The sequence below is a fragment of the Limnothrix sp. HT2024 genome (assembly GCF_059138625.1).
In genome coordinates this window covers 3462501-3923873 of sequence record NZ_CM181121.1, presented here as the reverse complement: position 1 = coordinate 3923873, position 461373 = coordinate 3462501, and the positions used below count along the sequence as shown (strand labels likewise).

Annotated in this window: 406 protein-coding genes, 6 tRNA genes and 2 riboswitches (2 of these 414 running past the window's edge); of the genes, 163 read left to right on the top strand and 249 right to left on the bottom strand. The window is 55.4% G+C overall.

What is annotated here, in order from left to right; translation table 11 throughout:
• A protein-coding gene (gene recG, locus AC2IAX_RS16080) for an ATP-dependent DNA helicase RecG (RefSeq protein ID WP_494390418.1) crosses the window boundary here: on the bottom strand, positions 1-141 show its start. Its footprint begins 2346 nt before the window's first position; 141 of the gene's 2487 nt are visible here — the first part of the coding sequence; it begins with the start codon at positions 139-141; its stop codon lies beyond the left edge, outside the window.
• Positions 142-214: 73 nt separating this feature from the next.
• Complete coding sequence (locus AC2IAX_RS16075) at positions 215-811, bottom strand: hypothetical protein (RefSeq protein ID WP_494388360.1); 597 nt, start codon at positions 809-811, stop codon at positions 215-217.
• Between the two features lie 401 nt (positions 812-1212).
• On the opposite strand from AC2IAX_RS16075, the gene AC2IAX_RS16070 reads away from it, so the two are divergent.
• From AC2IAX_RS16070 to AC2IAX_RS16035, 8 genes are all read left to right on the top strand, one after another.
• Positions 1213-2280: an aromatic ring-hydroxylating dioxygenase subunit alpha gene (locus tag AC2IAX_RS16070; protein WP_494388359.1), complete on the top strand. Its 1068-nt coding sequence runs from the start codon at positions 1213-1215 to the stop codon at positions 2278-2280.
• 261 nt (positions 2281-2541) lie between these two features.
• Positions 2542-3468, top strand: coding sequence for a LysR family transcriptional regulator (locus AC2IAX_RS16065; protein WP_494388358.1), 927 nt, complete (start codon positions 2542-2544; stop codon positions 3466-3468).
• Positions 3469-3523: 55 nt separating this feature from the next.
• Complete coding sequence (locus AC2IAX_RS16060; RefSeq protein WP_494388357.1) at positions 3524-3907, top strand: hypothetical protein; 384 nt, start codon at positions 3524-3526, stop codon at positions 3905-3907.
• 740 nt (positions 3908-4647) lie between these two features.
• Complete coding sequence (locus AC2IAX_RS16055; protein ID WP_494388356.1) at positions 4648-5826, top strand: PEP-CTERM sorting domain-containing protein; 1179 nt, start codon at positions 4648-4650, stop codon at positions 5824-5826.
• 170 nt (positions 5827-5996) lie between these two features.
• Positions 5997-6632 (top strand): Uma2 family endonuclease, encoded by a 636-nt coding sequence (locus AC2IAX_RS16050; RefSeq protein WP_494388355.1) that lies wholly within the window; start codon positions 5997-5999, stop codon positions 6630-6632.
• A gap of 93 nt (positions 6633-6725) precedes the next feature.
• Positions 6726-7343 (top strand): Uma2 family endonuclease, encoded by a 618-nt coding sequence (locus tag AC2IAX_RS16045; RefSeq protein WP_494388354.1) that lies wholly within the window; start codon positions 6726-6728, stop codon positions 7341-7343.
• Positions 7344-7668: 325 nt separating this feature from the next.
• Positions 7669-8589 (top strand): PEP-CTERM sorting domain-containing protein, encoded by a 921-nt coding sequence (locus AC2IAX_RS16040; RefSeq protein ID WP_494388353.1) that lies wholly within the window; start codon positions 7669-7671, stop codon positions 8587-8589.
• Positions 8590-8756: 167 nt separating this feature from the next.
• On the top strand, positions 8757-10118 hold the full coding sequence (locus AC2IAX_RS16035) for a dihydroorotase (RefSeq protein ID WP_494388352.1): 1362 nt from the start codon (positions 8757-8759) through the stop codon (positions 10116-10118).
• Positions 10119-10315: 197 nt separating this feature from the next.
• Here the strand turns inward: AC2IAX_RS16035 and AC2IAX_RS16030 are convergent, their stop codons facing one another.
• The 5 genes from AC2IAX_RS16030 to AC2IAX_RS16010 all read right to left on the bottom strand — a co-directional run bounded on the left by AC2IAX_RS16030 (position 10316) and on the right by AC2IAX_RS16010 (position 14602).
• Positions 10316-10966: a hypothetical protein gene (locus AC2IAX_RS16030; RefSeq protein ID WP_494388351.1), complete on the bottom strand. Its 651-nt coding sequence runs from the start codon at positions 10964-10966 to the stop codon at positions 10316-10318.
• A 385-nt stretch (positions 10967-11351) separates the two neighbouring features.
• Complete coding sequence (locus AC2IAX_RS16025; RefSeq protein ID WP_494388350.1) at positions 11352-11897, bottom strand: hypothetical protein; 546 nt, start codon at positions 11895-11897, stop codon at positions 11352-11354.
• A gap of 180 nt (positions 11898-12077) precedes the next feature.
• Positions 12078-13019, bottom strand: a complete 942-nt coding sequence (locus AC2IAX_RS16020) for a tetratricopeptide repeat protein (protein ID WP_494388349.1) — start codon at positions 13017-13019, stop codon at positions 12078-12080.
• A 152-nt stretch (positions 13020-13171) separates the two neighbouring features.
• Complete coding sequence (gene petJ, locus AC2IAX_RS16015) at positions 13172-13501, bottom strand: cytochrome c6 PetJ (protein WP_494388348.1); 330 nt, start codon at positions 13499-13501, stop codon at positions 13172-13174.
• 147 nt (positions 13502-13648) lie between these two features.
• Positions 13649-14602: an NAD-dependent epimerase/dehydratase family protein gene (locus AC2IAX_RS16010; RefSeq protein ID WP_494388347.1), complete on the bottom strand. Its 954-nt coding sequence runs from the start codon at positions 14600-14602 to the stop codon at positions 13649-13651.
• 306 nt (positions 14603-14908) lie between these two features.
• Between AC2IAX_RS16010 and purD the strand changes: the two genes are divergently transcribed.
• The 6 genes from purD to lepB (AC2IAX_RS15980) all read left to right on the top strand — a co-directional run bounded on the left by purD (position 14909) and on the right by lepB (AC2IAX_RS15980) (position 21600).
• Positions 14909-16267 carry a phosphoribosylamine--glycine ligase gene (gene purD / locus AC2IAX_RS16005; protein ID WP_494388346.1) on the top strand — a complete coding sequence of 453 codons (1359 nt, stop codon included), beginning with the start codon at positions 14909-14911 and terminating at the stop codon, positions 16265-16267.
• A 31-nt stretch (positions 16268-16298) separates the two neighbouring features.
• Positions 16299-18446, top strand: coding sequence for an ATP-binding protein (locus tag AC2IAX_RS16000; protein ID WP_494388345.1), 2148 nt, complete (start codon positions 16299-16301; stop codon positions 18444-18446).
• Positions 18447-18612: 166 nt separating this feature from the next.
• Entirely contained in the window at positions 18613-18951 is a 339-nt protein-coding gene (locus AC2IAX_RS15995) for a phasin family protein (protein ID WP_099534726.1), read from the top strand.
• A 66-nt stretch (positions 18952-19017) separates the two neighbouring features.
• On the top strand, positions 19018-19614 hold the full coding sequence (locus tag AC2IAX_RS15990) for an FKBP-type peptidyl-prolyl cis-trans isomerase (RefSeq protein WP_494388344.1): 597 nt from the start codon (positions 19018-19020) through the stop codon (positions 19612-19614).
• Between the two features lie 255 nt (positions 19615-19869).
• A complete protein-coding gene (gene lepB, locus AC2IAX_RS15985; protein WP_494388343.1) occupies positions 19870-20589 on the top strand; it encodes a signal peptidase I in 720 nt (239 codons plus the stop codon).
• 318 nt (positions 20590-20907) lie between these two features.
• Positions 20908-21600, top strand: coding sequence for a signal peptidase I (gene lepB / locus AC2IAX_RS15980; protein ID WP_494388342.1), 693 nt, complete (start codon positions 20908-20910; stop codon positions 21598-21600).
• A gap of 212 nt (positions 21601-21812) precedes the next feature.
• Here the strand turns inward: lepB (AC2IAX_RS15980) and rpmE are convergent, their stop codons facing one another.
• The 32 genes from rpmE to AC2IAX_RS15820 all read right to left on the bottom strand — a co-directional run bounded on the left by rpmE (position 21813) and on the right by AC2IAX_RS15820 (position 41216).
• On the bottom strand, positions 21813-22037 hold the full coding sequence (gene rpmE, locus AC2IAX_RS15975; RefSeq protein ID WP_099534750.1) for a 50S ribosomal protein L31: 225 nt from the start codon (positions 22035-22037) through the stop codon (positions 21813-21815).
• A gap of 201 nt (positions 22038-22238) precedes the next feature.
• Entirely contained in the window at positions 22239-22652 is a 414-nt protein-coding gene (gene rpsI / locus AC2IAX_RS15970) for a 30S ribosomal protein S9 (RefSeq protein WP_099534722.1), read from the bottom strand.
• A complete protein-coding gene (gene rplM / locus AC2IAX_RS15965) occupies positions 22652-23116 on the bottom strand; it encodes a 50S ribosomal protein L13 (protein WP_099534721.1) in 465 nt (154 codons plus the stop codon). Before rplM ends, rpsI begins: the two co-directional genes overlap by 1 nt.
• A gap of 82 nt (positions 23117-23198) precedes the next feature.
• Complete coding sequence (gene truA, locus AC2IAX_RS15960; protein ID WP_494388341.1) at positions 23199-24050, bottom strand: tRNA pseudouridine(38-40) synthase TruA; 852 nt, start codon at positions 24048-24050, stop codon at positions 23199-23201.
• A gap of 35 nt (positions 24051-24085) precedes the next feature.
• Positions 24086-24436 (bottom strand): 50S ribosomal protein L17, encoded by a 351-nt coding sequence (gene rplQ / locus AC2IAX_RS15955; RefSeq protein WP_099534719.1) that lies wholly within the window; start codon positions 24434-24436, stop codon positions 24086-24088.
• Positions 24437-24517: 81 nt separating this feature from the next.
• Positions 24518-25462 carry a DNA-directed RNA polymerase subunit alpha gene (locus AC2IAX_RS15950; protein ID WP_099534718.1) on the bottom strand — a complete coding sequence of 315 codons (945 nt, stop codon included), beginning with the start codon at positions 25460-25462 and terminating at the stop codon, positions 24518-24520.
• A gap of 151 nt (positions 25463-25613) precedes the next feature.
• The gene (gene rpsK / locus AC2IAX_RS15945) at positions 25614-26009 is read right to left on the bottom strand and encodes a 30S ribosomal protein S11 (protein ID WP_099534717.1); all 396 of its coding nucleotides are present in this window, start codon (positions 26007-26009) and stop codon (positions 25614-25616) included.
• 51 nt (positions 26010-26060) lie between these two features.
• Positions 26061-26438 carry a 30S ribosomal protein S13 gene (gene rpsM, locus AC2IAX_RS15940; RefSeq protein WP_393010840.1) on the bottom strand — a complete coding sequence of 126 codons (378 nt, stop codon included), beginning with the start codon at positions 26436-26438 and terminating at the stop codon, positions 26061-26063.
• A 76-nt stretch (positions 26439-26514) separates the two neighbouring features.
• On the bottom strand, positions 26515-26628 hold the full coding sequence (gene rpmJ, locus AC2IAX_RS15935) for a 50S ribosomal protein L36 (RefSeq protein ID WP_015186054.1): 114 nt from the start codon (positions 26626-26628) through the stop codon (positions 26515-26517).
• Positions 26629-26735: 107 nt separating this feature from the next.
• Positions 26736-26972, bottom strand: coding sequence for a translation initiation factor IF-1 (gene infA / locus AC2IAX_RS15930; protein ID WP_099534715.1), 237 nt, complete (start codon positions 26970-26972; stop codon positions 26736-26738).
• 140 nt (positions 26973-27112) lie between these two features.
• Entirely contained in the window at positions 27113-27691 is a 579-nt protein-coding gene (locus AC2IAX_RS15925; RefSeq protein ID WP_494388340.1) for an adenylate kinase, read from the bottom strand.
• Positions 27688-29010 (bottom strand): preprotein translocase subunit SecY, encoded by a 1323-nt coding sequence (gene secY / locus AC2IAX_RS15920; protein ID WP_190356079.1) that lies wholly within the window; start codon positions 29008-29010, stop codon positions 27688-27690. The genes AC2IAX_RS15925 and secY overlap by 4 nt, the downstream gene beginning before the upstream one ends.
• 51 nt (positions 29011-29061) lie before the next feature.
• Entirely contained in the window at positions 29062-29505 is a 444-nt protein-coding gene (gene rplO, locus AC2IAX_RS15915; RefSeq protein ID WP_190356080.1) for a 50S ribosomal protein L15, read from the bottom strand.
• Between the two features lie 27 nt (positions 29506-29532).
• Positions 29533-30057: a 30S ribosomal protein S5 gene (rpsE, locus tag AC2IAX_RS15910; protein WP_190356081.1), complete on the bottom strand. Its 525-nt coding sequence runs from the start codon at positions 30055-30057 to the stop codon at positions 29533-29535.
• Positions 30058-30080: 23 nt separating this feature from the next.
• Complete coding sequence (gene rplR, locus AC2IAX_RS15905; RefSeq protein ID WP_494388339.1) at positions 30081-30443, bottom strand: 50S ribosomal protein L18; 363 nt, start codon at positions 30441-30443, stop codon at positions 30081-30083.
• Positions 30443-30982, bottom strand: a complete 540-nt coding sequence (rplF, locus tag AC2IAX_RS15900) for a 50S ribosomal protein L6 (protein ID WP_494388338.1) — start codon at positions 30980-30982, stop codon at positions 30443-30445. The genes rplR and rplF overlap by 1 nt, the downstream gene beginning before the upstream one ends.
• A 26-nt stretch (positions 30983-31008) precedes the next feature.
• Entirely contained in the window at positions 31009-31407 is a 399-nt protein-coding gene (rpsH, locus tag AC2IAX_RS15895) for a 30S ribosomal protein S8 (protein WP_099534708.1), read from the bottom strand.
• 18 nt (positions 31408-31425) lie between these two features.
• Positions 31426-31971 carry a 50S ribosomal protein L5 gene (gene rplE / locus AC2IAX_RS15890; RefSeq protein ID WP_099534749.1) on the bottom strand — a complete coding sequence of 182 codons (546 nt, stop codon included), beginning with the start codon at positions 31969-31971 and terminating at the stop codon, positions 31426-31428.
• A gap of 26 nt (positions 31972-31997) precedes the next feature.
• Positions 31998-32366, bottom strand: coding sequence for a 50S ribosomal protein L24 (rplX, locus tag AC2IAX_RS15885; RefSeq protein WP_099534707.1), 369 nt, complete (start codon positions 32364-32366; stop codon positions 31998-32000).
• Entirely contained in the window at positions 32366-32734 is a 369-nt protein-coding gene (gene rplN / locus AC2IAX_RS15880; RefSeq protein WP_099534706.1) for a 50S ribosomal protein L14, read from the bottom strand. The genes rplX and rplN overlap by 1 nt, the downstream gene beginning before the upstream one ends.
• Positions 32735-32751: 17 nt before the next feature.
• Complete coding sequence (gene rpsQ / locus AC2IAX_RS15875) at positions 32752-33000, bottom strand: 30S ribosomal protein S17 (RefSeq protein WP_099534705.1); 249 nt, start codon at positions 32998-33000, stop codon at positions 32752-32754.
• 18 nt (positions 33001-33018) lie between these two features.
• Positions 33019-33246 (bottom strand): 50S ribosomal protein L29, encoded by a 228-nt coding sequence (gene rpmC, locus AC2IAX_RS15870; RefSeq protein ID WP_494388337.1) that lies wholly within the window; start codon positions 33244-33246, stop codon positions 33019-33021.
• A gap of 6 nt (positions 33247-33252) precedes the next feature.
• Positions 33253-33672: a 50S ribosomal protein L16 gene (gene rplP / locus AC2IAX_RS15865; RefSeq protein ID WP_099534703.1), complete on the bottom strand. Its 420-nt coding sequence runs from the start codon at positions 33670-33672 to the stop codon at positions 33253-33255.
• Between the two features lie 3 nt (positions 33673-33675).
• The gene (gene rpsC / locus AC2IAX_RS15860) at positions 33676-34407 is read right to left on the bottom strand and encodes a 30S ribosomal protein S3 (RefSeq protein WP_099534702.1); all 732 of its coding nucleotides are present in this window, start codon (positions 34405-34407) and stop codon (positions 33676-33678) included.
• A 21-nt stretch (positions 34408-34428) separates the two neighbouring features.
• Positions 34429-34785 carry a 50S ribosomal protein L22 gene (gene rplV, locus AC2IAX_RS15855; RefSeq protein ID WP_099534701.1) on the bottom strand — a complete coding sequence of 119 codons (357 nt, stop codon included), beginning with the start codon at positions 34783-34785 and terminating at the stop codon, positions 34429-34431.
• Positions 34786-34806: 21 nt separating this feature from the next.
• On the bottom strand, positions 34807-35085 hold the full coding sequence (gene rpsS / locus AC2IAX_RS15850; RefSeq protein WP_099534700.1) for a 30S ribosomal protein S19: 279 nt from the start codon (positions 35083-35085) through the stop codon (positions 34807-34809).
• Positions 35086-35183: 98 nt separating this feature from the next.
• A complete protein-coding gene (rplB, locus tag AC2IAX_RS15845) occupies positions 35184-36047 on the bottom strand; it encodes a 50S ribosomal protein L2 (protein WP_494388336.1) in 864 nt (287 codons plus the stop codon).
• Positions 36048-36068: 21 nt separating this feature from the next.
• Complete coding sequence (locus AC2IAX_RS15840; protein ID WP_494388335.1) at positions 36069-36395, bottom strand: 50S ribosomal protein L23; 327 nt, start codon at positions 36393-36395, stop codon at positions 36069-36071.
• On the bottom strand, positions 36388-37023 hold the full coding sequence (gene rplD, locus AC2IAX_RS15835; protein WP_494388334.1) for a 50S ribosomal protein L4: 636 nt from the start codon (positions 37021-37023) through the stop codon (positions 36388-36390). The genes AC2IAX_RS15840 and rplD overlap by 8 nt, the downstream gene beginning before the upstream one ends.
• 40 nt (positions 37024-37063) lie before the next feature.
• A complete protein-coding gene (rplC, locus tag AC2IAX_RS15830) occupies positions 37064-37708 on the bottom strand; it encodes a 50S ribosomal protein L3 (protein WP_494388333.1) in 645 nt (214 codons plus the stop codon).
• Between the two features lie 488 nt (positions 37709-38196).
• Entirely contained in the window at positions 38197-40353 is a 2157-nt protein-coding gene (gene glyS, locus AC2IAX_RS15825; RefSeq protein WP_494388332.1) for a glycine--tRNA ligase subunit beta, read from the bottom strand.
• A 185-nt stretch (positions 40354-40538) separates the two neighbouring features.
• Entirely contained in the window at positions 40539-41216 is a 678-nt protein-coding gene (locus AC2IAX_RS15820; protein WP_494388331.1) for a hypothetical protein, read from the bottom strand.
• A gap of 127 nt (positions 41217-41343) precedes the next feature.
• Between AC2IAX_RS15820 and AC2IAX_RS15815 the strand changes: the two genes are divergently transcribed.
• Positions 41344-41841 (top strand): hypothetical protein, encoded by a 498-nt coding sequence (locus AC2IAX_RS15815; protein ID WP_494388330.1) that lies wholly within the window; start codon positions 41344-41346, stop codon positions 41839-41841.
• Here the strand turns inward: AC2IAX_RS15815 and AC2IAX_RS15810 are convergent.
• From AC2IAX_RS15810 to AC2IAX_RS15800, 3 genes are all read right to left on the bottom strand, one after another.
• Positions 41838-43352, bottom strand: a complete 1515-nt coding sequence (locus tag AC2IAX_RS15810) for an adenylate/guanylate cyclase domain-containing protein (protein ID WP_494388329.1) — start codon at positions 43350-43352, stop codon at positions 41838-41840. The genes AC2IAX_RS15815 and AC2IAX_RS15810 overlap by 4 nt on opposite strands.
• Before the next feature lie 291 nt (positions 43353-43643).
• Positions 43644-44063: a hypothetical protein gene (locus AC2IAX_RS15805; RefSeq protein WP_494388328.1), complete on the bottom strand. Its 420-nt coding sequence runs from the start codon at positions 44061-44063 to the stop codon at positions 43644-43646.
• Between the two features lie 136 nt (positions 44064-44199).
• Positions 44200-44970: a hypothetical protein gene (locus AC2IAX_RS15800; protein WP_494388327.1), complete on the bottom strand. Its 771-nt coding sequence runs from the start codon at positions 44968-44970 to the stop codon at positions 44200-44202.
• Positions 44971-45556: 586 nt separating this feature from the next.
• Between AC2IAX_RS15800 and clpB the strand changes: the two genes are divergently transcribed.
• On the top strand, positions 45557-48175 hold the full coding sequence (gene clpB, locus AC2IAX_RS15795) for an ATP-dependent chaperone ClpB (protein ID WP_494388326.1): 2619 nt from the start codon (positions 45557-45559) through the stop codon (positions 48173-48175).
• A gap of 261 nt (positions 48176-48436) precedes the next feature.
• A complete protein-coding gene (locus AC2IAX_RS15790; RefSeq protein ID WP_494388325.1) occupies positions 48437-49006 on the top strand; it encodes a DUF4126 domain-containing protein in 570 nt (189 codons plus the stop codon).
• Positions 49007-49029: 23 nt separating this feature from the next.
• Here the strand turns inward: AC2IAX_RS15790 and AC2IAX_RS15785 are convergent, their stop codons facing one another.
• The 5 genes from AC2IAX_RS15785 to ahcY form a co-directional block, all read right to left on the bottom strand.
• Positions 49030-49626, bottom strand: coding sequence for a Uma2 family endonuclease (locus AC2IAX_RS15785; protein WP_494388324.1), 597 nt, complete (start codon positions 49624-49626; stop codon positions 49030-49032).
• Positions 49627-49719: 93 nt separating this feature from the next.
• The gene (locus tag AC2IAX_RS15780) at positions 49720-50316 is read right to left on the bottom strand and encodes a Uma2 family endonuclease (protein ID WP_494388323.1); all 597 of its coding nucleotides are present in this window, start codon (positions 50314-50316) and stop codon (positions 49720-49722) included.
• Positions 50317-50384: 68 nt separating this feature from the next.
• Positions 50385-50807, bottom strand: a complete 423-nt coding sequence (ruvX, locus tag AC2IAX_RS15775; RefSeq protein WP_494388322.1) for a Holliday junction resolvase RuvX — start codon at positions 50805-50807, stop codon at positions 50385-50387.
• 148 nt (positions 50808-50955) lie between these two features.
• Positions 50956-51579: a DedA family protein gene (locus tag AC2IAX_RS15770; RefSeq protein ID WP_494388321.1), complete on the bottom strand. Its 624-nt coding sequence runs from the start codon at positions 51577-51579 to the stop codon at positions 50956-50958.
• A gap of 135 nt (positions 51580-51714) precedes the next feature.
• Positions 51715-53004: an adenosylhomocysteinase gene (ahcY, locus tag AC2IAX_RS15765; protein ID WP_494388320.1), complete on the bottom strand. Its 1290-nt coding sequence runs from the start codon at positions 53002-53004 to the stop codon at positions 51715-51717.
• 214 nt (positions 53005-53218) lie between these two features.
• Here ahcY and AC2IAX_RS15760 point away from each other — a divergent pair, with 214 nt between their 5' ends.
• A complete protein-coding gene (locus AC2IAX_RS15760; RefSeq protein ID WP_494388319.1) occupies positions 53219-53476 on the top strand; it encodes a hypothetical protein in 258 nt (85 codons plus the stop codon).
• Positions 53477-53638: 162 nt separating this feature from the next.
• On the opposite strand, the gene cbiD is transcribed toward AC2IAX_RS15760, so the two are convergent.
• A complete protein-coding gene (cbiD, locus tag AC2IAX_RS15755) occupies positions 53639-54730 on the bottom strand; it encodes a cobalt-precorrin-5B (C(1))-methyltransferase CbiD (RefSeq protein WP_494388318.1) in 1092 nt (363 codons plus the stop codon).
• 62 nt (positions 54731-54792) lie between these two features.
• Between cbiD and AC2IAX_RS15750 the strand changes: the two genes are divergently transcribed.
• Positions 54793-55554, top strand: coding sequence for a cobalt-precorrin-6A reductase (locus AC2IAX_RS15750; RefSeq protein ID WP_494388317.1), 762 nt, complete (start codon positions 54793-54795; stop codon positions 55552-55554).
• 114 nt (positions 55555-55668) lie between these two features.
• Here the strand turns inward: AC2IAX_RS15750 and cbiE are convergent, their stop codons facing one another.
• The gene (gene cbiE / locus AC2IAX_RS15745) at positions 55669-56907 is read right to left on the bottom strand and encodes a precorrin-6y C5,15-methyltransferase (decarboxylating) subunit CbiE (protein WP_494388316.1); all 1239 of its coding nucleotides are present in this window, start codon (positions 56905-56907) and stop codon (positions 55669-55671) included.
• Between the two features lie 313 nt (positions 56908-57220).
• On the opposite strand from cbiE, the gene cobG reads away from it, so the two are divergent.
• From cobG to cobJ, 4 genes are read left to right on the top strand one after another with little or no spacing between them, the layout of a single operon-like run.
• Entirely contained in the window at positions 57221-58789 is a 1569-nt protein-coding gene (gene cobG / locus AC2IAX_RS15740; RefSeq protein ID WP_494388315.1) for a precorrin-3B synthase, read from the top strand.
• A 23-nt stretch (positions 58790-58812) separates the two neighbouring features.
• The gene (locus AC2IAX_RS15735; protein WP_494388314.1) at positions 58813-59442 is read left to right on the top strand and encodes a precorrin-8X methylmutase; all 630 of its coding nucleotides are present in this window, start codon (positions 58813-58815) and stop codon (positions 59440-59442) included.
• A complete protein-coding gene (locus AC2IAX_RS15730) occupies positions 59439-60140 on the top strand; it encodes a precorrin-2 C(20)-methyltransferase (RefSeq protein ID WP_494388313.1) in 702 nt (233 codons plus the stop codon). The genes AC2IAX_RS15735 and AC2IAX_RS15730 overlap by 4 nt, the downstream gene beginning before the upstream one ends.
• Before the next feature lie 26 nt (positions 60141-60166).
• A complete protein-coding gene (cobJ, locus tag AC2IAX_RS15725) occupies positions 60167-61639 on the top strand; it encodes a precorrin-3B C(17)-methyltransferase (RefSeq protein WP_494388312.1) in 1473 nt (490 codons plus the stop codon).
• Between the two features lie 130 nt (positions 61640-61769).
• Here the strand turns inward: cobJ and AC2IAX_RS15720 are convergent, their stop codons facing one another.
• From AC2IAX_RS15720 to rocD, 5 genes are all read right to left on the bottom strand, one after another.
• The gene (locus tag AC2IAX_RS15720; RefSeq protein WP_494388311.1) at positions 61770-62630 is read right to left on the bottom strand and encodes an energy-coupling factor ABC transporter ATP-binding protein; all 861 of its coding nucleotides are present in this window, start codon (positions 62628-62630) and stop codon (positions 61770-61772) included.
• Entirely contained in the window at positions 62630-63436 is an 807-nt protein-coding gene (gene cbiQ, locus AC2IAX_RS15715) for a cobalt ECF transporter T component CbiQ (protein WP_494388310.1), read from the bottom strand. Before cbiQ ends, AC2IAX_RS15720 begins: the two co-directional genes overlap by 1 nt.
• A 24-nt stretch (positions 63437-63460) precedes the next feature.
• Positions 63461-63763 carry an energy-coupling factor ABC transporter substrate-binding protein gene (locus AC2IAX_RS15710; RefSeq protein ID WP_494388309.1) on the bottom strand — a complete coding sequence of 101 codons (303 nt, stop codon included), beginning with the start codon at positions 63761-63763 and terminating at the stop codon, positions 63461-63463.
• Positions 63764-63767: 4 nt separating this feature from the next.
• Positions 63768-64487 carry an energy-coupling factor ABC transporter permease gene (locus tag AC2IAX_RS15705; protein ID WP_494388308.1) on the bottom strand — a complete coding sequence of 240 codons (720 nt, stop codon included), beginning with the start codon at positions 64485-64487 and terminating at the stop codon, positions 63768-63770.
• A 66-nt stretch (positions 64488-64553) separates the two neighbouring features.
• Positions 64554-64696: riboswitch (cobalamin riboswitch) on the bottom strand.
• A 134-nt stretch (positions 64697-64830) separates the two neighbouring features.
• Positions 64831-66084, bottom strand: coding sequence for an ornithine--oxo-acid transaminase (gene rocD / locus AC2IAX_RS15700; RefSeq protein ID WP_494388307.1), 1254 nt, complete (start codon positions 66082-66084; stop codon positions 64831-64833).
• Positions 66085-66652: 568 nt separating this feature from the next.
• On the opposite strand from rocD, the gene AC2IAX_RS15695 reads away from it, so the two are divergent.
• A complete protein-coding gene (locus tag AC2IAX_RS15695; RefSeq protein ID WP_494388306.1) occupies positions 66653-66883 on the top strand; it encodes a hypothetical protein in 231 nt (76 codons plus the stop codon).
• Here the strand turns inward: AC2IAX_RS15695 and AC2IAX_RS15690 are convergent.
• The 3 genes from AC2IAX_RS15690 to AC2IAX_RS15680 are packed head-to-tail and all read right to left on the bottom strand — an operon-like array spanning position 66873 to position 72203.
• A complete protein-coding gene (locus AC2IAX_RS15690; protein WP_494388305.1) occupies positions 66873-68159 on the bottom strand; it encodes a sensor histidine kinase in 1287 nt (428 codons plus the stop codon). The two genes, AC2IAX_RS15695 and AC2IAX_RS15690, sit on opposite strands and share 11 nt — an antisense overlap.
• The gene (locus AC2IAX_RS15685; RefSeq protein ID WP_494388304.1) at positions 68149-70782 is read right to left on the bottom strand and encodes an ATP-binding protein; all 2634 of its coding nucleotides are present in this window, start codon (positions 70780-70782) and stop codon (positions 68149-68151) included. Before AC2IAX_RS15685 ends, AC2IAX_RS15690 begins: the two co-directional genes overlap by 11 nt.
• Positions 70779-72203, bottom strand: a complete 1425-nt coding sequence (locus tag AC2IAX_RS15680) for an ABC transporter substrate-binding protein (RefSeq protein ID WP_494388303.1) — start codon at positions 72201-72203, stop codon at positions 70779-70781. The genes AC2IAX_RS15685 and AC2IAX_RS15680 overlap by 4 nt, the downstream gene beginning before the upstream one ends.
• 193 nt (positions 72204-72396) lie before the next feature.
• Between AC2IAX_RS15680 and miaB the strand changes: the two genes are divergently transcribed.
• Positions 72397-73752: a tRNA (N6-isopentenyl adenosine(37)-C2)-methylthiotransferase MiaB gene (miaB, locus tag AC2IAX_RS15675; protein ID WP_494388302.1), complete on the top strand. Its 1356-nt coding sequence runs from the start codon at positions 72397-72399 to the stop codon at positions 73750-73752.
• Between the two features lie 92 nt (positions 73753-73844).
• On the opposite strand, the gene rnc is transcribed toward miaB, so the two are convergent.
• A complete protein-coding gene (gene rnc, locus AC2IAX_RS15670; protein ID WP_494388301.1) occupies positions 73845-74678 on the bottom strand; it encodes a ribonuclease III in 834 nt (277 codons plus the stop codon).
• A 783-nt stretch (positions 74679-75461) separates the two neighbouring features.
• A complete protein-coding gene (locus tag AC2IAX_RS15665; RefSeq protein WP_494388300.1) occupies positions 75462-77321 on the bottom strand; it encodes a sensor histidine kinase in 1860 nt (619 codons plus the stop codon).
• A gap of 51 nt (positions 77322-77372) precedes the next feature.
• Here AC2IAX_RS15665 and AC2IAX_RS15660 point away from each other — a divergent pair, with 51 nt between their 5' ends.
• The 4 genes from AC2IAX_RS15660 to panB all read left to right on the top strand — a co-directional run bounded on the left by AC2IAX_RS15660 (position 77373) and on the right by panB (position 81444).
• Positions 77373-77597, top strand: coding sequence for a hypothetical protein (locus AC2IAX_RS15660; protein WP_494388299.1), 225 nt, complete (start codon positions 77373-77375; stop codon positions 77595-77597).
• Positions 77598-78405: 808 nt separating this feature from the next.
• Positions 78406-79494, top strand: coding sequence for a D-alanine--D-alanine ligase family protein (locus AC2IAX_RS15655; protein WP_494390417.1), 1089 nt, complete (start codon positions 78406-78408; stop codon positions 79492-79494).
• Complete coding sequence (locus tag AC2IAX_RS15650; RefSeq protein ID WP_494388298.1) at positions 79495-80445, top strand: hypothetical protein; 951 nt, start codon at positions 79495-79497, stop codon at positions 80443-80445.
• 177 nt (positions 80446-80622) lie between these two features.
• Positions 80623-81444, top strand: a complete 822-nt coding sequence (panB, locus tag AC2IAX_RS15645; RefSeq protein WP_494390416.1) for a 3-methyl-2-oxobutanoate hydroxymethyltransferase — start codon at positions 80623-80625, stop codon at positions 81442-81444.
• 74 nt (positions 81445-81518) lie between these two features.
• Here the strand turns inward: panB and AC2IAX_RS15640 are convergent, their stop codons facing one another.
• A complete protein-coding gene (locus AC2IAX_RS15640; protein ID WP_494388297.1) occupies positions 81519-85868 on the bottom strand; it encodes a PAS domain S-box protein in 4350 nt (1449 codons plus the stop codon).
• Between the two features lie 214 nt (positions 85869-86082).
• Here AC2IAX_RS15640 and sppA point away from each other — a divergent pair, with 214 nt between their 5' ends.
• Positions 86083-87924 carry a signal peptide peptidase SppA gene (gene sppA, locus AC2IAX_RS15635; RefSeq protein ID WP_494388296.1) on the top strand — a complete coding sequence of 614 codons (1842 nt, stop codon included), beginning with the start codon at positions 86083-86085 and terminating at the stop codon, positions 87922-87924.
• A 247-nt stretch (positions 87925-88171) separates the two neighbouring features.
• The gene (locus AC2IAX_RS15630) at positions 88172-89983 is read left to right on the top strand and encodes a DUF3352 domain-containing protein (protein ID WP_494388295.1); all 1812 of its coding nucleotides are present in this window, start codon (positions 88172-88174) and stop codon (positions 89981-89983) included.
• Positions 89984-90456: 473 nt separating this feature from the next.
• Here AC2IAX_RS15630 and sigC read toward each other — a convergent pair whose 3' ends face one another.
• Both sigC and AC2IAX_RS15620 read right to left on the bottom strand, forming a co-directional pair.
• Entirely contained in the window at positions 90457-91773 is a 1317-nt protein-coding gene (sigC, locus tag AC2IAX_RS15625) for an RNA polymerase sigma factor SigC (RefSeq protein WP_494390415.1), read from the bottom strand.
• 897 nt (positions 91774-92670) lie between these two features.
• Positions 92671-94173 carry a BCD family MFS transporter gene (locus AC2IAX_RS15620; RefSeq protein ID WP_494388294.1) on the bottom strand — a complete coding sequence of 501 codons (1503 nt, stop codon included), beginning with the start codon at positions 94171-94173 and terminating at the stop codon, positions 92671-92673.
• Positions 94174-94755: 582 nt separating this feature from the next.
• Here AC2IAX_RS15620 and AC2IAX_RS15615 point away from each other — a divergent pair.
• The 3 genes from AC2IAX_RS15615 (at position 94756) to AC2IAX_RS15605 (ending at position 97766) form a co-directional block, all read left to right on the top strand.
• Positions 94756-95091, top strand: a complete 336-nt coding sequence (locus AC2IAX_RS15615) for a hypothetical protein (RefSeq protein WP_099534674.1) — start codon at positions 94756-94758, stop codon at positions 95089-95091.
• A gap of 289 nt (positions 95092-95380) precedes the next feature.
• Positions 95381-96910: an ATP-binding protein gene (locus AC2IAX_RS15610; protein ID WP_494388293.1), complete on the top strand. Its 1530-nt coding sequence runs from the start codon at positions 95381-95383 to the stop codon at positions 96908-96910.
• Positions 96911-96962: 52 nt separating this feature from the next.
• Positions 96963-97766, top strand: coding sequence for a creatininase family protein (locus AC2IAX_RS15605; RefSeq protein ID WP_494388292.1), 804 nt, complete (start codon positions 96963-96965; stop codon positions 97764-97766).
• On the opposite strand, the gene AC2IAX_RS15600 is transcribed toward AC2IAX_RS15605, so the two are convergent.
• Both AC2IAX_RS15600 and AC2IAX_RS15595 read right to left on the bottom strand, forming a co-directional pair.
• Positions 97763-99361, bottom strand: coding sequence for a calcium-binding protein (locus AC2IAX_RS15600; RefSeq protein WP_494388291.1), 1599 nt, complete (start codon positions 99359-99361; stop codon positions 97763-97765). The genes AC2IAX_RS15605 and AC2IAX_RS15600 overlap by 4 nt on opposite strands.
• Before the next feature lie 292 nt (positions 99362-99653).
• The gene (locus AC2IAX_RS15595) at positions 99654-99791 is read right to left on the bottom strand and encodes a hypothetical protein (protein WP_494388290.1); all 138 of its coding nucleotides are present in this window, start codon (positions 99789-99791) and stop codon (positions 99654-99656) included.
• Between AC2IAX_RS15595 and AC2IAX_RS15590 the strand changes: the two genes are divergently transcribed.
• Both AC2IAX_RS15590 and rdgB read left to right on the top strand, forming a co-directional pair.
• The gene (locus tag AC2IAX_RS15590; RefSeq protein ID WP_494388289.1) at positions 99790-101262 is read left to right on the top strand and encodes a phosphoglucomutase/phosphomannomutase family protein; all 1473 of its coding nucleotides are present in this window, start codon (positions 99790-99792) and stop codon (positions 101260-101262) included. The genes AC2IAX_RS15595 and AC2IAX_RS15590 overlap by 2 nt on opposite strands.
• A gap of 158 nt (positions 101263-101420) precedes the next feature.
• On the top strand, positions 101421-101990 hold the full coding sequence (rdgB, locus tag AC2IAX_RS15585; RefSeq protein ID WP_494388288.1) for an RdgB/HAM1 family non-canonical purine NTP pyrophosphatase: 570 nt from the start codon (positions 101421-101423) through the stop codon (positions 101988-101990).
• Between the two features lie 233 nt (positions 101991-102223).
• Here the strand turns inward: rdgB and AC2IAX_RS15580 are convergent, their stop codons facing one another.
• Positions 102224-102652: a hypothetical protein gene (locus tag AC2IAX_RS15580; RefSeq protein WP_494388287.1), complete on the bottom strand. Its 429-nt coding sequence runs from the start codon at positions 102650-102652 to the stop codon at positions 102224-102226.
• 271 nt (positions 102653-102923) lie between these two features.
• Between AC2IAX_RS15580 and mazG the strand changes: the two genes are divergently transcribed.
• Together mazG and AC2IAX_RS15570 are read left to right on the top strand one after the other, a co-directional pair.
• Positions 102924-103781, top strand: coding sequence for a nucleoside triphosphate pyrophosphohydrolase (gene mazG / locus AC2IAX_RS15575; RefSeq protein ID WP_494388286.1), 858 nt, complete (start codon positions 102924-102926; stop codon positions 103779-103781).
• 228 nt (positions 103782-104009) lie between these two features.
• Complete coding sequence (locus AC2IAX_RS15570) at positions 104010-104291, top strand: hypothetical protein (RefSeq protein WP_494388285.1); 282 nt, start codon at positions 104010-104012, stop codon at positions 104289-104291.
• A gap of 27 nt (positions 104292-104318) precedes the next feature.
• Here AC2IAX_RS15570 and gshB read toward each other — a convergent pair whose 3' ends face one another.
• The 14 genes from gshB to rfbF all read right to left on the bottom strand — a co-directional run bounded on the left by gshB (position 104319) and on the right by rfbF (position 127878).
• Positions 104319-105290 carry a glutathione synthase gene (gene gshB / locus AC2IAX_RS15565; protein ID WP_494388284.1) on the bottom strand — a complete coding sequence of 324 codons (972 nt, stop codon included), beginning with the start codon at positions 105288-105290 and terminating at the stop codon, positions 104319-104321.
• A gap of 97 nt (positions 105291-105387) precedes the next feature.
• Positions 105388-110991 (bottom strand): glycosyltransferase, encoded by a 5604-nt coding sequence (locus AC2IAX_RS15560; RefSeq protein ID WP_494388283.1) that lies wholly within the window; start codon positions 110989-110991, stop codon positions 105388-105390.
• 192 nt (positions 110992-111183) lie between these two features.
• Complete coding sequence (locus AC2IAX_RS15555) at positions 111184-112338, bottom strand: CmcI family methyltransferase (protein WP_494388282.1); 1155 nt, start codon at positions 112336-112338, stop codon at positions 111184-111186.
• Positions 112339-112460: 122 nt separating this feature from the next.
• Positions 112461-116597: a glycosyltransferase gene (locus AC2IAX_RS15550; RefSeq protein WP_494388281.1), complete on the bottom strand. Its 4137-nt coding sequence runs from the start codon at positions 116595-116597 to the stop codon at positions 112461-112463.
• Positions 116598-116624: 27 nt separating this feature from the next.
• A complete protein-coding gene (locus AC2IAX_RS15545; RefSeq protein ID WP_494388280.1) occupies positions 116625-119057 on the bottom strand; it encodes a glycosyltransferase in 2433 nt (810 codons plus the stop codon).
• A 237-nt stretch (positions 119058-119294) separates the two neighbouring features.
• The gene (locus AC2IAX_RS15540; RefSeq protein WP_494390414.1) at positions 119295-120044 is read right to left on the bottom strand and encodes a cephalosporin hydroxylase family protein; all 750 of its coding nucleotides are present in this window, start codon (positions 120042-120044) and stop codon (positions 119295-119297) included.
• Between the two features lie 28 nt (positions 120045-120072).
• Complete coding sequence (locus AC2IAX_RS15535) at positions 120073-120858, bottom strand: class I SAM-dependent methyltransferase (protein ID WP_494388279.1); 786 nt, start codon at positions 120856-120858, stop codon at positions 120073-120075.
• A 6-nt stretch (positions 120859-120864) separates the two neighbouring features.
• Positions 120865-122100 (bottom strand): NAD-dependent epimerase/dehydratase family protein, encoded by a 1236-nt coding sequence (locus AC2IAX_RS15530; protein ID WP_494388278.1) that lies wholly within the window; start codon positions 122098-122100, stop codon positions 120865-120867.
• Positions 122097-123122 carry an ATP-grasp domain-containing protein gene (locus AC2IAX_RS15525; RefSeq protein ID WP_494388277.1) on the bottom strand — a complete coding sequence of 342 codons (1026 nt, stop codon included), beginning with the start codon at positions 123120-123122 and terminating at the stop codon, positions 122097-122099. Before AC2IAX_RS15525 ends, AC2IAX_RS15530 begins: the two co-directional genes overlap by 4 nt.
• Before the next feature lies 1 nt (position 123123).
• The gene (locus AC2IAX_RS15520) at positions 123124-124245 is read right to left on the bottom strand and encodes a DegT/DnrJ/EryC1/StrS family aminotransferase (RefSeq protein WP_494388276.1); all 1122 of its coding nucleotides are present in this window, start codon (positions 124243-124245) and stop codon (positions 123124-123126) included.
• Positions 124242-125468: a methyltransferase domain-containing protein gene (locus AC2IAX_RS15515; protein ID WP_494388275.1), complete on the bottom strand. Its 1227-nt coding sequence runs from the start codon at positions 125466-125468 to the stop codon at positions 124242-124244. Before AC2IAX_RS15515 ends, AC2IAX_RS15520 begins: the two co-directional genes overlap by 4 nt.
• Positions 125465-126028, bottom strand: a complete 564-nt coding sequence (locus AC2IAX_RS15510; RefSeq protein ID WP_494388274.1) for a dTDP-4-dehydrorhamnose 3,5-epimerase family protein — start codon at positions 126026-126028, stop codon at positions 125465-125467. Before AC2IAX_RS15510 ends, AC2IAX_RS15515 begins: the two co-directional genes overlap by 4 nt.
• A gap of 15 nt (positions 126029-126043) precedes the next feature.
• Positions 126044-127108: a CDP-glucose 4,6-dehydratase gene (rfbG, locus tag AC2IAX_RS15505; protein WP_494388273.1), complete on the bottom strand. Its 1065-nt coding sequence runs from the start codon at positions 127106-127108 to the stop codon at positions 126044-126046.
• Positions 127105-127878: a glucose-1-phosphate cytidylyltransferase gene (gene rfbF, locus AC2IAX_RS15500; protein ID WP_494390413.1), complete on the bottom strand. Its 774-nt coding sequence runs from the start codon at positions 127876-127878 to the stop codon at positions 127105-127107. Before rfbF ends, rfbG begins: the two co-directional genes overlap by 4 nt.
• 307 nt (positions 127879-128185) lie before the next feature.
• Between rfbF and ldpA the strand changes: the two genes are divergently transcribed.
• The 5 genes from ldpA (at position 128186) to AC2IAX_RS15475 (ending at position 133969) form a co-directional block, all read left to right on the top strand.
• On the top strand, positions 128186-129250 hold the full coding sequence (gene ldpA / locus AC2IAX_RS15495) for a circadian clock protein LdpA (RefSeq protein WP_494388272.1): 1065 nt from the start codon (positions 128186-128188) through the stop codon (positions 129248-129250).
• Between the two features lie 158 nt (positions 129251-129408).
• The gene (locus tag AC2IAX_RS15490) at positions 129409-131208 is read left to right on the top strand and encodes a R3H domain-containing nucleic acid-binding protein (protein WP_494390412.1); all 1800 of its coding nucleotides are present in this window, start codon (positions 129409-129411) and stop codon (positions 131206-131208) included.
• A 197-nt stretch (positions 131209-131405) separates the two neighbouring features.
• Positions 131406-131993 carry an IS607 family transposase gene (locus AC2IAX_RS15485; RefSeq protein WP_494388271.1) on the top strand — a complete coding sequence of 196 codons (588 nt, stop codon included), beginning with the start codon at positions 131406-131408 and terminating at the stop codon, positions 131991-131993.
• Positions 131914-133074 (top strand): RNA-guided endonuclease InsQ/TnpB family protein, encoded by a 1161-nt coding sequence (locus AC2IAX_RS15480; protein WP_494390411.1) that lies wholly within the window; start codon positions 131914-131916, stop codon positions 133072-133074. The genes AC2IAX_RS15485 and AC2IAX_RS15480 overlap by 80 nt, the downstream gene beginning before the upstream one ends.
• A gap of 142 nt (positions 133075-133216) precedes the next feature.
• Positions 133217-133969 carry a superoxide dismutase gene (locus AC2IAX_RS15475; RefSeq protein WP_494388270.1) on the top strand — a complete coding sequence of 251 codons (753 nt, stop codon included), beginning with the start codon at positions 133217-133219 and terminating at the stop codon, positions 133967-133969.
• A 244-nt stretch (positions 133970-134213) separates the two neighbouring features.
• On the opposite strand, the gene AC2IAX_RS15470 is transcribed toward AC2IAX_RS15475, so the two are convergent.
• The gene (locus AC2IAX_RS15470) at positions 134214-134702 is read right to left on the bottom strand and encodes a hypothetical protein (protein WP_190354167.1); all 489 of its coding nucleotides are present in this window, start codon (positions 134700-134702) and stop codon (positions 134214-134216) included.
• A gap of 190 nt (positions 134703-134892) precedes the next feature.
• On the opposite strand from AC2IAX_RS15470, the gene aroA reads away from it, so the two are divergent.
• Positions 134893-136242 carry a 3-phosphoshikimate 1-carboxyvinyltransferase gene (gene aroA / locus AC2IAX_RS15465; protein WP_494388269.1) on the top strand — a complete coding sequence of 450 codons (1350 nt, stop codon included), beginning with the start codon at positions 134893-134895 and terminating at the stop codon, positions 136240-136242.
• Between the two features lie 95 nt (positions 136243-136337).
• On the opposite strand, the gene AC2IAX_RS15460 is transcribed toward aroA, so the two are convergent.
• Together AC2IAX_RS15460 and AC2IAX_RS15455 are read right to left on the bottom strand one after the other, a co-directional pair.
• Positions 136338-137261: an ABC transporter ATP-binding protein gene (locus AC2IAX_RS15460; protein ID WP_494388268.1), complete on the bottom strand. Its 924-nt coding sequence runs from the start codon at positions 137259-137261 to the stop codon at positions 136338-136340.
• Between the two features lie 15 nt (positions 137262-137276).
• A tRNA-Leu gene (locus AC2IAX_RS15455) sits at positions 137277-137358 on the bottom strand.
• 351 nt (positions 137359-137709) lie between these two features.
• Here AC2IAX_RS15455 and AC2IAX_RS15450 point away from each other — a divergent pair.
• Entirely contained in the window at positions 137710-138420 is a 711-nt protein-coding gene (locus AC2IAX_RS15450) for a Uma2 family endonuclease (RefSeq protein ID WP_494388267.1), read from the top strand.
• Between the two features lie 253 nt (positions 138421-138673).
• On the opposite strand, the gene AC2IAX_RS15445 is transcribed toward AC2IAX_RS15450, so the two are convergent.
• Positions 138674-140203 carry a phosphoribosyltransferase family protein gene (locus AC2IAX_RS15445; RefSeq protein ID WP_494388266.1) on the bottom strand — a complete coding sequence of 510 codons (1530 nt, stop codon included), beginning with the start codon at positions 140201-140203 and terminating at the stop codon, positions 138674-138676.
• A 339-nt stretch (positions 140204-140542) separates the two neighbouring features.
• Here AC2IAX_RS15445 and AC2IAX_RS15440 point away from each other — a divergent pair, with 339 nt between their 5' ends.
• The 3 genes from AC2IAX_RS15440 (at position 140543) to AC2IAX_RS15430 (ending at position 144309) form a co-directional block, all read left to right on the top strand.
• Positions 140543-142897, top strand: coding sequence for a hypothetical protein (locus AC2IAX_RS15440; RefSeq protein ID WP_494388265.1), 2355 nt, complete (start codon positions 140543-140545; stop codon positions 142895-142897).
• 332 nt (positions 142898-143229) lie between these two features.
• A complete protein-coding gene (psaI, locus tag AC2IAX_RS15435) occupies positions 143230-143334 on the top strand; it encodes a photosystem I reaction center subunit VIII (RefSeq protein ID WP_494388264.1) in 105 nt (34 codons plus the stop codon).
• A gap of 186 nt (positions 143335-143520) precedes the next feature.
• On the top strand, positions 143521-144309 hold the full coding sequence (locus tag AC2IAX_RS15430) for a 7-carboxy-7-deazaguanine synthase QueE (RefSeq protein ID WP_494388263.1): 789 nt from the start codon (positions 143521-143523) through the stop codon (positions 144307-144309).
• 6 nt (positions 144310-144315) lie between these two features.
• Here the strand turns inward: AC2IAX_RS15430 and rsmI are convergent, their stop codons facing one another.
• From rsmI to AC2IAX_RS15415, 3 genes are read right to left on the bottom strand one after another with little or no spacing between them, the layout of a single operon-like run.
• On the bottom strand, positions 144316-145215 hold the full coding sequence (gene rsmI / locus AC2IAX_RS15425; protein WP_494388262.1) for a 16S rRNA (cytidine(1402)-2'-O)-methyltransferase: 900 nt from the start codon (positions 145213-145215) through the stop codon (positions 144316-144318).
• Positions 145216-145230: 15 nt separating this feature from the next.
• Complete coding sequence (locus AC2IAX_RS15420) at positions 145231-145677, bottom strand: metal-sensing transcriptional repressor (protein WP_494388261.1); 447 nt, start codon at positions 145675-145677, stop codon at positions 145231-145233.
• A gap of 40 nt (positions 145678-145717) precedes the next feature.
• The gene (locus AC2IAX_RS15415; protein ID WP_494388260.1) at positions 145718-146680 is read right to left on the bottom strand and encodes a serine hydrolase; all 963 of its coding nucleotides are present in this window, start codon (positions 146678-146680) and stop codon (positions 145718-145720) included.
• Between AC2IAX_RS15415 and AC2IAX_RS15410 the strand changes: the two genes are divergently transcribed.
• From AC2IAX_RS15410 to AC2IAX_RS15390, 5 genes are all read left to right on the top strand, one after another.
• Positions 146679-147548 (top strand): C40 family peptidase, encoded by an 870-nt coding sequence (locus AC2IAX_RS15410; protein WP_494388259.1) that lies wholly within the window; start codon positions 146679-146681, stop codon positions 147546-147548. The genes AC2IAX_RS15415 and AC2IAX_RS15410 overlap by 2 nt on opposite strands.
• A gap of 73 nt (positions 147549-147621) precedes the next feature.
• Positions 147622-147843 carry a DUF167 domain-containing protein gene (locus AC2IAX_RS15405; protein ID WP_190354158.1) on the top strand — a complete coding sequence of 74 codons (222 nt, stop codon included), beginning with the start codon at positions 147622-147624 and terminating at the stop codon, positions 147841-147843.
• A gap of 177 nt (positions 147844-148020) precedes the next feature.
• Positions 148021-149448, top strand: coding sequence for a cysteine--tRNA ligase (gene cysS, locus AC2IAX_RS15400; RefSeq protein ID WP_494388258.1), 1428 nt, complete (start codon positions 148021-148023; stop codon positions 149446-149448).
• A 10-nt stretch (positions 149449-149458) separates the two neighbouring features.
• The gene (locus AC2IAX_RS15395) at positions 149459-149776 is read left to right on the top strand and encodes a hypothetical protein (protein WP_494388257.1); all 318 of its coding nucleotides are present in this window, start codon (positions 149459-149461) and stop codon (positions 149774-149776) included.
• 90 nt (positions 149777-149866) lie between these two features.
• Complete coding sequence (locus AC2IAX_RS15390; RefSeq protein ID WP_494388256.1) at positions 149867-150361, top strand: pentapeptide repeat-containing protein; 495 nt, start codon at positions 149867-149869, stop codon at positions 150359-150361.
• A 429-nt stretch (positions 150362-150790) separates the two neighbouring features.
• Here AC2IAX_RS15390 and AC2IAX_RS15385 read toward each other — a convergent pair whose 3' ends face one another.
• Together AC2IAX_RS15385 and AC2IAX_RS15380 are read right to left on the bottom strand one after the other, a co-directional pair.
• Complete coding sequence (locus tag AC2IAX_RS15385; protein WP_494388255.1) at positions 150791-150979, bottom strand: DUF8622 domain-containing protein; 189 nt, start codon at positions 150977-150979, stop codon at positions 150791-150793.
• 95 nt (positions 150980-151074) lie between these two features.
• Complete coding sequence (locus tag AC2IAX_RS15380) at positions 151075-151746, bottom strand: MotA/TolQ/ExbB proton channel family protein (RefSeq protein WP_494388254.1); 672 nt, start codon at positions 151744-151746, stop codon at positions 151075-151077.
• Positions 151747-152111: 365 nt separating this feature from the next.
• On the opposite strand from AC2IAX_RS15380, the gene AC2IAX_RS15375 reads away from it, so the two are divergent.
• Both AC2IAX_RS15375 and AC2IAX_RS15370 read left to right on the top strand, forming a co-directional pair.
• Complete coding sequence (locus AC2IAX_RS15375; protein WP_494388253.1) at positions 152112-152942, top strand: TPM domain-containing protein; 831 nt, start codon at positions 152112-152114, stop codon at positions 152940-152942.
• Between the two features lie 167 nt (positions 152943-153109).
• Positions 153110-153739, top strand: coding sequence for a precorrin-8X methylmutase (locus AC2IAX_RS15370; RefSeq protein ID WP_099534740.1), 630 nt, complete (start codon positions 153110-153112; stop codon positions 153737-153739).
• Here AC2IAX_RS15370 and AC2IAX_RS15365 read toward each other — a convergent pair.
• Both AC2IAX_RS15365 and AC2IAX_RS15360 read right to left on the bottom strand, forming a co-directional pair.
• Positions 153736-155391: a tetratricopeptide repeat protein gene (locus AC2IAX_RS15365; RefSeq protein ID WP_494388252.1), complete on the bottom strand. Its 1656-nt coding sequence runs from the start codon at positions 155389-155391 to the stop codon at positions 153736-153738. The two genes, AC2IAX_RS15370 and AC2IAX_RS15365, sit on opposite strands and share 4 nt — an antisense overlap.
• Before the next feature lie 170 nt (positions 155392-155561).
• Complete coding sequence (locus tag AC2IAX_RS15360) at positions 155562-157082, bottom strand: site-2 protease family protein (RefSeq protein ID WP_494388251.1); 1521 nt, start codon at positions 157080-157082, stop codon at positions 155562-155564.
• Between the two features lie 3 nt (positions 157083-157085).
• Between AC2IAX_RS15360 and AC2IAX_RS15355 the strand changes: the two genes are divergently transcribed.
• A complete protein-coding gene (locus AC2IAX_RS15355) occupies positions 157086-157919 on the top strand; it encodes an MBL fold metallo-hydrolase (RefSeq protein WP_494388250.1) in 834 nt (277 codons plus the stop codon).
• On the opposite strand, the gene AC2IAX_RS15350 is transcribed toward AC2IAX_RS15355, so the two are convergent.
• The 6 genes from AC2IAX_RS15350 to AC2IAX_RS15325 all read right to left on the bottom strand — a co-directional run bounded on the left by AC2IAX_RS15350 (position 157861) and on the right by AC2IAX_RS15325 (position 167859).
• Positions 157861-158865, bottom strand: a complete 1005-nt coding sequence (locus AC2IAX_RS15350) for an ABC transporter ATP-binding protein (RefSeq protein ID WP_494388249.1) — start codon at positions 158863-158865, stop codon at positions 157861-157863. The genes AC2IAX_RS15355 and AC2IAX_RS15350 overlap by 59 nt on opposite strands.
• A gap of 1345 nt (positions 158866-160210) precedes the next feature.
• Positions 160211-161497: a glutamyl-tRNA reductase gene (locus AC2IAX_RS15345; RefSeq protein ID WP_494388248.1), complete on the bottom strand. Its 1287-nt coding sequence runs from the start codon at positions 161495-161497 to the stop codon at positions 160211-160213.
• Positions 161498-161977: 480 nt separating this feature from the next.
• Positions 161978-163015 (bottom strand): class II fructose-bisphosphatase, encoded by a 1038-nt coding sequence (gene glpX / locus AC2IAX_RS15340; RefSeq protein WP_494388247.1) that lies wholly within the window; start codon positions 163013-163015, stop codon positions 161978-161980.
• Between the two features lie 338 nt (positions 163016-163353).
• The gene (locus tag AC2IAX_RS15335; RefSeq protein ID WP_494388246.1) at positions 163354-165066 is read right to left on the bottom strand and encodes an iron uptake porin; all 1713 of its coding nucleotides are present in this window, start codon (positions 165064-165066) and stop codon (positions 163354-163356) included.
• A 214-nt stretch (positions 165067-165280) separates the two neighbouring features.
• Complete coding sequence (locus AC2IAX_RS15330; RefSeq protein WP_494388245.1) at positions 165281-167098, bottom strand: HD-GYP domain-containing protein; 1818 nt, start codon at positions 167096-167098, stop codon at positions 165281-165283.
• A 482-nt stretch (positions 167099-167580) separates the two neighbouring features.
• Complete coding sequence (locus tag AC2IAX_RS15325) at positions 167581-167859, bottom strand: 4a-hydroxytetrahydrobiopterin dehydratase (protein ID WP_494388244.1); 279 nt, start codon at positions 167857-167859, stop codon at positions 167581-167583.
• 748 nt (positions 167860-168607) lie between these two features.
• Here AC2IAX_RS15325 and AC2IAX_RS15320 point away from each other — a divergent pair.
• The 4 genes from AC2IAX_RS15320 to AC2IAX_RS15305 all read left to right on the top strand — a co-directional run bounded on the left by AC2IAX_RS15320 (position 168608) and on the right by AC2IAX_RS15305 (position 173586).
• Positions 168608-170629 carry an FAD-dependent oxidoreductase gene (locus AC2IAX_RS15320; RefSeq protein WP_494390410.1) on the top strand — a complete coding sequence of 674 codons (2022 nt, stop codon included), beginning with the start codon at positions 168608-168610 and terminating at the stop codon, positions 170627-170629.
• A 644-nt stretch (positions 170630-171273) separates the two neighbouring features.
• On the top strand, positions 171274-172023 hold the full coding sequence (locus tag AC2IAX_RS15315) for a hypothetical protein (protein WP_494388243.1): 750 nt from the start codon (positions 171274-171276) through the stop codon (positions 172021-172023).
• Positions 172024-172162: 139 nt separating this feature from the next.
• On the top strand, positions 172163-173032 hold the full coding sequence (larE, locus tag AC2IAX_RS15310; protein ID WP_494388242.1) for an ATP-dependent sacrificial sulfur transferase LarE: 870 nt from the start codon (positions 172163-172165) through the stop codon (positions 173030-173032).
• Between the two features lie 305 nt (positions 173033-173337).
• The gene (locus AC2IAX_RS15305; protein WP_190354146.1) at positions 173338-173586 is read left to right on the top strand and encodes a hypothetical protein; all 249 of its coding nucleotides are present in this window, start codon (positions 173338-173340) and stop codon (positions 173584-173586) included.
• Positions 173587-173838: 252 nt separating this feature from the next.
• On the opposite strand, the gene AC2IAX_RS15300 is transcribed toward AC2IAX_RS15305, so the two are convergent.
• The gene (locus AC2IAX_RS15300; protein WP_494388241.1) at positions 173839-175086 is read right to left on the bottom strand and encodes a calcium-binding protein; all 1248 of its coding nucleotides are present in this window, start codon (positions 175084-175086) and stop codon (positions 173839-173841) included.
• A 1000-nt stretch (positions 175087-176086) separates the two neighbouring features.
• On the opposite strand from AC2IAX_RS15300, the gene AC2IAX_RS15295 reads away from it, so the two are divergent.
• Positions 176087-176269, top strand: a complete 183-nt coding sequence (locus tag AC2IAX_RS15295) for a hypothetical protein (protein ID WP_393011637.1) — start codon at positions 176087-176089, stop codon at positions 176267-176269.
• Positions 176270-176430: 161 nt separating this feature from the next.
• On the opposite strand, the gene AC2IAX_RS15290 is transcribed toward AC2IAX_RS15295, so the two are convergent.
• The 3 genes from AC2IAX_RS15290 to cofH form a co-directional block, all read right to left on the bottom strand.
• Entirely contained in the window at positions 176431-178239 is a 1809-nt protein-coding gene (locus AC2IAX_RS15290) for a ShlB/FhaC/HecB family hemolysin secretion/activation protein (RefSeq protein WP_494388240.1), read from the bottom strand.
• Positions 178240-178531: 292 nt separating this feature from the next.
• Entirely contained in the window at positions 178532-179590 is a 1059-nt protein-coding gene (locus tag AC2IAX_RS15285) for a hypothetical protein (RefSeq protein WP_494390409.1), read from the bottom strand.
• 85 nt (positions 179591-179675) lie between these two features.
• Positions 179676-180947, bottom strand: a complete 1272-nt coding sequence (gene cofH, locus AC2IAX_RS15280) for a 7,8-didemethyl-8-hydroxy-5-deazariboflavin synthase subunit CofH (RefSeq protein WP_494388239.1) — start codon at positions 180945-180947, stop codon at positions 179676-179678.
• 265 nt (positions 180948-181212) lie between these two features.
• Between cofH and AC2IAX_RS15275 the strand changes: the two genes are divergently transcribed.
• Positions 181213-181470 (top strand): hypothetical protein, encoded by a 258-nt coding sequence (locus AC2IAX_RS15275; RefSeq protein ID WP_494388238.1) that lies wholly within the window; start codon positions 181213-181215, stop codon positions 181468-181470.
• A gap of 9 nt (positions 181471-181479) precedes the next feature.
• On the opposite strand, the gene AC2IAX_RS15270 is transcribed toward AC2IAX_RS15275, so the two are convergent.
• Together AC2IAX_RS15270 and AC2IAX_RS15265 are read right to left on the bottom strand one after the other, a co-directional pair.
• Entirely contained in the window at positions 181480-182634 is a 1155-nt protein-coding gene (locus AC2IAX_RS15270) for a helix-turn-helix domain-containing protein (protein WP_494388237.1), read from the bottom strand.
• A 350-nt stretch (positions 182635-182984) separates the two neighbouring features.
• A complete protein-coding gene (locus AC2IAX_RS15265; RefSeq protein ID WP_190354140.1) occupies positions 182985-183851 on the bottom strand; it encodes a branched-chain amino acid ABC transporter permease in 867 nt (288 codons plus the stop codon).
• A gap of 154 nt (positions 183852-184005) precedes the next feature.
• Here AC2IAX_RS15265 and AC2IAX_RS15260 point away from each other — a divergent pair, with 154 nt between their 5' ends.
• Together AC2IAX_RS15260 and AC2IAX_RS15255 are read left to right on the top strand one after the other, a co-directional pair.
• On the top strand, positions 184006-184200 hold the full coding sequence (locus AC2IAX_RS15260; RefSeq protein WP_494388236.1) for a cation transporter: 195 nt from the start codon (positions 184006-184008) through the stop codon (positions 184198-184200).
• Positions 184201-184304: 104 nt separating this feature from the next.
• A complete protein-coding gene (locus AC2IAX_RS15255; protein WP_494388235.1) occupies positions 184305-186398 on the top strand; it encodes a phosphodiester glycosidase family protein in 2094 nt (697 codons plus the stop codon).
• A gap of 153 nt (positions 186399-186551) precedes the next feature.
• Here AC2IAX_RS15255 and AC2IAX_RS15250 read toward each other — a convergent pair whose 3' ends face one another.
• Positions 186552-187778 (bottom strand): DUF790 family protein, encoded by a 1227-nt coding sequence (locus AC2IAX_RS15250; protein ID WP_494388234.1) that lies wholly within the window; start codon positions 187776-187778, stop codon positions 186552-186554.
• A 468-nt stretch (positions 187779-188246) separates the two neighbouring features.
• Here AC2IAX_RS15250 and AC2IAX_RS15245 point away from each other — a divergent pair, with 468 nt between their 5' ends.
• Complete coding sequence (locus AC2IAX_RS15245; RefSeq protein WP_494388233.1) at positions 188247-188552, top strand: hypothetical protein; 306 nt, start codon at positions 188247-188249, stop codon at positions 188550-188552.
• 176 nt (positions 188553-188728) lie between these two features.
• Here the strand turns inward: AC2IAX_RS15245 and AC2IAX_RS15240 are convergent, their stop codons facing one another.
• Together AC2IAX_RS15240 and AC2IAX_RS15235 are read right to left on the bottom strand one after the other, a co-directional pair.
• Positions 188729-189442, bottom strand: coding sequence for a potassium channel family protein (locus AC2IAX_RS15240; protein ID WP_494388232.1), 714 nt, complete (start codon positions 189440-189442; stop codon positions 188729-188731).
• Positions 189443-189638: 196 nt separating this feature from the next.
• Entirely contained in the window at positions 189639-190994 is a 1356-nt protein-coding gene (locus tag AC2IAX_RS15235; protein ID WP_494388231.1) for a TrkH family potassium uptake protein, read from the bottom strand.
• Positions 190995-190997: 3 nt separating this feature from the next.
• On the opposite strand from AC2IAX_RS15235, the gene AC2IAX_RS15230 reads away from it, so the two are divergent.
• Positions 190998-191231, top strand: a complete 234-nt coding sequence (locus tag AC2IAX_RS15230; protein ID WP_494388230.1) for a hypothetical protein — start codon at positions 190998-191000, stop codon at positions 191229-191231.
• Between the two features lie 210 nt (positions 191232-191441).
• Here the strand turns inward: AC2IAX_RS15230 and AC2IAX_RS15225 are convergent, their stop codons facing one another.
• The gene (locus AC2IAX_RS15225) at positions 191442-192491 is read right to left on the bottom strand and encodes an alpha/beta hydrolase (RefSeq protein ID WP_494388229.1); all 1050 of its coding nucleotides are present in this window, start codon (positions 192489-192491) and stop codon (positions 191442-191444) included.
• A 36-nt stretch (positions 192492-192527) separates the two neighbouring features.
• Here AC2IAX_RS15225 and AC2IAX_RS15220 point away from each other — a divergent pair, with 36 nt between their 5' ends.
• From AC2IAX_RS15220 to metK, 4 genes are all read left to right on the top strand, one after another.
• Entirely contained in the window at positions 192528-192689 is a 162-nt protein-coding gene (locus AC2IAX_RS15220; RefSeq protein ID WP_494388228.1) for a hypothetical protein, read from the top strand.
• A gap of 183 nt (positions 192690-192872) precedes the next feature.
• Positions 192873-193880, top strand: coding sequence for a 30S ribosomal protein S1 (locus tag AC2IAX_RS15215; protein WP_494388227.1), 1008 nt, complete (start codon positions 192873-192875; stop codon positions 193878-193880).
• Positions 193881-194055: 175 nt separating this feature from the next.
• Entirely contained in the window at positions 194056-194865 is an 810-nt protein-coding gene (locus AC2IAX_RS15210; RefSeq protein ID WP_494388226.1) for an HAD family hydrolase, read from the top strand.
• A 348-nt stretch (positions 194866-195213) separates the two neighbouring features.
• Positions 195214-196470 (top strand): methionine adenosyltransferase, encoded by a 1257-nt coding sequence (metK, locus tag AC2IAX_RS15205; RefSeq protein ID WP_494388225.1) that lies wholly within the window; start codon positions 195214-195216, stop codon positions 196468-196470.
• Positions 196471-196609: 139 nt separating this feature from the next.
• Here the strand turns inward: metK and AC2IAX_RS15200 are convergent, their stop codons facing one another.
• On the bottom strand, positions 196610-197245 hold the full coding sequence (locus AC2IAX_RS15200; protein ID WP_494390408.1) for a lysophospholipid acyltransferase family protein: 636 nt from the start codon (positions 197243-197245) through the stop codon (positions 196610-196612).
• Positions 197246-197475: 230 nt separating this feature from the next.
• Between AC2IAX_RS15200 and AC2IAX_RS15195 the strand changes: the two genes are divergently transcribed.
• Positions 197476-197703, top strand: coding sequence for a ferredoxin family protein (locus AC2IAX_RS15195; RefSeq protein ID WP_099531821.1), 228 nt, complete (start codon positions 197476-197478; stop codon positions 197701-197703).
• Between the two features lie 229 nt (positions 197704-197932).
• Here the strand turns inward: AC2IAX_RS15195 and AC2IAX_RS15190 are convergent, their stop codons facing one another.
• Complete coding sequence (locus tag AC2IAX_RS15190; protein WP_494388224.1) at positions 197933-198472, bottom strand: glycine-rich domain-containing protein; 540 nt, start codon at positions 198470-198472, stop codon at positions 197933-197935.
• A 388-nt stretch (positions 198473-198860) separates the two neighbouring features.
• Here AC2IAX_RS15190 and AC2IAX_RS15185 point away from each other — a divergent pair, with 388 nt between their 5' ends.
• Together AC2IAX_RS15185 and AC2IAX_RS15180 are read left to right on the top strand one after the other, a co-directional pair.
• Complete coding sequence (locus tag AC2IAX_RS15185; protein WP_494388223.1) at positions 198861-199715, top strand: hypothetical protein; 855 nt, start codon at positions 198861-198863, stop codon at positions 199713-199715.
• The gene (locus AC2IAX_RS15180; RefSeq protein ID WP_494388222.1) at positions 199715-200698 is read left to right on the top strand and encodes a DUF1822 family protein; all 984 of its coding nucleotides are present in this window, start codon (positions 199715-199717) and stop codon (positions 200696-200698) included. The genes AC2IAX_RS15185 and AC2IAX_RS15180 overlap by 1 nt, the downstream gene beginning before the upstream one ends.
• A gap of 397 nt (positions 200699-201095) precedes the next feature.
• Here AC2IAX_RS15180 and AC2IAX_RS15175 read toward each other — a convergent pair whose 3' ends face one another.
• Positions 201096-201668, bottom strand: coding sequence for an NYN domain-containing protein (locus AC2IAX_RS15175; RefSeq protein ID WP_494388221.1), 573 nt, complete (start codon positions 201666-201668; stop codon positions 201096-201098).
• Between the two features lie 140 nt (positions 201669-201808).
• Here AC2IAX_RS15175 and AC2IAX_RS15170 point away from each other — a divergent pair, with 140 nt between their 5' ends.
• Positions 201809-202552 carry a J domain-containing protein gene (locus AC2IAX_RS15170; protein ID WP_494388220.1) on the top strand — a complete coding sequence of 248 codons (744 nt, stop codon included), beginning with the start codon at positions 201809-201811 and terminating at the stop codon, positions 202550-202552.
• Positions 202553-202650: 98 nt separating this feature from the next.
• Here the strand turns inward: AC2IAX_RS15170 and AC2IAX_RS15165 are convergent, their stop codons facing one another.
• From AC2IAX_RS15165 to AC2IAX_RS15155, 3 genes are all read right to left on the bottom strand, one after another.
• A complete protein-coding gene (locus tag AC2IAX_RS15165) occupies positions 202651-205629 on the bottom strand; it encodes a CHASE domain-containing protein (RefSeq protein ID WP_494388219.1) in 2979 nt (992 codons plus the stop codon).
• 656 nt (positions 205630-206285) lie between these two features.
• A complete protein-coding gene (psbA, locus tag AC2IAX_RS15160; protein WP_099531814.1) occupies positions 206286-207365 on the bottom strand; it encodes a photosystem II q(b) protein in 1080 nt (359 codons plus the stop codon).
• Between the two features lie 421 nt (positions 207366-207786).
• A complete protein-coding gene (locus AC2IAX_RS15155; protein WP_494388218.1) occupies positions 207787-208662 on the bottom strand; it encodes a Tab2 family RNA-binding protein in 876 nt (291 codons plus the stop codon).
• A 96-nt stretch (positions 208663-208758) separates the two neighbouring features.
• On the opposite strand from AC2IAX_RS15155, the gene AC2IAX_RS15150 reads away from it, so the two are divergent.
• Entirely contained in the window at positions 208759-209688 is a 930-nt protein-coding gene (locus tag AC2IAX_RS15150) for a DUF4349 domain-containing protein (RefSeq protein WP_494388217.1), read from the top strand.
• Between the two features lie 88 nt (positions 209689-209776).
• Here AC2IAX_RS15150 and AC2IAX_RS15145 read toward each other — a convergent pair whose 3' ends face one another.
• Positions 209777-210949, bottom strand: a complete 1173-nt coding sequence (locus AC2IAX_RS15145) for a DegT/DnrJ/EryC1/StrS family aminotransferase (protein ID WP_494388216.1) — start codon at positions 210947-210949, stop codon at positions 209777-209779.
• 388 nt (positions 210950-211337) lie between these two features.
• Between AC2IAX_RS15145 and trxB the strand changes: the two genes are divergently transcribed.
• Positions 211338-212747: a thioredoxin-disulfide reductase gene (gene trxB, locus AC2IAX_RS15140; RefSeq protein WP_494388215.1), complete on the top strand. Its 1410-nt coding sequence runs from the start codon at positions 211338-211340 to the stop codon at positions 212745-212747.
• A 232-nt stretch (positions 212748-212979) separates the two neighbouring features.
• On the opposite strand, the gene nadB is transcribed toward trxB, so the two are convergent.
• The 5 genes from nadB to AC2IAX_RS15115 all read right to left on the bottom strand — a co-directional run bounded on the left by nadB (position 212980) and on the right by AC2IAX_RS15115 (position 219834).
• Entirely contained in the window at positions 212980-214677 is a 1698-nt protein-coding gene (gene nadB / locus AC2IAX_RS15135; protein ID WP_494390407.1) for an L-aspartate oxidase, read from the bottom strand.
• Between the two features lie 373 nt (positions 214678-215050).
• Entirely contained in the window at positions 215051-215440 is a 390-nt protein-coding gene (gene psbU / locus AC2IAX_RS15130; RefSeq protein WP_494388214.1) for a photosystem II complex extrinsic protein PsbU, read from the bottom strand.
• Between the two features lie 317 nt (positions 215441-215757).
• Entirely contained in the window at positions 215758-217344 is a 1587-nt protein-coding gene (locus AC2IAX_RS15125) for a B12-binding domain-containing radical SAM protein (protein WP_494388213.1), read from the bottom strand.
• A gap of 540 nt (positions 217345-217884) precedes the next feature.
• Entirely contained in the window at positions 217885-218883 is a 999-nt protein-coding gene (locus tag AC2IAX_RS15120) for an FHA domain-containing protein (protein ID WP_494388212.1), read from the bottom strand.
• A gap of 132 nt (positions 218884-219015) precedes the next feature.
• Complete coding sequence (locus AC2IAX_RS15115) at positions 219016-219834, bottom strand: DUF3120 domain-containing protein (RefSeq protein WP_494388211.1); 819 nt, start codon at positions 219832-219834, stop codon at positions 219016-219018.
• 87 nt (positions 219835-219921) lie between these two features.
• Between AC2IAX_RS15115 and AC2IAX_RS15110 the strand changes: the two genes are divergently transcribed.
• Positions 219922-220143, top strand: coding sequence for a hypothetical protein (locus AC2IAX_RS15110; protein WP_494388210.1), 222 nt, complete (start codon positions 219922-219924; stop codon positions 220141-220143).
• Positions 220144-220213: 70 nt separating this feature from the next.
• Entirely contained in the window at positions 220214-221128 is a 915-nt protein-coding gene (locus AC2IAX_RS15105) for an undecaprenyl-diphosphate phosphatase (protein ID WP_494390406.1), read from the top strand.
• Here the strand turns inward: AC2IAX_RS15105 and AC2IAX_RS15100 are convergent.
• Positions 221122-221955 (bottom strand): PHP domain-containing protein, encoded by an 834-nt coding sequence (locus AC2IAX_RS15100; protein WP_494388209.1) that lies wholly within the window; start codon positions 221953-221955, stop codon positions 221122-221124. The two genes, AC2IAX_RS15105 and AC2IAX_RS15100, sit on opposite strands and share 7 nt — an antisense overlap.
• A 414-nt stretch (positions 221956-222369) precedes the next feature.
• On the opposite strand from AC2IAX_RS15100, the gene AC2IAX_RS15095 reads away from it, so the two are divergent.
• Positions 222370-222858 carry an allophycocyanin gene (locus AC2IAX_RS15095; protein WP_494388208.1) on the top strand — a complete coding sequence of 163 codons (489 nt, stop codon included), beginning with the start codon at positions 222370-222372 and terminating at the stop codon, positions 222856-222858.
• Positions 222859-223277: 419 nt separating this feature from the next.
• Positions 223278-224207 carry a tRNA pseudouridine(55) synthase TruB gene (truB, locus tag AC2IAX_RS15090; RefSeq protein ID WP_494388207.1) on the top strand — a complete coding sequence of 310 codons (930 nt, stop codon included), beginning with the start codon at positions 223278-223280 and terminating at the stop codon, positions 224205-224207.
• Between the two features lie 6 nt (positions 224208-224213).
• Here truB and AC2IAX_RS15085 read toward each other — a convergent pair whose 3' ends face one another.
• Positions 224214-224996, bottom strand: a complete 783-nt coding sequence (locus AC2IAX_RS15085; protein ID WP_494388206.1) for an ATP-binding cassette domain-containing protein — start codon at positions 224994-224996, stop codon at positions 224214-224216.
• Between the two features lie 283 nt (positions 224997-225279).
• Between AC2IAX_RS15085 and AC2IAX_RS15080 the strand changes: the two genes are divergently transcribed.
• The gene (locus tag AC2IAX_RS15080; RefSeq protein ID WP_494388205.1) at positions 225280-225522 is read left to right on the top strand and encodes a DUF8624 family small hydrophobic protein; all 243 of its coding nucleotides are present in this window, start codon (positions 225280-225282) and stop codon (positions 225520-225522) included.
• A gap of 33 nt (positions 225523-225555) precedes the next feature.
• On the top strand, positions 225556-226134 hold the full coding sequence (locus AC2IAX_RS15075; RefSeq protein ID WP_494388204.1) for a GNAT family N-acetyltransferase: 579 nt from the start codon (positions 225556-225558) through the stop codon (positions 226132-226134).
• Here the strand turns inward: AC2IAX_RS15075 and AC2IAX_RS15070 are convergent.
• Positions 226056-227345: an urease accessory protein UreH domain-containing protein gene (locus AC2IAX_RS15070; RefSeq protein ID WP_494388203.1), complete on the bottom strand. Its 1290-nt coding sequence runs from the start codon at positions 227343-227345 to the stop codon at positions 226056-226058. The two genes, AC2IAX_RS15075 and AC2IAX_RS15070, sit on opposite strands and share 79 nt — an antisense overlap.
• A 318-nt stretch (positions 227346-227663) precedes the next feature.
• On the opposite strand from AC2IAX_RS15070, the gene AC2IAX_RS15065 reads away from it, so the two are divergent.
• Positions 227664-228470, top strand: coding sequence for an aminotransferase class IV (locus tag AC2IAX_RS15065; RefSeq protein WP_494388202.1), 807 nt, complete (start codon positions 227664-227666; stop codon positions 228468-228470).
• On the opposite strand, the gene AC2IAX_RS15060 is transcribed toward AC2IAX_RS15065, so the two are convergent.
• The 5 genes from AC2IAX_RS15060 to AC2IAX_RS15040 all read right to left on the bottom strand — a co-directional run bounded on the left by AC2IAX_RS15060 (position 228471) and on the right by AC2IAX_RS15040 (position 241609).
• The gene (locus AC2IAX_RS15060) at positions 228471-233939 is read right to left on the bottom strand and encodes a hybrid sensor histidine kinase/response regulator (RefSeq protein ID WP_494388201.1); all 5469 of its coding nucleotides are present in this window, start codon (positions 233937-233939) and stop codon (positions 228471-228473) included.
• Positions 233940-234186: 247 nt separating this feature from the next.
• A complete protein-coding gene (locus AC2IAX_RS15055; protein ID WP_494388200.1) occupies positions 234187-238200 on the bottom strand; it encodes a methyl-accepting chemotaxis protein in 4014 nt (1337 codons plus the stop codon).
• 140 nt (positions 238201-238340) lie between these two features.
• Positions 238341-238877: a chemotaxis protein CheW gene (locus AC2IAX_RS15050; RefSeq protein WP_099531795.1), complete on the bottom strand. Its 537-nt coding sequence runs from the start codon at positions 238875-238877 to the stop codon at positions 238341-238343.
• Between the two features lie 336 nt (positions 238878-239213).
• A complete protein-coding gene (locus AC2IAX_RS15045) occupies positions 239214-239579 on the bottom strand; it encodes a response regulator transcription factor (protein ID WP_099531794.1) in 366 nt (121 codons plus the stop codon).
• 803 nt (positions 239580-240382) lie between these two features.
• Positions 240383-241609, bottom strand: coding sequence for a response regulator (locus tag AC2IAX_RS15040; RefSeq protein WP_494388199.1), 1227 nt, complete (start codon positions 241607-241609; stop codon positions 240383-240385).
• A gap of 838 nt (positions 241610-242447) precedes the next feature.
• Between AC2IAX_RS15040 and hmpF the strand changes: the two genes are divergently transcribed.
• Complete coding sequence (gene hmpF, locus AC2IAX_RS15035; protein ID WP_494388198.1) at positions 242448-244178, top strand: pilus motility taxis protein HmpF; 1731 nt, start codon at positions 242448-242450, stop codon at positions 244176-244178.
• Between the two features lie 18 nt (positions 244179-244196).
• Here hmpF and AC2IAX_RS15030 read toward each other — a convergent pair whose 3' ends face one another.
• The gene (locus tag AC2IAX_RS15030; protein WP_494388197.1) at positions 244197-245519 is read right to left on the bottom strand and encodes a HEAT repeat domain-containing protein; all 1323 of its coding nucleotides are present in this window, start codon (positions 245517-245519) and stop codon (positions 244197-244199) included.
• A gap of 388 nt (positions 245520-245907) precedes the next feature.
• On the opposite strand from AC2IAX_RS15030, the gene ygfZ reads away from it, so the two are divergent.
• Positions 245908-246987: a CAF17-like 4Fe-4S cluster assembly/insertion protein YgfZ gene (gene ygfZ / locus AC2IAX_RS15025; protein ID WP_494388196.1), complete on the top strand. Its 1080-nt coding sequence runs from the start codon at positions 245908-245910 to the stop codon at positions 246985-246987.
• A 26-nt stretch (positions 246988-247013) separates the two neighbouring features.
• On the opposite strand, the gene AC2IAX_RS15020 is transcribed toward ygfZ, so the two are convergent.
• Together AC2IAX_RS15020 and AC2IAX_RS15015 are read right to left on the bottom strand one after the other, a co-directional pair.
• On the bottom strand, positions 247014-247601 hold the full coding sequence (locus AC2IAX_RS15020) for a chorismate lyase (RefSeq protein WP_393015353.1): 588 nt from the start codon (positions 247599-247601) through the stop codon (positions 247014-247016).
• 389 nt (positions 247602-247990) lie between these two features.
• Positions 247991-248071 (bottom strand) — tRNA-Leu (locus tag AC2IAX_RS15015).
• Positions 248072-248429: 358 nt separating this feature from the next.
• On the opposite strand from AC2IAX_RS15015, the gene accC reads away from it, so the two are divergent.
• Complete coding sequence (gene accC, locus AC2IAX_RS15010) at positions 248430-249788, top strand: acetyl-CoA carboxylase biotin carboxylase subunit (protein WP_393015270.1); 1359 nt, start codon at positions 248430-248432, stop codon at positions 249786-249788.
• Between the two features lie 385 nt (positions 249789-250173).
• Here the strand turns inward: accC and lnt are convergent, their stop codons facing one another.
• The 5 genes from lnt to AC2IAX_RS14985 all read right to left on the bottom strand — a co-directional run bounded on the left by lnt (position 250174) and on the right by AC2IAX_RS14985 (position 257059).
• On the bottom strand, positions 250174-251826 hold the full coding sequence (gene lnt, locus AC2IAX_RS15005; RefSeq protein WP_494388195.1) for an apolipoprotein N-acyltransferase: 1653 nt from the start codon (positions 251824-251826) through the stop codon (positions 250174-250176).
• A 3-nt stretch (positions 251827-251829) separates the two neighbouring features.
• Positions 251830-252003 (bottom strand): hypothetical protein, encoded by a 174-nt coding sequence (locus AC2IAX_RS15000; protein WP_494388194.1) that lies wholly within the window; start codon positions 252001-252003, stop codon positions 251830-251832.
• 115 nt (positions 252004-252118) lie between these two features.
• On the bottom strand, positions 252119-252931 hold the full coding sequence (locus tag AC2IAX_RS14995) for a PP2C family serine/threonine-protein phosphatase (RefSeq protein WP_494388193.1): 813 nt from the start codon (positions 252929-252931) through the stop codon (positions 252119-252121).
• 2 nt (positions 252932-252933) lie between these two features.
• Complete coding sequence (locus AC2IAX_RS14990) at positions 252934-254247, bottom strand: PAS domain-containing sensor histidine kinase (protein WP_494388192.1); 1314 nt, start codon at positions 254245-254247, stop codon at positions 252934-252936.
• Between the two features lie 886 nt (positions 254248-255133).
• A complete protein-coding gene (locus AC2IAX_RS14985; RefSeq protein WP_494388191.1) occupies positions 255134-257059 on the bottom strand; it encodes a GTPase family protein in 1926 nt (641 codons plus the stop codon).
• 314 nt (positions 257060-257373) lie between these two features.
• On the opposite strand from AC2IAX_RS14985, the gene AC2IAX_RS14980 reads away from it, so the two are divergent.
• Positions 257374-262797 (top strand): trifunctional serine/threonine-protein kinase/ATP-binding protein/sensor histidine kinase, encoded by a 5424-nt coding sequence (locus tag AC2IAX_RS14980; RefSeq protein ID WP_494388190.1) that lies wholly within the window; start codon positions 257374-257376, stop codon positions 262795-262797.
• Between the two features lie 190 nt (positions 262798-262987).
• Here AC2IAX_RS14980 and AC2IAX_RS14975 read toward each other — a convergent pair whose 3' ends face one another.
• Positions 262988-263977, bottom strand: coding sequence for an endonuclease NucS domain-containing protein (locus AC2IAX_RS14975; RefSeq protein ID WP_494388189.1), 990 nt, complete (start codon positions 263975-263977; stop codon positions 262988-262990).
• A 57-nt stretch (positions 263978-264034) separates the two neighbouring features.
• On the opposite strand from AC2IAX_RS14975, the gene rimI reads away from it, so the two are divergent.
• A complete protein-coding gene (rimI, locus tag AC2IAX_RS14970) occupies positions 264035-264622 on the top strand; it encodes a ribosomal protein S18-alanine N-acetyltransferase (RefSeq protein WP_494388188.1) in 588 nt (195 codons plus the stop codon).
• Between the two features lie 455 nt (positions 264623-265077).
• Positions 265078-267567: an ATP-dependent Clp protease ATP-binding subunit gene (locus AC2IAX_RS14965; RefSeq protein WP_494388187.1), complete on the top strand. Its 2490-nt coding sequence runs from the start codon at positions 265078-265080 to the stop codon at positions 267565-267567.
• Positions 267568-267769: 202 nt separating this feature from the next.
• Here the strand turns inward: AC2IAX_RS14965 and AC2IAX_RS14960 are convergent, their stop codons facing one another.
• The 9 genes from AC2IAX_RS14960 to AC2IAX_RS14920 form a co-directional block, all read right to left on the bottom strand.
• Positions 267770-269218, bottom strand: a complete 1449-nt coding sequence (locus tag AC2IAX_RS14960) for a RecQ family ATP-dependent DNA helicase (protein WP_494388186.1) — start codon at positions 269216-269218, stop codon at positions 267770-267772.
• 45 nt (positions 269219-269263) lie between these two features.
• Positions 269264-269611 (bottom strand): antibiotic biosynthesis monooxygenase, encoded by a 348-nt coding sequence (locus AC2IAX_RS14955; RefSeq protein ID WP_494388185.1) that lies wholly within the window; start codon positions 269609-269611, stop codon positions 269264-269266.
• Between the two features lie 252 nt (positions 269612-269863).
• Positions 269864-270487 (bottom strand): hypothetical protein, encoded by a 624-nt coding sequence (locus AC2IAX_RS14950; RefSeq protein ID WP_494388184.1) that lies wholly within the window; start codon positions 270485-270487, stop codon positions 269864-269866.
• Positions 270484-271296 (bottom strand): ABC transporter ATP-binding protein, encoded by an 813-nt coding sequence (locus tag AC2IAX_RS14945; RefSeq protein ID WP_494388183.1) that lies wholly within the window; start codon positions 271294-271296, stop codon positions 270484-270486. Before AC2IAX_RS14945 ends, AC2IAX_RS14950 begins: the two co-directional genes overlap by 4 nt.
• Before the next feature lie 49 nt (positions 271297-271345).
• Positions 271346-271419 (bottom strand) — tRNA-Arg (locus tag AC2IAX_RS14940).
• A gap of 64 nt (positions 271420-271483) precedes the next feature.
• The gene (locus AC2IAX_RS14935) at positions 271484-272341 is read right to left on the bottom strand and encodes a DUF6816 family protein (protein ID WP_494388182.1); all 858 of its coding nucleotides are present in this window, start codon (positions 272339-272341) and stop codon (positions 271484-271486) included.
• A 4-nt stretch (positions 272342-272345) separates the two neighbouring features.
• Positions 272346-273386 carry a permease gene (locus AC2IAX_RS14930; protein WP_494388181.1) on the bottom strand — a complete coding sequence of 347 codons (1041 nt, stop codon included), beginning with the start codon at positions 273384-273386 and terminating at the stop codon, positions 272346-272348.
• A gap of 162 nt (positions 273387-273548) precedes the next feature.
• Entirely contained in the window at positions 273549-274205 is a 657-nt protein-coding gene (locus AC2IAX_RS14925) for a HEAT repeat domain-containing protein (RefSeq protein WP_494388180.1), read from the bottom strand.
• Positions 274206-274935: 730 nt separating this feature from the next.
• Complete coding sequence (locus AC2IAX_RS14920; RefSeq protein ID WP_494388179.1) at positions 274936-275880, bottom strand: alpha/beta fold hydrolase; 945 nt, start codon at positions 275878-275880, stop codon at positions 274936-274938.
• Positions 275881-276364: 484 nt separating this feature from the next.
• On the opposite strand from AC2IAX_RS14920, the gene AC2IAX_RS14915 reads away from it, so the two are divergent.
• Positions 276365-277411 (top strand): hypothetical protein, encoded by a 1047-nt coding sequence (locus tag AC2IAX_RS14915; protein WP_494388178.1) that lies wholly within the window; start codon positions 276365-276367, stop codon positions 277409-277411.
• A gap of 69 nt (positions 277412-277480) precedes the next feature.
• On the opposite strand, the gene AC2IAX_RS14910 is transcribed toward AC2IAX_RS14915, so the two are convergent.
• Positions 277481-278716, bottom strand: a complete 1236-nt coding sequence (locus AC2IAX_RS14910; RefSeq protein ID WP_494388177.1) for an NAD(P)/FAD-dependent oxidoreductase — start codon at positions 278714-278716, stop codon at positions 277481-277483.
• Positions 278697-278921 (bottom strand): hypothetical protein, encoded by a 225-nt coding sequence (locus AC2IAX_RS14905; protein ID WP_494388176.1) that lies wholly within the window; start codon positions 278919-278921, stop codon positions 278697-278699. The genes AC2IAX_RS14910 and AC2IAX_RS14905 overlap by 20 nt, the downstream gene beginning before the upstream one ends.
• Positions 278922-278979: 58 nt before the next feature.
• On the opposite strand from AC2IAX_RS14905, the gene AC2IAX_RS14900 reads away from it, so the two are divergent.
• Positions 278980-279507: a hypothetical protein gene (locus tag AC2IAX_RS14900; protein ID WP_494388175.1), complete on the top strand. Its 528-nt coding sequence runs from the start codon at positions 278980-278982 to the stop codon at positions 279505-279507.
• An 83-nt stretch (positions 279508-279590) separates the two neighbouring features.
• Here the strand turns inward: AC2IAX_RS14900 and AC2IAX_RS14895 are convergent, their stop codons facing one another.
• From AC2IAX_RS14895 to AC2IAX_RS14880, 4 genes are all read right to left on the bottom strand, one after another.
• Positions 279591-280745: a response regulator gene (locus tag AC2IAX_RS14895; RefSeq protein ID WP_158234318.1), complete on the bottom strand. Its 1155-nt coding sequence runs from the start codon at positions 280743-280745 to the stop codon at positions 279591-279593.
• Between the two features lie 721 nt (positions 280746-281466).
• The gene (locus AC2IAX_RS14890; protein ID WP_494388174.1) at positions 281467-282246 is read right to left on the bottom strand and encodes a DevA family ABC transporter ATP-binding protein; all 780 of its coding nucleotides are present in this window, start codon (positions 282244-282246) and stop codon (positions 281467-281469) included.
• 69 nt (positions 282247-282315) lie between these two features.
• Positions 282316-283638 (bottom strand): ABC transporter permease DevC, encoded by a 1323-nt coding sequence (devC, locus tag AC2IAX_RS14885; protein WP_494388173.1) that lies wholly within the window; start codon positions 283636-283638, stop codon positions 282316-282318.
• Positions 283639-283739: 101 nt separating this feature from the next.
• A complete protein-coding gene (locus tag AC2IAX_RS14880; protein WP_494388172.1) occupies positions 283740-285050 on the bottom strand; it encodes an HlyD family secretion protein in 1311 nt (436 codons plus the stop codon).
• Positions 285051-285660: 610 nt separating this feature from the next.
• Here AC2IAX_RS14880 and AC2IAX_RS14875 point away from each other — a divergent pair.
• Positions 285661-286266, top strand: coding sequence for a TetR/AcrR family transcriptional regulator (locus AC2IAX_RS14875; RefSeq protein WP_494388171.1), 606 nt, complete (start codon positions 285661-285663; stop codon positions 286264-286266).
• Positions 286267-286537: 271 nt separating this feature from the next.
• Positions 286538-287254: a GTP cyclohydrolase I FolE gene (gene folE / locus AC2IAX_RS14870; RefSeq protein ID WP_190532440.1), complete on the top strand. Its 717-nt coding sequence runs from the start codon at positions 286538-286540 to the stop codon at positions 287252-287254.
• A gap of 111 nt (positions 287255-287365) precedes the next feature.
• On the opposite strand, the gene AC2IAX_RS14865 is transcribed toward folE, so the two are convergent.
• Entirely contained in the window at positions 287366-289324 is a 1959-nt protein-coding gene (locus tag AC2IAX_RS14865) for a hypothetical protein (protein WP_494388170.1), read from the bottom strand.
• A gap of 60 nt (positions 289325-289384) precedes the next feature.
• Here AC2IAX_RS14865 and AC2IAX_RS14860 point away from each other — a divergent pair, with 60 nt between their 5' ends.
• The 3 genes from AC2IAX_RS14860 to AC2IAX_RS14850 all read left to right on the top strand — a co-directional run bounded on the left by AC2IAX_RS14860 (position 289385) and on the right by AC2IAX_RS14850 (position 291968).
• Positions 289385-290323: an Rpn family recombination-promoting nuclease/putative transposase gene (locus AC2IAX_RS14860; protein WP_494388169.1), complete on the top strand. Its 939-nt coding sequence runs from the start codon at positions 289385-289387 to the stop codon at positions 290321-290323.
• Positions 290324-290533: 210 nt separating this feature from the next.
• Positions 290534-291337 (top strand): glutathione S-transferase family protein, encoded by an 804-nt coding sequence (locus tag AC2IAX_RS14855; RefSeq protein WP_494388168.1) that lies wholly within the window; start codon positions 290534-290536, stop codon positions 291335-291337.
• Between the two features lie 103 nt (positions 291338-291440).
• Entirely contained in the window at positions 291441-291968 is a 528-nt protein-coding gene (locus tag AC2IAX_RS14850; RefSeq protein ID WP_494388167.1) for a hypothetical protein, read from the top strand.
• Positions 291969-292051: 83 nt separating this feature from the next.
• Here the strand turns inward: AC2IAX_RS14850 and dprA are convergent, their stop codons facing one another.
• Positions 292052-293287 carry a DNA-processing protein DprA gene (gene dprA / locus AC2IAX_RS14845; protein ID WP_494388166.1) on the bottom strand — a complete coding sequence of 412 codons (1236 nt, stop codon included), beginning with the start codon at positions 293285-293287 and terminating at the stop codon, positions 292052-292054.
• A 448-nt stretch (positions 293288-293735) separates the two neighbouring features.
• On the opposite strand from dprA, the gene AC2IAX_RS14840 reads away from it, so the two are divergent.
• Complete coding sequence (locus tag AC2IAX_RS14840; RefSeq protein ID WP_099531763.1) at positions 293736-293852, top strand: photosystem II reaction center protein I; 117 nt, start codon at positions 293736-293738, stop codon at positions 293850-293852.
• Between the two features lie 331 nt (positions 293853-294183).
• Positions 294184-296928 carry a DUF3769 domain-containing protein gene (locus AC2IAX_RS14835; protein WP_494388165.1) on the top strand — a complete coding sequence of 915 codons (2745 nt, stop codon included), beginning with the start codon at positions 294184-294186 and terminating at the stop codon, positions 296926-296928.
• A gap of 135 nt (positions 296929-297063) precedes the next feature.
• Here the strand turns inward: AC2IAX_RS14835 and AC2IAX_RS14830 are convergent, their stop codons facing one another.
• Complete coding sequence (locus tag AC2IAX_RS14830) at positions 297064-298032, bottom strand: DnaJ C-terminal domain-containing protein (RefSeq protein ID WP_494388164.1); 969 nt, start codon at positions 298030-298032, stop codon at positions 297064-297066.
• A gap of 272 nt (positions 298033-298304) precedes the next feature.
• On the opposite strand from AC2IAX_RS14830, the gene AC2IAX_RS14825 reads away from it, so the two are divergent.
• The 3 genes from AC2IAX_RS14825 to AC2IAX_RS14815 are packed head-to-tail and all read left to right on the top strand — an operon-like array spanning position 298305 to position 300438.
• Entirely contained in the window at positions 298305-299588 is a 1284-nt protein-coding gene (locus AC2IAX_RS14825; protein WP_494388163.1) for a S1 RNA-binding domain-containing protein, read from the top strand.
• Between the two features lie 5 nt (positions 299589-299593).
• Complete coding sequence (locus AC2IAX_RS14820; RefSeq protein ID WP_494388162.1) at positions 299594-300094, top strand: hypothetical protein; 501 nt, start codon at positions 299594-299596, stop codon at positions 300092-300094.
• A 41-nt stretch (positions 300095-300135) separates the two neighbouring features.
• Positions 300136-300438: a TIGR02450 family Trp-rich protein gene (locus tag AC2IAX_RS14815; RefSeq protein WP_494388161.1), complete on the top strand. Its 303-nt coding sequence runs from the start codon at positions 300136-300138 to the stop codon at positions 300436-300438.
• Between the two features lie 167 nt (positions 300439-300605).
• Here the strand turns inward: AC2IAX_RS14815 and AC2IAX_RS14810 are convergent.
• The 11 genes from AC2IAX_RS14810 to AC2IAX_RS14760 all read right to left on the bottom strand — a co-directional run bounded on the left by AC2IAX_RS14810 (position 300606) and on the right by AC2IAX_RS14760 (position 309659).
• Positions 300606-300690: transfer RNA gene (locus AC2IAX_RS14810), tRNA-Ser, on the bottom strand.
• A gap of 12 nt (positions 300691-300702) precedes the next feature.
• Positions 300703-301551: a uroporphyrinogen-III C-methyltransferase gene (gene cobA, locus AC2IAX_RS14805; protein ID WP_494388160.1), complete on the bottom strand. Its 849-nt coding sequence runs from the start codon at positions 301549-301551 to the stop codon at positions 300703-300705.
• A 106-nt stretch (positions 301552-301657) separates the two neighbouring features.
• On the bottom strand, positions 301658-301846 hold the full coding sequence (locus tag AC2IAX_RS14800; RefSeq protein WP_494388159.1) for a DDE transposase family protein: 189 nt from the start codon (positions 301844-301846) through the stop codon (positions 301658-301660).
• A gap of 143 nt (positions 301847-301989) precedes the next feature.
• Positions 301990-303300, bottom strand: a complete 1311-nt coding sequence (gene ctpC, locus AC2IAX_RS14795) for a carboxyl-terminal processing protease CtpC (RefSeq protein WP_494388158.1) — start codon at positions 303298-303300, stop codon at positions 301990-301992.
• A 76-nt stretch (positions 303301-303376) separates the two neighbouring features.
• Positions 303377-305131, bottom strand: a complete 1755-nt coding sequence (locus AC2IAX_RS14790; protein ID WP_494388157.1) for a glycoside hydrolase family 3 N-terminal domain-containing protein — start codon at positions 305129-305131, stop codon at positions 303377-303379.
• A 259-nt stretch (positions 305132-305390) separates the two neighbouring features.
• Entirely contained in the window at positions 305391-305972 is a 582-nt protein-coding gene (locus AC2IAX_RS14785) for a hypothetical protein (protein WP_494388156.1), read from the bottom strand.
• 87 nt (positions 305973-306059) lie between these two features.
• Positions 306060-306818: a lipoate--protein ligase family protein gene (locus tag AC2IAX_RS14780; protein WP_494388155.1), complete on the bottom strand. Its 759-nt coding sequence runs from the start codon at positions 306816-306818 to the stop codon at positions 306060-306062.
• Between the two features lie 57 nt (positions 306819-306875).
• A complete protein-coding gene (locus AC2IAX_RS14775) occupies positions 306876-307325 on the bottom strand; it encodes a YbjN domain-containing protein (protein WP_494388154.1) in 450 nt (149 codons plus the stop codon).
• Positions 307326-307476: 151 nt separating this feature from the next.
• A complete protein-coding gene (locus AC2IAX_RS14770) occupies positions 307477-308595 on the bottom strand; it encodes a class I SAM-dependent methyltransferase (RefSeq protein ID WP_494388153.1) in 1119 nt (372 codons plus the stop codon).
• A gap of 292 nt (positions 308596-308887) precedes the next feature.
• On the bottom strand, positions 308888-309535 hold the full coding sequence (locus AC2IAX_RS14765; RefSeq protein WP_494388152.1) for a type I restriction endonuclease subunit R: 648 nt from the start codon (positions 309533-309535) through the stop codon (positions 308888-308890).
• Between the two features lie 34 nt (positions 309536-309569).
• A complete protein-coding gene (locus AC2IAX_RS14760; RefSeq protein WP_494390405.1) occupies positions 309570-309659 on the bottom strand; it encodes an element excision factor XisI family protein in 90 nt (29 codons plus the stop codon).
• A gap of 502 nt (positions 309660-310161) precedes the next feature.
• On the opposite strand from AC2IAX_RS14760, the gene AC2IAX_RS14755 reads away from it, so the two are divergent.
• Positions 310162-311104 (top strand): IS630 family transposase gene (locus AC2IAX_RS14755; RefSeq protein ID WP_494388151.1). Its coding sequence is split into 2 segments (ribosomal slippage): positions 310162-310502 and positions 310501-311104, totalling 945 coding nucleotides; the frame shifts between segments, so codons are not numbered across the junction.
• A gap of 22 nt (positions 311105-311126) precedes the next feature.
• Positions 311127-312914, top strand: coding sequence for a glycosyltransferase 61 family protein (locus AC2IAX_RS14750; RefSeq protein ID WP_494388150.1), 1788 nt, complete (start codon positions 311127-311129; stop codon positions 312912-312914).
• A gap of 311 nt (positions 312915-313225) precedes the next feature.
• On the opposite strand, the gene AC2IAX_RS14745 is transcribed toward AC2IAX_RS14750, so the two are convergent.
• Positions 313226-313963: a Coq4 family protein gene (locus AC2IAX_RS14745; protein ID WP_494388149.1), complete on the bottom strand. Its 738-nt coding sequence runs from the start codon at positions 313961-313963 to the stop codon at positions 313226-313228.
• Between the two features lie 317 nt (positions 313964-314280).
• Between AC2IAX_RS14745 and AC2IAX_RS14740 the strand changes: the two genes are divergently transcribed.
• Entirely contained in the window at positions 314281-314415 is a 135-nt protein-coding gene (locus tag AC2IAX_RS14740; RefSeq protein WP_494388148.1) for a hypothetical protein, read from the top strand.
• Between the two features lie 58 nt (positions 314416-314473).
• Here the strand turns inward: AC2IAX_RS14740 and glnA are convergent, their stop codons facing one another.
• The gene (gene glnA, locus AC2IAX_RS14735; protein WP_494388147.1) at positions 314474-315895 is read right to left on the bottom strand and encodes a type I glutamate--ammonia ligase; all 1422 of its coding nucleotides are present in this window, start codon (positions 315893-315895) and stop codon (positions 314474-314476) included.
• A gap of 403 nt (positions 315896-316298) precedes the next feature.
• Here glnA and apcB point away from each other — a divergent pair, with 403 nt between their 5' ends.
• Complete coding sequence (gene apcB / locus AC2IAX_RS14730) at positions 316299-316805, top strand: allophycocyanin subunit beta (protein WP_099531842.1); 507 nt, start codon at positions 316299-316301, stop codon at positions 316803-316805.
• A gap of 168 nt (positions 316806-316973) precedes the next feature.
• On the opposite strand, the gene AC2IAX_RS14725 is transcribed toward apcB, so the two are convergent.
• Positions 316974-318203, bottom strand: a complete 1230-nt coding sequence (locus AC2IAX_RS14725) for an MFS transporter (RefSeq protein ID WP_494388146.1) — start codon at positions 318201-318203, stop codon at positions 316974-316976.
• Between the two features lie 42 nt (positions 318204-318245).
• On the bottom strand, positions 318246-318404 hold the full coding sequence (locus tag AC2IAX_RS14720) for a hypothetical protein (RefSeq protein WP_494388145.1): 159 nt from the start codon (positions 318402-318404) through the stop codon (positions 318246-318248).
• Between the two features lie 334 nt (positions 318405-318738).
• Between AC2IAX_RS14720 and AC2IAX_RS14715 the strand changes: the two genes are divergently transcribed.
• Positions 318739-319473, top strand: coding sequence for a TetR/AcrR family transcriptional regulator (locus AC2IAX_RS14715; protein WP_494388144.1), 735 nt, complete (start codon positions 318739-318741; stop codon positions 319471-319473).
• A 395-nt stretch (positions 319474-319868) separates the two neighbouring features.
• On the opposite strand, the gene AC2IAX_RS14710 is transcribed toward AC2IAX_RS14715, so the two are convergent.
• From AC2IAX_RS14710 to AC2IAX_RS14605, 22 genes are all read right to left on the bottom strand, one after another.
• On the bottom strand, positions 319869-320246 hold the full coding sequence (locus tag AC2IAX_RS14710) for a hypothetical protein (RefSeq protein WP_494388143.1): 378 nt from the start codon (positions 320244-320246) through the stop codon (positions 319869-319871).
• 16 nt (positions 320247-320262) lie between these two features.
• Positions 320263-320580, bottom strand: coding sequence for a hypothetical protein (locus tag AC2IAX_RS14705; RefSeq protein WP_494388142.1), 318 nt, complete (start codon positions 320578-320580; stop codon positions 320263-320265).
• 43 nt (positions 320581-320623) lie between these two features.
• Positions 320624-321226 (bottom strand): hypothetical protein, encoded by a 603-nt coding sequence (locus AC2IAX_RS14700; RefSeq protein WP_494388141.1) that lies wholly within the window; start codon positions 321224-321226, stop codon positions 320624-320626.
• Positions 321227-321279: 53 nt separating this feature from the next.
• On the bottom strand, positions 321280-321762 hold the full coding sequence (locus tag AC2IAX_RS14695; RefSeq protein ID WP_494388140.1) for a hypothetical protein: 483 nt from the start codon (positions 321760-321762) through the stop codon (positions 321280-321282).
• A 300-nt stretch (positions 321763-322062) separates the two neighbouring features.
• Complete coding sequence (locus AC2IAX_RS14690) at positions 322063-323241, bottom strand: hypothetical protein (RefSeq protein ID WP_494388139.1); 1179 nt, start codon at positions 323239-323241, stop codon at positions 322063-322065.
• 341 nt (positions 323242-323582) lie between these two features.
• Positions 323583-326075, bottom strand: a complete 2493-nt coding sequence (locus AC2IAX_RS14685) for a collagen-like domain-containing protein (RefSeq protein WP_494388138.1) — start codon at positions 326073-326075, stop codon at positions 323583-323585.
• The gene (locus tag AC2IAX_RS14680) at positions 326072-326770 is read right to left on the bottom strand and encodes a hypothetical protein (protein WP_494388137.1); all 699 of its coding nucleotides are present in this window, start codon (positions 326768-326770) and stop codon (positions 326072-326074) included. The genes AC2IAX_RS14685 and AC2IAX_RS14680 overlap by 4 nt, the downstream gene beginning before the upstream one ends.
• The gene (locus AC2IAX_RS14675) at positions 326770-327102 is read right to left on the bottom strand and encodes a hypothetical protein (protein ID WP_494388136.1); all 333 of its coding nucleotides are present in this window, start codon (positions 327100-327102) and stop codon (positions 326770-326772) included. The genes AC2IAX_RS14680 and AC2IAX_RS14675 overlap by 1 nt, the downstream gene beginning before the upstream one ends.
• Positions 327083-327478, bottom strand: coding sequence for a hypothetical protein (locus tag AC2IAX_RS14670; protein ID WP_494388135.1), 396 nt, complete (start codon positions 327476-327478; stop codon positions 327083-327085). The genes AC2IAX_RS14675 and AC2IAX_RS14670 overlap by 20 nt, the downstream gene beginning before the upstream one ends.
• Entirely contained in the window at positions 327479-328411 is a 933-nt protein-coding gene (locus AC2IAX_RS14665) for a hypothetical protein (RefSeq protein WP_494388134.1), read from the bottom strand.
• Positions 328408-328860, bottom strand: a complete 453-nt coding sequence (locus tag AC2IAX_RS14660) for a hypothetical protein (protein ID WP_494388133.1) — start codon at positions 328858-328860, stop codon at positions 328408-328410. The genes AC2IAX_RS14665 and AC2IAX_RS14660 overlap by 4 nt, the downstream gene beginning before the upstream one ends.
• Positions 328857-329534 (bottom strand): hypothetical protein, encoded by a 678-nt coding sequence (locus AC2IAX_RS14655; protein WP_494388132.1) that lies wholly within the window; start codon positions 329532-329534, stop codon positions 328857-328859. Before AC2IAX_RS14655 ends, AC2IAX_RS14660 begins: the two co-directional genes overlap by 4 nt.
• Positions 329535-329540: 6 nt before the next feature.
• On the bottom strand, positions 329541-330134 hold the full coding sequence (locus tag AC2IAX_RS14650) for a hypothetical protein (RefSeq protein WP_494388131.1): 594 nt from the start codon (positions 330132-330134) through the stop codon (positions 329541-329543).
• A 277-nt stretch (positions 330135-330411) separates the two neighbouring features.
• Entirely contained in the window at positions 330412-331662 is a 1251-nt protein-coding gene (locus tag AC2IAX_RS14645; RefSeq protein WP_494388130.1) for an ATP-binding protein, read from the bottom strand.
• Positions 331663-331668: 6 nt separating this feature from the next.
• Positions 331669-332022 (bottom strand): hypothetical protein, encoded by a 354-nt coding sequence (locus tag AC2IAX_RS14640; protein WP_494388129.1) that lies wholly within the window; start codon positions 332020-332022, stop codon positions 331669-331671.
• Positions 332023-332024: 2 nt separating this feature from the next.
• On the bottom strand, positions 332025-332186 hold the full coding sequence (locus AC2IAX_RS14635; protein WP_494388128.1) for a hypothetical protein: 162 nt from the start codon (positions 332184-332186) through the stop codon (positions 332025-332027).
• A gap of 57 nt (positions 332187-332243) precedes the next feature.
• Positions 332244-332651, bottom strand: a complete 408-nt coding sequence (locus tag AC2IAX_RS14630; RefSeq protein WP_494388127.1) for a hypothetical protein — start codon at positions 332649-332651, stop codon at positions 332244-332246.
• A gap of 330 nt (positions 332652-332981) precedes the next feature.
• Positions 332982-333152: a hypothetical protein gene (locus tag AC2IAX_RS14625; RefSeq protein WP_494388126.1), complete on the bottom strand. Its 171-nt coding sequence runs from the start codon at positions 333150-333152 to the stop codon at positions 332982-332984.
• Complete coding sequence (locus AC2IAX_RS14620; protein WP_494388125.1) at positions 333149-333310, bottom strand: hypothetical protein; 162 nt, start codon at positions 333308-333310, stop codon at positions 333149-333151. The genes AC2IAX_RS14625 and AC2IAX_RS14620 overlap by 4 nt, the downstream gene beginning before the upstream one ends.
• The gene (locus AC2IAX_RS14615; RefSeq protein WP_494388124.1) at positions 333307-333609 is read right to left on the bottom strand and encodes a hypothetical protein; all 303 of its coding nucleotides are present in this window, start codon (positions 333607-333609) and stop codon (positions 333307-333309) included. Before AC2IAX_RS14615 ends, AC2IAX_RS14620 begins: the two co-directional genes overlap by 4 nt.
• Positions 333610-333766: 157 nt before the next feature.
• A complete protein-coding gene (locus tag AC2IAX_RS14610; protein WP_494388123.1) occupies positions 333767-334036 on the bottom strand; it encodes a hypothetical protein in 270 nt (89 codons plus the stop codon).
• A gap of 92 nt (positions 334037-334128) precedes the next feature.
• Positions 334129-334824, bottom strand: coding sequence for a hypothetical protein (locus AC2IAX_RS14605; RefSeq protein ID WP_494388122.1), 696 nt, complete (start codon positions 334822-334824; stop codon positions 334129-334131).
• Between the two features lie 155 nt (positions 334825-334979).
• On the opposite strand from AC2IAX_RS14605, the gene AC2IAX_RS14600 reads away from it, so the two are divergent.
• Positions 334980-335297 (top strand): hypothetical protein, encoded by a 318-nt coding sequence (locus AC2IAX_RS14600; protein ID WP_494388121.1) that lies wholly within the window; start codon positions 334980-334982, stop codon positions 335295-335297.
• A 46-nt stretch (positions 335298-335343) separates the two neighbouring features.
• Here AC2IAX_RS14600 and AC2IAX_RS14595 read toward each other — a convergent pair whose 3' ends face one another.
• Positions 335344-336237, bottom strand: coding sequence for a hypothetical protein (locus tag AC2IAX_RS14595; RefSeq protein ID WP_494388120.1), 894 nt, complete (start codon positions 336235-336237; stop codon positions 335344-335346).
• A gap of 592 nt (positions 336238-336829) precedes the next feature.
• On the opposite strand from AC2IAX_RS14595, the gene AC2IAX_RS14590 reads away from it, so the two are divergent.
• From AC2IAX_RS14590 to AC2IAX_RS14575, 4 genes are all read left to right on the top strand, one after another.
• Positions 336830-337105 carry a hypothetical protein gene (locus AC2IAX_RS14590; protein ID WP_494388119.1) on the top strand — a complete coding sequence of 92 codons (276 nt, stop codon included), beginning with the start codon at positions 336830-336832 and terminating at the stop codon, positions 337103-337105.
• A 69-nt stretch (positions 337106-337174) separates the two neighbouring features.
• Complete coding sequence (locus AC2IAX_RS14585; RefSeq protein ID WP_494388118.1) at positions 337175-337663, top strand: ASCH domain-containing protein; 489 nt, start codon at positions 337175-337177, stop codon at positions 337661-337663.
• Positions 337664-337739: 76 nt separating this feature from the next.
• A complete protein-coding gene (locus tag AC2IAX_RS14580) occupies positions 337740-338120 on the top strand; it encodes a hypothetical protein (RefSeq protein WP_494388117.1) in 381 nt (126 codons plus the stop codon).
• A gap of 15 nt (positions 338121-338135) precedes the next feature.
• Positions 338136-338636, top strand: a complete 501-nt coding sequence (locus AC2IAX_RS14575; protein WP_494388116.1) for a hypothetical protein — start codon at positions 338136-338138, stop codon at positions 338634-338636.
• Between the two features lie 95 nt (positions 338637-338731).
• Here AC2IAX_RS14575 and AC2IAX_RS14570 read toward each other — a convergent pair whose 3' ends face one another.
• From AC2IAX_RS14570 to AC2IAX_RS14560, 3 genes are all read right to left on the bottom strand, one after another.
• Positions 338732-339223 carry a hypothetical protein gene (locus AC2IAX_RS14570; RefSeq protein ID WP_494388115.1) on the bottom strand — a complete coding sequence of 164 codons (492 nt, stop codon included), beginning with the start codon at positions 339221-339223 and terminating at the stop codon, positions 338732-338734.
• 9 nt (positions 339224-339232) lie between these two features.
• Positions 339233-339712 carry a pentapeptide repeat-containing protein gene (locus AC2IAX_RS14565; protein WP_494388114.1) on the bottom strand — a complete coding sequence of 160 codons (480 nt, stop codon included), beginning with the start codon at positions 339710-339712 and terminating at the stop codon, positions 339233-339235.
• Positions 339713-339831: 119 nt separating this feature from the next.
• A complete protein-coding gene (locus AC2IAX_RS14560; RefSeq protein WP_494388113.1) occupies positions 339832-340074 on the bottom strand; it encodes a helix-turn-helix transcriptional regulator in 243 nt (80 codons plus the stop codon).
• Between the two features lie 525 nt (positions 340075-340599).
• On the opposite strand from AC2IAX_RS14560, the gene AC2IAX_RS14555 reads away from it, so the two are divergent.
• The 10 genes from AC2IAX_RS14555 (at position 340600) to AC2IAX_RS14510 (ending at position 347411) form a co-directional block, all read left to right on the top strand.
• The gene (locus AC2IAX_RS14555) at positions 340600-340833 is read left to right on the top strand and encodes a hypothetical protein (protein WP_494388112.1); all 234 of its coding nucleotides are present in this window, start codon (positions 340600-340602) and stop codon (positions 340831-340833) included.
• Entirely contained in the window at positions 340826-341080 is a 255-nt protein-coding gene (locus AC2IAX_RS14550) for a hypothetical protein (RefSeq protein WP_494388111.1), read from the top strand. The genes AC2IAX_RS14555 and AC2IAX_RS14550 overlap by 8 nt, the downstream gene beginning before the upstream one ends.
• A complete protein-coding gene (locus tag AC2IAX_RS14545) occupies positions 341067-341405 on the top strand; it encodes a hypothetical protein (protein ID WP_494388110.1) in 339 nt (112 codons plus the stop codon). Before AC2IAX_RS14550 ends, AC2IAX_RS14545 begins: the two co-directional genes overlap by 14 nt.
• Positions 341395-341664: a hypothetical protein gene (locus AC2IAX_RS14540; protein ID WP_494388109.1), complete on the top strand. Its 270-nt coding sequence runs from the start codon at positions 341395-341397 to the stop codon at positions 341662-341664. The genes AC2IAX_RS14545 and AC2IAX_RS14540 overlap by 11 nt, the downstream gene beginning before the upstream one ends.
• A 291-nt stretch (positions 341665-341955) precedes the next feature.
• Positions 341956-344370, top strand: coding sequence for a DUF3854 domain-containing protein (locus AC2IAX_RS14535; protein ID WP_494388108.1), 2415 nt, complete (start codon positions 341956-341958; stop codon positions 344368-344370).
• Positions 344370-344888 (top strand): hypothetical protein, encoded by a 519-nt coding sequence (locus AC2IAX_RS14530; RefSeq protein WP_494388107.1) that lies wholly within the window; start codon positions 344370-344372, stop codon positions 344886-344888. Before AC2IAX_RS14535 ends, AC2IAX_RS14530 begins: the two co-directional genes overlap by 1 nt.
• A complete protein-coding gene (locus AC2IAX_RS14525; protein ID WP_494388106.1) occupies positions 344888-345703 on the top strand; it encodes a DNA adenine methylase in 816 nt (271 codons plus the stop codon). Before AC2IAX_RS14530 ends, AC2IAX_RS14525 begins: the two co-directional genes overlap by 1 nt.
• Before the next feature lie 3 nt (positions 345704-345706).
• A complete protein-coding gene (locus tag AC2IAX_RS14520) occupies positions 345707-346120 on the top strand; it encodes an HNH endonuclease (RefSeq protein WP_494388105.1) in 414 nt (137 codons plus the stop codon).
• Positions 346117-346341: a hypothetical protein gene (locus tag AC2IAX_RS14515; RefSeq protein ID WP_494388104.1), complete on the top strand. Its 225-nt coding sequence runs from the start codon at positions 346117-346119 to the stop codon at positions 346339-346341. The genes AC2IAX_RS14520 and AC2IAX_RS14515 overlap by 4 nt, the downstream gene beginning before the upstream one ends.
• Positions 346341-347411, top strand: coding sequence for a site-specific integrase (locus AC2IAX_RS14510; RefSeq protein ID WP_494388103.1), 1071 nt, complete (start codon positions 346341-346343; stop codon positions 347409-347411). The genes AC2IAX_RS14515 and AC2IAX_RS14510 overlap by 1 nt, the downstream gene beginning before the upstream one ends.
• A 96-nt stretch (positions 347412-347507) precedes the next feature.
• Here AC2IAX_RS14510 and AC2IAX_RS14505 read toward each other — a convergent pair.
• The 4 genes from AC2IAX_RS14505 to AC2IAX_RS14490 all read right to left on the bottom strand — a co-directional run bounded on the left by AC2IAX_RS14505 (position 347508) and on the right by AC2IAX_RS14490 (position 349631).
• Positions 347508-347578 (bottom strand) — tRNA-Cys (locus tag AC2IAX_RS14505).
• Between the two features lie 126 nt (positions 347579-347704).
• Positions 347705-348856: a CobW family GTP-binding protein gene (locus AC2IAX_RS14500; protein ID WP_494388102.1), complete on the bottom strand. Its 1152-nt coding sequence runs from the start codon at positions 348854-348856 to the stop codon at positions 347705-347707.
• Positions 348857-349005: 149 nt separating this feature from the next.
• Positions 349006-349350, bottom strand: a complete 345-nt coding sequence (locus AC2IAX_RS14495) for a cupin domain-containing protein (protein ID WP_494388101.1) — start codon at positions 349348-349350, stop codon at positions 349006-349008.
• A complete protein-coding gene (locus tag AC2IAX_RS14490; RefSeq protein WP_494388100.1) occupies positions 349347-349631 on the bottom strand; it encodes a hypothetical protein in 285 nt (94 codons plus the stop codon). The genes AC2IAX_RS14495 and AC2IAX_RS14490 overlap by 4 nt, the downstream gene beginning before the upstream one ends.
• Positions 349632-349986: 355 nt before the next feature.
• On the opposite strand from AC2IAX_RS14490, the gene AC2IAX_RS14485 reads away from it, so the two are divergent.
• The 3 genes from AC2IAX_RS14485 (at position 349987) to AC2IAX_RS14475 (ending at position 352932) form a co-directional block, all read left to right on the top strand.
• Positions 349987-351495, top strand: coding sequence for a NupC/NupG family nucleoside CNT transporter (locus AC2IAX_RS14485; protein WP_494388099.1), 1509 nt, complete (start codon positions 349987-349989; stop codon positions 351493-351495).
• Positions 351496-351643: 148 nt separating this feature from the next.
• On the top strand, positions 351644-352252 hold the full coding sequence (locus AC2IAX_RS14480; RefSeq protein WP_494388098.1) for a DUF3318 domain-containing protein: 609 nt from the start codon (positions 351644-351646) through the stop codon (positions 352250-352252).
• A complete protein-coding gene (locus AC2IAX_RS14475; RefSeq protein ID WP_494388097.1) occupies positions 352249-352932 on the top strand; it encodes a hypothetical protein in 684 nt (227 codons plus the stop codon). Before AC2IAX_RS14480 ends, AC2IAX_RS14475 begins: the two co-directional genes overlap by 4 nt.
• Positions 352933-353020: 88 nt before the next feature.
• On the opposite strand, the gene AC2IAX_RS14470 is transcribed toward AC2IAX_RS14475, so the two are convergent.
• Positions 353021-353674: a class I SAM-dependent methyltransferase gene (locus AC2IAX_RS14470; protein ID WP_494390404.1), complete on the bottom strand. Its 654-nt coding sequence runs from the start codon at positions 353672-353674 to the stop codon at positions 353021-353023.
• Between the two features lie 117 nt (positions 353675-353791).
• On the opposite strand from AC2IAX_RS14470, the gene AC2IAX_RS14465 reads away from it, so the two are divergent.
• On the top strand, positions 353792-356005 hold the full coding sequence (locus AC2IAX_RS14465; RefSeq protein ID WP_494388096.1) for a caspase family protein: 2214 nt from the start codon (positions 353792-353794) through the stop codon (positions 356003-356005).
• Here the strand turns inward: AC2IAX_RS14465 and AC2IAX_RS14460 are convergent.
• Entirely contained in the window at positions 355997-356842 is an 846-nt protein-coding gene (locus AC2IAX_RS14460; protein WP_494388095.1) for an SAM hydrolase/SAM-dependent halogenase family protein, read from the bottom strand. The two genes, AC2IAX_RS14465 and AC2IAX_RS14460, sit on opposite strands and share 9 nt — an antisense overlap.
• A gap of 294 nt (positions 356843-357136) precedes the next feature.
• On the opposite strand from AC2IAX_RS14460, the gene pirA reads away from it, so the two are divergent.
• Positions 357137-357298 (top strand): arginine synthesis PII-interacting regulator PirA, encoded by a 162-nt coding sequence (gene pirA, locus AC2IAX_RS14455; protein WP_190354042.1) that lies wholly within the window; start codon positions 357137-357139, stop codon positions 357296-357298.
• Between the two features lie 312 nt (positions 357299-357610).
• Here pirA and aguB read toward each other — a convergent pair whose 3' ends face one another.
• The 4 genes from aguB to AC2IAX_RS14435 form a co-directional block, all read right to left on the bottom strand.
• Positions 357611-358471 (bottom strand): N-carbamoylputrescine amidase, encoded by an 861-nt coding sequence (gene aguB, locus AC2IAX_RS14450; protein WP_494388094.1) that lies wholly within the window; start codon positions 358469-358471, stop codon positions 357611-357613.
• 13 nt (positions 358472-358484) lie between these two features.
• Positions 358485-359108, bottom strand: coding sequence for a hypothetical protein (locus AC2IAX_RS14445; protein ID WP_494388093.1), 624 nt, complete (start codon positions 359106-359108; stop codon positions 358485-358487).
• Between the two features lie 222 nt (positions 359109-359330).
• Positions 359331-360371: an agmatine deiminase family protein gene (locus tag AC2IAX_RS14440; RefSeq protein WP_494388092.1), complete on the bottom strand. Its 1041-nt coding sequence runs from the start codon at positions 360369-360371 to the stop codon at positions 359331-359333.
• A gap of 245 nt (positions 360372-360616) precedes the next feature.
• Positions 360617-360916: a 30S ribosomal protein PSRP-3 gene (locus AC2IAX_RS14435; protein ID WP_494388091.1), complete on the bottom strand. Its 300-nt coding sequence runs from the start codon at positions 360914-360916 to the stop codon at positions 360617-360619.
• Positions 360917-361186: 270 nt separating this feature from the next.
• On the opposite strand from AC2IAX_RS14435, the gene AC2IAX_RS14430 reads away from it, so the two are divergent.
• Both AC2IAX_RS14430 and AC2IAX_RS14425 read left to right on the top strand, forming a co-directional pair.
• Complete coding sequence (locus AC2IAX_RS14430; RefSeq protein ID WP_494388090.1) at positions 361187-361981, top strand: TIGR01548 family HAD-type hydrolase; 795 nt, start codon at positions 361187-361189, stop codon at positions 361979-361981.
• A gap of 96 nt (positions 361982-362077) precedes the next feature.
• Positions 362078-364828 carry a DNA methyltransferase gene (locus AC2IAX_RS14425; RefSeq protein ID WP_494388089.1) on the top strand — a complete coding sequence of 917 codons (2751 nt, stop codon included), beginning with the start codon at positions 362078-362080 and terminating at the stop codon, positions 364826-364828.
• A gap of 21 nt (positions 364829-364849) precedes the next feature.
• Here the strand turns inward: AC2IAX_RS14425 and murD are convergent, their stop codons facing one another.
• The 4 genes from murD to AC2IAX_RS14405 form a co-directional block, all read right to left on the bottom strand.
• Positions 364850-366220 (bottom strand): UDP-N-acetylmuramoyl-L-alanine--D-glutamate ligase, encoded by a 1371-nt coding sequence (gene murD, locus AC2IAX_RS14420; RefSeq protein ID WP_494390403.1) that lies wholly within the window; start codon positions 366218-366220, stop codon positions 364850-364852.
• A 144-nt stretch (positions 366221-366364) separates the two neighbouring features.
• On the bottom strand, positions 366365-366859 hold the full coding sequence (locus AC2IAX_RS14415) for a hypothetical protein (protein ID WP_494388088.1): 495 nt from the start codon (positions 366857-366859) through the stop codon (positions 366365-366367).
• An 86-nt stretch (positions 366860-366945) separates the two neighbouring features.
• Positions 366946-368328, bottom strand: a complete 1383-nt coding sequence (gene mltA / locus AC2IAX_RS14410) for a murein transglycosylase A (RefSeq protein ID WP_494388087.1) — start codon at positions 368326-368328, stop codon at positions 366946-366948.
• Between the two features lie 250 nt (positions 368329-368578).
• Entirely contained in the window at positions 368579-368833 is a 255-nt protein-coding gene (locus tag AC2IAX_RS14405; RefSeq protein WP_099531721.1) for a hypothetical protein, read from the bottom strand.
• Between the two features lie 616 nt (positions 368834-369449).
• On the opposite strand from AC2IAX_RS14405, the gene AC2IAX_RS14400 reads away from it, so the two are divergent.
• The 4 genes from AC2IAX_RS14400 to AC2IAX_RS14385 all read left to right on the top strand — a co-directional run bounded on the left by AC2IAX_RS14400 (position 369450) and on the right by AC2IAX_RS14385 (position 374778).
• Complete coding sequence (locus AC2IAX_RS14400) at positions 369450-370826, top strand: CmpA/NrtA family ABC transporter substrate-binding protein (protein ID WP_494388086.1); 1377 nt, start codon at positions 369450-369452, stop codon at positions 370824-370826.
• Between the two features lie 105 nt (positions 370827-370931).
• A complete protein-coding gene (ntrB, locus tag AC2IAX_RS14395) occupies positions 370932-371768 on the top strand; it encodes a nitrate ABC transporter permease (RefSeq protein WP_494388085.1) in 837 nt (278 codons plus the stop codon).
• A gap of 80 nt (positions 371769-371848) precedes the next feature.
• On the top strand, positions 371849-373846 hold the full coding sequence (locus tag AC2IAX_RS14390) for an ABC transporter ATP-binding/substrate-binding protein (protein WP_494388084.1): 1998 nt from the start codon (positions 371849-371851) through the stop codon (positions 373844-373846).
• Positions 373847-373938: 92 nt separating this feature from the next.
• A complete protein-coding gene (locus AC2IAX_RS14385; RefSeq protein ID WP_494388083.1) occupies positions 373939-374778 on the top strand; it encodes a nitrate ABC transporter ATP-binding protein in 840 nt (279 codons plus the stop codon).
• Positions 374779-374930: 152 nt separating this feature from the next.
• Here the strand turns inward: AC2IAX_RS14385 and AC2IAX_RS14380 are convergent, their stop codons facing one another.
• The 4 genes from AC2IAX_RS14380 to AC2IAX_RS14365 all read right to left on the bottom strand — a co-directional run bounded on the left by AC2IAX_RS14380 (position 374931) and on the right by AC2IAX_RS14365 (position 378103).
• Entirely contained in the window at positions 374931-375497 is a 567-nt protein-coding gene (locus AC2IAX_RS14380; RefSeq protein WP_494388082.1) for a hypothetical protein, read from the bottom strand.
• Between the two features lie 205 nt (positions 375498-375702).
• On the bottom strand, positions 375703-376089 hold the full coding sequence (locus tag AC2IAX_RS14375; RefSeq protein WP_494388081.1) for a hypothetical protein: 387 nt from the start codon (positions 376087-376089) through the stop codon (positions 375703-375705).
• Positions 376061-376648: a Panacea domain-containing protein gene (locus AC2IAX_RS14370; RefSeq protein ID WP_494388080.1), complete on the bottom strand. Its 588-nt coding sequence runs from the start codon at positions 376646-376648 to the stop codon at positions 376061-376063. Before AC2IAX_RS14370 ends, AC2IAX_RS14375 begins: the two co-directional genes overlap by 29 nt.
• Before the next feature lie 291 nt (positions 376649-376939).
• Positions 376940-378103: a GuaB3 family IMP dehydrogenase-related protein gene (locus tag AC2IAX_RS14365; protein ID WP_494388079.1), complete on the bottom strand. Its 1164-nt coding sequence runs from the start codon at positions 378101-378103 to the stop codon at positions 376940-376942.
• 165 nt (positions 378104-378268) lie between these two features.
• Here AC2IAX_RS14365 and AC2IAX_RS14360 point away from each other — a divergent pair, with 165 nt between their 5' ends.
• Positions 378269-378409 (top strand): hypothetical protein, encoded by a 141-nt coding sequence (locus tag AC2IAX_RS14360; RefSeq protein ID WP_494388078.1) that lies wholly within the window; start codon positions 378269-378271, stop codon positions 378407-378409.
• A 109-nt stretch (positions 378410-378518) separates the two neighbouring features.
• Positions 378519-379892 carry a TldD/PmbA family protein gene (locus tag AC2IAX_RS14355; RefSeq protein ID WP_494388077.1) on the top strand — a complete coding sequence of 458 codons (1374 nt, stop codon included), beginning with the start codon at positions 378519-378521 and terminating at the stop codon, positions 379890-379892.
• 164 nt (positions 379893-380056) lie between these two features.
• On the opposite strand, the gene AC2IAX_RS14350 is transcribed toward AC2IAX_RS14355, so the two are convergent.
• The 6 genes from AC2IAX_RS14350 to AC2IAX_RS14325 form a co-directional block, all read right to left on the bottom strand.
• A complete protein-coding gene (locus tag AC2IAX_RS14350; protein ID WP_494388076.1) occupies positions 380057-382906 on the bottom strand; it encodes a cyclic nucleotide-binding domain-containing protein in 2850 nt (949 codons plus the stop codon).
• 155 nt (positions 382907-383061) lie between these two features.
• Positions 383062-383643, bottom strand: coding sequence for a K(+)-transporting ATPase subunit C (kdpC, locus tag AC2IAX_RS14345; RefSeq protein ID WP_494388075.1), 582 nt, complete (start codon positions 383641-383643; stop codon positions 383062-383064).
• 3 nt (positions 383644-383646) lie between these two features.
• Positions 383647-383898 carry a potassium-transporting ATPase subunit F gene (locus AC2IAX_RS14340; protein ID WP_494388074.1) on the bottom strand — a complete coding sequence of 84 codons (252 nt, stop codon included), beginning with the start codon at positions 383896-383898 and terminating at the stop codon, positions 383647-383649.
• A 90-nt stretch (positions 383899-383988) separates the two neighbouring features.
• On the bottom strand, positions 383989-386079 hold the full coding sequence (gene kdpB, locus AC2IAX_RS14335; protein WP_494390402.1) for a potassium-transporting ATPase subunit KdpB: 2091 nt from the start codon (positions 386077-386079) through the stop codon (positions 383989-383991).
• Positions 386080-386208: 129 nt separating this feature from the next.
• Positions 386209-387849 carry a potassium-transporting ATPase subunit KdpA gene (gene kdpA / locus AC2IAX_RS14330; RefSeq protein WP_494390401.1) on the bottom strand — a complete coding sequence of 547 codons (1641 nt, stop codon included), beginning with the start codon at positions 387847-387849 and terminating at the stop codon, positions 386209-386211.
• A gap of 478 nt (positions 387850-388327) precedes the next feature.
• Entirely contained in the window at positions 388328-390181 is a 1854-nt protein-coding gene (locus tag AC2IAX_RS14325; RefSeq protein WP_494388073.1) for an N-acetylmuramoyl-L-alanine amidase, read from the bottom strand.
• A gap of 518 nt (positions 390182-390699) precedes the next feature.
• Here AC2IAX_RS14325 and AC2IAX_RS14320 point away from each other — a divergent pair.
• The 3 genes from AC2IAX_RS14320 to AC2IAX_RS14310 are packed head-to-tail and all read left to right on the top strand — an operon-like array spanning position 390700 to position 392773.
• Positions 390700-391758, top strand: coding sequence for a sensor histidine kinase (locus tag AC2IAX_RS14320; RefSeq protein ID WP_494388072.1), 1059 nt, complete (start codon positions 390700-390702; stop codon positions 391756-391758).
• The gene (locus AC2IAX_RS14315; RefSeq protein ID WP_494388071.1) at positions 391739-392428 is read left to right on the top strand and encodes a response regulator; all 690 of its coding nucleotides are present in this window, start codon (positions 391739-391741) and stop codon (positions 392426-392428) included. Before AC2IAX_RS14320 ends, AC2IAX_RS14315 begins: the two co-directional genes overlap by 20 nt.
• Before the next feature lie 51 nt (positions 392429-392479).
• The gene (locus tag AC2IAX_RS14310) at positions 392480-392773 is read left to right on the top strand and encodes a putative quinol monooxygenase (RefSeq protein ID WP_494390400.1); all 294 of its coding nucleotides are present in this window, start codon (positions 392480-392482) and stop codon (positions 392771-392773) included.
• Between the two features lie 130 nt (positions 392774-392903).
• Here AC2IAX_RS14310 and AC2IAX_RS14305 read toward each other — a convergent pair whose 3' ends face one another.
• Positions 392904-393509: a Uma2 family endonuclease gene (locus AC2IAX_RS14305; protein ID WP_494390399.1), complete on the bottom strand. Its 606-nt coding sequence runs from the start codon at positions 393507-393509 to the stop codon at positions 392904-392906.
• A gap of 277 nt (positions 393510-393786) precedes the next feature.
• On the bottom strand, positions 393787-394098 hold the full coding sequence (locus tag AC2IAX_RS14300) for a carbon dioxide-concentrating mechanism protein CcmK (protein ID WP_099531705.1): 312 nt from the start codon (positions 394096-394098) through the stop codon (positions 393787-393789).
• Between the two features lie 880 nt (positions 394099-394978).
• On the opposite strand from AC2IAX_RS14300, the gene AC2IAX_RS14295 reads away from it, so the two are divergent.
• The 5 genes from AC2IAX_RS14295 (at position 394979) to AC2IAX_RS14275 (ending at position 401362) form a co-directional block, all read left to right on the top strand.
• Positions 394979-399694 (top strand): glutamate synthase-related protein, encoded by a 4716-nt coding sequence (locus AC2IAX_RS14295; RefSeq protein WP_494388070.1) that lies wholly within the window; start codon positions 394979-394981, stop codon positions 399692-399694.
• A 133-nt stretch (positions 399695-399827) separates the two neighbouring features.
• Complete coding sequence (locus AC2IAX_RS14290; RefSeq protein WP_190532686.1) at positions 399828-400031, top strand: hypothetical protein; 204 nt, start codon at positions 399828-399830, stop codon at positions 400029-400031.
• 8 nt (positions 400032-400039) lie between these two features.
• A complete protein-coding gene (locus tag AC2IAX_RS14285) occupies positions 400040-400399 on the top strand; it encodes a hypothetical protein (protein ID WP_494388069.1) in 360 nt (119 codons plus the stop codon).
• Between the two features lie 145 nt (positions 400400-400544).
• Complete coding sequence (locus tag AC2IAX_RS14280) at positions 400545-400955, top strand: hypothetical protein (RefSeq protein WP_494388068.1); 411 nt, start codon at positions 400545-400547, stop codon at positions 400953-400955.
• Positions 400955-401362: a type II toxin-antitoxin system VapC family toxin gene (locus AC2IAX_RS14275; RefSeq protein ID WP_494388067.1), complete on the top strand. Its 408-nt coding sequence runs from the start codon at positions 400955-400957 to the stop codon at positions 401360-401362. The genes AC2IAX_RS14280 and AC2IAX_RS14275 overlap by 1 nt, the downstream gene beginning before the upstream one ends.
• Before the next feature lie 49 nt (positions 401363-401411).
• Here AC2IAX_RS14275 and AC2IAX_RS14270 read toward each other — a convergent pair whose 3' ends face one another.
• The gene (locus AC2IAX_RS14270; protein ID WP_494388066.1) at positions 401412-402830 is read right to left on the bottom strand and encodes an FAD-binding domain-containing protein; all 1419 of its coding nucleotides are present in this window, start codon (positions 402828-402830) and stop codon (positions 401412-401414) included.
• A gap of 439 nt (positions 402831-403269) precedes the next feature.
• Between AC2IAX_RS14270 and AC2IAX_RS14265 the strand changes: the two genes are divergently transcribed.
• Positions 403270-404730 carry a GAF domain-containing sensor histidine kinase gene (locus tag AC2IAX_RS14265; RefSeq protein ID WP_494388065.1) on the top strand — a complete coding sequence of 487 codons (1461 nt, stop codon included), beginning with the start codon at positions 403270-403272 and terminating at the stop codon, positions 404728-404730.
• Positions 404731-404895: 165 nt separating this feature from the next.
• On the opposite strand, the gene AC2IAX_RS14260 is transcribed toward AC2IAX_RS14265, so the two are convergent.
• Together AC2IAX_RS14260 and folK are read right to left on the bottom strand one after the other, a co-directional pair.
• Positions 404896-405450, bottom strand: coding sequence for an NUDIX hydrolase (locus AC2IAX_RS14260; protein ID WP_494388064.1), 555 nt, complete (start codon positions 405448-405450; stop codon positions 404896-404898).
• 19 nt (positions 405451-405469) lie between these two features.
• Complete coding sequence (gene folK, locus AC2IAX_RS14255; RefSeq protein WP_494388063.1) at positions 405470-406006, bottom strand: 2-amino-4-hydroxy-6-hydroxymethyldihydropteridine diphosphokinase; 537 nt, start codon at positions 406004-406006, stop codon at positions 405470-405472.
• 328 nt (positions 406007-406334) lie between these two features.
• On the opposite strand from folK, the gene AC2IAX_RS14250 reads away from it, so the two are divergent.
• From AC2IAX_RS14250 to rpsN, 6 genes are all read left to right on the top strand, one after another.
• Positions 406335-406802, top strand: coding sequence for an MgtC/SapB family protein (locus AC2IAX_RS14250; protein ID WP_494388062.1), 468 nt, complete (start codon positions 406335-406337; stop codon positions 406800-406802).
• Positions 406795-408024 carry a cysteine desulfurase family protein gene (locus AC2IAX_RS14245; protein WP_494388061.1) on the top strand — a complete coding sequence of 410 codons (1230 nt, stop codon included), beginning with the start codon at positions 406795-406797 and terminating at the stop codon, positions 408022-408024. Before AC2IAX_RS14250 ends, AC2IAX_RS14245 begins: the two co-directional genes overlap by 8 nt.
• A 931-nt stretch (positions 408025-408955) precedes the next feature.
• Complete coding sequence (locus AC2IAX_RS14240) at positions 408956-410068, top strand: polysaccharide deacetylase family protein (protein ID WP_494388060.1); 1113 nt, start codon at positions 408956-408958, stop codon at positions 410066-410068.
• A 370-nt stretch (positions 410069-410438) separates the two neighbouring features.
• Complete coding sequence (gene nblD, locus AC2IAX_RS14235; protein ID WP_099531689.1) at positions 410439-410660, top strand: NblD family protein; 222 nt, start codon at positions 410439-410441, stop codon at positions 410658-410660.
• A gap of 162 nt (positions 410661-410822) precedes the next feature.
• Positions 410823-413522: a glycosyltransferase family 39 protein gene (locus AC2IAX_RS14230; protein WP_494388059.1), complete on the top strand. Its 2700-nt coding sequence runs from the start codon at positions 410823-410825 to the stop codon at positions 413520-413522.
• Between the two features lie 190 nt (positions 413523-413712).
• On the top strand, positions 413713-414015 hold the full coding sequence (gene rpsN / locus AC2IAX_RS14225; protein WP_099531687.1) for a 30S ribosomal protein S14: 303 nt from the start codon (positions 413713-413715) through the stop codon (positions 414013-414015).
• Positions 414016-414183: 168 nt separating this feature from the next.
• Here rpsN and AC2IAX_RS14220 read toward each other — a convergent pair.
• A protein-coding gene (locus AC2IAX_RS14220) for an IS5 family transposase (protein ID WP_494388058.1) occupies positions 414184-415007 on the bottom strand; the annotation gives its coding sequence in 2 pieces (ribosomal slippage) (positions 414184-414629 and positions 414629-415007; 825 coding nt in all).
• A 228-nt stretch (positions 415008-415235) separates the two neighbouring features.
• On the opposite strand from AC2IAX_RS14220, the gene AC2IAX_RS14215 reads away from it, so the two are divergent.
• Positions 415236-415787 (top strand): Uma2 family endonuclease, encoded by a 552-nt coding sequence (locus AC2IAX_RS14215; RefSeq protein ID WP_494388057.1) that lies wholly within the window; start codon positions 415236-415238, stop codon positions 415785-415787.
• A 208-nt stretch (positions 415788-415995) separates the two neighbouring features.
• Here the strand turns inward: AC2IAX_RS14215 and AC2IAX_RS14210 are convergent, their stop codons facing one another.
• The 6 genes from AC2IAX_RS14210 to upp all read right to left on the bottom strand — a co-directional run bounded on the left by AC2IAX_RS14210 (position 415996) and on the right by upp (position 423565).
• Positions 415996-418275, bottom strand: a complete 2280-nt coding sequence (locus AC2IAX_RS14210; protein WP_494388056.1) for a Piwi domain-containing protein — start codon at positions 418273-418275, stop codon at positions 415996-415998.
• 242 nt (positions 418276-418517) lie between these two features.
• Positions 418518-420719 carry a pentapeptide repeat-containing protein gene (locus AC2IAX_RS14205; protein ID WP_494388055.1) on the bottom strand — a complete coding sequence of 734 codons (2202 nt, stop codon included), beginning with the start codon at positions 420717-420719 and terminating at the stop codon, positions 418518-418520.
• Positions 420689-421642 carry a dihydropteroate synthase gene (gene folP / locus AC2IAX_RS14200; protein WP_494388054.1) on the bottom strand — a complete coding sequence of 318 codons (954 nt, stop codon included), beginning with the start codon at positions 421640-421642 and terminating at the stop codon, positions 420689-420691. Before folP ends, AC2IAX_RS14205 begins: the two co-directional genes overlap by 31 nt.
• 341 nt (positions 421643-421983) lie before the next feature.
• A tRNA-Pro gene (locus AC2IAX_RS14195) sits at positions 421984-422057 on the bottom strand.
• Between the two features lie 351 nt (positions 422058-422408).
• Positions 422409-422765 carry a ssl2009 family thylakoid membrane protein gene (locus tag AC2IAX_RS14190; RefSeq protein ID WP_494388053.1) on the bottom strand — a complete coding sequence of 119 codons (357 nt, stop codon included), beginning with the start codon at positions 422763-422765 and terminating at the stop codon, positions 422409-422411.
• A 146-nt stretch (positions 422766-422911) separates the two neighbouring features.
• On the bottom strand, positions 422912-423565 hold the full coding sequence (upp, locus tag AC2IAX_RS14185) for a uracil phosphoribosyltransferase (protein ID WP_494388052.1): 654 nt from the start codon (positions 423563-423565) through the stop codon (positions 422912-422914).
• 859 nt (positions 423566-424424) lie between these two features.
• On the opposite strand from upp, the gene crtH reads away from it, so the two are divergent.
• A complete protein-coding gene (gene crtH / locus AC2IAX_RS14180; RefSeq protein ID WP_494390398.1) occupies positions 424425-425981 on the top strand; it encodes a carotenoid isomerase in 1557 nt (518 codons plus the stop codon).
• Between the two features lie 27 nt (positions 425982-426008).
• Here the strand turns inward: crtH and AC2IAX_RS14175 are convergent, their stop codons facing one another.
• Both AC2IAX_RS14175 and AC2IAX_RS14170 read right to left on the bottom strand, forming a co-directional pair.
• Entirely contained in the window at positions 426009-426638 is a 630-nt protein-coding gene (locus AC2IAX_RS14175; protein WP_494388051.1) for a Uma2 family endonuclease, read from the bottom strand.
• Between the two features lie 5 nt (positions 426639-426643).
• Complete coding sequence (locus AC2IAX_RS14170) at positions 426644-427138, bottom strand: Uma2 family endonuclease (protein WP_494388050.1); 495 nt, start codon at positions 427136-427138, stop codon at positions 426644-426646.
• A gap of 91 nt (positions 427139-427229) precedes the next feature.
• On the opposite strand from AC2IAX_RS14170, the gene leuS reads away from it, so the two are divergent.
• Together leuS and AC2IAX_RS14160 are read left to right on the top strand one after the other, a co-directional pair.
• Positions 427230-429818: a leucine--tRNA ligase gene (leuS, locus tag AC2IAX_RS14165; protein WP_494388049.1), complete on the top strand. Its 2589-nt coding sequence runs from the start codon at positions 427230-427232 to the stop codon at positions 429816-429818.
• A 91-nt stretch (positions 429819-429909) separates the two neighbouring features.
• Positions 429910-431607 (top strand): AIPR family protein, encoded by a 1698-nt coding sequence (locus AC2IAX_RS14160; RefSeq protein ID WP_494388048.1) that lies wholly within the window; start codon positions 429910-429912, stop codon positions 431605-431607.
• 103 nt (positions 431608-431710) lie between these two features.
• Here the strand turns inward: AC2IAX_RS14160 and AC2IAX_RS14155 are convergent, their stop codons facing one another.
• Entirely contained in the window at positions 431711-432253 is a 543-nt protein-coding gene (locus AC2IAX_RS14155) for a cofactor assembly of complex C subunit B (protein ID WP_494388047.1), read from the bottom strand.
• 172 nt (positions 432254-432425) lie between these two features.
• Here AC2IAX_RS14155 and AC2IAX_RS14150 point away from each other — a divergent pair, with 172 nt between their 5' ends.
• The 6 genes from AC2IAX_RS14150 (at position 432426) to AC2IAX_RS14125 (ending at position 439101) form a co-directional block, all read left to right on the top strand.
• Positions 432426-433013, top strand: coding sequence for a DUF3611 family protein (locus AC2IAX_RS14150; RefSeq protein WP_494388046.1), 588 nt, complete (start codon positions 432426-432428; stop codon positions 433011-433013).
• A gap of 258 nt (positions 433014-433271) precedes the next feature.
• Positions 433272-433937 (top strand): C-phycocyanin alpha-cysteine-84 phycocyanobilin lyase subunit CpcF, encoded by a 666-nt coding sequence (cpcF, locus tag AC2IAX_RS14145; RefSeq protein WP_494388045.1) that lies wholly within the window; start codon positions 433272-433274, stop codon positions 433935-433937.
• A gap of 220 nt (positions 433938-434157) precedes the next feature.
• Positions 434158-434649 carry a Crp/Fnr family transcriptional regulator gene (locus AC2IAX_RS14140; protein ID WP_494388044.1) on the top strand — a complete coding sequence of 164 codons (492 nt, stop codon included), beginning with the start codon at positions 434158-434160 and terminating at the stop codon, positions 434647-434649.
• A gap of 287 nt (positions 434650-434936) precedes the next feature.
• A complete protein-coding gene (gene argF, locus AC2IAX_RS14135; RefSeq protein ID WP_099535218.1) occupies positions 434937-435872 on the top strand; it encodes an ornithine carbamoyltransferase in 936 nt (311 codons plus the stop codon).
• A gap of 1193 nt (positions 435873-437065) precedes the next feature.
• On the top strand, positions 437066-437608 hold the full coding sequence (locus tag AC2IAX_RS14130) for a chemotaxis protein CheW (RefSeq protein WP_494388043.1): 543 nt from the start codon (positions 437066-437068) through the stop codon (positions 437606-437608).
• A gap of 224 nt (positions 437609-437832) precedes the next feature.
• Positions 437833-439101: a response regulator gene (locus AC2IAX_RS14125; RefSeq protein ID WP_494388042.1), complete on the top strand. Its 1269-nt coding sequence runs from the start codon at positions 437833-437835 to the stop codon at positions 439099-439101.
• Between the two features lie 7 nt (positions 439102-439108).
• On the opposite strand, the gene AC2IAX_RS14120 is transcribed toward AC2IAX_RS14125, so the two are convergent.
• Complete coding sequence (locus AC2IAX_RS14120) at positions 439109-439249, bottom strand: hypothetical protein (RefSeq protein ID WP_494388041.1); 141 nt, start codon at positions 439247-439249, stop codon at positions 439109-439111.
• 388 nt (positions 439250-439637) lie between these two features.
• Here AC2IAX_RS14120 and AC2IAX_RS14115 point away from each other — a divergent pair, with 388 nt between their 5' ends.
• The 3 genes from AC2IAX_RS14115 (at position 439638) to AC2IAX_RS14105 (ending at position 441458) form a co-directional block, all read left to right on the top strand.
• A complete protein-coding gene (locus tag AC2IAX_RS14115; protein ID WP_099535178.1) occupies positions 439638-440000 on the top strand; it encodes a response regulator transcription factor in 363 nt (120 codons plus the stop codon).
• Between the two features lie 38 nt (positions 440001-440038).
• Complete coding sequence (locus AC2IAX_RS14110; protein WP_494388040.1) at positions 440039-441067, top strand: tRNA (5-methylaminomethyl-2-thiouridine)(34)-methyltransferase MnmD; 1029 nt, start codon at positions 440039-440041, stop codon at positions 441065-441067.
• 217 nt (positions 441068-441284) lie between these two features.
• Positions 441285-441458, top strand: coding sequence for a hypothetical protein (locus AC2IAX_RS14105; RefSeq protein ID WP_158234544.1), 174 nt, complete (start codon positions 441285-441287; stop codon positions 441456-441458).
• A 62-nt stretch (positions 441459-441520) separates the two neighbouring features.
• Here the strand turns inward: AC2IAX_RS14105 and AC2IAX_RS14100 are convergent, their stop codons facing one another.
• From AC2IAX_RS14100 to AC2IAX_RS14075, 6 genes are all read right to left on the bottom strand, one after another.
• Positions 441521-442315 carry an ABC transporter ATP-binding protein gene (locus AC2IAX_RS14100; RefSeq protein ID WP_494388039.1) on the bottom strand — a complete coding sequence of 265 codons (795 nt, stop codon included), beginning with the start codon at positions 442313-442315 and terminating at the stop codon, positions 441521-441523.
• A gap of 148 nt (positions 442316-442463) precedes the next feature.
• Positions 442464-443321: an ABC transporter permease gene (locus tag AC2IAX_RS14095; protein ID WP_494388038.1), complete on the bottom strand. Its 858-nt coding sequence runs from the start codon at positions 443319-443321 to the stop codon at positions 442464-442466.
• 214 nt (positions 443322-443535) lie between these two features.
• Positions 443536-444582: an ABC transporter substrate-binding protein gene (locus tag AC2IAX_RS14090; protein WP_494390397.1), complete on the bottom strand. Its 1047-nt coding sequence runs from the start codon at positions 444580-444582 to the stop codon at positions 443536-443538.
• A 197-nt stretch (positions 444583-444779) separates the two neighbouring features.
• A complete protein-coding gene (gene hypB / locus AC2IAX_RS14085) occupies positions 444780-445508 on the bottom strand; it encodes a hydrogenase nickel incorporation protein HypB (protein ID WP_494388037.1) in 729 nt (242 codons plus the stop codon).
• Between the two features lie 262 nt (positions 445509-445770).
• Positions 445771-446160, bottom strand: coding sequence for a hydrogenase maturation nickel metallochaperone HypA (hypA, locus tag AC2IAX_RS14080; protein ID WP_494388036.1), 390 nt, complete (start codon positions 446158-446160; stop codon positions 445771-445773).
• A gap of 109 nt (positions 446161-446269) precedes the next feature.
• Positions 446270-447448 (bottom strand): agmatinase family protein, encoded by a 1179-nt coding sequence (locus tag AC2IAX_RS14075; protein ID WP_393015378.1) that lies wholly within the window; start codon positions 447446-447448, stop codon positions 446270-446272.
• A 149-nt stretch (positions 447449-447597) separates the two neighbouring features.
• Positions 447598-447782: riboswitch (guanidine-I (ykkC/yxkD leader) on the bottom strand.
• 688 nt (positions 447783-448470) lie between these two features.
• Between AC2IAX_RS14075 and tkt the strand changes: the two genes are divergently transcribed.
• Positions 448471-450480, top strand: coding sequence for a transketolase (gene tkt / locus AC2IAX_RS14070; RefSeq protein ID WP_494388035.1), 2010 nt, complete (start codon positions 448471-448473; stop codon positions 450478-450480).
• Positions 450481-450693: 213 nt separating this feature from the next.
• Here the strand turns inward: tkt and AC2IAX_RS14065 are convergent, their stop codons facing one another.
• From AC2IAX_RS14065 to AC2IAX_RS14025, 9 genes are all read right to left on the bottom strand, one after another.
• Complete coding sequence (locus tag AC2IAX_RS14065; protein WP_494388034.1) at positions 450694-451482, bottom strand: sirohydrochlorin chelatase; 789 nt, start codon at positions 451480-451482, stop codon at positions 450694-450696.
• 33 nt (positions 451483-451515) lie between these two features.
• Positions 451516-452979, bottom strand: a complete 1464-nt coding sequence (gene gatA / locus AC2IAX_RS14060; RefSeq protein ID WP_099535200.1) for an Asp-tRNA(Asn)/Glu-tRNA(Gln) amidotransferase subunit GatA — start codon at positions 452977-452979, stop codon at positions 451516-451518.
• Positions 452980-453299: 320 nt separating this feature from the next.
• On the bottom strand, positions 453300-454526 hold the full coding sequence (locus tag AC2IAX_RS14055) for a pentapeptide repeat-containing protein (protein WP_494388033.1): 1227 nt from the start codon (positions 454524-454526) through the stop codon (positions 453300-453302).
• Positions 454527-454964: 438 nt separating this feature from the next.
• A complete protein-coding gene (locus tag AC2IAX_RS14050) occupies positions 454965-456323 on the bottom strand; it encodes a four-carbon acid sugar kinase family protein (RefSeq protein ID WP_494388032.1) in 1359 nt (452 codons plus the stop codon).
• A gap of 131 nt (positions 456324-456454) precedes the next feature.
• Positions 456455-457243: a sulfotransferase domain-containing protein gene (locus AC2IAX_RS14045; RefSeq protein ID WP_494388031.1), complete on the bottom strand. Its 789-nt coding sequence runs from the start codon at positions 457241-457243 to the stop codon at positions 456455-456457.
• A 149-nt stretch (positions 457244-457392) separates the two neighbouring features.
• Positions 457393-458511 (bottom strand): glycosyltransferase family A protein, encoded by a 1119-nt coding sequence (locus AC2IAX_RS14040; RefSeq protein WP_494388030.1) that lies wholly within the window; start codon positions 458509-458511, stop codon positions 457393-457395.
• A gap of 11 nt (positions 458512-458522) precedes the next feature.
• Positions 458523-459599, bottom strand: coding sequence for a sulfotransferase family protein (locus AC2IAX_RS14035; protein ID WP_494388029.1), 1077 nt, complete (start codon positions 459597-459599; stop codon positions 458523-458525).
• A 134-nt stretch (positions 459600-459733) separates the two neighbouring features.
• Positions 459734-461170, bottom strand: coding sequence for an ABC transporter ATP-binding protein (locus AC2IAX_RS14030; protein ID WP_494388028.1), 1437 nt, complete (start codon positions 461168-461170; stop codon positions 459734-459736).
• Positions 461171-461322: 152 nt separating this feature from the next.
• Positions 461323-461373: the 3' end of an ABC transporter permease gene (locus AC2IAX_RS14025; RefSeq protein WP_494388027.1), read on the bottom strand. It continues 756 nt past the right edge of the window; only the last 51 of its 807 coding nucleotides appear in the window; its start codon lies off the right edge, out of view — the gene reads right to left on this strand; the stop codon is at positions 461323-461325.

Genomic DNA, 461373 nt, shown 5'->3' with positions numbered 1-461373 from the left:
TCCCTGGGGCGGCCGGCCAAATTGCAAACACAAAAATTCACTGAATCGATATTCCCGCCCAGCCAAATCCCCAAAGCCCCGTTCCGCTTCCACGGCCAGGGCCTTCTGCAAACGAATCCAGTCGGGTAGCTCAGACAAAATGACGGCTAGGGCGATCGAATATCTGTTGGCCGTCGTGCCAACGGTAGTTCCAACGAACGTATTTTGCGGGAAATTATTGGGGTTGAGAAGCGGGATACCAAATTTCCAGAGTCCCGGGAGGCTCCTTATCTAACAACTTGAGTAGAGGGATGAGTTGGATATCACTCCATGCGCCTTGGTTGACCAAACTCTTAATGCGTTTTGCTTTCACCATATCTTCTTCATAAAAAAATCGTACCTGAATTTCTGATTTGGGAAAATAATTCTGAACTTTCTCTGGCGGAACAACTCGATCTACAACCAAATTGCTCACCCGAGGAACCGATGCCCCATCATCCCTTAACTTGCTCATGAGCGCCGTTGCATCATTGCGCTGCTTCTCTGAGGAAATATGAATATAAATGGTGCTATTAATCAACGACTCTTTGGATCCATGATTGATCGTAGCGATCGCAGGAGCTGGTGTTACGTCAACGCTGGCTTTCACTGAGGGTGTGGGAGATGGCGTGGCAGCACTTCGATCTCCAAAGAGCTTATCCCAATTGCCTACAATCGAAGTAATGACGATGCCCAGGAATGTGATCATTGCTAAAACAACCTGAGTTAGCAATCCCCATTTTTCATTGCTGCTACTCATAACACCTCCGTCCAGAAATTGAATAATTTCCATGAATTGGGCATTTTTAAAACCAAATTAAGCGAGATTTTTAAAATAAAATTATGTTTTTCTCAATTCATCAAATTAAGTTTTGATCGAAAACAAGTATCATTCTTATCTTGAATTAATTTCATTTGAGAATCATTTATCATTATAGCCTTGACCAACAGTACAGACATTGCCGTTTAACAAAAATATCTGAAAGTCAATTGATTTTATTTGATTTTTGAAATTTGATTTTTGAAATTTGATCGGAACTTTCAAAACCAAGCAATCTGTCCGATAGTTGCCACTCCCTTTCAAGAATGTGCCGATCGCTCTCTGATCGAAAATTTGGTCTTTCTTGATGGATTTGGTACGGTTGAAATTGTTGGCCAATCCACTAATCGTCTGTTTACTCGCTTGAGCTGCCTATGTCTCCTGAAACTGCCACCCCCGCGACTGTTCAACCGGCCAAGACAGTGCATCTGCGCGAAACCGGCATCAACCCTAACCATTGGTATGTGGTGGCGAGCGATCGGGAAGTGACTCGCCAGCCGCTGGGCGTGGAGCTTTGGGGGCGGGCAATTGTCCTTTACCGCGATACCCAAGGGCAAGTGCAAGCGATGGAGGATTGCTGTCCCCATCGGCTGGTGAAGTTGTCGGATGGGCGTGTGGTGGGCGATCACATCGAGTGCATGTACCACGGTTGGCAGTTCGACAGCGCTGGAGCCTGTGTGGATGTGCCTTACCTGGGAGATCACCAAAAGCTGCCCAGTTGCCGAATCCATACCTACCCGGTGCGAGAACTGGATGGGTTCATTTGGTTGTGGCCAGGGGAATTACAACCGGGGCAGGTGTTGCCAGAACCGATGGGGCTGCCGGAATGGAGCCACTTAAACTACATCGCTTCCATGGCCACGATCGACTGTCGGGGCCATTTTTCCTTCCTGATTGAAAACCTGATGGACATGTACCACGGGCATTTGCATCAGGACTACCAGGCTTGGGCTTCCGCGAAGTTGGAACAGCTCACCGAATCGCCCGATCGGGTCGATGCTCTCTACGAAGCCCAAAGCTACTACCGAATCGACAAAATTTGGGCGGTGGCGCAACTGTTTATCCCCGCCATGCGCCAACTGCACCCGGAGCCGCTCTCGGTGAGCTATGTCTATCCCCACTGGGCCTCTAGCTTGGGCCAAGAATTTAAAATCTATTGCCTGTTTTGTCCCGTTAGCGCCACCCGCACTCGGGCCTATTTGGTGCATTTCACCTCCCTTCATGCCTTTGGCCGGCTGCATCAGTTGCCGGTGGTGATCCGCCAGTGGGTGAAAGATCGGATGTTTAATGCGGCGGCCAAGTTGCTGGAAGGGTTGGTGGAGCAGGATGTGTTGATGATTGAGCAGGAGCAGCGATCGTTTGAGGCGGATCCCCACCGCAAGGGGCCAGAGCTGAATCCCGCGATCGCGGCCGTGCAGCGCCTCATTCGATCGCGGGGCTAATCAACAACCGCTGGGCTGGCCCATGAGTCATTAGGAGTGATTAGGGGTAATTAGGGGTAATTAGGGGTAATTAACCGACCGTTGATTAACCCATCATTCAAAAACAGCATGGGCCGGAGTCGCGCAATGTTCAGGGCGATCGCGCAAGGAAACGGGGAACTATGGCAAAGTTTCCTGGCTTAGGCCGCGATCGGGCCTTGATGCGGATTGTTTTCCCAACCTCCCCGATCGCGCCCTTGGGTTCCTTGCTTGCCCCAGCCCATGCGACTCGAACAGTTACAGGCCTTCCTTGCGATCGCGGATACCGGTGGTTTCCAGGCCGCCGCTAAGCGTTGCGGAGTCACACAATCCACCATCAGCCGCCAACTTCAGAGCCTGGAGTCTACCCTGGGGCTAAGCCTGATTCGCCGCAGCACCCCCATCCAACTCACCCTCGCCGGTAACCAACTATTGCCTCACGCCCGGCGCATGGTGCAGGAGTGGGACTTGGCGAATCGGGCGATCGCCAACCTGCGCGAAGGTCAACAACCGGAACTCTGCATCGCTGCCATCCACTCCGTTTGCGCCTACCGACTGCCTGCCATTTTGCAGGACTTTATCCAAACCTATCCCCAGGTGCAATTGCGGGTGACGGCCTTGGGCAGCGATCGATCACTCAAGGTATTGCGTGATGGGTTGGTGGATGTGGCCGTGGTCATGAATAACCGATTTTTGACCAATAACGCCGATTGGGTGGTGGATTCCCTTTATAAGGAACCCGTGGTGGCCCTCGTCAGCGCCTCCCATCCCCTCGCCAACCACGGGCCCGTTTCCTGGCTGGATCTGGGGGAATATCCCCACGTGGTGTTCAAGGATGGCTACGGAATGCAGCGGTTGGTGCAGGAACAGTTTGCCCGCGAGGGAATTACCCTGCGGGTTGCCTTGGAACTGAACACCCTCGATGCCTTTCGGGGGGTTGTCCGCCAGGGAAAATGTGTGGCCCTTTTGCCAGAGTCAGCCGTGCTGGAGGCAAAGGAAGATCCAGGCTTGCGAGTATTACCGCTGGCGGATCCGGCGATCGAGCGGGAAGTGGTATTGGTGACAACGCGCGATCGACTGCAATTACAACCGATCAGCTATTTCCGACAGTTGGTGCAAGCCACCCTCCATCAACAGGCCTTGCTCCCCAACCGCCCGTTGGCCAAGTGACCCGTGCTAGCCTACGGGAAACTGCTGTTTTCTGTCCCGATCGCCCTTGGCCACCATGGTTTTGTTCCCTTTCCAGCCTGTTGTGGGCGCAGTGTCTTCGGTTCCCAACGCGATCGGCCTGTGGATGGTCGTGGGCATTGATGGCCTCCTCTCGATCGGTCTCCTGTGGCTGGCTTGGCAACTGTGGCAACTACGGCGCACCCTGCGGAACACCGCCCAGGGCCTGGAATCCGCCGCCCGCAGCACCCATACCGTCCTGGGCAATGCGCCGCAAAACATCGCGATCGGCCAGCGCGGCATCTATGGATTTCGCCAGACCTACCGCACCTTTGAACCGGCCCTCGAAGCGAATCTTCAGAAAATCACCTGGGTGCTCTCCCTAATTCAACAATTCATAAAACTTCAATCTCGCATTAAGCGATCCACCCCCAAGCAATAGCCAACTCATGGTTTATCCGCGAACCTTCGCCGATCCGAGTTAAACCACCGGGGCGATCGGTCAATGTGACCGGTGATGTAACCAAAAATACCCGAGATTGGACATTAACATTACCCAATCACAGGCTCCTCAGTTTCTCTAGAGGTGCTAATTTTGCTGACTCAATGCCGCAAAACCCATTCTGAGACTAGAATTTTCAGCCTTTGCCTCAGCCCCTGCCGGTGACCTCGCAAAGCCTGTCGCAAGACCCAGGCTCGATCGATCTTTAAGCCACCAAACAGCACAGGATTATCTTTATCGATCGCCTCGTGCCAAATTTGTGCAATTTTGACTTTGATTTATTTAATCCAGTTTTTGATCCCGACAGTTTTTGTTTATAAGTCTTGTGATCTAATTATTTGATCACTTAAGGTTGTCATAATCACACATCCACAGACAGCTACTCCCTCCTGATGACAACGCCAAGCTAGGTTAACCCATGGGCTGATTGATTTTACTAGCTTAGTTCCTAGGATCCTCGGTCAAACATGGATGAAGACTGGATGCTTGCTAGTACGGGCGTTAACCATCATTGGGGACTAAAACCTGAACTGTGCTGTTTTCCCGAATCTGTAGCCCGTTGCTGACGTATAACGATCATTAGTAAGAAAAACCATACTAGTTGATCACCGTGAGTAAGATCGTTCCAGTTTAAATCAGCAACGGCCGCACACAAGGCAACCCCAAAAACGAGAACCCTCATGCAAAAGATCCACCTGAGTTTAGCGCCCCTACTCACAGGAGCCACTATCTGGGCATCGCTTGCGCCTAGCTCTTTGGCCGGCAGCATGATCACTGGCACTACACTTGGCACACCTGTAACCCCATCCACTGTCAATGTTTTTTTAGAACCAGAAGATCCCTTGGCTTTCCGTGTTGAAGTGGAAACCAAGGCCCCGTCAGAACTCGATGTCTTTTTGCTCAACGATTTATCTGGTTCCTTTGGTGATGACCTGCCGAATGTCAGGGCATCAGTACCCGGATTGGTCAGTGGTCTAAGTAGCATCTCCTCCAGCGTGCGTTTTGGATTGGGTTCGTTTGTGGATAAGCCAATCGCTCCATTCGGAGGTGCGCCGGGAGACTATGTTTACAAAACTGACCTAGCCCTTAGCAGCGATGGATCTGCACTACAAACTGCTGTGAACGGTCTATCCATTGGTTGGGGATCTGATGAACCTGAGTCGCAGCTAGAAGCGCTGTTCCAGGTTGCTTTACGGAGCAAATCAGAAATTGGGTTTCGTGACAGTGCTTTTAAAGCTGTGATCTTGCAGACGGATGCGAGTTATCACAAGGCTGGTGATGGCGCTAGCGTCGGCTTAATCCCTAACAATGGGGACGCGAATATCGACGCTAATGAGGACTATCCCTTTGTGGAGCAAGTTCGTAAGGCCTTGCTTGATTCAGGAATTGTCCCGATCTTTGCCGCTACAACGGACGTAACCTCGATTTACCAAGACTTAGTGAGTCAATTGGGTTTCGGTCAAGTTGTGACTCTGAGTGCAGACAGCTCAAACCTAGTTGATGCCGTCCAAACGGGTATCAAAAATGCACTGAGTGACGTGAAGCTGTTCGTTGAAAGCGACGACTATAACTACGTTCGTCAAGTCTCCAGTGATGTCTCGGGTGAAAAAGCTGGAACAGATCTTGATGTCCCTGCTGGAGATCGTGCGAAATTCGATGTTACGTTGCGTGATCTAGCTGCCGACGGTCGTGGTAAAGACGACACGCTCTATCTGACTGCCACGGGATATGGACGGACTACTGTTAACGTCAGTGTTCCATCTGAATCTGTGTCAGTACCTGAGCCGGGCACTATTCTGGGCTTAGGGCTATTTGCCCTAGGCGGTTTAGCCACCACTCGTCGTCAGCAAAAGCAGTAACCCTTGTCTGGATAGTACCTGCAAGACACAGGTAGAAGCGTCGCTTATTTCGATGCCCTATCTCCTATTTGCTGTATGGCAATGTAGAGGTAGGGCATTTGACATGATGACGGATCATCATCTCATCATCCAAAGTTAGCGACTGCACTAGCCGATCACCCCTAGCCGCCATGGTCGTCACCGTTCCCCTCAATCGGATTACCCTGCGTCCCGGCAGCGCGATCGCGATCGCCGATCTCGACTGGGCAGCCTTCCAGCGGATCGCCGCCGAACTGGGGGACGATCGCCACACCCGCTTGACCTACTACCAAGGACAACTCGAAATTGTGTCGCCCCTTGCTCGCCATGAGCGCCCCCACCGGCTGATTGGCTACCTCGTGACGGCGCTGCTCGATGCCCGCAATTTGGACTGGGAAGACTTTGGCTCAACCCGTTTTGAGCGCGAGAACCTGGCCGGATTGGAACCCGACACCTGTTTTTATGTGGCCAATGCCGATCGAGTGCGCGATTGCCAAGGGCGAGTAGACGTAGCCCAATACCCACCACCGGACTTGGCGATCGAAGCCGATGTGACTTCCAAAACCTCCCTCGCGGCCTATGCAGCCTTGGGTGTGCCGGAGGTTTGGATTTATGCCGATGGCTTGCTGAAGATTGTTGTGTTAGAGGCGGGACAGTACCAATTGCGCGATCGCGGTTTGCTGTTTCCCGATTTGGATCTACCGGCGATTGTGGCGGATCAACTCGCCAAGGCCCAGGCGCTCGGCAGCGCCCGCACGATTCGTGAGTTTCGCCAAAGTCTCCAGTAATCCTGCGGTTTTGTCCACTTGATGGGGGGAGCGATCACCCTTGCTAGACTGGGGTTTAGTTCCCCTGGCTTGCAGCGTTGCTCACCCTAGCTCATGGTTGCCCTGCCCGATCTCCTCTCCGTTGCGGATTACCTCGCCCTAGAAGCTATTAGCCCCACCAAGCATGAGTATTGGGATGGCTATTTGGTAGCCATGGCCGGGGCGAGCGATGCCCATGTGGCGATCGTGGGCAACCTATTTGCCGCGCTGTTGGGTCATATTGCGCCGCCTTGTCGGATCTATATGACTGATATGCGTCTGCAAATTGCTAATAAAAACCGCTATTTTTATCCCGATCTCTTGGTGACTTGCGACCCCAGAGATACGATCATTACGCCTGAAAATAATTACGCCAAACAGTTTCCAACATTAATTGTTGAAGTGCTGTCAGACACCACAGAACTACGCGATCGCGGTAGCAAGTTTTTTGACTATCAACAGATCGAAAGCCTCCAGGAATATGCCCTGATTAATACCAATTGTCAGCGCGTTGAATGCTTCCGTCGTAACCAGGAGGATGATTGGGTGCTGACTACCTACACACCCGATCGCGCCGATCGATTCCAACTCAAATCCATCGACTTTACGGGAACCCTGACGCAGCTTTATCGCAATGCGATCGCCCTGCCCAGTTCCCCAGCCTTTGATTCAGACCCACCCGATCGCCCTTAGTCGCCATCACCGTCACTATCTCCTATGACAGTTTTGTCCACTTGATGGGGGGAGCGATCGCCTTTGCTCAGCCCGCCAGCCCTCGCTCTTGCAACAATTAAAGGCTTTTATTAAAGATTGAATGAAGGATTGTCCGAAAAAAGGTTTTTAGTTGCTTAAGTTAAAGATTTTGTGAAAAGTAGACTCAAAAACGACTAATTTGGCGGATGTTTTTTAGGTTTTAATTGATACATCAAAGCTTATTTATCTCCAGCTCTATCGATATAATCAATGCAGGGTGACAGTCATTGAATTGTCTTCATCTTGATATTCCCCCCATAGATCTATGAAGCTTCTTAAAACGGCTCTGAGTTTGACTGCGATTGTCACCTCTTCAGTGGCCGCCTGCTTGGCAGTTTCTGCGCCAGCTCAAGCCTATCGAATGTTTTTAGGCGAAGATTTAAATTCAAACCCTTGGGTTCCAACCTCTAATCTCACCAACTCTCAGGCAGCAGAAGCCGCTTTTTTGTCAAATTTGACCGGTGTGGGTACTGAGACCTTTGAAGGTCAAATCACCGGCACTAACAATCTTCTGAATGTTTCATTTCCCGGAGCTGGAACGGCAACGCTCTCGGGAAATGGTCGCATTTCAAGTGTGCCCGTGGGCTGGACAAATGGCGTTGGTCGCTATGCCGTTTCTGGGACTCAATTTTGGGAAGTGGACGCTGGGGGGCACTTCACAATCAATTTCAGTCAGCAGGTGGGAGCTTTTGGGTTTTATGGGGTTGATATTGGTGATTTTGGCGGCCAATTAACCCTGACTTTGGCGGGCGCATCCACCACAAAACAGGTGACGGTTAATAACACGATCGGCTCGTCGGGCAGCACGGATGGTTCTGTGCTGTTCTTTGGCATTATTGCGGAAACGATGGAGGAGGCGTTCAGTAGTGTTTCCTTCAGCATGTCAACGGGTCAAGGTGATGTTTTTGCCTTTGACAACATGACGGTGGGCGGTCTGTCTCAGGTCAAAACTCCGGAGCCATCCCCCCAGCCCAGTCCTGAGCCGACTCCTGAACCCAGTCCTGAACCCACTGTGACTCCGGAACCCGGCCCTAGCCCAACCCCCAGCCCGTCAGCATCCCCTACGCCGCAACCCACACAGCCCACGGATCCGGCATCAGTGCCAGAGCCGGGATCGATCGGGGCCTTGTTCCTGGTGGGAGCCATGGGAGTCCTGGGTTTGGGTCGTCGTCGCCGCGCTGACTGATAGGTAAGCCAAAGCTGTACAACGGGATCGCCGATCGGGAAGATTGCAGGAAATCTAAAGAAGCACCTGCAAGAGATCGAGAGGAATCGGAGACAATGCCAAGCTGGAAAGATTCCCAGCTCGGGTTTCTGCCGCTTGGTTCTCTCTTCCTTCAACGGGTTAAAACCATGACCGATCGACCTGCGCTGCTGATTCGGAACGCTCGCATCCTGTTGCCTGACGGAGATTTCCTGCAAGGCGATGTGTGGATCGAAGGCGATCAGATTCGGCAGGTGGCTCCTGAAATTTCCCCCGACACGATCGGGCCGATCGACCGTGAAATTGACGCAACGGGTTTGACCCTGTTGCCGGGCGCGATCGACCCTCAAGTTCATTTCCGCGAACCAGGCTTAGAGCATAAAGAGGATCTCCGAACCGCCAGCCATGCCTGTGCCAAGGGCGGTGTCACCTCCTTTTTGGAGATGCCTAACACCAAGCCCTTAACCACCACTCAAGCCACGCTGCAAGACAAGCTCGATCGCGCGGCGAGTAAGTGCGTGGTCAACTATGGCTTTTTCATTGGAGCCACCGCCGATCGGTTGCCGGATTTGATCACGGCGAACCCCGTTTGCGGCATCAAGATCTTTATGGGGTCAATGCATGGCCCCTTGTTGGTGGATGAGGAGCCAATCCTTGATCAAATTTTTGCGATGGGGCAACAGCCCGATCAGGCGGGCTATGGGCGCTTAATTGCTGTCCATGCCGAAAACCAAGATCGGATTCGTCAGCGCCGGGAGCAATTTGCGGGCATTACCGATCCGGCAATCCATTCCCAAATTCAAGACAACCAAGCCGCGCTGGAGGCCACACAACTGGCCCTCAAGTTGGCGCGGAAGCATCGTCGGCGGCTGCACATCTTACACATGTCCACGGGTGATGAGGCGAACCTGATGCGTCAGGACAAGCCCGAATGGGTGACCTGTGAAGTTACCCCCCAACATTTGCTGCTGGATGTGAGTGCCTACGAAACGATCGGCACTTTTGCGCAAATGAATCCCCCCCTGCGATCGCCTGAAGATTGCGCAATTTTGTGGCAGGCCCTGCTAGATGGGGTCATTGACTTCATTGCCACTGACCATGCCCCCCACACCCTGGAAGAAAAGGCGCAACCCTATCCCAACAGTCCCAGCGGAATGCCGGGGGTGCAAACCTCCTTGCCCCTAATGCTGACCCAGGCGGCGGCGGGGCGCTGCACGGTGGCTCAGGTGGCCCAGTGGATGTCAACCAATGTGGCTAAGGGGTTTGGCATTCCCAACAAGGGGGCGATCGCTCCCGGATTAGATGCGGATTTGGTGTTGGTGGATCTCAATCACTACCGTCCGGTGCTGCGGGAGGAAATGCTGTCCAAATGTGGTTGGAGTCCCTTTGAGGGGTGGAATCTCACGGGTTGGCCGGTTTACACGATCGTGGGCGGCCAGGTGGCCTATGAAAACGGCCAGGTTAATGAGTCGGTGCGTGGTCGGGCCTTGAGGTTTGAACCGGCGGTGTAGGGCTGATCGTTAACTCGCCTAGATCCCCCATATCACCGCTGGCAGATCGTGGCAGATCGTGAAAGACAAGGGGCTTCAGCCCCTTGTTCTGCATCACATAGGCCCCCACCAACACCGTTACCACAGATCATGAAAGGCAAGGGGCTTAAGCCCCTTGTTCCGGCGATGGGGCTATGGACAATCAGCCGTAGAAGCACCTAGGGCGTGGGGCGGCCCAGAAACCATTCCAGCCGCAGGGCCGTTTGGTCATCGTCGGGGGCAAATTGACTCAGGGGTTCTTGGCGACCCAGATTCGATCGCAACTGGGTGGCCGCCCAACTGCTGGGCCGCGTGCGATCGCCCTGACGACCAAACAGCCATAGGTTCGATCGCCCGCTGTCTTCGGTGCTGATTCCTTGGGCATAGCGAGCCTGCTGCTCGGTTTTGGCCCCAGCACTCAGCAGCAACACAGACTCCCCTTCGGGCCCGTAGTAGACTTCCAATCCGTCCCCTGGATCCACGATTGGCGGGATTTCTTCGGGGCCCCCTAGCCCATATTCCACCCATTGCTGGCAAGTGGCTAGCTCACTGTAGGGCAACTCAAGCTGCGCCAACATGGGCAAAATGGCCGCGCGATCGCACTCCAAATCGCCCGCCGCCGTCAGGTCTTGGGCCTTACCTTCGGGGAGCGGTGGCGTTTGGCTGGCCACACGCTGGGCCAGCACCAGCACCAACAGCCCCGTTAACAAAGCAATAGCACTCGATCGCCGCCAGGCCTTCCTCAGCCAGGTTCCTGCAATCCCAACTTGCCAAACTCCAACTTTCCAGGTGTTGATCGGCGGCTGGTGTTCCATGATCCGATCCATCATCCCTGCCCTCCTACGAACCTAAGTGGCTCTCGGATGCGGGTTCGATCGCCAGGCCCAGGGCCAAAAGGCGTGAACCCGCAAGCGCGTTGGTCTCTGTGAATGGGGAGGGGCCGGCTTGGAGGTGTGTGAAGCGATCAACCCGAAACCAACCCCATTCCTTTTGATCCTAAAGATCACTAGGCACGGTGGTTTCGAGTATGACGCGATCGATATTGAACGTTATGCAACGCCATCAGTTGCAACGCCATGTAACAATTAACACCCTGCATTGATCACAGGATTTCAGGTTTGTTTTGACTGGTTTTGCAGCTTGTTTTTAACGCCTAAAACCAGACTAAAATTCAACCTCTAACCTGCTTCTAATACTCTCCAAACCAGTGGCTGACTAGGGAACCTGAACCACCGTTTGGGCTTCCACCCGTTGACCATTGGCATACAAATCCTGATGGTCATTCGTATTCAAGGTCACCTGGATTTGGTTGCTGCCACTCGGCAGAGATTCCAAGTAATACCAGTTGCCATAGAGCCGAGTGAGTTTACGCCCGTTGAGGTACAGATGCGCGTGACCTTGGTTCCAAGCACCGGGTTGGTTAATTTGCTCCGGGGCAAATCGGAAATTTTGAACCGTGAGTTGCAGGTTCCAACCCTGTTTGGGATCCGGCAATACGGCGAGGCTGACAGTGGGGATTGGCTGACCAGCAGGAATATCAAAACGACCATGCTGATGCTCGCCGCCATGGCCGCTGCCATCGTGGGGGCTGTGCGGGCTGGCTGAAGGGCTAGCTGGGGGGCTGGATGGGTGATGGTGATGATTGCCATCGGCCCGGGCTGGCTGGTAAATCGATTGGGCGATCGGGCTGAGGAGCGTCACCGCCAGAGTCAAGCCAACCGATCGCAAGGAAACACGAGAGCGGGACAACTTCAGTGGCATAGCAAGCGAAGAGTAGTTTGGGGATTCAGAAGCAATTGTGAACCGGCGACCAACCTTCTTCAGGAGGATGGTGGGGTGAGGCGCGCGCAACCGAAAAACTCAGCAAATAACCCAACCAACCGCTCAACGCATTAATTCAGCGCATCAATCAAAAGAACACAGACGATCTCACTGGCAGCTTTAGCCGATCGCCATGGAACTGCTCTGCTGGAGTTGGCGCAGGGCCGTTAAAGCCGTCTGGAAAGCCCCCCAATCGCCACAGTCATAGAAACAACGGACAGCACATTCCAAGTCATGAATTGCCGCTTGATGACAATGCATTTGTTGGTGAAGCTGACTGCGGGCCATGTAGGACAAACCGTTCATGGGAGCCAGGGCGATCGCCCGGTCAAAACTGCCGATCGCCTCCGTGGAACGCCCCAGGGACTGTAACACCAAACCGCGCAGATGAAAGCCATTGGCTTGCTGGGGGCCGTAGCGCAAACTGCGATCGAGATCGGCTAAGGCTTGGGGCCGATCGCCCTGATCCAGCCAGGTAATCGCCCGGTCGTAATACACCTGAGCGAGGCGATCGAGTGATTCATGGCCGAATTGCAGAATGGCCCGGTTGAAATCTTTGATCGCCTCGCGCCCCTGCTGTTGTTCAGCCATCACCAGCCCGTGGTTATACCAAGCTCGCCCATCCAAGGGATGTTGATGCAGCACCGCTTCAAAATCCTGGGTGGCGGCGGCCCGGTTTTGTTGCCCACGATAGGCCAAACCACGGTTCAGGTATGCATCCGAAAGCTGGGGGTTGAGTTCCAGCGCCGTTGTGCAGTCCCCGATCGCGGCCGCCCAGTCAGCAAGCGCCAGCCAGGTCAGGCAACGGTTGTGGTGGGCCCGGGCTTGCCGATGGGCATCCGAGGTTCGATCGGCAGCGATCGCGAAGGCCGCTAGCGCATCCGCATAATCACCACGGCTAAAAGCTGATGCACCCAGCGCCATCGGGTCTTGGGGACTAGAAACCGGAACACTAGCCGGAGTCAGTCGGGATGGCCAATAGATAGTGGCTGCGAGGCCCCAAACAACCACGCTCAGCAGCAGCGAGATCGCCCAGCGCCCGGATCGATCAGGTTCGGACATAGGGTCGGAGGCCTGTTGAATGACCAAAAGGCAATTCAACACTCGGGTTCAATTGGGTGGGTTAGCTATCAGGAACAGCGCCAGGGCTACCCAGCGCTCAAAACCGGTCAAGGCATCTGTGGAGGAATGTTGCCTTGACCGGCTTGCATGACTTACCAACCGGCTTCCGACTTGGACAGCACGAAGGATGCCACATCTTGAATATCTTCGTCCGTCAGCTTGCCCTTGAAGGCCGGCATCGCACCTTTACCGTTGGTGACCTGCTTCACGATCGCCTCGATCGAGTTCATGCCGTATTTTTCCAAGGCATCCTTCTTCAGGGTCTTGTCTGCCATCACCACGTTACGGCCACCCGCATGACAAGCGGCGCAGTTGGCGTTAAAGATTTTGGCTCCATTGGCCACATCAGCCGCATGGGCAGCGCCCGCAAAGCTCAACCAAGCAGCAACCAGAGCGATCGCCCAAGATACAAACCGTTTCATTGTCCTTGATCCTGTCAGTCAGTACTGAAGCGATGAAAAGCTTCAGACCCATTTAGTTCAGATCTGCCCAACCCTGTCAAGCCCAGTATTAGTCAAGGTTTGGCAATGGTTTGCAATAATTTTTTAAAATGCTGAACCGAGACACAATCAAGCCGCGTAAAGGCTTTTAATCCATTCCCATTCCTGCTCAAGACCCTTGCGAATCGTGACTTGAGGGTCATAGCCCAAAAGATTGCGAGCCTTGGTCACATCGGCGGAGGTGTGACGAGCATCCCCGATCGCCCGATCCTGATAATCGCGCGCGATCGGGTGGCCCACAATGGCCTCCATTTGATCCAGCACCTCCGTCAGCACCACGCGACTGCCGCCACCGATGTTGAAAATTTCCCCGATCGCCGCTGGAACCACCGCCGCCGCCAAATTCGCCGCCACCGCATCGCTGACATAGGTAAAATCGCGGGTCTGTTGCCCATCCCCATAAATGGGAATTGCCTGATGGGCGATCGCCGCCTTAAAGAACTTGTGAAACGCCATGTCTGGCCGCTGTCGGGGCCCATAAACCGTGAAGTAGCGCAGGGCCACAAACGGCACCCCAAAATTGTTGCAATAGAGCCGCCCGAGCTGTTCGGCCGCTAATTTCGTGATCCCATAGGGCGACACGGGCTTGGGACAGACCAACTCACTGGTGGGAAAGGTCTCCGCATCGCCATAGATAGACGACGTGGATGCATAGACCAACCGTTGCAAATTCGGGGCCTGCTTCGCGGCTTCCAAGAGGCGCTGGGTCGCCGTGATGTTGCGATCGGTGTAGTCCTGGAACCCAGTTCCCCAACTGGCCCGCACCCCCGCCTGGGCCGCCTGGTGATAAACCACATCCGCTTCCGCCAGCAGGGGGGCCCAGTCAATGGCTCGTAAATCCACCTCCAGCAGTTGGAATTGGCCATGATCCAACAGGGGCGCAACGTTTTGCCGCTTTAGGGCCGGGTCGTAATAGTCATTGAAATGATCAATGCCAATGACCCGATCGCCTCGCAGTAACAGCGTTTCCGCCAGGTGGGAGCCAATGAAGCCGGCCGCGCCGGTCACGATGCTGGTAGTCATGGGGAGTTCAGAAATCGCCGTTTTGCAATCGTTGAGGGGAAATTGGCGCGATCGCCCAATCGCTGGTCTAGGTTTAGCCCAAGTTTTGGCCCTTCGCCTAGCCCAGTCTAGGAAGTTTTGCACCCAAACGTGGAAACAACTCACCCGGAAATGGTCGTTGATGATCGGCGATCGACCGCGATTGAGTCGAAATTGGACAAGATCCAGCCTCCCAGCGGGGATCGGTGGTGAGAGGAGCGGACGTGCGATATTCTGAGATACTGGCTCCTGGCCGAGTTCTGTTCACAACTGCGGGTTAAAGATTCTGTGAAGGTTTTAGTGGTTGGCAATGGTGGCCGTGAACACACGATCGCCCACATGTTGTTGAAGTCGGAACAGGTGGAGCGGGTCTTTTGTATTCCCGGAAATGGGGGAACGGCTCTGAATCCCCGTTGCCAAAACTTTGCCTTCGCTGCAACTGATTTTGAAGCGATCGCTCGCGTTGCCCAAACCCAAGGGGTCTCCCTGGTGGTGGTGGGCCCCGAAGCGCCCTTAGCCGTCGGGATTGTGGACTTTTTGCGCGGGCGACAAATTCCCGTGTTTGGCCCCACCCAAGCGGGGGCCCAAATCGAAGCAAGCAAGTCCTGGGCCAAAACGCTCATGGCCGAAGCGGGTGTGCCCACGGCCCAGTCCGCCACCTTCACGGAGCTGGCCCCCGCCCGCGACTATTTGCAGCAAACCGGGGCCCCGATCGTGGTGAAGGCCGATGGCCTGGCGGCGGGCAAAGGTGTAACCGTAGCCATGACCCTGGATCAGGCCCTCAAGGCAGTGGAGTCCATCTTTGGCGGTCAATTCGGCTCCGCTGGCTCCAGCGTGGTGATCGAAGAATTTATGGAAGGGCGGGAAGTATCCGTTCTGGCCCTGACCGATGGCAAAGCCGTGCGCCCTCTGATTCCAGCCCAAGACCATAAGCGGATTGGCGAGGGAGACACCGGCCCCAACACAGGCGGCATGGGAACCTATGCCCCGGCTCCCTTGGTTACGCCGGATCTGATGGCGCGCATTGAAACGGAAGTGTTGCAGCCCACGGTGCGGGCCCTGGCGGCGCGCGGCATTGATTACCGAGGGGTTTTGTATGCGGGGTTGATGATCACGCCTGAGGGGGATCCCAAGGTGGTGGAATTTAACTGCCGTTTTGGCGACCCGGAAACCCAGGTGGTGTTGCCGCTGCTGGAAACGCCGCTCCATGAGCTGATGCTGGCCTGTGTGGAACAGCGGTTGGCCCAGTTTCCCCCGATCGCCTGGAAATCGGGCGTGGCCGGCTGTGTGGTGGTGGCCGCCCAAGGCTATCCGGGTAGTTTTGCCAAGGGTACCCCGATTGCGGGATTGGCAGAGGCGGAAGCGGTGGGATCCATGGTGTTTCATGCGGGAACGCGCCTGGTGCGATCGAGCGGCAACACTGATCGACTGGTCAGCGATGGAGGGCGAGTCCTAGGGGTTACGGCGATCGGGGCAGATTTTGACGAAGCCTTCGGAACCGTCTACCGGGCGATCGAGACCATTGACTACGCCGACAAAACCTATCGTCGCGACATTGGCTATCAAGTGCGTCAACAACCTTGGGAAACCCTGCCCTCGCCCGGTGTCGTCGCCGCCAGTGACCCTATGCCCACCGAAGCCCCTTAAGATCGAATCAATCTGCACGCTCCCCGAGACCATGCTTGAGGCGATCGTTACGTTGCGGCAAATCCTGCGTCGCTGGTGGTCAGAATTCACCCTCCAAACCCGATTGATGGCGGTGGCAACCCTCGTGGTGTCTCTGCTGACCAGCGGGTTAACCTTTTGGGCCGTCAACACCATCCAGCAGGATGCCCGGCTCAACGACACCCGATTCGGGCGGGATTTGGGGCTGCTCTTGGCCGCCAACACTGCGCCCCTGGTGGCAGAACAAGACTTGGGCGGCTTGGCTGGCTTCTCGCGCCGGTTTTATAACAGCACCTCCAGCGTTCGGTATTTGCTCTATGCCGACGTGGACGGGGATATCTTCTACGGCATTCCCTTTTCCGATACGGAGGTGAAGAACTCCCTAACCCTGCGTCGTCGGATTCAGTTGCCGCCGGACTATGCGGCCGATCTCGATCGCCCCTTGGTGCGTCAACACCTTACCCCCAACGGTCAAGTTACGGATGTGTTTGTGCCCCTCACCCATGAGGGTCAATACCTGGGGGTGTTGGCTGTGGGCACCAATCCCAATCCGACGGTGGTGGCCTCGTCGGGCCTGACCCGCGACGTGACGATCGCGGTGTTCGTGTCAATTTGGGTGATGGTAATTTTGGGGGCTGTGTTTAATGCCCTCACCATCACCAAGCCGATCAAGGAATTGCTGATCGGTGTCAAAAACATCGCCTCCGGGGATTTTAAGCAGCGAATTACCCTGCCGTTTGGTGGTGAACTCGGGGAGCTAATTGCCAGTTTTAACGACATGGCGGAGCGCCTAGAGCGCTATGAAGAGCAGAATATTGAAGAGCTGACGGCCAGCAAGGCCAAGCTCGAAACCCTAATCGCCACGATCGTCGATGGGGCCCTGCTGTTGGATACGGATCTGCGCGTGGTGCTGGTGAATCCCACGGCCCGACAGATTTTTGGCTGGGATCGCGAAACGGACGGCCAGCCGATCATTGGCAAAAATGTGCTCTATGAGTTTCCACCCGAGGTGCAGGTGAAGCTCACGCGCCCGCTCTACCAGTTAGCGGAAGGCAAGGCCGACGAGGGCGAAGAGTTTCGCATTACCCTGATGGAACCGGTAAAGCGGACAGTGCGCATTTTGCTGTCGCCAGTGCTGTCCCAACGGGCGATCGGGGATGGGCACCTGTGCGACACTTGCGAGCACCATCAGCAGGATCAGTGCAGCGATGCCCAACGGCCCCTCGCCAGGGAATGTAATCTCTATGCCGATCAAGATGGTGAGGCCCCGGGCGATCGCTACCGTGAAAGCATCCGAGGGATTGCCGTCACGGTGCAGGACATTACTCGGGAAGTGGAGCTAAACGAGGCTAAAAGCCAATTCATCAGCAACGTTTCCCACGAACTACGCACGCCGTTGTTTAACATCAAGTCCTTCATTGAAACGCTCCATGACTATGGCGATGATCTGTCGCCGGAACAGCAACGGGAGTTTTTGGACACCGCCAATCGTGAAACCGATCGCCTCACCCGGTTGGTGAATGACGTGTTGGATCTCTCTCGGTTGGAATCCAGCCGCAGTTACACGTTTGACGCGATCGACCTGGTACAGCCGATCGAACAAACCCTGCGCACCTACCAGCTCAATGCTCGCGACAAGGGAATCGAACTGACCCAAGAGCTGGCCCCCAACCTGCCGCCCGTTTTGGGTAACTATGATCTGTTGCTGCAAGTGTTCGCCAACTTGGTGGGCAATGCCCTGAAATTTACCCCCAAGGGCGGCCAGGTGGCGATCCGAGCCTATATTCCCCAAGACCCCGCCGTTCAACCGGCCCTCTGGGATACCTGCCCGGTGAATGCGGCAACCGGCCCAGCCAAATCCCAGCCCGAGGTGGTGAGCGTGGTGCGGGTGGAAGTGGCCGACACCGGCATTGGCATCGGCCCCGAAGATTGCCATGCCATTTTCGATCGGTTCTATCGGGTCGAAAACCGGGTGCATACCCTCGAAGGCACGGGGTTGGGCCTGTCGATCGTCCGTAACATCATTGACAAGCACCAAAGCAGCGTCAAATTGATCAGCGAAGTGGGCGTAGGGACGATTTTTTGGTTTGACTTGTTGATTTATCGGGATGGGTTAACCCTGCCGGAACCAATGCCCGTGGTTTCCAGCACCCTGGGTTAGGCCCTGGGGCAATCTTGGGGCGAGTCGGGCGGCGATCGCGACTGATCCGCATCCCACAAGGGTCGATCGCCCGTGTTAGCCTAACGATGATTGGCGGGGCTACTCAGTCCGAGCGTCAGCCCGAGCTGTTGATGAACCCTGGTAGGCATACGGAGTCGATCGTCCGATGGATGGAAATAACTGGCTGCAACAACTGCTGACCATTGGTTTGGGAACAACGGCCATTGTTGCAGAACGCCTCAAGGAAGCCAGCGATGAATGGGTTCGCAGCGGCCGCTTGGATCCAGAACAGGCCCGCAAGGTGGTGGATGACCTGATGCAGCGTTTGCAGTCCGGCGGCAATCCCTCCCCCAGCGAAAGTTTTGATTCCCTGATTCAGCAGCAGTTTCGGAAGGTGATGAAGGATTTTGGTGTGCCCGATCGCTCAGAGGTAGACGAACTGCGCGGCCGGATCGATCGGCTAGAGCGCCAAGTGCGCGACCTGGAAAATCGACTGTGGCGTTAGGGCGATCGCTCGTTAGGATCAAGAACGACCCACTTTGCTCGCAGATTGATCGAGGAGACTAGACCCTTGCGTGATGTGTTAATCAGCTTTGGGGTGATGTTGGTTTGCCTAGTGGCCGTGTTGATGGTCACCTTCACGGGCAAAGCCCCCACCGCCGAAGCAAACCCCCTATCCAGTCAACCGGCGGCCGAAGCCACTGCCAACGGTTCCAAACTGGCAGCCCGTCTCATTAGCGACGCGGCCGCTCAACTGCGATCGCCTGAGATTGCCACCTTGCCCACCGATACCCAGGAGACAACCCTCGTGGCCGACGCGAGCAACCTGACCACCACCGATTCCGGCCTGCAATACGAAGACCTGACCGTGGGAACCGGCGCAGCCCCCACGCCCGGCCAGAACGTCACGGTTCACTACACCGGCACGCTCACGGACGGCAAAAAATTCGACAGCTCGCGCGATCGGGGTCAGCCCTTCAGCTTCCGCATTGGCGTGGGTCAAGTGATCAAGGGTTGGGACGAAGGTGTCCTGTCCATGCGGGTTGGTGGTCGCCGCAAGCTGGTGATTCCGCCGGACTTGGGCTACGGGGCCCGGGGAGCTGGCGGGGTGATTCCTCCCAACGCCACCCTGGTGTTCGATGTGGAATTGCTGCGCGTGGGGGGCTAGTTCCCGCTCAGCATCAGCACTGATGGTTTTTCGACTCTGGGAAAGCATCCAAGATCTTGGATAGGGGCGATCACTCCGGCGGGGCGATCGCCCCTTGTGCTGGCCACCGATCGCGGGGAGTCACGAGCGCACCAGCACGATCAAGCAGATCCCCCGGTCTGGATTCGGTATCCTGAATGAGGTTGATCAGTCCCTAGGTCAACCGACAATCAAGCGCCGCACCCACTGACGGTGCAAGCGGAATCAGCCACGCCCATGTCAACGCAACCCCCAAAGTCCAAGCGGTTGAGAAACGGGCAACCACTGCGCCCCTTTTCCCGCGCCTCAGCATCCGCCACGGCTCCCCAGGGTAACCAGGGCGGGCGGTGGCATTGGCAACATTGGCTCCCTTCCCTGACGGCAACCCTGCGGCAAGCACCCGTTTGGACTTGGCAACGGCGACATTGGTGGGGGTCGGGGCTGGTAGTGCTCCTGACCATGGGGGCCATGCGATCGCTCGTCATCGATTCTTATCTGGTGACCCTGCCGACCATGAGGCCCACCCTGCAACCGGGCGATCGCCTGCTGATCGACAAAGCAAGCTACCAGTGGCGCAATCCCGATCGAGGCGAGTTAGTGGCCTTCATGCCGCCCGGCGCGCCGAATCAACCTCGGGGAGTGTTGGTCAATCGGGCCGTTGGTTTACCCGGCGATCGGGTTGAAATCCAAAGCGGCCAACTCTTGGTTAATCAGCGCCCGATCGCCCATGGCCAGTCCCTGGCGATCGAAATTGGGGATCTTGCCCCCGTGCGAGTTCCCGCCGCCACCTACTTTGTCATGAGCGATGGTTCCGCCTTGGGTCGCGCCCCAGCGCTAACCTTCACCTACGGTTACGTGCCGCGCCAAGCCCTAGTAGGGCGAGTTATGTGGCGTTTTTTCCCCCTCGATCGCTGGGGGGCACCGACCACGGCCCCGCCTGATCCAGTCCCTCAGTAGTCAACGGCGATCGTTCGCAGTTTTGCGGTATATCTTCTCAACAACAGACCAGCCGGAATTTTCACCGCTGTAATAGCCTGTAATAGGAGTTGAGAGTTTCCAGTTTCTGGCTAACGGCGCACGGATTGATTCCAAGTTTCCAAGCAGAATAGTCAATCATGCCAACGCGCCTGCATTCCCCAAGTCCCAATCTTGGATCCTGAACCCCGATCGCGCTTCTCCTGGTTTGCATTTCCCGGGCTTGGCCCAAGGTGCTCAGCGCCCAGCGTTTCAAGAAGCGCCCTCGTCTACTGCTTTAGTGCATTTAGGATTTTTCTCGTGACCGATCAACCCGCTTCCTCGCATAAAGAGCCATCCACCAATCCCCCCACCGACAGCGCTTGGGTTGAAGTCCTCAAAACCATTGGTCTCAGCATTATCCTGGCCCTAGGGATTCGTACCTACGTGGCCGAAGCTCGCTGGATTCCCTCTGAATCAATGGTGCCGACGCTGCTGGTGAAGGATCGGTTGATTGTCGAAAAACTGCAATACCGATTTGGCGGCAGCCCCAAGCGCGGCGACATCATCGTCTTCATGCCGACCGCCGAACTGCGCCGCCACAACCTCAAAGATGCTTTTATTAAGCGTGTGATTGGTCTGCCGGGTGAACTGGTGGAGTTGCGAGATGGCCAGGTTTACATCAACGGCCAGCGCCTGAACGAACCCTACATTGCCCGCGAGTCCGTCTTAGCAACCGGTCGCCCCAGTCCTGCGAGTGGCTCAGGGGAGCGCCCAGCCAGCCGTAGCGCGGATGGCAATGAGGTGCAGCGCACGGATACCAATGTTTGCGTAGGGGATCCGCAACCTTTTCTGGCCCGGCCAGTGCGGGTGCCGCCCAAGTCTTATCTCGTGCTCGGAGACAATCGCAACCGCAGTTACGACAGCCGTTGCTGGGGAGTCGTTCCGCAGGATTTGATTGTTGGTCACGCAGTTTGGCGGTTTTGGCCACTCGATCGCATGGGTAATCTCTAGCCAAACACTGAGCCTAGAACAAGAGGGCCCAGAAAAAACAGAGCCTAGAACAGGCTAGAACTGGAACGTAAAAAGCTGGCCAAAAAGCTAGCAAATAAAAAGGAGAGTCGCTGGTTCAGCAACTGCTCCTTTTTTCTGTTTCTTCTGGTTGAAGAATTTTGAGTTTGCCAATTTTAGTTGGCCAATTCGTTGGCTAACCAAACCAAGGAACCCTAGTCCTTTTTGGTTTCGGTTGCCATCCCATACTTGCGCAGGAATCGCTCCACACGACCTTCGGTGTCAATAATCCGCTGGGTACCGGTGAAGAACGGGTGATTGCCAGCCCAAATGTCCACATGCAATTCCGGTTGGGTCGAACCAACCGTCATCACCAATTCGCCGTTGCAATAGACCTTTGCATCGGGATACCACTCGGGGTGAATGCCTTCTTTTGCCATGATGCGAACCTCAACCAAAGTTTAGGAAATTTAAGGGCGATCGAACCACATTCAAGTACATGGGTTCGATCGAGGGGATTTACACAAAAGAGCTGGCGATCGCGACTTCCAAACGGGGTCTTTTGATCACCAGCCCCCAGCCTGTCCATTCGTTGGGGAAAGCCACCGGGGCCTCCCCAACGAAAGTCGGCGCTTGGAAAATTAGCGCTTCGAGAACTGAGGAGCCTTCCGGGCTTTCTTCAAACCGTACTTGCGACGTTCCTTGGCGCGGGGATCGCGGGTCAGGTAGCCTTCAACCTTCAGGGGCTTCCGGTTTTCAGGGTCAAGCTGAATCAAAGCCCGAGCCACACCCAAGCGGATCGAGTCAGCCTGGCCGGTCAAGCCACCGCCCACCACGCTCACCAGCACATCGTAGTCCCCTTCCAAGCCGAGGGTTTCCAGAGGTGCTTTGGCCGCAGCCAGATAAACCGGGTTGTATTGCAGGTAGTTATCGCCAGGACGACCGTTAATGGTCAGTTGGCCGGAGCCAGGCACCAGGCGCACGCGGGCGACCGAGGTTTTACGGCGGCCCGTGCCGCGATACATCACGCGCCCGTTGTTATCCGTTGCTTGCATTAGCCTTCACCTCCAGGAATGGTGTTGATCGTCAGGACTTGGGGTTGTTGTGCCGTGTGGGGATGGTCTGCGCCGGCATAAACCTTCAGCTTGCGGAACAGTTGCCGACCGAGAGCATTTTTAGGCAGCATCCCTTTAACGGCATGTTCCACAATCCGCTCGGGCAGACGATTTTGCAGCTTTTCAAAGCTCTCCGTCTTCATCCCACCGGGACGGCCAGAGTGACGACGGTAGACCTTTTGAGTCCGTTTTTTACCGGTCACTTCCACTTTGTCGGCGTTGACGATCACCACAAAGTCACCGGTATCCAGGTGGGGCGTGTAGGTGGGCTTGTTTTTGCCCCGCAGGACGGAAGCCACTTCGGTGGCCAGGCGGCCAAGGCGTTGACCAGCGGCATCAACGACGTACCATTGCCGGTCAACGTCGTTTACGGAGGGCAGGGCAGTCTTGGTGGGAATGGACATAGGGGTTGGTTGGGTTGCGAAAGTCGCTGAATCGGGGAAGTTATAACTAGGGCGATCGCGTAGTGCGTTAAGCCTAGAATCTTTATGTAACGGAAGGGCTGGAGGTTGCCGGGCCGTCCTGGGTCAGGTCAAACCAAGGCAGGGTGTTGGTGCGAGCAATCTCTGGCAGGGGCGAGTTGGGGTAGCCAATGCGCAGTAGGCACAATCCCATGGGTGGCGCGGCATATTTCACCAGGTCTCGGCGTTCACTCTGCCAAATTTGGGTGAACTCTTCGACACTGAGGCGATCGCGCCCCACCAACACCAACATCCCCGCCAGCAGCCGCATCATGCCGTACAAAAAGCCACTGGCTTGAACTTCAAGTTCCACAATCGGCCCGCGCCGCCGACACCAGGCTTCTTGAACATCCACCCAAGAATGGGGACGTTTTGATCCGGCACGGTGGAAGGCTGCCAAGTGATGCCGACCCACGAGGGGGGCGATCGCCGCCTGCATCTTTTCCACTTGAATTGGCTCGTAATAGTGCCAACTGAAGGGTTTCAGGTACAGATTCGGCTGTGGATCGGTGTAGAGAACATAGCGGTAACGCCGCCACGAGGCCGAGAACCGAGCGTGCCAGTTCCCCGGAACCGCACAGGAGGCCAGAATCAGAATATCATCTGGCAACCTTGTGTTGAGGACTTTCGCCCAACGGTGAGGGGGAATCGGGCTGGCCACATCAAAGTGGGCCACTTGGGCGGAGGCATGAACTCCGGTGTCGGTGCGTCCAGCACCATGGATGACCACGGGATGCCCCAGAATCTCGGCGATCGTGTCTTCGATCGTGGCTTGAACGCTGCGATCGCGGATCTGCCGCTGCCAACCACAGAACCCTGCTCCCAGGTACTGAATCACCAAAGCAATGCGTTGCTGATCGGCGGGACAGTCGGCCATGGTTGTTGCTCTACACCCCAGTGATTGGTCTCGGCCTAGACCAATTCCAAGATGGCCATTTCGGCATTGTCACCGCGCCGAGGCACGGTGCGCAAAATGCGGGTATAGCCACCATTGCGCTGGCCGTAGCGCTGGGGAGCCTGCTCAAACAGGGCATGAACCAAGTCAGCATCATACAGATAGCCCAAAGCCCGACGACGGGAAGCCAAGGAACCATCCTTGGCCAAGGTAATCATGCGATCAACCTCGGCGCGAACGGCCCGGGCCCGGGCTTTGGTGGTGGTGATTTGACCATTGCGGATGGTTTCCGTGGCCAGGGCCCGCAGCAGGGCGCGACGCTGGTCAGCGGGCTTACCAAGTTTAGGAACGCGACGACCGTGACGCATAGCTCCGATCTCTACTCAACTGATTAGTAACTAGGGGGGTCGGATCTAGAACGGGCTAGAGCCGGGGGTGAATGGTGGCCGTTAGGCTTTGGCCACTTTCTCTTGCGGCAGGGTGATGCCCAAACGCCGCTGCAACGCTTCGATCACTTCTTCAGCCGACTTGGCTCCGAAGTTCTTGATCTCCAGCAAATCTTCTTGGGTGAATTCCAGAAGATCGGCCACGGTGTTGATTTGCGCCCGCTTCAGGCAGTTGTAGGCGCGCACCGACAGTTGCAATTCCTCGATCGGGATTTGGCTGCTGGGGTCTTGGGATTCTGGGCGATCGCTCTTGGTGGCTTCGATGGTGAAGTCCTTGAGCGGGTTGAACAGATCCACCAGCAGCGTGGCAGCCTGACTGAGTGCCTGTTGGGGGGTGATGCTGCCGTTCGTCCAAATTTCCAGAACCAGGCGATCCTTCTCCAGCGATTCGCCCACCCGGGCATCCTCAACGGTGTAGTTCACCTTGCGGACGGGCATAAACATCGAGTCGATCTGCAAAAAGTCGATCGCCGATGCATCATCACGACCCCGATCGATCGCCCGATAGCCCACTCCACGTTCCACTCGGAACTCCATTTCCAACGTGGCCCCTTCGGCCAAGGTGGCAATGTACTGGGTTGGGTCAACCACTTCCACTTCTGAAGGCAAATCGAACAGGTCTGCCGTGACCACCCGCGGCCCCTTAGCCAACAGGCGACCAATTTGCGGCTGATCCGTGTGGCTGCGCAGCACCAATTCCTTCATGTTCAGCAGGATGTCCAACACATCCTCCCGCACACCGGGAACCGTCGCGAACTCGTGGTTCACGCCCGCAATCCGGACGGCCGTCACTGCGGAACCCACGAGGTTCGACAGCAGTACCCGACGCAAAGCGTTCCCCACCGTTGTGCCCTGCCCGCGTTCGAGGGGGGACAGCACCAAACGGCTGTAGAGATTGCGATTGCTTTCCGTGCTCGATTCAACACACTCGATCTGAAATTGCGACACGCTTTGTGCCTCCCAACCGGCCTAGTCGATCCATATGCGGCAGTGAAGCCGCCCCGTAACAGAAAAAAATTCGCGGTGACCAAGGGTTACCGCTGGCTTGCAGGATGCGATCGCAGCGCCCGTGAGTTGGCGCGGGTCGATCGCAAGGGGATTAGACCCGACGACGCTTCGGCGGCCGGCAACCATTGTGCGGAATCGGCGTAACATCGCGAATCAGCGTGATTTCCAGACCCGACGCTTGCAGGGCCCGAATGGCTGTTTCCCGACCCGAACCGGGGCCGCTCACCATCACTTCCACCTGACGCATCCCCTGCTCAGAGGCGCGACGGGCAGCAGCTTCGGCAGCAGTTTGGGCGGCGAAGGGCGTACCCTTCTTGGCTCCTTTGAAGCCGCTAGAACCAGCCGAGGCCCAGGAGATTGCATCACCCTTGAGGTCGGTGATCGTCACGATCGTGTTGTTGAAGGTCGATTGAATGTGGGCGACACCACTGGGGACGTTGCGCTTTTGCTTACGCGGGCCAGAGCGCTTGTTGGGTTGCTTTGCCATAGCTGTTGAACAGAACTAAAACGTTCGTAGAAAGGGGACAGAACCAGTCGATTACTTGCGGGGAGCCTTCTTCTTCCCAGCCACCGTGCGACGACCACCACGGCGAGTCCGGGCATTGGTGCGCGTCCGTTGACCCCGCACCGGCAAGCCTGCCCGGTGACGACGACCCCGATAGCAACCGATGTCCATCAGGCGCTTGATGTTCATGGCCTCAAAGCGGCGCAGATCACCTTCCACCTGGTAATTATCCAGCTCGGCCCGCAGAGCCGAGATATCTGCATCGCCGAGGTCTTTGACGCGCGTATCCGGATTCACACCCGTTGCGGCCAAAATCTTCTTCGACAGGGTTAGACCAATGCCGTAAATATAGGTCAACCCAATTTCAATGCGCTTATCGCGCGGTAAATCTACACCGGAAATACGTGCCACGTTGGTTCTCCCTAACGTTTTAATGCTCTGTCTTTAGATGGGTGCCAGGCAAACACAACCACCCTAACGCTGTCTTTTACCCTTGGCGTTGTTTGTGTTTGGGGTTTTGGCAAATGACCATGACGCGACCGCGACGACGAATCACGCGGCACTTTTCGCACATTTTGCGGACGGAGGCTCGGACTTTCATGATGGTTAAAATCTCCAAACTTGGAATTTTAGAGAAAAATGAGTACCGGATCAACCTATCGGGGCAAGTCTCTGGCTAGACCAGCGATCGGGTGGTTATTTTGGGGGTTATTTTTTGCCACCCGTGTTCTTTAAACGGTAGGTGATGCGCCCTTTGGTCAGGTCGTAGGGGGTCAGCTCAACCTTGACGCGATCGCCCGGCAGAATCTTGATGTAGTTACGGCGAATCTTGCCAGAAATATGTGCTAGGACGTTGAAACCATTATCGAGATCCACCCGGAACATTGCGTTCGGGAGTGATTCGGTTACGGTTCCCTCCATTTCGATCAGATCTTGCTTGGACAAGGATCAGCTCTCCTGTATGAACGTCGAGTTGGTTGACAATCAGTGAACTTGCTGTTAAGCGCTATCTCACTGCCAAACTAGCACAATGGGCGATCGGGTCTGGGGTTCTGGTTCAGTTCACGGTTTCAGTTAACCGTGAACTAGGCTGCTGGGGCGATCGCCTGTTTCAGGTCACGCGTCACATCGCTGAGGGACTGATCGCCATTCACCTCCGCCAATAGGTTTGCCTGCTGGGCCCTGTAGAACTTCAGCAGCGGCTCCGTCGTTTGGTGAAAAATCGCTAGGCGATGCTCAATAGTCGCCAAATTGTCATCCGAGCGACCTTCCGCCGTGCCTCGACTCAGGAGACGGGCTTTGAGTACATCATCGGCCACCACCAAATTCAGCACTCGATCGCAAGCCTGACCCGTTGCCGCCAGCATGTCATTGAGTTTTTCGGCCTGGGCCACATTGCGCGGGAAGCCGTCCAGGATCCAGCCCTGTTGAGCATCAGGTTCCGCGAGTCGGTCTTTGATGATCCCAATGATCAATTCATCAGGCACCAATTCACCGCGATCCATAAAGGACTTCGCCGCCTGTCCCAAGGAAGTGCCCTGGGCAACCGCCGCCCGCAAGATATCACCCGTGGAAATATGGGGAATGCCATATTCATCAGACAAAATCTTGGCCTGTGTCCCCTTGCCTGCACCCGGTGGGCCGAAAAAAATCAATCGCGTCACTGCTTCACCATTCCTTCGTAGCGCTGTGAAATTACGTAGGTTTGGATTTGCTTCGCCGTTTCGATCGCGACCCCAACCAAAATCAGAAACGACGTTGCTCCCAGCCCTTGGAACGTCCGCACATTGGTGGCACTTTCCACGGCCGTGGGCACAATGGCCACCAAGCCCAGGAAAATTGCCCCCAAGAAGGTCAGCCGATTCAAAATCTGCTGCACCCGCTTGCTCGTGGCTTGGCCTGGACGCACCCCGGGAATACTCGCTCCCATCTTCTTCAGGTTCTGAGCCATATCCACCGGGTTCACCACCAGCGACGAATAGAAATAGCTAAAGAACAGAATCAGTGCCAGGTAAACCAACACATACAGCCAGGGTGTGGGGCCCGTCGGACTCAGATAGGTAGCCACCCGAGCTAAGGCCTCATTGTTGGTGAATTGGGCCAGCGAAGCCGGAACTACCAACACCGCCGTCGAGAAGATGATGGGCATCACCCCCCCTTGGTTGAGGCGCAAGGGCAAGTAGCTGCTGCGCTCCTGATACTGGCGGCGACCCACCTGGCGGCGGGCCATCACGATCGGGATGCGGCGGGCCCCTTCCTGAACAAACACAATGCCGACAATGGTGGCCATAAATGCCAACATCAACAGCACAATGCCGCCAATGGTCGATCGATCACCACTCTGAGCCAGCTCCAACGTTTGACCCACCGACTTCGGAAAGGTCGAAACAATGTTCACGAAAATCAGCAACGAGGCACCATTGCCAACGCCACGTTCCGTGATCAGTTCGCCAATCCACATCACAAACATCGAACCAGCCGTCAGGGCCAGCGCCGTCTTCACCACAAACAGGCCCGCTGGCTCCGTCGTGGCCCCCAACGCCGACACCCAGAGACCGATCCCCACACTTTGGATCACGGCCCAAGCAACGGACACATAGCGGGTGATTTGGGCAATCTTGCGACGGCCCGCCTCCCCTTCGTTCTTCTGGAGGTCTTCCAGAGAAGGCAGCGCCGCCGTCAGCAATTGAATGATGATGGATGCGTTGATGTAGGGCAGAATTCCCAACGCAAAGATCCCCAGCAGCGACAGACCGCCCCCGGAGAAGATATCTAAGAAGCCAACCAACCCACCTAGACCGCTGTTTTGGATCGCGTTGCCAAAGGCTGCACGATCAATTCCCGGTACCGGCAAAAAGATCCCAAGGCGCACCAGCACTAGCAGGCCGACGGTCACCAGCAACCGCCCCCGCAGGCCAGCCGCCTGGGCCATTTGCATGAAGGTTTCTTGGGCTGTTGGCGCTTTATCTCGACTGACGACCATGGTTGGTACACCTCAGGCAAATTTCAGCAACCGGATTTCCCAACTTCAATCTTAGACAACCGTGCAAGTTCCGCCGGCTGCTTCGATCTTTTCCTTGGCGCTAGCCGTGAAGCGAGCGGCTTCCACCGTCAGCTTCACCGACAGGTCACCATCGCCCAGCAACTTCAGCGGGCCATCGTTGGTGGTGACAATTCCGGCTTCCATCAACGAGGCCAAGTTGACGGTCGAGCCGGCCGCCAGGCCAGCCAGACTGCCGACGTTGACCACGGTGTAGGCTTGGCGGTTGATCACCGTGAAGTGCTTCAGCTTCGGCACCCGGCGATAGAGGGGCATTTGACCCCCTTCAAAACCGGGGCGGGTGCTGCGACCGGAGCGCGACTTTTGACCGCGCATCCCGAAGCCACCGCTCGCGCCTTGACCGGCAGCAATGCCCCGACCGACGCGACGACCGCGCTTTTTGGAGCCTTTTTTAGGCTGTGCATCCGTGATTTTCATGGATTTGGTCTCCGTCGATGACCGGAACTACTTGTACAGGTGCTCGAGGGTCACACCCCGGTCTTCGGCCACTTCTGCGAAAGTCCGCAGGGAAGACAGGGCATCCAAAGCAGCACGGGCGTTGTTCAAGGGGTTGTCGGAACCCAGTTGCTTGGCAAGGATGTTTTTCACCCCAGCCAATTCCAACACGGTGCGGACAGCACCCCCAGCGATTACCCCGGTACCGGGAGCAGCGGGGCGCATCATCACTTTGGAGCTACCACCACCGACACCGTTGGTGGGGTGGGGAATCGTGTCGCCCTTGATCAGGGGCACATCAACCAGGTGCTTTTTGCCATCGGCTACGCCTTTTTTGACGGCTCCGATCACATCAGCGGCTTTGCCGACCCCAACGCCCACTTGACCGCGTTCGTTACCGATCACGACCACGGCGCGGAAGCTGAGCTTTTTACCGCCCTTGACCACCTTGGTGACGCGGCGGATTTGGACGACGCGCTCTTGCCATTCGGACTCTTTCTCGCGGGTGCGATTGCCTTTACGACGAGTTGCCATAGTGAATACTCCTGAGTTCTCGCCTAGAAGTTCAGTCCGGCTTCGCGCGCCGCGTCGGCCAAAGCCTTGACACGACCGTGGTAAAGATTACCGCCGCGATCGAACACAACTTGGGTAACGCCCTTGGCTTGGGCACGTTCAGCCAGCAGCTTACCCACCGCTGCGGCTGCATCACAATCGCGGCTGCTTTCAAGCTGCGATTTGACATCGGGTTCCAGGGTCGAGGCGGCCACCAACGTGTGATGTTGGGTGTCGTCGATCACCTGGGCATAAATGTGTTGGTGCGAGCGGAACACGCACAGGCGAGGCCGATCGGGCGTTCCCGAAACTTTGCGGCGCACCCGCCCGTGGCGACGGTGCACCATATCCTTGCGAGTGGCTTTCATTATTTCTTACCTGTCTTACCTGCCTTGCGGCGAACGACTTCACCTTGGTAGCGAATCCCTTTGCCCTTGTAGGGTTCCGGTTTGCGCACAGCACGGACACGGGCGGCGGTGTTACCCACCAATTCCTTGTCAATGCCGCTGACAATCACGTTGGTGTTGTTTTCTACCGCAAACTGAATCCCGTCGGGGGCGGGAATATTCACCGGGTGGCTGTAGCCCATGCTCAGGTTGAGCGTGGTGCCTTGGACAGCGGCCCGATAACCGACCCCTTGGATTTCCAGACGACGCTGGAAGCCTTGGGACACCCCTTCGACCATGTTGGCCAACAGGGTGCGGCAGAGACCATGGCGCTGACGGGCGGGACGCGATTCATCCCGGCGCGTCACGAACAGTTGATCGGCTTCTTGGGAGAAGAGAATTTCAGGGGGGAAGGTGCGGGTCAGCTCGCCTTTGGAGCCTTTGACCGAGACGGTTTGGCCGTCGATCGTCACCGTCACCCCTTTGGGAATGGGAATGGGACGCTTGCCAATGCGGGACACGATTGAGAACTCCTTCGTCGTAGGGATTACCAGACGTAGCAGAGGACTTCGCCACCGATGCCCTGCTGACGCGCGTCGCGATCGGTCATGATGCCTCGAGAGGTCGAGACGATCGCGATGCCAATACCGCCTAGGACGCGGGGCAAATCGCGGCGATTGGAATAGACACGGAGACCCGGCTTGCTCACGCGCTTCAGGTTCGAGATGATCGGACGGCGCTGTTTACCCTTGTATTTCAAAGAGATCACGAGCGTCTTCTTCACGCCTTCCCCGGTTTCTTCCACTTCGGCGACGAAGCCTTCAGACTTGAGCACCTCGGCGATGCTGCGGGTCATCTTGGTGGCCGGAACTTCCGTTTTTTGGTGACGCGCCAAGCAGGCGTTTCGAATGCGCGTCAGCATATCTGCGATGGGATCGTTAACCATAGTTCGCTCCTTGCAACGCTACTTGTCCCGGAACGGCATGCCCATTTCCTTGAGCAGCGCGCGGCCTTCTTCGTCGGTGGTGGCGGTGGTCGTAATGCAAATGTCCATCCCACGGATTTGGTCGATGCTGTCGTAGCTGATTTCAGGGAAAATCAGCTGCTCCCGCAGACCTAGGGAATAGTTGCCACGACCATCGAAGCTGTTGGGGCTGACACCACGAAAGTCCCGGATTCGGGGTAGGGACAATCGCACAAGGCGATCGAGGAAGTCATACATCTTGTCTGAGCGCAGAGTCACCATCATGCCCACGGGCATCCCTTGGCGCAGCTTGAACCCGGCGATCGCCTTTTTGGCGCGGGTCACGACGGGGCGCTGACCGGTGATGGTGGCCAATTCCACTAGAGAAGACTCCAGGGCCTTGGCATTCTGCGACGCTTCGCCCAAACCACGGTTCACCGTGATCTTCACCACTTTGGGCACCTGGTGAATGTTCTCGTACCGGAACTGTTCCATCAGTTTCGGCACGATTGTTTCCTTGTAAATGGTTTTCAGTCGTGCTGGCATGGCTGTTTCAGCGATCGGGCGCAACGTTAGTCGATGATTTCGCCAGTTTTAATCAGCTTGCGCACCTTCTTGCCTTGGTCGGTGAAGGTGTAGCAAACGCGGCTGGCGACCTTTTCTTTCTCGGAATAGTGCAGGACGTTCGAGCTGTGGATCGGGAACTCGCGCACCTCGACTTTGCCCGATTCGCCTTCCTGGGTTGGCTTGGTGTGCTTGGTCTTTTGGTTCACCCCTTCCACGATCACTTGGCTCGTTTTGGGGAAGACGCGCACAATCTTGCCAACTTTTCCCTTGTCACGACCGGAGATCACCTGAACGGTGTCACCCGCTTTGACATGCATTTTGAAGCGCACGGCTTTGCCGTTTGCATTCACTTGAATCTTGCCGGGCTTGGCCATTACAGCACCTCCGGAGCCAGCGAAACGATCTTCAGGTAGTTCTTGTCACGCAGCTCACGAGCCACGGGGCCAAAAACGCGCGTCCCACGGGGGTTGCCATCCTTGTTGACGATCACGGCGGCGTTGTCGTCGAAGCGAATGCACATGCCGCTATCGCGTCGGATGGTTTTCCGAGTGCGAACGATCACGGCTCGCACCACGTCGGACTTTTTCACTGCCATATTCGGAATGGCATCTTTGACGACGGCGATGATTTCATCACCGACATGGCCGTAGCGACGGTTGCCACCGCCCAGGACGCGAATACACATCAGCTTTTTCGCGCCGCTGTTGTCCGCTACGTTCAGATAGGTTTGCTGTTGAATCATGGGCGATCGAGCCTCCCTTACCGGGTCGCGCTTTCGAGAACTTCAACGACCGTCCAGCGCTTGGTTTTGCTCAGGGGGCGAGTTTCGCGGATGCGAACCCGATCGCCTTCCTTGCACTGGTTGTCTTCATCGTGGGCCTTAAAGCGGCGCGTGCGAACCACAATCTTGCCGTACTTGGAGTGGGCCGAGCGGTTTTCCACCGACACCACCACCGTTTTCTGCATCTTGTCGCTCACAACAACGCCAACACGTTCTTTGGCAGCCATAGGGGGTTAACTCCAGAACTACGCTTGGGTTGCTGCTTCGGATGCAGCCGAGAGCTTACGCTCATGCTCCACCGTGAGCAGTTGCGCCAACTCATGCTTTGCATGTTTGATTTCGTGCGATTTCACCTCTTGGCGAATCGCCTTCTTCATCCGGAATTGGAACAGTTGGCGCTTGAGTTCCAAAATGCGATCGCCCAGTTCGGTGTCACTAAGGGCGCGCGCGTCAGCAATCTTCGGGAGAGCCATAGGGCATTACGACTGGATGTCTTCGCGAACAATAAACTTGGTCTTCACGGGCATCTTGAACGCGGCCAGGCGCATTGCTTCGCGAGCCGTCTCTTCAGCAACACCCTTGATTTCGTACAGGATCCGACCGGGCTTGATCACGGCCACCCAGAACTCCGGTGCCCCCTTACCGGAACCCATCCGGGTTTCTGCGGGGCGCATGGTCACGGGCTTGTCCGGGAAGACGCGGATCCAGATTTTGCCACCCCGGCGGATGTAGCGGGTCATGGCCCGACGACCGGCTTCGATTTGGCGAGCCGTAATCCAGCCGCATTCCAGCGATTGCAGGGCAAAATCCCCAAAATTCAGCGAACTGCCCCGAGTGGCGAGGCCCCGCATCCGGCCGCGTTGTTGCTTGCGGAATTTTGTTCTTCTTGGACTGAGCATGGATTATTCCTCGTTCGAGCGGTCTTCAAACTGCTGACGACGACGGGGCTGGCGACGACGCGGCGCAGGCTGATTCGCCGGGGCCACTTCCTCTTGTCCAGGAATGATCTCGCCCTTGAACACCCACACCTTGATCCCCAACACCCCATAGATGGTGCTGGCGGTGCGATAGCTGTAGTCGATGTCCGCCCGCAGGGTATGCAGGGGCACGCGACCTTCCCGCGTCCATTCCGATCGGGCAATTTCTGCACCGTTCAAACGACCGCCGACTTGGATTTTGATCCCTTCGATACCAGCGCGCTGGGCCCGTTGGATCGCCTGGCGGACAACCCGCCGGAACGACACCCGCCGCTCCAGTTGCTGAGCGATGTACTCGGCAATCAAGGTGGCATCGGCATCGACGCGGGCCACTTCGATCACGTTGATCCGAATCTGGCGATCGCGGCTACCCAGCAGGTTTTGCAGACCGACTCGCAGGGTTTCAATCCCGCTGCCGCCCCGGCCCACGACCACACCCGGACGAGCGGTGTGAACTTCGAGATCGATTTGGTCAGCCTTGCGCTCAATCCGTACCTTGGCAATGCCGGCATTGTTCAGGTTCTTCTCAACGTATTGCCGGATTTTGTGGTCTTCCTGCAACAGGCTGGAATAACGCGACGGATCTGCAAACCAGCGCGAGCGGTGCTCTTGGGTAATGCCGAGTCGCAGGCCGACGGGGTGAATTTTCTGTCCCATGGTTTCCTCGTCTCCTTATGCTTAGGCTTCTGCCGCCGGAGCAACCGCCACGGTGATGTGGCAGGTGGGCTTGCGGATTTGGTAGGCGCGACCTTGGGCGCGAGGGCGGAATCGCTTCAGGGTGGGGCCCTGATCAGCGAAGGCCGTGCTCACTACCAAGGAGGTAGCATCGAAACCGTTGTTGTTTTCTGCATTGGCAGCAGCCGATCGCAGCAACTTGCGAACGATTTCGCAGGCGCGATAGGGCATAAATTGCAGAATAATCAGCGCTTCGGCGTAGCTGCGACCACGGATTTGGTCGAGGACGCGGCGAACTTTGCGGGGGGACATCCGCACGAAGCGCACGCTTGCTTTGACTTCGTTGGGACTAAGTGCCATATCTGAGCGATCCTCCGGGGGTTACTTGCGTCCTTTCTTGTCGCCCTTGGTGTGGCCTTTGAAGGTGCGCGTGGGAGCAAATTCCCCCAGCTTGTGGCCCACCATTTGCTCGTTGACGTACACGGGGACGTGTTGCCGGCCGTTGTGGACGGCGATCGTGTGACCCACCATTTGCGGCAGGATCGTGGAAGCCCGTGACCAGGTTTTGATCACTTGCTTTTCGCCCTTGACGTTCAGCGCTTCTACTTTTTTGAGCAGCTTGTCAGCAACGAAGGGACCTTTTTTCAGAGAACGAGACATACGCTTTAGGAACTCTTAGGGATTCGCGATCTCAAGCAGCGATCGCCCAGGGCTGGAGGGTTAAACCAACGGGCGGGCGATCGCCACACTGAAAAAACCTATGCGTTGCGACCGCCGCGACCGCGCTTGGACGACTTACGACGACGACGCACAATGAGTTTGGTGCTGGCTTTCCGCTTGTCGCGGGTTTTGCGACCCAAAGCGGGTTTACCCCAAGGGGTGACCGGGCCAGAACGCCCAATGGGCGCACGACCTTCACCACCACCGTGGGGGTGATCCACCGGGTTCATGACGCTACCGCGCACTTCCGGACGGCGACCCAACCAACGCTTGCGGCCGGCTTTACCCAGGCTCAGGTTGCGGTGTTCGGAGTTGCCGACGCTGCCGATGGTGGCCATGCACTCTTTACGGACTTTGCGCACTTCCGTGGAAGGCAGCTTCAAGGTGACGTAGTTGCCTTCTTTGGCGACCACTTCAGCACCGGAACCCGCAGAACGGGCCATTTGCGCACCGCGACCCGCCACCAACTCAATGTTGTGGACGGTCGTACCCAAGGGCATGTTGGCCAAGGGCAGGGCATTACCCACTTCGATCGGGGAATCGGGACCCGCCACGATCGTTTGGCCCACTTGCAGACCAACGGGGGTGATGATGTAGCGCTTTTCGCCGTCTTCGTATTGCACCAACGAAATGCGCGCATTCCGGTTGGGGTCATACTCGATCGACAGCACTTCAGCGGTCATGCCCAGCTTGTCGCGCTTGAAGTCGATCTTCCGGTACAGACGCTTGTGGCCACCGCCCCGGTGACGACAGGTGATCCGGCCCAGGTTGTTGCGACCCTTGCGGCGGTGCTTGTAAGAAGTCAGGGACTTTTCGGGTTCGCTGCGGGTGATTTCCGCAAAGTCAGCCACACTGGCTTGACGAACCCCGGGGGTATAAGGACGGAAGGTACGAATTGGCATCGTCTTAAAACTCCTTCAGCGCTAGACTTCGGGGAACAGTTGAATCGAACTGCCTTCGGCCAGCGTGACGATCGCCCGCTTCACCTGAGGACGGTAACCCGACAGCCGACCCATTTTGCGGGTCTTGCGCGGCGGGTTGTAGGTGTTGACCTTCTGGACTTTCACCTCAAACAGACCCTCGATCGCTGCCTTGATGTCCAGCTTGTTGGCGCGGGGATCCACGTCAAACACGTACTGGTTGTTTTCCAGCAAAATCGTGGCCTTTTCGGTGATGATCGGCCGGCGAACCACATCCGCCAACGTGCGATCGTCCAAGCGCGTTTTGTACTTAGGAGTGCGCTTAATCATCGCCGTAAACCTCCTTGATCTTCTCCAGCGCGTCCGCCGTCACCACCACCTTGTCGGCATTCAGCAGGTCGAACACATTCAGGTTCGTTGCCAAAATCAACCGCAGGCTTTGGACGTTCCGGGCCGACAGCCAAACATTTTCATCTTGGTCAGCCACAATCAACAGCACCTTCTGGCTCGCATCCACATCCCAACGGGCGAGAGCGGCCAACAGGTCTTTAGTCTTGGGCTGGCTGAGTTGGCTGGCAAAGTTTTCCACCACCACCAAATCATCCAAGCGACCTTGGAACGCCGTGCGCAGGGCCAGGCGGCGCTCCTTCCGGTTCATCTTTTGCGAGTAGTCGCGGGGCTTGGGGCCAAAGATCACACCACCACCACGCCACAGGGGAGAGCGGTTCGAGCCAGCACGGGCACGACCGGTTCCCTTTTGCCGCCAGGGCTTGCGACCACCACCGCGCACTTCCGAACGGGTCTTGGTGCTGACAGTACCTTGGCGAGCGTTCGCCAATTGACGCACCAAAGCCCGGTGCACAATGTGCTGGGCATTTTCTTCACGGGCGACGCGCAAGTCTAGCTCGGTCTTGCCGGCTTCCTTACCGTCCCAATCTTTCACAATGCAGTTGACCATTGCTGTGCTCCACGTTCGACGGACTTACGGGCGATCGCGCTTACTTTTGACGACCCACCAGGTTGGACGGTGCAATGCTGACCAGCGTCCCCGGTTTGCCCGGAACCGCACCCTTGATCAACACGATGTTGCGATCGGGGTCGATCCGCACAACCGTCAGCTTCTTGACCGTCACACGCTCATTGCCCATCCGGCCAGCCATGCGCTTACCGGGATAGACACGACCGGGGGTCGTACCCGCACCCGTCGAACCGGGCAGACGGTGGTTTTTGGAACCGTGAGACATCGGCCCGCGACCGAAGTTGTGGCGCTTTTGGTAACCCGCAAAACCGCGACCAATGCTGTTCCCCGTCACGTCAACGATTTGACCGACTTCGATGCAGCGATCGGCGCGAATTTCTTCACCAAGGGCAAAACCAGCCACATCCGCCAAGCGGTATTCCCGCAGGTGACGCAGGGGCTTCGCATTGGCCTTGCTCAGGTGGCCAATTTCCGGCTTGCTGAGGGCCTTTTCTTTGACTTCTTGAAAACCCAACTGAACGGCCGTGTAGCCATCAGTCTCTTTGGTTTTGATTTGCGTAACGGTACAGGGGCCCGCTTGGATGACCGTTACCGGGATGGCCCGGCCCGTTTCATCGAAGACTTGGGTCATGCCCAGCTTCGTACCTAGAATGCCAAGAGACATGGCGTTCTCCTTAGACTAGGGATGGTTAGGAGAGTCCTCCCCTCTAGCGTCAACCAGCCGCAACAAGAGCGCTTCTAGCACGTAAGGGCCAGAAGCACTTTCCCGACGGACTTTGAGTTTTGGGCACTCTGATTGACGTAGACTGACCGCTTATCTGCGCTGAGGAATCCTTGAGATTTTCAGTGCTCGGATGTCAGTCAACCGAGGGAAGATTTTGCGCTGGAGCGGTTTGCATCGTTGCAGCGCGTTTGCTTGCTAGGACTTAAGCAGCGATCTGCTCAGTATCCGGTTCAGCAAAAGTTGCCTGGAAAATTTGCCAGCTCGGCAAAGGTTGTGGTTTTAAGGTTGCGTAGCGCAGGAAACCACAATTTTGGCAACGGTTCAATATTATAGGGGTGTGGCAGGCTTTTGTCTAGCAATTGATGATTTTGCTACAAAACATGGGAGCACACCCCTTGGCCCTTAGGTTGAAAATGGGGATGAATGCTTTACCCCTTCACGATCGCCCCGAAATCTCCGAGCACCCTGGCATGGTTGCGCAACAGGCCCAGCAGGTTCAGCCGGTTACGCCGTACCGCCTCGTCATCCACCATCACCATCACGCTTTCGGAACCATCAAAGAAGTTCGCGACCACGGCCGCCGCCTGAGCCAGTTGATCGGCTAGGGGTTGGTAGTTACGGGTTTGGCGAGTGGCTTGGGTGATGGGCAACAGAGCAACTAGGGCATCATAAAACGCCTGTTCTGAAGGTTGCTCAAACAAGGCGGGCTTCACGGAAGCGGCGGGATCCAGATCGCTGAAGTTGAGATCGCCCTTGGTGGCCAGCTTGGAGGCGCGGTTAATGGTGGCATAGAGGTTAGCCAATTGCCCCGATCGCCGCAGGGATTGCAAAAACTGGGCCCGTTGCAACACGTCGGCGGGGTCGTAGAGGGCCCGCAGGGCCGCATCCCGATCGCCCGGTTCTCCGACAACTGCCAAGGCCAGGTCGTAATCAATGCCTTGCTCATCTTCGAGCAGGCTGCGGAACCGTTGCACGAAGAATTCTGCCAGTTGTGTCCCCATGCCGGACTCTGCCCAGCGATCGACCGATTCCGGCTCAATCAACGATTCCAAATTCAGAGACCAACCGGCATCCCAAATGATGTTCACCACGGCGTTGGCGGCCCGGCGCAGGGCAAAGGGATCGGAAGATCCGCTGGGCAGCAGGCCAATTCGGAACAGGCTGCACAGGGTATCGAGCCGATCGGCCAGGGCCACAATGCGCCCGGTTTGGCTGCGGGGCAAGGCATCGCCCGCGCCTTTGGGTAGGTAATGCTCCCCGATCGCCACCGCCACCGCTGCCGGTTCCCCGCTGGCCCGGGCATACTTCTCGCCCATAATGCCTTGCAGCTCCGGGAACTCGAATACCATGCTGGTCACCAAGTCTGCTTTACAGAGCAGGGCGGCCCAGTTCACCAAGTCCCGATCGTCCGCCGACAATTGCAGTTGGTGGCAGAGCCGATCGGCCATGGACACGATCCGATCGACCTTGGCCCGCATACTGCCCAATTGGTCTTGGAAGGTGACCGTTTCCAATTTGGCCAAGTAACTTTCCAAAGGCTTGGCAATATCGGCCTTGTAGAAATACTGGCCATCGCTGAGGCGGGCCCGCACGACCCGTCCGTTGCCCTCGGTGATGATGGCGGCCTTGGTCGGATCCCCATTACTGATGGTGATGAAGTTGGGCAACAGTTGATCGGGCTGGCCCGGTTGATGAACGGGGAAATAGCGCTGATGGGTGACCATCACTGTTTTGGTCACTTCCGACGGCAGCTCCAAAAATTCCTGATCGAAGCCACCAATCACCGCCGTGGGGAATTCCACCAAATCCCGCACTTCTTCCAGCAAATCGGGGTCAATTTCCGCTTCTCCGCCCAGTTGGGCCGCCGCGGCCTGGGTTTGCTCAATGATCAGCGCCTGCCGTTGATCGGGATTCACCAGCACGGAAGCCGCTGCCAGGGTGGCCACATAGTCGGTGGCCTGGGCGATCGAGACCGGCGCAGGATGCAACACCCGGTGTCCCGTCGTGACTCGATCGGCCGTCAGCACCTCCGCTGGACGTGTTTCGGTGGCAGCTCGCACGGTCAAAGACACCGGCAACACTTGATCATCCCAAAGGGCAATCAGGCTGCGAATGGGCCGGGGGAATCGTAATTCTCCATCTCCCCAGCGCATAAACCGCTTCCCTTCAAGGGCCAGCACCCATTGGGGAGCCAATTCCTGCAAGAGATCAGGGGTCGATCGCCCCGCCGTGAACACTTCCGCAAAAACAAATTCACCCTTGTCCGTGGCTCGCAACTCCAAATCGCTCAGGGCCACACCGTTTTTGCGCGCAAATCCTTCGGCGGCCTTGGTGGGTTGCCCATCCTTGAAGGCCGCACTGGCCGGCGGCCCTTTGACCGCTTCCCGGCGATCGGGCTGGCGATCGGGCAACCCTTCAATCACCAGGGCCAAGCGGCGCGGCGTGGCAAACACCTGCACCGATGTGGCGCTTAGGTTGGCTTCCGCCAAGCTCTGGGGCAAGCGATCGCGCCACTGGCGCACCGCACTGGCCACAAAACTTGCGGGTAATTCTTCAGTGCCGACCTCAAACAAAAAAGCAGGCATGGGAGCGCTGGAACTCGATGAACAGACTTGAAAAACCTAGCAGATCGCCAGCATAAACGATCCGAAACCATCCGACTGAGGGCGATTGTTTCCTTGCCTTGCCTTCATTGCCTTGCCTTTGTGGACTGGCCTTCGTTAGCGCACCCGGACAGAAGCTTGGCCAAGCAACTCAGTTGCATCAACCGTCAGCCACCCTGGGTACGCCCCAGCCACAGAATGCCCGCAATTACCAGTGTCACCAGCAGTAGCCCAAAGCCCAAAAAGCGATTCTCATGGACAATCAGGGCCGGATCGATCGGCTTTGGCTCGGGCATGGGACGAGATCGGGGCGATCGGCTCGGAGCCTGACCGGTGGCCGCCTTGAACCCCGCACCATCCGCCGCCTCCAAGCTCGACAGATCAGGAATTTCCGTCAACCATTCCGGGCGCTTGCTCAACACGGGCGCTTCCAAAATGGCCAACAACCGGCGAGCTTGCGATCGGGTTTCCAGGTGGGGATGTTTGGTCAGTTGCCGACACAATTGCAGCGCCGCATCTTGCAGGCCCGCCGCCTCATAGGCCGTCACCAACCACACCTGCATTTCCCCCCCCAAGCGCCCATTGGCCGGCAACAGCGCCGCACCCGTTTCCAAAGACTCGATCGCCTCGCGGTAGCGCCCTGACTCAAACAGCATCCGCCCCTGGTCATAAAGTGTTTGGGCCCGATCTAGGGTCATGGCCTCAAAATCCGTTACCGGCTTTGGGTCGGCCGTCTCTGGCTCCATACCGGTTTCCACAGCACTCGCCCCCGATGCAGGGTTCAGCGATGAATTCAGCGAGTGAAAGACTGCTTCTTGATCTGGTTGATCTTGCTCTGCCGCCACGCGATCGCCTCAAATTCCTCTCGGTTCAGAGCCTTTAGTGTAACGCCGTGCTCCATAACTCTTTACGCAGCGGCAAGACCTTGGGTTAATCTTAAGGGGCATTTTTTGAGAAATACCACCGCGCGCTATGAAACGGCCGCTTGCGATCGCCGCCCTCACCAGCCTTGGCCTTGGTTTGGCAGGACTGCACATCAACGCCCAAGCCCAAGACCGCAGTGCCCCCGTGGTGGAATGTCGCCGCCCCGTGCCCCTGATGCCCGTTGGTGGCAATGACCCCGAAGTGGTGAAGCGGGTTTCGGCCCCTAGCCTGCTGTTCACGCGCAACAATTGGAACACCGATTTTGTGGTTCCCAGCAATCAAAGCTTTACCAGTTTTCGAGTCAACCTGTTTTTCAAAGACTCCGGCAGCTACCAATCTGAAATGTTTCTCAAATATGGGGACAGCAGCAACGATCAGTTCTATGACGAACGGGTAAATGCTGAGACAAATCAACTGGTACAAGTGCCTGCTTATCCACGTCGTCGTCCCGGCCAAAATATTCAACCGTTCCAGGTGAACGTGAAGGTGGGTAACACAGGATCGATCGGGAAAGTATATGTCGTTTCGGTGGATGCTTGCCGTTAGTTTTTAGGGGCTTCTTCTAACCAATAGACCAGCATTTCGCCTCGACCTTTCACAGCAATTAACCCCCGCTGAGTTAATCGATAAAGGCTCGCTTCTCCCCCCAGGCGATCGAACACCGCTTGCGTCACTTGGATTTTGCCCGGCAATCCTTGGGACTCCATTCGGCTGGCCACATTCACCGTGTCCCCCCACAGATCGTAAGCGAACTTTCGCAGCCCAATCACGCCCGCCACCACCGGCCCCGAATGGAGACCAACCCGAATTGAGAGGGGGTAGCGGGACGTTTGATTCAATTGTTCCATCGCCCGTTGCATGGCCAACGCCATATCTGCCGCCGCCGCCGCGTGGTTCGGATTGGGATTCGGCAAGCCCGCCGCCGCCATGTAGGCATCCCCAATGGTCTTGATCTTTTCAAGACCATGGAACTCCGCCAATTGATCAAAGAGCGAAAACATTCGATTCAGCAACTCAATCGTTTCACCCGGTTGCAGTTGCGAAGCCAGGGGCGTAAATCCCACTAAATCCGCAAATAAAACCGTCACCTCTGGAAATAAGTCCGCAATCTGGGCTGAGTCGATCAAGAGTCGATCGGCAACACTACGGGGCAAAATATTCGTCAACAATTGATCCGATCGCCGCTGTTCTTGGCGCAATTGTTTGCGAACTTCAAATTCCGTTCGCGATAGCCGTTCATAGAGACCAACCACCAAGGTTGACATCAAGGAAATCCAAACCATATCAAACAAAACTTGCCCAGGATCCAAAGGATCTGGAAAGATTGGCTGTCCCATCAAACCATTGGTCAAAAAATAGTTCACATAGGCAATCAGATGAGAAATCAGATGCCAATGCCAACGAAAGGGCAACACAGCCGCAATACTAAAAAAGCCCAATGTCCAACCCTTCAAATCGGGCATGACCGGTGTGCCCCAGTGGCTGGGTAAATTGGTCACCACCGAAATCGTGGTTGAAAGTAGTAAAAATAAACCAAATTGGGATGAAAAAATAACCGGATCCAAGCTCAAGCGCTCCGGTCGCTTCGACTGAATCAGCGGTGGCAATTTTCCACCCTGGCTTAAGGGCTTTGGGGTGATATTTTTAGGAGTCGTTTGCTGAGCAGCAGCAGGATAGGCCGAAATCGACGCAGGAGCCAAATATCGTTCAGTTAAAGACTGGGTTTCACGGCTGCCCGCAGCAATTAAAACAATCGCCATCAAATGGCGAATCAAGCGCACACTGAGCAGATCGCCTTTACTGGATTCCTCAAAGGCAATCAGAATTGAGAACGTGCTGAAATAAATGACTCCTAGGCGAAATCCCAGCATCAAGCGCTGGTGAATCAGTGCCGATCGCCAGGCAACATAACTATCAAATTCCGCTTCATTGAGATGTCGCCCATCTCCCAAGAGGAGGTTTATGGAACGGGTTAACCAAGCGCGCAACAGACTACGAAAGGATGGGCTACCTCTAGGGCGATTGCGCCAAATCCGTCGCCAAGGGGTCAAGGGCACAGCAAGAGCAAGAGCAGGGAGAGATCGGAAAGTTTTGAAATTTTAACGGAATTCAGCGACGGAGTTGAGCGACGGAGTTGAGCGATGGAATTAGGCAAATTCAGTTGTCAGGATTCGGGATCATTCCCCTAGAAACTTCGACTGATCAGATCTGACTGATCGCAGTAGGCAAATTTGCCTAAATTGGTTTGGAAATCGCTGGCAATCAATTGAAGTCGTGATCAGTCACTATTGACAGACGCAAATTAAAATTGCGGAAATGTCCTGAGAGGAAATGTCCTAAAAAAGCAATTAATTGGGACGGTAGGGATCGATCGAGGGATAGGGACCAAACTGCACCTGCCGCAATCCGCAGAGATCATAGGGCTGCTCTTCCAAGACCGTCTCGGAACCATCGGAATAAATGGCTTTGATTTTGTAGTTACACCCGGACTGATAAAGGTTGTCGTAATTAAATTCCAAGTCGATCGCTTCACCGGATTTTAAAATGCGATCGCCTAAGAGTTCTTGCCAATCCCCTGAATAGCGAGGTGCAATATAGAGGGCGTATAAACTACGAGCATTATTGTTGCGAAACCGAATACGCGCAATGCGGTTTTCTGGGCGAGTATTGTCCCATTGGGCGAAGGTTCCTTCGATCGCTGTGCCGAGGACTGTAACCCCGATCAGACCCATGGCAATCAGTTGGCTGCTCCACCGCTTGAAATTCATAACTCAGGCTCTCTGCGTGAGGTTGCAATTCAGAAAAAGATTGCGTCCAGTGTACGCGCGATTGTTCAGTCCCTGCTAGGGGATGGCAAAAATTATTGAGAGAATGCTGAGCAATTTCTGAGTCATTTCTGCGAAATCACTCAGAATCCCATTGATCTTGTCGATTGTGGATCATTTTTAGCTCGTTCCGAACCCGATCGCCCAGTTTTAATGCTTCATCAAGTACCTGACCATATTCAAGGGCTTGATCCGTCACCAGTTGCATATGCTGACCCAGGGTGGCCCCTTCAAAGGCATCTACTTGCGCCATCACCACATCTTGGTTTTCACGTAACACCCGTTCCACTTTCAAGGCATTTTCCAGCTCCGATCGCAATTGGCTCAAGGTGGCGATCGTTTGGGCTTGTTCCTCAGGGCTGATGACTTTTCCGGAGGCTTGGGCCAGTTGAGCCTTCACGTCCGTTGCCCGCACCAGCCGATTAAATTTTTCAACCTCTTGGGTCAAGGGCAGGAGTGATCGCAAGGTATCTTGTTTTTTCTCTTCATCCCGCGAAAACCAAATAGACATGGGAATACCCGTAAGCAGACAAATGCTCGCCGACCAGCGCACAATGCTAATGATGCTAATTCCGGCAAGCAAGCCCAACAGACGAACTAAGTAAAACCCGCCAATGGCAATTGGGATCACAAAAATTCCAAGCAAAATTGCCCAAATAATCGAAAACCAAAATCCATTCCAAGCATATTTTAAGCAACGCTTGCCGATCGCTTGCCATTTAGGTAGTTTACGATTTTGATGCAAGGCTTTAGACAGATCTTGAGCATCTTTAAAGGGAATGCCCGTTAGGGTTTGGAAGTCCGTAGGCGACAGGAGCAAAGTTTGCCAATTGGTTGTTTTTTCAGTCATATTTTTCACTCATATTCAGTTTCCATTAATCGTCAGTTTTGGCTGAGCTTCACCCGATTCAATGGTTGTCAAATTCGATCAGTCATCCCTGATAGTTTGCGGTTTATTTTCTATCCTAAGCATCTCCCAGCTTTTCGATCGCGCGGTCTGACCGCAACCCACAGCGTCCACTGATTCGACTCAAAGGGCTGACCATCGAACCCATGCAACTGGCCCTGGAACGGCTAGACCTGACTCAGTTGGTCTTGGCTAAAAAGGAAGCGATCGCGCCGCTCCCCAGTCATTTGAATCCCCTTGCATCGCAGCAAAATCACGACAAAATCACAGCACAATCGCGACAAGGTTGCAGGAAACGGGTCACAGCAGCGCCGAGGACGCAGGGCGAGCCTGAACAATGACCCGATCGGGAATCGCCCAGCACGGCACAATCAAATTTCCGCCAGGGATACTGAAGACGGCAAACCCCCACCCCTTGGGTCGTAAAAGCCGATCGCGCTCGATCGCCCTCCCTGCCTACAATAGCGCTACGGTCGTGCAGCGGAGGCTGATCCCTCCCGGAGTAATTCCTGCACACCCCGAACACCCCATGCAACCCACTGATCCCAATAAATTCACCACCAAGGCTTGGGAAGTTATTGCCCAAATGCCAGAAGTTGCCAAACAAAATCGCCAACAACAGCTAGAGTCAGAACATTTACTCAAATCATTATTAGAACAAGAGGGATTAGCCACCAGTATTTTTAACAAGGCTGGGGCCCAGCCCAGTCGCTTACAAGAATTAGCGGATCAATTCTTGCAGAAACAACCCAAAATTTCCGGTGATATTGGCTCAGTTTACTTGGGACAAAGCCTGGATAAGTTGCTTGATCGGGCTGAGGCCTTTCGCAAGGAATTGGGTGATGAATACCTCTCGATCGAACACCTCGTGTTGGGGTTTGCCAAGGACGATCGTTGCGGTCGCAAAATTTTTAATGAAGTGGGGCTGAATGAGGCCAAACTGCGGGAAGCAATCAAACAAGTGAGAGGCAATCAAACCGTGACCGATCGTGATCCAGAAGGGAAATATGAAGCTCTTGAAAAATATGGCCGAGACCTCACCCAATATGCCCGCCAAGGGAAGCTCGATCCAGTCATTGGCCGGGATGACGAAATTCGCCGCACGATCCAAATTTTGTCGCGTCGCACCAAAAACAATCCCGTTTTAATTGGTGAGCCAGGGGTGGGCAAAACCGCGATCGCCGAAGGATTGGCTCAGCGAATTGTGAAAGGAGATGTGCCAGAATCCTTGCAAAATCGCACCCTGATTGCCCTTGACATGGGCGCACTAATTGCCGGGGCCAAATATCGCGGGGAATTTGAAGAACGCCTGAAAGCGGTGCTCAAGGAAGTGACTGATTCTGAAGGGAATATCATTCTCTTTATTGATGAAATTCACACCGTGGTGGGCGCAGGGGCAACGCAGGGGGCCATGGATGCCGGTAACCTTCTGAAACCCATGTTGGCTCGGGGTGAATTGCGCTGTATTGGAGCCACCACCCTCGATGAGTACCGCAAATATATTGAAAAAGATGCGGCATTGGAACGGCGCTTTCAACAGGTTTATATTGACCAGCCCTCGGTGGTAGATACGATTTCGATTCTGCGAGGGTTGAAGGATCGCTATGAAACCCATCACAACGTCAAGATTTCCGATAGTGCATTGGTGGCGGCGGCCACCCTTTCTAATCGCTACATCAGCGATCGATTTTTGCCGGACAAGGCGATCGATCTAGTGGATGAAGCCGCAGCCAAGTTGAAAATGGAAGTGACCTCTAAGCCAGAGGAACTGGATGAAATCGATCGCAAGATTTTGCAACTGGAAATGGAGCGCTTGTCCTTACAAAAGGAGAGTGATTCCGCTTCCAAGGAGCGGCTGGAACGGCTCGATCGGGAATTGGCAGACCTGAAGGAAACCCAAAGCCATTTGAACGCCCAATGGCAACAGGAAAAAGATCTGTTGGAGCAACGAAAAGCCCTCAAGGAACAGATCGATCGGGTGGAGCTGGAAATTCAGCAAGCGGAGCGAGACTATGACCTCAATCGAGCCGCTGAATTAAAGTTTGGAACCCTGAATGAACTGCATCAGCAATTGCAGACCATTGAACAGACAATTTCAACTCAGCAATCGAGCGGTCAAATTTTGCTGCGAGAAGAAGTCAGTGAATCTGACATTGCTGAAATTATTGCCAAGTGGACTGGCATTCCGGTCAGCAAACTGATTGCTTCCGAAATGGAAAAGTTGCTGCATTTGGAAGACGAGCTACATCAGCGCGTAATTGGCCAAGATGAGGCCGTCACGGCGGTGGCCGATGCCATCCAGCGATCGCGTGCGGGGTTGGCCGATCCTAACCGCCCGATCGCCAGCTTTATCTTCTTGGGCCCCACGGGCGTGGGCAAAACTGAACTGGCTAAATCCCTGGCGGCTTATCTATTCGACACCGAAGAAGCGATGGTGCGAATTGATATGTCGGAATACATGGAAAAACATGCGGTTTCGCGTTTGGTCGGTGCGCCCCCCGGTTATGTGGGCTATGAGGAAGGCGGGCAACTCACGGAAGCCATTCGTCGTCGTCCTTATTCAGTAATTCTGTTTGATGAAATCGAAAAAGCGCACCCGGATGTGTTCAACATCATGCTGCAAATTTTGGATGATGGTCGAGTGACCGATTCCCAAGGGCGCACCGTTGATTTCAAAAACAGCATCATCATTCTGACCAGTAACGTTGGCTCCCAATACATTTTGGAATTGGCGGCCGATAACAGTCGCTATGAAGAAATGCGGACGCGGGTGATGGCGGCCATGCGCGAACAATTCCGCCCAGAATTCTTAAACCGCATTGATGACATCATCATTTTCCACGGTCTCGAAAAGTCGGAATTGCGCCAAATTATCCAAATTCAAGCCCAGCGATTGGAAGCCCGTTTAGCAGAAAAGAAAATGGCCCTGAAACTGTCAGAAGCGGCGATCGACTTCTTGGCAGAGGTTGGCTACGATCCCACCTACGGCGCACGCCCCTTGAAACGCGCCGTGCAACGGGAATTGGAAACCCAAATTGCTAAGTGCATTCTGCGGGGTGAGTTCACCGAGGGTGACACGATTTGGGTTGATATTGAAAACGAGCGACTGGCTTTCAAGCGGCTGACGGCGGATTTGGTGGCACTCTAGGCTAGGCAACGGCGATCGCCCATGGCTCTCGATCGTGCTGAGTTGACCAAAATCGCCTAAAGTTCAAGGCCACTGGGAAATTTCCGAGTTGCATGGGTCGCTCGCCCCTAGCTTGTGATTGGTGCGATCGACCCCCATCCTTTGCGGATCTCAACCACCGATCCTGGAAGGAACAGTTCAAAAAGGGGCATTGACTCAAAAAGGGGCATCGATGGTGCAATTACAGATGAGTTCAGGTTTCTATGGGATGCGCCCATTGTCATGGTTGAACTCCTAGCGGTGCTGGCAGCTTCGGCGGCGGGAGGGATGCGCATTGCCCTGCCGCTGTTGTTGATTGGCCTCTTGCAGGGCGATCGCCTTTGGTCACGGGTGCCGCTGCTGTCGCAACTGTCGCCGCAATGGGTGCTGGGGGTGCTGGTTAGTTGGTCGTTGTTTGAGCTGTTTGCTTCCAAAAAACTGCTGGGGCAACGAATTTTGCAGTTGGTGCAATTGGTGTTCAGTCCCTTGGCTGGGGCCGTGATGGGAATGGCGATCGCCCAAGCAGCCGATCGCACGGATCAAATCACCGTGCTGTTGGGAATTGTGGGAGGACTGCTGGCCCTAGTCTTGCAACTGGTGCAGGTGGGCTGGTTTTTTCGATTAGGAGGGCTGCCCCTTTGGGCAATTTTCACCCAAGATGCCCTCTGCATTTTTTTGGTGCTATTTGCCTTTGATGCACCCACCCAAGGGGGAACGATCGCCCTGATGCTTTTATGGCTGGCGATTCGCAGTTCCAAGGCCTGGTATTTCCATTACCAAGAACAACCGAATTCGTCGTTTCCCAGAACTTAGGAATGAAAACGATCGATCAACTGCTAATCAACCGCTAACCAATCAAAGAGCTGACCCAGCGTGAGTTGAAATTCAGTCGCAAACTCGGGCACAGGTAAGCGATCATTTGCATCCCGAAAAACTGAAACTCGACAATCATGATTAATGGTGAAAACCATATTTCGGGCAGGATCAATCAGCCAGCCTATTTGAGTTCCATGCTGGGCACAATGCAGTAGCTTATCAATAATGCCCAGGCTTTCTTGCTTGGGTGACAAAATTTCGATCGCCCAGTCTGGCGCTTCGGTAATTGGGTGAGAAACTAATCGATTGTTAGTGTCGCGCGGGATTCGATCCCAGGTTAAAACCACCAAGTCTGGCACAATTGCTCGATCGCCAAAGGTACACCGTAACTCAGAAAAGGCACGGGCAACTTTGCGAGCTTTCAAGGCTGCATTGATGGCTGCACCCAAGTCCATTTGCAGTACACTATGCTCAATTTGCGGCATTGGTTTTTGAATGATTTTGCCGTTAATGAATTCACTGGCCGGCTGAGTATCGGGCAGGGCCAAAAACTGGTTCAGGTCGATCGCCTCTGGGGCTAATTCCACAGCGGCCGGGACGCTTAGGCTAACGGTCATTTACCCATCCTCCAAAACCAATTCAGTGGACTGTCAATTCTTGGGAAGAGAACTTTTAATTTATTAGAAAAATTAGTCAAGCAATCTCAGATATTAGTCAATTGCTAACCAATCAAATAATTGACCTAGCGTCAGTTGAAAATCAACTGCAAACTCAGGAACAGGAAGAACATGACTCATATCCTGAGCGACTGAGATCTGGCAATCACCGTTAATTAGTAAAATACCATTTTGAGCGGGGTCAATCAGCCAGCCCATTTGAGTTCCATGCTGGGCACAATGCAGTAGCTTATCAATAATACCCAAGCTCTCTTGCTTGGGTGACAAAATCTCGATCGCCCAGTCTGGCGGGATTAAAAATTGATTGGCAACCCGACCCGTTTTTGGGTTTCGGGGAATTCGTTCCCACTGGAAAACTGATAAGTCCGGAACAATTGCTCGATCGCCAAAGGTACAGCGCAATTCTGTATAAGCCCGGGCAATTTTTCGCTGTTTGAGCACGGCGTTAATCGCTGCTACTAAGTCTGCTTGTAGGGTGCTGTGTTCTCCTTGGGGCATTGGTTTTTGAATGATTTTGCCGTTAATGAATTCACTGGCCGGCTGGGTATCGGGCAGGGCCAAAAACTGGTTCAGGTCGATCGCCTCTGGGGCTGACTCAGTAGCAGCCGGAGCGCTTAGGCTAGCGGTCATTTAACCATCCTCCAACGCCAATGCAGTGGGCTATCCCTTCCCAGGATAGCGACTGGTTTTGACAGAATTCAAATCTGTTGTTCATCTAGCCAGCGTTGCAAAATTGCCGCCGCCGCATAGCGATCGATGCTGCCCTTGTCCCGGGAGGGTTGCTGGCCGCGCGATCGCAACAGTTCCTCCGCTTCCACCGAACTCAGTCGCTCATCCACCAACACAAACGGCAGCCCGATCGCTGTGGCATAACGCTTGGCCCACTTGCGAGCATGGCGGGTTTGGGCACTGTCTTCGCCGTCCATCGTCAGGGGTAACCCGGCCACCAGTACCGTGGCCTGGCGCTCCTGGGCGATCGCCCGCAACGTCGCCACATCCTGCTCAAAAGATTGTCGCTCGATCGTGGCGATCGGGCTGGCGATTAACCCCAGGCGATCGCACCCCGCCACCCCAATTCGTTTGCGCCCAATATCCAGGGCGATCGCCGCCACTTCTGCCATGGTTGCTATTTCCCAGTCAATCGATTCATCTCAAACAAATCGGGGCAGGCCCAGCCCACCCCGATTCACCTAATTATTATTTTGGCAGTCATCTCGTAGGGGCGTAACGCCTTACGCCCTCCACCAGCTTCTCGGTTTCACCCGTGTTTTACCCGTTGCCCTTGTTGCGCAAATCCAGGTTTTTCTTAACCAGCCAAGCTGCAAAAGCCAACACCAAAATTCCCAAGACAATCTTAGAAACTGGGGCAAGATATTCATCCACCAGCTCATAGTTAGCCCCGAGTTTATAGCCCAGGGTGGTGAGGGCCGTTGTCCAAATAATTGTCCCGATCGTTGTATAGATCGTGAAAGGAACGATCGGCATTCCCTCAATGCCCGCCGGGAGCGAAATTAAAGTCCGAATGCCCGGAACCATCCGGCCCAAGAGCACCGCCTTAGCACCATGCTTTTGGAACCAGTTTTTGGATTTACCGACATCTTCGCCGGAAATGCCGATCCATTTGAAGTATTTGTCTGCCCAACGTTCTAGGCGCTCTTCGTTGACCAGTTTGCCAATGTAGTACCAGGGATAGGCTCCCAAAACCGTACCGATTACACCCGCTGCGATCGCTGGGATTAGCTCCAAATTATTATTTGGTTGAGAAGCCGTAAACCCCGCCAAGGGCATAATTAATTCCGACGGAATCGGCGGGAATAGATTCTCCAAAAACATCAGGAATCCAATGCCGAAATAGCCCAGAGAACCAATAATTTCAACAATCCACTCTTTCATAGAAAGCAAGAATAACGCGGTGAACAAAATCGGTGAGTTGGGTGCGTGGTGACGATATCAGGCATCTAACCCCGAGGGCAAGACAAGGGGCTTAAGCCCCTTGCCCCACACTAGGGATTAGGGTTCAGGCGGTGATTATGTGCCTTCCGTCCAGGAGTTCATGTACTCGATTTGCTCGGCGGTCAGGGAATCGATCGCGATGCCCATGGCCGCCAGCTTCAGACGGGCGATCTCTTGATCCACCTCATCGGGAATCGAGTAGAGACCCGGCTCCAGTTGGCCCTTGTTCTTCACCAAATATTCGCAAGCCAGGGCTTGGTTGGCAAAGCTCATGTCCATCACGGCGCTGGGGTGACCTTCGGCCGCCGCCAGGTTCACCAGGCGACCTTCGCCCAACACCACCACGGACTTGCCGCTGGTCAGGCGATATTCTTCGGTGAAGTTGCGGACGGTTTTCACTTCCGACGCTTGGGCCTTCAGGGCCTTCAGGTCGATTTCCAGGTCGAAGTGACCGGAGTTGCAGACGATCGCCCCATCCTTCATCTTGGCGAAATGCTCGCCGCGAATCACGTGCTTGTTGCCGGTGACGGTGATGAACAGGTCGCCCAGGGCGGCCGCTTCGTCCATCGGCATCACGCGGAAACCATCCATCACCGCTTCGATCGCCGGGACAGGCAGCACTTCGGTAACGATCACGTTTGCGCCCAAACCGCGCGCGCGCATAGCCGTGCCCTTACCGCACCAACCATAGCCAGCCACCACCACGGTTTTGCCCGCCAACAGAACGTTGGTGGCGCGGATGATCCCGTCCAGGGTCGATTGGCCCGTGCCGTAGCGGTTGTCAAAGAAATGCTTGGTTTGCGCATCGTTGACGTTCATGGCCGGGAAGGTCAACACGCCATCGCGCAGCATGGCCCGCAAGCGAACGATGCCGGTGGTGGTTTCTTCGGTGGTGCCAATCAGGTCAGCGATTTGGTCTTGGCGCTGTTGGATCAGGGTGGCGGTCACGTCGGAACCGTCATCGATGATCACGTTCGGCTTGTGGTCGAGGGCGATGTTCACGTGGCGCAGGTAGGTTTCGGTATCTTCGCCCTTGTAGGCAAAGACCGAGATCCCTTCATCCACCACGAGGCTGGCGGCTACGTCGTCTTGGGTCGAAAGGGGGTTGCTGGCAATCAGCACCGCATCCGCGCCACCGGCCTTGAGGGCGATCGCCAAGTGGGCGGTTTCAGTGGTGACGTGGCAACAAGCAACCAGACGCAAACCGGCGAAGGGCTTTTCGGTGGCGAAGCGATCGCGGATTTGACGCAGCACCGGCATTTCTCGACCCGCCCATTCAATCCGTTGGCGACCCATGGGGGCCAAGGACAGGTCTTTGACTTCGTGTTTCACCAGTTGCGGCAAGCTTACGGGCGCGACGGTCATTGGGTTAGCAATTCCTTACTTGAATCGTTGAGGGGGGAGGGGCAGGTAGCTTGGGCGATCGACCGGATCACATCCGGCTGAGGGGAGATCGTTAGCCTCTTGCAGGTCAACTCAATCAGTGTATCAACTTCGTAACCTTGTGACCGGTTGCCAGGGTTTAGGATCGCCCTCAGAGCGCGGAAAACAAGCTAAAGCTGCTGAAATGGAGGCCCAAATGGCAACAGCAGTGGCGATCGAACCACTGACGCTCCATGATCTCGAACAGCGGTTTGGTCTCCAGCGCAGTGCTGATCCAGATTTCTTTCGAGAATGGCGCGATCGGTTGCCGGAGTTGGGGGCAATCGAGCGCGATCGGCGGCAACGAATCCAAGCCAGCTATGCGAACTTAGCGCGGCGATCGGTGCTCGAAAATCCGATCAAAAATTTTGAACCGTATACGGTTCAAAAAGAGTCTGGATCGCCTCCTGGGTAGCAACAGTCTGAGAGGATGTCTGAAAAGCCAAAATCGATACTCTGCACGCCTCATCGATCGACGAAGACAAGAGGCTTAAGCCCCTTGCCCCCACGACTATTGGTGCATTGCCCGTGCCAAAAGACACTTTTCAGACATCCTCTGAGACCATCCTGCTTAGTTTCATTTATTTTGAATCCAGGCATGGCTCAATTGAGTAGTGGTCTCATCTTGCGCAATCACCTGTCCCTGACGGTTAATCAAAATAGTTCCAATCTTGAGGAGAACATTTCCATACTTTTTCACATAGGCTTGAGCTTTCTGAGAAATGGTTGTGGCTAATACTTGAAACACGCGATCGGCTAATTTGAGTTCCACTAAACTTTTATAAGCATCATCTGCCGTCTTGGCTTCCAACACGGTCTCTATGGCGGATAGACCACCACCCGTACGGGCAACCGCTGCACTAATGATTTCCAATTTGGCATCAGCAAGGTGACTAGAAGTATTAAAAATACCGCCTGCCAGCTTCACCAACTTTCCTTGATAGCCCAGCAGGATGACTGATTCTGCACCATGCAAAGCCGCTTCGATGAGTAATGCACCCACCCAATTGCCCGTTTGGACAATAGCGGTTTCTGGAAAACCCATTTGTTGGGCAACGTGGATCCCATGACTGCCAATGCAGAAAACCAAGTTAGTGTGTAATTTCACCTTGGCTTGCAAAATCTGACGCAGATCTTCTAAATGATCTTCAGCAGAAAGGGGCTGAGCAATACCACTTGTGCCCAGTAATGACAGTCCTTCCAAAACCCCGAAGGCTTCATTGGACGTTCGTTGAGCCAGTTGCCGACCTTCAGGCATGATGATGGATACCGTGACGCTTTGATCGGCAGCAATCAACGGTAGCAGGTTAGCTTCAAACAAACGGCGAGCATACCGGTAGATGGCTGGATCCCCGGATGCGGTTTTGCCAATCCCTTCTCCAGCCTCTAAAATCAGTTGCTCAGCTTGGCGAGGTTGAAGTTTAATCCAAGCCCAAATGGGCGTATTGCGAGTTAAATCTAAATTGTCACCAGGATCGCTGATGGTAATTGCCAGGGCGCTGCTGATGTCTAGGTGAGCGACTTGCTGAATGGGAATGGTTGCTTCGCCGGGTAACAAATCCAGAGCAACGGTTTGTAAGGGATCAGGGCGGTTGTATTGGAGATGAAGCAACGCGGCTTTGGCGGCGGCAACTGCAAATACAGGCAGGGTGTAACCGGAACGGGCCATTGAGGTGAAGAACTTGAGACGATCGGGAATGGACTAAGACAGAAGCAGCAGCAGGGTGAAACATGCACGATCGCAAGCGAGTGCTGATCTTGGGCGGAACCGGAGACGCAACCGCATTGGCGGCTCGGATCGCCGAAATCCCTGAAGTGGAAGTTATCACATCGCTGGCAGGGCGAACTCGTCAGCCCCTAGTGACATCCGCAAACACCCGAATTGGCGGATTTGGCGGTGTGGCAGGACTCACAGACTACTTGCGAGAACAGCAAATTGATGGGCTGATTGATGCAACTCATCCCTTCGCGGCTCAAATTTCCTTCCACGCGGCGGCGGCCGCCACCGAGGTTGGCATTCCCCGCTTACTGTTGATGCGTCCGGCCTGGGAACGGGCAGAGGGCGATCGCTGGATTGAAGTGGACGGTCATGGGGCTGCTGTCACAAACCTACCGGGCCTCGCTGAGCGCATTTTTCTGACGATCGGGCGGCAAGAGCTGGCCGTTTTTGCTGCCTTGAAAGATCTTTGGTTCCTGATGCGGATGATTGATCCGCCTGGGCCAGATGCGATAGTTCCTCCTGGAAAACTGCTCCTGGAACGAGGCCCGTTTTCATTAGAAAATGAGCGATCGATCCTGCAACAGTACGACATTGGAGCGATCGTCAGCAAAAATAGTGGTGGGGATGCTACCTACGCCAAAATTATTGCGGCCCGGGAGCTAGGAATTCCGGTGGTGATGATCCAACGTCCACTGATTCCACCAGGAGACAGCGTGACCGAGATTGAGAGTGCTTTAGCGTGGCTCAAAAAGACATTGACACTCCACGCCTAACGCCCCACACCTGATACTCCACGCTTGCCGGACGACACACCGCTTATCGGTGGATGCCCATCAGTTATTTGAAGCTATTTGCAGCCTTGGTGCAGACTCATGGCTATCGAGGGGTTAACCTTTGATCACGATCCACTGAGTCACGGGTGCCATTGCTTTCCAGCCCAGAAATTTGCCGACGGGCGCTGCCCGCTGAATGGCAATTCGGGTCAGGGTTCCGCCAAGCTTACTCTGCCACTGAAATAGCATTTGTTCACTTTCGACGGTGACCGCATTGGCAACCAGGCGACCACCGGGACGCAGTGCTTGCCAGCAAGTCTCCAATAGATTGGGCGTGGTGAGTCCACCGCCAATAAAAATCGCATCGGGTTCTGGGAGATCCCTGAGTGAATCTGGGGCAACTCCCGCCACAACGTGGAGTTGGGGAACGCCTAAAGCATGGGCATTGTTGGCGATATATTGCAGGCGATCGGGGTGCTGTTCAATGGCGATCGCCCGACATCGGCGATCGCACCGCAGCCATTCAATGGCGATCGACCCACAGCCAGCCCCCACATCCCACAGCAGTTGACCGGGTGATGGCGCAAGGGCCGATAAAGTCACTGCACGAACTTCCCGTTTGGTTAACTGTCCATCATGGTGATAGGCAGTGTCGGGCAGTCCAGGGGTACGAGGCGAGAGGATCGCTGGGGACGTTCGGGACGTTAGGGGCAAAGTCAGGGCAATGGTATTGAGATCGGCCAACTCGGGAGCCGTCCAGGTGGCAGCCGTCCCCGTCGTGATCCGTTCATGAATACCGCCCATACGTTCCAAAACCGTGATTTGACTGTCGCCATAGCCCTGCTGGGTCAGGCGTTGGGCGACCGCTTCGGGAGTTGTTTTGTCAGCGCTGAGGATCAAGATTTTGGCAGCGGGGTACAGCGCGGCGTTCAAGAGCGCCGGATCGCGTCCGCAGAGGCTGAGGGTTTCCACTTCGGTCAGTGACCAACCCAGACGGGCACAGGCCAGGCTAAAGGCAGAGGGAGCGGGAATGATCGTCATTTCCCCGATCGAAATGTGGCGGATCAGGGTTACGCCAATGCCACAACACATTGGATCACCGCTGGCCAGAACACAGACCGCTTGCCCCCGACGTTGCACGATTTGCTGCACTGAGTCAGCGATCGGGGAAGTCCAGAGTAGTCTTTCACATGGCTTGTCGGATTGACCCCCTTGCTCGTCTGAGGGCAACAGCGCAAGATGACGCGCTCCGCCCACAATCACGGTTGCTTGGGCCAGGAGCGATCGCCCCACTGGACTCACTCCCTCCCAGCCATCCTCACCAATACCGATGATCGATAGCCACTTTTGCATTCCTCCTCCTCGCACTCAAAAAGCGGTTGATTTTTGCAAATTTTACGAGTCCAATGTTGAGCACTCTCCATGTGATACGCTGCATTGGCTTGAAGTTGGGAAAGTTCGGTAAGATCCCGACACTGTGCCGCAACTGTAATGCGATTTTAGATTGGCAATTTTAGATTAGAACTTCAGGATTCAATCCAAAATTCAACCTCCAAAATTTGAAATCGAGCAAGTCAGAATGCCAACCTCAAGTCTGTTCTAACGAAGTCAATTGGCAGAACAATACCCTGTGAATTCTCTGCGGCGCACGGAGAAGGAGGATCCCGTGACTTGGCTAATGGAACCGAATCGCTGTCCAGGGCTGTTCTATGGAACTCCAGCCCAAGATGGATTTCTAATGCGGATTCGCATTCCTGGTGGGTTCTTGAATTGTCAGCAAGGACAGGCGATCGCCACCCTCGCGGAACAATGGGGCAGTGCAGCAATCCAAGTGACGAATCGAGCCAACTTACAAATTCGAGCCGTCCACAATCCACCAGCCGCCGAGGTTTTTCAGACCTTACAGACGCTGGGACTTGCGGCTCAAAATCCCAAGATTGACCATCTCCGCAATGTGATGGCTAGCCCCACAGCAGGAATCGATCCCCAAGAGTTAATTGATACTCGTCCTTGGATACAGGCCTTAGATGCCTATATTCAAACCCATCCAGAGCTGGCTGATCTGCCTGCCAAATTCAGCATTGGAATTGACGGTGGCGGCGCAGTCGGGATTGGTACGCGCTACTCCTGTGGCAATGCTTCGCCCACGGAAATTCCTTGGGAACATCGTTACAACGAGATTCAGCTTTCGGCTGTTGCGGGCGGTGGGCAATTAGGAAACGGGAAGGAGGCGGTGTTTTTTCGGTTGCACTTAGGAGGAGATAAGCAATTACGAGATCCAAAAGTGTTAATTCAGCCTGATCAATGTATGCCCGTCATATCAGCTTTGACCAGGGTTTATCTGGATTATGTGCATCAGAATTCGCACCAACAAAACTCGCACCAACAAAATTCGCACCAACAGAAAAAGCCCCGAATGAAACACCTGCTGCAAGATTGGGGTATGGAGCGCTATCTCCGGCAGGTGAATCAGTATTTAGCCTCTCCACTCCGGTTAGGTGCTACCTGTCCTACGCCTCGCCCAACTCAGCGGTATGCCCATTTGGGGGTTCATCCGCAACGACAATTGGGATTGTCTTACGTTGGCATTCATCTGAGCTTGGGACAACTGACCGGAGCGCAATTGCGGGAATTGGTACAACTCTCCGCAACTGTTGGGAGTGGCGAACTGCGACTAACCCCCTGGCAAACGGTTGTGCTGCCGAATATTCCCGATCGCCAAGTGGCTGAGGTACTGCAACACCTTGAATCATGGGGATTGTCCATATCCGCCAATCGGGTTGCGGCGGCGATCATGGCTTGTGGCGGAAAACCGGGCTGCGCTGCCTCAGCAACCCAAACGCAAACCGATGCGATCGCCCTAACCCAAGTCCTCAATCAACATTTGGTGCTAGAGTCGCCCGTCAACATTCATCTCACAGGCTGTCCAAAATCTTGCGCACAACCCAGTCCGGCTGAAATTACTCTGTTGGGTGCGATGATCGAGCAGTCCGGTGAAGTCGTGGAAGGCTATCAGATCTATGTCAGCACAGCGCAATGCTCGGGTGATGTCAAAGAAGCCGTGATGCAACATCATCTGGGAAGTGTTATTGCTTCTGAGCTGCCTTCAAAAATTGCCAAATTACTGGTGCTCTATCAACAACACCGAGCAACATTAGATGAGTCTTTTGGAGCATTCGCCGCTCGGTTTTTAATACCCACAATGCAACCCTCGATCGCGTCCTCAAACCTTTAAAATTCGCCTATCTCAAAAGTCAAATGATTGACTACATTCGCAACGGCGATGATATTTATCGCAAATCATTTGCCATCATTCGTGCAGAAACTAACCTAGAGCATTTATCCAATGGTTTAGCGCTAGTTGCCGTGCGGCTGATTCATGCTTGTGGCATGACTGATATTGTGCAGGATCTCGCCGCTTCATCCCATGCGGTCCAAGCCGGACGAGAGGCGCTCAAGGCCGGTGCGCCCATTTTGTGCGATTCGCAAATGGTAGCCAATGGTATTACTCGTAAGCGACTTCCGGCGAATAATGCGATTATTTGCACCCTGAATCGGCCGGAAGTTGCGGAGATTGCCCAACGGATCGACAATACGCGATCGGCTGCGGCCATTGACCTTTGGCAACCTCACCTCGCTGGGGCAGTCGTTGCGATCGGGAACGCCCCAACGGCTCTTTTCTATCTCCTAGAACAATTAGATCAGGGCTGGCCGAAACCTGCTTTGATTTTGGGTTTCCCCGTCGGCTTTGTGGGAGCTGCTGAATCCAAGGCCGAATTGGCGGCCAACAGTCGCGGCGTGCCCTTCATCACGCTTCAGGGTCGGCGGGGGGGAAGCGCGATCGCCGCCGCTGCCATTAATGCCTTAGCGAAGGAGAACGAACTATGAACATGGGTAAACTCTATGGACTCGGCATTGGGCCAGGAGACCCGGAGCTGTTGACCCTGAAGGCACACCGGATTTTGACCACTGTTCCCGTGATTGCTTACCCCACTTTGGAAAATGGCAAGGTTTTGGCGCGGGCGATCGTGGCTGATTTCATTCGTCCCGACCAAATTGAGATTCCGATGCCGTTGCCCTTTAGCGTGGAGCGATCGTCCCAACCCTACTACGACAGGGCTGCTGAGAAAATCGCTGAACATCTGAGCCAGGGACGGGATGTGGCGGTGCTGTGCGAGGGAGAACCGATGCTGTATGGCACGTTTATGTATCTGTTTCAGCGATTAGCGCCGCGATTTCCGACCGAAGTGGTTCCGGGCATTTCTTCCACCATGGCCAGTGCCGCCATGTTGGGTGCGCCGATCACCTTTCGCAATGATGTATTGAGCATTATGCCGGCCACGTTGGATGCCCAAACCCTGCGCGATCGCCTCGCGGTGGCGGATGCCGCAGTCATCATTAAACTGGGCAGACACTTTGCGAAAGTCCGCGCCATTTTGGATGAACTGGGACTCCTCGATCGCGCCCTTTACATTGAACGAGCGACTCAACCCACTCAGCGAATTGTTGCCATTACCGAGATTGATTCAGCCGAAGTTCCCTACTGGTCTCTGATTCTGATTCCCAGCCAAACTCAACCCCAATGAAACTGCTAATTAACTGCTAATTAACAATGAGTTCACTTGCGATCATTATTTTAGGAGAAGCCAGTATTCCCATTGCTCGTCAGATCCAAACAGCTAATCCGGATGCCGTGATCTATGGATTAGCCAACCGGACTCAATCGGCAGATTTGATCTACGACGACTTTGGCGATACGGTGCGGGAGCTGTTTCGATCGGGCACTGCCATTCTTGGGATTTGTGCCGCTGGCATTTTAATCCGGACGATCGCTCCCCTCCTGATCAACAAATGGCAGGAACCACCCGTTTTAGCGATCGCCGAAGATGGTAGTGCCGTTGTGCCGTTATTGGGTGGCTTGCAGGGTGTGAATCAGTTAGCGCGTCAAATTGCCGCTGTTCTTCGCGTTTCTGCGGCCATTACCACAACGGGCGAGCTACGATTTCAAGCCGCTTTGTTGTCGCCACCACCAGCCTATCGCTTAGTCAATCCTGAGGATGCAAAGACCTTTATTGCCGACTTACTGGCAGGCGCAACCGTCAAGCTGATTGGGGAAGCGCCTTGGCTCACCATGAGTCGATTACCGATCGCGACAGAGGGGAATGAAGCAAGCAAAAACATTCCTGACGGGCGATCGCTCACAATTGCAATCTGGCCCAAAGATGGCGCTGAACCGGCAAAAATTCCCAGCACAGATTGCTTAGTCTATGAATTTGACCCGGAATCGATCGCACCCGATTCTCCACTGTCAACACCGAATCGCCAACCGGGAAAATTAGCGATCGTTGGTACAGGCCCCGGCTCCGCCGCCTGGATGTCTCCTGAAGCCCAAGCAATCTTGCGATCAGCCACAGATTGGGTAGGCTACAAAACTTATCTAGATCTAGCAGCACCATTGCGGCAACCTCATACCATTTGCCATGAGTCGGATAACCGAGTGGAACTCGATCGCGCTCGCGCTGCTTTAGATTTAGCCGCAACCGGACGAACCGTAGCGATCGTATCCTCAGGCGATCCGGGTATTTATGCGATGGCAGCGGCCGTATTTGAAGTGCTAGACCGAGAGGCAAAACCAGAGTGGGAACCAATTGACATTCAGGTCTATCCTGGCATTTCAGCCATGCAAGCCGCCGCCGCTCAAGTGGGCGCACCCTTGGGGCATGATTTTTGCACCATTTCCCTCTCCGACATTCTCAAACCTTGGGACGTGATTGCCCAGCGGGTCACCGCCGCCGCCCAAGCTGATTTCGCGATCGCCTTTTACAATCCTGTTTCCAAACAGCGCACTTGGCAACTCGCAAAAGCCAAGGAGATTTTGTTGCAGTGGCGATCGCCCCAAACACCTGTCGTATTAGCCCGGAACTTGGGCCGGCCCGGGCAAACAGTGGCGGTTAAATCCTTGGAACAATTGGCGATCGATGACGCTGACATGCGAACGGTGATCTTGATTGGATCTAGCAAAACTCGAATGATCCAACAGCGATCAGGAAAACAATGGATCTATACCCCGAGACAATACTCGTAGCGTGGCTGCCTTAATTCACTGGGTCAAATTTGTGAGTCAGTCGTCGTAACAAGGGGCTAGAGCATCTTGCTGCCTAACGATTTGGTAACGCCAACATTCTTTGATGTAACTCATTAAAAGATGTAGCCTATCAAAGATTATAGGGTGCGTCCTCGGGGTTAGTCGCAAGGTGAGCACGCAACTCCGAGATTGTCTTCGGTAGTGTCTGGCGCGGATGGCGCAAGGCCGCGGGCAGGGCATTCCAAACCGCTAAAACCGTTGGGATTTCAAGCTGCAATTGTTGGAGTAGCTCAACATTGTTAAAAACGGTCTCGATCGGCTGAGACAACACCAGGCTTCCCTCATCTAACACAATCGCCCAATCGGCCCAGGCATAAGCCAGGTCTAGATCGTGGGTTGCCATGATCATCGTCGTCCCCCGATCGTGAATCCGATCGAGTTCCTGAAACAGGTTACGAGTTTGTCGGGCATCCAGATAGGCCGTCGGTTCATCCAGCAACAACAATTCCGGTTGCAGCGCCATCACTCCAGCCAAAGCCACTCGGCGCTTTTGACCTAGGCTCAGATAATGGAGCGGGGTGTTAGCGAGTTCTGTCAAGCAAAAGTCTGCCAGCGTTGCCTGAAGTCGTCTGCGGATTTCTGCCTCAGGCAACGACAAGTTACAAAGTCCATAGGAAATATCCTCAGCAACCGTCGCCGCCACCAATTGTCGTTCTGGATTTTGAAACGTCAGTCCAATTCGCTGTCGCCACAAATTGAGTGCAGCGGCACGATAGTTTAAAGGCTGACCTTGCCAAGTGATGATTCCTGAAGTGCAGCGATATAATCCAGCAATCAAAAACAACAGTGTTGATTTACCACAGCCATTGTGGCCTAAAATCACAGTCTTTTGACCCACAGGCACCTTGAAACTGAGTTGCCGAACAGCAAAACGATCGCAATGAGGATAGGCATAACAAACTTCATGAAGTTCCAACAGCACATCAGCCATCAAACACCTGGAAAAAGTCGAATCTTCAGCTCCAAAATTATTAATCCAACACAGCCAACAATCGCCTCAATGGCGTAGCGTTTCGAGTAAAAATAAGATTGACCGGCTTCAACTCGAAAACTACCATTGAAGCCGCGGGCTGCTAAGGCCAGTGAGAAATGTTGATAATGTTGTAGCGATCGCACCAGTAACTGACTAACCAGCAGCCCCACACTGTAAATCCACCGTTGCCTTGTCCGATACCCCCCTCTTGCACGCTGGGCCAGTTGTAATTCAGTCATGACCGCTAACAGCAAGAAAATAAATCGATACATCAGCAACAACAGTTCAGTTAACAAAACCGGAACTCGCCATTGTCTGAGGACTTGCAGTAAATCGGTAAACGGCGTAGTCAACAACACAAACAGCAAGCAAGAGGTACAGGCGATCGACCTCATTCCAATCTGCAATGCTTGCACCAGTCCACTGCGGCTGACCCAAAGATAGCCATTGGCGATCGCCACCCCACCCACCTGATCCTGCTGAACAGATACCATCTGCTCAATTGAGACCAAATTCAGGACTAAAGCCAGCAGGCTAGTGACCAAAAACAACCCAGCAGCCATCAAAACCTGCAAGTACACCTTGATGGGAATGCGGGCATAGCCCACCGTCCAAACAGCCAGCCACAACACAATCAGCAGTTGAGTACTGATCTGTGCCATTAGAGCAATCAGAAGGGTGGCGATCGCAAACCACAGCTTTTGTTGGGGTGAAATGCACCGTAACCGATTAGTGCAGGCGTAGACATCTAGGTGATGAGCCATAAACCGCCGCAACCTCGCGCGCGTTCAATCTTCTCGGTGATCTTGCCCCTTGCTTTTGCCGCGATAGCGCCCAATCACAAAACCAATAGTCCCGGCTCCCAGTGCAGCTTGGGAAGCAAATAACAGACTTTCAATTTCACCGCTGGGCGGCTCAAACAGCGGCTGAAACCAAGGTTGATAGCCGGGTTGAACTTCCCCGATCATCTCCTCCGCCTTTACATCAGCCCCCTCATAGTCACCCTTCACCCAGAACAAGGGCAGCACTGCCAGCGCCAGCACTGCAATCACCAGCAGCCCGTTTTCGTATTTCTTTAGTGGATTATTCATTGTTTTACGCCTCCTGCTTCAGTACCCTCAGTGTTTCCAGATCTGGGCGAGCGTAGGCTTGTAGCCAGTTCCAGACCAGAACCGTCAGCAACCCTTCAGCGATCGCCAAGGGAATTTGCGTGATGGCAAAGATCCCAGCAAACTTCAAAAATGCCGCCATAATCCCCCCTTGGGCAGCCGGGAAAGCCAGGGCAAGCTGAATAGAAGTCACGATGTAGGTCAACAAATCGCCCAACGCAGCAGCCAGAAAGATCGCTAATTTTTGAGAGCCTAGCTTCAACAGGAGATAGTAAATTCCATAGGCAACATAGGGCCCCACGATCGCCATCGAAAACAGGTTGGCACCCAGCGTCGTTAGACCACCATGAGCCAGTAACAATGCCTGAAACAGAAGGACGATGCTGCCCAACACTGTCATGACGGAAGGCCCAAACACAATTGCACCCAAGCCTGTTCCTGTTGGGTGCGAGCAACTACCCGTGACTGAAGGAATCTTGAGCGCAGAAAGGACAAAGGTAAACGCACCCGCCAAGGCCAGCAGCGGCTTTAATTCAGGGTTTTGCCGCGCGATTTGAGTCAGCGATCGCCAGCCCACAATCAAGAAAGGTAACGAAACTGCCCACCAAAACGCTGCCCACTGCACTGGCAGAAACCCTTCCATAATATGCATCGCCTGGGCAGGGGCTGGGCAGCTAACAACCCCATAGAAACTTAGCCCTGCCATGATGGCAAGGCTCAATCGTTTAGATAGCTTCATGTTTGTCTGTTGCCTCGCAGACAGGTTCGTAAAACATGGATTCTTAAATCGGCGGGCATCCTGACTCAGAGATTCATTTCTCATCACAGTTGCGGGACAGCGGCAGATTCGCACTGCACTTTCCCCCTTGCGTTTGATGGCTGTTCCCCATCAAAACCGATCGCATCCAACAATAACGTAGGGGCGGCCCAACTCGGCAGGCTACCCCTACATTTCTTTATGGCATCTCGAATGATTAGTCGTTGTTGCCGTGATCAGCCATGGTGCAAACACAAGCATTCCGAGCGAAGAAGTTCGACCACGGCAATGATTAAGCCGCCGTCAACACCCGTTCAATCCGCTCTAGGGCCCAATCGAGCTGCGATCGCGTAATCACCAGCGGCGGCGCAAACCGAATAATATCTTCACGGGTTTCCTTCGCCAGCACCCCTTCTTGCATCAGGGCCTTGCAGAACTGTCTTGCTCCGCCCGCTTCCGGTTTCAGCTCCACCCCAATCAACAGGCCTCGCCCTCGCACTTCTTGGATGTGAGGACTGGTAATTTCACGCAATCGCATCATGAAGTAAGTACCCAACTCGGCAGCATGATCGGGCAATTGTTCTTCCACAATTACATCCAATGCCGCCATCCCTACGGCCGCAGCCAGGGGATTCCCCCCAAAGGTACTGCCATGATCTCCAGGATTAAACACATCCATCACTGCATGGGTACTCACAAAAGCAGAAATGGGATAGAACCCACCCGACAATGCCTTACCGATGGTAATTCCATCCGGCTTCACGCCTTCATGTTCAAAAGCAAACATCTTACCCGTGCGCCCCAATCCCGTTTGAATTTCATCAAACACCAACAGCACATTATTCTGGCGGCACAGGCGCTCGGCCTGTTGGAGATAGCCATCGGGGGGAATCATAATGCCACCTTCCCCCTGAATCGGCTCTAAAAAGAAAGCCGCCGTATGCGGCGTAATCGCAGCTTCCAGGGCTGCCACATCGCCATAGGGCACCACTTTAAATCCCGACGTAAATGGGCCAAATCCAGACTGATACTGCTCCTCGGTGGAAAAGCTGACAATGCTAATGGTGCGCCCGGCAAAGTTATTGCTACACACAATGATTTCCGCTTGGTTAGCAGGCACGCCCTTCACGGTATAAGCCCATTTACGGATGGCCTTAATCGCCGTTTCAACGGCTTCTGCGCCCGAATTCATCGGTAACACCTTGGGCAGTCCTGAAATCTGACATAGCTTTTCGTAGAACCGTCCCAACTGATCATTACGGAAGGCCCGAGACGTTAGCGTCACTTTAGCGGCTTGTTCCACCATTGCCTGGAGGATACGCGGGTGACAATGACCCTGATTGAGAGCAGAATAGGCGCTCAAGCAATCCAGGTATTTATTGCCATCAATATCCCAAACCCAAACCCCCTGTCCCTCGGTAATCACAACATCCAATGGATGATAGTTATCCGCTCCATAGGTGGTTTCTAGATCGATGTAGTCCTGGGTTGTGAGATGAGAAGGGCTAGAGGGGGCCGACAAGGTAGTAGGCGAGATCATTGGCATTATCTTTCTCAAACTTGATAAAAGGCTGATGGATCTTCTGAGTTCTAGAATTCAACGCCACAAATCCCAACCGAACAGCCGCTTACAGATAGCCTGCAAACGGACATGTCCAGATAGACGGTGACGTTAAATTGGAATAAGAAACGACAAGCTTGAACCCAAATTCAGGGGTTGGATGTCGAGCAAGAGTTTTTTGAGCAAATTGCAGGTTGCTGCACTATCGGCATCGGTTCAGTGTCTCTGTCACTGGATGCGCAGCTAAATCCTGCTGATAAAGCCTGTTGCCCATTCAACTTGGGCATGGAAGTTAGAGGGAGAAAAATTTCCCATTGGTAGTGGCTGGTATGTCAGCACAACGCCTGGTTAATTAGCACTATACACCCAAGAAACAGGGAAAGCGTGGCTGAAACTGTAAAAATAGATACGAATCTCAACAACTTTTGCGCCTGAATGCTACGTGTCAACTCAATCAGGATATTAACTTCGTAACTTTGTGACCGGTCGCCAGGGTTTAGGATCGCCCTCAGAGCGCGGGAAACAAGCTAAAGCTGCTGAAATGGAGGCCCAGATGACAACAACAGTGGCGATCGAACAACTGACACTTCAAAACCTCGAAGAGCGGTTTGGCCTCCAGCGCAGTGCTGATCCAGAGTTCTTTCGGGAGTGGCGCGATCGGTTGCCGGAATTGGGGGCGATCGAGGGCGATCGGCTACAGCGAATCCCAGCCAGCTATGCGAACTTGGAGCGGCGATCGGTGCTCGAAAATACGGTCATGCAGAATTGGCTGCTCAGTCTGTGATTGGCAGTCGAATGCAGAACTCGGTGCCTACGCCTAGGTTGGACTGTACTTCTAAACTACCGCCATGTTTTTCGACCACAATTTCACGGGCGATCGTCAGCCCCAACCCCGTGCCCTTGCCCACGCCTTTTGTCGTAAACAAATGATCAAAAATTCGTTCTCTCACCTCTTCTGTCATACCTTTGCCGTTATCAGAAATCTGAATCTGTACCTGGTTGGCATCGGCGGTGGTGCGAATCGTAATCTCTTGGGGGTGAGCTTGTAGCTGCTCGAAAGACTGCCCTTGGGCGATGTCGTCAAACATATCGATCGCATTCGCCAAAATATTCATAAATACCTGATTCAATTGCCCTGGAAAGCAATCAATCACTGGAATATCACCATAGTCTCGAATTACCTCGATCGCCGGTCGAAATTCATTGGCCTTGAGACGATATTTCAGAATCAATAAAGTACTGTCAATGCCTTCGTGCAGGTTAGCGCTGACTTTGTAGACCACATCAGCCCGAGAAAACGTCCTGAGGCTGGTACTGATCGATGTAATCCGCTCCGTAGCTCCCTGCATCGAGACCAACACTTTCGGTAAATCCTCGCTCAAGAATTCCAACTCAATATCATTGGCATGTTCTTGAATGAGTTGATCAGTTTGGGGATACCGCTGCTGGTATAGGCGCAAATGCTCCAGCAAGGCTTCTACATAGTCTTTGGTGTTGTGGATACTGCCACTGAGGAACCCAATTGGATTGTTGATTTCATGAGCAACTCCGGCCACCAAATTACCCAGAGAAGCCATTTTTTCAGCCTGGATCAGTTGCAGTTGCGATCGCGAGAGTTGGTCTAGGGTCAATTGCAACTCAGCCGTTCTCTCTTCAACCCGACGTTCAAGCTGTTGGGTTAAAGAACTGAGTTGCAGATGGGTATTCACCCGCGCCAACAGCTCTGCTTCTTGAAATGGTTTGGTGATGTAATCAACAGCCCCCAGCGCAAACCCTTTGACTTTGCTGTCTACAGCCGTTAGGGCAGTCATGAAAATAACGGGGATGCGAGCAGTTCCTGGATCAGCTTTCAACTGCTGACAGGTTTCAAATCCATCCATCCCAGGCATTTGCACATCTAGCAAAATCAAGTCGGGGATGTAGGTTTGCAGCCGCTTTAAGGCTCGTTCACCACTGATAGCTGTAGAAGTGGCATATCCTGCCAAGGACAGGGTTTCGGTAATTACTTCTAGATTGGCGGGTGTATCATCCACCACAAGAATCTTGACACTATCCAGCATGGATCATCCCCCCATCAACATTCTCTAAATCTGCTAAATATTGCTGTAGCAAGTCCTCAATTTCTTCAGCCTGAAACTGTTGGGCAAACTGAAGCAGCGGTTCGGCAAAAGGGATATACCGTTGGTCGGTATGGACTAAATGCTCCAACTGCTCACGTAGGGTTTTGATGTTAGCTTGTCGAGCTAGGGCCAACAAGGCTGATAGGGTTTCATAGGGGGGCGCAACCCAATCCGTGGGGGCAGTCACCACCAAATCTGAAGCGGCGGTTGGAGGTTCGTAGATCCACTCCACCTGTAAGTGCTCCGACAATAGTTCAAACAATGCTGTGGCATCCACAGGCTTGCCCAGGAAGTCATCACCACCGCTATTGAGGGCCATCTCTTGATCCAACTGAGCGACGGAGGCAGAGGAGACAATCACCTTCGTCTGGTGCAACTTGTCGTTGGTGCGAATTTGCTTCAAGAACTCAAAACCATCCATCACGGGCATTGCCAGATCGGTCACCACAAGATCGGGTTGCTCAGATTGAAGGGAGGCTAACCCCTCTTGTCCGTTTTGGGCTTCGATCACCCTAAAGCCCAGAGGTTCTAAGAGGTTCAGCAAGACCGCTCGGTTCTCCCAGCGATCGTCCACGATCAGGATCGTCTGCCGATCTCCGGCATAGCCCATAATGCGATCGCACCCTTCTAGTCCCCCTTGCTGTCTAGCCCAGTCTTTCACTAACAGAAGGTCGAGCGTAAAGGAAAACTCACTGCCAGCCCCCAATTGACTCTTGACCTGGATTTGTCCTCCCATCAACTGCACAATCCGCTGACTAATGGCCAGACCCAGACCGGTGCCCTCAGATTGCTTGTGGCGATCGCCTACTTGCTCAAAGGCCTGAAATAGTTTCGTGCAGTCTGCCTCAGCAATCCCCACCCCCGTATCAATGACCTGAAAAGTCAGGGACACCTGGGTCTCAGAGCAATGCAACACATCAACCCGTAGTGTTACCGTCCCGTGATCCGTAAATTTGATGGCGTTGCCTAACAAATTAATCAGCACCTGACGCAACCGCTTTTCATCGGTGGAAACGCCATCGGGCAAACGAGAACTGGGCTGATAGACAAATTCGATGCCCTTTTGCTCAGCCCGAATCTTGCACATTTCCACCACGCTTTGGAGCAAGGAGGGTAAGTGCACTGCGGTTGGAGCCAGTTCTAGTTTGCGGGCTTCGATTTTGGACAGATCCAAAATGTCGTTGATCAGGGTTAGCAGATGGGAACCACATTGGTGGATGATGTTCACCCCCCGCCGCTCTTTATCGGGCAAGGCTTTGGAACGTCCTAGAATCTGGGCATAGCCCAAAATTCCGTTTAATGGGGTGCGCAATTCATGGCTCATGTTGGCCAAAAAGTCACTCTTTGCCTGGTTCGCCGCATCCGCTTGCTCCTTCGCCTGGGCCAGTTCAGCAGTGCGCTCTGCCACACGGTGCTCCAAGGTGCTAAACGATGCCTTGAGCTGACCCGCCATTTGATTAAAGGTCTGGGCGAGCTTACCCACTTCATCCTCGGTGAGCACAGGCACGGTTTGGGTTAAATCCCCTGCCGCCAGATGGGTGGCTGCGGTGCTAATGGCCAAAATCGGACGGGTAATACGTCGAGACAGAAGATAAACCGCAATCAGAAGCACCCCAGAAGACAGAAACCCAATCAGCAGAATATTTCTGGACAATTGTTGCGCGGGCAAGAAGGCCTGATCTTGGCTAATTTCAGCCATTAAGACCAAATTTTGCTCCGGTAGCCAACGATAAACGCCGACCACGGGCACTCCTTGATAGTTGGTATAGCGGCCAAAGCCACTTTGTTGGTTGATCGCAGATTCAATGCCGTCACTGCTGATGCCTTCGGTATCGGGCACGGCACTCGTCTCTGCTGATGCGGCTTGCTTTGAGATAAAGACTGTTTTGCCTTTGGCGCGACCCACCAGGTAGGTTTCTGCGGTCTCGCCTAAACCCGTATTATCGCGAATCAGCGTATCTACTTCTTCGAGATCTAAATCGACCACGAGAGCAGCCATCCGATCGCCCCGACTGTCCATAATTGGGGTCGCAACAGTAATGGCTGCCTTTTGAGTTTTGGGGGAGATGTAGAAGTTGGGAACCACCACATTCAGGCGATCGCGGGTGAAGTAGGTTGCTGGATCGCCTAGGGGGCGGTATCTGCCCTCAAGGGTGGGGTCATCGGAAGCAAAGACCACAAACCCACTGTTGCGGGTAATCCGAATGCTGCGCAGATTGGGTTTAATCTGGGTCAGCTCAGCAATATATTGGTCAAGGGCCTTGCGGGCTTCTGGATAGGCTGGCTGGGTTGGATCCGTGGTCAGCAAAGTATTAATCGCTGTTTGAACTTTACTTTCGCGACTGACCCATAGGATGTCGCGTAATTGATCCTTAACCCATTTGTTTAGCTGATAGTTTTTGAGCTGTGCAGCGACTGTGAGCCGGTTAATAACTTCCGCCTCTAATGAGGCCCGAGCTTGGAAGTATGAACCGATCGCCACAGCACTAACGGTGACAATCGACAGCAATGAGAAGTAGCTGACTAACTGGGTTAGCAGGCTATGAGTTAGCCAGCGTTTCATACGGCTTTCTCCCATTCAGTCCAAATGGTTTTGATCTGATTAATTGCCCAGTCACTGGCTTCAGTGGCAGAAGTGTTATCTTGCACAACTTTGAGGACGGTCTTTGCCCAGAGTTGTTGACTTTGCACTTCACTAAAGGCAGGGTGAATAACTTCGTAGGGAATCAAGCTGGGGCGATTGTAAATCTTTAAGGCCGCTGCCAGATGAGGATCAGGAGTATTGCTCCAGAGGGAATTCTTAAACAACTGGGGCATCACGGGCATGACTCGTCCCTTAAAGCCTGTGATCAACTGATTAATATTTTTCGGCTCAACTAAATAAGCCAGGAAATTTTTGGCCGCTTCTGGATGTGGACAGGCTTTCGGCACGATGGCCTGTTTGATGCCCTTTCGGGTGAATAAGTCAGTACCATCTGGCTTTTGAGGCCGCCCGATCGTGACCATTTGTTGATACCGTGTCGCTGCATCCTGGTTATATTGGTTGGCGGGCAATTGCTGCGTCAGCGGAATCGAGAGGGTCAGATTTTGGGTCATTAAAATACCCCCATCAATGAAACTGCTATTGTTACCTCCTCCAGTCCATTCCAGGGCAGCAGGGGGAACGTAACCCTCTTTGAAAAAGCGAGTAAATTGGTCTAGGGCAGCAATCATTCGTTGTCGATTTTGGGGATCTTCGAGGGAAAATTCACCCTCGCGGGTGATGACTTCAACATTATAGGCATCGAGAAACATCATCAATGAAGTATAGGTGTCGAACCCAATGGATGACATGCATAACCCGATGCCATAAATGTCAGGATGATCTTGCGATCGCAACTGAGTTTGTGCCGTTTTCCAAAACTTCCAAAAAGGCTCCCAAGCCATAGGCACATCAGTTGGACCAAACCCAATTGCCTCCACTAAGTTTCCCCAGTAGTGGATGTAATCTTCCGCCTGCCACAGGGGAAGGGCATAATAGCTGCGTTCTCCTCGCGCCTGGTTCCGGTAGTTCACCTGGGAAAGGGCAATGGGGGTGTAGCGGTCTTTAATGGGCAGAATCACCTCTGATAGATCAAGTAATTGATCTTGCCATGCCAATTTCGGTGCTAGGTTGGTATCAAGTCCAACGGAATAGACAATATCAGGAATTTGGGGGTTACCCGGTTCAGTCACCAATTTAGAGAGTTTTTGATCCATGAGATCCAATGGAACCAACTTTAAATTCACCATCAGACCGGACTGCTCCTCCCAATCTTGAACAATCTGAGCAACTCCCTTGTTTTCTTCTGGTAGAAAACCCTGCTCCCACCAAATGGTTAGATCAGTATCGGAGCGAGATTTAACTGAGTTAACAGAAGAGAGTTGGGCTGGGGCAGTGCAGTTGGCTAATCCCAACCCCAAGCCAAATAGAGAGAGTCGAGTGAAGTCGCGTCGGTTCAGCATGACAACTAATCTGAGGTGGATGGTATTTGAGAACTGAGCGGATAGATGGCGGTGTTGACTATCACGAAATATGAGGTCAACAATCGATCATGGTTGACTTTTCGAGAACCATCAAACCAAAACCTAGATGAACAGCGGTTGAATAGAAACATCCTGCTTTAGAATAAAGAGTCTCGATCGCCCCGCCAGAGCCATGAGCAACCAACCCCGCCGCTACCACATCACCACCTTCGGCTGTCAGATGAACAAGGCCGACTCCGAGCGGATGGCCGGCATCCTCGACACCATGGGTTTTGCTTGGACCGAAGAACCCGAAGAAGCGGATCTGATTCTCTACAACACCTGCACGATCCGCGACAACGCCGAACAAAAGGTCTATTCCTACTTGGGGCGGCAGGCCAAGCGCAAACAAACCAACCCAGACCTGACGATCGTGGTGGCCGGCTGCGTGGCTCAACAGGAAGGCGAGCAACTGTTGCGGCGCGTGCCCGAGGTGGACTTGATCATGGGGCCGCAGCACGCCAACCGCCTCGAAGACTTGCTGGAGCAGGTGTTCAACGGCAGCCAGGTGGTGGCCACGGAACCCGTCCACATCATGGAGGACATCACCAAGCCCCGCCGCGACAGCCAAATCACGGCTTGGGTGAACGTGATCTATGGCTGTAACGAGCGCTGCACCTATTGTGTGGTTCCCGGCGTGCGCGGTGTGGAACAATCGCGCTATCCCGAGGAAATTCGCCGGGAAATGGAAGAACTGGGTCGCCAGGGCTACAAGGAAGTGACCTTGCTGGGGCAAAACATCGATGCCTATGGGCGCGACTTGCCCGGGAGCTTGCCCGACGGACGGCACAAGTACAACTTCACGGATTTGTTGCGGGAAGTGCATGACGTGGAAGGCATTGAGCGGTTGCGGTTTGCCACCAGCCACCCGCGCTACTTCACAGAGCGGCTGATTCGCACCTGCGCCGAGCTGCCGAAGGTTTGCAAGCATTTCCACATTCCATTCCAGTCGGGTGATAACGAGGTGCTGAAGGCCATGTCGCGCGGCTACACCCATGAGCGCTACCGGCAAATTATCGATACGATTCGCCGCTACATGCCCGATGCGTCGATTAGTGCCGATGCGATCGTTGGGTTCCCGGGCGAAACGGAGGCGCAATTCCAAAACACGCTGAAGCTGGTTGAGGATATTGGCTTTGATCAGCTCAATACGGCGGCCTATTCGCCCCGACCCGGTACACCCGCGGCCCTGTGGGACAACCAGTTGGATGAGGAAACCAAGAGCGATCGCCTGCAACGGTTGAATCATTTGGTGTCCGTTAAGGCGGCGGAGCGATCGCAGCGCTATTTTGGCCGCACGGAATACGTGTTGGTGGAAGATGTGAACCCGAAAAATCCGAGCCAGGTGATGGGCCGCACCGATGGCAATCGGTTGACCTTCTTCACGGGAAATTTTGCAGAACTGCGCGGCAAAATTGTCCCCGTCAAAATTACGGAGGTACGGGCCTTCAGTTTGACCGGCGAGGCTTTGTTGCCCGCTCTTTGCTAAGACAACCGATTCATGTTGGGCGGCGATCGCCCTGAGGTGCGAATTCCCCGGGAACGCAACCCACATTAGTTCGCCAAAGCTAGTTAAGCCAGTTAGGCCAAGGCCGCTCGCGGCGCATTCGTGCTGCTGGTGGCCTTCTGGTTGAGGGTCTCCAGGGCAGCGGCGGCGGCGGATTTTTCGGCTTCTTTTTTGGAGCGACCTTGGCCGGTTCCTAAAATCCGAGACCCCAACGAAACTTGGCAGGAAAAGAGGGGATTGTGATCCTGGCCGGCAATCTTTTGGGTGTTGTATTTCGGCAAGGAAAGACCGCATTTGTGGGCCCATTCTTGCAATTGATTTTTCACGTCGAGGCTCGATCGGGCCTGGAGTTCTTCAAGGGGCACTGCGTCAAACAAGGCTTCCACAAAGGGACGAACAATCTCCACATCCCCATGTTGATCGAGATAGTAAGCCCCAACCAAGGCTTCAAAAGCACTGCTGAGTAAGTTGGGATTATGGCGACCTCCCATTTGCTCAACCCCTCGGCTCATTCGCAGTTGCTGACCCAAATTCAAGGCGATCGCAAACTGAGCCAGTTGCTTTTCATCAACGAGGGCCGATCGCCGCCGGGTCATTTCATCCTCGCCCAAATTGGGAAAACGGCGATACAAATAAGCCCCACTCACAAAGGTCAAAATTGCATCACCCAAAAATTCCAGTCGCTCGTTATCTTCACCCAGCCGTGGATTTTCCCGCACGAGCGATCGATGGGTGAGGGCCTGAATCAACAGGCTTTGGCAATTAAACCGAGGTAGCTCCGGCACCAAATGGGGCATCAGCGACGTTTGGGCGATCGACTCCTGAACAGCAAGGGATTTGGCAGGTCGCGGCCAGGTAACCACCCTAGGGCGTTCGGAACCAGACGGCTGTTGAGCAAAGGCGGTCATAACGGCGTTGAGTCCTTGGATTGGGAGATTTTGGGCATTGGCAATGGGCCAGTGATCCTAAATAGGCAAGAGGCACAACAGCAAAACAGCCAGAGTTGGGAGCGCCAGCCACCCAATGCAATCACAACTACGGCGCAGCATCTGATCTTGAATCTCAACCGAGTTGCTAACTATGTGGACTGCGAGCCTCAGGACTTTGGCGACTATTGGCGTTCTTGCATATCAAACCTTTACCGGAGCTAGAGCAGAGCTTAAACCCCTACTGGGTTTGGCAGATTATGAGTAGAGATTGTCTTATATGGCTAATACCGTATCGATCAATCGTGAAAAACTCGGGAAAGCAATTCTTCAATTCAAGCCTGACCCAAGGGTAGTTTACCGCGCTCGAATAGTTGCAGGTCAAAGCATTGGGGGCTTTTTAAAGGTTTCATCAAGCCCCTTGATCATGAGTGACAGATATCAAATTGGCACGCGATCGCCCAAAGGACTCTCGCCCCCCATCTGAGAGGATGTCTGAAAAGCCAAAATTGCTATTCTGTACGCCCCAGAGATCGATGTAGACAAGGGGCTTAAGCCCCTTGTTCCTACGACAATTAATCTTCAGCCCATATTGAAAGATACTTCTCAGACATCCTCTAAGAGGATGTTTAAAAAGTATTCTTTGGCACGGGCAAGCACCAATAGTCGTGGAAGGGGCTTGAGCATCTTATCTGCGTTGATCACCGGGACATCCAGAACAGCCATTTTGGCTTTTCAGACATCCTCTAGGAGGACAGATTAGTGCTAGGAATGGGCGCGATGGATCGGTAACACCACAAGAATTTCCGTTCCTCGATCGAGGGTCGATCGACAGATCAGTTGTCCCCGATGATGTTCCACCACAATTTGATAGGTAATGCTTAGTCCCAAGCCCGTTCCCATCCCCACGGGCTTGGTGGTGAAGAACGGATCGAATAATTTGGGTTGAATGGCTTCGGGAATTCCGGGGCCATTATCCGCGATCGTGATGGTGAGGTGCTCAGAATCAGACAGGGCTGTGGCAATCCGAATTTGACTTGGTTGATTGAGGCATTCTTGATAGCTTCGTGAGCGATCGCGCTCATCCAACGCATCGATCGCATTCGTCAGCAAATGCATCAACGCTTGATTGAGTTGTCCTGCAAAACAGTCGATCGGGGGAACGGAGCCATAATCACGAACAATTTGAATTTCCGGGCGTTCATTCTGCTCCCGCAATCGATAGCCCAAAATCGTGAGAGCACTCTCGATCGACTCATGCAAATCAATTGTTTTGAATTCCGCCTCGTCCAGCCGTGAAAACACCCGCAGGGATTTCACAATGTCGCGAATCCGACCAGTGCCCACTTCCATCGAAGAAAACACACGATCTAAGTCACCTTGAATGAATTCCAGATCGCTTTCTTGAATCGCCTCTTGCAAATGCTGAGGAGGGTTGGGATAGGCTTCTTGATAAAGCGCCACTAGGGCTTGCAACTCCTGGGCATAGTTCTTGGCATGGTAGAGATTGCTATAAACAAAACCCGCTGGATTATTAATTTCATGGGCAATGCCTGCCACCATTTTGCCCAAACTAGACATTTTTTCCGAATGGACGAGGCGACTTTGAGCCTGGTGTAGCTCACTCATATACAAATCAGCCCATTCAACCAGTTGATTAAATGCCATGGATAAATCGGCAGTGGTTTTATCCTCTTGAGTGATCGGCGCTCTTAACTTTAAGTTGTTTTCCGTAGTGACTTTTTGGACTGTTTTAGTCAGCTCCAGCAAGGGTGTTGTGATCGTTTTGCCAGCCATTAACGATAGGAAAATTCCCAACAACAAACTCACGAACAAACTGCCGCCCACAATCAGCGCTTGAATTTGTCGAATTTCCTGGAGTTGATCCGTGCCAATATTTTCCTGTTCTTCTACTTTTTCCGCAACAGTCAAAAGCTCCTGGTGAATGCTGTTCAGTTCTAAATAGAGCGATCGATAGGAATCACTCACCAGAAAATTCACCAGGGTTTGATGGGCTGCTTCATATTCCTGAGTCGTGTATCCCGGTCGAAGGGTCAATGACTGTAACAGGGGAAAAGCAAAGCGCTGATAGTGGCGCATGGACTCATTAAGGCGACTCATTAATTGTTGCCACTGAGCCGCATCAATTCCATCTTTCTGATCTTTCATGGTGACCGAGAATTCCACCAACTCCCGGCGCAACTCCGCCAATTTATCGAGGTGTTGTCGTTGGCGATCTTGGAACTGTGATGGATAGCGCAATAAGTACAAAGACTCGAATGGGTAATTGAGAATCACCATCCAGTCATCTGCAAAATGGGCTAATTCCTCTTGGCGAATATCAGCAGCCCGAATTTCTGCGACGGTTTCGACCGCATAACGGTTGCCCACAAATAGGCCAACACTGGTTCCCAAAATGGCTGTGAAAATTGCTGTTCCAGAAGCTAAACACACTTTCCGCGCAATGCTCCAATCGCGCGAAAAATGATTCAAGAGTCGTTGATATTTCCCGATCGTGAGGTCTGCCAAACGCCGTGACCACTTTCCTCGGGCAGTCGATTGAGGACGCGACCAAGGATCCTGTGGAGGGGATGATTGCAGCACGGTACGAGACTTGGCGATCATGGAAAATCAGTCCTGCAAGGAGATTGAAGCACGACTGGCACAATAGGAAACATGGCTCGTGAAACTTCACTGAGAAAAGCTGGCTCAATTGATCCTGAAGGCTCAACGAAGCTGGATCAATTTCCCAGGCTAATTTCAGTCTTGATTAAGCTTCACTTTCGAGGAATTGAAAAATTATGGATTAATGGCCACTATGGTTTGGGCGATGATTTGGGCGATCGCTCTGCGGAACAATTCAGACAGGAGTTTTTTGAGAAAACTGAAATTCAGATCTGAAATCCAAATTTGTCAATTCACGATCAAAATCAACATTCAAGATCAACACTCAAAGGTTAATGTTGATGATTTAGACAAAAAATCATCAGCTAAACAATCAAAAAAAGCCGATGATTTTTACCTAAAATTGCCGCCCAGATTTAGCTAAAGCAATTTTATCAAGTGGGATTCATCAGTGTAGGCCGATTCAAATTGATGCAAATCGACTCAAGTGATTTAACTTGGGTGAATTAGTGAATCAGGTGAGTCGGGTAAATGAATTGAAGCGGACTAGGTAGTGACGATTCAGCAACAGCCAAGATTTAGCAATCCATTCAGGCTTGTTGTATTTGACTTTACTCGCCAAGTGTAAAAATCTAGGGAAGACAGAGGAAAATTTACATCAAACCTAGGGAAAGTGGGCTTTCTGAAGGATTCCGCTGGGAAATTTTGGCGCGGAGGTCGATCGAGAGGTAAAGCCTGTCGTCGTTTTCTGAAGTCAGGCGAAAACGGTTGATTGTCGATACCCCGATCGCCGCAACAAGGGGCTTAAGCCCCTTGTCTACATCGATCCCTGGGGCATACAGAGTAGCAATTTTGGCTTTTCAGACATTCTCTAAGCCCCTTGTCTTCCCGATCCACTAGGGTTGGAATCGGGGTTTTGAACGATTTGCCGACATGCCCTGATGCCCTTGGGAGTGGATGGCCAGGGAATGGTGGGCTAGGCACAACCTAGACACAACTCTTAGCAACCTGTGATTAACTGGTAGCTACGTTGACCATTGCTGGCAAACGGGTCTTGATTTGGGTGAATGGAACGATTGGCAACATGAGCAATCCCCTGCGTATTGGACTGTTGTTTGGTGGGCGATCGGGCGAGCATGAGGTGTCGATTCGATCGGCGGCGGCGGCGGCTCGGGCCCTGCAAGCAGACAGCAATCGCGATCGCTATCAGGTGTTGCCGTTCTATTTGCAAAAGGATGGGCTTTGGCAAGGGCCAGCGGTGGCCCAAGGGGTGTTGGAGTCGGGACAACCCTTGCCGAGTGACGATCGACCGACCGATCGCGCGGCGCTTTGGCAATTCCCCCCCGAGGCCACCACGGTGGATGTCTGGTTTCCGACGCTGCACGGGCCCAATGGGGAAGATGGGTCAGTCCAAGGATTGCTGCAACTAATGCAGGTTCCCTGGGTCGGGTCGGGTGTGCTGGGGTCAGCGGCGGGCATGGACAAAATTGCCATGAAGATGCTGTTTGCCCAGGCGGGATTGCCGCAAGTGGCCTATCGGCTGGTGACCCGATCGGAAGTTTGGTCCAATCCTTGCGTGTTTCCGAAGCTCTGCGATCAGCTTGAGGCGGATTTGGGCTATCCCTGCTTTGTGAAACCGGCGAATCTCGGATCCTCCGTGGGCATTGCCAAGGCGCGATCGCGTGCTGAATTGGAAGCGGCCCTGGACAGTGCAGCCAGTTTCGATCGACGGCTCATTGTGGAAGCGGCGGCGGGGGGCAAACCACGGGAGGTGGAATGCGCCGTGCTGGGCAATGATCAGCCGATCGCCTCGGTGATTGGGGAAATCACCTTCGAGAGCGAGTTTTATGACTACGACACCAAATATTCCGACGGGGCGGCGGATTTGGTGATTCCGGCGGCCTTGCCCGCCCCGGTGGTCGATCGCCTGCAAACCATGGCCAAGGAGGCTTTTTTAGCCCTCGACTGTGCCGGGTTGGCGCGGGTTGATTTTTTCTATGTGGAAGCGACGGGCGAGATCTTTTTGAACGAGATCAACACCCTGCCGGGTTTCACCGCCACCAGTATGTATCCCCAATTGTGGGAAGCGACCGGAATTCCCTTTTCGGAATTAGTACACCGATTGGTAACGCTGGCAATTGAACGTCATCCCGTGGCACAAGGGGCGCAGTAAATGACGGCTGGAGCATCGCGATCATCTTCTTTACCGGATGGGGAATCGAATCCTTTTGATGCGGCCCTGAAGCGAGGATCGCCCCAGTTGCCTGCCTTGCCGCCGCGCCCGATGCCGCCGGCCGCGCCCGCTCCGTTGCCACGTTATGGGCCGCCACCGCCGCTATCGGCTCCGTTGCCGCGATCGCCCCAACCGCTGCCAAAACCCGCCCCAAAGCCTGAACCAGCACCCAGAGAAGAGGCGCTGCCCCAGCCCGGCGATCTTGATCGCAACGGCTCGATCGTTGGTGCAAATCGCCCTCGATCGACAAGTCGCACTAATCCAGAGCGCACTAGGCCAGAGCACATTGGATTAGATCAAATCGGATCCGCCGACCAGGATTCCGCACAGCCCAATCCTGCCTTCGGAAATCGCGGGCGATCGCGCTATCGTCGGCCCGGGCGATCGAGTGACGGGGCCCCAACTTCCTCAACGGCCCTTGCCCCGATCGGGCGATCGCGCCGTCGTCGGCCGTCACCGGCCTGGCTGGCCCAAATGCCAACGGTGGTAACAGCTCTGGAGCGCCTGTTGCGGGGACGGGTCTTAATTGGGCTATTTGTGTTTTGGGCTTTGTTTTGGCTGGTGGGCGGCGTGGCGATCGTCCGCTTGCTGAAGATGGATCGCCCAGCGGAAGTGATTCCGTTGCAAGTGGGTCAAAACCCAGAGGGTTCAGGGGCGATCGGGAACACCGCCAGCCCCAGCCCCGCGCCGCCTCCCCTGCCCACCGACAGTGAGCGCCGTTTTCAACAAAATTCCACCTCCGCCAACGCTCCGGCCAACGGCTTTGGAGAGTTGCAACCCATGGTGCGCCCGCAGCGATCGGGCCCACCGTTGGGATTATTTGCCGGAGTGGTGGTGCTCTGTAGTTTGGGCGCTTGGGTGCGCTTACAACAAATGGGTCGCCGGCCCTAGGGCAATCCATAGAATGAAAAACGAGAGCGATCGACCGGCAAAGCCTAACGCCCCCCATCCATTGGTTTGATGACCTTTGGGGTTGAGTTTGGGGTGAATTTCGGTTTAGACCAAGGGTTGGGCAAAATCAAAAGTTGCGAACAAAGCCGTTGCGATCGGGCAACAGGAGAACTGAATTTGGCCTTGCGCATTCAACAGCTACAGCAATGGAAACAACAGGGTCGCCCGATCGCAGCTCTCACGGCCTGGGATTGGCTGTGGGCCCGTCTGCTCGATCGCGCGGGGGTTGATCTGCTGCTGGTGGGCGACTCCTTGGCCATGGTGGCCCTGGGCCACAAAACCACCCTGCCCCTAACCCTCGACCAAATGATTCACCACGCGGCCGCCGTTGCCCGTGGGGTGGAGAGCGCTTTGGTGGTGGTGGATTTACCCTTTTTGACCTACCAAGCCAGTGCAGCGGAAGCCATCACCTCCGCCGGTCGGATTTTGAAGGAAACCGGGGCACAGGCCGTGAAGCTCGAAGGGGGCTATCCGGAAATGGCCGCCACCGTGGCTCGATTGGTGCGATCGGGCATTCCCGTCATGGGCCATGTGGGCCTCACCCCCCAATCGGTGAATCAACTGGGCTATCGACAACAGGGCCGCAGCCCGGCCGAGGGCGATCGCATCCTAGCCGAAGCCCTCGCCCTAGAGGCCGCCGGGGCGTTTGCCATTGTTTTGGAGCATGTACCCGCCACCCTGGCCGAGCGCATTACCCGACAGCTCGCCATCCCCACCATCGGCATCGGGGCGGGCACAGCCTGCGATGGTCAGGTACTGGTGACCGCCGACCTATTGGGCTTGAGCGACCAAACCCCGCCCTTCTCCAAAACCTACGCGGATTTGGGAGCAGCGGTGATTGCGGCGGCGGAAACCTACTGCCAAGAGGTGCGATCGAGACAATTTCCACCGGCTCCCCTATCGGCCGCTTCCCAGACTCACCAGTCGATCGGCTCCTGAGTTACCCCTTCTCATTGGCTCCTCCATCGAGTCCCTCATCGAACCCAGTACCCAGCGTTTTGGCTACCAGCCCCTCAAGAGGGCGCATTGGGCTGCCAAAGCGGAATCGTAATTTCAAACGTGCTGCCTTCCCCAGGGGCTGACTCGCAAATCAGCGTGCCCCCGTGTTTTTCCGTCACAATTTGGTAGCTAATTGACAATCCCAGCCCCGTGCCTTTGCCCACGGGCTTGGTGGTGTAAAACGGGTCAAACAGCCGTTGCTGCACCTCCTGCGGAATTCCCAGCCCATTATCCTGAATCCGAATCACCGCTTGCTCACCCCGGCGTTCCGTCATAATCCGAATTCGGCTCGGGTTCGCTTGCATTTCCGCCATCGATCGCTGCTGATCTCGTTCCTCCAAGGTGTCGATCGCATTGACCAAAATATTCATAAATACCTGATTGAGTTGCCCCGCATAGCACTCAATTTCTGGCAATGTTCCATACTCTCGAATCACCTCAATACCCAACCGATTATTCTTCGGTTTCATCCGCCCATTCAAAATCGTGAGGGTGCTATCCAATCCCTCATGGATATTCACCACCTTCATTTCCGCCTCATCCATGCGGGAGAAAATTCGCAGTGATTGCACAATTTCCTTAATTCGCTCTGCCCCCAATTTCATCGAATCAAGCATTTTGGGCAAATCAATCATCAAAAAGTCCAGATCAATTTCCTCAATGAGGTCAGCGATCGGCTGTTCTAAATCAGGATAAAAGTCGCGATATAACGCCACTAATCGCAATAGATCTCTGCTGTAATCTTCCGTATGAGCTAAGTTGCCATAAATAAAGTTCACGGGATTATTAATCTCATGGGCTACCCCAGCCACCAACTGCCCCAAACTCGACATTTTTTCCTGTTGCACCAATTTGGTTTGGGTCAGGCGCAGTTCTTGTAACGCTTGCTCTAGGGCGATCGCCTTGGCACGGGCTTCGGCAGCGGCCATTTCGGTTCGCTCAAACAAATCCGCCTGATTTTTCGCGATCGCCACCTGATTCACCACCGCCTGCACCAACGCCACCTCATCCGACTGCCACTGATGCTGATGGGATATCTGCGAGCAAGAGATCACCACCATGCGGGAACTGTGGATCCGCACCGGCACAATCAAGAGTGATCGCACCTTCGTGCGAGACAGGGCCAGCCGCTCTTGGGCAGGTAGTTGTTTCACGTCGTCAATTTGCACCACTTCCATCCGAGCGACCTTCGCCGCCAACGAGCCAAATTGAGACTCGTGGTAAGTACCAATTGCCGAAGGAATAGCGGGATCTCTCGCTTCCGCCACAACCGTCCAAGCCCCATCTGCCAGTCCCTCGGTTGCTGAATTGGTCGCCGATTCCGATTCCAAGGTCGTTTGGTTAATTGGTTGGTCAGTTAGTTGATCAGTGGGTTGGTCAATTGGTTGGTCAGTGGGTTGATTACTTGGTTCCTCAACTCGTTGATTCGCTGGTTCACTAACCTGCTGGTCATACAAGGCGAAGGTGGCTAGATCGACCCCCAAGGCCAGGCGAATTTCCTCCAAGGCAAACCCAATCACCTGTTCCTTGGAGCCATGGATGCTTTTGCGAATTTCCGTTGAAAGGGTGTTAATCAGCCGTTCCCGTTCCACCTGTCGTTGCAAACAGTGCTGGGAATCTCGCAGGGCCTGTTCCACCTGCTTCAGGGCTGCAATGTTTCGGGCCACGTTGGACAGATATTCCACCTGTCCATTGCGCCCGTAATGCACCAAAGCCACTTGGGACACGGGAATCGGATTCCCGGCTCGATCGCAAAATAAGCTTTCCCCTTGCCACACCCCTTCCTGCAACAACTGGGGAAACTGCTCTTGAATCCGGTTCCGCTCCGAGGGGTGCAGCAACTGGGCAATGTTCAAGCGCAAAATCTCCTCGGCGCTGTAGCCCAACATGGCGCAACCAGCGGGGTTGACATAGGTTAAGTTGCCGTGAATGTCGGTGGTTCCCACAAAGTCCGTGGTCGCCTCCAAAATGGCTAGCAGGCGCTGTTGTTCCCGTTCAATTTGCTTGCGTTCCGTGGTGTCGATCGCCACCAACAGCAATCCGGTAATGGCCCCCGTGTGATCTCGCAGCGGTGTTTTAACCACATCAAAATCACGCAATTCGCCGGCCGCATTGGGGAACTGCTCTTCAACCTGAATCGTTTTCCCGAGGGTAAGGCAGCGTTGATCGGACAGCAGACAAACGCGGCAGGACTCTTCTCCCAGCACGTCTTGATAGTGATTGGCCGCCAGCAGGGTGGATTCTTCGATGCCAAAGGTTTGACAGAGGGGCCGATTGGCCAAGCGCACTCGCCCTTGGGCATCCGTGAGCCAAATCAGCAGTGGGGCCGTGTCCAGCACGGTGCGCAGGGTGCGCTCCTGTTCCATCAGGCGAATTTCGGCCTGTTTGCGTTCGGTAATGTCCGTGTCCACCCCCACCCACTCGCGGATGGTTCCATCGGCTTCCAACACGGGCACACCCCGCACCACCATGTAGCGATATTCACCATCGGCACGACGCAACCGATGCTCAATTTTGTAGGGCTGTTGTTGTTGGCGGGCCGTTTGCCAAGCTGCTTGGGTATAGCCGCGATCATCGGGGTGAACGGCCATCAACCATCCTTGGCCGCAATAGTCTGCAAAGGATTGGCCGGTGAAGTGGGCCCAGTGGGGCATGGGTTCGGTGACTTCTCCATCGGCGTTGGTGTGCCACAGGGTTTGGCCCATGGCTTCCACCAGGCAGCGATAGCGTTCTTCGCTTTGGCGCAGGCGATCTTCGGCCACGATGCGGGCGGTGATGTCGGTGGCAATGGACAGACAGCCAATCATGTCCCCCTGCTCGTTGCGAAGGGGGGCGTTTTGCCATTCGCAAAGGATGATGCGACCGTCGCGGGTGCGGTTGTAGTTGCGGAACCGGCTGCCGCCACGACCGGTCATCAGATCGGCAATTAGGGCATAGACTTTGGGCTGTTCGTTTTCGGGCAGGATTCGATCGAACGGTTGATTGATCATGTCTTCGGCGGTGTAGCCGAAGAGTTCGGTGGCGGCGCGGTTCCAGGTGATGATGCGCCCGTCGGAGAGCCATTCAATGATGGCAACGGGAATGCGTTGCACCAGAGATGACCAGCGCTTTTTTGAGGACTGGAGGGCCTGTTCGGTGGCTTTGCGATCGGTTACGTCAAAAATCACCCCATCCAGCCACATCAGTTGTCGGTTGTGGTTGAAGCTGGGTTGTCCCTGTTCCACCACCCAACGCAGTTCGCCGCTGACATGGCCGAGCCGGTACTCGACGCGGTAGGGTTGCTGCTGGGCGATCGCGGCTTGAATTTCCGTCCACACTTGATCGCGGTCTTCGGGGTGGGTGAGGTCTTGCAGGGTGCGATTGCGATATTGGACGAAGGTTTCAGCCCGGTAACCGGTGAGATGTTCGATCGCCTCGCTGGCAAACAGCAACGTCCGTTCCCGATCGCCCAAACAGCGATAGATCACGCCGGGGACGTTGGCCACCATGGTGCGGAAGCGTTCGTTGTTGTCTCGCAAGGCGGTGTCGGCCTGTTCTTGGGCCAAGCGCAACACGCGCCGCTCGGTGATGTCTTGGGCAACGGCGTAGATCAAATCCTGGGCCCGATCCCAAAAGAAATTCCAGCGAAACCAACGATAGGTGCCGTCTTTGCGCCGGTAGCGATTTTCCAGGACGCGGGTGGGAGTTCCTTGGGGTGAAAAGTGAGTTTCCGCCTGGGTGCGGGTGCGATCGTCCGGGTGAACGTAATCGGTGAAGGGCCGCCCGATCGCCTCTTCCCGCCAACCCAAAACCTGATCCCAGGTTTCGTTGAGAAATTGAAATTCCCCTTGACTGTTGATCGTGCAAAGGCAACTGCCCGATTGGATAAAGAGCTGTTTCCAGGCTTGCTCCATCACCACCCGATCGCTCACCACCCGCAGGGAAATGCAAACCAGATTGCGTCCGGCATCATTCGGCCCCAAGCCGCCATTGCCCCAGGGAGCCACCTCCCATTCCAACCAAAGGCCCGGATGGGTTGACCGTTCCAGCCAATGGGGCTGTTCTGAGCGCACGGTTTGGCCCTGGCTGGCTCGGGCAATGGCCGGTCGCCAGAGGGCGGCCAGTTCTGGACAAAGGGTCATCACCGATTGGCCGGGGGGGGCTTCCGGCAGCGATAGGGCCGTTAACCAGGCTTGACTGGCAGCCCAATAGCTCCCTTGGTTGTCCACCAGGGCGATCGGCAGGGGCAACCCGGCCACAAGCTGTTGTAAAACTGCCTCAGGGGTTACGGGAGGTTCCAACGGTTGCGAAGTCGCCGTCACACAACCCTCCTTGCCACCGGCGGGTTGCGGATCGCTAGATTGCGGAGCGTCGGGGTTGGTCATGGGTGGAAATCTCGGAAGGCAGGCAAAACAGGCGAACAAAAACAGGCAAGCACAGGGCGGCATGAGCGGCCAACTTGACATTCTCTGTCGCGCAAGCCCCAGCAGCGATCGCTAGGATTGGGTCTAGCATAGAAAAGCTCGCAGGGATTGCCAGTGATCCGCAACCTTGCTGCTTTAGTCCCCCGCTGCTCTAGTCCCTGCACCGCCAGCCGTCATGAAAAGTTTTTTACAACAAACAATCGCGAGCATTCTGGGAACGCTGGTTGGCCTCACGATCTTCGCAGGTGGCAGCCTCCTGGGACTCATTGGGTTGATTACTTTTTTGGCGGCCCTGTCCAGTTCCTCGGAGCCGGTGGCCCTCAAGGGGCGATCAATGTTGGCATTGGATCTATCGCTGGCGATTCGGGATGAGCCGGGCCAAGCAGAGGACTCGATCGATCGCTGGCTGAGCGATCGCCCGCGAACCATTCCCCTTAGGGTGTTGCTAGACACCTTGGCCCAGGCGGCCAAAGACCGCCAAATCACCGGTCTTTACCTTTACGACAGTGCCGGAACGGGCCCGATCGCGGGCTATGCCACTCTCCGGGAAGTGCGGGAAGCCATTCTGGAGTTTCGGAAAAAAAAGCCGGTCATTGCCTATGGCACGGATTGGGACGAGCGTACCTATTACCTAACATCCGCCGCCAATGAAACGCGGTTGCATCCGGCGGGAGGGCTGGAGTTCAACGGGTTGGCCGCCGAAAGCACCTTTTGGAGCGGGGCCCTTGAAAAATACGGCATTGGGGTGCAGTTTGTGCGGGCCGGAAAGTTCAAGTCGGCGGTGGAACCCTTTGCCCGTCGGGATTTCAGCCCTGAGAACCGGGCCCAAACGGCGGCCCTGCTTCAGGATTTGTGGCAAACGGTGCTGACGGCTGCGGGTCAAAGTCGCAAACAGTCGATCGCCCAGTTGCAAGCGATCGCCGATCAAGGAGGATTGCTGCGTTCCGATCAGGCGGTGAAGCTGGGTTTGGTCGATCGCCTGGCCTATGACGACCAGGTGATTGAACGGGTGCTGAAGCTGGCCGATCGAGAAGACAACAAGCCCACCTTCCAGCGGGTTTCGGTCGCTGACTATGCGCGCCAGGTGGGAACCGTAGAAGCGGCCCAAAGCAAACTGGGCGATCGGCGCAAAAACGCAACGGGCCAGGAAATTGCCTTGCTCTATGCCACGGGCACGATGGTGACCCAAACCACGGACGGCGATCGGGATTTGATGAATGGCTCCGCGATCGCCACGGAACTGCGGAAGTTGCGTAAAAACGAGGATGTCAAGGCGATCGTTTTGCGGATTGACAGTCCCGGCGGCAGCGCCACCGCCGCTGACATCATTGCTCGGGAAGTGTCCTTGGCGGCTAAAGACAAGCCGGTGATTGTCTCCATGGGAGATGTGGCCGCCTCTGGCGGCTATTGGATTGCCGCGCCGGCCACGGAAATTTGGGCAGAACCCACCACCATTGCCGGATCGATCGGGGTGTTTGGCCTGCTGCCCAATATTCAAAAACTGGGCGAGAACAATGGGGTGAATTGGGATTCGGTCACCACGGCTCCCTTTGCCAACATCGGTTCCGTGACCCGCAGCAAAACACCCGCCGAGCTGGCCCTGCTGCAATCATCCGTGGACTGGACCTACGATCGATTTTTGGATCATGTGGCCCAGTCCCGATCGCTCGATCGGGCCAAGGTGGAAGAGTTGGCCCAGGGGCGAATTTGGTCGGGCAAGGCCGCAGCGGATTTGGGCTTGGTCGATCAGTTAGGGGGCTTAGATCAGGCAATCGCCGCCGCCGCCAAGGCCGCCAAGCTGGGGAAAGACTGGGTGTTGGCGGAATATCCGCGCCGGGAACCCTTTGGCCTCAGTTGGTTAGAGGATAAAAGCCAAGCCCTTTGGAGTCAGTTGGGCTGGAGCCAGTCCCCCTTGATTGCGCGATCGCTGGCTCAGTTACCGTCGCAATTGTGGCTCTTGAATGACGATCCTCGATCGACCTACGTTTGGTGGCCCGATCGGCTGGAGATTCGCTAGGCAAGCCACCGTTAACCGGGCAGATCACCGGGAAAAGAATGAACCGGGAAAATAACTAACCGGGAAGCAGCCCCAGCAACCTTGCCACCCAACGGCTCAACTTCAACATTTTGTTGCTAACTGCAACCGAGACAGACATCTGCACAGGCCGCCCGCGATCGAGATGGAATAATGGAGCCGGGCTAGGCAGCCCGACCCAAACGGGAGGCCGCCACAAGCGAACACCAAAAAAGGGCGAGCGAGAAGCATGAAGGGGCGCGCGTTTTTTTCAATTTTGGCGGCGATCGCAATTTCGCTGGTGGCGGCCGGGGCCGCCGGAGCCGTTTGGATTGCCACCCACAGCCCCCTGGGCTTGTTGGACGGTGTGGCTAATGCTCAGCCCGAAGCCGCTGTCATGATCCCCAAACAGGCTCCGGCCATGGTTTCGTTGTTGGTGAACCCCGATCGCGTGGAGGCCCTGCGCCAAGCGATCGCGCCCTTAGGTCGGCGGAGGGCAGCCCGCCACGAATGGCAACAGGCCCGCGATGCCTGGCTCACCCGCAGCGGCCTAACCTACGATCGCGATGTGCAGCCCTGGTTAGGGGATGAAGTGACCCTAGCGGTGACCACCGTGGACATCGATCGCGATCCCAATAATGGCCGGGAGCCGGGCTATTTGTTGGCGGCGGCGGCTAACGACCCCGATCGGGCCCGGGAGTTCTTGCAACTGTTCTGGCAAAAACAAGCCCTGAACGGCATTAACCTGATTTTTGAGCAATACAAGGGCGTAAAAATCGTCCATGGGGAAGCGTTAGATCTGATTCCGCGCGGTTGGGCCAAACGCCTGGCCCAGGGCGGCCGAGTTTCAACCCAAACGGACTTGGCCACGGCCCTGGTGGCCGATCGCTTCGTGCTGGCCGCCAACGATCCCAAAGTCCTGCGGGATGCCATCAACAACATCCAAGCGGCTGACCTGAGCCTGTTGCGGGAACCAGACTATCAACGGGAACTGGCAGCGCTCCCGCCCGATCGCCTGGCGATCGCCTACGTGAACCCCATGGCCTTGGGTGAACTCCTGGAACCCGCCACCGCCACCCGCCGCCGATCGAAAGCACTGTTACCCGCCGAGTGGTTGGCGGCCCTGCCGGCCCACAGCGCCACCCTGTCCCTGAAGGCCGAGCGATCGGGCTTGGTCACGGAGGCCGCTTGGGTGGCGGCCGATGGTCTGACCCTGGTGGCGACCGAATCTCCCCTGACGGAACCCGCCACCGCCACCCGCTACTTGCCCAGCACCGCCACCATTGCCCTCAGCGGCAAAAACCTGCAACAACTCACCCAACAGTGGCAGCAAATCTTGGGCGACGGCCCCATCGCCCAGGCGATCGCCCCGCTACTGAGTCAGGTGGAAACCAGTTCGGGGCTAAATTTGCAAAACGACCTTTTGGCCTGGAACACCGAAGATTTTGCCCTGGGCTTAATTCCCGTGGAAGTGGGCGATCGGGCAGCGGAGCGGGCCTTGGGTGAATTTCCCGGCGATTGGGTCTTTGTGGCCCGCCGCACCCCCGAAACCACCGCCGCGCTCGATCGGATTGATGCCCTGGCCAAACAACAGGGCCTCACCCTCGGAACTCTGAACTTGGACAGCGACCAACTGGCCACCGTTTGGACGCAACTGATCGCACCGTCCAGCGCCGGTCTGATGGGTTGGCGCAATGCGGGTCAAGTTAGCACCCAAGTGCAAGGGGCCCGGGCCACAGTGGGAGACTACGAAATTTTGGCCACCTCCGTGCCCGCCTTGGCCGCAGCAGTGCAAGCAGGGCGCGATGAAACGGCCTCCCTTTTGGGCGATCGCCTCTGGCAATCGGTCACCACCACCCTGCCTGTTCCCAACGATGGCAACGTTACCCTGAGTTGGCCCGCTGCCCGCCCGGTGGTGCGCCGCTTGATCCCCCTGTTCCGGTTGGTGGAAGTGCCCCTGCGGCCCCTGTTCGATCGCCTCGATCGTCTGAGTTTCACCAGCGAAGGCGGCCCTGAAAATCTTCGCCGCTTCTCGCTGTTTGCTCACTGGACGAGCTGGTAAACCCGATCGGGCGATCGGGTCGCGGCCCCATCCCGCCTTGGTCTTGTCTCGAAACTCAGTTTCCGAGCAACGGCCCATCAGCCAATAAGCAAAAATCAACGAGAGAAAATCAACACCGAAAAATCAACACAAAAAAATCATGGAGGGGCGATCGATTAGCTCGATCGCCCCTCCTCTTTTCACTGAGTCAATTACTCATTACACCTCTTTCACGAAAACCCCTTTCCTCCAGATCGGCCAATCAACGATCATTTTGTAGGTTGGGTTGAGGCACGAAGCCCAACAACAGCAAGGTTCATAGTGATCAAGTTGGGTTTCGCAAAGCTCAACCCAACCTACCGGAGAACCAAGCATTTGAGCGTTTTGTCAGTCAATCAGCAATCTTGGAAAGGGATTTAGGATCAGAATCGTGATTGATGCAAGAGGTCTATTGATTCAATCAAACCGCGCTCACTCAACCCGCAAACATTGCCCTAGGACAACGCTTCCAGATAATCCCGTACCTGGTTGCGATGGCGCGGTTGGCGCAGTTTTTGCAAGGCCTTCGCCTCAATTTGCCGCACCCGCTCCCGTGACAAGTCCAGCGCCCGCCCAATTTCCGCCAAGGAATAGGGGCTGCTGTGGCCCAAGCCAAACCGCATTTGAATCACATCCCGCTCGCGGCTGGTCAGTTGTGCCAACAGTTGTTGCAAATCCCGTTGCAACGACTCCCGCATCAGGTTCTCTTCCGGCGAAGCGCTATCCGCCTCTAGTAAATCCCCCAACTCGGTGTCCTTATCCTTGCCCACCTTCGTTTCCAGCGAAACGGCCCGGGGCACGCGCATCAACACCTCGCGCACCTGGGCAGGGGTCATATCCAACTCAGCGGCCACATCATCAAGGGTGGCCGTGCGGCCCTTGGCCTGGGAAATTTTCCGTTGGGCCTTCTTGATTTTGTTCAGCTTCTCGGTGATATGCACCGGCAGCCGAATGGTGCGGCTTTGGGTGGCGATCGCCCGAGTAATGCCCTGGCGAATCCACCAATAGGCATAGGTGCTGAAGCGATAACCCTTGGTGGGATCAAACTTCTCAACGGCCCGCTCCAGGCCCAAGGTTCCTTCTTGGATCAAATCCAGCAGTTCCAAACCCCGGTTTTGATACTTCTTGGCCACGGACACCACCAGGCGCAAGTTGGCCTTGATCATCCGCTCCTTGGCCCGCGTGCCTTGGGTTTGGATGTCTTCCAACTCCGCCAGGGTCAGTTGGGCAACGGCGGCCCAGCGGTTTTTGCCCTTGTTCAAATCAGCCTTCAGTTCCGGCACTGTCACACCGGCTTCGCGGGCCCAACGCTCGATCGAGGGGCGATGGCCCAGGGTGGCGCAAAGGCGATCGCGCACAGCCACCAAGTTCACCAACCGTTCCAGTTGCGGTTCCTCGGGGCAGGCGGCCGTTTCCCGCAGCCGCAACAGTTGCATGTATCGCTGCACCTTTTGGGCTTCGGTCACTTCCTCGTCCCGACCCAACAGCCGCACACGCCCAATCTCTTGGAGATACAGACGCACGAGATCGGTGGTTCTGCGGCGATCGCGCCGGCCATCCTGGGCCAAGGCCGCCTTTACGTCCTCATCCTCTTCCTCAAGGCGATCGGCCCCGAGGTCATCTGTGCCCAACTCTTCAGCGCTCAAATCATCTACGCCCAAATCTTCAACCTCAAATCCCGAACCACTCAGCTCACTTTCCAGGGTCGTTTCGTCAAAATCCTGGTCTCCGGAATCAAGGGATTCTTCGGAGTGATCTTCTTGATCATCCATCAGGCCACTGGACAACTCAGGCGACAAATCGATCGGCGATTTACTAAAGAATTGATCTGAATCGAAAAAGTTGATAGGCATAGCAGTCATAGTCTCTACCGCTCCGAAGATGCGCATGAATCAAGCGAGTCCAACACCCTCAATGCGCCAGTTGCTGCATAGCTATCGATCTATCGCCGCATGGGTTCGTTTTTAAGCCTGGATCGCCAGTGCGCGCGGCCGGAATAGGGATCGATGGGAAGCTGCCCTGATGCTAACTATCGTAGTGAGGCTCCTCTGAATGCTCAGTGACCGAAGCGGCGTTCTCGAACAATCTTCGTCACGGAGCGCTAGTTAGCCGGATCGCCATTACGGTCGATAATCGATCGCCATCCTGTGTGATCTCGATCGCTGGTAGGAACCTCCGTCCACAAATTCACCCCTAAGATGTAGTTATCGTGGATTGTTCCCGGGATGACGGTCTCCCAAGAATGTCTTAAGACTTCTTTGGATTTTGTCTGAACTTTTACAAAAAAAGATAAATTTTGTAAATTGCAATACCAGCAATTTTAGGAATTAATTAGGAATTAATACTGATCAACTATCAATTAAAGACTAATGCCCATAACCCTGAAATTCGATTGAGCCATAGGGGTTAAGACTCTGATTTCATCATAATTGTCAGTCATAGGTCAATGAATGGTTGATGAATGACCCCTTGATTATTGATTGATGATGATTCTCAATTTCAAAAGACTTCATTAACTTGAGTGAACTGGCTTTGGCTGACACGATCAGGGTTATGGATTTTTGTATTGATTTTTAACTAATTTTGATCGAACCACAAAGAATTTATAACCCCAAAGTCATGGGGTGATCTTGACCAAGATCACCCCTCGCCGGAAGACAAGCCCCGGTTTAGTCCATTTCCACCTGTAAAACGTTGGCAATCGCCTGTTGGGAATCGGTTTTGAACTCTCGCACGTTCACCCACCACAACAGCCCGATCGCGATCGCCATCATCAACGCTTCCACCGCAAACACCGTAATGAAGCCATAGATCGGTTGCCCAAACAGCGCCAGCCCAACCCGTTGGTAAATTAAGCCACCCAACCAGGTAGACAGGGCCTTAGCCAAGGCCTGAGCCAAACCCCAAGCCCCAATGAACGTGCCGGCCGTTTCCGCCGCCGTTAGATCCAACATCAGGGTCAAGGCCCCGGTGGTGACAACGCCCGAGGTGAGACCAAAAATGCCCACGGCCGCTTGCAAAGCAGTGGGATTCGCCCCGATCGCCCCGGGATTGGGACTGCTGGAAAATCCCGCCAAGATGATTAGCCCCAGCGCCGCGATCGTCAGCAAACAACCGAGCTTTGTGGTGCGCTGTTTGCCCAACCGAGGAATCAGGCCAAAGCCCGTGACCACCAACCCCAAGAGAGTTCCCGTGCCAAAGAATGCATTCAAGCTCGTGGTGGCCGAAGGGGGCATGTTGAACACTTCGCCGCCGTAGTTTTCGAGAACGGCTTCTTGCAAAAACAGGCCCAAGGTCATGGCCAGCAAGAATGCGAAAAAGATGCCCGTTTGCCGACTGGCGGTCAAAATTCGCAGGGCCCGCCCGAGGGTAATTTGGTCTTCCCGTTCCGCCAAGTGCGATCGCAGGCCATAGCGCGAAAACCGTTTTTCCACACCCCAGGTGGCCACAAAGGCCAACCCAACCACAGTCGCGGGCACAATGATGAACAGTTGGTTCAAGGCCCCTTGCAAAGCGGCGAGGCTGTTGGCCGCTTCGGCCCGTTTCAGGAGAATCGAAGTCAGGATGGCTCCGATGATGATCCCCACCATCAGCATTGACCAAACCACACCCACTAGGCGCGATCGATCATCCTCGTCCGACACATCCACCAACAAAGCCGCAAAGGGTGTGGAACTGGCACTGATGGAGAGGCCATAGCCCGCAAACAGCAACCCAAGGGCGATCGTCCAAAGGCCCGTGGTTCCCTCCCAAGACCAACCGCCCGCCTGCGCCACGGCCGCGCCCAATTGCCACATCACCTGCACAATCAAAAACGAGAGCACCGCAAAACACATGGCTCCCAGCCAGACATAGCCCGATCGATGCAACTGAAACAGGGGCTTGGCATCGGACAGTTGCCCAAACCAAACACGGGCGGGCGCAATGAACTGGTGCAGGGCGATCGCCCCCGCCGCCACATCCAGGGGAATGGCCAACTCATTGCCCATCACCCGGTTCAGCAGCCCCAAGGTCAGCACTGACATCATGCCCAGACCCATTTGAAACAGGCCCAAGCGCAACATCACCGGCAGGGAAAGCTTAGGGGGCTGTTGGGGCAAGTCATGGTGCGGGGGCAACTCCAATGGGGAAGGCAACGGATTCAAAGTGGATTCGGGAGACTCTGGAGGCATGGTGCTAGGAGGAACAGAAAATTCAAAGATAGATGGGGATCGTAGCTGGAGGGCTGTGATTCGGATTCGTGAGCCTCTGATCCTGCCGTCGCGAGATCCTAGGGAGCAAGGCCAGATCCTAGGGAGCAACGCCAGATCCTAGGGAGCAACGCCAGATCCTAGGAAGCAACGCCAGATCCTAGGGAGCAACGCCAGATCCTAGGGACAAGGGGCTTAAGCCCCTTGTTTGAAGCGGTTAGGCTAGGAAAATTAGCCATTTCCGCCTCAATCGATCGAATTCGATGACAAGCCCTGACTCCTAGGTTGGATCTGGGTTGAAATTTTTGGATCTGGGTTGAAATTTAAGCTGGTTGATAAAAGGTTTTGACCCAAATTTTGCGGCCGATTCGCCGGGGGCGATCGCTCTCCAATTTTAAAAGGCACACCGGAACTTCCCCTTCAGTCCCGAAATCCTGACGGAATTTTGGGGAATGTCCAAATTTCTTGAAGAATAAATCCTTATAATTGGTTCACAGAAATTAATGTTTTGTCTAAAATTTCTCATCAACTCCAGCCCAAACCTTTAGAGAACGAGATCCAACCATGACCGGATTCATTCGTGGCCTGTTCGGCGGCAACAAAAAAGAAGAAGCACCCGCGCCCCAACCCGCTCGCCAAAAGGAAACCCAGGATTTCTTCTTGGATTTTGACAGTGCTCGCACCTTCGGGGACATTGAGCGGATGCGCAAGGAAGTGGAAGTCCACAAGACTTTCCCCAAGGGGACTACGCCCGTTGAACAACCGGCCAAACCCAAGGCCAAGGCTGCGGAACCCACCAGCAGCGCTCCGGCCAGCACGGCCGGCGAAACCCTGGAACGCCGCAAGGCCGATCGCAACTTGGATGCGTTCCGCAGCATGGCTAAAGACCTGAAAAAATAGGCGGGGTCTCAAAACTGGGATCGCAAAACGAATCCAGTCGATCGCCACGGGAGGGAGAGCAATGTTGAGTTGTTCTCCCTCCTGTATGTTGATGGGTTCTGATGTGGCTTAACGCTGGCTGGTTAGTTCCGGCGGTGATTGATTCTTGTGCTGGTTCATTTTGCGAGCGATCTCTGGGCAGTTAAGCTGTTGATTGCCACTTCAAGCTAGGGCGATCGCACCGCTGATGGCTTTGAAGGGTGGCTGCCCGGTGCAAACTCCTGATCAACGAGACAACGAGATCTGGCCTATGACCTACTTGCGGACTGACGACCCATCCTCCCAGCGGCCGAAAATTAGTCCCGGTCGGTTACGGGAAATTCAGGAAGAGGCTGAACGGCTGCAATGGTTGCTGGCCTCGCTGCTGGTGTTGCCGGGAGTGTTGGATAACGAGGTGGGCAAGGCGTTTGCACAGTTTTTGGGGACGGTGCTGGAGCGATCGCGCGATGCGACGGATATTACGTTGGCCTATGGGCGCTGGTTTCGGGCGCTGATGACGGCGGGCCAAAGCTGGGGGGACTATTTGCTTGATCGCCTGGTGACGGTGGACACGGTATTGGCTCCGGTGCTCAAAGGCAAGACGATCGAGCAATTGCCCTCGGCCACGATCGCGGCGATCGACCATGATTTACGAGCATTTCAGCAACTGTGGCAGTTTGAGCCGGCCTTGGCTTGTCAGTGGGCCCAGGAGTTGGCGGGTGGGGCGATCGAGCTAGTGGCCTGGAGTGGGCCCGGTGCTGACTCGGAAACGAAATCCGATTCATCTGATTCATCCGATTCATCTGATCAAGCCGCACCTGATCAATTGGATACGCCTGATCTCGTTAATCAACAAGATCAACAGGATCAATCTGACGCATCTGATCAACAGGAAACCAAACCCAATCCCAAAGCCGCACTCCGGGCCCAGTTGCGCAACCTGGATGACTGGGCAACAGCCACACCAGCTTTGGTGCGTTATTTGGCAGCGGCCGATCGGGGACAGTTCAGCGAGTCCCGAGCTTTTCGTTGGCGATCGGGGCAGCTTGTGTCGGTGACCCATCCTGACCCGATCGACCTGCCCGACCTGGCCGGCTATGACGGCCCCAAGGCGCAACTGATTCAAAACACGGAATTTCTGTTGGCCGGTCACCGGGCGCTAAACGTGTTGCTGTATGGGGCACGGGGCACGGGGAAATCATCCCTCGTGAAGGCGCTGCTGTCGGCCTATGGCGATCGGGGGCTGCGATTGGTGGAGGTGGCCAAGCAAGAGCTGGATCATCTGCCGGAGATTGTGGACTTGCTGCGGAGCGCGTCCCAAAAATTCATCTTATTTGTGGATGATTTGTCCTTTGAGGAGGATGACGAGGCCTTCAAGGCACTGAAGGTTTGCCTGGAGGGCGGCATCACGGAGCGGCCAAAGAATGTGGTGGTCTATGCCACATCAAACCGACGACATTTGGTGCGGGAATATTTTGCCGATCGCCCCCGGCCCAGCGATGCGGATGAGGTGCAGTCCTGGGATACGGTGCAGGAAAAGCTCTCCTTTGCCGATCGCTTTGGCCTGACGTTGACCTTTGAGGCGGCCGACCAAGACACCTATTTAGAAATCGTGAATCATTTGGCTGATTTAGCCAATCTCGGGATTGATCGGGCAGAATTGCGGTTTCGAGCTTTGCAGTGGGCCACGCGCCACAATGGGCGATCGGGTCGCACGGCTCGCCAGTTCATCGACTTCCTCACTGCTGAGCAGGCCTTGGCGGCCAAGGCCACTCCCAGCACTGAGGCTGCGGAAGCTTGATGGCGCTCATGGCTCTGGGTTCACCGTTGATGTTGATTTGGACGAGCCAACTATGCATGGGCCCATTCCGGAACACCGCTTTTTTGCTTATCTAACTTGGCAAGAGATCGCGACCTTGCCCGATCGGGAGCGGGCCGTGGTGATTTTGCCGGTGGGGGCGATCGAGCAACATGGGCCCCACTTGCCCCTAAATGTGGACAGCGCGATCGTGAACGGAATTCTCGGGCGATCGCTCCAATGGCTCGATCAACAACGGCCCGACGTGGTGGCCTATGCCCTGCCACCATTGTTCTACGGCAAATCCAACGAACATCTGGCGCTGCCGGGAACCATTTCCCTCAGCGCCACCACGCTCCTGTCCTTGGTGATGGACATTGGCCACAGCCTCTATCGATCGGGCTTTCGGAAGTTGCTGTTGCTGAATGGCCATGGGGGACAGCCCCAGGTGTTGGATGTTGCCGCCACGGATCTCCATGAGCGATATCCCGACTTTTGGACTTATTCCTGTTTTGTGTGGCGATCGGCCAATTACAAACCCCTGTTGAACCCGGCGGAAACCCTGGGAATGCACGCGGGCGATGCGGAAACCTGCGTGATGTTGGCCCTTGATCCCGATCGGGTGCGGATGCAACGGGCCCAGGCAGAGATGCCCCTGATCCATCCGGGCAAGCGACTGGGGCCCAAGGGAGCCTTAACCTACGCCTGGACAATTCAAGATCTGAGCCAAAGTGGCGTGATTGGTGACCCAACGGCGGCGGCGGCCGATCGGGGCGAACAGATTATTGAACTGCTCGCCCGCAACTGGGCTGAGATCCTAGCCGAAATCTACGACTACTACCCGATCGCCCAGCCCTAGCCCAGGATGGCCCAACTGTTGAAACTACTGGACAAGTTGGCAGGCGCATTGGGGAAGGTAGCGATCGTTTGCACGCCGGATCCGTTGTTGAACTGCAACGCTACCCCCGTACCGCTACTGACAAAGGCAAACCCGCCCCGCTCCGGATCCACCGAAAACACCCGCAGGGTCGTAATTCCCCCAAATCCGGTGCTCCGAATCACCAATTTGTCCAACGTGGGGTCAAAGTCCGTCAGCACATCACCCCCTTCAGCGGGCGTGTTGTAAATAAAGAAATCGCTGCCCCCCGTGGCCAGCAACGTATCAGACCCCACGCCCCCTTCCATGGAGTCATTGCCCTCGCCGCCATCAATCAAATCGTTGCCGACACTGCCCTTCAGCAAATCTGCACCGCCCAAACCAGTGATCGTATCGTTGCCATCTAGCGCATCGATCGTGTCATCCCCAAACGTGCCTTGAATATTGTCATTGCCGGTGGAGGGCTGGGTGGAACCGGTGCTGCCCGTGCCGCCCGTGCTGCCGCTCACGCCGCCCGTGGTGGTATCTGTGCCCACGGGGGTGAGGAAACTGAGGCGTTGACTATTCTTCACGATCGCAATCAGCCGCTCCGTGTTGTTGGTATCCACCAACGTCAGGAACGTATCGGCCGCATTCAGCCCCGTTCCCGGAACCACCACCACCCGCGAGGCAATGTTGCCCTCGAACCCAATCAGGTCTTGGGTGAAGTCATAGTCAGCGATGATGTCAACGCCGCCTGCTTGTCCTGACACGATGAAGGTATCGCCGCCATTGCCCCCAATCAGGGTGTTGCTGCCCTGGTTGCCGTACAGGGTGTCGTTGCCGTTATCCCCGGACAGGCGATCGTCTCCGGTACCGCCGAAGATCACATCTTCGTTTTCGCCGCCGTTGATCGTATCCGCATCGCCGTTGCCGTTGAGGGTGTCGCTGCCTTCGCCGCCGTTGATGATGTCAAGGTCGCGGCCGCCCAGAATCAGATCAGCACCGCTGTCACCATTGAGATCATCGTTACCATCGCCGCCATTGATGGTGTCGGCTTCCCGGCCGCCAAAGACAACATCATCTCCTCGACTGCCATCGATTCGATCGTTCCCTTGGCTGCCAAAAATCAGGTCATTGCCTTGGCCACCAAAGATCACATCGTTGCCCAAATCTCCGAACAGGATGTCTTCGCCCTCGTTGCCTTGCAGCAGGTCATCGCCCTGGCCACCGTAGAGGGTATCGGCTCCCACGTCGCCCCATAGGGTGTCGTTCCCTTGGCTGCCTCGCAGGATGTCGGGATCTTGGCCACCGAAGAGCAGATCGTTGCCATCGTTCCCATCCAGCAAATCGTTATCTTCGTTGCCGTAAAGGGTGTCGTTTCCCTTGCCGCCAAAGAGTTGGTCGCTGCCAAACCCCCCTTGCAGGAAGTCGTTGCCGTCGTTGCCATTGAGAATGTCGTTGTCGCGGCCCCCTTGGAGGGCATCGTTACCGGCTAAGCCAATGAGGGTGTCGCTCCCTTCGTTGCCAAACATTTGGTCGTTGTCATTGGTTCCGGTGAGGAGGTTGGGAAGGTTGTTACCGTTAATGATGGCCATGGGGCGCTCCAAGGTGGGCTACAGTCCTGCGGGCGAACCGATGCGTGAGAAGGCTGAAGATGGGGTGATGGTGGGTGTGGCTCGCGCGAATCGATGATGGTCGATTTGTTCTGGGGTTGTCAAATGGGGGATGTGCCGGAAATGGCGGGTTTTGGGCGGGTGCGAAGCGGAGAACTTGGGCAAGTGGGGTCAGGAATTGGCTGGGATCCCTGGGGCGATCGGGAGGGGGCAAACCCGATTGTTAACATAGGCTTGCGTGGGGTGACCCCGCACGGCGTTGGGGTGGGGTGGTTCAGGAAATCCGGAAGGGACGGGGGCGATCGATCAGTTCGGTCAAAGCAGCCCAGGGCCGATCGGCCCCAGTCGTTTGCGTCCTAGATTCCCAATCTGAGCGGTATTGCAGCGCACAAAGCAGAGGTTTTTGATTCATGAGTCAATCGTTGAGAGCGGCGGCGGCCAACCCGATCAAGTTTGGAACGGATGGTTGGCGGGGGGTGATTGCGGCAGACTTCACGATCGAGCGGGTGGCCCGGGTGGCCCCGCTGGCGGCGGAAGCCTTGGCCCAGGAGTTTGGGGCCAGCACCGGCAGCCGCACCATTTTGGTGGGCTATGATCGCCGGTTCATGGCTGAAGATTTTGCGCGGGTGGCCGCTGAAGCCATCCAGGCGATCGGCTATCGGGTGAAGCTGTCGGACTGCTATGCCCCCACGCCGGTCTTTAGCTGGATTGCCCACCATGAACAGGCCCTGGGGGCGATCGTCCTGACGGCCAGCCACAATCCTGGCCGCTATTTGGGTCTGAAGGTGAAAGGAGCCTTTGGGGGTTCCGTGTCGCCGGAGGTGACCCAAAAGATTGAGACGATGTTGGCGGCCGAAACGGTTCCGGCCGAGGTGGAGCATCCGGAGCCGATTGAGTCGTTTAATCCTTGGGAAAGCGGCTACTGTGAAGCGTTGCGGCAGTTTGTCGATCTTGATGCCATCCGAGCTGCCATTGCCGATGGCAAGCTGGCGGTGTTTGTGGATGCGATGCATGGCGCTTCGGCCGGCGGTCTCAGCAAGGTGCTGGATGTTGCCGTGCAGGAGCTGAACACCAATCGCGATCCGCTGTTTGAAGGGGGCGCACCGGAACCGTTGCCCAAATACACCACCCGCTCGATCGCCCAAATTCGCGACCACCAACAGGCCCATCCCGACCAGTTGGCCGTGGGGTTGGTTTTTGATGGCGACTGCGATCGGATCGCCGCGATCGATGGGTCTGGGGAATTTCTCACCTCCCAGATCTTGATCCCGATTTTGATTCAGCACCTGGCCGTGGTGCGCGGGCAAACCGGCGAAGTGGTTAAAACCGTCAGTGGCTCCGACCTAATGCCCAAGGTGGCGGAACTGTATCAATTGCCGGTTCATGAAACCGCCGTGGGCTACAAATACATCGCCGATCGCATGTTGAGCGTGCCGGTGTTGATTGGGGGCGAAGAGTCCGGCGGCGTGGGCTATGGCAACCACATTCCTGAACGGGACGCGCTGCTCTCGGCTCTGTATGTGTTGGAAGCCGTTGTGAAAGCGGGCAAAAGCTTGAACGAACTTTACGGGGACTTGCAAACCAAAACCAATTTTTTCAATGCCTACGATCGCATTGATCTCGCCCTGGCCAGCATGGCCGCACGCGATCGGCTGTTGGGACAACTGCAAACCAACCCACCCCAAGCGATCGCCGGGCAAGCGGTCACCGACTGCCAAACCACCGACGGCTACAAATTCCGCCTGACCAGTGGCGATTGGTTAATGGTGCGCTTCAGCGGCACGGAACCCGTGCTGCGGCTCTATTGCGAAGCCGTCACGCTCGATCGAGTGCATGAAATTCTGGAATGGGCCCGCCAATGGGCCGAGGCTGCCGCCGCCTAGGGTCTCTTGTCCCTCGCCAAACTTGCTGGACTTTGCTCACCTGGGCTGATCCCCGGGTGATTTTTTTGGGTGGTCATTGCCGCCCGTTGCCCTTTGCTAAACCACCCCCGATCGGGACAATTGGGAAGTTCTGTCCATTCTGAAATTTCTTTTTCGCCATGCCCCGTTTAGTTGTTGCCACCGGAAACCCCGGCAAACTCAAAGAGCTACAGGCCTACTTGGATGATTTGGGCTGGGAGCTGGCCCTGAAGCCCCCGGAGCTAGAGATTGAAGAAACGGGCCAAACCTTCCTCGAAAATGCCCGCCTAAAAGCCACCCAAGTGGCCCTGGCAACCGGTGAATGGGCGATCGCGGACGATTCTGGCCTGGCGATCGATGCCCTCAATGGTGCGCCGGGTCTCTACTCCGCCCGCTATGGAGTCACCGACGCTGATCGGATCAACCGCGTTCTCACCGAACTGGCCAACCAGCCCGATCGCCGCGCCCAATTTGTCTGCGCGTTGGTGGTCGTGCGGCCCGATGGCACGGTGGCCGCCGAAGCCGAGGGCATTTGTCCCGGTGAAATTACCACAGCTCCCCGGGGATCGCAGGGTTTTGGTTACGACCCCATTTTTCTGATGCCCGAGTTAGGCCTCACCTATGCGGAAATGTCTGCCAACCAAAAACATGAACTGAGCCACCGTGGCCGGGCGATCGCCCTGTTGCGGCCCCAACTGACGACCCTGTAACCCCTGCGCCAAGCCATCACCGCAACCTAGCCAGCAGCCTTTGTGCAGATCTTAGTCACAACTGCAATGCTTGATTTTGGTGCTGGTTCTGGTGCTGATACTGTGGCTAATTTCGGAACTAATCAAAGTGCTTGGAGTGACACCTAGACTGTCAGTGATCGCTGCCCTTTTCGGCCACAACAAACTGGGTGTCACCGCAATAGATTGCAATGGCAAATTGCCACGATCAAGACTTAGGGACAGCTATTCACTAAATCGGGACGGCGTTGATCAAATTCATGCCAATAATCCTGAAACGCGGCTTGTGAGCGTTCACGAGCTTGGCTCAATCGATCGGAAGAGCGCCCATGTTGCTGAATATAGGTCTTAGCGGCTTCGGCCCCTCGCAACCTGGCTTCTGCACCAGCCAGACCACAATCGCGTAATAGGGGATCAGACAACTCAGCCGCCGCATTCAAAGACCGGCGATAGTTAATGATTGCAGTATCAAAATCTCCCTGCTGCTCCGCTTGGTAGCCCGCATTTTGAGGATGCTCCACGGCGGGGCCGTAGGGCGTGGTTCCCTGGGCAGTTTCAATGGTTAGGCCGATCGAACTGGTGATCGTTAGAGTCAGGGTACTGAGACCGATCGCCCAGCGTCTCGCAAACAAAAAAAGAGCCACAAAACCTCCAATAGAAAAATTTAATTGAATCGACATTCAATTCACATTCAATTCAAATTGAATCGACATTCAATTCACATTCAATTCAAATTGAATCGACATTCAATTCACATTCAATTCACATTGAATTCATGTTCAAGACCCAGTGTTTAGGTCTTAGCACAGGATGACTTCCCAAGAGCTGGTGTATCGTCCAGCAATTTTTCGGGGCGGTAACCGTTAGGATTAGCAGTGGTTTTCTCCTTGATGCATAGCAGATGCATGGTTGCCTATGTCTTCGCTCGATCGCCCGTCTGAAATCCTGGAAGCCTTGCAGCGTTTGATCGATGTGGTAGCCCAGTTGCGCGATCCGGTGCGGGGCTGTCCTTGGGATTTGGCACAAACACCCGAAAGCCTCGTGCCTTATATCTTGGAAGAAGCTTACGAAACCGTGGCGGCAATTCGCAGCGGCGATCGCGCGGAAACGGCGGCGGAATTGGGCGATTTATTGCTTCAGGTGGTGTTGCAATCGCAACTGGCCAGCGAGGCGGGGGATTTTGATTTGGGACAGGTGGCCAACGGCATTGCTGATAAGTTGGTGCGTCGCCATCCCCACGTATTCGGTGAGGCCGAGGCCACCGATGCGGCGGCGGTGCATCGGCAGTGGGAACAGATCAAGGCGGCAGAAAAGGGGGAGCCGATCGACCAACTACCGCCCCTCAGCGCCAAGCTCGATCGCTATGTCAACCGCTTGCCGCCCCTGATGGCAGCCCTGAAGATGTCGGAAAAGGCGGCGGCAGCGGGCTTCGAGTGGGACAGCCTGGATGGGGTTTGGGAGAAGTTTCACGAGGAGTTGGCGGAACTGCAAGGGGCGATCGCCCAAGGCGACCCGGAACACCAGGCTTCGGAGTTGGGCGATTTGCTCTTCACGGTGGTGCAATTGGCCCGCTGGCAGGGCATTGATCCTTCAGCGGCGCTCCATGGAACCAATCAGCGGTTTGTGCAGCGGTTGCAAATGATGGAGGCCCTGAGCGATCGCCCCTTGGAACAGTACAGCCTTGAAACCCTGGAAGCCCTTTGGCAGAAGGCGAAGGCTCAATTGGGCCAAGGATCCGGTCAAGGGTCAAGTGCTCAACATCAGAACTTGTAATTTCCCGATTGAGTTCAAAAACTGCCCATTGGGGCCACTGCCATTCAAAAAATCTGGAGCCAAAAAATCTAAAGCCAATCTGAAGTTATGGCCGGGATCAACGGAAGCGTCATGATCAGGGCGGGCGATTCCTGAAACCCGTGGCAGCATGAGGATGTGGCCCCGATCGCGCGAAGGCGAGGCCACCCTCGCGGCCCCAAACGGGCCTCGGGGAGCTGTTTCGCCAGTGTGAGTTTCGCACTGCTCTCGGCCATGTCCTACCATGTTTCCCTCCTCGGCCCCGTCAGCGGCCAAATTCAGCACTGTTCCGACTTGGATGGTTGGGTTCCTGAACCCGGCGATCGGTGGCAAAGTTTCCGTTGGGATCGGCGAACCCTCCGTCAATTGAGCGATCCGAACCTTGGCCGACAACAGTGGCTTCAGTGGCTGGGCCACGCGGAGGCGGCCACAGCGGAAGCGGTGAAAAGCTTGATGGTGCTGGAAGGCTGGGATCGCTGCCAACACCCCTAGTCCTCCGGGGGTTGGGCCGATGAAGCCTTACTGAGCTGGAGAATTTTTGGACAACCAATCCAAGACCCGATCGCCCAAACGCACCCCATCGAGCCGATCGATCTCGCGCATTCCCGTGGGGCTGGTGACGTTCACTTCGGTTAAGTAGCCGCCGATCACATCAATGCCCACAAAGATCAACCCGTCGCGCCGGAGGGTGGGGGCCAAGGCGGCCGCAATTTCCCGATCGCGATCGGTCACGGCTGCCCGCACGGCCGCCCCGCCCACGGCCATGTTGCCGCGAAACTCACTGCCGGTGGGAACCCGATTCACCGCCCCGATCGGCTCGCCATTCAACAAAATCACCCGCTTATCGCCGGCCTTGGCTTCCGGCAAAAACTGTTGCACCATCACCGGCACTTGACCCCGCAGGGTGCTGATTTCCACTAACGAATTGAAGTTGCGATCGCCCGGCTCCAGGAACAAAATGCCCTCGCCCGCTTTGCCGCCCAAGGGTTTCAACACCGCCGCGCCCCGCCGCTCCACAAACGCCCGAATGATTTCCCGATCGCTGGTGACGATCGTTTCGGGAATCACTGAAGTGAATTGCAGGGCGTACATTTTCTCATTGGCAGCTCGAATCCCGCTGGGACGGTTGATGACCAGGGTTTTAGCCGGATTGACATAATCCAGCAGATAGGTGGTGTAAAGATAGGGCACGGTTACGGGCGGATCGGTGCGCATAAAAACCGCATCCATGGCCTCTAGAGGCTGCCACAGCGCTTCGCCCAAGCTGAACCAGTCTTCAACGGCTAACCAGCGTCCTTCGCCCAGGGTCACGGGGGCCAAGGTGACCGGCAACAACTTGGCCCAGGCTTGGGAATCCCGCACACTCAGATCCGTGGCTTGGGTGATGAAAACCTGGTGGCCCGCCAGTTGGGCCGTTTCCATCAGGGCAACACTGGTGTCGTGGGTCGGATCCAGTCGTTCGATCGGGTCAATGATAAAAGCCAGTTTCACGAGGTGCTCCCGAATGTTGATTGACGAATGGCGCTCATGAATCTTGGTTCAAGCGCAGTTATGAGTCCAGCGCGTTCGATCGCCGTTTCCAAACCACCTAGCGGGCCCCTAGCTCGCCCCGTTGCCAAGCGGCAAACAGTTGCTCAAAGGCTAGCCCCATCAGTGTTGAATAGCGGCGACTGTCAAAGAAAACCGGGTTGGCCGCCATGGCCCGCTGGATGCGATCGCTCAAGGATTGCCGCCAGTCGCGGTTTTTAGCCAACCGCACCGCCAATTGCAGATAGTCCGCCTCATCGGCCGCAATCAGCTCCGGAATGCGCAGCGATTGCAACAGGGCCGAGGCCATCCGCGATCGGAACGAAACCCCTTCCACCACCACGGGCGGCATTCCCACCAGCAACGGATCGATCGTGGAGTTCACCCCGGCAAAGGGGAACGAATCCAAATAAACATCCCCCAACTTCAGACATTCGCGAATGTCAGCAATGGTGGGCAAGGGATTCAAAATCACCAGGCGCTGCGGATCCACACCCACGGCGGCCAAGTCCGATCGAAACCGATCGATGAACGGTTGCGCGGGATAATTTTGCCCCCAATTGGGATTGAACGGATAGAGCACCAGCACCGAATCCGCCACCTGTGCCAGCAGTTTCACCCAGACCGATCGCAACTCCGGCACAATTTTGTTGAAATTGGCCCCAGACATATAAACCGTGGTTTGATCCGTGGCTCCCCAAGAAGCCCGCGAGGGTTGAATCGTCGCCGTTTGGGGCAACACGTCATAGTTAAAGGCATGGGCCGGCCCTTCAAGGGCCAACAGCTTTTCCGTGTAGCGCGCTTGGGCATCGGTCGTCTCCGTCAGCGACCCGGAAATATAGGCATCTACATGGGTCATCCCCGTGGTGACCGGTGCTGAGGTGGACATCACCTGCACTCGGGCCAGGCGCTGCACCGCCAACACCGTAATCGGATTGGTCACCATGGTGACGTTCGTGCCAATCAACAGCAGATCCAGGTCATCGGCCCGCATCCGGGCCGTCTGTTGGGCCAAGCTCCCTTGCAAATGCACGAACTGATCGGCACGGCTGGCGCAATATTGCTCCAGGGGATGGCCGGTGGCAAAGACGCTATAGAGAATGATCTCAAAGCGCGATCGATCCAGATATTCAAAGGCGGGCAGGGTGGTGAAGGTTTCCGTTTGGGGCGTGAAGTGATCCTTCAAAATCCCTACCCGCAGCTTTTGCCGCTGGGGATCCCTGGGCCCAAACCGATAATCGACCATTTCGCCCTGATCCTTCAGGGTTTTCGCAATGAGGAACGCTCGCTTGCGATAGATATCCGTTGGGCTGTCGGCGGTGAAATACAAAGGCGTGAAAGTGCCGCGATAGGCCAGCCAGCGCGCCAGTTTTTGGGAAACCTCATCTTCAGGGCGCGTTTCGTTGGTGCGATAGACCTGGTTAGTCCAGCGGGTGATGTGCTGGGCAAAGCGATCGGCATCGCCCACCTCTTGAAAATAGAGGGGGGCTTCCTGCATGTAGAGGGCATAGGCCTCTAGGAACCATTGGGGCAAGTAGATCGCGCCATATTCCAAGGGCAATTGATAGGCCCGGCAATACATCATCAGGATGATGAAGTTGCGAAGCTGGCTCAGGGTTTTGATGCCGCCCTGGAGGCTGCTGATCAGGGGTTCAATGAACGATCGCTCGTCCGCGGTCCAGGGTTCATAGCGCAAGTCCGTTTCCACCAGGGCCTTGCTCGCTTGCCCCAACCGGGCCAGGTAGGCCTCATCGAGGCGATCGAACGGAATTCGCAACCATTGTTCCGCCAATTGGCGACGGGCATTTCGCAGGCGTTTGATCGCCTTGGGATCGGTGGAACGCTGGCGATAGGCGGCCACGGCCTGTTTCACCTCATTCACCAGGGGCACAAACAGCACCACCATGGAAGCCAGAGGGGTAATCTCCCGAACTAAGGCTTGGGTCTCCTCGGTTGTGGCGGTTGTGGGCGTTGTGGCTAAGGGGGCGATCGGGGTCGGATCCGCCGGAGCGGTTGAGTCCGGGGCCTCGGGATCCATTTGCACCAGGCAGTTAATGACGGCCGAGCGGATCTCGATCGAGTCTTCACAACGGAGCGCTTCCCGCAGTTGGGCGATCGCCGTTTCCCAATCGGCCCGCTTCAGGCTCTCTTGGGCCACCCCGATCGCGTATTGGGCATAGTACTGGAGGGCACGGCGAGCCAAGCGATCGCGCCGATCGGCGGGGAGATAGGCTCGGGCCAGGTCAATGGCGCGGCGGGTGTCGGCAATGTTGGCCCCGGTGCGGGTGAGTTTGGAGGTGGTGGAGCCGTCATGCCGCCGAAACACCGCCAAGGGTTCTGGCTCAAACCACAGGCCCCAACGACTGGCTAGGCGCTGCCACATTTCCCAATCGGCCGCCGAGGCCGCCGCCGGGTCAAAGCCTCCCAATTCCTCATAGGCCGCACGACGCACCACGATCGCGGAAAATTGCACCCGTTGGCACTGGGCAATCCGATCGACCCAATCACTCACCGGCCCAGCCGTTTCCCGCTCCAGTTCAGAGGTCCAAATAATCCGCCCTTGCTGATCAATGTGGTGATGCCGACAGAGCACCATTCCCACCCGATCGCCCACCTGCTCGATCGCCCGGGTCATCCGCGCCACAAATCCCGGCAACAATCCATCATCTTGGTGCAACAGCAGCACCCATTGGCCAGACGATCGGCTTAAACAATCCTGCCAATTGCCCAGCAGTCCTCGATTGTTCGGCTGACGAGTGTACAGCACCCGATCGCCTGCCATCCGCTGCACGATCGCCCGCACATCCACCCGATCGGACGCATCATCCAGCACCTCGATCTGCATTCGATTGGCCGGCAGCGCCTGATCCAACACACTTTGCAGCGCGAGGGCAAATTGCTGCGGATCGGGGTTATAAACCGGCAGCATCACCGACCACAGGGGCCGCTCCGTTCCCGCTGATACCGGAGCCAGATGTGGCCGCTCGGATTTCAGCAGCCGATCCATATGTGTGGTCATCGCCCGAGCAATCTGTTGCGATCGGGAATGGAGCTGATCAAACCAGGGAGCCGCCACCAGCTTGTGATAAAACCGGCGAGCATCGGTTTCCAGCTCTTTTTCCGCCGAATTTAGCTGGGTCACCTGCTGGGCATGGATCCGCCGACTGGACAGGGGGCGGGAAATAAAGCCCACCTTGTACTTGGCCAACAGTCGCAACCAAAGATCCAAATCCACCAATTGCTTCAGGGCCGGATCAAAGCCACCCACGGCCAACAGAGCATCGGTACGCACCAAAACCGCGCTCGGTTCGCCAATTTTGTTAATTTGCCCCACCTTTTCCACGGGATCCACCGGATCCTGAAACAGCTTTTTCAGCTTGTCCAGCTTGGTTGGATCCGTGGGAGCCAGCAGCAGGCGCGGATCTCGCAATAGCTCCACCCCCGGCTGCACCGCCTGCAAGTGCGACCAACCATGGTGCAAATTTTCACTGCCGGCCGCCAACCGCTGGGACGCGGAATCCTGCGCCGCCGATGGATCCAGCAACAAACGCCGGGGGGCAAACACCAGGGCAATCTCCGGGTCGCTTTCCGCCAAGGCCACCATAGCCTTCAGACAGTCGCGATCGAGCAAATCATCCTGGTGTAGAAACTTCAGATACTTGCCTCGCGCAAATTCTGCACAGTGATTCCAGTTGGCCACCATGCCCGCCCGCGGCCCCGCCACCAGTTGGATGCGTTGGGGATCCTGGGCCGCTGCGGTTTGCAGTTGCTCGATCGTCCCGTCGGTGGAACCATCGTCACTGACAAACACTTCCAGGTGGGGATAGCTCTGCTGGAGCGCACTGGCCAGGGCTTCATCGATGTAGCGCCGTCCGTTATAGGTGGGAATGGCGATCGTGACGAGGGGCTGTTGGCTATGGATGGTTTGGGCCTGCAACCGTTCGTAGTCTCGGCGAAATCCCGGGCGATCGAGCAGACCGGCCAGAGCGGGACTATAGCAAAGGTCATAGCGCAACTGGAGATCCCACTTGGTTTCCAGAATCCGCAATGCCTCCTGGCGCTGGGTTTCCGGATCCGTGAGCTGATGTTGCCAAGCGAAGGGATGGTGCTGGCGCAGGCGCGATTCGGGCACAAAGATATGGCGATAACCGGCCGATCGCAACTTCAAGCAGAAATCCAAATCCGCCGCAAAAATGCCCAACCGTGGATCCACACCGCCCACCCGCGCCCAGGTCGATCGGCGGCAACACATCCCCGTCCAGCGAACGGCCGAAACGTTATTGGCCAGGTCTATGTGGGCTAAGTTGGCGTAGTTAGACACCTTGGTGTCCAAGCCCTGATAAAGACAAAGCCCCTCAGGATTGAGGCCCAAGGTCAGGCCCGCCTGTTCAATGTGCTGCTCTGGATCCAACACCATGGGGCCAGCCACGCCAATGCGCGATCGCTGGGCCTGTTCCACCAGCCGGGTTAACCAGGCGGTTCCCATCGGCTCCATGCTGTCTTCTAAAAACACCAGATAATCACCCCGGGCCTGTTGCGCCGCGTGATTGGCAGCAGCGGCCCAATTGAAATCCTCACCGGGCAAGACCCGCAGCCGATCGGTGCCTAACTGGGTTTGCCACCGTTGCAGCACCTGCAAGAGGCCCGGCTCCGGTTGGGTGGTTCCCAACACCGCCAGCAACTCATAGGGGCCATAGTCCGTGTGACGAACAATTCCGTTCAGGCAGAGATCGAGATCGGCGGGGCCATTACCCACAAAGATCAAAATGGAAACCAATTTGCGCTCAGCAATTTGGTAGCGCATTCGGTAGTGGCCTGGCCGTTTGGCGATGGTTTCCACTTGCCCCGGTTCCCCGCGCCGCTCGATCGCCTCCCGCAAAGCCTTTTGCGCCGCCTCGTAGGCATAGGGCTTGGCTTCGGTGGAACCCGCCGCCGACCCGGAGTGAATCCGCCAGTGATAGAGCACTCGGGGAACGTGATAGACCCGATCGGTCTGCTCCGTAAATCGCAGGGCCAAGTCATAGTCTTGGCTGCCCTCAAACCCCGCCCGAAACCCGCTCACCTGGGTCAGGATCGATCGCCGGTAAACGGTCAAGTGGCAGATATACATCCGCGTCAAAAACGAGTCGGGACACCAGGCCGGCTTACAGGTGGGTTCCGACAAAATCCCCTTTTCGTCGATTTTGTCCTCGTCGGTGTAGATCATGTCCGCATCGGGATGCAGTTGCAGCAGCGAGACCACCTCAAATAGGGCATCCGGCGTGAGCAAATCGTCATGATCCAGCAGAGCAACATATTCACCCGTCGCGATCTCTAGAGCGGAGTTGGAGGCGCGGGAAATATGACCGTTTTCGGGGCGGAAGGCGACTTTAATTCGCGGATCGCGCCGTTGATATTGCTCAAGCAGCGGCCGCATGTGGGGGGCGGTGGAACAGTCGTCCGCGATGCACAATTCCCAGTCTGGATAGACCTGAGCCAGCACTGACTCGATCGCCTCAATCAGCAGTTGCTCCGGTGTGTTGTAGGTGGGCATCACAATGCTGATGGTCGGCCGGTAGCGGAATCCTTGCCGCACCGTGGTGGCCATGCGATCGAGGTCGGCAGCGTTGGGCCGGTTCGCGATCGACCATTGGTGGTAGGTGCGCGGCGGGGAATTGTCGGCCATCGGAGTTGCGGGCTGGTTTAGGGTTTTGGGGCGATCGAGTGGAGAATAACGGTTTTCTGGAGCAGTTCCAACCCAGATCAACGGAGCAGGGCCCCGAATTAATCTAGCAGTCGAATCACCGCTTCCACCTGCACCCAAAGATCTTCGGGGTTCGCCACCATTCGGGCGAATCAACGACTATTCATCCAGCCGCTAACGCCGCTGCCATGCTTCTAAAGCGGCGGTTACCACCGGAGTTAGCCAGTCAGGTAACTGAGGATAGATTTGCTCCCAAACTGAGCGATCGACCGCTGGAATTGGATAGGCCATGGCCACCAATGCCGTCCGGATGGCCGATTCGGGTTCCGGCAGACCACTGCAATATTCCACAAAATCTTGTAAAAATTCCCAATCCGAAGGCAGAATTGGCCGCTTGGAAAAATGACTAGCAATCAGCCGCTGATAGAGTTGGCCTTTACGGGTATGCCAGGCCGTTTCCAACTCCGTTGCTGGAGTCTCGTACCACTGTTGGGAATATTGAGCACGGGCATTGCTCAGTTCTGCCAAAGCTCCCCGATGTTCAGGCGATCGCTCGTAAAGATCCAAGCAGCTATCCACCCAGTTCAACCAAAACTCATCCCATTCTGGCAACCCCGGTTCTCCCAGTTCGCGCGGCGGGAATGAGGGAGCGATCGCCCCGGCGGCCGTCCGTTTGCGAAGGAACCCATTCAGGCACCAGGTCATATTCCGTTCGTAGAAGTCACAGAAATAGGTGTCAATGTCGTATTCATCCCCACAAACCATCAGAAATTCTTCCAAGGCCTGCAACGGTTTCCCGGCACTGAGACTATCTTCCACAATCACATAATCGCCCTGCTCAAGCCAGCGATGGAAAAACTCCAACACCGCAATGGTCGTTCCGTAGGAGTGATCCGCATCCTCAATCACCAACCAAGGGTGCGGTAGGCTGGCCAACCAGTCCGGCGAAAGGGTTTGCCCCAAGTCTCGGCCATCGCCTGCCAAAAAGGTCACCCTTGGATGGCTCACATCGGTCACGGGGTTGATGTCGATCGAGTAGATCTGCCCATCAATTCCAAAATTATTCAGGTGATCTCCCAACCAGAGGGCACTTCCCCCGGCGAAGGAACCAATTTCAAAAATAGTGCGCGGCTTTAGCTCCCAGAGCAGCAGGGAATAGAGTGCCCAGTCAAAGGGATTTTTGATTGTCTGAATGCCCCGATAGCTGTAGTTGCGAGCGGCCATCTCGATCGCAACAGCGTCGCTACCGGTCAAAAAGGAGGTTTGGATGGGGCGCACTGAATCCCAGGGGCGATCGCGCCAGTGGCAAAACCGGCTCGCATCATTCATTAGCCCAGAATTTGGGTCTGAGGCTGACGGTGTAGCAGGCTCTGCCTGATCGCCGGCCCCCGATTCGGAGCCAGCGACCTTCGTTAATTCAGGTAATTGAGGACTACCAGCCTCTATGTTCCCTAGGAAGTCATTTTTTTTTGAGCCTCTGACTCAAATACCGCCGCGTACAGCGGGAACAGCCAACCGGGCAAGCGGGTTGCCGCATCCTTCACCTGCATTTGTCCCGGCGCGTAGTACATCATTACGCCCAAGAACGCATTCAAACTACCGGGTTGATCGAAACCACGCGCTACCGTCTCCGCCAGCTTCACCAACAGTTCCCGCTCCCCATCCGTCAACGGCTCCCGTTGGAATCCCGATTTCAGATACATGCCATAACGGCGGCCCAGTTCACTATTGAACGCAGCCTCCAGTTGAGACGTGGGAACCGTCAACCAAAACTCCGCCACCCGTTGTCGTAATTGGCGCAGTTCCGCCACCGTTTCCCCATCTTCCGGGTCAATTTCGTAGAGATTGGAGCAACCCAAGAAGCGGTTCAGAAACACCATGTCCTCGGCTAAATTGGGAGGCTGGCTCACGGAGGGTGGAGCAGCAGCCGGTGCAGCCATGGGGACAGTTGGTTGCGGTGACGGCACTAAGGGAGCAGATGTCGCTTGGCCCGCTTCAAAAATTCGCTGATAGTCCGGTAGCAACCAAGCCGGTAAACGATTGGCTGCATCCCGTACCTGCATTTTGCCCGGCGGCAGATACATCATGATGGCCAACAGCGCATTCAGCCCCGGGTAGCGATCGATTCCCTGACTGACCAGACCCGTCAACTCCTGCACAACGGACTCCTCTTCGGGGCGCAGGGGATAGCTTTGATAGCCACTGTCAAGCAATGCCAAGTAGCGGCGGCCAAACTCACTCCTATAGAGGGATTCCAGCTCCTCGAAAGGGGTTTGGGCCCAAATTTGCCCCACCTGTTGGCGAATTAGTCGCAGCTCTTCCGCGATCGAGGTTTCCTCGGGGTCAATGTAGTAGAGATTGGCACAACCTAACAACCGATTCAGGAAGGTCATGTCCTGATGAAGTGGCACGGTTGCTGAGGTTGGCGGGGCAGTTGGTGCCGGGGTTGCGACTGGCTGGGGTGGGGCGATCGGCTGTGGCGCATGGGCAGCTCCCGAAGACCCATGAGGCTCAAAGACCGATTGATAATCTGACAGCAACCAAGCCGGAAGCTTTGCTGGGGCCTGGTCAACCTTCATCTTGCCAGCGGGGAGATACAGCATCACTCCCAAAAATGCCTGCAATCCAACCGGATGCCGGACGGTATGCTGACTCACTTGATTAGTGAGAGATTGAAGGTAGTTGGCTTCTTCATCCGTGAGGGGTTGGGATTGGAAGCCGCTGTGCAGTAAAGCACGATAGGCCTGGCCCACAGAGCCTTGATACAGGGCTGGGAGTTGTTCCGCTGGCGCAGCCTTCCAGAACTCAGCAGTCTGGCGGCGCAGTTCCCGCAGGAGGTTAATCGTGCTTTGATCGTTGGGGTCGAGGCCGTAGACCCGTACAACGTTCGTGAGGCGATCGCACAGCCACTGGGTGTAGGGATCGGTGGCAGGGGAGGTGGGAATGGAAAGGGCCATAGGGCTGCTGAGTTCGGCTTTTCGGCGCAATAGCTCCTCGAATTTTAGTTCGAGTTGGTCAATCGATCGCTCAATGTCAAATTTGGCAAAGGCTGCTGCTTGTCCCGTGGCGGCCAAGCGTGCCCAACGTTCCAGATCCTGCGGCAAACTGATCAACGATTGAGCCAGGGCGATCGCATCGCCGGCCGGAAAAGTAAGTCCGCTGACTTCATGCTCAACAATTTCTGCAGCTCCTCCTGTGCCACTGGTCACTACAGTTAGCCCAGCAGCCATTGCTTCGACCTGAGAAATTCCAAAGGGTTCTTCCCATATTGAGGGAAATACAAGTACGTTGCAATTGTGATATAGATCACGCAGTTCCTCGCGCGATAGCCGGCCGATCAGCCGAACACGATTCTCTAGGTGAAACGCACTGATGAAGTTATGGATTTGATTTTGATACTCAGCATTGATGCAATCTCCTGCAATGGTGCAGTCGAAATCAATTCCTAACTCCTGCAGTATTTTTGCAGCCTCAACAAGTGTGTGTGCTCCTTTGATTGGGATCACAAGACTGGCATAGGCAATCTTTAGCTTGTCATGCTTTGGCAAATCAAGGGCGCAGAATTCATTGACAACTGCTCCCGGATAGATAGTTGAAATATTCTGTCTGACACCCTGTTGAATCAGTAGATTGCGCGTATATCTACTATTGGCAGCAATACAGTAGATGGGGCTTTCAACTAAACTTTCAAACGAATACCCCAAATGAGGAAAGCCCAAATGATGGACAATGGGTACGTTAAGGCTCAGCAGTTGATCAATAATTGCTTTTCCCAAAAAATCGATATTACCAACTAAGCAAACATCGGGGTTAAAGCATCTAACTGTCTCATTAATAGATTCAGAGTTTTCCTGGATAATTTCAACAATTCTCTGAGTGTCGGGTAGTGTTAAGGGCGGTTGAGTTTCATAAGTCCCCCAAAGTTTTAATGCACGATTAATATTTGGTTCATGACCGGCTACAGAACTAAGATAAGAGACCTTAGTGGTAAGAACATGAATATTATGGCCGCGTCTTTGTAAACCACTGGCAAAATCAGCAATTGAGCGACCATAACCACCCAGCTCTTGGGGGGGATAAAGATTAGTTATGATTAAAATTTTGAATTGCTTTTCTGTTAATGCAGAGATGAGAGACGAATTGCTGCGATAAACATTGGGTTTTGCTTTAACCATTTGAAGCATTTCTAGGGTGTCGTAAACTTCTCTTACTTGCTGATCACTAGCAATGAGTAAATACTCAAATTGTATGACACTGAGTCGGCGTAACATCTCTTCCTTAGTTAGTTTATCTGGGTTTACAACATACCATTGCCACTTTTTTCCTTTTAGGTTGTCTAGATTGATAATTTCAACGCGATCAATTGCTTGGCAGTATTTTAGCCATTGATCAGTTGTATCACTTGGAGGCTGTCGAATTATGCGTTTTGCTCTTAACCGAGGCAGATCAATTACATCAGTAATGAGCTTCGGATCAATCTCTGAGTCAAAAAGGATTTCAAGCTCCAAGGAATAAAGGTGTGCCTCTTGAAGAACTTCATAGCTTCTGATACGGGTATCAAGTGATAACCCAAGATACTCCAGATTTTGAAAAAATTGGTTTTTAAAAGATAAAGCTTGAGTTCGCAAGTCGGAGTCAAGACGATACAAAGGCTCAATTTCCCGAGTTTCTAGGTAATGCAACAAACGTTGAATATTCCGTTCAGGGCTATAATTCGCCCAGTAATGCTCATAGCCTGCTTGAGCGATCATTTTAGCTTCATGGGGATGATTCAGATAGTACTGTAACTTCATTTCTAGGTCTGCTTCATCAGAAAAAGTGACCAAGTGCTTGCCGTCTTCAAAGAGCATTAGTAATCCAGATTCGACGCTGAGGCGATCAGTGAGCAAGAAGCCACCTGCAGCTAGAACTTCAAATACGCGAAAGTTAAGATCGCCATTAAGACTAATATTCAAGGAAATAATTGATTGATTATAAAAATAGGCAGCTTGAACTTGATCAGCTTGAGTGATGACAATGGGGTATTGCTTCTCAATAAGACGGTCAAGCAAGTATTTGCGATAGGGATGAAATCTACCAACACTACCGACAAAGACAATTGAATACTGAGCAGTTAGCTGTGGTTTTAAGTTGTGAGGGTTGGTATTAAATCCAGGAAGCCAGATCACATTTTGAAAGCCTGCTTCCACAAAGTAATGAAGATGATGACGATCATGCTCTGATGAGATGACATCAAAGCCTTCATCCAAGGCATACTGAAGTAGCTTACGAATGGGACTGGTTTGGTGATGACTATCTCCAGCCAGCAAAACGGACGTGAGCGAGCAGTTTTTTAACCCACGTGGAAAGCATCTCCCTGTCGAGTCAGCCTTAACTAGTACCAAGCTTTTTTCTTGGCTGCTTTCGACGTGATCAATGATAGAAGAAAGTGGAAAGTCGCCAGCGGGTGTCTGCCTCGTATATCCTTGCGGCTCGGAGCTGTCAAAATCAGGGCCAGCAACTAATTCCCGATCTAAAATGATTTTAGGTCGATAGATTGATCTATTAGCTTGCAAAAATATATAGGCTTTTTTGAAATTTGAGTTCATGATTTCACTATTCAGCTCAATGAGGTATTATAAATCGGGAGAGAGCATCAAGTTTAACTCATTGGGACGTTCAAAAACCTTTTCAATTCGGTAAGAATTTTCCTGAAGAAACACAATTAGTGATTTTAAATTGATGTCCTGGACTTCTACAAAAATGTGCGGACGATCTCGCTGAATCAGACTTTTTGCACCGTTCACTACACTAATCTCACCACCATCTACATCAATTTTCATGAAGTCAACTTTGGTGTAGAAAGTCTCACTGTCTAACGAAACTTGTTGAACAGATTCACCGAAGAATTGAGCGTTCTTTTCCGAATCACCAACTGCTTTATGAGATATAGAGTATAGTGTTTTGTCGCCAGGTGATTGATTAAGTGCAAGGTTCAAAGTCGTGTACTTTACACTTTGAGAAGAGGCATCGAAGATGTATAGCTGCTTGGGTCGAAGCTTTTTCAGGTAAAAACACGAGTGAGAGCCGACAAGCGAGCCGACTTCCACAATTCCTTGAACCGGAGGCTTATCAGAAAAGTAATTTTGAATATAATCAAGTTCATCGGATTCACAGAAAACACCATCAAGGTAGCGAATACTTGCATCCAGAGCTTGTCCGTTGAATGCGGTTAAGTGGAATTTGAAAGTTGAATCCCAAGCTGACACATTGGCGATTGTATCCTTAGAAACTAGGCGTTTTGCCAGTTCTAAGCAGCTATGTAGTCTTGGGTCGCTGGCATTCAATACACCAGAGGATGCCAAAAAGAAGGCATCAAGATGCTTCTGGGATGTCAAGTAAGACAAAGAGCTGATCCAGTAGCAGTTGCCGTTGGCAGGATTCCTGGAAATTCCTTGGAAAGCCTGGTTGAGCGCTGTGTCATAGTCGCGACAAACCCAAGCAAGAAAAGCCAGCTTAAAGTTATACTCTTCACTGCCTAGTTCGGGAAAACTCTGAACTGCTGTGAAATGGTTGCTTTTTCGCAGAAGCTCAAAGATCTCATCGAATATGCTAAATAGTCCTTGAGACACTGCAAGCTCTACTAGCTCTTTTTGTAGCAAGAAGATATCTTTTTCATCTGCGCTTGCAGATGAGGCAGTTGCCAAACGAGTTTCGAGGAATTGATTGAGTTGGACTGCTTGATGATACCTAGCCTCAAGGATTGGAAGGATATCATCTCGAGAATCAACATCTGGATCGACTACTCCTTGACTCAAGGAAGAGGCTCGCGCTTTTTTGGACAGGATTTCAGAAACTTTGCTTGGATCAACATGGGGCCGACTATTGATATTCATAATGCTGATTTTCCCAGTCACAATCTTAGAGAGTAGATTAACTGCATCAAAGATATTTTCGATGCCTAGGTTACGACAGTTTAAGACTATGCCGGTTGGATGACTCGGATCGCCCATCCAACAGCTTTGATTCTCCAATGTAGGTACTTGGCTGGCTTGAGGTGGAAACTGAAAAAGCTCTGGAGGTAGATTCAGAGCCTGGATCATATACTGAGCAAGGTTTAAAAGATAGTCATATTTCTGGGGATCATCATTGAGCCGATTTAATATATTGTTCTGAATGGCACCAGCCAAATTCACCTCTATTGATAACTCAAAGGGAAAATAGGTTTGCTTTGCCCACAAGAAATCGCTGGCAATTATGATGGAATTCGTCCTATCGGCATTATGAGGAAGTTTTAGGATAGGATGAAGGACTTTTGCAGATTCCTCTGACCGCCAATACTGTGCAGCCCTAGATCGGGCGTTTGTGGTTGCTGACAGATTGCTAGATCCTGAGATGCCTGACAGTGTGAACGGTTGACCGCTTTTTATGAAACTTTTGCAGAAGAATGCGTTGACAGCACCCGAGAAAACATCAGGGCAGAAGCAATTGGGAGAGTAGTAAAGTCCATCGTTTTTGTGTTTTATATCATCAATAAAATGACGGGAGACAAACGAGTTGTAAAGCATTGGTAAGTGCTCATAAGAGATCAAATATTGATAAGCACCTTTCAATAGTCCATAGCTATCTACCCAAGAAACCTGATTGTCAAATGATACATATAGGGAGTTTTGCTGCTGGGGAGCATTTGGCCAAAAGTAGGGCCACCGATACCAGGAAATGATTTCAGGAGCATAACTGGCAATAAGCTTTTTACAGTTTGATAGGGCATTGGGTACCATTCCGTCGTCGTCGCCCATGACTGTGACATACTGGCCCAAGGCTTTAGACAGGGCCATCTCCCAATTTTCCGTCATGGAAAGGCGCTGTTCTGACCGGAAATATTTTATCCGACGATCTTGAAAAGACTGAGCCACCGCGGCTGTCGCTGCACTGCTGCAGTTGTCCATGATGACTAACTCAAAGTCAGTAAAGCTCTGAGATAGAATAGTTCGCATTGCATGATGGAGCGTCTGGTGGCGCTCTCGGGTCGGAATGATAATAGAGAAAAAAGGCTTATTGGTTTCCATGAAGTGGTCAGTAGTTGCTAATAAGAGATATGTTGGCTAGGTGATTATTGGTATTTTTCGCTCCTAGAGCAACCAGCTCAACTTAGGTTTATCCATATCTTGATTTTAGATTGGTTTTCGGCTGATTTGATTCAATCAGAACTTGAGTTTTCCTATTGAAAGGCAAGCCTCAACTTCTGTCTATCAACTCTACAGCTAATCGAAGAAAGCAGCTTGGATCAAGGCGCAGCACAGAAACTAATATTTGCGCTTTAAATATCCATCTGGAGCAACGGTGATAAGGAGCTTATTTTGAATGGATTGATCAATTTCAAATTCAGGATGCGTTTCGAGGTATTTCCAGACAGCAGTTTTGGGGTTGTTTCCGGATCCCCAAGGACGATCGCCAAACATATCGTCAGGCAGGTCTTCGATTAAGGTATCAAATACCACGCAATAACTACCTACAGAGGTCAAAGGAGCATAGGCTTCTAACTCTGCCAGCACATGATCATGAGTATGATTACTGTCTAGACATATTAAGATCTTTTGCTTACCTGTCGCTTTTGCCTTTACCCGCTCAATCACTTCAGGCGCAATACTTGATCCTTGGAGCATCGAAATACGCTTAAACATCGGATGGGCTTCAATGGCTTCACGGTTGTGAGGTCGAATATCAATATCTAAACCCAGCACTTCCGCATCTTGACAACCACCACAAATTGCATTCAACTCCAACATCGAAGCTGAAAAAATCAATGATCCACCGTGAGCAATACCAGTTTCAATGATTAGATCTGGTTGAACTTTCCAGATCAGTTCCTGCATCGCTATCATATCCTGCGGATATTGGATAATGGGGCGACCAAGCCAAGAAAAGTTGTATGTATAGCCATTGCGGTTCGTCTCGCGCGACCATATTCGAGACATAGCTTGAATATCTTTGTCCGCCCCAAGGTTCACAATATTGGCTTCAACTTGAGACTTAAAACTGTCTAATGGATTCACTGAGCTTACTTCTGTTTGCATGAGTTAATCACTTTGTAACACAAGCATAAATAATATTGCAATCTTCAGGGTGTTGTTTACCTAGTTCATAGGAAGCACGGCAGAATTCTGCTTTCCAGTCTTTTTGATCACCTCCAACTCTCCCCCAACCAAATCCACCTTCTTCCCATAGTCCATTTTTTAAGAACCAATTCATTTGAGGAGTGGAAAGCGATTTGTAAAAAACACCGCCAGTGGAATTTATATTAAGCCCAGCTTTCTCAATATCAGTACAAAGAGTTGTCAGAGAATAAGATCGGCGGTGCCCTGCAACTTGGATGTCGAAAGGGGAAAGCTCTTCGCAGTGGGTCAAAGTTCCCATTAATACTGCTAGTCTTCGATTGACAGCTAGCGCATTAGGTACATGGACAAGTAATATGCCATCGTTACTAAGCAAACTTGCCGCTTTCTGTAAAACTTCAATTGGATCTACTACATGCTCAAGAATGTTAAGCATTGTGATAGTATCGAATCTCTGACTAGTTTCAAATTCTTCAATCAAGCCTTCATAAAATTCTGCACTTGGTAGGTGTTTTTTAGCCAATGCTAGGTGTTGACTAGAAGCATCTAGTCCAACAACTGTTTTAAAGGCTGGTGTCAAAAGTGAAGTCAGAGTACCGTCACCGCATGGCATATCTAATAGGCTGTCACCACGAGCATGTTCTAAGCAGGCTTTTGCTTGGTAATACCCTAAAATGCCATTGTAATCAGCAAACATTTTAGATCTAGCCCACGTAAATTCTTCTTGAAGTTCTTTTTCTCTTTTAGTATCCATTTTTCCTTAGTTAGTAGAAATTTGATGTAGAAGAGACTGCAAACCTTTGTCGAAAGATATTCTAGGCTTCCAATCCAACTCAATACTGGCTCGTCCGTAATTCATGGCAATTGACGCAACTTCTGTATTTACCTCTATTTGCTCAATTGGACTAGAACTATCTAGCTCATCTCTGATCATTTCAGCAATTTCCAATGTTGAACTTAATTGTCCAGTACCTATATTAAGATTACCAATAAATTTAGATTCGATGGTCGCAATAATCGATGATACAAAGTCATGAATGTGGAGTAGATCTAGTTTTGGATCTCCATTTATATAGTGGTGGGTAACTATTTTTTGTCCTTCACTCGCTTTTTTAAAGAAATTAAATATGAACTTAGGTTTATCGGACATTGAGCCATAAACTGGACTAGAGCGTAAAATAGCACAACGTAAACGACGAGTAATGCGGCAATGCTCTATTAATATTTCTGACAGATATTTTGTTTCTCCATAAGGACCACGGGGTAATGCTGGTGTAGACTCATCAGCATGAATCGTACCAACATATCCAGAATAAATTTCCCAGCTTGATGGATAAATCAGGGGTATATCTTTCGCAAGACATACATCAATGACATTACGTAACATTGTTAGAGTTTGCCCCATAGCAGCGTTAGAAGTATAAACTCTAGGATTTGCTAGGTGAATAATACAATCAATATTTTCCTCACTGGCCAATAGGTCAAGCTTTGTACTGCCAGCAAGAACATCAAGTTGCTCACGAGTTGGGCATATTAGCCTAAATTCACTATTAGCTAAAGCACTTTGCAAAGCAGTACCGATAAATCCACCACCGCCAGTAATTAGGATGTTTTTGTACTTGTTGTGCTTTTCTCTTTTAATATCTAATTCTAAAGCGTGACGGACTGCATTGAGTGGATCAAGCTTAATTTCTGCTTCGCCAGTGGCTTCCTGAACTTGGTGCAAAGCTTGGTCAAAAGAAATTTTTTCTAAATTTGTGATAATACCAACGGCTATGGCATTACTCCTAGATATGCCGTAGTCACAACAAACTACAGTAAGTTTATTTTGTGAAATCAAATCAATCGCTTGATGAATTTTATTTAAGATTGCATTGCTATTATTTCCAGCTTTATCTACAAGATCTCGAACGTCAACAACATTAATATCTGTAACGTCCTGAACAGCATTAAAAGCAGCCGTGCCTAGAAGTGGTGTAATCCAACGTATTGTCATCTCAAGACCTCTTCTGAAACATATTTCTCGGTTAAACTACGCAAATACCAACCAGTCTGAACTGACGGTCTTTGTGGTTCAATTTGCAAAGCCAAATAACGAAGCATTGCATCAACTTCATTAAAACCAGCCATGGCTCTAAGGTATGTTGATGCTGAGAATCTTGGATTGATTTCAAATGGCATAAGTTGCCCATTTTTAACTCTCGCTTGGATGTTTATGGGGCCAGTGCTATTAAGTGATTTGGCTATACTTTCTGCTTGCTTACACAGACTTGGATATTCGCCTATATATCCTTGGGAATAGCCACTGGAGATGATACCGCCACGCCCTCGATAAGCAATTGACAACTTCGCGCTTAGTTCTCGCTTTAGAGCGATTGAGCCAACAACTTTTTGATTAGGGAGTGATAAAACACCAATAGTAAATTCACCTTCGTCGCCATCAATATATTCTTGAGCAATAGGTTCGCTACCATTACGTTTAATAAACTCAGCATAGACCATTGCTTCCTCAGCACTAACTGCAAAGAATACAGAGACACTCCCACCTGTTCCTGTTGAAGGTTTAATGATACATGGTAGTCCAACATAATCTAAATCTGATTCGTTTCGTATTGCAATAGTTTTAGGGATGTCAATACCTAATTCAGACAATTTACAAAAAGTCAACTTCTTATTGGAGCAAACTGATATTAAATCAGATGAGTTGGCAACTACATGAACATTGGCCGCAGCAAACATTTCTCTCTCTTGTCCTAAGATCATCATTGGCTGTTCGCCACCGGGGATTAGCCATTTTATTCCAGCGTCGATACATATATCCAAAACGTTTTCTGCATAGTCTTCAGGGGATATGTGATAAGTGCCCAAAAAGCCATCTTCATACATTCCATAGGCAGTTGCAGAGATGTCACACCCGAACACATCGTATATTCCGGCTAATTTGAGAGATTTATAGATTTCTGTGCCGAGGGAAGCTCCTCCAATGCCAGCAATCATCACTTTAATTGATCGATTCATTTCAATTAACTTTTTGCTGATAAAGTCTATTTACTATTTCTTGAGCTATTCGTTTAATATTTTGATCGCTCAGATCATGATAACTGGGCAAGTTAATTGCTCTAGTGGGAATATTCCATGAATTGATATTCATTTCCTTACTCTCAAACATCGATAAGCTTGAGAGAGGATGAAAAAAAACTCTCGCATCTATATTTTCTGACTGGAAAAGAGATTGTAACTGTTCGCGAGTAATGCCAGTTTGTTTATCAAACACAACTGTCGGCATCCATGCTCCAATGATTATTCCTTCAGGCTCAGGATTCATCGACACGCCATCAAGACAGTCAAGGTGATCTTTATAGAATTTTAGAATCTCACGTTTTCTCCTGATCAATTCATCAATACGTTGCATTTGACCATAACCGATCGCAGCCTGGACATTCGACATTTTATGCTTAAAACCAATCATATCTGACCAGAACTGTTTAGTTTGCCCTCTTGCTCGTCCGTGATTAGAAAGAGTTAATAACGTTTCATATAGATTCGCATCATTAGTAACAAACATTCCCCCTTCACCAGTCGTAAGAGTCTTTGTTCCATGAAAAGAAAAAGCGCCAAATTTACCCATGCTGCCGGCCCGCTTGCCGTGGTAAACAGATCCAATCGCTTCTGCTGCATCCTCAATGATTGGGATATTATACTTTTTCCCAATCGCTAGCAGGCGATCCATATCGCATAGATTACCATACAAATGTACAGCTATGATTGCCTTAGTGCGTGGGGTGATCGCAGCTTCTGCCAAATCAGGATTGATACACCAACTATCGGGCAAAATATCCACAAATATAGGCTTGGCTCCAAGATGAACGATCGGGGCAGCCGTCGCGATCCAGTTGGTATCCGCCATGATCACTTCATCGCCTTGACCAATACCTAAAGCTGCCATACCCATATGCAGCGCACCTGTGCAGCTAGAAGTTGCGATGGCGTACTGGACACCTAAATGTTTCTTGAATGCCTCTTCAAAGCGTTCAATGTATTCATAACAGCGGTCGCCCCAGCCATTTCGAGCTGCATCAGTTGCATACTCTACCTCTAATTCGGTTATTGATGGCTTAGCGTAGTAAATCTTAGGCTTCATGAAATTTCCAACCTAGGCATTAGCAAAATAAAATTACCACTCCAGTGCCTTATATAGCTCAACTGATTGACAATTTCTGTCTTGAGATTCCACGGCAAAACACAAATATAATTCGGTTTTTCCTGCTTTAAACAAGTCTCGTCAACAATTGCAATACGGCTACCCGGCATAAATTTACCCTGCTTTCCTGAACTGCGGTCAACCACAAATGAGATCAGGTCAGATCGAATTCCCGCATAATTCAATAACGTGTTTCCCTTGGCCGCCGCCCCATAGGCTGCTACAATCTTACCCTCTCTCTTTGCTTTCAGTAAGAAAGCTAGAAAATCATCTTTAACACGATTTACCTTTTCCTGAAAACCAGCGTAATAGGCAACGGTTAATAAACCCCGATCTAACTCCCTTTGGAGCAAAGCATCAACATTAGGTGAAGTCGCATAGGGATTGACATCCCGACGTTGGGCAAACACACGTAAGCTTCCACCATGAGTTGGAATTTCCTCCACATCCAAAATTTCTAAGCCATTGGCCGCAAAAATGCGATGAACCGCCGTCAATGATAGGTAGGAATAATGCTCATGGTAGATAGTATCGAACTGCCGTTGCTCAATGAGATTGAGAAGATGGGGAAACTCAAAGGTAGCAACCCCACTAGGTTTTAATAACTTAGAAACTCCCAAAACAAAATCATTAATATCCGGTACATGCGCCAAAACATTGTTGGCTATTACTAGGTCAGCTCGACCCCGCTCAGAAGTTAGCCGATCTGCTAGATCAGCCCCAAAGAACTCCTCAATAATTGTCAGCCCCTTAGTCCGGGCCGCCTGTGCAGTGCTCGCTGTTGGCTCCACGCCATAACAGGGAATCCCTCGCTCTTGAACGTATTGCAAAAGATATCCGTCATTGGCAGCTAACTCAACGACCAAACTACCAGCATTGAGTTCAAATCGGTCAACTACAGCTTCCACGTATTGCTTGGCATGGGCAAGCCAGCTACTCGAAACTGAACTGAAGTAGGCATAGTCTTCGTTGAACAGCTCTTCTCGCCCTGCATAGTCTTCGGTTTGTACTAACCAGCAACCCGTACAAACCAAGACACGGAGCGGATACCACTTTTCAGGCTTCTTCAAGTCCGCCTCAGTCAAATAGGCATTGGATGGCGGTGCAGTCCCCAAATCAATCAAGGGAACAGTCAGTTCCGCACCGCAGTGGCGACACTTCATAGGTTCACCCCCGTGAAACAATCATCTAGCCAAGGATGACCAGTATCCCGCTGCGACAGATCTGTTATCTCCAACGGCCAAATGATACCAACTTGCCGATCTAGCGGAGAAATTCCCCGTTCAGCAGAAGGCTCATAGTTGGCACTGTGAAGGTAAAGCATTTCGCAATCGTTGGTCAGAGTCTGGAAGCCGTGGGCAAAGCCTCGGGGAATAGCCAATATTTTCCCATTATCCTGGCTCAAAAATTCACCATGCCACTGCAAAAACGTTGATGATTCAGCCCTGAGATCCACAGCCACATCAAAAACCTCGCCCCGTAGGCAGGTCACAACCTTTGTCTCAGCATAGGGTGGAAGTTGGTAGTGCATTCCCCGCACGGTTCCTGACCTACGAGTTAATGTGTGGTTAATCTGTTGTATATCGCCATCTATCCCGAGCCGGAGGAACGCATCTCGACAAAATAATCGCTCTAGAAAGCCTCGCTCGTCACAGATAGGACAACGCTCTAGAAGCATCAACCCTGAAAGGGGCAAAGACTGTACGTGGAAGCGATCACTCATCTTGCATATCTAACCCTAATCAGCCTGAACATAGTGATCAATCGCTTCTAGAATCGAGACCTGCATCGCAACACCCTGCCCTGCCGCTTGATAACCCTGAATCGAGTAACGAACTGCTTGCTCTACAGGCCATTTAGGCCGCCACTGCAAGCGAGATCGGGCTTTGCTCGAATCTAGTTGTAACATCCTAGCCTCATGGTGCAAGGGATCAATACCAGCAATCTCGATTGATCCTCCCCAGTACTCAGCCGCCAGTCGCGCTACCTCTTCCACCGTACGCGAATCAGACTTGCTGGGCCCAAAATTCCAAGCCTCGCAGAAGTCTTCCGCATTCTCACCCAAAAGTTTCTCCGCCAGAACTAAGTAACCTGATAAAGGCTCAAGAACATGCTGCCAGGGGCGTACTGCATGAGGGTATCGCAGCTTCAAAGGCTGCCCCTCCTGAAACGCACGTACGCAATCAGGAAGCAATCGCCCTGTGGCCCAATCACCTCCGCCAATCACATTACCTGCGCGAGCTGTCGCCACCGCAATCCCTTCAGATCGAAGGAAACTGGCTCGATATGCTGCTACTAACAGCTCAGCACAAGCCTTGCTGCTGCTATAAGGATCAGTCCCTCCAAGAGCGTCTATTTCGCGATAAGGATAGACCCACTCATGATTCTCGTAGCATTTATCCGTTGTCACGACGACAACTGCCCGAACTGAGCCTGCCTTGCGAGCTGCCTCCAGCACATGGGCTGTGCCCATTATGTTCACCGCATAGGTCTCAACTGGGGACTCATAACCATAATTCACAAGAGGCTGAGCGGCCAGGTGAAAAATTACAGTCGGTTGGATTTGACAAATTGCCGCTTCAGTCACACCAAGATCCCGAATGTCAGCCCTCAAGTCTACTTCAAGGAGACCCTCGACACCCGCTTCTTGGTAAAGACTCGGGTTAGTTGGTGGGTCAAGTGCTAAGCCAGAAACCCTTGCCCCTAACTGATGAAGCCACAGGCAAAGCCAAGCTCCCTTGAAGCCTGTGTGTCCCGTGACCAAGACCGATTGTTCTTGCCAAATAGCGGGGCTAGGATTCATGGCCAAACTTTCCAGGGCGCTTCGCCCGAGTCCCAAAGCTGCTCCAGGTAGACCTTATCTCGCAGAGTATCCATTGGCAACCAAAAACCATGGTGATCAAACGCTTGCAGTTGACCTTCCGCAGCCAGAGAGGCAAGCGGTTCCCCTTCCCAACTGGTGAGATCACCCTGAATATAATTGATTACTTGAGGGGATAAAACAAAAAATCCACCATTGATGCGCCCTCCGTCACCCTTAGGTTTTTCTAGAAAACCCCTTACTTGATCGCCTTCGCGTTCTAGTGCTCCATAGCGCCCAGGAGGCTGTACTGCCGTAACCGTGGCAAGCTTGCCATGTTGCCGATGAAAGGCAACAGAGGCAGTAATATCAATATCCGCGACCCCATCTCCGTATGTAAAGCAAAATTCAACCTCATTCTTTAGGTAGTTAGAAACACGTTTCAATCGCCCACCAGTCAATGTATTTTCTCCAGTGTCTACTAGCGTTACTCGCCATGGTTCAGCATAGCGATAATGAACTTCCATTACATTTTTTGTTATATCAAAAGTCACATCAGAGGTGTGCAAGAAATAATTAGCAAAATACTCTTTAATCACATATCCCTTATATCCACAGCAAATAATAAAATCGTTGATGTCATGGGCTGAATAGATTTTCATAATGTGCCAAAGGATTGGCTTCCCACCAATTTCGACCATCGGTTTTGGTCTTAGGTAGGTTTCTTCACTGATTCGGGTGCCTAGTCCACCTGCTAAAATTACGCATTTCATTGCTTTCAAACTTGTTATATAGATAGGACTCAATCGAGAGATAGGACTCAATCGAGGTTTTTGGATGGCTCAAAAATGGGCTTTGTAATATTCAGTCAGCTATTCAACACAACAGGAATTTCTCAAGAGCTGGCGATCATATTGATGTGATTCAACATGGCTTTTCAATGACAAGCTAAATGCTTACTTAGCACGAAAGCGAAGTAGCTGGATCACTGCAATGGTGTAGACCGGGGAAACCAAGCTCAAGTTGGGTTGGGGGCGATCGGGCGATCGCAAAGTTGGCGGGGGGGCGTAGCATGGAAGGGTGAGTGTTTTTCCTTCGCCGCTGGTTTCATTGCAGTCGGGGTGCTGGTTCAAGCTGATTTGTGGCGCGAGTTTCCAGCATTTGCCGGCCATCCGGACTCTGGCCCTGGTTTATGGGCTAGCGGGGGCTGACTGTGTGGATGTGGCTGCTGATCCGGCGGTGATTGCGGCAGCACGATCGGGCTTGGAGGTTGTCCAGTCTCGATCGGGTCGATCGCCCTGGCTAATGGTTAGCCTGAACGACGGTGAAGACCCCCACTTTCGCAAAGCCCAGTTTAACCCAACTCAGTGCCCTAGTGATTGCTCTCGGCCCTGCGAGCGGGTTTGTCCGACGGGGGCGATCGACCTGGGCGGCGTAACCGAAAGCCTTTGCTATGGTTGCGGCCGCTGTTTAAATATTTGCCCGCTGGATTTGATTGGGGCGCGATCCTATGTGTCCACCCCCAGCGCGATCGCCTCGCTGGTGTTGCCCCTGGGCGTGGAGGCGATCGAGATCCATACGGTCTCGGGTCGCTATGATGATTTTGCGCGGCTGTGGCGATCAGTGGAACCCCACCTCGATCGGTTGCAGTTGGTGGCGGTCAGTTGTCCCGATGGCCCGGATTTGGCAGATTACTTGCAATCGCTCTACGACCTGATGGCTCCCGGCTTGCGAGCGGCCGGTTGCGCCCTGATTTGGCAAACGGACGGGCGGCCCATGAGTGGCGACATTGGCGCAGGGGCCACGCGAGCGGCGATCGCCCTGGGTCAAAAAGTATTGCAATTGGGCTTACCCGGCTTTGTGCAGTTGGCCGGCGGCACGAACGATCGCACCGTGCCCAAGCTCCGAGATTTAGATCTGTTGGGGCCCGATCGCCTGGCCGGCGTGGCCTATGGCAGCTATGCCCGATCGCACCTGAAACCCGTGACCGATCGGCTAGAGGCCCTGGAACTGGCAGCGGGCCAAGCCGTGCCGATCGAAACCCAACCGGAATTACTGGCCGAAGCGTTAGCCCTGGCGAAACCATTGTTTGCTCCGCTCAAAGCTCCCCATGCTGCGATCCCGCTGGCAGCGTTGCCGCCTTAGTCTGTGGCTAGGTTTGTAGCGTTGCCTTGCTCCGAGTCCAACTTGCCGCGCCCTCTTGCTGTTAATTAGCTCTTATGGTGATGTTTCCCGATACTGGCGATCGTCCCGTGACTTTGCAAACCGCCCAACAAGTTAAGGAAGGAACTGACTTGGCAGCAATGGCTGATTCCGCTGGCGCACCGGCTGCGGGCCGAGAGGCGATCGATCTGGGTCGCACGCGCAGCACCGATGACCTGAGCCAACTCCTGGGCATCTTGCCGCCCCACCTGCGGAAAGTGTTAGAGCATCACCCGGATTTGCATCAGTTGGTGGAAGTGGTGATGGACTTTGGGCGGTTGCCCGAGGCTCGCTTCCCCGGTGCGCGGACTGAAAATTTGAGCGATAACCCCGTCACCCGCGATGATTTGGACTATGCGGTGGCGCGGGTCGGTCACTTTGGCGGCGACAACCGGGCGGGCATCGAACAAACCCTGCACCGGATCAGCGCCATCCGCAATCGTCGGGGCGATGTGATTGGTCTGACCTGTCGGGTGGGGCGGGCCGTGTTCGGGACGATCGCCACGATTCGCGATCTGGTGGAAAGCGGCAAGTCGATTTTGATGTTGGGGCGACCCGGCGTGGGCAAAACCACGGCCTTGCGGGAAATTGCTCGCGTGCTGGCCGATGAGTTGCAAAAGCGCGTGGTGATTATCGACACCTCCAACGAAATTGCGGGCGATGGGGATGTGCCCCACCCGGCGATCGGGCGGGCCCGGCGGATGCAGGTGGCCGAACCGGAATTGCAGCACAAGGTGATGATCGAGGCGGTGGAAAACCACATGCCGCAAGTCATCGTAATCGACGAAATCGGCACGGAGCTAGAAGCCCTCGCAGCCCGGACGATCGCCGAACGCGGCGTGCAACTGGTGGGCACGGCCCACGGCAACCAGTTGGCCAACTTGATCAAAAACCCCACCCTCTCGGATTTGGTCGGCGGCATCCAGTCCGTGACCTTGGGCGACGAAGAAGCCCGGCGGCGCGGCTCCCAAAAAACCGTCTTGGAACGCAAGGCTCCGCCGACCTTTGAGGTAGCGGTGGAAATGCAGGAGCGCAGCCGTTGGGTGGTGCATGAGGACGTGGCCACCACGGTCGATTCCCTGTTGCGCGGCCGGATTCCCGAGCGGCAGGTGCGCACCATCAGCGATACGGGCAAGGTGACCATTACCCACGAGCTGCCGGAAGCGGAAACAGCCGGACCCGATCGCTCCCTGGCCCCGGCGGGCCGCAACGGTGGCCCCAGCAAGGGCGATCGCGGCTGGCGATCGAGCGGGCAAATGACCCCGGTGCCGCCCAACCGGCGGGTGGTGGTGCCCCTGGGAGCTGCCACCCCCCATGAGGAATTCGCCCAACTGCTCGATCGCACAGACTACAGCCCCCGGGCGATCGACGAGACCGACGACCTGAAGCAAAACGGTTATCTCTACGTCTATCCCTACGCCGTCAGCCGCCACCAGTTGGAGCAAGCGATTCGGTTGCTAAATTTGCCGGTGGTTTTGACCAAGGAACTGGACACGGCCGATGCGGTGCTGGCCCTGCGCACCCACTTGAAAAATCACACCAAATTGCGGCACCTAGCCAAAACCCGCCAACTGCCGATCTATATTCTGAAGTCCAACAGCACGGCCCACATTGCCCGCACCCTGCGCCGGATCCTGAAGCTGGACGATGAGGGCGGCGAGGTGGAACCGGTAGATCTGCGGTTGTTTGCGGACAATGCCAGCGATGACGAGCTGGAGGCCCTCGAAGAAGCGCGGCTGGCGGTGGAAAACATCGTGATTCCCAAGGGGCAGCCGGTGGAACTGTTGCCGCGATCGGCCCATGTGCGCAAAATGCAGCACGAGCTAATCGAGCATTACAAACTCACCTCCACCAGCTTTGGCGAAGAACCCAACCGCCGCCTGCGGATCTTCCCGGCTTAGGACAGGCGGTCAAATCGCCCAAAACCCTGATTCCATCGTCACGCAATCGCGAGGAACCAAGGAGCAACAGGCGATCATCGCAGAAGATCACCACAGACAAGGGGCTTAAGCCCCTTGTTACAGCAATGGGGGCTATTCAACAGTGATTGATTTCCTCAAAAACGCTCAAAAACTATCCAAAGCGCTACAATGATCTCATGGCATATATCCCCCTCAGAAAAGCGGTCGAATTTCTGGGATTGAGTACCACAACGCTACGGAAGTACGCAGATGAAGGCAAGATCAAAAGCATCCGAACCCCCTCAGGGCAAAGGCTTTTTGACGTTGAATCATTCCAGCGAGGGCAGAATGGTTCAGCAACTTCAATTGCCGTTGTTTGCTATTGCCGCGTCAGCTCAAACAAGCAACGCGACGATCTCGCAAGACAAGTCCAGTTCATGCGAGATCGCTATCCCAGTGCCGAAATCATCCAAGACATCGGCTCAGGACTCAACTTCAAGCGCAAAGGACTGCAATCCCTACTGGTCAGACTTATGCGCGGTGATCAGCTCCAAATTGTGGTTACCTGCCGCGATCGGCTCTGCCGATTTGGATTCGAGCTGTTCGAGTTCATGGCTCAACAAAACGGTGGCGAACTCTTGGTTCTCGACCAATCTGTTCACTGCCCAGAGTCCGAACTCACAGCCGATCTGCTCGCCATCCTGCATGTCTTCTCCTGTCGAATGCACGGACTCAGAAGCTACCGGAAGGCGATCCAGGAAGATCCGAATCTTCCTAAACCCTGAACAAAAGGCGCTCCTGAAACAATGGTTTGGCGTTTCTAGATATGTCTACAACGCCACCATTAAGCATCTTCAGGAGCCGGGAACCAAAGCAAATTGGATGGCAGTGGCTCCCATTGTTTTGGGCGCGCTACCTGAATGGGCCAAGTCAGTTCCCTACCAAATTAAAAAGATTGCGGTCAAGGATGCTTGCACTGTCGTTCGCGAAGCCAAGAAAGGCTTCAAAAAGGATGGGCAGATTCGCAAGTGTCGTTTTCGCAGTCGCAAGGATCGACAGCAGACGATCTACATTCCCAAGTCGGCAATCAGCGCCAATGGTGTTTATCACACGATCTTGGGGAAATGTCGCCTGAAAGAGTCGCTTCCTAATGGCTTCAGTGATGGACGGTTGACGCTTGCCTATGGTGAGTATTACCTGATCACCTCTGAAGAAGTGCAACCGCGACCGCCCGAAAACCAAGGGCGGGTGGTTGCCTTAGATCCCGGTGTTCGCACGTTCATGACTTTCTTTGCTGAGTCATCCTATGGGTGGATTGGCAATGACTCGAATTTGCTGATTCAAAAGCTGTGCTTCAAGTTGGATCGGTTGATCTCTAGAATCAGCAAAGCACCATCCAATCAAAAGCGCCGCCTCAAAAAAGCCGCCGATCGCTTGCGTTGTAAAGTACAGCATTTGGTGAAAGAACTTCACCACAAAACCGCACGGTTTCTAACTGAAAACTTCGATGTGATTTTGCTGCCCAGTTTTGAATCTTCTCAAATGGTGAGCAAATCGCGTCGCAAGATCAAGTCGAAAACCGTGCGGCAAATGCTGACGCTATCGCATTACCAGTTCAAGAAACATTTGGAGTGGAAAGCTTGGGAACTGGGCAAGGTTGCCCTGACCAATATCAATGAAGCCTATACTTCCAAAACCGTTTCGTGGACAGGTGAAATCGTCAAGATTGGCGGCTCTCGGGTCATTCAATCTAAAGTCGATGGACGCTCCATGAATCGAGATCTAAATGGTGCTCGTGGGATCTTCCTGCGGGCATTGGTTGATACGCCTTGGTTGAGACAATCTCTCAACTTATGCGTTTGTTAGCTTCCCGCAGGGTTTGCTAGCGAAAAAGTATCGGCGAGGATTGATCATCAGTCTCCTCGGCAACTCAGTCCCCGGTAAGTTAGTCCCCGAAAATTCAAACCGGCCTCAAAAAAATACAAAAAACAAGTCGAGTGTTTCACCTATGGCTCTCTCTCGTCGTGCGCTAATTCGGCAATCCTTGGCTGCGGCTGCGGGCTTCACTCTGGCTGATTGGCTGCTGTGGGGACAAGATCGGGCGATCGCCGCCCCGATCGCCCAAACCACCCCGACCGTACCCGAAATTTTCAAAGTACCGCCCTTACCCTACGCCTACGACGCGCTGCAACCGACCATCGATCGGGAAACGATGGAGTTTCACCACGACAAGCACCACGCCGCCTATGTCAAAAACTTGAACACCGCGATCGCGCCTTACCCCGAGCTGCACAAGCGCTCGATCGAAGATCTGATCAGCAATCTTGACGCGCTGCCCGCCAACATTCGCGCCGCCGTTCGCAACAATGGCGGCGGTCACGACAACCACAGCCTATTTTGGGAAAGCATGGGCCCCAACGCGGGCGGTCAACCCACGGGGGCGATCGCCCGGGCCATTACAGACACCTTTGGCAGCTTTGAAGCCATGCAAACCGCATTCAACCAGGCGGGAGCCAAGCGCTTTGGCAGTGGCTGGGCTTGGCTAGTGCTCGATCGCCAAGGAAAACTCACCGTCACCAGCACCGCCAACCAAGACAGCCCGCGCATGGAAGGCCAAATTCCCCTGCTCGGCAATGATGTTTGGGAACATGCCTACTACTTGAACTATCGCAACCGGCGCGATCAGTATCTCCAGCAGTGGTGGAATGTGGTGAACTGGCCGGTGATTAACCAGCGCTACGAAGCCGCTCAAGCCGCTTAAAACTCACAGGTCGCGGCGCATTGATTTTCCATGCCCTAGTCGTCGCAACAAGGGCATGGAAGATCAACTGTTTCAGCATCATCTCGAAATAATGACGACAGGCCCTAAGCCCCTTGTTACGACCATTAGGGCACGGAAAATCAACCGTTTCAGCCTCACCTCGAATAATGACGACACCCCCTAGGCCCCTTGTCCCCTGAGATTTGGCACAGTTTCTGGGGATTTGAGGCCCCAAACTCGATGCCTAAAACACCTCTAGGTTTAAGACATAGCGACCCAAAGGCAAATTCTGGGCCCAAAGCTCATATTCCAAACGCACCCAATCGGGAACCGGCCGGCCCGACAGGGTGAGGCTGCGGGTGAAGTTGCGGAGGCGAATTTGTTCGTAGCCCTGATCTGTGGCTTCCTGGAGCCAATAGCGACTGATGCCATAGACCCCCCGTTCCCACAGGTGGCGGTAATGGAAACCGCTGGCGCTTTGCATGGTTAACACAGCCCGCTGAGGGGAAAGTTCCAACCACAGGCTGCGATCGCCCTGGGGTTCCGCATTGGCCGCATAACCGGGCATCAGCACCGGCTCGATCGCCTTTACTGCCGGTTCCGCCAGCAGAATATGGAAGCGATCGCGCTCGTTTTCGTAAATCGTGGCGGAAGTTTCGATCGAGGCGGCCGTTGGTAAATCTAACGACAACAGCGACAGGCTAATCGGACGGCGGTGACGAATCGGCGACATAGGTTGCAGCCTTGTTGGCTCAGGAGAAGCATCACGCGCAAAACCCGGAAAGCGATAGGATTGTCGGGCGAGCCTGGGCGATGGGTTTGCCAAGCCCCTAGGGCCCGGTAAGCCAATTACTGCCGAGGGCAATTTTGCCTGCGGCCATTCTCCCGGCGCGATCGCGAGTCCGAACCCTGTCGATCTTCCGATGCTTCACCCGATCGTAACATCCGAATTTGTAAACGCCCGCCAACGGCTGATCCTTTCTCCCACCGCCGAGGGCTGCCCCCTCGTGGGTCGCGTGCGGATCCCCGGCGACAAGTCCATTTCCCACCGGGCCCTGATGCTAGGGGCCTTGGCAGAAGGGGAAACAACCATTGAGGGCCTGTTGTTAGGCGAAGATCCCCGCAGTACCGCCGCCTGCTTCCGAGCCTTGGGAGCCGAAATCAGCGATCTGAACACCGATCGGGTAACCGTGCGCGGCATTGGGATCGGCAATCTTCAGGAGCCGATCGGGGTGTTGGATGCGGGCAACTCGGGCACAACCCTGCGGCTGATGTTAGGCATTTTGGCTTCCCATCCCGATCGTTTTTTTACCATTACGGGCGATGACTCCCTGCGATCGCGGCCCATGGGTCGGGTCGTGAAGCCCCTGACCATGATGGGGGCACAAATTTGGGGCCGTCGTGACAACACCCTCGCGCCCCTGGCCGTGCGGGGCCAATCCCTAAAACCCATTCATTACCAATCCCCGATCGCCTCGGCCCAGGTAAAATCCTGCATTCTGCTGGCGGGGTTGATGACCGAAGGACAAACCACCGTCAGTGAACCGGCTCTGTCGCGCGACCACAGTGAGCGGATGTTGCGGGCGTTTGGGGCGGAAGTGATCGTGGATCCGGAGACCATTAGCGCCACGGTAGTTGGCCCGGCCAAGCTCCAGGGCCAACGGGTGATCGTGCCTGGGGATATCAGTTCAGCGGCCTTTTGGTTGGTGGCGGCGGCGATCGTGCCTGGCTCTGACCTGACGATCGAGAACGTGGGCATTAACCCCACGCGCACCGGTATTTTGGACGTGCTGCACCAGATGGGAGCCAACATCACCCTCGAAAACGAGCGGGATGCAGCGGGCGAACCGGTGGCAGATTTGCGGGTGCGCTATGGGCCCCTCACCGGTTGCGAAATTGGCGGGGCCCTGATTCCTCGGTTGGTGGACGAAATTCCCATTTTGGCCGTGGCGGCAACCGTGGCCCAGGGCAAAACCGTGATTCGCGATGCGGAAGAGTTACGAGTGAAGGAGAGCGATCGCCTGGCGGTGATGGCAGCGGCCCTGCAAAAAATGGGGGCCCAGGTGACGGAGCAGCCGGATGGGCTGGAAATTATCGGCCCGGTGCAACTGCGAGGGGCCGATGTGGACAGCCACACGGATCATCGGATTGCCATGAGCCTGGCGATCGCGGCGTTGGTGGCCCAAGGAACCACCACCATCGATCGGGCAGAGGCGGCGGCCATTTCCTACCCGGACTTTGTGCCCACCCTGGAGCGGCTCACCCAAGGTTAATCGGCCTTCAAGTGGATCGAACCGATCGATCGGGCGGGTGAGCCAGTTATGGTGAGCCAGTGATATTGATCGAGCAGATTAATCAGGCAAATTAATCAAGCCGAGTTTGATCGCGCCCCAACCGCCAGGCTGCGGCGCGTGATTTCCAAATACACCGCCTCCAGACCCACGGGCTGGCGGGCCAAACCATCGATCGGCAGGCCCGCCAGCCGCTCCAGCAACTCCGGCAAACTGAGGGACTCCGGCAACCACAACACCAATTCCCCCCCAGCTTCTCGCCAAGGCCAGCCCAGTTGCTCCACCCGTTCGATCGTCCCGGCGCGATCGGCTGTCGTGACCCGCACCAACTCAGCGGCGGGAATGGTCGATCGCAGCTCCGCCAAAGTTCCCTCCAGCGCGATCGCCCCCTGACTCAAAATTCCAATTCGATCGCACAGGCGCTCCGCCTCCTCCAGCAAATGGGTGGTCAGCAGCACTGTCAAACCCTGCTTTTTCAGATCCCGAATCATGGCCCACAGGTCATAGCGGGCTTCCAAGTCCAAACCCGCTGTGGGTTCATCCAAAATCACCAACTTGGGCCGATGCACCAGGGCGATCGCCACATTCAACCGCCGCTGCATCCCGCCGCTGAGGGTTTCCACGGGACTATCAGCGCGATCGGTTAAGCCCACCCAAGCCAAACATTGAGCCAAACGCGATCGCCGCTCCGATCGCCGCAAACCATACAAGCTGGCAAAAAAATCTAAATTCTCAGCACAGGTCAGACTTTTATAGAGCAAGTTTTCCTGGGGGGCAATTCCCAACCAATGGCGGGGAGCCTGGGCCAGAGGGCGATCGCCCAACCACAACTCACCCCCATCAGCCGCCAACAGGCGACCCAGGATATTAATCGTTGTGCTTTTGCCCGCGCCGTTGGGGCCCAGCAGCCCATAAATTTCGCCCGGTCGCAAGGACAAACTCAGTCCTCGCAATACCGGGCGATCGTCATAGGATTTAGTTAACCGTTCAATTCGCAACATGCTGCGCTGAACCCATGCGGATAATAGGACTTGAACCTACACGCCTTGCGGCACTAGAACCTAAATCTAGCGCGTCTACCAATTCCGCCATATCCGCTTAAGCCCAGACATCATAGCAAAATCCCCCCACTTCGGCAATCGTCTTTGGGCAAACCCTGGATCAATGTTGGGAGAACAGGATCTTGAATCTGAGAGACTGTCTAAGAGGATGTCTGAGAAGTATCTTTCAATATGGACTGAAGATTAATTGTCGTAGGAACAAGGGGCTTAAGCCCCTTGTCTACATCGATTTCTGGGGCGTACAGAGTAGCAATTTTGGCTTTTCAGACATCCTCTGACGATTCAACCATCTTTTTAGAATCTTTCTAGAACTAATCTTAATGATGAAGATTGATTGAAATGCAGCATTAACGCGGTTCATTTCTTAGCAGTCCCGGCTGCCCCGATCATGTTACCTTTCATCCTAAATACAGGAACTGATTCACCCTCAAATCTCCCAGAGACAGAAATTGATTACCCCTCCTCTGACGGAAAGCCTGTGGCGGAAACCTATCTTCACCTCAACGCCATCATTGCCATTCTCAAAGCGCTAGAACTACACCTTAAAGGACAGCAAGCAACTGTTTTAGCCAATCAGTTCTTGTACTACAGCCAAGACCTTCCTCGGTTGCGGGTTGCTCCTGATGTGATGGTGATCTTTGGAGTAGCCCCCGGCGGCCGAGATAATTATAAGATTTGGCAAGAGGGTCAAATTCCGAGCATCATTTTTGAAGTTACTTCCAAGGGAACCCAAAGTGAAGACCAGGGGCACAAATATGCCCTCTATGAACAAATGGGTATCCAAGAATATTGGTTGTTTGATCCTAAAAATGAGTGGATTGCAGGGCAACTTCAAGGCTATCGGTTATGGGATGATCGCTACATTCCCATTGAAGACCATCGATCGCGTGTTTTAGGTTTGCAGCTCAGCGTTCAAGGTTCCCTCCTGCGTTTTGGGCAGGAAGCAACAGGAAATTTCTTACCAATTCCCGATGAGATTGGCAATTTAGTTGAGGATCTGCAAGCGGCCCAGCAACTGGCTAATCAAGAGCGACAACGAGCCGATCGCCTGGCGGAACTGTTGCGGCAACAGGGGATTGATCCCGAGGCGATCGAGTAGCCTCAGCTTGTCTTCATTTTTCTAAATTTGCTTAGTTTGGTTTTAACCGGTTTGGGTTAATTGGAGCTGATTAGAATTGATCTTCACCCATTCAAAAAAATTGGCCTAAATGAGTTACCTTGAGCGAGTTATCTGAACAGTATTTTTGATAGAGATCAAGCACCAACTACCATCGGAGCAAGGGGCTTAAGCCCCCTGTCTTCATCGATTGGTAAAACCCACAAGGTAGCAATTTAGGATTTTCAGACACCCTCTAAGCATGGTCGATCGCCTTGAGGGCGGTGTATTGGGGTTCAGCAATTTTGTTGGCTGCAAATAGGGTATCGGCAATTTCTCCAAGGGTGAGCACCGCGTGCGATCGATAGCCTTTGGCGGCCAAGCGTTCCTTGGCTCCCGTGTTGTGGTCAATGAACACCACCAAATCGGTGACCCGCAGCCCCACCGATTCCAACTTGCCAATCCCCTCGATCGCGCTTTTCCCGGAAATCAAAATGTCATCCACCACCACCGCCGTTTCGCCGGGGGTGAAATTCCCTTCCACCACCCGCTGAGTGCCGTGGGCTTTCACTTCCTTGCGCGGAAAGATCATGGGGCGATTGAGGTGCAAGGCCAAGCCGGTGGCCGTGGGCAAGGAGCCGTAGGGAATGCCGGCCAGGCGATCGAACGTTAGGGGAGCCACCCGATCGGCATAGGCCAGCAGGATTTTGTGAAAGACTTGGGGATTCGAGATGATTTGCCGCAAGTCCACGTAATAGGGAAAGGTGGCCCCGGAGGCCTGCACATAGTCACCAAACAAAATGCAGCCCAAGTCAAAGAGCTGCACAATCAATTCCGCATGGGGATGGGCGCTGGTGTTGGCGCTGGCGGGAGCGGGCAACCACAGGGGGCAGGCTTCCGCGATCGGCCCGCAAACGGCCGCCTGAGCTTGGGTGAGTCGATCGCGCAGTTGCGTAATTTGGCGGCGGGGTTCTGGGTGACTAAGGGCCGCCCGAGGCACTAACACAATCAATCCATCACCATCGGCCGCCAGGCCCGCTTGCAGGGTTTGGCGCAGATTGTCATCCAGGCGATCGCCCGTGGCCTTGTCCAGGTCTTGGCTGTAGTCCACCGTTGCCAGCCCCGCCCCTGACCAAGCCCCCCGCAACAAAATGGGCGCTTCTGGAGCCACCGCCCGCAGCCGCCGCAAAATTTCCGGATCCGCCGCTTCCAGTTCCAAGCCCATTTGGCTGGGAATGCCCCAGGTTTGCACCTCGCGGGCCAAGCTGAGGTAGCGGGGTTCGGCATCGGGGGCCGGATCTTGCAAAACACGGGCGGAGGGGTTTTCGGTGTAACACAGGGCAAACAGGGCGCGATCGGCTTGGAGCAAAAAGGGCGCGGCGTGATCTTGACCCGAAAAGGGCACGATCGTCACGGCATCTACCTGCCAGCGATCGAACGCCGTGCGGGCAAACAGGCCGCTGTTGATCCAGTCCGCATGTTTGGCATCCAAAATGACGGGCAATTCTGCTGGAATGGTGTGCCGCAACAGGTCTTCTAAGAGGGCCAAGCCTGCCGCCCCAAATAGCAAATAGGGATCGATCGCCACTTTGTAGGCACAAACCAAATCCGCCGTTTGGGCCACCAGGGTTCGCAGCCAGTCCCCCAAGGCCGTCAGGGGGCGATCGACTCCGGCCGCAATGTCGGCCACAGCCGCTTCCAAAAAGTCAGAACTCGGATCCAAACTGAGGCACAGCAAACTCCCGCGCGATTGGGTCGCCCGGTGTAATTTATCGATAAATGTCATAGGAATTGCAGGGAAATCTCAACAGAAATCTCAGAGAATGTCTGAAAAGGAGCTTAGATTATTGGCAAAACACCTGAACCCGGATCACCGGCTAAGAAGCTTTGAATTGTAGAGAGTTAGGCCCCTGCGCTCCGTCAATTGCCATACGGACAGAATGCCCCGGAGTGGCCCAGGGTTCCCTGGTTAATGGAGTAGGATAGGGGCACTTTTTCCGCTGAATACCGTTGCGGATCGGCCATGGATTGAACCTGGGGGTTGAGTTCAGGGATCTCAGTCCATGGTGCTGGCTTTGGGCGTTGCGCGCGCCGCTAAATCTTCACCCTGCGGGGCACGTTGTCGATGGAGTATTGCGAGTTTTTGCTGCAAAAGGAGGGCGATCGGGCTTGGTTGCCACTGGAGTCGCCCAGCGTCGAAGTTTTGGAAGGACGCTATCGCCTGATTGCCCGATCGAGCTATCCCGATGCGGCAGTGGAAATTCGTGTGGGCTACCAGCCGGACGGGGCGATCGGGAGCACCAGCCAACGCACCCAGTCCCGATCGGCCCAAACCAATGTCAATGGGCTGGTGGTGGTGATTCCGTTCACGGTGTTGCGGCCGGGGCTTTGGGAGTTTAGCTGTCGGCAATCGGTGGATGAGGAGGCGGATCCGACAACCACCGGGCCCACCTGGCGCTATGCGGTGACGCTGCAAGTGTTGGCCGTGGAGGCGGAAGATTGGGTGGATGTGGAACCGCAACCGGCGGCGGATGCGCTGGCTCCGGAATCCAACGGGTCAGAAGTGGCGAGTCGATCGCCCGCTGAGTTCTCTCAATCCCATGGCGTGAATGGGACTGAAGGGGCTACCGAAAAAATTGTTGGAAAAATTGTTGAAAAGGTTGTTGCAGAGGTTGCTGGAGGGGTGAACGGCGTTACTCCGGAGCCGGTGGCAGACCCGAACAGCCTGGCCGCTGCGATCGCCCCAGAAATTCCCCAGGCGACGGAACCAGAGCCGATTGCTTCAGAAATGGCTCCGACAAGCCTCCCCGAGAGCGCTCCAGAACTTCCCTCAGCGATCGATCCAAACATTACCCCAGAGCCAGTCTCTGCCAAGCCTTCATCGATTCCTCTGCCGGCCTTACCGCCCACGGAACCCTTCACGCCTCCGATCGAGCGGTTGATTCAGGTGGAAGACGATCGCCTGTTGCGCATTGCCGATCGCCTGTTGCAGCAAATGGTGGAACCGGCGGAACTGGATCCGAGCGAAGCGATCGATCCGCTGGTGGCCGCCAGCCAGCTTCCTCCCTTGCACTTACGGCTCGATCGCACCACCTACATCACCGCTTGGGGCGATCAGTTGGTGTTGCAGGGCAGCTTAGATTGGGCCGAGCCAGCCAAGGCCCCAACCCTGGCTCAACTGCCGCCCACCTTGGAATGGCGGGTAACCCTGCGGGATCCCAACAGTCAGCGGGTATTGGTGCGGTTGCGCCAGCCGATCGCCGGGTCGCGCTGGAGCCGGCCGAGCGATCGCCCCTTGCCGGGTCAGTTCACCTGCACCGTGGAATTGCCCCTGGAAGCCAGCACTTTTTTGATGTTGGGCGAGCTGGCTTTGTATCCCCACAGTTTGCCCAGCGCCGAACCCCTCACCAGCCATGCCTTCGCAGTGGCGGCCGATGCCGATGCCCTGTTGCGGGCGATCGAACCGGATTTTCGCCCAGAGGATTGCACCGAGGACGATCGGGCCCCGGCCGCGTTGCCGCACGAGTCCCTACCGTTTCGGCCCAATACCCAAGCCCCCACCAAAAAGAGCTTGGATCTGAAGTTGCTGAACTTTGTGCAACCGGCGAAAGCGCCCATGTTGCCATCCATATCGCCGTCCATGTCGCCGTCCATGGACTCCGCGCCGCCGATGCCCGAGGTTGCCCCCGAACCGATCGCAGGTGTTGAGTTGCCGGAAGCTGCCATTTTGCAAGGGTTGCCCCCCGCTGCGCCAATTCCCACCGCCAACGGCCCGGCCCCTTGGGCGATCGACCCCTTACCCAGCGAGCCTTCACCCTTTGATGCGCTGCCCAAGGGTCACCGGTTCTGGTCAAGACTCACGGCCTTGGCCGATGACCAAGATCTACGGGCCTGGATGCGGGCCCGGGGAGAAGGGGTTGCGCCCGCCCCGGAGCCACCGGATCCCGATGCGGACTGGACGGCCGGTGAAGTGCTGGTGGATGATCTGTTGCCGCTGCAAAACGGATCCAATGGCTGGTCTGCCCCGGCCAGTCCGCCACCGCCGCCCGCCGATGCCACCTTGCCGCCCACGATGCCGATTCCACAGCCCACGATCGAGCTGTTGACCCATCCCCTGGTGGCGGAAACCACGGCCACCTTGCGGTTGCGGGTGACGGAGGTGCCCTCACGACTTTGCATTAAGGTTTGGACGAGCGATCGACAAACACGCCAAATCCTGGAACCACCGCGCTGGCTGTTGGAGTTGCCCCCCAATGGGCTTGGGGAATTGGAAACCCGTGTCACCCTGACCGTGCCGGCCCTGGTGGCGGAACTGAGCATTGAGGCGGTGGTGATGGAGTTGGCGACCCACCGCGAAAGCCGCAAGACGGTGATTGTTGCGCCCGTGTTGCCCCCCGAGGCCCACCCCGATCGCCCCACGCTGGATCCATTGGCAATCAACAACCTGTTTGAGGCCCTGTCGCCCTCCCGCTGGGATTAGGGCCGGTCGCCATTTCCATCGCCGTAGGGGTTGGGTCTCCCAACCCTAACCCAGGCGATCGCTACAACCCTGTCTACCCCTGGGAACACCCAAGGATCACGGGAACTGGACGGGGAGACTCCGCCCCTACGACTGATTGGTTTGAAGAACGAGGTCATCAGGGTTTCAGGCGACTTGGGGGCGATCGGCCCCCGCGTTGGTTCAAGCGTTGGTTCAAGTGTTGATTCGCTTGTTTGTTAAAAATCTTTAGCAACCCCACGCCACACCGGAGGCCAGCTCGTACAGTTAATGGGAAATCCTCTGAATTCGATTAAGAATAAGGATCTTTTCCCATGGCAGCCTCTTTTCTTCCTGCGATTTTCGTGCCGATTGTTGGCTGGGTATTTCCTGCGGTAACAATGGCTCTGCTGTTCCTGTATATCGAAAGCGACGCTTAACAAAAAATCGTAAGCGAAGCTGTGCGTAGCCTGCCTAATTCCCCGATCATGGCCCTTCATCACAGTGAGGGCAATGACTGGGGAGATTGCAGTTTGCCTTCTCCTTGAATCGAGTTGATTAAATCCAGACCGCTGGCTGTCTAAGATAGTTAGCGGTTTTTTGCGGGCGAACAGCGCCCGAGGATCATGAGCGATCGGGTGGCGACGGCACGGTTAATTGAAGTTTTTTCCGCAATCCAGGGTGAAGGGCCGATCGTGGGCACGCGGCAACTGTTCATCCGGTTCGCCCAATGCGATCTGCGCTGTGACTATTGCGATAGCGATCGCACCTGGGTGGCTCCCGACCATTGCGACATTGAGCAAACCCCTGGCCTGCGGGATTTTGTGACCGTTGCCAATCCCGTGAGCCAGTCGCAGCTTATGGCCTGGGTGCAACAGCTCGATCGCCCCCATTTACACGACAGCATCAGCATTACGGGCGGTGAACCCTTGTTGCATGGTCGTTTTTTGCAAGATTTCTTACCGACCCTAAAGACCGTTTCCAGCCTGCCGGTTTACTTGGAAACCGGGGGCCATCGGCCACAACAGTTGGAACCCCTGTTGCCTTGGCTAGATTGGATTGGCATGGATTTGAAACTGCCCAGTGTCAGCGGCGAAACCCATTGGGAGGCCCATGGGGAGTTTTTGCGGTTGGCGGTGGAGGCGCAAAAGTGGGTGTTTGTGAAAGCGATTGTTTCCGAAGGGACCACGCTGGCGGATCTGACCCAATCGGCTGAGTTGGTGGCGGCGATCAATCCCCATTTGGTTTACGTGATGCAACCCGTTTCGCCCTTGCCCGCGCCGATTAAGCCCGACCGCCAACCGCCACAACCGCCCCAGCCGGAGCAAGTGTTGGCCTGGCAACAACACCTGAAACAGTGGTTACCGCAGGTGATTGTGATTCCACAAACCCACAAGGCGATCGGGCAACTTTGACCAGTCCTAATCGGGAATTTTGAGGGACAACTCGTAAACCGATCGCTTGGACAGGTTCAGTTGGCCGGCAATCTCACGGCTGGCGGCCGATCGACTCATCCCTTGGGCCATTCGATCGGCCAGGGCGGCGATAATCTCCGCTTCCGTGGGTTGATGGGTAACCGGGAGCACTCCGCCTAAAATCAGGACAAATTCCCCTTTGATGGGACAGGCGGGATTTTCGGGAGTCCAAGTGGCGATCGCCTCCGAGAGGGAACCGCGCCAAAACTGTTCGTAGCGCTTGGTCAGTTCCCGGGCGATCGCGATCGGCCGTTGGTCGCCGCCATGGTTGGCCAAGTCTTGCAAGGTTTCTCGCAGGCGGTGGGGCGCTTCATAAAGAATCACGGTGCGGGCCTCTTGGGCCAGTTGAGCCAGGCGATCGCGCCGTTCTTTGCCCTTGGTGGGTAAAAATCCTTCAAAACAAAAGCGATCGGTAGGTAAGCCGGAGCCAATTAGCCCCGCGATCGCCGCGCAGGCTCCCGGCACTGGCACAACGGACAACCCCGCCGCCCCGCAAGCCGCCACCAATGGCACGCCCGGATCGGAAATGCCCGGCGTACCCGCATCGCTGACCAGGGCGATCGCCTGGCCCGCCCGTAGTCGATCGAGAATTTCGGGAATCCGTTTGGTCTGGTTATGTTCGTGATAGCTCAGTTGGGGCTTGCTGATTTGGAAGTGGGCCAGCAGCTTGCCCGTGTGTCGGGTGTCTTCCGCCGCGATCGCATCCACCGCCTGCAAAATTCGCAAGGCCCGGTAGCTGATATCTTCCAAATTCCCGATCGGGGTGGCCACCAAATACAGAGTTCCCGGCTGCACCGTCGTGACTTCGCCCAAGGTGATTGGCTCCGGGGAAGGTGTTGCCGTCATCGATCGCACCTTCCCCTAAGTCAAAAAGCGATCGAGCGCCGCTTTCAGTTCCGCCAATTCCGCGTCAATGTTGCCCTCGCGCGCCGCCCGCACAATGCAAGCATTCAAGTGCTCATCCAAAATGGCCCGCGCCACCCGATCGATCGCACCACGTACCGCCGCCAACTGAATCAACACATCGGGGCAATCTCGCCCATCATTCACCATGGCCTTGATGCCGCGCACATGGCCTTCAATTCGCGACAAGCGATTCACAATTTTGCGAATTGCTTCCGGGTTGTGGGCGTGGGCGTGGGTGTGGCTATGGGACGGGCCATGGCTATGGCCGTGAGCATGGCTGGGAGCGGGATTGGAGTCGAGATGCTGGGCAGAGCTGGGGTCGGGCTGATGGGACTGGGCGGAATCGGCGGACGGGTGAGGGTGAGCGTCGGGTTGTGCAGGGTCGTGATCAGGACGATTCAAGGGATGGAACGCAGCCAGATTCAAAGGGGCAGTTTGGATTCTAACGCGACGGCTCCGGGTTTCCGAGCGATCGCACCGCTTCGAGGGCCCCGTGGGCAATTTGGGGCAGAATACTCCGATCGCGATCGCCCAAAGGCGCATCGATCGCCACCACCAGCCCAAAGGGCCGCCCATCCACCGGCTCCACATAGGCACAATCCCACCGCACCCGGCTCATCCAACCCGCCTTAGACCACAGGCGCGTGGTGGGGGGCAACCCTTCCCCCAAAAAACCGGTGACTTGGTTGTAATCCGGATCCAAGCTGGCCACGGTAGCCGGATCGAGCGATCGCGCCAGGAGGTTCATCAGTATTTGCGATCGGGCCGCCGACACCGCCACCCCACCCGCGATCGCATGGAGCAGCCGCGCCACCGCATCCGTCGTTAAATAATTGCGATTGCTGTAGTCTGCCGCCAAAAAGACTCGCTCGCGGCCATAGGGCCCATCACCCCAGGTTTTTTGGCAAACATTAATGGTTTGGAACTCTTCCCAACCGAACGATTGCAAATAGCGATTCACGATTTGTCGTTGCTGTTGCCAGGTTTCAAAGGGGCCCGCTGGCAACTCCGGGCCGCTGGTGGTTCCCGACAACACATCCACCAAATAGCTCGTGGCATCGTTACTGGAATTGACGATCGCATCATGCAGGGCCCGATCGACCTCTTCGGTGGGCGAAATCATCCCCTTTTCCAACCATTCCTGCACGGCCACCCCATAGAACAGCTTGACCACGCTGGCCGGATAAATGCGTTCCACGCCGCGATAGCTGAATCCGCGCACCGGATGGGCCCAAAAATCCGCCGGAGCCAGGGCCCCACCCGTATTCACCATGTAGGGCGGATCGTAAACCCACCAGGTCAGGGCCAATTGGTTGCGGGCTAACAGCGGATATTGGATCCACAGCCGATCGAGCAGTTGTTTTCCCAACCGCTCCAGTTCCCCATCCTGTTGATAAAAAACCATGCCTACGGTGTTTGGCGTGAACCCAACGATTCTCGCCTATGCTTGGGGCGATCGTCCTTGTTTGCACCGGAGACCTTCCATGACCCCGATCGCCCTCGATCGCGTGCTGGCTGACTTGGGCCAACCGATTCCCGATCGCCCGGAATATCGCTGCACCGAACCCCTAGACCTATTCACCCGGCCCGACGGGGAAGAACTGAGCACCCAAGTGGCTCCCGGGCGACAACTGTGGTTTCGGCAACTGTCGGCGGATTTGGCCGCGAGTTTGGCGGCTGGTGCAGGAGCTAATTTAGATTTCAGCCCAGGGGCGATCGAGGTGGTGCTTTGCGAGGATGACTATGCCGCCTGGTTGCCCCTGGCCGCCTTAGCTCACCTGGCCCCGGCCATTGGCCCCTATCGGGCCCCGATCGTGTCGCGATCGGCCATTGTCGATCGAATTCCCCAGGCGATCGCCTTTGCCCAAGCGGCCATGGCCGTTCCCCATTGCTACCTTTGGGGCGGCACGATCGCCCCTGATTATGACTGTTCTGGCCTCATTCAAGCGGCCTTTATGAGTGTGGGCATTTGGTTGCCTCGCAATTCGTATCAACAACAGGAATTCACCGAACCGGTTGAGCTAGAAAACCTTCAACCGGGCGACTTGCTCTTTTTTGGAATGCCCACCAAAACCAACCATGTGGCGCTGTATTTAGGCAAAACCATCGGGCAACATTGCTATCTGCACAGTTCTGGCTATGAACAGGGGCGGGGAAGAATTGCGGTTGATTTTTTGTCTGATCAGGGCGATCGGGTGGCGCAAGCTTATTTTTCCCAATACAAAGGAGCCGGTCGAATCCACAGCAGCTATCAACCCAGTCTCAAGGGCTAATTCACGGTTCATTCACCGATCTGCTTTGGTGCTTTGATGGCCCGCAAGCTAACGATCAACCGGCAAACTAATGATGAAACTGGCCGTAAAAGTCAAACCCAACAGCAAACAACAGAAAATTGTTGAAGAAGCCGATGGAGGGCTAACCATTTTCTTAAAATCCCCCCCGATCGATGGCAAGGCCAATCGCGAGTTAATTCAACTCCTCGCGGCCCATTTAGGCGTTAGCAAATCAGCAATCACGATCAAAGTTGGCCAAGCGGGCCGCCAAAAAATCATTGAGGTTGCAGACTAATGACAACAAGCGCTAGGGCCCTCAGGATTGGGATAGGATAAGCGCGATCGCCCCTCTTGCTCGCCATCGATTCGTGGTCGATCCATCCATCGATCCGGCATTGGGATTCAGACCAAGCCTTGAGAGCAAGCATTGGTTGAGATCACTGAGACCGTTAGACCACCCCTCTAATTCCCCATGTCGCTCCAGCTTTACAACACTCTCACCCGTCGCAAAGAACCCTTCGAGCCGATCGAGCCGGGTCGGGTGCGGATGTATTGCTGTGGCGTAACGGTCTATGACCATTGCCATTTGGGCCATGCCCGGTCGTACATCGTTTGGGATACCCTACGGCGTTTTTTGCAATGGCGGGGCTATGACGTGCGCTATGTGCAAAACTTCACCGACATTGACGACAAAATTCTTAATCGCGCCAAAAACGAAGGGGTTTCCATGCAGGCGATCGCCGATCGCTACACCGAAACCTACTTTGAAGACATGGCCCGGCTCAATATTCGGGAAGCCGATGCCTATCCCCGTGCCACCCACACCCTAAACGGCATTCAGCGCTTGATCGCTGAATTGGAAGCCAAGGGCGTGGCCTATGCGTCCGGGGGTGATGTGTATTTTGCAGTGCGTAAATTTGCGGACTATGGCAAGCTTTCCGGCCGCAAATTAGACGATCTGCAAGCCGGAGCCAGCGGCCGCACGGACGACGAAACCACCAAAAAGCAAGATCCCTTCGACTTTGCCCTTTGGAAAGGAGCCAAGCCCGACGAACCGGCCTGGGAGTCCCCTTGGGGGCCTGGTCGCCCGGGTTGGCACATTGAGTGCTCCGCCATGGTGCGCCAAGAGTTGGGCGAAAGCATTGATATCCACGTGGGGGGCGGTGATTTGATTTTTCCGCACCACGAAAACGAGATTGCCCAATCGGAAGCGGCCACGGGCCATCCCCTAGCCCGGTTCTGGTTGCACAACGGCATGGTGAACGTGGGCGGCGAGAAGATGTCGAAGTCCTTAGGCAACTTCACAACCATTCGCGCTCTGCTGGATGCGCCGGAGGGGCCCCACCCGATGGCCCTGCGGTTATTTGTGCTGCAAGGTCACTACCGCAAGCCGATGGACTTTACGGGCGAGGCGATCGAGGCGGCCAAAAATGCTTGGAACACGCTCAAGGAGGGGCTGTTGTTCGAGGGGCTAGCGGATCTCAACGGCGCGCCCACCTATGACCCCACGGCGCTCGATCGGTTCCGGGCGGCGATGGATGACGACCTGAACACGCCGGAAGCCTTGGCTGTGCTGTTTGAGCTGGCGAAGGAGCTGCGCCGGGAAAAGAATCTGCGAGTTCATGAGGGGCAATTTTCCCAGGATGCCGCCACGATCGCCCAGCAGTGGCGAACCTTGGTGCATTTGGCGGATGTGTTGGGCCTGGCGGTCACAGCGGAAGTCCCAACGGCCACTGTATCCGGCCCCAGCGATGCGGAAATTGAGGCCTTAATTGCCCAACGGACGGCCGCCCGCAAGGCCAAAAACTTTGCCGAGTCCGATCGCATCCGCGACGAGCTGAAAGCCCAGGGCATTGCGTTGATCGATCGCCCCGGTGAAACCGCCTGGCATCGAGAATAGGAGGACAACCATGGCCGATCGCGATTTGTTTCAGCGGGCCAATGCGCAGGGCATGAAGCGATTTTGTGAAGGTTGGCATCGGGCCCAAAACCAACGCTACTTGCTGCGATCGCAACTGGGGTTTAGCCAAGCCAGCACTCCTCATCGACCGGCTGTTTGTCGGGGCTGCGAAAACTATCACGGCATCGCCTACGGTTACAGCCGCGATCGACGGGCAAGGCTGATTTGCGGCATTCATCCCTTTGGCTGGTCGGGAACCGATCTTTGTCCCGATTGGCGCGGGGCGATCGAGCCGGAACTGTCCGCCACCGCCGACGATCATCGGTGACGGCCAGACGATTGATTATTAGTCATCAACCAGCCCCAACTCAGGCCATAATTCATCCCCAAAATCTCCGAAATCCAAGATCTCCGAAATATGGGAATTCAAAACATCGGTAAACGATTGCTCTTGCTATTGGGGCTGGCCCTGCTGTGGGTTTTGTTGGGAGCCTTGCCCGCCCAAGCAATGGCTAACTACAGCAAAACCAACCAGGAAGGACAAAATTTTGCCGGTGAAAACTTGGTGGGCGCAGCGTTTTTGGCCACCGATTTGCGCGATGCCAATCTGGCGGGAGCCAACTTGAGCAATGCCACCCTCACCCAGGCCACCCTGTTGCGAGCCAACTTGCAGGGGGCTGATTTAACGGGCGCTTTGATCGATCGGGCAGTGCTGGAACGGGCAGATTTAACCCAAGCGATCGCCCGTGAAGCAATTTTTACGCGCTCAATTTTGGCTGACACCGCGATCGAGGGAGCTGACTTCACCGACGCATTGATCGATCGGTATGACGTGGCCCAACTTTGCAAAATCGCCAGCGGCATCAATCAGAAAACCGGGGTCAGCACCCGCGAAAGCTTGGGTTGCGATTAGTGCTCAAACCTTCTCCGCGATCGGGCACTTCAAAGTTAGGTTCAGAGGATATCTGAGAAGTCACTGGGGATGCTTAGTAAAGCGCCGGCCATCATCGGGGCAAGGGGCTTAGGGCCTGTCGTCATTATTTCGAGGTGATGCTGAAACAGTTGATTTTCCATGCCCTAGTCGTCGCAACAAGGGGCTTAAGCCCCTTGTCCCCCACGATCCTCTAGGGTTTCGTGCTCAACGGCGACAGGCCCTAAGCCCCTTGTCTTGGTTGGTCAATGAGACCCATAAGGTAGTAGTTTTGGCGTTTCAAACATTCCTTGAAGGATTTCTTGAGGGTTTTTTTGATTTATAAGTTTTCCGAGAGCTGACTGGAATATTTTCCCGCAAGGACTCTCCTAATTAACCAAACTAGCGTTAACCAAACTAGCGTTAACCAAACTAGCGAGCTTTCCAAGTGCCACCATAGCGATAGTGCGGATTGGTGGCGCTTTGCTGTTTTTGGCAATGGGGACAGGCCAAAACCCATTGATCGGTGCGATCGACCTGGATTCGATAGCGCACCAACGAAAGCACCTGGCATAATTCACAGGGTCGTGGTTGGGGATTGGCTGTGCGACGACGCGGCATGACAATTAATAGAAGTCAACAGTAATCGGCGGCAATCAACGGCGATTCAAGACAATTTCAAGCCACTCAAATCATTTCAATTCAAATCATTTCAATCAATTTAAATCAAAGGGAACCCCGCCATTGGTTTCCCAATAGTGACGATAGAGCAATTCAAGCTGGCCGCAATGTTGGGCGATCGCCGCCACCTGCCGCCGATACAAACTCCGAAACACATTCGCCACCAGCAACGCCCCGATCGCCACCACCAAGCCCGTAGCCGTGGACACCAACGCCTCGCTCAGGCCCGAACCGATGCCCGCGCCATTGGGGCCGCCCGTGGAGCCGATGCTGTCCCAGCGCAGGGCCGCAAAGGATCCCATCAGCCCCAATACGGTTCCCAACAGACCCAACAGGGGCGCAATGCCGACGATCGTGTCGAAAGCCGTGCCAAACCGTTTGAGTTGGGGCAGTTGGGCTTGGGCGGCGCTGTCCAGGGCCAAGCGAAACTCCTCGGGGGTGGGGCGATCGAGCGTGAGCGCCGCCAGGAAAATCTGCACGATCGGCCAATCCTCTGGAGCCGATCGCAACAAACGCAGGGCGCGATCGGTATCGGGTTCCCGCCCGTACAACACCAGTGCCTCCCGAATCAGGAGCGGCTGTTCCTGGGCCAAGCGCCACCAAAACCGGCCCCGCTCCACCGCCAGGGCGATCGTGGCGATCGCACAACCCGCCAAAGGAACCATTACCGCCCCACCGGCCACAAACCATTGCCATACCGACGACATCGAGCACCTACTCCCCTTGCAACGCAGCGGGTTCATCTAGCGGCCAATCACGGCCCGTGGGCCAACAGAAATTCAGCCAAACCCAATCAACCACCAGCCTGGCCCTATGATGCCCGATTGGCGATGGCCGAGAACTAGTTGATTTGCCCCGTTTCGATCGCCCCGATCGGCCCCAGGCAATTGACTGTAGTAGGGATCGATCTTTACCATTGAGTTACATTAATGAACTGTAAAGAACTGTTGCGATTAATCAACGGTTTCCATCCTCCGGCCCCTTGATTGCCCCACAGACCAAGGGTTTTCAGTTCTTTCCCCATTCGATTTTGTCCCCCATCCTTCCGCCCTGGCTTTTGGAGCGCGTCCCTATGCAACAGGCAACACAACTGGTTTCCCGCCGCTGGTCGCAGTGGTTGACGGCCACGCTGGGATCGTTGGTGCTTTGTGCGATCGCCTGGATCGCCGCACCGGCCCCCGCCCAAGCCTTCGATAACCCCGACCTGTTGCCCAAGGAGTTCACCACCGTTGTGGACTTGGCCAACCAGTTGCCCAGTGGCCAAGAGCAAAAACTCGCCCAAACCCTGGCGGACTTCGAGGCGGAAACGGGCTGGAAACTGCGTGTTTTGACCCAATTTGACCAAACGCCCGGCCTGGCCGTGAAGCGATTTTGGGATGTGGATAACAAAACCTTGCTGGTGGTGGCCGACTCCCGGGGGGGCAACCTGCTGAACTTCAATGTGGGTGGCGATTTTTATAACGTCTTTCCGCGCACCTTTTGGATTGAGCTGCAAACCCGCTACGGCAACCAATTCTTTGTGCGCGACAACGGGGAAAATCAGGCGATCGTCCAATCCCTGGAGTCGGTGATGGGTTGTCTGCGCCAAGGGGGCTGTCAGTTTGTGCCCGGTTTGCCCCAGGAGCAATGGATCCTAACCCTGGTGACTTCGGTGCTGGGCGGTGTGATCTGTGGTTTTGCGGCCCATCCACGCAAGGCCGGCGAATGGATTTCCTGGCAATGGGCGCTGATTTTGTCGCCGCTATGGGGCATTTTGTTTATTGCCTTTGGCATTGGCCCGGTGGTGACCCGCACGGCGGACTGGTTGCCCCTGGTGCGCAATATTGCTGGATTTGCGATCGGGGCGTTGGTGGCTTTCCTGTCGCCGGTCTTTGGTCGCCCCCCGTCAGAGGCCGAAACTTAGGATCAGGCAACGAAACCCAGTTTTGGGCCTGGAGGTTTTCTGGTGATCAGTGCGCCAATTCAACATCGGGGCGATCGCGATCGTTGCCACCGGGTCTTTAGTGGGTGAAATTAGAGCAGGGTTGGGGCCATGGCCCGCCCAAGCTGAGTTGGCACGAGTTGTTGATGATGGAGTGGCATATCACGGACGCACAGAGCCTGGCTCTGATCGATCGGGAGTTGGGCGATCGGGGCGATCGCTCACCAGCGGAATACGAGATGGTGCGTCGGGTGATCTATGCCACCGCAGATTTTGACTATGCCAGTTGCCTGAGTTTTTCCGAGCGATCGCTCAGTGCGGGGGCGGCGGCCCTGGCGGCGCGGACAACGGTGATTGTGGATGTGCCGATGGTGCAGGTGGGGATTGCCCCTGCCATTCAGGCCACCTTTGCCAATCCGGTGTTTTGTGCCACGGAGGCAATCGTGCGGCCACAACAGGCCCTGACCAAGGCCGCTTGGGGAATTCAAACCCTGGCCCGGCGTTACCCGGAGGCCATCTTTCTGGTGGGCGAGTCGCAAACGGCCCTGCTGGCACTGATTGAACTGATTGAGGCGGAAGAAATTAACCCGGCCCTGGTGATTGCCACCCCGGCCGGGTTTGTGGAAGTGGACACCACCAAGGCCCGATTGCGCGATGCCCAGGTGTCCCACATTTGCGTGGAAGGTCGCAAGGGCAGCCCAATCGTGGCGATCGCGGCCATGGGCGGACTGGTGGACTTGGCTTGGCAGGCTTACGGGCCCAAGGCAAAGGGGCGCTAACCGGTTTGCAGGGCGGCGGCCTCTTGGGCCAGGCGATCGCTCAGCAGGCTATGGTTTCGTTGGGCCCGTTCATGCTGCGGATTGAGGGCGATCGCTTGGTTATAGGACTCGATCGCCTCGGGATAGCAGTCTAACCGAACCAGCACATTGCCCCGGCTGTACCAAGTTTCCGGGTCGTTGCGATCGAGGTCGATCGCCTGGTCATAGCTGCTGAGGGCGGCGGCAAACTGACCCAACTGGGTGAGGATAATACCGCGATTGTGCCAAGCGCTGGCGTTTTGGCCGTTTAGCTCGATCGCCCGATCGTAGGCTTGCAGGGCCTCTTGGGGCCGTTGCAGCCGCGCCAGGGCATTGGCCCGGTTATACCAAGCTTCATGACTATCGGGGTTCAGGGAAATGGCTTGGTTATAGGACTTGAGGGCCTGATCGGTTTGCTGCAACTTACTGAGGATTAACCCCTGATGCAGCCACAGTTCCGGGTGATTGGGATTCAAGGCGATCGCCTGGTGGTAGGAGGTGGCGGCTTCTTCAAACTTGCCCAGCCGCATCAGCACTAACCCGCGATTGTGCCAACTTTCGTAGCTGTCGGGCTTCAGGCGCACGGCGCGATCATAGGCGGCGATCGCGGCTGGATAGCGCTGCAATGCTTCTAAAACCACCCCTTTCCCCCACCAAGCGGCATAGCAGTCCGGCTGTTGCTCGATCGCCTTGTCATATTCCGTCAAGGCTCCTTCCGGATCGCCGTTACGGAACAGTTGTTCAGCCCGATCGGCAATATTATTGGCACTCACCGGCAGCGCCGTGGGGGTCAACATCGGCATCTGTTGCATCTGCAAAGACACCAACTGTTCCACCAAGGTGCGCAATTCCTGTTGAATTTGCGGCTGAATCAAGGCCAGCAATTCTTGAGGCGCTTTTTGCGTAAATTCTTGGATGATGTGCGCCTTTTGCCGATCGGCTTGACCCGCCAAAATTTGCATATTGGAAATAAATTCCTTCTCCAGTTCCGCAATTTGGTGACGCGAAACCCGGCGATCGCTGGCCAACCGTTCCTGAAACTGGGTTAGCTCCTGGTTTGCAGTTCCCTTGACGGCGGCCACATGGGTTTCCAACTCATGAATCAAAGCGGCGGCCGAAACCTTGGTGCGTTCCACCTGGTCTTGCAGGTCTTGCAGACTGCGATCGGCCCGATGGCGAGCCACCTTCACCCGAGCTTCCAAATCACCCAAATCCTTCAGGCTGTGGCGTACCGACTGCACCAAGTGATTCACCACCTTGCGCCGCCCCAACCAGAGGGCCGCTGTCATGGCCAAGGGAGCCGTTCCCAAAGCGATCAGCAACCAACTGAGGCCCCCAAGGGTACGCTCCAGACCGATCGCTTCCCCGGTGCTGGCGCTGGCCGTGGCAAAGGCCAGATCGGCGCGGTCGGTGGCCTCGGCGGCGGCGATCGGGGCTTCGGGTTCCACTAAGGTGGCACAGGCGGTCTGGGCTTGACCCGCCTCGGTCACGGGGCAGGGAATCGGAGTCGTGGTGTGAGTGACGGCTTGGGCGGGGCTGGCCGCCAAGGCCAGAGGAGCCACCAGGGCCGGAACCCAGGCCACTGCCCGGGCCCGATCGCCCGTTGCACCAAAATTGCTGCGGGAAGAACTCATGTAGACAGCCTCCGAACCCGTTGCGAGTCAATTGCGAGTCGATGTTGATCCTCGGCTCTGACCGAGTGACTAGCTATTGTTTCGGAGGTGATCGGCCGAAATCCGGGAGTCTATTGGGTGTGGCAGCCAGTGGCCAATCCAGCACCCTGGCGGCCCCTTAGCTCAACCCCTTAGCTCAACCAACTCAGCAGCAAACGCGGCGCAGGCAACACCACCAACACCAACAAGGCCAAGGCCAAAAAGCCCAATCCATCGCGTCGATCGTCCAGCGGGGTCACATCGTCCAGGGCCGGTTGGCTAATGGCGGGCAAAAAGAAAACCAACAGGGCCAGCGCCAGGAATTCGCTGCGGGCCAAGGCCAGAACCAGCACGGCAAACCGGGTGATGTGGCCCACCAACATGGCTCCTTGGGTTCCCAGCATGGCGCGGACAATGCGCCCCCCATCTAAGGATCCAAGGGGCAACAGATGAAAGGCCCCCAACCAAAGGCCGATGTAACCCGCCAGGGCGATCGGGTGGAGGGCGATCGCCTTGCCGGGAACGAGGGCCGCGCCGAGGGTGGCTTTACTAATTAGGGTCAGGGCGATCGAGTAGCTGGGGTCGATCGAACGCCAATTCAGCAACCCCGAGCCGGGCAAAGGATTCACCACCGTGGAGTGGGCTAGCCCCCAAATCAACAGGGGCAGGGCCACCAACAACCCCCCGATCGCCCCCCAAAAGCCCACATCAAACATGGCGCGGCGGTGGGGCATGGGCGATCGCAGGGGGGTGAACGCGCCCAGCGTTCCCAACAGGGCTGGAATGGGAATAAACAGCGGCAAGGAAACAGACACCCGATGGCGCTTAGCGGCCCAGTAGTGCCCCAGTTCATGGGCCCCCAAAACCAACAACAACCCGATCGCGTAGGGCGCACCGGACTGAATAAAGGCCCAATCGCGCACCAAATCTAGCTTCGGGTTCCGCAGCATCTCCGCCCCCATCAGGGTCATGGACAGCAGCGACAACCCCAGCAACCCCACCGACCAAACCACCTGCTTCCAGAGGGGTGGCTCTTGGCTCAGGGCTTGACCCAAGGGCGTGCGTTTGGGATTGGGAACCAGGGCAAAGAAGGGCTTGCCGTTTTGACCTTCCTGGAAAATCACCAGAAATCGATCGCTAAACTTTTGGCGAATTTTGTCGCAAACTGTCCGGTAAGCCAGGGCCGGTTCCGCTCGCAATTGCCCATAGCAAAGGGCTGCTTGGGGACGATGTTCCACGCTGCTGAGATAAAACACCGACCAGGGAAAGCAATCTTGCAGGCTGGCTTCCTCGGTGCGATCGAGCAAGCGGGGCGAAATTTTGGCAGAGCCAAGGGCTTGGGCCAGGGCCAGGGCTTCGGCGGGACTGCTGGGATCCGCCAGCACCGAAATGGGGGATTCCAAATCCCCATGGGTGGACTGTTGGGGCCGGGCCGATCGCCCCTGTTGCACCAACCACACATAGAGCAAGGGACAGGCAATAAACGGCGGCAGGGCCAACCAGGGCGGCACGGGCTGGCCGGGGCCATTGGCCAGCGTCCAAGTCGTCCAAATCAAGGCCGGAGCCATCATCACCAACCACAACACCCACACGGAGGCGCGTGTGATGCCGCTAACGCTCTGGCGGACAATAAAATATGCAACGATGCCGATCAACACTAGCCAAACAATCATCTGATGCCCAAGCCACCGCAGGCTGTTTTCGATTCGATCTATGCCTTTCCGCCCAACCGCGACACGTTAGGCGGGACTGCTTATTTCATTGTAGGAAACTCGATCAACCCTGCTGACTCGGCCGACCATAATGGCCCACCGGCCAATTCATCAGATCATCCCTCTGCCCATAGTCTGCCAGGCAATATTCTGATCGATTGTCCGCCTTGGCACGAGGAAACAGCGGCTTTTTTGGCCCAGCATGGGGGGGTGCGTTGGTGGATTTTTACCCACCGCAGTTCCTTTGGCCCCCTGCAAACCGTGCGGGCCTTGCATCGGGCCTTCAGCACTCCGGCCGCAACCCTTGAGGAGGGCGAACCGAACGCCCAATCCGCGGCCCCCCGCTGCGAATTGGTAGTGCAAGAGCAGGAGGCCTATCTGCTGCCCAATTTGCCAGTGACCCCGTTTCGAGAAGAAATGACCCTCAGTCCAGAACTGCGCGTGATTTGGACTCCCGGCCACACGCCCGGCTCGGCCTGCGTTTGGCTCGATCGGGCGGGGGGCATTTTGTTTAGTGGTCGTCATCTGTTGCCCACGCCCCAGGGCGAGTTGATGCCCCTCAAAACCGCCAAAACCTTCCATTGGTTCCGCCAATTGCGATCGGTTCAGTCCTTGATCGATCGCTTTTCGCCGGCCGACCTGGCCCATTGTTGCCCGGGGGCGAGCGTGGGGTTTTTACGCGGGGCCCTGTCGGTCGATCGCGCCTATGAACGGCTCACGACCTTGAACTTGGCGGCCGCTAGGCTGGATCCGGTAGCGCTTCAGTCGCCGAGCCTGAGCGAAACACCTGACCAATAATGTCCTCGATCGGGGGTTCCGTCACGCTCAGGTCTTGCACCGGTAGCTGCTCCAGCAAGCGGGCGATCGTCGGGGTCAGCACCTCTCGCCGCACCAACAGTTGAACCGATCGCCCCTCGATCGCCACCACTTCCCCAAAATCTTGGAGTTGGGCCGTTGTCATTGGTTTGGCCAACTCCAACCGCACTTCCCGGTAGGGTGCGAATCGATCGACCAACCCCGAAAGGCTGCCGTCATAGATCGACGACCCCTCATGGATCAACAACACGCGATCGCATAGGGCCGTGATGTCGCCCATGTAGTGGGACGTAAGCAAAATCGTCGCCCCATAGCGCTCGTTGTATTCCCGCAAGAAGTCCCGCAAGTTAGCCTGGGCGTTCACATCCAAACCCAAGGTCGGCTCATCCAAAAACAACACCGCCGGCCGATGGAGCAGCGCCGCCAGCAACTCCGCCTTCATCCGCTCGCCCAAAGACAGCTTACGCACCGGCTGCGTCAGTTTGGACTCCAGCGCCAACAGTTCGCTCAGCTCGCCCACCCGCTGGGTCAGTTCCCGATCGCTCAGGCCATACACCGCCCCGTTAATTCGCAACGAATCCCAAGCGGGCAAATCCCAAATTAATTGTTGCTTTTGCCCCATCACCAGGGCAATTTGATGTAAGAACGCCGACTCTCTGGCAAAGGGTTCATGGCCCGCCACCCGCACCCGACCGCCGGAGGGATAAATCAGCCCCGCCAGCATTTTCAATGTGGTGGTTTTGCCGGCCCCATTCGCCCCCAAAAACCCCACCACCTCGCCGGGGGCGATCGAAAACGACACGGACTTCACCGCCTCGATCGTTCGGTAGCGTCGTCGCCAAAAGTGGGCGATCGTCCCTTGCAGCCCCGGAGCCTTCAGGGCCACTTGATAGGACTTTTGCAGCCCCTCTGCTACCAACATCCCCATGGTTGCTCTCCCGTATTCGCACAAACCCGATTCAACTCGCACAAACCAGCACAAAGCTCAAAGAGGCCAAACCAAGCTACAACAAGCGGAACCACTGAGCAATCGGCGCTCCTAGCGTTCATCGGTCACAACCCACGATGACAGCCGATGATGACAATGACTCATGGCTCAATTGGACATGTGACCACACAATTCAGAAATTGAGATAACCCAGACCATTAGCCATCACAACCAGCCACGATCTGAGTATCCAGCCAGAGAATAAATCTCTGAATACTGCCTGAGCATTTCCAAAATATTTACGAGGCAATTACAATATGTTTACAGACTCTTGATGAAGTTTTCCTAAGAGCAGTGTAAAACTTTTCCAAAAAGATTAACCGCAATGCTCAAAGACTCGCAATATATCAGTCGCGGTTGCTTTGGGGGTGCTAAAATTTCACGTTTAGGCGCTGTTGTTTGTTAGAATTTTTCAATCTTTGAAATTAATCGCATTACTTTCCTTAACAACCACTCATGCCAACGCCAAGACCTGATCTCCCTTGGCGACCCTTGCTCAAACTCTCTCCGGGCCATTTTCTAACCCCTGTTGAGCGACCTGAAACCCCATCAAGCCAACCGCTTTTGACGTTTTAAAGTACCTCAACATAACTGACATGAAGGTTATGTCTAGCCATCTTGCAGGAGCTTCAAAATTATGCACTTTATGAGCGATCTGGGTATTGATCTTATTTCTATGATCCATTACCTGCAATCCCAAACCCTAACCCACGAGGAAATGAGTTGGGTACGAAGCCTAAATATTCAACAAATTGTTGAGTTGGCTTCCCAAAAGGGTTATCACCTTGTAGGTAGTGATTTGATCAATTCTGACCAAATGCAACTGAAATAGCTTTCGGCAATAGCTGTCAGCCGCTTCAATTGACAGCTTGATCAACAATCTCAATGAACAGGGAATTTGGACGAGACACCGCGATCGCGCCAGCCCGCAGCCGTTCTTGAAAAACGCCTCAACTCGTATCTTTGTTGCGAAACGCTTTAGCCAAGTAATGCCTTGAGCGAAGCAATTCAATAACAACGATCGCACGGCAGTAAGCGTGATCGTTGTTATTGAATAGTCTCAGAAAGAATAGTCTCAGAAACCATCGATTCAGAATGACGGGCGGTTGTTCAAGCCACCCGTCATTTCTAAGAGGATGTCTGAAAAGCCAAAATTGCTACTCTGTACGCCCCAGTGATCGACTTAGACAAGATGCTCAAGCCCCTTCCACGACTATTGGTGCTTGCCCGTGCCAAAGAATACTTTTTAAACATCCTCTAAGGGTCTGGCAGCGACTGAGGCAACCTAGGCGGCACTGTCGGCGGTTTCCAGATTGAACAGCACTTGCAGGGTTTGCATGGCCTGCTGGCGGGCTTCAATGTCTTGCTGGGCCCGCAATTGCACCATGGGATCGTGCAGAATTTTGTTGACGATGCCACGGGTGAGGGCTTCGATCGTTTCCTGGTGCTTTTCGGCAAATTCTGACCCCAGGCGAGACAGGGCTTTTTCGAGTTCTTGGGTACGGATGGTTTCGACTTTGCGGCGCAGGCTGTCGATGGTGGAAACGGTGTCTAGGGATTGCAACCAGGCTTCAAAGGCTTCGGCTTCTTCGTCAAGCAGGGCTTCGGCTTCGATCGCCATTTTTCGGCGGCTTTCGTGGTTTTGGGCCACCACTTCTTTCAAGTCGTCCACGTCAAAGGCCTGCACGCCGGGCAATTCATTCACATCGCTGGCAATGTTGCGGGGCACGGAAATATCAAAGAGCATCAGCGATCGATTCTCGGGCAAGATGGCTTCCAGCTTGGCCCGATCGAGGATGGGTTCCGTGGCGGAGGTGCTGGTGAACACGAGGTCTGAAGCGGCGATCGTGCTCATCATGCTCGGCAGGGGGTGCAGATTGAGCTTCGCATCCGGAAAACGGCGAGCCAGTTCTTCTGCCCGTTCGAGCGATCGATTCACGATCGAAATTTGGGTCGCGCCCTTGGAGAGCAAATGTTGCACCAACAGGCGAGACATTTTGCCGGCCCCAACAATGGCCACGCGACAGGGCGACAGATCCGGCACTTTCAGTTGCGCCAATTCCACGGCGGCGGAACTGATGGACACGGCTCCCGTGCCGATGCTGGTTTCGGTACGGACGCGCTTACCGGCGGTAATTGCCTGTTTCAGCAATCGATTCAGGATGCGGGCAATTCCCTTGTAGTCCTGACCGAGTTTATAGGCGTTTTTCACCTGCGAGAGGATCTGACCTTCGCCGAGCACCAAACTATCCAAGCCGGCCGCCACTCGCATCAGATGCATCACCGCATCCTGGCGCAACAGAACAAACAGGTGGTGGCGCAAGGCTTCCAGGGGCAGCTTACTGCGCTCTGCCAAGATTTCAACCACTTCTTGCACGCCGCGATCGACCTCACTCAGAACGCAATAGAGTTCTAGTCGGTTGCAGGTGCTGAGGATTGCCACTTCTTCCACATGGGAGCAACTCCTTAAGCTGGCGATTGCTGCCTCGACCTGTGGTTCGGGAATGCTCAATTTTTCGCGCACTTCAACCGGAGCCGTCTTGTGGCTCAGTCCGATCACAGCAATATTCATATGGCCTCTTGCTAAAACGTACTCAAACGGCGTTGAAAGTTCGACTTTAACGGATTTACCAATCGTCGGGCGATCGGTCTATAGAAACTTTGACACTTGATTGGGCCAAGCTGGGTTGGGATTAGCCAAATTTCAGGGATTTTAGTTCAGGGATTTTAAGAAAAGGGGGGAGCGATCGCCAACCGCTGGTTAGCTTATACCCCCTGGTTGAGTAATGATCAAACGATTGCTGGGGGAGTTTGGTCTGAGGCTAAGGCTACCGAAACGGCGATCGATTTCATGAATGCAACAAAACGTCAATTTCTAGTTTTCGGTTAACAATCTTCTGGCCATGGGCATTTGGCCAAGATTTGCGGTTGGCAGTCTGAGACGCGATCGGCCCAGCAGCACCACTCCACAACCCCAGAAACCTGTAGACATGGCAATGGCTTGCCGCGATCGCCAAAGCGACCTCAGCAAGCCACTACAAACCGTCAGCCCCTACTTCAGTTGCAGAACCGAGGGCTTACCGAATTGGTGAATGGTGTCCACAAAGCGCACCGTGCGGGACTGGCTGGAGATGACCAAGCTTTGAGTCCGCGCACCACCGCCAAAGAAGCGAACGCCTTCCATCAGCACACCGGGGGTGATCCCGCAGGCGGCGAAGAGGACGTTTTCGCCCGAAGCCAACTCGTCAGCGTTGTACACCCGATCGGGATCGGTAATGCCCATGCTGGTCAGGCGCTCCAGGTTTTTCTCCTTGCTTTCGCCAATCAGGCCGGTCTTCACGATTTCGGGATCGTAAATCAGTTGACCTTGGAAGTGACCATCGACGCAGCGCATGGCGGCGGCGGAAATCACACCCTCGGGAGCCGCACCAATCCCCATCAGGGCATGGACGTTCGTCCCAGAGAAAGCACAGCAGATAGCCGCTGACACGTCGCCATCGCTGATCAACCGAACGCGCGCACCGGCTTCCCGGATTTCAGCAATCAGATCTTTGTGCCGGGGGCGATCCATCACGATCACCACCAACTCTTCGATCGAGCGGTGCAAACATTCCGACAGGATCTTCAGGTTTTCGGTGGCCGACTTGTTAATGTCCACCTTGCCCTTGGCTGCCGGAGGTGCTGCCAACTTCTTCATGTAGAAGTCGGGAGCCGCAAACAGACCGCCCTTATCGGCGATCGCCAACACCGCCATCGAACCGTTTTGGCCATAGGCCACCAAGTTCGTACCCTCGCAGGGGTCAACAGCAATGTCAATTTCTACCAACTCGTCAGGGTTGCAGCTCTGGGCACCGTCGGGCGTTGCGCAGATCCCCACCTCTTCACCGATGAACAGCATGGGCGCATCATCGCGCTCACCTTCACCGATCACGATCCGGCCGCGCATATGGATCTTATTCATCCGCTCCCGCATGGCTTCCACGGCCACTTGGTCAGCGGTGTTCTTTTCACCTTTGCCCATCCAACGAGCAGACGCAATTGCTGCTTGTTCGACGACCTCAATAATTTCTAAACCGAGGGTAGTTTCCACAAAAATCTCCTTCCCAAGTGCTGGCCAACGAAACCCCAGAGTCGTTCGGGCTTGCTCAGTTAGTCTATCAAAGGGGGGCGATCGCGCCGAACTCTTCTACCAGAACCCGGCTGTAAAGATTTGTGGGAACTGGGATCGATCCCCATAGCCTTCTAACAAAGCGAAAGCCCCACCCGTGACAGGTGGGGCTAAAAGGGGGCTGAAATGACTTTTTCAACGGAAGGCTTAACCACCGAAGCAGTCCGGTGAATGACCCTGACCCCGATCAAGGATCGCAGGTCTAGGGGAATTCACCATCAGCCTTAACAGCGCTAGGGCAAGCACTAGCGTGAAGGGTTCTAGAACACGAAGGTTGTCCGCAGCGTGCCAATCACGACATCATCGTTGTCGTTGTCTTGGTTCGGGTTCATCTGCCAGATCACACCCGGGGTGATCGAGATCCAGTCGTTCACCGCGTACTTGTAGAACACTTCCACTTGCAGCGGGATATCGGTCTCCACATCATCGTCATCAATGTTGGTCAGGTAGGGCTGAGCACCCACAAAGATGCCACCCAGGTTCCCTTCCTTGCCGAGGTCAGGCAGGGCCAAGCCCAAAGCGTAGTACCAGATGTCGGCATCATCAAAGCTGCCGCCCTTCGAGTCAACACCCGTGTAGCCCACGAAGCCGGTCAGAGCCACCTTGGGGCTGAATTGGTAGTAACCTTGCAGACCCACCGAATTGGAGGTTACAGCATCCTGCTGGGGCAACACGTTGGCCGCCAGAGTGCCCGTAAAGCCGCTGACGAAACCGGCGTTATCAAAGCCGAATTCGCCTTCGCCAAAGTAGGAGTAGTTATAGGTCAGACCCAAGCCAAAGGTTTTGGCATCGTTCGTGTAGGTCAACTGGGCCATGGCCGAGAATTGACCGTCGAACAGGCCGCCTTCGCCCACACCGTCGCCACTGCGGGGGTTAGCCGCTTCACCGGCCAGGTAACCAGCCGACAGTTGCCAGTTTTCGCTGAAGTCATACTTCACGCCAATCCCAGCACCACCGCCCAGACGGTAGATGGGGCTGCGTTGGGAGAAGGTGGACAGGGAACCACGACCACCGTCGTAGTCTTCGAAGTAGGGGTTCAGGGTGTTGGAGATGTCATCCCATACGCCCGCGTTGGCCATCAGGTAACCGCGGCCTTTTTCCCCGATCGGGAATTGGTATTGCAGCGTATCCAAGGTGAACTGGTTGCCGGTGTCGCCAAACACTTGGTTGGTCAACACGGTTTCGCCAGCCACGCCGTTGAAGCCCTTGGAGTTACCCACTTGCAGGCGGGTGATCAACAGGTCTTTGCCGCTGAAGCTGGTGTTGAAGTTCAGGCGAACACGGTTTTGGAACACCACTTGGTTATCGTCACCGTTGTTGCCATTGAAGGCATCACCCAGATCATCCAGGTTGGCCGAGGTGGCACCGGCCAGCATCATGATGGCTTCGCCGGTCAGCTTGGTGGTGGTGGAGAATTGGGTTTTCTCCAGGTAAGAAATCCGACCTTCCAGGGTGTCTACGCGACCGCGCAGCGCGGCCAGCTCGGTCTTGAACATGTCCTGCAATTTCTTCAGGACTTCCAGATCGGCCTTGGTGGCGTAGTCGGCCACGTTGGTCACGAGCAGTTCTTGGATTCGATCGAGGCAAGCATTCAAACCAGCCGCGAACTCGTAGCGAGTCATGGCCCGGTTGCCCTTGTAGGTTCCGTCGGGGTAACCGGCGATGCAACCGTAACGCTCAACCAACGATTGCAGGGCTTGGAAGGCCCAATCGGTGGGTTGCACGTCCGACAATTGCGACACGGAGGTCACTTGCTCGGCGCTGTTGGCACGGCGAGCGCGGCCCTCGCGGCCATACTGGTTGAGCTGGTCGAGGTTGCTCAGGGTCGAGCCGTCGCCAGTCGCTTCCAGAGCGCTCACCGACGGCACGGTGGTTGAAGAAACTTGTTGGGCTGAAGCCGGCGAGGCTGCCACAACTGCAGCGCCCAGGATCGCCGGGCTAGCCAGCAGGGCTTTCCAAATCAACTTTGACATTACGCTCTCCTATCCTCACACCTGTCTGGAAGATGGTCTGAAAAATCGCAGCAAGGCGATTCGGGCCGAATTTTCCATATCACCTTTATAGAGTACCACTGAAAATTAGTGACCGCTGCCGAAAATCCCAATCGGTTTGTGGGCGTGCGATCGCAAGACTTTCCAAAGTTTTCAAAAAATTTTTTGAGGAGGCTGAGCGGGTTTTCTGGCCCCTTTAGCTCCAGAACGGGCCGTCTAACGCCGACTGGGGCCGCAGCAATTGATGGTCGAGCGCATGGCCGATCGCTTGGTAAACTGTTTTTTCTTCAAATAGGCTCACCAGCACCGGATCCAGCCGATTAATTTGGGCCTCCTGTCGCAGGATCGTGAGGGCAGAACTGGTGGAAATTGCCCGTTTGTAGGGGCGATCGGCCGCCGTCAACGCATCGTAAACATCCGCGATCGACATAATGCGCGTTTGAATCGGAATTTCACCCGCCTGAAGTCCTCGGGGATAGCCCGAGCCGTCCAGCTTTTCGTGGTGGCCATAGGCAATTTCTGGCACTTGACGCAGATAGCTCGTCCAGGGAATGCGATTCAGGAATTGGTACGTGTGGGTCACATGGGACTGAATCGCGTTGCGTTCCGCACTGGTCAACGTGCCTCGGGGAACAGTGAGCTGCTCAATTTCCGCCGCCGTCACCAGGGGTTTTTGTTGCCCATCCACATCGCGGTAGGTGTAACTCGCCAATTCCTGAAGCTGGGCCAGCGGTTCCGCTTCTAGTACCTGCGGCTCATTGGCTTCTAAGAGTAATGTCCAATATTGATCCAATTCATCCAAGGCCGCCGTTAGCTCCGAGTCCAGGCGATCGAGTGGGTTCACCGCCACCGCACTGGCCATCGTTTGATGAGGGGTTTGGGGGGCCATAGCTGGGGACACCCTGGCAGCCGCTAACCCATGGCCGTTCGACTCCGCCAGCTTAGAAACCCCAGGACTAGCCCCCCCATTCGGGGACTCAGAAGCCGACGATCGGCTTTGATAAGCCGTTAATAATTCCGGGTGCTCAACCCAGTAGCGATACTTCACCTGCAAGCAATCCAGTTCCAGCGTCCGCCGAGCCAGGGCAAACCGGTGACGAATCACCTCCAGTTGATCGGGATAGAGCTTTTTCTGTTTCACCAACACCGCTTCGGGCACACAGACCTTACCAAAGTCGTGCAACAGGCTGGCATAGCGAATTTCTTGAATTTGGCGAGGGGTGAAGTAGGTGGCCGCCAAGGGGCCCGTGTGGATTTCGTTCACCACTTCGCACAACCGCACCGCCAAGGTGGCCACCCGCTCCGAATGGCCGGAGGTGCAAGGATCTCGAGACTCGATCGCCTGAACCGCCGCCCGCACAAACCCCTCAAACAGCGCTTCGATACTTTCCTGTAGATTGCTGCGTTCGATCGAAATGGCCGCCAAACTGGCCAGGGCCTGCACCACGCGCTCTTCCCATTCCGTATAGGGACGGGTCACCTCCATCGCATTCCAAGGATCCACGATCGCCCGAGGATCAATTTTGCGATTAATCAATTGCAACACCCCGATCGTTTCGCCGCTGAGGTTTTGCATGGGCACCACAATCACCGATCGGGTTCGGTAGGAAAAGCCGCTATCGAAGTTGTGATTGAACTGGTAGGGAACCTCCGCTGGCAAGCAGTAAGCATCGGGAATGCTCAGGCTTTTGCCCGTGAGCGCCACATAGCCCGCCAAGCTGCGTCGGGCCAGGGGCATAGCGAATTCCCGAAACGAGGCATTGGGCTGCGAGGCATTTTGGGCAACTTTGAAAATTAGCTTGGGCGTGTCATCACTGCGATCGATCAAATAGACGCTACCCGCATCACTCCAAGTCAGCTCTCGGCAAGTGGTGAGAATCAGCGCCAACAATTCATCCAGGTCGCTAACCGCCGATAGGGCCGTGGCGATCGCCAGCAACTCTTCAACCAAAGAAGCTTGGCTGGCTGCTTCCTGCAAGAAATCCCGTTCGCCCCAAATAGAAACTGAATTCACCGATTCGCTCGATAGCATAACAGGGTGGGAAGGGAAGTTTAGTTGTTGAAAACGATGCAAAACCCCCTCAGAGACTGGTCATCAATCTGCAGTCAAACCTTGCAGTCAAACACACTTACCAAGATCGCAGGAATAATGCATCAAAGAATGACAAATGATAGGACTGGTGCTGCCTAGTAACTTAGCAATCCAGTCTGAAGTAAAATGCAGATGATCAATTTAGGATTGCAGCGAAAGAGTATCTGATTAGCTGGAGAAATAGGCAATTTCAGACAGTTTTTCCCCAATTCTCCTGTTTTCAGCCTCTTGCCGGGTTGACCTCGGCAATTTGTCCTCGTTCCGTTCATCCTTAGAGGATGTCTGAAAAGCTCAATGGCTAGCTTGTGGGTTTTACCCACTGACGACGACAAGGGGCTTAAGCCCCTTGCCCCGACGACGATTATTACTTGACCTGTGCCAAGCAATACTTTTCAAACATCCTCTTAGCCTAACTGATCAATCTTGGCAGCCAAATCAAAATCCTTGGCCGTCAAGCCGCCTTCATCGTGAGTGCTGAGGGTGATCGTCACTTTGTTATAGCTGATTTCCAAATCGGGATGGTGGTTGGCCGCTTCGGCGGGTTCCACAAGCTGATTGACAAAGGCGATCGCCGTGATGAAGTCCGCGAACCGACGACAACAAACGATGGTGCTTCCCTCTACCGTCCAGTTGGGCAGAGCGGTCAGGCGGTCTTGAATTTCGGATGCAGTTAGAAGCGCCATATTTTTGATTTCACCCCGCAGTGGTTTTGAACTGATCTCGGATCCAGGATTTTGACGTGAGGTCTTGAATTAAAGTTACTGGATTCGTCCTGGGGAAGGAAGATCGATCGACCACTTTGCACTAAATGCGGAATCTTTAGCCAAAATGCTGGATCACCATCGATTTTGGAGATTTTCAGAACCCTGTTTGGCGCAGAATTTCTGAACTTGCTAATTGACAGATCTACAGTTGACAGATCCCCACGGTTGACGGATCCCCATTTATAAATCATTGACAGATTCGTTGCAGATTCATTAAAGGCAGATTGAGAACAGATCCTGAGTTGATCATGAACGAATCTGGGTAGCGCTTGAACTCAACTCAAACCAAGGTTGAGCCAGGCTGAACCAGACAGACATCAATTTCTCATCGATCCTTGATCGATGGTTGCCCAGGGCTGAGGCGATCGCACAGGGACGGCCACCACATGATCCCCAGGCCTGGTGTAGGTGGCAGAACCCCAGGGAATTCGGCACAATCGTAGGCTAGGATTCGCGAGTGGCTGCAAAGGGGGAGCACCAAGCGCCCGCCGCACCACTTGGCCCTGTTGGCAACTCGGAAACCGGTTCCTGAACAAGTTCAAGAGCCAGCTCAAGAGCAAGTTCAGGAATTTGTGCCGTAACTTGTGCCGTTTACTGTCTTCCTTTCCCCATGACTCTTTTTCCCCAGCCGAATTCTGCGGATTCTGGATCAACGGACTCGGCATCAATGGATCCTGCATCAACGTTTTCGCGTCGCACAGCTTTGCAGTTGCTTGGTGTGGGTGCGGTGGGCAGCGCCCTCGGCTACTCGCGGTTCATGAAGCCGGAGCCTAGTCAATATCAGCCCGATCGCCTGACATTGCCAACGCGGTTACCGGACGATCGCCCCAAACGGGTGGCTGTGGTCGGCGGTGGCTTGGCGGGTTTGGCAGCGGCCTATGAGTTGAGCCGACGCGGATTTGTGGTGACGCTACTGGAGCGATCGCCCCACTTGGGCGGCAAAATCGCCAGTTGGCCCATCACGGTCAATGGTGAATCGCTGATGATGGAGCATGGGTTCCATGGCTTTTTCCCGCAGTACTACAACTTGTGGGCCCTGACGGAGGAAATGAACATCCGTCAGGATTTTCTGTCCCTAGAGCGCTATTCGGTGCTGTACAAGGATGAAACCTACGCGCCGGAAGTGTTTCGCCCCACCCATTCATCCTTCCCTTGGAATATTGTCGATTTGGCCATTTCTTCGCCGAATCGGTTTCGTTGGGGCTTAAATCTCACCAGTCCTGCCCATTGGGCCGTGTTTCGGGCCATTACGGGGTTTGAACCCACGAAGACTTACGAGGAACTTGACTCGATCGCCGTGACAGACTGGGCAGCCAATGACTTCCCCAAGGGGCTATATGACCTGTATTTCCTACCCTTTGGCAAATCCACCCTCAACTCGCCGGATGTGCTGAGTGCGGGCGAGTTAATGCAGTTTTTCCATTTTTATTTCTTTGGCAATCCGGAGGGGCTGGCCTTTAACGGCACGAAGCAGGACATGGGCCGCACGTTGGTGGAGCCGATGATGCGGGCGATCGAGGCCAATGGGGGCAAAGTCATCGCCAATGCTCAGGTCGATCGGGTGGCGTGGCAGGATCAACAAATCACGTCCCTGAGCTATCGCCAAACGGGATCCGCCATTCCAGTTCCGTTCTGGGTCGATCGCCACAGTTCGCTGAATGAAGCCAGCACCCAAGCCACTGCCCAGCGTCCAGAAACCCAGGAGGCTGCGGCCACCGAGCAGCCGGTCACCAAGCAGGCGGTCACAGCTCAACCGCTAGCGCATCGCCCGGAATATTTTGGGGGTGGCGATGAGGTCTATGCGGTGGCGGAGGGATCGGCGCTGTCGTTAACCTGCACCCACCAGGGCTGTACGGTGGCTCCCCAGGCGGACGGCACGTTCCAATGTCCTTGCCATGGGGCCCGGTTCGATCGCGAGGGCAAGGTGCTTCAGGGGCCCGCTACCAAGCCCCTAGCTCGCTACAACGTGGAGCAACGATCGGGCGATCGGGTGCAATTGGCGGCCGCAGCGGTCGATCGGACTCCGAGCCAGGTGGTGGAAGCGGACTATTTTGTGTTCGCAGCGGATGTGAAAGGCATTCGCCATCTGTTTGACATTGCCGAAGGGGATGTGGCCGAACCCACCCGATCGCAAGTGGCCCAGCTCGCCGTGGCAGATCCCTTTGCGGTGGCTCGCATTTGGTTCGATCGCGATTTTGATTGGGATCAAAGCGAATTCACCTCCCTCTCTGGCTACCGACTGACGGACAGCATCACCCGCTATCACAAAATCCAAGAGGACTACAAAGCCTGGGCCGATCGCACAGGGGGCAGCGTGGTTGAACTCCATGCCTACTGCTACAAAGAAGCCGAATTCCCCACCCAAGAAGCCCTGCTCACCACCTTTGAGCAGGAGCTATACGAGTTGGTGCCAGCCCTCAAGGGAGCCACAATTTTGCATCGCGAGCTGGTGAATCAAAAGAATTTCTCTGGCTTTCCTCCCGGCAGCTATTCCCAACGCCCCGCCACGCGATCGGGCGCAAGCAACCTCATGTTTGCGGGTGATTGGGTAAAAATGCCCTTCCCTTGCGGTCTGATGGAACGGGCCATTAGCAGTGGCCTGCTGGCAGCCAATGAAATTTGTCATGAGGAAGGGTTACAACGCCGCACCCTGTTGACGGTTCGGCCGGAGGGGGTGCTGCAAATTTAGAATCCTCAGCTCAGAGATCCCAGCCTAGTAGCATGACAGGCTTAATACATTGGGTCAAAGTTGCGGAGCCAGTTGTGGGGACAAGGGGCTTGAGCATCTTGCTGCTTAACGATCGGGTGACGGTAACAGCCATGTCATTTAACCCAGCGAATTAAGGCAGCCACGCTACTAGAGCGCCCTCGAACTCAGACCACCGATCGCCCCGATCGGGGATATGAAGCGGGGGTGGGAATTGATGGCGTAATTAGTGGCGCAAAGGCATGGTGGGAATCAAGGGCAAAAACTGCCAGACATCCCATGAGCGGCATATGAGTGGCATAGTCTGCCGGGCAACTGGCCCAACCCCCTTAGCCCAGATGGGGGGCTGGCACTAGCCCCATGGCGCGCTAAAGGGCAATTCCTATAATCGCGGCAACTGGAGGGGCTAACCCCTCAGCCCATATCCATGGAGACCTGTTGAGACCTGTGGAACCTGGTTAAATCCGCTGGCAACCGATTGCCCACGGTTCAACCCATCACGATCGAACCCACAGCTCAACCCATCGCCCAACAGGTCTCCATCGATGGGCGGCTCAACAGTTGCTTGTTTTGGTGTTGTCTGTTTTTGGCTGTCTGTTGCCGTTGATTGTGGAGGAGTGAAAACCATGCCTTTGATGTTGGATCCCAAGCGGGCTGGCCTGGCCCTGGCGTTCACGATCGGGTTAGGAGCCGTTGGCCAACCGGCCCAAGCAACCCCCGCTGCTGAGCTGACGGAATCATTGGCGGCAGACTTGCCCGCCACCGAGCAGGACAGCCGCCAGCCGATCGCCCTTGATCAATTCGGTGCGCCCTCCACTCAGGCCAACCGGCTACAGGAAACGGTGCCCACCCTCGCCGTTGCCCCGGCCACCTTGGAAGCGGACTCGCATCTCGATGGTCAGCTCGCTCAACAGCCCGATCGCGCCGCCAATGGCCGCCGCACTAGCGGCAAATTCAGTTACATCGGCGTTGGTGGAGCGATCGGTCTGAGCGGCGATGACGACTCCAGCGCCCTGGGTGAAGGTGGCTTTGCCCTTCTGAGCAAAACGGCTTTCAGCGAAAACCTTTCCCTACACAACGCCAGCATTTTGGGCAATGGTGGCACTTCGGTAATTGCCCTAACCGCCGATTTTCCCATTCGCAATCAGGAAACGGGCGACATCTCGATCGTGCCCTTCGTGGGTGGCGGCTTGGCCATCAGTGACCTCTTCGGCGATGACACGGACGTGGGCTTTGCGCTCACGGGCGGCATTGATGTCCCCCTCAGCTACCGCTGGACAGCCACCGGACGAGTGGCCGCCGCCTTCTTAGACGACAACACCGATGTGGCCCTCCTGTTGGGCGTGGGCTACACGTTCACGGGCTTTTTCAAATAGCGCCCCGTGGCTGAAACCATCCTGAAACCACCAAGGCCCCATAACCCCAAAACATCCAAGATTGGGTGTGCATAGCTGGGAAAGGCCGCGAAGGAACTTTTAAACTAGTTCTCTCGCAAGTTCCATGGAGCCTGGGTAAATGACGGTCACCGCCAAACTGGATCGCCTTCGATCGTTGTTTCAAGAGATGGATCGTGCCCTCATTGCCTATTCCGGTGGCATTGACAGCACCCTCGTCGCCAAGGTGGCCTTTGATGTGCTGGGCGATCGCGCAGTGGCCATCACCGCCGAGTCCCCTTCCCTGTTGCCCGATGACTTGCTGGAGGCCCAAGCCCAAGCGGCTGCCATCGGCATTGCCCATGAAATTGTGCAAACCCATGAGCTAAATAACCCCAACTACGCCGCTAACCCCACCAATCGCTGCTATTTCTGCAAGAGCGAGCTACACGACACCTTAAAGCCGATCGCGATCGCCCGGGGCTATCCCTACGTGGTGGATGGGGTGAATGCGGATGATCTCCGGGACTACCGACCGGGGATCCAGGCCGCCAAGGAACGAGGTGCGCGATCGCCCCTGGCCGAACTGGGGATCAGCAAGCTCGAAGTGCGCGAACTCTCGAAGCAATTGGCCTTGCCCTGGTGGGACAAACCGGCCCAGCCCTGCCTGAGTTCCCGCTTTCCCTACGGCGAAACCATCACCCTCGAAAAATTGCAGCGGGTGGGTCGAGCCGAGCGCTATCTCCGACAGTTGGGCTATCGCGATTTGCGGGTGCGTTCTGAGGGGGACACGGCCCGCATTGAACTGCCGCCAGCGCTGATTAAGGACTTTGTGGGGGCGATCGACCTGCCCAACCTGGTCCAAGATTTCCAAGAACTGGGATTTTTGTATGTTTGCCTGGACTTGGAAGGACTCGTGAGCGGCAAGCTCAACCGCGTCCTGAATTGGCCCCAAGGGGCTGCATCGGTTGCCACATCAGGCGTTTCCGCCACCGCAGGCCCACAACGCTAGGCGAATTACAACCGATCGCTGAGGAAAAGTGCAAAATCGAACTACCATTGCACGAGAATGCCCCGCTTGTCGTACCAAAAGCGACAGGTCGATCTAGAATCAGCGTTAGGTTTCTTGGTTAACGATGGGTTAACGTGACCAAAACCCAATGGAGAGCGGTCACGACCTCCATTGCGGCGGTTGTCATAGAATCCTCAGGAATCTGATCTCCGCCAAATTACCCGGATTCCCGATCGCATCGTTTAAGATGACAGTCGGGTTCATTTGACTACCCCATTTTGTGCTGTTGAGGAGTGACAACAAACATGAAATCTACCCTGAAGACTTTGGTTTCCCGCGTTGCCCGTGGTGTTGTGGCTGCAAGCTTGGTTGCTGGTCTGGCAACCGCTTGCGGTGGTGGCGGCGGTGAAGCCCCTGCTAGCCCCGAAGCCAGCCCCGCTGCTAGCCCCGAAGCCAGCCCTGCTGCTAGCCCCGCTGCTAGCCCCGAAGCCAGCCCCGCCGCTAGCCCTGCTGCTAGCCCCGCCGCTAGCCCCAGCCCCACCACGACTCCTTAGTCTGGCTAGGGTTGGCGATCGGCTGCTGTGCCTCACCGGATCACAGATTCAGATCACAGATCAATCGTGGGTGATTAGCAAGCGCAGCCGGCTCCAGACAATCTGAATGGTGCAAGTTTGACTAAACAAATTTGACCCAATCAATTCATAGGGGATGAACTCGTTATGGGTTCATCCCCTTTTTAAGGCCAAAGCACAGAGGGTCGGGTGCGGAGGGTCAAAGGGGGAACCGTCAACCCAGCACCCCAAGCGCTAACCGACCGTAAAATTAGCCGACTGATTCAGCGCCCCCGGCAACACTCCCAACACCACACCCAAATACTGACCATTCACCGCCGAAGTTGGGTCATTGACCTTGATCGCTGTGCCCGTTTTCACCCCCGTTGTGAGGGCCCCGGTGATTTCCGTGGACACATTAATCGCCACAAACTCAAAACTCAGCTTCTCCAGCGTCAAGCTATCGCTCGTGTTCAGCCGAATCTTGTCTGTTCCCAGCACAAAATCCGCCACAATATCGGCGCTGTTGGCACTGGTCGCTGTGTTGGACAAGCCCGCCGTGGTGTCGCGATCGGCCCGCAGCACAAAGGAATCAGCCCCCGCGCCCCCGGTCAGAATATCCTGGCCAAAATCGCCCGACAGTTGATCATCCCCATTGTCCCCAAACAGCAAATCGGAGTTGCGGCCACCATTCACCGTGTCATTGCCTTCGCCGCCCCGCACCAAATCGTTGCCATCGTTGCCATTGAGAATAATTTCGTTGCCAGCGCCGCCATCAATGCTGTCGGAGTCTTTGCCGCCCCGAATTTGATCAATGCCATCCCCACCCAGCAACACATCGTTACCCCGGTTGCCGTTGAAGAAATCATTCTCCGAGGAGCCAGTAATGGTGTCGTTGCCATTCAGGCCCACCACGAAGAAGCCCTTGGTTTCGACCCGCACACCCAAATTGGTGTTGTCTGCATCGTCAGACAGGTAAAACAGGGGCAACCCCGACAGATCATCGCGTCCTGCGGAAGGGCCGCTAGGAATGCCATTGGGCGAGGCTAGTTCCGCTGTCGTGGGGAAGGTGGGGAACGCGAAGGATTGACTCGTGATGTCACCCACCGACAGATCCGCCGTCCCGGCGGCCGTGGGCCCCGCAATCACGGCGCTGGCATCATTGGTCACTTGTAGGTTGAACCCCCCAGCGTCGGCGCTGCTGCGGGCAATTCGCACCACGTACTGGGTTCCCGCTTCGGCGGCAAATTGCACCAAGGAATTTTTGTTGGTGGGCGAAGAGTCGTAGTTATCGGCCACCAGGGTCAAGGTTGTGCCGCTCTTCTTAAAAACTTGCAGGTAGGGATCGAGGGTGCTGGCATTGGCTGAGGCGACAATTTGGGTGCTGCCTGCCGTCAATCCCGTGATCGTGTATTCCCCAAAGGGCACAGTGCGTAACGGATAGAGACCGCTGTTATTGGCATCAACGGCATTGATCGTCCCGGCAACAGTGACGGTAGGCATGATTCAACTCCTGGTGATAGGGAAAACTAAACGAAGGACGGCAACAGGCGGGGGCAAACATCCGATCGGGAAGTCGATCGAGGACTGCTCGCACCTGACATCTACACATCTACATATCGTCACCCAAGCGCCGCCACCCGCTGGCTGTCGTCCAAGGGCCAAGCGACCCCAGGACAGCCTGCGGAAGCGCGGAAGCAAGGCATCCAAGCGAGTGATGAGCGAGTGATGAAAGCTAATGATGATTGTCGCGAGTTGAGTTGGGCATGATGCGGATGGTTAGCCGCTTCCATGAACGCCACAGCCTGACCCAACGTTTAGCGGGCAAAAACCGGCTTTTTGAGCGGTTTTGCTCGGTAACTGCTGAAGCCAATGACGCAACTGGCCTAGGGTTTGTTTCAGTCGTCGATCGGGGGCTGCTTTTGAGCCTGCGGTCTGGGGCGGAGAACCTGTTCTCAGATCCTCCAAAACCCGGTTCTACCGTTGCGAAATCTTGCGGGCAAGGGGGTTCAGCCTCTTGTTTAGGGCGCTCCTGCGGCTAGGAATAAGTGTTGTGACAATTTTTGAGGTCATGAGCGGGAATTTTTTGATGCTCGCCCGGATCGATCGCCCCCTTCCCCCTTCGGCAGAGTCGATCGCCCTCCGCCCAGCAATACCCCCAAAGGCTGATGGCATAAGTTTCTTTCTTTTGGAATGTCTTAAAAAAATCTGAGAACTTTGGCTCTGCAATGGGTCTCAAATCTTAAAGAATTATGAATTTATTGCTTAATAATTGGAGTCAATTGGCATCAAGCATTAGCGGAATTTATACACAAAACAGCTTTTTTGAATCGCCAAAGCCTTCTGTTTTGATCAGAAATTTAGCGACAATGAAATTCAGGTTAAAGCGTTCAACTTGACTTAGCTTGACCCGACTTTTGGACATCGGCTCCCTGACAACAGAACCGAACATAGCCAATTAGTTTTCAATACAAATCTCAATACAAAGCCAGGAGGGGTTGCTATGGATAGCGGAGTGACGATTGCTACGCTGTGCGGCATTGGTAGCGGCGCGCTGTGCTTGGTTTTGCCGGGGTTGATTGCCTGGGGTGCTCGCCAGCAGCGGGCTGAGGTGGAAGAGATGCCCTCGGGATCCCTGCGGTTAGAAGCGGAGTTGGTGGAAGTGGTGGCCCCGATCGACCTGTAATGTTGTGCGACCCTTTTACAGGGTGCTGGTCGTTGGTTGTGCCTGTCCTTTTTTTCAAGTTTCCAGCTTATTGCTTCCCCGCCCGATCGGTCGATCGAGCGGGGAATTGTTTTCAGCAGCAAACTCCATCAAACTCAAAGGAAAAATGGCACAAAGACGATTTAGAAACGGTAGGTGACGCTGAAATAGACTCCGGAATCTTGGGCATTGGAGCCGCGATCGTCCAAATCCACCAACGGCAGACCGTAATCTAAACGCACCAGGAAATCCGTGAAGGGTTCCCACAACAGCCCTGCTCCCGCGCCGATCAGAAACCGCTGATCTGGGATGGAGTTGGGGTTGGTGCTGTGGTTCCACACATACCCCGCATCAATGAAGGGAGCCAAGGTGAGGGTGGGCGCGCCGGAGGAGTCGCGCAGCAGGGTAATGCGATCTTCCACGGACAGCCGAAAGCCGTTATCGCCCGATCGCACGTTTTGGCGAAACCCGCGCACGGACTGGCCCCCACCGATCACAAACTGCTGTGAGGCTAATAATTCATCAAAGGCCAATTGCAAATCCGCTTGCAGAATCAGCAGATGGGTGGGATTCAGACGCTGAATTCGCTGAACCGTGCCATTCCAGCTCAAAAACTGCCCGTCGGGGTCGTCGCCGTCGTTGGTGGTGGCATCCAACAGGCCGGTTCCTAGGTTGAACTGCGATCGCAACAACCAGGCTCCATTGGGGTCACGGCGCAGGTAATCTTGCCCAAACCGCAACACGCTGGTGATGCTGCGGCCGTCTTCATCGGGGCCAATGCCAAAGGGAAAGCCCACGTCATCAAACAGGAAGGTTTGGCCGCGCTGGTGACTGAATCCGAGGGAAAGGGCAAATTCTTCGCGGGGCGATCGCACGAGGGGCTGGCGGTAAGTCACTTCATACAGTTGGGATTTGCCACGAATTCCCAATTCCGCAAACTGGGGCTGCACAATTTCGTTCCAGTTGGGCGAGAACCGAAACTGGATCGTGCCTTCCATGGGGTTCACGGGCAGACGATAGCCAAAATCCAGCACGTCGGCTCCGTCTTGCCAGGTGTGGCTGTAGCTGAAGCTGGCTTCATCGCCAATGCCCGTCAAATTGCGATATTGCAGGGCGAGGATGCCGCGTTCGGAACCAATGCTGGGGGGCGAGTAGTTGTCGGTGCTGATGCTGCCGCGCAAGGCTTTGGCTTCGGTGACTCGGACGGTGAGGACACTTTCGCCGGGGCCGTTGCCGGCTCGCAGGCTGGCCTCGATCGTCTCCAGCAGTGGATTGGCCTTCAGCAGTCGCAGTTGGTCTTCCAGGTGGGCGGCGTTGAGGGGGCGACCGGCTCCCAGTTGAATGCGCGATCGCAGGTAATTTTGGCTGAGGCGCTGGGTTCCTTCAATCCGAATATCCGAGAGATAGCCTTCAATGACGGCGATTTTGGCAATCCCATCGGGGCCGATCGTCTGTTCAGGCACGTAGGCGCGGGAGGTGAGATAGCCCGCGTCCAAATAGCGCTGGGTGATGCTGTCAGCCAAGGATTGCAGTTCGCTGAGGGTGAGTTCGCGGCCTTCGCTGGGTTGGGTCAGGGCGGCCAGTTCGGCGGCCGAAAGCCAGGTGCTGCCTTCCACCACAATTCGCTTCACCAAAAAGCGGGGCGCATTGGGATCCGCCGTTTGGGGTGGCGTGATCGGGTTGGGCGAGTCGATCGCGGGGCGATCGGCCGGCAGGGGTTGCAGCGGGTCTGGGCCCGTTTGGGGAAACCGATCGCGGTTGAGGTCAGGAACCGGGCGGGTGTCGGGGGGCAATTGGGCCAGCCGTTGGGGCCTTTGGGTGGCTTCGGGTTCGATCGCCCAACTCGGTGCGATCGGCCCCCACAGCCCCCCCGCCCACAGCAAGGATCCCAGGCCTTGGGCGATCGCGATTCGCCCTAATGCCATCTTCACGTTCGTCCGTTTCGTTGCCATAACCCATGTCACCGTCTGCGCAAGTACTGTGCCGCCGTCAACCATCATCGCGATTTTGACATGCGGTTTAGTAATTGCCTAGCGATGGATCCTCACGGATCCTGCGTGATTCTAACTATTGACGACGATGAGCGCTTTTGTCGATTTTTGGGCATTTTTCGGCAATAGGAGGGATGATTTTCTCCAAATGATTGAATCGGTTTTGAAAATTCACCTGATCCATCAAATTGGCAAATTTAATTCATAAACCCAATCATCTTGCCTTGGCTTTTGATATCCGTTAGATACTGGTTTATGGCGCTGAGAATGGTTCGACTTCGGCCCCAACTTCGGCTTCTTCCAGCACTTGCAAGCGCACGACCCGATCGCCCCCACCGGCCAGGGGAACGCTGACTTGCTCGCTGGACAGGGTTCCCAGGCAGCTAATCAGATTGCGGAGATGGGGGGTGCTGGCTCCGCTATCCACCCAGAGTCGATCGGCCAGGTCGCGCACCCGTTTCCAACTGCTGTAGGTTTTGACGATCGCCTGCTCCAGTTGGGCCGCTTGGTTCACTAAGTCCGCCGCCAAATTCAAGCTGCCGAGCCGCAGGGCTTCTTCCAGGGCCTGTTCTAGATCCAGTTCCGGGCGATCGAGTGCCGCAACTCGCGTGGCCGCATCCAAATATCGCGCCAGAAACTTGGCTTGGGCCGTGGCCTGTTTCACCGTTTCTTTGTCCGGTTGGTCTTCAATTTCCTCGCGCAGGGCCACCTGATGCACTTCAGGGAGTTTTTCCATTTCCCGCACCAGGGGCGCAAGGTAGCGGGCCGGGAGGGAATGTTCGGCGGCTTTGATGCGAATGTTTTCGGGCAGCAGCTCGGAGGTGGCGGCCTGCCACTCATCGGTGAGGCGACGAACGGTGTTGGTGGCGATCCGATCGCCCTGATGAGCCGCGGCCACCACCATGTGCTGCACTTCGGCGGGGGCTTTGGCCGTGGCCACAAAGGCACGCTTGCTGAAGTGGCGAAGGGTTTCCGGTTCCAGCGCGTCTTGATCCATTAGCCGATCGGCGCTGTCGGCCAGCTCAATCAGGCTATAGGCTTGACTTTTGCTGATTTCACGATCCTTCAGCCAGTTCAGGAAGCCCGTGCCCCGGCCATCACCGCTGCGTTTTTCCCGATCGCGCACAATCCGCAAAATCCGTCCCCGCCAAATATCCGTTTGCAGGTCGAAGCGATCGCAAACACGCCAGGCATTGTCAATTTGGATTTGAAAATCGCTGAAGCTGATTTTGTCGTCTTCCGGATCCGGCAACTGCAAACTCAGATCTGTGGGTGACTCCAAATCCTCGGTGGTTAAGGGTGGGCGGGCCACCGGCTCGATCGCGTCGGGGGCCAAGTCGGCGGGCATTGCATCGGGATAGTCCATGGGGGTGCGGGCGATCGCAACAGCCGGATCATTATGCGGCCGATCGGGAAGGATCGATCGCCCCGTCGATGGCGGGATCGGTTGCCCCGTTGATTGGGCCATTGATTGGGCTACTTGGGCTACTGATTGGGCCGTCGATCACTTCATAGAGGGTGTCCCGCTGGCGAGCCGGTCGGCCCAAGGCGGCGATCGCCCCGCGCAAATCCTCCGGGCTTTGGCAAGTCCCGCCCGTGGCTCCGGCCATGGTGGTGATGTGCTCTTCCATCAGGGTTCCGCCCAAATCATTGCAACCCCAACGCAAGGCTTCGGTGGCTCCCGCCAGACCCAACTTCACCCAACTGGGCTGGTGGTTGGCAATCACCGGGCCTAGGTACAACCGCGCCACGGCCATCAAGATGAGGGCATCGATCAGAATTGGCTGATCGCGGCCCACCCGTCGCCGCAAGGCCGGTGGTGCGTCCTGGCCCACGAAGGGCAGCAGAATAAACTCCGTGATCCCCCGATCGCCCCGATCGCGCGATCGGTGCTGGAGCGATCGCAGGTGTTCCAAATGGGCGATTTGTTCAGCGGGGGTTTCAATGTGACCCGAGAGCAGGGTGCTGGTGGTGGGCAACCCCAGGCGATGGGCCGTTTCCACAATCTCTAACCAGGTGGCACTGTTGATTTTTTCTGGGCACAAAATCCGCCGCACCGAATCCACCAACACTTCCGCCGCCGTGCCGGGCATTGACCCCACCCCCGCGTCTCGCAGGGCCCCAATCACAGCCGCCAAGGACAGCCCATCTTCCCGGGCAATAAATTGCACTTCCTGGGGCGAAAAGGCGTGCAGATGCAGTTGGGGAAAGGTGTCTTTAATCGATCGCACCAGTTGCAAGTAGTAATCCAGCGATCGCCCTTGATGTTTTGCTTCGGGGTTCAATCCCCCTTGCATACAAATTTCCGTGGCTCCCCGGGCCACCGCGTCGGCGGCTTTTTCCAAAATTTGCGCCCGATCGAGCCAATAGGCCCCCACCTGATCCGCATCCCGCCGAAACGCACAGAAATTGCAATGCTGCTCGCAAATATTGGTGAAATTAATATTGCGGTTGATCACGTAGGTGACCGTTTCGCCGGCCTGTTGCTGCCGAAGCTGATCCGCCACCGATCGCAGCCGATCGCGCGGGGCCGAATCCTTGGATTGATAGGCCGTTTCCAGCAACGCCAACCCTTCAGAGGGCGACAGCAACGCACCAGCCAAAGCCCGTTCCAGGGCCTGATCAAATGCTGCCAACTGGGCGGGAGATGGGGCGATCGAAGCCATCATAGGGGAAGCCAAACGCAATGATGGCCAGTTTAAGGGCTAATCAACGGATGGCTAAAGATGGTTAATTTTCAGGCGATCGCCCAGGGCCAGAGCAGCGCAACCGCTCCACCATCCCGGATTCGCCCAAGATTGCACCCAAAATTTTGCCCCCAGGATCAGCCCATCGGGCAGCCTTGAACCTAGGGCCGGTCATCATTTCCTGGAATCCCGTGAAAATGGTTGATCTTCCATACCCTAACCACCCTAAACAAGGGGCTTAAGCCCCTTGTCCCTCCACGATCTCGTCACGGTGGAATCAGGGTTTCAGGCAATTTGGCGACAAGCCCTAAGCCCCTTGTCCCTCCACGATCTCGGCACGGTGGAATCAGGGTTTCAGGCAATTTGGCGACAAGCCCTAAGCCCCTTGTCCCTCCACGATCTCGGCACGGTGGAATTAGGGTTTCAGGCAATTTGGCGACAAGCCCTAAGCCCCTTGCCCCTCCACGATCTCGGCACGGTGGAATCAGAGTTTCAGGCAATTTGACGACAAGCCCTAGCGCGTGGCTTCCGGCGGAGCAATGAAAGAATCCAGGGTTTCGGCCTCCGTGGCGGGAGCCGCTTGGGGCTGGTCGGATTTGGTGGGCGGAGACACCACCGCTTCCCGATCGAGAATCACCGGCTTGAGCGGTTGCGAACTGGCACCAGGAGCCGAATGGGAAACCCAAGCCAACCCACTGGCCACCATCACCCCATAGCCCGCGTAGAGATGCCAAGGCTTCAGTTCCAAAGCAGGATTGGTGCTGCGATCGCGCTGCGACCAATCGGGAACCACCGCCACCGATTCCGTTCGGGGCAACGCGGCCGCCAATGCCTTGCCATCCAGGCCCAATGCTTCCGCCATGCGCTGCACAAAACCCCGTACATAGATTTGCTCCGGTAAGCGGCTCAGGTCACCGGACTCGATCGCCTGTAAATGGCGCAAAGGGATATGGGTGCGCACATGGATTTGTTCCAAGTTGAAGCCCAACTGTTGCCGAACCTCGGCCAAGGTGCGACCCATGGCCCGCAAACTCTCATCCCAATCCATGGGATCCATCTCCGGTAGGGTAATGGTGACGACCGATCGGGGACTGCTTAGGGGATTGCTCAGAGGCTTGGGTGCTACATCGTTGAACTGTGAATGATTCAGGGCTGAATTGTTCAAACCTGAATCACTCAGCCCTGAGCCGTTTCGCTCTGTTTTCCGGGGTGCTTTTCCCTGGGGCATGGCATCAATGATCGGCTGCTGGGTAGCGGTGTTCTGGTAATCCGGCTTGGCCCAAGTTCCTTCAAACACGTTCATCAACAACTCAGGCAAATCAAAAGGGTTGTCAGTGGGGGCCGGCACCATGGTGGGATCCGGCCAAAGACCAATCGCCCCAGCCTGTTGGCGGGCGATCGCTAAACCGGCGGCCGGAGTCATTGGCTCTTGCAGGGCGATCGGCATGGCCATCGACTGGCCGCAGTGCAACGCAAGCCGCGCCGCCTCCCGTCCCACCATCACCAAGACCCGACGAGCCGCCTCCGCCGATTCACCCAACAAATCCTGCAAGGAGGCGATCGCCTGCTGATAAACCAAACTGCGCGTTAGTTCCGCTTCAATTTGCCCCAACAAAACATCCGTTGGTTGGGTATCTGGTAACCCTGGCGGTGTGGCTTGAGCAAGCATGAAATCCCCTCCTGGCTGGCTGATCTACTGCTTCCAGTGGGTGGGGCCAGTTTCAGGAGAATTTCCAGGCGAGCGCGTTAAATAACGGCAATTGCGAACGGAATTCGTCAAGACTGATGTAGCAACTGCTACTGTTTTTCCGCATCCTTGCGCCGCTGTGATGCTTCAAACTGCCGAAACGGCCGTCAGCGGATGGGGGAAAGTCAACCGGATCGGGGTTATGCAACGGTTGCCGATATATCGCAAGCTGGCCGATCGATTCGCAATAGTGGCCTGCGGATCTTGTGTTTCGAGTTTGTTTTTTCGAGTTTGTCTTTTTGAGCTTGTCTTGATTGCTCAGGCTGCCATTCTTAGGTTGTGCCCCGAAACAGACCTTGCGGCCGCACCAGCAACACCAAAACCATCATCACCAGGGCCACAGCCATCTTGTATTCCGTGGGCAGCCAATAGGTGCTGACTTCCTGGGCAATCCCGATCGCCAGGCCACCCACGATCGCCCCGTAGGGATTACCAATGCCGCCCAAAATCACCGAGGCAAACATCGGCACAATCAAAAACCAGCCCATGTTCGGTCGCACGGCCGTTAGCAGCCCATACATACCGCCACCTAAAGCCGTCAGACCAGCGGCAATGATCCAAGTCCACAGCACCACCCAATCCACGTTGATGCCGGTCACCCGCGCCAAGTCCACGTCATCGGCCACGGCCCGCATGGCTTTGCCGACCTTGGTGTTTTGCAGGAGGTAATGCAACCCGGCGATCGCCAGGGCCGCCAAACCCACCACCACAATGTTGTAAAACTTGACCTTCAGCCCCCACAGGTCAAAGGCTGCGGCCACAGGTAGGTCATAGTTTTGGTTGTTGCCACCCCAAATCAGGACGATCGCGTTACGGAGAAACAAGGCCACCCCGATCGAAATGATGATCAAGGTGGTGGAGTTGGCGCGGCGTTGGCGCATGGGCTGCCAAATCGCCACTTCGCTCAGCAGGGACACGCCAATGGTGCCCACGGCTCCGAGGGCGATCGCTAGCCAAATATTTACCCCCGCGCTGTTGGCAACCCAAGCCAAGTAGGCTCCGAGGGTCATCAAGTCCCCATGGGCGAAGTTTGACAAGCGCAAAATGCCGTAGGTGAGGGTTAAACCCACGGAGGCAAGGGCGATGATGCAGCCGACGGCGACCCCGTTAATTAGAAACTGAACCAGTTGCAGATCCATGAGCGATCGAGGGCGATAATGCTAGGCTGGGCGACGGTTGCCAGTGTACCGCTTGGCCAAGCGTCTGGAAATTGGCTTGCGCCCCGGCCGCGCTCTTGGAGCGTGCTTGTTCAATGTGGTTTCAAGGCAATTTCAACGTCATTTTCAAGAGTCTATGACACTGCAATTTACGGTTCCGAGCATGGCCTGTGCTTCCTGTGCGGCGGCCATTACCCGCGCGGTGCAGGAGGTGGATCCCCAAGCGACGGTGCAGGGCGATCCGGCCACCAAGCAGGTGATTGTGGAAACCCAGTCGGCGGAAGGCACGATTCGCAAGGCGATCGAGGCGGCGGGCTTTCCCGTGGGCTAATCAACGGCCCATCGCTGACGGGGGCGGCGAGCAGGGCGGGGCGATCGGGCGATCGGGATTGATCGATGGGCAATCAGTGGACTGGCGATCGGTAATTTGCAGTCATGGCAGGAATGGGGGTGACAACGGTGCAAAGCAAGCAAGCACAAGGTCGATCAAGCCGGTGTGGCTACGGGCGATCGGGTCAGCAATCCAACCAAACTGGCCTTGGCCGCTGGTGGCTGGGGGTGGGTGGGGCGATCGTCCTGGGGTGGGGGGCAATGCCTGGCCTGGCCCAAACGGCTCCCCAACCCCGGATGCAAGCCGCTAGCCTGAAGTCTGTTGCCCCGATCGCCTTACCCAGTGCAGCATCTGGGCCCATGGATTCTGAATCCACCAATTCAGAATTAGCCGCTGAATTAGCAAAAGAGTCTGGAAAATCAGCAAATTTTGGATCGATGGGTTCTGTGTCAAACGGTTCTGTGTCAAACGGTTCTGTGTCAAACGGTTCTGAATTCACCGGTTCCGAGTCCTTGAGCGAGGCCGACTCCCTGTTGCCGCTGTCGGTGATTGCCCAAGTGGCGGCCGGGGCGGAAACCAGCACCCAAATCACGGTGAATGGGCGATCGATTCCCAACAGTTGGGCCAGTTGGGCCCGCTGGAGCGAAAACGGCCAAACCCGCATTGGCCTATCCGACGGGGCGATCGCCCAGTTGGTGGGGGCTGACTTGCTGGATACCAATGCGCCCGATCGCCAGCCAATCCAATGGTTTTCGCCCATGCCCGTGACCTTGGCGGCTCGGCAGGTGGGTGCTTTTCGCTATTTGGATATCACCGATTGGGCCCGCGATCGGGGATGGCAGTTGCGGCCCAACGGCAGCACCCTGGACATCACCGCCGCCGTTTCCACCCTCCGAGCCTTGCGCCAAGGCAATCAGGCTTGGGGCCCGCGCTATGTGCTGGACTTCGATCGGCCCACGGCGGTGCAACTGGAAGAAGACGGCAGCACCCTGATCGTGGCCCTCGATGCCCGATCGGCCCTGCCGCCCAACAGCAGCACCCTCGACATCACCGCCGCCGGGAACCGCACCATCGTTCGCATTCCCATCCCCAGCGGATCGCGGCCCAGGGCGTTCACCCTGGTGCAGCCCGATCGCTTGGTGATTGATCTGCGGCCCGATTGGCTCCCCAGCCGTTCGATCGCCTGGGCCAATGGCCTCACCTGGCGGCAGCAATACCTGAGCCTTGGGTCTGCTCGGTTTCCGGTGCAGTGGCTGGAGCTGAACCCGCGCCAGCCGGGCCTGCGGCTGCGGCCCCTGCCGCCCAATGCGGCCGGCCAAACGGGTATTGCCCCCCTCGTGCAAACCATCCGCCAGTGGGAAGCGCCCGCCGGCATCAATGGCGGTTACTTCAACCGCAACACCCAACTGCCCTTGGGGGCCCTGCGGCGCGATGGCCGGTGGCTGTCGGGCCCCATTTTGGGGCGTGGGGCCGTGGGCTGGAATGATGCGGGACAGTTCTTGTTCGATCGCCTGCAATTGCGGGAGCAAATCAGCGCTGGCAGCCAAAATTGGACGCTCACCACCCTCAACAGTGGCTACATTCAAGGGGGCATCGCTCGCTACACCAGCGATTGGGGCAGCAGCTACAAAACCCTCAGCGATGGGGAATTGGGCATTTTGGTGCAGGGCGATCGGGTGGCGCAACAGCTCACGGGGGGCCCGGCCGGCAGCAGCAATTTTCCGATTCCGGCCAATGGCTATCTGTTGGTGGCGCGATCGCTCTCCAGCGTGGCGGCGGCCCTGCCCGTGGGAACCACCCTGCGGTTGCAAAGTAGCAGCACCCCCAGCGGCTTTGACGGCCTACCCCAGATCATTGCCGCTGGCCCCCTGATGCTGCAAAACGGGCAAATTGTCTTGGATGCCAAGCGCGAAGGCTTCAGCGATGCCTTCATTGTGGAGTTGGCGGCGCGCAGTGGCTTTGGACAAACGGCCGATGGTCGGTTGTTGGTGGTGGCTGTGCAAAATCGCGTGGGCGGTCGCGGCCCGTCGCTCTCGGAAATGGCGCAATTGATGCGGCAAATGGGGATTGTGAACGGGGTGAATCTTGATGGCGGCAGTTCTACCACGTTGGTGGTGGGTGGGCGGATTGTCGATCGCCCATCCCGCAGTGCGGCCCGAGTCCATGGTGCGTTGGGCATTTTCCTCAACAGTCCCTAGAGGATGTCTGAAAAGCCAAAATTGCTACTCTGTCCGCTCCAGCGATCGACGTAGACAAGGGGCTTGAGCATCTTGCCCCCACAACTATTGGTGTTTGGCACAGGCCAAAAGATACTTTTCAAACATCCTCCTAGGCGATCGGTGTTTTCGCCCCTAGGGATCGGTTTCCCCGATCGCCTCCAAAACCGCCTTGGGAGCCAACCGATCCTTAAACCAAATCACCTTGGCCGGCAATTGACGCGCATCGAGACCCGCCTTTTCTAGGTTTAAGCGTTCGGAAATGGCCAAAACCCAATCGGGGCGATCGGCCTTGATCACCTGCGCGAACTTTTTGCGCAGATAGTCCGGTCGCCAATAGCCAACAATTTCTAAGATCCACGATCGCCCGTCGGGATGCACCAACCGAAAATCCGGAATGGCCACGCTGCCAGGGATGGGAATCAGGTTCACTTCGCGTTCCAGTTTCCAATCGGTTTTGGTGCTTTCCCAGCGCTTGGCAAAAGATTCTTCAATCAAGCTGTCAAAGGGTTTACCGGCTGGGTAATGACTGACCAGTCCACAATCCGCCGTCAGTTCATAGAACCGTTCTTGGGGCGATCGGGTGAGGGGATCGGGATCCTGCAAGGTGGCCATTGCTCGCCATTTCGTCACATGCAACAGGGCCGGGATCGCCTTTGCCAGCGATAAACCATAGCGTGTGCTGGCTTTGAACAAGCTGGCGGGCCCATCCACACTAATCGTAAATCCCGTATCTTCATCGCCTTCAATATAGGTCATTAACTGAAAGAGTTTTAAATAGCGAAAAAGCAATTTATACTCGCCGGGATCATTGCGATAGGCATCAATTTTTAGGTGACTGGCGCGATAGAAAATTCCCTGAACTTGGGACAGATTATAGCGATGGATCAGGGCTTCGGGGGTGGGAGGATCAAATTGCGTCAAAATTCGGTTTTGGGGCAAATCAGCATATAAAGATTGCTGTAATTCCGAGGGCAAAACTTCCCGATCGCCCTCCGTGGACAACTCCCGGGCTACCTGTTCCCAAATGGCCAAAGCGCGATCGCGGCTGGGTGGCTGAGCATTGGCCAAGGCAAAGACCCGTTGACGCAGGGCCAACGGTTCGATCGGGCTGACCACTTCAAAAGTCGAAAATCCCGACTCCAATAAATGGGCAAATCCCCGCTGCACCTTGAAATCGGGGCTAGTACCTTCTAACTCAGCCAAGGCGCGATCGAGTTGCAATTTGGGCTGACCCACGGCCGCTTGAAATTGGGCGATTGTGGCCTGGGCTTGGCTGAGAGACTCGGGGCCCACAGGCAAGCGCTTCGGGATAATTTGTTCGCCGCGTCTTCGATGAATTAATAGCTCCGATGGCAGCATTCGTCTCGATTCACCCCGATCGACCGTAATTTTTCGTCAATTTGTGCAATTTGATGCAATTTTGTGCGCTTTTGAACTGGACAACACGTGACTGCAAGCGGCCCAAATTTTAACCAGCGATCGGCCGGCATTTGACCACGTATCGCTCAAGTTTTGATGAGATTAATCAAATTACTCAGATTCTGATCAGCTTTGAATCGGCCGCCGATCAGTGGATCCCGCCAATTTAGGTTCATCCATTTCAATTGAAACGGAAAATTGCGGACTTTAACGATTTTCGTAACGAGGTGCAACCGGTCGTGAACTCTTTTTTCAGTTCCTGGCCGCCTTTCCGAAAGCGCGTTTCAATCGAAATACGGTTATTGGCTCCTAATCCCCAGCCACCCAAGGTGATGCCCATGGGAATCGCCACCGACCATCATTGTGTGATGAGGGCGATCGCCCGTTTCGATCGCGGGAGAATAGACTATGAATTTCAACCTCGACTTTGGGCGCGTCATTTTGGATTTTTACCGCGAAGATCCTGACCTGAACCGCCGCCTGCAAATTTTGCGCCAATGTCGAATTCGGCGGCGGTGGCGAACCTTGGAAATTCACTGTCCCAATCGATCGGTTGCTGAAAAATTGTTGGGTCTTTATGGCGCACTGGCAGAACCAATCACAGCCTTGAATGTGGCCCGCCATCTTTCAATCTTTGCCAATGGTATTCCCTTCGTGACGTTGCCTTTGGGCGATGGCAACGGTAGCGGTTTTCCCTGGCAAGAAGCCATTTAGGCGGGCGCAAAATTCAGGGGCAATTCCTGAGCGATTTCTGAGCGATTCTTGATCCTGGGCAAAACTGCTAATTTGTACCCATCGGCAATGCCAATTCACAATCCCAAGCTTTTGCCTTAGCAATCTGGATCGCCCGTCTAGATCGCCAAGTTGAATCAGCAATTGATCTAGATCAGCTACATTGGTAACCGCTCAATTCCCTCATTGGAACCAATCACAATGAGCACCATTCCCTTGTGCAATCGATCGTAGGGATTGGGGTTAACTTGGATGTTTTCCACGCCACCCCTTGTGCATTGTTGAGCCACAGCCAAAACATTCACACCATAGCGCGATCGCAGTTGCAGTTCTTGCAGCGTTTTTTCTTCAAATTCTTCAGGAATCACCAGCTCAACCACGCTATTGTTGGCATCCAAATCGAGCCGTTCCAGCACGTTGGGCCGGGTGAGCATTCGTGCCACTTGGCAGCCCATCTCGCGCTCGGGAAAAATAACCAAATTTGCCCCCACCTTATCCAACAATTGCCCATGAATTTCAGTGGATGCCTTGGCGACCACGTAATTCACGCCGCCATCTTTGAGGTTCAGGGTGGTGATGGTGCTGGCTTCAATGTAATTCCCGATCGCCACAATTGCGGTTTCAAATTCAAAGACTCCGGCCTCTGCCAGGGCCTGGCGATCGGTCGTATCTAGTTGCAATGCATGGGACACAATATTATCGTTCAGGGCTTGAGTGACCTGTTTTTCACCCGAGTCAATTCCCATCACTTCATAGCCCATTTGGTGCAGCGTGGAGCAAACAGCACGGCCAAAGCGACCCAAGCCCAGCACCACATATTGTTTATTAGTGCTGCGAAAATTGCGCCAAAAACTAAGGGAACCAAACTGCATTTGAAATCTCCATCAATCACAGGGTCAAGATGATTTAAAGCAAGCCGATGAGGCGAATTAAGCAAACTGATTTGATCCAATCGATCGAGCTGGTTGATCAATCTCATCAATCCAGCAAGTTCATTCGGGCGATCGCGTCAAGACAGTTCATCGAAAAAATGGGCTAATTGGGAAAAAGAATTGCACCAGAACCCAATTATCCCACTAGCAATTCCTCTTCGGGATAGCGGATCACACTGCGGGCATTTTCACTAATTAAAGTGCTCATGAGCAGCAGAATGCCAACCCGGCCAATGTACATGGTGCCAATGAGGACTAACTTGCCCCCCATCGAAAGCTGCGCCGTAATCCCTGTTGATAGACCAACAGTTGCAAAGGCAGAAACCACTTCAAAAAACAACTGAACAAACGGAATTGTTGGGTCAAGTAGTGTTAACAAGATGGTGGACACCACAACCACACTGAGGGAACCCAGGAAAACCGCGATCGCCTTCATAATCAAGGCCATTGGAATTTGGCGATTAAACAAAATGACGGAACTTTGACCTTGCAGAACCGCTCGGGTCACGCCGGTTAAAATCCGAATGGTGGTGGTTTTAATACCACCGCCGGTGCTACCGGGGCTGGCTCCTACAAACATCAGGGCAATGGTCACAAATAGTGCAGCCGATCCCAATTTTCCGTTATCAATTGTGTTGAAACCAGCCGTACGGGTGGTGACCGACTGGAACCAAGCGGCCAAGAGTTTGCCATTCCAACTTAGGTTACCGAGTGTGGCCGGGTTGTTGAATTCGGTAATCAAAATGGCAACTGTTCCAATCACCAGGAGGGCCAGAGTTGTGGTGGTGACAATTTTGAAGTTGAGCGAAAACATGAAGCGATCGGGCCGCAGGCTAGCCACGTGATGGCGACCGAGGAGCGATCGCGCCCAAAAGAACACCTCCATAATTGCCTGATAGCCAATTCCTCCGAAAATAATCAAGCCTGTGATTGTGAAATTCAGCAGGGGAGATTCCACAAACTTCATAAAGCTATCGGTATATAACCCAAAGCCTGCATTGTTAAATGCGCTAACGCTGTGGAATACCGAGAACCAAATCGCCTGCAAATTCCAACCCAATTTCGGAACAAAAACCCCCAGCAGTAAAAATGCACCGGTTAGCTCAAACAACAGGGTTGCACCAATGATGGATTTCACCAGTTGCAAAACACCTGAAATGCCGGGCATATCGAGCGATTGTTGCAGGGCGAGTTTATCCTTTAAGCCAAAACGACGACCCAAAATCAGCAATAGGAAAGTCGTTGCGGTCATATAGCCCAAGCCGCCAATTTGGGCTAGGAGAGCAACCACAAACTCACCAAAGAATGAGTAATATTTCCCCACATCAATCACTGAAAGTCCGGTCACACAAACAGCCGAAGTGGAGATGAAAAGCGCGGTAATCGGATCGCTCCACTGATGATTAGTCAAGGAAATAGGCAGCATGAGGAGAATTGCGCCTACCGTAATCACCATTAAAAAGCCCAGGCAAATGGTTCTGGCTGGGGTCATAAATTGGGCATTGCCATCAGCGAGTTTTTAGTTTTTGCAGAATACCTGAGGTTTGGGATTGTTGGATCAGTTGCGAAAAAATCAGTTGCGAAAGAACTGACTGAGTCTGAATGCGATCGCATAAAAACCCAGCCCCGCAAGGATCAGGAATCCAAGGCCAATCCAAACGTTCATCGCAAAAATTCGCAGTGCTTAGGGCCGGTCGTCGTTCCACCCGAAACCCCGATTCCACCGTGAACGAATCGTTGGGCAGCAAGGGGCTTAGGGCCTGTCGTTGTTTCGCCCGAAACCCTGATTCCACCGTGAACGAATCGTTGGGTAGCAAGGGGCTTAAGCCCCTTGTTACAACAGTTGGGGCGAGGAAAATCAACCGTTTCAGCTTGCCCCCAGGAAATGACGACACTCCCTAGGATCGATCGCGACTTTTCCAAGTCAGTCACGCCAAAATCAGTCGCGATTTTCTCCAAGTAAGTCATCCATCGCAAAGGCCCGCTTGTCGAACAAGGTCATGGCAGCAGGCATGTGAACGGAAACGCGATCGGTGAGTCGCAGTTTGGTGGCGGCATCCATGAAGGTTTCGCTGTTCATCATCCGCCGGGCGATCGCCTCCACATCTGACCAGGTGAGGCTGCTTTCAATGAAGGCCTGGGTGAGGGTAATCAACAGGGAGGCATAGCGGTTGCCTTCCTCTTGGGTCATCATCGTATGCGGAATATCGAGCACACGGTTAAACACCAGTTGCCAAGTGATGGGTTGGCGCTTGCGGGTGTCTTCCCAAAGGGCACGGTGATCCCAAATGCCGACGGCTTGGTCGCTTTGGCTGGAGATCACAAACAGAGGGGCGCTGGGTTGGCGACGGGCCCGATCGAGCACCTGTTGGCCCATTTTCAGCATGGTGGCCAGAGCAGGCACGGCAAAACCCGGATAACCGGGGCGATCGAAACTGCTGCTTTCGGCCCCTTTCCCCCAAGCAAAGTAGCCTTGGGTTTTGGAAACAAACAAGTCAACCACTTTGCTGCTGCTGCTGAGGTAGGGTGCAAACAGAAGGGCGCGGTAAATATCCTGGGGGCGTTCCTGTGCTAACCAAGCGGCCAATGTGCCGCCGCCGGAAAGCCCCCCGATCGACACCTGTTGACCGAAGGTGCGGGCCTTGGCCACCCACTCCAATCCAAAATCCTGATAAACCTTGGGGTCGATCGGGAGGGGAGGCGGGGTTTGGCTGCCCCATTTGCCCGCTTGCCCATGGCCCGGCATCAGGGGAGCCAGCACGTTGTAACCGGCCCGATAGAGCGCTTCCCCGATCGGGACAAATTGATAGGGCGCGGCGGTAAACCCGTGAAATAGCAAACAGACGCGCTGCACTGGGCGATCGTGTAACCAAAAGCGCGATCGACAGTCCGGATGCTTCAGGGGTAGCTTGGCCTCCAGGGTTTGTACCTGTTGGGTCATGCTGCCGATCGCTTGCCGATAGTTGCTGATTGGAAGATTAGTACTCAAAAATTCCCCCCTCCTGGGCCCTCGCGGGGCCACCTGATGCCCCCGATTCTAGCTAGGCGATCGAGAATGCTCTATGGGGGCTTAGGCCGTCTTTTGGGAACCCCATTCAACGCCATTTCGGCCATGACCGACAGCACCGGGAAAGCTTGTCCGGCCAATCCATGCAACCACGCCACCGGAACCAACCCATCGTGCTAGTATATTGAATCGGTCAACCCTGGTTGCTGGAGTTCGCCCCACGCCGTCTCTGTAGGCGAATCTAGACCAGTGACTAGCATTCGCAGCTTGCCATAGCCCATCGTCGTGTTCGCTAGTAGACGGCCTAGCATTCGAGTAACCGGCGAACCTGTGAGCAGACTGCACTCAAACCATCACGTTAGCATGCCCACCCAAGAAATCTCAGCCATCAACAGCATTGACGTTGGCTTCGGCCACGACGATTTTGCCGCCCTGCTTGATAAGTACGACTATCACTTTAGCCCTGGTGACATCGTGGCAGGGACGGTGTTCAGCATCGAACCGCGCGGCGCATTGATTGACATCGGTGCCAAGACCTCTGCTTATATCCCCATCCAGGAGATGTCCATCAACCGGATCGAAAATCCGGATGAGGTATTGCAGCCCAACGAAACGCGCGAATTCTTCATCTTGGCTGATGAGAATGAGGATGGGCAATTAACCCTTTCAATCCGCCGCATTGAGTACATGCGGGCCTGGGAACGGGTACGCCAACTGCAAGCGGAAGATGCCACCGTGCGATCGGCCGTGTTTGCCACCAACCGAGGTGGTGCGCTGGTGCGGATCGAAGGTCTGCGCGGCTTCATCCCTGGTTCCCACATCAGTACCCGCAAGCCCAAGGAAGAATTGGTGGGCGAAGAGCTGCCCCTCAAGTTCTTGGAAGTGGACGAAGATCGCAACCGCCTAGTCTTGAGCCACCGCCGTGCCTTGGTGGAGCGCAAGATGAACCGCCTGGAAGTGGGCGAAGTGGTGATCGGTACCGTGCGCGGCATCAAGCCCTACGGTGCGTTCATCGACATCGGCGGCGTGAGCGGTCTGCTGCACATTTCCGAAATTTCGCACGAGCACATCGATACGCCCCACAGCATCTTCAACGTCAACGACGAAGTGAAGGTGATGATTATCGATTTGGATGCCGAGCGCGGCCGGATTTCGCTCTCGACCAAGCAGCTTGAGCCGGAACCCGGTGACATGCTGAAGAACCGCCAATTGGTCTATGACAAGGCGGAAGAAATGGCGGCGAAATACCGCGAGCAGATGAAACTGCAACAGCAAGGGAGCAGTGCTGCTCCTGAGCCGGTTGTAGAATCCGCTCCGGAAGAGGTGGAAAGCACCGAGGAAGCGGTCTACGCCACCGCAGCAGACGAGTAGGATTGATGAGACCCGACAGGCAAGGAACTAAAAACCCCTTGCCTGTTGTGTTTTTGGGTTAAGTTTTTGGCTTCCAGCCTTTACCTGAAACGATTGGTATGTCAGATCGCAGATGCCATGAAGCTGTGAGTCGGTGGGCATCGTCCACCCTACAGACTCCTGGGGAAAACCACTCGTGTTAACAGTTTGGGTAGATGGTCATCCCCTAGAGGGAATTGAGGCGGTTCTGTTCGATAAGGATGGGACGCTGGCCGATACGAGCGGCTTTTTACGGCTGTTGGCCCAAGCGAGGGTCAAGGCTATTCAGTCCCGCATTCCCGAGGTGGACGATCGCCTGTTGCTGGCCATGGGAGCCAGTGCCGATCGCTGGAATTCGGCCGGGCTAATGGCGGTGGGAACTCGCGAGCAAAACGGGGTGGCAGCGGCGGCCTACGTGGCGGAAACCGGTTGTAGCTGGTCCACGGCGCTGGCCCTGGTACAACAGGCCTTTGCTGAGGCCGATCGCATCTGTGGGGACAAGGCGTTGCAAACTTGGCCCTACGAGGACACGGAATTTTGCTTGGAGCGCTTGGCGCAATCGGGCTTGGAATTAGGGATTTTGACGGGGGATACCTTGGGGCATACCCAAGCCTTTCTGGAGCGGTATGACCTGGGCCAATGGATTCAGGTAATTGGGGCAGCAGATACGGGGCCCGCCAAGCCAGACCCGGCCAGCGTTTGGCGGTTATGTGAGCAGTTGGGCATTGCACCCGATCGGGTTCTGCTTGTGGGGGATTCCGCGATCGATATGCAGGCAGCAAAGGCTGCGGGCTTGGCCGCCGCGATCGGGATTGACCGCACCTACGCTCTCCCCAACACGATCGTTTCGCGCACTATTCCTCCCAAGGCAATTGATGTTCAAGAGATGCGCAGCCAAGCCTTGTCAGAACTCCAAGCGGACTTTTTGATTCAAAGTTTGGATGCACTGCAAGTTTCGATCGCATAGGTTTCGATCGCATAAATTAACAAATCAATTCTCAGGCTGATTCATAAATTAATTGAAAAATTAATTTTTCAAGCTCATGGCTCAATCAACTGCCAAGCCAATCCATGCATCACGCCATCGATGCAACCATTAATTAACCAATTCAAGAATGCGTCTCGACAATTAAGCCCCCATGAGTTTCATTCATCAACCCAACCAACTGATTGAACGAATTTGTGGACAATAGCTCTCAGAGTTTTCCTGGAAAAGCGCAAGTACGAATGGTTACCTAAGGTAAATAGGAACCAGTGATATAATCGCTTCGCTTATCAGCAATCAGTCTGTCTCGCTGTTGGAGGGCCAGTGTCCTTGTCTCGTCGCTCCCTATTTACGTCTGAGTCGGTCACGGAAGGTCACCCCGACAAAATTTGTGACCAAATTTCCGATGCCATTTTGGATGCGCTGCTCACCGTTGACCCAAAGGCAAGGGTGGCGGCTGAAGTGGTGGTTAACACGGGCTTAGTGTTGATTACAGGGGAAATTTCCTCCAAGGCCCATGTGAACTTTGTTGAGATTGCCCGGCGCAAAATTGCTGAAATTGGCTACACCGATTCCAGCAATGGGTTCGCGGCCGAGAGCTGCTCTGTGATTGTGGCGTTGGATGAACAGTCGCCGGACATTGCCCAGGGGGTGAACGCGGCCCAGGAAACTCGGGAGGCGATGAGTGATGAGGCCCTGGATGCGATCGGGGCAGGCGACCAGGGCTTGATGTTTGGCTATGCCTGTAACGAAACGCCGGAATTGATGCCCCTGCCGATTAGCATTGCTCACCGGTTGGCGCGACGGTTGGCGGCGGTTCGCAAAACGGGTCAGTTGGCTTACCTGCGGCCCGATGGCAAAACTCAAGTCTCGGTGGTCTATGAAGACGGCCGGCCGGTGGCGATCGATACGATTCTGATTTCGACGCAACACACCGCTTCGATCGGGGATATTTCCGAAGAAGCGGCCGTGCAAGCCAAGATCCGGGAAGATCTTTGGTCGGCGGTGGTGGAGCCGGTGTTCACGGACTTGAGCGTGAAGCCTTCGGGCGAAACCCGTTTTCTGGTGAACCCAACGGGTAAGTTTGTGATCGGTGGACCCCAAGGGGACTCGGGCTTAACGGGCCGCAAGATCATTGTGGATACCTACGGGGGCTATGCTCGCCACGGGGGCGGCGCTTTCTCGGGCAAGGATCCCACCAAGGTCGATCGCAGCGCGGCCTATGCTTGCCGCCATGTGGCCAAAAACGTGGTGGCCGCTGGCTTGGCGGATAAGTGCGAAGTGCAGGTCAGCTACGCGATCGGGGTGGCCCGTCCGGTCAGTATCTCGATCGAAACCTTTGGCACCGCCAAGGTAGACGAAGACCAACTGCTCACGGCCATTCGCAACTGCTTTGAGCTGCGGCCCGCTGGCATCATCCAAACCTACGATCTGCAACGGTTACCGAGCGATCGGGGTGGCCGGTTCTATCAAGAGGTGGCGGCCTACGGGCACTTGGGTCGATCGGACTTGGATTTGCCCTGGGAAGCTCTCGACAAGGTGGAGGCCCTCAAAGCCAACTTGGCGCAATTGTCGAGCGTGTCCTAAACCCACGCAGGATAGGCATTCTCGAAAAAATTGGGAGGGGTTGCCCTTGCGGCTTCACCCTCCAGCACAATTTCCAGTAGGGGCATACGGCCGTATGCCCCTATGCTTTTATGCCCCTACAGGGTTAACTGCCTGACCCTTAGCGACCCAGGGCATGGAGATCATGGATCGCGTCCGTGCAGCGTTGAGTGACGGCTTCCAGTTCAGCGCGATTGCTCGATCGGGGGGGATCAATCAATTCGCCAATGCGCACCGTCACCGCCACCGGACAGGGTAATTTCCCCTTCGCAAAAATCCGCTCCGTGCCCCACAAACTGATCGGCAACAAGGGCGTTTGAGTTTTAGCCGCAATCAGCGCTGCCCCCAGCTTGGGGCTGTGAATGCGGCCATCGGGCCGGCGTGTCCCATCAATGAACACACCCGCAGCCCAGCCCGCATCTAAATAATCCATGGCGGCTCGGATGGCTCCCCGATCGCCCGTACCGCGCTTGACCGGATAGGCCCCATAGAGCCGAATCGCGGGAGCCAACAGCGGCACATTAAACAGCTCTTCCTTGGCCATAAAAGCCACCGGACGACCCGTGCAATTAGCCACGATCGGGGGATCAAAATCGCTGGCATGGTTACTGGCCACAATCAGCGGCCCCGTCTTCGGTACCCGTTCAGTTCCGTAGATGTGCACCCGAAAATAGGAATGCAACACCGGGCTAATCACCGACCACTTCAGGAGATGGTAAAGCGCCCAACTACTGATAGGCTCTCGATCGCGCTTTATGAGTTGCAGGTTCTCAGAAACCAACGCCAATCATCCTTCCACAACAGTTGCTTTCTGGACATTGTTTCATGGACATCCCCTCCCGGCCCACCGGTCAGCAGATTCCTGAGGTTTCTCGCCATTCTTTTGCGGACTGCTCCAGCTCGTTACATTACTTAACATCGCGATACACTGAAGAGCGCCTCATGGCCTGAGAAGAACACACCTGAAGAACCGACCTTAATTGTCCTATGGCTCATTCAATTGTGACCCACACCTGCGAAGGCGTGGGCGACTGCGTGGAAGCTTGTCCCGTCGCTTGCATTCACCCCGGCCCCGGCAAAAACAACAAGGGCACTGATTGGTTCTGGATTGATTTTGCCACCTGTATTGATTGCGGCATTTGCCTCCAAGTTTGTCCGGTGGAAGGGGCGATCGTTCCCGAAGAGCGATCGGACTTGCAGCGCACACCCCAGTAGCACCGTACCGGGCAGCAGAACATTAGATTCAACTCCTCAAAGGGTGTCTGAACAGCCTAAATTGCTACCTTGCAGGTCTTGCCAACCGCCAAAGACAAGGGGCTTAAGCCCCTTGCCCCACCATAATCTTGTCCCTGCAATCTTGCCTTCGCAATCTTGCCCCCACGACGATTGGTGCTTTGCTAGTATCCCGATTGGCCAGTGCCCCCCCATCCTTGCCAGATATCCCCTAAGCGCAGGGCAGCAATTCCACCGACAAATCCGCCCGAATTCGGAGAGGCAAACCAGGGCGATCGCCCAAATCGTGAAAGGACAACACACAAGTGGAAGGGCCATCGCTCAACCAACCCCAAGACCCGCCCTCTAGTTCATCTGCCGAGGCTTGGAGCAACCGGCGAGTTTCTTGCCAAGCCTGAGCCAATGCCTCCCTGCCCCCCGTGGTTGGCGTGCCCAAGTAGGGATTGTGGTGAATAAAACGACCAAAGAGCCACTGGCAATCGGCCGCATATTTTTGCGTGTCGAGTAAATGGCAGTGCCACACTTCGTCCACGTCCTCGCTGGGTACAAGGGCCATGTGAGGATAGCGATCGATGGCTCGTAAAAATTGCAAATAGCCTTGCAAAGCTGGGATTGCACGCTCCATCGACCAACCCAACCCATGGGTTGCATCCGTGAGTTTGAACAAAATCGGTCGCCAGTCAATTTGTCGCAAGCGTCCGTGAATTGAGCTGGCCCCGTGGGAATTGTTAGCCAGAGTCTGGGTGGTCATGGTTTGATCAGATGAAGCGTCGGATCGATCTGAGGTGAACTGCCGCTGGGCAACAGAATAATCACTACCAATCCCCTGCGTTGTCATGGGTTAGCCTCCCGTAATAATGAGCCAGGAAAAATAAGCTGAAGGAAATGAACTGGAAGTCACTCACCGGAAGTAATCAGCCAGGAAGAATGCACCAGGAGTCACGCGCCGGGAGTCATTCACCGGAAGCAATCAGCCAGGAAGAATGCAACTGTGGCTTCTATTAATCGGCTAAGTCCCAAAAACTTATGCAGACCCGTTAGGGGGGATCACCAAAGCGGCTGCAATCTTGATTCCATCGTCAATTGTTAAGTAGCCCTCTTATTCCACCGATTCCCTCTCGTTCCTAGGAGCGGCAAACGTGGCTCGATCGATCAACTCAAACTCAATCGATTCCCCAGATTCACCCGACCCAGCGGAGCCGGCGGATCCTGACCTGGCGCTGATTCGGCTCCTGCGCCAACTTCAGCCCCCCAAGTCCCGGAACCGCAAACGGGCCCTTGAGCAGTTATTGGCCCTAATTCCCAAGCTGCCGGGTCTTCGGAAAGATTCACACCCGGACTATTTGGAAGCGCTGAACCTGGCGTTGGAGTATGTCCAAAAGAATATCGCTGCCTTTCGGTGCGACTTAGACCACAGCAGCCCGGAGTTGGTGCGCCGACGATTTGTGACCTGGGTGAATGGTCAGTTGAAGTATCGAATTATTGATCTCTATCGCCGCGCCAAAATGCCGCTCAATGCCCTCAGCTTGGATGCTCCGGTGGGAACCGATCGGGGCGATCGCCCTAGTTCCACATTAGGAGACTACGTGCCGGCCGGGTTGCGCTTAGATGGCATTGAAGCCCTGATTGAACAGCAGCAACGTCAAACTGTGCAGCGCCAAGGGTTGCTGGTGGAGCTTTATATTGAGCGAGATCCCGAAGGCCGCCTGAGTGGTTGTTGTGGCACGAAGGATCCGCAGCTTAATTGTCAGTTCTTGGCTCAGTCGATTTTGTTGCAGACTCGGGGCGATCGGGTGGAGCGACAACCGCCCGAAAAAAAGGTGACTTGGCGTTCTTTAGCTCAGCAGTTGCAAATGAATGAACAAACAATTCATAGTCACTGGAAGCGACGGTGCTATCCCATGTTGCAGGCGATCGCCCAGGAGATTTGCACCCAGCCAGCCCAATTTATGGAATTACTAGGCTTGATCACCCCCAAAACAGGAGCGCCGTAATGGACTGGGATCCACTTATCCTGTCTTTGGATCAAGCTGATCGGCAAAGGGCCTTGGCCCAAGCGGGTCAGGCGGCCAATCCCCATCAAGGACGAGCGGTATTTTTGGAAAGTTTGGCAATGGATGCGTTGGGGCATCTTTGGCAATGGTTGGCCCTGGAACCGTCGGGTCAGTTACGGCCGCCGGTTTCCAGGCTGCCCGGCGAGGTGGCTTGTTTGGCCGTGCCGCAAGTGGGTTCGATCGCCCTGTTGCCCTTTGTGATGGAGGCCCAGATCCCGGAAGCGCAAAACTCCAGCAGCCTTGAGCCTTTGGCAATGCCGCTAGATTGGCCCGATCACGTGGTGGCCTTTGTGCCGGTGGGAATTAATGCGCAACTGACGGAGGCTTGGCTCTGGGGCTGGTTGGCCGTGGGCGATTTACCCCTGCCACCCCATGCGCCGGAACGATTACCGGTGACATCGCTTCAGGATTGGGAGGCCTTTGAAACCTATTTGGCGCGGGTTCGATCGGGCTTGGTTTGGATTGCGGAAGCTACGGATCCGATCGCCCGTCAAACTCGCCAGGCGATCGCCCCAAAGCAACGGGCTGCTGTTGTGATGTATCTGGAGCGGCTTTACCAATCCACGCGGAACCCATCACCTTCAGAATCGCAAATTCTCGGGAATTTCAACGATCGACTGCCCGATCGATTAACTGAATGGTTTTCAACAAACTTACCCCCTAACCTGAAGCCCGATCGCGCGGAGGGGCCGGGAGCCAATGCCGATTCTGCCGGAGAACTGCCAGGGGAAGCGTCGCGCCCTCCCATCACCTATGGGCAAAAGTCATCGGCCTTAACCCCCCAAGTGCGCGATCGTCGGGGTTCCTATGGATCGCAGCCTACAGTTGGGGAGTTGGAAACGGCAGCAGACTGGGAAACCTTGCCCCTGCGCCTGCTCGATCGACTGCGCCAATTGTGGGATGAGCAGACTTTTGAAGGTTGATGTTGATCGGGATAGACCGGGCAATGAATTAGGGCCCGTCGCCATTTCTTGGAATCGAGCGAAAACCACTGATTTTTCATGCCCCAGTCGTTGTAACAAGGGGCTTAAGCCCCTTGTCCCTCACGATCCGCTAACGGTGGAATCAGGGTTTCAGGCGACTTAACGACAGACCCTCAGCCCCTTGTCCCTCACGATCCGCTAACGGTGGAATCAGGGTTTCAGGCAACTTGACGACAGACCCTTAGCCCCTTGTCCCTCACGATCCGCTAACGATTGATTTTCCACGCCCCAGTCGTTGTAACAAGGGGCTTAAGCCCCTTGTCCCCCACGATCCGCTAACGGTGGAATCGGGGTTTCAGGCGACTTGACGACAGGCCCTGAGGCCGCCCAACAAAAATCAAGAGGAAGCGGAATCGCCATAGCGCAATCGTTCAAGCTGCTGGCGCACCCTATCATCTAGGCGATTGCTCAGGAAGCGGCCACTGCTGGTTTGGGTCGATCGCTGCCGACGACGCACCTGTTGTTCCGCTAATTCAATGTCGTGGAGCAGTTGCTGAACAGACATCCACTCAGCGCCATAGCCGATCGTGGTCATCTGTTGGGCGCGATCGGACGTGGCCACAATCACGCGCCGACTGGCTCGATTCACCTCGCGGCTGTAGAGCGCGCAGGCCCGTTCAATGTAAGTGTCAGCCGTTTGCCCAAATTCCGTGTAATGCACCGTTAGGTGATCCGTGATGGTCTCCGCAGAAGCCCGTTCTGCTCGGTATTGGGCATCAAAGACCAAATAAGTTGCAAACGCCCGATAGGCACTATAGTTGCAAAGTTGCTGAATCAACTCCCAACGGGCTGCCTCCAAGTCGTCCCGCTCTAGGTGTCGGTGCATGGAACGTTTTCGCATTTGCGACCACTGACCAATGGCGTTGTAGCCATCGACGAAGAGAGTCGCTTCATGCGATCGGGCAGTCACAAGCGTTGCCTACACTTTGCTTACAAGGGTGGTTCGCAAACTATCTTAATACGCAGATTCCCCTTCAACCGTATCGGCCAATGCTTGTCAGATGTCGATGATGGGTGGATCATTGCCCGCTTGCCTTTTGTTTTCCACCCATGGCCGCTTCCAACCACTACGAAACCCTTCAGGTCGATCGCACCGCCACCGCCGCTCAAATTAAGCAGGCCTATCGGCGTTTGGTGAAGCAGTTTCACCCGGACTGCAATCCTGATTTGCCCAACAATGACCAAATTGCCGCCATCAACATCGCTTACGAAGTTCTCAGCGATGACCAGCGGCGGGCTGACTACGATGTGGCATTGCGTTATGGCCAATTCGATCGCGCCGACAATTGGAACCACCAGCCCTATTCCACCCATCAACAATGGGCACAACGCAGCACCACCGCCACGGAACAACATCGCCAACAGCGGCGATCGCGCCAAACGGGTCGAGCTGCTGATGAAGACTTGGAACAATGGTTACGACGGGTTCATACACCGGTTGATCGCGCCATTCGCGAAATTGCCCGATCGCTCAAGGGAGCCGTGAACGCCCTCGCCGCCGATCCCTACGATGACGAATTGATGGCGAACTTTGAAGCCTATTTGGAACGGATGACCACGGCACTCGATCGAGCCAAGGCTACCTTACAATCCATGCCCAATCCCCGCAGCACCGCTGGCATTGCTGCCAATTTGTACTACAGCTTGAACCACCTGGGCGATGGGTTGGAGGAGTTAGCCTACTTCCCGCTAAATTATGACGAAACCCGACTCCATGACGGCCAGGAATTTTTCCGCAATGCCGAAGGGTTACGCCGAGAAGCTAAGGCTGCTGTTAATCAGTTGGGGCGTTAGGGTCTGAGCGGTTGGTATGCACATTTCGTATGTACATTTCGTGTAGGTATTTCGTATAACTTTTATCTACTCAAAAATACTCATCTATTCAAAAAATATTATTCAAAAAAGCCGCGAATGACCTTGGTTAAATGGGCCAATTCTACAGGTTTGGAAAGATATTCATTAGCTCCAGCAGCCAAGCAACGGGCCCGATCGCCAGCCATGGCGAAGGCCGTCAAAGCAATCATCGGAATATGAGCCGTTTGGGGATTTTCACGAATGAGTGCCATGGCCTCCAGTCCGTTCATTTCTGGCATTTGGATATCCATCAAAATCAAATCAGGCTGATAGTCAATTGCCATTTCAACGGCTTCTCGACCATTGCTAGCTCGCAAGAATCGATACCCTCGATTCGTCAAGTACCGAGCAATCGTTTGGGCATTTTCAAAATTATCATCGGCCAGCAAAATGAGCGGCGGAACAATGGGCAAGTGGGGAGAAATTTTCAGCGTTGGGGCCCACAAATTCCCCAAACCTTTTCCTCTTAGTGGATCAAGATGATCTACCCGATCGCGATCCGATCGCAATTCTGATGTTGATCCTGAATTTGGCTCAGTCTCATCATCCAACGCAACAGAACGCTCAACATCATCCGACACGGAAATCAACAATGTGCTGGGAAGGTCGATCGTGAAACAACTGCCGAAGCCCACCCGGCTTGTAACGCCAACTCGTCCACCATGTAATTCAACCAAGCGCTTCACTAAGGACAAGCCCAAGCCTGTTCCTTCGTATTGACGATTAAGCGCTTCATCCAGTTGCGTGAAGGGGTGAAACAATCGGTGAAAATCTGCTTCCGCAATGCCAATTCCAGTGTCAATGACAGCAAAGCGGATGAATGGATGATCGGGATCTGGAAGCGACACTTGCAGCGTAATTGAGCCACCTTCAGAGGTAAATTTCACTGCATTGCTCAGCAAGTTCACGATCGATTGTTGCAGTCGTCGTTCATCTGCCATCAGTTGCAAATTTCCATGGGTTTGTATCACCAACGGCAGATCAAGGTTGATGGCAATACTTTTTGCGATCGCCTGTTGTTTGACCAACGTTAGGCAAAATCGGCAAAGCATTTCGATATTGACTGGAGCCAGCTCAATTCCAAACTTGCCTTCTTCAATTTTCGACAAATCTAAAATATCTGTGATCAGAGCCAACAAATGGCGACCATTCCGCTCAACGGTCTCCAGAGCATTGCGTTGCTCTTCCGTCACAGGGCCAAACATATCCTCTTTCAAGCATTCCGTAAAACCCAGAACGGAGTTGAGGGGCGTGCGCAATTCGTGGCTCATGATCGCCAAGAAATTACTTTTTGCCCGATTTGCTTTTTCAGCATTACTGGCCGCTTGCAGAGCCGCTTCTTGGCTTCTTGCCAATTCATAGGTTCGCTTTTCTACCAACAGGTTTACCAAAATGGAGTTGCGAATTTGGGCGATCGAAAAAGCCCCCGTTAACCCCGTAATAAAAAACCCAGAGAGCAACACCACCATGGGTTCATTGGTACTTAATTCGCGAATATAGGCTTCCGTCGCCCAAAATTGAATTTCCCAAGCGCGTCCCCCAAAGCGAATCATTTGCTCTCGGGTCATGTAGGCATTTTTATTCTGTTGAGCATCCTGAAGGTTTGACTGGTACAGCATTTCCGAAAGTGGCTGATCATACAGGGTGAATTCAATTCCCTTGGAAACTAAATTCCGAAAAGAAGTTTCCAGCAAATCCCCCACTCGGAAAACGACAGATAAATAGCCAGACAGAGATTGTTGCCGATCGACTATGGTGGTTGGCAGCGGCAATTCATAAACCGGCAAATAGAGAATTACACCCTGCTGTTGACCCGTTTCTTGGGCAAGTTGAATGGGCGGTGTGGCCGTTAAACCGCCAGAGTCCCGAGCCAGCTCTAGAGTCCGAAGACGGCGGCTTTCTGACCCTAAGTTAAACCCAAAAGCACGCTGATTTCCATTCAGCGGTTCGATATATAACACGGGGTAATAGGTTTCCCGATCGCGATCGGGAATTAGCCGATTGTTTTCATCGCGTTGTTGAAATTGAAAGTTAGCAAACCCTTCTTCGCGAATGTAGGCCTCATATTTCGCCCGATCGCCCCGTTTCACCACCGGATTCCAGCCAACGGCTTGGATTCCTCGAACTCGCTCAAAATAGGGATCCGTAAAGATTTTGAACTGTTGCCGACTCACTGGAATCAAACCCCGATCACGGTCAGCCGTATCGAACAACCCTTGCAAACTAAAGAGAATTTGCGTGGCCTTATCCAAATTCTCGTGTAGGCGTTGAGTAATGATTTCCGTGTCATTTTCAAACACAGCATAGAGGCGTTGTCGTTCCGCATTTTTTGTGATTTGAAAAGCGAAAATCGTTGAGCTTAAAACCAACAAAGCAGGCAAAATATAGGATGCAAATTGTCGATCGCGGTTAGACTCACGGTGTAGTTTCAGGACAATGCGTTGGCGCTTGAGCATATACACAATGCCAACGGGAAAAACTGCCAAAACTCCCAACGAATCACCAATCCACCAATTCCACCAAGACTCCAAAACCTGAGACCAAGTAATGGAATGGCTGGCGAGCAACACACCATTGCCAACCGTTGCTCCCACCGTGCAACTGATGGGCCCCGCCAACACCAGTAGTGCCAGAATTCCTAAAAATTCTTCTCGCCAAATGGGATGCTTAAACAGTTTCCGTAATAAAACATTGCCGCTATAGGCTTGCAAAATTGCGCCCAGAGCAATGCCAGCTCCCACCAAAACAACACTGAGATTAATTGAGCCGATCGCCCTTGTGCCGATTAGCACATTCAGGACAAAAGACCCTAACCAAATACCTAAGTAGGAATATTTTTTCCAATATAAAGCTGCCAGCAAAGCGATCCCCGCCGCTGGCCAAACCGGCGAAGCATAGCCCGGTGGAATGGCAAAATAGCCCGACAATAAGCCAGTTCCACAATAGGCAACCGCAACTACGGCTGTCTTTTTCCAGAAGTCTCTAACACATCGCCTAATAACATCAGAAAGTTTCATGGGAGATGAACAGTTCAGTGTTGATCGATATCCCCTCTTCCTGATGGCTAAAAACTCTAATGCTTTCGATAACTCTTGATCGCGTTGGTAGTGTTGATAGCCGCAGGCTGAATCTCGACGTTTAGAATTTAGACGTTTAGACGTTTAGACGTTCAGACGTTTATGAGATGCTACTTCCCCCTCAGCATTCACCCGATCGGTTCGTTAACTAAGCACTAGTGCTATCTGATCGAACGGGGAGCGAGATTGAATGGCGATGGTTCCAACTGCCACGATCTTATCAGACTGACTCAGAAGCGGTTGGCGCACTCAGGATCCGTATTTGCGGTTAATGTGCGCAATTCAGGCTCCTATCTTCGATTTGAGGCACTTTTTAGCTCAATTGTCGGGGCCATTCTAAATTTTTCCAAGGTTGTCCCAAGGGTCGATCGCCCGGTTGAACCATCTGCCAACGGTTTTCAGTCCTCGATTAAGGTGCTCAGATCCGCCTATGTATCCACACAGATTCAGGGCTGCAATCCGCAATCATCCAACCAAACCCAACATTCCCAAAACAACCCCCAAACCAATCAAAAGGGGAGCAGCAAAGCTACTCCCCTTTCCGGCAAGATTTAGTTGTGTTTTTGGCTCGATCGCTCGATCGAGCCAAGGCAGGTTTAGCCGTTGATCGCCGGAGCTTGCAGGGCAACCGGAGCTTCAGCACCAGCAGCCAGATCCAGCGGGAAGTTGTGAGCATTACGCTCGTGCATCACTTCCATACCCAAGTTGGCGCGGTTAATCACGTCAGCCCAGGTGTTGATCACATGACCTTGCGAGTCAACAACCGATTGGTTGAAGTTGAAGCCGTTCAGGTTGAACGCCATCGTCGAGATACCCAGTGCAGTGAACCAGATACCCACAACCGGCCAAGCACCCAAGAAGAAGTGCAGCGAGCGGCTGTTGTTGAACGAAGCGTATTGGAAGATCAAACGACCGAAGTAGCCGTGGGCTGCAACGATGTTGTAGGTTTCTTCCTCTTGACCGAACTTGTAGCCGTAGTTTTGGCTTTCCACTTCCGAGGTTTCACGCACCAGCGAGCTGGTCACCAAGGAGCCGTGCATTGCCGAGAACAGCGAGCCACCAAACACACCAGCAACGCCCAACATGTGGAAGGGGTGCATCAGAATGTTGTGCTCAGCTTGGAACACCAACATGAAGTTGAAGGTGCCCGAGATGCCCAAAGGCATACCGTCAGAGAACGAACCTTGACCGATCGGGTAGATCAGGAACACGGAGGTTGCAGCAGCCACAGGAGCGCTGTAAGCCACGCAGATCCAAGGGCGCATACCCAAGCGGTACGACAGTTCCCACTGACGACCCATGTAGCAGAAGATGCCGATCAGGAAGTGGAACACCACCAACTGATAGGGGCCGCCGTTGTACAGCCACTCATCCAAGGAAGCAGCTTCCCAGATGGGGTAGAAGTGCAAGCCGATGGCGTTCGACGAGGGGATCACAGCACCAGAGATGATGTTGTTTCCGTACAGCAGCGAACCAGCCACGGGTTCGCGGATGCCGTCGATGTCAACCGGGGGAGCGCCGATGAAGGCGATGATGTAGCAGATGGTTGCGGTCAGCAGGTTGGGGATCATCAACACACCAAACCAACCGACATAGATCCGGTTGTTGGTGCTGGTGATCCAATCGCAGAAGCGATCCCAACTGCTACCACCTTGACGGGTGATCGTTGCAGTCATTTGTAAATGAATCCGTGTTGAAGAATGGAAATGAGGCAATTGGAAATCAATGAATTATGTCAATCCAAGTTGCTTTTTAGATCCTAGAGACTTACCTTCCGTAACGTCCACGAAGTTGAATATATTTTTATGAAAAAGATTGATCAAATTTAAAGAAAAATAAATAACAATTGAGTTTCGTAAAAATATTAATAAATAAATATGAATTTTTTAAAAAAGCGTTACAAAGCGATGTTGTAAAACGTTACACAACTGAAGGTTGCTGATCGAGCGCCGATAGTCACACCAAGTCGAGCGGACGCGATCGAGTGCAATCAAGCGCGATCGAGCAAGCATATCAAACAAGCATGATTGAAATTTCACCAGAAAGCCTGAACACTCAGGCAATCCAATCCCTCACCACTGCTGAGCAGTTACTAATCTAGGCAGGTTGCAAAAACCAAAGCCCGGTATAGGTCATGCCGGAATTATCCGGTTGAATGAGCAGGAAGTGCAGGTGGCGCACGGTGGCTTTTCGAGACTCAAAAGCGAGGCCAGCTTGGCGCAATTCCGAATCCTGGCTGGTGGCTAAAATCCACCGATCGCACAGGCCGGCTTCCAAGATTACCCCATCCGGTTCACCGGGTACGAAACTGAGGGCAACGGGCTGCACACCATTGAGCCATTGGGCCAGCGCCCGTGATCGCCGGCCCCCGTTCACCACAACCCCGGGAATGGGGGCCTTGGCAGACAATCCCAGGCGATCGGGCAGCAGTTCCGAAGGGCGATCGCCGTAGGGGATTGGTCGCTGGGCTAACTGCCGAGCCAACACCTCCGCCGACAAACTGGCAAACCCCCAAGAATCGCCCCATAGCGAGTCCGCCAGGGGCAAAGGCGGTGGCGAGTCGATCGCCAAGGGATCGTAGGGCTGACCGGTGGCCGGGTCGCGCAGGGGGGATTCGATCGCCCGTTTTTGCAACCAATCCTTCAGCGCTTGGGTGCGGCGTGTGGCGGTCACGGGCCAACCCAACCGCGAGGCCGCCGCTTCCACCAAACTCAGGGATTGGGGCCGAAACACACAGAGCCGATCGGGCGGGGTAGCATTGTCACCCATCGCCGCCACCAGCCGCTCCGTTAACCAATGGGTGTCGATCGAGCTTTGGGGGCAAACATCTCGAAACACAAAGGTTCGGGCCCGATCGCACACCACCAATTCCCAAAGGGGTTGCCCTGCGGTGTCGGTCATGGGCCGACGATAAAAATCCACTTCCCAAATTTGTTGATTGATGGGTTGATCTGTCACTGCTTGATTCGTCACTGGTTAATCTGTAACTGGTTGATTAATCGCTGAAACCGTCGGAAGCACAACAAGTTTGAACTCCAAAGTCTGAAACACGCAGAGCAGGCAACTTCCATGGCTCGATCGTTGGTGCTGGTGAATCCTTCCCAAGTGACCCGTAACAGTCGATCGCCCCTTTGGGCCCTCCTGTTGGGCATTGCGCTAACCGGCTGTGGCGGGGGCAGCATGGCCAACAAAGCCGCAGCACCCATGCCCGAGGCCATGGCTCCCGCAGCGGGCGGCCAAGAGCGCCAGGCATTAGCTCCCAACGATAGCGATTTGGCGGCCAATGCGCAGTCGCCCCCTAGTTCGATCGCCCAACCGCAACTGATCAAAACCGTCACCCTGGCCCTGAAGGCAGATTCGGTCACCAAAGCCCTGGAAGCCACCCAAGCGATCGTCAAGGAAAATCAGGGCGATGTGATTAGCCTCAACGATCGCCGCACCGACACCAGCCGAATCGCAGAATTACAGTTTCGGGTTCCCGCCAACCAACTCGATCGCGCCGTGGCCGCCGTCACCCAATTGGGTTACCTGCAAAACCGAGCCATGCAAGCGGAAGACGTGACCGATCAACTGGTGGATGCCGATGCTCGGTTACGCAACCTGCGCCGCACCGAAGACAGCTTGCTCGCCTTGCTGCAAAAATCCGGCTCCGTGCGCGACATCTTGGCGGTGAATCAACAGGTGAGCCAAACTCGCCAACAGATTGAGCAAATTGAAGCCCAACTGAAAAATCTGCGCACCCGTGTGGCCTACTCCACCGTGAACTTAACGATCGAACAGAGCGTGGCTGGTTTGGCCGATGCCAACCCGGTTACGGCTCAGTTGGCGGAAACCTGGGGTAAGGCGACGCAATCCGTGGGCAAGGCCACGATCGGCCTCTTGCAAATCACCCTGTGGTTGTTGGCCTACACCCCCTATTGGTTGCTGTTTGGGCTGGGCATTTGGGCAATGCGCCGCTGGGCCCTTCGCCGTGCCCAAAATCAATCCGCCAATCATTAATTCGCGACTCGTTCACAACTCGTTCACAGTCATTAATTCATCGATTATTCACTCACCCATTCATCGATGTATTTGCCAATCACTTTCCCTAAACCCCAACACAGTTCGTGGGCAAAAGTGCAGCGGCCAACACCTCTCGAATGCCACTGATGACACGATCCTGTTGCTCCGGGGTCAGCTCTGGGAACATCGGCAAGGACAAGACACAGTGGCCCAATTGCTCGGAAACGGGCAGAGATCCCGGCTGATAGCCTAAGTTGGCATAGACCGCCTGTAGGTGCAGTGGCAGGGGATAGTAAACCGCCGTCCCCACGCCGCGATCTTGCAGGGATTGCCGCAGTTGATCGCGCGGTTCTGGGCCGGCACTGCCCTCGCCCACTTGGATCGTGTATTGATTCCAAACGCTGGTTCCGCCAGCGATCGCCTGGGGCAAACGCAGGCCCGGTAAACCGGCTAGACCCTGTTGATAGCGATGGGCGATCGCGGTGCGCTGTTGGTTCCACCGATCGAGCGATCGCAACTTAATTTGCAGAATCACCGCCTGAATGGCATCAAGGCGACTATTCACCCCGATCGCCTCGTGGTAGTAGCGTTGGCGCTGGCCATGTTCCCGCAACATCCGCAAATCCGCCGCCAGTTGAGCATCGTTCACCGTCATGGCCCCGCCATCACCGCAAGCGCCCAAGTTTTTGGTGGGATAGAAACTAAAGCAACCCACGTGGCCCATGCTGCCCACCCGTCGATCGCCCCATTTGGCCCCCGTGGCCTGGGCGCAATCTTCAATCACCCACAGATTGCTGGCCCGGGCGATCGTCATTAGCCGATCCATATTCACCGGCTGGCCAAACAGGTGTACGGGAATAATCGCTTTGGTGCGCGGCCCGATCGCCCGTTCCACCGCATCCAGATCCAGGTTAAAGGTTTCCGCATCCACATCCACAAACACCGGAACCGCGCCCACTGCGCTCACGGTTTCCGTGGTGGCAATGAAGGTGAAAGGCGGCACAATCACCTCATCCCCCGGGCCAACACCCAAGGCCCGCAACGCCAAATACAAAGCATCGGTTCCGGAATTACAGGCCACGCAGAATTCCGTACCCACATAGCGGGCAAAATCCTGCTCAAAGGACTCGATCGCCGCGCCGCCAATGTATTTACCAGAAGCCAAAACTTCCAAGACCGCCGCATTCACTTCGTCGCGAATTTGCGGAAATTGCTCCGTTAGATTAAACGCAGGAACGTTACTCACCACGCACACCACACCATCACATTGATTTTAGGGTGACATCCTTCCTGTCTTGAAGCAACGGGGCAAGGGCCAATCAATGCAATGACTGAAGAGATGGTTAAGCGTTGAACCCTTACTTGATCCTTATTCAATCCTTGATGAATCGTTGGGTCATCTCGGGAGCACCCTAACGATCAACTCAATAACCCATTCAGGATTGATTCAGGACTGATCCCACAGCCCCTTGGGGAACTGGTCAAGACCCGATCGAGCTGGAATTGGCCAAGGGGTTTCTGGGTGGGCTAAGCAACGGTTGTCGATCGGGCATTCTCATCCTTCAATACCCTTGCTGAATTCATCGCTGAATCCATTGCTGGGATGGCGATGGCATCCCGATTATGTTATTTTATTCATAGTCGGTATGAGTTTAGATAAAGCATCCATGACCAGCGCCGCTTCTGCACCCAACACCGTTGAAAATGTCGTGATCATCGGTTCCGGCCCCGCCGGTTACACGGCTGCCATCTATGCCGCTCGTGCCAACTTGAAACCTTTTATGTTTGCGGGCTTCCAAGCGGGCGGCCTGCCCGGTGGTCAACTGATGACCACCACGGAAGTGGAAAATTTCCCCGGTTTTCCGGAAGGCATCACGGGCCCGCAATTGATGGATCGGATGCGCGCCCAGGCGGAACGGTGGGGCACGGAGGTAGTAACGGAAGATGTCACCTTTGTGGACTTGAGCCAGCGGCCCTTTGTGGTGCGATCGACCGATCGGGAATTGCGGGCCCACAGCGTCATCATCGCCACCGGAGCCACGGCCAAGCGGTTGGGGCTGCCCAGCGAAACGGAATTTTGGAACCGGGGCATTTCCGCCTGCGCCATTTGTGATGGAGCCATGCCCATGTTCCAAAACGCCGAGCTGGTGGTGATTGGTGGGGGCGACTCGGCCGCCGAAGAGGCGATGTACCTGACGAAATATGGCTCGCGGGTGCATTTGTTGGTGCGATCGGACAAAATGCGGGCCAGCAAAGCCATGCAAGACCGGGTGTTGGCCAATGCCAAGATCACAGTTCATTGGCACACCACCGCGATCGATGTGGTGGGGGACGAAACGGGCATGACTGGCCTACGGGTCAAGCACCAGCAAACGGGCGAAGAATCGACGATCGCCGCCCGTGGTTTGTTCTACGCGATCGGGCACAAACCCAACACCGATCTGTTTGTGGGGCAGCTTGACCTAGACGAGGTGGGCTATATCAAAACCCGTCCCCACAGTGTGGAAACCAGCGTGGAAGGGGTGTTTGCGGCCGGCGATGTGCAGGATCATGAATATCGACAAGCGATCACGGCGGCCGGAACCGGTTGCGCGGCGGCCCTGTTGGCGGAACGGTGGCTTTCGGCTCAGGGCTTAGCCCAGGAAGTGAAGCGCGACAGCACCGAGCCAACGGCGGCCTCCGTGACCGAAGACAAGCCGATCGTGGCGGATACGGAAGAAACCTTCAATCCACAAGCCACACGCCACTTTGGCGGCTACGCGGTTCGCAAGCTTTACCACGAGACCGATCGCCCGTTGGTGGTGAAGTTCGTTGCCCCCGATTGCGGCCCCTGCCACATCCTGAAACCCATGCTGGATAAGGTGGTGGATGAATTTGAGGGGCAAATCCACTTTGTGGAGGTGGATGTGAAGGATGAGCCGCAAATTGCCGAAGGGGCGGGGGTAACCGGAACGCCAACGGTGATGATTTTCCACAACAAGGCCAAGGCAGTGGAGTTTCGCGGCGTGAAGCAAAAGAGTGAGTATCGCCAGGCGATCGCCCAACTCCTGAGCTAAGTTGCCATCCAGACTGATCGGGGGTTGGGGCGTGCTGCCAAATGGATCGTTCGCCAATCTCCTGGGGGACAAGGGGCCTGTCGTCGTTGAGCACAAAACCCTGATCCCACAGTCGGCGGATCGTGGGGGACAAGGGGCTTAAGCCCCTTGTCTGGGGTGGTTCGGGGATGGCAGATCTACTGTTTTCCCTTGATCTCAGGAAATGACGATCGGCCCCAAGGCGATCGAGCGGTCAAACCCAAGGGGGACTGGTGCGATCGCCCAAACCCGATTGGGAAATCCAGCGCTTGTTCCCCTGCAACAGCGTGTGACAAGCCCAAGCGGGATCTGTGTTGGGGTGATCCACTCGATAGTGGCCGCCGCGACTTTCTGTTCGGAACAGGGCACTCTCCAGCAATGAGGTGGCCACATCCAGCAAGTTGCGTGTTTCCACCCACTGGTGTACCGCCGAGATTGCGCGATCGTCCAACATTTGGCAGGTTTCGCCCGGTCGCAATTGGGTTAACAGTTGTTGAATCGGCAAGTTGCGCAGGGTGGATTGGGCCGCTTGCAATTGGGCGATCGCGTCGATCAGGGTGGATGATTTGCGGCAAATGCCCGCCGCACTCCAAACCAGCTTGGGCAAATAATTTCGCCAGTGCGCCAAGTCCGGTGATGGCTCAAAGGCAATGGTCGGCAGCGACAAGCACCGCTCGATCGGCAGCACCGATCCTTGGGCCACGGTCAAGTTTCGGAACTGGGCCCCAAACACAATGCATTCCAGCAAGGAATTACTGGCTAAGCGATTGGCCCCATGCACCCCGGTGCTGGCGGTTTCGCCCACGGCGTATAACCCCCCTAAGGAGGTGCAATTGGCTCGATCGGTCGCAATGCCCCCCATCCAATAGTGGGCCGCGGGCGAAACGGGAATCGGTTCCCGCAGCGGATCGATGCCCCAATCACGACAGGCCTTCAAGATATTGGGAAACCGGTGCAAAATTTGCGCTTCGGGAATGGGTTGTAAGTCCAACCAAACCCGATCGCCCCCATGTCGTTGCAGGTGGGAATAGACGGCCCGACTGACCGCATCACGCGGGGCCAGCTCACCTGCTTCATGGAAATCAAAGGCAAACCGTCGCCCTTGGGCATCCACCAAATGGGCCCCCTCGCCCCGCACCGCCTCGCTGATTAGAAAGTGCGGTGCGCCGGGAATATCCAAGGCCGTGGGGTGAAATTGCACAAATTCCAAATCGCGCAGCACGGCCCCAGCCCGATAGGCCATGGCCACACCGTCGCCCGTGCTGACGCTGGGATTGGTGGTGTGGGCAAAAACCTGGCCGCCGCCGCCCGTGGCCAGAATTGTGGCTCCGGCCGCCAACCACCGCAGTTGCCCTTCCTGCAAACAGGCAATTCCTTGGCAACTTTGCCGATCGGGGGTCAGCCACAGGTCAATCACCAGGGTTTCCGACAACACCGTAATGTTCGATCGCTCCAGCACCCGCGCCACCAAGGCACTCACCACCGCTCGCCCCGTCGCATCCGCCGCATGGAGCACCCGCCGTCGGGAGTGAGCCGCCTCCAGGGTGACGGCCAACTGTCCCTGATCGCGATCGAACGCCACCCCCAGTTCCACCAACTGCGTCACGCAGGCCGGCGCTTCCGCCACCAAAAATTCCACCGCCGCCCGATCGCACAGACCCGCCCCCGCCGCCAGCGTGTCGGCCACATGCAACGCCACCGAATCATCGGGAGCCGTCACCGCCGCCAGCCCCCCTTGGGCCCAATCACTCGCCGATCGCGACACCGTGGCCTTGGTCACCACCGCCACCGACAGCTCAGCCGGTAAACAAAGGGCTGAATATAACCCCGCCGCCCCACAACCCACCACGATCACATCAAAGCGATCGACCGTTGGGCGCTCAATTTCCACAGCCGGCAAAGGGTCACTCATCATTGCGTACAGAAAGCTAAAAATCGTGGGGTTGCCAAGCAAAAGCGCCACAGCCAGCGATCACCGCCGCCAAACCGCAACAGACGCTGCATTTCTCGGATCACTGCCCGAGACCTAACGAGATTCAACCAGATTTAAGCAAAAGGCGATCGCGCTGGGAGCTAAACTGCCGCTGCGCAATCGCCTTTAATAATCTAGTTCACGGATTCCGGATACGGGAATTCCGAATGTGGGGCCCCAGACCCGATGGAGCAATCAAACCGGCAAAGCCGATCATCGGGCAGGGTAAATCACGATCCTCGGTTCCAGTGGCAATCTTGTGATTACCGGAACCCTCGATTAGCCCTTGAAACCAATCAAGCGCAACCTAACGTTATTTGTAAACGCCATCGTTAATGCGGTGATCCCCTTCATTGAAGATCGGATCCTGTTCCGTCACCGTGAAGGTGCCCGCATTCAAGTAATCCTGTAAAAGGCTCTGTTGCCGATCGCTCAGGCCGCCAATTTTCAGCACATCTTCCGGCGCATTGTAGGGCGCATTCGCAATAATCTTTTGCGCCAACGTCGGGTATAGACCCCGGTAAGCCCTGAAGTTGCTGATATTGGTATTGTTCAAATCAATTTTTTTGCCAAATTCCGTCGCCAACTTGGCATCGGCATTGTTTAAAGATGCTTCAGCCCATGCAGCCTGAGGATAGCCCGCGCCAATCCACGTGAGCGCGACCAGGGCGATCGCAAATACCAGGCGAACAAACCGTTTCATGAGAACCGGTACCTCCTTACAAGACACAGCAAATCATGGCGGAACCACCAACGCGATCGCGCTTCGCCCTCAATTACCCATGGGTAACAAGGCTGAGCAACGGCCTTCGCTGGTGAAAAAGTCGAATAATATCACCAGTATCTCAAGTTTCGAGCCACCTGCAACCGGGCTGATGGAAGCTCCACCAACCGTTTTCGCCATTGCTCGCAAACAGACAAACGGGCGAGAGCCAGTCGAGAGCTAATTGTTGCATAGATTTTGGGCACACGATCGCCCATTCTCCGCTGCCACCCTTAGGCCCGACAGGCTCTTGATCCTCAGACCATCGCTTCCGCCCGTTGGCTATTCTTCAGGCGCAATTCTTCCGCCAAGAACTGCTGCACCTGCTCTTCAATTTCCGATCGCACAATTTCGCGATATTCCATGAAATGTTCAATTTGAGCGCAAACCGATAGATAGCTGCTGATGCCACCGGGGTTATGCCGCCACATATTCCAAAGATTGCGCCAGAACTGCCAGCGCGTTTTGCGCAGTACCCCCTGCCGCCAACAAATGGTCAGCAACGCCCGAACCGTGACCCAGTTAATCGGCTTGCGCGATCCCTTGCCCTTCTTGGGATAGGTCGCTTCCCCCAGCAAACGGAAGTGGCGATAAACCCGATCCAAAAATCGCTCCGGATCGTAGAGTTCATAGAAAGCCGCCACATATTCCCGCGCAATGTCTTCAAGGGGGCGCGTGGGTACAAAGTTCATCAACGTGGTTTGGTTGATGTTGGCCGATTTGCTACGCAGCCGCCCCTCCCGCTCCAATCGATGCCAAAGGGCCGTATCCGGCAAGGCTTGCAACATACTAAACAGGGCGGTGGGAATTGCGGTTTTTTCCACAAATTGCACAATTCTTGCGCCCGCACCAGCTTTTTCACCATCAAAACCGATGATAAAACCGGCCATCACCCGCAGACCCGATCGGGCAATGGCCAGCACCGCCTCACTCAAGGAATCTCGGGTGTTTTGATGTTTTTGGGTCAGCGTTAGGCTCTCTTCATCGGGCGTTTCAATGCCCAAAAACACGGCCCCAAAATTACACTGCACCATCATATCCATTAGTTCTTGATCCTGAGCCAAGTCCACCGAAGCTTCCGTGGCAAAGGAGAAAGGATATTGATGCTCCACCATCCAGGGCAACAACTCTTTTAGAAACAGCTTCACATTGCGTTTATTGCCAATGAAGTTGTCATCCACCATGAAGATGCTGCGTCTCCATCCCAACTCATACAGGTAGTCCAATTCCTGTAGGAGCTGCTGAGGTGTTTTGGTGCGGGGCTTGCGACCATAGAGCACAATAATGTCGCAGAATTCGCACTGGAACGGACAGCCCCGCGAAAATTGCACCGACATTTCCGCGTAAGCATCAAATTCCAGCAGGTCGAAGCGCGGAATCGGGGTTTCGGTTACGTCGGGCTTCACCCCATTGGCACGGAAAGTGCCCGCTGACTCGCCTCGTTCGATCGCCTCCACAAACAGGGGCAGGGTAATTTCCCCTTCGTCCAAAATCAGATAATCGGCCCCCACATCGCTCACTTCTTGCGGCAGGGCGGTGGCATAGGGGCCACCCACGGCAACCCGTTTTCCCCGTTGTTTTGCGGCTCTGATTCGATCGAGCAAATCATCTTTTTGCACAATCATGGCCGACAAAATCACCAAATCGGCCCAATCCCACTCCGCTTCAGTGATGTCACGGACATTACAATCCACCAACTTGAAATTCCAACTTTGGGGCAAAAGCGCCGCCACCGTCACCAATCCCAAGGGCGGGAGCATGGCCTTGCGATCGAGCAAGGCTAGGGTTTTCTCAAAAGACCAAAAGCTTTTCGGAAAAAGAGGATATAGCAGCAGGACATTCATCAAAAACTCCAGGAATGATCATTCCTTATGGTTGTTTTTTTGGATCGCTGTTTGAAAGAAGTCAGTGACTCAAGCCAGTAAAAGTTGCCAGTAGTCGATTCTTTGTCCCATTGCTTGGATGCAAAACCCAACAAAATTTCATTCCACTATAGCAACAGAAGCCCAAAATCATGGTTAGGGTCGTGTTGAGTAATACCGTTTACGCCCATAGGATTGCACCGACATTCCATCCCTAGGCGTTGGTGGTGATTGGTCAAAGTTTTGAATCTCGATCGAGCACAATTGACCGACGATCGTCCCCAGGATTTTCCACAAGCCCTGGTCTTCATCTCAATTCGCCAGTTAGAGGATGTCTGAAAAGCCCAAATTGCTACTCTGTACGCCCCAGGGATCGATGTAGACAAGATGCTCAAGCCCCTTCTACGACAATTAATCTTTAGCCCGTACTGAAAGATACTTCTCAGACATCCTCTTAGACCAAACTTGGGTCAAGGGAGGCAATTGATTGGATTTTAATTTGGACTTTAATCAATTTGGATTTTAAAAATCCAGTTCCAAGGATCGATGATGGTTGGTCAAAAACCGATCGAGATTGTCGTAGGTGGCGGCGTAGGTGACGCTTTCGGTGTCATAGCCCTTGAGGTTCACGCGATATTCCTGGAAAACCTCACAGGCAGAACTATTCAAGGCACAGAGATATTGGTAGGTGGTTTTCCCGATCGCCACATCCAGTTGCAATTCCTTGGTGCAAGACTCTAACCGAAAGGCAGCGTTCACCGTGTCGCCCAGGGCGGTGTAATCGGGGCGATCGTTGCTGCCGGTGTTGCCGACCATGGCATAGCCCGTGTTGGCTCCGGTGCCAATTCGCAACGGGAAGGGGAGGGGATAGTGTAGATGCAAATCCCGGGTCATTTTTTGCAGCGCGTTGACCGCTTCAAAAATTTGCAACACTTCCCGGGGACTCACTTCCTGTTCCCCATGAATCCATACGGCCATCACAGCATCGCCGATATATTTGTCCACCCAACTGCCGGATTCACGGATGATGTTGCCCGCTTGGCGAAACCAAGTCCCGATCGCCTCCGAGAGGACTTTTTCATCGGTTTGTCGGGTTAGCCCCGTGAAATTCCGAATATCAGCCACCAAAATTGTGATCAGCCGTCGCACATGGAGCGTTGCGGTCACGGAAAATTCAAAGCTATCGCTGGTGCTGTAGTCCCGATCGTGGGCGGGCGCGTAAAAATCCAGTTCCGTTTGGCCAAAGGTCAGGCGATCGCCACTTTGCAAGGTGACGGGAATGCTCACCCGGCGGCCATTCACGAAGGAACCATTGCGACTTCCTAGATCAATCAGATAGAACGCGCCATCTTCCATGCACTGGAGCATGGCATGGTTGCGCGAGATCCAAGGATCGCCCAGCACAAAGTCATTGTCTGGGCTACGACCGATCGTCCAGCAAGCGCTACCGACAAGGGGCAAGTACCGGCTGCCGGATTCGGTTCTCAGAATTAAATGCGGACAAGGCTGGAGCGTAACCACGCGCGCACAAGTGAAAGTCCTGGAGGACTCGGTGTTGTTTTAGTCCGGCACAATATACACCGCCATTGACAGCTCCTCCGTACAGCCTGTGCAAATTTTGGGCTACACCACGGTTGGGGCCGACGGGGCCGATTAGGCAAACAGGGCACTCAGCCAGAATAGACCATCCACAAAGAGAGTGCCCAACAGGGCCGCGCTAAACACCATCCAGCCAGCATCTTGAGATCGCTTGGCCCACCAGCCTGCGCCAATTCCGGCAAATAGCAACGTACCTGCCAACAACGCAGCCAGGCCCAGCCCAAAGGGGGTGTGCATTTTGGCTAAGGCTCCATGCAGGATGGGCGCAACGGTGTGAAGATCAGCGCTTTCGGCGGCGATCGCCTCGCGCCAGGCGGGCATCAAGTCCACGCAATAGAAGTAGCTATCGGTAATAGCGGTTCCCAACAAAGAACCGAGATAGAACAGGCTGCCAATTCGTCCCCAGCTTGATCGCACGGCGATTAGCGCCAAAGGCAGGGCGATCGCCTCCATAGGCAGGTGAACCGTGGGTTCCCAACGCAACCAGCCCCAATAGAGCGAACCCGCCAGCCAACTCCAGCTAAACCCGACTAACAAATCGCCCCAAACCCGCCACTTGGGCAATTCCAGCCACCGGGCCCCCAACAGGCTCCAGACCAGGGTGAGGGCGGTGCAGAGGATCGGAAACGATCGCACCAAGGGGGCTTCCACAAACACGGGCCCCGACACCAGGAACAACCCCGCCACAAACATCCAACCCAAGGCCACGGGCGATCGGGCCGCTAGCGGCGGGGCAGGGGAAATTACGGTTGTCTCATCAGGGCGATCGCCAGCCGAGGCATCCGCCGCCAGATTCGCGGACATCAAACGACCGGGGCCAGCCGATCGACGAAACGGCGTGATGGCGCTGGCTGAGGAAGGATAGGCAACCAAAATGAGAAAACCTGCGACCTTGGTTAGGTTTATTAATTTTTATCTTTAGTTTTCTTAACATACCATAGCCCCCATAGTGGATCACCAATGGCGATTGGTTTTCGGGATGCGGCAAAATCAGCCACAATATCAGCCGCGATCGGGATGATGGCGGAGGAAGTCCGTTGGGTAGCATGGCAAGGAAGGCGGATTGCGAATCAAGGACAACGTATTCAGTCCTTAGAAATTCAGAAGAAATTCAGAACAGTGGTTGAAGGTGCTGAGCATTTTCAGGCATGGTTGGGGCCAATCAGGTTTAACGATGGTTAATTCACAGCAAGGGCGATCGAGCAGCAAAGGGCAGAGTCAAACCAAGCGGGTTTACCGCTGGTGGGCCGGGATGGGGCTGGGGGTTTGGCTGGTGGGCTTGGGGGCTGCGGCCCAAGCGGCTGACCCAACGGTTCCGGTGAGTGATGGGGTGAGCTGGCTGGAGGCGATCGGCCTGGGGCTGGTGCAAGGGCTGACGGAGTTTTTACCCATCAGTAGCACGGCCCACCTGAAGGTTGTACCCGTGGCGCTCGGTTGGGGCGATCCAGGCGTGGCCTACACGGCGGTGATCCAACTGGGGAGCATCGCGGCGGTACTGACTTATTTTTGGGCCGATTTAACGGCCCTGGCGATCGGGTCAGCCCAAGCCATTTCCCGCAAGGATTGGGGCGATCGGCAGTTTCGGATTGCCCTTGGCATTGGCCTGGGAACGTTGCCCATTGTGGTGGGCGGCTTAGCGATTAAGAAATTCATCCCCGATTTTGATCATTCCCCGCTGCGGAGCTTGGGGGCGATCGCGATCGCCTCGATTGTCATGGCCCTGCTGCTGGGTTTGGCGGAAGTGACCGGCAGCCGCCACCGCCACTACAACGCCCTGGGCCTGAACGATGGGTTGATTTTAGGGGCGGCCCAAGCCCTGGCCCTGATTCCCGGGGTCTCGCGATCGGGATCAACCCTGACGGCGGGCCTGTTGTCTGGCATCGATCGGGCAGCGGCGGCGCGTTTCTCCTTTCTGCTGGGCATCCCCGCCATTACCCTGGCGGGATTGGTGGAACTGGTGGGTGTTTTGAAAGAAGGGTTGCCGGCCGGCGCGGGGTTGTCGCTAACGGTGGGCGTTGTGGTGTCGGCGGTGTCGTCCTATGCGGCGATCGCTTGGTTGCTGAAGTTTTTGCAAACCCAAAACACTTGGATTTTTGTGATCTATCGGTTGATCTTTGGGGTGGCGATTTTGGGGTCGATCGGGTTGGGGTGGTTGCCCAATCAATAGTTGATTTCTAGGGTGACCTTGGCCTGTTTTAGGCGATCGAGCAAGGCCAGGGGCAATTGAAATTGATTTAAGCTGTCGCGGCGTTCAGCCTTGGTGCTGGGGGCGGGGCCATGGTAGTCACTGCCGCCCGTGGCCAACAATCCATAGCGATCACACAGTTCCAAAAGGCGCTTTTGCTCCGTCAGGCTGTGGTTGGGGTGATAAACCTCCAAGCCCAACAGCCCCGCCGCCACCAGTTCCGGCAAGGTGTCTTCCACATTGCCCCCACGAAACAGGTAAGGATGGGCCCAAACGGGCACGGCCCCGGCCGATCGGAGCAGGTTCATGCCTTCCACGATCGAAAATTTGTCGTATTGCACATGGGCCGGGCGATCGTCCCCCAAAAATCGGGTAAACGCCTCCTGGGCCGACGTGACATGGCCCGCCGCCACCAGCGCTTGGGCGATGTGCGGTCGGCCAGGAGCCATGTTTCCAGGCAATTCCGGCAGCTCGATCGGGTAGCCCAACTCCGCCAACTTTTCCGCCATCCGTTGGGCCCGCTGGCGACGGCCGGCCAAGCGCACCGCCAGCGGTTCATGAATTCGATCGCGATCGGGATAAAACCCCAAAATATGGAGCGATCGCCCATTGTGAACCACACTCAGTTCCAACCCCGGCACAATTTCGAGCCGATCGCCCGCCGCCTCGATCGCCTCATCCCAACCAGCGCAGGTGTCGTGATCCGTAATGGCCAAGGCCCGCACCCCCGCCTCGATCGCCGCCGCCACCAACTGTGTCGGAGTCAGCGTGCCATCGGAAAATGTCGTATGACAATGCAATTCCAGCAAAATTTCCTCCTGCCCCTTTTGCTCATTCCTATCTGGTCTAATCTGAATCTTTCTGATCCTGGCTACTCCTGGCCAAGTCCCTGGCGGTTGTCGCCAACCCTGAGACAAGTCTCGGGGTATCTGTTACAAATCTTCACCAAAACCGCCACCGATTGATCCCCCGGCCAAGGCCTTTTGCGGAGGATCTGGGATCAGCAACCGCCCTCTGAATCGATCGCCCCTAAGTAAACCCAAGCCAACGATTTCCCGATCGACGAAAACCGACTGGGCCATGGTTTGACCCCATTTTTGCTCAGGGGTCTCGGCCCATCCCAGCCCCGGGCGATCGCCCCAATCAGGAGTCAATTAGCCCGAAGGTTTTGCCGCGAAAAAACTTTGGTAGAGTGGAAACGATATTCCGATACTCTCGATATTATGAGCGTAGTTAGCCAAGTCATTCTGAAAGCCGACGACGAGCTTCGCTACCCTAGCAGTGGCGAGCTTAAGAGCATCTCGGAATTTTTAAAAACCGGCGAGCAGCGTATTCGGATTGCCCAAACGCTGGCCGACAGTGAGAAAAAGATTGTGCAAGAAGCCAGCCGCAAGCTGTGGCAACGTCGCCCGGACTTTATTGCTCCTGGCGGCAATGCCTATGGCCAACGGGAGCGGAACCAGTGCCTTCGGGACTATGGCTGGTATCTGCGACTGGTGACCTACGGCGTGTTGGCGGGCGACAAGGAACCGATCGAAACCATTGGTTTGGTGGGCGCACGCGAAATGTACAACTCCTTGGGTGTCCCGCTGCCGGGGATGGTGGAAGCCGTGCGTTGTCTCAAGGAAGCCACTTTGGGCCTTCTGAGCACCGAAGATGCTGCGGCTGCCGAGCCTTACTTCGACTACATCATTCAGGGCATGGCGGCCTAGGGCCGTTCCTTCAGAGACCAAAAACCCATGAAATTTGGTTTGCGTTCAAGGTCGTTTTCGGGCGATCGCGGTGGGCGCAGGCTGCAATCACAGGGGGTGGAGATGTGGGCTGCATCTCTACCCCTTTGCGTGTCTGAGGCTGGCTGAAACGGCTGCTCTCGGCCCACATCTGACCAAACAGAACGCTAGCAGCAATCCGGCTTGAGCAAGAATTAGAATCAAGAATTCAGACATTAGAAATCAGGTATTTGCCCCCTGTAGTGGCGTGACAGGCTGATTTTAGTGGGCTAAATCAAATGACTTTTACCGCCACCAAATCGTTAGGCAGCAAGGGGCTTAAGCCCCTTGTTACGACGATTAGCCCCGCGAATTAAAGCAGGCGCTCTAGTAGGTGCAATTAGGCGATGGTTTGTGGATTTTTGAACTTGTGCAAACCGGCGGGCTTCACGTCCCACGATTGCGTGGCTAAAGTGCGGCGGCTGACGCGGTGCAAACGGACGGGCCATGGGGGCACGTTGGATCCGGCCGCGATCGGGGTGTTGCCGATCGCCCTGGGGCCCGCCACGCGCCTGTTGCAATTTTTGCCGGGGGCGAAATCCTACGCAGCCACGGTGCGCCTTGGCATCACCACCACCACCGATGACCTGGAGGGGGAAGTGTTGACGGCACAATCACCCGAGGTCTTAACCAGCCTGACCCTGGAAGCCATTTCCAGCCAAATATCGCAATTTATTGGCCAAATTCGACAAATTCCGCCCCAATACAGCGCTATTCAGGTGGATGGTCAGCGGCTCTACGATTTGGCTCGGCAAGGCAAAACTGTGGAAGTGCCGGAGCGACAAGTGCAGGTCGATCGGATCTCGATCGAGGCTTGGCGACCAGGAACCGAGCCAGAGTTGGACTTAACGATCGACTGTGGCCCCGGAACCTATATCCGCTCGATCGCCCGAGATTTGGGCGCGGCCTTGGGCGTGGGGGGCACGTTGGCCCATTTGAAACGAACGGCCAGCGGCGGCTTCACCTTAGAAGACAGCCTGACGCTGGAGCAATTGGAAGGGGCGATCGGGCAAGGGTGGCAACCGATCGACCCGGCCTTGGGTTTGGCCCATTTGCCCACGGTGACTTTGGCGGAAGCGGCCGTGAAGCGCTGGTTTTTTGGCCAGGCGATCGCCCTCTCGGAATGGCCGCCAACACCGCCTGGCGGCGAATCCCTCAAGCAGGAGCAAACCGACCCGATCGCCCGTGTCTTGGATCAGTCGGGTCGGTTGTTGGGAGTTGGGGCCCTAACGACGGGAGAGGCGGGGCCGTTATTGGCTCCGCGTGTCGTCTTGCCACAGGAACACAGCTAGTTCCCTTCAAAACCAATCGGCTTCGGGATCGGGATCGGGATCTATGCCGGAATTAAGGCCGGAATGATGAACCGAGGGGAATTGTTTTTCCAGAGCAGCCCAGTCCATTTCGGAAGCCGGCCGATCGGCCGTGAGCTGGCCCTGAGTGAGCACCCAACAGCGGGTGGCGATCGGGGCCGCCCTCAGACCGGCCGCCGTGGTGGCGGTGCAAACAACTGCGGCGGTTTGGGAGCTGAACGCTTGATTTTGCAATAGGTTTTGCAGGCGATCGCTCTGTTCCGTGGTTAAGCCCTCAAACCCATCGCCCAACAGCAGCACCAACGGTTGCAACAAACTAGCCCGCGCGATCGCCACCCAATGTTGCTCGGCAGCGGTCAGTTGAAAGGCTTGGCGGGTTAACCAACTGGTGGGAATTTCAAAGCGATCGCAGGTTTCCTGAATGGCCGTTTCGATCGCCCGAGAGTCTTGCCCCAACAACGCCAGGGGATAGGCCAAGGTTGCCGCCACCGTCGGAGCCAGCAAGGTCGATCGAGGAGCCACCCAAGCCACCCGCCGCCGCAGGGCCACGGGATCCAGCGTTTGCACCCGCTGCCCCTGAACCAGCACATCGCCAACCGCTGGTTCCGACAGCCGCACCCACCAGCGCAAAATCTCTGGGGCCTGCGCTCCCACAATCAACAGTCGCTCTCCGGGTTCAATCGCCCCCGTAATGGGTCCCAAGGGCGATCGACCGCCTTGGGTTGCGCCTTGGCAAGCTAACAGGGGCGATCGAGGGGTGGCTGCATCCATAGCAATTGGGTTGGATCGTCGGTTTTGGATGGTCAGTTTTGGATCGTTGGTTTTGGATCGTCGGTTTTGGATGGTCTATGCCGTTGCAGCGGCATTCAGCCCAGGTCTAGCCCATAGATGAGGTCGCTGGTAGGAATATTTGCGGGAAATGTTCATGGGAAATGCCGACGAAAAATTTCCGCGAGAAATTCTGAGAAACCCAATGCGGGATTGGGCGGGTTTTCTGTCAAAATAAGTGCCAAGAAATATTACAGAACGTTATCAAAATTAGAGAGGGTCGGTGATGGCGTTTTTTCGGCAGTATGTGGCTCCCTTTCTGGTGGTGTTGATCTTCGCGGTGGCATTGATCGCCGTCAGTGCGCGGATCTTCTTGCCCAATGATTTGGCCGCACCCGCACCGATCGGGGCGATCGATTTCCCTTCCCCCATTGCTCAACAAACCACGTCCTCTGCACCGTTGCCGCCTTCCCTGTCTGCGTTGGTGCAAGGGTCTGCGCCCGATTTGGATCTCTCTGCCAGTTTGTAGCCTGCGGGTTGGAGTCTGCGGACTAATGCCGCCATGAATCAGCCATCCGACCCAGGGCCGGAGCCTGGGATGGGGCAACAATCCAATCAGTTACCCACAGGCTATCGATTACGGCGGGGTAGCCGGGCCGATCGCCCCCAATTGTTGGCGGGGTTAGCGGCCACCTACCGGGAGCTAATGCCCCTGAGTCCAGATCCAACGGCGATCGCCCTGTTGGTCGATCGACTCTGGACGGCCGATGGGCAACTGTGGTGGGTGGAAGCGGCCATGGCTCAAGCCAGCGACGGTCAATCTAACGGTCAATCTTGGGTTGCGGGTCTGTGGTTGGGCTGGGCGATCGACCCGGAAACCGGCCAGCGACGGGCCCAACTGCTCTGGCTCTATGTGCAACCGACGGAACGGCGGCGCGGCTTGGCTCGGGCCCTGCTGCATCAAGCGGAACAGCAGGCCAAACAGGCCGGCTGCGATCGCCTGGGTCTACAAGTGGGAGCCAGTAACCAAGCAGCGATCGCCCTTTATCAATCCTTGGGCTATCAGACCCGATCGCTGGAACTGGTGAAATCTTGGGATGGGGCGGCAGACAGGGACACCGACGCACCGGCCACGCCGTGATAGAGCGCACCCAGGCCCCACAGTTGCCAAAACCAACGCACGCGCACCAACAAAACCAGGGCTAGCCCCAAGCTCACCCCAATCGATCGCTGCCAAACGGATCCCAAATCGCCAAGAGTGGTTGGCCCACCGGCCAAGGTCATGTGCATTCCGATCGCCACCAGGGCCGGAATCGCCGCCAGGTGTAGGGTGCGCCAGTGGGAGCCTAACCAACGCATGGCTCGATCGAAACTGGTGAGGGCCAACAACGTTAGCAGCCCGATCGCCCCCACACCGGCCCAGATCCCCACCTGCTGGCGAGGGTGCAAAAAGCCCACCGCCGCCCAATCCCAATCCAGGGAGTGATCGAACATATGGCCCGTATGCGCCAGGGCCAACAGCCAAGCACCCACCCCAATCGCCCGGCGATAGCGCAGGGGGGCCGCCCACAACCGACTGATGGGCCGGGCGATCAGGGACAAACTCAGCAGCACCAAGGAACCATAGCCCGTCAGATCCTGCATGGCGCTGGTGCGGCCCAGGGTTAACAGCCCGATCGCGATCGTCACCCAACCGGCCATCCGAAAAAGTTGGCTGCGTCGATCTTGGCCAATGGAGCCAGCCCAAGCGCCCGTTAAAACCATGGTGGGCAAGGTTCCCAGCCCAAAAATCAGCATGGTCAAGCTGCCCCCGATCGCGCTGCCGGTTTCCGCCGCCTTAATTTGGGCCGCATACAAAAATCCACAGGGAATTAGCCCCCAAACCAGCCCCACGGCCAACGGCATCCACCAACGGGTTTGGCCAGCAATGGTGAGCATGGTTTTTTCGAGGTGATCGCGCTGGGGGCCCCGGGCCAAGGGATGCCAAAGAGGCAAGCGGGGCAACCATTGGGGTCGCACTTGGGCAAGGCCAAACCAAATCAACATCAACCCCGTCAGGACGCTCAGGCTTTGGCGCAGGGGGCTATCAATCCCCGTCAGTTGTCCGCCCGCCACCAACAGAGATCCCAAACTCCCGATCGCCCCACCCGCGATCGCGTAGCTGAGAATCCGCCCCAAGTTCAGCAACAGATGGAACCGGCCCAACTGCCACCAAGTTTTTGCGCCCGCTGGTGGCAAAGACCGAGACTCTCCCGACAGGGCAAAGGCCACCGCCAAGGGGCCACACATACCCGCACAGTGGCCAAAGCTACCCAAAAAACCCAGCGCCCAAATCAAGCCCCAGTCAAGCATCTCCCCAGATCCCGTTTTCCTGTGATTCCCCAATTCCCTCCGGTCGATCGCTCCTGGCAACCGAAAACCTGAGGAAGTTCTCCGCAATGGCGCTGTTTTGGTTGAGTCCTGAACTCGATCGCCATCATGCTGATTAGCCCAACCAGATTAAATCAACTGGATTAGCTCAACCCTGATTGGCACTCAACTCGATCGGTGCAAACGGTTGGTTAACCCAATCAAGGTTCCAGCAAGAAGACAAAATTCAGCACAGCGATTACGTTAAAAAAGCGGGGAATGATCCCGTCAGTATTTTTGAGCTTACCCGTAATTGGTTTCATGCCTGCCCAGTGGTATCACGGTCAACCCCTCGATCAGCGCACCATTACTCTGGATGTCACGGATCCGGGGTTGATGTTTGGGGCCACAACCTTCACAACCTTGCGCATTTACGATCGCAATCTCCATGGGCCCATGACCCAATGGCTGGCTCACCGCGATCGGCTCTCCAACACCCGTAGCCAATTGGGACTGCCCCAACCGGATTGGGAACAGGTAGAGCAGGGCGCAACCCTGCTGGCGGCTGAATATCCGGTGGTGCGGGTCACTCTTTTTCCCGATGGGCGGGAGTGGATTTTAGGGCGAGAATTGCCACCCCATTTGACCCAAAAGCAAACGCAAGGAATTGTGGCTTGGGTAGCCCAAGCAGCCCACTACCGCCGTTCGATCACGATTCACAAAACGGGTAATTATTTTCCCTGTTGGCTGGCGTTGCAGACGGCCCAGCAGCAGTTTCTGGGCCCCGAAGCGGCGGCCGAAGCGATTTTGATTGATGAAGATGAACGCTGGCTGGAAACCAGCACGGGCAATCTCTGGGGATTTCGCGATGGACGTTGGTGGACTCCGCCCCTGGGGGATTGCTTACCGGGCATTGCTCGATCGCACCTGATTCGCCAGCTTCAACGCCATGGGCAACCGGTCGGCGTTGACCAGCCTTGGACCGCCGATTGGGTGGAAGGATGCGAGGCGATCGCCTATTCCAACAGCGTAGTGGAGGTGATTCCCTTCCATGCGGTGCTGGATGGCCACCGGGTACATCGCTTGGCGATCGAACCCGTGGCCGAACTCCAGTCCCTCTACCACTAGCTAGGCACTGGTCGTAATCAGCACTTCACCCCGCAGCATTCGTCGCGCCGCATCCAGGAGGGCTTCCTCCAAGTAGGGCTTGGTAAAGTAACCCTTTGCACCCAGGTCAACGGCCATTTTCCGGTGCTTGTCGGCTCCCCGAGAGGTGAGCATCGCCACGGGCAACTCACAGAGGGTTTCTTCCGTTTGCAATCGCTGTAAGAGCTGCAAACCGTCCATGCGCGGCATTTCGATATCGCAGAACACCAGATCGCAGGGCAAACCGGATCGCAGTTTTTCCCAGGCTTCTTGACCGTCGCGGGCCTGCTCCACCTGATAACCCGCTTTTTGGAAGGTCATCTTCAGCAGCTCGCGCACCGTGATCGAGTCGTCCACAATCAACACCATCGGATCCTTCTGTTCCGTCGGTGGCTCCACGATGTGGATGTTGTCCGATTCCCAACGGCCACTGACCGTATCGCGCCGGATGCGACCCTTCGCCAGGTCAATTAGCTCCAGCACGTCGGCGATCGGCATGACGCGCCCATCACCCAACACGGTCATCCCAGCAATGCCCAAGGGCTTGGGCACGGGGCCTTCCGGTTGCTTAATTACGATTTCTTGCTCGCCCAGTACCCGATCGACCTCGATCGCGATGAACTCACCGGCACTGCGCAACACCACAATCGCCAGGGAATCATCCTCCTGGTTGCCGCCGTAGATGTTGCCGCGACTCAGGTGGCGGTTGTATTTCAGCAACTCCGTGAGGGGATGCAGCGTCAAAATTCGATCGCGCCAGGCAATGCAGCGGCGGCCTTCCTTATCGGTCTGCACATCCTCCGGGTGAATATCGGGCGGCGTGTCTTCCACCCCATCCATCGGAAACGCGATCGTGGCGTGATCGCTCAAACACCGCAGCGCCTTACAAATACTCAGGTTCAGGGGCAAGCGAATGGTGAAGGTCGTTCCCCGTCCCAATTCTGAATCAATGCTGATGCTGCCGCGCAATTCCTGAATCTTGCGCATCACCACATCCATACCCACGCCACGACCGCCAAACTCATCGGCCTGGTCTTTGGTGCTGAAGCCGGGCAGGAACAGCATTTCATAGATTTCCTGACGCACCATATTGCGAGCCTGGTTGGGGTCAATCAAGCCCTTCTCGATCGCCTTTTGTTTCACCCGCTCCGTATTAATCCCCGCCCCATCATCGGACAGGGAAATCACCGTTTGGTTACCTTGATAAAAGGCCCGAATGGTCAGCTTGCCAGTGGGGGGTTTACCTGCCGCCACCCGTGCTTCAGGCGTTTCAATGCCATGCACCAGGGCGTTATTAATCATGTGGGTAATTGGACTCGATAGCTCCTGGGAGAGGAACTCATCGATCGCCGTTTCTTTGCCCTCAATGATCAGATCCACATCCTTGCCACAGCGCTCAGACACCGATCGCACTGCCCGGGGCAACCGTTCCACCGTGCGCGCAAAGGTCACCATGCGCGACTTATTCAAGTTCTCTTGAATCTGGGTGGTGATTTGCCGCAGGTTCCGCACCAATTGATCGGTTTGTTCCACCACGAAGTCAATGTCTGAGGCAGACTCCCGCACCCGCACAATCAACTCAATGATTTCCTGAGATTGGGTGTGGAAAGGGGTGAAGCGATCCAGCTCCAGTTCTCCCAGGCCCATCCGGCCGCCATGGGTGTCAGACTCACCGCTGTGATGGGTGTCGGAATGCCCGCCGCCACTGCCGCCGCGCCGCCCGGACAACAGGGACATTTCCAGGAGCGATCGCTCGTAAAAGTCCTGCATCCGTTGCCCCACATCGCCCAACTGCTGCACCCGTTGGGTCAAGTTTTCCAAGGACTGGCGCAGGCGCTCTTGGCCCTGTTCCATGCTGTTGCGGTTCACCACCATTTCCCCAACCAGGTTGTTGAGGTTGTCCAAGTTCCGCACCGGCACTTTGATGATTTGCTCGGCCCGTAAATTGCGGCTGGCGGCCGCTTCCATTTCGCGCTGACCGTTCGCCACGGGAGTTGGTGCCGATCGAGCGGGCGACACCGCAGGGCTGGGGCTAGTTGCTGGGGCAGCCTTGGCCGGGGCTTCCAGTATCTCCACCAAAGCGTCAAAGTCTAGATCCAGGCCGCCGGTACTGCCCGCGGGCGCGGGGGTTGTGGCTGGGGCCGCAGCATCGCCAAATAGATCCTCAAAGCGATCGGGGCTGTTGGTGGCGGCCGTCGTTGACCGATTCAGAGTCTTCAGCAGATTATCCAGCTCATCTGCATCGCTGGCCGCTCGGCTCGCCGGGGCCGGCGCAGCGGAACCCTCTAGGGCATTGAGCAGGTCATCGAGGGTGCTGTCACCGGCCGGCACAGATCCCAGCTCCTGATTCAGCAGTTGATCCAGATCGCCCAAATCACCCAAACCGCTGAGACCGTCCATCATCGGCTCACTGGTGGGGGGCGCACCCAAGAGCGCATCCAAATCTTCTAAATCCGAACCGGCCAGCGGATCAACCGCATCAACGGGTAATCCTAAGTCACCCAAATTACCAAAATCACCCAAAGTCCCCAAGTCTCCTAAGCCACTCAAGTCGTTTAGATCACCCAGGCTCCCGAAGTCAAAGTCATCCGCGCGATCGGCACTGGCCATCTCCTGCGGCTCACCAAGATCCAAGGGACTGCTCCAGTCGGCCGTTCCCATCAAGAAGTCAGGGGCTTCGCCATCAGCGATGGTTTCCAGGCTTGTCGCTTCCCCAAAGTCCAAATCGTCCAAGGCCGCCCAATCGTCATCCAGCGCAGGAGCAGGGGCCGACGCGCCAGCGGGGGCCAGCAGGGCATCTAAATCCGAGAGAATGGGTGGCTCGGTGAAGTTTTCCGGAGTCCAGAGGGCGGCGGCATCGTCGTTGGCCCCTGCCAGATCTGCTTCGGCCTCGGCCAGGTCTAGATCTTCTTCCAGGCCGCTCAGATCCGTTGCGCGCCGATCGGAGAATAGATCTTCCAAGCCTTCGGAGCTGAGGGTGGATCGATCGATCCGAATGGCTTTGGCTCCATTCACGTCGTAGCTGAGGTCAGCCGCCTCATACACCGGCTCGGCCGGCTCCGCAGAGAGCGGCTCGTCCAGCAGGGTATCAATGTCTTGGATAAAGTTCTCGGCGGTTGAGGTTTCCGCATCCGGCAACATCACATCCGGCGACTCCACCAACAGATCCGCAAAGGGATCCACCTCCTCCAAGGGATTGGCATTCAAGATGCCATCCAAATCGAAGGGATCGAGGGCGGGCAAGTCGTCCAGGGAAGGATCCACCAGGGCCGGCATGGCGGTGGTCGGTGCGAGATCCTCATCGGTCAGATCAACGGCGCTGAAGTCGCTCAGATTATTGAAATCATCGGTCAGATCAACGGCGCTGAAGTCGCTCAGATTATTGAAATCGTTGAAGTCCAAATCAGGGGCGGAGTCCGACCAATGATCGTCCAGGTCGATCGCGGCCAAGTCGGGCAACTCCCCTGGCGACATATCCCCGAGATCCAACCCATCCCCCCAACGATCTGTGGTTGCTTCTGGGGCCGCTGCGGCTGCCACATCGAGATCGGCCAGGCCTGCATTGCCAAGGTCTAGGTCTGGATGGGCCAGGTCTACGTTGGCCAAATCTGCTGCCCAAGCGTCCAGATCAGCCATGTCATCGATCGCCCCGATCTCCGGTAACGGATCGAGGGTCAGTTCTGGAGGCGCAATCTCACCCGTCAGACCATCGATCAGATCTAACCCCAGGTCTGAGCCGAAATTGCCACCGAGATCATCCAGATTCCCCAGCGCCGAATCAATCACCGTCGTCAAATCCGGGTCATCATCTCCCAATTTTTGGAGTTCATGGGGAATCGGTTCGATCGCCGTGGGATTGCTGATCAGCTCCGTGGAGAAGGTCAGGTCACTGCTGGGCACCACCCGCAGGTCAGTGGGTTCCTCTTCCGCATCCAAGCCCAGATCAAACAGGTCATCCGAGGCGATCGGGTTGACTTCCGTGGCCGTTTCCACCGCATCCAGCAGCGCATCCAGATCATCATCACCAATGAGATCGATCGCCCCCTCGCCTTGACCCGCATTCACCATCAGTCCATTGCCGGTCGATGGCTCGTCCCCAAAGGACAACAGGTCATCGATGGACTCTAACCCCATCTCCGCCATCGAATCGGTGGTGTCAATTTCATCCAGCAGATCGTAGCCCAGTGCATCCAGGGAACTGGTCAAGGCATCAGCATCCGCTGACGATTCCTCATGGGTAAACATCAAGTCCGACAGGTCATAGTCTGCGGCCGGGTTCAGGGGCAAACCAACCGCCGACTCCGCACTTTGTCCCGGTAGATCAGCTTCCAAATCCTGGGAGCTTTGGCGAAACAAGTCCGCCAACACGTCCAATTCGGCCACGCCCACTTCCGGCCCCGTGCCCGGTTCTGCCCTGGGCCGTTCCACCCGACTGGTTTGGGTGGGTGATGGGGTGGGGCTTAAATCCAGCTCATCCATCCGGGTTACGACGGTGTTGCTGGTTTCCGTAAACCAATCTTGCTCAAAATCATCGCCCTGGCTGTGGGTGATGTCGGTAATTTCGGGCGCTAATTCGTCGTTGAGTAAGTCGTCGAAGTCAAACAGATCTGCATCTAGGCTGCTGGGGCTGGGGGCAACCGGCTGGGGAACCAAAGCCCGTAACTCACTGCCCAAGCAGATTTCCTGACTGCGATCGTCCAGAACCAAATCTTGAGCCTGCTTCAGGTCGCGAATGATCGTGGGCGCTAGGGTTTTGTAGGAGTTGGTGGGGCAACCGATCGCCTGGCTGGCCGCATCCAGTAGCTCCACCCAGCCAGTAATGCGGCTGCTTTTGCCTAAGTCAGACAAGCGCTGACACATCCATTGGAGCTGCGCGCGCTGCTGAGGACTGTCCCCTTGGCGAAACAGATCCAACATTTCCCGCAACAGTTGGGGCACCTGTTGCTGAAAAACCTGATGGGTGCGATCGGCCGCCCAGGCATCCTCACTTTGGGATGAGAGGGTACGATGCAGCACGCTGGGCATGTCCACTTCATGGACAGCAAGGCCCAAACGCTCTGCCAAGGCGTTAAACGCCGGCTCCGAATCCTGAAGCACGCGGTTGCCCACTTCGGTGGTCAGGCCAAAGGGGCCCTGGAGATGATCGAGCAGTTCCACCAGGGTGTCAAAGGCCCGCAGGAACAGGCTTTCTAACTCCCGATCGATATGGATCGGATGCTCTTTCAGGACTTTAAAAAAGTCTTCAATGCGGTGGGCGGCCTGTTGGATGCTCTCGAACTCCAACATGCCCGCGCCCCCCTTGATCGAGTGGGCCGCCCGAAAGACCTCATCCATTAGCTCCGGGTCTTCGATCGTCCCCTGCAAGTTCATGAGGCCTTGCTCGATGGTTGTGAGGTAGTCCTTGGCTTCCTCAATGAAATAACCGACGATGCGTTGCTGTTGATCTTGCATGGAACATAGCCTCCGAAGCGTTTGCCCGCATGATCAAGGGCACTGCCAGCCAACTCGATGCGGATTTGGGGCGAATCAAAAGATGGATCGACAAAGGGTTGCTTGCGATTCAACCTCGCCCGTGGGGCGAGCCGCTGAATCTGTCAAGCCGTAACAATGACTTCAGAATTCAGCATGGAATCTCCAGCTTGGAATCTACTGTACTCGATCCATTTCAGATCAGCTTCTGCTGGGTTAACCCTGCTGGCTACTGATTGCTGCTGTCAACCCGGAAACGCTCCACGGAGGAGAGCAGATCGCCCGCCACTCGCACCAGAATTTGCAGGGACTCGGACACCCGCTGCGATTCCTGGGAGGTGTCTTGGGCGGTCTTTTCAACCGATCGAACCACTTGGGCCACGGAGCGGGAGGTGTCCGTTTGCTCCACGGTGTCCGCCGTAATCGATCGCACCAGCACATCAATCCGGTTCGACACTTGAATGATGTCATCGAGTGCGCGCTTGGCCTGTTCCGCCAGCTTCGTTCCTTCCAACACCTGTTGTGTGCCGTCTTCCATCGCTCGCATCACCAAGTTGGTTTCACTTTGGATTTGCATCACGATCTTTTCAATTTCCTTGGAGGCTTTGGCGGCGCGATCGGCCAACTGTCGCACTTCATCCGCCACGATGGCAAAGCCCTTGCCCGCTTCGCCAGCCCTGGCCGCTTCGATACTGGCGTTGAGGGCGAGCAGGTTGGTACGGGAGGCGATCGTGGCAATCAAGGCCACAATCTTGGAAATTTCCTGGGTAGATTCCGCCAGTCGTTTCACCTTGCGAGCGGTTTCGGCCACCGTTTCTCGAATTTGCAAAATCCCGGCCACGGTGCGTTCCACCGCTTCGCCCCCCTTCAAAGCGGTTGCGGAGGCGGAACGGGCCACTTCCTCGGCTTCGCGAGCACTTTCGGCCACCCGCTGAATCGAGTCGGTCATCACCTGCACAGAGTTGAGGGTCACGGCCAACTCTTCCGCCTGCCGCAGCGCATCGGAAGAAAGTGATCGGGCAAAGGACTCGTTTTCCGAGGAGCGCTTGTTCACCTGCAAAGCGGCCGTTTTCACCTGCTGCACAATTTCTCGCAGGTTTTGAATGGTCAGGTTGAACGAGTCGGCCACGGCACCCAACACGTCGGCGGTCACTTCCGCCTGTACGGTTAGGTCGCCTCGGGCAGCCCCTTCCACGTCGTCCAGCAGCCGAATCACTTGCCGCTGGAGATCTTCGCGAGCCTGCTCCTGCTCTTGGGCTTTGCGCTGGGCCTCGCCCATGGTGCTCAAAATCACCCGGGTCATTTGGTTAAAGGAGTTGGCCAGTTCCCCAAATTCATCGTCCCCAAAAACCCGAGCCGTGGCATGGAGACTGCCTTGGCAAACGGAATCCAACTGGGCTTGCAAATCGCCCGTGGCTCGCTCCACATGCTGGGCCGTGCGACGGCCCAGGAACAGGGCCACCCCGCCTCCGGTGGCTCCCGCCAACAGGGAGGAAACCAGGCCGATGGTGCGAATGTCGCCCATCAGTTGCGGACTGATGCCCCGATCGCGCACATGGGTCATGGTTAAGTGCGTGGTGCCCGCCACGGCCAGGAATGACACAATCCCAGCCATCACCGCCGTAACGGTTTGTTTGGTTGTCAGGCGGGCATTGTCGAAGGAAGCCAGCCAACCATCTTCGGATGGGGTGACCGGTTCGGCGGCGCGGCTTTCGGGCTGGTCAAAACTCAGCAGTTCTTCGTTGTTGGAACTGGTGGCGATGTTGAAGACTTCGTTATCCCCCCCGACAAAGTTGGAGAGGGGTTCTCCCATCACGCCCAAGGAGGGTTCCCCAAGGGAAAATTCGTCGCCACCGTCCGATCGCGGCACGAATTCTGAGGAGGTGTTGGTCAAGCTGAAGTCCGGTAGGCTGCCGAGGTCGTCGAATTCATCGAAGTCATCCATGAAGTCGCTGGCGGCGGCGGCTCCGTCGTCCGCGATCGCGGACAGGGCCCCGGAGGCCGGATCATCCACCGATCGAGCAGGGCTGGTGAAAGCCATGCCCGGGGCCCCGTTGATCATGTCGAGGGGGAACGCATCATCATCGGACTCCGGCTCCATGACCGGCGGTTCATTGAAGATGCCAAAATCGCCTGCCTCGTTGTCTTCCGGCTCGATCGCCCCCAAGGCTGGCTCTGACGGTGCATCCCAGGAGCCGCCCCCAAAGGCTGTGGCACTCAAGTCTCCAGGGTTGAACTCATTGAACTCATCCGGGTTGAACTCTGCCCCGTTGAAGTTCCCACTACCAAATTCAGCCAAGTCTTGGGCTGTGGCTCCCTGAAGGGTACTGGGCCCCGCCATCATAAACAGGGTCTCTTCCACCTCATCATCGATCGAGAAGGATCCCTCGATCGGGGCAGCAAAAGGCAACTCAATTCTGGCCGCTGGTTCCTTAACCGCTGCTGGTTCCTGCGTTCCGGCCGGCGGGGGCATGAAGAGTGTGCGATCGTCGTCGGCACTGTCCCCCACAAACACGCCAAAGGGTTCATCAAAAGCATTCGCGCCCGCCAGCGGCCCAGCAACGGCCGGAGCGGCTGGCTCTGAGAAATCGCCAAAGCCGTCCCCAAATGCCTCGGAGCCAAAGGGATTTTCGGCCCCTGCGGCAACCTCAGCGCCACCAAAATCAGTGCCACCAAAATCAAAGTCAGCCCCAGCGGCCATGGGTTGACTCGCTAGCCCATCCGCATCAAACACGCCAAATCCAAAATCTTCAGGGGCGGATGATTCAGAGGCTGCCGGTGCTGCCCAGTCTTCTGCAAAGGCCGCCGCAGCCGGAGCGGCCGGGGTTTCGAGGTCAAAGCCCTCAAAGTCACCGAAGCCATCGACCGCCAAGTCATTGGTCTCCGTCGAATCGGCAAAATTAGGCGGCTCAAAGCTGGCTTCAAAGGGCGCTGCGGGAGATGCTGCCCCAAAATCACCAAAATCCTCAATGGGATCAGCATCCAAGTCCCCAAAAACCGGAGCTTCAGAGGGGGATGCGGCAAAGTCTTCTGAGCCAGCCTCTCCAAAGCCCGCCGACTCATCAAAGCCGGCCGACTCGCCGAAGTCGAGGTCAGCCAACGCGGATCCAAATTGATCTGCTCCAAACTGATCGCCATCAGCCGTGTCGCCGGGCAAATCGCTCGCGAAGTCATCGGCCCCAAAGGCTGATGCGGCCAGGGGATCCGCCCCACTGGTTGCCCCAAAGTCAGCCTGAGCTAAGTCAAAGGACTGATCACCAAAATCCATGCTGGCCCCAAAAGCATCATCGCTGGTGGGCGATGCCGATGCGGCAAAGGGATCCGCCTCGAAGCGATCGGGCAGCCCCAAATCTGGTGTTGGCGAGGGTGTGGATCCTTCGCTCCCCCCAAAGGGATCGATCAGGAAGGGATCCGCTGCCGGATCTGAGGGGGTGGCTGGTTCCGGAGAACCCAACGCAGCAAAGGGATCATCGCTCCCTCCTAGGTCAGCGCCTAGGGCGATCGCCCCGGGGTCTGCGCTCAAGTCCATTCCTGAGTCCGTGCCAAAGTCAAAGTTATCAAAACTGTTGAGGTCATTGGAATCGCTGCCCGTGGATCCATCCCCGAGATCCAGCGCGCCCAAGTTGCCTAAATCGGCGCTCCCAAAATCCGCATCTTCAAAGTTGACACTCCCGAAGTCTGCACTACCAAACTCCGCGCTGCCAAAATCACCGCTCTCTAGATCAGCATTGGCAAAGTCCGCGTCACTTTCCAGATCACCCAGGGCTTCGGCCATGGTGCTGTTGCCGGCCAGCAGACCCGTTTCCGTGCCCTGGGGGTCACTCATCAATTCATCAAAATTGAAGTCCCCATCATCAATCAACGGTTGATCGGCTAGATGGGTGTTGCCGCTATTGGTGGTGGTTTCCTGATCGCCGAAGTCGAATTGGTCAAAGTTAGGAGTTTCGTCATAACCATGACCGGCGCTCAGGGCCTGGTTGGTGGCGGCTAACCCTGAATGGGCGTATTCCACAAAGGTGGGGTCGCTGGTCAGGCTGAGCACGGACTGGTATTCCACCTGGGCCGTGTCGTATTGGTTTAGGCCATAGCAGTAGATGTGGCCTCGGAGTAAGCGAACGCTGGGATCATCGGGATAGGCCTGGGCAAGCCGATCGATCGCGGCGGCAGCTTCGGGGTAATTACCGCTGGTGTAGGCATCATTGGCCCGCTGGTAATCCTGGTTGTAATCCGTGCTGGATGCCATTGACCTTCTCCGGGACGATCGAACTCTGGCGCGTTTAGAAAATTGCGGCTTGGGGCGCGTGGGGCCGCTTGTAACAATTGGGCAAACAATTGGGCAAGTCAGGTACGAGCATAGCCGCCCATCGTACTTCGATGCTACTCCTATCCTGCGGATTGACCCAGGCGGTTAGACCGCAAAATGGCCACATGATCCAGTAGTTGCAGAATTCGATTGTTACTCAATCGCCACTCTCCGCGCAAAAATTCCCCGATCGGATCATTCACGCTACTCAAGGCTTCCACATTGTCCGGCTTGAGCCAATACATACCCGCCACTCGGGCCACCGCCAAGCCAAGCATCATATCCCCTTCCTCGATCGCAATCACCGGCACCTCCGCCCGATCGGTATTCAGCGGGATGGTTTCCCCCAAAAACTGCCCCAGATCCACCACCCAAATCACCTGCCCCCGAATATTCAAGGTTCCTAACAGCAGGGGAGACACGTTCGGCACAGGCGTGATTCGATCGGGAGAAGGTTCACTCACCTCGCGAATAATGACCGCTGGCAATGCCAATTCCCGGCCCGAAGGTAGGTAAAACCGCAGGTGCATCTCACCTTCAGGATTTTCTAGCTCCTGAAGTTCCGGCGACTGATCATCCACACCTCCGCCGGCCAAAAAATCTGGACTTCCGACCACAGCGCTTTCCTCTGGCTCCGTAACAGACTGAAGGGCAACTGCTACCCCACAATTACGTTACGCCATGCATTCACGATCGCACCCGATCTTTCAGGCAGTCATCACCCCGCTGGGGGCAAAGAGCCAGATTTTGATCTAGCCCAACTGCGCAATTGCCGTCAAATCACCGTTCAATTGTCGCTAATTTCGCGAAACCACGCCTATCCTGCCAGATCGGCGCAAATTTCCTCAATTAGAAGCCAATTTTCTCAATTCCAGATCATCAAATTCAGATCACCAAATTCAGATCACTGAACCCAGATCACCAAATCCCAACCTTTGCTAAACCTTTGCTAATCAGCCGCGTAATAATTGCTTCACTGTTCCCACCAACTCTTGAGGCTGAAAGGGCTTAGCAATGTAGGCATCTGCGCCTTGTCTCAGGCCCCAGTAGCGATCGAACTCTTCCCCTTTCGAGGAACACATCACCACTGGCACGTCCTGCGTTGTGGGATCCGATTTCAAGCGACGACAAACTTCGTAGCCATTCATGCGGGGCATCACAATATCCAAAACGACCAGATCTGGACGCTGCTTTTGCAAACTTTCCAGCGCCTCAACACCATCGGATGCCATGTTGACGGTCAGCCCACTGCCCTGCAAGAGCTCGCCGATCATCTCTCGCTGGGCGACGCTGTCTTCGACAACTAACACTACACTCATGGCTATCTTTCTCGTTTCACTCTGCCTGCCAAGGGGGTCAATCGGGGCGCATGGGGTTCATGACGCAGCGGTGGCTCGTCACCCAAACTCTTGCATTACCGGTCATCGGAACGGGCAATGATTTATCCCAGACGCGATCGGCGCTGCTCTTACTTGAACCATCCTGATCCTGCCAGCTTTAGGGTTCCCAAATCCCTGGCAGCCAACGGACATGGCTACCGGTGAATTGAGGCACGCGAGAATTTAACGACTAGGAGATAGGGAGTGGGTGCGAACCAGCAATCAGGTTATTACCGGCGATCAATGGCTTGGGGGCAATTGCTCTGTTTTCGGCAGGATTGCCGTTGACAAGATCGGCTGATAGAGCTGTGGTGCTGGCGTATGGGCGGGCATAAACCTCACCCATGTCAAGCAATCACGGCTGGTGTTGACTAAGAACACTCAGACCCTGGCAAAATGCCGCTATGCAAGTGCGATGGCTGGCAATGATTATAGCGTCGTGATGGGCGGGCCACGTCTTTTTGCGGGTGGTTGTCACCCACGGAAATCGCAGACCTGCGCCTGAATGCTAGCAGGAACTGACAGCTCGCGCACCCGATTCTCGACCCGAGTTGGGGCTAACCCGGTTGCGCAAGCGTAAACGATGGTTGGGTTGTTTTTCAACTTTTCCGGCAATCTTTGGGCAATCTTTAGGCAACGCTCTGGCCATTTGACATCCCGTTGGAGCTGGGCGATCGCCCGTTTAGGTTTCCCCGAGAAAGGCCCTAGCCCGGCGCTAATTTAAGTCGAATTGGGCGCTTTTGTTAGGGTACGGGGAGAGATTCCGCCGTAGGCAGTGCTAGATCGCTTATTTCTTCCTCAGGGACTGGCTCCAGACGACCAGAGCCGATATATCGCTCAATTAAGGCTTTTAATTCCTGGCGTTTGAAGGGCTTGGTCAGGTAGTCAGTTGCGCCAGCCAAGCGGGCTTGGGTGCGATCGAGAAACCCTTCCCGTCCCGTGATCATGATGATGGGCACATGCCGAAACAAGCGAGTCTGTCGCAACATGGCGCATAGCTCATAGCCATCCAGATGGGGCATGGCAATATCGCAGAGGATCAAATCTGGTCGCAGCTCAAACACCTGGCTAATCGCTTCTAGGGCACTGAGAAAGCCCACCACGTCATAGCCCAGCAACTGCAACCCTTGCTCGATCGCGCGGCAAACGGCTGGGCTGTCTTCAATGCAAACAATTCTCGGTGCTCGCGGGTTGGGATCCTGAACGGTCATGACCTGATGCCAGCGCGATCGGGCGGCCGAATGCTCCAAGGGCGGCTCAATCAGTTGCACCAACCCCTCCTGGATGTAGGGATAAAGCGCCTGGGCCACGGCCAGGAGCGGCCGCTGGCGATAGCGAGCAATTTGGCGCAGGGTGATTGACCCGGTGGCCCACTCGCTAAAGGTTTGGAGGGTTTGGGCCGGCAACACTTCTCGCAATCGCTGAACATCCGTCAACACGGGGCATAGATCTGGCGATTGGACGTAGGGATAGAGTTGTTTCCAGTCCTGCAATTCCTGGGCCACTTGGGAAATCAGCGGGCTAACGGCCAAGCTGGTTAAGTGGGGCGCGATCGCCTCACCCATATTAAAAATGAACCGCCCCTCATGCACCGTCAGCAAATCAAACAGGGCCTCATGCACCATTGCCTGGAGGATGTTGCGGCCCTGCACCGGTTCCAGTTGGTGGGTTTCCAGCAATGCCCAAAGATATCCATATTCCGGCTCGCTGATGGAAGCCATTTTGGAAACCGACAGCTCATCAATGGCCGTTTCCAAGGCGTAGCGATGGAGATAATCCCGAAGGCGGGTTGTGCCCCCTTCCCCGGAGGTGCAGTAAACGATCGCCCCTTGGCGAAAGAAGACAAACCAACTGCGGCGATCGCTCGGGTGAGTGCCTTCAACTTCCAAATACAATTCGCCCGTGCGCTGGCCTAACTCAATCAGGTGCAGGAGGCTGCGGATATCAATCTCGCTGAGCTGTCCTTGCATAGGGCTGTCCTGGCACGGGGATAGGGGGGAGTGGGGTTGCCCAGTCCTGGCTCCATGCTATCGCGATCGATCAATCCCGAATGGCTCGATCGCAACTTTTTCAAGCTCGATTTTTAAATACATTTTGTCTAATACATTTTGTATAGTAGGGCGGTTGCCCAAGCAACCCGGCGCATCTACTCCAGCAGCGATTCAATCCAGCAGCGATTCAACCCCGAGCTAGTTTTGAATCTCAACAACGCCAGCCAACCCACCCTAAGCAACCGCAGGGAGCTGGCAGAACTTCACCCCCAGCGGGCTGCTGGCCGGAAAATAGAAGATTGTCCCTCTCAGGTGGCTTCTGGCTGCGTTTGATAAAATCAGCATGGTTTAACCTCTCTGCTCATCTTGCAGCGATCTCTCAGCCCTAGCGCTGTGAAACCGAGTCTGAAGGCCAAGAGCGGGAAAAATCAGCAATCAATGGGCAGTCTGACCGAAAAACAGGCCCCTTTTGCAGCACCGGAGAGTAAAACGCCCGGCTCGCGATCGCGAATCGGTGATTTGAAATCCAACGGGTCAAGCTGACGTGCCGATCACCCCAGTTTCTTGGCCGGTCACGGTCAATGGCTGGTTACGGTCAACGCAGCGTCAACCCGTGGTCTAATCGAGCAAATAGGGTTGCTCGGCTGGGGCCAAAATCCCCTTGCCCCTGGGCAGGGAAAAGTGTCAATCTCACAGTGGCAACCAAGTCACGTCTTCATAAGTTGCGTCCTTAAAAAAGCTGCATCTTGAAAGACGGTGGCCAACGCCATCATCCGTAGCGCGAAGATCTCACTGAACGAACGAGGGGAAGGGCAGCGTGCTGTATCTTGCAGAAGTCGTCCAAAAACGCGGCTTGATGGGATCAAAGTCAGAATTGAAGCTGCTGGCCTGTCAAAAGGGAGAGCAGTGGAGCGCAATTACCAATGAGGATCCCATCGCTTCAGACGATGCCAGCAATTACAAAGACGGGGCATTAGTGCTGGTGGATGCGATCGGGTCAGGGGCCGATCGTAAAGTCAAGAATATTCAAGAAGGGGCCCGGCAGATTGTCAGCCTGCTGCAAAGCTATTCCCGTCAACAGGAAAAGAACAAGAGCCAGGAAGAAGAAATTCAGCAATGGATGGAGTCCCTGACTTACCAAAGCCAGGAGCTGAACCGGCGGGAACAGGAACTCGATGAGCGGCGCGAAAAACTGGAGCAACTGGAACAGGAGTTGCGGCAGCTCGATCGCCAGCGCCAAGAGGTGCAACAGGCCCGAGAATCGGCCGATCGGCTCAATCAGGAAGTGCAACACAAGCGCCAGGAAATTGAGCAGGCTCAACATGCCCTGCGGGCCCAGCAGGAGCAACTCAACCAAGAGCGCCTGACGATGCAGCAGCAGTTAGCGCAGTCGGCGGGTCTCGATGCCCAACAGGCGGCTCAATTGCAACATTTGCTGCAACAGGCGGCTTCTTCGGTGGTGGCCATGGACTATTTGCAGTCGGCGGTGGAAACTTGCCTGCAAATTACGGCGGCCCAGGAGAGCCTGCTCAGCCACGCCCCAACGGCGGAACCAACCCTTTCCCCGGAGGTGCGGGATTGGATTACGTCGGAAACCCAGACCCTGGCGGCGGCTTGGCAGGATTGGTATGCCCAGCGGGATGATCTGGATCGGGCCCGGGCCGAGTGGCGGGCCCAACAAACGGCGCTCGAACTTCATCAACAGCAGCTTTCGGCCGTTGAAGGGCAACTGGCCACCCAACGCAGTTTGCAGACCCTGTTGGAGCAAGCGGCCAATGGGGATGGCCACAGCGATGCAGCCCAACGGGTCGATCGGGCAGCCTTGGAGGCCATGCCGATCGGGGAGTTGCAAGAGCTGACGGCCCAGTTGCAGCGGGACTTGGAAAAGCTATCGCGGCTGGTGAGTGACGAGGAAGAGGAGCTGAGTGCCAAGCGCCAGGCGATCGAGGAACTGCAAGGCCAAATCAACAGCGCCAATGAGTACGATCGCATTCAGCTAGAAGCCAACCTGGCCGATGAGCGCGACGGTTGCCAGATGCTGGAAGAAACCCTGGTGGGCCAACGGCGCAACCTGCAAGAGCGGGAAGAGGTGCTCCATGCCCACAAAACGGTGCTGAACAAGCGCCAAGGGTTGGCAACGCCCCGCACGGATGGCAGCGTAGATCTGTCGCCGCTGCTCGATCGGGTAACGCAAGACATTCAAGCCCTGGAAGGATTGCAGTCCCAATTGCGCGATCGGGTTTCCACGTTGGAATCCACGGTGCAAGAGGCGGAAATGACGGTGAACCAGCGCCAAGGAGATGTGCAAGCTCAACTGCAAGTTCTGCAAGATCGGGAACGCGAATTGCAAAGCAAGCAAATTGAGGCCATCACCCAGGGCAGCCAAGGGGGCGATACCCTGACTCAGCCCATGTCTGAGCAGGTTTCTGGACTGCGGCAACACCTGGAAGCCCTATTGACCAACCTCACCCAGGCGACGGACACCACCCAAGCCCAACAGGCGACGATCGGGCAGATGCAGCAAATTGTTGCTTCCCTCAGCAAGTAGCCTTCAGCCAACGGCGCTTTAGGCAAACGGCATGGTTGCTCCGTCCTGGGCCGCTTGGGCGATCGCCTGCCATTCCTGAAGACCTTGGCGGGCGGTGACGGTTGCCTGCTGGGCAGCCACCTGATCAATCCAGGCCGCGAGCCGATCGACTCCCTGTTGGGGATCGATTTGCCGCAGCGCCGCCAGCACTTGCAAGGCTAGGGTCGGGGACTGGTTCGGCCGATCGCACAGCCGAGGCAGCAAGCGATCGAACGCGGCCGCCACTCGCAAATTACCCAGGGCTTCAATTAAGGCCCCCTGAACTGCCCAGTCGGTGAAGGGAGCCAGGGGCCGATCGAGCCAATCGAGCAGCAGATTAGCCACCCGGCGTTGATAGGTTTGATCGGAACTGTGATGCTGGGCGATCGCCACAATCCCCCCCAACAACAGATCTGTTTCACCTTGGGGCAACCGCTTTCCCAAGGCCGCCAAGGCCGAGGGCAACCCCATCTGAGCCAACAGCCGCACCACCAACTCCGGTGGCAACTGTCGCCGCTCCCAGGCCGCCACCAAGGCCGCCCGCGCCGGTTCATGGCCCCAGTGGCTGAGGGCCAAGGCGGCCGCCTCCGCCACCGAGTCCACCGGATCGCTCAACAGTTGGGTGAGGGTTTGGGCGATGGTGTCTTGGGCCACCTGATTGTGGCCCCAACGCTTGGCCCCCAAAGCCGTCACCGCCACCAATCGCACGTCGGCTTCCGAGTCTTGAGTGCCTTTCAGCAGGTGGGGTAACAAGGCGGGATGGGGCAAGCTGCCCAGGGCTTCCAGGGCCGCCCGGCGCAGGGATGGTTGAGGGGCCGATATCCCAATCAGAAGACCTTTGATCGCCTCGGGGTGGTCAATTTGGGCGATCGCCTTGATCACCAAGGGCCCCCAATTCGGATCCATGAGGTAAGGGTTCAGACAATCCAGGGCCACCGTTCGCAATGGGGGCGATCGCTCTGCCAATTTGCCCAAGGCCTCGATCGCCGCTGCCTGCACGGAGGGATCCGACGAGATCGACAGCAGATTCACCAGCGATTGCACCGCTGCTGGGTCGTCAAACTCTCCCAAGGCCCTGGCCACAAACCAGCATTGCTCTAAGTCCAGCGCTTCATCGGTCAGCAACGCCACCAGGGCCGGAATCGCAGGCTTGCCAATGGCTTTGAGCTGCCCGATCGCCTGCCAACGTTCATAAAAATCCCCATCCGCCAAAGTCGCCAGCGCCTGATTTAACGCTGGATCGATCACTGGCTCCAGCACCTGATCGAGCGGTTGACCGGGCAGTTGCCCCAACTCCTGCGCTTGATGGTGATTCAATGGCATAGCCAACCGTTTCTGAATTGAAGTATCTAGATTGAAATATTTGGATTGAGTCTTGAGCAGCGAACTGACTCTCAGCTTAACTGTCTCTATCTAACTGTCTTTCAAATGGAATCGCTGGAGGCCATGGTTTGGAACGGTTGGCAATCGATCGACTCCTGATTATCTCCTGGTCAAGGTTTCAGCCATACTGCCCATGACTAGGACGGTGGGGCATGGACGCGGGTTAGCGGCTTTGCGTTAGGGTTTGGAGCGGCGCGATCGGACACTCCAAGGCAAATCTCCCGATGCAGGCCTGGCCCAAACCAGGCACACTGAACAGGGAATGTATCCATTGCACAAACACCGTTGGGCAATCCTAGTTGAGCAGTAGCAAGAGCAGTTCTGAACGATGGTAACCCTGCAAGACGCACAACAGCAGATGGGAGCAGTATTGGATCCCGCCGTGGCCGAGGGGCAAGTGCCCGCCCATTTCGGCAACGATTCAGCGGCGATCGCGGCGGTCACTGCGGGAGTGGCCCTGGTGGATCGATCGCACTGGGCCCTGTTGCAATTAACGGGGGACGATCGATCCTTGTTTTTGCACAACCAAAGCACCGCCAATATCAAAACTCTGCAACCGGGTCAGGGTTGCCAAACCGTCTTGGTGACCTCCACCGCCCGCACCCTGGACTTGGCCACAGTGGCCGTGACGGCGGAAGCACTGGATTTATTGGTGTCGCCGGGGATGGGGCCGACCCTGTTTCGCTGGCTCGATCGCTACATCTTTCCCGCCGATCGGGTCGCCCTCGCGGATATCAGCGGTCAATTCGCGATTTTCAGCCTTGTGGGGCCCCAAAGCGCCCTTTGTTTGCAACAGTTGGGGGCAGCCCTTGAGGAACTTTCAGCCCTGGAACCCTTTGCCCACCAGACCATGATCCTGGCTCAGGATGTGACTGTGCGGGTGCAACGGGGCAGCGGTCTGGCCACCGATGGCTATACCCTTTGGGTAACCAACGATCGAGCCGGTGACCTGTGGCAGGCGATCGCCCAAGCGGGAGCCGTTCCCCTGGGCGAACAGGCCTGGGAACAGTTGCGGATCACCGAAGGGCGGCCGGCGGTGGGCCATGAGTTGACGGAAGACTACAACCCCCTGGAAGCAGGGCTATGGACAGCCATATCCTTTAACAAAGGCTGCTACATCGGCCAGGAAACGATCGCCCGCCTGAACACCTACAACGGCGTGAAGTTGAACCTTTGGGGATTTCGATTGCCTCGGGTGATCGAAACCCCCTGTCCGATTTTGCAAGCGGATCAAAAAGTGGGAACCCTCACCAGTTGTGTGGCCACCGAAAACGGGGCGATCGGGCTGGGCTATTTGCGCACCAAAGTGGGCGGCGCAGGCTTAAGCGTCATGATTGACCATTGCCCCACCGACGCGATCGACCTGCCCTTCATTACGCGCGAGCTGGCCAACACCATCGACCATTAGCGATCGTTAAACTGCAATCATTGCCACTACTGGCGGGCGATCGGCCCCAAGTAGCGCTGGAGATAAGGGGAAAAGACCTCAAAAATCAGCGTGAGGGGCTGATTTCGATGCCAAAACAGGTAATGTCGCCCCCAAAGCGGCCCCGACTCTCCAAATGCGGCCTCTAGGGCCGCCGATCGCCCATAACAAATTCCCCGCACATCGCGGTACAGCTCCGTGCGCAACCGAGCCAGACTGGCCCAAATGGGCAGCGATCGGTTTTGCAAATACTCATCCACATGGCTGGCTTCCCACCAAGACGTGGCATAGGCCAACCGCTGGCCGGAAGCCGTCCGTAACCAAACCTGGCGACGCAACCGCGGCCCCGGAACCATTTCGATCGCCTCCGGGGCCCCATCCCCCGCCGGCCCCACCACCGACATATCAATCACATCCACCTCGGTTGGTTCTCCCGTCAGCAATTGCAGGTGGCGAGTGGGTGACCCATCTCCCAACAACAACATTTGCCAAGGGGGAGCCAAAAAATGGTGAGGTAAGCCCTGCTGCACAACGGTTTCATCCCCTTGCCAGGTGGGTTTCAGCCGATGCCAATCCCCATGGGATCCCAGCTCGATCGAGGGGCGATCGACGGGGGGTTGAGGTGCAGATAAATCCGCTTGTCGATCAGTAACGCTAGCAGTCAAGGTCTTTGCATTTCTTAACTTTTCTCGATCCTAACACTCACCCCAAGAAAAGGGACTGGAGCATCACCCTCGTGATGCGGCTTTCAGCATTCCCCCTGGAATTTAAGAACGCGGCGGGTCTCGATCGATTTGAGAGTCCCGTGCATCCTGTCGAGAGCCTGAGTCGTAATCCTTGAGTCGCAATCTTGAGCCACCACTCTGACCCTAGGACTATGAAAAACCGGATCACTGAAAATCAATGATCCGGTCACAGGTTATGAGCTGAGGACGCTCAAGCCAGGTTTCAAAATGCTCTGGATGAAGTCCAATCTGGAATTCAATGCGGATGGCGGGACTCGAACCCGCAAGGCAAAGCCACACGCCCCTCAAACGTGCGCGTATACCAATTCCGCCACATCCGCAGGTGATTCACTGATGATGCTGGTGTGAGTTTTTGGGGGTATTGCTGAACCCAACCGAGGATGTTGGGGGCAAATAATCGTTACCCGTCAAACCAGCCGTAGCAGTATAGCATTCTTCGATCGTTTTGTTGAGCCTTGTCTCAGGATTAATGCACATCGGAAATGCACATTGGGATGCGACTTGAGAGGGTGCGCTAGCCAGGATCGAAGATTCAGCCAAGGCCTGAGCAGGTATTAAACGAGATTTAAGAGGATCACCGCGATCGGCCCGATTTCCCCAGACTCCGCCGCCCGATCGCCCGCAGGCCACCCACGATGATAGGATTGGCTACCGCGCCCCACCTGCGATCGTACGACAATGCGCTTTTCAAAAGTCCTGATTGCCAACCGTGGAGAAATCGCCGTTCGGGTAATCCGAGCCTGCGAAGAACTGGGAATTTCCACCGTGGCTGTTCACTCCACTGCCGATCGACAAGCCCTGCACGTGCAGCTTGCCGATGAAGCCGTTTGCATCGGCGACGCAGCCAGCAGCAAAAGCTATCTGAACATTCCCAACATCATCGCCGCCGCTCTGACCCACAACGCCACGGCCATTCACCCGGGCTACGGTTTTTTGGCAGAAAACGCAAAATTTGTCGAGATTTGTAACGATCACCAAATTGCCTTCATTGGCCCCTCGCCGGCCGCCATTCGGGCCATGGGTGACAAGTCCACCGCCAAGGAAACCATGCAACGGGCCGGCGTGCCCACGGTTCCCGGCAGCGAAGGACTGGTGCAAAACGAAGAAGCGGCCCTGGAGCTGGCCAATGAGATTGGCTATCCCGTGATGATTAAGGCCACGGCGGGCGGTGGCGGTCGCGGAATGCGTTTGGTGCGCAGCGCCGAAGAGTTGCCCAAGCTGTTCCAAGCGGCCCAAGGGGAAGCGGAAGCGGCCTTTGGCAATCCGGGCCTCTACATTGAGAAATTCATTGAACGGCCGCGGCATATTGAGTTCCAAATTTTGGCCGACAGCCATGGCAACGTGATCCACCTGGGTGAGCGGGATTGTTCAATTCAGCGCCGCCACCAAAAGCTCCTGGAAGAAGCGCCTAGCCCTGTGTTGAATCCGGAATTACGGGAAAAAATGGGCAGCGCGGCCGTGGCGGCGGCCAAGTCGATCGACTATGTGGGCGCAGGAACGGTGGAGTTTCTGGTGGATCGATCGGGCAATTTCTATTTTATGGAAATGAACACCCGCATTCAGGTTGAACATCCAGTCACGGAAATGGTTTGCGGCCTGGATTTGATCGCTGAACAATTGCGGATTGCCCAAGGGGAGAAGCTACGCCTCACCCAAGATCAGGTGCAGTTGCGCGGCCATGCGATCGAATGTCGAATTAATGCGGAAGATCCCGATCAAAATTTCCGCCCTTGTCCCGGTCGAATTGGAGCCTATTTGCCGCCGGGTGGCCCGGGGGTGCGGATCGATTCCCACGTTTATCCCGATTATGAAATTCCGGCCTACTACGATTCTTTGATTGGCAAATTGATTGTTTGGGGCCCCGATCGCTCCAGTGCGATCGCCCGGATGAAGCGGGCCCTGCGCGAATGTGCCATCACCGGGGTGAACACCACGATCGGTTTTCACCAAAAAATTATGGAATCGCCAGAATTTATTGGTGGCGAAGTTTATACCAATTTTGTTGAAGAGTGGATGAGCAAAAATAAAAAGCGCTAATCAAGCGCTAGGGCCTGTCGTCATTTCCTGAGATCAGACAACAACGGTTGATTTTCCATGCCCCAATCGTCGTAACAAGGGGCTTGAGCATCTTGTCCCCCACGATCTGCCAACAGTGGAATTAGGGTTTCAGGCGATTTGACGACACGCCCTAATCCTAACCCCTGAATTGCTGACCACCTTCCTAACCTGTTTCGGAGTCAACCATGGGCGACCATTGGATGGATTGGGCCACGGTGATTGGCTATGTGGGATTCACGCTATTCATCATGTGGCAAATTTTTAGCCGATCCAAATAGACCTGCTAAATAGACCTGCTAATTGCGGGGTTGGGACAGGAAAGTTAGTACAGGAGAGATTGCTGGCTCCGCTGGGCAAATTTTTCCTAGCGATCGGGCAAGGACGAACTGGCGTGCCGCAATCCCCAGCTCACCGCCAGGGCCAAAGGAATAGAAAGGGGTGTGATCCAGTCGCCCCAACGGACGTAGGGCGTTTGCCGGGTGCGGCGATAGATTTCGGTGGTGTGCAGTTCGTAGGTGTTGGGGCGCGATCGCCAGTGGGTGACTCCATGGGGATCGATGAAGGCGGAATAACCGGTGTTGGCGGCGCGGGCCACCCATCGATCGGTTTCGATCGCCCGCATCACATCCTGGGCGTGGTGTTGGGCAAACATCGTGGGCCGGTAATGGGCGTTGTTGGCTGCCGAAAGGATGAATTGCCCACCGCTGGCCGCCTGCGATCGCGCCAATTCCGCATGGGCTGAGTCATAGCAAATTAGGGCGATCGCCTGGCCAAAGGGAGTGTTGAGGCGCTGGTTGGGCTGGCCGAGGGCCAACTTGGTGTCTAACGGCGATAGGCGATCGATGAAGCCGCCGATCACAGACTCGAAGGGAATATATTCCCCCAGGGGCACGAGGCGCACTTTGTCATAGCGACCTACGGCTTTTCCGGTGCGATCGAGGGAAATGAGGCTGTTAGTGAGGCGATCGGGTTGTTGGAGATCGGGCGCAAATAAACCCAACCACACGGGCACAGCCCGATCGAGCACTGCCGACAGGAATTCATTGCGCCGATCGCGGGTGGCTTCCGCCGTCCAGACCATTGGCAAGGCCGTTTCGGGAATTAGCACGCCGTCAACGCCCGCCGCCGCCAGGGTTTCATAGCCCCGTTGATAGCCCGTGAGGGCCCTGCGCCAACCTTCGGAGCCAAATTTCAGATCGTTGGGAATGTTGCCTTGGATCACCCCGATCGTCAGGGCCGCAGCGGGGCGATCGGCTAGGGGTTGGGCAGCCAAAGCGGCCCCCAAGCCATGGCCCAACAGCAATAGTGCGATCGCTCCGGCCCACCAACGCCGCCGATGGGTCAACCAACCTTCTGCCCAAGCTCCATTCACCCCCACAATCACCGCCGTTACCAAGGCGGGGCCCGACAGTTGGCCCAAGTGCAAAATCGCCAAGTTGTGAGGCGCTTGGGTCAGGCCCAATCCCGTCCAAGCCAAGGGAGATTGGTTCCAGAGCCATTCCGTCACCAACCACAGGGCCAGGCCCAGCGCCCAGCGTCCGCCAGCCGATCGCCCCGCCAATCTGCGGTGTAGCAGCCCAAACCCCACTGCCCAGCAGGCGACCTGCGATCCGGCCCAACCGGCCGCCACCAACCAGCACACTAGAGCGATCGTGAGGCTGGTGGCCCAGGACACTCCCAACCACATCATGGGATGTAGGCCCGTGAGCCAAAACACCGCCACGAGGTTGTAGCCCAAACCCCAAAGCCAGCCCAAACCAAGTCGATCGCGCCAATTGAGCGTTGGGTTAGCCAGCAACCACCACAGCGGAGCGATCGCCACCCAGGGGAGCGGCCACCAGCCCACCGGTTCCGGCCCCAGCCCCATCGCCACCCCAGCTCCCAAGGCCAGGGCCGATCGCTGCCAACGACTCCATAGCGATCGCCTTGGCCCTGGCTCGCCGGCAGTGGGTGCAACGCCGCTGACCCAACGACTCAAAAAATCCGTGCCTTGCCCCCCGGTTTTGCGACCAAACACGCCCTAACGCCCCTGCTCAATCGCCGGTTTAGGGGGTTCGGGGGCGGGTTCAGCGCTGGGGCTGAAGGCTGGGCCCACCCAAGCCAGGGCGATCGCCCCCAGCACCACCCACTGGGTCGCTTGCAGGAGCCGATCAGGCGATCGGGGGGCCGTTGAAGGGGGGGAGTTGGGGGGCAAATCCGGTTGCATAGTCCGTTTTGAGATTACTTTCGGAATTATTTTTCAGGTTCAATCAACCACGGGTTCAATCAACCACGGGTTCAATCAACCACGGGTTTAATCAACCACGGGTTTAATCAACCAAACGTTGAACCAGAATCAGTGTGACATCATCATCGGTGCGCTGGGCAATTCGATCGGACTCCAAAAACGCCCGCAGCCGATCGATCACGACGGCCAGGTCTTCGCTTTGGGCTAAAAACCGAAACAGAGGCTGAAAAAACGGCTGAAAAGGCGATTGATCGGGTTCCTGTAAGGCCAGACGCTGCAAACCATCGGAAAATAGCGCGAGAGACTGCCAATCACCAAGCCAAGTGACCAACTGAGGCGATCGGGCGGCCCCTGGTTCCTGCAAAAATCGAGTTTCGTTGGCAAATTCTCCCTGTTCCGGCTGCGTGAGGGTTTGCCAATTACCCTGGGCATCTTGAATCACCACCGCCCCATCACCGATTTGGGCGATCGCCAATCCCGTGGGTAGGGCCACCGCCACCACCAACGTACAAGCTAGCTCTCGCAGGGCTAAATCCCGATCGCGCGCCGCCCGATCGACCGCCCACCGCGCCGCCCGCACCACCGCCCGCAACAACGGCAACCAATCCGCCACCGATCGGGGCGATCGCCGCCGCTGCCAACGGGGCAACAGCGTTAAAACCGTTTCTACCGCCACCTGGGCCCCCAAATCGGAGGCACTGGCCGATCCGGCCCCATCAGCCACCACCGCAAATCCTGCCCGATCGCCCAAGGCCCAACCGCTGGCATCTTGGCAAGGTTCCGCCGCCCGCCGATGCCGACTACCCGCCACCGACAGGGCGATCGATGCCATCCGCATCGATTCCAGTTGCACTTCCAGTTGCAGCGCTGCAACTTCCTGACCAGTGACGCTCAATCCTAACTCCTGTCTACACAAACCAGCGGCAACTCAATCATAAAGGTTGTGCCCACCCCCAACTGGGACTCCAACCACAATCGACCGCCATGCTTTTCTTCAATTACTTGTCGAGCCAGGGTTAAGCCCAAGCCGGTTCCTTTGCCCACCAATTTGGTCGTAAATAAATGCTCAAAAATCTGGCTTTGTAGCTCCTCAGCAATGCCGCGTCCATTGTCTTGAATGGCTAGACGAACCGATTTTTGATCCGCCGAGAGAGCAGTGGTGATGGTGATTTGGGGCGGATGTTCGCTGAGTTCTTGAAAGTTATGATCTTGACAAGCTTCATCCAGTTCATCGATCGCGTTCGCCAGCAAATTCATAAATACCTGATTCAATTGACCGGCAAAACATTCTACTTCGGGCACATCACCATAATTTTTAACCACCTGAATGGCCGGCCGATGATCATGGGATTTCAAGCGATGTTTAAGCAATAAAATAGTGCTGTCCAGTCCATCTTGCAAATCAAAACTAACGGGATATTCACTATCCAATCGCGAGAAGGTTCTTAGGCTATCACTAATCGTTTTAATGCGATCAATTCCCTGATTCATCGACTCCAAAAGCTTGGGCAAGTCCTGGCGAATAAATTCTAAATCCACCTCTTCAATGAGTTGTTGCACCTGCTGATGGGGATCGGGATGATGTTCCGCATAGGCATTCAACAGGGCAAACAGATCCTCCAGATGCTCCAATGCAGGGCGAATATTGCCCTTTAAAAACCCCAAAGGATTATTAATTTCATGGGCCACCCCGGCGACCAAATTCCCCAGGGCCGACATTTTTTCACTTTGCACCAGTTGAATTTGGGCCTGCTGAAGCTGTTTTACCACCTGTTCGAGGGTCGTGGACTTTTCTAAAAGCTGAGCTTCGGATTCTTGCAAGCGTCGTTCGGCCATCACTCGATCGGTCACATCTTGGGCGATCGAATAAATGGATAACATCCGGCCTTCGTCGTCAAAAACCGGTGTGTTAATCCATTCACAGATAATGACACTGCCGTTTTTGCAAATATTTTCGTTCTGACAAACGATCGTTTTTCGTTCCTGTAAAAGGGCCTCCATCAGCGGTTTAATTTCTATTTGTACGGCTGGCGACACGATGCGGCTAACCGGTTGCAGGTAAATTTCTTCCGCAGCGTAGCCAAAAATTTCTTCAGCAGCCGGGTTCCAACTGATCACACAGAAATCTTGGTTCCATTCAATCAGCGCTAAAGGAGTTTGCTGAATCAGGAAACTGAGTTTTTCAGTGATTCCAAGAAACTGGTTTGACATGACAGTCAGTTGTTGAATGGAAAGACAATTAGCAATCTCGCTTAGTGGATGTCTGAAAAGCATCTTGGATTCTTTGCCAAGCACCAATCATCACGAAGGCAAGGGGCTTAAGCCCCTTGTTTGCGATGACACCTGAAAGGAGTAGCTATGGCTTTTCAGACATCTACTTAGGGATAACTCTTAGAGGATGTTTGAAAAGTATCTTTTGGCCTGTGCCAAACACCAATGGTTGTGGGAGCAAGGGGCTTAAGCCCCTTGTCTACGTCGATCACTGGAGCGGACAGAGTAGCAATTTTGGCTTTTCAGACATCCTCTTAGCAAGCTACCCAAACACTAAACATCAAACAATCAGCCTAGGGCAGACCACAATTATGAATATCTGCATCGGATTGGATATTTATGAGGAGCGCCAAAAGATTAGAAATTTAAATTTGAGCTGCAAAATGTGCAAATAGCGCCAAGTCTTCTTCAATGTTAACGGATGATCTGAATGGCCGCCGTAAATTTGTGATGTTTGTAGTTAAAGTTTCGATAATGCATCATCACAAATTAATCCCCTGCCTTAGCTGCCGATCAGTGGTGCGTTAAAGTTCTGAATTAATTTTGCTCAATTTTTCGCCAAAAATCAGCAGGGATGCGATTAGCACGCAATCTCGACTTCATTCGGGTCAGGGCGCATTCATTCGCCATGAAGATTCATCTAAGGCGATCGCCCGTTCCAGCGGTTCTAGGGCCTGTCGTCATTTCCTGGAACCTAGTAAAAACGGTTGATCTTGCATACCCTAACCGCCCTAAACAAGGGGCTTAAGCCCCTTACTCCCCACGATCGGTTAACGGCAGATCGTGGGTTTCGTGCTCAACGACGACCCCCCTAAACCGATTTTGCCTAGACCGATCGCGATTGGCGATAGAACTGCACCCGATCGCGCAGGGTGTTGGCCGGGGTTTCTTGGCTCCAATGTTCCACCAAAGCATGGCCCAAGGCCCAGGCTTCCTGCTCCGGCGGTTGTTCGTTGTCGGTCACTAACGGCCACAGGGACAGCCAATCTAAATTGTGCGATCGCGCTTCGCCGTCCAAGCTGGCTGTTGGTTGCAACAGGCTAAACAGGTCGTAGGCCAGTTGCAGTTTGCCAACCACCAAGGGCAATTGCTCGATCGGGATGCGCTCGGCCAGCAGATAGGCCAAGGTTGGAGAGCCGGTCATCACCCGCGAAATCAGTTGCAGAACAGGGCTTTTGAGAAACAGGGCCAGCCCTTGGGCGGTGGACATTTGGAACACATATTTATCAATGATGCAAGCGGCGGCCGTGGCGCGGGCCTCCCGATCGCGCAGAAAGCGGGCCAGGCGCAGTTCCTGGGCTGGGCCGATCGCCTCTAGCAAAGCGAGGGAGAGGGTTTCCAGCCCCCAGGGCCCCCGTTCCCCCAACACCACGGGCAAGAATTGATCGCAATGGGCCCCCAGTAACTCAGCGCGATATTGCACAGCTTCTCGAATCGACTGCTCCTTGGGTCGATCGCCTCCCAGCCAGTCGTAGGGCGGTTGCCACTCTCGCAGGGGCCGCAAGCGATCCACCTGGGAAATGACCCCAATCACCGGGGCTGTTACCCCAGCGGCCTGCAAATCCCGCAAACAGTCCAAATCCATTTGTAGCGCCGGATCCAGCGCTGGAGTCACCAGCAAGATCAAGTCTGCGGCCCGAGCGGCCGCCCGGGCCTGCTCTCCGGCCGTTGGGTTGCCCGCCTGTTCGTAGCCCGGTGAGTCCCATAGCCGCAACTGATCGCCCGTAGCGGCCACCCACTCATAGCTCACCACCCGATCGGTGTTGGGTAGCACATCCGTTTCCGCCAACTCCGCCGCAAACAGCCCATTCACCAAACTACTTTTGCCAGCTCCCGTTCGCCCCAACAGCAACACATTCACCACGGCGGTGGCGATCGCCTCTTCCGGTTCCGCTTGGGCAATCAAGGCTTGCAGAGTTTCGGTTTGGGCCTGGGGAATGGGTGAGGCGATCGGGGCGAAATTCTCCGGCGGCAACCCGGCCCCGCCGTACAGGGCGATCGCCTGGCGCGCCAAATTCCGCAACGCCGCTTCCCGCAACACTTGCCCCAAATTCGCCAACAGGGCGCGATCGGCCCGAGTGCTGGAGCCTTGGGTGATCGTTCGAGCCACCGCCGCCACCGGATTCAAAAACCACTGGGCCCACTGCCAAGCCCGAAACGCCTTGCGCATGGAAGGCTCCAGCTTTTGATACAGCGTATAGGTCTCATAGGCTTGGCCCACGGTCACCTGGCCCAAAACCGGCTCCAGTTGCTGCATCCAGCGATCCAAATCATCCACCGTCCCCCGCATCAACCGATAGGCTTGGGGCACATAGATACTGAGCAAGGGATAGCTGGACTCCGGGTAATAGGCCCGAGCCACCGCCGTTGTTAAGCTCAAACAGCGCTGCCAAAACTGATCCCAATTTTCCCAAGGGGCCGGGTCGTTTTGGGAAGCTTGCAACAGTTCCGTCAAGGCCACTTCCGCCCGCGCCAACGCACCTTCATTCACCGGCACAGCAGCCCGATCGCCCCGCTGTTCCCAATCCGCCAACCCCGCCGAGGCGATCGCCGCTTCCACTTGTCCCACCATGGATTTTGTCCAGTGCACCAGCAACCAGCGCCAGCCCACCAGCACCAGCGTAAACAGCCCCCAAATCCAACTTAAGCCCCAAGCGTGCAACTGGGAGCCGGCCGCCCACAGCACCACTCCCACCATCACCACCAACGGCAGCGCCAACACCACCCACTGCCACCGCGCCAGTCGCACCATTGCCGCCAACTCCCAAGGCTACGGCTCCCATTCTAGAAACCACCAGGGGCGATCGACCAAGCTTTTTTATCATTAGTGAGAAAGGGCTACGAAATTATCACCCCACGGCAATCGTTAATTGTTCGATCGGGAAAAGCGATCGGGGCGATCGGTTGACCAAACAGCAAGATCAGGAGATCGTCATAGCCCTAAAAATATTGAGATTGGCATCTCACAGAGAGAAATTGCTAAGCTAGATGCCTTGATTGCTTGACGATTCAATCAATTAGGAACCCCAAAACGCCTAATTACGGCTAAATAACGGATCAACTCATATGCCCGCACTGAAAACCTCTTCAACGAATTCTTCTCCTGAAATTCCTGGATATGGAATCATTGAGCAGATTCATCATGGGTCACGCACATCCGTTTATCGCGCCGTGCAGCACAGCAATCAGCAAATCGTTATCTTAAAAGTCCTACATTCAAACTATCCCACCTTTGGTGAATTAATTCAGTTTCAAAATCAATACACAATCACTCAAAATCTTGACGTTTCAGGAATTGTGAAACCCCTGGGCCTAAAGCCCATTGGCAATAGCTATACCCTGGTCATGGAAGACTGTGGTAGCATCTCTCTCCAGCAATATTGTCGGCAACAACGACTCAAGCTGATTGATGTGCTAACAATTGCTCTGAAAATGACTACCATCCTTCAAGAGCTGCACCAACAACGAGTTATTCATAAAGATGTTAAACCTGCCAATATTCTTATTCATCCCCAATCGAAAGAAATCAAATTAATTGACTTTAGCATCGCCTCTTTACTACCCAAAGAGACACAAGAAATCCAGAATCCAAACGTCCTCGAAGGAACCCTTGCTTATCTGGCACCAGAGCAAACTGGGCGGATGAATCGAGGCATCGACTACCGCGCCGACTTCTACGCCTTGGGCGTGACGTTGTATCAACTCCTCAGTGGCCAACTACCATTTGAATCCGATGATCCAATGGAGTTGGTGCATTGCCATATCGCTAAAGTACCTGTGCCCGTTGAACAAATCAATCCAGCGATTCCAAAGACCGTAGGGGCGATTGTTGCTAAGTTAATGGCCAAAAATGCGGAAGATCGCTATCAAAGTGCCCTAGGCCTAAAACATGATTTGCAACAATGTTTAACCCAATGGCAGGAAACAGGTGCTGTCACTGATTTTGAATTGGGTCAGCGGGATTTGAGCGATCGCTTCCTGATTCCCGAAAAACTCTATGGCCGCGAAACCGAGGTTCAAGCATTGCTGAATGCCTTCGATCGCGTTTCTCAGGGCACCTCAGAACTCATGCTGGTGGCTGGATTTTCTGGAATTGGCAAAACTGCTGTAGTGAACGAAGTTCACAAGCCAATTACCCAGCAAAAGGGCTATTTCATTAAGGGAAAATTTGACCAATTCAATCGTAATATTCCCCTGCTGGCATTTGTACAAGCCTTACGCGACTTGATGGGGCAGCTTTTATCAGAATCCGATGCGCAATTGGCCCAATGGAAGATCAAGATTCTCGAAGCAGTCGGTAACAATGGTCAAGTTCTGATTGATTTAATTCCTGAGCTGGAACAGATCATTGGATTGCAACCCCCTGCCCCCGAGCTTTCTGGCGAAGCCGCCCAAAATCGCTTTAACCGTCTATTTCAAAACTTCATTCGAGTTTTTGCTAAGCCAGAGCATCCCCTTGTCATTTTTATCGATGACCTGCAATGGGCTGACTCCACTTCTTTGAGTGTGATGCAAAACTTGTTGACGGAAGCTTGCTCTCATGCTCAGTGTCTTTTGGTTTTGGGAGCCTATCGAGATAATGAAGTGCTTCCTGGTCATCCCTTTTTAATCACTGTTAAGGCCTTAGAAAGTGCCCATATTCCCCTGGAAACCCTCATTCTCGGCCCCTTGAGTGCGGAGAGCCTAAACCAGTTAATTGCTGATACTTTCCGAGCCACCAGCAGCAAAGTACAGCCCTTAACCCATCTGGTTATGCAAAAGACCCAGGGCAATCCATTCTTTGCGACCCAATTCCTCAAAGCGCTACACCAAGATCATCTCATTACCTTCGATCGGGAAGCGGGTCACTGGCAATGCGACTTAGTGCAGGTACAAGATGCGGCCCTAACCGATGATGTGGTGGAGTTCATGGCCTTGCAATTGCAGAAATTACCCAGAGCTACACAAGAGCAGCTTAAATTTGCAGCCTGTGTCGGGGCCAGATTTGACCTCAAAACCTTGGCAATTGTGTCAGAACAGAGCGAAATTCAAGCGGCTTCAGCCCTATGGTCAGCGCTGCAAGAGGGGTTGATTTTGCCGGAGGGCAAAATTTATAAGTTCTATGCGGATCGCGATTCATCCCAGGTCGATCAATCTTGGGGTGAAGAGATTTCTGGGCAAATTCAGTACCGCTTTTTTCATGATCGGGTGCAACAGGCCGCCTACTCACTGATTCCTGAAGATCAAAAACAGGTCACTCACCTGAAGATGGGTCAGTTACTCCAAAGCCGTTTGTCGGCAGCCGAGCGCGAGGAAAAACTGTTTGATATTGTCGGCCATTTGAACCTAGGGCATCGATTATTAAGTCAGCAACATGAGCGGGAGTCTTTGATTCGCCTCAATCTTGCCGCAATCGAAAAGGCTAAAAAGGCAACCGCTTACGGTGTGGCTCAAGATCTCGTAACGATCGGGCTGGAATTACTTTCAGAAGAACCGTGGCAAAACCAGTATGAGTTGAGCTTAAGACTTCATCAGATGGCTGCTGATGTGGCCTGTTTAAAGACCGATTTTGAGGAAGCAATCACCCAAGTTCAACAGGTTTTAGATCAGGCCCAGACGGTCTTGGATAAAGTGCCCGTTTACATGGTGAAAATCAGGGTTTTGACGGCTCAGGATCGGTTAGCAGAGACGCTCGCCGTTGCGGCCCAAGCCGTCACTCAATTAGGGGTCGAGTTTCCCTCAGAGATCACATCAAACATCAGCGCCCAAGCTGTGCAAAGGGCAGAGATCGAGTTAGAAGGGAAAGTGATTGAGAATTTGATCAACTTGCCCGTCATGGACGACCCAACCATCATTGCTGCCATGGAATTGTTGGGAATGATCATGCCAGCGGTATTTCTTGCCAACCCCACATTGCTGCCCTTTGTTTGCGCCAAAATTGTGAGTCTGTCGCTCCAGTTTGGCAATGCGCCTGTTTCAAGTGTTGGCTATGCCACCTACGGCTTGGTTTTAGCCACGGGATTGGGTCAGGTCGATCGGGGTTATCGCCTGGGGAAAATGGCCTTAGCTTTAATCGATCGGCTCAATACAAAAGCATATAAGTGCCTGGCCATTCTTTTCTTTTCTGCCTGTGTCCAGCATCAGAAAGAGTCAATGACTGCCATGGCTGATCTGCTCAAGCAGGGATATTTAGCCGGAGTGGAAGCGGGTGATTTTTTGTATGTAGGCTATTGTCTAGCCCACTATTTTTACGCTCATTTCTATGCGGGGAAAGAACTAACTGCCCTCCAAACAGAAGTTAATCAATTTCGTTCTGCTATTGCTTCCCTCAAGCAAGATAGTGCCCTGGCATACTTGCAAATGACGAATGAATTCTTTGATCGCTTGCTCGTAACACACCACCAGCCTACTCTCTTGATTGGCGATAGTTACGACGAGACGAAGGTTTTTCCACGGCATCTTCAAAATCAGCAATTGACAGATCTTGGAATTGCTTACGCCTACAAGCTGATCTTGGCCTACTTGTTTGGTGACCATAGCCTTGCTTTTGAATACCTCAATGAAGTTAAGAAATATTTAGATAACATCGTCGGAATGCTGCATATTCCCGCCATTCATTTCTATGGGGGATTAACGTATCTAGCGGTGGCTGCCGGTAAGCCTGAAGATGAGCAATTAGAACTACTTGCTTTGGCGGAACAGCACTACGCTAGCCTATCTGCTTGGGCAGACAATGCTCCAATGAATTACCAGCATAAGCTGGATCTCCTGGCAGCAGAAAAACATCGGTTTTTGGGCAATGTCTTGGAGGCTATTAACAGCTATGAGCAGGCCATTGCGGGTGCTAAAGCCAATGGCTTCATGCAAGAAGAAGCTTTAGCCAACGAATTGGCAGCTAAATTCTATCTCGATTGGGGTAAGGAAAAAATCGCCGCCAGTTATATGCAGGAAGCCTACTATGGCTATGCTCGCTGGGGGGCAAAGGCCAAAGTTATTGATTTAGAGCAGCGCTACGCCCAATTACTGCAACCGATTCTGCAAGCGGCTAATCAACCCTTCGCCCTTTTAGAAACCCTAGCGACGATCGCAAATCCTGCTGATTCACCACGCGCCACTCCGCATGGAAGTTCTAGCGGCAGCATTAACCAAATGCTTGATTTTACTGCCCTGCTACAGGTCTCTCAAAATCTGGTCAGCACGATCGCCCTGGATGAATTGCTACAAACCCTAGCTCAGACGATGTTGAAAAACTCGGGAGCCGATCGATGCGCCTTAATCCTTTGGGAGGACGATCGATGGCAAGTGAGAGTGATGGCCAATCCAGAGCAGGTGACACTTCAATCAACACCCTTAGACGATAATCCCAACATTCCGATCAGGCTCATTCAATATGTGAAGAACTTGGCGATGACGGTTGTGATCAATGACCTTGATACCGATTTACCTGTAATTGGTGATTATCTAAACTGCTATCAGCCCAAGAGTGCCTTGTGTTTGCCGATTCTCAATCAGGGTAATCTGCGGGCTATTTTATACCTGGAAAATCGATCAACTAGTGGCGTGTTTACCAGCGATCGGATCACTATTCTGAAGTTTCTTTGCAGCCAAGCCGCTATTTCCCTGGAAAATGCTCGGCTTTATCAACAGGCTCAAACCTATGCTCAACAGTTGGAACAGTCCCAATTGCAAATGGTGCAGAGCGAGAAAATGGCTTCTCTCGGAAACCTAGTAGCGGGGGTGGCCCATGAAGTTAACAACCCGATCGGCTTCCTCAATGGCAGCATTAACAATGGAAAGGATCACGTCAAAGACCTACTAGAACATTTGTCCCTGTATCAGCAGCATTATCCCAATCCCGCTGTTCCAATTCAGGATCATGCTGAAGATATCGACTTGGAATATATTTGCGAAGATCTACCTCAGTTGCTCAAGTCAATGCAAGGGGCAACCGATCGAATTAAATCGATTAGCACCAGCCTTCGCATTTTCTCTCGTGCCGATACGGAATATAAGGTGAGTGCAAATCTGCATGAGGGCATTGACAGCACGGTGCTGATTTTGAAATACCGACTCAAGGCAAATCCGTTTCGTCCGGCGATCGAGATCAAGACGCATTATGGAAACATCCCGGAAGTGGAGTGTTTTCCCGGACAGATTAACCAGGTGTTTATGAATATCCTGGCCAATGCGATCGATGTGTTTGATGAAATGGTGCAAGATCGATCGTTTAAGGAATTGGAAGCGCATCCCCAAATCATCACGATCAGTACAACGGTTGTTGATGATCAAGTGCGGATTTCCATTCGGGATAACGGCAAGGGCATCAGCGAGGAGGTGCAAGCCAAAATTTTTGACCATTTGTTCACCACGAAAGGGGTGGGTAAAGGTACGGGGTTAGGGCTAACGATCGCCCGCCAAATTGTCGAGAAAAAACATGGCGGCAGTTTGACAGTTCAGTCAGAATTAGGACAAGGAACTGAATTTTTGATTCAACTGCCGATTAAAGGCTAGATCAGGCTGCGAAACATTGCTCAACGGCAATCATTCGATCGGGAAAGGCGATCGGGGCGATCGTTTTGCCAGGTTGCAGGATCAGCCGGTACAAACTGGAATAATCCTGAACCTCTAACAGTTGGGCTTAAAGCATTATCTCTAGTCCTCATCATCACAGCGTTTTAAGGTTATTGAACCATCATTCATTTCATAAGCGTTCTTGCCAGTAGGTAATCGCTACCTGAATTAAGGATTTCAAGGTTTGTCCAGCAGCAATCACTTCTTGATAGCGACTATAGGCAATTTGAGCTTCTACATCTCCTGATTCTGCAATACTTCCAATCCATTGAACCATTTGCTCGAAAGACAGTCCTCCATTGAAATTCATCGTTCCTACCCAGTATATATTCGTAAATTTTGTTTTGTCTTCATCGAGAAAAACCAGAAACAATCTCAATCTGTCCTTTGAAAAACAGTTCTTGTCTGGGAGTTTAAGAAGCAATAAGCCTCCAGAGCCTCTTTTGGATTTAATATGTAATTCAGCACATATTTTTGACTTGGTGTTACCATACATCAAGACACCCCTTTCTTGAATTTCTTTCATTCTAGGATCAGATAAAAGTAAGAATTCTCTGATGTAAAGCAAATTTGCAATACTATTTTCCGGACAATTTTTATTCATCAATTTAATTAGTGCTTTTGAAGGCGGTTCAATAGTTAATTCTCCCTTTTTAGTCCAAGCTGCAATCGGAATTTTCTTATCCAATGCTTTTAGATTCCAATAAAAAGTTTCATTTTCTAAAAGAACAGAAAATTCGAGTAACTCAAATTGCAATCTGTGATATTTGCAATCTAATTCATTAAATGGGTGAACACTGGGTAAGATGCCAATCAATCGAACCTTTTTGAACTTCGAGAATTCAGAAAGCGAATCATTGGAGTTGACAACCAAATCAAAATAGCGAGTTAATTGTTGAACAACATGTCGATCTTCTATATTTTTAAGCTCAACAATAGCCAGATTTTGTTCTTCATCCACGGCTAGGATGTCAATAAATTGTTCTCCCAAGGAAAACTGCCGCTTGATGGGTGTCAGCCCTAGGGCTGTCTGAAGGTTTTCCCAAACAAAATTTTCCAATTCAGATTCATTGACAAAGCACCACTGACCATTTGCCTGTATAAGTTGATAACGAATCATTTGTCTATCACCAAACAGAAGCCATTTATCCTTGCTGGATTATAAGGTTTTGGATCTATGCGATCGCTCTGTTTACAACTGCTGAATCATGACCATCTCGATCAGTTGGTAGCGATCGACCAGCTCGCCCTGGGCGGCCTGTGGAGCGCCGATACCTATGCCCGCGAACTCGACAGCCCCAATAGTGATTTGCTCGGGGCGATCGATCCGCAGGGACAACTGATCGGGTTTGGTTGTGCTTGGGCCATTGTTGACGAGTGCCACATCACGGCGATCGCCCTGCGACCGGAATTTCAGCGGCAGGGCTTGGGCCAGACCTTGCTGTGGGGTCTGTTGAGCTTGGCGCGGCAACGGGAAATGAAACGCGCCACCCTGGAAGTGCGGCCGAGCAACCGAGCGGCCCTGTCGCTTTACGGAAAATTTGGCTTCCAAGAGGCCGGCCGTCGCAAACGCTACTACGCCGATGGCGAAGATGCGGCGATCCTGTGGTTAGGCAGGTTGGATTGGCCCCAGTTTACCCAACAGCTCGATCGCACCGCTGCTGACCTGAGCGATCGACTGGCGCAACATCAATGGCAGTGGTGGGGAGAGATTGTGCCCCCAGCCGCCGGGGTCGGCAGCCCCCCAAGCCATGCGCTAGATTAAAAACCTATCTTTCAATCCTGCCCAACAGGTTCACCCAATTTTTGGGATTCACCCCAGTCCGCTGGCTCAATGGGGGTCTGCCAAATTCTGGCTAGCGCTTGAGCTGACCCATGTTTCACTCCCGATCGGGCCGTTTTGCCGCTGGCCCTTGCCATCAGCAATCCCAAGACCCGATTTTCAACCCAAACGTTCTTTAAAAATCCTCAAAGCATTCATCCATCCATCCCCCAGGATCGCCCAAAAGGCTTGATCCCCCCTTACCCCATCAGGGGACAAAATCCCCCGAAAGCTAATGGCAATTTCTCGAGTTCTTGAGCTTGCCAAGGGGAAGGCGATCGAGTTGGGGAAACCGCCCGATCGCCCCCCAATTGCCGGCCAGGTCAGCCCCAAACTGCCCAAACCGCGCGTGTTAAAATCAGATTTGCCAGCACTTCGCAGGTGATAGGGAACCGCCAATGTTTGAACGCTTCACTGAGAAAGCCATTAAGGTGATCATGCTCGCCCAAGAAGAGGCCCGCCGCCTGGGTCATAACTTCGTGGGCACCGAGCAAATCCTTCTCGGACTCATTGGCGAAGGCACTGGTGTAGCCGCCAAAGTCCTGAAATCCATGGGTGTCAACCTCAAGGACGCTCGGATTGAGGTCGAAAAAATTATCGGTCGCGGCTCCGGTTTCGTGGCTGTGGAAATTCCCTTCACGCCCCGTGCCAAGCGGGTTCTGGAACTGTCGCTCGAAGAGGCCCGCCAACTGGGCCACAACTACATCGGCACAGAGCACCTGCTGCTGGGCCTGATCCGCGAAGGAGAGGGGGTCGCGGCCCGAGTGCTGGAAAATCTGGGCGTTGACCTGTCGAAGGTGCGCACCCAAGTGATTCGGATGTTGGGCGAAACGGCGGAAGTGACCGCTGGCGGCTCCCAAGGCCGCACCAAGACCCCGACGCTGGATGAGTTTGGGGCCAACCTGACCCAACAGGCCGCTGAAGGCAAGTTGGATCCGGTGGTGGGTCGCCAGAAGGAAATTGAGCGGGTGATTCAGATTTTGGGTCGCCGCACCAAAAACAACCCGGTGCTGATCGGGGAGCCGGGCGTGGGTAAAACCGCGATCGCCGAAGGATTGGCCCAACGGATTGCCAATGGCGATGTGCCGGACATCCTGGAAGACAAACGGGTCGTGACGCTGGATATCGGTCTGTTGGTGGCCGGTACCAAGTATCGCGGGGAGTTTGAAGAGCGGCTGAAGAAGATCATGGATGAGATTCGCCAGGCCGGAAACGTGATCCTGGTGATCGATGAAGTCCATACCCTGATTGGGGCTGGGGCCGCCGAAGGGGCGATCGATGCCGCCAACATACTGAAGCCAGCCCTCGCACGGGGCGAATTGCAGTGCATTGGCGCAACGACCTTGGATGAGTACCGCAAACACATCGAGCGGGATGCGGCCCTGGAGCGGCGCTTCCAGCCGGTGATGGTGGGCGAGCCGACCGTGGACGAAACGATCGAGATCCTGCGCGGTTTGCGGGAACGCTATGAGCAACACCACAAGCTGAAGATCTCCGATGCGGCCCTGGATGCGGCGGCTAAGCTGTCCGATCGCTACATCAGCGATCGCTACTTGCCCGACAAGGCGATCGACTTGATCGACGAAGCCGGATCGCGGGTGCGCTTGCTGAATTCCCAACTGCCCCCGGCCGCCAAGGAATTAGATAAGGAGCTGCGGGAAGTCCTCAAGCAAAAGGACGAAGCCGTGCGATCGCAGGACTTTGACAAGGCCGGCGAGCTGCGCGACAAGGAAATGGAAATCAAGCAGCAAATCCGCAACATCGCCCAAACCAAGAAGTCGGAAGAGCGCACCGACGACCCCTTGCAGCCGATCGTTGACGAGGAAGACATCGCCCACATCGTCGCTTCTTGGACGGGTGTGCCGGTGAACAAGCTCACCGAGTCCGAATCCGAAAAGCTGCTGCACATGGAAGACGTGTTGCACCAGCGGCTGATCGGCCAAGACGAAGCGGTGAAAGCCGTGTCCCGTGCCATTCGTCGGGCCCGCGTCGGTCTGAAGAACCCCAACCGCCCGATCGCCAGCTTCATCTTCTCTGGCCCCACCGGGGTTGGGAAAACCGAGCTGACCAAGGCCTTGGCGGCCTATTTCTTCGGCTCCGAAGAAGCGATGATCCGCCTCGACATGTCGGAATACATGGAGCGGCACACGGTCTCGAAACTGATCGGTTCGCCTCCGGGCTACGTGGGCTACAACGAAGGCGGCCAACTGACCGAAGCCGTGCGTCGTCGCCCTTACACCGTGGTGCTGTTCGACGAAATCGAAAAGGCCCACCCCGATGTGTTCAACATGCTGCTGCAAATCTTGGAAGATGGTCGCCTGACCGATGCCAAGGGCCGCACGGTGGACTTCAAGAACACCCTGATCATCCTCACCTCGAACATCGGTTCTAAGGTGATCGAAAAGGGTGGCGGCGGTCTGGGCTTCGAGTTTGGCGAAGACCAAGCCGAGTCTCAGTACAACCGGATCAAGTCCTTGGTGAATGAGGAGCTGAAGAACTACTTCCGCCCCGAGTTCCTGAACCGTCTCGACGAGATCATCGTCTTCCGCCAACTGAGCAAGGACGAGGTGAAGGAAATCGCCGAAATCCTGCTCAAGGAAGTGTTTGCCCGCTTGACCGAGCGCGGCATCACCCTGGCGGTAACCGACAAATTCCGCGAACGCCTAATCGAAGAGGGCTTCAACCCCAGCTACGGGGCGCGGCCACTGCGTCGGGCAATTATGCGCCTGCTGGAAGATGTGCTGGCGGAGGAAATCCTCTCCGGCCGGATCAAGGATGGCGACACAGCGACGATCGACCTGGACGAAGACCGCAACGTGAAGGTGGACGTGACGGCCGGTGCGCCGCCCGCTGAAACCCGCGAGCTGGTGGGTCAAGGGGCCGAGTAACTCTGAACCAAGCGGAACCAAAACACGAAACGCGATCGGCTCGATCGCGATCAGGTTTAGTTCAGCTCAGTTCCAGCCCTTGATGGGGATGCACTAGTGCTTATTTGTGAAAGGGTGGCCTCAACGGGTCGCCCTTTTACGGTTTTTGCTGGCATTGGCTGGGGCCAGTTCTGGATGCTGATTGGCTGAATACACTCAGGGATCACCGCTTATCAATGTGGCGGCATCGATCGCACTGACCACAGCGCCAGTTAGCCGACTTGGGCGATAACCCCAACGCTTGCAACAAAAAGCGCCACCGACAACCCCGATCGCTCCCGTAGCGCCGCATAGGCAGGTCAACCGATCGCCCCGTGCGGGCTTGGTGGGCGATCGCCGCTGACCACTGCCCCGACCATTGGTAGTGGAACGGATCGCGCCAGTCCAGTTGACCGAGGGCATGGAGCCAACTGAGGGCGATCGCCCCTTCAGCAAATCGATCGGCAATTTCAGCGATCGCGCCTTCCTGGGGCAAATGCCGGGCCACAAGACTCAAATTTTGGATTTGTTGGCGGGTTTGCTGCTGAAAGTAGCGATCGAGCCGCCGATCGGTGCTGTCCAGCCAGCCGGTGGGTTCACTAATCAATAGCAAAATATCGGCCGGCTGCCCATCTCGGCCGGCGCGACCAATTTCCTGCACATATTCCGCCGGAATCAGCGGCCGATGCCAATGCACAATCCAGCGCACATCGGGGCGATCGATCCCCATGCCAAAGGCGCTGGTGCAGACCAAAAAGGGCAACTCACCCTTGACCCACTGGGCTTCCAGGCGGCGGCGATCGGGCGGTGGCAACCCGGCATGATAGGCGGCTGTCTGGTGGCCCCGATCGCGCAAATCCTGGGCCAGATCTTCGCAAGTTTGGCGGCTGCGGGCAAAAACCAGGCCCCCTTGGCCGGGGCGATCGCGCAACCAACGCTGCAAGTGCCACTGACGCTGGGCAGGAACCCAACAGCGCTGCACCTGTAATCGCAGGTTGGCCCGATAGGGGGATTGCTCAAACCGGGCTGGGTTCCGCAACCCCAAAACTTGGGCAATGATGGCGCGATCGGTGGGGGTGGCAGTGGCCGTGAACGCGGCGATCGGGATTGGCTTTTGGGCCGCTGCTTCCAGGGTCTGGCGGGCAATCCCTAACCGGCGATAGGCGGGCCGAAAGGTTTCGCCCCACTGGGCCAAGCAATGGGCCTCATCGATCGCCAGGCCCTGAATTTGGGGAGCCAACCGCAACAACCGTGACCAAACTCGCTGGCTGAAAAGGGTTTCGGGCGACAGATACAGCAATCGCAATTGGCCCCGCTCCAAGCGATCGAGCACCGCTTTTTGTTCCGATCGAGGCACTTCGCTATGCAGGGTGGCGGCCGGCAATCCCTTGGCCCGCAGGTCTGCTACTTGCCGATCCATCAGCGACACCAAGGGCGACACCACCACAGTCAAGCCTGATCGCAACAGGGCCGGCAATTGAAAGCACAAAGATTTACCAGTTCCCGTGGGCAACAGGGCCCACAGATCCCGCCCTTGCAAAATGGTTTGAATAATGTCGCCCTGGGGGCCGCGAAATCCGTCGTAGCCCCACAGGGTTTGAAAGAGCGATCGCGCCCGTTGCCACTCATCCATCCCGATCGCGCCTCTGCCCCGAATGCCGCGCCGTTCGTCAATGGCCTAAACCGAAGCCAGGGGGCGATCGGCCGGTTGGGGATCAACTTTGCTGCACACCTCGTAGAAATTCGTGACCGGCGGCTTCAGGAAAAGGTGAGCCATTTTGGCAAAAATTGCCTCGCAAGCTTCATTGCGATTGGCATCCATATCATCAATGTTGTCCCAAAAGATCACCGCAATGCCGCGATCGCTGTTGGTCTCTTGCAGCAAATAAGCCCCTTCAAAACCCTGTTTGTAGGTGGAAACTGCCGCTTCAAACAGTTGTTGAGCCTCGGCAAATTTGCCCGGCCGAAATTCCCCGATCGCCACGTAGGCATATTGATGCTTCAGGAAGTCTAGAAATTCGCTCATAATGTTCGTCGAGTCCTAACGGTGCTTGCTTAAGGCCAGCCTAACTCGATCCCCTGGCGTAACTTGAAAAAGCCGATCAAACATCACTGACTTGTAGCGAATTGCAATGCTTTGCAACCTCTCAGCTTGCTAACTTTACGAAGCAATAATCAAAGCGATACTAAAGGTAATAGTAAGCCAGTTGAACGAATCAACTTTCGACCAGATTTTTTCTTGTTAACTCAGTTAATTCGGCTAACTGGGTTAACTCGGTTAACGACGCGATCGGGTGACTGCCCAAAGTCCCAAAAATCCCAAACCCACGCCGCCCACACCCAACCAAACCAGTTCCCCAGAATGCCATGGGGTCTCGGTGGTCGTTTCAGCAGCGGCCACTGGTGAGGCGATCGCAGCGGACACGGGCGAGGGAGTCGAACTAGCGGCGGGGGCTGCGCCGGCCAGCACGGTGGTTTCGTATCGAAACTCAAAAGGTTGGAAGTCGCCCGGTTGTTTCGGCTGGCCTTTCAGCACCAAATCATAGGCCCCCGCTGCCGGGAACATGGTGGTTGCGCCGGGCATGTTTTGAAACCCTTCGGCGGCCTTGGGTGTGAGGGGCGGTTGCCAGGGTTGGGGGGCTGTCGGACTCTGCAAGCGGGGGCTGATGGTCAGTTGGCAGTTGCAGCGATCGAGGGGGATCGTTGCGCCGCCTTTGCGCGTGAGGCTAAACCAAATGGTGGCCGGTTCGCCCGATCGGGGATTGTGGTCGGGTTCCAAGTGAAACAGGGCCGCCACATCGGCTCCCACCTTCACCTGGTGGGCCCCCGAAGGCCAGGCCAGGCCAAACCCCAGCCCGATCGCCCCCAAGCCAACGCTCATCCAGCCTGTTGCTCGGTTCATGCGGCTTGCCCCAGATAGGCTTCCAAAACCCTTGGATCCGCTTGGATCATGTCCGGGGATCCATCCGCTAAATTTTGACCATCCGCCAAAACCCACACCCGATCGCACAGGGACATAATCACATCCATGTTGTGTTCCACAATCAGGAAGGTCAGTCCTTCCCGATTCCAGGTTTGGATTCGATCGCAGATTTGCTCAATCAGGGCTGGGTTCACACCGGCTGCTGGCTCATCGAGCAACACCAACTTGGGTTGCACCATCAGGGCCCGCCCCATTTCCAGCAATTTGCGCTGCCCACCGGACAAAGAACCGGCATATTCCCGCGCCATGTGGGCCAGGCCGATCGCCTCCAGCAGCTCCATGGCTCGCAATTCCAATTCCCGCTGCTGGCAACGGATGCGGCTGCTTTGGGTCCAAACTTCCCAAAATTTTTCGCCCCGTTGATCTTGGGCTGCCAAGATCATGTTCTCTAAAACCGATAGCCGGGAGAGCACCCGCGCCACCTGAAAGGTTCGCACCATCCCCCGGCGGGCAATTTGGTGGGGCGACAGGTTGTGAATGGGTTGCCCATCCAAAAACACTTCACCGCTATCGGAGGGAATGAAGTTAGAAAGCAGGTTAAAGAGGGTGGTTTTGCCTGCTCCGTTCGGGCCAATCAGGCCGGTAATACTGCCCGATCGCACCTCAATGTTGGCTCCCTTCACGGCTTTCAGGCCCCCAAAGCTTTTGCAAAGTTGCTTGGCTTGCAGCAGGGGCCGAGCAGGCAGGGTTTCGGTCATTTGGGGCCGATCGCTGGTGGAAGGGGTCATGGCAATGGGCGACTCAAGGGGCAACGGGCCCCACGGGGCCCCACAAACACGGGACTGGCGGGATTCGAACCCGCGACCTAGCGCTTAGGAGGCGCTTGCTCTATCCATCTGAGCCACAGCCCCAAATCCAAATTTCAGACCGATTATAGGCGAATTTTTTGCGTTGCTTCGGTTAAGACGGCAACGGTTACGGTGGTGGATTGGCCTCAGGGGCGATCGCCTGGAGGGTCAAGCGGTAATGGTAGAGGGCCACGGGGCGGTTGCGGGTCACGGAGGCATAGCGATCGCGCGGGGCCAGATAAACGGCCGTGAACTGATCGGCTTCAATCGCGTCCGGGGCCATGCGGCGATAGTCCGTGGTGGTTTCCACCGCGTTGGCATAGACCGATCGCCCCTGTTGAGTCCCCTCGTTTTGAAAGGACTGCACGATCACTTCCGTGGCCAAAAAACGCCGATCACTCGGGGTTTCGCTGGCTCGATCGGTCACGGTGGAGACCAAGGCCCGCTGATTGGCCAACTTCAAAATCTGCTCGTTGGGATTGCCTGGATCCGCCACCACCCCAGCAATGGCCCTTCGTCCCAGGTAGGCAGCGGCAATGTTCAACCCGTTAAAGGCACGATCGGCCACAATTGGGGCCCGATCGGGCGGTTGATATTTCCGCAGGGGAAAAGCACTCAGGGCCGGCGCAATGGTTTGGGGGCCAAATCGCACCGCAAAGCTCACGGGCTGGCCCAGGAGCGATCGATTACTCTCAAAACCGGGGGTAACAATTTCCGGCGCAAACGGAGCCGACAACTCCAGCAACGTGCTGGTGACCTGCCAGTCACCCGCCATCCACGGGGGATAGATCAAGTCTCCGGCGGCGGGTTTGGTGGGGGGCTTGGTGACCCAATAGGGAAAGGCGTTGACCCGATCGAGCAGGGGGCCCGCTTGGGCCACAGCGGGCCAACCCAGCCAAGCGATTACCCCCCAGCAGAGGGCGACTCCCAGGGCTAACCAGCGGTTGAACGTCGGGATCTCCGACCGTTTCGATCGCCGCGTCACCCCACTACCACCCTGTTTGGAAATTCATAAACAGCCCCACAAAAAACGCCAACTGGGCCGCCAGCAAAAACATATACAGCACCGCCCGGGGCCGGAAAATCGACAGCAGCAGCCCGATCGCCTTCAGGTCAATGATGGGGCCAAACACCAAAAAGGACAGCAGAGAACCGCTGGTGAACGCGCCCGAAAAGGACAGGGCAAAGAAGGAATCCACTGTGGAACAAATGGAAATCACCGCCGCCAACACCATCATGGCAATGATTGAAGTGACGGGCCCTTGTCCCAAACTGAGCACCACCTCGCGCGGCACGGCCACCTGCACCACCGCCGCGATCGCGCTGCCCAAAATCAACACGCCGCCCAGTTCCCGCAGCTCTCGCACCACGTTTTCCAAAAACAATCGCCAGCGCTCGGCTCCGCTCATGCGCTCGCGAGATCGATCCACCGCCAAGGACTGCATCGTGGCCAACGAAGACTCCAGCGGTTTGCCCGTGGTCACCCCTGGCCAGTAGGTTCCCGAGGTGAGCAAGCCCCGCTCTTGGGCCACTCGCTCAATGCCCGTTAGTTCGCGAGATCGCAGCATGGAACGGGCCAAGCCCGGATTCAGAAAAGGCCGTAAATCCTTTTGGGCCCCAAATACACAGCCCACAATCACCGCAATCAGCAAGGCTGCCAAAACCCGAAACACCACCAATTCGGGGCGATCGCGAAAGGCGGTCCAGGTGGCCCAAATGGCCACCGGATTGGCCGTGGGCGCAGCCAGCAAGAACCCCACCGCCACCGGGGCCGGAATTCCCTGCAACAACAGCCGCCGCGCCACAGGCACATTGCCACATTCACAGACCGGAAAGCAGAACCCCATCACGCTGCCCGCCAAGGCCCCCAAAACGGGATGGCGCGGCAGCAGGGAAATTAAGCGCCCTTCGTCAATGAACAATAACAGCGCGCTCGAAAACACCACTCCCATGAGCAGGAAGGGCAGTGCCTCCACAATTAGGCTCAGGAACAGCGTAAAACCAGCGTTGAAAGCGCGATCGAGCGGCATTCAAATCTCCAAGCTCACTGTCGGAAACCAACGAGGCCCAGGGCCTCATCGACCGGCGATGCTACGGGGCGATTGTACCGTATCGATGTTAACGAACTGACCTAGAATCAACCGCCAACTAGCCGCCAATTAGCGGCCCAGCCCCCCTGAATTAGCCGTCCATCAACCCAGTTGAGCTGCCGCTGCCTCGGATACTTGGGCGATCGAATCTTGGCTGAGGATCTCCAGCGCGGCCCGGGCCTCGGGTGCGTTGAATTGCCCCAAGGTGAGGGCCAACCGGTGGCGCACCTGCCAATCGCTGCTGTCCATAAACGGTAACAGATGGGGCAAAGCGCGATCGTCCGCCAACTCGCCCAGGGCCCCAATCGCCCCCAGTCGCTCCAACTCATTATCGGAAGCCAAGGCCGACAACAGCACATCCACCGCCCGGAGGTCGCCCAATTCCCCCAGGGCCGAAAGGATGCTGAAGCGCACCAACCATTCCCCGCTGGATTGATATAAGGCCACCAAGTCTTCGTAGGCCGCCGTCAGCTTCAAGCCACCGAGGCAGTCGGCCGCCGCCGCCTGCACGTCCGGTTCCGGATCCGACAGCAACCCCCGCAACAGTTCCAGCGATCGATCGGGATCTTGCCCGCCCAAACTGTCAAACTGGCTCACCGCCGCATAGCGAACTCGGGTGTTGGCATCCCCGATCGCCAGTTGAATCAGCGCAAATCCTTGATCCGGCGGTAGGGCACGAATGTCATTCACCGCCCGCAGGCGATCGCTCAAATTCTCAGAATGCAGCAGCTCACGAATTTGGTCAGGGGTGGCAGTCATAACAGCGTCATTAAATAAAGCGTAGTCAAACGGAGATGAATTCAATCAACCATTAACAAGCCATCAACCCGACCCCAATTCTGGCCAGGCAATGGGCGAAACAGGCGATCGCCCTTGGGCCCAAAGGTGGGGTGGCGCTTCCAGCAACTATACGGAAAAACCGGAGGCGCTTCACGGCCCTGCGATCCCCACCCAAGAATTGTGCAGGACTTTCAGCGTTGGGATCGCTGTTGGGATCGCCATTTCTCAAACATACTGACAGATCCCCGGGCAAGTGGTTGCATAAATTTAAAACATAAATTCAAGAGCCGTTACCTGAAATAGCAGCTCGCCGCATTTCTAATACAAGGCTGTTATATTCAACGGTCATTACTCAACGAATGAGTAAACATTGATTGCAACAGAGACTATCCTCAAAAATTCGATGGTAGATTAACAACATGAAGCAAGAGAGCTTCAGCTCCGAAACAGCCTCCTAAAGACTCCTGTTGAAGAGTCAATTGCAAATAGTTTGATTGCAAAACGCTGTTTTTTGTTCAAAATCGAGCAATAGCACCCTGCTGAGACGCTCATTTCTCCCCAACTTAATTATCCAGGGAATTTCGGTTTAAGTTGCTAGAAAGCAATTTTCAACCTTCATGAATCCTGTGTGAATCATGGCAGTGTTGAGACCGAATCCGCTAAGGATCAACGTATGAGAGGAGAACAGAAGCAGTCTATCGCCTGGGTGCTATTCTCGTTTTTGAATTTGGGATTGAATCCAATTGCGCAAATAATCATCCACTAGATCCGGCACTTCATCATGGGGACAGTGGCCCGCATTTAAAAAGTGCTCCGTGATTCGATCGAAGTGTTGATGAAACTGAGCCGATCGCGCCCTGGTTTGCATCCAAGGATCTCCTTCGCCCCACAGCAACAGCAAGGGAGATTGCAACTTGCCCAGGAGTTGATCGACGTTTTCGCCCCGAGGGGATTTAAACACCGAAGCGAACACTTTCACGGCTCCCGGATCGCAAGAAGGGCGATAAATTTCTTCCACCAGGCGATCGGTCACGGCGGTTTGATCTAAATACACCTTTTGCAGTGTTTTGCGAATGGTGGATTTGCGTCTGGCATTTTGAAACAGTAAATAGCTGGGCAACGGCTGCAACAGCACATTCCGAACCAGCGATCGAACCAGTTTTTGGAACCCATTGGGCTGGGTTTGGGTTGTGGTTTCCGTGAAAGGGCCCGCACTGTTGAGCAGGGCAACCCCACAAACCGATTCGGGATGATTGGCAGCCACACAAAGGGACGCATAGCCCCCCAAGGAATTCCCGGCGATCACCACCGGTTTACCAATCACCTGCTGAATAAATTCCTGGAGCTGTTCTTGCCACAGTTGACCGCTGTAGACCCAATCGGGCTTGGCCGATCGCCCAAAGCCCAACAGGTCGATCGCCCAGACTTCAAAGTCTTGCTGAAGATCCGCGAGGTTTTTGCGCCAATGATCCGTCGAAGCTCCAAACCCATGCACCAACAGAATGGGCGGTTGCTGGGGATGGGCCGTTCCCGATCGCACGTAGTGAATCGCTTGATCGCGCCACTGCCAAAACTGACTGGGGGGCGCATCGGCCGCCGCCAATTGAGCACGGCGATCGAGATTGGCGGCGATCGGGAGATTCACAGCGGTCATGGGGCGAATGGAGGGGGAATTATAAATTTATGTAAACATTCTAGCGCCAAGCTCAAATCTTGTCGCGATCATGGAACTTCTACAACCCCCATTCCAGTCAGGGAGTGATGAATTCAATCACAATGTTTACCGAATCAAAATAAATTAAGAGATTCGGTCAAAACAAGGATTGACTCTATGGCAGATGCTAGAAAAGAGTTCCTTTGGACATCTGAATAGAGAAACTTTTTGGGGCAAAATCTTTCTAAATGAAAGATCGAACCACGAATTTCTAGCCATTGTTCACAACCGGTTTTTATTTACATACAGCATCTCTCGATCTTGTTTGTAAATAAAAACTCGTGGACTTTATTTTGCATATTCAAGAGATTGCGTCATTCACCAGCGCAGTCCATTGGTTCGTTTTCTGAGACTTGAGACTGCTCCCCCAATTGGCTCGGAGCGAATTTTGCTTGCCCTTGAACCCTAGTCAGGACTCAACCCTATGACAGCTTTGAATAGCCTGTTTGATGAATCCTTTTATTTAGCAGCCTATCCCGATGTGGCAGCGGCCGTTCGCAATCGCCAACAGGCCAGCGGTTTGCAACATTTCCTAAATTCAGGGATGCGGGAAGGACGCACAGCCATTAGCCGGTTCTATAGCCAACCCGATCGGGAGCTAGCCTATCGCCAAGCCTATCCCGACGTGGATGCTGCCATTCGATCGGGCGGTTTAGCCTCCGGTTTGCAGCACTATTTTCAGTCAGGAGAATCGGAAGGCCGCAGCCTGTTTCCCCGCGCGTTTGATGAGCAGTGGTATCGCAAACGGTTCTCGGATGTGAACAATGCGATCGCCCAAAAAACCTTTACTTCTGGATTAGAGCATTACGTGCGATTTGGGCGTAGCGAACAGCGTGCCCCCTCAACCTTCTTTGACTTCGACTATTTCCAAGCCTATCCCGACGTGAAAGCGGCCAGGGACAACGGTGCAGCATTTTTATCGGGTTGGGATCACTTCAATCAATCGGGCCGCATTGAAGGGCGAGTGGCCACATTTTCGGGAATCAAAGGCAATGATTTGGTGGTTGGGAATGGGGCCCTCGATACGCTCACAGGGGTGGAAATGGATGCGGGACGATGTTTTGTGGGCGGCACGTTAACCGGCGGACAATGCCGAGAATATCTCTCCTTGGGAGCCAATGAACTGGATACATTGACGGGCGGGCCCGGTGTGGATTCCTTTGAAGTGGGCCGCCAACTCACCACCCGACTGGGCATCAACTACAGCCCCTTTTACACCGCTGCTGGAAATTCAGATTTTGTGCGCATTCAGAATTTTGAACCGGGCAAGGATCGCTTGATTTTGGGAACTAAGCAGGGAGATCCTGGCTTTAATGCGTCAGGCACTGAATTTGTCAGCGCCCCGGATGGTGTTTATGTTTATGCCCGGTCTCCGTTTCTGACGGGTGGGGCTGACCTGATGGCGATCGTGGAGGGGGCTAATCTGGATGCTAGTGATGTGTTGGTCAGCACAACTTTCTTGGGTAGCTAGTTTGGAGAGTGGCTGGCTTGGGCCACCGCTCTCCTTGCAATTTCCTCGTTTCTTTTGGTCGGTGGTTCCTCAACGCCGATCGAGATTGAGATCGGCCAGGCGATCGAGCAGGGGCTTGGCCATCCAATTCAAGCCCACCTTAATTTGATGTTCCAGGGTGGGCATTCGGTACAGATACACCAGTCGCCGCAGGGCATAGGCTAGGGGCCCATCCAATTGCACCCCCAGGCCAGTGAGGGTGGCGCTGGTGTTGCCGAGGGCTAACATTTCGCCCAAATGCTGATATCGGAACGGCAGCAGGGGCCGATCGCACAGAGAAGCCCAAAGATTCCAGCCCACATAGTCTCCCGCTTGCAAGGCCGCTTGGCCGGTGCTGGGCACGGGACTGCCTTGGGGGTCATTGGCATCGCGCATTTCGGCAATGTCCCCGAGGGCAAAAACCTCGGGATGGTCGATCGCCTGGAGGGTGGGTTCCACCAACAGTTGATCGCGACCATTTTTGGGCAGGGGCAAACCTCGAACCAGCTCAGGCACTCGGTTCCCCACCGTCCAAATGGTCAGTTCCACGGGAATATCTTCTAGGCGGCCGCGATAGTCGAGCATGATGCGATCGGGGCCAATGTCGCGCACGCTGGTTTCCCAATCAATCCAAATACCACGCTGTTCTAAGGCCTTGTCAGCCGCTTGGCGATTAAAGTTGGGCGAATTGCGCAGAATTTGATCACTTTGTTCAATTAGCCGCAACCGCCCGCGATCCTGAAGTCGATCGGCAAGCTTGCAAGCCAGTTCCACACCGCTGTAGCCGCCACCCACGACCGCCACTCGGATTTTGTCGCGATCGGTCGCTTCCAGGGCCCGCAGCCGATCTTCCAACCGATAGGCATCGGCGATCGACCGGAAGGGTAGGGCATGTTCCGCCGCGCCGGGAATCCAGTCCATCGGCGTTTCGCAGCCCAGGGCCAACACCAACCGATCGTAGGTCAAGGTTTGCGGTTGGCCGGTGACGGGGCTGAGACTCACCTGCCGTTGCTGGAGGTCGATCGCCTCCACGGTTCCTTGCACAAACCGCACTTGGGTTCCGGCCAGCAACTCCGCAAAGGGCGGGGCCACCTCCCAGGATTGCAGCTCACCGGTCATCAACTCATACAGCAAGGGCAAAAACACGAATCGATCGCCCCGATCAACCAACAGAATTTCCGGGCGATGATCTCCCCAATCCAAGCGATCAAGGCGGAGGGCCGCATACAAACCCCCAAAGCCCCCTCCCAAAATCACAATCCGTGGGCTAGTGCTGTGAGCGGTCATAGGCTGGCGAGAAATAGAACTTGAAAGCAAACAATCGATCGCGCCCTTGGGCCGATCGAGCCGGGCCATCCACAGCCCCCAACCCCTTCAGTGTAGAAAAGCTGTGGTCTTTTTGGGCGGTTCGCAGATCATTCGCCGTGCATTCGTAGCTGTTGATTAACCCATTCGCCAAGCCAACGCCAGCCGATCGCCACAGCATTGTCAAACGGAGTTGCCATCTTAAAGGAGTTCAGCCCCTCAACACCCTTTAGCGCTTCAACACCATGCAGAAACTCCCTTCTCTCCAGTTTTCGGGTCAACTGTTTTCGGCGGAAACCCTGTTTCAGTGGGTCGATCGCCTGTCCGATCGTCTCGGGTTGAGCCAGCCACCTGTGGTCACCCGCGAACAGTTGCAAGCCTGCCCGCCCCAGAGCCTCGGCCGGGAATGGATTGAGTTAGTCACCCGCAATGGCTATCCCTTGCTCACCAGCGGCCCCCGTCGCAAGCAATTGCATGATGCGATCCATGTGCTGACCGGTTATGGCACCGATGATTGGGGAGAGTTGGAAGTGCAAGTTTTTCTGTTGGGCTGCAAATTTCGCCATCTCCATTTGCCGATTGTGGCCGGCCTGTTACGGCGATTGGGGCGATCGGGACAACTCACCGGCCCATGGCGCGATCGAGTCCAGGCCGCCTATCGTCGCGGCCAAGCCGCCGCCGACACCTTCGATCCTGACAACTGGCCCGCTGAATACCTGCTGGATATGCCCGTGGCCACCGTTCGCGAATGCTTGGGAATTCCTACCCAATAGCCTGGGCGGTCTCGCTTTGATTGCCTATCGTCACAGTCGATCGCGATCAATCGCCGTCGATTTGCCTCTCAGCACTGAGTAGCTCAGTTTCTCAATGGAGACGGGGACTTCGCAGTTCCCGCTCCACCGCGATCGCCCAAATATTTTTCCAACAGCGCCACAATCTTTTCCTTGCGAGGCGGCTTGGGCAAAAAGTCCGTAGAACCAACCAGCTTGGCCCGCACGCGATCGACTAACCCATCTTGCCCCGTCAAAATCGTGACCGGCGTATCGCGAAATCCTTCCAAGCGGCGAATCTGAGTACAAATCTCATACCCATTCACCACCGGCATATTCAAATCCAAAAAGATGAAATCCGGTCGATGTTTGCGCAACAACGGAATCGCCTGCACCGGATCCTGAGTTGACACAAACCGATAACCCGCATGGGTCACAATATTCTCTAAAGACCGACAAATTACCATACTGTCATCAATGCAGGCCACCAGCGCCCCCGCCGTTGGTTCCAGCAAGCCCGAAAGGGGATTGGGTAAATCTGGCAAGCTCCGAAATTCCACCGCATTTTGTTGCAAGAAATAGCGCAAAATGCGAATGGCCACCATCGAAGATTGTTGCAGCTTAACGTCAATATCCCAAAAGGTTCGCTGACCATTAAACAGCGGCTGCAAACTATAAAAAGATGTGCTTTCCGTTTGTTCTTGAATTTTGGTATTCAAAGCCGACGAATCTTTCAACATTGGTGCGCGATTGCTGTAGTCCAAATCCAGACCCAGCAATTGCCAGCGCTGCCAAAGCTGCTCCGCCACCTGCATCAAAGACTGGACTTCGCATTGCTCCAAAGTCACCTGGGATCCGGTGTCATGATCCAGCAAGGGAAAGGGCTGCCAATTAAATTGCGGCTCCATCATGCTGGCCGCCGTAAAGAGCATTTCCTTGGCCGCCGTGCAGACAATATCGCGAGCCTGCTCTGGGTTAATTTCTTCGGCTTTCAGGCCACGGGCCAGGGTGAGCTGTTCCCAAAAACGCAATTCTGAAGGGCTGGCAAATTCAATCCGAATTCGGCTGGGGCGAAATTGCGGGCAACTACGTTTGATGGCGCGGCTCCAGCGACGCACGCGGTGAATTTCGCAGGTGGGATAACCGAGTTTGCCACGGTAAAACGGGAGCAACCAGGTGTGCTTGGTGTCGGTAAGCGACAGAACACCCGAGAGCTGCTTGGCATTGATCGTTGTCAGCAACGCCCTCAGTCTAGAAATCCCTGATGTTTGCCTCAACATCAACTCTGCGTATCCTCGTACCCTCAATAATTGTCAGTGGCTGATTCAGATGGGTGACGATCGCCCTCGGTCTTTGACTTACCCCAAGCATAAATCGATCACTGCGGGCGATCGGTTGTCTGTGATCAGTTGTTAGCGATTGTCAGCGATCACTGGCGCTTGCTCGGTGGGCCTGCGACCAGTTGTTAGCGATCGGTGGTCGGTTACTGGTGAATCGGTTACTGGTGAATTGGTATCCGTGATCGTAGGCTTAATTGGCCGACCCGATCCGAGGGGTCACGGGCTGAATAATTGCTTTTTCGCTCAAAATCCGCAAAAGCCGGACTTTAAGCCACCAATTTTGCGCCTAGGCGGAAACAGCCTCAGTAATGCCGAGTTGGCGAGCTTTGGAGGGGTTTGAAACCCGGTTGACTCGCAGCACAGCAGATGGGTCACGAAGTTTGGCCAACTTTGACCATAGAAGATGGTTCAGACGATGGTTGGGTGATAGTTGCATCAAACCAACTTGGGTGCAACGATCGAGATCATCGATTCCACTGATCGAAGCGACTGGCAATCGGAGCGACTGGCTGGCGAGGGTATATAACGGCTGGGCGAATCGATCAGGCTCGTGCCAATCAGGCTCATGGAGATCGGGCTAGTTCGGATCGAGCTAAGTCAGGGCAGGCTAGTTTGGATCGAGCTAGGCAGATCGGGGCGTGGAAACAAGCCGTCCATCTTCAACGGAAACGAGGCGATCGGCAATATCAAGAATGCGATTGTCATGGGTCACCATCAAAATTGTGCAACCCTGCTGCTTGGCGAGGCCTTGCATGAGGTTAACCACTTCCCGGCCAGATTGACTGTCGAGGGCGGCGGTTGGCTCGTCGGCCAACACGATTTTGGGATGGCTGGCAAGGGCGCGGGCGATCGCCACCCGTTGCTTTTGCCCACCGGATAAATCGTCGGGATAGTAATCCGTGCGATGACCCAAACCCACAAGTTCTAGCATCTCGATCGCGCGCGATCGCATCTCCTGAACAGTCCAACCCACATGCAGGGACAGACTCATTTGCACGTTTTGGGCAGCGGTTAGACTGCGGTGCAAGTTGTGTGCTTGGAAGATATAGCCATTGTATCGTCGCGCCAAGACCAATTCTTCGGGGCTGGCCCCGTGGAGTTCTCGCCCCAACACACTCAGGTGTCCTTCCTGGACGGAGCGCAAACCGCCAATCAGCGTTAGCAGCGTGGTTTTGCCGGAACCGGAAGGGCCCGTCACCAACACAATTTCCCCGCGCCGAATTTGCAAATTAATCTCAAAGAGAACTTGTTTTTTCAGGTCTCCGTGACCAAACCAGTGATTGAGATTGGCAATTTCAATGGCCCAGGCGGATTCAGGCGTGCTATCGATCGCTGTGTTAATCGCGTCGATCGCCCCGTTTGGCTGTCCCGTGGCGGCTTGGTTGAGGATGGGGTGAGTCATGGTGGTTGGTCTGCCTATCTGAAATTGCCACACGGGTTGCCGCACTAGTTGCCGCACTAGTTGCTGCACTTAGAACATGTCTGCCGGATCCGCCGATTGCAAACGCCGCGAAGCGATCGCCCCCGAAAAACAGCACATTACGAAGGTGACCATCAACACCAACAGCGCCCGCCCCAAGGTCATAAACATGGGCAAGTTGGTGGCATTACGGGTCAGGGCATATAAGCCAGCGGACACGGCCAAGCTGGGCACAAACCCAACAATGGCCAAGATCAGCGCTTCTTCCAAAATCACGCCAATGAAATAGCGGTGGCGATAGCCCATGGCCTTGAGGGTGGCATATTCCCGAATGTGGTCGTTGACATCGGTGGAAAGCACTTGGTAGACGATGATTACGCCAATGCCAAACCCCAGGGCCACACCAAAGCTGAAGATGAACCCAATGGCGGTGTTTTTAGCCCAGTAGTCTTTTTCAAATTGCACAAATTCCGCCTTGGTCAGCACGTTCACATCGCTCGGCAAGGCGGCTTGCAGTTGGGTGCGCACGGTGACGGGATCGGCTCCCGGTTTCAGGTAAATCAGGCCGATGCTGACGCTGCCAGGGTCTCGCCGGGGAAAGGCCCGCAGAAAGTTGCGATCGCTCGTAAGAATGCTGCCATCAGCGGCGAAGGACGCGCCCACTTTGTAAGTACCAATGACCTCAATTCGTTTGCGATCGAGGTCGGTTTGCACGGGTTTGCCCCGATCGAGCTGGGCAATGGTTTTTTGATATTCCCCCCGGGCTGCTCGATCGAAAAGATAGCGATCTTGCAGCTTCAGCTCATTTTGATGCTGTTGGATTTCAGGGAAGTCAAAGGCCGGGCGATCGGGATTGGTTCCCAAAATCAGGATTTGTTTTTCCTTGCGGGTTTCGGGATTTTTCCAGTTGCTAATCGTGGCATAGAGGGGATCCGCATTGGCCACGCCGGGGATCGCTTCCGCTTGAAACAGCCGACGACGGGCAAAGCTGGATAGGCCAATCAAATTTCGAGCCTGGGCGCTGATCAACACCACGTCGGCGGTAATTGCTCGGTTCAGTCGGGTGTTGCTGTCGTAAAGGGCATTTTGGAACCCCAGTTGCATGAAAATAGCCAAGTCCGCAAAGGCAATGCCCGCCAAGGCCGTCAACAGCCGTCCCCGATCGTGCCGAAGCTGTAACCAGCCCAGGGGAATGCGACGTTGCAGGGCCGCAACCCAAGGGGGTGTCGTTTGGGGTTCGGGCGTTGGGAGGGATTTCGGCGCGGCTTCCAAATCAGCCGGGCCGGGAGCTAGGGATTCGGGGGCTGAGGTGGCAGGGCGAGTGAGGCGATCGAGCATGATGGGCATCCATCCCGAAGGGTTCTCAGGCAGCACGGGCAGTGATGGGGGAAATCCGGCTGCCACCGGTGAGCAGAAATTGAGAATCAGGGCGTGCTAGACAGCCCGATCGATGAAGGCTTGGGCCAAGACTGGGGCTAGGGCTGGGGCAGAGATTTCAGGTCGATGGTGGCTTTTACTTGCAAATTGGTCAGATTGGCCACCCGCTGGCCATCGGTTGGCTCCAGCCGAATTCGCACCTCCACCACTCGCTCATCCAAGTTGGCGGAGGGATCGACATCGCGGGTGGTTTGTTTGCGCACCTGCAACCCCGATCGCACCACCCGTCCCCGCAGTTCACCGGAGAATGCATCGCTCGTGATGGTGGCCGTTTGCCCCATGCGAACCTTGGGTGCATCGGTGTCATACACTTCCGCCACCACTTCCATTAATTGGGTTTGGCCCAAATCGGCAATCCCCTGGCTACCCACCAATTCGCCGGGCCGAGCGTAAATTTTCAGTACCTGACTATCTCGGGGGGCGCGAATAATGGCACGGTTGAGATCCGCCCGAGCCTGCTTGGCGGCAGCGATCGCGGCGGCCAGATCGGCTTCGGCCACTCGTAAATCCGTGGGGCGCACCTCTGCAAGTTGATCGAGGGTGGCCCGAGCGGCGGTGAGCTGAGCCACGCCCGTGGTTCGGATGCGATCGAGGCTGGCCTGGGCTTCCACCACTTTTTCTCGATAGGAAGCGTCGATTTGGGCCAAATTAGCCCGCGCTTCTACCAACCGAGCACGGGCCGTATCCAGGGTGGTGGTTTTGCTGTCCCGTTGCGAGGCGGAAATCGCCCCCGTGCCATAGAGGCTGGCGTAGCGATCGGCTTCCACCTGGGCGTTGGCTAGCTCCGCTTCCAAACGGGCGATCGTGGCCCGTTGGGCGGCCAGTTGGGTATCCCGTTCCGCCATCAGTCGATCAAGCGTGGCCCGTTGGGAACGCCAATCGCCATCCCGCTGGGCCCGTACCCGATTGATCTCTGCCGACTGAGCATTCAGTTCGCCTCGTTTGGCCCCGGCTCGCACCCGATCAAGCGCCGCTTGGGCCGAATCCACCTGGCGATCAGCCCGTTCCACCGCCGCCGCCAACCGTTCCGCCTCATCCAAAATCGCCACCACCTGGCCCGCCCGCACCCGATCGCCCTCCTCCACCAACAGACGGGCAATTCGCGAATCAGTGCTCGAGGGCGGAGCCGCCAGCGTAATCACCTCCCCCGCTGGCTCCAGTTGCCCCAGAGCCGTCACCACCGTGGGCGACGGCAGCGGCGTAACCACTGGAGCCGGAGTTTCCGCCGCTCGGCTGCGCAACAGCACCGTGCCCCCACCCACCAAGACCACCGCTCCCAAAGCGATCGGAATCGTCGCTTGAGTCCATTGACGGGGATTGAGCAATTTCCAAGGAACCGGACTGGTCACGATGTCGCCCTCCGAATCTTGTGCAGCGAGCTGTGGAGTGAGAGAGGTATAGCAGGTAATCAAACTAAACTGTCTAGTTCAATTTTGAGTATAGCTAGACTAAACCGTTTAGTACAATAGGAATTAATGAGAAATTCATCCCCAGGTGAAATTTTCTGACTCAAACCCTCCAAACCCTTAACCACAGCGGTCTTTCGCTGCTCAAGGTCACCTGATGCAATCCAAGGCGATCGCCCATTAATCTTTAATGACTGCCCAGGAGAACGTTAAGGTTAGGGCTTATCGCCAAGTTGCCTGCAACCCTGATTCCACTGTTAGCAGATCGGGGGGGACAAGGGGCTTAAGCCCCTTGTTACGACGATTGGGACATGGAAAGTCAATCATTTCCGTCTGATCCGAGGAAATGGCGGCAGGCCCTAAAACCTTGTAGAAATGTCATGGTTTGGAATCAACCAGAGGTCAGCGCGCATCAACTGTGAATCAACCGTTACACCGCATCCACGCTATCAATCACTAATCCTGTCGATTCTGGGCAGAAAGATCCTGGGCAGAGATCAGGGCAGCCCAGCCCCCCTGGCTCAACTCCGTTGCTATTTTGTAGGTAATGACCATGTTCGTTCCGGCTGCGCACCCGATCGCCCCCCTCAGCAAAAAACGCCAGATCCTGGACGGAGCCATGAAAACCTTCCTGGCCAAAGGTTATGCAGGCACGAGCATGGATCGCGTGGCGGCCACCGCAGGCGTTTCCAAAGCAACGGTTTACAGCCACTTCCAAAGCAAGGAAAGTCTTTTTGGGGCGCTGGTGGAAGAGCTGGCCCGCAGCAAGTTTCCGGAAATGTTTGATGAAACCCTGATGAGGGCTGACCCACACCACTTTTTGCGGCATTTGGCCAATCTCTTCATCTTCAAGGTGGGCCAGGACGAGGGACATGTGGCCTTCATTCGCCTGATCATGGCGGAGTCGGAGCGGTTTCCGGAGTTATCCGAACTGTTCATTCGGAATTTTTGCCAGCGCGGGTGCGAAGCCCTCACCAGCTACTTGGCAGCCCATCCGGAACTAAATATTGACGATCCAGAAGCCACCGCCCGCATTTTCATTGGTGCTCTAGCTCACTTCAACATTACGCAAGAAATGTTGGGCGGTAAGCACTTGATTCCCATGGATCCCCAGCGCGTGATCGATACATTGCTGGCCATGATTTTGCGCAATCCCTAGCCGAAGGCTCCCCATTCCCCGCTCTGGATCCATCGACAGGATTGATAGATTTTTTTTATAGATTTCATCAGGCCCCACTGATCCAGAGATCCATCAAGACGATCGCCCCACTCGTGCAGATCGATCGTCTTGAGCTATCCAAATGCCGGGGATCGTCAATCGGCCAGGTTTTGCCGCCAGCCGCCAAAAAGTATTACCATTTTTTAACAGAGACTCAGTGTTTGGAGCACTGCACGTTCTTCTTGGAAGGATTTCCCTCATTATTTCAATCATGACTATCGCCGCCTCTAATGCGATCTCAAATGGGATGGTTAATCCCAGTAGTTCAGCCACGGAAGACGAGGGCAAAGGGCTTTTAACCCGTCCCGATCGCAACACCCATGACGGACAACCTGCGCAAGTGCACCAGCCTCCAGCAGTCAGCAAGGATGACATGATGGACGCGGTACGGACGATTCTGTTAGGGGTTGGTGAAGATCCCGAGCGCGAAGGGCTGCTGAAAACCCCGCACCGGGTGGCGGAGGCTATGCGTTTCCTCACCAGCGGCTATGACATGTCGTTGGAAACATTGGTCAATGGGGCCATTTTTGATGAGGGCCACAATGAAATGGTTCTCGTTCGCGACATCAACTTCTTCAGCCTTTGCGAACACCACATGCTGCCCTTCATGGGCCGGGCCCATGTGGCTTACATTCCCAACCAAAAGGTGGTGGGCTTGAGCAAGTTGGCTCGGATCGTGGAAATGTATGCCCGTCGTTTGCAGGTGCAAGAACGCCTAACCCGTCAAGTGGCGGAAGCGATCCAAGAAGTCCTGGAGCCTCGGGGGGTGGCTGTGGTGATGGAGGGAACCCACATGTGCATGTCGATGCGTGGGGTACAAAAGCCGGGTTCCTGGACGGTGACCAGTGCCATGGTGGGTGTGTTCCAAGAAGATCAAAAAACCCGCGAAGAGTTTTTGAACCTGATTCGGCATCAGCCGTCGTTCTAGGTTTTAAGGCAGGGCACTGAAGAGCTGTGATCAGATCCTCAATCGCCTGATCCTGCTGTTGCGAGATTGTGATGGACAAGGGGCTTAAGCCCCTTGTCTGTCAGAGGCCTATTACTCTGGCGGGGCGACTTCTGGGGCTGTGGGGGGGAGCGTTTGGGTCAAGCAGTTGGCATCTAAGAGCAAGAGTCCCTCTTGGGATTGAGCTGCCAAGCAGCGATCGACCCGTTGAGACAGCGCCGATCGCCGGCCACTGGCTAGCCAACGCCGGGCTTCTCCGTAGGCGGGTTGGTATTGCCGTAACCAGTCATTATTTTCCAAATAGTCGCGATCGAACGCGCCCGGATCCAGTAACCAGTGAGTGGGTTGATATTGGGCGATCGCGGCTCGCAACAGGCTGAGATCAGGGCTGTATTGGGCCCGCAGCAAGGTTTCCACGCGCGATCGAAACTCCCGGTAATAGCCCCAGTGGTAGGGAATTGCAAATTCAGCTCCCACCAAAACGGATTTACCGGCGAAGGTGGGGATGTTGCTGGCTTCGCCGGCAAGGGTGGCAATGCGCGTGTTGTTTGGATAGTCGGCCAAGATTTCATAGAGATCCGGTGCCTGACCGATCACGTAATTCGCTTTCGGGAACCCGCGCACGGCCAACGGATAGGCAACTAACAGCCCGATCGCCCCAAGCGTGAGACCCCAAGCCAAAAGTCGCCGCTGGCCTTGGGCCCAAGTCCAAAGCCGATCGAGCAGTAACACCACCACAATTCCTGTGCTGATCGCCAGGACTGCCCGCAGACCGTGCTGGGTGTAGCGACTGGGCAAGTGCAACCGAAACAGCAACAGATGGGCTAACCCAAAGCAACCGAAACTGGCCAGGGTCAACAATGGCAGAACTTCAATGCCCGATCGCACTTGAGACCAAAGGGGAAACCGATCGCGCCAGCGCCAAATCAGGGGCAAGCCCAATCCTAAGACCAGTAAGGGCGGCTCCAGAGGCGGTTGAATGCCGCTACGACCCGCCGACAGCCAAAAACGCCCAAAATCTTCATAGAAAAAGCGCGATCGCCCATTGGGTAAAAATTCCGGTAACTGGCGCGCCTGGTCAACGGTAATGGTGGGGCCAAAGGCAGACGCATTGGCCGCAAAGGGCAGCAACACCGCCACACAAACCCCCAGCCCGATCGCCCAAATACGCCAATGGGCCCCCCGCCGCCAAACCCCGATCGCTAGACGCAGGGTCAACATGGCCGCCGTCACCAACACATAGTGGGGATAAAAACCCCCCAACAGCCCGATCGCCAAACACAGCCCCCAGGGCGATCGCTTCACCCAAGCCCACAACACCATCAAAAACAGCGGATTCAAAAAAGCCCGCGCCGTGCCCGAAGCCAAATCGTCTTTCAGCCAAAGGTTTTGGAGAAACAGCAGCGCCGCCACAAAACCAGCAAAGGGAACCGGCAAAATGGCTCGCGTCACGGCCCAAGCCAATCCCCCGATCGCACCACTGAGAATGAATGGCCACCCCTTGGCCGCCGTCACTGCCCCCCAATCCATCACTTCCGGGAACCAGTAGATGGCTCGAAATCCCCAGGGGGCAACGGATTCAAAATAATCCGCAATCCAATCGCCCGGAAACGCATCCGGATGACTTAACCGCAACATCCAGAACAAATGTTGCCGACCGTCATCGGCCACCACATAGGGATCCGCAAAGGCTTCCGGCAAGATGGCCAAGCCATAGCCCAAGCCGAACAGAATACTGGCAATCCACCAGAGCCGATCGACCCAACGGGCTGGCTCGGGGTCAATCAAAAGCTGTCGAAGCCGGGCGATCGCAGACATCATGGGGGTTTGGAAAAAGGGGCCAGGGTGTTGAACCGAATGTCGATCGCCATCAGTCATGGGTTCATCAACCATGGGTTCATCAACAACAACCGAGAGCAACCCTAGCGCCAACTTCAGTGCAACGAAACGAAGGGTTTTGTGCTGATGGCTCTGTTGATTAGCCCATCTTGCCAGGCGATCGCCCCCTCGGGATCCTTCGTTTCCCCCTAGCACCACTGCCCCAACGGCCATTCAGATCCCAGACATCTGGTTTAGGCTGGTAATGAGCGATCGCAAAACACCTTGTGAACCATGGGCTTCATTGACCCAAAAACGGATTTTGGCTTTCAGCGAATCTTCGCTTCTCCTAACAGCAGACCCATCTTGAAAAGCCTACTCAACGCCCTAATTTATGATGGGCAACTGCGGATTCAAGATCTGGAAATTTTAGATCCCTACCAGCAGCCGGAAATTCCCGATTTCAAGTTGAGCATTTTGGATGTGAAAGCTCAGCTTGATGATGGCTCCACCGTGATTATTGAAATGCAGGTGGCCAAGGTGGAAGCCTTTATCCAGCGAATTTTGTATAACACCACCAAAGCCTATGCCAGCCAACTGGGACGGGGTAAGTATTATTGGGATTTGAGGCCCGTGATTGCCGTCACCATCACGGACTTTATCTTATTTGATGATCCAGAGGTGGATCAGGCCTTGCCCATTTCCCGGTTCAGCATTCTAAATGAAGAAACCCACGCCCTTTGCACCTCGCAATTGCGCTGGATTTTTGTAGAATTACCGAAATTTGGTAAGGATTTGGCGGACTTAGAAGGACTGGTCGATCGCTGGTTATTTTTCTTGCAACGGGCCGGGGAGTTGCAACAAGCTCCTCCGGAATTGACCAGCGATCATGATTTACAGTCAGCCCTGGACATTGCCAACGAAAGTCAACTGTCTCCGGCGGAGTTGCGCTTTTTTGAGGCGGAACTCGATCGACTGCGCGTCATGCAAGGGCAAATTTTCAGCGCTCGGGACGAGGGTCTTGCGGAAGGACTAGCCGAAGGGCTGGCTGAGGGGCTAGCTGAAGGGCTGGCAGCAGGGCGTGCGGAGGGGATTACCTTAGGGGCGAAGCAGCGAGAACTGGAAATTGCCCGCGAGCTGCTGAAAACACTGGATCCGGAAACGGTCAGCCGGGTGACGGGGTTGTCGATCGAACAAGTGCAGGATCTGGCCCAAGCCACCGATGATCCTTAAAGTTGCACCAAAAATTGCACCCAAATTGCGCCGGGTTCATTAAGACCAAAACACCAAACTCAACGGGTCATTTCGCCCACTGCAAACCAAGGACAAATCCCCAAAGGGCGAAACCCTTGCCTTATACTGCGATCAAACGCTCCCCGATCGCCCAAGAGCTAACGGGAGCAACGATTCGATCGGCTCTTTGAACCCACGCCGCAAACTACCATGCTGGAACTGTACCAATTTGAGTTGTCGGCTTACTGCGAGAAGGTGCGCCTTGCGCTGGATTACAAGAGCCTGGACTACCGCAAAGTTGAAGTGACTCCCGGAGTCGGGCAAATTGATGTTTTTCGGTTGTCGGGCCAGCGCCAAGTGCCCCTGCTGAAGGATGGCAACGAGGTAATTGCCGACTCAACCGCGATTTTGAACTATCTCGATCGCGCCTATCCCGATCGCCCGCTTTTGCCCACCAATCCTGCCGAGCGGGCCTTGGCGACGGTGCTGGAAGCTTGGGCCGATGATTCGTTCTATGCCGATGCCCGCAAGGTTTTTCTGGCCACCCTGGGGCAAGATCCGGGCTACCGCACGGCCCTGTTGCCGGATGAAACGCCGGATCCGTTGAAAACCCTGGTGGGCTTCATTCCCGGCGAGGTTTTTGGAGTGATGGGAGCTGGTGTGGGTCTCACGCCGGAGGTGCTGAAAAAGGCTAAGGACAACCTTAGCCGTGCGATCGAAAGTCTATGCAGCCTTTTGGAAGCAAATCCCTACCTAACTGGCAGTCAACCCACCCTGGCCGATGTGGCGGTGGCAGCGGTGAGTGTGTTGGTGAAAATTCCCAGCACGCCCTACTTTGATGTGCCGATCGGGCTGCGCGGGCGCGGCATTCCGGGCATTGCTGACAATCCGGCCTATGCTCGCTTCTTTGACTGGCGCGATCAGTTCTACCGTGACTTTCGCACGCCCTTGACCGGTGTGGCCAGTGCCAACCCCAGCAGCAATGCCGGGCCCACGACTATCTCGATCGACTAGGGTTTAAGAGCGTGGTTCGATCGAGCTGTTGAAGGCTGAGTCACGCTCGATCGAACCCACAACGAACCCCCGATCGAACCCGATCAACCCCATCCCCACCCCTATGCCGACTGCTCGCCGGGCCCGCCCCGATCGCTCCGCTCGATCGCCTCGATCCTCTCGATCGCGGGTGACCCTGCTGTCGTTGTGGCAATCGCGGCGGGCCGCCCGCAGTCGCAAGGTCTCTCCTCTACCTCCCAAGCCGCCACTACCGCGGCCCATTCAGCGCCTGAAGCGAATTCAGCGTTGGTCGGCCATTGCGGCAATGGTTTCAATCGCCCTGGCCGTGTTGGTTTATGCCCAAACGGTGCAGTTGCAACAGGCTTGGACAATGGACTATCGCAAGCTCCAAAGTCTTCAGCGCCAAGAACGAGACTTGCGCGTGGCCCTGGAGGTGTTGAAAGACAAGGTGGCCCGCCAAGCAGCGGCGGCCGACTCCACCTTGCAACCCCCCCCACCGAAGCAACTGATTTTTCTGAAGCCGGCCAACGCGACGGAAGCCAACGGCCGATCGCCCAATATGCCCGCAGCGCTGCCCCCGGCCACAGGTGAAGGGCAACAACCCACCGAACCCAGACCGATCGGCTACTGATTTCCAGTTTCGATTCCCCATCCTGCGATGGTTACGGATCGCCCCTTGAGCCGCCCCTTGAGCCACTGAACCTCCACTCGGATTTAGGCTCGGCGGTAGCGCATTCCCGGCAAGTTTTCCACCAGTCCCAATAATTCCAACTCCGTGAGGGCTGCCATCACATTCCCGGGACTGAGGCCACTGGCCGCCACGATCGCATCAAAGGCCGTGGGGGTTGGATCGATCGCCCGCAAAACTGCGGTCGGAGCCGGAGCCAGGTTTGGTGGTGGTGGCGTTGGGGCGACGGCCGGCTTGGCCGTTGGGATTGGCCCAGGGGCAGCGGGCCCCGGAACGGGCGATCGGTCAGTTGTGGTGACGGTGGTGGACGCTACCCGATCGAGCTGGGGCAGGGCCCCCAAGCAATCCAACAGATGGTTTTCACTCAAAATGACCTGCGCCCCGCTGTTAATCAGCTTCAGGCAACCGGCCGAAAGGGGCATGTCCAATGACCCGGGCAACACATAAACATCCCGGCCATAGTCGGCCGCTTGATTGGCGGTGATCAACGCTCCCGATCGCTCACCGCCTTCAATCACGATGGTTGCCCGCGCCAGCCCCGCCACAATTCGGTTACGACGCGGAAAGTGCGCGCGATCGGGCCCCGTGCCGCTGGGATATTCACTGAGGGCAAACCCGGAGCCGGGATAGTCAAACGCGCCCACAATTCGACCATAGAGATCGCGGTTACCCGTGGGATAGACCCGATCGACCCCGGTTCCCAGGACGGCAATGGTGCGCCCACCCGCCGCCAAACAAGCACGATGGCTTTCCGCGTCCACCCCCTCCGCCAAGCCAGAAACAATGCCAAACCCCGCTTGGGTGAGACAGGTGGTGAGCCGATTGGTCCATCGCTGGCCATAGTCCGACGGTTGGCGCGTGCCCACGATCGCTACCAGGGGTTGAGTTCCCTGGAGTTCCGCCGGGTGGGGCTGGCCTCGGTAATACAACAGGGGCGGGAAATCCGGCAACTCTCGCAAAAGTTGGGGATAGTCTGGATCGGCGGGAGTCCAAAACTGGGGATTTTTTTGAGTCCAATCGGCCAAGAGGCGCTCAGGATCGATCGCCGATCGCCCGTCCAGGATTTTTGCCAGCCGCTGGGGGCCGATACCTTCGATGGGGGCTAAGTCCGCCGGATCCGCTTGCCAAGCGGTGGCCAAGGAACCAAAGGCCCGCTGGAGCCGCTGCAAGAGCACGGGGCCCACATCCGAAATCTGCGACCAGGCCAACCAGGCGGCTCGCTCCGTGGGGGGTGCAGTGGGGTGCGATCGGGACAGATTCAAAACCGAAAATCCCTGAAACTCATCTGAAAATTCTGGATAGCCAGTCCGCGTTCCAATCGGTGATTGTGATTGCCTCCACGATCCATTCCGCGATCACGAGATCAGGCCAGATCAACACACCAGATCAACACAATCGTGCGAATCATGATCCACCGAATCATCTACCGATCAGCCACATGATCGGCCACAATCGTCCACAGCGCTAATTAATAGGGCTAATTAACAGTGAACGGATTTGGTATCAACCGATTGGTATCATAGGGGGGCTATCGCGTCGTGTTCGATCGGGACTGCCTTAGCCAGTCGTTCGATCGCGATTCGACAGTGCCCTTGTGGGCCCCGCCAGAACTAAGCCACCGTTGCAACTTTTGCTGCCGCGTTGGCCCTGGCCCAGGCTCGCCCCATAACTTGACTGCCCAAGCCTCTTTCCTCGTTCGGAGCAATACAAATGCTGGCGCTTAAAATCACTGTATACGTTGTTGTCTCGTTCTTCATTGGCCTGTTTGTGTTTGGTTTTCTGTCCAACGACCCGGCCCGGAACCCCAACCGTCGCGATTTTGAATAAACCTGGGCTGGATTTTGGAATGCCATCGCGGGCCATCGATGGGTTGCCCATCAGCGCGATCGCAATTCCAAACTCAATCCGGTTCCTTGTGTTGATGATGAAACTCAGCGATAGCGACCAGTTTGCTACGCTGAGTTTTTGTGTGTGGCAGCAAGGATCCGAATGGCGGCATCTCCTGCCATATCCCCAGTACAATGACCACGCAAGCACGCTCACCCAGCGGATCGCTTAGGGCTGAGTGGTGGCCGGCTGGATGGTTTACTTGCGATCGAGATCCGGCTCGATGGTGTGGTTGATTGTCGTGATTTTTTGCTCATTGGACGACTGATTTATGCCCTATCCGGTGCTACCGCCCGAGATGCCGCCGCTAGTCCAGGACGTGGCTGTAACGCGGGAAACTGAGCCGACGGCCGCCGAGGGCGATCGCCCCCCTGAGCCAAATTCAACTGCCCCTGCATTGGTTCCATTGCGCCGGTTGGGATCTCTGCCACCTCGGCCGGTTCGCAGCTTGCGGCCCGGCTCCTTGCGAGATTTTCGGCAACAGTACCGCCAAGACCGGCGGGCCGCCGACCAATTGGGGCCGGATCGGGCCTTGATTCACATCGATCGGCAAATTGATCCGCCCAGCCGACAAAACCCGCCCCGCCCGCAAACCGACGAGCGGCCAACCGCCACCAGCAACGGGAAAAACCCGCCGGCTGGATTGCCGCCACTGCGTCGCTGGGCAAGACCCACTCGCGATCAAACAACGCCCCCCCAATTAACCCAGTCCACCGATCAACCGTCAGCCACCAACCCTGGCCAACTCGGGGGATCCACAGCAGCCGGATCCACAGCAGCCGGATCCACGGTCTACGCCGCCCAGGATTCAACGAATCCACCCAATGCTCAAGGCGCTGGGCAACGGCTCCGGGCAGATAGTTTTGATGAGGATCCCCTGCGGAATGTGCCGCCCCTGTTTCCTCGGGAAGGGCCAGGGCCGGTGACCGAACCGCCCAACGGAACCGAGGGGCAAGAAGCACCCCCTCCAACCCCCACAACGGGCGATCCACCATTCCCGCCGCGATCGAGCGATCAACCGCCATCCCCCACGGATCCGCAACCGACGGAGCGACCGATCGACCCCGATCGACCGCCCCAACCGGTGAATGCGGGCGACCCCAATAATTCACCGACCCGAACCGATCGACCCGGGGGCGGCCGGCCCCCGCGGCCGGAATTGCCTAACTTGCCGCCCGGCGCGATCGGGGCGATTGAGGTAACGGCCGATCAACAGGAATTCGACTCGGTTCGGCAAATTTTCATCGCGATCGGCAACGTCACCATGCGTTACCAAGGAGCCGTGATCAATGCCGATCGGCTCCAGGTCAGCCTTGATAATCGGATTGCCCTCGCAGAAGGCAACGTAGCCCTCACCCGCGGCCAGCAGGTGATTCGAGGCGCAAGGATGGAATACAACCTGGTGCAGGGGGATGGTTCCCTGTTTGAGAGCTACGGCGAAATTTTCCAGCCCACCACTGGCGAAGACTTTGCCCCGGCCGAGGTGATCACCGCTGGGCCCTATAATCCCGCCCTCGATCGGCCCTTGAGCGATCGCATTTCCGCCAACGAGCCGCTGCGGGAGGTGCGCCAAACGGGGCAATTTGGGCTGCAAGTGGGCACGGGCAATTTTGGGCTATTGGATCCGCCGCCGGGCCAGGTGGGCGAGGTGCAAAACTTCCGCTTCCAGGCCGATCGGGTGGATTTTGACCCCAATGGCTGGGTCGCCCAAAACGTGCGGATTACCAACGATCCCTTCTCGCCCCCGGAAACGGAAATTCGGGCCGATCGGGCCCGGCTGCGGCGCTTGTCGCCCTTGCGGGATGAGCTAATCGCCGATCGGCCCCGGGTGGTGTTTGACAATCGCTTTACCCTGCCCCTGTTGGTGCGTCGAACGGTGATCGATCGCCGGGAACAGCCGCCCCAGCCCTTTGAAATTCGCTACGACGGTGAAGATCGAGGCGGGCTATACATTCAACGGCAGTTCGACGTAATTCGCACACCCCGAGTTCGTCTGCGGGTCACGCCTCAATACCTGATCCAGCGGGCCCTATTTGACGAAGAAGCCAACGGGCCGATCGGGCTAGATGTGTTGGGTTTGCAAGCCCGACTAACGGCGCAATTGTCCCCCACCACTTCTCTGCTGGGTGTGGTGCGGGCCGTGACCCTCGATCCCGATCGCTTTGAAGATGACTTCCGGGGCAGCGTTCGGCTCAATCAAATCATCCCCACCGGTTGGGGCCCCCATTCCCTCACCCTGGAATATAGCTATCGCGATCGGCTGTTTAACGGCTCCTTTGGGTTCCGCACCGTGCAGCGCAGCATCGGGGCCGTCTTTGCCTCGCCCCAAATCCGGATCGGCAACACCGGCTTCATTGCCAACTACCAATTGGGCTACCAAAACATCAATGCCCAATCGGACTTTGGTGATCTGATTGATGAACCCAGCCGCAACACGGACGATCGAATCACCCTCGATCGCACCCAAATGGCGATTGCAGTGGCCCGCCCGATCGTCCTGTGGCGTGGCGAAGCCTTGCCGGCCACGCCCGAAGCCGGCCTGCGCTACAGTCCCGTGGCCCTGCGGCCGAGCATTGTGCTGGTTCCCCGCTTGCAGATGGTTTGGCAAAACTACAGCAGCGGCGACTATCAAAACGTGCTCACCGGCTCGATCGTCCTCCAGGGACAGTTGGGCCATTTTTCCCGTCCTTGGCTAGACTACACAGCCTTCACCTTGGGCTACATCGAAAACTGGCGACATGGTTCCTCGCCCTTCCTGTTCGATCGCGTCGGTGATGCGCGGGTGGTGGTCGTTGGCCTCACTCAGCAAATTTATGGCCCCTTCCGGGTTGGCTTCCAACAGGTCTACAACGTCGATACGGGCGAACGGATCGACAGTAACTACACCTTGGAATATAGCCGCCGCACCTACGGTCTGCTGTTGCGCGTTGATCCAGAGCGCCAATCCGGCTCCCTGCAACTGCGCATCACAGATTTCAACTGGACGGGCAGCGGCCAGGAATTTGGTGATATCTAGGCCAAACTCTCGATATGGCCTGATCACCTTGACCTCAAGCCTTGATCTAAAACGATCGGCACGTCATGAAACAGATGCCATGAAGCGATTAACAGGTGGGCAATGCCCATCCCACAGGCCGCTCAAACCTTGCTCTTAAATGGGCAGGTTGGCCCTGGGGTCGAACGACTCGATCGCCCGTAATTGCTCATACAACGCCAACTCATCGGTACTTAACTGGGTTGGCGTAGCAATTTGAATTTCCACAATCTGATCGCCCCGGCGATCGCGGTTGATCGGATAGCCCTTATTCGACAGACGCAGCCGCTGGCCGTGGCGCACCCCGCGCGGCAGGTTCATCTTCACCATCCCATCCAAGGTCGGTACCTCGATCGCGCTGCCCAACACCGCCTCGCTGGGAGTGACGGGCACTTCGCAATAGAGATCGACCCCCTCCAACCGGAAAAAGTCGTGGGGGGCGACGGTGATTTTCAGGAACAAATCACCCCCATTAATCCCCTGATTTTTGAGGCGGATTCGCTGGCCCGTCACCAACCCTGGCGGCATGTTCACCTCCAGCGATCGGCCGTCTTCTAGCCGAATTCGTTCCCGACCACCGCTAAAGGCCTTTTCTAGGGGAATGGTTAACCGTGCTTCCGCGTCCCGGGCAACCGGTGGTTTCACGGTATAGGCCGTGCGGGTTGTGCCAGGCCGGTAGTAATCTCGATTGCCCGGTTGGGGTGGGGCCGTCGGTTCGCCGCGTCGATTCAACAGCCGATCGACAAAGCTATTGAAGTCAATAAACTCGCTGTAGTCCAGGTTGTCCGCCACCCGGGGCTCGGAGCGATCGCCCCAGGTGCGTCCTGCCGCCGCCCGGCGGGCATTTTGGAATCCTTTCTGTTTCCAAAATTTGCTGTATTCGTCGTACTGGGCCCGCTTGGTTGTGTCCGACAGCACCTCGTAGGCTTCGCCAATGTCCTTGAATCGCTCTTCGGCTTCCTTGTTTCCGGGGTTCAGGTCGGGGTGATATTGCCGAGCCAGTCGCCGGAAGGCCCGTTTAATTTCGTCGCCGCTGGCCTCTTTGGCAACACCGAGAATTGCGTAGTAGTTGCGGAAGTTTTGCATTCGGGGAGGTCAAGTTCAAACGGCTGCGATCGCGATCGGCGCTTCGGCTTTCCAGCTTACCGCGATGGGCCCTTAGGCGTTCGATCGGCTAACCGATCCGGTCAATTGGCAGCGCGATCGGCCATCTTCGGCCATCTAATGACTTGGCCGCAGGTTGCGATCGCCCAACCCTTCCAAGCGCGATCGGCAGCAGGTGACCGGAGCCTAATCGGGAGCCTAATCGGGAGCGTCATGGATCAACCCGCATGTCTTGATCCATGTCTTGATCGGAGATGTCCCCTGACCCCGGGCGATCGCCCCTCAGCTATAGTGAGGGGATGGAGCCAATCACGGCGCGATCGCCCGTCCGGCTCGAATTTTTGACTTGTTATTTGCTGATTAAACCCATCATGGCCGCAAAACCCGCTGCTCCCTCCTTTTCCATGGAGGACTTCATGGCTGCCCTCGACGAAAAAACCGTCTCTTTTGAGGCGGGGCAACGGGTCAAGGGCAAACCTTTTGAGTACGCCAACGACGGGGTTTATGTAGACATTGGCGGCAAATCCGCTGCGTTTTTGCCGGTGCGCGAAGCCGCCATGCGCGAACCCTCGGGCGCTGAGGAACTGCAAAACCTGTTGCCGCCCAATGTGGAGCGCGAGTTCATTGTGCTCAAGGAAGCCAACGCCGATGGTCAGGTGACCATTTCGATTCGACAGATGGTGTTGGATCAGGCCTGGAAGGAGTTGGCCAAGGCCCAAGAGGAAAAACAGGCGATCGCCGCCCGTGTGAATGGGGTCAACAAAGGCGGTGTGACGGCGGCCGTGATGGGCTTGCGGGGGTTCATTCCCCGATCGCACCTGGTGGAACGGGAGGATTTGGACTCGTTGGTGGGCCAAACCTTGACCGTCGTGCCGATCGAGGTGAACCGCAATGCTAAAAAATTGGTGCTCTCGAACCGGGAAGCGGCCAAGGTGGGCCTGATGGCACGTCTGAAGGTCAACCAACTGATTGAAGGTAAAATCACCGGGATTCGCCCCTTTGGTGTGTTTGTGAGCTTTGAGGGCAACACCGGGCTGCTGCATGTCAAGCAAATGAGCCAAGCCCATGTGGCCTCGATCGAGGATCTGTTCAGCCAGGGCGAAAGGATCCGCGCCGTGATTATGGAAATTGATGAGTGGAAGGGACGGATCGCCCTTTCGACGGCGGTGCTGGAAAATCATCGGGGCGAAATGCTGGAAAACAAGACCACGGTGATGACCGAGGCGATCGCCCGTCATGCCCAGCTTTATCCCCACTGGGACGCAGAACCGGAGCCGATCGCGGAGTCCAACCCGGAGCCGACCAAGCAGCCCACTGCCCCGGAAGCCACAGACTCGATCGCACCGACTGACTCAACCGAATCAACCGAATCGACCGCAGCCCAGGCCAACCCCGAGGCGATCGCCCCGGAAACACCAGACAACCCGGCAGCACCGGAACCCGCCACCAAGCCAGAACCGGCCCCTGCGCCCAAGGCTCCGATCCGACTGGTGGACTTGAAACCGAAACCTAGCCGCGCTCCTGAGTCGGACGCATAGCACCTATGATCCCGATCGCCCTGGTCTTGGCCCTTTGCCTAGAGTGGGCGATCGCCCCGGCGGCGATCGCGGGTTTGCCTCCTAGCCCACTCACCCAAGCCACCCCGCAGCAACCGGCAGAAATCCGGAGCGATCGGCTGGGGTTCAATGGCCTGCGCTTGGGCGACAATCCCCAGCGGGTGCGCGCTCGGCTCGGCCGGCCCCAACGCACCCAAAACCAGCCCCCTGGCAACTATGGCCGCTACGAATCTTGGTATTACCCCAACCTGATTTTGGGCTTTGGTGATGGAGCGTTGGCCATGATCACAACGACGCAACCCAACTGGGGAACAGCTGAAGGGGTACGGGTGGGCGATCGCTCCAGCCGCATCCTGGCCATTTACGGAGAACCCAATTGGCGCGATTCCGATCGCTGGGGCTACCTGACCGATGACGGGGCTTTTTTGACCTTGCGCCTACGGGGCGATCGAGTCGTGGAAATCCTCTGCGGTTGGTTGCCCGATTGAGTTGGTTGCCCAATTGAATGATTCAGCACCCATGAGCAACCATGGCTAAAAAGCAAAAATTTCCGCATCTCTTGGGTTCCAAGTGGACAGCCCGCCAGCGCACCTTTGGTTGGCGACATTTCCAGGTGAACAATCGCAAAAATGAGGGCGATCGGGTCTATGCGGAATTGGTGGCCTCCTGCGATCCCAACGCGCGGTTTTGGATTGATGCACGCAATCTCAAAAACCGAAATCTGTGGGCAGCGGGCTGGCAAACCCTCGAAGAAATTGAAATTCTGGCAGCGGTCGATCGGGGCGATGACCTGAGCGAAGAGGTGGAAGTGCTGTACCCAGACGCACTTTGATGCCCAGCCCCCAGCCGCCACTTGGAAGGGCCATGGGGCTAGGGCCTGTCGTCATCTCCTAGAATCAGTTGATTTTCCATGCACAACCGTCGTAACAAGATGCTCAAGCCCCTTCCCACCCGATCGATCAACGGGGAAATTGGGGTTGCAAGCACAATGGAAATCAACGGAGAGGGTGGGATTCGAACCCACGGAACCTTGCGGCTCACTCGATTTCAAGTCGAGCGCATTCGACCACTCTGCCACCTCTCCCGGTAAGCCCTGTTATTTTACCGCTGTCGGCGCAAAATCGACCCCTGATTCTGAGATTTCCCACCCGGTCAGCGGAATTTGAAACTGCTGCGGGGCTGCGATCGCGGCCAAATCTGCCCGGAACTGCACCACGGGGCCGATGATGGCGATCGCCGGGGCAGAAAATCCCGTTTCGGTCACTCGATCGCACACCGTTTCCAGGGTGGCCACCAATTCCGCCTGTTCAGGACGGGTTCCCCACCGAATCAACGCCACGGGATCGGTGGGCGATCGCCCCGCTGAAATCAAGGCGGGCACAATCTGGTTGAGGTTATGCACACCCATATAAATCACAATCGTCTCAGCGCTTTGGGCGATCGCTGACCAGTTCACCTGGGGACGATATTTCCCCGCCGACTCGTGCCCCGTCACAAACACCACCGATGAGCTGTAGTCGCGATGGGTTAAGGGAATGCCCGCATAGGCCGGCGCAGCGATGCCCGCCGTCACGCCCGGCACCACCTCCACCGGCACACCCGATCGCAGCAGATCCTGCATTTCTTCGCCCCCTCGGCCAAACACAAAGGGATCGCCCCCTTTCAGCCGCACCACAATCGCCGCTGTCTGGGCTTTTTCAATCAGTAATTGGGTGGTTTCTGCTTGCAACTTTGAGTGACGGCCCCGGCGTTTTCCCGCGTCAATTCGTTCCGCCTGGGGATTAATCATGGCTAGAATCGGGGCACTCACCAACGCATCGTAAACCACCACATCGGCCAATTCGAGCAATGTCTTTCCCTTCAGGGTCAGCAAGCCCGGATCGCCAGGGCCCGCCCCCACCAAATAAACCTTCCCGATCGGCTGGGGAGTCGCAAAGTCGGTCATGAATGAGAACTACCGAAACGTTCGAGAAATGATCTTAGAGGATGCCTGGGAAATATTTGGGGGAGCAATTTTTGGGCCATGAACCACCCAAGTTGCCCAATCGTGCCTATTGGGGTTTGCATTTACCCGCCCGGATCAACCCCACACGCTTGGCGATCGCCTCCGCCAAATTTCCATAGGGGCCCCACCGATCGCCCGCTGGATGGGGATTGGGCAAATCCGCCAGCCGATCGCTCGGCACAATTTCGCAGCGATCGTCTGCACAGCGCACAATATAGAATTCCGGGACTTCCATCAACGCCTTCAATCTGTTGATTAACCCTAGTTGTCGAAATTACCGATCAGCCGATCAATTAATCAATCAACCAATTAATCAATCAATCAATGAGCCGATCGCCGGTTGATGAACAGCAGCTTACTCCCCCAAGGATCAATCAGCTATCGGGGAGCAGTGGCGGCACTGGCCCCGCCATTTTCGCCATCCTTCAGGTTGGCAATTTCCCCTTGCAACACTTCCAAAGCCTTGGCGTATTGGGCATCTTCTAGCGTGCCAATTTTGTCGCGATTTTCACTCAGGAACTCCCGTTGTTGATCGGTCAATTCCACCTTGATATCGGGATCGATCCCGTGTTTGTTGATGTCGCGACCGCTGGGAGTCAAATATTTAGCCACCGTCACCGCCATCCCGGAACCATCGCCCAGGTTGCGCACCGACTGCACCAACCCTTTCCCAAAGGTTTTCGTACCAATCAAAACAGCGCGCTTATTGTCCTGCAACGCTCCAGACAGAATTTCACTGGCACTGGCCGATCCTCCATCCACCAAAACCACGAGGGGTTTGCCTGTGAGGGCGGTGCGGTTGGCCTGTTGGCGATCGGTCTCGCCGTTGCGATCGACCGTGGACACGATCGCCCCCTCATTCATCCACATCCGCGCAATGTCAATGCTGGCATACAGCAAGCCACCGGGATTGGAGCGTAAATCCAACACATAGCCAGAAACATTTTGGGATTCTAGCTTTTGGATGGCTTCGCGCATTTCCGTGGCCGCGTTGGCGCTGAACTGGGTCAGGCGAATATAGCCGATCGGGGCTGTGCCGTCCTTGGGCCGCTCGCTGAAGCTCACCGGATGCAGCTCAATCCGGGCCCGCTCGATCGTGTAAGTCATGGTGCGATCGCCCCGTTGCAGGGTCAACACCACCGTGGTTCCCACCGGGCCGCGAATCAGCTTCACGGCTTGGTTAATATCCATCCCCTTGGTGGATTTGCCGTCAATGGTCAGGATTTTATCCTTCGACAAAATGCCCGCCTTGGCCGCCGGGGAGCCATCGATCGGGGAAACAACGACCAATTCCTTGGTTTTCTTGTCTTCGCCCAACTGCAACCCCACCCCCGTCAGTTCGCCGGAGGTGTCGATTTGCATGTTGCGGAACTCATCGGGATCCATGAAGCGGGTGTAAGGATCGCCGAGTTTTTCCAACATTTCCCGAATCGCTTTGTAGGCTGCTTCGGGTTGGGTATAGTCGCGGTTCAAGTAATCTTGGCGCACCGCTTGCCAGTCCACCTGGTTGAAGGTGCCATCCACATAGAGCCGATCGACAATTTGCCAAACCTCGTCAATCACTTCCTTCGGGTTTTCTTGGAAGAAAGCATGACCTTGCGAAAGGTGAATGCCCGCGCCTGTCAGAGTCACAGCAGCCACCGTTGTGGCCGCCGCACCTAAAACGAGCTTGCTATTCGCGATCGGCATAAGGCTCTAGTTCATCATTCGCGCGTCTCATTCTCATCATAGTGTTTTGCCGGGTCGATGGCGATTGGCAAGGAAATTAGGACATCACTTGATTGAACAGGCTGCCCAGGGCGATCGCTTGGGCCCGGGGCATTTGGCCATAGCTGAACCGATAGGGAGTTTTTGACCCCAACAGCGGCCGCATGGTTTCGAGCAGGTAAGGACTGCCGTATAAAATCACGCCCGCCAATTGCTGGGATTCCTGAAGGGCTTTCAGCCAAGCGATCGCCCCTTGGGTGAGGTTGGCGCTGCCTCGGAAGGGATTGCCCCGGGCAAAAATTTGCAAAAGGGTGGGTTGTTGGGCCGCCAGGGAACCGATCGCCTCGAAATCCACCGGGCTGTAGCTGTCTACAATTTGTAGTTGCCCGATGCCCCACTGGCGCGGCCAGGCAATCGCCGGGACAAATTGCCCCAGAAAGTCGCTGGCGATCGCGTCATCCACCACGATCAAATTGCGGGCGATCGGGCGCTGGGTTGGAGTATCGGCCGGGGAGCCGATCGCCGCTGCGGGGGTCAGCTCCGCCAGCGTGCCCAAATTTTCCAAGGCTTCTTGGGCCAAGGTGCGATCGGGCGTTTCGGGTGTCTCGGGCGATCGGGGCAGAACCAACACCCCATTGCCACCGCCTAAGCTGCCCTCCAAAATGGCCGTCACGGTGGCCTGGTGCTGGGGCTGGCCCAATTGTCCCCGCAGGTCGATCGCGCTGGGGGGAACATCGGCCGCCTGTCGATCGGCCCCCTGAAAAACCTTGCCCTTGGCTTGCCAAATCCGCGCCACCGATTCCCGAATTCGTTCCGGGGAAATGCGTCCCGCCTCCACGGCCCGCGCCACGGCCGCGATCGCCCCCGGGGGATCCACCGGCATCAACAAAATATCGGCCCCCGCTTCCACGGCCATCACGGGTGCTTCGTTGGCCCCGTAGTGGCGGGCGATCGCCCCCATCACCAGCGCATCGGTCACAATCAGCCCCCCAAAGCCCAAGTCTTGCCGCAGCAACTGGGTCAAAATCGGTCGCGACAGGGTGGCGGGCCGTTGGGCATCGAGGGCGGGAATTTGCAAATGGGCGCTCATCACCGCATCCACACCGGCCTCGATCGCCGCCACAAAGGGGGGCAACTCGATCGCGTTCAATCGTGGGCGATCGTGGGGAATCACCGGCAGAGACAAATGGGAATCGATCGCCGTGTCGCCATGGCCCGGAAAATGCTTGGCCGCCGTCAAAATCGGGAATTGATGGGCCCCGGCAATGAAGGCCGCGGCCAGTTGCCCGACCAATTGCGGATCGTCCCCAAACGATCGCACGTTAATCACCGGGTTAGCCGGGTTGTTATTCACATCCACCACCGGCCCCAACAACCAATTCAGCCCGATCGCTTGGGCTTCCGCTGCCGTCATGGCTCCCAAATCGCGAGCCAGGGCCAACGCTTGGGGGCAATCCTGCTGGGCCAACGCGCCGAGGGCCATCAGGGGCGGCCCTTGGGTGGCTCCCCCAAACCGCTGCCCCACGCCCTCTTCAATGTCCGCCGCAATCAGCAGAGGCACGGGGGCCCACCGTTGAAACTCATGGGTTCGCAGCGCCACTTCCGCCGCGCCCCCACCTAGCAAAATCACGCCCCCCACGCCCCACTCCTGGATCCAAGATTCCAGCACCGAGGCGATCGGCTCCCAAGCGGGATAGCGAATTTGGGCATCGAACAGAAAACCCGAAGCCCGCACAACAACCATTTGAGCAATCTGTTGGCGCAGGGTCAGGCGATCAAGGTCAGGCAAGGGGGATGGGGCCGAAACAGTCATGGCAGCAACTCTAGGCAATTTCTCGCGATTCCTGGTGGAACCATAACCAACAACGCGGCCCTGCGGCGAAATTCCTGATTGCCACGATCGTTAACGAACCCGACAAAGGGCCGATCGTCAAATTGCCTGAAACCCCGATTCCACCGTTAGCGGATCGTGGGAGACGAGGGGCTTAAGCCCCTTGTTACGACGATTGGGGCACGGAACATGAACCATTTCAGCCTCACATCGAGCAATGACGATCGGGTCTAACCGCCTCTCAAGGTAGGTCGATCGCCCCCATGGCCTCAAGGGCTTTCCACAACACTGCTACCCCCACTTGTTCCGACACCGCTTGGGGATCAAACTTGCCATCAGCCACGTACTTTCCCGTTTGATAGTGATTGCTCCCGCTCCACAGATAGGGCGTGAGCACCGTGGGGCGATAGAGCCGATAGCCAAAACCGTTGAACCGCTCGGCTCGCCACAGCCAAGCCCCCAAGGAGCGATCCTTCACGCGCGGGCCGTCAAACTCCTTGAGGGTGAGGGCATCGATCGCGCTGTCTTCCCAAGTTTTGAAGGGGCCCCGCCCGATCGGCTCGATCGTGGTGCGCTGGCTGAGGGGTTGCCCGTTGTGTAAATGGCAGCGAAAGTCACAGTTGGACTCTAGGTTATGAATCGCCGCCACAAACCACCAGGGCACTTGAATCGCAGTTTCAATGGCCCCATAGCGCGATCGGAACTTCAAGGCTCGATCGGCTGCTTGTTTGGCCCTGGCTTGCCAATTGGAGCGAATTTGGCAAGTTTCCCAGAGGCGATCGTATTCAGGCTTCAGATCCGGAAGGCGGGTGGAGGAAACCATCGCGAGGACAACGACTGGCGTTGCAATCTCTCTGCTAAGTCCACGATAACGCTGGGCGGGAGGCAGGCAACTGGGTTGAGGGAATTGTTAACAGCGATCGACCGGAAGATGATCGGGAAACTCCTGCTCTTGGGCCAGGGCCCGAATGGCTGTCCATTCCCGATCGCTCAAGGGTTCTTCCTCCAGCTCGATCGCGAACGTGTCCCGAGCCGCCTGGGTCAGGGTCGCCACCAGGTGCGATCGGGACAGGGGCGGCAACCGGGGTTCCGGCGGCTCCGTGCCAAAGATCTGGCCATGGAGCGATCGGTTGGGATGCAGGGCGATCGAACCATGCTGCAACACCGCCGCCCCTCGCAGATATTGAGCGCTGCCGATTAACTTTTCGCCGCCGTCAGCCAGCACCAAATCCGCATCGGTGGCCAGCGCAAAACAGTTGGCTTGGTTACGCAAACCGACCGATCGCCCCTCGCCAAACCGCAACTCCACCCCCAGAGCCTGCCAACCCGCAATCAAAAATTGACAAATGCGGCAATAGGCATCCCGACGGCTGCCGAACTGGGAGCCAATGACCGCATAGGTGAGGTCATTCCCATGGAGCACGGCCCGGCCCCCCGTGGGCCGCCGCACCAGGGGAACCGGGCGATCGGCCCATTGCAACCGTTCCCAAGCGGCCGGGTAACGCCGTTGATGGAACCCCAGGGAAATCGTGGGTTCCGACCAGGTATAAAACCGCAAAACCGGCGGGCCCGCTGCTTGAACATGCTGCTCAAACAACCAGCGATCGATCGCCATTTGCACCGCGCCGGATTCGTTCAAGGTTGGGATCAGTCGCCAGCGATCGCCCATAGCCTCAATTTGTGAATATATCAATCGCGGCCCCACGACTCGCCAGGACAAGCCGCCCTAACCAAATTCCGCTTGCAGTGCTTCGTCATTGTCATCGGCGATCGAAGCTACCAACGTAATCGATCGGGAAATTTCCCCCGGCGACAGTTCCGCCACCGTGCGGGTTGTGGTCACCACCACGGAATTTTCCGCGATCGCATAGCGGGCCTCAAAGGTGCTTAACCAATTGGCCGCCATCAGTTTTTTCAGCAACCCGGCCTCGTCCTTCACCGGCAAATTCAACACCGATGACCAAACCGTCAACGTGTCATCGTCCGTTTCGCCCGTCAGTTGCACATAGACCTCCACCGAGCCGTATTGAAACCGCCAAAGGGACGATCCGCCGCTGCGATTCACCATGGCGCTGTTTTCCGTCGCCAAGCTGGAGATCACCGTTTCGATCGTCTCGATCGCGCTGGTGGGTTCTTCTGCCATATCCAACAAAGCTTCTTCCGCCGCCGTTGTCATAGGTCTAAGTCAAGGATTAAGTCAAGTTCGCGGGCTGGAGGGGGTTTAGCGCCGCATGATGCCGATCCACTGGCCACAGGCCAGCCACCCGATCGCCCCCATGCCCACCCCATCCAGTGTGGTCGCAACGCTCGATCGATGCAACTGATGCTTAACGTTCAGGGCGATCGCTCGGCTTCCGGGCCACCCAATATTTGCTCAGGAAATGGGCCGCAGTTTCCACCCGCTCAAACCCCGCCTTTTCCAAATAGGCCACCAGATCATCCGTGATGTAGTGGCGATAGAACGGTTCATGGAACGCCGCCGGGAACCCCGCCAACACCGGCTCCAGTTCCGGCACATCCGCTGACTGAATCGAATCGCACAGCACCACCGTGCCCCCCGGCTTCGTCACCCGGAACAGCTCTTGGATCACTTGGGAGCGCACCGGCCCCGGCAACTCATGGAACAGGAACGTGCTGGTGGTGATGTGGAAATAATTATCCACGTAGGGCAGCGCCTCTCCTTGGCCCTGAGCCAGTTGGGGCAGCTCGCCGGGCTGTTGCGACAACACCTGATTTGCCTTGCGCAGGTAGGCCGGCGACAGATCCAGCCCAAACAGCGCCGCCTTGGGCAGCACCGATCGAATGAACCGCAGGGTGCGCCCCGTCCCGCAGGCCACATCCAACACCCGCAAATCGCGCCCCGTCACTTCTGGGAAAGCGCGTGCCCCCTGGGCGATCGGGGCCAATACTCGCCGCCGCATCGCATCCGCCGTTCCGTTAAACAGCAATTCCACCTGCAAATCGTACAAATTCGCAGACCAATCGCTCAGATAGCCATCGGTTTGGTAGTGGAAATTTTGCAGGTAATACTTCGGATAACCGTTGGTGTCGATCGAGGGCGAAAACTCCTGAAAACGCTGTTCCGACAGGCGCATCCAAGTTTGGAACCCATCCCAAATCACCAACGGGTAACACTTCAGGAACTCATCCCAAGCATTTTCAAACACCAACTCGGGCCCATAAACCCCCTGTTCCACATCCTGCCAGTCGGTTTCCAGCAGCGTTTGCATCCGGCGCTGCAACAACTGGAACACCTCCGGCGGCAGGTTTTGATTTCGTTGGGGCAGGGGTTTGATCGCATTCAAAACCCGCCTGTTCATTTGCTTGTGGGCCAAGCTAAAAGCCCCCTTGCTCTGCTGGAAGGTCTGATAGGCCAGCTTCAGCAGGTCATTCGGACTCGGCAGCGGAAAAGGTTGCTGTGGGCGGCGATCGGTGGTGGCAGTCATGGCAATGGGAAATTTTGAAGGGCGATCGACCCGAGACCGGGAATGCGTCGATCACTTGGATTATTAAGGGGCAATTCCCCGGCGAAAACCAAACCCCGATGGCAATTGGGGGCGGTCTTGAGGGTCTATTGTAACGAAAACTTTACGATCAATCGGGCGATCGGGCAGCGAGGCAGCCTTCTGGCGCGGTTTCCTCCCAGCATCGATCCAACCAAACAACCGATCTTTAGGGTGCTGAGGGCAATCGATCGCAATTTGGACGTTGTGGCACTGTTGGGTTTTGGCAGGGTGGTTAGGCGCGAATCTCATTGACCTGCGCGGCAATGGACTTTAAGAGCCTGAGTACGCCATAAAGTCCATTTTCTGGTTGGGAATAGATTGAAAAATCACTGGAAATCGCGTAGTGATTGCCTTGGATTTTCAAAAATAAAAAGTTATCGCCATTGGTAACTAATGCAAACAGGGGACGATCGCGATCGGGGTTGGCACAGGCATAGGCTAAGGCCTGGGGAATGCCTGTCGAAGCGGCAAATCGGGTGCGTTTTGACTCGACGATCGCCACCCACAATTCCCGGCAAATCACCAACGTATCAATCCGCCCGGTGTAACGTTCATGGCGATCGTCCACCACAATTTCGACGCTGGCTTCGGCTTGGAGCCGAAAGGGCGGATCGCAAAATCCTGCAAGATAAAGCAACGGCGAAACCAACAATAGATTCACCGTTGCTTCGGTCAGATCACCTTCGGCGCTGCTGTAGCGATAGCTGGCACGAATGCGATCGAGGGTTTGGCGTTCTGCTGGGCTGAGGGTGATTTGGGCAGTCTGGGCGGCGGTTGCTTCGGCAAAAAAAGCGGGGTCAGCGTTGGGGCTGAGCTGAAAGCGCGTTTCGACCTGGCGCAGGGTGAGGAGGGATTGGGCGATCGCGAGGGTTTCTGGCATGGGTTCCTCCAAAAATGCAGCAATCCATCAACCTCTAACCTAGGGCAAATTCGGTGAAGGAGCGGATGCTGGGGTGATGGTAGCCCAGTACCAAGTCTTCTTTGGGCACGCCGCGATCGAGCAGTTTCTAGGGTGTTGAGGGCGATCGCACCGGTCTGCCGTAGGGTGCGTAGGGCAACGGTTCGCAGGTTCCCGAGGTGGGGTTTGTGCCCTACGCACCGCTGCCATGGGGCGGCCCAACCGATCGGGAATGGTCGTTTCGTCGTGGTGAGTGGGGGTGCGTGGGAGATGACCGGGAGCTTGTTGTTACAAAGGTGGCGTTCCCTCGCTCACTCTATGCCGATTTGCATTAATAATGAAATTTTCTGTGATTTGTTTGAATCAACAGCTTTAAGGTTCGATCTTTTAGCCTGGATTGGACAAGATACTTAGGCGTGGAATAATAAAGTCGGAGAAATTAGTCAATTTAAAGTGAGTGCGATGATCAAACGTCAAGCCTGAATGTATTGTATCCTAACGGCCTCCGGCACTACAACCCAACTGACGGCTAGAGCAATACAGCCTTTACCTAGAACGATTGGTACGACATAATTATAAGTGTAGTTGAGTTATCGTCAGGAAAACTCATGGGTCGTTATTCTCTGGACTTGCGCCGAAAGATTGTAGAAGCTTACGAAAAGGGAGACACTTCAATTCGGAAAGTGGCAAAACAGTTTTCGATTAGTCCAGATACCGTCAGGCGGCTTCTAAACCTATATCGTTCAACTGGAAGCTTAGTACCTAAGAAGTGTGGCACGAAGCGAGTGAGCATCTTATCTCAGCATGAAGAAGCCATCTTAGAAATTGTAGAGACCAATCCTGATTTTACATTGCGAGAGTATTGCGAAGCAGTGCAAGAAAAATTGGGTGTCAGTTCTAACACAAGCATGATGGATCGATTTTTAAAGCAACATGACATCAGCCTCAAAAAAAACATACAGGAGCGAAAAAGTAATCACGGCGGAAGTACAAGCCGAGCGCGTGAGCTACTGGCAGAGAATTTTGAAAGTGGAAGCTGAAAAGCTTGTCTTCATTGACGAAAGCGGTTTTTGGGTTGGGATGAATCGCCCCATGGCCAGAGCTAAAAAAGGAATGAAGGCTTATGAAACCCAGAAGCCCTATTACGGTAAAAAGATGACAGTCATTAGTGCGATCAGGCGATCAGGAGTTGTCACAATAAAAGGATTGAAAGGCTCAATGAAAAAGGAAGATTTTCTAGAGTTTGTTAAAGTAAACTTGGCATCGCAGTTAAAAGCGGGTGATGTGGTTATCATGGACAACTTAAACTCTCATCATCGTCCAGAAGTGAAAGAAATGATAGAAGCAGTAGGAGCAACAGTAGAATATCTGCCAGTGTATTCACCAGACTTTAACCCTATAGAAATGATGTGGTCGCAGTTAAAAATCTTTTTGTGGAAATTTAGAACAGAAACCATAGAAGTGTTGGAACAATTAACTAGATTGGCAGCCCGACTGGTGGATTTACAGTGCCTGAAAAACTGGTTTACTAAATGTTGTTATTGTACCTAGTAATTGCGGTAAGGGCTGTATTATGCAGACTAATAGATTAATTGAAGCAACTCCTGAAGAGAAAGCCTTAGCTACCCAAGGAGAGATTTCCACCGCGATTGCCCACTATCGCCAAAGACTAGACACCTTACCTAACTGGTTGGATGGCTACAACTTTTTGGCCAAACTACTCATTGAACAAGAAGCTTTGCCGGAGGCGATTATCGTCTATCAGCAGGCCATCCAAGCTTTGCCAGAACAAGCCACACTCTACGTCAATCTGGCAACCTTACTGCTAATCCAAAGTAATTCTGCTGCTGCCTTGCGGGCCTATGAGCGGGCAATTTCTATAGATCCCACCTGGCATCACAGCTATCTGTGCCTAGCTCGGCTTTATAGACACTTGCTACAACTAGAGGACGCGATCGCCGTTTGTGATCGCGGTTTGAGGGCTTCTCCTGGGTCAGGCGATTTATGGCAACTTCGATCGCAGTGCTTAGAACAACAAGGGCACCTGGCGGCGGCGATCGAGGGCTATTTGCATCTGCTAGCGATCAATCCTGGCTCAGAGGTAGCCTATCAGGAGATCAAACGCCTGGGGATTAACCATCAGCGCCAAGATTGGTTTGATTTTTGCTCCCAGCATGATTTAACTCCCACTCTTCTCCGTCGCTTCAGTCAGATAACGAACTGTGATGACAAATTGGTTTGGTCAATAGAATTGCCTGCACATTTATTCGATCAAAGCGAGAAAAAAGCGGCATCTAATTTCCAATCGGATCATTTTTTTGAACTGAGAGAAGCGATGGTTTGGATCAATTCACAAACTGTTGCAATTTTAAATCACGAAACCAAATTTCTGGCAGAAGCTTGTACTGGTCAATTATCAACATTGGTATGCAAGAATATCATACCTAATTGGCCTAGAATTCAGACCGGAAAAGCATTAATTTTATCTATTTTATGCGGAGAAAATTACTATCACTGGATGTTTGATGTTTTACCCAGGCTTGGTAAATACAAAGCCAAGTTTTATCAGGATGAAGATGCTTTCGATAAAATTGACTATTTTGTTTTTGACAGAATTAACCGACCGTTTCATCAAGAATCCTTAGATTTACTTGGAATTGACCCCAGTAAAGTCATAGAAACAGGCAACCAAGCGATTTTAGCGTTTGAGTTTGTCTTGGTGCCATCCTATATGAACGGCATCACACGCTATGCCTGTAACTTTTTGCGCAAGACGTTCTTGAGCCAAGTTTTACAGCGTCAGGAATTGACAGAGATCGCCAGCGATGTAGGATTACAGGCAAAAAGCAGGAGGCAAGATACTCAACACGCAGAAAGCCGTCTGTCTGGGGAACCCAGCAGCTTATCTACTCATCCGTTAGAGACCGACAAGCCAGCTAGAAAAATCTATATCACACGAAGTAACGCGAATTACCGGCGGTTACTCAATGAGGCCGAAGTGATGGAGTTTCTCATAGCCGATGGGTTTGAGATTATTGAACTGGAAGCGCTGCCATTGTTGAAACAAGTAGCCATATTTGCCAATGCGGCGGTGGTGGTTGCGCCGCATGGGGCGGGGTTAACCAACTTGGTCTTTGCCTCGCCTGGAACCTGGGTTCTTGAATTGTTATCAATTTCCTATCGACCAGTTTGCTATAAAGTCATTAGCGAGTTTGTGGGACTGAATTATCACTATGTGATTGGAGAAGCAATTCAACGATCAGATGAATTGTTTCAAGGTGAACCAGCTTGGTACGACTTAAGAGTAGATTTAGAAAAAATCAAGGTGATTTTGGCAGAGTTTAGCTCCTCACTCAGTTGATTTAAGCCTTACAAAATCACCCTATCAACCCAATCTCACCTCGTCAACTGCCCTTGCATTACCTTTGAATTTCGGAATCTGCTGCGCCTCGTCCTCCTTTGCTTCCACCTCCACCAACACATCATCGTCCAACTCGATTAACTTACTCGCCATCGTGGTTTCGGGCCTCCCATTTAGCCCCAGCCTAGCCCGATCGCCCAAACAACGAGAAGCGATCGAGCCGGGCTTGCCAACACAGCAAACGACTCGATCGCCTCTGAAGTTACGACTAATTCATCAGCTCAGATTTAACTGAAACGGCTGCATGAAATTCATGATGAATACTGAATGGGCTGAATATTCAGCTCTGCCTGCCATTGGCTCAGGGGCTTTTCCCATCCCTCTTCCCACTTTTGAGCAAACAGGGGTTGAGCGGCCTTACCCATCTGAAATCCTTGAGCAATTGCCTCTAGCAAGAGTGGCAATGCTGTTGGTGCCATCAGCGTGCTGGTTATTAAACTGCTAGCCACTACCATGCTAGCCAGTGGGTAGGGAAACTGTGGCAGATGAAATGCCTGTAAACCAATTTCACCAATTTCAGAGGGAGCAAATCCAGTCACAATATGCCAAAGATCATGGGTTTGGCTCAGGCGCATTTCAACATACTCAGCATCAGATTGGGCAGCCATTCCAGCATGTAAATTGGGATCAAAGCCCTTTTCTTTCATTTCTGCTGCATAGATATACCCCAGCGAATCAGGAGGCAGGGTCAGGAGGGTTTCTAAATCATGAGCGGGTGGCAGATAGCGCTCACGGATTAAGGCGGCACAAGCTGGATTCTGACTGAGGTATTGTGCTGCCAAAGCGTAGGCGGGCGTTTCCAGCAAGCCATCCACTAATTCGCCCACTGTTTTTAAGCTATTGCTGCCAAGGAGCATTGCAGTGAATGACTTAAAAATCAGAATCTTTGAAAACAACGACTTCACACCCTGAAACAGGGGATTTGATGCCGGTGGTTGCATGGAACTGGTCAAAGAGTCGTTCAATGTTGCTGAATTAAGCGGTTGCATAGACAGTAGCTCCAGGGAACTGCAAAGTGAACCCAACCACCTCTCAAAAGAAGATGAAGTTGCTGAATAGTCGGGAGAAAGCTAGCACTTTCATTCGTTAACTCACACCCTGGCGGGACAGTGCTTTCAGGGGTGAGTCAACTCATAAAATGAGTATCTCTCATGTTTTTAGAATATCAGCAGCATTTTTGTCTTGTCAAGCAAAATATGAGTAAATTTCATTTTTAATCCAGATCGACAGCCGAGAGCAGTCTGAAATCTCAAGCACGATGACTGGCCCGTTCACTGTCCTTCGCTGGCAACTGTCATCAACCATCATGATCTGCGTGATTTCAGTCCTGACTCCACCCGATCGCCCCGAACAGTCCAACCCCAAACAACGAGAAGCGATCGAGCCGGGCTTGCCAACACAGCAAACGGCTCGATCGCTTCTTCAATTTCAGAATTACTAGTTGGGCTGGCCGGGGCGATCGGCCCCAGCGCAACTCAGCCCCCTAACCCCGTTGGGAATTAGGCATCGTAGTACAGCGCGTACTCGTAGGGGTGCGGACGCAGACGCATCGGGTTCACTTCCGCATCCAGCTTGTAGGTGATCCAGTTGTCGATGAAGTCATCGGTGAACACACCCGAATCGGTCAAGAAGCTGCGATCTTGATCCAGGGCTTCCAGCGCGCCTTCCAGCGAACCGGGAGTCGAAGGAACCTTGCTCAGTTCTTCGGGGCTGAGGTCGTAGATGTCCACATCCAGCGGTTCGCCCGGATCGATTTCGTTCTTGATCCCGTCGAGACCCGCCAACAGCATGGCCGAGAAGGCCAGGTAGGGGTTGGAGGTTGCGTCGGGGCAACGGAACTCCAGGCGCTTGGCCTTGGGGTTCGAGCCGGTCAGCGGAATCCGAATCGAAGCCGAACGGTTACCGGCCGAGTAGGCCAAGTTCACCGGCGCTTCAAAGCCCGGCACCAAGCGCTTGTAGGAGTTGAGGGTGGGGTTGGTGAAGGCCAACACAGCGGGTGCGTGCTTCAGTAGACCACCGATGAAGTTCAACGCCATCTTGCTCAAATTGGCATAGCCATCGGGGCTGAAGAACAGGGGCTGGCCGTCCTTCCAAATGGACATGTGGGTGTGCATCCCCGAACCGTTGTCGTTAAACAGCGGCTTGGGCATGAAGGTGACGGTTTTGCCGTACTTCTTGGCCACGTTCTTGATCACGTACTTGTAGGTCAGTACGTTGTCAGCGGCGCTGATCAGGTCGCTGAACTTCATGCCCAGCTCGCACTGGCCGGCGGTTGCCACTTCGTGGTGATGCTTTTCAATGGGCACGCCGCAATTGCCCATGGTCAGCAGCATTTCCGTGCGGATGTCTTGCAGGGTGTCGCTGGGGGCCACGGGAAAGTAGCCGCGCTTGTAGCCGATTTTGTTACCCAGGTTGCCGCCCGCTTCCATGCGGCCCGAGTTCCACTGGGCTTCGATCGAGTCCACGTGGTAGTAGGATTCGTGCTCGTTTTGGCCGTAGCGAACGTCGTCGAAGATGAAAAATTCCGGTTCGGGACCGCAATATACGGTGTCGCCGATGCCGGTGCTTTGCAGGTAGCCCAACACGCGAGCCGCGATCGAACGGGGGTCGCGATCGTACCACTCGCCGGTACGGGGTTCTTTGATTGAGCAGACCATGCTCAGGGTGGGCACTTCCATGAACGGATCCATCCAGGCGGTGTTGGGATCAGCCACCATGGACATATCGGAAGCTTGGATGCCCTTCCAACCGCGAATGCTGGAACCATCAAAGGCCACGCCCTCGGTGAAGGCTTCTTCGTCGATAAGGCTGCGATGGAAGGTGCAGTGCTGCCAGATCCCGAAGAGATCGACAAACTTCAGGTCGATCATCTCGATATTTTGGTCTTGAATCATTTTCAAGACATCTTGGGCAGTCGTCATGAACGAACTCCTTGAACCTGTTTGTTTAGTCGCTCTTTGGAATAGATGCGAGGCACTGCCCCTCTGTCACGGTTGCGCTTAGAGCAAAACCTAATGAATGACGCTTACTCGGGGTAGCGCTACATTCGTCACATCCTAAAGAGAGGCTAGGGCGGTTTTTGTATCAGAAACTACGATTTCTCTGCTGAGGGGAGATACAAAACTTAGTGCTGAGACTTTGGGCTAGGCGCTGCGGTGTGCGATGATTGAGGGGGCCCGAGCGTCGCCGCAGAAATCCGTTACACCGTCTGATGTGTAGCGATTTCAGCCGAGTCCCGGGACGAGTTTAAGACAAGCAGCTTCCTTAATGTAGGCTACTGTCAATATTTCTCTTCGATAAAGACTGTTGGGAGAATCGCTCATGATGCGCGATGCTGTGACGACTTTAATCAGAAACTATGACATTACGGGTCGCTACCTCGATCGCGACGCAATGGACGACCTGAAGGCCTACTTCGCGTCGGGTGAAGCTCGGATCAAGGCGGCATCGGTGATTAATGCCAATGCGGCGGATATTGTCAAGCAAGCGGGCTTGGCTTTGTTTGAGGAAGTGCCCGAGCTGATTCGTCCGGGTGGCAATGCTTACACCACTCGGCGCTATGCGGCTTGTCTGCGGGATATGGACTACTACCTGCGCTATGCCAGCTATGCGATCGTGGCGGCGGATGCGGATGTGTTGGATGAGCGTGTGCTGAACGGCCTGCGCGAAACCTACAACTCGTTGGGTGTGCCCCCGGCTCCGACGGTGCGCGGCATCCAAATTATGAAGGATATTGTGAAGTCGCTGGTGACGGCGGCCGGTGTGGATGCCAGCGTGGTGGATGCACCGTTTGATTACATGACCCGCGAACTGAGCGAGTCGGACATCTAGGATTTTGCCCGATGGGCAAGTCCAGCGAAACATCGCCCGTGGAGGTTGGGGCCTCTGCGGGCGATTGTTTTGGTTGGATGCAGGCTTGTGGATTTTGGGTGAATGCTTTCGGGATATACGTTGGGGTTAATCAACGGTTTAATCAACGGTTATTGAGGGTTTGGGATTTCAGGCCGATCGGGAAGTTTCCGGCCCGATCGCCGCGCCCATTGCCGTCAACAACATGATGATCCCCGCCGCCACAAACAGCCCGGTAAGGCTGATTTCCAACAACGCACCCGAGGCCGCTTGCGAAAAGGGATCCAAGGCCACCGCCGCGAACATAATCAGACTCATCATGCGCCCCTGCATGTGGAAGGCGGTTTGCTGTTGCAGCCAAGTCATGGCCAGCACACCCACAATGCCGCCACCGATCCCCATCCCCCCGAGCGCGATCGCGGCGAGGGCCGTGCTGTGAACAAAGCCCAGGGCAATTAACCCCAATCCCAAGGCCCCCGCCAACCAAGCCAGGGGCGTTTTGAGGTTGGCGATCGCGCTGAGCTGCCCCGCAATCACCACGCCCAGCAAGGCCCCCACGCCATAGGCGGCCTGAAGCGATCCAAAGGTGGTGGCGTTGCCCTGGAGGCGCACGGTCACCAGTTGGGCCACACCAATCACGATCGGCCCCAGAATGGCAAAGTTAATGGCCGCAATCAGCAGCAACCCGATCCGAATGTCCGATCGCTGCCAGGCGTAGCGCAACCCTTCGCCAATTTCGGCGGCCAGGGCTTGTTTGGGCGCTGCCTGAGCGGCCTGGAGCAATCGCCCGGGAGCCTTGGGTTGCACCAGGAAAATGCAAAGACTGCCGAGCAACAGCAACAGGGCATTGAGGGTAAAAGTTGCCGTCAACCCCACAGCCCCGATCGCCAAGCCCGCCGCCGCCGGCCCCACCACATTCGTAATCTGTTCGCTGCCTTGCATCCAAGCATTGGCCTGAGACAGGCGATCGGCGGGAACCAGTTTCGGCAACAGGGCCAAAACGGCGGGATACAGAAAGGCCTCCAGGGAACCAAAGAGGGCCGCAATGGCAATCATCCCCTCCAAAGAGAAGCGATCGGCCAGCAGCATCCCCACCACGCCCATGATCGCCAGGGCCGCGATCGCCCCCGCCAGCGCCGCCACCCGATTGGTGGGCAGGCGATCGCTCATGGCTCCCCCCAGCAACATCAACAGCCCCCGAGGAATCGCCGCCGCCATCAACACCGACCCCGCCGCCCAACCGGATTGGGTTTCTTGCAACACCAACCAAGTCAGGGCCACCAACCAAATTTGTGCAGCACAGAAAATTAGGGTCTGACCCGCCCACAGATACACAAACTGTCGGGCCGGTCTCGATCGCAATCGTTTTAAATTCAACATGGGATGCACCTCACACTGATTGCAATCACCGACTCAAACCGTTCACCACAGCAGTTCACTCAGCAATCCATACACCGCCACAAAATTGATGCGACTGAGGGCCACCAACCAGCGCGATCGCTCGTGGTGGTCTTGATCTCCCCAAGCGGAAATGCGGTTCCACCCGGCCGTTAGCAGCAAGATCCAAGGAGCAAGTCGCAAGCGACCCCAGCGCCAGAAACGTGCCCAGGGCCAGCGAGTCCGGTTGCTAGCAGGCTCCGATTCAGCAGGGGCAGATGCTGGAGTTAGCGTGAGTTTTGAAATCGTCCGCAGCATAGGTTTCAAGGGATTGAGGACTGAGGGGGCACTTTTTATTTCAAATGCTCGATATAAAAACGCCACGTTAAACACACGGTTGAGCCGGTGAAACGTCGTATTCAGCGATGAAAGTCCGAGAAAAAGCTCCAGAAAATCCAATCAAGCTTAATTAAGCCCAATCAAAAATGGCTTCAGCGTGGGGAACTAGACATAGGAACCTTGAAGTGGAAAGATAAATATGAAATTTGCTCATATTCAAGATATGAGCGATCCTCGTTTTTTGTCAAGCCCCCTACTGGCCACAGTGCAACGCATGATGACTCCCGGAACCAAAGCCCCTCCCAAACCAGCCGCCCGCAAGAAACCGCGCCAGGCCCGCAGCCAAGCCCGCGTGAATCGAATTTTGGATGTGGCTGAAAAACTTTTGATTACCGAAGGCTACAACGCCACCACCACCCAGGCGATCGCGGCCCAAGCAGAAGTCCCGATCGGGTCGCTTTATCAGTTTTTTCCCGACAAAAACGCCATCGTCGGAGCCTTGGCAGAGCGCTATAACGATCAGATGTATGCGTTATTTCTCCAACTTCATGCCTCAGAGGCTAACAATCTATCCCTTAAGGATTATGTTGATCGGATTGTTGATTCTTTCGATCAATTTCTGAAAACCCACCCGGGCTATTTAGCCATTCTCATGCCCCTGCAAGGACTGCCTGAACTGGCCGAAATTGATGCAGAAAATGACGAGCGCCTGATCAAGGGTTACATTGAATATTTTCAAGATCGCTATCCCGGTCAAACGACAGAAACCTATGAGGCGATCGCCTTTGTGATCGTCAAGGGAATTGGCACATTGCTATGGTTTACTTTCGGGCAGACGGACTTGGCACAAACCCGCTTAGTTCAGGAAGCGAAAAAATTAATGTTGAGTTATCTAGCCAATTATTTTGAAGACTCCGAGATCCTTGCAGACTGATCGATTGACTCGGAGGCTCAACCCGCGTCAGCAGCAGGCGATCGCCTGATTTGAGGATTACCGAGCGCAGTTGCACGCTTCCAGAGCGATTTGCACCCGCTGTTCGGGAATTGCTGAGCAGCGGGTGCAGCACAAGGCCTTGGGCCGGTTACCGGGGTTAACCAATTGCCGAAATTGATTGAATTCCTTTAAAAGGCGGCACCCAGATTCGAACTGGGGGTAAAGGATTTGCAGACCCCGACACCTTTTCCAAATCTCACCGGTAGCAAGGGATCCAGATTTTGGACTGCCAAGCAACCTTAAAACGCGCCTTAGATCGTGGGGGGATTCCCCGGGGCGATCGCCCCGAAAAGTGCCCGTTTGATGGTGCGATCGCCAGATCCTTAAATCGATCCTTAAAGCCCAAGGAAGTTTTTAAGGATCCGGGAAATCCCTACCAAGTCGAGACCGATATCGATCGCGGCCGTCGCCCCGCCCCAGGCGATTAGGATCGTGCGCCAGCCGCCTGGCACTCGATCGACCAAGGCAATAAGCTCTCGCAGGTGGAGGTTAGTGCGGGCCCGTTTGACCCGCTCCTCAAGCGACCCGACTCGGTTTTCGAGCAGGATCGTGCGGTTTTCTAAGTCATTGATTTGTTCTGGCAGTTTCGATAACTGCTCCATTTGGGCCTGGTTTGTGGCAACCAGGCGAGCGATCGAATCGCCGGAACCATAGAGGGTCACTTCCACGCGGCCCAGCCGCTCCCGCAAGTCCAGGACTATTTGATCCAGCATTTTTCCTACCCTGCCCCTAGAGAGACCAGACTTCGACGCTGACGGCGGCAAGCCAGCGATGCGGCGCGAAAATCAATCGCGACACTTGCACCGGCTCTGCACCCAGATCCACTAATAACGGCACAGCTCCAAGGGGCACGGAGACCGACTTGAGCACAACCTCGAGAGGACTACCCCCCGATCGCACAAACTTTGTCAGCACATCCAGGCGGCCGGCTTGTTGCCACCAGGGTTGAGCTGATTTGCTGGTGACCGCCACAGCCAGTTGGCGGGCCTGGAATCCACCCCCCACCCGGCTAGGAGTGAGGGGTGAAAACCGCCCCGCTTTGTCCACTTGGGCAACTAAGGGCGTTTTACCCCTCAATCTGAATTGGGGATTACTCACCACCCTTCATCGCCTTGGTCAAAGGCAACTTGCCAATTTCCTTGGCCAGTGCCTCTGTGACATAGCGAGTGCGGCCAACCTGGAAATTTTGCGGCATGTTGGTGCGGAAGCAAGTTTTGATCCAGTTTGCGATCTCGATTGAAGACATCGAGCTAGGCACACGAATATGCGCGTAACGCATATTCCTTTTACTGGTGAGCGTACCCAGAGCCACTCGGACTGTTTTCCCGCGCGGCAGTTCGGCGCGTGTCCCCTTGCCTTTGAGGGTCTTGCTAACCTGCGAAGAGGAAGGGGAGTTGTCGCCAGCGGAAGCCGTTTCATCTCGCTTACCAACGTTGACCTCGACGGATCCCGGTTGGCTGGCGGATGTCGTGCTTGCGTTGGTGTCAATATTGAAGACTTTGATGAAGTCAGACTTGACATACCCCCCCAAAAACCTTCCTCCCCGCAAAGGGAAAATCACGGGAAGGTATTTCTGCGCTTTGTCGGAGTCTGCCGCCCGTGCCGCTGTATCGGACGTATCAGGCGTGGCATTTTCAAGGGACAGTTGAACCTGATCTGATTGCGGGGGATTTCCCGTATTTCTGCTAGCCATGATGTTGTTACCTACTACGGTCTAAGCCTTGGTTGATACCAAGTGATCGAAACCTAAACCAAGTAATCAACGGCGGTAAGGATCGGCTTGCCTGCGGAGTCTACCGAGATCGTCACCGGGCAAGTAAACGAGGCCGTTACGCGCTTCGCGTCCAGGTCGGCCGAAAGATCCAGCCCACCGGGGTTTTCAGCGTTGATTGCCGGGATTTCGTTGACCTTGTAGGCCAGTTCAACCAGGTTGTCGATCAGCCCACTAGATGCCAGGTCGCCGCCCGATCCAGTCGTGTAGCCCGTTTCATCAACAAAGGGGACAGGATTGGTGGTGATCAAGCCACCCGTCAAGGAGGTTTCGATCGGGATCACCATAGCGCCCTGGATCAGCCCCGTCGTGGAATCGAGCTGATAGGTAATTGATGCGTCTTCAGGCGCGGTCGTCAGTCGAGGTGCGTTGGCAGCCCGAACAACCAATTCGAGGAAAGCCGCTTCAACGGTGGTTGACTTTAACGAGCCGCCAGAGCCGGGAGCAAAAACAGTCATGGCTGTTGCCTATAGCGATTACCCCTTGACCTTGACACCGCTCTGATCGAGTTGCAAGCCGTCCTTAAAAGAAAATTTGGCTTCCGTCTCTTAGGCTCGGAATAAGGGTTTCAGGCAATTATTAAGATTTTCTGCACCCACTGGGAGTATAAAGATAGCTTATGGAATCCCGAAGGGGGTTTTAGCATGGAGCACTGGCAGGCGTTTTCATTTCCGCCTAAGCCGAAATGAAAACGTCCAGAAACACGAGCACGAAATTCCTATCTCAGGGCACATAAAGCCAGTTTATTGATCACAGAGCTAACGAGCCGGTTCGTATTCCTTGGGAGCTTCAGCCGGCCACAGGTCAATCTTCTGGATTTTTTCGTTGTAGGTCTGTCCGTCCCAAGAGATTTTGCCGTCTGGTTTGACTGACTGTTTCCGCCACAGCAGCACAAAAAACACCGGGTGCATTTTGTCGATCGGCTTTTTGCGAGCAGGGTTCAGATCCAACACTTCCTCGGCGCGGAGGGTTCCTTCGATCGGCTCGAACTGAGAGAGCTTCGCCAGGCGTAGGAGGGTTTGGCGGCCCTCGGCCGGTGTGGCGGCCCAAAGTTGCATATCACGCCCACTTTCCAGCATCATCGACACCAAAAAGTTTCCACGCCGGTAGGTACCGGCCGCGGTCTTGATCTCCTGCCAGGTCAGCCCTGGCCGCACATCTGGGATCGTAATGTCGGCACGGCGGGCCCGCTTCTGAGTCTCTTTTTTGCCGGTGGCGCTGTTGCCGGTCTGATAATTGCTCGATCGCTTCTTTGGCTCAACCCACCAGGGAGCCTTGGGGCGACTGCTGTAAGTGATTTTGAGTTGGCGGAGTTGCAACTTTGGATTCCACTCCTGTTCAGTGATCGGATAGCCCAAGACCTGTCCCACGTCGCGATCGGCTAACACTTCGCGGGTGGCCAAGGCGTTAATAACGGACTGCTTAACCAGTTCCTGCGGGCCCGAAAACGTCAGCTTTTCGTCAGAGTCCTTAAACTCAACTTCAACCGTGCGGATTGGCTGTTCTGCCTGTGCTGCTTTGACTGCGGCAATGTGATCATCGATCTGAAAGCTGACCACATACCCCGCATCAATGATCGCCTCCTCAAATGATTCGATAAACTCCTCGACCGGCTGTCGCCAAAATTCTGGAAGCTTTTCAATTTGTTCCTCAATTTTTGCGTTGATCGATCCGTCGGCCATCGCCGTGGTAATCGAGGACATGCCGAACCATTCGTTACGCCGCGCAGTCAAAACAGCCGCGATCATTGTGTTAGAAATCATCGCTTGGCGGGCGGTGGTCAAAAACTGGTAAACCCCCGCCCGAATCTCTTCATTACCCTCTTCTGCAAGAGCTAATCCTACGCGGGCACTCAGCACCGGAACTTTGATTGATCGCGCCGCCGCTGCTTTTGATTTTCCGCCAAAACGACCGATCCAAAGGTTCGCCAGTCTCACGACTGACCACCCCAAAGTTGTCCCCAGAGCTGAGGCGGCGGCTGTAACAATCGCTTTGTTGTTTGCGTCGATTTGAGCTTGCAACGCCTGATCCGTGGCGTTCCAATCGAAATACTTGAGAGTGAAATAAGCGTTAACGACGCTATCCCAAATCGTGCTGAAGTCCAAGGGCGGCAGTAGTTTTAGCAGCGAAGAAAATCCAAATCCCGCAAAACGAGACAGGGACTTAATTAGTTTTCCGCCTTTTTGAGCTGCTTTTGCTGCGTTGCGTTGTAGGTCAATCTTCGTTTTTACGATTTTTGACTGCAACGTTGCTCGCATTAGGATTAGCGGCATAACAGTTACTTCTTCGGAGGATTGACAGGAGGGGTCTTGGGTGGGGTCACCGATGTTGCATCAATGCCCAGGGCTTTCATTTGAGCAATAAATTTCTCCCAATCCTTCTCCTGAGCCTTTGAATTCTTACGACCTTCTCGGATTGAATCGCCCGGCAAAAAGGATTTAGCGGCTGTCGCACCCAGAGGGTGCATTAGTGCTTTGCGAGCAATTTCGCCATCTTCTAAGGTGCGCTTAACGATTGGCAATAGAGTCTCTTCGTCAACGTTTTCCCAACCGACATAGTTTTGCTCGGAAGTTCGCAGAAAATCGCCGATTTCTTGGTTGTCTAATTTGCCATTTGTGCCAACAGCGGCAGGGGTGCAAGGGATTTTAAGCTCGCGCTTTTTGGCCTGTCCGGCGTAGCCCAAGAATTTGGCGTTGGCGGCTGAGTTTTCGGCGGCTTGAAGTGAGGCGATCGTGGATTTGATCGACATCACCAGAGAGCGGCTGGCACACTGCACGGAGGCATCAGCGTCTTGGGCAATTTTGACCGAGGCCATAAATAACTCTTCGATCGCGTGGGCCATGTTTTTCAGCTCGACTTTCTCCTTTTTGCCTTTTTCGTCCTCGTATTCCACCTCAATTGGCCAGTAGCCCGCCAAAGCATCGATCGATTTGGTCAACCAAACCACTAGCTCAGGCAGGTTTTTGATCTGCTCCGATCCCTTTGGATCGTTGTGCAAGTTTTCAGGGACGGTGATCGGGAATTCAGTTACCCCTACAGCCTTCTGAACTTTTTCGATCTCGCGCAAAATCCTTGCGGTGTCCACGTCGTCGCCTCCTTCATTTCCATCGCTGCCGTCGCTGCCGCTGTCCTTTGTCGCATCCTTACCGTCGCGCCCATTCCGCCCATCGCGACCGGCGCGGCCATCACGCCCATCACGCCCGGCCTTACCGTCGCGGCCGTCGCGGCCATCAGTCCCGTCGGTTCCGTCAGTCCCATCGGTGCCGTTGCGGCCAGCAGCCCCATCCCTACCGGGGGAGCCGTCCTTGCCAGCAGCACCGTCCTTCCCGGGGGAGCCGTCCTTGCCAGCAGCCCCCGATTTTCCGTCAGCCCCAGCCTTACCGTCGCGCCCCGACTTTCCGTCAGCCCCAGCCTTACCCGCTGCACCATTGGCCCCAGCCTTACCCGCAGCCCCCGCAGCCCCCGCTGCACCATTGGCTCCAGCCTTGCCATTGGTTCCAGACTTACCGTTTTTGCCGTTGCTTCCGTCCTTACCGGCTCGACCATCAGTGCCATCAGTGCCGTTTTTGCCGTCTTTGCCGGCCCGGCCGTCAGCACCATTGCTTCCGTCCTTACCGGCTCGACCATCAGTGCCATCAGTGCCGTTTTTGCCGTCTTTGCCGGCCCGGCCGTCAGCACCATTGCTTCCGTCCTTACCGGCTCGACCATCAGTGCCATCAGTGCCGTTTTTGCCGTCTTTGCCGGCCCGGCCGTCAGCACCATTGCTTCCGTCCTTACCGGCTCGACCGTCAGTGCCATCAGTGCCGTTTTTGCCGTCTTTGCCGGCCCGGCCGTCAGCACCATTGCTGCCTGCTTTCCCCGCAGGGCCAGCGGGGCCAGCAGCCCCGGAATCGCCCTTTGGCCCCCGTGGCCCGGCCGGCCCTGGGGGCCCACCCTTTAAAGCCCGCGCCTCCGCTCGGCGGGCGATATCCATTGAATTGGAGGCCAGGTCTACGGCCGATTCGACCCCGCCCAGTGCGGCTTGGGCAATTTGCTTAGCCTTTTCGGAGCTGCTGAGAGCGCTGTTTGAGGTGCTGAAAGCGATCGTGGCGATTTCCTGGGCCGCCTCAGCGATCCCTTGGGCCGCGCTGGCCAGGTCAAAGGCTGTACCGGCGTAATCTAAGGCTTTTTCGGCTCGGGCTAACCCGATCTTCGATCGGCCGTTTGCCTCGTCCCCGACTTTGCGGGCAACTTCGGACTGTCGGCCGGCGTAATCTGCGGTGGCTTGAGCTTTTTTGCCTTCGAGCAGGGCCCGCCCGGCCCGGCCATCGGCTTTGACCCCAACCTTGCGGGCGTTTTCGGCCAGGTCACAACCCAGATTGGCCAAATCGTGCGCGTCCGAGGCCGCACTTGCTGCCTGCCCAGCCTTGGCCAGCCCTTGTCCGCCGATATTCAATGCCTTGGAACCAAGCGAAATAGCCGACTTGATCGCAGACCAGAGGGCCGCCACCCCGATCGCGGCCAATCCCGCCAAAGCCGTCGCGGCCATCGCCTTGGCCTCATTGGCTTGGGCGATCGCATCGTATGCCCGCGCCTCCGCCCGGTAAGCATGGGCATCAGCCCGGATCGCCTCCACTAAAGCTTGTTTGGCCATATTTCTGGCCACCTGATCCACGGTTCCGCCCCCCCCTCCACCTTCCAAGCGCAACCGAGCCACCTGGGCAGTAAGAGCAGCCAGGGAACCACGCACAGCAGCCAGTTGGGCCTCAATTCCGTCGCAAGTAGTGCTCATGGGTTGTTTTTGCGGTTTTCCGCCGCTTGGGCAATCAGGTCATCGGCTTTTAAGCGGGTGAATCCGGCTGCACTTTGCAGGGCCGCCGCCAGCCCGCCGAATTGAGCGGCCACCGTCGCACAGTCCAAACAGCAGGTGGTGGTACTGGTCTTGAGCGACGGCCCGCACCGGATCTGGGTGTCAGGGTCGCAAACCAGCAACCCCACCATCGTCGTGGTGTGCCGGTTGATCGCCGCGTCTCGGGCGCTCATGGAGCTATATAGGACTTCGTAGGGTTCCACGCCCAGGGGCCCGCTCACGTCGCTGCCATTTGCGGCGATCGCGCTCGGAACATAGCGCAGGTAAAACGAGTAAACCGGCGCATAAATCGGCCCCACGGGCGAGGGCGGCGCGTACCAACTCCCCCAGGCCGAATCGACCGAAGACGCTGTGGGGAACCAGTTCCCCGACCAGCAGCCCTCCGCCCGGGCCCACCGCCCCACATAGCCCCGCGCCGGATCGTAAAGAAAGGGGAAGTAAGTACCCCCGTTTGGGCAGGCGTTGGAATTGAACCCGACCTGTATTTGGCCGGTCTGAACCGACCCGTAGAAAAGAGTCAGCCCGACCAGCGCCCACCCGTCGGGGCTGTGGAAGGTTTTGACGGGTTGCCCGTCCAGGAGGACGGACGCACTGGGCGGGCGGAAGGGGACAACCATTAGTAATCGTCGGCGTTGACCGGGGCGATGTCGGCCAGCTTATAAAGGCTCGCCTCGTAACTCCGAACAATCCAATCGGTCGAAGCGCCAGTGCTCGAAAACGTTTGCACCAGGGAGGATCGTCCCTCCTGCACCACGACGCTGCGATCAAGATCCGCGTCTCTAGACTCTTGGGTGAGCACTGTGGCAAACCGCTTAAGGATCGCGGCCACAATCGTGTCAGCCCTGTTTTCCGCCATCGCGGTCATGCTCAAGGCCGCCTTAGGTATCACAATCTCGGTGCTGTCCTGGGTTGCCCCGGGGAAGATTTGCTCAAGAGTCGATTCCGCCATCTTGATTAACTCCGTATTTGGTGGTCAGGGTTTGCAGTTGAGAGGCGATCGCCTGGCCGTCTTCGGTGTCCGGTAGCCCGGCGAGGTAATTGGCCAGGGCCGCTTGGAACGCGGCGATCTCAGGCGGATCAGCGCCCCCATGACAGCAGAAGTCGATCGCCTGGGACAGGTTGGAAAAAGCCGAGAGTGCCGCTACCGAAGTCTGGGAAAGGGCCAGGGCTTGCAGATATTCCGGCGCGTTTAGGAGTGCCCTGCGAAAAGCGAGCCAGCGATAGTCCGGATCGATCGCACAGAGATGCGCCTCGATCGCATCGGCGGGGTCAGTACCTGGGGGCACTGAGATTTCGTAGTCGTAGCCGCCGTGGGTGAATCGCATTTAAACCTCGCTATCTCCAAACCAGCAAACCTCGCAAACCGTTGACCAGTTCGCACCGTCAGAGCTTGGCCCGTTGAAAAGGATTGCCAGCCGCCGCAAGATTGGCAATCGAGCCACTGGGTTAGACCCAGCCCCCGAAAATGGGAAAAAGTGCCAAGTCCCCGCGCCCGTAATCTGGGCTTGGTTTGTCCAGCCAGGCCCTTGCGTCCAAGTCGATACGGGGCTGGCACTGGTTAAGGCTGTAACCAGATCATTGGAAGAGTAGACCTGGAAAGATCTAGGGTGATAGTTGTTTGTGTACGTGGTTGTCTGGAGCAGAAATCCCGTCGGCGAAAAATTAGTGGGAAATTGCCAGGCGATCCAGCTATTGGCTTGGTTATTGGGCTGCCAATTGAGGACAGTCGAGGTTGGCGTGGCAACGCGATCAGTTAGGACGGTTGGCTGTCCAGCGCCAGCAACTACGCTACTTGCTGCAACTGTGATCACCCCGTTAGTTGCGGGGTTGACAAAGCTCGACACGCCCCCCAAGTAGTGGATTAGGTCACTGGCTTTCCCGGGATTGCCGTCATTTAGCGCCAACGGAACGCCGTTATAGACAAATCGCAAGGCCGCGCGATCGCACCCTCGGGCCCGCCAGCCCCGGCGCGATCGAACAAAATCCGCTTCGCCGCCGGCCGGCAGTCGGACAGAGGACTGATCCGCGTAGCGGTTGCCCGTGTTGTCCACGCCGCCGATCGCGCTGCCGGAAATCGTGAGGGCCAAATCGGCGCTGTTGACCACCTTCAGCCGATCGCCCAGCCGGGCCGACTTGGCCAGGGTCAGCTTGGCCGCGGCCGTGACCCAATACTCCTTACCCGGCGAGAGGGTCGCGCTGCCCCCTTCGATAAACTCGACCGGCAACGATGGAACCGAAATCAGTGCGCCGCGCCTCATCCCAGCAATCCCTCCAAGGTCACGGTGATCGGGGTGGTGACTGCTGTGGCCCCGACGCGGATTTCAGCCCCTGGCGGCAACAACCAGCCCTCAGCAAACGCCAGCTCGGCTTGGGCTGTGGCGGTCACGGCGGTGACGGTGCTAACCGCCTGGAGCCAAACCTGGTCAACCAGATCGCTGCCGTGGAAAATTAGGAGCTGTCCCTCGGCGCTGGCCCCTCGGGCGATCGCCCGAATCCGATTAATCCGTGCCCCTTGAACCCGGGCTTGGGTTGTGGAGTTGCTGACAACCCACCCACTGGTGGCCGAAAAAGCGGGCGGTGCAGCAAAGTCGTAGGTAGTGGGAACCGTATACAGCAGCGTAGATCCCGTGCCGTCGCGGGCAGTGACCGCCGTGGTGAGGGTGGCTTTGGCGAAGGACGGAACTGAGAGGAGGCGCGGGTGGATCACAATAAGCTCTCCGTGAAGTTGGTTAGCACTCGCCACTCTGTTGTGGCGGGGTAAGGCTCCCCGAGATCCCAAAAACTGCGGATTTCGCCGCTGGCGTTTCGGAGCCTTAGCCCCGTCGGCGATCCGCTGATTGTGAGGTTTGCGGTTGCGCCCACGGCCCGTAACTGAGCGGTGGTGGTTCCGCTGGCGGTGGCGACGGATTGCAGGGTGTAAACCTGGCTGGCGCTGATTTCGGCCGGCAATGTGCCGGAGTCGGCGGAAATCAGCACCCGATCGCCTGTGGCCAGGGTGACCCCTGCGGGGGCGGGAAAGGAGAGCGTGCCGGAAGTGATCGAGGCGATCGGTACGGAAGCCCAGCCCGTTGCGTTGGCCAGCACAACGACCCAGCGCGGGAGCAGAACCGCACCACCGGCAATCGGCGCGGCGTAGGAGGCTTGAGGGGTTTGCCATTGCCGCAACGACTCCGACCATTCGATCGGCGGAGTCGTTGCGGGCTTGACGCTGATCCGCTGATAGTTCGCCGCCGACAGCTCCCCGGCCACCACCTGGGCCAGTGTCGAATCTTCAGTGATCGTGCCGGTGCCTGCGATCGCCCACAAAGAATTGCAATAGGCGATCTCTCGCTCCAGGCGCGATCGGGCCCAACTCTTAAACGTGCCCCTTGTGATTGGCATCAGACCTTAGACCTCCAGGAGCAAAATTTCAGCCAGGCCGCCCGCTGGATCGATCGACCAATCCCCGGCCACTTCGATCAGCCAGGTGCGATCTTCCCCAGCACCGATCTGCAATAGCAGCGCAACATCACCACCACCACGGCCGCCAAGTTCTGCGATCGGCTCTAAGACCGGCGCAACTGCCCCACCACCACGGCCGCCAAGTGGTGCGATCGGCGCTAAGACCGGTGCAACATCACCACCACCACGGCCGCCAAGTGGAGGATCGGCGCTCAACGGCTCGGGCATTTGGGCCGCGCCCTGCCACTCTTCAGCCCCCGTTACTTGGCGAAGAAGAAAGGCAAGCGTCCAAACCTTGGTTGGCGGAACCGTCCACCAGTCCAGGATCGGCAGCAACGGCTCGGCCAAGACCGGCGCGGTGGCCCCCAAGACGCGGGAGTCGTAAACCTGCGACAGGGCTAAAAGAAGCCCCACCACCAGCGCATCGCCGCCGTTAGTAGCGGTTGCCGTGAGGGTTGGGAGCGTGGCCTTTGGGATGACGATCGCCGTTTCTGTTTGAGTCGCGCCCGGAAAGATCTCATTGAGCTGCATTTGGGTCAAAAAGCCACGATCCAAGGAGCTAAAACCGTGGCGATTATTGCATCTTTACTTGATTATTGTAACCACAATTAATTACTTTTTGGCAAGGCTTTTAGTAGACAAATAATTAATAGTCAAATTTGCTAAAATAGAAGGTTTTACTAATAGAAAGTTGCCGGGGACATTGGTGAGCAAAATTTATTTATCCAGCTTAGACGGTCTTTAGACGCTTAGACGGTCTTAGACGCTGCTTAGACGGGGGTGTCTAAGTGCGTCTAAGCACCGTGGCAAGGGAAACTTAGACGTTTCTTAGACGGTACTTGGGGACAGCGCCGGACTGGTCGATTTCGAGGTCTCCCATCGTCACGGCAGCGTCTAAGACACTTTTTAGATCCGCATTGTCGAGGCGCTGCAAAGGTCGCCGCAGTTGCTTGATTTGCGCGACGGATAGCCAATCGGTTCTACCCGCCAATGCTTCGAGCACTAAGTCTAAAATCTCTTGTTTTACCTCCGCCCTGGCGATAGTTTCATGCGGTAATTCAATCGCTTCTCTCAAGTCCCATTCCAGGGCAAAATGGGCGGCGTTAATACCTGGGATTGCGGAGGCGGTGACGGCTGCTGCGATCGCAGGGGTGGGGGCCCAACGTTCGATCGCAACTCGGACAGGTTCCGGGTTGCCGGGACGGTAGAGCCAACCCTGGGCGGCTCCGATTTCCTCGGGGGATTCGTCCAACAGCAGCCGGAGGGCCGCTTGCTCGATTACCTTGGCGAAGCCTTTCGCCCCGCCTGTGGTGTCGAGCGTTGAGCCGTGGGAAGCCATCACCAGAAACCGATTAGCCTTGCGAATGTCGCCGCAACTGGTCTTGATTAGCCGATCGGCGTTGGCCACGTTGTCGGCCCATTTCGTGACCTCTTCAGCCAGCACGGTGTGGGGGGTAGGTTCTGGGGCTGGGCCACGAGCGATCGCCTGGTAGTGATCGCGAATTTCGTTGCAAAAGGCCTCGATCGCCTCACGGATCGATCGCCAGTCCATCCCCGCGCCGCACACCTCCCACGGCTGCCATTGGTCAAAACGAGCGTGAGGGTCTAAGACCGTGACCCGGTGGCCTTGGGCGGCCCGCTCCTGGAGCAGGCGCAACACCAGCGTGGTCTTACCGCTGCCTTGGGGCCCAACGATTTGAACAAAACGGGCGCGGAGCACTTGCGGCCACCATTGGGCCATGGGCAGCGGGTCGGTGTTGGTGGGCAGCGCCAGGGCTTGCTCAATGCGGGCGGGGGCCAGCTCGCGGCGGAGGGCGGCAATCGTGGCGATCGCCCCTTCAGTCTCGGCGGTCTTGAGCACGGTTTCGAGCTTACGCTTTTGCCGATCGAGCGCGATGGCCAACCCGCCCATGGTGGCCGCGTTGCCGCCGAACAGCAGGTGAGCAATGGGGTGTCGGATCAAGGGGGCGGCCACCACTGAGAGGCTACCCACGGCGATCGCGCTCCAGGTGGCGCGGCTTAGAGCAGTGGCGGCTTGGTGTTTGTCCTGTAGATGCTGGAAAATCACGGCGATTTACCCCACAAAGACGGCAATCAAGGCGGAAACCGCGCCCATTGCGCCGTAGACGGCCAGGGCGGCTTGTTCGGAACAGTGGCCGAATTTGACCACCAACAGCACGACGGCGAGGGCGATCGCACTGACCAACGCCAGGAGCGCCCAGACGGGGGGCGAGGGAGGTAGCAGGCTGACGGCTCCCACCAATCCAAAACCGGAGCCGATCGCCACCAGTAGGCGGGCGATCGCATCCTCTACGCTGGCGGGCTGCAGGCTGGGGAAGGCGGCCAGGGTCAGCAGCTTGGCGCGGGGATTGCGTAGCTCGGTGGGCTGGCGGCCGTTTAGGTCGATGTCGATGTTGACGGGTTGCATGGTTACTTATCGCGAAGGACTTCGACGGCGATTACGGTGGTGGGGACAATCAGTGCGGCGATGCCAAAGTCTCTGGCCTCTTGTTTAGCGCCAATTTGTTCGCAGACCACAGAACCGGCTAGGAACGAAAGGGTGAGAAATCCAACAACTTCAAGGCGGGTCATAAAAACTCCAAACCCCGCGCGGGGCGGGGTGGCTAGGGTTTGCGTAGTTGGATGTGTTTACTTCGGGCTGCAATAGATTTGCTTAGGCTGCAATTCAGCCCCCATGACGCGGCCGCTCAATTCCTTGATCTGTTCACCGTCCTTGGTTAGGGCTGCGTATCGAGCCTCAAGGTACGAACGAATCTCGGGATGGGCGGCTCGCCACTCGGGTGTCTGACTGTTAAAGGCTTTGACATCTGCTGCAAGTTGCTCGGCCCGTGTGTTGTGGTCGCGCACCATGCCCTCAAGCTCACGACGCGCAACGGCTTGCTCTCGGACGGACTGGACGGCTCCGATTAGCGTCCCGCCCACCACGTTGCGAGGGTTCGATGGATCGCGGGCCATGTCGCTGGCAATCTTGCGCTCTACTGCTGTGGCGATGCCCTCGACTGAAAACAGACGCTTTAGAGCTTTGCGAATGCCCATTTGAAATCTCCAAACCCCGCGCGGGGCGGGGTGACTAGGGTTTACTTGGGGGGGCGGGCTGAGGTTGGCGAGTCAGCAGCAATTATTTCGTCGATCATTTCATCGATAACGTCAGCCGCCTTGAGGTCTTCCGGTTGATCGGATGCCTCAAGGTGGGCGTATGCGATCTCTAGGGCTTCAAGTCGCGAAATCGGATCGGGGTGCTTGTCAACGAGGCGCTGTCGCAACTCTGCTGGGGTCAAGCCTTCGGGGGGCTTTGCTGAACCGAACATTTTGTGTCTCCAAACCCCGCGCGGGGCGGGGTGGCTAGGGGTTGATTGGGGGCGTGGGTTATTGATTGCGACTGAATACGAGAGCAACACCAGCAATCACGACCGTAACGGCTGCTGATTGCTTGGCTTGGTCGATTTGCCCCTGTTGGTGAAGGGCGATCGTGGCGACTGACCCGGCAACGATTAACCCGGTGACGATCGCGTGGGGTCTAAGGCTTGGTTGCTTCATGGTGGGTTATCGGGCGGGGGGTTTAGAGTTGTGGGAATCACCGCGATAAATCCGAACCCGGCCGCAATTGCGTGACCGCTGCCCTGTGCGACCCCACCGATCAAACAGGCGGCCGCCAGGGCGGCGGCAACTAGGGCGTTTTGCTGGGGGACGGTCATGGGCTTTTGCAGTAGGCTGCTTTGGCTTCCTGGAGCTGTTGCGCCTGCTGGCGGGCCAGGGCTTCGCGGTTTTGGGCTTGGAGGATTTCCCAGTCCCTGTACCCCATTGCAAGGGCGTAGCCAAGCAGCACCAGCAAGAGGCGTGGAACCCAGTAGGCGATCGGGGATTTAGGCGGAGGATAGTAGGACGGCGGTGGCGGTGGCGGTGGCGGTGGCGGTGGCGGGGACTGACGGATCGATACGTGAGTCCAGCCGCGATTGTCTGGGGCTTCCGGGTGGGGTGTGGGTCTGGTCTGCATCACCGATCGCCTCCACACCAGTAATCGCGCCGGTAATCGCAGCGCCGGTAATCGATTCGGTCAATCCACCCACGTCGGCCCGTGCCCCTCACCCAATCCAAGACCTGGGGCACTTGAGGGGGATTGCAGGCAAGGCAGAGTACCAAAGTCGTGATCATCACCACCACCGCCAAGCCGAATCATCATCAGCGTGCATCTGCGGAGGATGCGGGGCATCCTTACGAGATTCCCGATCGAACTCGGCCAGGGCGCGGCGATCGCTTTCAAACAATTGATAGCCCTTGGCTTCGCGGGCTTTGGCGGTGGCTGCGCGATCGATCAGCTTCTGATCGTCTGTGTGGTGTCGCATCACCCTGCGGTGAATCTTTCGGATTTCCTCGTAACTTTGGGCGCGAGGCTCGTCAATGCGTTTAAAAAGACCGAACATAGTAGGGGATCCTGTAGAGGGATTTACCGAGCCGGTGTGGGAGTGCCATCCCCCCGGCTCTCATCGTTTCCAAATTCGTCGCCACCAAGCGGTTAGGCGACTGAGGCGTTTCCCGCCGCCACCGTAAGGCTTCCGGCAGTGGCGGCATAGGTGGCTTCGTAGACCTTAAAGTCTTCAACCGCATCCTGAGCGGCTTGCTGTGCGATCGCCTGTCGCCGTTGCTGGCGGAATTGCACAAACTGGGCGCGTAAGGCCTGTACGTCGGTTAGCACCGCTTCGGTGAGGTCTCCGATTTCAGTCGAGAGCTGTGCGTTTTGCTTTTGGTAAAGCTCGATCGCTCCGGAATAACCAGCCTCATCCTGGATGACTTCCACCGGAACCGCCTGAGCCATGGTGACAAAGGTTTTCAGGGCTTCCGATTGCTGCTTGACCCAGCGGGGGCCAGCCATGCGATCTTCGCTGAGGGCAGCGCCCAGGCTTTCGAGCAAGTGGCGGGCCCGTTCGGTGTAGCGATCGTCTTGGATCAGTTCGTCTTCGGTCAAAGCGCCTTTGGTGACCAGCAGCAACACGGTCTTAAACCGTTTTCGGACTGTGGAGTCCGGCCATCCCAGCAACTTGGCTAGCTCTGTCCCGGTGTAGGGGGGCTGTGATGCAGGCTGGTGCGAAGTTGGTGTGGTCTCGGTGCTGGATGGTGCGAAAGTGATGCGGACGTGGTGCGAAGTTGGTGTGGGTTCAGTGCGATCAGGCTGCGAATCAGCCGGAGGATCGATCCCAAATCCTTTAGCCATGGGTTTTTGGGTTGGTGCAAAGTTGGTGCGTTTTCGGTGCGATCTCGGTGTGGATCGCACTGAGACTATAGCGCAATCGTCATGAGATATGCAATATCATCATGCAAAAACCTTAATACTTGTCGAGTTATTGGGAATCGTGATTGGATATAGAGATGGGACGAAAAGCAAAAGGCCGCATCAGCAAGACCGCCACCTACACGCCTGAATTCATTGACTGGATTAACTCTCAGATTCAGGGCGATGAAGGTTTTGGCGGCGTAGTCGAGCGGTTGATAGACGAAAAACGTAATAGGATACTAGAATTAGAACAGCAATCGGCTAGATATCGTACTGACGATATGAAGGAAACTACAGACGAGGCTGTTAGACAGGTTTCCTTGGCCTTGCAGGCGTGGTTTTTGAACCCGGCTGATTTAGAAGCGCGGCAAGCCTTTGAATTAGCCCTGAAGCGCTGTATCGAGAGAGGGTGAAAGTTTGTCGAGGGCCGATCGGGTCATATACCGATCGGCTCTTTTTTTATGCCAGCAATTCCAACACGGTCTCATAGGCTTGGGCGATCGCACTGTTTTTGGGCTGGCCCGCTGCGATTTGTTCGGCGGCTTGCTGGACAGCTTGGGCAATGGGGCCAGCCAACAGCTTTTCAGCGTTGAACTGTTCTAGAGCGGTTTTGGCCCGATCGGCCAATGATTCACCGATCGATCTGTCCACCGTGGCCACGCTGGCTGATTCCAAGGTGTCTGCGCCTCGGACGGCGGCCCGGTAGAGACGGCGATCGCCTGACAGTTGGGCCCGGATCGCGGACTGGACTTCAGCCGTTTCAAAAATTAGGGAGCGCTCGAAACACTCAAAACCAAACAGGGTGGTTTGTTCTACCGTTTCGGTGGCCGAAACTTTGGCCAATGCTGCAAGCTCTCGAACCGTGTCATCGGTGCAAAATTTACCGGCTGATTCACGTTGATCGATCGCCGTGGCTAGGGCGATTTGCTGCGACGCGGTTAGGCCGGCCGATCCGATGATCGCCGCGCGTTTCTCAGAAATTGAGCCGGATAGGGCCCGATCGAACAGTTCAGGACAGAGGCGAGCGATCGCCCATCCATCGGCCGCAACGGACTGCGATAGGCGGATCCCATAGCGCTTAAGCCGGTTTCTGTCCCAATGCCCATCCCGAAAAAACCGTGCCGCATCCAGGGCCGTGCCACAACCGGCCGCAATGTTGGCGATCGCCCCCAGTTCCCTAGCTTGTTGCCAGAAAACCGCGTTCAGAAATTTACAGGGCAAATTCTTCACGCCTAATTGTTTGGCACGGGCTAGCCGGTTGTGGCCGTTGACCACGTAAATTTTGCCGTCAAAATCTCGCCACACATCTAGGACGCTTTCCGCTGCAAACGACCATGCAGAAACCCCAGCCAAGCTGTTAACGCTACCGTCGCGACCGGCTCTTAGTTTGTATTGGAATCGTTCCGGGTCAACGTGTAGATCGTTGAGCGAAATAACTGCTAACTCGCGACCGTTTAGATCGTAGTTTTTGAAGTCTCTAACCTGTTTTCGTTTTCGCTTGCCTTGACTCTTACGCTTGCTCATTTTGTTTAGTGGTTTGTTTGTTTTGTTTGCTTATTTTCCGAGCGTTAGCGGGTTAGCTCCTAGGCACTACCCAACAGCAAATCTGCTTAGTCTCAAGAGATACGGCCGGTACTCTTGATTCGCTGCTTCATTGATATCTGTCTATCAACGCTGGCAATAGGTTCTTAAACCCGTTCACAGGCTATTTAGCCCGTGTCCTTAATGCCGAACCGCGTTAGCTATTGCTCGCTTTTAAAGATAAAGCCTGTTACGGGCTATTGTCAAGCCTGTAACAGGCTAAATATTTTTTGGCGCTAGGGGTTGACACTTGCCCGTAACAGGCTATAGGCTAAGAGCATTCTAAAGCGTGTAACAGGCAATGCAAGACTTAACTGGCAAGCGAATCAAGGTGACAACTTCCAGCGATTGCTATTACGCGGTTGTGCAATCGGTTGAGCAAGAAAGCTGGACGGTGGCGCTAGAAGAAGAGACGTGCTTCAAGGTGATCCCTGCTGACGGAATTGAGCAAGGCATTGTCCAGATTGTTGACGGTGTGAATGGTGCAAATTTCCCAGTTATTGAGGGCAGCCAGTGGCTATTCCATGGGCTGGAAATCAAGGCAACCTCAGTGATTGGTGATCTTGTGATTTGTGGTTCCCGTCTAGGGCAAATCACCCTAGCTGCTGCCTGCTTCGCTCGCCTAACTCTGATTGGTTAATTCCCACCAATAGGGGCTACGGCTCCTATTGGCTGGGATTTTGCCAGCGCAATTTATCCGTTTCAAGCCATGAAAGTTCTGACAGTGAAGCAGCCGTGGGCATGGGCAATTCTGTGGGCTGGTAAGGATATCGAGAATCGATCCTGGGCTACAGATTTTCGCGGCCCGCTTTTGATCCATTCCTCGAAAACCGTGAGCCGGACTGAGTTTAAACAATCGGTGGAATTTATCCGATCGCTTGGGATTGAGGTTCCCAGCTTTGCTGAACTGCAATCTCAGATGGGCATGGTGTTGGGGTCGGTTACTTTGCGGGATTGCGTAGAGTCTGCTGATTCGCCGTGGTGGATCGGCCCGATCGGATGGAAGCTAACCGATCCGCGTCCGTGGTCTAAACCGGTTCCCTGTCGCGGTTCACTGGGGCTGTGGGAGTTTGACGGCCCGATTGAGCCGATCACTACTCCCAGGTCGGTAGCGATTCAGCGAGATTTGTTTGGGAGAGTGACAAGCGTTCGCTCGCTCGCTCCCAAGCCACAAGTCCAGCAATTGAGCCTGATTTAGAAATAAGCCTGTCACTGGCTTGACATTTGCCAGTGACAGGCTTAGTATCGAGAGCAACTGAAGCGTGTTACGGGCTATGACTGAAGAACAAGATAAGGAAGATCGGCGCTGGTGGGCACAGGGAGCCGATCGCCCCGAGGGGTTTGGCGGCAAAACCTCAACGACATGGGCCGCCAAGTGGAAAAACACCCCATCGGCAACGATTCGACTCCCAAAGGCGTTCCATCAGGCGCTGACGGAAATCGCCCGTCGGGCTGACCAGCAGCCCGACCCGATCGCCTGGCTACAATCGCTGCGACCGGCACAGGAAACCGCCATCGAGGGCGAGTCTGTACAGGCTACGAATTGGGCGGGCTACAACGTGGCCCAGCTTCGACAGTTAGCCCGCGATCGGGGGCTGAAAACGGCTCGCAACGCCAACCGCGCCGAGTTACTGGAATTTCTGAATCAGAACTAGAACAGGATAAAAACTATGGCTACTGCAACAGATTTCGCTAACTGGGCAATTGAGGCCGCTGTCTACAACGCGGTTAGCCTTGGGACTCTTACACCGATCGATGCGATCGCCGTGCTGCTGGACGCTGTGGTGGTCAACTGCGAAGACAATCCAACCCTCGCTCAGGCCGTCGCGTCCCTCCTGGAGGAATCTGGGCTAAAAAATCGTCTTGCTGACCTACTGGCGGAAGAGGACGGAGACGCTCGCCACGAAGCGGTAGGGCTGGGCTGGGCGGTTGAGGGGGTCTATTCGTATTTTGACGGTGACGGGATCTTGCTGCTGTTGAGGGCTGCGGCGGGGATTGCGGCCACGGAAGATCAAGTAACCAAGACCCTTGCTCAGATGAGCCTCCAGGCTCGCCTGAACCAGGCGGGGATCTTTGCCCAGGAGCAGGTTATCAAGCAGGCGATTGAGGAGTTGATCGCCAAAGTTGAGGCGCTCCAATCGCCCGTGAGCGTGGGCGCAACTAGCAAGTAATCCTTACCAGCTTCCACAAAAAAACCGCGATCGCCCCACAGGGTTGATCGCGGTTTCGTCTGTGTTGTGTTGACAAGCGCAAGCGCGGCCACATCTTAGCGATCGTTCCCATGTCCGTGGCCCTGTTTGGCGCTGGTGGGTATGACGATCGCCCCGGTGAGCAGCCCCTGAATCAAGACCACTGCGATTTGCGGCAGGGGGGCATGGCCACCGGCACGGCGGCTATAGACCTGGGTTTCACGGGTGGCGTAGTCCCCCAACCATCCGGTAATCCCGGACGGTTGGCCGGGTTGGGGCCGCCAGCGCAGATAGTCGCCGGTTAAGTCGGCGGCGACGCAAAACAGCACGGACAGGGCCCCCGCCCAACCCAAAACGGATCGCGGAAGCCACAGGCGGCCGACTCGCAGCAGTGCCCCCAGGAGCAGTGCGCCCAGGAACAGACCCACGACCCAAGTCGCGAGGGTGATCAGGTAAAACAGGTCGGCCCATCCCGGATCGTTGGCGAGTAGGGCGGCTTTGGCCACGGCTCCCGCCCAGCCCACTGCCAACCCCAGGAGAGACCAGAGCAAGAATGCAGCGACTTGCATAAAAGATTCCTAGGGGCAGCCTGATTCTGAGTTGTCGGGGAGGCGCGTTTTGCAGAGTTTCGCCCCGGCCAAATCTACGCCGGTGGCATCGTTCAGCATGGCTCCGGCGAGGTTGGCCCCATTGAGGTTAGCCCCGGTGAGATCGGTTTCGTCTAGGCGAGCATTGGTGAGATCTGCGCCGCTGAGGTTTGCCCCACTGAGGTTTGCGCCTTTCAGGTAGGCTTCACCGCTGAGATTGGCTCCGGTGAGGTTGGCTCCGGTGAAGTTGGAGTCCCGAAAGTCGCCACCGGCGAGATTGGAGCCGGTGAGGTCAGCTCCTGAAAAGTTCGACTTCTCGAAGTAACCCTGGCTGAGGTTTGAGCCTGCCATCTTGCGGTTACTGAAGTCTGCCTGACGGCGATCGCAGTTGCTGCCGGTGCAAACGACGGGGCCGTCAGATCCACAGCCGGTAATCAATGCAGTGAGCAAAAAGGCGAGGGCGGTTTTCATGCTGCATCCCAACACTCACAGGACTCTACCGAGTTAGGGGATCGTAGGCGGCGATCGAGGTCACAAAAACAGAACCTACCCAGGAGATTGGGTAGGTTCTGTTGGCTAGATGTTGTGGTTTATTCCGGCTGCTCTGACGGGTTGAAGGCCGCAAAAATTTCGTCAAACGTTGCACCGGTTAGATCCATGAGTTTTTTGATCTGATTCAGAGTGAAACGCTGACTAGCGAATTTTCCGCTCTCCCAGTTTCCTACGGTTTTAACACCAACATCAATTGCAACTGCAAACTGGGCCTGAGTTAGCCCGGTTCTTGCGCGGAGGTCACACACGGCTAGTTTTGGTTTGACAGTGGATGTAGCCATGATACACTAAAAACCGTAACAGTTACCTGTAACGGCTACCCGTAGCTTTTGACTGTAACGGTTGTCGATGGTCAACAACCTAGTTGCACTGGGTGGGCGGACACCCATCCAGTGCATTAGATACCCACGAATCCGTAGACTCGCTTTGCAACCGTTGCGTGTATCTACTGAAGATTGTAAGGGTATCGCGCTGACCGGCAACGAAAGACCTTTCTTTCAGGCTCTTTGCGATGCATCAAAGTTTACAAGCCCCTCCCGAAACCGCGTCGGAAGGGGGGCAAGATACCAGGATCGGCCGCCTGGAGCTGCGAGTTGAACAGCTCAGTGATTTTTCGATTCGGTTGCTGCGGATTGTCAGGCAGCAACAGTTACAGATTCAGCATGACCGCGGGCTGCTGAGGGCCGCTTTGATCGATCGGGCTAGCTCGGTTTCCCCCGAGCTTCTGATCAGCCAAATCGATGCCCTTCTTCCCGAAGCTTCGGCCGGGCTGCTCGCCCAGTTATCGGCACTGGAGGGCTGGCAAGATGAATAGCTACCTCCGTGCCCATGAGTCCAAGAACCGAGGGCAACACACCCTCGCCGCCAACTTCCTACGCCAAGCCGCCGACGAACTAGGCGCAAAACGTCTGTGGGAAACCCCCACGCACGGCTACACCCGTAGGCATCGGGAGCCGCTGACCTGGACTAAAAACCCCTTGACCGACTGGGAGCGCAACCTCCCGGTAGTCGATCGCGCGTGGGGTGAACAGCATGACTAACCTGAGTCGCCGCAATCACCACGCCGATCCCTTTGTCCAACGTCAGGTCGCGGCCTACGTTTTCAGCCTCGCCCAGGGCAGGACAGTCCTAGCCGCCGACGCATTGTGGCGGATTGCCTCCCACCTGGACGTGATCACCAACGAAACCGCCCTCAGTCCAGCCCAGCTCGATCAACTGGAATCGATCGTGCGGGAAAAGGGCTACCCAAACTTTGCAATCGATCGGAGGCGGTATGCGCCCTGCTAGTCACCCGATCGACCCAATCCGGCAAACGTTAGAGCTGATTGGGCGGATGTCGGCCGACATCCGAGACGCACTGCCCCGACTCTGCCCCGCGCCCAACCGCCATCAGCGAATTCTGCTGACCCAGTGCCTGGCCACGTTGTTGGTGATTTCCAGGACGGCCAACACCGCCGTTTTGGCGATCGACTCGGGTTTGAGGCTGATTCCGATTTTCAATTTTTCCGACTTTGGGGAGCCGCTCGATCGGCCCACCCAACCCCCACGCCGCCGCCGCAAGATCCGCCGGACAGGGAAATACCACCTATTGGGACTTCACCATGGACGCTAAATCTTGGCTCAACCTGCTCTGGTGCTGGTGTTGGGATTGGATTCGGACGGCTGTTCACGACCCCGATTTTTGGAGTTACCGGATCGTAGACCTGCAACTGCTCCGCTTCCGGGTCGATTTCTGGCCCGGGCATGTGGACATCACGATCGACTACTGGCAAAAGCCGGAGATCCACCACCCGATCGATCAAGCAGGTTGGCAGGAATCCTACCCGGTTGATTACTGTTACCCGATCGACCTCAACCAAATCCCCTTCTAAGTTCACCGCCCGAAAATCTCTTTTTTTTTTGCAGAACCTCGAAATTGCTACATTGCTACATTCCCAATAGCCAAACCCTTACCCCTCAAGGCTTTTCGGGAATGTAGCAGTTTTTTGACTGCTACATGATTGCTACATTGCTACATCGCCCGGTGAAGCAGTTGTGTAGCAGTGAAGCAGTTGTGTAGCAGTTGTGTAGCAGTTTCGGATCGCTAAAGCGCTTATCTAGAGAGAGTTTCGGGCGTTTTTGTGTAGCAATGTAGCAATTTCCGCCCTCTCCGAAAAAAAAACATGCCTGCAACTTACGCTTACGCGCCGCCAAAGCTGGATCCTCAGCACTTGGCCGAGTGGGCAGCGTCAGGGGTTAGCGAGACGATCACACGCCTCAACGTTCGCAGCCTTGACGATCCCGGCGAGATCAAAAAGCTCCTGAATTACGAGGCCCAGCGCCGCTGGAAAACCTGGGACGGCGGGCCAGGCTGGGCCGTTTCAGGCGTTGACCCTGCAACCGGGCTTCCCACCCCGGCCGGCGCACAGTTTAAACCGGACACGCCTTATCTCCCCAAGAGGGCAGAGCCGGGAACCAAGCCCCGCAAGTACGTTAACTCCGAAGGCTCGGAATCTAGCCCGCTTTTCCTGGACTTGGGCAATCCTGACTACTGGCCAAAAATCCAGCAGGACGCTCTCCACCCCTTAATCCTAACCGAAGGGGCCAAAAAAGCAGGCTCACTCCTGTCTCAGGGACAGGCCGCCATCAGCATTCCCGGAGTCTGGACAGCCCATAAAAAGGATACTTGCGATTGGAAGATCGAATTAGCGCCGTTTTTCGGCGTTGGGCGGCATGTTTACCTCGCCTTTGACGGCGACGTGGTGCAAAAACCGGGCGTGTTCTATGCGCTCGATCGGCTGGGTCGCTACCTCTCTAAGGCTGGCTGCGTTGTCTCGATCCTCGACTGGTACTCCGATCACCCCAACGCCCCCAAGGGGATTGATGATTGGCTGGCCAGCCTACAGGGCGATCGCCAAGTAGCCCTCGAAAACCTTATGGGGCAAGCCGCGCCTTTTGAAATTTGGCGCAAAGACGGCTGGCAACGCATCAAAAACCAAAAAGAGCAACAACAGGCCGGGCTGAAACTCCTAGGAACTTACGACCTATCCACAGGACTCCCAGCACTGCCGGACGGAACCCAAAAAACCTTTGTACAGGAAGCCTTTGAGGCGCTATACGCCCCCACCGGCCCCTGGATTTGCATCAACGGCGACCTGCACCGCTGGAATGGCAAATACTACGAGCGATCGCCCGAAGAAGTCGAGATCGCCAAAATCGCCCGCTTTCTCGAAAACCATGTGGTTTACGTCAAAGACAAGGAAAGCGGCGACGAAATTCCCACCACCAAATACGCCACGCCCTACTATGCCAACCAAGTGCTGGCCTGGGCCAAGAGCAAAACCTCATGCGACCTGCGAAACATCAACCCCGCAGGCGGACTGAACCTAGCCAACGGCTACCTGGAAATCACCTGGACCGATCGCACCCCACGATGGCAACTGAAACCCCATAGCCCAAAGCGGCTTTTTACCTTTTGCAGCCGTGCGGAATATCGGCCCAACGCCGACCCCACGTCCTGCGATCGGATGCTCGCCTGCCTCGACCCCGCCGCCCGCGAAATTTTCCTTCGCTCGATCGCCGCTTCCCTCGACCTGGCCACCGTCCGCCGCTACTTGGGCCGCACCATTCGCGCCCTGCTGTTGCAGGGTACAGGCAGCAACGGTAAAGACACCCTGCGCGAAGTCACCGCCGAACTCTACGGCCGCACCGGCATGGCCAGCACGAGTTTTGCGGATTGGATGCAATACGACAGTGGGCGCAAATTCCCGATCGCCAAGCTGGAAGGCGCGCGGATCAGTTGGTCGCCCGAAAACTACAGCAGCACCAAACTCGACCAGCTCCAGGCGCTGAAGCAAGCCATCACCGGCGACACCCTCAGCTTTGAAGGCAAGGGCAAGGACGAAAAGGAAGGGATATCGCAAGCCATTTTCCTGTTCAACATCAACGACCCGCCGCAAATCAGCGGGGCATTGGAAGCCATCAAAACCCGCTACAGCATCATCCGGTTTGAGAAAACCTTCGGCGATCGCGCTATCCCCGCCATGGGGCAACTGAAGGCCGAACCGCGCTTCAAATATGACCCCGAATGGGTCATTTCCAGCGTGTTACCGGCTTACCTCAACCGCGTGTTACAGGCTTTATCTGACCTGATGCGCGACGGCATCGACTTCAGCAGCACTGAACGGGCCATGGAGGAAACGAGGGAACGCACCGAACACCTATACGCCTTTTGTAATGATGCGGGGCTGGTCGAAGCTCCCGGCCACCAAACCTATCTCACCGAAGTTTGGAGCCGTCTACAGGACTGGTATGTGGCCAACGGAACCCTGGTGATTGAGACCAGCGTGAGCGGCAAGACCGATCGCCAGTGGTTTGACCAGCCCAACCCCCGCGATAAGAACGTCAAAGCCCCAAACCAGCTCCCCGCGCGGCTGCAACAGCTTTTTCCCCGGGTCGCAAAGGGCCGCGACAGCTCCGGCTATTTCCTCTCCGGCCTGGCCTTCAAGGACGCGATCGACCCAGCGCCCCAGGAACCCACGCCCCAACCTGCCCCAGAAATCAACACCACCGCCAACGGCCAGCGCCGTAGCTACTGATGTTTCAGCTCAACGACCCCGCAACCCACCCACGGGTTGACGACCTACTTTTTGCGCCCACCCTTGGGCGATTTGCCCCGCATCTGGTACTCGATCGCTGGATTGATGAGGCCGATCGATTCCGGGTCACCCTGGCGAGCACCACCGACCCCGCCGCAGCTCCCTTTGATGACTTGCTTGTGGGGTGGGAATTTTTCCCACTGCCGGGCGATCGGGCAATCTTAAACACCAGCCGATGGCAGGCCCATTGTCTCGCCCAACTGCGAACTGCCGAAGCCGAAGCCGGTACGGAGGGCGATCGCACCCCCGAGCAGTGGGAGGCCTGGCGCGCCGTCAAACACTGGCAAGAGGCGATCGATGCCCGCTGGCAATTCCAAAGTTTTGACCTGCTGAACCAGCCCAAAGGCGGCCGACTCAGCACCATCCGCGACAGCGACGGCACACACCACATCGTGCCCACCCGCTGCCTGCACGTCCTCAGCTACCGCTATCCCGTCCAAGCCCAGGAGGTCGCCTAATGTCCCTGTCCCCCCTGACCTATCCCGGTGGCAAATCCAATCAGTCCGAGGCGATCGCCGCAGCCCTTCATCTCAGCAAAAATGTGGCGGAATACCGTGAGCCTTTTGTTGGCGGTGGTTCCGTCGCCCTGAGGCTTAGCGCTCTCCGCCCATCCATGTTCGTCTGGGTCAACGACCTAAACCCAGACGTGGCGAATTTTTGGCAACAACTCAAGGTCAACGGCGATCCCCTGGCCGACGGAGCCGAGCAACTGCTTCCTCTGGCACAAGACACTCATGCCCTGTTCAGAGAAATTGGGCAACTCCGAGCCTCCGAAGATCCCACCCTGAGAGCGATCGGCTGGTTCGTGCTCAACCGCTCCACCTTCGGCGGACTGGGTGACTTTGGCGGCATCAGCCCCAACCGTGGGCGATTCACCGCGAGTTCGATCGCCAAACTACGCGCCACAATCCCGCTCGTCCAGCGCTGGATGATCACCAGTGTTGACTACAGCCACCTGCTCGCATTTCCACAGCTCGACCAAAAGCGCCCCGTCGCCATCTTTTGTGATCCGCCCTACCGTCAAGCCGCTGATAAAAAGCTCTACCTCGACCATCAGCAGTTTGACTGGGCCCGGTTCCGCCAAGCGATCGGCCTGTGCAAGCACAACGTGCTCGCCACCTTGGACGATTGCCCCGAAAATCGCCAGCTATTCGGTGCTGGCTACTGCATCACCGATTGCACCAAGTTCTATGGCTTATCCAAGTCCCGCAAGCCCGAAATCTGGGTTAGCAACTACCGCCGCACAGTCGCCAACCAACTAACCCTGGTGTGAGCCATGCCGATGCAACGCCATCTTTACCCCAAAGACTGGGAAGCGATCGCCCGAGAAATCAAAGAGTCCGCGAACTGGACATGCCAGGACTGCGGCCGCCCCTGCCGCCGCCCTGGCGAAAGCGAGGAAGCCTTAGTCCTTCGCATTTACGACGATCCGCACTGGCGCGAAAGCCTTTACGACTTCGTTCAGGGTAAAGGGATTGGGCCGGTTGCAGTCCCCAAGGTCGGGCGCTTTGTCCTCACAGTGGCCCACCTCAACCACCGCCCCGAAGATTGCCGCCCCGAAAACCTTCGGGCACTATGCACGGTCTGCCATTGCCGCATGGACATTCGCCCCGGCGCGATGGCCGCCAAACGCGCGATCGCCCTGGAACGCCAGGGCCAGCTAAACCTACTCGACCTCATCCAGTCATGACCGCCCAACAGCTACATCAACAATTGCGACACCTGCAAACCGAAGCCGTCGCCGTCCGAGACCACTGGGGCGACGAGTCCCGCCCCGTCACCCGCGAACTCGTAGAACGAACACGCAACATGGCCCAGGGATTTGAACAATGGGTCAAAGATTGGCTAGCCCATTGGGCAGAAGTTGACCGCGCCGCCGCCGACCTACCGCCCAGCCTAAGGATTGATTGATGAGCAGCATCAGCATCAAAGGAGCAATTTCGCAGAGCAACGGGCGGCTGAAGCGAGACGGTTACAGAGTGGCGATCGTCCTGGTGCGCGATCGCCTCTACCTCCAGGCCACACTCCCCCCCGCCCCCGGCAGCAAAAAGGCGGAACCGCATCAACAAAAGCTGTCCCTCAAACTGCCCGCCAACCCCGAAGCCCTCAAGGTGGCCGAACGGCGGGCGCGGGAATTGGGCCAGCAGCTCCAAACCGGCGAATTTGACTGGGCACTGTGGCGATCAGCCTCCACCGATCAAGCCCTTCTGAGCGCCGATTGGATCGAAAAGTTTGAGGCGGATTATTGGGCCCGCCGCCCCAAAAACCCCAGTACAGAGGTCACCTGGAAGGTGGATTATGCCGGGCCTTTTAACCGGCTCCACCCCTACGAGCCACTAACCACCACCGCGATTTTGGAGGCAGTTAAAACCACCAGCCCCGACACCCGCACCCGTCGCCGTGTCTGCCTGGCCTACCAGGCCCTGGCCCGATTCGCCGGACTGGCGATCGACCTCAAACCCTACCGGGGCAACTACGGCCCGGAGACGGTGAAAGAGCGCCGCATCCCTTCCGATGCGGAAATCCTGGCGATCTGGGAGCGCATCAATCCAGAGGACTGGCGCTGGGTTTTCGGAATGCTCGCCACTTACGGACTACGCCCCGGTGAGCTGAAATTTTGCAAGTTCGACCCCTACCCCCGGCTCAGGGTTTTGGAAGGCAAAACCGGCCCGCGCCTGGCCTACCCCCTTCATCCCGACTGGCCCGATCGGCTCGGATTGCGGAACGTCCGCCGGCCCAACTGTTCCGGCATAAGCCGCGCCGCCTTCGGGCAACGGGTAACAAAAGCCTTTAAACGGCTGAAAGTCCCATTTCCGCCGTACTCCCTACGCCACGCCTACGCAGTCAGGGGCATCGGCCGTAAATCGATAGACGCAATGGCGCGATCGATGGGACACAGCCCCAAAGTTCACTGCAGCATCTATCAGAAATGGTTGACAGAAGACGACCTCGATCGGGCCTGGCAAAACCCCAAACCTTAAGCCTTAATTTCCCACCTTAATTTGCACCTTAAAAAGCGCGACAGCCTTCGATTTAGTCAAAGGCTGTCGCGCTTGCTGCTATTAGGTTTTAGATGAAGGCGGCACCCAGATTCGAACTGGGGGTAAAGGATTTGCAGTCCTCTGCCTTACCACTTGGCCATGCCGCCTTGCGCCGTTCTGTTCGGCAGATGCCATTCTGCCATCAGTTTTGCATTTGGGCAACCCCCCAGGCTCAAAATTCTGAACCAGCGAGGGAAACAGCGCGATCGCCCGCCGCAGTCGATCGCCTCAACCTAGGCCAAGCAATCCTCCAACTGGGCCAGCAACGTGGCCTGATCCAGGTTTTGCCCAATCAACACAAGCTGGTTTTTAGGTTGCCCCTTCCAAAGGTCATCTTCCAAGGTGAAACGCTTGCCAGACAAGTGAAAAATGTGGCGGTTTTCGCTTTCTTGGAACCACAAAATTCCCTTAGCCCGAAAGACTGCTTCCGGCATTTGATCATCCAAAAAGCTTTGGAACTTGCGGATAGCAAAGGGGCGGTCTCTCTCGAAGGAAACGGACACAAACCCATCATTTTCCAGATGGTGAGAATGGTGATGGTGATCATGATCGTGATGATGCCCGTGGTCATGATCGTGGTCATGATCGTGGTCATGGACACAATGGCCGTGGTCATGATCACAGGCTTCGTGATTGTCATGATTGTGCGCATGTTCATGATCATGGTCAGCATGATCATGGTCATGAACATGGCCGGTAGCACTTTCTTCGGGATGGTAGTACTGATCCGACTCAAACAGGCCAACACTCAAAATCAAAGGCAACGGCACTTGAGAACTTTGAGTGCGCAGAATGCGAGCACCTTGCTTGATTTCCCGGACTCGCTCTTCAAGCGCTTCCACCTTTTCGGGCGCAACGAGATCGGTTTTATTCAGCAAAATAATGTCGCCGTAGGCAATTTGGCTATAGGCGGCTTCACTGTTGAACAAATCGAGGCTGAAGTTTTCGCAATCCACCAGGGTAATGATTGAATCAAGCCGCGTCATATCCCGCAGTTCAGTGCCCAGGAAAGTCAGCGCAACGGGCAAAGGATCCGCCAATCCCGTAGTTTCAACCACCAGATAGTCAATCCGTTCTTCTCGTTCCAAAACGCGATAGACCGCATCCACCAAGTCATTATTGATGTTGCAGCAAATGCAACCGTTGGCAAGTTCAATCACGCTGTCATCATCTGAGACTTCAACGATCAGTTCTTGATCAATGCCAATTTCACCAAACTCATTGACCAAAACAGCCGTCTTCAGACCCTGTTGATTGCTCAGAATATGATTAAGCAGGGTGGTTTTGCCGCTTCCTAAAAAGCCCGTGATGATGGTGACTGGCAAGCCCAACTTAGGGGCAACCATGACTGGGCTGGGGGTGGTTAGATCTTGACTGGTGGCCATGGGACAGGGATTGATGAAAGGAAATGAAGTGGGATGTGAAGGGGCCGTGAGCGAGTGAGCCCTAAGCCGGTAGGGACTGGGGAATGGTGTTGGGTGTTGTAGACCGAATGAGAATCATTCTCAAAGATAACTGAGATTTGTGGAATTGCTCAATTCCCGATCGCCCGTAGGCCAAAGTAGGTAATCACCAATTCTTCGGGGCCCGTGTTGGCAATTTCATGCACCTCATGGGGAGCGATCGCCAGGCAAACACCCGGGACTAGATCAAAGCGCTGGCCATCAATGATCATTGTCCCCTGGCCGGCTTCAATGAAGAAAACTTCATGCATATCCGAGTGGGCATGGCCGGGCGAAACCTGGCCGGGCGCGAAGCGGGCTTGGGAAAAGTTGGTGAGGTGGGGAAGGTCGCCTTGTCGCAACAGCACTTGCTTGGCGATCGCGGGGTTGTGGGAAACCCGCTCGATCGGGACTTCCGAGAGCGCAACTCGTTTCAAAACCAATCCTCTCCTCGACTCTCGGGGGGCACTGGCGGCTCCGTGGCCACCAAATCAGACGGGGGGCGCTCATCACTCCAAGCCCACCACACACAGCCGCAATGACACCCATAGAACTCCTGCCACTTGCGGCGGTAGGTTTCCGTGAGCACGGGCGATCGCCGATTGATCCACACGCGCTCCGCTTCTACAACCGATGCGCCACAGGTGGGGCAACAGAACTCCAGGGCGTGAACGGCGGAGTCTGTCCAGTCGGGTGCTTCCGGTGCAAAGGCATCCATAGGTTTCTCAGAGGTGGGCTGACCAGAATTCCGCCAAGGGGTGTTGGAGGGCGATCGAGTGGCAATGAATCGAGTGGCAATGACTGTTATTAAACCCCTCCTTGCATTTTAATTTGGGGGAGCGCTCCTGAACTCGATCGCTCAAAATAGCGCCGCCCAAAAGCCGCCCAAAATAGGCTAAGAGGATGTCTGAAAAGCCAAAATTGCTACTCTGTACGCTCCAGTGATCGACTTAGACAAGATGCTCAAGCCCCTTGTCTCCACGACTATTGGTGCTTGCCCGTGCCAAAAAATACTTTTTAAACATCCTCTAAGCATTAGCGGCGTGGGACTAATCCATTTCCTTGTCCTGCTCATGAGTTATCTCAATCTCGTTTCCTTCTTGGGCATCTTTGGGCTTTGCGGTGTGGCTTGGCTCTTTTCGGAAAATCGAAAATTAATTCCTTGGGCTACGTTAATTTGGGGGCTGAGCCTGCAGCTTGTGTTGGGTTTTTTGGTGTTTAGACTGCCTATCACTCGCGATATTTTTGATGTTTTAAATAGTGCTCTCAATGGGATTTTTGCCGCTGCTGAAGCGGGGTCAGAATTCATTTTTGGTTCCCAGTTTGTTTCTAAAAACTTTGGCGAAAACCCACCTTTGGGCTATATCTTTGCTGTTCGCGCTTTGCCCACGGTGGTCTTTTTTGCGGGACTGATGGCCCTGCTCTATGGCTTGGGGGTCATGCAAACGGTTGTGAATGGGTTTTCGCGGTTGTTTTATCGAACCACCCGACTGAGTGGAGCGGAAGCCCTGAGCGGCCTGGTGAATGTGGTGACGGGGGTTGAAGCGTTGATTGTGGTGCGGCCATTTTTGTCGCGAATGACGCGCAGTGAGCTATGCGCTATTTTGGCTTGCTGTTTTGGAACGGCTTCCTCTTCCACATTGGCAATTTATGTGGACTTTTTACAGCCGGTTTTTTCAAACATTTTAGGTCATTTAATTTCGGCAGCCATGATTGGTATTCCGGCTTGCTTTGTGCTGTCCAAAATTTTGGTTCCGGAAACCCAAGTGCCCCTAACGCGCGATCGCCTGTCGGGGGTAATGATCGCGAATATATCGCAAAATCCTCTGAATCCCGCTAGCCCAAAAACGCCCGATCATCATCCCCTCAATCCCTTTAATGCGGCTGAAAATTCCTTGGCCGATCGAGACATGGCCGACGGGGCGATCGAGCCGGATGGCAGCCCCTGGGCGATCGCCATGGCAGGGGCCCTGGAAGGGTTGCGCATTTGTGGATGGATTGTGGCGGCTCTGGTGTTGATTGTGGGGTTGGTGTCGCTGGTCGATCGGTTCTTTGTTGCTCTAGGGCTGATTCCCGGGCCGATCGGGGATCTCTTTCAAGTGGTTACCCTGGCCAACTTGGAGGGAATTTGTTTCTTTCCGCTCACGCTGCTGACGGGGGTGGCCTGGGATGATGCTTGGGAGTCGGCGGTGGTCATTGGTCGGCGGCTTTTGGAAACCGCCATTCCGCCCTATCAAACCCTGGCGGAACTGCGACGGAACGACGCAATCAGCGATCGCACCCTATTGATTGTGAGTTATGCGCTCTCCAGCTTTGCCCACCTGCCGGCCTTGGGCATTTTTGTGGGGGGGCTGAGCGCCCTAATTCCCCAACGGCGGCGGGATGTGCTGAACTTGGGCTGGCGGGCCCTGTTTGTGGGCACGTTGGCTTCCCTAATGATTGCCTGTGTGGCGGGTTTTTATGACGATGGCAGCCCCCATATTTTGGGCACACCCATGCCGCCCACCAAGCTCGCGCCGGCCACGCCAACCTTGGTGAAACCCAGCCCCCCACCCGCAACTCCAGCCCCCGCACCGCGCTAGGGTGGATCATCGAATTTGGGATGCACGATCGAATTCGGCAAACTGGTGCTATTCGTGATGGGGGCGAGAGTGGCACAGACTTGGCCACAACAGATCCAGACTGCCCCTTTTTCGACTACGGTATTGAGTTTGATGGGATAGGTGGGTTGTGGGGCGATCGATGCCGAATCCTGAGCCAGAAATATTGCGCTTACTGGATCTGTTGCCGGCTTCGGCACGGATGACAATCAAGATTGTGGGTCGTTCAGAGCAACCTCAAGTGTTGTCGAGTTCCTTGCCGTTGCCCTGGCAGCGCGAGCGCCCAATCTATGTGAATTTTGAACTGTGGCGGCGAATTCCCCGGCCCCAGCGAGATTTGTTGATGTTGCGCCAATCCTGTTGGCTGATGGGGGTGCGCTGGGTTGAACCCAACTGGTATCAAGGGGCGACCTTGGTGGGCTTGGCCAGCGCCGCTTGGCAAATTAGCCAGGGAGATGCCTTGGGGGCGGTGGCTTCCGGTGGGCTGGCGGGCTTGGCTGGCTGGCAAATTTGGCGCAACAACCAGCGAACCGAGCGGGAATTGGAAGTGGATCTCGATGCGATCGCAGTGGCGGTGCGTCGGGGCTACGAAGAGCCGGAAGCGGCCCGGCTGTTGCTCGAAGGCATCGAAGCGGTGGCCCAATTGGAGCGGCGACCGGGAATGGAATTTTTGGAATTGCTTCGCTGTCAACGCTTACGCGCGATCGCCGGTGTATCTCCCCTCCGGCATGAGTCATGATCCCTAGGCTATTGGTGCGACGGGTTACCCTGATGCCAGTGGTGCTGGCGGTGGGCCTCGGTGGGGGCCTGGGGGCCTGTGGTCGATCGACCCCGAGCACTTCGGTTCCGGAGGCGACCCCCGGGCCCACGGCGGAGCTGACGGCCACGGAGACCGCCCGCCCCACCCCAACGGGCAAGGCGGGGTATCAGTACCAAGCGCCCAATCGCAGTTTTCAAATTTGGTTTCCGGCCATACCCGACAGCTCAACGGATCCCTGGGTTTCCGCGCACTACGACGGCGGCACAAGGTTCTATTACGCCAGGGGTGATCAGGCGGGGCCAGCCATTGACTCAGCCAATTCCAGCTCGTTGCCACATTACCTTCAGCATGTGGCCACGGGGGTGGCGTTGCAGTTTGGGGCCGAACGGGTTCAGCGATCGGAATGGGTGCGATCGAGCCAATGGCCAACCCTCAAATTTTCCTTTCAAAATAAGCGCGGCATTCAATACGAAGCCCGCGCCATTTTTCGCCCCACTTACAGCCAATTATTTGTGCTGGTTTTTGGCACAACGGCGGCGGAATCATCCATGGGCTGGCCAGAATCTCGGGCTTTTTTCCAATCCTTCCGCCCGATCGATCCTGCCCCCACTGAACCGCCTAATTCGCCCGATCGCCCTGATCCCACCCCTGTGGATTAACCCCAAGGATTGCGGTCTCGTGAGTTAATCCTCAGAAATTGATCCCAAATTCAGTGATCCCAAATTCAGTGATCCCAAATCCAGCGATCTAGGCAACCGGTTCCCGTTGGGCAATGACAGCATAGAACGGATCACCACCGCCTAGCCCCAACATTTTTAGGAAGGCGGGCCCGCTCGATCGCTCGATCATGTATTTCGGTTTGCCAAAGCCGGGCACATGGTTGAAATATTCACAAACCAGGGCCACCCGATCGGTTTCGGAGCGATCGCGCCAGGCCGCGATCGCCTTTTGATAAAACATCCGATTGGAAAAACTGACAATGGCAATGCCGCCGGGTTTCAGAATGCGATGAATTTCGCTAAAAATTGCTTCTGGATATTGCAAATATTGCACGGAAACCGTATTCAAAACCGCATCAAAATAAGCATCCTCAAAGGGAAGTTTTAAATCCACATTTAAGTTCTGGACGATGTAGCGATCGAGCCGGGGGTTTTTGGCCAATTCCAACCCATTCATTCCATGGCCCACCACTTCCGCAAAGGTTAAATTTTCCGGTAAATGGGAAACCCAACTGCTCATCAAATCCAGAATCTTGGTGTTGGGTTGCAGTTTTTGGGCATAGAGCTGAGTCAGCCGATCAATAAACCCCTCATCCACATGGGTTACCAACCGTGGGTCTTGGTAAAAAAAGTTGTCGTTGCTGTCATCGAGTTTGGTGCGATCGTCGGGACGGAGCAGCATCATGATCGGGCAGAAAAGCGATAGAAATGAGCAATCAATACTAGGGTACAGAAAATTGCTGGTTGAGCCGGGGAATCACCGCGCTAGGATGAGGCGGACGGCGGCGAGTTGAAAGCTATGGCACTTTCGCGACGAGACTTTTTGGGGCGATCGGGAGCGGCGCTGGCCGGATGGGGGCTGGCAGAGGCGATCGCAGCCCAACGGGTGGCGCAAGTGTTGGCGGAACCAACCGGCCGGCGCAAGGCCCTGTTAATTGGCATTAATCAATACGAACCGGCGGCGATCGCCCCCAACGCGGCCTCGGTGGCCTTGGAAGGTTGCCTAAATGATGTGGCCCTCTGGCAAGAACTCCTAACTTCGCGGTTGGGGTTTCAGGCGGCGGATGTGGTGACCCTGACCGATCGGGCGGCGGGGCGGGCCCAATGGCAAGCGGCATTGGAGGACTGCGCGGCGGGACTCCGGGCCGGCGATGCGGTGGTCTGGCAATTCAGCGGCTATGGGGGCCTGTTGGCCGACGGAACGGGCCTGTTGGTTCCGGCGGATGGTCGCTTGCCCACCCTTGCCCGTGAGGCGGTGGCTTCTGTGGAGGCGACCGGCCCCCTGCGCGATTGGAGCGAAATTACGATTCAAGACTGGCTGCGATCGCTGCCCACGGAACGGGTGTTGGGCGTTGTGGATGCGGGATTTGCCCCTGCTCCGGCCCCAACCTGGGTTCGCCATCGATCGCGCCCGGTGCTCACCCCTAGTGTTCTGGATCCAGAAGAACTGGCTTGGCAGCAACAGTTACGCCGCGCCCGATCGGGGCGATCGAGCGCCGCCAGTGGGTGGTGGTTGCGAGCCAGCCAGCCCGATCGCCCCGCCCTGGAATTGCCCCAAGCGGGGTTTGTGGCCGGGGCCTTCACCTGGGCCTTGGTGCAGCAACTTTGGAACAGTCTCCCCGCCAGTACCCTATGGTTTGACCTGGCCCAAACCGCCGCCCGGGTTGCGGATCAAGGGGGCCAGCAACAACCGATCGCCCAACGGCTGGGGGCCGCCGCGATTCGGGAGAATATTGGCGAAAACATTGGCGAAAACATTGGCGAAAACTTGGGGCAATGGTTGGCCACGGCAGCGGGGCCCAGCGCGGGCACAGTCTTGGCCACGGATTCGATGAATCGCATGGTGACGGTGAGCTTGGCCGGTTTGGCTCCTGTGGCCCTGGCGGGAGCCGCCCAGGGCCTGATCCTCGAACCCGCAGCCCCGGCTCCATCGGATGCCACTGCCTCGGTTGGGGGGCTGCGCATCACCGGCCGCAATGGTTGGCGGGCGATCGGGCAACCCGTGACCGAAGACAGTCGCGATCAGCCGGTTGAGGCCTTCACCTGGCAACCGGGGCAACGCTTGCGGGAACGGTGGCGCATTTTGACCCGCAACCTGGAGCTACAGGTGGCTCTGGATCCAAACTTTGAGCGCATTGAGCGGATTGATGCCACCAGCGCCTTTGATGCCTTGTCCCATGTGACGGTGGTGAATCCCGAAAACCGGGCGATCGATGCTTGGTTTGCCCGGGCTGCCCGCCCCACCGCCAATCCTGACCCCAATGGGGACGAAGCCAAAACCGCCTATGGCCTCTGGCGACCGGGCCAAACCCTCTGGCCCAACACGGTGGGCGAAAGTGGCGAAGCGCTCAAAACCGCCGTGCAGCGCTTAGGGCCACAATTACATAGCCTGTTGGCGCGCAAGCTTTGGCGGGCCACGCTAAATCAGGGAGCCGAATGGCCCGTGCGCATCACCCTGGCGGCTTTGGAAACGCCCGATCGCCCCCTTCTGCAATGGAGCACTCTGCCCAATGCTGGCGGTGCGATCGGCCCCAACGGTTCGATCGCGCCGGCCACCTTCACCAGCAGTAGCCGGCCCCAACTCACCCTGGAAAATGCCGGAACCGTTCCCCTGTGGGCCTTGGTATTGCAACTGGATTCCCTGGGACGAACCACCCTAGTGCAAAACCTGGGGCAAGACACGGAGCCAGGCCAAACCCTGTTGGCCCCCAACAGTCGCCAAACCCTCAGTTGGCCCGCTGCCCCCAGTCGGGGCTTGGGGTCTCTGTTAGTGTGGCTCAGTCGAGATCCCCTGGAGCGGGTGCAGGCCAGCTTGCCCAGCCTGCAAACCGGCGAGGGCGATCGCCTGTGGCCCCTGGCCCAACCACTGGCCCTGGCCCGCCAACTGCTGGAAGACCTCCAGCAAATCAGCGTGAATCATGCTGCGCCCCCCGGCCGATCGCCCAGCCCCGATAGCTATACCCTCGACTGTCGGCAATGGATGGCCTGGGAGTTGCCCTTTCGGTTAATTTAGGAACTCCACCACAATTCGATCGCCCCGATTCAAATTCAACCGTTGGGCCGCATTCCCCCCCGCACAGGCCACCTCCACCCAATCGTGGCTACCCACAAGCGCCACAAAATCATGGAGCGATCGGCTGCTGTAGGTGAGTTGCGAGGGAATCAGTTGCTCGCCAATGCGTACCCGCCAAGGGCGATCGCTCACCCGTTGAGCCGGAATGGTGGAAATTAGATTGCCAAAGTGATCCACATGCTGCACCACCCCCTCCAAACTGGCCGGATTGGCCCCGGCCGCCGGATGGGACACCAAGTCCGGCAGCGGCAAATGCACCAAACTGGCCGGGTCGATCGGGTTGCCCAAATCCGCCAACGGAACCCCATTGGCCAAGTGGGCCGCCACCGCCGCAAAAATATCGCGGCCATGGAACGTGTGGCTCGGGTTCGGCAATCGCCAAAAGTTGCGCTGGGTCAGCACCACGGCCGACTCCGCCGGAAATTGCGCCAACAGGCCACTCCAAAGGCCGTTGTCTGGGCCCACCAACCAGCCCCGATCGAAGGCGATCGCGATCGGTCGCCGTTCACCCCCCACGCCCGGATCCACCACCGCCAAGAACACCGTCCCCAACGGAAACGCCGCCGCCGAGTTGGCCAACACAAACCGCGCCGCCCACAAATCCTGAGGGGGAATTTCATGGGTCAGATCAATGGTAGGAATGGCGGGATTGACCTGGGCAATCACCCCCTTCAGCACCCCCGCATAGCCATCGGCCGTGCCAAAGTCCGTCAACAGGGCGATCGGCCGAGGCGGCGCTAACCAAGCGGTGAGGGGAGCTGTTGGGAAAAAATCCATGGGTTACTGGAATATGGGGCCTTTGAACACCATTTGAACATCAGTTACTTGAATCGATTCTGAAAAAAGATAAATTTTCTGTAATAGCTGATACTTTCTGAATCAAAATTACGCTATCTTAGCGATAGAAGGCCCTCTCAGGAGTGGCTAGTGTCGCCAGCCGAAGCTTCATGATTCACTTCTGCAAGCTGAATCATCGCAGTATTCGCGCCTTCTGTCGTCTGGTTGGTCACTTCAACGATCGTCCCAGGCACTCTCAACCCCTATCCACCTTTCGTCGATCGTTTCCTAGCCATGTTTGGAATCCGCCGCAATCGCCCCAACCCCGCCCAAGTTGCGCAAGTTCACCGCGAAAATCTGCGCAAGCTGCTGGAACACCGCATTGAAGTGGCTCGCGCTAAGGGTGACAACGACTTGGTTCGTAGCCTCGAAGCCGAAGCTGAGTACCTGAAATAACCGTCAATCCGTCAATTAAGAGCTGATTCAATTTGTTCAGAATCGCTTGCCGATCGGCGCTTGGGTTCTGCGTTGTCGCAAGTTCCCGCCCGTCTGATCTGCCAAGGAAAAGTCGTCACATCAAAGCTGCCTGGGTCGAAACACCTGGGCAGCTTTGTATTGGGGCTGCTTTCCGCAGTTCTCCCCGCAGCCCAAAGATCCGCGATCGGATGCGTCCCAACCGGGTTTCGATCGATCAGTTTCGATCGAGATTGCGATCCGCCTTGGGCCTGCCACGAACCGGCGACCCAGGCGGCCGTGCGGATGGTTGCTTTAGGCGGATTCCGTCAGCGCCCCATAAAACTCGGGCCGGCGATCGCGAAAGAAGCCAAAGCTGGCCCGATCGAGCGCTGTCTGAGTCAAATCCAACTGAGCCATCAGGATTTCGGGTTGATCGATCGCCCCTTGGGTCAGTAACTCGCCCCGGTGATCGCAAATAAAACTCGTGCCGTAGAACTTTTGCCCATCCTCATTGCCGATCCGGTTGGCCGCCACCACGGGCACAACGTTACAGACCGCATGGCCCAACATGGCCCGCATCCACATCGGCCGCGTATCCAAATTCGGTTCCTGGGGTTCCGAGCCGATCGCCGTGGGATAGAGCAGCACCTCCGCCCCCATCAACACCATCGATCGGGCGCATTCCGGGAACCATTGATCCCAGCAAATACCCACCCCCAAGCAACCAAACCGGGTGTGCCAAACCTTAAAACCCGTGTTGCCCGCTCGGAAATAGAACTTTTCTTCGTAGCCGGGGCCGTCGGGAATGTGGCTTTTGCGGTAGAGACCGAGGATCGAACCATCCGCGTCGATCGTCACCAAGCTGTTGTAGTAGTGCTGGCCGTCCCGCTCAAAAATTGAGGTGGGAATCACCGTGCCCGTTTCCCGCGCCACCTGTTGCATAGCCACCACCGCCGGATGTTCCGTGGCGGGGTAAGCCGAGGCGAAAAATTCCGCCCGTTCTTCTTTGCAAAAATAGGGCCCTTGAAATAATTCCGGCGGCAAAATCACTTGCGCCCCTTGACTAGCCGCTTGACGAGCAGCGGCCACAACGCGATCGATATTGTCCTGCAAATTCCAGGTTTCAAAGGCATCTTGCAAGGCAGCAACGGTGACGGTGCGATGGTTTGTCATGGGTTGAAAGAAGTTAGGAATTAGGGGCAGATTCTTGGAGTTGTGTAGCGATGATGTGATGCAAACAACCCAAGACTAGGTTCAAGGGATTGAGGTAATACCGATCGCGATCGACCGTTAATTGCTGTTGGTGGAGTCGCAAAAACTGCCAAACTTCCCCCGTAGTGACACAGCCAAAAATTTGCGGTAGTGATTCTCCTTGCGATCGATTAAATGCTTCAGCCCCCACCATTTGGGCGGCGCATTGACCAATCCCCGCTTCCACGTCATCTCGCTTGGCTTCCACTAAACAAAAAATCGGCGATCGCACCAGCAGCGCTGTTTTCCCTTTGCCCAAAATAAAATCACATTCGCCGGTTAGTCCCCGATCGCGATCGACCTCAAAATTTCGCCCTGAATAAATTGCTAATTGATCGCCATATTGCCGTTCCAATTCCAACAGCAAAGGCGCAATTAAAAACTCCGATCGCGCCTTTTCACTTCCCCCAGGCAATGCGAGCGATCGCCCCAGATTCAGGGTTTCCAATAACCAAGAACTCGGTTCGATCGGTTGCAAGGTTGGGAACAGGGAATCATAGCGATCGACTAACTCAAACGAGTCCAAGACAACCGCTAACGAAAAGTCACCATAGGCCATAAACCTTGCTCCTAAGAGGATGCTTAAAAAGCTAAAATCGATACGTCACTTGCCTGGCTGATCGACAAAGACAAGGGGCTGATCGATAAAGACAAGGGGCTGATCGATAAAGACAAGGGGCTGATCGATAAAGACAAGGGGCTGATCGATAAAGACAAGGGGCTGATCGATAAAGACAAGGGGCTTAAGCCCCTTGCCCCCAAGACTAGCTGCCCTCGATCGCTAGCGGGGTTGCTGTTGGGAAATGCAGTGAAACGAGCCGCCCCCTTGCAGGATATTTTTGGCGGGTAAACCGATCACGTTCCGATCGCCCCACACCTCGCGCAAATCCCGGGCGATCGCCTGCAAAGCCGCCACCGCTGCCCCATCAAAGGGCGAACCGTATTGGGGCACAATCACCCGCGTATTACTGATATAGAAATTGACATAGCTGGCGGCCATCAGCTCGCCGTCCTCGTCTTCCACGCGACCCGGTGATGGGATGGTCAGCACCTCGATCGCCCGGCCCTTCGCATCTCGTGCCGCCTTGAGGGTGGCGATCGCCTCTAGGAGCGCCTCCCGGTTGGGATCATCGGGGCTGCTGGGCTCCATGCACACCACCGTTCCCGGAGCCACAAACCGCGCCAAATTGTCCACATGGCCATCGGTGTGGTCGTTTTGCAGCCCGTCGCCCAGCCAAATGATCTGCTCGATGCCGAGGTGGGACTTCAGTTTGGCTTCGATGTCGGCTTGGGATAACTCAGGGTTGCGGTTGGGGTTCAGCAAGCATTGGCTGGTGGTCAGCAGCGTGCCTTCGCCGTCGTGATCGATCGCCCCGCCTTCGAGAGTCCAAGGGTGCGGCAAAAAGTCCACGCCCGATTGCAGGGCGATCCGTTCCGCCACCGAGTCGTCATGGTCGAGCAGATATTTGCCGCCCCAACCATTGAACCGAAACCCGATCGCCACCGGTTCCCCCAAGCTGTCGCGCAAAAACAGCGGCCCCGTATCCCGCAACCAAATGTCCCCAAAGGGTTCGTCGTAAACCGTGGCACCCAAAGGTTCCAGGGCGGCTTGGGCTTCCGCGACCTGGGCTGAACCGCAAGCCAGAACATGCAGCGCTTCCCCGCGTGGCTGGCCGGTGGCAGGGTCGCAATCGGCGATCGCCCGGGCCAGACCCAACACCTCCGACTGCACATTGCGATAGGCATCCAGCCATAAATCGGGATGGCTGGGCCAAGCCAACCAAACCGCCGCATGTTCGTGCCATTCAGGAGGGAAATACATGGAAAATGCCGAAAATTGCAGAAATTATCGTAGGAACGAGGGCGGTCAATTGGGAAATGAATGCTGCACTTACCCTAGCCGATCGAGGTGAACAGCCGGTTAAGCTCGACAGAATTCAAACTGCATCCAAACCCAATTCAGCCAAAAATCAAGCGCGATCGCCCTAAGGCCACCGCGCCGATCGAAAGTGCAATTCAATGGGGATTGATCGACAGCTTTGCAGCCCGATCGCCCCCCATTGCTCGCTAGTTGCTGCCCGTGAACACCAAATCGGGAAATTTGTCTTGGGCTTCGGCCAAAGGACGCTTGCGCCCTTCTTCTTGCCAGTAGTTGATAATTTCCGTGGCGCGGTTCAACAATTCCACTCGATCGGACTCCGAAATCCAATGCTTGGATTCCAGCTCCAACTTCAGTTGCTCCCACGCATCGTTCCGCGGCCAGAAGAAATAGGCCGTCAGCGGGCTGGTTCCTTTGCCCACAACTTGATCCACCGCCAAAGCGACGTTTTCTTCAAGCCAGAGAACCTTTAAAATAAACTTCGACAAGCTGATGCCTCCAAGATCGACTGCTACGGGTATTTGGCAAGGGTTCGGCCAGTCGGGATCTTCAGACGAAATTTACGCGACTCCAGCGGGTCTTCAATTCGTCCAGGGCGATCGCAACTGACGACAGCACAGCAGTCTATCGTACCGCAAGGGGGCGGTTGACGATCGCCTTTCCGCAATTGGTGGCGATCGGGTGAGCGTGACAGGGCCCCAAGGTTGCCATGATATGGTTGCGGCTGTTGCAGCAGGATTGCAGATTACTTCCTTGCCATGACTTCCAATTCCCTCCAGGCGATCGCGGTTTTTGACATTGATGGCGTAATTCGGGATGTGGGCCAGTCCTACCGCCGCGCTTTGGCGGACACGGTGGAAGCCTTTACCGACGGTCAATTTCGCCCAACGATGGCGGATATCGATGCGATTAAAGCCGAGGGATCTTGGAATAACGATTGGCTGGCCTCTCAGGAATTTGTCTATCGATTTTGGGAAAATCAGGGGCGATCGCGCGGGGAATTGGCCCTGAACTATGACGAATTAGTTTTGTTTTTCCAACGGCGCTATCGCGGCCACAACCCCGAAGATCCCAGCAGTTGGACGGGCTACATCTGCGATGAGCCGCTGCTGGTCGATCGCGCCTATTTTGAACAGCTCACCGCGTCCCAAATTGGCTGGGGATTTTTCAGCGGTGCAACACCGGCTTCGGCAAATTTCGTGTTGACCCAGCGGGTGGGGCTAAGCGATCCGCTGTTGGTGGCCATGAACGACGCGCCGGAAAAACCCGACCCCACGGGTTTGCAAATGGTGGTCGATCGCCTGGAACCGGCCGGGTTGCAACTGCCGGTGATTTACGCAGGCGACACGGCGGCGGACATGCAAACGGTGCTGAATGCGCGTAAAGTTGCCCCCGATCGCCGTTGGATTGCGGTGGGCATTTTGCCGCCCCATGCCCTGGTGGATGCGGCCACGCGAGATCGCTACACCGACACCTTGAAAGCCAACGGCGCGGATTTCGTGCTGTCGTCGGTTACGGAATTAACGGGCGATCGAATTCGGGCTTGGCATTAACTGCGGCGGCTTCGATCTTGAACGAGGCCTTGAACTCAGCATTTGGCCCGACAATAGGGAGCAGTTCGATCGCACATTTCCCATGGCTTTGCCCCTATGGCTTTGATTGATCCGGCTCCGTTGTTGGCCTTTTCGGAAGCAGCAAAAGTTTTTCAAGGCGATGAAAAAGGCGAGGCCCAAACCTTTTTGAATCGCTTTTTTGCGGCCTTTGGCTATGCGGACGCGATCGCGGCGGGGGCGGTGTTTGAAACGCGAGTGGCCAAGGGCAGCGCCAGCGGCCACACGGGCTTTGCGGATTTGGTGTGGCGATCGAGCGACAAACCGCCCCGGCCGGGGGTGCTGTTTGAAATGAAAAAACGCGGCGAACCCCTGGAAAAACACCGTCGCCAAGCCTTCACCTATTGGGAGCGCCTGGTTCCAAACCGGCCGCGCTACGTGGTGTTGTGCAATTTCGATTGGTTTTGGATTTACGATTTCGACACGCAAATTGATGAGCCGGTCGATCGCATTGCTTTGGCAGATTTAAGCCAGCGATCGAGTGCGTTTGCGTTCATGAAGCCGGGTGAAACAAAGCCGGTTTTTAACAACAATCAACAGGAAATTACCCAAGAAGCTGCCATGCGGATGGGGCAGCTTTATCAGGATTTAGAGAAGCGACTTTGCACGAAGCTAGGCAATTTTAAGCCGATTGATATTCAGCGGTTTGTGTTGCAGTGCGTTTTGGCCATGTTCGCGGAAGATCGGGGGCTGTTGCCGTCGGATTTGTTTACGCGCTGCGTTTTGGACTGTTTAGAGGGTGAGAGTTCTTATCAGATTCTCGGTGCGCTGTTTGATGAAATGAACCGAAACCATATCGCTCCTGCGGGTCGGTTTCAGGGGGTGGGCTATTTCAATGGTGGTTTGTTTGCCAAGGTGTTGCCGATCGAGCTGAACTCGAAGGAGCTAGAAATTCTGAAGGTTGCGGCCCAAGAGGATTGGAGCCAGATTCGACCGGCTATTTTTGGCAGCATTTTTGAGGGCACGGCGAATGGCGATGAGCGACGGGCCCATGGAATGCATTTCACTTCGGAAATTGACATCATGAAAATCGTGCGGCCGACGATTTCGCACTATTGGGAAGCGAAGATTGAGGCGGCCAAAACGGTGAGCGATTTTGAGCGGCTACACCAGGAGCTAACGGATTATCGAGTTTTGGATCCGGCTTGTGGGTCGGGAAATTTTCTCTATGTGGCCTATCAGGAAATGAAGGATCTGGAGAAGGTGATTCTCGATCGGATCTGTGATCTCAAACAGTCGGTGCAAATGCCGCTGAGGTCGGTGAGTCCGCTGCAATTTTTTGGGATGGATATTAATTCGTTTGCGGTTCAGTTGGCGCAGGTGACGATGACGATCGCCCGAAAGGTAGCAATCGATCGGCTCCAAAGCGCAGAAGAAGCGCTGCCTTTGGATACGTTAAACCAAAATATTGTGCAACAAGATGCACTTTTTGACCCTTGGCCCCAAGCGGATGCCATCATCGGCAATCCACCCTTTTTAGGTGGCAATCGAATGCGAAAAGAATTAGGAGACAAATATGTAGATCGAGTATTTAATAAGTTTCCTGACATTAAAGGACAAGTTGATTTTTGTAGCTATTGGTTTCGACTATCTCATGATCACTTACTTGAAAATGGTCGTGCAGGATTGGTCGCGACAAATTCTATTTCTCAAGGGCTTGCTCGTATTGCAGCTCTAGATTACATTACGTCGAAAAATGGAATTATCTATAATGCAATTTCGACACAGCCATGGTCAGGGGAAGCAAAGGTTCATGTGAGCATTGTTAATTGGATCAAATCACAAGAAATTTCTGATTTAATTTTCTACCTGGACAATAGCCAAGTTAAATCTATCAATAGTCAACTCAAATCAAGCTCGGATGTGTCATCTGCTATTCGTCTTCAGGCAAATCAGAACTTTTGCTTTGAAGGCGTAAAGCCTGTTGGAAAGGGATTTCTTATCTCTGAAGATCTTGCACTGGAATGGATCAGGAAGAATTCCAAAAACAAAGAAGTTTTAAAACTGTTCTCTATGGGATCAAACTTGGCTAAACATCCTCATGGGAAGCCAGATCGATGGATCATTGACTTTGAAAACCGATCAGTTGAAGAGTTAAATCAATATCCAGAACCACTAAAACATGTTGAACTTTATGTAAAGCCTGAGAGACTGGATAACAGGGAACAGATCTTAAGAGAAAAGTGGTGGCGATTTAAAAGAACTCATGCAGCGATGAGGAATGCAATCAATCCTCTACCTTTTTACTTCGCTGTTCCAGAGGTCTCTAAATGGGCTATCTTTATTCCTTGTGCAAAGGATTGGCTAGCGGGAAATAAGTCAAAGCCTGTAGCCTCTGATGATTTTTATGTTTTAGGGATTTTGCTTTCTTCTACTCATCGCGCTTGGGTTTCTGTGCAAGCTTCAACTCTCAAAGCTGACACAGCCTATACCCATAACACTTGCTTTGAAACCTTTCCCTTTCCCCAAAACCCCAGCCCAAAAATCATCAACGACATTCGACAAATCGCCCAGGACTTGCACGATTACCGCACCCAAATCATGGAACAACGCCAATGGGGAATCACCCAACTCTATAACGGCTATTTCCACGAACCCGCCAGCGGCCTCGCCAAACTCCACACCAAACTTGATAAAGCCGTCCTGAAAGCCTACGGATTCAAAGCCAGCGACGACATTCTAGAAAAACTGTTGGCGCTGAATCTGGAATTGGCAGAAAAAGAACAACAAGGCGAAGCGATCGTCGGGCCCTGGGCGCTCGATCGGCCCCCAGGCGATCGGTCGAATTAGCAATCAAAGCCAAACCGTCTCTTAGCTTTGTTGGGCAATCCAATCGAGACAACATTGGCGGAAATGATCGCCCCGAACTTCAAAATTCGGGAACTGGTCAAAGCTGGCACAGGCAGGCGACAACAACACGATCGGGGCTTGGTGTGCTTGGGCCAACTCAGCAGCCCGAGGCACTGCCCGATCGAGCGTTTCCACAATTTCCGTAGCCCCATAGCCAGCCGCTTGCAGATTGGCTTGGAAGGTTTCGGCCGCGCTGCCAATGAGCAAAACGGCAGCGGCTCGGGACTGAATGGCCGAAATCCAGGCGCGATCGTCCCCTTCCTTGGCCTCGCCACCCGCAATCAGGATCGCCGGTTGGGCCACCGCCTTCAGCCCCACTTCAGCCGCGTCGTAATTGGTCGCTTTGCTGTCGTTGATGAAATCGATGCCTTGCCAACTGCCCACCCGCTCCAGACGATGGGGCACACCGGGAAAGTCGCGCACCGCCTGGGCAATGGTTTCCGGGGCAATGCCAGCATAGTGGGCCGCAGCCACGGCCATCAGCAGGTTTTGTTGGTTGTGGCGGCCGGTCATGGCCAGGGCGCTCACGGGCACGATCGCTTGGCCAGCCACCACAGCCCAACCGTCTTCGACCCAAGCCCCCCGATCGGGGTTGGCGGGCAACTGGTCGCGCCCGGCCACACTCGTCCAAATCGCGTTGGGATAGGGGGCGATCGCCTGGGCCCTCAGGGCCGGATCGTCACCGTTCAAAATTTGCAGGGCCGCTCGATCGAGCAGGCTGGCTTTGATGTTGAAGTAGTTGTCTAGGCTGTAGTGGCGAGCCAGATGGTCGGGGGTGAAGGTGGTCCAAATGCCAATTTTGGGGGCCAGGCTTTGGGAGGACTCAATTTGGTAGCTGCTGACTTCGGCAATCACCCAATCGATCGGGTCGGCTTCCGGCAGGGCCAAACCACAGGCGGCGGCTCCGATGTTGCCACAGGCGGGCGCTTGCAAGCCGGCCGCTTGGAAGATGGCAGCCGTGAGGGCGGTGGTGGTGGTTTTGCCGTTGGTGCCGGTGATGGCCACCCAAGGGGTTTGTTGCAGGTTGCGCCAAGCCAACTCCATTTCCCCGATCGTGTCGATGCCGAGCGCCCGGGCCCGGGCCACACCGGGACTATCCCAAGGCACACCGGGACTGACCACCACTAAATCCGGCCGCGGCTCGATCGGGTCGGGGTTGAAGGTGTCGCCCAATCGGACTTGGATGCCCAACTGGGTGAGCATGGCTTCGATCGGGGCCAGGCGATCGCCCGTTCCCCGATCGCTCACGGTCACCTGCCAGCCTTGGGCCGCCAACAGTTGCGCCGCCGCCACCCCGGATTTACCCAATCCCACAATCCAAGCCGTTTGCACGCTCAACACTCCCGTTTTGTTTCTGAACTGCTGTTTTTGAAATCAGGCTCTTTTTAGAGGCTGTGTGAAAAGCCAACATTGCTCCGCTTTGCGCCCCGGCGATCGACACAGACAAGGGGCTTAAGCCCCTTGCCCCCACAACTCTTAGCGCTGTCGTTCCCGTTCCAAGGCATCGATCGCATCGCCCAAGGCCGTGGTCAAATCCCGTCGGGTGCGATCGTGGGCTTCCCGTTCCGCCTGGAGCTGCCGTACCAGTTGTGCCAGTTGCTCGCGCAGTTGCCGACATTCAATTTGAGCCTCGGCCAAGGTGGCCGGGGTGCTGGCGGGCAGGGCGGCCCCGGCGCTGGCAGCATCTCCCAGCGGTTCCCACCCATCCAGCACCGCATCGGGATTGCCCCGCAGCCGATCGACTTCCCCTTGCAGCCGGGTCTGTTGTTGCTGAAACTGTTCCCGATCGGCTCGGCGCTGCTGAGCTTCCGTGGTGTAACGGGCTTGCCAAGCGTCGGCGGCCTGGTAGGCCGCATCTCGATCGCGTTTCAGGTCGGTCACCTGTTGTTTGAGGGCTTGAATTTCCCCAATCCATTGGGTGACCTGTTCGTGGGACAGGGACTCCGCCCCATTCAGCCCTTGGTTGCTCATGGCCGATCTCCGAATGGTTGCCAACTGCTCGCGGACCATTGCTAATTGTTCAGCAATTAATTTTTTAGCAACTAATTTTTCAGCAACTAATTTTTCAGCAACAGGTAGTAGAGCCGGCCGCGCGACCCGGTGACCCCGGCGCGATTCCCGGCGATCGGGCCCGTGCCCATGAAGTAGTCGGCTCGGCCGGGGCCAATCATGGCGCTGCCGGTGTCTTGATCCAACACAAACCGGCTGACATTGCGATTCACCACCCGTCCGTCCGCGCTGGCATAGGGCAGCGTTGTGTTGACCAAGGCCAAGGCTCCGGGGGGCATCAGGGAGCGATCGGTGGCGATCGAGCGATCAGGCGTAACGGGTACTCCCAAGGTTCCCGTGGCCGGCGCGCCAAAGGTTTCCCGGAAGAAGATAAACCGCGTGTTGCGGGGCAAGTAGTTATCCAATTCCTGGGGATTTTGGCGGAAATAGCGAATCATCACCGGCAGGGTCAACCCTTCAAAGGGCAGCTTGCCATCTTTGGCCAGCTCGCGGCCCACGCTGGTGTAGCCATAGCCGTTGTGGTTGGCATAGCCGACGGTGATCACGTTGCCATCGGGCAATTGCAGCCGGGCCGAACCTTGGATATGCACCAAAAAGGCCTCCAGGCGATCGCTTAACCAAGCAATTTCCTGACCGCGTAGGGGGCTGTTGGTCCCTTGGCCGTCTTTCCCTTCCAGGACTTCGCGGGTGGGCATGGGGGTGCGCCAACTGGCCAAGTCCGCCGGTTCCCGATAAATCGGATAGCGATAGGTGGCGGAGGGGGTGCGGCTGGCGCGATAAATCGGTTCGTAATAGCCCGTGAAGAACACATCACCGTTGCCATCCCGCCCGATCGATTGGTAAAGCGTAAATTCCCGATCGACCAAGGTGGCCAACTCGCGGGCCGATCTCGCCTGGGTCACCAGTTGCCGAAACCGCCGCACACTTTGCAACACCCGATCGCGTGTGATGCCTGCCACGGGATAGTTTTGGTAAGCCGTGGCGGCCGCTGGCGATTGCAAATAGCGCAAGCTGTAGTCGATCGATTGCAACAGGTTTCGGCGATCGCCCGATCGGCCGAACAGTTGCTCATCTAAGCCCAACAGACCCGCAATCGATCGCGCCTGTACCGGCCGCAGGGGAATCCGCTGTTCCGCTGGCGACAGGGGAGTTTCTCCCTGGTGCAGGGGGGGCGGGGTGGGCCGAGTGGTGGACTGAGCCAGGGCCGTGGAACCACTGAAGGTTGAACCGCCCAACGCCAGAGAACCCAAAAGAGAACCCAGACTAAAAACCGCCCCCCAGTAACCCAACTTGGGAGCGGCATCATGGCCAGAACGGCGATTGGTGGCCAGGTCATCGAACTTAGCCCTTAGCTCAGATTGATCGGATTGATCGGAGCGATGGCGAAAGCGATGGCACAGGACATCTTTCAGGGAATCTTTCAGACTCATGGGGGTGGTTGGGGTGAAGCGGTGAGGAGCAATCGCGATCCCCGATCAGCATGGAGCGACAGCGATCGGCTCAGAGGCGATCGGATTGGGGATCGACGGACTATTGCTATCAGACTGGCGGGTGATCGCGCAAGCCCCGATCGGGGAATTGCTTCCTCGATCGCCCCACTACATCGCCACACCAGTTTTGAGACCAATGGCCGACCGCCGTTCAACCCCGATCGCCCCTGAAGCGACTGCTCAAGAAGCCCTAAAACGATCGATCAATGCTGGAGTTAAACACCGGTTCCACCCGGATACCTAACACCTGCGATGGCCGCACCACCATATATTCACCCTGGAGATTTTGGATCGGCACGCTAATGAAGGCCGAAGAGTCCTGCTTCGGAACCAAGTCCGTGCTGTACCACTTTTGGAAGTCTTGAATCGTGCGGAAGCGAACTTCCTCGCGGTGACCGCCCGCCAACAGGATATGCACCGCAAACTCATCAGGTGTTCTCGGCATCGGCCCGGGATCCTTATAACAACAACAACTGCTGCCGCAGCAAACTACCCATCAACCCACTCATCAACATTCGTTCCAAGGCAGCTTGGTTGCCAGCGGCGATCGCCCCAAACAACCAGTGCCCCGCAATCGGCCACCTTAGTCATGGAGCTTGCCCAGACTTTACCAAAAAAATGGGTTTAAAGCCCCGTCCTTGTGGAGCGGCTGATCGATCGAGGCGGCCCAGGCATCAGCCAGAGTATTCATAACGCAGCCTGACTCGATCGATTAGCTAAATTGTGAAATCCGTGAAACCTTAGATTGTGAGAATCAATCAAGATAATCAAAACTTGTTTTCAATGAAAAAATCATAAAGACAAGCTTATGAAGATAATTTAGTTTTTGTTATTTTCGATCTGGTCAAGCATCTAGACTTTTTATGAAAGAACCTTTAGCATGGCTGAAGTTGCTAAAGCGGGAAGGCGCTTGACAAACGGGATTCAGCCCCCAGCCTCAAGCTCCGATTTCAATTTCCTTGGCTCTTAGCGATCGGCTTTTTCACAACTCATGACAAATTTAGCGACCCCCTGATCGCTCGGTTTGTCGTGCTCAACTTTCACTTAAGGTTGCTAGCGCCATGTCTGATGAGTTCGGATTTTCGCGTCGTCGCTTTTTATTGACCGCTGGAGCCTCCGCCGCAGGCTCCATTCTTTTAAAAGGATGTTTGGGAAATCCCCCAGAACCCAGTGGCACTGCCGCGAGTCCCGCCGGAGGATCGCCCGCCAGCAGCGCCGCCAGTCCCGCAGCCCTGACCCCGGAAACCACCCCGGAAGTCACCAAAGCCAAGCTCAGTTACATCCCGATCGCCGAATCTGCCCCGCTGATCATTGCCAAGGAAAAAGGCTTTTTTGCCAAGTACGGCATGACCGAAGTGGAGGTGTCCAAGCAAGCCAACTGGGCCGCCGCTCGCGATAACGTGGTGATCGGTTCCCAAGCGGGTGGGGTTGATGGGGGACAGTGGCAAATGCCCATGCCCCACCTGATTACTGAAGGCATCATCACCAACGGCAAAAAAGTCCCCATGTACGTGTTGGCCCAACTGGTGACCAACGCCAATGGCATCGCCGTTTCTGGCAAAAATGCCGGTAAAGGATTGGGCTTAGACCTAAAGGGTGCTCAAGCCTATATCAAGGACTATGCCAAGGCCAACGGCCGCAAATTCAAAGCAGCCCACACTTTCCCCAACGTCAACCAAGATTTCTGGATTCGTTACTGGTTTGCAGCGGGTGGGATTGACCCCAACAAAGACATCGACCTGCTCGCCGTTCCCCCGCCAGAAACCGTGCAAGGGATGCGGATCGGGACCATGGATGCCTTTAGTACCGGTGACCCTTGGCCTTATCGGATTGTGAACGACAAGATTGGGTTTATGTCCTGCTTGGTCACGGAAATGTGGCCTTACCATCCCGAAGAATATTTCGCAATGCGGGCAGATTGGGTCGATGCCAACCCCAAGGCAACCAAGGCATTGCTGAAGGGCATCATGGAAGCCCAGCAATGGTGCGACAAGCCGGAAAACCGCGCAGAATTGGTGAAAATTGTCTCCGGTCGAAACTATTTCAACATTCCCGTCAACATTCTAGAGCCGCCTTTCTCGGGTAAATACACCATGGGAGATGGCAAGCCCGACATCAACGATTTCAACAAGGGCCCGCTCTATTGGAAAGACCCGATCGGGAGTGTTTCCTATCCCTACAAGAGCCATGATCTTTGGTTCCTCACGGAAACCATTCGTTGGGGCTTCCACAAGGACTATGGTTTCACGGTTGCTAAGGCTAAGGATTTGGTTGAGCGGGTCAATCGCGACAGCATTTGGCTGGAAGCTGCCAAGGAAGCTGGCATCACTGATGTACCCAGTAGCCCTTCCCGTGGAGTAGAAACCTTCTTCGACGGCATCAAGTTTGATCCTGAAAAGCCTGAGGACTACCTCAAGAGCTTGGCCATTAAAGCTTAGGAGTTCGCCCTCAAGGAACTGATTCCTTCAGGATGGCTCACACACCCAATTAGTTGAATTTCGCTTCATTCAACTTCTTTTTTCGACTTTCGAGAGAACATCACCATGGCACCTTCCGTATCTCGATCGAATGGCGTTTCCAAGCCCTCTGCCTTTGAGCAATGGCTGAAGAAAAATGGCAGCACGATTCTATTACCGGCGATCGGGATTTTAGGATTTTTGGCCATTTGGCAACTGATTGCTTGGTCGGGTGTGACCCGGTTGCCCGGCCCCCTGAGCGTGTTCACCGACGATCGCACCCGCACCCTGCTGCTCTTCCCCTTCTACGATCGCGGCGGGTTGGATAAGGGGCTGTTTTGGCAAACCCTGGCGAGCCTCGGTCGGGTGGCTCAGGGCTATTTAATCGCCTCGGTGGTCGGCATTTCCTTGGGGATTTTAGTGGGCCTTTCACCAGCCATTGATAAGGCGCTGGATCCGGTTTTCCAGTTCCTGCGGATGATTGCCCCGTTGGCGTGGGTTCCGATCGCCCTGGTGACGTTCCAGCAACCGGAAATTTCCGCAATCTTCGTGATTTTTGTGACCGCTGTTTGGCCGATTTTGATTAACACCACGGTGGGTGTGAAGCAAATTCCCCAGGACTACATCAACGTCAAACAGGTGTTGCAACTCAAGCAAAAAACCTTCTTCTTCAAGATTCTGTTCCCCTCGGCGCTGCCTTACATCTTCACAGGCTTGCGGATTGCGATCGGTCTGTCTTGGTTGGCAATTATTGCGGCTGAAATCGTGATTGGTGGCACTTTGGGTATTGGCTTCTTTATCTGGGATGCCTATCAGCAAAACTACGTCAGCGAAATCATTCTGGGCGTGGTTTACATCGGGGCCGTGGGTTTGATTCTCGATCGCGCCGTTGCCTACATCCAAACCCTGATCCTGCCGGAATAACTCGGTAAATCGCCAGTTTCAGAGGGCGCAAGCATTGCGCCCCTACTTATTCCCTCCGCTGGTTTTTAGAGGATTGCCCCATGAGTGCATTCGTTGCGATCGAGAATCTCGAAAAAGTCTTTCCCCTCAACCAAGGCGAATATCTTGCCCTTAAAGGCATTGATTTAACCATTAAAAAGGGTGAGTTTGTTTCCCTAATTGGTCACTCCGGTTGCGGAAAATCTACCCTGCTGAATATGATTTCTGGGTTGGACTTTCCCACCGATGGCCTCGTCACCCTGGAAGGGCAACGGATTAAAAAACCCGGGCCTGATCGGATGGTGGTGTTCCAAAACTATTCGCTGCTGCCCTGGCTAACGGCTCGCGAAAATATTGCCCTAGCCGTCGATGAAGTGATGGGTGATTTGCCCAAGGCTGATCGCGATGCCATGGTGCAAACCCACATCGACATGGTGGGTTTGAAACAAGCCGCCGAAAAGCGCCCCGGTCAACTATCGGGGGGGATGAAACAACGGGTGGCGATCGCTCGAGCATTAGCCCTCAAACCGAAGCTATTGCTGTTGGATGAACCCTTCGGCGCGCTTGATGCGTTGACTCGCGGCAATTTGCAAGAAAAGCTGATGCAAATTTGCGAGGAAAACCAAGTCACCGCCGTGATGGTGACCCACGATGTGGATGAGGCGGTGTTGCTGAGCGATCGCATCGTGATGCTCACCAACGGTCCCGGCTCCAAGATTGGGCAAATTTTGGAAGTGGATATTCCCCGCCCTCGCAAGCGAATGGAAGTGGTGGAGCATCCCAGCTACTACAAGCTGCGATCGGAAATGATCTACTTCCTGAACCAACAGAAACGGGTGAAGAAAATCCGCGCCCGCAAGGTGGAAGTGATCTCCAAACATGGCTTGGAAAAAGTCAATTTGGAAATTGGCTTTGTGCCCCTCACCGCCTGCGCCCCCCTGGCCGTTGCCAAAGAAAAGGGCTTCTTTGAAAAGTACGGTTTGGATGAAGTCAACCTGGTGCGGGAAACCAGTTGGCGCGGCATCGTGGATGGGATTGCTGGTGGCTACATCGATGCGGCCCAAATGCCCTCGGGAATGCCCGTTTGGTTAACCGTTGGCGGCCATGAAGATCGCCCCTTGCCCACAGTCACCTCCTTGACCATGAGCCGGAATGGGAACGCCGTCACCCTTTCCAAAAAACTGTTTGATGCGGGTATCCAAACCGCCGCCGACTTCAAAAAGCTGCTGCGGGAAACCCCCGGGAAGTCCCACATTTTGGGCATGGTTCACCCCTCTTCGATGCACAATTTGCTGTTGCGCTATTGGCTAGCGGCAAATGACATTGATCCCGATCATGATGTGCATTTGGAAACCATTCCACCGGCTCAAATGGTGGTGGATTTGAAAGCGGGCAGCATTGACGGCTATTGCGTCGGTTCACCCTGGAATCTGCGGGCGGCGATGGAAGGCGTGGGCGTAACGATCGCCACTGACCTGGAAATCTGGCAAGGTCACCCCGGCAAAGTCCTGGGCGTGCGCGAGGACTGGGCCAACGCTTACCCCAACACCCACGTGGCCCTCGTGAAGGCGCTGCTGGATGCTTGTCGCTACTGCTCCGATCCGGCAAACCATTTGGAGGTGCGCAAGATTCTGAGCGATCGCGCCTATGTGGGCACGCGCGAGGAATACATCCACTTGGGTGATCCGAAGGAGCTGACCTGCGACCTGGGCAACCCGATCGAGTATGCCCACCATTGGTTCTACGGCGAAGGATCCAACCGTCCCAGCCGCACGGAACACCTGTGGATGATGGCACAGATGGCGCGTTGGGGCGATGTGCCGTTCCCGCGCAACTGGCTGGAAGTTTTGGAGCGGGTGGTGCGTCCGACTACCTACAGCATCGCGGCTCGGGAGTTGGGCTTGCTGGATGAGAAGTTCCGGCGCGGGGCGATCGAACTGTTTGATGGTTCGGCCTTCGACGCGGAAGACCCGATCAGCTACCTGAACAGCCTGGCAATTAAGGCCAACATCTCGATCGCGGAAGTTCACCTCGATCCGCCGCGAGTGTTGGTGGCGTAAATCCCGAAAAGGGCGCACGGCGGTGCGCCCCTACTGACCATCATTGCTTTGTTTTGCAATCCGAATTAACCGATTTGTCGGAGGTTTTTAGGATGTCGATCGCCACAAACAGCGCTCAAAAAGTTGCGCCGCTCCAGTCTTCCGGCACGCCCTTTCTAGAGTTCAAAGGGGTTAACAAAACCTACCCCACTGGCAAAGGCCCTTACGTCGTTTTGGATGGGGTGAACCTGACCGTTAATGAAGGTGAGTTTATCTGTGTGATCGGTCACTCCGGTTGCGGGAAATCGACCCTGTTGAGCATGGTTTCTGGGTTTGCCCAGCCCACCCACGGCACTGTCCGCCTCAAGGGTCAAGACATCAAAAAGCCCGGCCCCGATCGGATGGTGGTGTTCCAAAACTACGCCCTGCTGCCCTGGTTGACGGTGTTTGAAAATGTCTATCTAGCGATCGATGCGGTGTTTCCCGAAAAACCTGAACGGGAAAAGCGTGCTATGGCTCGCGACAACCTGGCCATGGTGGGTCTCAGCGAAGCCATGGAAAAGAAGCCACCGCAAATTTCCGGGGGTATGAAGCAGCGGGTTTCGATCGCCCGCGCCCTTTCCATTCAACCGGAAGTGTTGATTCTCGATGAACCCTTTGGTGCGCTGGATGCGATTACCAAGGAAGAACTCCAAGAAGAATTGCTGAAAATTTGGAGTGGTCGCCGCTGCACGGTGTTGATGATCACTCACGACATTGATGAGGCACTTTTCTTGGCCGATAAGTTGGTGATGATGACCAATGGCCCTTCGGCAAAAATCGGGGAAGTGATGGATATTCCGTTCGATCGCCCGCGCGATCGGGATCTGATCATGGAAGATCCGCGCTATTACGATTTGCGGAACTACGCCCTCGATTACCTATTCAATCGCTACGCCCACGACGACGAATAGGCACGACAATTTTCTCAGTTTTCTCCTCAGCAAATTGCCACTCCCCGATTGCTCTTTAAGGGCGATCGGGGATTTTTTTAAATTGACTTTAAGGCTGTGGCTCTTTGTCCTGGATATACTTACGCTGAGGGCAAACTACTACTTTTTGATCATTACGCTAGTCTAGAGTCATAGGTTGGATTTTCTGGGTCTGTTGTATCAATCACAATTTCATCTTCCTCTGACACAAAAGATGGAACCTGGATGATCCAACCGTTGCATAAAGTTGCTGGTTTATATGAAGATTTTGCCGTTTGTCCTTTCAAAGATGGTTCTGTATTTTCAATTTTGACCTTGGCTTTTTTAGGAAGTGTAATTTTATAAATGTCCTCGTTGAGGTAAACGACCCTGAACAGTCCCCCTTGCGAAATCAGCTCTAGAATGTTGCCGGAAACTTTAGAAATAGGGAAATCTTCACCAGAAACAGCATAAATTCTGTCTCCATCGTCATACATATATTCAAAATTAGACTCAAAAATATCAGCTATGCGGAATTTTAAGTCTGGATTTACAGACAATGTTTTCTGAGAACCATTTTGAATATTCTTGAGCATTAACTTAACCGTAAAGATTCCACGCTCTTGTCTAACCACAGTAGAAGTCATGACTTGACAGATCGCTTCCTCACAATGAATGAGACAACCCGGACGCAAATCATTGGCAGTAAGGATTGTAGTCATGATTACCTCGCGAAATTAGGTAGAGCACAGATGACGCTCAGCATAGTTCATAACGATTAACAATGTCACCACGCCTAACCTCAGCCCGTAGGTGGGCATTGCCCACCAAATCGTTGCTTCATGGCATCTACGATATATCGTGCCAATTATTTTAGGTAAAGGCTATATCAATTTAGAAGTCAAGAGACAATCTAGGAAGACGAAATCAATCAATAACGGCTTTTAAAACATTTCTCAAGTCAGGATCTGATGGACGTTTAGCAAACTGCTCATGGCTATAGAGCCACACCAACCTAATAGTTCGCGCTTCAGCGTTAACTAAATACATTAAGCGAACCTGGCCGGAGGCCCCACGCCCTACTTTCAACTCCAGTTTGTGAAACGTCCAGTAATTAGGCAATAGGAAACGACTAGGCAATGGCTCTCGGCGAGAATTAGGCAGATAAGGATTATCCATCAATTGACTTACAGTGTGCTTCAGTATCAGCTGCAGTTGATCAACCGTCGCTTGATTCAATGCTTTTTTTAGCTTATCAACAGATCGCTGGAACTGGTTGGAATGCTCAATTGAAAAGGGAGTCAATCCAGTCATTCACTGCTCCTTTTTCGATAAAAACAGTAGGTTGGTTAGTGACGGCCTCCTGTAGAACCTGAGTAATTGCCGCCTCATAAACCGGAGATGATCGCTCAATTTGCTCTAGCTTTTGATGCCCTAAGATCTTGAGGTCATCTAATAAAATTGGCTGCGTTGAACTAGCTTCTGTAGATAGTCCTCGACGAGCTTTCTGCCAAGGAAACTCACCATGACTCATATCACTCAAACGGTATGCATGGTAGTTGCCGAAGTACTCCCAAACTTCATCAAGAACTGCCTGGGTTTCCATTGCAAGAGGGTCTAACTTTTTTCGATCCAAAAATGGAAGTTGTTTGGCTTCAAAGTCACTATAAAATCGATAGGCAGGCGGGCAAACTGGCCCATATCGCCATGCTTGAATTTCTTCGGCAAAAAGTGGCTGATCATAGAAAGCCAAGTGCAAACTCTGCGCGTAATAGAGCAGCTTTTGCAGCTTCATGTTGGTCATGTCTATTTCCAAGCCATCTTCATAGGCTCGGGCAATGAAGTATTGGGCAGCGTCGAGGCAGCTAATCATGGCTTGAGTTCCCCTCTGCTTTAGTCAACTTTATGATCGCTTCTCAGTCTATTGTAGATTTTTCGACTTCCCAAAATCCAGCGCCCAAGGAACTCAAAAGCGATCGCCCAATATTCAAAAGCATTAAAAAACCGCCCGAAGCTTGTTCGAGCGGAGTGTGGTGTGAGGAGTGAACGGAAACATGCGTCTCCGCTATACCTCTATTCTATACGCTGCGTTTGCCTCTCGATAAGGATTGTGGCCGATCGCCCTATAAATCGAGACGAATCGACAACCTCAGCGGGCGATCGCCTACTTGCCCATGCCCAACTGCTGCGCCTTCTGGTACACCTTGCCCTCGGTCAGCAGCGACGGTGCAACGGCCACCTCCACCTGCTGCATTTCCTTCAGGGTGCTGGCTCCCAAAGTGCCCATGCTGGTCTTCAGCGCACCCAGTAGGTTGTGGGTGCCGTCGTCCAACTTCGCGGGGCCAATCAGGATTTCTTCCAGGGTTCCCGTTGTGCCCACCTTAATCCGAGTCCCCCGGGGCAGCACGGGGCTGGGAGTCGCCATACCCCAGTGGAAGCCACGACCCGGCGCACCGGCCGCCCGGGCAAAGGGCGAACCGATCATCACCGCATCGGCTCCGCAGGCAATGCATTTACAGATGTCGCCGCCGGTCACCAGACCGCCATCGGCGATGATCGGCACGTATTTGCCGGTTTTAGCGTGGAACTCGTCGCGGGCAGCCACGCAATCGGCCACGGCGGTGGCTTGGGGCACGCCAATGCCCAACACACCGCGCGAGGTGCAAGCCGCACCGGGGCCAATGCCCACCAACACGGCGGCGGCTCCGGCTTCCAGCAGTTGCAGGGTCACTTCATAGGTAACACAGTTGCCCAAGGCTACGGGCATCGGCATTTCTTTGCAGAACTTGGCCAAGTCCAGCGGGGTCACGCCTTCGGGGGAAACGTGGTTGGTGGAAACGACGGTGGCTTGGATAAAGAGGATGTCGGCTCCGGCTTCGGCGATCACGCTGCCAAATTTTTGGGCGGCGATCGGGGTGGCGCTGACGGCCGCAATGCCGCCGCCGGCCTTCATTTCCTGAATTCGCTTAGCAATCAAGGCTTCTTTGACCGGTTCGGCGTAGAGTTCTTGCATCAAGGGCACGAATTCATCTTTGCCGACGGAGGCAATCCGATCGAGGATCGGTTCGGGATCGTCGTAGCGGGTTTGGATCCCTTCCAGGTTCAACACGCCTAATGCCCCCAACTGGGCCAGCTTGATGGCGGTTTGGACATCCACCACGCCGTCCATGGCGCTGGCAATAATCGGGATCGTGCGTTCGATGCCGCCGATCGTCCAGCGGGTATCGGTGACGTTTGGATCAACGGTGCGGCCCCCCGGCACCAGAGCGATTTCATCAATACCGTAGGCCCGGCGAGCGGTTTTGCCTCGTCCCAATTGAATGTCCACTGCGCTTGCTTGCTCCTTGGCTCGAATCGAGGTTTGCGATCGCTCATATAGACAACCCGAGAATTCGTTTTGCAGAGCGAATTCGGGGGGTGATTGAGCGGGTTGGCGAAATGTATTCCAGCTAGGGTATCAAATCTAGCAGACGGCGCGATCGCTTCTAGAATCTTGGGCGATCGATTCGCGATCGCCCCCTTGGCTTTCGGAGGACTGGGCCGGGAATGGGCGGGTTGCGCGGCCCCCACAACGGTACAATTTGGGGCAGCGTTGCGGTCTGGCGCGGTTTTGCTGGCGCACGATCGCTGGTGAAATAAGGGTTTGCCCGCGTGGCTCCCTTGGTGTTGGCCGGCCCCTGGCCGACCCTGTGCTAATCACAAAAGCCGCAGTGATGTTGTCAATTGCCCCTGTGAATTGCCCTATGGGTGCTGCTGAGTGGCCGGAAGTTTCTGCAACCAACGGAATCGCCACAGGTGCGATCGAACCGGAGCAATTACTCGATTTAGCCCAGCGGGCCGGTGCCGAAGCCGCTGAAGTTTATCAATCTCAGTCCCTATCGCGGCCGGTTTCCTTTGAAGCAAACCGCCTGAAGCAAATTGAAAGCGCCCAGGCCGCGGGCACGGCCTTGCGGCTTTGGAAAAATGGTCGGCCCGGCCTGGCGGTGGCCTATGGGCCCGTGGATGCCCAGGCCTTGGTGGAACGGGCGATCGCCCTCAGTGCGCTGAACGACCCGGAAGAAATTGAACTGGCTGAGAGCGCCGCCGCCGACCACTACCCAGACTTGGGCCAGGCGATCGCCGTGGAACAGTTAATTGAGTGGGGCAAAAGCGCGATCGCCCATATTCGCGATCGCCATCCCGATGTGCTCTGTTCTGCGGAGTGGGAAGCGGATGTGGAAACCACCCGATTGGTGAACTCCCGCGGCCTCGATTGTGGCTACAGCGACACCACCTTGGGCTGTTACCTATCCGCCGAGTGGGTGCGGGGCGATGACTTTTTATATGTAGCCGATGGGCAAACCCAGCGCGATCGACTCGACCCGATCGCGATCGCCCAACAGGTGGTGCAGCGGCTCGACTGGTCGCGACAAAACGCCGCCACCCTCACCGGCCGGTTGCCCGTCCTGTTCACGGCCAAAGCCGCCGACATGCTTTGGGGAACGATCCAAGCCGCCCTCAATGGCAAGCAAGCCCTCGAAGGAGCCTCGCCTTGGGGTGGGCAAACGGGCAAGCTCGAAGGCAGCCGCCTGGGCGATCGGGTCTTGGATGGGGGAGTAACCCTGTCTCAGCAGCCCGACGAGGGGCCCTACAGTTGCCCCTTTGATGACGAAGGCACGGCCACCCGGGCCATTGATTTTGTGAAAGACGGGGTGCTGCAAAGTTTCTACGCCGATCGCAAAACCGGCCGCCGTCTGGGCATGGGCACCACCGGCAACGGTTTCCGGCCCGGCTTGGGCAGCTATCCGGCTCCCGGCCTGTTCAACATGGTGATTACCCCCGGCCAAGACAGTTTGGAGCAACTGATTGCCAATTTGCCCTCGGGCCTGATCATTGACCAAATGTTGGGCGGCGGCGCAGGCATTTCTGGAGATTTCTCCGTCAATATTGACCTGGGCTTTTGGGTGGAACAGGGGCAAATTGTCGGCCGAGTCAAGGACACCATGGTGGCGGGCAATGTTTATGCAGCCTTGAAACAGGTGGTGGCTCTGGGGGGAGATGCGGAGTGGAACGGCTCTTGCTATACACCCTCGATCGTGGTGGATGGCCTGTCGATTACGGGGCGATCGGGCGATTAGGCGATCGGCAGCATTCTGGCCGGATAACGGACAGGAAGGCTAACGGGCCAGCTTCCAGCGATCGCTTCCAAAAGCAAGGGCGCACCGAAATGCGCCCCCACTTTCGACCATTCAGCTTATTGGGCTGATGCTGTCTGGCTATGCAGCCCCAGCGATCGGAACAGTTAGCCCACAGCCCCGGCGGTCGTCAGGGTCGATCGCAGGCTCAAGACCTGTTGCAGGCGGCGGCTTTCCAGCTCCAGCACCCGGCGGGACAGCTCGCGATCGTGATCCAGCAGATCATCGAAGCGATCGACCGGCATCGCCAAAATCCGCGTCGGCTCCGACAGGGCCACCACCGTGCCCGTTTGTTCCGAATGGGCCAGCACCTCCAGCTCATCGAGCACTTGCCCCGGATGGAAGGCGGTCGGTTCCGGTTCGCCCGGTCGGGTGATTTGCGCGTCCCCTTCGATCAACACCAGCAGTTCGCGGCAGGTGTCGCCCGCTTCGACGATTTCCGCCCCGGCCCGGTAGCTGCGCACTTCCGATCGCGCCGCCACTTCCAACAGCAGTTGCCCGTTCAAATCCGCGAAGAAATCGGTATTGGCCAAGGCTGCCAGTTTTTCCAGGGTCGGACAATCCACCAACAGCAGGGGCCGATCGGGGTCAGCGTTCACCACCCGTTGGGCCGTGTCCGCCACGATCGGGTCAGGGGCCGCCAACCAGTCGCGGGCCATGCTGACTGCTCGGGGGCGATCGATCCGTGCCAACCCAAACAGGGCCACCGCTTGGGCCGTGGGCGGCATTTCCACTTCGCCCACCAAATGGGCCAGATCTTCGGCAATGTCCGAAGCGGGCAGGTCGATCGCACAAGCGCCGCCGCCCGGGGTGTTGAGCTGCTGCCAAATCTCGGGCGCTAGGCGATCGCGCCAGCGATCGTCTGGATCGGCCAGCACATCCGGCAGGGTGACGGCGGCCAAGTTGCTGAGGGTTTGGGCAAACCGATCGGCCACCGGATCGCTGCCCAACCGCTCCAGAATTTCCAGCAGGCCGCGAATCACCAACTCCTGCTGGTGGCGCACGGTCGATCGCAACACTGTTAATAGTGACGACAGGGCCGGCTGGGCCAGCAGTTGTGGTTGGTGCAAGCGACGGAAGCGATCGACCTCCACGGTCAGCCGCGCGATCAATCGATCGCCCCGCTGTTCCGCCGCCTGAACCCGATCGAGCTGAGCGATCGCCCGTTCTTCATCGCTGTCACTAATCCCATATTCCAAGCGCAGGGCCGCCAACTCCTCGGGGTTAACCGCCAAGGATTCCAAGGCACTTTGGCGCGGGCCACCTCGGTTGCCTTGCAGGGCGATCGTCCGTTCCAGGGCCCGCCGATAGCCCGTCAGACGCACCAGGTTTTCCAAGCTGCGTTGGCGGTTCGGATCCAGCAGGGCCGGATCTTCCACACCCAATTGCACCAACACTTCCCGGTGATCATCATCGGAAATATCCAACTCTTGGCGCAGTTGCCGCAACACTTCCAAGCTACTGGCCGTGTCCGTGAAGCCTTCTTCCAAGGATTCGCGCAACACGCCTTTGTAGGCTTCCCGCCGTTGGTTTTGGGTGAAACCGGGCAGCACCTTGGCTAGCACATACAGCTCGTGGGGGTTGAGGTCATCGATCGACCGGCCCTCAAAGTACTGCGCCACATCCAACCGCATTTTCACCAGTTGCTTGCGGAAGCGGTTGGCCAAGTTCTCCAGGGAGTAGAGCCGAGGGCTACGAGACCAAGCCCGTTGCAACCAAAAGGCACTGAGCAGCACAAGGGACACATCCCACAACCACTGCACCTTGTAGGGCAGTTGGGTGATGATCGGTCGGCCGCCAAAGATAAAGAAGAAGTTGAACACCGCAAAGGTGCAAATCGTGAAAATCCGGTGTTGCAGCACCTCGCGGGGCAGTTTGGCGCTGCCGGCCCATAGTTGCCGAATTGCCCGCTCCGCCGCCAGCCCGATCGCCACCCCCAACAGGGTAAACAGCCCCAAAGTTAGGGGCACGGCCAGCAACTTGGGAATCGAGATCGCCTGGCCCGCCAGATAAAATCCGGGTTTCAGCCATTGGCCGATCGCGTCGGTTTGGCGCGCCCAATAGCCGGACATGTAGTAATTCCAGTTGCCAGCGTAGAGGTAGTAGTAGCCAAAGTAGCCCACCACCAAACCCACATAGCCGTAATAGAGCCAGCGGGTGGTGCGATCGGTGATGTCATCCCAGTACGATCGCTCGGAATCAATATCAATGCAGGGATTTTGGCAGGCGACGCAGGCGCTGCGTTCCTTGCCTTCCGGGTCGATCGTCCGGCACATGGACTGGGTGATCGGTGTTTCGCTGGTGTGGGCCTTGCTGGCAAACAGGCCGCCCGGTTCCCCATAGATCCGCTGTACCGGGGCCATGGGGCAAAAATACTGACACCAGGACTTGCCACCGTAGAAATAGCCGACGGCAATCGCGATCGCGATCGTCCCCAACAGCCAAATACCCAGGGCCAGGCGATCGGAATTAATCACCAAAATCCGCAAGCACAGGCCCAAAAATAGCCAGCCAAATTGCAGATAGGGATAGTTGCGACCCAGCCAGGAATTGGGTTTCACCTTGGCCAGTTCTGATTTCACCTTGCCGGTTTTCGGGTCGGTTTTGGTGCGTTGCCGTTGCCAGCCCAGGGCCCGGGGAATTTGCGACAGAAACGACAGGGGACAAATCCGCCGCCACAGCTCATGGCCAAACACCAACAAAATCAAAATCCCCGCCGGGACAACAATTCCCCAAAACAGGGAAGTGCCGATCGGGTAGGGCTGTTCGGGCAAGCAGTTGCCTTGCACCATCACACATCGGCTGGGGTCAACCCGAAACGGACTCCAGGTTTGCTCCCAGCGGGTCAAAACTGAGGAAAAGGGGTCATAAAACAAAGAGGCGATCGCGAGGAGCCACCCGATCGTCAGCACCCAACGAACCTGATGAAAGGTGCGTTCAGAGAAGCGAGCGAACATGAGTTTTTTGAGCGAAATAGGGGAGTAATGAAAACGAAATCAGGCCAATGAATCCTGCTATCAACGCACAGAACGAGGTGCAGGGCCCGCCCCGCACCTCAATCTTAAAAAATCGCTATTACAAGTTGGGAAGCGGTGGCTCCTCTGCCGGTCTCCTAACGATTGAGCCGATCGAGGGCGAGATTCAGCTTCAGCACATTCACCCCCGGTTCACCCATCAGGTTCAAGAAGGGGCGATCGGTGGCTTGGTCAATCAGGCTCCGCAGTTGGTCGGGGGCCAGTTGGCGGGCGCGGGCCACCCGATCGAGCTGGGCGATCGCGCTGGCCGGGCTGATGTGTGGATCGAGACCCGAGCCGGAACTATAGAGCAAATCACCCGGGGGTTCGATGCCAGTTTGTTGGATGCGCTGTTTTTCGGTGGCGATCCGTTCCGCGAGGGCGGGATTGGTGGGAGCCAGGTTGCTTGCGCCGGAAATGCCGGTTTTGGCCACCTGAGGATCGGTGCTGTAGGCGATCGCGCTGGGACGGGGCCAAAAGTAGCGATCGCTTGCAAAGGGCTGACCAATCAGGGCTGACCCGATCACCTGGCCTTGGTCGTTCGTCAGCAGGCTGCCATTGGCCTGGAACGGCAGGGCCGCCCCCGCCAGCAACAAAATCACCGGGTAAATCACCGCCGTCAACAACCACAGGGCCGCCGACAGTCGCAGCGATCGCCCCATTTCGCGTAGGAAGTCCATGATCTAAAACCGCTCCGGTTGAAAAATCGCCACGAACAAATAAATCGACAGGGAAATGGTGGCCAGTCCCAACAGGACAGTTGCCCCCAGTTGGCCGCTATCCAAAGCGGGTTGCCCCGTGGTAGCCGTGGCTGGGGCGATCGCGGCGAGGGCGGCGAGCCAAGCCAGACTCGCACGCAGGCTCCAGCGCCCCCAACGTGTGAGGCGGCGATTGGGCGATCGATCCGGTGCGGGCTGGTTCAAGGTGGTTTTCATCGAAATGGATCTCCGGGTGGGTGGTGGCTAAGGCTAGAACATTGGCTGGTGTTGGGTTTTGCGTGGCTCAACCCAACCTACGGGATTGGCTCAACCGACGAGATGGCCGATCGCCAGATCGATCGCCTTGATCGCAATGAACGGGGCGATCGTGCCGCCCAGGCCGTAAACCAGAATGTTGCGCTGCAAGAGCCGATCGGCGGACAGGGGCCGGAACTCCACCCCCCGCAGGGCCAGGGGCACGAGCGCCGGGATGATCAGGGCGTTGTAGATCAAGGCGGACAGTACCGCCGAGTTGGGACTCGTTAGGCCCATCACGTTCAGGGGCCCCAGGCCGATCGAGGCGAACAGCGCCGGGATAATCGCGAAGTATTTGGCCACGTCGTTGGCGATCGAGAAGGTGGTCAAGGCTCCCCGAGTCATCAGCAGTTGCTTCCCGATCGTCACGATGTCGATCAGCTTCGTGGGGTCGGAGTCGAGATCGACCATGTTCGCCGCTTCTTTGGCCGCCTGGGTGCCCGAGTTCATGGCGACCCCGACGTTGGCTTGGGCCAGGGCGGGCGCGTCGTTCGTGCCGTCGCCGGTCATGGCCACCAGCTTGCCTTGGGCTTGCTCCCGTTGGATGGCGGCGATTTTGTCCTCGGGCGTGGCTTCTGCGATGAAGTCATCCACCCCCGCTTCCCGGGCAATCACTTCGGCGGTGATTCGGTTGTCGCCCGTGAGCATGACGGTACGAATCCCCATCCGCCGCAGTTGGTCAAACCGCTCGCGGATGCCGGGTTTGATCATGTCCTTCAGATAGATCACGCCGTAGATTTGGTCATTTTCGCAAACCGCCAAGGGTGTGCCGCCCAGCCGCGACACCTGCTCGAAGGCCGCATCCAAATCGGCGGGAATCGAGCCACCGCGCGATCGGGCAAATCCCTTAATCGCGTCCACGGCTCCCTTGCGAAATTCCGTGCCATCGGGCAAATCCGTGCCGCTCATCCGAGTACGGGCGGAAAAGTCCAGGCCCGTGGCTGCTTCCGGGGTGGGATAGGGGCGATCGCTCAGTTTTTCCGCCAGCCGGACGATCGACTTGCCCTCGGGGGTTTGGTCAAACCAACTGGCGGCCCAGGCCACACGGGCCACGGTGTCGATCGGGTGGCCGCCCACGGGGATGAACTGTTCCGCCAAGCGGTTGCCCAGGGTGATCGTGCCGGTTTTGTCCAGCAACAAGGTGTTGATGTCGCCGCAGGCTTCCACGGCCCGGCCCGAGGTGGCAATTACGTTGAACTGGGCCACCCGATCCATCCCGGCAATCCCGATCGCGCTCAACAGCCCCCCGATCGTCGTGGGGATCAGCGCCACCAACAGGGCAATCAGAATCGCAATGCTGGCGGGACTTTGCACATAGGCAGCCACGGGCGGCAGGGTGGCGATCGCCAACAAAAACACCTGGGTCAGCACCGCCAACAACACGGTCAACGCAATTTCATTGGGGGTTTTGCGGCGCTCAGCCCCTTCCACCAGGGCAATCATCCGATCGATAAACCCTTGCCCCGGATCCGCCGTGACGCGAATCGTTAGCTCATCGGACACAATCCGCGTGCCGCCCGTGACGCTGCTGGCCGTGTCCGATCCCGGTTCCTTCAGCACCGGAGCCGATTCGCCGGTAATCGCCGACTCATCCACCGAAGCCACTCCGGCCAACACTTCCCCATCGGCGGGGATCATGTCTCCGGCGCTCACCCTTACCCGATCGCCCCGTTGCAGTTGGGAGGCGGCCACAGCTTCTTCGCTGCCATCAGGCAACAGCCGCCGGGCGATCGTGTCGGCCTTCGTGGCCCGCAGGGCATCGGCTTGGGCCTTGCCGCGCCCTTCGGCGATCGCCTCGGCCAAGTTGGCAAACCAAACCGTTGCCAACAAAATCAGGGCGATCGCGCCGTTCACCGTCCGGGCATTCGGATCGGCCAAGGGGCCAAACAAATTCGGGGCGATCGTCAGCAGCAGGGTCACCACCGTGCCCAGCCAGACCACGAACATCACCGGGTTATGCACCGCCTGGCGCGGATCCAGCTTCCAAAAGGCCTGCTGGACAGCGCGGCCATACAAGCCCTGATGACTGACTTTGGGCGTGTGGCGACGTTGCGATCGGGGGCCACCCGGTGTGCGCCGCATCTTATTCGCAAGACTATTCATAAAACAGACGGTTCCTAACCACAGCGCTGGATTGATCAACCGCCCCACCGCCCGGGGCAAGGGGCTTAAGCCCCTTGTCTCCAACGGCTTCGATGGTGGCATCAGGGTTTTGGGAAATTACGAAGCGACCTAACGCAGGGCAAATCCTTCGGCGATCGGCCCCAGGGCCAACACCGGGAAAAAGGTCAACAAGCCCAAAATCAAAATCGTTACGCCCGTCACCGTTGTGAACAGGAACGTGTCCGTGCGCAGCGTGCCCGAGGTGACCGGAGCCGGTTGCTTTTGGGCCATGCCGTCGGCCAGTAACAGCAACGCCGCGATCGGCAGGTAGCGCCCCGCCAAAATGCTGACCGTCGCCGACAGGTTCCACCACAGCGTCCCGTCGCCCAAGCCCTCAAAGCCCGAGCCGTTGTTGGCCGCCGCCGAGGCGTATTCATAAATCACCTGGGAAACTCCGTGGAATCCCGGGTTCGAAATGCCCGCCAATTGCTCGGGAAAGGCCAGGGCGATCGCCCCCGGAATCAACACAAACACCGGGTGCACCAGCAGGATCGCACTGGCCAAAATAATTTCCCGTTTTTCAATTTTTCGGCCGAGGAATTCCGGCGTGCGACCCACCATCAACCCCGTTAAAAACACCGTCAAAATCAGGAACACATACAGATAGGCTGTGCCGGTGCCTTGACCACCCCAAACCATCTGCAAAAACAATCCCAGCAAGGTGGCCAAACCGCTGCCGGGCATCAGGGAATCATGCATTCCGTTCACTGCGCCGCACATGGTGGCCGTGGTGGTCACTGCCCAGAGGGCCGTTTGGGCCCAACCAAAGCGCTGTTCTTTGCCTTCCAGGTTGGGGCCAGCAGCCAGGGTCGGGTTGCCTTGCCATTCCGCGATCGCGCTGAGGGCAATTAACCCCACAAAAATGCTGCCGACGAGGCCAAATAACCACCAAGCTTGCCGACGATTTTGGCTGATTTCCCCATAGGTGAAAATCAAACTGGTGGGAATCGCCAACATCGCCACAATTTCTAACGTGTTGGTGACATTGTTGGGATTTTCAAAGGGATGGGCGGAGTTAATCGCAAAGAATCCGCCGCCATTTTCCCCGAGCTGCTTAATCGCTTCAAAGTGGGCCACGGGGCCACGGGAGATCGCCTGGGTGGCTCCGTCCAAGGTGCTGGCTAGCGCCGGCCCAGCCAGGGTTTCCGGCACACCATTCAGCAACAGCAACAGGGCGATCGGCAGCGACATGGGCAACAACACCCGCGTGATCGATCGGGTCAAATCCCGATAGAAATTGCCCAAGGGTTGCCCACTCAGTCCGCGAATAAATGCGATCCCCACCGCCAGCCCTGTGGCCGCTGAGAAGAACAGCAAATAGCCCAAAATTCCCACTTGGGAACCGTAGGTAATCGCCGTTTCACCCGAATAATGTTGCTGGTCGGTGTTGGTTAAAAAGGAGACGATCGTATGCACCGCCAAGTCCCAACTGGGCGCACCCAACCCGGTGGGATTCAGGGGCAAGCGGTCTTGCAACCAAAACCCGCCAAACCCCACCAGCCCGATCGCCAAGTTACTGGCCAGCACCGCCCGTAGGTATTGCCCACCGGTCATTGGCTCATCGGTGCGGTGGCGAATTTGCCGGTATAGCCAGCGCTCGGGCAGCCAGTCCGGCCCCTGGAATGCCCGCGCTATATAGCGCCCTAAAAACGGGGCGATCGCCCCGACGATCAACAATGTCAGGGCAATTTGCAGCCAGCCCAGTAGCATAAAGACCCGATCGCTCGATCGGACGAAAGACCAAACCCCCATCCGCCCCATCACGGGCGCTGGGAGATCCCTTTAATCGTCGGGCGATCGCCCTGAGTTCACCATCTATCAATCGGTCTAAACATTGGGCCTAGGCGATCGTCGATCTATACCAATCGTTTAGAACGCAACTCAGCCGAGCAATGGCCTAATCCCAGCCGGTTAGATCTGGGGGTACTACAGGAGATCACCCGAATTTCCTGACTATATTTTGAGAGTTGAATTCCTCAGCCCCTTCTACCCAATTCGACAAGAAATTAGGATAAGAAAGATCGACAACACACAAGGTTGATCGATCTTTCTTGACAAGTCATGAATTGATCAGAAGACCCATCCTAAACAACTGACGCAGGACTATGTTCAAGAACAAGAGCAGCAGTCAATTGTCAGCGTGATCCCAAGCTGCAAGAAACAGCACTCTTGTTGTGTCTTGTTACCTCTATTTGTGGCTATAGTCCCAAGTCCGTCGGGGGTTTAAATCCAGGTGAATAAACCCAATATCGGCACCACGGCCAAATCCCCCTTGCCATTTGCCAGTGTCGTACCACTCTCGCTCAAACCGTGTTTGTAAGTCCCAGACAGAGCCTTGTGCTGGACGTACATCGACCGCAAAACCATATGGATGATTCGCACCAGTACCGCCAACTTCTCGCTCTACTTCAGGCGGTCGATACCAAGAGTTGACTAACAAGGCTGATCCCCACCACTCACGAACCTTATCCAACTCTCGAGCAATGTTAACCACGTTTTGACGATGAGTTGAGTCGGTAGGAATGCGCCGGGACTGGCATAAAGTCACTTCTCCAACATTGAAATAACGGCTAACAGGAGATGACCAATCATGCCAATTGATGTCATTAACCTCTGGAAGAGTGGAGGCGTTTGATGGCTGCGAACATTGAGTCCAGGATAATTTCCAATGTGCTAGGAAGATATACCATTTTCCAGCTCCATAACCCAACTCAACTAGAGCATAGCCTCCTGATTCGCTCTCCAAACTGAACTCTTGAAACTGCTCAATTGGATAGGTTTTTCCCTTCGGGACAAAAGCCCTGCCTATGTCATCCAATTCACTAGCTTCTTTGCTGCAATCCTTCTTCAACCAGGTGTCTGATGTGGCTTGAATATTCTGTTGGATTGGCGAGGGTGGCTGATCTGGAGTTGTAGGAACTGCTTGATCGTTGAGAAATTCTTTGACTCCTGCACAAATTTTCTCAACAACTTGATTGTATCCGCCATCCCTTAACCACGTCGCATCAGCATTGTTGTCAATGAAACAGCTTTCAAACAAAATTGTTGGCATTGTGCATTGATGAATGCAAGACCAAACTCGCCGATGCCAATCCTGTTCAAAAGGTTGACCAGCGTAGAGAGAATTCCGCGCAGGTAGGGGTAAAGTTTTGAAATGTTTATTCATGATCTGAATAAACTGCTCACACTTGGGATCATGGTTGACATAAAACAGCCACCAACCCCGTGCACTTCCATTGGCAGCATTGTGATGCAGACATAAGCACACATCTGCATGACTATCGTTGGCACGTTGCTGCATTGTACTGAGGGAAGCTTTTTCTTCCTTTTCCCGACAAAGAATTACTTCATAATTCCCCGTGACTTCTAAAGCAGACTTAATGCCAACTGCTTCTTGCCAGTTATAGTCCTTCTCGTACAATTTCAATGCGTTGTTGACAGCACCAGAATCCCCTCCACCATGACCAGGCATGATGGCAATCTTGAATTTCTGAGGTTGTGGGCGTGGATCTGGATTCAGTAAGCTCTGAGCCTCCGGAAATACATTTTTAACCTTGCTGACGTAGCTTGAATCTTCGGCATAGCCCCTATCCTTGAGGTGCTGCAAATAGCCATCTGGATCGTCATGATAGGCTTCCCAGCCTTGGTAGGGAGAGTTTGGGCGATCAATAAATCGCCAGTAGCCCATGACGGCGTGTTCTGCCGTTTGCCAATGACACCAATCACACCCCTGTGGCTCCGTAGCAGTTTCTAGCCATATTTTTCCCGTGATTTTTTCTGCGTAGTTCTCATCAATGGTATCTCGCCATTTCAGACCTCCAGGATTTCCTGCTTGCTGAAATAGTTGGCTAGTTCCTCGACCGGATTCAACGATTGCCTGAGCTAATTGAACCAGTCGCAACTTACGATATCGAGTCGGAATCTGCTCAGTAGTAGCGATGGCGTGAACATAATCAGACCAAGAAAAAGACATTGCTTTTACCTCGTTAGCAGAATTGATTTCAAAATCAGAGTTGAGCCAAAGAAAAGTATTATTTTTCATTTACTTGAAAAACAATATTTATATGTGCGATTTTGATTTTGGTTTTTAAATTCAAATTTTGATTATCTTGCTTGGTGTGCTTCAATTCAATTTTATGAAATGGATCTAAAAATTGACAAGTAAGTATTTAGTTCATTTACCAATCTTTATTTAATGCATTTATCAATCTTTGCATTCAAGCCCTGAGGATTGGTTAAAAATCTTAAAGACTTCACTCATAAAATACCAACATTAAGCTAAACACATCCGTCATTTTCTAAGCTGATCTGTTGATTACTCTTAGAACTGATTTACCAAGTTAATATTAATTAACTCCAAAGTCAGATTTAAACTTACCTAGATAGCTTTAAACCCTCTTAACAAGTTAGCTCCTAGCCCTGTTGTAGGGAGTGATAACAACCTTTCAGCCCTTTGTTTTGATCATTCTTGTCCATCAGCTTAGAGCTACTACCATGACCCGGCGATCGCCCTCATCAGCCCCTTTCGCCCGGCAACGGGTTTGGATCGCAAGCGCCACAGTGTTCTGGACCGTGCTGGCGATCGCCGCTGAATTTTCCACGCCCACCGATTACGTGTTGGGCTATTTGTACGTGCTGCCCGTTGGCTTGGTGGGGGGCTATGGTCGGCCGCGGACCACGGCGATCGTCACCCTGGGGGCGATCGGGCTGGTGTTGCTGAATTTGTGGATCCCGGTCGGGTCGATCGGCTCCCCCGCCGCCATTACCAATCGGTTGCTGGTGGCGCTGGCCCTGTTGGTCACGGCCCTGTTGAGCGATCGGGCCCGGCGAGATCGCACCCGCCTAGCCCAACAACAGGCCCAACTGGCCGCCCAAAGCCAGCTTGCTCAACTGCGCGAAGACTTTGCCGCCACCCTCACCCACGACCTAAAAACGCCATTGCTCGGGGCGATCGCCACCCTGGAAGCCTTCCAAGCCCAGCAACTGGGCCCCACCAGCGACCAACAACAACAGGTGTTAGCGGTGATGTTACGCAGCCACCGCAACAGCTTGCGCCTGCTGGAAAGTGTTTTGGAAATCTATCGCAACGACGCGGAAGGGGTCTTGCTCGATCGCCAGCCTTGGGAGTTGGGGGAACTGGCGGAACGGGCGATCGCGCCGTTGCGGGTGTTGGCGGCGGGTCGGCGGGTCACGATTCGCCTAGAGCGCGGCGACTCGGGCTTTTGGGCCAGCTTTTGGGTGGCGGCCGATGCCTTGCAGTTGGAACGGGCGATCGATAACTTGTTGCTGAACGCCCTGAACCATGCGCCGCGCGACTCGCAAATTTTGGTGCAGTTGCGATCGCTCGGGTCTTGCCACCGGCTGGAGGTTTCGGACTCGGGCCCCGGCATTCCCCTGGCGGCGCTGCCCAAGCTGTTCGATCGGTTCTATCAAGCGGGCAGCGATCGGCAGCTCACCGGCTCCGGCTTGGGTCTTTATCTCAGCCGCCAAATCATCGAAGCCCACGGCGGTAGAATCTGGGCAGAGAACCGATCGCCCCAAGGCGCAACCTTTTTGGTAGAGCTGGCCGCTTGCCCGCCGCCGATTGCCCCCCAGTCCCATGCAAATTCTGTTGATTGAAGATGACGAGCTATTTCGCCTGGGGTTGACCATTCGGCTCCAGCAGGAAGCCGATTGGCAGGTGGCGGCGGCGGCCGATGGGGAACAGGCGATCGAGCTGGCGCGCCAACAATGTTTTGCGGTGGCGCTGCTGGATATTGGGTTGCCGGGGCTGGGCGGCGTGGAAACCTGTCGGCAACTGATGCAGATTCAACCCGATTTGCCGGTTTTGGTGCTCACCTCCCGTGCCGAACCCGACGCGATCGCCCGGTTGGTGGCCGCCGGAGCACGCGGCTATTGTCGCAAGGGGATCAGCGCCGACACCCTGATTTTGGCCATGCGATCGATCGCCGCCGGGGCCTCCTGGTGGGACGATCTGGCCACCAGCCAAATCCAAGCGGCCATGGCCCAATCGGGCGATGCAACCGCCGCCCAACCCGTGACGCATCGGAGCGATCGCCTGGACAGCGGGGCGATCGAAGACCTCACCCACCGGGAGCAGGAAATCCTGAACCTAATCGCCCAGGGCCAAAGCAACCAAGACATCGCCCAAACTCTGCATATTGCTCCGGGTACGGTGCGGGTGCATGTCCACGCGATTTTGCAAAAACTGGGCGTGCGCGATCGAACCCAAGCCGTAGTTCACCTCCTGCAACACCAAGCGCCCATGGGCGATCGCGCCATCTCCTAGGTGCTCTTGGGGATTTTTCACCTAATATTCGTGCAAGAGGTTGATTGCATCATGGCCCATGTGTTGATCATTCATGAAGTGGAAGATTACGCCACTTGGAAAGCGATTTTTGACGGCGCTGCCAACATTCGCCAACAGGCAGGCGAGCGCTCCTATCAGGTGTTGCGGGATGAATGCAATCCCAACAAAATTGTTCACTTCTCCCATTGGACTTCGATTCAAAACGCTAGGGCGTTTTTTGAGTCGCCGGAGTTGGTAGAAATTCGTAAACAAGCCGGTGTGAAAGCACCAGAATTTATCTATCTTGATCAATTGGAAGCGGGAGTTTTGAAACCTGAAGATTGACTGCTCCTCGAAGTCACAAGGTCGTTTCTCCCAGCAATTCATCCATAGGGAGCGAAAGTCGCCTATCTTGCATCAGTGGCGGCAGCATATAGGGCGATCGAGCGCACCCGCGCTGAACAGAGACGGGCGATCACGATTCAGCCGATCGAGCAGAATCTATGGAATTTGGATCGATCGCTTGGCTCAGTTCCACCTCTTCGTAAACCAACGACAACGGACAAGCAAAATTGAGGCTCATCAGCTCAAGAATCGGCTGATTTGGATCGGCTGCATCGTCAGGATATGCAGTTAATTCCCACTTCCCAGCACTCGTTTTGCGGTAGCAATCAACTCCCACCTTTTCCGCATCAATTAGCACGTATTCTTCCAAGGTTGGAATGCGGCGATAGTAGCGAAATTTGTCACCGCGATCGAACCCGGCAGTACTGGGGGATAGCACTTCAACAATGCATTTGGGGTAACTGATGGCCTCGATCGCCCGTTGATCGCGATCGTCGCAACTCACAACTAAATCGGGGTAAAAATATGGCCCGGCAGCGCTAACCCGCACCTTGGCATCAGCCATTCGCACTTTGCAGCCTGTTTCCCGCAAAAATCCCCGCAGGGCGCTGGTTAAGTTCACCGCAATATCGTTATGGGGCAAGGTTCCGACAGCCATGGCATACACCTGCCCATGGATATATTCATGCTTAATGGGCTGCTCAGATTCCCAAGCCAAATACTCCGCAACGGTCATGAATTGAGACGGAAATGGAAGCTGAATTTGAGCAATCACGATGCAGCTCCACCTTGATCATTTCAGCGTTGCTATCTCAGAGGATGTCTGAAAAGCCAAAATTGCTACTCTGTATGCTCCAGCGATCAACGCAAACAAGGGGCTTAAGCCCCTTGCTCCCACGATAATTGATGCTTGGCCCGTACTGAAAGATGCTTCTCAGACATCCTCTCAGTTGCTATCTCAGATCTCTCGATCCAATTCCCGTTTTCGCTTGAATAGAAAAATAATTGAAAGTTTAGGTGACGCGGTGGGGTTCGCTTTCGGGGGTGTAGTCGATCGGCATCACGCCCTCCGTGTTCTCGTAGGGGTGGGGGATGATGTAGTGGCTCATTACCTGGCCGCCATAAACCGCTTTCGCCGCTTTGATTCCTTCTTCCATGGCCCGTTCCACTTCGGAGACGGGGCCGCGAATGGTGATGAAAAAGTTGCCCTTTTCGGCCTTGTCAAAAAACACCAGGGTGACGCGCCCGCCTTTCACCATGGCATCGGCGGCGGCCAGGATGGAGGGAAAGCCAAGGGTTTCGATCGTTCCAACGGCAATGGGCATGGGACAGCAGGGACGCGAAAATGAAGGGCGCGGGTCGCTGGGCGGCTAAGCCAACCCTGGCAAAAGTGTAGCGCGATCGGGTCGAATCGCCGCCAGGGATCTGAACAACAGCAGGATTGGGGCTGGGGAACCCATCCGGGTCTCTTCGCTCGCGGGGAAATGGCAGCGAGGTTGAACCATTCAACGGGCAGTTTTGACAACCGGGTCAGTAACTCGAATCGATTCCAATCAACATTCGATCGACAATCGTTGGCCGATCAGTTGCATAAACGCCAAGGGCCGATCTAGATTAAAGCGCTACAGTTTCTTTAGAATTGGGTTTGCTGACTATCCTGAAGGCTCGAATCATTTTGGTGCACCCCCTCACTCCCCAGTCATCTGTACGACTCGATGAATGACGATTTGTGCTGGCGGATGTGCGCACCAATCTTCCGATCCGACCAACCCAATCGCGGTTAACTGGCTCTGCTTCCGGCAGTTTTGGCCCTTGGCCATGGGATTGAACTGGGTCATGGGATTAAAGTCGATCGCCCGCTTGCTCATCCCGTGCTCCCGATGCCGGTTCCGCCAGCGATTGACACGATCGTTACTGATCAGTGCTAATCAGTAGTTGCCAATACAACCAGTGCAACCGCGTTCACCGGACAATCAGTAAGGCCCTCTGGCTATGTATTCCGGTCGTTTTGCCGGGGACTCAAGACCAAGCTCAACAGACGGTCTTTTAACCCAGTCATAACGCAAACTCTGTAGTTTCGATCGCATCCGATCGACTCTAGCTTGATCGATCTCAGCAGCGGCTACCTGATTGCCGCTGTGGCTCGATCGCCCTCGCCGTCCGTTTTTTTATTCACCCCGATCGCCTAGTCCACCCGATCCCCCTATGAGTGACCGCACTACCCAAGCCCCTGTGTTTTCCAGCAATCCGTTGCCGGTAATGCCGGAATCCGGGTTGCGCTACCTAACCGAGGAGCGCGATGCCTGTGGCGTAGGCTTCATCGCCCAGCGCCAGGCCCAAGCCAGTCACGACTTGGTGGAAAAAGCCCTGATTGCCTTGGGCTGCATGGAGCACCGGGGCGGTTGCAGTGCCGATCGCGACTCGGGCGATGGCGCAGGGGTGATGACGGCGATTCCTTGGACCCTGATTGAGCAATGGGCCACCACCGAAGGCAAGACCATTGATCGATCGCGCACGGCGGTGGGGATGATCTTCCTACCCTTGGATGCGGACAAGCTGGCAAAGACCAAAGCCGCCATTGATGCCACGATCGCGGAAGTGGGTCTAACCCTGTTGGGCTGGCGTGTTGTGCCCACCCGCCCCGAGGTGTTGGGCATCCAAGCCCGCGAAAACCTGCCGACGATCGAGCAGGTAATTATTGAGTCCACCCTAACCGGCGATGCCCTGGAACGGCAACTCTACCAACTGCGCCGTCGGTTCGGAAATGCGGTGGTGAAGGCACTGGGTGAGGATGATACAAAAGTTACATCCCAGTCCGTAGGATTCTACGCTTGCTCCCTGTCGAACCACACGATTATTTACAAGGGAATGGTGCGATCGGAGGTCTTGGGTCGCTTCTACCAGGACTTGACCAATCCCGACTACACCAGCGCCTGGGCGGTCTACCACCGACGCTTCAGCACCAACACCATGCCCCGCTGGCCCCTGGCGCAACCGATGCGGATGCTGGGCCACAACGGAGAAATTAACACCCTGCTGGGCAACCTGAATTGGATGTTGGCCAAGCAAGCGGATTTGGCCCATGAAAATTGGACCACTGAGGAGCTGAACGCCCTGAAGCCGATCGTCAGCTACGAAAACAGCGACTCGGCCAACTTGGATAACTCGTTGGAACTGCTGGTGCGATCGGGCCGCAGCATCCTGGAAGCCGTTACCCTGCTCGTGCCGGAAGCCTACGAAAATCAGCCGGACTTGGCCGATTACCCGGAAATCGTGGATTACTACAACTACTATCGCGGGGTGCAAGAACCCTGGGATGGCCCGGCGTTGCTGGTGTTCGGCGATGGCAAGATTGTGGGCGCAACGCTCGATCGCAACGGTCTGCGGCCCGCTCGCTACTGCATCACCCGCGACGACTACATCATTGTGGGTTCGGAAGCCGGGGTGGTGGATATCCCGATCGAGAACATCCTCGAAAAGGGTCGGCTCGGCCCCGGCCAGGCGATCGCCGTGGATCTGGAAGCCGGCGAAGTCCTGAAGAATTGGGATCTGAAGCTGAAGGTCGCTCGCCAGCATCCCTACGGCGACTGGGTACGCGACCATCAACAGCAATTGACGGCCCAACCGTTCGCCACGGACAAGAGCCTAGAAGAAGCCAGCCTGCTACAACACCAAACGGCCTTTGGCTACACCGCCGAGGATCTGGATCTGGTGATTGTGGACATGGCGGCCAACGGCAAGGAGCCGACCTACTGCATGGGCGATGACATCCCCTTGGCGGTGCTCTCAACCCGGCCGCACTTGCTCTACGACTACTTCAAGCAGCGGTTTGCCCAGGTCACGAATCCCCCGATCGATCCCCTGCGCGAAAAGTTGGTGATGTCCCTGGAAATGCACCTGGGGCGGCGCGGCAACCTGCTGACTCCGGCTCCGGAAGCGGCCCGCTTGGTCAAGATCAGCTCGCCCGTGCTGAATGAAACGGAGCTGGGCAAGCTGTCCGAGTCCGGGATGCAAGTGGTTACGCTCTCGACCCTGTACAGCACCGCCGATGGCCCGGCGGGTCTGCGGGCGGCGATTACAGCTCTGCAAGAGCAGGCCGTGGCAGCGGTGCAAGGCGGCGCAGAAATCCTGATCCTGAGCGATCGCACCGATAGTCTGTCGCCGGACACCACCTATATTCCGCCGCTGGTGGCGATCGGCTCAGTCCACCACCACTTGATCCGCCAAGGGATGCGGATGCAGGTGTCGATCGTGGCGGACACGGCCCAATGCTGGAGCACCCATCACTTTGCCTGTGCGGTGGGCTTTGGGGCCAGTGCCGTTTGCCCTTACTTGGCGCTGGAGAGCATCCGCCATTGGTGGAACAGCGATCGCACCCAAAACCTGATGGGCAGCGGTAAGTTGCCGGCCTGCTCGATCGAGCAGGCCCAGGCCAACTACCGGGCCGCCGTGGAAGCCGGGTTGCTGAAGATCCTCTCGAAGATGGGGATCTCGCTGCTGGCTAGCTACCATGGGGCGCAAATTTTCGAGGCGATCGGGATTGGCCGCGAGCTAATCGATCTGGCCTTTGTCGGTACGCCCTCCCGCGTCGGCGGTTTGGGTGTGGCGGAACTGGCCCAAGAGGTGATGACCTTCCATGCGGCCGCTTTCCCCGAGCTGACGGCCAAAAAGCTGGAAAACATGGGCTTCGTCCAGTACCGCAAGGGCGGCGAATACCATATGAACTCGCCGGAAATGGCCAAGGCCCTGCACAAGGCCGTGGATGCCTTCAAGGCCCAAACACCCGAGGGTGAATGGATGCCCGGTGCCCAAGCCCTCAGCACCGAAGCCTACGATCACTACAGCGTCTACAAGCGCTATTTGCAGCAGCGCACGCCCACGGCATTGCGGGACTTGCTGGACTTCGACACCAGCCGCGCGCCGATTTCCGTGGATGAGGTGGAGTCGATCGAATCGATTCTGAAGCGGTTCTGCACGGGCGGCATGTCCCTGGGTGCTCTGTCGCCGGAGGCCCACGAGGTGCTGGCGATCGCCATGAACCGGATTGGCGGCAAGTCCAACTCCGGCGAAGGTGGCGAAGATCCGCGCCGCTACACCACCCTGAACGATGTGGACGAAAACGGCTTGTCCGCCACCTTCCCGCACCTGAAGGGACTGCGGAACGGCGACACGGCCAGCTCCGCGATCAAACAGGTGGCTTCGGGACGCTTTGGCGTGACCCCGGAATACCTGATGAGCGCCGAGCAAATCGAAATCAAGGTGGCCCAAGGCGCGAAACCCGGTGAGGGCGGTCAGCTCCCCGGCAAAAAAGTCAGCCCCTACATCGCCATGCTGCGGCGATCGAAGCCCGGTGTGACTCTGATTTCGCCGCCGCCCCACCACGACATCTACTCGATCGAGGATTTGGCCCAACTGATCTTTGATTTGCACCAAATCAACCCCCGCGCCAAGGTGTCCGTGAAGCTGGTGGCCGAAGTGGGCATCGGCACGGTGGCCGCCGGGGTGGCCAAGGCCAACGCCGACGTGATCCAAATTTCCGGCCACGACGGCGGCACGGGCGCTTCGCCCCTCAGCTCGATTAAGCACGCCGGTAGTCCCTGGGAATTGGGACTGGCGGAAGTCCACAAGTCCCTGATGGAAAACGGCCTGCGCGATCGGGTCGTCCTGCGGGTCGATGGCGGCTTCAAGACCGGCTGGGATGTGTTGATGGCGGCCCTGATGGGTGGTGAAGAATTCGGCTTCGGCACGATCGCGATGATCGCCGAGGGCTGCATCATGGCCCGCGTTTGCCACATGAACACCTGCCCCGTGGGTGTCACCAGCCAACAGGAGCACCTGCGCAAGCGGTTCCCCGGCATTCCCGATCACGTGGTCAACTTCTTCTACTTCGTGGCCCAAGAAGTGCGACTATTGCTGGCCCGGTTGGGCTTCCGTCGCCTGGATGAGGTGATCGGCCGCGCCGATCTGCTGAAGCGCCGCGAAGATGCCAGCCTGACCAAGACCCAGGCGATCGACCTGTCGATTTTGACCAACCTGCCCGACACCCGGAGCGATCGCACCTGGCTGAACCACAGCCCCCGCCCCCACAGCAACGATGTGGTGCTGGACAACGCGCTCCTGGGCGATGAGGACATCCAACGGGCGATCCGCTACCAAGGCTCGGTCGCCAAAACGATCAAGATCATCAACACCGATCGCTCCGTGGGCACGCGGGTTTCCGGCAATATTGCCAAGCGCTACGGCGACAAGGGCTTTGAAGGGCATCTGCACCTCACCTTTATCGGCAGCGCCGGCCAAAGCTTCGGAGCCTTCAACATCAACGGCATGACCCTGGAGTTGGTTGGTGAGTCCAACGACTACGTGGGCAAGGGCATGAACGGCGGCGAAATCATCGTCCGGCCGCCCGCCGAAGCCACCTTCGCGCCGGAACACAATGCGATCGTCGGCAACACCTGCCTCTATGGTTCAACCGGCGGCGTGCTCTACGCCAGCGGTCGGGCCGGTGAGCGGTTCGGCGTGCGCAACTCCAAGGGTCAAGCGGTGATTGAGGGTGCAGGCGACCACTGCTGCGAATACATGACCGGCGGCACGATCGTGGTGCTCGGTTCCACGGGGCGCAACGTGGGCGCGGGCATGACCGGCGGTTTGGCCTACTGCTACGACGAGGACGGCAGCTTCCCCGGCAAGGTGAACGGCGAAATCGTCAAGATCCAGCGGGTTTGCACCCCGGCGGGCGAGGAGCAACTGAAGACGCTGATCGAAGCTCACGCCGAAAAGACCGGCAGCCCGAAGGCGAAGGCAATCCTAGCCGATTGGGCGAACAGCTTGCCCAAGTTCTGGCAGGTGGTTCCGCCGTCGGAAGCGAACACGCCGGAAGCCAGCGCCAACCCCGCCGAGGAAAAGGTGGCTGCTACGGTTTAGGTTTGATGTTCTAGGGCGATCGGGTGGCTAATTGCTGCCCGATTCTCTGACCCCAGTTGGTTGCTCATGCAGGGCGATCGACTGGGGTTATCCTTTAAATAACAGAACTTATCCTTCCCGTAGTTTTGCCAACATGGTTGATCCATCAACATCCACAGAAGCGGAGGAAATGCCAGAGTCGCGACATGCCGCCACTGATCCACAAAAATGTCGCAACATGGCAGAGAAATACGATTGGACATTGCTCAGAGTTGAGAAAACTGGCGATCGCATTTTGAAGGTGAATTGTGTTTTTGCCGGTGAAACTGAGTTTCCCAACTACACCCCTGAAGACTGAGGCAGACCATGGGACGTTACATCATTTTCAAAACGGAGACGGCCGACGCGGAAGGGTGGGACGATCGGCAATTGATGCCCGGTGGTAGCCTGACGGATATTTTGGCCGAGTATTACGATGCGTCTCAGCGCCCGTTGCCGCAACCCGGCTATCGATTGCGCGACTATGTACGGGTTGAGTCAGCGATCGATCCCCAATTTCCCGCCGCTAGCACTCACAGCCGTCTCAGCAATTGGCAAGTCACGCGGGTTGAGGTTTATGAACCCCGGGAGATGGGCAGCGCGTTTGAGGCGATCGCCGTTTGCTTCTGTCAGTGGGTTCCGATCACCGCCCCAATCGAACCCTTGCCCATGATCCACGCCCATTAGCAGTTGGTGAGCTGCCACGTATCCCCAGTTGGTTACTCATGCAGAGCGATCGACTGGGGTTTTTGTTGGTGGGAAACGGGCGATCGCCCGTTGTCAAAGTGCTTGTGTCAAGATCGCAATAGGCGATCGAGTGAAGGATCAAGCGATGAACCCAGGAGAATTGCGATCGGCCGCACTGCGGTTATCGGTGGGCGATCGGTTGCGGCTAATTTGGGACTTGGTGCGATCGCTCCTGGGGTGGGATGGGGCGATCGAGCCGGCCGCGCCCACAGAACCCACCCTAGAGCAGGCGATCGCCCGGATTGAAAAACTAATTGACCAGGCCTTGGCAACACATCCCGACTGGGATCCTGGCTTGAAACGGCCAGTGCTCGATCGGGTGTCATCTTCCCTTTCGCAATCGCCCGATCGTTGGCGAGCCATCTTAGCTGCACCAGAAGAAACGCTTCTGAAGCGTGTGAGCCTATGGCTAGTCATGGAAACATTTAGTCAGATTACAGCCGAAGAATCCGACGCAGAGAAAGCGGAATTCGTAGCCATCATTGAGGGGAAATAATGTTGGTTGGCTATCTGCTGGATACGAATATTGTGAGTGCCATCATGCAGGGCAACACCTCAGTAAAAGCTAAGTTTCTTGAGATGATTGTGGTGATGCCAATCGCTATTAGCGCTATTACCTACTTTGAATGTCGGCGTGGATTATTGGCGAACAAGTCACAGAAGAAAATCCAAGCCTTTACTGATTTTTGCCAATTGGTCGATATTTTGCCGGTGACGCATCCCGAAATTGTTAATATTGCCAGCGAGATTTATGCGGATCTGCGATCGCGCGGTTGCCTGATTCAAGATGCGGATATTTTGATTGCAGCCACGGCGATCGCCCAAAATTGGGTCTTAATTTCCAATGATTCCGATCTCACACGAGTCCAAGGATTACGATTGGAGAATTGGTTGATTGGTTAATTTGCTAACCTTCGCCCGCGATCGACTCTTCAGCTTTGGATCGAGATGATTAGGCTTTTTGGGCTTTGTAGAGTTGCTTAAAGCGCTCCTGCTGAATTTTGTGATCAACGATCGGGGCGGGATAACCCAATGATCGCCGCTCGATCGGGGTAATTTTTCCCGTGAGTAATGATCCCGTATCCAACCGGCGTAACTCAGGAACCCATTGGCGAATATAGTCACCTTCTGGATCAAATTTTTGGGCTTGGCTAGCGGGATTAAAAATGCGTAACGGCTTTGGATCCATCCCACTGGAAGCGCTCCACTGCCAACCACCATTGTTCGCAGAAAGATCGCCATCCACCAGATTTTGCATGAAGTATTTTTCACCCCAACGCCAATCGATGATCAAATCTTTGGTTAAAAAACTGGCCACAATCATGCGACAGCGGTTGTGCATCCAGCCAGTTTCATTCAGTTGACGCATCGCCGCATCAACGATCGGATAACCCGTTTGGCCATTGCACCAAGCCTCAAATAAGGCCTCGTTGTTGTCCCAAGGAAAAGTTTTGAGGGGGGCGCGATAGGCTCCTTCTGCAAGTTCGGGAAAGTGATACATCACATGCTGATAAAACTCGCGCCAGGCCAATTCCTGTTGCCAGGTGCGAATACTGTTGATGGCTTCTTCGCTGCGGGCGTTGTCGAGGGCGCTGGCGCTGGCTTGCCAAATTTCCCGAATCCCGATCGCCCCAAATTTCAAAGCGGCGCTCAGGCCCGATGTGCCCTCCAAGGCGGGGAAGTTGCGATCGGGATCGTAGGCTTCAATGGCCCGCTGGCAAAAGGTTTCTAGGCGCGATCGGGCGGCGGCGGTTCCCGGTTCCAAAATCCAAGGCCCATCCCAGGGATAGCCCAGTTGGCGCGCGGTGGGCAGCGGGATCGCCTGGGTTTGGGCCCGTTCAGCTTCGGTGAGGGGCAAGAGGCGATCGGGCGGGGGGGCGGGGGCCACTTTCGATCGGGACTGCCAGTTTTTCCAAAAGGGCCCATAGACCGTGTAGGGCGTGCCGGAGCCGGTGCGAATTTCGTCCGGCACATGGAGCAGTTGATCCCATTGGGTTTGGGCGGCAATGCCCCGCTCTTTTAGGGCCACCAACAGGGCCCGATCGCGCTCCAAGGCGTAGGGTTCCACGTCCCAATTCCAGGCCACGGCCACGGCTCCCAGGCGATCGGCCAAGTTAGGAATTTCCACCCTGGGATCTCCTTTGAGAATCAGGAAATCTCCGCCCCGTTCTTGATAGGCTTGCTGCAATTCTGCCAAACAACCAATCAGATAGGCCACTCGCGCAGGAGCCACATCATCCCGATCGAGAATCCCAGGATCAAGACAGAAAACACCAACCACTTTGGGCGATCGGGCAACGGCTTGGGCTAGACCTAAATTATCGGAAATTCGCAGGTCTTTTCGATGCCAGAACAAAAGCAAATCAAACATAGGTGACACAAAGGATCTACCGGATTTCCACACAATGCCTGTTCGTGATCCGCTATTCGCTACGGCAATCTTTGGCAGACTTTGGCAGAATGGGTTGTCATTGTACGAAATTCAGAAGAATGTGATGTTTTGTATCTTGATTGCAGATCATTGACTCAGGCTGGGGCAAATAGTGTCAAATTGGTTGTTTTCAATCGTCCTTCTATGTATCAAAAATAACATGCTTTAGTATTGTGTCGCTTTCAATCAGTATCTTAGGAAATGAGCGTTTAAGCATGTAGGATTACTCATCAGATTTTTTCTAATCCAAGCATAAAGCAACCGGGTGCGATCGTGAGCAGCGTTCAGGGTGACGATCGAACGAGTTTTATAATCCGATGGCTGACCTAGTTGCCATTCTCGATCAATCTCCCATCAAACCCCAATTCATCAAACAACTATGCCACCTCAGTCTCATTCATCTGACGCTGCGCTCACCCACCAGTCAGCGACTGCTAATGCGGACGAACATCGACATTGGGAATCAGATTTAAAACTGATTGTTGAAGGGATTGCTTCTCAAATTGGCGAAGAGTTTTTTCGAGCCTGCGTTCGGTATCTGGCAGAGCTTCTACAAATTCGCTATGCATTAATTGCTGAATTCATCGATGGTGAACCTCCTAAAGCAAAAACCCTAGCCTTTTGGGTTGGTGATGATTTTGGCATGAATTTTGATTATGTTTTGGAGGGAACACCCTGTGGAGTTGTGGTGAACAAGGGGCTGCAAATTTATGATTGTAAAATTCAGAAAAAGTTCCCTGAAGATATTGACCTCGTGACCATGGGGGCAGAGAGCTATCTAGGAATTCCAATTTGTAATATTCAAGGAAAAACAATCGGTCACATTGCCGGTTTGCATGTTCAGCCCTTAACCCGAAGTTATGAGGAACAGGCAGCCATTCTCAAAATTTTTGCGGCTCGTTCAGCGGCAGAAATTGAGCGCCAGCTCGCCGAACGAGAGCTAAAACAACAAAATCTGCGTTTAGAAGCTACGCTGAATCAGTTAAAGCAAACCCAAATGCAGCTCATTCATGCAGAAAAGATGTCAAGCCTAGGAAATATGGTTGCTGGCATTGCCCATGAAATCAATAATCCCATTAGCTTCATCCATGGAAACTTAGCCCATGCCCGTCAATATTTTGATGAATTACTGGAACTGCTTCAGCTCTATCAACAAGAACATACTCAGCCGAGCCAAGCCATCCAAGACAAAATGGCAGCGATCGACCTTGACTTTTTGAAAACGGATATCTACCAACTCTTTCAATCCATGCGGCAAGGTTCCCAGCGGATTGGCGACATTGTGAAGTCCTATCGAACATTTTCACGACTGGATGAATCAACTTTCAAGTTTGTGGATATTCATGAAAGCTTGGAGTCTGTTTTAGTTATTGTGCAGGGGCGATTACAAGCTGAGAGCTTGGCATCAAAAATCACCATCCACAAAACCTATGGAAATTTACCTCGTATCTATTGCTCTCCTGCACAACTCAATCAGGTCTTTTTAAATCTTTTGAATAACGCCATCGATGCTTTGGAAGAGCTAGATCAACAACAGTGCTCCAACTTAGAAACCGACTCTGTTAACCATCATTCTCGTGATATTTGGATTCAAACATCTTTGATTTCAGAACATCAAATCCAAATTTCGATATCCGACAATGGTTCGGGTATTCCAGAGGACGTTCGAGCCAAAATTTTTGACCCATTTTTCACAACTAAACTCATCGGAAAAGGAACGGGTCTCGGGTTAGCCGTTAGTTACCAAATCATCACAGATATGCATCATGGCGTAATTGAGGTCAGCTCCTGTCCTGGCCAAAGCACAACATTTATAATTAAGCTACCGATCGCGCCTTAGAAGATACCTGAAAAAGAAGATACCTAAAAAACCAGAGCTATGACCCTGTAAGCCTCATTAATCGACAAAGATCAGAGGCTTGAGCTTCTTATTTCGACGACTATGGGTACTTTGCAAGATCTCCAAATGACTGCTCAGATAGTCTCTGAGTGAGGAACTGCTGAGCTAGAGACTGCTTAAAAAAGGCTTGGCTAGAAAGTAGCTGGTGACGGTTTTGGCATCAACCATCACGCCCGATCGCACCGTTTCTTCAAACACTTCAGGAGTCATCAACACCACTTCAATATCTTCGTCGTCGTCTTGCAGTGGTGGTTTTTCTAGCTTGGTTAAATTCGTAGCCAAGAAGGCATAAATTAGCTCATCGGAATAGCCCGGGGCGATCGGGAAATCTCCCAAACAATGCCAAGTGGCGGCCGCATAGCCCGTTTCTTCTTCAATTTCCCGCCGAATGGTTTCCGCCGGATCTTCACCCAATTCCACGGTTCCAGCCGGAAACTCTAACAAGCGCCCTTGCATGGCGAAGCGATATTGCCGCACCAACACCAGTTGCCCATCGTGGGTGACCGGCACGGCCAAGGCCCCGCCGGGATGGCGAATACATTCCCATTCTCCCTCTGCGCCGTTGGGTAACCGCAATTGGGCAACCTCAAAGGCAAACTTACGACCGCGATAGGTGAGGCGATCGCGGAGTTTGTGGGCGAGTTCGGTTCCAAGGGGCATAGGACGGATGAATCGTGAGTTAGGCTAGGGGAATGACTGCTGAACAGTCTAGCGTTTGGGCGATTTGCGCGATCGCCCGGCCCGTGAGCGGTTCCACCCAGTCGGGGGCAATTTCCGCCAGGGGAACCACAAAAAATGCCCGATCGCCCAATCCTGGATGGGGCACCTGTAGCCGAGGCGTTTGCACCACCCGATCGCCATAAAGCAACAAATCCAAGTCCAAGGTGCGCGGCCCCCAATGTACCGTCCGCACTCGTCCCGCCTCGTTTTCCAGAGCTTGCAGCCGATCGAGCAAGGCCTTTGGGCTGAGGGCGACCTTCAACAGGGCACAACCATTCAGAAAGTCCGGCTGGGGCGGGCCCATCGGCGGGTTGCGATACCAGCGCGATCGACCCGTGACCTGAATTCCCGGTGTGGCATCCAAAGCCGCCAGAGCACGCTCAAAGGTGGCGGCCACGTCGCCCAAGTTGCCCCCCAGGGCGATCGCACAGGGGATCGCACAGGATACTGAATACTTGGGTATTGAATGCGTTGGCTCCCTCTGTGCCACATTCATGGAATCCGCCAAATTCTGCCCCGGAGTCGAATCATTGCTCTGAGGGCAAGGCAAAGGCTCCATCTGCGGCGTTATTTTTGCCGTTACTGGCGCTGTTAGTGGTGTTGTCGTGGGTGTTGTTGTGGGTGTTGCGGTCGGTGATGTTGTCGGTGTTGTTTCATCGTCCGCTGCCCGATCGCCCGTGAATTGCGCCATCGTTTCCGTCATTCGCTGCCTGTTCATTAGCCCTTGATTAGCCCTACGGCTCCCGCCCCGTGCCGTTGCCAAACGGTCACCGCCAAACCGCTCCTTAAAATACCGCCGATTCTGAACTTCTCCTCAACTTCTGATGAATCTTCCCCCCGATCCCTCCTGGTTCCATTTGTTGATTCGTTTAGGGCTAGCTCTGTTTGTGGGGGGAACCATTGGGATCGATCGCCAGTTGCGACACAAGCCCGCCGGAATGCGCACTCATATGCTGGTGAGTTTGGGAGCTGCCCTGTTTGCTATCATTCCGGCGGAAATGGGGGCGGGTCTCGATGCCATCAGTCGATCGGCCCAAGGCGTGGCCACCGGAGTGGGTTTCTTGGGCGCGGGGGAAATTTTACGCACCAAACGCAGCGAAGAGAAGGTGAAGGGATTGACCTCAGCAGCGGCCGTTTGGGTCTCGGCCGGATTGGGGTTCGCGGCGGGCTGCGGCTTGTTAGGGTTGGCCACCCTCGGGGCCCTGATGGCTTTCCTAGTCTTGCGCTTGAATGGGGTGGAGCGGCGTTTAACTCGCAATTTTGATATGAACGCAATTATGGACGATGACTAAACTACAGCAGCTCCCACTTGCCAAAGCCGCCTGGCCCAAGATGGCGAATTTGGTTTATTTAGATTGTCATGCCACCACCCCGATCGATCCCCGGGTAGCGGAGGCCATGTGGCCTTTTTTAACGGACTATTTTGGCAACGCCGGCAGCAACCACGCCTATGGTTGGGCTGCGGCGGCCGCGGTCGATCAATCTCGGGCCACCTTGGCCGCGGCGATCAATGCCAGCCCTGAGGAAATTTTGTTCACCAGCGGTGCAACGGAAGCCAACAATCTGGCCATCAAGGGCGTGGCCGAGGCCTATCTCAACAAAGGGCGGCACTTGATTACGGTGGCCACGGAGCATTCGGCGGTGCTGGATCCCTGTCGCTATTTGCAATCCCTGGGGTTTGAGGTGACGGTTTTGCCGGTTGATCGCCTGGGTTTATTGGATCTGGAGGAACTGGCCCAGGCCATGCGGCCGGAAACGGTGCTGGTGTCGGTGATGGTGGCGAACAATGAGATCGGTGTTTTGCAGCCGATCGAGCAAATTGGGGCCCTCTGTCGCGATCGGGGCGTGCTGTTTCACACGGATGCGGCCCAGGCGATCGGGAAAGTGCCCCTTGATGTGCAAACCCAGTCGATCGATCTCATGTCCCTGACGGCCCACAAGGTTTATGGGCCCAAGGGGATTGGGGCCCTGTACGTGCGGCGGGGCAACTCCCGCGTGGCCTTAGCTCCCCAATTGCACGGCGGCGGCCAGGAACGGGGACTGCGGGCGGGAACCTTACCCGTGTCGCAAATTGTTGGGTTTGGTCGGGCGATCGAGCTGGCCATGGGGCACCTGGCCACTGAAGCGGAAAAACTGCAAATGCTGCGCGATCGGCTTTGGGAGCGATTGCAAACCTACTTTGCCACCGCGCCGGGTTTAGACCTGGAACTCAATGGCCACCCCAGCCTTCGCTTGCCAGGTAACTTGAACGTCACGATTGAGGGCTTGCCCAACGGGGCCGTTTTGAAAGCCATCCAGTCGATCGCCGCCGTGTCTTCTGGCTCCGCTTGCCAATCGGAAACCGGCCGCCAATCCCATGTGCTCAAGGCGCTCGGGCAATCGGCCGGCCCCCTGACCACAACGCTGCGGTTTGGGTTGGGTCGATTCCATGACTTCGCCACGATCGATCGAGTCGCGACCCGGTTAATTGGGGCGATCGAACAGATTCGCCGCAACGCTGGAACCCTTGCCTAAAGGCTCCTCAACGGATTCAGGTCATATCCTGAGAGGGGTCACCCCCGCTAAAACGCGCCCGTTAACCAGCAGGTCTGGAGTCAAAAATCTAGCCAATCCATGGCGACCGGCCACGGTATTTTGCGCTAAGGGCAGAATTTCCCCCTCAATTTCCAAAATTTCTGCTACCTTGCGCTGTATCGTGCCAAGGCCACAACCATCGCTCACCCCACCCCCCCGGCTATTCAAAGCCGTTGTTCAAAATCTCTGTGAACAATCCGGTTTTCAGCACCGAGCGATCGGGTTATGCAATCAAGGTGGCATAACCGGCGCGATCGGGTAAAACTGATGGGGAGTTTGCTGGAAAACGCGGGTGATCTACCACAACTGATTCTTCACCGGTCGCCATTCATCTGCCATGAATCGATCCCCATCGATCAAGATATGAATCTCAAGGCATGAATGATGGCTCAATGGCGGGAGCGTCAGACTGAGGCGGGAGCGTCAGACTGATGGAGCAGGTTTTTCAACTGTTTCTGCGTAGCCCAGTGGATCGAGTTAAAGCATCATTTAGGGCAAAACAGCCTTCTCATGCACCCTAAATAATTTGCTTCCAAATAATTCATGCAAAATACTTTGGAGTTGATTGAATTTCTAATTTCGCCTGAATTTTGTTTTTTTCATGTCATCTCATCTTTCACGTCATTGCAGTTTCATTTTCAAAAGCCTTTTTTGAAATAAACGAAATTTCGCTCTATTCATAATTCAATTCTATGGATTTAGAACCCTTAATTTTCAGCAACTGATAACCACCGATATCCATTGCTCACGTCCCCTGACCGCATCGACCCTCAACTTGCCTCGTTCATCGTGAGTCTGCCGGTTAATTCCGTTGCCCCACGATGTTTTCTCAACCGCTATTCCTACCCTTCCGGCTCTTCCTGTTGCCCCTATGACTCGGCTGTTTTCTAAACGATCTGGTTCTTCGCGATCCCAAGCCGCCCGTGGCTATCGTTCCAGTAAGGTGGGGCAAAACTTCAATCAGCGATCGTGGTTTTCTTGGCGATGGTGGCTGTTGGCGTTGGTGACCTGTGCGGCGGTGTTGGGCGGCAGCTATGCCTGGACGACCAACAATGCTTCGCTCAAAACTGCCTTGGACAATTCCGCCGTGGCCTCTCAGTCGGCTCCGCCCCTTTCCCTGGGTGAAGCGCTCGATCGCAGCATTGGTAACTTTCGCCAGCAAGTGACCAGCCAAGAGCAGGAAATTTTGATGGCCCTGGGGAATTTGCCCCAATCGTTTGTGGGCAAACTGGTGCGGGATCAACGCCTGGCCAGTGGTGAGAAGGTGGTGGCCTTGACCTTTGACGATGGACCAGCCCCCCGTTACACCGATCAGGTGCTGGACATTTTGAAACAGGAAGACGTGAAGGCCACGTTCTTTGTGATTGGTCGCATGTTCCAGGCCTTCCCGACGATCGGGCAGCGCGTGGCCCGGGAAGGTCACGTGCTCGCCAATCACACCTGGTCCCATGGTTACCATCGCCATGCTCCGGCGGCGGCGGCCCGGGAAATTGACCAAACCGCCGCCATTATCCAAGCCAAAACCGGCCAGGTGGCTCGCCTCTATCGGCCGCCGGGTGGCGTTTTGAACAATGGGATGGATACCTACGCCCAAGGTCATGGATACGCCACGGTTCTGTGGGGCACGGATACGGGCGATTGGCGCAGACCTCCGGCGGCCACCATTGTCGATCGGGTGATGCGTACCATGCACCCGGGCGATATTGTGCTGATGCATGATGGCGGGGGCGATCGACACAACACGGTGGCGGCCTTGCCCATCATCATTCGGCAACTGAAAGCCCAGGGTTACCGCTTCGTCACCATGCCGGAACTCTTGCAACTGCGGGCCCAAGCCGGCCGCTCCGCCACCACCCGCGCCACGGCAAAACCTCAACCAACCGCAGCCGCAACGCAACCGGCGAACCCGACCGCCGGGGCGATCGACCCGGCGGTCAACGCTCCCATGAGTGCCCCCAATTCCACCATGGATCTACCGCTGTAGTTGGGTGGGCAAGGCTCAATGCTAGAGCCTGTAGTCACTTCGCCTGAAACCCTGATTCCACCGTTAGCGGATCGTGGGGGGCAAGGGGCTTAAGCCCCAGCGGATCGTGGGGGGCAAGGGGCTTAAGCCCCTTGTCTGGGGTGGTTAGGTTTAAGCCCCTTGTCTGGGGTGGTTAGGGTGGGGTGGTTAGGGTATAGACGATCAATCACTTGCACTTGATCTGAGGAAATGACGACAGACCCTAAAGCCAATTGCCAAATTAAATAGGCGCGCTATGGTGTATGGAACTTGTGCCGATCCCCGACAATTGCCTTGGGGATCGGTTCACGAGTGCCGCCCTATGCCAGATTTTGGCGCGAGGAGATCCCCTATGGCTAATGTGCAGACTTGCTCGACTTGCGGTGTGCGGATTGAGATGAATCCGCTGGGTGATCGAGTGCTGTTTTCCTATGGCAGCCCAGGCACGAGGGCGCGTCTTTGGAGCCGAGTTTGTAAGTTTGTAGCCGATCGGGGAGGTTGCATTAACCAAGATCAAGGGGCGATCGGGGCCACTGAGCCGAGTGATGAATATAATCCGATGCCGGAAGGGTAATCGAGCAAGGATCTAAAACTGAGCAAGAGGCGTGGCGGGTCAACCAACGACGATCGAACATGGGACAGAGAAAGTCCATCGGGTATTGCGTTGGGCCCGCCGATGGGGGCAGGGGATCGGCTCATCATCCCCTGCCTTTGGTTTTGGGGGAGCATTTTGAGAATGGGTCAAGATTTGGGCGATCGCGCCGGCCGGCTAGGCAACGGGTTCAAGGTTCACGGGTTCAGAATTCACAGGTTTAACCACTGGCTCAATCCAGACCATTGGCAAAGCTGGTGGCAGCGTGGGTGGCAGACCGATCGAGCCAAGCTGCTGGGTCTGTGGCTGTTGGTGTTGCTGGTCGATCGGGCTTGGTTCGCGATCGACCAATCGGCCCCCGCCTGGGATCAAGCGGAATATCTGACGGCGGCCCTGACCTATGCCGATGCCCTGCGGGATCCCCAGTGGTTGTCTGGTTCCTGGTGGGTGGATTTTTGGCGACTCTCTCCCAAAGTGCCGCCCCTGGTGGCGATCATCACCGTGCCGTTTCTATGGCTGTTTGGCCCCACGGCCGATGCCGCAACGGCGTTGAATTCGGCCTGTTCGCTGGTGTTGCTGGGGTCGGTTTATGCGATCGGGCGGCGATTGTTCGATCGCACCACGGGCTGGTGGGCCGCCCTGTTGTGTAGCGTGATGCCCGGCCTGTGGCGCGTGCGGCTGGACTATCTCACCGAATTCCCCCTGGTGACTGTGGTAACGGTGGCCTTTGCGGCCCTGGTGTTTTGGGCAACGGGGGGGCAGTTTGGCCCCTGGCGCGGGCGGTTGGCCCATTGGTTGTGGGCGATCGGGTTGGGGCTGTTGCTGGGGGCTGGGCTGCTGACTAAGCAACCGGTGGTTTTTTTCTTGGGATTGCCCTGGGCGGGGGTGTTGGCCATTGCGCTCTGGCGATCGCGCTGGGAACGGGTCACCCAAGGTCTGTTGGCTTTGGGGATCGCCTGGATTGTGGCGGCTCCTTGGTATCAGGCGAATTGGCTCTTTGTGCTTAGTGGTGGCAAACGGGCCACGGTGGATTCCGCGATCGTGGAAGGTGACCCGGCCCTCAACACCCTTGATGCTTGGATTTATTACCTGAAGCTTTTTCCGCAACACCTGTCTTGGCCCCTGTTGGGTTTGGCGATCGCGGGGGGCTGTTTGGCTTTTCTGAAATATCAACGACAACTGGCCTGGCCCGATCGCCCCTGGCCCAGCTCACCGATCCCCAAGGGCGATCGTCGGGGATGGCTCTGGACACTGGGCTTTTGGCTTGGAGCATATGTGCTGTGCTCCTTGTTGGTGAACAAAGACTGGCGTTACGTTTTGCCCTATTGGCCCGTGGGGGCGATCGTTTTAGCCCGAGGCTGGCTGGTTTGGGGAGCGCGGGTGCGGTGGAGCCTGTTGGGGCTGACGGCGTTGCTGTCGGCGCTCAGTTGGTTGCCGCCCACGGCCGCCGGGGTGGCTCCCTTGGTTCCCGGGCCGATGCGGGTGGTGCAATGGGGGCCCGCCTTGCCCCATGCCCAGGTGGTGCAGGCCGTGATCGATCGTGCGCCCCATTTGCAATCCACCGTTGGCGTGTTGCCCTCCACCGCCGAACTGAATCAACACAACCTCAACTTCTTTGGAGCCGCCCGAAATTTTCAGGTTTACGGCCGGCAAGTGGGGACTGATCCGCAAGCCGTGGCCCAAGATGCCCGATCGCTCGATTGGTATTTGCTGAAAACCGGTGACCAGGGATCGATGCGCGGCCGGCGGCGGCGAGAAGCCCAAGCAGCCACCAGCCAAACCCTGCGCCAAAGTCCCGATTTGCAGTTGGTGGAGCGTTGGCCCGTGGCGGTGGATTCCGAATGGCAACTTTGGCAGCGGCGATCCCCATCGGTGACGGTCGCTCCCTTGGCCAATCCGGCTCCCTTGAAGCTCGTGGCCCAACTGCCGGAGCGGCTGCCCCCGGGCCAAGTTGCGTCGGTCACCTACCGTTGGCAGGGCCCGGCGGCCCAACTGCAAGGGGGCTTGGCCCTGTTGACCTGGCAGCGGGAACCCACGCCCGATCGCCCGGCGGGTCGCACCGGTTGGATTGACGATCGGGCCATTGGTCGCGGTCGCTTAATGGCTCCTCTTCCCCCATCCACCGGCCAGACCTGGGAGGTTTGGGATCGATCGGCCATGGTTTTGCCGCCGGACTTGGCCCCGGGTCGGTATCGTCTTTGGGCGAGTCTGTTGCCCAACGATCCTCAAGGGGGCGATCGGGCCCAGCCGATCGCAATTCCCACCGAAGCCACCGTGGTGATTGACCCGGCCGCCCCGGCCCAACCGGCCCCCGAACTGGACGGCTTGGCCCAACTGCGGCTGCTGGGATTGCAATTACGATCGGGGCGATCGGGCTTGGAGTCCGTGTTCAACACCATTGGCCGAATTAACCAATACAACCCCAATCAACCCTACGTGGCCCAAGCGGAACTGACCCTCCGTTATCGCCTCAGTCAACAACCCGATCGGCTCGGTTGGCGCTATGCCCTCGGTTTGGCCCAAGTGTTGGATCAAAACACCAGCGGCGCGATCGCCACCTTTGAGCAAATCACCCAAGCAGAACCACGCAACCCTTGGGCCCAGGCTTACTTGGCCGTGGTGCGGCTGTATGAATTTCAAACCGATGCCGCCTGGCCCGCCATCCAACAAGCCTTAGCATTGGCTCCCCGAGTGCCCGAATTCCATTACCTAAAAGCCGTTGCCCATGCCCAACGCTGGGAACTGGGCCGGGCGATCGCTGAGTTGCGGATCGGTCAGTCCCTGGAGCCGGCCGCCACCCAAAGCCACCGGCCCCCGATCGGGTTCATCCCGCCCGCCAGTTGATCGCAACCGGTTGATTGCAACCCGTTGATCGCGATCGGTCGCCTTGCCTTACAATAGGATGCTTGCTTATACCCTTTTTTGCCGCCAAGACCCAGCATCTGTTTAGGGCTGTGCAGTCCAGCGGTCTCAAGCATTAGCCCCTGTCGAGTTTCGACAGTCCAACCCTTAGTCACCAAGCAGAAACACCGCAATGGCTAAAAAGTCCATGGTCGAGCGCGAAAAGAAGCGCGATCGCCTGATTGCTAAATATGCCGCCAAGCGTGCCGATCTGAAGGCGCAGTTTGAATCCGCCCAGGATCCGATGGAAAAGCTGGCCCTGCATCGCCAAATTCAGCGCCTGCCCCGCAACAGCGCCCGGAACCGCCACCAAAACCGCTGCTGGTTAACTGGCCGTCCCCGTGGCTACTACCGCGATTTTGGTCTGTGCCGGAATGCTCTGCGCGAAATGGCTCACCAAGGCTTGTTGCCCGGTGTGGTCAAGTCGAGCTGGTAAGCAACGAACTGGCCAGCATCAGCAGCACCATTACCGCACCGTTTTGGGGCTTCTTGTCGAAGTCCATTCCGTTTCCACAAAAGCACGCCGATCCACCCGATCGACGTGCTTTTGGTTTTTGATCAGTCAGAATCAAAATAGCATCAGAGCTGATTTATAAATCAATTATTAAGCATCTAGAGCAGCCAATCTTCTCACCATCAAATGCATTAAGCAGCCATAGATCATCCCTTCACTCGTCTCCGAATACAACTCATAGTCCTTACTCAATCGCCGAAATCGGTTCAGCCAGCCAAACGTCCGCTCGACAATCCATCGCTTGGGCAACGTCTCAAACCCTTTACTGACTCGGCTGATCACCTCCACGCGCACACTCTCACCACACACATGCTTCACAGCATCCGCAAACTTTTTCCCGGAATACCCCTGATCAACCCAAATAACCTCTAGCCGAGATAGCTTCTCCTTCACTTCCTCTAACACCACAATCCCTCCCAATCGCTCAGAAGCATTCGCTTCAGTCACCAACACGCCCATTAGGAACCCTTGCGAGTCAACGATAATGTGGCGTTTACGTCCCTTAACCTTTTTGCCACCATCGAAGCCGTAGACCACCCCCTTTTTTCCGTGGTTTTCACCGACTGAGAATCACCGATACTGACCCTAGATTGCTCTGAACGACCTAATTTGCTCCGCAGTTGCTCTCGAATTTGGTCATGCATTTGCTGCCAAATTCCTTTTCGTTGCCATTTCTGGAAGTAATGGTAGACCGTACTGTAAGGGGGTAAATCGTGAGGCAGCATTTCCCACTGGCAGCCAGTCCGCTGGACGTAAAAGATGCCATTGAGGATTTCTCGGAAATCAACTTCTATCGGATGTCCAAAGCCTTTAGGAGCGGGCAGCAGCGGCTGGAGGAGCACCCACTCATCGTCGCTCAAATCACTGGGATAGGCTTTGCGGGTAGGATTGGCAATGACCGGGAGACGACTCATGAGCTGGGTGATGCTTCGGGTAGGTCTAGCCTAAAACCGAATTTAGAGCTGCCAAGTCGGCTTTAGCTTCTCTTTATAAATTAGCTCTCAGCCTTTAATTGAGACTGTGATTGCCAATTTCAACTATTTTTTCCTCGGCACAAATTCCTGATTGATCTCTCCGTCCCAATACTTTCAAACACCACCCGATCGCCCACGCCGAACACCACAACGACTCTACAGGCTGCCATGATCGCTATTCCAAACTACATCAACCCTGATGAATACCTGATCATCGAGCGCGATAGCCTCACCCGCCACGAATACCGTCGCGGCCTCGTCTACGCCGTGGCAGGCGGCAGCGACAGTCACGCCCGAATTGCCATTAATCTCCTCAGTTTGATTAACCTTCACCTTCGAGGCACAGCCTGCCGTCTCTACAACGGCGATGTCAAAGTCAGCTACGCAGATGAGTTTTACTACTACCCCGATGCCTTCGTGACCTGCGATCCCCGCGATCGCGCCGATCACTACATCAAACGCCACCCAAAATTGATCGTCGAAGTCCTATCCCAAAGCACGCGGGTCTTTGATCTGGGTCAAAAATTCGAGGATTATCGGCAAATCCCAGACCTAGAGGAATACGTTCTCATCGATCAGGATCAGCGCTGGATGGAATGCCGCCGCCGCCAACCGGACAACACTTGGACAACGGTGATCTATGGAGCAGGGGATCAGATTACGCTTCAAAGTATTAATTTAACCTTCCCCCTTGAGCAACTCTATCGAGGCTTGGATTAGCGTTAGTTTGGGTCAGGCTCCAATGACTGTGAATGGGTTGATATTCCCTAAACAAACCTAAACGAAAAACAAACCTAAAGAGGATGTCTGAAAAGCCGAAATTGCTACTCTGTACGCCCCAGTGATCGACTTAAACAAGGGGCTTAAGCCCCTTGTCCCCCCGACTATTGGTGCTTGCCCGTGCCCAAGAATACTTTTTAAACATCCTCTAAACAAAATAGAGGCGGCGTTCGCAGCGCACATCGGCGGGCAGGCAATCCTTGAGGGCGACCTCGGCGATCCGATCGGCGTAGTAAGTGGTGATCGGCAGGCGAATCACTTGGGTGCTGCCGATGTGCATTTCGCTGAGCCAGTAGATTTGGGCGGCGATCGTCAGGATGTCCGTTTGGCCGTGGCGGCGACGCACCAAAAGGGGCTGGGGGCTGGCGTTGGGGGCAACTTTGGCCTGTTTAGCACCGGTTGTGAGGACGATCGCCTCATGATCGTTGTGAACCCAAGCCCAGCCTCGATCGGGATTTTGCCACTGTTCCTGGTTGGTGTTGGGGTCGATCGCCCGCACCGCCGCCCGCGCCAACACATCCTTCACCACTTCCACCACCTCCAATTGCTCTAACCCATGGGGCCGCAATTCGGCTTCCAGGGCTTGCAGGGTGGCTAGTTCGCTGTTTTTGATGGTTCCATCGCGATGAATCACCACATGGCGCGGGGGTTCACCGCTTTGCTCAGTAAATGCACCAAATAAATCGAGCAAAATATTGCGCAGGCTGACTTCGCTGAAGGTTTCGCCCCGCTGCATGGAGGCGCTTGACCAGCCGATCGCCTGGCCTTGGCGGTTCACCACAAAGGCAGAAGCCCCGATCGTCCGTTCCTCTTTGCGGCCCAAATCTAGCCCCACAAAGGCTTGGGCAGCGCCGGGCATTTGGTGCAACTGCCAGGGAGCATAGCCGAGTTTTGCCAGAATGCCGAACACCACGTTTTGATCGCACCCCTCATGCAGCTTTTGGTTATAGTTCTCCTTGTTAACCACGCGCATGGTTTCGCGCGTCACCATTTGCGAACAGTAACTTTGTTGATTGAGGATTCTTTTTAAGGTGAAGTAGGGATTAACTTGAGCGTTGTAAATTGGGTCTTGTCCGTTGGGCACAAAGGCAAAAATTAGGTCATTAACATTCACAGGCAAGTTCTGGCAAACCTGACGCAGGGAAAGGGAATTTTGCGGATCATAGGGACGTAAATCGCCAGCCCTTGTGAGTGTAATTCCAAATTCTTGGAACCGACTTTTTAGGGCTACCATATACTTTTTCACCTCTGCTTCCCAAGCTTGGGGATACAGCACTTGCGTCCGAATTTCTGCCGGTTTTTGGTGAAGGGCACGTTGTTTCCAACCACGCCAAGCTTCGTCTACTAAAAGCGGTCGATCGGGCTGTTGTGGATCTGCTCCGAAGGATAGGTTTCTGGCCATGGAACCAGCGGTCAATTGGGTGAGGCGATCGGGCTGCCAAGGGTTGGGATCAAATTCAATCCGATCGCCACAAATAAATCCTCGTTTGTTTAAAAGGTCGATGGTTCTTTGCATTAATTCCTGACGCTTAGCCAGTGGCAAAATGCAATGGTTCAGCGATTTGCTGGGTAGGTCTTCACGGGCATAGATTCGTTTCAATAGTTGCGGTAGATGATGCAACAGTTGGTAGCGGGGAGCATAACCCACCGCAACGGCGGGTTGATTGGGATCCAGTTGTGCGACCAATTCTGGGGCCAGGTTTTGGCGATCGCGGTGATAATCCAATAGGCTTTGATTGCCTAATTCCGCAAGGGGCTGACCGATAGTAATCGGCGCAACGCCTAGAAATTGGCAACTTTTGCCATCGTAAGTATGAATCAGGCGCTGTTTGGGCGGAAACTGCTGCCAATTAAATTGGTCGATCGTGCCGATGGATTGATATTCATTCCGAAAGTGCAAGGATAGGAAGAGAAATCCCGTCGAGTTTTGCCAAAAATCAAAGGTTAAGTATCGTCTCGCTTCGGCAATGATTCGGCCTTGGGCATCTCGAATTTGAATCGGTGGTTCGTTGGAATAAATGCGTTTGCGATTTTCTTGGACTTTCTTGGCACTATGGGGATTAATGGTTTTGAAAATGCTGCACAACCGATAATTACAGAGTTGAAACAGCCAGGTTTGATATCTGGGTTCGCTCAGGTCGATCGCCTCGCTCTTGAGGATCTCAATTTCCAAAGGTTCTGAGGAAGTTTCGCAAAACTGCCGCAAACAGGCTAATAAGTTCGCTGCCTGTCCCCGGTCTTCGGAGATCAGGGCGAGGCTGGACTGATCGTTGGTAACCCACTGATTGAGCCGAAATTTGCAAAATCTTGCGAGGGAGTAGAGGGTGTCGATCGGGGTGGCACTGCCGATGATTCGCAGTCGATCGCGCCGGGCGGGTACAGATCCAAGGGGATTACGCGATTGAAAGCTGAGTTCTCGAATATCCACAATTGAAGGGGCTATAATTAACGCATGAATTATATCACTTAAAGCATTTTTTATTTTAAAGCACCTTGAAATTCATTCAAAGGTCATTGCGAAACAATGCAACCCCATGAACCCGATCGCCATCAAGTCGCTATCAAGTCGCCATCAATTGAATTCAATTAATCCAATTCAATTAGCCCAAATATTCATCTAATTCAATCAATAAAAATCAAACAAAATCATTCAAGGTCAGCCAATATCAACTAACCAAAATAAATGAGTAAATTCAGACCTGGAATAGTTCGGGAAAGCGTCCACAAAAGCAGGCCGATATACATTAAACCCAACGTCCATTGATACCAAACCACCAAGGAAATTTCGGCGGGTAAATGTTCATCCCGCATCCGCACATCGCTAAACCCAATCCGAAAAAGATTGATGGCGCTGAGGTCGTAATAATTCAACCAGGCCCAACGCCGGTTCCACAGAAGCGGCATGAATCGTTCCCGAAAGAAGTGATAGCGGGGCATGAGGGGTAAACGGGCGATCGGGAGTTGCACTTGCCGAATTTCACCATTTTCCACAAAGTAGCTCACATCCATCAGGTCATGGAACCGGCCGCGCCAATAGAGCTTGATCAGCAGGGCGATCGGGACGGGGCCGATCGAGATGGCAACGCTGGCCAACGTCCACCAAGGGCGATCGCTGGTTTGGAAAATGGTCGCTAAACCCAAGCTGAACAACAGTCCGGCGCTGCTGCCCATCCAGAGGGTTTCGGGCCAGGTGGGCACGATCGGTTGGGGGCGCAACTTGCGGAGCCGATCGACCAACCAAAACCAAAGGGCAAAAAAGGTCATGGCCACCAACCCCACCCCCAACACGAGGCCGGCGCTGGTGCCGGCCCGGCTCAGCAAAATCAACAGGTTGGTTCCCAGCCATTGCAGGGCGATCGTGCCCCAGGAGAGGGGCGTGCTGGTGCGATCGGCCGTGACCCGATCGCGCACTTTCACATAGGTTGCCAGGTCAACGCCTTCGATCGACAGCATTTCCGCCACGGTGCGCAGGGGTTGCCGATCGCGGGCTTGGGCGATCGCCTGGGCCTGGGTGGGCGAAAACCCGATCGACACCAACACCGCTGGCTTGGCCGCGTTCAGGTTCACCCCCGTGAGCCGCTGTTGCAGGGTCTTGAGCCGCAATTTAAACAGGGTGTAATCCACCTGGTTGGCATCCGCAATCTGTTCTACCCGCCGAAAATTCCGCACCAGGGTTCGCAAAACCGTTTCATTGCCCTGCAAAACCGGCACCGACAAAATGCGCCCAATTTCCCCGGGGGAGCCGATTAATTTTGCTTGGTCGCTGTCAAAGTCCAGCCCGGACACGTTGATATAGGCTCCGGGGGCAAAACTAGCGCTGGTGAAGTCGGCTTCGTCCAGAATGGTGGCCCCGCGCAGGTTCAGGGGTTTGGCAAACCGAGCATTCCGAAAGGAGCTTTCGCCATGAAATAGGCTGTCGATCGCATAAAAGGAACTGGCAAAACTGGCCCCATCAAACCGCACTTCGCCTTGCCAGTCGGCTTGGGTGAGGTCGGCGCTGCCATTCCAATGGCTTTTGCTGAAGTTGGCGATCGCCTGAAATTGCGATCGATAAAAATTGGCTCCCCGCTCAAAGGTGCTGGACTGGAAGCTAGCATTTCCGGCAAACTTAGCCCCATCGAACCGCGCTTCGCCCGTGAATAGGCTGTTCCGAAACTGGGCACTTTGGGTCACTAAGCCGGAAAAGCGGGCCCCTTGGCTGAAGCGGCTGAGGGAACCCACCAAGGCTCCGCCCAGGCTCAGGCCCCTGGCTTCCACCGGTTCCAAAAAATAGGTGTTGGCTAGGCGTAGGGAACCGCTAATTTGCAAACCTTCAAGGACGATCGGGCCGCGAAAGACGGAAATCTGCCAATCCAGGGGGCTGCCTTCATCGAGCAACAGCGATCGGGACAATCGGCTGAGGTGCAACAGCCGCAGTCGATCGCGCCCCAGTTGTTCCTGTTCCGTGGGGGTCAGCAAGGGCGACAGGGCCTTGCCATAGAGTGGCGCGCGCAGGCCCAACCGAGCCAAATCCAAATCGCCTTGGATGCTGGATCCGCGCAAGTCGAGGCCTAGGCGTTCCTGTTGCAATTTGCTGGCGACCTGTTGATAAAAGGCTTCCCGAAAGTTGCCATTGTCGCTGCGCAGGTCGATCGCACTCTGGCTGAGGTCGATCGCGGGCTTGCCATCCAACAGTTGGGGATGTTCCAGGCGATCGCGCAAGGACTCTAGGGTCAGGGCCGGGCGATCGACCGGAGCCGCCTGCACAGGACTGGCCGCCCACAGCCACCCACACCCGATCGCCAAAGCCCAGCAGATCCCCAGCCCCCAGATCCGCCAGCCCTTGAACCGTTGCTGAAATCCTATGTTTCGCCCGATTGCCACCCACGCCATATCGCGTCTGCCACCCGCACCACATCGCGCATTTGCTGAATATCATGCACCCGCACCCAGTCAGCCCCGCCGGCCACACAGGCCGCACAGGCCGCTCCGGTTCCCCAAACCCGCTGTTTCGGATCCGGTTGCTCCAGAATTTTGCCAATGAAGCTCTTGCGGGAGGGGCCCACCAAAAGGGGATGGCCCAGCGATCGCAAGCTGGGCAAATGTCGCAGGAGGGCGAGGTTTTGTTCGGCGGTTTTGGCAAAGCCAATGCCCGGATCGATCGCAATTTGGGCCGCCGAAATTCCCGCCTCGATCGCCGCCGCCACCCGTTCCGCCAAGCTCGATCGCACAGCAATCACCACATCGGGCAACTGTTGACCAGGCAAATCACCCGCCCCAACCTGGCCCGCAAAATCACTGTAATCCGTAAGCTGCTGCATGGTTTGGGGTGTGCCGCGCAAATGCATCAAAATCACCGGCACACCCAAGGTTGCCACCGTGGGTAGCAAGTCCGGGTCATACAAGCCCCCAGACACATCATTCACCACATCGGCTCCCGCCTCGATCGCCGCGCGGGCCACGATCGCTTTGGTTGTGTCGATCGAAATGGGCAAATCCAACGGCGCAAAATCCCGCCACCCCTGCCGCAGGGCCGCAATCACCGGCACAACCCGATCGATCTCTTCCTGGGCAGAAACCGGCTGGGCATCGGGGCGCGTCGATTCTCCGCCAATGTCTAACCAATCGGCCCCGTCCGCCGCCAGTTGGTGGGCCTGGGCGATCGCCGGTTCCAGTTGGTCAAATTGCCCCCCATCGCTAAAACTGTCGGGCGTGACATTCAGCACCCCCATCAAATAGGTGCGATCGCCCCAAGTCCAAGGGCGATCGCGCAAAATCCAAGGGGTCAAAGCACAGGCAGACAAGGGCACATCCATTGGCGATAAATTGGCGATCACTGGTTAGCGATAACTGGGTGACACCAGCACCTGAAAACAGGGCGCTTTCAACAAAAGCAAAAACGAGCGACGAAAACCAACCGAATGGGTCAAAAAATCATCAAGCCGGAATCCACCCGGCCCATATCCACCCAGTCAAAACATGCTCAATCTTGACCTGGCCCCAACACCAAGTGCCCAACAAAAAAGGCAGCGAAGATCGCTACCTTTTACCTTGTGGACTGTTAGTCATCTGGGAGTGGAATGGCTCTCAGATCGGGGTTTTCGGACTTTCGCCAAACAGTTCATGCTGAAGAGTTTTCATGGAAACTGTTTGCAAATCGGAGCGGCGGGATTCGAACCCACGACCCCCACTACCCCAAAGTGGTGCGCTACCAAGCTGCGCTACGCCCCGATAGCCCAGTTACTATAGCATGTTTATTTGATTTGCCAAGGGCCCGGGTTAAATTTCTGTGTCCAAAGTGGCCAAGGGGGGTCAATCGAGCTGGCCAGTCCGGGCCGGCGCGTCCTCAGAAATGATCGATTGCCCATACCCCGATCGTCTTAACAAGGGGCTTAGAGGATGTCGTCATTTCCATCGCCGTAGGGGTTGGGTCTCCCAACCCTAATCCGGGCGATCGCTACAACCCTGTTCACCCCTGGGAACACCCAAGATCACGGGAACTGGGCGAGGAGACCCCGCCCCTACGACTGATCGGTTGGGAGAACGAGATCATCAGAGTTTCAGGCGATCGGACGACATGCCCTAGGATTCTTCGGGTTTCAGGGGCTTTTCCCGCCCATCTGGCCCTGGACGACCATTCCGGCTACCCAATTGACGGCGCACATCGTCGATCGCGTCATTCAACTGAGCAATCTTGTCCTCCAGTCCTTGGCGCGCCGTTTCCATCCGGGCTTCACTGCTTTCGCTGGCGGCCAAACGAGGGCGACGGCGGGGACGCGGCGGCAGTTCGGCCCCGTCCCGATCGCCCTTCTCCGTCAGTTCTTCTAGTCCCTCATCGGAGTTGCGCGAGGCCAGGGCAGCCCCCACCAGGCCCCCCACAGCGCCCCCCAACAGGGCCCCCCAAAAAAATCCACTACCAAAACCCTCTCGGTTTGCCATAACTCGCCCTGCGATGAAATTGCTGGAAACAATGTTACTTGGGATGTTACTTGCGATCGGCGGGCCAATCAGAGCGATCAATGGGGTATCAATGCGGCACTGAAGAGACCAGAACTGAAGAGACGGAAAGCCCTGAGCAAACACCCCTAGAAGGTTCCAAAGGCGCGATCGCCCGCATCTCCCAAACCCGGCACAATCCAGCCCTGATCATTCACGGACTCATCGATCGCCGCCGTGTAAATCACCAAACCGGGGAATTGCTGATTCAGGCGTTGCAGGGCCGGAGGGGCCGCCACGATCGAAATAATCCGAATTTGCTCCGGCGTGAGGCCCCGTTGGGTCAACTCCTTCATGGCCGCCTCGATCGATCCCCCCGTTGCCAACATCGGCTCTGAGATCAGCACCCGCGCCTCCGCCGGAAACTGTGCCGGTAATCGATTGAGATAGCAGGATGGCTCCAGGGTTTCCTCATTGCGCACCAAACCCAAGTGATAAACACTGGCCAGGGGCACTACTGGCAAAATCCCTTCCATCAACGCCAACCCCGCTCGCAAAATGGGCACCACAGCCATGGGGGTTGCGGGCGAAATAAACGTTGCCGGGCAAGTGCCCAAAGGCGTTTCCACCTCTGCCGTTTCCATGGGCAACCATTCACGCACCGCCTCATAGGCCAGCCAACGCCCCAATTCCGTCAGCGCACTGCGAAACAAAGTCGGCGGCGTTTGGGCATCGCGCACCACACCCAACCAATGCTGAATGAGGGCATGGGGTGGCACGTAAACGCGAAGTTGCAACGGCATGGGAAGAGCGAAGGGAAAGGTTTAAGGATCCATCAACCCGGCCCAAAACCGCCGACAGCGGCCCAGAACCGCAATTCAGCGAATTCAAATTTGAGGGTTACGGGCAGATTCAGGTTGATTTTACCCGGTTGTTGGGACGGGCTGACCGCTGGCTAGATTGCGCCAACCTCGATCGCGCAAGGCTTGATCGCACAGAATCTGTGTACGCAATGCACAGCAAGGATCAGGGGCGGGGGAATTGTGGGGCGATCGGGGCGTGTCTGTGGGTGGAGGAGAATTCTAATGAGAATATCTTGCAAGAGAGTTGACAAAGATTCCTAGTAGCCGCTATTGTATTGAGCGTGTTCTTCTCTCTAGTAAACGGCGGGTGGGGCTAGTCTGCAATTGCGGATTAGTCCTTTTTTTTTGGTTATTTTCCGGTTAAGACCAAGACCCGATCGCCCCAACCACTTCAGCCCAGCCCGGCGATTCAGGTTCCACCTTGATCGATAAACTCTTGCAATAAATGCCGAAAAGCCGTTGGCACACCCCAACCGCGATCGGCTCCAAAATGCCCCAGAGGCAACCGCGCGATCGGCCTCCGGTGTTGAATGGCCAGGATCATCGAACGCCCAGCGATCACGCAGAGCATTCGCTTTGGGTGATTGATCAGTTTGGGTAATGGATCGGGTGATTAATCACTTTGGGTAATGGGTCGCTTTGGGTGATTGCTTTGAACCTAATTGCTCGATCGACTCGGGAAAGCCAGCAGCAGCGGCATCTCTGGGCGATCGGGTTGGAGCCGCGCAACGAGAACGCTACACTCAAACATGGCCGCGCCCCTGGGCCTTGCCGTTGCTGTTTCGCCCTTTCCGTCGCCATGACCGCCGTGGATAAGCCCTCGATCGCCCCGACCGCCACCGCCCTGCAAACCGACCCATTACCCCGTGATTGGGATGCGATCGTCATTGGTTCCGGCATTGGCGGATTGGTCACGGCCACCCAATTGGCCGCCAAGGGAGCCAAGGTGTTGGTGTTAGAGCGCTACCTGATCCCTGGCGGCAGCGCTGGCTATTTTGAGCGCGCGGGCTACCGCTTTGACGTGGGCGCATCGATGATTTTTGGCTTTGGGCAACAGGGCACAACCAACTTGCTAACCCGCGCTCTGGCAGCGGTGGGCCAAACGATCGAAACCATTCCTGACCCCGTGCAAATTCACTACCACCTTCCTAACCAACTGGAAGTGAAAGTGCATCGGGACTACGAACAGTTTTTGCAGGAGTTGGGCGATCGATTCCCCCACGAACGCCAAGGCATTCGCCAGTTTTACGACGAATGCTGGACCATCTTTAACTGTCTGAATGCGATGGAGCTGCTATCGCTGGAAGAATTGCGCTATCTCATGCGGGTCTTTTTCCAAAACCCGTTGGCCTGTTTGGGCTTGGTGAAATATTTACCCCAAAATGTCGGGGCGATCGCCCGGCGCTACATCAGCGATCCGGAACTACTGAAGTTCATTGACATCGAATGCTACTGCTGGTCAGTGGTTCCGGCGGATCTCACCCCAGCCATCAACGCAGGTATGGTTTTCAGCGATCGCCACTACGGCGGCATTAACTATCCCAAAGGCGGCGTGGGTCAAATTGCCCAAAAGCTGGTGGATGGGCTGGAAACCCACGGCGGCCGAATTCAATACAAAGCGCGGGTGACCCAAATTGTGACGGAAGGGGGCCGCGCCGTGGGTGTGAAGCTCGCTTCGGGCGAACTGTTGCGGGCCAAACGGGTAATTTCCAACGCCACCCGCTGGGATACCTTTGGCCAACTGCTCGATCGGGATCAACCCCTAGACGAAGATCGTTGGCAAGAACGCTATCAAAAATCCCCCAGCTTCCTCAGTGTCCACATGGGTGTGCGCGCCGATGCCCTGCCCGCTGGCACAGACTGCCACCACATCCTAGTCAAGGATTGGGAACAGATGGAAGCCGCCTACGGCACGGTGTTTGTGTCAATTCCCACCCTGCTCGATCCAGACTTGGCCCCGCCCGATCACCACATCCTGCATGTGTTTACCCCTTGCTGGATCAGCGATTGGCTCAATCTCAGCCCCGAAGACTACCAAGCTCAAAAGGAACAGAAAGCCCAAGAACTGTGCGATCGCCTCGCCCCGATCGTGCCCCAGTTAGACGCGGCGATCGACTACATCGAAATTGGCACTCCGCGCACCCATCGCCGTTTCCTGGGCCGAGTGGATGGTTCCTATGGGCCCATCCCCCGGCGCAAGCTTCCCGGTTTGCTCACCATGCCCTTTAACCGCACCGCCGTTAAAAATCTCTATTGCGTGGGCGACAGCACTTTTCCCGGCCAAGGCCTCAACGCGGTGGCATTCTCCGGGTTCGCCTGTGCGCACCGCGTGGCGGCCGACCTAGGCTTGGTTTAAAGTCCCAATCCTATTCAGCCCCTTGCGCTAATTTGCCCCTGGGTGCTCGGCTCCCGATCGCACCCAATTCACAAAGGCCTTCATCGCCGTTGGTTGATTTTGGGGCTGAATAAACTGTGCTAACTGTGCAATTTCCAAAGCGGGAAAAAATTCGCTGCGATCGGCAATTTGGATCTCATCCCCCCGCAGGTTATAGAGCGTGAGTTGTTGGTCTTGCCAAATCAACACCTCTGGCACCCCGATCGCTCGATAAATTGCCAACTTATCCAATCCACCGCTGGTTAGGTTCACTTCCACCGCTAAATCTGGTTGCGGCTTTAAGGTGCCAATGCAGTAGCACTCATCGGGTTCCAATCCTGCCGCTTTCGATGATTGCCGAAACGTTGTGGAGCCATAGGCATGAAGTGCAATCTCCACTTCTTCTGCATAGCGTTCGAGCAATCGAGCGATCGCCTTTTTGATTAATTCATGCTCCGGCGATGGCATAAAAATTTCTAGAACCCCATCGAAATACAACAGCCGCAAACCCGACTCATCTCCCACATGATCGAGCCAACAGCCATAGCGCTGCCAACTGATTCCCGGCATCAGCAACCGCTGATCCGATCGTCCAGACTGAGGCAGAGTGGGTAAATCATCAGCCACCAAAATAGTCATCAGCTCTAAAAAGAACGGGACTGAAAAAGCTGGGAAACGGGCAACGAAAACCCAGGAATAATTTCTTCGCCGTCTAATTGATCGGTCAATTTCAAGAGGCGATCGGGTTCCGTTGCCGATCGATACACCAACACATAATTCTGACGCGGATTAATCACCCAGATCAACCGAGTACCATTTTCAAAATATTCAATGAGTTTTTCGTCAATTTCCTCGATCGTATTGGTCGGCGAGAGAATTTCAATCACCAGATCCGGCGCACCTTCCAAGAACCCGATCGGTAAGTCATCCAATCCCTGAAGCCGTTCCTTGGCAAAGAAAGAAATATCAGGCGATCGCTTGTTGCCATTCTTCATCTTGAAGGCGGTGCTGGAATCAAACAACGCGCCCAACTTTTGAGCCGCCACCACCGTAAACAAAGCCGCACTCAGCACGATCGCTCGATAGCTATCTTTTGCGCCCAACTTGTCCGTATCACTGCAACGATCCTGCGAGTCCATCAGGTCGGGAAGCCTTGTGGGACAATCAATGCGATATCGATGCGATACATTATAAAACCGCCAACCGTTGCCCCCAGGAGGATCGATCGCCGTGGACGCTCGCTATAACCCCAACGAAATCGAAGCAAAGTGGCAAGCCGTTTGGGCCGAGCAAAACGCCGATCGCACGCCTGATCTAGACGATCGCACCCCAACGCCCAAAAAGTTTTACGCCCTGTCGATGTTCCCCTACCCCTCGGGGAATTTGCACATGGGCCATGTCCGCAACTACACGATCACCGATGCGATCGCCCGGGTGCGACGGATGCAGGGCTACCAGGTGTTGCACCCGATGGGCTGGGATGCCTTTGGGTTGCCTGCTGAGAATGCGGCGATCGATCGGGGGGTGCATCCCGCCGTTTGGACGGAGCAAAACATCGCCCAAATGAAGGGCCAGCTCCAGCGCTTAGGTCTTTCCTACGATTGGGAACGGGAAGTGGCCACCTGCCGCCCGGACTATTACCGCTGGACTCAGTGGATTTTCCTGCAATTTTTCGCCGCCGGTTTGGCCTACCAAAAGGAAGCCACGGTGAATTGGGACCCGATCGACCAAACCGTTTTGGCCAACGAACAGGTAGACAGCGAGGGTAAATCCTGGCGATCGGGTGCGTTGGTCGAAAAACGGCTGCTGCGTCAGTGGTTCTTCAAAATCACCGATTACGCCGAACAATTGCTGACGGATTTGGACAAGCTGACCGGCTGGCCCGAACGGGTAAAAACCATGCAGGCCAACTGGATCGGCAAATCCACCGGAGCCTTGCTGGACTTCCCGATCGTCGGTAACGATGCCCTGGCCGGCGAAAAAATCACCGTCTTCACCACCCGCCCCGATACGGTCTATGGCGTGACTTACGTGGTGTTGGCTCCTGAGCATCCCCTCGTGGCGCAAGTGACGACGGCCGATCGCCGGGAAGCCGTGGAAGCGTTTGTGCAGGAAATTTCCGCCCAAAGCGAAATCGATCGCACCGCCGACGACAAACCCAAGCGCGGGATTCCCACGGGTGGCACGGCGCTGAATCCCTTTACCGGGGAAGAAATCCCGATTTGGATTGCCGATTACGTGCTCTACGAATACGGCACGGGCGCGGTGATGGGCGTACCCACCCACGATCAGCGGGACTTCCAATTCGCCAAAAACAACGGTTTGCCCCTGAAAGTGGTGATCGTGCCGGAAGCGGGCGCGTCGGCCGATGCGGCGGCCCTGACGGCGGCCTATACCGAAACGGGCTTGCTGGTGAACTCGGGTCAATTCGACGGCACGCCTTCCCCCGAAGCCAAAGCCAAAATCACCGAATTTGCCGAGGCCCAAGGCTGGGGCAAAGCGAAGGTGCAATACCGGCTGCGGGATTGGCTGATTTCCCGCCAGCGCTATTGGGGTGTGCCGATCCCGATCGTCCATTGCCCCAACTGCGGCGCAGTGCCCGTACCTGACGATCAGTTACCGGTGGAACTGCCCAGCAATGTGCAGTTTTCCGGGCGCGGCCCCTCGCCCCTGGCCAAGCTGGACGACTGGGTGAACGTGCCTTGCCCCACCTGTGGCACGCCGGCCAAGCGGGAAACGGACACCATGGACACCTTCATCGATTCCTCCTGGTATTTCCTGCGCTATCCCGATGCGCGCAACGAGTCCGCGGCCTTCGACTCGGTCAAGACCAACGCTTGGGCCCCCGTTGATCAATACGTGGGCGGCATTGAGCACGCAATTTTGCACCTGCTCTACTCACGCTTTTTCACGAAGGTGCTGCGCGATCGCGGCTTGCTGAACTTCGATGAACCCTTCAGCCGCCTGCTGACCCAAGGCATGGTGCAAGCCATGGCCTATAAAAACCCGACCACGGGCAAGTACATCGCCCCGGCCGATGTGGACTTCAGCGATCCCAGCCAGCCGAAAGACCCGACCACGGGTGATTCGTTGGTGTCGGTCTACGAAAAAATGTCCAAGTCCAAATACAACGGCGTTGATCCCGAGGGTGTGCTGGCCAAATATGGCGCGGACACTTCGCGGATGTTTGTGCTGTTCAAAGCGCCGCCGGAGAAGGATTTGGAGTGGGACGATGCGGACGTGGAAGGGCAATTCCGCTTCCTAAATCGGGTTTGGCGGTTGGTGAGCAACTACCTGGAAGCCCAAGTTGGCGAGGCGATCGCCCCCGATCCGAAAGCCGAAAAAGACCTGCGCCGCGCCATCCACATCGCCATCAAAGAAGTCTCGGAAGATTTGGCCGAAGACTATCAATTGAACACGGCCATTTCTGAGTTGATGAAACTCAGCAATGCCCTGAACGATTACACCAACAAAACCTCGCCGATTTTCGCGGAGGGGATTCAAACCCTGGTGTTGTTGCTAGCTCCCTTTGCGCCCCATTTAACCGAGGAATTGTGGGGGGCGATCGGGCAGTCTGGCTCGGTGCATACCGCCACTTGGCCGGCCTTGGATGAATCCGCGTTGGTGGCCGATGAGGTGACGATCGTGATTCAAATCAAGGGCAAAACACGCGGCACGATCCAAGTTCCGGCCGGCACGGACAAGGACACCCTAGAACAGCTCGCCCTCAACAGCGATGTGGCCCAAAAGCACATTGCCGGCCAGGAGGTGAAAAAGGCGATCGTCGTCCCCGGCAAACTGGTGAATTTTGTGGTGTAGCGATCGCCTAGTCGCTTGAGTTTGAATAGAGATTGGGTTGACCCGATGGCTCAATCCAATCTTTGTTTGATCCACAGTCTTGTCAAGATCAATGGATATTAAGGCTTCGATTATTGATCAGCAGGTCGAGAGCCTAGCAGAACGCCTAAAGCCTGAGTTACAGGCACAACTCGGTCTTAACTTGCAGGGCGATCGCGGACGGCTGAAATCCTTAGCTTTTATCTATTTATGTGTTCGATCGATCCTGGATCTTGACGACCTAGCCACGCTTGATTGCATTGTGGATGGAGGGCAAGATTTTGGCGTAGATGCGATCTATGCTTCCGAAGAGCAGGATGGCGAATTCACGGTTTATCTGTTTCAGGGAAAATATAAACAGAAACTGGATGGAACCAGCCATTTTCCCGAAGAAGGAATTAAGGGTTTAATGAATGCCATTCGGTATTTATTTGATCCAAGCATTAATTTAAATCAGAGCCTGAATCGCCGACTCCAAGCCAAAGTCGAAGAAATTAGAAGTCTGATTCGAGATGGCTATATTCCCCAAGTACGGGCGATCGCCTGTAATAACGGGTTGCGCTGGAATGAACAGACCGATCGCCTAATTCAAATTGCGGGATTCGGTGATCAAGTGGAGTGGGAACACCTCAACCCCGATCGCCTGATTAAATTACAGCAATCGAAGAAGCCTGTTAATGACACCCTCCAGCTTTCGGGGAAAATTCTAGTTGAGGATATTGAATTTAACCGAATCTTAGTGGGGCGAGTCGCCATTAGCGAGATTGCCACTTTGGTCGATCGGCATGGAGAGCGATTATTTGAGCGCAATATTCGCCGATATTTGGGGCTTCAAAATAATCGAGTCAATGATGGCATTCGTCAAACAATTGAAACCAACGCCAACTATCTCTATTTCTATAACAATGGTTTAACGCTGATTTGTGACAAGTTTGAATACAACACTCTACAAGGCAGCGATCATCAGGTGCGGATCCAAAACCTGCAAATCATCAATGGCGGACAAACTTGCATGACCATTTATAAAACATGGGTCAATGCACAGCAACAACTACCAATCGATCAGGCTCACTCAGCGAATGCCTATATTTTGATTCGTCTTTATCAATTATCCAGTTTCAACACCGATTTGGTTCAGAAAATTACCTTCGCTACCAATAACCAAAATCCGGTTGATCTGCGAGATCTGAAGGCAAATGATGAGCGTCAAGCGCAACTAGAACTGGATATTGCGCAACTGGGTTATCGTTATTTAAGAAAACGCAGCTCAGAGCGTCCAACTCAGCAGGATATTACTTCATCGGAAGCAGCCGCAGCCGTTTTAGCTGTTTGGAGAAAAGCCCCTCATCAAGCGAAATCTTCCACTCGTGAGCATTTTGGAAAACTTTATAATCGAATTTTTACGAGCAACTTAAATGGCACACAGATCATCAGTGCCACTTTACTGTCCAGAATTGCGGATAGCCGTCATCGCCAACCAGCCAACAGTGACCCAGATTTTGTCCGTTACGCTTCTTATTTTATCGCCATGCAAATGGGGAAATACCTTTTACGGGATTTGAAATTACAGCGAGTCGATGATTTGAATCATCAGCACTTTTTAAGGGTGCAGGAACTGATTCAGAATCAGGGATCCGAATATTTTGATCGGGGTGTCAAAGATATCGAGGATGCGATTCACCGTCTTTATTCAGCTTCTGCCCTCTCTTTACAGCAATTGTCTGCAACCTTTCGGAGGGGTGATCTGATTAGTCAGTTAGCCGACTTTTAGACTGGGTTTCAGTCGGTTATTGATTGCACCCTTCTATTTTTGAGTGTTGCCCAAACGTTTCGTTGGTTCTGCCCAGCAACCAGCCCAGCTTTGCATGATTGGGTTAGTGGCTGGTGGGTCGGGTGGGTTCGAGGCCAAGGGACGCTTCGAGGGCGATGAGTTCGTCGCGGTGGGCCTTGACCCAGAGCCGGGCGATCGCCCCTTGATCGTTGGTTTCGAGCTGCAATTGCACTTGTTCGGTGCGCTGGGCTTTGCGTTGATAGAACCAACCGGCGGCCGGGGCCAAGAGGACGAGGGCTAATCCAGCATTCTGGATTTGGGGAATGGTCATGGACAAAACGAGTCCCAGACAAAGCAACCCACCGGCCGCGAGGATGCTGAGGAAGATGGCCAAGGTGGGGCTGGCGGCCACCAACCCTTCAAAGGTGACGCGATCGTTGTCTGCATCCCGATTCACCAAGCGATACGATCGCCCTGAGAAGTAGCCTCGGAGCCGATCGCGCAGTTCGGTTTCCGGGATGGTTTCGGGGACGTAGCAAGCCAGTTCCGTGCGGTCTTTGGCAGAAGCGCGGATGAAGAAGACCAAGCCGATTAACATCAACACCGTCAAGAACAGCGTGGACGAGACAACGACATCGTTGGACATGGCGAGTAACGGGAGGTGGGGCAATGGTGGTGAAGGGAGGCGCTGGGCTGGTGGTGTTCCCTGAGGCTACTGAAACAATTAGTTACAAACTCAGCTCCCATCAGCATATCGGACTCGGGGCCGCGCGATCGAGCATGTTAAGGTGATCAGTCGTGTCCGCTCCCAGCCCACCGTGGTTAGCCAAGTTGAACGTATTGCCCGCCTGATGGGTCGCACCAGCACCATCAGCTTTTGGATCCAAATTTTTCTTGGGGTGATCGGCAGTATTCTGCTGTTGCTGACCACGCCCATGCTGTTTGCACGCACCAGCCCCACGCCCGGGGCAGTTCCGGTGGGGCCGGGCCCGGGTTCGATCGGGGGGTTAGCGGTGGCCGTGGTGGCGATGCTGACTTTGCTGGCTAGCATTTATTACACCTTCACCAACACGCAACATGCACGGCGGCTCCAGGCTCCGAAAAACGCCCGACCGTCCAAGGCCGATACCCTAAAACGGCTCCGGCTGGGGGTTTTGATTAATCTGTTTGGTTTGGGGTTGGCACTGGTGGGGGCGGAGGCCGTGACGGGCCAGCTCACGAATAAGCTATTGATGCAAAGCAGTCCGTTTAATTTGGGCTTTGTGGATCCGAGTCGCTTTATTCAAGCGTTGGATGTGTTTGTGGTGTTGGGGAATACCCACGGAATGTTTGCCCATTTTTGCAATTTGACGGCCAATCTTTGGTTGATCGATCGCATCAGCAAGGCTGGATCCGGTGGCGATTGAAGCGATCGCCCTGAGAGGATGTCTGAAAAGCCAAAATTGCTACTCTGTCTGCTCCAGCGCTCGACGTAGACAAGGGGCTTGAGCATCTTGCCCCCACAACTATTGGTGTTTGGCACAAGCCAGAAGATACTTTTCAAACATCCTCTGAAAGGGACTGTCTATTTCAAAGCTGAATTTCAAAGTTGATCTTCAAAAATCCCCCTCCTAAAAAACAACTACTCCAAAAAACAGTTAATCAATCCCAACGGAGCTATACCCATGTCGATCGCCCCTTCTCCTGAGCTGTCCTCCGATTTGTCTCCTGATCTGTCGCAACTGATCCGGGCGGTGGATGAGGCGGACTCAGTGGCCAAAATGGTTGGCGCGGTGCGATCGCTCGCGGCGGCTCAGGATCCGGCGGCGATTCCTACCCTGATGGCCGTGTTGGGATACAACAACCCCGGGGCAGCGGTGGCAGCGGTGGAAGGGCTGGTGGCCCTGGGGGAAGCGGCGGTGGAGCCAATTTTGGCCCAGGTGGATGGCTACAACTACACGGCGCGGGCTTGGGCCTTGCGGGCGCTGGCCCAAATTGCCGACCCTCGGGCTTTGGAACTGTTGTTGGCGGCGGCCGAAACGGATTTTGCGCCCAGTGTGCGGCGGGCAGCGGCCCAAGGGTTGGGGGCGTTGCGTTGGACACGAATGGCGGCGGAGCAAGTGCCGATGGCGCGCGATCGGGTGTTGGCGGTCTTGACGGTGAATGCAACGGATTTGGAATGGGTGGTGCGCTACGCGGCGATCGCGGGGCTGGAGGGGCTGGCGCAATCGCAACCGGCGCTGGGCGATCGCGTGTTAGGTTTGTTACGCGATCGGGCGACTGCTGATACGGATCTAGTGGTGCGGCTGCGGGCCCAATGGGCGATCGAGCAGTTGGCGGCCAAGGGCTGACCCAGCACGCGATCGTTTCGTTAGCACCCTGTTAATCACGACTCGTTAACCATCCATGAGTTAACTAGCCAGTTAACGACCCGCAACCCACAAGCTCATTGGCCCATCCACAGGCTGCGGGTCAAAAACCACTCAATTGAACGGTCGCAACCGTAGCCTTGCCCCTTTGGCCCCCGGGATAGACTATGGGAAATCTTCAGGGGCCGCCGAGTGAGCGAAGATGAATTTTCGCGATTTTCCTGCATTTCGAGACCTGACCGCTGAGCAATTTCAGCGATTTCTCTCCTCCTGCCAGTCGGGCACCATCCCAGCCGATCGCACCATCATTCACCAGGGAAAACCCGGCAGCCACATCTTCTTCCTGTCCAGCGGTCAGGTTCGCATCACCTTAAACACTGACTTGGGTGAACGGGAATTGAATGTGCTGTCGGCTCCCACAATTTTGGGCGAAATTAGTTTTTTCAGTGGCGAGCTGAGTTCCGCCAATGTGACCACGGCCACGGACGTTTCCGCGATCGCCATTGGGTTCAACACGTTGCGGGCCCGGCTCTATGGCGGCGATGCGGCCTGTGCCATCGTGACCCTCCACTTGGCTTCCACCATTGCCGAACGGGCCGCCCACATGACCCAAAAGGTTGTGGACTTTTATGGTCACCAAGCGGAGATCCAAAACACAACCCACAATCTCTTTGGCGAATGGAGTTTTCTTTAAACCGGCAATCGCAAAACAGGCGATCGCGGTCAATAGTCAGATCACAGCCCCGAAAAGCAGTGCATTTCGACGCTGTTTCCACCAACGCCTAGTAGTAGGATTGGAGCTTTCCGGGGCGCGGCTCGATCGGGAGACTTGCCGTTGGCGACGGCACAGCGGGAGCCAGCCCCTTGGGTTAGCCGTGGCTCCCAGGCTGTTGGCTGCTTGCCCTGGCCCGATCGCCCCATCACAACAGCCCCGTACCAAGCCCCATCACCCAACTCCAAATTTCTTGGAAATATCGTTTTATGGATGCCATCCCAGCACAACTTAAAGGGCGCAGTTTCCTGAGTCTGGCGGATATCGATCGCGATGAACTACAAGCGTTGCTGTCTCTGGCAGCGCAGCTTAAGGCTGGGACGATCACGCCCATCTGCAACAAAGTGCTTGGTCTGCTGTTTTCCAAAGCTTCAACCCGCACCCGCGTTAGCTTCACGGTGGCGATGTATCAACTGGGTGGCCAGGTGATTGACCTGAACCCAATGGTGACCCAAGTGAGCCGAGGGGAACCCCTGGAGGATACGGCACGGGTGCTGGGGCGCTATTTGGATGTGATGGCCATTCGCACCTTTGACCAAGCGGACTTGGAAACCTTCCGGGATTATTCCGGCGTACCGGTTATTAATGCCCTCAGCGATTTGGCCCACCCTTGCCAGGCCTTGGCGGATTTGCTGACGGTGCAGGAGGCCTTTGGCACTTTGGCGGGTCTGACGGTGACCTATGTGGGTGATGGCAACAACGTGGCCCATTCCTTGATGATGGCCTGTGCCATGGCGGGGGTGAATGTGCGGATTGCCACGCCGCCGGGTTATGAACCCAATGGGCAAATGGTTCAGCGGGCGATCGAGTTGGCGGGCGATCGCGCCAGTGTTGTGGTCACCACGGATCCGATCGCGGCGGCGGCCGGGGCCCAAATGCTCTACACCGATGTGTGGGCCAGCATGGGCCAAGAAGACGAAGCGGAAGCCCGCAAGAGCCTATTTGCTCCCTATCAGCTCAATGAAGATCTGCTGGCCAAGGCAGATCCGGAGGCGATCGTGCTCCATTGTTTGCCCGCACACCGGGGAGAGGAAATCACCGATGGGGCGATCGAGGGATCTCAATCACGGGTTTGGGATCAGGCTGAGAATCGGCTGCATGTGCAAAAGGCTCTGTTGGTCAGCATTTTGGGCCCCGATGCTTAGGACATGAAATCCTGAGGTCGATCGGTTGGGGTGCAGCCCCTTGGACTCATCGCGGATGAACTGCCTCAACCGATCGCCTCGGTTAACTCCCTGGGTCGATCGCCTCAGCTAGCTCTACTAATCGCCTGGGCGGCCTCAGTCGATCGCCTGCCTCACGCAACTCAGCCCGGAGAAACTTAACGTTATTTTTAATACTTAAAATTTAGCAATGATCCCGGAGATGACCAGCCCAGCCCCACTCGATCGCGCTGGAGTCGATCGCGAGGCAGCACCGCCCGCCTCATCCTGCGTTGCCCTGGTCTTTCCCCAGAGGTTCAGGGAGCCATACGGTTGCTATTGGCCGATTTTGTGCAATCTTCAACGGTTTTTTGAGATTTTTTCATGATTCTGTTGCGGTTCTCGGCGCTTGTATCTCGATCGAGAATCTGCCTAGAATGGACTTAAAGGCTCATCGCTTTCTCTGACAAACTCACCCGAATCAGGCAAAAATCAACCCAAATCGCCCCAAGCTACTCCCAGTTGATGTTGACCGGTTCAAATCAACTACGAAAGTGAGGGGAAATGGTTGCGGAAAACTCCAAGGAGATCAGCCCAAAAAACCAGCCACAGTAATTCATTACTGCCGATTTTGCTTGGGGGTACATTGCAATTTTCAAAACTTTACCTTTGAGCATTTAGGTCTGGTTTTGTACGTGCCTTTCTTGATTTTTCGGTGAGTTATTGTCAGGTTGGCATCATTGCATACATCAAACTACGCAGACTTTTCTCAACAGTTCGGGGTAGGAGTCTGACCCATCCCAAACGCTCGCCAGTCAACCTATTCACGCCAAAATTCCGGTCAAATGCGAGCGATTCCCGGTTTAACCCAAGCTGCCCAGGAAGGGCTAGGGACTGGCAAATTTCTATCTCAAAAGGCGATTCAATTGATTGCTGTTTTGGGTAGGGTAAAAGTAGGGTGAATAGTTAAGCAACGCTGACCGGATTGGTTAACTCAAGATTGCCTGACTTGAGAGGGCTAGCGGTGGATTTCCTCATCGTTGGTAAAAATCGTGATCAATCCAACCAATCGCCCCAGCCGCAATTGATCATGAGTCCTTTGGAATCTCGATCGGGCGACGGGTGATGAGGGTTGACCACCGGGCGATCAAGTCTTTAGACCCCAAGGCGATGGCGCAACGGAGAAGAACGGAACAATGCTGTCAACTAATTTGACGGGGCCCACGGCGGCTTTCGGCCGCTCCCGTGCCCGAGAGTTACCCACCATTCGCGCCATTTGCTTTCGCTCCGGTGGGTATGAATTCGCGCTGCCGATGGCGGTGGTGCTGAAGGTGACGCACTGTCCACCACTGGACAATGGTGATTGGAGTCGATCGGGCTTGGTTTACATCGACAGTCAGCTCATTCAGGTGCTGGACTTGGCGCTGCTGCTGGATGGTTCGGAGCGATCGCCCAAGGGCATGGGCCAATTTCTCGTGATTGCTCGATCGGGCAATGCGCTCTGTGGACTGCCCACGGATTCGCCGCCGGACTCGATCGACCTGCCGCGCGATCAGGTGCTGCCGTTGCCGGCCCGCTTTGAGCGATCGCCCCTGGCTCACTTGGCCCAATGTGCCGTCGTGCTGTCTCCAGACACCACCCCACGCACCCTCTTCTTGCTCAGCCTGCCCCAGGCCCTCGACCAAGCCAACACCGTCATGGGCACAACCGCTTCCGGCTCCCCAGGCTCAGCCAGTTGAGACATCAGCAAAACAGGCCGGCAAACGCCAGCTCAATTCATTGCTCGATCGTGGAATCAATCGTGATCGTCAATTTCGATCCTCTGAATCGTTAATTTTCGATAATTTTTATAATTTCGATTCTGATCGTCAATTTCGATCGGGTGCATGAGACCAACCATAACCGCATGACGCTTCCATAACATCGCCCCTGTGCGCTTGGCCCGCCAACCCCAACTTTGACCATGACTCCAGACGATGCGACCCCCAACACCCTGAATGAATCGCTCGATCGATACCGACAGCAACAGTTCACCGGTCAAATCACCCTAGTTCCCACCCAAGGCAATCAACAGCGTTGGTCATTCTTTTTCTGTCTCGGTCGTTTGTTTTGGGTCGATGACGGCAAAAGCGATAACCGCCGCACCCTGCGCCTGTTGCAGGCCGTTTGTCCCAGCATCAAACAAAAGCGCTTTGCACTGCGGGAAGGGGATGCTTTTGCGGCCCAAAACTACAGTCTGTTGATGGTGTTGTTGCACCGCCGTGTTCTGTCCCAGGAACTGTTTTGCCAGGTGGTGAATGGGGTGATTGTCGAGGCGGTGTTTGACCTGCTTTGGCAAACCGGCGGCGCGGTGCAAGTGGGAACTGAAGTGCCCTACGACCCCCTGGACGTGCTGAAGATGGCTTCGGTGACGGTAAAAAGCCATGCGGCAATTACGGAAGCGGCCCAGGCCTGGGCCGCTTGGCAGGAAGCCCAACTGGGGGATTTTCATCCCGACTGGGCCTTGGCCATTCGCAGCACGGATCAGCTACGGGAACGGCTGGCCCCGGAGGTTTATCAAAAACTGGCCTTGGCGATCGATGGCCAACGCACCGTCCGCGATCTGGCGGTGCTGATGCGGAAGGACTTGCCCACCATTACCCGATCGCTGGTTCCCTATATTCGCCGCAACATTATTGATCTGCACCCGATCGAGGATTTGCCATCCTTGGTGGTACTTCCCACACCGGGGGCAGAGGGCAACGGTCGATCGAGCGATCGCCGCCAAACAGTCCCCACCCCCGCCGCGGCCACCACCAACGCCACCGCTACCATCGCCTGCATTGACGACAGCCCCCAGGTTTGTGCAGCCATGAGCCAAATCATTGAACAGGCAGGCTATGTTCCCCTTTGCATCCAGGATTCCACCCAGGCGCTCACGGTGCTGCTGGAGCGCAAGCCCAAACTGATCTTCCTGGATTTGATTATGCCCGTGGCCAATGGCTACGAAATTTGCGCCCAAATTCGGCGGGTGGCCCTGTTTCGGGATATCCCGATCGCCATCTTGACCGGCAGTGACGGCATTATCGATCGCGTCAGGGCCAAAGTGGTAGGAGCCACGGATTTTGTCAGCAAGCCCGTTGAAACCGAAAAAATCTTGACCCTGATTCAAAAATATCTGAGCGCTACCGCCGCTCCGGTGAATAGTCCCGCTGGAGCAACCGCCGCCAGCTTGAACCCCAAAGCGGGCTGAAAATTGCTCATTCGGAGCTAAAAAGCTCACTTTTCAGCACTTTCGGCTGATTAATACCTGCAATCTCTGTTTTTTGAATTTTTTGAACCAATTTGGCACGGTCTCGCCCCCATCCCCCCTCGATTTTTGCTGTTGTTTCGCTCCCCATGTCCCATGCTGACTCCACCGCCAAGCAATTTTCGATGCCTGAAAAGGCAGAAGGTTCGCGGTTTCCGCCCCATTCTGGGCCATGAAATGACTCAGGTTTCCATCGTGAATCAATCCCTTGACCCCTCGCAGTAAACGCTTAGAATGCACGATGGAGATTTGCTCTCCAATTGGGATGAGGGCCGATCATCATGGGGCCGATCGCCATTCAAGCGTTAGCAATTCAAATTTGCTGCTTGGCTGATTCTTTTCTGCTTAGTCTATCTATTCTGTTCACCGCTGTTTGCTCTGTTGGATTGGCTCTGTTTTTCGACTCAGCATTGACCGAAAATTGACTCAGAGTTGACGCAGTACAGTTCTTTCAAACTCCTCCTCTCAGCCTTTTCCCTATGCAAACGATTTTGGTTGTTGAAGATAGCCCGACCGATCGCGGCGTGATGATTCGATATCTGCAAGACGCTGGTTTGACGGTGGTGGCCGTGGGCAGCGGGGAAGAAGCCCAGAAGGTTTTGGACACCCAAAAGCCCGCCTTGATTGTTCTCGATGTGATTTTGCCCGGCCAAAGTGGCTTTGAAATTTGTCGGCAACTGAAGCAAAGCGAAGCCACAAAAAGCATTCCCGTTGTGATTTGTTCCACGAAGGGAACGGACGTAGACAAAACCTGGGGCACGATGTTGGGGGCCAATGCCTACTTACGAAAGCCAGTTGATCCAGATGAGCTGATGCAAACGGTGCGGCGCTTTGTGCCTTAGCGGATTGCGTTGATTAGAGGCATGAATGATCGAGCAGGATGAATTCCAGGGTGGTTGAAGGGGCGATCGATTGGGTTTCGGCGGAAAATGGAAATTTGTCGATCGAACCCACAGCGGACGGGTCTGTGACCTTTCGCTCAGAACGGTTTGGCGAAACCTTCCACAGCCGCCAAGGGGCCTGGCAAGAGGCCCTGAGTAAGTTTGTGGAACCCACCCATTTACCCCAACGGGCAACCAGTCAACCGGTAATTCGGATCCTGGATGTCTGCTATGGCTTGGGCTACAACACGGCGGCCGCCCTCACCACCCTTTGGGCCCTGAATCCAGCCTGCGCGGTGGAGTGGGTCGGTCTGGAATTGGATCCGGTGGCCACAAGGGCGGCCTTGCCTTACCTGTTGGCCACGGCGCGATCGGCTGGGGCAGCGTTGGGATTGGCGGAACCCATCCTCGGGGCGATCGCCCAATTGTTGACCGATCTGGCGGAACAGGGGCAAGCTGCTGGGCCGGCTCCGGCCTCTGTCACCCGGGAATTAATCACCCCGGAATTAATCACCGGCCCATCGCCAAACCCCCAATTTCGCGGGCAACTGCTCTGGGGGGATGCGCGGCAAACCTTGCGGCCCATCCTCGATCGGGGCTTTCGGGCCGATGCGGTTTTTTTGGATCCCTTTTCACCGCCCCGCTGTCCGCAACTGTGGACGGTGGAATTTTTGGGGATGGTGAGCCGTTGTTTGGCTCCCGACGGCCGCTTGGCCACCTATTCCTGCGCAGCGGCGGTGCGATCGGCCCTGTTGGCGGCAGGGTTGCAATTAGGGGCCACGGTTCCCTTTGGCCGACGCTGGCCCGGAACCGTGGCGGCCTTTGTGCCCTTAGATTTGCCGCCCCTTTCAGCCCAAGAACAAGAACATTTGCAAACCAAGGCCGCCGTGCCCTACCGCGATCCCCACTTGACCGACGATGCGGCAACGATCCTCGATCGCAAGAACCAGGAACAGGCGCGATCGCCCCTTGAACCCACATCGCGCTGGAAACGTCGCTGGTTTGGCGATTGTCGCGCCAAGCATTAATCACACCAGATATTCATCGCGCTAAATATTCATCGCACCAAATGTTCAAAATCATTTAACTCATCAGTTATTTAACCCATCAGTTCACCGCCAGCCCGCTCAAGACCCAGGGAGCCACTGGCACAATTGAACAAAACCCGTGGGGAAATTCTGATTCGCCACAGAGTTGCATTAGGCTGGTCGAGCGGCGTTGCGATAAGAGGTAACGATCTGGTCTATGGATTATTTGAAGCTTCCCGAAATTTTCCTGGCGCTGCTGCTGCTCACTCCGCTGCTTTATGCCTTGACGCATTTTCTGTGGGAGCTGAGTCCGGTGCTGGCGGTCATGGTCTATTTTGTCGGGGTTTTGGGCATGGGCATCCTGGGCTTTCGGATTGTGGATGAGTCTTGATCCAGGTGTAGCGACTCAGGTTGGCAGGGCGATCGCCCCCGGCAAACTCCATCACCGAGAACCTAGGCCGACTGCGGCGAGGTCGTCAACTCTGGAGCGGTGGATTCTGTCTGCCGCAACAGATCCAAAATTTGGTAGCGATAGTCCTGAAAAGCGGCCGATCGCCGCAGGGCCTCATCCCGTTCCGCCGGTAGCTCGATCGATAATTCCCGGCGAATCGTGCCCGGCCGCGCGCTCATCACATAGACCCGCTGCGACAGAAACACCGCCTCTTCCACGTCGTGGGTGATGGTCAAAATGGTAGTGCCCGTATTGCGCCACAGCTCCAGCAGAAAACCCTGCATCGATTCACGGGTTTGCACATCCAGCGCCCCAAAGGGTTCATCCATCAACAGAATTTTTGGCTGGGAAGCCAGGGCCCGGGCGATCGCCACCCGCTGTTTCATGCCACCGGACAACTCCTTCGGCAGGGCCTTGGCGAAGGGCAACAATCCCACCACATCCATGTAGTAGCGGGACTGTTCGTAGCGATCGGCGATCGAGGCTCCCTGCAACTTCAACCCAAAGCTAATATTTTCCTCAACGGTCATCCAGGGGTAGAGCGTGTAGCTCTGGAACACCATGCCCCGATCGGCTCCCGGCCCCGTCACCGGCTGCCCATCCACCAACACATCCCCCGCCGTGGGCTGCTCCAGCCCCGCCACAATTCGCAGCATGGTGGATTTTCCCGATCCGGATGCACCCACCGCACAGACAAATTCACCCGTTTCCACATGCAAATTAATGTCTTTGAGGGCCACCACCGGGCCACGGCGGGTGACAAATTGCTTATACAAATGCTTGACTTCTAGATGCATTGTTCATTCATTCCGTACTCATTGATCCCGTGCTCATGAATTCCGCGCTCAGTTCCAATCAATTCGATCGCGCGATTACTGTTCCCATTGACTCTGCGCCCAGTTCAAATTAGTTTGATCGAATAATTGCTATTTTTTGTTCTGGGGATTATTTCACCGCCCATCGACAGGAAAAGCGCAAAAACATCCGAAACAAAATATCGATTGCCAAGCCAATTAAACCAATCACAATCAGTCCCGCGAAAATCTCATCGGTTTTCAGAAAGCGTTGAGCCACACTAATTCGCCGCCCCAAGCCCTCCGTAGCCGCCACCAGTTCCGACACAATCACCAGGTTCCAAGCCGCCGCCATGTTCACCCGGCAAGTGTCGATTATTCCGGGAGTGATGTAAGGAAAGATGACCTGAAAGAGCACCTGTAATCGATTGCCACCCAGGGTATAGGTGGCTTCGATCATTTCCTTGGGGACAAACTTCACCGAGTCCATCACCATCAAGGTGTTGAAAAAGAGTGTGCCAATAAAAACCAAGAGAATTTTGGGCACTTCTCCGAGGCCGAAATACAAAATCAACAACGGAATGAAGGCAGTGGCGGGCATGTAGCGCACAATGCCCACGATCGGCTCCAGGAGCGATCGAATGCTGGCGAATGTGCCCATCAAAGTGCCCAGGGGAATGGCAATCACCGTGGCCAGGGCAAACCCACCCAAAATCCGCATCAAACTGAATTGAATATCCTTGGGCAATGCGCCGCTGTTCCAAAGCTGCCCGATCGCCCCCACCACTTGGGCCGGCGAGGGCAAAAACAGGGGCCGCACCCAGCCCGTGCTGGCCAGCAGCCACCACAGCACCAAGGGCACCCCGATCGACAACCCCATCAACAGCCAACTGAGCCGGGACGGAATCGAATCGGCGATCGTCCAAAAGGTGCTGGGGCGCAGCATCCGAGCGGGCCCCGGGTCGCGCACTAGGGGCGGATTATGGGGAATGGGCACATGGGAAGTCATGGTCTGGGGAAAGGGGGTGAGTTTGCAGGGCCATGAAAGGGGCGATCGGGCAGCAGACTGGAGGCTCGCCCTAGTAGCGCGGCTACCTTAATCGATTGGGTTAAAGCTGCGGAGTCAGTCGTTGTAACAAGGGGCTTAAGCCCCTTGCTGCCTAACGATCGGGTCACGATAACCAGCATTTGACTTGACCGATCACAGTCAGCCTGCCGCGCTACTAGGTTGCCGGTTGACGTTTGGCGGCGTGGGCCTTCACGAAGCGATCGTCAAAGAGTTTGTTCAGATTTGGCTTCGACTTTGCCAATCCAGAACTGGTTAAAAAGTCCGAAATTTCTTGGGCAGCAAACACCAACGAAGAGCGATCATTTCCCGGCTGAAAGGCCTTCAAATTATCCTCAAGGGTGAAGATCTTGGTTCCTGCCTCATATTCCCGATATTCCTCAACGGAAACCCCCGCCCGTTGGGCCATGATGCTGTAGGATTTTTCGGGATTTTGCTTAATGTAATCCAGCGTGGCAAACCAACTATCCACCAAAGCTTGCACGGCCGCCGGTTGCTCATCCACCAGCTTGCGGCTGACTGCCAAGTGATCGGAAACGGCTCCCGGAAAGTCCCGAGAACTGAAGAGTTCACGGCTGCCGGGGCGCTCCAAGGCCTTCGTGGTGAAGGGTGCAAAAACGCCCACCGCATCCACCTGGCCGGCCACAAAAGCCGCCGCCGCCGCGCCAGTTTCCAACGGCTGAATTTGAATATCCTCCGGAGCCAAGCCAGCCTTTTTCAAGCCCAAGAGCAATAGGAAATGGTCAACGGTTCCTTCTTCAACAGCCACCCGTTTTCCTTTCAAATCAGCAATTGTTTTAATCTCAGCACTGACAATGATTTTGTCATTGCCCGTGGAGTTGTCATTGGTTAAAACAATTACCTGATCGGCCCCAGCGGCCAAAGAACTAATCGTGTCGTTCAGGGTTTGGGCATTGGCATCCAACTGCCCCGCATTCAGGGCGTTAATTGAATCTAAATAGCCGTCAAACCATTTCAAATCCACATTCACTTGGTTTTGGGCAAAGATTTTGGCTTCTTGGGTCACCTGCCAAGGCACCCAACCGGGCCAAACGCTAAAACCCATCCGGACGATCGGGGCGGTGGAACTGCCGGGGGTGGCGTTGGGGCCGCCACCGGAGTCGGGCGCGGGCGCACAACTAATGGAAAGAAACAGGGCGGCCAAAAAACAGCCCAACCAACTGAGCAATCGACGGCGTTTCAGGGCGTTCAGCTTAAGGGCATTCATAGGCTTTCAGGGGCTTTTATGCAGGGTTCAGTGAATGGACGGGAAGATTAGCAATTCAAAACCAGGGAATTCAAAACCCAGGGAGCCAGGGATCGGAATTGAGCAAACAGGATTAACTCAATCACCCCCTCCAAACAACACAGGGCAATTCCGAAGAACTGCCCTGCAAGGTTTTAGACGCTGGCCAAGGTGGCGACCCGATCGCCCGGTTGAGTCGTGGCCGGCTGGATCGATCGCCCTGTGGCCTGGCGCACCCAGTTCAACCAATCGGCTAACCCTTCACCAGTTTTGGCACTGACCGGGAAAATCGCCACCTCCGGGTTGATTTGCCGCACGTTGGCCATGATCCGATCGAGATCCACTTCCAAATAGGGGGCCAAATCCGTTTTGGTGATCAGCAAGCAATCGGCCTCCCGAAACATCACCGGATATTTCAGGGGCTTGTCTTCCCCTTCCGTGACGCTCAGGAGCGCCACCTTGGCATGTTCACCCACCTCAAATTCAGCGGGACAAACCAAATTTCCAACGTTTTCCACCACGACCAAATCGATCGTTTGGGGATCCACCAACGCCTTGAGCTGATGGATGCCCCCAGAGACCATCCGCGCATCCAGATGGCACGATCGCCCTGTGTTGATCGCCACCACCGGCACGCCACACCGCCGCAGGCGATCGGCATCCAGCTCCGTGGTCATGTCCCCTTCAATGACCGCGATCGCCAATTCCGATTGCAACGCGCTCAGGGTCGCCTCCAGCAGGGAGGTTTTCCCCGCCCCAGGGCTGCTCATCAGATTCAGGCAAGTGATCCCCCACTCATCAAAATGCTCGCGATTGTGGTCTGCTCCCGCCTGGTTAGCGTGCAGCAGATTCATTTCCAAGGCCGCATCAAAGGTTTGGTGCATGGCGATCGTCTCCTAAGGCAAGCAACAGCAAAACAACAGAAAATCAGGCAATGAGAAGGAAAACCAAAAATCAGGGTCGAAAACCCGATCGTTCAGAAATAGCCAGAATTCGGGATAGCCAGAATTCGAGATAGCCAGGAACAGTCAGCAACAGCCGTTCAGGGTGGATTTGCGCTAAACCAAATTGGGATCAGCCGTTTCAATGCCGTCCCTTAGGAGGGGATCGGCTGCCGCCAAGACAACGCGCCCCGCAGCAGCGCCACTAGGCCGCAGCCCAGCGATCGGTTTGGGTTTCCCGGTGAGCATTCTGATATTCAATGTGGGAAATTTTCAGCTCCCGACCCGATCGAATGTCCTCCATCGGTGCGCCACAGGTGGGGCAGGCATAATGCAAACCCATCTCCGGCCGATAGTCCGCTTGGCAGGTATGGCAAAAGGCCACCAACGGCACCGACTCAACCACCAACTCCGCCGCCGCCAGAAATGTCCCTTCCCGATAGGCATCGAAGGCAAACACTAGCCCCGCCGGTTCCACGCAGGTGAAATCCCCCACCCGCAGATGTACCCGCGAAATTTGCGGGCGATCGGGCTGGGACTCCCACCAATCCCGCAACGTCAACACGAGCGATCGGGTCATATCGACTTCATGCATGGGCGCACCTATTCCTTAACTGGGTTAGAGGTCTGGCACTGGGTTGAGAGATCGGATACTGGGCGAGATATCTGAGTTTCATGACCAGTCCCCAAAAACGTCAGGGCAACTAAGACCAGCCATCCTCAAAAATCTGTGCTTCCTCGTGGATATAGGACGGCTTTTCCCGGCGCGGCAACTGTCCCGACAGCACCAAATTCGCCATCGCATCGCAAATCACCCGCGTGGCCATCAGGGAAGTCATGTCGCTGATGTCGTAGGGCGGCGACACCTCCACCACCTCCAAGCCACAGATCGGCGCTTGGCGAATAATCCGCGACAGCAGATACAACGCCTCCCGAGGCAGCAACCCGCCCGGCTCCGGCCAGCCCGTCCCCGGCACAAACCCCGCATCAATGCAATCGATATCAAAGCTGATATAAACGCAGTCGGTGCCGTCTAGGGCGCGTTCCAAGGCAAAATCCACCGCCGCGTCTAGCCCAATTTCCGTGATATCCGTCACGGTCAAAATGTTGGTGGCCCGTTCTCGGCAAACCTTCACGCCTTGGCGCGGCACTTGCCAACCGCCAATGCCCAACTGCACCAGGTTCTTGGCGGGCGCATTTTTGATGTTGGTGGCGTGGAACCAAGGGCAGGTGTGCATCCGCTCATCGAGGTCGGTTTCTTGGGTATCCACATGGCGATCGAAGTGGATAATACCCACTTTTTTGTCCCCCAAATGGCGACAAACACCCCGCACCGTGGGATAGCCGATCGAGTGGTCACCGCCCAAAATAATCGGGAACGCACCCGATGCAAAAATGTGGGCAATTCCCTTAGAAATCTGGTCAAAAGACTTCTCATTATTCGCGGGAATTGTGAAAATATCCCCCACATCGCAGAGGGTAATTTGTTCCCGCAAATCAATGCCCAGCTCAAAGTTATAGGGCGTGTACAGAGCCGAAATGCGCCGGATTCCTTGGGGGCCAAACCGCGTTCCAGGGCGGTAGGTTGTGCCGGAATCATGGGGCACACCCACAATAGCCACGTCGTAATTTCCCACCTGGTTCACATCTTCCAGGTAGGGCGCTTTCATGAAGGTATTAATCCCGGCATAGTGTGGCAGTTCTCCCCGGGAAAAGGTAGAAATCGTTCGATCTTTAATGCTGTCGGCGGCTTCCAATCCGAACCGCAGCGCCTGATCTACTTCCTGCTGCCAGCCGGTCATGGGCAGCCGAGCTTCTAAATCCAAGGCACGTTTGGCTTCGGATTCGCCACCCTGATAGTTGGGACGTTCAAAAATGCTCATCGATCGCGATGGGGGTTTGGGTTTGCAAATGACTACGGAAATGGGGCCGAATCGATCGCTCCATTCGGCTGAGGTCACCTGCGCGAATTGCCCGAAAATCCGAACGACAAAGCCCGGTGGTTCCAGGCAATCCACGCGATGTGCCTTTGACCTCCCGGGCTTTTATCCCGCCGTGTAACTGATGCTCAAAGCTGGTTTTCAAGGCCAGAGAATTGGGGATAAATCCACTGGTCATGCCACTGAGCCATCAGCTTGCTTCTCTCGGACCAGTCACAGCACTTTGGAATTCTTTTGGAATGACCTTGAAGCTGCCGGAACCCTAGAAGCCATGTATGTTTAGCCTACCCTCAAACATACCCTAGGCAAAAGCTAACCCAAAAGTTGTATCCCCCACTACGGGATGCAAATTAACTAGCCCGATCGCAACTCAAAACAGCAACTCAAAATGACAACAAAGGTTACAGGTCAATTAAGAATCATCTCGCTGCATCAAAAATCATGGCCCGCCACCCTACTCCTCAACGTCAAAATCCATGTCAAATCCATCAGCTCTCATCCCGATCCATCAACTCACGGCCTGACGCGATCGGCAATGAAGCCATTCCAATGAAGGCATTCTTGAGTACTTTCCCAAGGCGGCTTAGGCACGGCGCAGCTTAAGCACCGGTTAACCGATGAAAATTAATGAAAATTAGCGGGTTCGTGGAGCGGGTTCATGGAGTGGTCGATCGCCCGCTGTCTGGGTCAATTTCCGTCCCGATCGCCCCGTCATCAAACCTTTTTTAAGCCCTCCGTGGCCCCGCTCAGGCTCTCAAAGACTTCCCCATGCAGCAATTCCACCGTCTGCTTGCTCCCATTCCCCTCTGGTGAGATAGTGTAGGGGCTAACTCGGGCGGTCGTAGTCTATCTGCCTACTGCGACGCGCGCTCTACACCCCGGGATTTAGCTGTTTCTTGAGATCGCGGCGCGCGCCGATCGCTGTCCCCCACTCACCTTCTCCAGTCGAACGAGTTCGAGCAAGTATGGCTGTCGCTACCCAATCCCTCGACGAACTGTCTATTAATGCCATTCGCTTTTTGGCGATCGATGCCGTTCAGAAGGCGAACTCGGGTCACCCCGGTCTGCCGATGGGCGCGGCTCCCATGGCCTATGTGCTATGGAATCAGTTCCTCCGTTTCAATCCCAAGAATCCGAACTGGTTTAACCGTGATCGCTTCGTATTGTCGGCTGGCCACGGCTGTATGTTGCAGTATGCGCTGCTACATCTGACGGGCTACGACAGCGTGACCATTGAAGACATCAAGAATTTCCGTCAGTGGGGATCGCGCACGCCCGGCCACCCCGAGAACTTTGAAACCCCCGGCGTGGAAGTTACCACGGGCCCTCTGGGTCAGGGGATTTGTAATGCTGTGGGCTTGGCCGCCGCGGAAGCCCATTTGGCCGCCAAATTCAACAAGCCCGATGCCAAGATCGTCGATCACTACACCTACGTGATCCTGGGCGATGGCTGCAACATGGAAGGCGTGTCCGGTGAAGCTTGTTCCTTGGCTGGCCACTGGGGCTTGGGCAAGCTGATCGCGCTGTACGACGACAACCACATTTCGATCGACGGTAACACGGATATTTCCTTTACCGAAGATGTCAGCAAGCGGTTTGAAGCTTACGGTTGGCACACGATCCACGTGACCAACGGCAACACGGATTTGGCCGCGATCGCGAAGGCGATCGAAGAAGCCAAGGCCGTCACTGACAAGCCGACCCTGATCAAGGTCACCACCACGATCGGCTATGGTTCGCCAAACAAGGCCAACACCGCTGGCGTACACGGTGCGGCGTTGGGCCCCGATGAAGTGAAGCTGACCCGCGAAAGCCTGGGTTGGAGCTATGGCGAATTTGAAGTGCCCGCCGAAGTCACCGAGGGCTGGACGAAGCAGGCGATCGAAACCGGTGCCAGCTTGGAAGCCGAGTGGAACAGCATCTTCGCCCAATACAAGACCCAGTACGCCGCCGATGCCGCTGAATTTGAGCGGTTGCTGCGTGGTGAACTGCCCCAAGGTTGGGATGCGGATCTGCCCACCTACACCCCCGCTGACAAAGCGGTGGCAACCCGGAAGCATTCGGAAATTTGCCTGAATGCGATCGCCCCCAAACTGCCCGAGTTGATCGGCGGTTCGGCGGACTTGACCCACTCCAACTTGACTGAGCTGAAGTGCTCCGGCGACTTCCAAAAGGGTGCTTACGAAAACCGTAACGTCCGCTTTGGGGTGCGCGAGCACGGCATGGCCGCCATCTGCAACGGCATCGCCCTGCACAACTCGGGTCTGATTCCCTACTGCGCCACCTTCCTGGTGTTCGCAGACTACATGCGCGGTGCAATGCGCCTGTCGGCCCTGGCAGAAGCCGGTGTGATCTACGTGTTGACCCACGATTCGATCGCCCTGGGTGAAGATGGCCCGACCCACCAACCCGTGGAAACGATCGCCTCGTTGCGGATCATCCCCAACCTGTTGACCCTGCGCCCCGCCGACGGCACGGAAACCTCCGGTGCTTACAAGGTGGCCGTGGCCAACCGCAAGCGCCCCAGCGCCCTGGCCCTGACCCGCCAAAACCTGCCTAACTTGGCTGGTTCCAGCGCGGATAAGGTGGCCCAAGGTGCTTACGTGATCGTCGATTGCGAAGGCACGCCCGAACTGATCCTGATCGGTACCGGTTCGGAAGTCAGCCTCTGCGTCGCCGCTGCCGAGCAACTGACCGCTGCCGGCCACAAGGTGCGCGTGGTGTCGATGCCCTGCATGGAACTGTTCGACGAGCAAAGCGCTGAATACAAGGAATCGGTGCTGCCCGCTGCTGTCACCAAGCGGTTGTCGGTGGAAGCTGGCACGACCTTCGGTTGGGCCCGCTACGTGGGTTCGGCCGGCGCTTCGATCGGGACGGACACCTTCGGCGCTTCGGCTCCCGGTGGCGTGTTGATGGAGAAGTTCGGCTTCACCGTCGAGAACGTGTTGGATAAGGCTAAGGCCCTGCTCGGCTAATCCCCGCACCAACGCTCAGCTTGGATGTTCGGTTGCAGGGGGTCACGGCCCCTTGTGACCCGGCAAACCACTGAATCTCGTTCGACAATTTATTTTTGAACCAACAATCGGGTTAGTCCTTGTGGCTAGCCCGATTTTGTTTTTCGCGTTTTGGTCTTGTTTTTGGTTGCTTGGACTTTGTTCGTCAAGGAATTGGCTGCCCAAGGAAAGTGTTCAGTCGTTGAGGTCGTCGAGCAACTGACTGGCCATGAGCCGAACCAAGGAGGCCGCCGGGCCGATCGGCTCCAGCCATTGCACATCCACATCGGTGTGATCGCGCTGCCAGCTATATACCTGCTCAAATAAGGCATCGGTGAGACTACCGGCAAACAGGAAATAGGGAAAGATGCCGATCGCCCGGTGGCCCGCAGCCGCAAACTCCGTGAGCCGATCGAGCAGCGTTGGGGCGATCGACCAGTAAGCGAGCGTGATGCCCAACTGCTCCGCCAACTGCTCCACCAACTGATTGCCCAGCGGGTTTCGGCTGCCATGGGTCACCAGCACCCAAACCCGGCGCGGCAACTCCACCGCCACCTTGCGCCACTCCTCTGTCATGACCCGATCCAACCCAGGCCATACACCCAGGGGGGGATAGAGCTGCCATCGATCGTCCCATTGGGGCCCCATGCTTTGGGTGGCCAGGGCCACTTCCTCGGGGACATCCACCGTGGCATGAACCCCCATCGACAAAAAGAGGGGAATAATTTCCACCCGCACCGCCCCAGCCGATCGCGCGCGTTGGGCGAACCCCACGAGCTGCTGATGCAGCGGCGTGCTGGCTCCCTCCAACTGGGCAACGGCCACAATTGATCGCACGTTGGCCGCCGCCAGCATTGCCGAAAGCCGACTCGCCAACAACTCCACCGCTTGACGGGGACGATGATCGCGACTGCCATGGGCCACTAACACCACAGCACGCAAAACCGGTCGCGAAGGATCGTTAATCGATCGGGGATAGCCCATGGAGTCTGTCGAAAACCGCTAAACGAAGCGTAATTAGTCGGGGGCGATCTCCGGTCGTTTCACATGCCAGTGAGTTGCCTGTTCATAGGCATGGGCCACTTCCAGCACCAAATCTTCCCGCAGCACATCGCCAATGATTTGCATCCCGATCGGCATTCCGTTGCGATCAAAACCACAGGGCAAGCTCAGGGCAGGCAAGCCGGCCAAGTTCACCGGAATCGTCATCAAATCCGACAGGTACATAGACACCGGATCATCAGTCTTTTCACCCGCCTTGAAGGCCGTGGTGGGGGCCGTGGGCGAAATCAGCACATCCACCCGCGCAAAAGCTCGCTCAAAGTCTTGCTTAATCAGGGTGCGCACCTTTTGGGCCCGCAGGTAATAGGCATCGTAGTAACCAGCCGACAGGGCATAGGTCCCGATCGCAATCCGCCGTTTAACTTCAGAGCCAAACCCTGCGGCGCGGGTTTTTTCATACATCTCGAGTAGGTTCTCGCCGGGGGCCCGGAAACCATACTTCACCCCGTCGTAACGCGCCAGGTTCGCTGAAGCTTCTGACGGCGCAATGATGTAGTAGGTTGGCAACCCGTAGCGGAATCGAGGGCAGGAGACCACCTCAATTTCAGCACCCAGCTCCTGAAGCACCTTCAGGGCATCTTCAACGGCCTTTTCCACTTCCGCGTCCAGGCCAGCACCGAAGGTTTCTTGAATCACCCCTACCTTTAGCTTGCTCTTGGGGCGGAAATCCGGAAGCAGACTCTTGGCATAGTTGGGAATCGGCACATTCAAACTGGTGGAATCTTTGGGGTCATACCCCGCGATCGTCCCCAGAAGCAGGGCCGTATCTTCCACCGATCGCCCAAAGGGCCCGACTTGATCCAGCGAAGAGGCAAAGGCCACCAGCCCATAGCGAGACACGAGGCCATAGGTGGGTTTCAGGCCAACCACGCCACAGAAGGCAGCGGGCTGACGGATAGAGCCACCGGTATCGGAACCGATCGAGACCAGGCACTGACCGGCCGCGACGGCCGCCGCCGACCCACCGGAGGAACCACCGGGCACGCGCTCCAAGTCCCAGGGATTCGCCGTCACTTGGAAAGCAGAGTTTTCCGTGGAGCTGCCCATGGCAAACTCGTCCAGGTTGGTCTTGCCGACCATCACCGCTCCCGCATCGAAGAGCTTTTGGGTCACGGTGGATTCGTAGGGCGGCACAAAGTTATCCAACATTTTGGACGCGCAGGTGGTGCGAATGCCGCGCGTACACATGTTGTCTTTGATGGCGATCGGGATGCCAGCTAGGGGGCCGATCGACTCGCCCGCTGCAATTTTGGCATCCACACGCTGGGCTTGCTCCAGGGCCAAATCAGCCGTCAGGGTCAAGAAACTCTTCACCCGTGGCTCGGTTTGGGCAATGTGGTCAAGCGCTTCGCGGGCGATCTCGACGGCCGAGCGCTCTTTGCGAACGAGTTGTTGGTGTAGCTCGCGGATGGATGCCATTGGGAATGCTTCAGGATGCGTAGAAAGGCTGCAAAATTCTCAGGCTTTCGGATGGACTAGGCAAGCGGCACAGATCCCAATCGCATCAATTCGGGTCATCAATTGCGCCATAAACCAGATCTGACGAGGACGTTAACAAGATCTGCTGGGCAACATTCTGACAATAATCGATGGAAAAAATAGGACGACTGCACAGATGGCCGTCTCTAGGATACCAAACCATTGTTGAACCCCCTGGCCCCAAAGGCGGTTCTGAGGGTGGTTTCTCCATTTCGGCCCCCGTGAGGTGGGCAACCAGGGATCGATCGCCCCCATCTTCCCTAGGGAGCCATGGGCAGATGCTGCACCCGCGACAGGGTTTGAGCGATCGCCCAGAGGCTATGGCAACTGGGTTCCTGTTCCGGGGGCGCTCCCTTGGCGGAAGGCTTGGGAGAAGGCAGGGCCGCCTGATAGGCCGTGCGCAGTTGCTGGAACACCGCCGCCCGATCGCGCGCCCCCGTGGCATCCAGTCGCACAACCAGCTCTCCGCTGGCCCGCTGCTCAAAGGACTGCAAGCCCAACTGTAAATCGGGATTCACTGCACTCACGGACTGACAAGCACTCACAAAAGCAGACCAATCAATTCCCTGGGGGAAAGTCCACTCGATCGCCATCAGCTCGTTGCGAACCGTTTGCTCAAACTCGCCGGGCATGAACGATCGGGTTCCTTCCGGTAGCCGATCGCCCCTCGTCAGGTACAGATAATCGCAAACCGCGTCACTGAGGGACGTTTCAGAATCAATTTCCCAGCCTTGGATGCAAGCCCCCGTCAGCACGGCTCCCATGAACCTGGCTCCCCTTGCTTCCACCTCCGTCAAATCCGCCGAAGACAGATTCGCCCGGGTGAAATCAGCCTTATTCAGCTTGGCTCCCGTTAGGGTCGCACTGGTCAGATTCGCGCCGGTTAACTGGGCACGCCACAGATCCGCCCCAATCAAAATGGCATCGGCAAAACTGCACTGGGCCAAAATGGCATCGCTAAAGTTGGCTTCCAGCAACTTTGATCGACTGAAATCCGTCCGACAAAGTACCGCATCCATAAAACTGGCGCGGCTGAGTTTGGCATCGGCCAAGCTCGCTTCGCTGAGGTCAGCTCCGATAAATTCCGCTTCGATCGGCTTCGATCGCCGTAAATCAGCCTTGCGCAAATTGGTTTCCACCAACTTGGCCCAGATCAAATCCGTATCGACCAAGATGGCTCCCTGCAAATTAGCCCGGGTCAGGTTTGCTTGGCCTAGGTCTGCCCCCGTTAGATTAGCCCCGGTTAAATCTGCCCCCGAGAGATCCGCTCGAATTAACTTGGCCTGGCTCAGGTTCACCCCCTTGAGATCCACACCGCGCAGATCAATGCCACTGAGGTCGGGTTTCGCCTCCGACTGACGAGAGCGCCAGTGGTTCCAAGCGTTCACCCCTTTTTCCAGATGCACCAGCTCAGAATTAGCCCAGCGCCACTCGCGCCTTGCGGTGGCGATCCGTTCAATCAGGGCAAGCCGTGGATTATCAGTCAAGGTGTCCTCCTCAGTCGGATCATCGTCGATGGCAGTTGCAAAGGGATGGTATCGGGGGATTTCAAAAGCCACATTCAAGGCGTGGATTCGATCGAGCGCGAACAGGAGAGAGTCTGGATGCTCGTCAGCCGTTCTAGCTGATCGTCACCGATTTTGGCGGATATTTACCGCTGGCCTTGAGGATCCTATCTTTGTTTTTACCCTTACGCCCAGAGAGACCCCATGGCAAGGGTTTTGGGGCAAGTTCGAGCCTTCCGATGCTCCTTCTGTCTGTTGTACTTCAGTTCTGCAGTTGGTTGTTGGTGGGTCGGGCCCCTTCAACCCTCCGCACTGGGCTAGGAGATCTAGGCAAACTCATAGGCAAACTCAACCGATCGCACAGAAGTTGAACAGTAACTGAACAGATGAAGCAGCAATCGCTTAGGGCAGGAAATTGCACTAAATCTGGCTGAGGCGGCGATAGACCAATGCCAGCGCATTGGCATCGCCCACATTGCCCGGAAATAAAACCACGGGCAAGTTTGGAAATTGCGGATGATGGTCGGCGGTTTTGACGACGGACACACCGGGCAAGATCTGGCCTAGCAGTCGGGCCGATCGCAGGGCTAAACCGTCGCTGAGGGTGTCATTGGAGGTAATGCCCCCTTTGCTGATGAGGTAACCAATATCCTCCGGCAACCCCCGCTCGATCGCCATCAGCAGGGCTGAGACCGCTTGCCCAAATCCCAAGCGAATGTCCACCGTCTCAAAGGTCAACTCCTGGCGGCTGGTGTAGATCACAGGTGTTTTACCATCGGCGCGCACCCGCTGCACCTCTGCCAACACACGATCGCACAGGCTAGCGGCAATGGCAGCGCGATCGATCCCTTGCAGTTCTGCCACAGGTACTTCAATGCCCACCACTCCCGGCTCCGCCAGCAATTGCTGAAGCTGTTCGGTGGTTTTGCGCACGTGGGAACCCACAATCGCCACCCCCGATCGCCCGTCTCGGACATACTGGGCCATGGCTTCGGCGGCCACCGGCTGGGGCGGCAGGGCTGCCAAGGCCGTCAGAATGCTGGCGGCCGATCGGAACAGGAATCGCTTCCCCTGGCTTGCCTGAGACAACAGGGCTGCTGCAAATTGATTTAAATCTGCCTGCACTTCCCCATCCACCACGCAGCATTGATTACCGGTTAGGGCTTGCAGTCGTTGCTCCAGGGTCAGTCGATCGCCGCGCAAATCGGCCAATTGAAACCGCTCCACCCGGTCGGCGGGAATTCGCCCCGCCGTTTTTTCCGCCACATAGTCCGGCAAGTAGCTGTAGCGATAACCAAACACCGAATCGCGGGCAAATTCCGTTTCGTGGACGGGGGTATCCACGCCATTCACCTTCAGGTAATGCACACTGTCGCGGGTGACGCGCCCCCCTTCAAAAAAGGCCGGCACCAGAAAATGAGCATCAAAGGGCCCCAACTCCTCCGCGATCGCGTCGGTCTCCACGGGGTAGTGGCCGCGCAGGGTTGAGTCCGATCGGCTCACCACCAGCCAATCCGTCAGCCCCACTTGGGCGATCGCCTGCTTCAGATTGCGACAAACCTCCCGCGTCACCGCGTCGGCCGCCTCCGCCGTCAAAGCCCGCGTGTTAGTCAGCACAAACACAATTGGCGACGCATCCTCCAACCCCAAACAAAGGGTTTCCACGTCCCAGCGCATCAGCAGCAAGCAACTATGAACCGTTTGGGAACCCGTTGGGTCATCGTCCAAAACAATAATTTTGGGCGTTTTGGTCTGGTCAGAGGGAGAGGCGCTAGACATTGCGGTTCGCTCAGGGAAAATCGCAAGACAACCTTTCTATTTTGCCTGCAATAGTCCTGAAAATCACGCTTGGCAGCAAGATTACGCTAGAGCCTAAATTTTTGAGCTGGTGATTTAATTTTCAATGAATCTTATTCAATTAACCAATCTGATTGATTAGCAAACTCAGCTTGCCAAGCTTCTGGAAAATACTGTTTTAGGTAATTTTTGAGATCTTGGTTAGCTTCAAGAAATCGTGATTTAAGGCGCTCATAAATCACAGAGTTCGGAGTAGGATAATCACCGGCATTATATTTAGTAAATCCTGAAAATTCATGGGCTGGTAATCCTAAAAATTGCACAACTCGCGCCAGGGTTCCTTGGGGATGCTGGTAGAATTTTTCACTGTTCAGAATCAGCAGTTGATCAGACCCGAAGCGCGATCGCCAAGGTTCGAGCTGTTCGGCGTAGCGTCCCCGAGCCACATAGCTGTAATGCTGGTAGGCATAGCTTTGATAGGCTGGATCCGATCGAAAACGATCGGCTTCGCCGGCCAAACGCTCCGATTCCGCATTCAAAGCCGCTTCCAAGTCCAAAGATTCAAACTGCCACCGCACTTCATGGTAGTAGTGAGACAAGGCGCGATCGACTGGATTTCGTAATAGAACAATAATTTTTAAGTTTGGATCAAATTCCCAAGCCCGTTGAGCCACCAGAGGATGAAAAATATAGTAGGGACTGGCTTCACCAGTCATTTCATGAGGCTCTGAGTTAGCAGGAAACTGTTGCAGATACCAATCAATTCCCTGGTTCCACTGCAAATCAAAGAAATGGACTTCTTTAGTTGCTGCCGACTGAATTTGAGGATGTTGCAGCAAATATTGATAAAGAGAAGTGGTTCCTCCCTTTTGCACACCAATAATTAGAAAGCTAGGCTTCATACTCTAAACTAGTTTCTTGAAACTACTTGTGACTGAAATGATCGATGAATTAGAATTTTTTGATTTAAACTTGGCAACCAGCTTTGAGTTGATGAATAGACTAATCAAAGAATTGATTGGTCAAAAATTGATCAAAAACCGACCCAAAACTAGTTAAACATTAGACCACGTTTAAGCCGTCTTTTGAGCCGTCGCCACCAGGGCATTTGTGCCGTTATTCGGGTTGATTCGAGGGTGGTAGACATTTGCTGAAGTTGCATTTGTTGCGCTTGAATTTGCTCTGACTGAGCCGCACAATGTACAAGCAGGCGATCGAGTTCTGCTTTTAGAAACGATTGCGATTGTCGTAACTCAGCTAACTCGGCTAGTTGATTCACTTGGCGATCGCGCAACTGTTGCAAGCGATCGCGCTCCAGGGTTAACGTCTCTTGAGCATCCAGCAAATCATTTTGCAGCCGCTCACACTCAATCACCGCTGCTAGTCTTTCCGCCTCCTTACCCGCAAAGACTGCTGGAAAATGCGCTGCATAAAGCTTGGCATGTTTGGCGCAAATATATTCAAACAGGCGCGATCGTTGCTCAGGAATATTGCAACCACTGACCATCGAAGCCGGGCGACAACGATAGGCAAACCCCACCGCTTCCAAGTGTAGAAACTGCCAGCCCCGTTCAACAATACTGAGCCAAAAATCCCAATCTTCATAGCCCAGTTGGTCAGGAATTTTGGAGTCATAGCCGCCAACTTCTGACCAGATTGAGCGCCGAAACACGGCACAGGCATCGATCGCATTACCTCGCAGCAACAGATCGACCGAAAATCGAGGCACTTGCACCAACCCAGACTCGGCTCCAAATCGCTCTAAGTTGCCATAAACGACACCTACTTCTGGATTTTGCTCTAACAGCTCGATCGCCCGAGTCAGGTATGGAAGCTTTACACAATTATCCGCATCCAAGGGCAAAATATAACAACCTTTTGCTGCTTGAATTCCACGGTTTCTGGCAGCCGATAGCCCCTGATTTTCCTGATCAATAACTTGATAGCCTTGAGCTTTAAGAACTGAGAGTTGTTCAAGAGTCAGTGGATCCGTTGAGCCATCATTCACAATAATAATTTCCCAATGACTCCCGCCACAGCTTTCCACACTGGCGATCGCCTCATTCAGAAATTCACCATGGTTATAGCAGGGAATCACCACAGATAACAGCACCGGTTCTTCAGCAACCGTAGGAATCACAAATTCCTGTTGGGGCATACCTGAGTTCATGATCAATCGCCCTACACAAACTTGGCTTTCAGACGTTTCAAAGCTTGCTGTATCCGCCAACCTTTAGATTGCTCAACCATTTTGAGCTGCGCCTGCGTCTGATCTAGTTTTTCTGCAAACTGTTGAGATAGTTGATGCATTTCCTGTTGATGGCGAAAATTATTCTGAATCAAGCAACCATGCAGAGACAACACAGCACGTTCTGGCGGCACACCATCATAAACTGGTGGATTTCCATCAATGCTGGGCGCGACAGTGACCCAATCCGGCATAGAACTGGATAAATCTGCCACTTGATCCAATGCTTTTAAGAGTGAAAAGTATCGCGGCGCAATTGTATAGAGCGATCGAACTAGTGGGTAATCCCAACCCAAGGTTGCAAAAAGTTTAGGGTCAAAAATCTTAGACAGAACTTCCGGCTCAGCATGGTTCTCCTGAATTGTTAAGTTCAGCTTGCTTTGTAATAGCTTCAAGCCGGTTTCCGGTTGCTCTAAAAAAGTATTGACATTGATTAGTAAACTCTGATCTTGATGTTTCTCATAGAACCTGAGGAGCGATCGATTATAAACATACCAACTGCGTAGCGCATAATCGGGGTTTGCCACAAATGTTGGATGATTGACTCGCAACACTGAATCAGCCACATCCCAAGGAAATCGATAAACTAGTAGATAGCGAGCATTGGGCAGTAAATCAGCCCAAAAGTTTAAGAGTAGAGTTGTTCTTGGGTCTTTCCATCCCCACAATCCTTGGCTCGATCGACTGGCAATTAAAGCTTTAGCATCCGGCAGATAAGCATCCAGATTTTGTAAATTTAGCTGCTCGCTTTCCGTCCAGCCCCAGTCTGGCCAACCCAAATCATTTGCAGGCGATCGCTCCTGCAAAATTCGGCGTTGAAATTCTAGAAAATCGACATCTTCAAAATATCCCTTGGCATTATGAATATCGCCATCTAGCAGGCGATTGCCCAAATCTACACCAAGCGCTCCCACCACCGCCGTCATCAAAGAAGTGCCCGATCGATGCATTCCTGCCACAATCAGCGGCATGTTACTGGGCAGTAAATTTTCAGATACCGAATGAGCCATAACCATTAACAAATAAATCAACAGATGAATCAAAAAAACTATGGCAATGCTTCAAGTAGGATGCAAATCGCCCCATAGGTTAGATGATTCAGAAAAAATGTCAATCCTTAAAACCAATTAAACCTGCAAAATCCTCACGATTCTGAAGCATTGAGCGGCAATGTCATGGCAGATGTAGGCCCCGCATAAACCGTTACATCAGGATCCACTACCCAATCGATAATGCCACTGGCATGGGAAAAATCTTCCACCTGTACCTTAAACATAGCCGCATCAATCCAGCGATCTAAATAGCCAAAATGCCCATCGATGGTTCCAGAAACTCCAGCATTCATAAAGTAAGCGCCTGCATTTAACAGACACTTAAATCGAAACTTGATCTTTGCAACCGACCCAGCTTTCACCTGCTCGATCGCAAAATTACGCCCCACCAACGATGCGCCACCTAACTCCAAGCCGCTCACGGTTTTAATGAGCATTCCGAAGCGAACCTGCGTCACATCTTGCTCAAATTTCACGGTGTAAGTGTACAGATACTCATCCCGACCAACAAGATAGTTCACCACCTCGCCATTTAAAGTTGTAATTTTCGGATCCTGAATCTTTGCGCCCCGAGAAATATAGGCGATCGTCTGTGGCGGCTGCATCTGAGCATCAAAGTAGGCCTTAAGCCGGGTTGTTCCCAGGTGCTTCTGCGGAGTCCGGGGCGCAACCGGTTGCAGCAGATCCGCTGAAGCTGCCATGCTTTCAATAATGGTTAGTTCCTTGTGGCTAAAAATATTAGCTTCTGAGCCATTTAAGCGCCGAATTTCTTCTCGTAGTTCCTGAGCTTTGTTGGGTGGAGCGTAGCTAAGTTTTTGATACTTATCAACAACTAATTTAGGATTACCATCTAATAACAGCTCACCACGATCCAGCAAGATAGCGCGATCGCACAGTTCGATAATTGTTGATGCTCCATGAGAAACAAAAAGAATCGTTCCTCCTGCATCTCGAACCGCATGAATCTTCGCAAAACACTTTCGCTGAAAAGCTTCATCCCCTACAGAGAGAGCTTCGTCAACCACCAAAATATCAGGCTCCGAATGAATGGCAACGGCAAATGCTAACCGTACAAACATGCCACTCGAGTAAGTCTTGACTGGCTCATCTAAAAATTCGCCAATATCCGCAAATGCAGCGATTTGATCAAACTTTGCCTCTACTTCTCGGCGTGACAGACCCAACATTTGGGCATTAAAAAATACATTTTGCCGACCCGTAAATTCCGGGTTAAAGCCGCTTCCTAACTCCAAAAGTGCAGAAATTCGCCCTTGAACTTGTACGGAACCACTGGAGGGTTGCAACGTTCCCACAACCATCTGCAATGTTGTACTTTTCCCAGAGCCGTTTCGGCCCACAATGCCTAAGGTTTGTCCTCGGGGAACCTCAAGGTTGAGATCTTTAACCGCCCAAAACACATCCGCTTGCTGATGATTCGGTAACAGCAACTCCTTCAGGCGATCGACCGGCTTCGCATACCGCTGAAACGACTTGGAAACACTCTGGAGCGAAATAACAATATCGTTCATTAGGGCTAAGGACGGTCAGACTCCAACCAAGGATAATCACCAGATCTTCGCACCGTGACACAGATCCGGTAAACCGCGAATTTGCAGGTTCCAAACACCTTAGCAGAAACTACTCAGCATTGATGCATTCACCCGGTCGGATCCCGCATCTCCTAAAGCACATCCGCAAACCCTGGGCGCAACCGACGATAAACCCAACGCCC

Bases quoted from the DNA above. Each gene is read 5' to 3' on its own strand.
- AC2IAX_RS16075 (WP_494388360.1), bottom strand. From the start codon at position 811: ATGGAAATTATTCAATTTCTGGACGGAGGTGTTATGAGTAGCAGCAAT.
- AC2IAX_RS16070 (WP_494388359.1), top strand. From the start codon at position 1,213: ATGTCTCCTGAAACTGCCACCCCCGCGACTGTTCAACCGGCCAAGACA.
- AC2IAX_RS16065 (WP_494388358.1), top strand. From the start codon at position 2,542: ATGCGACTCGAACAGTTACAGGCCTTCCTTGCGATCGCGGATACCGGT.
- AC2IAX_RS16060 (WP_494388357.1), top strand. From the start codon at position 3,524: ATGGTTTTGTTCCCTTTCCAGCCTGTTGTGGGCGCAGTGTCTTCGGTT.
- AC2IAX_RS16055 (WP_494388356.1), top strand. From the start codon at position 4,648: ATGCAAAAGATCCACCTGAGTTTAGCGCCCCTACTCACAGGAGCCACT.
- AC2IAX_RS16050 (WP_494388355.1), top strand. From the start codon at position 5,997: ATGGTCGTCACCGTTCCCCTCAATCGGATTACCCTGCGTCCCGGCAGC.
- AC2IAX_RS16045 (WP_494388354.1), top strand. From the start codon at position 6,726: ATGGTTGCCCTGCCCGATCTCCTCTCCGTTGCGGATTACCTCGCCCTA.
- AC2IAX_RS16040 (WP_494388353.1), top strand. From the start codon at position 7,669: ATGAAGCTTCTTAAAACGGCTCTGAGTTTGACTGCGATTGTCACCTCT.
- AC2IAX_RS16035 (WP_494388352.1), top strand. From the start codon at position 8,757: ATGACCGATCGACCTGCGCTGCTGATTCGGAACGCTCGCATCCTGTTG.
- AC2IAX_RS16030 (WP_494388351.1), bottom strand. From the start codon at position 10,966: ATGATGGATCGGATCATGGAACACCAGCCGCCGATCAACACCTGGAAA.
- AC2IAX_RS16025 (WP_494388350.1), bottom strand. From the start codon at position 11,897: ATGCCACTGAAGTTGTCCCGCTCTCGTGTTTCCTTGCGATCGGTTGGC.
- AC2IAX_RS16020 (WP_494388349.1), bottom strand. From the start codon at position 13,019: ATGTCCGAACCTGATCGATCCGGGCGCTGGGCGATCTCGCTGCTGCTG.
- petJ (WP_494388348.1), bottom strand. From the start codon at position 13,501: ATGAAACGGTTTGTATCTTGGGCGATCGCTCTGGTTGCTGCTTGGTTG.
- AC2IAX_RS16010 (WP_494388347.1), bottom strand. From the start codon at position 14,602: ATGACTACCAGCATCGTGACCGGCGCGGCCGGCTTCATTGGCTCCCAC.
- AC2IAX_RS16000 (WP_494388345.1), top strand. From the start codon at position 16,299: ATGCTTGAGGCGATCGTTACGTTGCGGCAAATCCTGCGTCGCTGGTGG.
- AC2IAX_RS15995 (WP_099534726.1), top strand. From the start codon at position 18,613: ATGGATGGAAATAACTGGCTGCAACAACTGCTGACCATTGGTTTGGGA.
- lepB (WP_494388343.1), top strand. From the start codon at position 19,870: ATGTCAACGCAACCCCCAAAGTCCAAGCGGTTGAGAAACGGGCAACCA.
- rpmE (WP_099534750.1), bottom strand. From the start codon at position 22,037: ATGGCAAAAGAAGGCATTCACCCCGAGTGGTATCCCGATGCAAAGGTC.
- rpsI (WP_099534722.1), bottom strand. From the start codon at position 22,652: ATGCAAGCAACGGATAACAACGGGCGCGTGATGTATCGCGGCACGGGC.
- rplM (WP_099534721.1), bottom strand. From the start codon at position 23,116: ATGTCCATTCCCACCAAGACTGCCCTGCCCTCCGTAAACGACGTTGAC.
- truA (WP_494388341.1), bottom strand. From the start codon at position 24,050: ATGGCCGACTGTCCCGCCGATCAGCAACGCATTGCTTTGGTGATTCAG.
- rplQ (WP_099534719.1), bottom strand. From the start codon at position 24,436: ATGCGTCACGGTCGTCGCGTTCCTAAACTTGGTAAGCCCGCTGACCAG.
- rpsK (WP_099534717.1), bottom strand. From the start codon at position 26,009: ATGGCAAAGCAACCCAACAAGCGCTCTGGCCCGCGTAAGCAAAAGCGC.
- rpmJ (WP_015186054.1), bottom strand. From the start codon at position 26,628: ATGAAAGTCCGAGCCTCCGTCCGCAAAATGTGCGAAAAGTGCCGCGTG.
- secY (WP_190356079.1), bottom strand. From the start codon at position 29,010: ATGGTCGTCAGTCGAGATAAAGCGCCAACAGCCCAAGAAACCTTCATG.
- rplO (WP_190356080.1), bottom strand. From the start codon at position 29,505: ATGAAAATCACGGATGCACAGCCTAAAAAAGGCTCCAAAAAGCGCGGT.
- rpsE (WP_190356081.1), bottom strand. From the start codon at position 30,057: ATGGCAACTCGTCGTAAAGGCAATCGCACCCGCGAGAAAGAGTCCGAA.
- rplR (WP_494388339.1), bottom strand. From the start codon at position 30,443: ATGAAAGCCACTCGCAAGGATATGGTGCACCGTCGCCACGGGCGGGTG.
- rpsH (WP_099534708.1), bottom strand. From the start codon at position 31,407: ATGGTTAACGATCCCATCGCAGATATGCTGACGCGCATTCGAAACGCC.
- rplE (WP_099534749.1), bottom strand. From the start codon at position 31,971: ATGCCAGCACGACTGAAAACCATTTACAAGGAAACAATCGTGCCGAAA.
- rplX (WP_099534707.1), bottom strand. From the start codon at position 32,366: ATGGCCAAGCCCGGCAAGATTCAAGTGAATGCAAACGGCAAAGCCGTG.
- rplN (WP_099534706.1), bottom strand. From the start codon at position 32,734: ATGATTCAACAGCAAACCTATCTGAACGTAGCGGACAACAGCGGCGCG.
- rpsQ (WP_099534705.1), bottom strand. From the start codon at position 33,000: ATGGCTGCCAAAGAACGTGTTGGCGTTGTTGTGAGCGACAAGATGCAG.
- rpmC (WP_494388337.1), bottom strand. From the start codon at position 33,246: ATGGCTCTCCCGAAGATTGCTGACGCGCGCGCCCTTAGTGACACCGAA.
- rplP (WP_099534703.1), bottom strand. From the start codon at position 33,672: ATGCTCAGTCCAAGAAGAACAAAATTCCGCAAGCAACAACGCGGCCGG.
- rpsC (WP_099534702.1), bottom strand. From the start codon at position 34,407: ATGGGACAGAAAATTCACCCCGTCGGCCTGCGACTCGGCATTACCCAA.
- rplV (WP_099534701.1), bottom strand. From the start codon at position 34,785: ATGGCACTTAGTCCCAACGAAGTCAAAGCAAGCGTGCGCTTCGTGCGG.
- rpsS (WP_099534700.1), bottom strand. From the start codon at position 35,085: ATGTCTCGTTCTCTGAAAAAAGGTCCCTTCGTTGCTGACAAGCTGCTC.
- rplB (WP_494388336.1), bottom strand. From the start codon at position 36,047: ATGCCAATTCGTACCTTCCGTCCTTATACCCCCGGGGTTCGTCAAGCC.
- AC2IAX_RS15840 (WP_494388335.1), bottom strand. From the start codon at position 36,395: ATGATTAAGCGCACTCCTAAGTACAAAACGCGCTTGGACGATCGCACG.
- rplD (WP_494388334.1), bottom strand. From the start codon at position 37,023: ATGGTCAACTGCATTGTGAAAGATTGGGACGGTAAGGAAGCCGGCAAG.
- rplC (WP_494388333.1), bottom strand. From the start codon at position 37,708: ATGTCTCTTGGCATTCTAGGTACGAAGCTGGGCATGACCCAAGTCTTC.
- glyS (WP_494388332.1), bottom strand. From the start codon at position 40,353: ATGCCTGCTTTTTTGTTTGAGGTCGGCACTGAAGAATTACCCGCAAGT.
- AC2IAX_RS15815 (WP_494388330.1), top strand. From the start codon at position 41,344: ATGAAACGGCCGCTTGCGATCGCCGCCCTCACCAGCCTTGGCCTTGGT.
- AC2IAX_RS15805 (WP_494388328.1), bottom strand. From the start codon at position 44,063: ATGAATTTCAAGCGGTGGAGCAGCCAACTGATTGCCATGGGTCTGATC.
- AC2IAX_RS15800 (WP_494388327.1), bottom strand. From the start codon at position 44,970: ATGACTGAAAAAACAACCAATTGGCAAACTTTGCTCCTGTCGCCTACG.
- clpB (WP_494388326.1), top strand. From the start codon at position 45,557: ATGCAACCCACTGATCCCAATAAATTCACCACCAAGGCTTGGGAAGTT.
- AC2IAX_RS15790 (WP_494388325.1), top strand. From the start codon at position 48,437: ATGGTTGAACTCCTAGCGGTGCTGGCAGCTTCGGCGGCGGGAGGGATG.
- AC2IAX_RS15785 (WP_494388324.1), bottom strand. From the start codon at position 49,626: ATGACCGTTAGCCTAAGCGTCCCGGCCGCTGTGGAATTAGCCCCAGAG.
- AC2IAX_RS15780 (WP_494388323.1), bottom strand. From the start codon at position 50,316: ATGACCGCTAGCCTAAGCGCTCCGGCTGCTACTGAGTCAGCCCCAGAG.
- ruvX (WP_494388322.1), bottom strand. From the start codon at position 50,807: ATGGCAGAAGTGGCGGCGATCGCCCTGGATATTGGGCGCAAACGAATT.
- AC2IAX_RS15770 (WP_494388321.1), bottom strand. From the start codon at position 51,579: ATGAAAGAGTGGATTGTTGAAATTATTGGTTCTCTGGGCTATTTCGGC.
- ahcY (WP_494388320.1), bottom strand. From the start codon at position 53,004: ATGACCGTCGCGCCCGTAAGCTTGCCGCAACTGGTGAAACACGAAGTC.
- AC2IAX_RS15760 (WP_494388319.1), top strand. From the start codon at position 53,219: ATGGCAACAGCAGTGGCGATCGAACCACTGACGCTCCATGATCTCGAA.
- cbiD (WP_494388318.1), bottom strand. From the start codon at position 54,730: ATGGCCCGTTCCGGTTACACCCTGCCTGTATTTGCAGTTGCCGCCGCC.
- AC2IAX_RS15750 (WP_494388317.1), top strand. From the start codon at position 54,793: ATGCACGATCGCAAGCGAGTGCTGATCTTGGGCGGAACCGGAGACGCA.
- cbiE (WP_494388316.1), bottom strand. From the start codon at position 56,907: ATGCAAAAGTGGCTATCGATCATCGGTATTGGTGAGGATGGCTGGGAG.
- AC2IAX_RS15735 (WP_494388314.1), top strand. From the start codon at position 58,813: ATGATTGACTACATTCGCAACGGCGATGATATTTATCGCAAATCATTT.
- AC2IAX_RS15730 (WP_494388313.1), top strand. From the start codon at position 59,439: ATGAACATGGGTAAACTCTATGGACTCGGCATTGGGCCAGGAGACCCG.
- cobJ (WP_494388312.1), top strand. From the start codon at position 60,167: ATGAGTTCACTTGCGATCATTATTTTAGGAGAAGCCAGTATTCCCATT.
- AC2IAX_RS15720 (WP_494388311.1), bottom strand. From the start codon at position 62,630: ATGGCTGATGTGCTGTTGGAACTTCATGAAGTTTGTTATGCCTATCCT.
- cbiQ (WP_494388310.1), bottom strand. From the start codon at position 63,436: ATGGCTCATCACCTAGATGTCTACGCCTGCACTAATCGGTTACGGTGC.
- AC2IAX_RS15710 (WP_494388309.1), bottom strand. From the start codon at position 63,763: ATGAATAATCCACTAAAGAAATACGAAAACGGGCTGCTGGTGATTGCA.
- AC2IAX_RS15705 (WP_494388308.1), bottom strand. From the start codon at position 64,487: ATGGCAGGGCTAAGTTTCTATGGGGTTGTTAGCTGCCCAGCCCCTGCC.
- rocD (WP_494388307.1), bottom strand. From the start codon at position 66,084: ATGCCAATGATCTCGCCTACTACCTTGTCGGCCCCCTCTAGCCCTTCT.
- AC2IAX_RS15695 (WP_494388306.1), top strand. From the start codon at position 66,653: ATGACAACAACAGTGGCGATCGAACAACTGACACTTCAAAACCTCGAA.
- AC2IAX_RS15690 (WP_494388305.1), bottom strand. From the start codon at position 68,159: ATGCTGGATAGTGTCAAGATTCTTGTGGTGGATGATACACCCGCCAAT.
- AC2IAX_RS15685 (WP_494388304.1), bottom strand. From the start codon at position 70,782: ATGAAACGCTGGCTAACTCATAGCCTGCTAACCCAGTTAGTCAGCTAC.
- AC2IAX_RS15680 (WP_494388303.1), bottom strand. From the start codon at position 72,203: ATGCTGAACCGACGCGACTTCACTCGACTCTCTCTATTTGGCTTGGGG.
- miaB (WP_494388302.1), top strand. From the start codon at position 72,397: ATGAGCAACCAACCCCGCCGCTACCACATCACCACCTTCGGCTGTCAG.
- rnc (WP_494388301.1), bottom strand. From the start codon at position 74,678: ATGACCGCCTTTGCTCAACAGCCGTCTGGTTCCGAACGCCCTAGGGTG.
- AC2IAX_RS15665 (WP_494388300.1), bottom strand. From the start codon at position 77,321: ATGATCGCCAAGTCTCGTACCGTGCTGCAATCATCCCCTCCACAGGAT.
- AC2IAX_RS15660 (WP_494388299.1), top strand. From the start codon at position 77,373: ATGGCTCGTGAAACTTCACTGAGAAAAGCTGGCTCAATTGATCCTGAA.
- AC2IAX_RS15655 (WP_494390417.1), top strand. From the start codon at position 78,406: ATGAGCAATCCCCTGCGTATTGGACTGTTGTTTGGTGGGCGATCGGGC.
- AC2IAX_RS15650 (WP_494388298.1), top strand. From the start codon at position 79,495: ATGACGGCTGGAGCATCGCGATCATCTTCTTTACCGGATGGGGAATCG.
- AC2IAX_RS15640 (WP_494388297.1), bottom strand. From the start codon at position 85,868: ATGACCAACCCCGACGCTCCGCAATCTAGCGATCCGCAACCCGCCGGT.
- sppA (WP_494388296.1), top strand. From the start codon at position 86,083: ATGAAAAGTTTTTTACAACAAACAATCGCGAGCATTCTGGGAACGCTG.
- AC2IAX_RS15630 (WP_494388295.1), top strand. From the start codon at position 88,172: ATGAAGGGGCGCGCGTTTTTTTCAATTTTGGCGGCGATCGCAATTTCG.
- sigC (WP_494390415.1), bottom strand. From the start codon at position 91,773: ATGGATGATCAAGAAGATCACTCCGAAGAATCCCTTGATTCCGGAGAC.
- AC2IAX_RS15620 (WP_494388294.1), bottom strand. From the start codon at position 94,173: ATGCCTCCAGAGTCTCCCGAATCCACTTTGAATCCGTTGCCTTCCCCA.
- AC2IAX_RS15615 (WP_099534674.1), top strand. From the start codon at position 94,756: ATGACCGGATTCATTCGTGGCCTGTTCGGCGGCAACAAAAAAGAAGAA.
- AC2IAX_RS15610 (WP_494388293.1), top strand. From the start codon at position 95,381: ATGACCTACTTGCGGACTGACGACCCATCCTCCCAGCGGCCGAAAATT.
- AC2IAX_RS15605 (WP_494388292.1), top strand. From the start codon at position 96,963: ATGCATGGGCCCATTCCGGAACACCGCTTTTTTGCTTATCTAACTTGG.
- AC2IAX_RS15600 (WP_494388291.1), bottom strand. From the start codon at position 99,361: ATGGCCATCATTAACGGTAACAACCTTCCCAACCTCCTCACCGGAACC.
- AC2IAX_RS15590 (WP_494388289.1), top strand. From the start codon at position 99,790: ATGAGTCAATCGTTGAGAGCGGCGGCGGCCAACCCGATCAAGTTTGGA.
- AC2IAX_RS15595 (WP_494388290.1), bottom strand. From the start codon at position 99,791: ATGAATCAAAAACCTCTGCTTTGTGCGCTGCAATACCGCTCAGATTGG.
- rdgB (WP_494388288.1), top strand. From the start codon at position 101,421: ATGCCCCGTTTAGTTGTTGCCACCGGAAACCCCGGCAAACTCAAAGAG.
- mazG (WP_494388286.1), top strand. From the start codon at position 102,924: ATGTCTTCGCTCGATCGCCCGTCTGAAATCCTGGAAGCCTTGCAGCGT.
- AC2IAX_RS15560 (WP_494388283.1), bottom strand. From the start codon at position 110,991: ATGGCCGACAATTCCCCGCCGCGCACCTACCACCAATGGTCGATCGCG.
- AC2IAX_RS15555 (WP_494388282.1), bottom strand. From the start codon at position 112,338: ATGAATGATGCGAGCCGGTTTTGCCACTGGCGCGATCGCCCCTGGGAT.
- AC2IAX_RS15550 (WP_494388281.1), bottom strand. From the start codon at position 116,597: ATGAACTCAAATTTCAAAAAAGCCTATATATTTTTGCAAGCTAATAGA.
- AC2IAX_RS15545 (WP_494388280.1), bottom strand. From the start codon at position 119,057: ATGGAAACCAATAAGCCTTTTTTCTCTATTATCATTCCGACCCGAGAG.
- AC2IAX_RS15535 (WP_494388279.1), bottom strand. From the start codon at position 120,858: ATGGATACTAAAAGAGAAAAAGAACTTCAAGAAGAATTTACGTGGGCT.
- AC2IAX_RS15530 (WP_494388278.1), bottom strand. From the start codon at position 122,100: ATGACAATACGTTGGATTACACCACTTCTAGGCACGGCTGCTTTTAAT.
- AC2IAX_RS15525 (WP_494388277.1), bottom strand. From the start codon at position 123,122: ATGAATCGATCAATTAAAGTGATGATTGCTGGCATTGGAGGAGCTTCC.
- AC2IAX_RS15520 (WP_494388276.1), bottom strand. From the start codon at position 124,245: ATGAAGCCTAAGATTTACTACGCTAAGCCATCAATAACCGAATTAGAG.
- AC2IAX_RS15515 (WP_494388275.1), bottom strand. From the start codon at position 125,468: ATGAAGTGTCGCCACTGCGGTGCGGAACTGACTGTTCCCTTGATTGAT.
- AC2IAX_RS15510 (WP_494388274.1), bottom strand. From the start codon at position 126,028: ATGAGTGATCGCTTCCACGTACAGTCTTTGCCCCTTTCAGGGTTGATG.
- rfbG (WP_494388273.1), bottom strand. From the start codon at position 127,108: ATGAATCCTAGCCCCGCTATTTGGCAAGAACAATCGGTCTTGGTCACG.
- rfbF (WP_494390413.1), bottom strand. From the start codon at position 127,878: ATGAAATGCGTAATTTTAGCAGGTGGACTAGGCACCCGAATCAGTGAA.
- AC2IAX_RS15490 (WP_494390412.1), top strand. From the start codon at position 129,409: ATGGCTGATTCCGCTGGCGCACCGGCTGCGGGCCGAGAGGCGATCGAT.
- AC2IAX_RS15485 (WP_494388271.1), top strand. From the start codon at position 131,406: ATGGCATATATCCCCCTCAGAAAAGCGGTCGAATTTCTGGGATTGAGT.
- AC2IAX_RS15480 (WP_494390411.1), top strand. From the start codon at position 131,914: ATGTCTTCTCCTGTCGAATGCACGGACTCAGAAGCTACCGGAAGGCGA.
- AC2IAX_RS15475 (WP_494388270.1), top strand. From the start codon at position 133,217: ATGGCTCTCTCTCGTCGTGCGCTAATTCGGCAATCCTTGGCTGCGGCT.
- AC2IAX_RS15470 (WP_190354167.1), bottom strand. From the start codon at position 134,702: ATGTCGCCGATTCGTCACCGCCGTCCGATTAGCCTGTCGCTGTTGTCG.
- aroA (WP_494388269.1), top strand. From the start codon at position 134,893: ATGCTTCACCCGATCGTAACATCCGAATTTGTAAACGCCCGCCAACGG.
- AC2IAX_RS15460 (WP_494388268.1), bottom strand. From the start codon at position 137,261: ATGTTGCGAATTGAACGGTTAACTAAATCCTATGACGATCGCCCGGTA.
- AC2IAX_RS15450 (WP_494388267.1), top strand. From the start codon at position 137,710: ATGTTACCTTTCATCCTAAATACAGGAACTGATTCACCCTCAAATCTC.
- AC2IAX_RS15445 (WP_494388266.1), bottom strand. From the start codon at position 140,203: ATGACATTTATCGATAAATTACACCGGGCGACCCAATCGCGCGGGAGT.
- AC2IAX_RS15440 (WP_494388265.1), top strand. From the start codon at position 140,543: ATGGAGTATTGCGAGTTTTTGCTGCAAAAGGAGGGCGATCGGGCTTGG.
- psaI (WP_494388264.1), top strand. From the start codon at position 143,230: ATGGCAGCCTCTTTTCTTCCTGCGATTTTCGTGCCGATTGTTGGCTGG.
- AC2IAX_RS15430 (WP_494388263.1), top strand. From the start codon at position 143,521: ATGAGCGATCGGGTGGCGACGGCACGGTTAATTGAAGTTTTTTCCGCA.
- rsmI (WP_494388262.1), bottom strand. From the start codon at position 145,215: ATGACGGCAACACCTTCCCCGGAGCCAATCACCTTGGGCGAAGTCACG.
- AC2IAX_RS15410 (WP_494388259.1), top strand. From the start codon at position 146,679: ATGCCTACGGTGTTTGGCGTGAACCCAACGATTCTCGCCTATGCTTGG.
- AC2IAX_RS15415 (WP_494388260.1), bottom strand. From the start codon at position 146,680: ATGGTTTTTTATCAACAGGATGGGGAACTGGAGCGGTTGGGAAAACAA.
- AC2IAX_RS15405 (WP_190354158.1), top strand. From the start codon at position 147,622: ATGAAACTGGCCGTAAAAGTCAAACCCAACAGCAAACAACAGAAAATT.
- cysS (WP_494388258.1), top strand. From the start codon at position 148,021: ATGTCGCTCCAGCTTTACAACACTCTCACCCGTCGCAAAGAACCCTTC.
- AC2IAX_RS15395 (WP_494388257.1), top strand. From the start codon at position 149,459: ATGGCCGATCGCGATTTGTTTCAGCGGGCCAATGCGCAGGGCATGAAG.
- AC2IAX_RS15390 (WP_494388256.1), top strand. From the start codon at position 149,867: ATGGGAATTCAAAACATCGGTAAACGATTGCTCTTGCTATTGGGGCTG.
- AC2IAX_RS15385 (WP_494388255.1), bottom strand. From the start codon at position 150,979: ATGCCGCGTCGTCGCACAGCCAATCCCCAACCACGACCCTGTGAATTA.
- AC2IAX_RS15380 (WP_494388254.1), bottom strand. From the start codon at position 151,746: ATGTCGTCGGTATGGCAATGGTTTGTGGCCGGTGGGGCGGTAATGGTT.
- AC2IAX_RS15375 (WP_494388253.1), top strand. From the start codon at position 152,112: ATGCAACAGGCAACACAACTGGTTTCCCGCCGCTGGTCGCAGTGGTTG.
- AC2IAX_RS15370 (WP_099534740.1), top strand. From the start codon at position 153,110: ATGGAGTGGCATATCACGGACGCACAGAGCCTGGCTCTGATCGATCGG.
- AC2IAX_RS15365 (WP_494388252.1), bottom strand. From the start codon at position 155,391: ATGAGTTCTTCCCGCAGCAATTTTGGTGCAACGGGCGATCGGGCCCGG.
- AC2IAX_RS15360 (WP_494388251.1), bottom strand. From the start codon at position 157,082: ATGATTGTTTGGCTAGTGTTGATCGGCATCGTTGCATATTTTATTGTC.
- AC2IAX_RS15355 (WP_494388250.1), top strand. From the start codon at position 157,086: ATGCCCAAGCCACCGCAGGCTGTTTTCGATTCGATCTATGCCTTTCCG.
- AC2IAX_RS15350 (WP_494388249.1), bottom strand. From the start codon at position 158,865: ATGGGGATGTTGGTAGCAGAGGGGCTGCAAAAGTCCTATCAAGTGGCC.
- AC2IAX_RS15345 (WP_494388248.1), bottom strand. From the start codon at position 161,497: ATGAATATTGCTGTGATCGGACTGAGCCACAAGACGGCTCCGGTTGAA.
- AC2IAX_RS15335 (WP_494388246.1), bottom strand. From the start codon at position 165,066: ATGTCAAAGTTGATTTGGAAAGCCCTGCTGGCTAGCCCGGCGATCCTG.
- AC2IAX_RS15325 (WP_494388244.1), bottom strand. From the start codon at position 167,859: ATGGCGCTTCTAACTGCATCCGAAATTCAAGACCGCCTGACCGCTCTG.
- AC2IAX_RS15320 (WP_494390410.1), top strand. From the start codon at position 168,608: ATGGATCCTGCATCAACGTTTTCGCGTCGCACAGCTTTGCAGTTGCTT.
- AC2IAX_RS15315 (WP_494388243.1), top strand. From the start codon at position 171,274: ATGCCTTTGATGTTGGATCCCAAGCGGGCTGGCCTGGCCCTGGCGTTC.
- larE (WP_494388242.1), top strand. From the start codon at position 172,163: ATGACGGTCACCGCCAAACTGGATCGCCTTCGATCGTTGTTTCAAGAG.
- AC2IAX_RS15305 (WP_190354146.1), top strand. From the start codon at position 173,338: ATGAAATCTACCCTGAAGACTTTGGTTTCCCGCGTTGCCCGTGGTGTT.
- AC2IAX_RS15300 (WP_494388241.1), bottom strand. From the start codon at position 175,086: ATGCCTACCGTCACTGTTGCCGGGACGATCAATGCCGTTGATGCCAAT.
- AC2IAX_RS15295 (WP_393011637.1), top strand. From the start codon at position 176,087: ATGGATAGCGGAGTGACGATTGCTACGCTGTGCGGCATTGGTAGCGGC.
- AC2IAX_RS15290 (WP_494388240.1), bottom strand. From the start codon at position 178,239: ATGGCAACGAAACGGACGAACGTGAAGATGGCATTAGGGCGAATCGCG.
- cofH (WP_494388239.1), bottom strand. From the start codon at position 180,947: ATGATGGCTTCGATCGCCCCATCTCCCGCCCAGTTGGCAGCATTTGAT.
- AC2IAX_RS15270 (WP_494388237.1), bottom strand. From the start codon at position 182,634: ATGCTTGCTCAAGCCACACCGCCAGGGTTACCAGATACCCAACCAACG.
- AC2IAX_RS15265 (WP_190354140.1), bottom strand. From the start codon at position 183,851: ATGGATCTGCAACTGGTTCAGTTTCTAATTAACGGGGTCGCCGTCGGC.
- AC2IAX_RS15260 (WP_494388236.1), top strand. From the start codon at position 184,006: ATGACACTGCAATTTACGGTTCCGAGCATGGCCTGTGCTTCCTGTGCG.
- AC2IAX_RS15255 (WP_494388235.1), top strand. From the start codon at position 184,305: ATGGCAGGAATGGGGGTGACAACGGTGCAAAGCAAGCAAGCACAAGGT.
- AC2IAX_RS15250 (WP_494388234.1), bottom strand. From the start codon at position 187,778: ATGCTGCCATCGGAGCTATTAATTCATCGAAGACGCGGCGAACAAATT.
- AC2IAX_RS15245 (WP_494388233.1), top strand. From the start codon at position 188,247: ATGAATTTCAACCTCGACTTTGGGCGCGTCATTTTGGATTTTTACCGC.
- AC2IAX_RS15240 (WP_494388232.1), bottom strand. From the start codon at position 189,442: ATGCAGTTTGGTTCCCTTAGTTTTTGGCGCAATTTTCGCAGCACTAAT.
- AC2IAX_RS15235 (WP_494388231.1), bottom strand. From the start codon at position 190,994: ATGACCCCAGCCAGAACCATTTGCCTGGGCTTTTTAATGGTGATTACG.
- AC2IAX_RS15220 (WP_494388228.1), top strand. From the start codon at position 192,528: ATGCCCCCGATTCTAGCTAGGCGATCGAGAATGCTCTATGGGGGCTTA.
- AC2IAX_RS15215 (WP_494388227.1), top strand. From the start codon at position 192,873: ATGCCCACCCAAGAAATCTCAGCCATCAACAGCATTGACGTTGGCTTC.
- AC2IAX_RS15195 (WP_099531821.1), top strand. From the start codon at position 197,476: ATGGCTCATTCAATTGTGACCCACACCTGCGAAGGCGTGGGCGACTGC.
- AC2IAX_RS15190 (WP_494388224.1), bottom strand. From the start codon at position 198,472: ATGACCACCCAGACTCTGGCTAACAATTCCCACGGGGCCAGCTCAATT.
- AC2IAX_RS15180 (WP_494388222.1), top strand. From the start codon at position 199,715: ATGGACTGGGATCCACTTATCCTGTCTTTGGATCAAGCTGATCGGCAA.
- AC2IAX_RS15170 (WP_494388220.1), top strand. From the start codon at position 201,809: ATGGCCGCTTCCAACCACTACGAAACCCTTCAGGTCGATCGCACCGCC.
- AC2IAX_RS15165 (WP_494388219.1), bottom strand. From the start codon at position 205,629: ATGAAACTTTCTGATGTTATTAGGCGATGTGTTAGAGACTTCTGGAAA.
- psbA (WP_099531814.1), bottom strand. From the start codon at position 207,365: ATGACTGCAACGATCACCCGTCAAGGTGGTAGCAGTTGGGATCGCTTC.
- AC2IAX_RS15150 (WP_494388217.1), top strand. From the start codon at position 208,759: ATGGCTCGATCGTTGGTGCTGGTGAATCCTTCCCAAGTGACCCGTAAC.
- trxB (WP_494388215.1), top strand. From the start codon at position 211,338: ATGAGTTTAGATAAAGCATCCATGACCAGCGCCGCTTCTGCACCCAAC.
- nadB (WP_494390407.1), bottom strand. From the start codon at position 214,677: ATGAGTGACCCTTTGCCGGCTGTGGAAATTGAGCGCCCAACGGTCGAT.
- psbU (WP_494388214.1), bottom strand. From the start codon at position 215,440: ATGAAACGGTTTGTTCGCCTGGTATTTGCGATCGCCCTGGTCGCGCTC.
- AC2IAX_RS15125 (WP_494388213.1), bottom strand. From the start codon at position 217,344: ATGAATGTCCTGCTGCTATATCCTCTTTTTCCGAAAAGCTTTTGGTCT.
- AC2IAX_RS15110 (WP_494388210.1), top strand. From the start codon at position 219,922: ATGGCGATTGGTTTTCGGGATGCGGCAAAATCAGCCACAATATCAGCC.
- AC2IAX_RS15105 (WP_494390406.1), top strand. From the start codon at position 220,214: ATGGGGCTGGGGGTTTGGCTGGTGGGCTTGGGGGCTGCGGCCCAAGCG.
- AC2IAX_RS15095 (WP_494388208.1), top strand. From the start codon at position 222,370: ATGAGCGTAGTTAGCCAAGTCATTCTGAAAGCCGACGACGAGCTTCGC.
- AC2IAX_RS15085 (WP_494388206.1), bottom strand. From the start codon at position 224,996: ATGGATGCAGCCACCCCTCGATCGCCCCTGTTAGCTTGCCAAGGCGCA.
- AC2IAX_RS15080 (WP_494388205.1), top strand. From the start codon at position 225,280: ATGGCGTTTTTTCGGCAGTATGTGGCTCCCTTTCTGGTGGTGTTGATC.
- AC2IAX_RS15075 (WP_494388204.1), top strand. From the start codon at position 225,556: ATGAATCAGCCATCCGACCCAGGGCCGGAGCCTGGGATGGGGCAACAA.
- AC2IAX_RS15070 (WP_494388203.1), bottom strand. From the start codon at position 227,345: ATGCTTGACTGGGGCTTGATTTGGGCGCTGGGTTTTTTGGGTAGCTTT.
- AC2IAX_RS15065 (WP_494388202.1), top strand. From the start codon at position 227,664: ATGCCTGCCCAGTGGTATCACGGTCAACCCCTCGATCAGCGCACCATT.
- AC2IAX_RS15060 (WP_494388201.1), bottom strand. From the start codon at position 233,939: ATGCAAGATCAACAGCAACGCATCGTCGGTTATTTCATTGAGGAAGCC.
- AC2IAX_RS15055 (WP_494388200.1), bottom strand. From the start codon at position 238,200: ATGGCATCCAGCACGGATTACAACCAGGATTACCAGCGGGCCAATGAT.
- AC2IAX_RS15045 (WP_099531794.1), bottom strand. From the start codon at position 239,579: ATGAGTGTAGTGTTAGTTGTCGAAGACAGCGTCGCCCAGCGAGAGATG.
- AC2IAX_RS15040 (WP_494388199.1), bottom strand. From the start codon at position 241,609: ATGCAAGGACAGCTCAGCGAGATTGATATCCGCAGCCTCCTGCACCTG.
- AC2IAX_RS15030 (WP_494388197.1), bottom strand. From the start codon at position 245,519: ATGCCATTGAATCACCATCAAGCGCAGGAGTTGGGGCAACTGCCCGGT.
- ygfZ (WP_494388196.1), top strand. From the start codon at position 245,908: ATGGTAACCCTGCAAGACGCACAACAGCAGATGGGAGCAGTATTGGAT.
- accC (WP_393015270.1), top strand. From the start codon at position 248,430: ATGCGCTTTTCAAAAGTCCTGATTGCCAACCGTGGAGAAATCGCCGTT.
- AC2IAX_RS14990 (WP_494388192.1), bottom strand. From the start codon at position 254,247: ATGTCAAACCAGTTTCTTGGAATCACTGAAAAACTCAGTTTCCTGATT.
- AC2IAX_RS14985 (WP_494388191.1), bottom strand. From the start codon at position 257,059: ATGGTGCGACTGGCGCGGTGGCAGTGGGTGGTGTTGGCGCTGCCGTTG.
- AC2IAX_RS14980 (WP_494388190.1), top strand. From the start codon at position 257,374: ATGCCCGCACTGAAAACCTCTTCAACGAATTCTTCTCCTGAAATTCCT.
- AC2IAX_RS14975 (WP_494388189.1), bottom strand. From the start codon at position 263,977: ATGATTCGTTATCAACTTATACAGGCAAATGGTCAGTGGTGCTTTGTC.
- rimI (WP_494388188.1), top strand. From the start codon at position 264,035: ATGCGATCGCTCTGTTTACAACTGCTGAATCATGACCATCTCGATCAG.
- AC2IAX_RS14965 (WP_494388187.1), top strand. From the start codon at position 265,078: ATGTTTGAACGCTTCACTGAGAAAGCCATTAAGGTGATCATGCTCGCC.
- AC2IAX_RS14960 (WP_494388186.1), bottom strand. From the start codon at position 269,218: ATGGATGAGTGGCAACGGGCGCGATCGCTCTTTCAAACCCTGTGGGGC.
- AC2IAX_RS14955 (WP_494388185.1), bottom strand. From the start codon at position 269,611: ATGAGCGAATTTCTAGACTTCCTGAAGCATCAATATGCCTACGTGGCG.
- AC2IAX_RS14950 (WP_494388184.1), bottom strand. From the start codon at position 270,487: ATGAACCGAGCAACAGGCTGGATGAGCGTTGGCTTGGGGGCGATCGGG.
- AC2IAX_RS14945 (WP_494388183.1), bottom strand. From the start codon at position 271,296: ATGACCCCTTCCACCAGCGATCGGCCCCAAATGACCGAAACCCTGCCT.
- AC2IAX_RS14930 (WP_494388181.1), bottom strand. From the start codon at position 273,386: ATGCCGCTCGATCGCGCTTTCAACGCTGGTTTTACGCTGTTCCTGAGC.
- AC2IAX_RS14925 (WP_494388180.1), bottom strand. From the start codon at position 274,205: ATGACTGCCACCCCTGACCAAATTCGTGAGCTGCTGCATTCTGAGAAT.
- AC2IAX_RS14920 (WP_494388179.1), bottom strand. From the start codon at position 275,880: ATGACCGCTGTGAATCTCCCGATCGCCGCCAATCTCGATCGCCGTGCT.
- AC2IAX_RS14915 (WP_494388178.1), top strand. From the start codon at position 276,365: ATGACAGCTTTGAATAGCCTGTTTGATGAATCCTTTTATTTAGCAGCC.
- AC2IAX_RS14910 (WP_494388177.1), bottom strand. From the start codon at position 278,716: ATGACCGCTCACAGCACTAGCCCACGGATTGTGATTTTGGGAGGGGGC.
- AC2IAX_RS14900 (WP_494388175.1), top strand. From the start codon at position 278,980: ATGCAGAAACTCCCTTCTCTCCAGTTTTCGGGTCAACTGTTTTCGGCG.
- AC2IAX_RS14890 (WP_494388174.1), bottom strand. From the start codon at position 282,246: ATGACTCACCCCATCCTCAACCAAGCCGCCACGGGACAGCCAAACGGG.
- AC2IAX_RS14875 (WP_494388171.1), top strand. From the start codon at position 285,661: ATGTTCGTTCCGGCTGCGCACCCGATCGCCCCCCTCAGCAAAAAACGC.
- folE (WP_190532440.1), top strand. From the start codon at position 286,538: ATGACTATCGCCGCCTCTAATGCGATCTCAAATGGGATGGTTAATCCC.
- AC2IAX_RS14865 (WP_494388170.1), bottom strand. From the start codon at position 289,324: ATGGCCGTTGGGGCAGTGGTGCTAGGGGGAAACGAAGGATCCCGAGGG.
- AC2IAX_RS14860 (WP_494388169.1), top strand. From the start codon at position 289,385: ATGGGCTTCATTGACCCAAAAACGGATTTTGGCTTTCAGCGAATCTTC.
- AC2IAX_RS14855 (WP_494388168.1), top strand. From the start codon at position 290,534: ATGCTGGAACTGTACCAATTTGAGTTGTCGGCTTACTGCGAGAAGGTG.
- AC2IAX_RS14850 (WP_494388167.1), top strand. From the start codon at position 291,441: ATGCCGACTGCTCGCCGGGCCCGCCCCGATCGCTCCGCTCGATCGCCT.
- AC2IAX_RS14840 (WP_099531763.1), top strand. From the start codon at position 293,736: ATGCTGGCGCTTAAAATCACTGTATACGTTGTTGTCTCGTTCTTCATT.
- AC2IAX_RS14835 (WP_494388165.1), top strand. From the start codon at position 294,184: ATGCCCTATCCGGTGCTACCGCCCGAGATGCCGCCGCTAGTCCAGGAC.
- AC2IAX_RS14830 (WP_494388164.1), bottom strand. From the start codon at position 298,032: ATGCAAAACTTCCGCAACTACTACGCAATTCTCGGTGTTGCCAAAGAG.
- AC2IAX_RS14825 (WP_494388163.1), top strand. From the start codon at position 298,305: ATGTCCCCTGACCCCGGGCGATCGCCCCTCAGCTATAGTGAGGGGATG.
- AC2IAX_RS14820 (WP_494388162.1), top strand. From the start codon at position 299,594: ATGATCCCGATCGCCCTGGTCTTGGCCCTTTGCCTAGAGTGGGCGATC.
- AC2IAX_RS14815 (WP_494388161.1), top strand. From the start codon at position 300,136: ATGGCTAAAAAGCAAAAATTTCCGCATCTCTTGGGTTCCAAGTGGACA.
- cobA (WP_494388160.1), bottom strand. From the start codon at position 301,551: ATGACCGACTTTGCGACTCCCCAGCCGATCGGGAAGGTTTATTTGGTG.
- AC2IAX_RS14800 (WP_494388159.1), bottom strand. From the start codon at position 301,846: ATGGAAGTCCCGGAATTCTATATTGTGCGCTGTGCAGACGATCGCTGC.
- ctpC (WP_494388158.1), bottom strand. From the start codon at position 303,300: ATGCCGATCGCGAATAGCAAGCTCGTTTTAGGTGCGGCGGCCACAACG.
- AC2IAX_RS14790 (WP_494388157.1), bottom strand. From the start codon at position 305,131: ATGACTGTTTCGGCCCCATCCCCCTTGCCTGACCTTGATCGCCTGACC.
- AC2IAX_RS14785 (WP_494388156.1), bottom strand. From the start codon at position 305,972: ATGGTTTCCTCCACCCGCCTTCCGGATCTGAAGCCTGAATACGATCGC.
- AC2IAX_RS14780 (WP_494388155.1), bottom strand. From the start codon at position 306,818: ATGGGCGATCGCTGGCGACTGATCCCAACCTTGAACGAATCCGGCGCG.
- AC2IAX_RS14775 (WP_494388154.1), bottom strand. From the start codon at position 307,325: ATGACAACGGCGGCGGAAGAAGCTTTGTTGGATATGGCAGAAGAACCC.
- AC2IAX_RS14770 (WP_494388153.1), bottom strand. From the start codon at position 308,595: ATGACTGCCACCACCGATCGCCGCCCACAGCAACCTTTTCCGCTGCCG.
- AC2IAX_RS14765 (WP_494388152.1), bottom strand. From the start codon at position 309,535: ATGCCAGAAACCCTCGCGATCGCCCAATCCCTCCTCACCCTGCGCCAG.
- AC2IAX_RS14750 (WP_494388150.1), top strand. From the start codon at position 311,127: ATGCAGACTAATAGATTAATTGAAGCAACTCCTGAAGAGAAAGCCTTA.
- AC2IAX_RS14745 (WP_494388149.1), bottom strand. From the start codon at position 313,963: ATGCAACCGCTTAATTCAGCAACATTGAACGACTCTTTGACCAGTTCC.
- AC2IAX_RS14740 (WP_494388148.1), top strand. From the start codon at position 314,281: ATGATCTGCGTGATTTCAGTCCTGACTCCACCCGATCGCCCCGAACAG.
- glnA (WP_494388147.1), bottom strand. From the start codon at position 315,895: ATGACGACTGCCCAAGATGTCTTGAAAATGATTCAAGACCAAAATATC.
- apcB (WP_099531842.1), top strand. From the start codon at position 316,299: ATGCGCGATGCTGTGACGACTTTAATCAGAAACTATGACATTACGGGT.
- AC2IAX_RS14725 (WP_494388146.1), bottom strand. From the start codon at position 318,203: ATGTTGAATTTAAAACGATTGCGATCGAGACCGGCCCGACAGTTTGTG.
- AC2IAX_RS14715 (WP_494388144.1), top strand. From the start codon at position 318,739: ATGAAATTTGCTCATATTCAAGATATGAGCGATCCTCGTTTTTTGTCA.
- AC2IAX_RS14710 (WP_494388143.1), bottom strand. From the start codon at position 320,246: ATGCTGGATCAAATAGTCCTGGACTTGCGGGAGCGGCTGGGCCGCGTG.
- AC2IAX_RS14700 (WP_494388141.1), bottom strand. From the start codon at position 321,226: ATGGCTAGCAGAAATACGGGAAATCCCCCGCAATCAGATCAGGTTCAA.
- AC2IAX_RS14695 (WP_494388140.1), bottom strand. From the start codon at position 321,762: ATGACTGTTTTTGCTCCCGGCTCTGGCGGCTCGTTAAAGTCAACCACC.
- AC2IAX_RS14685 (WP_494388138.1), bottom strand. From the start codon at position 326,075: ATGAGCACTACTTGCGACGGAATTGAGGCCCAACTGGCTGCTGTGCGT.
- AC2IAX_RS14680 (WP_494388137.1), bottom strand. From the start codon at position 326,770: ATGGTTGTCCCCTTCCGCCCGCCCAGTGCGTCCGTCCTCCTGGACGGG.
- AC2IAX_RS14675 (WP_494388136.1), bottom strand. From the start codon at position 327,102: ATGGCGGAATCGACTCTTGAGCAAATCTTCCCCGGGGCAACCCAGGAC.
- AC2IAX_RS14670 (WP_494388135.1), bottom strand. From the start codon at position 327,478: ATGCGATTCACCCACGGCGGCTACGACTACGAAATCTCAGTGCCCCCA.
- AC2IAX_RS14665 (WP_494388134.1), bottom strand. From the start codon at position 328,411: ATGAGGCGCGGCGCACTGATTTCGGTTCCATCGTTGCCGGTCGAGTTT.
- AC2IAX_RS14655 (WP_494388132.1), bottom strand. From the start codon at position 329,534: ATGCCAATCACAAGGGGCACGTTTAAGAGTTGGGCCCGATCGCGCCTG.
- AC2IAX_RS14640 (WP_494388129.1), bottom strand. From the start codon at position 332,022: ATGCAACCCGTCAACATCGACATCGACCTAAACGGCCGCCAGCCCACC.
- AC2IAX_RS14635 (WP_494388128.1), bottom strand. From the start codon at position 332,186: ATGACCCGCCTTGAAGTTGTTGGATTTCTCACCCTTTCGTTCCTAGCC.
- AC2IAX_RS14630 (WP_494388127.1), bottom strand. From the start codon at position 332,651: ATGGGCATTCGCAAAGCTCTAAAGCGTCTGTTTTCAGTCGAGGGCATC.
- AC2IAX_RS14625 (WP_494388126.1), bottom strand. From the start codon at position 333,152: ATGAAGCAACCAAGCCTTAGACCCCACGCGATCGTCACCGGGTTAATC.
- AC2IAX_RS14620 (WP_494388125.1), bottom strand. From the start codon at position 333,310: ATGACCGTCCCCCAGCAAAACGCCCTAGTTGCCGCCGCCCTGGCGGCC.
- AC2IAX_RS14615 (WP_494388124.1), bottom strand. From the start codon at position 333,609: ATGCAGACCAGACCCACACCCCACCCGGAAGCCCCAGACAATCGCGGC.
- AC2IAX_RS14610 (WP_494388123.1), bottom strand. From the start codon at position 334,036: ATGTTCGGTCTTTTTAAACGCATTGACGAGCCTCGCGCCCAAAGTTAC.
- AC2IAX_RS14605 (WP_494388122.1), bottom strand. From the start codon at position 334,824: ATGGCTAAAGGATTTGGGATCGATCCTCCGGCTGATTCGCAGCCTGAT.
- AC2IAX_RS14600 (WP_494388121.1), top strand. From the start codon at position 334,980: ATGGGACGAAAAGCAAAAGGCCGCATCAGCAAGACCGCCACCTACACG.
- AC2IAX_RS14585 (WP_494388118.1), top strand. From the start codon at position 337,175: ATGAAAGTTCTGACAGTGAAGCAGCCGTGGGCATGGGCAATTCTGTGG.
- AC2IAX_RS14580 (WP_494388117.1), top strand. From the start codon at position 337,740: ATGACTGAAGAACAAGATAAGGAAGATCGGCGCTGGTGGGCACAGGGA.
- AC2IAX_RS14575 (WP_494388116.1), top strand. From the start codon at position 338,136: ATGGCTACTGCAACAGATTTCGCTAACTGGGCAATTGAGGCCGCTGTC.
- AC2IAX_RS14570 (WP_494388115.1), bottom strand. From the start codon at position 339,223: ATGCAAGTCGCTGCATTCTTGCTCTGGTCTCTCCTGGGGTTGGCAGTG.
- AC2IAX_RS14565 (WP_494388114.1), bottom strand. From the start codon at position 339,712: ATGAAAACCGCCCTCGCCTTTTTGCTCACTGCATTGATTACCGGCTGT.
- AC2IAX_RS14560 (WP_494388113.1), bottom strand. From the start codon at position 340,074: ATGGCTACATCCACTGTCAAACCAAAACTAGCCGTGTGTGACCTCCGC.
- AC2IAX_RS14555 (WP_494388112.1), top strand. From the start codon at position 340,600: ATGAATAGCTACCTCCGTGCCCATGAGTCCAAGAACCGAGGGCAACAC.
- AC2IAX_RS14550 (WP_494388111.1), top strand. From the start codon at position 340,826: ATGACTAACCTGAGTCGCCGCAATCACCACGCCGATCCCTTTGTCCAA.
- AC2IAX_RS14545 (WP_494388110.1), top strand. From the start codon at position 341,067: ATGCGCCCTGCTAGTCACCCGATCGACCCAATCCGGCAAACGTTAGAG.
- AC2IAX_RS14540 (WP_494388109.1), top strand. From the start codon at position 341,395: ATGGACGCTAAATCTTGGCTCAACCTGCTCTGGTGCTGGTGTTGGGAT.
- AC2IAX_RS14535 (WP_494388108.1), top strand. From the start codon at position 341,956: ATGCCTGCAACTTACGCTTACGCGCCGCCAAAGCTGGATCCTCAGCAC.
- AC2IAX_RS14530 (WP_494388107.1), top strand. From the start codon at position 344,370: ATGTTTCAGCTCAACGACCCCGCAACCCACCCACGGGTTGACGACCTA.
- AC2IAX_RS14525 (WP_494388106.1), top strand. From the start codon at position 344,888: ATGTCCCTGTCCCCCCTGACCTATCCCGGTGGCAAATCCAATCAGTCC.
- AC2IAX_RS14520 (WP_494388105.1), top strand. From the start codon at position 345,707: ATGCCGATGCAACGCCATCTTTACCCCAAAGACTGGGAAGCGATCGCC.
- AC2IAX_RS14515 (WP_494388104.1), top strand. From the start codon at position 346,117: ATGACCGCCCAACAGCTACATCAACAATTGCGACACCTGCAAACCGAA.
- AC2IAX_RS14510 (WP_494388103.1), top strand. From the start codon at position 346,341: ATGAGCAGCATCAGCATCAAAGGAGCAATTTCGCAGAGCAACGGGCGG.
- AC2IAX_RS14500 (WP_494388102.1), bottom strand. From the start codon at position 348,856: ATGGCCACCAGTCAAGATCTAACCACCCCCAGCCCAGTCATGGTTGCC.
- AC2IAX_RS14490 (WP_494388100.1), bottom strand. From the start codon at position 349,631: ATGGATGCCTTTGCACCGGAAGCACCCGACTGGACAGACTCCGCCGTT.
- AC2IAX_RS14485 (WP_494388099.1), top strand. From the start codon at position 349,987: ATGAGTTATCTCAATCTCGTTTCCTTCTTGGGCATCTTTGGGCTTTGC.
- AC2IAX_RS14475 (WP_494388097.1), top strand. From the start codon at position 352,249: ATGATCCCTAGGCTATTGGTGCGACGGGTTACCCTGATGCCAGTGGTG.
- AC2IAX_RS14470 (WP_494390404.1), bottom strand. From the start codon at position 353,674: ATGCTGCTCCGTCCCGACGATCGCACCAAACTCGATGACAGCAACGAC.
- AC2IAX_RS14465 (WP_494388096.1), top strand. From the start codon at position 353,792: ATGGCACTTTCGCGACGAGACTTTTTGGGGCGATCGGGAGCGGCGCTG.
- AC2IAX_RS14460 (WP_494388095.1), bottom strand. From the start codon at position 356,842: ATGGATTTTTTCCCAACAGCTCCCCTCACCGCTTGGTTAGCGCCGCCT.
- pirA (WP_190354042.1), top strand. From the start codon at position 357,137: ATGTTTGGAATCCGCCGCAATCGCCCCAACCCCGCCCAAGTTGCGCAA.
- aguB (WP_494388094.1), bottom strand. From the start codon at position 358,471: ATGACAAACCATCGCACCGTCACCGTTGCTGCCTTGCAAGATGCCTTT.
- AC2IAX_RS14445 (WP_494388093.1), bottom strand. From the start codon at position 359,108: ATGGCCTATGGTGACTTTTCGTTAGCGGTTGTCTTGGACTCGTTTGAG.
- AC2IAX_RS14440 (WP_494388092.1), bottom strand. From the start codon at position 360,371: ATGTATTTCCCTCCTGAATGGCACGAACATGCGGCGGTTTGGTTGGCT.
- AC2IAX_RS14430 (WP_494388090.1), top strand. From the start codon at position 361,187: ATGACTTCCAATTCCCTCCAGGCGATCGCGGTTTTTGACATTGATGGC.
- AC2IAX_RS14425 (WP_494388089.1), top strand. From the start codon at position 362,078: ATGGCTTTGATTGATCCGGCTCCGTTGTTGGCCTTTTCGGAAGCAGCA.
- AC2IAX_RS14415 (WP_494388088.1), bottom strand. From the start codon at position 366,859: ATGAGCAACCAAGGGCTGAATGGGGCGGAGTCCCTGTCCCACGAACAG.
- mltA (WP_494388087.1), bottom strand. From the start codon at position 368,328: ATGAGTCTGAAAGATTCCCTGAAAGATGTCCTGTGCCATCGCTTTCGC.
- AC2IAX_RS14405 (WP_099531721.1), bottom strand. From the start codon at position 368,833: ATGCCGAGAACACCTGATGAGTTTGCGGTGCATATCCTGTTGGCGGGC.
- AC2IAX_RS14400 (WP_494388086.1), top strand. From the start codon at position 369,450: ATGTCTGATGAGTTCGGATTTTCGCGTCGTCGCTTTTTATTGACCGCT.
- ntrB (WP_494388085.1), top strand. From the start codon at position 370,932: ATGGCACCTTCCGTATCTCGATCGAATGGCGTTTCCAAGCCCTCTGCC.
- AC2IAX_RS14390 (WP_494388084.1), top strand. From the start codon at position 371,849: ATGAGTGCATTCGTTGCGATCGAGAATCTCGAAAAAGTCTTTCCCCTC.
- AC2IAX_RS14385 (WP_494388083.1), top strand. From the start codon at position 373,939: ATGTCGATCGCCACAAACAGCGCTCAAAAAGTTGCGCCGCTCCAGTCT.
- AC2IAX_RS14380 (WP_494388082.1), bottom strand. From the start codon at position 375,497: ATGACTACAATCCTTACTGCCAATGATTTGCGTCCGGGTTGTCTCATT.
- AC2IAX_RS14375 (WP_494388081.1), bottom strand. From the start codon at position 376,089: ATGACTGGATTGACTCCCTTTTCAATTGAGCATTCCAACCAGTTCCAG.
- AC2IAX_RS14370 (WP_494388080.1), bottom strand. From the start codon at position 376,648: ATGATTAGCTGCCTCGACGCTGCCCAATACTTCATTGCCCGAGCCTAT.
- AC2IAX_RS14355 (WP_494388077.1), top strand. From the start codon at position 378,519: ATGGGTGCTGCTGAGTGGCCGGAAGTTTCTGCAACCAACGGAATCGCC.
- AC2IAX_RS14350 (WP_494388076.1), bottom strand. From the start codon at position 382,906: ATGTTCGCTCGCTTCTCTGAACGCACCTTTCATCAGGTTCGTTGGGTG.
- kdpC (WP_494388075.1), bottom strand. From the start codon at position 383,643: ATGGACTTCCTACGCGAAATGGGGCGATCGCTGCGACTGTCGGCGGCC.
- AC2IAX_RS14340 (WP_494388074.1), bottom strand. From the start codon at position 383,898: ATGAAAACCACCTTGAACCAGCCCGCACCGGATCGATCGCCCAATCGC.
- kdpB (WP_494390402.1), bottom strand. From the start codon at position 386,079: ATGAATAGTCTTGCGAATAAGATGCGGCGCACACCGGGTGGCCCCCGA.
- kdpA (WP_494390401.1), bottom strand. From the start codon at position 387,849: ATGCTACTGGGCTGGCTGCAAATTGCCCTGACATTGTTGATCGTCGGG.
- AC2IAX_RS14325 (WP_494388073.1), bottom strand. From the start codon at position 390,181: ATGAAAAATAATACTTTTCTTTGGCTCAACTCTGATTTTGAAATCAAT.
- AC2IAX_RS14315 (WP_494388071.1), top strand. From the start codon at position 391,739: ATGCAAATTCTGTTGATTGAAGATGACGAGCTATTTCGCCTGGGGTTG.
- AC2IAX_RS14310 (WP_494390400.1), top strand. From the start codon at position 392,480: ATGGCCCATGTGTTGATCATTCATGAAGTGGAAGATTACGCCACTTGG.
- AC2IAX_RS14305 (WP_494390399.1), bottom strand. From the start codon at position 393,509: ATGACCGTTGCGGAGTATTTGGCTTGGGAATCTGAGCAGCCCATTAAG.
- AC2IAX_RS14300 (WP_099531705.1), bottom strand. From the start codon at position 394,098: ATGCCCATTGCCGTTGGAACGATCGAAACCCTTGGCTTTCCCTCCATC.
- AC2IAX_RS14295 (WP_494388070.1), top strand. From the start codon at position 394,979: ATGAGTGACCGCACTACCCAAGCCCCTGTGTTTTCCAGCAATCCGTTG.
- AC2IAX_RS14290 (WP_190532686.1), top strand. From the start codon at position 399,828: ATGGTTGATCCATCAACATCCACAGAAGCGGAGGAAATGCCAGAGTCG.
- AC2IAX_RS14285 (WP_494388069.1), top strand. From the start codon at position 400,040: ATGGGACGTTACATCATTTTCAAAACGGAGACGGCCGACGCGGAAGGG.
- AC2IAX_RS14280 (WP_494388068.1), top strand. From the start codon at position 400,545: ATGAACCCAGGAGAATTGCGATCGGCCGCACTGCGGTTATCGGTGGGC.
- AC2IAX_RS14275 (WP_494388067.1), top strand. From the start codon at position 400,955: ATGTTGGTTGGCTATCTGCTGGATACGAATATTGTGAGTGCCATCATG.
- AC2IAX_RS14270 (WP_494388066.1), bottom strand. From the start codon at position 402,830: ATGTTTGATTTGCTTTTGTTCTGGCATCGAAAAGACCTGCGAATTTCC.
- AC2IAX_RS14265 (WP_494388065.1), top strand. From the start codon at position 403,270: ATGCCACCTCAGTCTCATTCATCTGACGCTGCGCTCACCCACCAGTCA.
- AC2IAX_RS14260 (WP_494388064.1), bottom strand. From the start codon at position 405,450: ATGCCCCTTGGAACCGAACTCGCCCACAAACTCCGCGATCGCCTCACC.
- folK (WP_494388063.1), bottom strand. From the start codon at position 406,006: ATGAATGTGGCACAGAGGGAGCCAACGCATTCAATACCCAAGTATTCA.
- AC2IAX_RS14250 (WP_494388062.1), top strand. From the start codon at position 406,335: ATGAATCTTCCCCCCGATCCCTCCTGGTTCCATTTGTTGATTCGTTTA.
- AC2IAX_RS14245 (WP_494388061.1), top strand. From the start codon at position 406,795: ATGACTAAACTACAGCAGCTCCCACTTGCCAAAGCCGCCTGGCCCAAG.
- AC2IAX_RS14240 (WP_494388060.1), top strand. From the start codon at position 408,956: ATGACTCGGCTGTTTTCTAAACGATCTGGTTCTTCGCGATCCCAAGCC.
- nblD (WP_099531689.1), top strand. From the start codon at position 410,439: ATGGCTAATGTGCAGACTTGCTCGACTTGCGGTGTGCGGATTGAGATG.
- AC2IAX_RS14230 (WP_494388059.1), top strand. From the start codon at position 410,823: ATGGGTCAAGATTTGGGCGATCGCGCCGGCCGGCTAGGCAACGGGTTC.
- rpsN (WP_099531687.1), top strand. From the start codon at position 413,713: ATGGCTAAAAAGTCCATGGTCGAGCGCGAAAAGAAGCGCGATCGCCTG.
- AC2IAX_RS14215 (WP_494388057.1), top strand. From the start codon at position 415,236: ATGATCGCTATTCCAAACTACATCAACCCTGATGAATACCTGATCATC.
- AC2IAX_RS14205 (WP_494388055.1), bottom strand. From the start codon at position 420,719: ATGGCGTGGGTGGCAATCGGGCGAAACATAGGATTTCAGCAACGGTTC.
- folP (WP_494388054.1), bottom strand. From the start codon at position 421,642: ATGGATGTGCCCTTGTCTGCCTGTGCTTTGACCCCTTGGATTTTGCGC.
- AC2IAX_RS14190 (WP_494388053.1), bottom strand. From the start codon at position 422,765: ATGGCAAACCGAGAGGGTTTTGGTAGTGGATTTTTTTGGGGGGCCCTG.
- upp (WP_494388052.1), bottom strand. From the start codon at position 423,565: ATGCCGTTGCAACTTCGCGTTTACGTGCCACCCCATGCCCTCATTCAG.
- crtH (WP_494390398.1), top strand. From the start codon at position 424,425: ATGACCGCCGTGGATAAGCCCTCGATCGCCCCGACCGCCACCGCCCTG.
- AC2IAX_RS14175 (WP_494388051.1), bottom strand. From the start codon at position 426,638: ATGACTATTTTGGTGGCTGATGATTTACCCACTCTGCCTCAGTCTGGA.
- AC2IAX_RS14170 (WP_494388050.1), bottom strand. From the start codon at position 427,138: ATGGACTCGCAGGATCGTTGCAGTGATACGGACAAGTTGGGCGCAAAA.
- AC2IAX_RS14160 (WP_494388048.1), top strand. From the start codon at position 429,910: ATGGATATTAAGGCTTCGATTATTGATCAGCAGGTCGAGAGCCTAGCA.
- AC2IAX_RS14155 (WP_494388047.1), bottom strand. From the start codon at position 432,253: ATGTCCAACGATGTCGTTGTCTCGTCCACGCTGTTCTTGACGGTGTTG.
- cpcF (WP_494388045.1), top strand. From the start codon at position 433,272: ATGTCGATCGCCCCTTCTCCTGAGCTGTCCTCCGATTTGTCTCCTGAT.
- AC2IAX_RS14140 (WP_494388044.1), top strand. From the start codon at position 434,158: ATGAATTTTCGCGATTTTCCTGCATTTCGAGACCTGACCGCTGAGCAA.
- argF (WP_099535218.1), top strand. From the start codon at position 434,937: ATGGATGCCATCCCAGCACAACTTAAAGGGCGCAGTTTCCTGAGTCTG.
- AC2IAX_RS14130 (WP_494388043.1), top strand. From the start codon at position 437,066: ATGCTGTCAACTAATTTGACGGGGCCCACGGCGGCTTTCGGCCGCTCC.
- AC2IAX_RS14125 (WP_494388042.1), top strand. From the start codon at position 437,833: ATGACTCCAGACGATGCGACCCCCAACACCCTGAATGAATCGCTCGAT.
- AC2IAX_RS14120 (WP_494388041.1), bottom strand. From the start codon at position 439,249: ATGGGGAGCGAAACAACAGCAAAAATCGAGGGGGGATGGGGGCGAGAC.
- AC2IAX_RS14115 (WP_099535178.1), top strand. From the start codon at position 439,638: ATGCAAACGATTTTGGTTGTTGAAGATAGCCCGACCGATCGCGGCGTG.
- AC2IAX_RS14110 (WP_494388040.1), top strand. From the start codon at position 440,039: ATGAATTCCAGGGTGGTTGAAGGGGCGATCGATTGGGTTTCGGCGGAA.
- AC2IAX_RS14105 (WP_158234544.1), top strand. From the start codon at position 441,285: ATGGATTATTTGAAGCTTCCCGAAATTTTCCTGGCGCTGCTGCTGCTC.
- AC2IAX_RS14100 (WP_494388039.1), bottom strand. From the start codon at position 442,315: ATGCATCTAGAAGTCAAGCATTTGTATAAGCAATTTGTCACCCGCCGT.
- AC2IAX_RS14095 (WP_494388038.1), bottom strand. From the start codon at position 443,321: ATGACTTCCCATGTGCCCATTCCCCATAATCCGCCCCTAGTGCGCGAC.
- hypB (WP_494388037.1), bottom strand. From the start codon at position 445,508: ATGCACCAAACCTTTGATGCGGCCTTGGAAATGAATCTGCTGCACGCT.
- hypA (WP_494388036.1), bottom strand. From the start codon at position 446,160: ATGCATGAAGTCGATATGACCCGATCGCTCGTGTTGACGTTGCGGGAT.
- AC2IAX_RS14075 (WP_393015378.1), bottom strand. From the start codon at position 447,448: ATGAGCATTTTTGAACGTCCCAACTATCAGGGTGGCGAATCCGAAGCC.
- tkt (WP_494388035.1), top strand. From the start codon at position 448,471: ATGGCTGTCGCTACCCAATCCCTCGACGAACTGTCTATTAATGCCATT.
- AC2IAX_RS14065 (WP_494388034.1), bottom strand. From the start codon at position 451,482: ATGGGCTATCCCCGATCGATTAACGATCCTTCGCGACCGGTTTTGCGT.
- gatA (WP_099535200.1), bottom strand. From the start codon at position 452,979: ATGGCATCCATCCGCGAGCTACACCAACAACTCGTTCGCAAAGAGCGC.
- AC2IAX_RS14050 (WP_494388032.1), bottom strand. From the start codon at position 456,323: ATGTCTAGCGCCTCTCCCTCTGACCAGACCAAAACGCCCAAAATTATT.
- AC2IAX_RS14045 (WP_494388031.1), bottom strand. From the start codon at position 457,243: ATGAAGCCTAGCTTTCTAATTATTGGTGTGCAAAAGGGAGGAACCACT.
- AC2IAX_RS14040 (WP_494388030.1), bottom strand. From the start codon at position 458,511: ATGAACTCAGGTATGCCCCAACAGGAATTTGTGATTCCTACGGTTGCT.
- AC2IAX_RS14035 (WP_494388029.1), bottom strand. From the start codon at position 459,599: ATGGCTCATTCGGTATCTGAAAATTTACTGCCCAGTAACATGCCGCTG.
- AC2IAX_RS14030 (WP_494388028.1), bottom strand. From the start codon at position 461,170: ATGAACGATATTGTTATTTCGCTCCAGAGTGTTTCCAAGTCGTTTCAG.